This window comes from Pseudomonas sp. GL_090 (assembly GCF_057837765.1).
In genome coordinates, this window is sequence record NZ_CM174452.1 from 338,247 (window position 1) to 799,619 (window position 461,373).

Annotated in this window: 374 protein-coding genes, 4 tRNA genes, 3 rRNA genes, 8 pseudogenes and 1 riboswitch (2 of these 390 running past the window's edge); of the genes and pseudogenes, 207 read left to right on the forward strand and 182 right to left on the reverse strand. The window is 60.5% G+C overall.

Translation table 11 applies throughout. The annotated features are described in order from the left end of the window. The 3 genes from AC3ITA_RS01530 to gpmI form a co-directional block, all read right to left on the reverse strand. Window positions 1-551, reverse strand: the 5' end (the start) of a protein-coding gene (locus AC3ITA_RS01530) for a S41 family peptidase (RefSeq protein ID WP_095942305.1). Its footprint begins 769 nt before the window's first position; 551 of the gene's 1,320 nt are visible here — the first part of the coding sequence; the start codon lies at window positions 549-551; its stop codon lies beyond the left edge, outside the window. Between the two features lie 31 nt (window positions 552-582). Further along, the gene (locus AC3ITA_RS01535) at window positions 583-1,878 is read right to left on the reverse strand and encodes a murein hydrolase activator EnvC family protein (protein ID WP_095942306.1); all 1,296 of its coding nucleotides are present in this window, start codon (window positions 1,876-1,878) and stop codon (window positions 583-585) included. A gap of 230 nt (window positions 1,879-2,108) precedes the next feature. After that, window positions 2,109-3,638: a 2,3-bisphosphoglycerate-independent phosphoglycerate mutase gene (gpmI, locus tag AC3ITA_RS01540; RefSeq protein WP_489279225.1), complete on the reverse strand. Its 1,530-nt coding sequence runs from the start codon at window positions 3,636-3,638 to the stop codon at window positions 2,109-2,111. Window positions 3,639-3,790: 152 nt separating this feature from the next. Here gpmI and AC3ITA_RS01545 point away from each other — a divergent pair, with 152 nt between their 5' ends. The 3 genes from AC3ITA_RS01545 to secB are packed head-to-tail and all read left to right on the forward strand — an operon-like array spanning window position 3,791 to window position 5,002. Further along, complete coding sequence (locus tag AC3ITA_RS01545; protein ID WP_095942308.1) at window positions 3,791-4,204, forward strand: rhodanese-like domain-containing protein; 414 nt, start codon at window positions 3,791-3,793, stop codon at window positions 4,202-4,204. A gap of 1 nt (window position 4,205) precedes the next feature. Continuing rightward, the gene (gene grxC, locus AC3ITA_RS01550) at window positions 4,206-4,460 is read left to right on the forward strand and encodes a glutaredoxin 3 (protein WP_008047737.1); all 255 of its coding nucleotides are present in this window, start codon (window positions 4,206-4,208) and stop codon (window positions 4,458-4,460) included. 56 nt (window positions 4,461-4,516) lie between these two features. Continuing rightward, complete coding sequence (gene secB / locus AC3ITA_RS01555) at window positions 4,517-5,002, forward strand: protein-export chaperone SecB (protein WP_008047739.1); 486 nt, start codon at window positions 4,517-4,519, stop codon at window positions 5,000-5,002. A 131-nt stretch (window positions 5,003-5,133) separates the two neighbouring features. Here secB and trmL read toward each other — a convergent pair whose 3' ends face one another. Further along, window positions 5,134-5,589 carry a tRNA (uridine(34)/cytosine(34)/5-carboxymethylaminomethyluridine(34)-2'-O)-methyltransferase TrmL gene (trmL, locus tag AC3ITA_RS01560; protein WP_095942309.1) on the reverse strand — a complete coding sequence of 152 codons (456 nt, stop codon included), beginning with the start codon at window positions 5,587-5,589 and terminating at the stop codon, window positions 5,134-5,136. Between trmL and AC3ITA_RS01565 the strand changes: the two genes are divergently transcribed. After that, window positions 5,588-6,028 carry a hypothetical protein gene (locus AC3ITA_RS01565; RefSeq protein ID WP_150672315.1) on the forward strand — a complete coding sequence of 147 codons (441 nt, stop codon included), beginning with the start codon at window positions 5,588-5,590 and terminating at the stop codon, window positions 6,026-6,028. The genes trmL and AC3ITA_RS01565 overlap by 2 nt on opposite strands. 526 nt (window positions 6,029-6,554) lie before the next feature. Here the strand turns inward: AC3ITA_RS01565 and ntrC are convergent. The 4 genes from ntrC to glnA form a co-directional block, all read right to left on the reverse strand. Continuing rightward, complete coding sequence (gene ntrC, locus AC3ITA_RS01570; protein WP_489279227.1) at window positions 6,555-7,991, reverse strand: nitrogen regulation protein NR(I); 1,437 nt, start codon at window positions 7,989-7,991, stop codon at window positions 6,555-6,557. After that, window positions 7,988-9,073: a nitrogen regulation protein NR(II) gene (gene glnL / locus AC3ITA_RS01575; RefSeq protein ID WP_056725787.1), complete on the reverse strand. Its 1,086-nt coding sequence runs from the start codon at window positions 9,071-9,073 to the stop codon at window positions 7,988-7,990. Before glnL ends, ntrC begins: the two co-directional genes overlap by 4 nt. A 273-nt stretch (window positions 9,074-9,346) precedes the next feature. Further along, a complete protein-coding gene (locus AC3ITA_RS01580) occupies window positions 9,347-9,862 on the reverse strand; it encodes a DUF4124 domain-containing protein (protein WP_095942311.1) in 516 nt (171 codons plus the stop codon). A gap of 143 nt (window positions 9,863-10,005) precedes the next feature. Next, window positions 10,006-11,412: a type I glutamate--ammonia ligase gene (glnA, locus tag AC3ITA_RS01585; protein WP_008002929.1), complete on the reverse strand. Its 1,407-nt coding sequence runs from the start codon at window positions 11,410-11,412 to the stop codon at window positions 10,006-10,008. A gap of 328 nt (window positions 11,413-11,740) precedes the next feature. On the opposite strand from glnA, the gene thiI reads away from it, so the two are divergent. Both thiI and typA read left to right on the forward strand, forming a co-directional pair. Next, the gene (gene thiI / locus AC3ITA_RS01590; protein WP_489279228.1) at window positions 11,741-13,195 is read left to right on the forward strand and encodes a tRNA uracil 4-sulfurtransferase ThiI; all 1,455 of its coding nucleotides are present in this window, start codon (window positions 11,741-11,743) and stop codon (window positions 13,193-13,195) included. Between the two features lie 139 nt (window positions 13,196-13,334). Beyond that, complete coding sequence (typA, locus tag AC3ITA_RS01595) at window positions 13,335-15,155, forward strand: translational GTPase TypA (RefSeq protein ID WP_095942314.1); 1,821 nt, start codon at window positions 13,335-13,337, stop codon at window positions 15,153-15,155. Between the two features lie 201 nt (window positions 15,156-15,356). Here the strand turns inward: typA and AC3ITA_RS01600 are convergent, their stop codons facing one another. Beyond that, window positions 15,357-15,794 (reverse strand): YkgJ family cysteine cluster protein, encoded by a 438-nt coding sequence (locus AC3ITA_RS01600; protein ID WP_095942315.1) that lies wholly within the window; start codon window positions 15,792-15,794, stop codon window positions 15,357-15,359. A 256-nt stretch (window positions 15,795-16,050) separates the two neighbouring features. Between AC3ITA_RS01600 and AC3ITA_RS01605 the strand changes: the two genes are divergently transcribed. The 5 genes from AC3ITA_RS01605 (at window position 16,051) to AC3ITA_RS01625 (ending at window position 25,133) form a co-directional block, all read left to right on the forward strand. Beyond that, entirely contained in the window at window positions 16,051-18,501 is a 2,451-nt protein-coding gene (locus AC3ITA_RS01605) for a glycogen/starch/alpha-glucan phosphorylase (RefSeq protein ID WP_095942316.1), read from the forward strand. Window positions 18,502-18,666: 165 nt separating this feature from the next. Then, entirely contained in the window at window positions 18,667-21,873 is a 3,207-nt protein-coding gene (locus AC3ITA_RS01610; protein WP_489279230.1) for a DUF2339 domain-containing protein, read from the forward strand. Further along, window positions 21,870-23,243, forward strand: a complete 1,374-nt coding sequence (locus AC3ITA_RS01615) for a DUF3999 domain-containing protein (RefSeq protein ID WP_489279232.1) — start codon at window positions 21,870-21,872, stop codon at window positions 23,241-23,243. Before AC3ITA_RS01610 ends, AC3ITA_RS01615 begins: the two co-directional genes overlap by 4 nt. 273 nt (window positions 23,244-23,516) lie before the next feature. Further along, window positions 23,517-24,527 carry a class 1 fructose-bisphosphatase gene (locus tag AC3ITA_RS01620; RefSeq protein ID WP_095942319.1) on the forward strand — a complete coding sequence of 337 codons (1,011 nt, stop codon included), beginning with the start codon at window positions 23,517-23,519 and terminating at the stop codon, window positions 24,525-24,527. Window positions 24,528-24,530: 3 nt separating this feature from the next. Further along, window positions 24,531-25,133, forward strand: coding sequence for a DUF924 family protein (locus tag AC3ITA_RS01625; protein WP_150672320.1), 603 nt, complete (start codon window positions 24,531-24,533; stop codon window positions 25,131-25,133). A 117-nt stretch (window positions 25,134-25,250) separates the two neighbouring features. Here AC3ITA_RS01625 and AC3ITA_RS01630 read toward each other — a convergent pair whose 3' ends face one another. Both AC3ITA_RS01630 and AC3ITA_RS01635 read right to left on the reverse strand, forming a co-directional pair. Then, window positions 25,251-26,015 carry a methyl-accepting chemotaxis protein gene (locus AC3ITA_RS01630; RefSeq protein ID WP_489280737.1) on the reverse strand — a complete coding sequence of 255 codons (765 nt, stop codon included), beginning with the start codon at window positions 26,013-26,015 and terminating at the stop codon, window positions 25,251-25,253. Between the two features lie 93 nt (window positions 26,016-26,108). Further along, a pseudogene (locus AC3ITA_RS01635) lies at window positions 26,109-27,143 on the reverse strand (HAMP domain-containing protein); the annotation flags it as partial. A gap of 282 nt (window positions 27,144-27,425) precedes the next feature. Here AC3ITA_RS01635 and AC3ITA_RS01640 point away from each other — a divergent pair. Both AC3ITA_RS01640 and AC3ITA_RS01645 read left to right on the forward strand, forming a co-directional pair. Beyond that, window positions 27,426-27,680 (forward strand): hypothetical protein, encoded by a 255-nt coding sequence (locus AC3ITA_RS01640; protein ID WP_007975531.1) that lies wholly within the window; start codon window positions 27,426-27,428, stop codon window positions 27,678-27,680. Between the two features lie 30 nt (window positions 27,681-27,710). Continuing rightward, entirely contained in the window at window positions 27,711-28,280 is a 570-nt protein-coding gene (locus AC3ITA_RS01645) for a lipocalin family protein (protein ID WP_414927859.1), read from the forward strand. A 107-nt stretch (window positions 28,281-28,387) separates the two neighbouring features. Here AC3ITA_RS01645 and AC3ITA_RS01650 read toward each other — a convergent pair whose 3' ends face one another. Next, window positions 28,388-29,752: a formimidoylglutamate deiminase gene (locus AC3ITA_RS01650; protein ID WP_489279235.1), complete on the reverse strand. Its 1,365-nt coding sequence runs from the start codon at window positions 29,750-29,752 to the stop codon at window positions 28,388-28,390. 146 nt (window positions 29,753-29,898) lie between these two features. Between AC3ITA_RS01650 and hutC the strand changes: the two genes are divergently transcribed. The 17 genes from hutC to mdoH all read left to right on the forward strand — a co-directional run bounded on the left by hutC (window position 29,899) and on the right by mdoH (window position 51,621). Then, window positions 29,899-30,609, forward strand: coding sequence for a histidine utilization transcriptional repressor HutC (gene hutC / locus AC3ITA_RS01655; protein ID WP_172435301.1), 711 nt, complete (start codon window positions 29,899-29,901; stop codon window positions 30,607-30,609). Then, the gene (locus tag AC3ITA_RS01660; protein WP_095942324.1) at window positions 30,606-31,175 is read left to right on the forward strand and encodes a HutD/Ves family protein; all 570 of its coding nucleotides are present in this window, start codon (window positions 30,606-30,608) and stop codon (window positions 31,173-31,175) included. The genes hutC and AC3ITA_RS01660 overlap by 4 nt, the downstream gene beginning before the upstream one ends. A gap of 489 nt (window positions 31,176-31,664) precedes the next feature. Further along, window positions 31,665-33,347: a urocanate hydratase gene (gene hutU, locus AC3ITA_RS01665; protein ID WP_095942325.1), complete on the forward strand. Its 1,683-nt coding sequence runs from the start codon at window positions 31,665-31,667 to the stop codon at window positions 33,345-33,347. A gap of 233 nt (window positions 33,348-33,580) precedes the next feature. Next, on the forward strand, window positions 33,581-34,549 hold the full coding sequence (locus AC3ITA_RS01670) for an ABC transporter substrate-binding protein (RefSeq protein WP_150672323.1): 969 nt from the start codon (window positions 33,581-33,583) through the stop codon (window positions 34,547-34,549). A gap of 70 nt (window positions 34,550-34,619) precedes the next feature. Then, a complete protein-coding gene (locus AC3ITA_RS01675) occupies window positions 34,620-35,471 on the forward strand; it encodes an ABC transporter permease (protein WP_095942327.1) in 852 nt (283 codons plus the stop codon). After that, a complete protein-coding gene (locus AC3ITA_RS01680; RefSeq protein ID WP_095942328.1) occupies window positions 35,468-36,298 on the forward strand; it encodes a quaternary amine ABC transporter ATP-binding protein in 831 nt (276 codons plus the stop codon). The genes AC3ITA_RS01675 and AC3ITA_RS01680 overlap by 4 nt, the downstream gene beginning before the upstream one ends. A 132-nt stretch (window positions 36,299-36,430) precedes the next feature. Further along, entirely contained in the window at window positions 36,431-37,954 is a 1,524-nt protein-coding gene (gene hutH, locus AC3ITA_RS01685) for a histidine ammonia-lyase (RefSeq protein ID WP_489279237.1), read from the forward strand. A 113-nt stretch (window positions 37,955-38,067) separates the two neighbouring features. Then, window positions 38,068-39,600, forward strand: a complete 1,533-nt coding sequence (hutH, locus tag AC3ITA_RS01690) for a histidine ammonia-lyase (protein ID WP_409078526.1) — start codon at window positions 38,068-38,070, stop codon at window positions 39,598-39,600. 109 nt (window positions 39,601-39,709) lie between these two features. Next, window positions 39,710-41,116, forward strand: coding sequence for an amino acid permease (locus tag AC3ITA_RS01695; RefSeq protein ID WP_489279239.1), 1,407 nt, complete (start codon window positions 39,710-39,712; stop codon window positions 41,114-41,116). Between the two features lie 17 nt (window positions 41,117-41,133). Further along, the gene (hutI, locus tag AC3ITA_RS01700; protein ID WP_489279241.1) at window positions 41,134-42,339 is read left to right on the forward strand and encodes an imidazolonepropionase; all 1,206 of its coding nucleotides are present in this window, start codon (window positions 41,134-41,136) and stop codon (window positions 42,337-42,339) included. A 10-nt stretch (window positions 42,340-42,349) separates the two neighbouring features. Further along, window positions 42,350-43,153 carry an N-formylglutamate deformylase gene (gene hutG, locus AC3ITA_RS01705; RefSeq protein ID WP_489279243.1) on the forward strand — a complete coding sequence of 268 codons (804 nt, stop codon included), beginning with the start codon at window positions 42,350-42,352 and terminating at the stop codon, window positions 43,151-43,153. A 244-nt stretch (window positions 43,154-43,397) separates the two neighbouring features. Continuing rightward, window positions 43,398-44,354, forward strand: a complete 957-nt coding sequence (locus AC3ITA_RS01710; protein WP_095942334.1) for a choline ABC transporter substrate-binding protein — start codon at window positions 43,398-43,400, stop codon at window positions 44,352-44,354. Between the two features lie 151 nt (window positions 44,355-44,505). Next, window positions 44,506-45,411: an alpha/beta hydrolase gene (locus AC3ITA_RS01715; protein ID WP_489279245.1), complete on the forward strand. Its 906-nt coding sequence runs from the start codon at window positions 44,506-44,508 to the stop codon at window positions 45,409-45,411. Window positions 45,412-45,516: 105 nt separating this feature from the next. After that, window positions 45,517-46,488: a prolyl aminopeptidase gene (pip, locus tag AC3ITA_RS01720; RefSeq protein ID WP_095942336.1), complete on the forward strand. Its 972-nt coding sequence runs from the start codon at window positions 45,517-45,519 to the stop codon at window positions 46,486-46,488. Beyond that, window positions 46,485-46,922 (forward strand): D-aminoacyl-tRNA deacylase, encoded by a 438-nt coding sequence (dtd, locus tag AC3ITA_RS01725; RefSeq protein ID WP_095942337.1) that lies wholly within the window; start codon window positions 46,485-46,487, stop codon window positions 46,920-46,922. The genes pip and dtd overlap by 4 nt, the downstream gene beginning before the upstream one ends. 321 nt (window positions 46,923-47,243) lie before the next feature. Then, window positions 47,244-49,058, forward strand: a complete 1,815-nt coding sequence (locus AC3ITA_RS01730; RefSeq protein ID WP_150672325.1) for a glucan biosynthesis protein G — start codon at window positions 47,244-47,246, stop codon at window positions 49,056-49,058. Then, on the forward strand, window positions 49,051-51,621 hold the full coding sequence (mdoH, locus tag AC3ITA_RS01735) for a glucans biosynthesis glucosyltransferase MdoH (RefSeq protein ID WP_489279248.1): 2,571 nt from the start codon (window positions 49,051-49,053) through the stop codon (window positions 51,619-51,621). Before AC3ITA_RS01730 ends, mdoH begins: the two co-directional genes overlap by 8 nt. A 323-nt stretch (window positions 51,622-51,944) precedes the next feature. On the opposite strand, the gene AC3ITA_RS01740 is transcribed toward mdoH, so the two are convergent. From AC3ITA_RS01740 to ubiE, 11 genes and pseudogenes are all read right to left on the reverse strand, one after another. Further along, window positions 51,945-52,817 (reverse strand): methyl-accepting chemotaxis protein, encoded by an 873-nt coding sequence (locus tag AC3ITA_RS01740; RefSeq protein ID WP_371918216.1) that lies wholly within the window; start codon window positions 52,815-52,817, stop codon window positions 51,945-51,947. Further along, window positions 52,800-53,861: pseudogene (locus AC3ITA_RS01745) on the reverse strand (methyl-accepting chemotaxis protein); the annotation flags it as partial. The pseudogene AC3ITA_RS01745 and the gene AC3ITA_RS01740, both read right to left, overlap by 18 nt. A gap of 204 nt (window positions 53,862-54,065) precedes the next feature. After that, window positions 54,066-54,773: a 16S rRNA (uracil(1498)-N(3))-methyltransferase gene (locus AC3ITA_RS01750; protein WP_095942341.1), complete on the reverse strand. Its 708-nt coding sequence runs from the start codon at window positions 54,771-54,773 to the stop codon at window positions 54,066-54,068. Then, window positions 54,770-55,564 (reverse strand): twin-arginine translocase subunit TatC, encoded by a 795-nt coding sequence (gene tatC / locus AC3ITA_RS01755; protein ID WP_095942342.1) that lies wholly within the window; start codon window positions 55,562-55,564, stop codon window positions 54,770-54,772. Before tatC ends, AC3ITA_RS01750 begins: the two co-directional genes overlap by 4 nt. Further along, window positions 55,561-56,013, reverse strand: a complete 453-nt coding sequence (gene tatB / locus AC3ITA_RS01760) for a Sec-independent protein translocase protein TatB (protein ID WP_414927865.1) — start codon at window positions 56,011-56,013, stop codon at window positions 55,561-55,563. The genes tatC and tatB overlap by 4 nt, the downstream gene beginning before the upstream one ends. Window positions 56,014-56,023: 10 nt before the next feature. Then, window positions 56,024-56,296, reverse strand: coding sequence for a twin-arginine translocase TatA/TatE family subunit (locus AC3ITA_RS01765; RefSeq protein ID WP_007989280.1), 273 nt, complete (start codon window positions 56,294-56,296; stop codon window positions 56,024-56,026). 25 nt (window positions 56,297-56,321) lie between these two features. Further along, the gene (locus AC3ITA_RS01770) at window positions 56,322-56,654 is read right to left on the reverse strand and encodes a phosphoribosyl-ATP diphosphatase (RefSeq protein ID WP_007975564.1); all 333 of its coding nucleotides are present in this window, start codon (window positions 56,652-56,654) and stop codon (window positions 56,322-56,324) included. Beyond that, window positions 56,647-57,048, reverse strand: a complete 402-nt coding sequence (gene hisI, locus AC3ITA_RS01775; RefSeq protein WP_085725456.1) for a phosphoribosyl-AMP cyclohydrolase — start codon at window positions 57,046-57,048, stop codon at window positions 56,647-56,649. Before hisI ends, AC3ITA_RS01770 begins: the two co-directional genes overlap by 8 nt. An 81-nt stretch (window positions 57,049-57,129) precedes the next feature. After that, window positions 57,130-58,734 carry a ubiquinone biosynthesis regulatory protein kinase UbiB gene (gene ubiB / locus AC3ITA_RS01780; protein WP_095942345.1) on the reverse strand — a complete coding sequence of 535 codons (1,605 nt, stop codon included), beginning with the start codon at window positions 58,732-58,734 and terminating at the stop codon, window positions 57,130-57,132. Continuing rightward, window positions 58,731-59,354 carry a ubiquinone biosynthesis accessory factor UbiJ gene (locus AC3ITA_RS01785; RefSeq protein WP_095942346.1) on the reverse strand — a complete coding sequence of 208 codons (624 nt, stop codon included), beginning with the start codon at window positions 59,352-59,354 and terminating at the stop codon, window positions 58,731-58,733. The genes ubiB and AC3ITA_RS01785 overlap by 4 nt, the downstream gene beginning before the upstream one ends. Continuing rightward, window positions 59,354-60,124: a bifunctional demethylmenaquinone methyltransferase/2-methoxy-6-polyprenyl-1,4-benzoquinol methylase UbiE gene (gene ubiE / locus AC3ITA_RS01790; RefSeq protein WP_007989286.1), complete on the reverse strand. Its 771-nt coding sequence runs from the start codon at window positions 60,122-60,124 to the stop codon at window positions 59,354-59,356. The genes AC3ITA_RS01785 and ubiE overlap by 1 nt, the downstream gene beginning before the upstream one ends. 155 nt (window positions 60,125-60,279) lie before the next feature. On the opposite strand from ubiE, the gene AC3ITA_RS01795 reads away from it, so the two are divergent. From AC3ITA_RS01795 to AC3ITA_RS01805, 3 genes are all read left to right on the forward strand, one after another. Next, on the forward strand, window positions 60,280-60,555 hold the full coding sequence (locus AC3ITA_RS01795; protein WP_008047826.1) for a polyhydroxyalkanoic acid system family protein: 276 nt from the start codon (window positions 60,280-60,282) through the stop codon (window positions 60,553-60,555). A 244-nt stretch (window positions 60,556-60,799) separates the two neighbouring features. Continuing rightward, on the forward strand, window positions 60,800-61,222 hold the full coding sequence (locus AC3ITA_RS01800) for a phasin family protein (RefSeq protein WP_489279250.1): 423 nt from the start codon (window positions 60,800-60,802) through the stop codon (window positions 61,220-61,222). A 10-nt stretch (window positions 61,223-61,232) separates the two neighbouring features. Next, complete coding sequence (locus AC3ITA_RS01805) at window positions 61,233-62,093, forward strand: phasin family protein (RefSeq protein WP_095942347.1); 861 nt, start codon at window positions 61,233-61,235, stop codon at window positions 62,091-62,093. A gap of 198 nt (window positions 62,094-62,291) precedes the next feature. Here AC3ITA_RS01805 and AC3ITA_RS01810 read toward each other — a convergent pair whose 3' ends face one another. From AC3ITA_RS01810 to AC3ITA_RS01855, 10 genes are all read right to left on the reverse strand, one after another. Continuing rightward, the gene (locus AC3ITA_RS01810; protein WP_223447394.1) at window positions 62,292-62,912 is read right to left on the reverse strand and encodes a TetR/AcrR family transcriptional regulator; all 621 of its coding nucleotides are present in this window, start codon (window positions 62,910-62,912) and stop codon (window positions 62,292-62,294) included. A gap of 172 nt (window positions 62,913-63,084) precedes the next feature. Next, window positions 63,085-64,767, reverse strand: coding sequence for a class II poly(R)-hydroxyalkanoic acid synthase (gene phaC / locus AC3ITA_RS01815; protein WP_095942348.1), 1,683 nt, complete (start codon window positions 64,765-64,767; stop codon window positions 63,085-63,087). Between the two features lie 116 nt (window positions 64,768-64,883). After that, entirely contained in the window at window positions 64,884-65,738 is an 855-nt protein-coding gene (gene phaZ / locus AC3ITA_RS01820; RefSeq protein ID WP_008047834.1) for a poly(3-hydroxyalkanoate) depolymerase, read from the reverse strand. A gap of 164 nt (window positions 65,739-65,902) precedes the next feature. Beyond that, the gene (phaC, locus tag AC3ITA_RS01825) at window positions 65,903-67,582 is read right to left on the reverse strand and encodes a class II poly(R)-hydroxyalkanoic acid synthase (protein ID WP_095942349.1); all 1,680 of its coding nucleotides are present in this window, start codon (window positions 67,580-67,582) and stop codon (window positions 65,903-65,905) included. A 259-nt stretch (window positions 67,583-67,841) separates the two neighbouring features. After that, window positions 67,842-68,219 (reverse strand): gamma-butyrobetaine hydroxylase family protein, encoded by a 378-nt coding sequence (locus AC3ITA_RS01830; RefSeq protein WP_095942350.1) that lies wholly within the window; start codon window positions 68,217-68,219, stop codon window positions 67,842-67,844. A 119-nt stretch (window positions 68,220-68,338) separates the two neighbouring features. Further along, entirely contained in the window at window positions 68,339-69,676 is a 1,338-nt protein-coding gene (hslU, locus tag AC3ITA_RS01835) for an ATP-dependent protease ATPase subunit HslU (protein WP_008047842.1), read from the reverse strand. A gap of 54 nt (window positions 69,677-69,730) precedes the next feature. Further along, complete coding sequence (hslV, locus tag AC3ITA_RS01840; RefSeq protein WP_007975582.1) at window positions 69,731-70,261, reverse strand: ATP-dependent protease subunit HslV; 531 nt, start codon at window positions 70,259-70,261, stop codon at window positions 69,731-69,733. Between the two features lie 235 nt (window positions 70,262-70,496). Next, a complete protein-coding gene (locus AC3ITA_RS01845; protein WP_095942351.1) occupies window positions 70,497-71,204 on the reverse strand; it encodes an SPOR domain-containing protein in 708 nt (235 codons plus the stop codon). A 1-nt stretch (window position 71,205) separates the two neighbouring features. Next, on the reverse strand, window positions 71,206-72,942 hold the full coding sequence (gene argS / locus AC3ITA_RS01850; RefSeq protein ID WP_489279255.1) for an arginine--tRNA ligase: 1,737 nt from the start codon (window positions 72,940-72,942) through the stop codon (window positions 71,206-71,208). Between the two features lie 238 nt (window positions 72,943-73,180). Continuing rightward, window positions 73,181-75,400, reverse strand: coding sequence for a primosomal protein N' (locus AC3ITA_RS01855; protein WP_489279256.1), 2,220 nt, complete (start codon window positions 75,398-75,400; stop codon window positions 73,181-73,183). A gap of 287 nt (window positions 75,401-75,687) precedes the next feature. Here AC3ITA_RS01855 and rpmE point away from each other — a divergent pair, with 287 nt between their 5' ends. From rpmE to AC3ITA_RS01870, 3 genes are all read left to right on the forward strand, one after another. Next, entirely contained in the window at window positions 75,688-75,906 is a 219-nt protein-coding gene (gene rpmE, locus AC3ITA_RS01860; RefSeq protein WP_008047849.1) for a 50S ribosomal protein L31, read from the forward strand. A gap of 35 nt (window positions 75,907-75,941) precedes the next feature. After that, entirely contained in the window at window positions 75,942-76,730 is a 789-nt protein-coding gene (locus AC3ITA_RS01865) for a thermonuclease family protein (protein ID WP_095942354.1), read from the forward strand. A 182-nt stretch (window positions 76,731-76,912) separates the two neighbouring features. Next, window positions 76,913-78,181: a malic enzyme-like NAD(P)-binding protein gene (locus AC3ITA_RS01870; RefSeq protein WP_095942355.1), complete on the forward strand. Its 1,269-nt coding sequence runs from the start codon at window positions 76,913-76,915 to the stop codon at window positions 78,179-78,181. Between the two features lie 232 nt (window positions 78,182-78,413). Here AC3ITA_RS01870 and AC3ITA_RS01875 read toward each other — a convergent pair whose 3' ends face one another. Further along, window positions 78,414-80,855, reverse strand: a complete 2,442-nt coding sequence (locus tag AC3ITA_RS01875) for a penicillin-binding protein 1A (protein WP_371918217.1) — start codon at window positions 80,853-80,855, stop codon at window positions 78,414-78,416. 217 nt (window positions 80,856-81,072) lie between these two features. Between AC3ITA_RS01875 and AC3ITA_RS01880 the strand changes: the two genes are divergently transcribed. The 11 genes from AC3ITA_RS01880 to hemE all read left to right on the forward strand — a co-directional run bounded on the left by AC3ITA_RS01880 (window position 81,073) and on the right by hemE (window position 96,879). After that, window positions 81,073-82,137: a pilus assembly protein PilM gene (locus AC3ITA_RS01880; protein WP_150672332.1), complete on the forward strand. Its 1,065-nt coding sequence runs from the start codon at window positions 81,073-81,075 to the stop codon at window positions 82,135-82,137. Then, complete coding sequence (locus AC3ITA_RS01885; protein WP_489279257.1) at window positions 82,137-82,703, forward strand: PilN domain-containing protein; 567 nt, start codon at window positions 82,137-82,139, stop codon at window positions 82,701-82,703. The genes AC3ITA_RS01880 and AC3ITA_RS01885 overlap by 1 nt, the downstream gene beginning before the upstream one ends. Further along, entirely contained in the window at window positions 82,700-83,323 is a 624-nt protein-coding gene (gene pilO, locus AC3ITA_RS01890; protein WP_414927870.1) for a type 4a pilus biogenesis protein PilO, read from the forward strand. Before AC3ITA_RS01885 ends, pilO begins: the two co-directional genes overlap by 4 nt. Continuing rightward, a complete protein-coding gene (locus tag AC3ITA_RS01895; RefSeq protein WP_414927871.1) occupies window positions 83,320-83,847 on the forward strand; it encodes a pilus assembly protein PilP in 528 nt (175 codons plus the stop codon). The genes pilO and AC3ITA_RS01895 overlap by 4 nt, the downstream gene beginning before the upstream one ends. A gap of 13 nt (window positions 83,848-83,860) precedes the next feature. Next, window positions 83,861-85,927, forward strand: a complete 2,067-nt coding sequence (locus tag AC3ITA_RS01900) for a type IV pilus secretin PilQ (protein ID WP_095942361.1) — start codon at window positions 83,861-83,863, stop codon at window positions 85,925-85,927. A gap of 4 nt (window positions 85,928-85,931) precedes the next feature. Further along, complete coding sequence (gene aroK, locus AC3ITA_RS01905) at window positions 85,932-86,450, forward strand: shikimate kinase AroK (protein ID WP_057712350.1); 519 nt, start codon at window positions 85,932-85,934, stop codon at window positions 86,448-86,450. Between the two features lie 151 nt (window positions 86,451-86,601). Then, window positions 86,602-87,702, forward strand: coding sequence for a 3-dehydroquinate synthase (gene aroB / locus AC3ITA_RS01910; protein WP_095942362.1), 1,101 nt, complete (start codon window positions 86,602-86,604; stop codon window positions 87,700-87,702). Window positions 87,703-87,712: 10 nt separating this feature from the next. Beyond that, complete coding sequence (locus tag AC3ITA_RS01915) at window positions 87,713-89,314, forward strand: AAA family ATPase (protein WP_414927873.1); 1,602 nt, start codon at window positions 87,713-87,715, stop codon at window positions 89,312-89,314. A 350-nt stretch (window positions 89,315-89,664) separates the two neighbouring features. Further along, on the forward strand, window positions 89,665-94,110 hold the full coding sequence (gltB, locus tag AC3ITA_RS01920) for a glutamate synthase large subunit (RefSeq protein ID WP_489280739.1): 4,446 nt from the start codon (window positions 89,665-89,667) through the stop codon (window positions 94,108-94,110). Between the two features lie 32 nt (window positions 94,111-94,142). Further along, on the forward strand, window positions 94,143-95,561 hold the full coding sequence (locus AC3ITA_RS01925) for an FAD-dependent oxidoreductase (RefSeq protein ID WP_489279261.1): 1,419 nt from the start codon (window positions 94,143-94,145) through the stop codon (window positions 95,559-95,561). 250 nt (window positions 95,562-95,811) lie between these two features. Then, the gene (gene hemE, locus AC3ITA_RS01930; protein ID WP_489279262.1) at window positions 95,812-96,879 is read left to right on the forward strand and encodes a uroporphyrinogen decarboxylase; all 1,068 of its coding nucleotides are present in this window, start codon (window positions 95,812-95,814) and stop codon (window positions 96,877-96,879) included. A 263-nt stretch (window positions 96,880-97,142) separates the two neighbouring features. Here the strand turns inward: hemE and AC3ITA_RS01935 are convergent, their stop codons facing one another. Further along, window positions 97,143-98,417: an MFS transporter gene (locus AC3ITA_RS01935; RefSeq protein ID WP_489279263.1), complete on the reverse strand. Its 1,275-nt coding sequence runs from the start codon at window positions 98,415-98,417 to the stop codon at window positions 97,143-97,145. A 118-nt stretch (window positions 98,418-98,535) separates the two neighbouring features. Here AC3ITA_RS01935 and AC3ITA_RS01940 point away from each other — a divergent pair, with 118 nt between their 5' ends. Beyond that, window positions 98,536-99,438 (forward strand): LysR family transcriptional regulator, encoded by a 903-nt coding sequence (locus AC3ITA_RS01940; protein WP_489279264.1) that lies wholly within the window; start codon window positions 98,536-98,538, stop codon window positions 99,436-99,438. 483 nt (window positions 99,439-99,921) lie between these two features. Next, window positions 99,922-100,176, forward strand: coding sequence for a DUF6124 family protein (locus tag AC3ITA_RS01945; protein ID WP_320401959.1), 255 nt, complete (start codon window positions 99,922-99,924; stop codon window positions 100,174-100,176). A 139-nt stretch (window positions 100,177-100,315) separates the two neighbouring features. Here AC3ITA_RS01945 and AC3ITA_RS01950 read toward each other — a convergent pair whose 3' ends face one another. From AC3ITA_RS01950 to AC3ITA_RS02045, 20 genes are all read right to left on the reverse strand, one after another. Continuing rightward, window positions 100,316-101,542 (reverse strand): beta-ketoacyl-ACP synthase, encoded by a 1,227-nt coding sequence (locus tag AC3ITA_RS01950; protein WP_414927876.1) that lies wholly within the window; start codon window positions 101,540-101,542, stop codon window positions 100,316-100,318. Further along, entirely contained in the window at window positions 101,542-102,270 is a 729-nt protein-coding gene (fabG, locus tag AC3ITA_RS01955) for a 3-oxoacyl-ACP reductase FabG (RefSeq protein ID WP_095943253.1), read from the reverse strand. Before fabG ends, AC3ITA_RS01950 begins: the two co-directional genes overlap by 1 nt. Next, the gene (locus AC3ITA_RS01960) at window positions 102,270-102,728 is read right to left on the reverse strand and encodes a hotdog family protein (protein WP_095943252.1); all 459 of its coding nucleotides are present in this window, start codon (window positions 102,726-102,728) and stop codon (window positions 102,270-102,272) included. The genes fabG and AC3ITA_RS01960 overlap by 1 nt, the downstream gene beginning before the upstream one ends. Continuing rightward, window positions 102,725-103,921 (reverse strand): beta-ketoacyl-[acyl-carrier-protein] synthase family protein, encoded by a 1,197-nt coding sequence (locus AC3ITA_RS01965; RefSeq protein WP_414927878.1) that lies wholly within the window; start codon window positions 103,919-103,921, stop codon window positions 102,725-102,727. The genes AC3ITA_RS01960 and AC3ITA_RS01965 overlap by 4 nt, the downstream gene beginning before the upstream one ends. Next, the gene (locus AC3ITA_RS01970; RefSeq protein ID WP_095943250.1) at window positions 103,918-104,535 is read right to left on the reverse strand and encodes a hypothetical protein; all 618 of its coding nucleotides are present in this window, start codon (window positions 104,533-104,535) and stop codon (window positions 103,918-103,920) included. The genes AC3ITA_RS01965 and AC3ITA_RS01970 overlap by 4 nt, the downstream gene beginning before the upstream one ends. Next, complete coding sequence (locus AC3ITA_RS01975; RefSeq protein WP_414927880.1) at window positions 104,535-105,260, reverse strand: class I SAM-dependent methyltransferase; 726 nt, start codon at window positions 105,258-105,260, stop codon at window positions 104,535-104,537. Before AC3ITA_RS01975 ends, AC3ITA_RS01970 begins: the two co-directional genes overlap by 1 nt. Further along, window positions 105,257-106,504: an NAD(P)/FAD-dependent oxidoreductase gene (locus tag AC3ITA_RS01980; RefSeq protein WP_095943248.1), complete on the reverse strand. Its 1,248-nt coding sequence runs from the start codon at window positions 106,502-106,504 to the stop codon at window positions 105,257-105,259. The genes AC3ITA_RS01975 and AC3ITA_RS01980 overlap by 4 nt, the downstream gene beginning before the upstream one ends. After that, the gene (locus tag AC3ITA_RS01985) at window positions 106,491-107,651 is read right to left on the reverse strand and encodes a sodium:proton antiporter (RefSeq protein WP_095943247.1); all 1,161 of its coding nucleotides are present in this window, start codon (window positions 107,649-107,651) and stop codon (window positions 106,491-106,493) included. The genes AC3ITA_RS01980 and AC3ITA_RS01985 overlap by 14 nt, the downstream gene beginning before the upstream one ends. Further along, window positions 107,648-109,987, reverse strand: coding sequence for an MMPL family transporter (locus AC3ITA_RS01990; RefSeq protein ID WP_489279267.1), 2,340 nt, complete (start codon window positions 109,985-109,987; stop codon window positions 107,648-107,650). Before AC3ITA_RS01990 ends, AC3ITA_RS01985 begins: the two co-directional genes overlap by 4 nt. After that, window positions 109,971-110,675 (reverse strand): outer membrane lipoprotein carrier protein LolA, encoded by a 705-nt coding sequence (locus AC3ITA_RS01995; protein ID WP_150672338.1) that lies wholly within the window; start codon window positions 110,673-110,675, stop codon window positions 109,971-109,973. The genes AC3ITA_RS01990 and AC3ITA_RS01995 overlap by 17 nt, the downstream gene beginning before the upstream one ends. Then, the gene (locus AC3ITA_RS02000) at window positions 110,672-111,097 is read right to left on the reverse strand and encodes an acyl-CoA thioesterase (protein ID WP_095943244.1); all 426 of its coding nucleotides are present in this window, start codon (window positions 111,095-111,097) and stop codon (window positions 110,672-110,674) included. Before AC3ITA_RS02000 ends, AC3ITA_RS01995 begins: the two co-directional genes overlap by 4 nt. Continuing rightward, window positions 111,090-112,634, reverse strand: coding sequence for an HAL/PAL/TAL family ammonia-lyase (locus AC3ITA_RS02005; RefSeq protein ID WP_489279268.1), 1,545 nt, complete (start codon window positions 112,632-112,634; stop codon window positions 111,090-111,092). Before AC3ITA_RS02005 ends, AC3ITA_RS02000 begins: the two co-directional genes overlap by 8 nt. Continuing rightward, window positions 112,615-113,556 carry a lysophospholipid acyltransferase family protein gene (locus AC3ITA_RS02010; protein ID WP_150672340.1) on the reverse strand — a complete coding sequence of 314 codons (942 nt, stop codon included), beginning with the start codon at window positions 113,554-113,556 and terminating at the stop codon, window positions 112,615-112,617. The genes AC3ITA_RS02005 and AC3ITA_RS02010 overlap by 20 nt, the downstream gene beginning before the upstream one ends. Further along, window positions 113,553-114,287 carry a glycosyltransferase family 2 protein gene (locus tag AC3ITA_RS02015; RefSeq protein ID WP_489279270.1) on the reverse strand — a complete coding sequence of 245 codons (735 nt, stop codon included), beginning with the start codon at window positions 114,285-114,287 and terminating at the stop codon, window positions 113,553-113,555. Before AC3ITA_RS02015 ends, AC3ITA_RS02010 begins: the two co-directional genes overlap by 4 nt. A gap of 146 nt (window positions 114,288-114,433) precedes the next feature. After that, entirely contained in the window at window positions 114,434-116,113 is a 1,680-nt protein-coding gene (locus AC3ITA_RS02020; protein ID WP_489279271.1) for an ApeI family dehydratase, read from the reverse strand. Continuing rightward, a complete protein-coding gene (locus tag AC3ITA_RS02025) occupies window positions 116,110-116,655 on the reverse strand; it encodes a COG4648 family protein (RefSeq protein ID WP_095943239.1) in 546 nt (181 codons plus the stop codon). The genes AC3ITA_RS02020 and AC3ITA_RS02025 overlap by 4 nt, the downstream gene beginning before the upstream one ends. Continuing rightward, window positions 116,652-116,906, reverse strand: a complete 255-nt coding sequence (locus tag AC3ITA_RS02030; protein ID WP_007992314.1) for an acyl carrier protein — start codon at window positions 116,904-116,906, stop codon at window positions 116,652-116,654. The genes AC3ITA_RS02025 and AC3ITA_RS02030 overlap by 4 nt, the downstream gene beginning before the upstream one ends. A 9-nt stretch (window positions 116,907-116,915) precedes the next feature. Further along, window positions 116,916-117,176, reverse strand: a complete 261-nt coding sequence (locus AC3ITA_RS02035; RefSeq protein ID WP_095943238.1) for a phosphopantetheine-binding protein — start codon at window positions 117,174-117,176, stop codon at window positions 116,916-116,918. Next, window positions 117,157-117,966 (reverse strand): lysophospholipid acyltransferase family protein, encoded by an 810-nt coding sequence (locus AC3ITA_RS02040; RefSeq protein WP_095943237.1) that lies wholly within the window; start codon window positions 117,964-117,966, stop codon window positions 117,157-117,159. The genes AC3ITA_RS02035 and AC3ITA_RS02040 overlap by 20 nt, the downstream gene beginning before the upstream one ends. Then, window positions 117,942-118,667: a beta-ketoacyl synthase chain length factor gene (locus AC3ITA_RS02045; RefSeq protein WP_414927884.1), complete on the reverse strand. Its 726-nt coding sequence runs from the start codon at window positions 118,665-118,667 to the stop codon at window positions 117,942-117,944. The genes AC3ITA_RS02040 and AC3ITA_RS02045 overlap by 25 nt, the downstream gene beginning before the upstream one ends. A gap of 355 nt (window positions 118,668-119,022) precedes the next feature. On the opposite strand from AC3ITA_RS02045, the gene AC3ITA_RS02050 reads away from it, so the two are divergent. Next, window positions 119,023-119,793, forward strand: a complete 771-nt coding sequence (locus AC3ITA_RS02050; protein ID WP_150672344.1) for a ParA family protein — start codon at window positions 119,023-119,025, stop codon at window positions 119,791-119,793. 128 nt (window positions 119,794-119,921) lie between these two features. Here AC3ITA_RS02050 and trxC read toward each other — a convergent pair whose 3' ends face one another. Further along, the gene (trxC, locus tag AC3ITA_RS02055) at window positions 119,922-120,356 is read right to left on the reverse strand and encodes a thioredoxin TrxC (protein WP_150672346.1); all 435 of its coding nucleotides are present in this window, start codon (window positions 120,354-120,356) and stop codon (window positions 119,922-119,924) included. A gap of 198 nt (window positions 120,357-120,554) precedes the next feature. Between trxC and AC3ITA_RS02060 the strand changes: the two genes are divergently transcribed. Together AC3ITA_RS02060 and AC3ITA_RS02065 are read left to right on the forward strand one after the other, a co-directional pair. Further along, window positions 120,555-120,851 carry a type II toxin-antitoxin system HigB family toxin gene (locus tag AC3ITA_RS02060; RefSeq protein ID WP_095943234.1) on the forward strand — a complete coding sequence of 99 codons (297 nt, stop codon included), beginning with the start codon at window positions 120,555-120,557 and terminating at the stop codon, window positions 120,849-120,851. Next, window positions 120,848-121,249 (forward strand): helix-turn-helix domain-containing protein, encoded by a 402-nt coding sequence (locus AC3ITA_RS02065; protein ID WP_095943233.1) that lies wholly within the window; start codon window positions 120,848-120,850, stop codon window positions 121,247-121,249. Before AC3ITA_RS02060 ends, AC3ITA_RS02065 begins: the two co-directional genes overlap by 4 nt. Window positions 121,250-121,255: 6 nt before the next feature. Here AC3ITA_RS02065 and selO read toward each other — a convergent pair whose 3' ends face one another. Genes selO through AC3ITA_RS02080 form a run of 3 tightly spaced genes read right to left on the reverse strand, consistent with a single transcriptional unit; the run spans window position 121,256 to window position 127,895 of the window. Further along, complete coding sequence (selO, locus tag AC3ITA_RS02070) at window positions 121,256-122,719, reverse strand: protein adenylyltransferase SelO (protein ID WP_489279275.1); 1,464 nt, start codon at window positions 122,717-122,719, stop codon at window positions 121,256-121,258. 48 nt (window positions 122,720-122,767) lie between these two features. After that, window positions 122,768-126,118 carry a mechanosensitive channel MscK gene (gene mscK / locus AC3ITA_RS02075; protein WP_095943231.1) on the reverse strand — a complete coding sequence of 1,117 codons (3,351 nt, stop codon included), beginning with the start codon at window positions 126,116-126,118 and terminating at the stop codon, window positions 122,768-122,770. Window positions 126,119-126,152: 34 nt separating this feature from the next. Continuing rightward, window positions 126,153-127,895 (reverse strand): potassium/proton antiporter, encoded by a 1,743-nt coding sequence (locus tag AC3ITA_RS02080; RefSeq protein WP_489279278.1) that lies wholly within the window; start codon window positions 127,893-127,895, stop codon window positions 126,153-126,155. Window positions 127,896-128,222: 327 nt separating this feature from the next. Between AC3ITA_RS02080 and AC3ITA_RS02085 the strand changes: the two genes are divergently transcribed. The 4 genes and pseudogenes from AC3ITA_RS02085 to AC3ITA_RS02100 all read left to right on the forward strand — a co-directional run bounded on the left by AC3ITA_RS02085 (window position 128,223) and on the right by AC3ITA_RS02100 (window position 130,769). After that, window positions 128,223-128,432 carry a hypothetical protein gene (locus AC3ITA_RS02085; RefSeq protein ID WP_095943263.1) on the forward strand — a complete coding sequence of 70 codons (210 nt, stop codon included), beginning with the start codon at window positions 128,223-128,225 and terminating at the stop codon, window positions 128,430-128,432. Continuing rightward, entirely contained in the window at window positions 128,429-128,731 is a 303-nt protein-coding gene (locus AC3ITA_RS02090; RefSeq protein WP_095943229.1) for a cell division protein ZapA, read from the forward strand. Before AC3ITA_RS02085 ends, AC3ITA_RS02090 begins: the two co-directional genes overlap by 4 nt. A 145-nt stretch (window positions 128,732-128,876) precedes the next feature. Next, window positions 128,877-129,905 (forward strand): annotated as a pseudogene (locus AC3ITA_RS02095) (HAMP domain-containing protein); the annotation flags it as partial. 132 nt (window positions 129,906-130,037) lie between these two features. Further along, window positions 130,038-130,769, forward strand: coding sequence for a methyl-accepting chemotaxis protein (locus AC3ITA_RS02100; RefSeq protein ID WP_489280741.1), 732 nt, complete (start codon window positions 130,038-130,040; stop codon window positions 130,767-130,769). A 120-nt stretch (window positions 130,770-130,889) separates the two neighbouring features. On the opposite strand, the gene AC3ITA_RS02105 is transcribed toward AC3ITA_RS02100, so the two are convergent. After that, window positions 130,890-132,692, reverse strand: coding sequence for an acyl-CoA dehydrogenase (locus tag AC3ITA_RS02105; RefSeq protein ID WP_489279280.1), 1,803 nt, complete (start codon window positions 132,690-132,692; stop codon window positions 130,890-130,892). 255 nt (window positions 132,693-132,947) lie between these two features. Further along, complete coding sequence (gene putA, locus AC3ITA_RS02110) at window positions 132,948-136,898, reverse strand: trifunctional transcriptional regulator/proline dehydrogenase/L-glutamate gamma-semialdehyde dehydrogenase (RefSeq protein WP_489279281.1); 3,951 nt, start codon at window positions 136,896-136,898, stop codon at window positions 132,948-132,950. A gap of 461 nt (window positions 136,899-137,359) precedes the next feature. On the opposite strand from putA, the gene putP reads away from it, so the two are divergent. The 6 genes and pseudogenes from putP to AC3ITA_RS02140 form a co-directional block, all read left to right on the forward strand. Further along, window positions 137,360-138,844: a sodium/proline symporter PutP gene (gene putP / locus AC3ITA_RS02115; protein WP_095943225.1), complete on the forward strand. Its 1,485-nt coding sequence runs from the start codon at window positions 137,360-137,362 to the stop codon at window positions 138,842-138,844. A gap of 286 nt (window positions 138,845-139,130) precedes the next feature. Beyond that, entirely contained in the window at window positions 139,131-140,546 is a 1,416-nt protein-coding gene (locus AC3ITA_RS02120) for a PAAR domain-containing protein (protein ID WP_150672353.1), read from the forward strand. After that, a complete protein-coding gene (locus AC3ITA_RS02125; RefSeq protein ID WP_224789988.1) occupies window positions 140,543-140,926 on the forward strand; it encodes a hypothetical protein in 384 nt (127 codons plus the stop codon). The genes AC3ITA_RS02120 and AC3ITA_RS02125 overlap by 4 nt, the downstream gene beginning before the upstream one ends. Window positions 140,927-141,103: 177 nt before the next feature. Beyond that, window positions 141,104-141,490 (forward strand): hypothetical protein, encoded by a 387-nt coding sequence (locus AC3ITA_RS02130; protein ID WP_489279283.1) that lies wholly within the window; start codon window positions 141,104-141,106, stop codon window positions 141,488-141,490. A 496-nt stretch (window positions 141,491-141,986) separates the two neighbouring features. Beyond that, entirely contained in the window at window positions 141,987-142,316 is a 330-nt protein-coding gene (locus tag AC3ITA_RS02135) for a hypothetical protein (protein WP_489279284.1), read from the forward strand. A gap of 15 nt (window positions 142,317-142,331) precedes the next feature. After that, a pseudogene (locus tag AC3ITA_RS02140) lies at window positions 142,332-142,421 on the forward strand (sodium:solute symporter family transporter); the annotation flags it as partial. Window positions 142,422-142,497: 76 nt separating this feature from the next. Here AC3ITA_RS02140 and AC3ITA_RS02145 read toward each other — a convergent pair. Then, window positions 142,498-142,992, reverse strand: coding sequence for a DUF2165 family protein (locus AC3ITA_RS02145; protein WP_095943224.1), 495 nt, complete (start codon window positions 142,990-142,992; stop codon window positions 142,498-142,500). Window positions 142,993-143,199: 207 nt separating this feature from the next. Between AC3ITA_RS02145 and AC3ITA_RS02150 the strand changes: the two genes are divergently transcribed. After that, complete coding sequence (locus tag AC3ITA_RS02150; protein WP_489279285.1) at window positions 143,200-144,039, forward strand: 23S rRNA (adenine(2030)-N(6))-methyltransferase RlmJ; 840 nt, start codon at window positions 143,200-143,202, stop codon at window positions 144,037-144,039. Between the two features lie 123 nt (window positions 144,040-144,162). Here AC3ITA_RS02150 and msrA read toward each other — a convergent pair whose 3' ends face one another. The 5 genes from msrA to aceE form a co-directional block, all read right to left on the reverse strand. After that, the gene (gene msrA / locus AC3ITA_RS02155; protein ID WP_489279286.1) at window positions 144,163-144,813 is read right to left on the reverse strand and encodes a peptide-methionine (S)-S-oxide reductase MsrA; all 651 of its coding nucleotides are present in this window, start codon (window positions 144,811-144,813) and stop codon (window positions 144,163-144,165) included. A gap of 218 nt (window positions 144,814-145,031) precedes the next feature. After that, window positions 145,032-147,725, reverse strand: a complete 2,694-nt coding sequence (locus AC3ITA_RS02160; protein WP_489279287.1) for a putative bifunctional diguanylate cyclase/phosphodiesterase — start codon at window positions 147,723-147,725, stop codon at window positions 145,032-145,034. A gap of 234 nt (window positions 147,726-147,959) precedes the next feature. Further along, a complete protein-coding gene (locus AC3ITA_RS02165) occupies window positions 147,960-149,354 on the reverse strand; it encodes an alkaline phosphatase D family protein (RefSeq protein ID WP_489279289.1) in 1,395 nt (464 codons plus the stop codon). Between the two features lie 273 nt (window positions 149,355-149,627). Beyond that, window positions 149,628-151,586: a dihydrolipoyllysine-residue acetyltransferase gene (aceF, locus tag AC3ITA_RS02170; RefSeq protein ID WP_489279290.1), complete on the reverse strand. Its 1,959-nt coding sequence runs from the start codon at window positions 151,584-151,586 to the stop codon at window positions 149,628-149,630. 11 nt (window positions 151,587-151,597) lie between these two features. Continuing rightward, window positions 151,598-154,243 carry a pyruvate dehydrogenase (acetyl-transferring), homodimeric type gene (aceE, locus tag AC3ITA_RS02175; protein ID WP_095943218.1) on the reverse strand — a complete coding sequence of 882 codons (2,646 nt, stop codon included), beginning with the start codon at window positions 154,241-154,243 and terminating at the stop codon, window positions 151,598-151,600. Between the two features lie 383 nt (window positions 154,244-154,626). Between aceE and glnE the strand changes: the two genes are divergently transcribed. From glnE to AC3ITA_RS02250, 15 genes and pseudogenes are all read left to right on the forward strand, one after another. Further along, a complete protein-coding gene (glnE, locus tag AC3ITA_RS02180; RefSeq protein WP_489279291.1) occupies window positions 154,627-157,566 on the forward strand; it encodes a bifunctional [glutamate--ammonia ligase]-adenylyl-L-tyrosine phosphorylase/[glutamate--ammonia-ligase] adenylyltransferase in 2,940 nt (979 codons plus the stop codon). 316 nt (window positions 157,567-157,882) lie between these two features. Beyond that, window positions 157,883-158,917, forward strand: a complete 1,035-nt coding sequence (waaF, locus tag AC3ITA_RS02185) for a lipopolysaccharide heptosyltransferase II (RefSeq protein ID WP_414927896.1) — start codon at window positions 157,883-157,885, stop codon at window positions 158,915-158,917. A gap of 1 nt (window position 158,918) precedes the next feature. Continuing rightward, window positions 158,919-159,980: a lipopolysaccharide heptosyltransferase I gene (waaC, locus tag AC3ITA_RS02190; RefSeq protein WP_095943215.1), complete on the forward strand. Its 1,062-nt coding sequence runs from the start codon at window positions 158,919-158,921 to the stop codon at window positions 159,978-159,980. Continuing rightward, a complete protein-coding gene (locus AC3ITA_RS02195; RefSeq protein WP_095943214.1) occupies window positions 159,980-161,101 on the forward strand; it encodes a glycosyltransferase family 4 protein in 1,122 nt (373 codons plus the stop codon). The genes waaC and AC3ITA_RS02195 overlap by 1 nt, the downstream gene beginning before the upstream one ends. Next, window positions 161,102-161,908 (forward strand): lipopolysaccharide core heptose(I) kinase RfaP, encoded by an 807-nt coding sequence (gene rfaP / locus AC3ITA_RS02200; RefSeq protein ID WP_095943213.1) that lies wholly within the window; start codon window positions 161,102-161,104, stop codon window positions 161,906-161,908. It abuts the gene before it with no gap. Further along, window positions 161,908-162,642 carry a lipopolysaccharide kinase InaA family protein gene (locus tag AC3ITA_RS02205; protein WP_489279293.1) on the forward strand — a complete coding sequence of 245 codons (735 nt, stop codon included), beginning with the start codon at window positions 161,908-161,910 and terminating at the stop codon, window positions 162,640-162,642. The genes rfaP and AC3ITA_RS02205 overlap by 1 nt, the downstream gene beginning before the upstream one ends. Beyond that, window positions 162,639-163,391: a lipopolysaccharide kinase InaA family protein gene (locus tag AC3ITA_RS02210; protein ID WP_095943211.1), complete on the forward strand. Its 753-nt coding sequence runs from the start codon at window positions 162,639-162,641 to the stop codon at window positions 163,389-163,391. The genes AC3ITA_RS02205 and AC3ITA_RS02210 overlap by 4 nt, the downstream gene beginning before the upstream one ends. Beyond that, window positions 163,391-164,842 carry a lipopolysaccharide kinase InaA family protein gene (locus tag AC3ITA_RS02215; RefSeq protein WP_489279295.1) on the forward strand — a complete coding sequence of 484 codons (1,452 nt, stop codon included), beginning with the start codon at window positions 163,391-163,393 and terminating at the stop codon, window positions 164,840-164,842. Before AC3ITA_RS02210 ends, AC3ITA_RS02215 begins: the two co-directional genes overlap by 1 nt. A gap of 227 nt (window positions 164,843-165,069) precedes the next feature. Continuing rightward, window positions 165,070-165,405: a YceK/YidQ family lipoprotein gene (locus AC3ITA_RS02220; protein ID WP_095943261.1), complete on the forward strand. Its 336-nt coding sequence runs from the start codon at window positions 165,070-165,072 to the stop codon at window positions 165,403-165,405. Window positions 165,406-165,571: 166 nt separating this feature from the next. Beyond that, the gene (locus AC3ITA_RS02225) at window positions 165,572-167,329 is read left to right on the forward strand and encodes a carbamoyltransferase family protein (RefSeq protein ID WP_095943209.1); all 1,758 of its coding nucleotides are present in this window, start codon (window positions 165,572-165,574) and stop codon (window positions 167,327-167,329) included. Continuing rightward, complete coding sequence (locus AC3ITA_RS02230) at window positions 167,313-168,443, forward strand: glycosyltransferase (protein ID WP_150672365.1); 1,131 nt, start codon at window positions 167,313-167,315, stop codon at window positions 168,441-168,443. The genes AC3ITA_RS02225 and AC3ITA_RS02230 overlap by 17 nt, the downstream gene beginning before the upstream one ends. After that, window positions 168,443-169,339, forward strand: coding sequence for an antimicrobial resistance protein Mig-14 (locus AC3ITA_RS02235; RefSeq protein ID WP_095943207.1), 897 nt, complete (start codon window positions 168,443-168,445; stop codon window positions 169,337-169,339). Before AC3ITA_RS02230 ends, AC3ITA_RS02235 begins: the two co-directional genes overlap by 1 nt. Window positions 169,340-169,347: 8 nt before the next feature. Next, window positions 169,348-170,789, forward strand: a pseudogene (locus AC3ITA_RS02240) (PIG-L family deacetylase). After that, entirely contained in the window at window positions 170,786-171,940 is a 1,155-nt protein-coding gene (locus AC3ITA_RS02245; protein ID WP_489279297.1) for a glycosyltransferase family 4 protein, read from the forward strand. The pseudogene AC3ITA_RS02240 and the gene AC3ITA_RS02245 overlap by 4 nt, the downstream one beginning before the upstream one ends. After that, window positions 171,937-172,821, forward strand: a complete 885-nt coding sequence (locus tag AC3ITA_RS02250) for a glycosyltransferase (protein ID WP_095943205.1) — start codon at window positions 171,937-171,939, stop codon at window positions 172,819-172,821. Before AC3ITA_RS02245 ends, AC3ITA_RS02250 begins: the two co-directional genes overlap by 4 nt. Window positions 172,822-172,889: 68 nt before the next feature. Here AC3ITA_RS02250 and AC3ITA_RS02255 read toward each other — a convergent pair whose 3' ends face one another. Together AC3ITA_RS02255 and AC3ITA_RS02260 are read right to left on the reverse strand one after the other, a co-directional pair. Beyond that, on the reverse strand, window positions 172,890-174,113 hold the full coding sequence (locus AC3ITA_RS02255; protein ID WP_489279299.1) for an acyltransferase family protein: 1,224 nt from the start codon (window positions 174,111-174,113) through the stop codon (window positions 172,890-172,892). Beyond that, window positions 174,113-175,972 carry a bifunctional O-antigen ligase/aminoglycoside phosphotransferase family protein gene (locus AC3ITA_RS02260; RefSeq protein WP_150672369.1) on the reverse strand — a complete coding sequence of 620 codons (1,860 nt, stop codon included), beginning with the start codon at window positions 175,970-175,972 and terminating at the stop codon, window positions 174,113-174,115. Before AC3ITA_RS02260 ends, AC3ITA_RS02255 begins: the two co-directional genes overlap by 1 nt. A gap of 154 nt (window positions 175,973-176,126) precedes the next feature. Between AC3ITA_RS02260 and msbA the strand changes: the two genes are divergently transcribed. From msbA to hldE, 3 genes are all read left to right on the forward strand, one after another. Next, window positions 176,127-177,929 carry a lipid A export permease/ATP-binding protein MsbA gene (gene msbA, locus AC3ITA_RS02265; protein ID WP_095943202.1) on the forward strand — a complete coding sequence of 601 codons (1,803 nt, stop codon included), beginning with the start codon at window positions 176,127-176,129 and terminating at the stop codon, window positions 177,927-177,929. Window positions 177,930-178,113: 184 nt separating this feature from the next. Beyond that, window positions 178,114-178,818, forward strand: coding sequence for a sulfotransferase family 2 domain-containing protein (locus tag AC3ITA_RS02270; protein WP_095943201.1), 705 nt, complete (start codon window positions 178,114-178,116; stop codon window positions 178,816-178,818). Window positions 178,819-178,965: 147 nt separating this feature from the next. Then, window positions 178,966-180,390, forward strand: coding sequence for a bifunctional D-glycero-beta-D-manno-heptose-7-phosphate kinase/D-glycero-beta-D-manno-heptose 1-phosphate adenylyltransferase HldE (gene hldE / locus AC3ITA_RS02275; RefSeq protein ID WP_095943200.1), 1,425 nt, complete (start codon window positions 178,966-178,968; stop codon window positions 180,388-180,390). 126 nt (window positions 180,391-180,516) lie between these two features. Here the strand turns inward: hldE and AC3ITA_RS02280 are convergent, their stop codons facing one another. The 4 genes from AC3ITA_RS02280 to AC3ITA_RS02295 all read right to left on the reverse strand — a co-directional run bounded on the left by AC3ITA_RS02280 (window position 180,517) and on the right by AC3ITA_RS02295 (window position 184,023). Further along, a complete protein-coding gene (locus AC3ITA_RS02280) occupies window positions 180,517-181,485 on the reverse strand; it encodes a metal ABC transporter ATPase (protein WP_095943199.1) in 969 nt (322 codons plus the stop codon). Between the two features lie 32 nt (window positions 181,486-181,517). Continuing rightward, window positions 181,518-182,330 (reverse strand): aldo/keto reductase, encoded by an 813-nt coding sequence (locus tag AC3ITA_RS02285; RefSeq protein WP_095943198.1) that lies wholly within the window; start codon window positions 182,328-182,330, stop codon window positions 181,518-181,520. Next, a complete protein-coding gene (locus AC3ITA_RS02290) occupies window positions 182,327-183,502 on the reverse strand; it encodes an NAD(P)/FAD-dependent oxidoreductase (RefSeq protein WP_414927905.1) in 1,176 nt (391 codons plus the stop codon). The genes AC3ITA_RS02285 and AC3ITA_RS02290 overlap by 4 nt, the downstream gene beginning before the upstream one ends. Window positions 183,503-183,690: 188 nt before the next feature. Then, window positions 183,691-184,023: a DMT family transporter gene (locus tag AC3ITA_RS02295; RefSeq protein WP_015093202.1), complete on the reverse strand. Its 333-nt coding sequence runs from the start codon at window positions 184,021-184,023 to the stop codon at window positions 183,691-183,693. Between the two features lie 103 nt (window positions 184,024-184,126). Between AC3ITA_RS02295 and AC3ITA_RS02300 the strand changes: the two genes are divergently transcribed. Together AC3ITA_RS02300 and waaA are read left to right on the forward strand one after the other, a co-directional pair. Then, window positions 184,127-185,029 (forward strand): LysR family transcriptional regulator, encoded by a 903-nt coding sequence (locus tag AC3ITA_RS02300; RefSeq protein WP_172435322.1) that lies wholly within the window; start codon window positions 184,127-184,129, stop codon window positions 185,027-185,029. Between the two features lie 11 nt (window positions 185,030-185,040). Then, entirely contained in the window at window positions 185,041-186,318 is a 1,278-nt protein-coding gene (gene waaA, locus AC3ITA_RS02305) for a lipid IV(A) 3-deoxy-D-manno-octulosonic acid transferase (protein ID WP_489279303.1), read from the forward strand. Window positions 186,319-186,400: 82 nt separating this feature from the next. Here the strand turns inward: waaA and AC3ITA_RS02310 are convergent, their stop codons facing one another. Next, entirely contained in the window at window positions 186,401-187,843 is a 1,443-nt protein-coding gene (locus AC3ITA_RS02310; protein ID WP_489279305.1) for a TolC family outer membrane protein, read from the reverse strand. 205 nt (window positions 187,844-188,048) lie between these two features. After that, window positions 188,049-188,154: riboswitch (TPP riboswitch) on the forward strand. A gap of 166 nt (window positions 188,155-188,320) precedes the next feature. On the opposite strand from AC3ITA_RS02310, the gene thiC reads away from it, so the two are divergent. After that, window positions 188,321-190,210 (forward strand): phosphomethylpyrimidine synthase ThiC, encoded by a 1,890-nt coding sequence (thiC, locus tag AC3ITA_RS02315; RefSeq protein WP_489279307.1) that lies wholly within the window; start codon window positions 188,321-188,323, stop codon window positions 190,208-190,210. 151 nt (window positions 190,211-190,361) lie between these two features. Beyond that, window positions 190,362-191,654, forward strand: coding sequence for a putative hydroxymethylpyrimidine transporter CytX (cytX, locus tag AC3ITA_RS02320; RefSeq protein WP_489279308.1), 1,293 nt, complete (start codon window positions 190,362-190,364; stop codon window positions 191,652-191,654). Here cytX and AC3ITA_RS02325 read toward each other — a convergent pair. After that, on the reverse strand, window positions 191,623-192,369 hold the full coding sequence (locus tag AC3ITA_RS02325; protein WP_095943192.1) for an RsiV family protein: 747 nt from the start codon (window positions 192,367-192,369) through the stop codon (window positions 191,623-191,625). The genes cytX and AC3ITA_RS02325 overlap by 32 nt on opposite strands. A gap of 224 nt (window positions 192,370-192,593) precedes the next feature. Between AC3ITA_RS02325 and AC3ITA_RS02330 the strand changes: the two genes are divergently transcribed. From AC3ITA_RS02330 to AC3ITA_RS02375, 10 genes are all read left to right on the forward strand, one after another. Beyond that, the gene (locus AC3ITA_RS02330; RefSeq protein ID WP_095943191.1) at window positions 192,594-193,211 is read left to right on the forward strand and encodes an NUDIX domain-containing protein; all 618 of its coding nucleotides are present in this window, start codon (window positions 192,594-192,596) and stop codon (window positions 193,209-193,211) included. Further along, a complete protein-coding gene (locus AC3ITA_RS02335) occupies window positions 193,202-193,654 on the forward strand; it encodes a DUF1249 domain-containing protein (RefSeq protein ID WP_007977461.1) in 453 nt (150 codons plus the stop codon). Before AC3ITA_RS02330 ends, AC3ITA_RS02335 begins: the two co-directional genes overlap by 10 nt. A gap of 99 nt (window positions 193,655-193,753) precedes the next feature. Beyond that, a complete protein-coding gene (cpdA, locus tag AC3ITA_RS02340; protein WP_489279309.1) occupies window positions 193,754-194,569 on the forward strand; it encodes a 3',5'-cyclic-AMP phosphodiesterase in 816 nt (271 codons plus the stop codon). A gap of 202 nt (window positions 194,570-194,771) precedes the next feature. After that, on the forward strand, window positions 194,772-195,380 hold the full coding sequence (locus AC3ITA_RS02345) for a YqiA/YcfP family alpha/beta fold hydrolase (protein WP_489279310.1): 609 nt from the start codon (window positions 194,772-194,774) through the stop codon (window positions 195,378-195,380). A gap of 50 nt (window positions 195,381-195,430) precedes the next feature. Next, window positions 195,431-197,335 carry a DNA topoisomerase IV subunit B gene (gene parE / locus AC3ITA_RS02350; RefSeq protein ID WP_414927907.1) on the forward strand — a complete coding sequence of 635 codons (1,905 nt, stop codon included), beginning with the start codon at window positions 195,431-195,433 and terminating at the stop codon, window positions 197,333-197,335. Continuing rightward, complete coding sequence (locus AC3ITA_RS02355; RefSeq protein ID WP_489279313.1) at window positions 197,335-198,324, forward strand: esterase-like activity of phytase family protein; 990 nt, start codon at window positions 197,335-197,337, stop codon at window positions 198,322-198,324. The genes parE and AC3ITA_RS02355 overlap by 1 nt, the downstream gene beginning before the upstream one ends. Next, a complete protein-coding gene (locus tag AC3ITA_RS02360) occupies window positions 198,321-198,845 on the forward strand; it encodes a retropepsin-like aspartic protease family protein (protein ID WP_095943186.1) in 525 nt (174 codons plus the stop codon). Before AC3ITA_RS02355 ends, AC3ITA_RS02360 begins: the two co-directional genes overlap by 4 nt. 7 nt (window positions 198,846-198,852) lie before the next feature. Next, on the forward strand, window positions 198,853-201,123 hold the full coding sequence (gene parC, locus AC3ITA_RS02365; protein WP_095943185.1) for a DNA topoisomerase IV subunit A: 2,271 nt from the start codon (window positions 198,853-198,855) through the stop codon (window positions 201,121-201,123). 204 nt (window positions 201,124-201,327) lie between these two features. Beyond that, window positions 201,328-202,041, forward strand: coding sequence for a PqiC family protein (locus tag AC3ITA_RS02370; RefSeq protein ID WP_095943184.1), 714 nt, complete (start codon window positions 201,328-201,330; stop codon window positions 202,039-202,041). A 313-nt stretch (window positions 202,042-202,354) separates the two neighbouring features. Beyond that, window positions 202,355-203,296: an IS110 family transposase gene (locus AC3ITA_RS02375; protein ID WP_150674322.1), complete on the forward strand. Its 942-nt coding sequence runs from the start codon at window positions 202,355-202,357 to the stop codon at window positions 203,294-203,296. 177 nt (window positions 203,297-203,473) lie between these two features. Here the strand turns inward: AC3ITA_RS02375 and AC3ITA_RS02380 are convergent, their stop codons facing one another. Continuing rightward, entirely contained in the window at window positions 203,474-204,991 is a 1,518-nt protein-coding gene (locus AC3ITA_RS02380) for an AhpA/YtjB family protein (protein ID WP_095943183.1), read from the reverse strand. A gap of 135 nt (window positions 204,992-205,126) precedes the next feature. Between AC3ITA_RS02380 and serB the strand changes: the two genes are divergently transcribed. Next, entirely contained in the window at window positions 205,127-206,341 is a 1,215-nt protein-coding gene (gene serB, locus AC3ITA_RS02385; RefSeq protein WP_095943182.1) for a phosphoserine phosphatase SerB, read from the forward strand. A gap of 115 nt (window positions 206,342-206,456) precedes the next feature. Here serB and asd read toward each other — a convergent pair whose 3' ends face one another. Genes asd through AC3ITA_RS02400 form a run of 3 tightly spaced genes read right to left on the reverse strand, consistent with a single transcriptional unit; the run spans window position 206,457 to window position 209,731 of the window. After that, window positions 206,457-207,317: an archaetidylserine decarboxylase gene (asd, locus tag AC3ITA_RS02390; RefSeq protein ID WP_008048034.1), complete on the reverse strand. Its 861-nt coding sequence runs from the start codon at window positions 207,315-207,317 to the stop codon at window positions 206,457-206,459. 18 nt (window positions 207,318-207,335) lie between these two features. After that, entirely contained in the window at window positions 207,336-208,151 is an 816-nt protein-coding gene (locus tag AC3ITA_RS02395) for a rhodanese-like domain-containing protein (RefSeq protein WP_150672374.1), read from the reverse strand. A gap of 41 nt (window positions 208,152-208,192) precedes the next feature. Next, complete coding sequence (locus AC3ITA_RS02400; protein ID WP_150672375.1) at window positions 208,193-209,731, reverse strand: HDOD domain-containing protein; 1,539 nt, start codon at window positions 209,729-209,731, stop codon at window positions 208,193-208,195. Window positions 209,732-209,898: 167 nt separating this feature from the next. Between AC3ITA_RS02400 and motA the strand changes: the two genes are divergently transcribed. The 6 genes and pseudogenes from motA (at window position 209,899) to AC3ITA_RS02430 (ending at window position 218,763) form a co-directional block, all read left to right on the forward strand. Then, on the forward strand, window positions 209,899-210,750 hold the full coding sequence (gene motA, locus AC3ITA_RS02405) for a flagellar motor stator protein MotA (protein ID WP_008048039.1): 852 nt from the start codon (window positions 209,899-209,901) through the stop codon (window positions 210,748-210,750). A 3-nt stretch (window positions 210,751-210,753) separates the two neighbouring features. Further along, window positions 210,754-211,797 (forward strand): flagellar motor protein MotB, encoded by a 1,044-nt coding sequence (gene motB, locus AC3ITA_RS02410; RefSeq protein WP_150672376.1) that lies wholly within the window; start codon window positions 210,754-210,756, stop codon window positions 211,795-211,797. 271 nt (window positions 211,798-212,068) lie between these two features. Next, entirely contained in the window at window positions 212,069-214,657 is a 2,589-nt protein-coding gene (locus tag AC3ITA_RS02415) for a type VI secretion system Vgr family protein (RefSeq protein WP_489279317.1), read from the forward strand. Window positions 214,658-214,788: 131 nt separating this feature from the next. Continuing rightward, entirely contained in the window at window positions 214,789-216,819 is a 2,031-nt protein-coding gene (locus AC3ITA_RS02420; RefSeq protein ID WP_489279318.1) for a T6SS effector phospholipase Tle3 domain-containing protein, read from the forward strand. Continuing rightward, window positions 216,816-218,497, forward strand: a pseudogene (locus tag AC3ITA_RS02425) (type VI lipase adapter Tla3 domain-containing protein). The gene AC3ITA_RS02420 and the pseudogene AC3ITA_RS02425 overlap by 4 nt, the downstream one beginning before the upstream one ends. Beyond that, window positions 218,494-218,763, forward strand: a complete 270-nt coding sequence (locus AC3ITA_RS02430; protein WP_150673215.1) for a PAAR domain-containing protein — start codon at window positions 218,494-218,496, stop codon at window positions 218,761-218,763. The pseudogene AC3ITA_RS02425 and the gene AC3ITA_RS02430 overlap by 4 nt, the downstream one beginning before the upstream one ends. Before the next feature lie 103 nt (window positions 218,764-218,866). Here the strand turns inward: AC3ITA_RS02430 and AC3ITA_RS02435 are convergent, their stop codons facing one another. From AC3ITA_RS02435 to rsgA, 4 genes are all read right to left on the reverse strand, one after another. Next, window positions 218,867-219,358, reverse strand: coding sequence for a toll/interleukin-1 receptor domain-containing protein (locus AC3ITA_RS02435; RefSeq protein WP_095943177.1), 492 nt, complete (start codon window positions 219,356-219,358; stop codon window positions 218,867-218,869). After that, entirely contained in the window at window positions 219,358-220,317 is a 960-nt protein-coding gene (locus tag AC3ITA_RS02440) for a caspase family protein (protein ID WP_489279320.1), read from the reverse strand. The genes AC3ITA_RS02435 and AC3ITA_RS02440 overlap by 1 nt, the downstream gene beginning before the upstream one ends. A 2-nt stretch (window positions 220,318-220,319) precedes the next feature. After that, window positions 220,320-220,727, reverse strand: coding sequence for a TIR domain-containing protein (locus AC3ITA_RS02445; RefSeq protein WP_414928646.1), 408 nt, complete (start codon window positions 220,725-220,727; stop codon window positions 220,320-220,322). A 198-nt stretch (window positions 220,728-220,925) separates the two neighbouring features. Further along, window positions 220,926-221,957 carry a small ribosomal subunit biogenesis GTPase RsgA gene (rsgA, locus tag AC3ITA_RS02450; protein ID WP_150673213.1) on the reverse strand — a complete coding sequence of 344 codons (1,032 nt, stop codon included), beginning with the start codon at window positions 221,955-221,957 and terminating at the stop codon, window positions 220,926-220,928. A gap of 106 nt (window positions 221,958-222,063) precedes the next feature. On the opposite strand from rsgA, the gene orn reads away from it, so the two are divergent. The 5 genes from orn to AC3ITA_RS02475 all read left to right on the forward strand — a co-directional run bounded on the left by orn (window position 222,064) and on the right by AC3ITA_RS02475 (window position 233,607). Continuing rightward, window positions 222,064-222,606, forward strand: a complete 543-nt coding sequence (gene orn / locus AC3ITA_RS02455) for an oligoribonuclease (RefSeq protein ID WP_007995036.1) — start codon at window positions 222,064-222,066, stop codon at window positions 222,604-222,606. Window positions 222,607-222,800: 194 nt separating this feature from the next. Continuing rightward, window positions 222,801-223,412, forward strand: coding sequence for a trimeric intracellular cation channel family protein (locus tag AC3ITA_RS02460; protein ID WP_095943174.1), 612 nt, complete (start codon window positions 222,801-222,803; stop codon window positions 223,410-223,412). Between the two features lie 109 nt (window positions 223,413-223,521). Continuing rightward, window positions 223,522-227,538: a dermonecrotic toxin domain-containing protein gene (locus AC3ITA_RS02465; protein ID WP_489279324.1), complete on the forward strand. Its 4,017-nt coding sequence runs from the start codon at window positions 223,522-223,524 to the stop codon at window positions 227,536-227,538. 161 nt (window positions 227,539-227,699) lie between these two features. Next, window positions 227,700-228,680 (forward strand): hypothetical protein, encoded by a 981-nt coding sequence (locus AC3ITA_RS02470; protein WP_095943172.1) that lies wholly within the window; start codon window positions 227,700-227,702, stop codon window positions 228,678-228,680. Window positions 228,681-228,723: 43 nt separating this feature from the next. Continuing rightward, window positions 228,724-233,607: an RHS repeat-associated core domain-containing protein gene (locus AC3ITA_RS02475; RefSeq protein WP_489279326.1), complete on the forward strand. Its 4,884-nt coding sequence runs from the start codon at window positions 228,724-228,726 to the stop codon at window positions 233,605-233,607. 31 nt (window positions 233,608-233,638) lie between these two features. Here the strand turns inward: AC3ITA_RS02475 and queG are convergent, their stop codons facing one another. Next, window positions 233,639-234,709: a tRNA epoxyqueuosine(34) reductase QueG gene (gene queG, locus AC3ITA_RS02480; protein ID WP_489279327.1), complete on the reverse strand. Its 1,071-nt coding sequence runs from the start codon at window positions 234,707-234,709 to the stop codon at window positions 233,639-233,641. Window positions 234,710-234,772: 63 nt separating this feature from the next. Here queG and AC3ITA_RS02485 point away from each other — a divergent pair, with 63 nt between their 5' ends. The 12 genes from AC3ITA_RS02485 (at window position 234,773) to AC3ITA_RS02540 (ending at window position 249,777) form a co-directional block, all read left to right on the forward strand. After that, window positions 234,773-236,272 (forward strand): NAD(P)H-hydrate dehydratase, encoded by a 1,500-nt coding sequence (locus AC3ITA_RS02485; RefSeq protein WP_489279328.1) that lies wholly within the window; start codon window positions 234,773-234,775, stop codon window positions 236,270-236,272. Further along, window positions 236,260-236,730, forward strand: coding sequence for a tRNA (adenosine(37)-N6)-threonylcarbamoyltransferase complex ATPase subunit type 1 TsaE (gene tsaE, locus AC3ITA_RS02490; RefSeq protein WP_095943168.1), 471 nt, complete (start codon window positions 236,260-236,262; stop codon window positions 236,728-236,730). The genes AC3ITA_RS02485 and tsaE overlap by 13 nt, the downstream gene beginning before the upstream one ends. Continuing rightward, a complete protein-coding gene (locus AC3ITA_RS02495; protein WP_095943167.1) occupies window positions 236,731-238,161 on the forward strand; it encodes an N-acetylmuramoyl-L-alanine amidase in 1,431 nt (476 codons plus the stop codon). Next, window positions 238,158-240,068, forward strand: coding sequence for a DNA mismatch repair endonuclease MutL (mutL, locus tag AC3ITA_RS02500; RefSeq protein WP_095943166.1), 1,911 nt, complete (start codon window positions 238,158-238,160; stop codon window positions 240,066-240,068). Before AC3ITA_RS02495 ends, mutL begins: the two co-directional genes overlap by 4 nt. Then, a complete protein-coding gene (gene miaA, locus AC3ITA_RS02505) occupies window positions 240,068-241,039 on the forward strand; it encodes a tRNA (adenosine(37)-N6)-dimethylallyltransferase MiaA (RefSeq protein ID WP_095943165.1) in 972 nt (323 codons plus the stop codon). Before mutL ends, miaA begins: the two co-directional genes overlap by 1 nt. 93 nt (window positions 241,040-241,132) lie before the next feature. Then, complete coding sequence (hfq, locus tag AC3ITA_RS02510) at window positions 241,133-241,393, forward strand: RNA chaperone Hfq (RefSeq protein ID WP_414928642.1); 261 nt, start codon at window positions 241,133-241,135, stop codon at window positions 241,391-241,393. Between the two features lie 12 nt (window positions 241,394-241,405). Beyond that, a complete protein-coding gene (hflX, locus tag AC3ITA_RS02515) occupies window positions 241,406-242,707 on the forward strand; it encodes a ribosome rescue GTPase HflX (protein ID WP_008048071.1) in 1,302 nt (433 codons plus the stop codon). Window positions 242,708-242,803: 96 nt separating this feature from the next. Continuing rightward, the gene (gene hflK / locus AC3ITA_RS02520; RefSeq protein WP_150673207.1) at window positions 242,804-243,979 is read left to right on the forward strand and encodes an FtsH protease activity modulator HflK; all 1,176 of its coding nucleotides are present in this window, start codon (window positions 242,804-242,806) and stop codon (window positions 243,977-243,979) included. Beyond that, window positions 243,979-244,848 carry a protease modulator HflC gene (gene hflC, locus AC3ITA_RS02525; protein ID WP_056725458.1) on the forward strand — a complete coding sequence of 290 codons (870 nt, stop codon included), beginning with the start codon at window positions 243,979-243,981 and terminating at the stop codon, window positions 244,846-244,848. Before hflK ends, hflC begins: the two co-directional genes overlap by 1 nt. A gap of 312 nt (window positions 244,849-245,160) precedes the next feature. Then, window positions 245,161-246,348, forward strand: a complete 1,188-nt coding sequence (locus AC3ITA_RS02530; RefSeq protein ID WP_489279332.1) for an ATP phosphoribosyltransferase regulatory subunit — start codon at window positions 245,161-245,163, stop codon at window positions 246,346-246,348. Between the two features lie 54 nt (window positions 246,349-246,402). Next, a complete protein-coding gene (locus tag AC3ITA_RS02535) occupies window positions 246,403-247,692 on the forward strand; it encodes an adenylosuccinate synthase (protein WP_150673205.1) in 1,290 nt (429 codons plus the stop codon). Between the two features lie 150 nt (window positions 247,693-247,842). After that, window positions 247,843-249,777 (forward strand): methyl-accepting chemotaxis protein, encoded by a 1,935-nt coding sequence (locus tag AC3ITA_RS02540; protein WP_095943161.1) that lies wholly within the window; start codon window positions 247,843-247,845, stop codon window positions 249,775-249,777. Window positions 249,778-249,897: 120 nt separating this feature from the next. Here the strand turns inward: AC3ITA_RS02540 and AC3ITA_RS02545 are convergent, their stop codons facing one another. The 4 genes from AC3ITA_RS02545 to AC3ITA_RS02560 all read right to left on the reverse strand — a co-directional run bounded on the left by AC3ITA_RS02545 (window position 249,898) and on the right by AC3ITA_RS02560 (window position 253,087). Further along, window positions 249,898-251,463 (reverse strand): ABC transporter permease, encoded by a 1,566-nt coding sequence (locus AC3ITA_RS02545; protein ID WP_414928641.1) that lies wholly within the window; start codon window positions 251,461-251,463, stop codon window positions 249,898-249,900. Then, window positions 251,463-252,473: an extracellular solute-binding protein gene (locus AC3ITA_RS02550; protein ID WP_489279333.1), complete on the reverse strand. Its 1,011-nt coding sequence runs from the start codon at window positions 252,471-252,473 to the stop codon at window positions 251,463-251,465. Before AC3ITA_RS02550 ends, AC3ITA_RS02545 begins: the two co-directional genes overlap by 1 nt. A gap of 273 nt (window positions 252,474-252,746) precedes the next feature. After that, a tRNA-Leu gene (locus AC3ITA_RS02555) sits at window positions 252,747-252,833 on the reverse strand. Between the two features lie 167 nt (window positions 252,834-253,000). After that, window positions 253,001-253,087, reverse strand: a tRNA-Leu gene (locus AC3ITA_RS02560). A gap of 225 nt (window positions 253,088-253,312) precedes the next feature. Between AC3ITA_RS02560 and rnr the strand changes: the two genes are divergently transcribed. The 11 genes from rnr (at window position 253,313) to AC3ITA_RS02615 (ending at window position 270,178) form a co-directional block, all read left to right on the forward strand. Further along, window positions 253,313-255,940, forward strand: coding sequence for a ribonuclease R (gene rnr / locus AC3ITA_RS02565; RefSeq protein WP_095946401.1), 2,628 nt, complete (start codon window positions 253,313-253,315; stop codon window positions 255,938-255,940). Next, on the forward strand, window positions 255,937-256,704 hold the full coding sequence (gene rlmB / locus AC3ITA_RS02570; protein ID WP_095946402.1) for a 23S rRNA (guanosine(2251)-2'-O)-methyltransferase RlmB: 768 nt from the start codon (window positions 255,937-255,939) through the stop codon (window positions 256,702-256,704). The genes rnr and rlmB overlap by 4 nt, the downstream gene beginning before the upstream one ends. Window positions 256,705-257,009: 305 nt before the next feature. Beyond that, window positions 257,010-257,432 (forward strand): 30S ribosomal protein S6, encoded by a 423-nt coding sequence (rpsF, locus tag AC3ITA_RS02575; RefSeq protein WP_008048087.1) that lies wholly within the window; start codon window positions 257,010-257,012, stop codon window positions 257,430-257,432. A 28-nt stretch (window positions 257,433-257,460) separates the two neighbouring features. Then, window positions 257,461-257,691: a 30S ribosomal protein S18 gene (gene rpsR / locus AC3ITA_RS02580; RefSeq protein WP_002551829.1), complete on the forward strand. Its 231-nt coding sequence runs from the start codon at window positions 257,461-257,463 to the stop codon at window positions 257,689-257,691. 36 nt (window positions 257,692-257,727) lie between these two features. Next, entirely contained in the window at window positions 257,728-258,621 is an 894-nt protein-coding gene (locus AC3ITA_RS02585) for a YybS family protein (protein ID WP_095945453.1), read from the forward strand. Between the two features lie 19 nt (window positions 258,622-258,640). Beyond that, window positions 258,641-259,087, forward strand: coding sequence for a 50S ribosomal protein L9 (rplI, locus tag AC3ITA_RS02590; RefSeq protein WP_034149636.1), 447 nt, complete (start codon window positions 258,641-258,643; stop codon window positions 259,085-259,087). A 120-nt stretch (window positions 259,088-259,207) separates the two neighbouring features. Further along, window positions 259,208-260,605 carry a replicative DNA helicase gene (gene dnaB / locus AC3ITA_RS02595; RefSeq protein WP_053153720.1) on the forward strand — a complete coding sequence of 466 codons (1,398 nt, stop codon included), beginning with the start codon at window positions 259,208-259,210 and terminating at the stop codon, window positions 260,603-260,605. Between the two features lie 190 nt (window positions 260,606-260,795). Then, window positions 260,796-263,099, forward strand: a complete 2,304-nt coding sequence (locus AC3ITA_RS02600) for a YgiQ family radical SAM protein (RefSeq protein WP_489279335.1) — start codon at window positions 260,796-260,798, stop codon at window positions 263,097-263,099. A 338-nt stretch (window positions 263,100-263,437) separates the two neighbouring features. After that, window positions 263,438-266,713 (forward strand): transglutaminase family protein, encoded by a 3,276-nt coding sequence (locus AC3ITA_RS02605; RefSeq protein ID WP_489279337.1) that lies wholly within the window; start codon window positions 263,438-263,440, stop codon window positions 266,711-266,713. Window positions 266,714-266,801: 88 nt separating this feature from the next. After that, window positions 266,802-269,288 carry a circularly permuted type 2 ATP-grasp protein gene (locus AC3ITA_RS02610; RefSeq protein WP_489279339.1) on the forward strand — a complete coding sequence of 829 codons (2,487 nt, stop codon included), beginning with the start codon at window positions 266,802-266,804 and terminating at the stop codon, window positions 269,286-269,288. Then, window positions 269,288-270,178, forward strand: a complete 891-nt coding sequence (locus AC3ITA_RS02615; RefSeq protein WP_095945450.1) for a transglutaminase family protein — start codon at window positions 269,288-269,290, stop codon at window positions 270,176-270,178. The genes AC3ITA_RS02610 and AC3ITA_RS02615 overlap by 1 nt, the downstream gene beginning before the upstream one ends. 154 nt (window positions 270,179-270,332) lie before the next feature. Here the strand turns inward: AC3ITA_RS02615 and AC3ITA_RS02620 are convergent, their stop codons facing one another. Then, window positions 270,333-270,512 (reverse strand): hypothetical protein, encoded by a 180-nt coding sequence (locus tag AC3ITA_RS02620; protein ID WP_095945449.1) that lies wholly within the window; start codon window positions 270,510-270,512, stop codon window positions 270,333-270,335. Between the two features lie 68 nt (window positions 270,513-270,580). Then, entirely contained in the window at window positions 270,581-271,168 is a 588-nt protein-coding gene (locus AC3ITA_RS02625) for a cytokinin riboside 5'-monophosphate phosphoribohydrolase (RefSeq protein ID WP_095945448.1), read from the reverse strand. Between the two features lie 344 nt (window positions 271,169-271,512). On the opposite strand from AC3ITA_RS02625, the gene azu reads away from it, so the two are divergent. Continuing rightward, complete coding sequence (gene azu / locus AC3ITA_RS02630; RefSeq protein ID WP_095945447.1) at window positions 271,513-271,959, forward strand: azurin; 447 nt, start codon at window positions 271,513-271,515, stop codon at window positions 271,957-271,959. A gap of 173 nt (window positions 271,960-272,132) precedes the next feature. Here the strand turns inward: azu and nadE are convergent, their stop codons facing one another. The 3 genes from nadE to AC3ITA_RS02645 form a co-directional block, all read right to left on the reverse strand. Continuing rightward, window positions 272,133-272,960, reverse strand: coding sequence for an NAD(+) synthase (gene nadE, locus AC3ITA_RS02635; RefSeq protein WP_414928638.1), 828 nt, complete (start codon window positions 272,958-272,960; stop codon window positions 272,133-272,135). A gap of 4 nt (window positions 272,961-272,964) precedes the next feature. Further along, window positions 272,965-274,191, reverse strand: coding sequence for a nicotinate phosphoribosyltransferase (gene pncB / locus AC3ITA_RS02640; protein ID WP_489279340.1), 1,227 nt, complete (start codon window positions 274,189-274,191; stop codon window positions 272,965-272,967). Window positions 274,192-274,396: 205 nt separating this feature from the next. Then, the gene (locus AC3ITA_RS02645) at window positions 274,397-275,308 is read right to left on the reverse strand and encodes a LysR family transcriptional regulator (protein WP_489279342.1); all 912 of its coding nucleotides are present in this window, start codon (window positions 275,306-275,308) and stop codon (window positions 274,397-274,399) included. A 174-nt stretch (window positions 275,309-275,482) separates the two neighbouring features. Between AC3ITA_RS02645 and amaB the strand changes: the two genes are divergently transcribed. From amaB to AC3ITA_RS02695, 10 genes are all read left to right on the forward strand, one after another. Further along, window positions 275,483-276,973 (forward strand): L-piperidine-6-carboxylate dehydrogenase, encoded by a 1,491-nt coding sequence (gene amaB, locus AC3ITA_RS02650; RefSeq protein ID WP_489279344.1) that lies wholly within the window; start codon window positions 275,483-275,485, stop codon window positions 276,971-276,973. 166 nt (window positions 276,974-277,139) lie between these two features. After that, on the forward strand, window positions 277,140-278,423 hold the full coding sequence (gene amaA / locus AC3ITA_RS02655; protein WP_095945443.1) for an L-pipecolate oxidase: 1,284 nt from the start codon (window positions 277,140-277,142) through the stop codon (window positions 278,421-278,423). Window positions 278,424-278,785: 362 nt separating this feature from the next. Beyond that, entirely contained in the window at window positions 278,786-279,919 is a 1,134-nt protein-coding gene (locus tag AC3ITA_RS02660; RefSeq protein ID WP_008048115.1) for an ABC transporter substrate-binding protein, read from the forward strand. A 239-nt stretch (window positions 279,920-280,158) separates the two neighbouring features. After that, window positions 280,159-281,073: an ABC transporter permease subunit gene (locus AC3ITA_RS02665; protein WP_008048116.1), complete on the forward strand. Its 915-nt coding sequence runs from the start codon at window positions 280,159-280,161 to the stop codon at window positions 281,071-281,073. Window positions 281,074-281,076: 3 nt separating this feature from the next. Beyond that, window positions 281,077-282,360 carry a high-affinity branched-chain amino acid ABC transporter permease LivM gene (livM, locus tag AC3ITA_RS02670; RefSeq protein ID WP_095945442.1) on the forward strand — a complete coding sequence of 428 codons (1,284 nt, stop codon included), beginning with the start codon at window positions 281,077-281,079 and terminating at the stop codon, window positions 282,358-282,360. Continuing rightward, window positions 282,357-283,229 carry an ABC transporter ATP-binding protein gene (locus AC3ITA_RS02675; protein WP_095945441.1) on the forward strand — a complete coding sequence of 291 codons (873 nt, stop codon included), beginning with the start codon at window positions 282,357-282,359 and terminating at the stop codon, window positions 283,227-283,229. The genes livM and AC3ITA_RS02675 overlap by 4 nt, the downstream gene beginning before the upstream one ends. Beyond that, window positions 283,226-283,942, forward strand: a complete 717-nt coding sequence (locus AC3ITA_RS02680) for an ABC transporter ATP-binding protein (RefSeq protein ID WP_007979701.1) — start codon at window positions 283,226-283,228, stop codon at window positions 283,940-283,942. Before AC3ITA_RS02675 ends, AC3ITA_RS02680 begins: the two co-directional genes overlap by 4 nt. A gap of 296 nt (window positions 283,943-284,238) precedes the next feature. After that, window positions 284,239-284,487 carry a hypothetical protein gene (locus AC3ITA_RS02685; protein ID WP_095945440.1) on the forward strand — a complete coding sequence of 83 codons (249 nt, stop codon included), beginning with the start codon at window positions 284,239-284,241 and terminating at the stop codon, window positions 284,485-284,487. Window positions 284,488-284,784: 297 nt separating this feature from the next. Continuing rightward, the gene (locus AC3ITA_RS02690; protein WP_095945439.1) at window positions 284,785-285,546 is read left to right on the forward strand and encodes an SDR family oxidoreductase; all 762 of its coding nucleotides are present in this window, start codon (window positions 284,785-284,787) and stop codon (window positions 285,544-285,546) included. A 172-nt stretch (window positions 285,547-285,718) separates the two neighbouring features. Beyond that, on the forward strand, window positions 285,719-286,624 hold the full coding sequence (locus AC3ITA_RS02695) for a cation diffusion facilitator family transporter (protein WP_095945438.1): 906 nt from the start codon (window positions 285,719-285,721) through the stop codon (window positions 286,622-286,624). Window positions 286,625-286,631: 7 nt separating this feature from the next. On the opposite strand, the gene AC3ITA_RS02700 is transcribed toward AC3ITA_RS02695, so the two are convergent. The 7 genes from AC3ITA_RS02700 to AC3ITA_RS02730 form a co-directional block, all read right to left on the reverse strand. After that, window positions 286,632-287,771 carry an AGE family epimerase/isomerase gene (locus AC3ITA_RS02700; protein ID WP_150673199.1) on the reverse strand — a complete coding sequence of 380 codons (1,140 nt, stop codon included), beginning with the start codon at window positions 287,769-287,771 and terminating at the stop codon, window positions 286,632-286,634. Window positions 287,772-287,952: 181 nt separating this feature from the next. Next, entirely contained in the window at window positions 287,953-288,525 is a 573-nt protein-coding gene (locus tag AC3ITA_RS02705; protein ID WP_489279348.1) for a HupE/UreJ family protein, read from the reverse strand. A 27-nt stretch (window positions 288,526-288,552) separates the two neighbouring features. Continuing rightward, on the reverse strand, window positions 288,553-289,167 hold the full coding sequence (ureG, locus tag AC3ITA_RS02710) for an urease accessory protein UreG (protein ID WP_489279350.1): 615 nt from the start codon (window positions 289,165-289,167) through the stop codon (window positions 288,553-288,555). A gap of 23 nt (window positions 289,168-289,190) precedes the next feature. Beyond that, complete coding sequence (locus tag AC3ITA_RS02715; RefSeq protein ID WP_489279352.1) at window positions 289,191-289,865, reverse strand: urease accessory protein UreF; 675 nt, start codon at window positions 289,863-289,865, stop codon at window positions 289,191-289,193. After that, window positions 289,862-290,362: an urease accessory protein UreE gene (gene ureE / locus AC3ITA_RS02720; RefSeq protein WP_150673196.1), complete on the reverse strand. Its 501-nt coding sequence runs from the start codon at window positions 290,360-290,362 to the stop codon at window positions 289,862-289,864. Before ureE ends, AC3ITA_RS02715 begins: the two co-directional genes overlap by 4 nt. Window positions 290,363-290,647: 285 nt before the next feature. Continuing rightward, window positions 290,648-291,280: a TetR family transcriptional regulator gene (locus AC3ITA_RS02725; protein WP_095945433.1), complete on the reverse strand. Its 633-nt coding sequence runs from the start codon at window positions 291,278-291,280 to the stop codon at window positions 290,648-290,650. 172 nt (window positions 291,281-291,452) lie between these two features. Next, window positions 291,453-291,923 (reverse strand): hypothetical protein, encoded by a 471-nt coding sequence (locus tag AC3ITA_RS02730; protein WP_095945432.1) that lies wholly within the window; start codon window positions 291,921-291,923, stop codon window positions 291,453-291,455. Window positions 291,924-292,310: 387 nt separating this feature from the next. Here AC3ITA_RS02730 and AC3ITA_RS02735 point away from each other — a divergent pair, with 387 nt between their 5' ends. Then, window positions 292,311-294,377, forward strand: coding sequence for an AsmA family protein (locus tag AC3ITA_RS02735; protein ID WP_095944758.1), 2,067 nt, complete (start codon window positions 292,311-292,313; stop codon window positions 294,375-294,377). A gap of 83 nt (window positions 294,378-294,460) precedes the next feature. Here the strand turns inward: AC3ITA_RS02735 and AC3ITA_RS02740 are convergent, their stop codons facing one another. The 3 genes from AC3ITA_RS02740 to AC3ITA_RS02750 form a co-directional block, all read right to left on the reverse strand. Beyond that, a complete protein-coding gene (locus AC3ITA_RS02740) occupies window positions 294,461-295,144 on the reverse strand; it encodes a hypothetical protein (protein ID WP_150673194.1) in 684 nt (227 codons plus the stop codon). Window positions 295,145-295,218: 74 nt separating this feature from the next. Continuing rightward, window positions 295,219-295,980 (reverse strand): hypothetical protein, encoded by a 762-nt coding sequence (locus tag AC3ITA_RS02745; RefSeq protein WP_095944760.1) that lies wholly within the window; start codon window positions 295,978-295,980, stop codon window positions 295,219-295,221. Window positions 295,981-296,258: 278 nt separating this feature from the next. After that, window positions 296,259-297,188, reverse strand: coding sequence for a LysR substrate-binding domain-containing protein (locus AC3ITA_RS02750; RefSeq protein WP_191628397.1), 930 nt, complete (start codon window positions 297,186-297,188; stop codon window positions 296,259-296,261). A gap of 109 nt (window positions 297,189-297,297) precedes the next feature. On the opposite strand from AC3ITA_RS02750, the gene AC3ITA_RS02755 reads away from it, so the two are divergent. The 3 genes from AC3ITA_RS02755 (at window position 297,298) to AC3ITA_RS02765 (ending at window position 299,240) form a co-directional block, all read left to right on the forward strand. Continuing rightward, complete coding sequence (locus AC3ITA_RS02755; RefSeq protein ID WP_489279355.1) at window positions 297,298-297,936, forward strand: FMN-dependent NADH-azoreductase; 639 nt, start codon at window positions 297,298-297,300, stop codon at window positions 297,934-297,936. Further along, on the forward strand, window positions 297,937-298,242 hold the full coding sequence (locus tag AC3ITA_RS02760; RefSeq protein ID WP_056725381.1) for a DMT family transporter: 306 nt from the start codon (window positions 297,937-297,939) through the stop codon (window positions 298,240-298,242). A 107-nt stretch (window positions 298,243-298,349) separates the two neighbouring features. Then, window positions 298,350-299,240, forward strand: coding sequence for an esterase/lipase family protein (locus tag AC3ITA_RS02765; RefSeq protein WP_489279356.1), 891 nt, complete (start codon window positions 298,350-298,352; stop codon window positions 299,238-299,240). A gap of 99 nt (window positions 299,241-299,339) precedes the next feature. On the opposite strand, the gene AC3ITA_RS02770 is transcribed toward AC3ITA_RS02765, so the two are convergent. Then, the gene (locus AC3ITA_RS02770; protein WP_150673190.1) at window positions 299,340-300,227 is read right to left on the reverse strand and encodes a DMT family transporter; all 888 of its coding nucleotides are present in this window, start codon (window positions 300,225-300,227) and stop codon (window positions 299,340-299,342) included. Window positions 300,228-300,324: 97 nt separating this feature from the next. Here AC3ITA_RS02770 and AC3ITA_RS02775 point away from each other — a divergent pair, with 97 nt between their 5' ends. The 3 genes from AC3ITA_RS02775 (at window position 300,325) to AC3ITA_RS02785 (ending at window position 302,742) form a co-directional block, all read left to right on the forward strand. Beyond that, window positions 300,325-301,119, forward strand: coding sequence for an AraC family transcriptional regulator (locus AC3ITA_RS02775; RefSeq protein WP_095944765.1), 795 nt, complete (start codon window positions 300,325-300,327; stop codon window positions 301,117-301,119). Between the two features lie 64 nt (window positions 301,120-301,183). Continuing rightward, a complete protein-coding gene (locus AC3ITA_RS02780; protein ID WP_150673189.1) occupies window positions 301,184-301,492 on the forward strand; it encodes a PsiF family protein in 309 nt (102 codons plus the stop codon). Window positions 301,493-301,728: 236 nt separating this feature from the next. Continuing rightward, window positions 301,729-302,742 carry an AI-2E family transporter gene (locus tag AC3ITA_RS02785; protein WP_056725372.1) on the forward strand — a complete coding sequence of 338 codons (1,014 nt, stop codon included), beginning with the start codon at window positions 301,729-301,731 and terminating at the stop codon, window positions 302,740-302,742. A gap of 125 nt (window positions 302,743-302,867) precedes the next feature. Here AC3ITA_RS02785 and AC3ITA_RS02790 read toward each other — a convergent pair whose 3' ends face one another. Further along, window positions 302,868-304,142: an Hsp70 family protein gene (locus AC3ITA_RS02790; protein WP_095944239.1), complete on the reverse strand. Its 1,275-nt coding sequence runs from the start codon at window positions 304,140-304,142 to the stop codon at window positions 302,868-302,870. Window positions 304,143-304,440: 298 nt separating this feature from the next. Here AC3ITA_RS02790 and AC3ITA_RS02795 point away from each other — a divergent pair, with 298 nt between their 5' ends. Both AC3ITA_RS02795 and AC3ITA_RS02800 read left to right on the forward strand, forming a co-directional pair. Further along, window positions 304,441-305,391 (forward strand): DnaJ C-terminal domain-containing protein, encoded by a 951-nt coding sequence (locus tag AC3ITA_RS02795; RefSeq protein WP_095944238.1) that lies wholly within the window; start codon window positions 304,441-304,443, stop codon window positions 305,389-305,391. A 27-nt stretch (window positions 305,392-305,418) separates the two neighbouring features. After that, the gene (locus AC3ITA_RS02800; protein WP_414928566.1) at window positions 305,419-305,724 is read left to right on the forward strand and encodes a chaperone modulator CbpM; all 306 of its coding nucleotides are present in this window, start codon (window positions 305,419-305,421) and stop codon (window positions 305,722-305,724) included. Between the two features lie 135 nt (window positions 305,725-305,859). Here AC3ITA_RS02800 and AC3ITA_RS02805 read toward each other — a convergent pair whose 3' ends face one another. Then, entirely contained in the window at window positions 305,860-306,987 is a 1,128-nt protein-coding gene (locus AC3ITA_RS02805) for a sensor histidine kinase (RefSeq protein WP_489279360.1), read from the reverse strand. 246 nt (window positions 306,988-307,233) lie between these two features. On the opposite strand from AC3ITA_RS02805, the gene AC3ITA_RS02810 reads away from it, so the two are divergent. Beyond that, a complete protein-coding gene (locus AC3ITA_RS02810) occupies window positions 307,234-312,504 on the forward strand; it encodes a dermonecrotic toxin domain-containing protein (protein WP_489279361.1) in 5,271 nt (1,756 codons plus the stop codon). Between the two features lie 66 nt (window positions 312,505-312,570). Here the strand turns inward: AC3ITA_RS02810 and ureC are convergent, their stop codons facing one another. From ureC to AC3ITA_RS02840, 6 genes are all read right to left on the reverse strand, one after another. Beyond that, window positions 312,571-314,271 (reverse strand): urease subunit alpha, encoded by a 1,701-nt coding sequence (gene ureC / locus AC3ITA_RS02815; RefSeq protein WP_095944234.1) that lies wholly within the window; start codon window positions 314,269-314,271, stop codon window positions 312,571-312,573. A gap of 139 nt (window positions 314,272-314,410) precedes the next feature. Then, window positions 314,411-314,716: an urease subunit beta gene (locus AC3ITA_RS02820; RefSeq protein ID WP_095944233.1), complete on the reverse strand. Its 306-nt coding sequence runs from the start codon at window positions 314,714-314,716 to the stop codon at window positions 314,411-314,413. Then, the gene (locus AC3ITA_RS02825; protein ID WP_095944232.1) at window positions 314,716-315,249 is read right to left on the reverse strand and encodes a GNAT family N-acetyltransferase; all 534 of its coding nucleotides are present in this window, start codon (window positions 315,247-315,249) and stop codon (window positions 314,716-314,718) included. Before AC3ITA_RS02825 ends, AC3ITA_RS02820 begins: the two co-directional genes overlap by 1 nt. Before the next feature lie 6 nt (window positions 315,250-315,255). Further along, window positions 315,256-315,789, reverse strand: a complete 534-nt coding sequence (locus AC3ITA_RS02830; protein WP_489279363.1) for a GNAT family N-acetyltransferase — start codon at window positions 315,787-315,789, stop codon at window positions 315,256-315,258. A gap of 9 nt (window positions 315,790-315,798) precedes the next feature. Then, the gene (locus tag AC3ITA_RS02835) at window positions 315,799-316,101 is read right to left on the reverse strand and encodes an urease subunit gamma (protein WP_095944230.1); all 303 of its coding nucleotides are present in this window, start codon (window positions 316,099-316,101) and stop codon (window positions 315,799-315,801) included. Between the two features lie 67 nt (window positions 316,102-316,168). Next, on the reverse strand, window positions 316,169-317,008 hold the full coding sequence (locus tag AC3ITA_RS02840) for an urease accessory protein UreD (RefSeq protein WP_489279365.1): 840 nt from the start codon (window positions 317,006-317,008) through the stop codon (window positions 316,169-316,171). A gap of 249 nt (window positions 317,009-317,257) precedes the next feature. Between AC3ITA_RS02840 and AC3ITA_RS02845 the strand changes: the two genes are divergently transcribed. Beyond that, entirely contained in the window at window positions 317,258-318,628 is a 1,371-nt protein-coding gene (locus AC3ITA_RS02845) for a DUF4329 domain-containing protein (RefSeq protein ID WP_489279367.1), read from the forward strand. An 18-nt stretch (window positions 318,629-318,646) separates the two neighbouring features. Here the strand turns inward: AC3ITA_RS02845 and urtE are convergent, their stop codons facing one another. The 18 genes from urtE to AC3ITA_RS02935 all read right to left on the reverse strand — a co-directional run bounded on the left by urtE (window position 318,647) and on the right by AC3ITA_RS02935 (window position 337,585). Further along, window positions 318,647-319,345, reverse strand: coding sequence for an urea ABC transporter ATP-binding subunit UrtE (urtE, locus tag AC3ITA_RS02850; RefSeq protein WP_489279368.1), 699 nt, complete (start codon window positions 319,343-319,345; stop codon window positions 318,647-318,649). A gap of 133 nt (window positions 319,346-319,478) precedes the next feature. Then, on the reverse strand, window positions 319,479-320,348 hold the full coding sequence (gene urtD, locus AC3ITA_RS02855; RefSeq protein WP_095944227.1) for an urea ABC transporter ATP-binding protein UrtD: 870 nt from the start codon (window positions 320,346-320,348) through the stop codon (window positions 319,479-319,481). After that, window positions 320,345-321,424, reverse strand: a complete 1,080-nt coding sequence (urtC, locus tag AC3ITA_RS02860) for an urea ABC transporter permease subunit UrtC (RefSeq protein WP_489279371.1) — start codon at window positions 321,422-321,424, stop codon at window positions 320,345-320,347. The genes urtD and urtC overlap by 4 nt, the downstream gene beginning before the upstream one ends. Next, window positions 321,424-322,926, reverse strand: coding sequence for an urea ABC transporter permease subunit UrtB (urtB, locus tag AC3ITA_RS02865; protein WP_489279373.1), 1,503 nt, complete (start codon window positions 322,924-322,926; stop codon window positions 321,424-321,426). The genes urtC and urtB overlap by 1 nt, the downstream gene beginning before the upstream one ends. A gap of 158 nt (window positions 322,927-323,084) precedes the next feature. Then, the gene (urtA, locus tag AC3ITA_RS02870) at window positions 323,085-324,350 is read right to left on the reverse strand and encodes an urea ABC transporter substrate-binding protein (RefSeq protein ID WP_489279374.1); all 1,266 of its coding nucleotides are present in this window, start codon (window positions 324,348-324,350) and stop codon (window positions 323,085-323,087) included. Between the two features lie 267 nt (window positions 324,351-324,617). Beyond that, a complete protein-coding gene (locus AC3ITA_RS02875; RefSeq protein WP_414928572.1) occupies window positions 324,618-325,040 on the reverse strand; it encodes a hypothetical protein in 423 nt (140 codons plus the stop codon). Window positions 325,041-325,237: 197 nt separating this feature from the next. Further along, window positions 325,238-326,248, reverse strand: coding sequence for a FecCD family ABC transporter permease (locus AC3ITA_RS02880; protein WP_489279375.1), 1,011 nt, complete (start codon window positions 326,246-326,248; stop codon window positions 325,238-325,240). Beyond that, window positions 326,245-327,204, reverse strand: coding sequence for an ABC transporter substrate-binding protein (locus AC3ITA_RS02885; RefSeq protein WP_489279377.1), 960 nt, complete (start codon window positions 327,202-327,204; stop codon window positions 326,245-326,247). The genes AC3ITA_RS02880 and AC3ITA_RS02885 overlap by 4 nt, the downstream gene beginning before the upstream one ends. Further along, window positions 327,201-327,989: an ABC transporter ATP-binding protein gene (locus AC3ITA_RS02890; RefSeq protein WP_489279379.1), complete on the reverse strand. Its 789-nt coding sequence runs from the start codon at window positions 327,987-327,989 to the stop codon at window positions 327,201-327,203. The genes AC3ITA_RS02885 and AC3ITA_RS02890 overlap by 4 nt, the downstream gene beginning before the upstream one ends. 165 nt (window positions 327,990-328,154) lie before the next feature. Beyond that, entirely contained in the window at window positions 328,155-329,534 is a 1,380-nt protein-coding gene (locus AC3ITA_RS02895) for a PepSY-associated TM helix domain-containing protein (protein WP_489279381.1), read from the reverse strand. Window positions 329,535-329,644: 110 nt separating this feature from the next. Then, window positions 329,645-331,762, reverse strand: coding sequence for a TonB-dependent copper receptor (locus tag AC3ITA_RS02900; protein WP_489279383.1), 2,118 nt, complete (start codon window positions 331,760-331,762; stop codon window positions 329,645-329,647). 192 nt (window positions 331,763-331,954) lie between these two features. Next, complete coding sequence (locus AC3ITA_RS02905; protein ID WP_489279384.1) at window positions 331,955-332,428, reverse strand: DUF2946 domain-containing protein; 474 nt, start codon at window positions 332,426-332,428, stop codon at window positions 331,955-331,957. Between the two features lie 21 nt (window positions 332,429-332,449). Further along, window positions 332,450-332,929 carry a copper chaperone PCu(A)C gene (locus AC3ITA_RS02910; protein WP_095944217.1) on the reverse strand — a complete coding sequence of 160 codons (480 nt, stop codon included), beginning with the start codon at window positions 332,927-332,929 and terminating at the stop codon, window positions 332,450-332,452. A 47-nt stretch (window positions 332,930-332,976) separates the two neighbouring features. Continuing rightward, the gene (locus AC3ITA_RS02915) at window positions 332,977-333,375 is read right to left on the reverse strand and encodes a DUF2946 domain-containing protein (protein WP_095944216.1); all 399 of its coding nucleotides are present in this window, start codon (window positions 333,373-333,375) and stop codon (window positions 332,977-332,979) included. Between the two features lie 404 nt (window positions 333,376-333,779). Then, complete coding sequence (locus AC3ITA_RS02920) at window positions 333,780-334,502, reverse strand: cobalt-precorrin-6A reductase (RefSeq protein WP_489279386.1); 723 nt, start codon at window positions 334,500-334,502, stop codon at window positions 333,780-333,782. Then, entirely contained in the window at window positions 334,499-335,596 is a 1,098-nt protein-coding gene (locus tag AC3ITA_RS02925; protein ID WP_095944214.1) for a cobalt-precorrin-5B (C(1))-methyltransferase, read from the reverse strand. Before AC3ITA_RS02925 ends, AC3ITA_RS02920 begins: the two co-directional genes overlap by 4 nt. Then, window positions 335,589-336,800, reverse strand: a complete 1,212-nt coding sequence (gene cbiE / locus AC3ITA_RS02930; protein ID WP_489279387.1) for a precorrin-6y C5,15-methyltransferase (decarboxylating) subunit CbiE — start codon at window positions 336,798-336,800, stop codon at window positions 335,589-335,591. The genes AC3ITA_RS02925 and cbiE overlap by 8 nt, the downstream gene beginning before the upstream one ends. A gap of 137 nt (window positions 336,801-336,937) precedes the next feature. Beyond that, complete coding sequence (locus AC3ITA_RS02935; RefSeq protein WP_095944212.1) at window positions 336,938-337,585, reverse strand: hypothetical protein; 648 nt, start codon at window positions 337,583-337,585, stop codon at window positions 336,938-336,940. Window positions 337,586-337,886: 301 nt separating this feature from the next. Here AC3ITA_RS02935 and cobG point away from each other — a divergent pair, with 301 nt between their 5' ends. The 5 genes from cobG to AC3ITA_RS02960 all read left to right on the forward strand — a co-directional run bounded on the left by cobG (window position 337,887) and on the right by AC3ITA_RS02960 (window position 343,283). After that, window positions 337,887-339,194 (forward strand): precorrin-3B synthase, encoded by a 1,308-nt coding sequence (gene cobG, locus AC3ITA_RS02940; protein WP_489280742.1) that lies wholly within the window; start codon window positions 337,887-337,889, stop codon window positions 339,192-339,194. Beyond that, window positions 339,187-339,813, forward strand: a complete 627-nt coding sequence (locus AC3ITA_RS02945; protein WP_095944211.1) for a precorrin-8X methylmutase — start codon at window positions 339,187-339,189, stop codon at window positions 339,811-339,813. Before cobG ends, AC3ITA_RS02945 begins: the two co-directional genes overlap by 8 nt. Continuing rightward, on the forward strand, window positions 339,813-340,544 hold the full coding sequence (locus AC3ITA_RS02950; RefSeq protein ID WP_150673219.1) for a precorrin-2 C(20)-methyltransferase: 732 nt from the start codon (window positions 339,813-339,815) through the stop codon (window positions 340,542-340,544). Before AC3ITA_RS02945 ends, AC3ITA_RS02950 begins: the two co-directional genes overlap by 1 nt. Then, complete coding sequence (cobJ, locus tag AC3ITA_RS02955; protein WP_095944210.1) at window positions 340,544-342,253, forward strand: precorrin-3B C(17)-methyltransferase; 1,710 nt, start codon at window positions 340,544-340,546, stop codon at window positions 342,251-342,253. Before AC3ITA_RS02950 ends, cobJ begins: the two co-directional genes overlap by 1 nt. A gap of 184 nt (window positions 342,254-342,437) precedes the next feature. Next, window positions 342,438-343,283 carry a hypothetical protein gene (locus tag AC3ITA_RS02960; protein WP_489279389.1) on the forward strand — a complete coding sequence of 282 codons (846 nt, stop codon included), beginning with the start codon at window positions 342,438-342,440 and terminating at the stop codon, window positions 343,281-343,283. A 185-nt stretch (window positions 343,284-343,468) separates the two neighbouring features. Here AC3ITA_RS02960 and AC3ITA_RS02965 read toward each other — a convergent pair whose 3' ends face one another. The 14 genes from AC3ITA_RS02965 to gcbA all read right to left on the reverse strand — a co-directional run bounded on the left by AC3ITA_RS02965 (window position 343,469) and on the right by gcbA (window position 362,097). Next, entirely contained in the window at window positions 343,469-344,065 is a 597-nt protein-coding gene (locus AC3ITA_RS02965) for a MarC family protein (RefSeq protein WP_008053960.1), read from the reverse strand. Window positions 344,066-344,130: 65 nt separating this feature from the next. Beyond that, entirely contained in the window at window positions 344,131-346,908 is a 2,778-nt protein-coding gene (locus AC3ITA_RS02970) for a hybrid sensor histidine kinase/response regulator (protein WP_489279391.1), read from the reverse strand. Between the two features lie 100 nt (window positions 346,909-347,008). Continuing rightward, the gene (purD, locus tag AC3ITA_RS02975; protein ID WP_095944207.1) at window positions 347,009-348,304 is read right to left on the reverse strand and encodes a phosphoribosylamine--glycine ligase; all 1,296 of its coding nucleotides are present in this window, start codon (window positions 348,302-348,304) and stop codon (window positions 347,009-347,011) included. A 189-nt stretch (window positions 348,305-348,493) separates the two neighbouring features. Then, window positions 348,494-350,101, reverse strand: coding sequence for a bifunctional phosphoribosylaminoimidazolecarboxamide formyltransferase/IMP cyclohydrolase (gene purH, locus AC3ITA_RS02980; protein WP_489279394.1), 1,608 nt, complete (start codon window positions 350,099-350,101; stop codon window positions 348,494-348,496). Window positions 350,102-350,183: 82 nt separating this feature from the next. After that, a complete protein-coding gene (gene fis / locus AC3ITA_RS02985) occupies window positions 350,184-350,504 on the reverse strand; it encodes a DNA-binding transcriptional regulator Fis (protein WP_015093301.1) in 321 nt (106 codons plus the stop codon). Next, window positions 350,501-351,511 (reverse strand): tRNA dihydrouridine synthase DusB, encoded by a 1,011-nt coding sequence (gene dusB, locus AC3ITA_RS02990; RefSeq protein ID WP_008016791.1) that lies wholly within the window; start codon window positions 351,509-351,511, stop codon window positions 350,501-350,503. Before dusB ends, fis begins: the two co-directional genes overlap by 4 nt. 184 nt (window positions 351,512-351,695) lie before the next feature. Further along, complete coding sequence (locus AC3ITA_RS02995) at window positions 351,696-352,949, reverse strand: DUF3426 domain-containing protein (protein ID WP_150673166.1); 1,254 nt, start codon at window positions 352,947-352,949, stop codon at window positions 351,696-351,698. 30 nt (window positions 352,950-352,979) lie between these two features. Beyond that, complete coding sequence (prmA, locus tag AC3ITA_RS03000; RefSeq protein WP_095944204.1) at window positions 352,980-353,858, reverse strand: 50S ribosomal protein L11 methyltransferase; 879 nt, start codon at window positions 353,856-353,858, stop codon at window positions 352,980-352,982. A gap of 197 nt (window positions 353,859-354,055) precedes the next feature. Further along, the gene (gene accC / locus AC3ITA_RS03005) at window positions 354,056-355,414 is read right to left on the reverse strand and encodes an acetyl-CoA carboxylase biotin carboxylase subunit (RefSeq protein WP_056725293.1); all 1,359 of its coding nucleotides are present in this window, start codon (window positions 355,412-355,414) and stop codon (window positions 354,056-354,058) included. Window positions 355,415-355,431: 17 nt separating this feature from the next. After that, window positions 355,432-355,896: an acetyl-CoA carboxylase biotin carboxyl carrier protein gene (gene accB, locus AC3ITA_RS03010; protein WP_095944203.1), complete on the reverse strand. Its 465-nt coding sequence runs from the start codon at window positions 355,894-355,896 to the stop codon at window positions 355,432-355,434. A gap of 24 nt (window positions 355,897-355,920) precedes the next feature. After that, window positions 355,921-356,376, reverse strand: coding sequence for a type II 3-dehydroquinate dehydratase (gene aroQ, locus AC3ITA_RS03015; protein WP_007971361.1), 456 nt, complete (start codon window positions 356,374-356,376; stop codon window positions 355,921-355,923). Between the two features lie 132 nt (window positions 356,377-356,508). After that, entirely contained in the window at window positions 356,509-358,263 is a 1,755-nt protein-coding gene (locus AC3ITA_RS03020) for a protein-disulfide reductase DsbD (protein ID WP_095944202.1), read from the reverse strand. 164 nt (window positions 358,264-358,427) lie between these two features. Beyond that, window positions 358,428-360,374, reverse strand: a complete 1,947-nt coding sequence (locus tag AC3ITA_RS03025; protein ID WP_095944201.1) for a methyl-accepting chemotaxis protein — start codon at window positions 360,372-360,374, stop codon at window positions 358,428-358,430. Between the two features lie 52 nt (window positions 360,375-360,426). Next, window positions 360,427-362,097: a diguanylate cyclase GcbA gene (gcbA, locus tag AC3ITA_RS03030; RefSeq protein WP_095944200.1), complete on the reverse strand. Its 1,671-nt coding sequence runs from the start codon at window positions 362,095-362,097 to the stop codon at window positions 360,427-360,429. Window positions 362,098-362,585: 488 nt separating this feature from the next. Between gcbA and AC3ITA_RS03035 the strand changes: the two genes are divergently transcribed. The 6 genes from AC3ITA_RS03035 to AC3ITA_RS03060 all read left to right on the forward strand — a co-directional run bounded on the left by AC3ITA_RS03035 (window position 362,586) and on the right by AC3ITA_RS03060 (window position 369,367). Beyond that, complete coding sequence (locus AC3ITA_RS03035) at window positions 362,586-363,653, forward strand: DUF2333 family protein (protein ID WP_046039967.1); 1,068 nt, start codon at window positions 362,586-362,588, stop codon at window positions 363,651-363,653. A gap of 3 nt (window positions 363,654-363,656) precedes the next feature. Continuing rightward, the gene (locus tag AC3ITA_RS03040; protein WP_095944198.1) at window positions 363,657-364,214 is read left to right on the forward strand and encodes an NUDIX hydrolase; all 558 of its coding nucleotides are present in this window, start codon (window positions 363,657-363,659) and stop codon (window positions 364,212-364,214) included. 299 nt (window positions 364,215-364,513) lie between these two features. Continuing rightward, on the forward strand, window positions 364,514-364,885 hold the full coding sequence (locus AC3ITA_RS03045; RefSeq protein ID WP_008053936.1) for a translation initiation factor Sui1: 372 nt from the start codon (window positions 364,514-364,516) through the stop codon (window positions 364,883-364,885). A 219-nt stretch (window positions 364,886-365,104) separates the two neighbouring features. After that, complete coding sequence (speA, locus tag AC3ITA_RS03050; RefSeq protein WP_095944196.1) at window positions 365,105-367,018, forward strand: arginine decarboxylase; 1,914 nt, start codon at window positions 365,105-365,107, stop codon at window positions 367,016-367,018. 232 nt (window positions 367,019-367,250) lie between these two features. After that, on the forward strand, window positions 367,251-368,570 hold the full coding sequence (locus tag AC3ITA_RS03055) for a type VI secretion system Vgr family protein (protein ID WP_489279398.1): 1,320 nt from the start codon (window positions 367,251-367,253) through the stop codon (window positions 368,568-368,570). Beyond that, window positions 368,567-369,367, forward strand: a complete 801-nt coding sequence (locus AC3ITA_RS03060) for a DUF4123 domain-containing protein (RefSeq protein WP_489279399.1) — start codon at window positions 368,567-368,569, stop codon at window positions 369,365-369,367. Before AC3ITA_RS03055 ends, AC3ITA_RS03060 begins: the two co-directional genes overlap by 4 nt. A 27-nt stretch (window positions 369,368-369,394) precedes the next feature. Here AC3ITA_RS03060 and AC3ITA_RS03065 read toward each other — a convergent pair whose 3' ends face one another. Next, complete coding sequence (locus tag AC3ITA_RS03065; RefSeq protein ID WP_489279400.1) at window positions 369,395-370,741, reverse strand: MATE family efflux transporter; 1,347 nt, start codon at window positions 370,739-370,741, stop codon at window positions 369,395-369,397. 159 nt (window positions 370,742-370,900) lie between these two features. Next, window positions 370,901-371,194, reverse strand: a complete 294-nt coding sequence (locus tag AC3ITA_RS03070; RefSeq protein WP_150673161.1) for a hypothetical protein — start codon at window positions 371,192-371,194, stop codon at window positions 370,901-370,903. Window positions 371,195-371,350: 156 nt separating this feature from the next. On the opposite strand from AC3ITA_RS03070, the gene AC3ITA_RS03075 reads away from it, so the two are divergent. The 5 genes from AC3ITA_RS03075 to AC3ITA_RS03095 all read left to right on the forward strand — a co-directional run bounded on the left by AC3ITA_RS03075 (window position 371,351) and on the right by AC3ITA_RS03095 (window position 375,774). Next, window positions 371,351-371,653 (forward strand): MazG-like family protein, encoded by a 303-nt coding sequence (locus tag AC3ITA_RS03075; protein ID WP_008053924.1) that lies wholly within the window; start codon window positions 371,351-371,353, stop codon window positions 371,651-371,653. After that, window positions 371,653-372,402, forward strand: coding sequence for a methyltransferase domain-containing protein (locus AC3ITA_RS03080; RefSeq protein ID WP_150673159.1), 750 nt, complete (start codon window positions 371,653-371,655; stop codon window positions 372,400-372,402). The genes AC3ITA_RS03075 and AC3ITA_RS03080 overlap by 1 nt, the downstream gene beginning before the upstream one ends. Window positions 372,403-372,414: 12 nt before the next feature. Further along, window positions 372,415-373,023 carry a DUF4136 domain-containing protein gene (locus AC3ITA_RS03085; RefSeq protein WP_150673158.1) on the forward strand — a complete coding sequence of 203 codons (609 nt, stop codon included), beginning with the start codon at window positions 372,415-372,417 and terminating at the stop codon, window positions 373,021-373,023. A gap of 55 nt (window positions 373,024-373,078) precedes the next feature. Beyond that, the gene (locus AC3ITA_RS03090) at window positions 373,079-373,642 is read left to right on the forward strand and encodes a DUF4136 domain-containing protein (protein ID WP_095944188.1); all 564 of its coding nucleotides are present in this window, start codon (window positions 373,079-373,081) and stop codon (window positions 373,640-373,642) included. Between the two features lie 149 nt (window positions 373,643-373,791). Beyond that, window positions 373,792-375,774 carry a pilus assembly protein TadG-related protein gene (locus tag AC3ITA_RS03095; protein WP_489279401.1) on the forward strand — a complete coding sequence of 661 codons (1,983 nt, stop codon included), beginning with the start codon at window positions 373,792-373,794 and terminating at the stop codon, window positions 375,772-375,774. On the opposite strand, the gene AC3ITA_RS03100 is transcribed toward AC3ITA_RS03095, so the two are convergent. Both AC3ITA_RS03100 and AC3ITA_RS03105 read right to left on the reverse strand, forming a co-directional pair. Then, window positions 375,771-378,512 (reverse strand): PAS domain-containing sensor histidine kinase, encoded by a 2,742-nt coding sequence (locus AC3ITA_RS03100; RefSeq protein WP_489279402.1) that lies wholly within the window; start codon window positions 378,510-378,512, stop codon window positions 375,771-375,773. The two genes, AC3ITA_RS03095 and AC3ITA_RS03100, sit on opposite strands and share 4 nt — an antisense overlap. Beyond that, window positions 378,509-378,949 (reverse strand): TadE/TadG family type IV pilus assembly protein, encoded by a 441-nt coding sequence (locus AC3ITA_RS03105; protein WP_095944185.1) that lies wholly within the window; start codon window positions 378,947-378,949, stop codon window positions 378,509-378,511. Before AC3ITA_RS03105 ends, AC3ITA_RS03100 begins: the two co-directional genes overlap by 4 nt. Before the next feature lie 75 nt (window positions 378,950-379,024). Between AC3ITA_RS03105 and AC3ITA_RS03110 the strand changes: the two genes are divergently transcribed. The 3 genes from AC3ITA_RS03110 to AC3ITA_RS03120 all read left to right on the forward strand — a co-directional run bounded on the left by AC3ITA_RS03110 (window position 379,025) and on the right by AC3ITA_RS03120 (window position 381,325). Then, window positions 379,025-379,495, forward strand: a complete 471-nt coding sequence (locus AC3ITA_RS03110) for a prepilin peptidase (protein WP_414928595.1) — start codon at window positions 379,025-379,027, stop codon at window positions 379,493-379,495. Between the two features lie 114 nt (window positions 379,496-379,609). After that, the gene (locus AC3ITA_RS03115; RefSeq protein ID WP_095944183.1) at window positions 379,610-380,389 is read left to right on the forward strand and encodes a response regulator transcription factor; all 780 of its coding nucleotides are present in this window, start codon (window positions 379,610-379,612) and stop codon (window positions 380,387-380,389) included. Between the two features lie 675 nt (window positions 380,390-381,064). Then, window positions 381,065-381,325, forward strand: coding sequence for a DUF6124 family protein (locus AC3ITA_RS03120; RefSeq protein ID WP_095944181.1), 261 nt, complete (start codon window positions 381,065-381,067; stop codon window positions 381,323-381,325). Here AC3ITA_RS03120 and AC3ITA_RS03125 read toward each other — a convergent pair. The 5 genes from AC3ITA_RS03125 to cpaB all read right to left on the reverse strand — a co-directional run bounded on the left by AC3ITA_RS03125 (window position 381,322) and on the right by cpaB (window position 386,640). Continuing rightward, on the reverse strand, window positions 381,322-382,212 hold the full coding sequence (locus tag AC3ITA_RS03125; RefSeq protein WP_095944180.1) for a type II secretion system F family protein: 891 nt from the start codon (window positions 382,210-382,212) through the stop codon (window positions 381,322-381,324). The genes AC3ITA_RS03120 and AC3ITA_RS03125 overlap by 4 nt on opposite strands. Before the next feature lie 2 nt (window positions 382,213-382,214). Further along, on the reverse strand, window positions 382,215-383,099 hold the full coding sequence (locus AC3ITA_RS03130) for a type II secretion system F family protein (RefSeq protein ID WP_095944179.1): 885 nt from the start codon (window positions 383,097-383,099) through the stop codon (window positions 382,215-382,217). Between the two features lie 9 nt (window positions 383,100-383,108). Next, a complete protein-coding gene (locus AC3ITA_RS03135; protein ID WP_095944178.1) occupies window positions 383,109-384,389 on the reverse strand; it encodes a TadA family conjugal transfer-associated ATPase in 1,281 nt (426 codons plus the stop codon). Beyond that, window positions 384,386-385,576: a CpaE/TadZ family protein gene (locus tag AC3ITA_RS03140; RefSeq protein WP_489279405.1), complete on the reverse strand. Its 1,191-nt coding sequence runs from the start codon at window positions 385,574-385,576 to the stop codon at window positions 384,386-384,388. The genes AC3ITA_RS03135 and AC3ITA_RS03140 overlap by 4 nt, the downstream gene beginning before the upstream one ends. 119 nt (window positions 385,577-385,695) lie before the next feature. Further along, window positions 385,696-386,640 carry a Flp pilus assembly protein CpaB gene (gene cpaB, locus AC3ITA_RS03145; RefSeq protein WP_150673150.1) on the reverse strand — a complete coding sequence of 315 codons (945 nt, stop codon included), beginning with the start codon at window positions 386,638-386,640 and terminating at the stop codon, window positions 385,696-385,698. Window positions 386,641-386,964: 324 nt separating this feature from the next. On the opposite strand from cpaB, the gene AC3ITA_RS03150 reads away from it, so the two are divergent. After that, window positions 386,965-387,162: a Flp family type IVb pilin gene (locus AC3ITA_RS03150; RefSeq protein WP_095944175.1), complete on the forward strand. Its 198-nt coding sequence runs from the start codon at window positions 386,965-386,967 to the stop codon at window positions 387,160-387,162. A gap of 75 nt (window positions 387,163-387,237) precedes the next feature. Then, window positions 387,238-387,651 (forward strand): response regulator, encoded by a 414-nt coding sequence (locus tag AC3ITA_RS03155; protein ID WP_150673149.1) that lies wholly within the window; start codon window positions 387,238-387,240, stop codon window positions 387,649-387,651. 855 nt (window positions 387,652-388,506) lie between these two features. Here the strand turns inward: AC3ITA_RS03155 and AC3ITA_RS03160 are convergent. Together AC3ITA_RS03160 and AC3ITA_RS03165 are read right to left on the reverse strand one after the other, a co-directional pair. Continuing rightward, window positions 388,507-389,361 carry a MaoC family dehydratase gene (locus AC3ITA_RS03160; RefSeq protein ID WP_489279407.1) on the reverse strand — a complete coding sequence of 285 codons (855 nt, stop codon included), beginning with the start codon at window positions 389,359-389,361 and terminating at the stop codon, window positions 388,507-388,509. Between the two features lie 2 nt (window positions 389,362-389,363). Further along, a complete protein-coding gene (locus tag AC3ITA_RS03165) occupies window positions 389,364-390,716 on the reverse strand; it encodes a 3-oxoacyl-ACP reductase (protein ID WP_489279409.1) in 1,353 nt (450 codons plus the stop codon). A 222-nt stretch (window positions 390,717-390,938) separates the two neighbouring features. On the opposite strand from AC3ITA_RS03165, the gene AC3ITA_RS03170 reads away from it, so the two are divergent. Continuing rightward, on the forward strand, window positions 390,939-392,216 hold the full coding sequence (locus tag AC3ITA_RS03170; protein WP_489279410.1) for an acetyl-CoA C-acetyltransferase: 1,278 nt from the start codon (window positions 390,939-390,941) through the stop codon (window positions 392,214-392,216). 124 nt (window positions 392,217-392,340) lie between these two features. Here AC3ITA_RS03170 and AC3ITA_RS03175 read toward each other — a convergent pair whose 3' ends face one another. Further along, entirely contained in the window at window positions 392,341-393,108 is a 768-nt protein-coding gene (locus AC3ITA_RS03175) for a methyl-accepting chemotaxis protein (RefSeq protein WP_489280744.1), read from the reverse strand. A gap of 90 nt (window positions 393,109-393,198) precedes the next feature. After that, window positions 393,199-394,287 (reverse strand): annotated as a pseudogene (locus tag AC3ITA_RS03180) (cache domain-containing protein); the annotation flags it as partial. A gap of 446 nt (window positions 394,288-394,733) precedes the next feature. On the opposite strand from AC3ITA_RS03180, the gene AC3ITA_RS03185 reads away from it, so the two are divergent. Beyond that, window positions 394,734-395,627, forward strand: a complete 894-nt coding sequence (locus AC3ITA_RS03185; RefSeq protein ID WP_095944167.1) for a PA4780 family RIO1-like protein kinase — start codon at window positions 394,734-394,736, stop codon at window positions 395,625-395,627. A gap of 140 nt (window positions 395,628-395,767) precedes the next feature. Here the strand turns inward: AC3ITA_RS03185 and cueR are convergent, their stop codons facing one another. The 3 genes from cueR to AC3ITA_RS03200 form a co-directional block, all read right to left on the reverse strand. Continuing rightward, window positions 395,768-396,193, reverse strand: a complete 426-nt coding sequence (gene cueR / locus AC3ITA_RS03190; RefSeq protein ID WP_095946053.1) for a Cu(I)-responsive transcriptional regulator — start codon at window positions 396,191-396,193, stop codon at window positions 395,768-395,770. Next, window positions 396,190-398,583 carry a heavy metal translocating P-type ATPase gene (locus AC3ITA_RS03195; RefSeq protein WP_489279412.1) on the reverse strand — a complete coding sequence of 798 codons (2,394 nt, stop codon included), beginning with the start codon at window positions 398,581-398,583 and terminating at the stop codon, window positions 396,190-396,192. Before AC3ITA_RS03195 ends, cueR begins: the two co-directional genes overlap by 4 nt. A gap of 124 nt (window positions 398,584-398,707) precedes the next feature. Then, window positions 398,708-399,091, reverse strand: coding sequence for a hypothetical protein (locus tag AC3ITA_RS03200; RefSeq protein WP_095946051.1), 384 nt, complete (start codon window positions 399,089-399,091; stop codon window positions 398,708-398,710). A 148-nt stretch (window positions 399,092-399,239) separates the two neighbouring features. Here AC3ITA_RS03200 and AC3ITA_RS03205 point away from each other — a divergent pair, with 148 nt between their 5' ends. Further along, window positions 399,240-399,437 (forward strand): heavy-metal-associated domain-containing protein, encoded by a 198-nt coding sequence (locus tag AC3ITA_RS03205; RefSeq protein WP_095946050.1) that lies wholly within the window; start codon window positions 399,240-399,242, stop codon window positions 399,435-399,437. Window positions 399,438-399,527: 90 nt separating this feature from the next. Continuing rightward, window positions 399,528-400,724, forward strand: coding sequence for a multidrug effflux MFS transporter (locus AC3ITA_RS03210; RefSeq protein WP_150673142.1), 1,197 nt, complete (start codon window positions 399,528-399,530; stop codon window positions 400,722-400,724). A gap of 8 nt (window positions 400,725-400,732) precedes the next feature. On the opposite strand, the gene AC3ITA_RS03215 is transcribed toward AC3ITA_RS03210, so the two are convergent. After that, window positions 400,733-400,906, reverse strand: a complete 174-nt coding sequence (locus tag AC3ITA_RS03215; protein ID WP_172435404.1) for a hypothetical protein — start codon at window positions 400,904-400,906, stop codon at window positions 400,733-400,735. Between the two features lie 226 nt (window positions 400,907-401,132). Continuing rightward, entirely contained in the window at window positions 401,133-402,146 is a 1,014-nt protein-coding gene (locus AC3ITA_RS03220) for a zinc-binding alcohol dehydrogenase family protein (RefSeq protein WP_095946048.1), read from the reverse strand. A 126-nt stretch (window positions 402,147-402,272) separates the two neighbouring features. On the opposite strand from AC3ITA_RS03220, the gene AC3ITA_RS03225 reads away from it, so the two are divergent. Together AC3ITA_RS03225 and AC3ITA_RS03230 are read left to right on the forward strand one after the other, a co-directional pair. Further along, window positions 402,273-403,202 carry a LysR family transcriptional regulator gene (locus tag AC3ITA_RS03225; RefSeq protein WP_489279415.1) on the forward strand — a complete coding sequence of 310 codons (930 nt, stop codon included), beginning with the start codon at window positions 402,273-402,275 and terminating at the stop codon, window positions 403,200-403,202. Between the two features lie 315 nt (window positions 403,203-403,517). Further along, the gene (locus AC3ITA_RS03230; protein ID WP_095946047.1) at window positions 403,518-404,252 is read left to right on the forward strand and encodes a helix-turn-helix domain-containing protein; all 735 of its coding nucleotides are present in this window, start codon (window positions 403,518-403,520) and stop codon (window positions 404,250-404,252) included. A 54-nt stretch (window positions 404,253-404,306) separates the two neighbouring features. Here the strand turns inward: AC3ITA_RS03230 and AC3ITA_RS03235 are convergent, their stop codons facing one another. The 7 genes and pseudogenes from AC3ITA_RS03235 to AC3ITA_RS03265 all read right to left on the reverse strand — a co-directional run. Beyond that, window positions 404,307-405,260, reverse strand: a complete 954-nt coding sequence (locus AC3ITA_RS03235; RefSeq protein WP_007996475.1) for an adenosine deaminase — start codon at window positions 405,258-405,260, stop codon at window positions 404,307-404,309. A gap of 82 nt (window positions 405,261-405,342) precedes the next feature. Further along, the gene (locus tag AC3ITA_RS03240; protein ID WP_489279418.1) at window positions 405,343-406,308 is read right to left on the reverse strand and encodes an isopenicillin N synthase family dioxygenase; all 966 of its coding nucleotides are present in this window, start codon (window positions 406,306-406,308) and stop codon (window positions 405,343-405,345) included. A 41-nt stretch (window positions 406,309-406,349) separates the two neighbouring features. Then, window positions 406,350-407,312 (reverse strand): IS110 family transposase, encoded by a 963-nt coding sequence (locus AC3ITA_RS03245; RefSeq protein WP_150674321.1) that lies wholly within the window; start codon window positions 407,310-407,312, stop codon window positions 406,350-406,352. A 307-nt stretch (window positions 407,313-407,619) separates the two neighbouring features. Continuing rightward, on the reverse strand, window positions 407,620-408,702 hold the full coding sequence (locus AC3ITA_RS03250) for a BMP family ABC transporter substrate-binding protein (RefSeq protein WP_150673140.1): 1,083 nt from the start codon (window positions 408,700-408,702) through the stop codon (window positions 407,620-407,622). A gap of 251 nt (window positions 408,703-408,953) precedes the next feature. After that, window positions 408,954-410,312, reverse strand: coding sequence for an 8-oxoguanine deaminase (locus tag AC3ITA_RS03255; RefSeq protein ID WP_489279420.1), 1,359 nt, complete (start codon window positions 410,310-410,312; stop codon window positions 408,954-408,956). Between the two features lie 252 nt (window positions 410,313-410,564). Then, window positions 410,565-411,254, reverse strand: a complete 690-nt coding sequence (locus AC3ITA_RS03260) for an SDR family oxidoreductase (RefSeq protein WP_489279422.1) — start codon at window positions 411,252-411,254, stop codon at window positions 410,565-410,567. Window positions 411,255-411,293: 39 nt separating this feature from the next. Beyond that, a pseudogene (locus tag AC3ITA_RS03265) lies at window positions 411,294-411,470 on the reverse strand (MerR family transcriptional regulator); the annotation flags it as partial. Between the two features lie 82 nt (window positions 411,471-411,552). On the opposite strand from AC3ITA_RS03265, the gene AC3ITA_RS03270 reads away from it, so the two are divergent. Next, window positions 411,553-412,062, forward strand: coding sequence for a hypothetical protein (locus tag AC3ITA_RS03270; RefSeq protein WP_489279423.1), 510 nt, complete (start codon window positions 411,553-411,555; stop codon window positions 412,060-412,062). Here the strand turns inward: AC3ITA_RS03270 and AC3ITA_RS03275 are convergent. From AC3ITA_RS03275 to AC3ITA_RS03300, 6 genes are all read right to left on the reverse strand, one after another. Continuing rightward, on the reverse strand, window positions 412,059-412,985 hold the full coding sequence (locus AC3ITA_RS03275) for an ABC transporter permease (protein WP_414928714.1): 927 nt from the start codon (window positions 412,983-412,985) through the stop codon (window positions 412,059-412,061). The two genes, AC3ITA_RS03270 and AC3ITA_RS03275, sit on opposite strands and share 4 nt — an antisense overlap. Continuing rightward, a complete protein-coding gene (locus AC3ITA_RS03280; protein WP_414928715.1) occupies window positions 412,985-414,091 on the reverse strand; it encodes an ABC transporter permease in 1,107 nt (368 codons plus the stop codon). Before AC3ITA_RS03280 ends, AC3ITA_RS03275 begins: the two co-directional genes overlap by 1 nt. Window positions 414,092-414,102: 11 nt before the next feature. Further along, a complete protein-coding gene (locus tag AC3ITA_RS03285; RefSeq protein WP_489279426.1) occupies window positions 414,103-415,668 on the reverse strand; it encodes an ABC transporter ATP-binding protein in 1,566 nt (521 codons plus the stop codon). A 539-nt stretch (window positions 415,669-416,207) separates the two neighbouring features. Continuing rightward, window positions 416,208-416,789, reverse strand: a complete 582-nt coding sequence (locus AC3ITA_RS03290; RefSeq protein ID WP_489279428.1) for an IMPACT family protein — start codon at window positions 416,787-416,789, stop codon at window positions 416,208-416,210. An 18-nt stretch (window positions 416,790-416,807) separates the two neighbouring features. Then, window positions 416,808-417,458, reverse strand: coding sequence for a TetR/AcrR family transcriptional regulator (locus AC3ITA_RS03295; protein ID WP_150673135.1), 651 nt, complete (start codon window positions 417,456-417,458; stop codon window positions 416,808-416,810). A 115-nt stretch (window positions 417,459-417,573) separates the two neighbouring features. Then, window positions 417,574-418,494, reverse strand: a complete 921-nt coding sequence (locus tag AC3ITA_RS03300; protein WP_007971880.1) for a LysR family transcriptional regulator — start codon at window positions 418,492-418,494, stop codon at window positions 417,574-417,576. A 138-nt stretch (window positions 418,495-418,632) separates the two neighbouring features. Here AC3ITA_RS03300 and aptA point away from each other — a divergent pair, with 138 nt between their 5' ends. From aptA to yfiB, 13 genes are all read left to right on the forward strand, one after another. Then, the gene (aptA, locus tag AC3ITA_RS03305) at window positions 418,633-419,982 is read left to right on the forward strand and encodes an omega-aminotransferase AptA (RefSeq protein ID WP_095946037.1); all 1,350 of its coding nucleotides are present in this window, start codon (window positions 418,633-418,635) and stop codon (window positions 419,980-419,982) included. A gap of 74 nt (window positions 419,983-420,056) precedes the next feature. After that, entirely contained in the window at window positions 420,057-421,550 is a 1,494-nt protein-coding gene (locus tag AC3ITA_RS03310; RefSeq protein WP_095946036.1) for a CoA-acylating methylmalonate-semialdehyde dehydrogenase, read from the forward strand. A 568-nt stretch (window positions 421,551-422,118) separates the two neighbouring features. Beyond that, window positions 422,119-423,655 (forward strand): 16S ribosomal RNA (locus AC3ITA_RS03315). A gap of 122 nt (window positions 423,656-423,777) precedes the next feature. Then, window positions 423,778-423,854 (forward strand) — tRNA-Ile (locus AC3ITA_RS03320). Window positions 423,855-423,863: 9 nt separating this feature from the next. Beyond that, window positions 423,864-423,939: transfer RNA gene (locus AC3ITA_RS03325), tRNA-Ala, on the forward strand. A gap of 241 nt (window positions 423,940-424,180) precedes the next feature. Next, window positions 424,181-427,074 (forward strand): 23S ribosomal RNA (locus AC3ITA_RS03330). A 169-nt stretch (window positions 427,075-427,243) separates the two neighbouring features. Continuing rightward, window positions 427,244-427,359: ribosomal RNA gene (rrf, locus tag AC3ITA_RS03335) — 5S ribosomal RNA — on the forward strand. The 16S, 23S and 5S rRNA genes sit together here with 2 tRNA genes alongside, the layout of an rRNA operon. Window positions 427,360-427,583: 224 nt before the next feature. Continuing rightward, entirely contained in the window at window positions 427,584-431,033 is a 3,450-nt protein-coding gene (gene recC / locus AC3ITA_RS03340; protein WP_489279430.1) for an exodeoxyribonuclease V subunit gamma, read from the forward strand. After that, window positions 431,033-434,722: an exodeoxyribonuclease V subunit beta gene (recB, locus tag AC3ITA_RS03345; protein ID WP_489279431.1), complete on the forward strand. Its 3,690-nt coding sequence runs from the start codon at window positions 431,033-431,035 to the stop codon at window positions 434,720-434,722. The genes recC and recB overlap by 1 nt, the downstream gene beginning before the upstream one ends. After that, on the forward strand, window positions 434,719-436,821 hold the full coding sequence (recD, locus tag AC3ITA_RS03350) for an exodeoxyribonuclease V subunit alpha (protein WP_489279432.1): 2,103 nt from the start codon (window positions 434,719-434,721) through the stop codon (window positions 436,819-436,821). Before recB ends, recD begins: the two co-directional genes overlap by 4 nt. A gap of 118 nt (window positions 436,822-436,939) precedes the next feature. Further along, a complete protein-coding gene (yfiR, locus tag AC3ITA_RS03355; protein ID WP_414929817.1) occupies window positions 436,940-437,515 on the forward strand; it encodes a regulatory sequestration protein YfiR in 576 nt (191 codons plus the stop codon). Continuing rightward, window positions 437,512-438,780, forward strand: a complete 1,269-nt coding sequence (gene dgcN, locus AC3ITA_RS03360; protein ID WP_489279435.1) for a diguanylate cyclase DgcN/YfiN — start codon at window positions 437,512-437,514, stop codon at window positions 438,778-438,780. The genes yfiR and dgcN overlap by 4 nt, the downstream gene beginning before the upstream one ends. Window positions 438,781-438,785: 5 nt before the next feature. Then, window positions 438,786-439,289 carry an outer membrane lipoprotein YfiB gene (gene yfiB, locus AC3ITA_RS03365; RefSeq protein ID WP_172435304.1) on the forward strand — a complete coding sequence of 168 codons (504 nt, stop codon included), beginning with the start codon at window positions 438,786-438,788 and terminating at the stop codon, window positions 439,287-439,289. On the opposite strand, the gene AC3ITA_RS03370 is transcribed toward yfiB, so the two are convergent. Beyond that, entirely contained in the window at window positions 439,286-440,233 is a 948-nt protein-coding gene (locus AC3ITA_RS03370; RefSeq protein WP_095942484.1) for a LysR family transcriptional regulator, read from the reverse strand. The genes yfiB and AC3ITA_RS03370 overlap by 4 nt on opposite strands. A 148-nt stretch (window positions 440,234-440,381) precedes the next feature. On the opposite strand from AC3ITA_RS03370, the gene AC3ITA_RS03375 reads away from it, so the two are divergent. Next, a complete protein-coding gene (locus AC3ITA_RS03375; protein ID WP_489279438.1) occupies window positions 440,382-441,908 on the forward strand; it encodes a CoA-acylating methylmalonate-semialdehyde dehydrogenase in 1,527 nt (508 codons plus the stop codon). Between the two features lie 10 nt (window positions 441,909-441,918). Next, window positions 441,919-442,806: a 3-hydroxyisobutyrate dehydrogenase gene (gene mmsB, locus AC3ITA_RS03380; protein WP_489279439.1), complete on the forward strand. Its 888-nt coding sequence runs from the start codon at window positions 441,919-441,921 to the stop codon at window positions 442,804-442,806. 161 nt (window positions 442,807-442,967) lie between these two features. On the opposite strand, the gene AC3ITA_RS03385 is transcribed toward mmsB, so the two are convergent. The 4 genes from AC3ITA_RS03385 to AC3ITA_RS03400 form a co-directional block, all read right to left on the reverse strand. Then, window positions 442,968-443,312: a cupin domain-containing protein gene (locus AC3ITA_RS03385; protein WP_007900627.1), complete on the reverse strand. Its 345-nt coding sequence runs from the start codon at window positions 443,310-443,312 to the stop codon at window positions 442,968-442,970. A 106-nt stretch (window positions 443,313-443,418) separates the two neighbouring features. After that, window positions 443,419-443,790 (reverse strand): MerR family transcriptional regulator, encoded by a 372-nt coding sequence (locus tag AC3ITA_RS03390; RefSeq protein ID WP_489279441.1) that lies wholly within the window; start codon window positions 443,788-443,790, stop codon window positions 443,419-443,421. Between the two features lie 49 nt (window positions 443,791-443,839). After that, entirely contained in the window at window positions 443,840-444,415 is a 576-nt protein-coding gene (locus AC3ITA_RS03395; protein ID WP_489279442.1) for an NAD(P)H-dependent oxidoreductase, read from the reverse strand. Between the two features lie 45 nt (window positions 444,416-444,460). Beyond that, the gene (locus tag AC3ITA_RS03400) at window positions 444,461-445,345 is read right to left on the reverse strand and encodes a LysR family transcriptional regulator (protein ID WP_489279443.1); all 885 of its coding nucleotides are present in this window, start codon (window positions 445,343-445,345) and stop codon (window positions 444,461-444,463) included. Between the two features lie 217 nt (window positions 445,346-445,562). On the opposite strand from AC3ITA_RS03400, the gene AC3ITA_RS03405 reads away from it, so the two are divergent. Next, window positions 445,563-446,327 carry a sulfite exporter TauE/SafE family protein gene (locus AC3ITA_RS03405; protein ID WP_489279445.1) on the forward strand — a complete coding sequence of 255 codons (765 nt, stop codon included), beginning with the start codon at window positions 445,563-445,565 and terminating at the stop codon, window positions 446,325-446,327. On the opposite strand, the gene AC3ITA_RS03410 is transcribed toward AC3ITA_RS03405, so the two are convergent. Continuing rightward, window positions 446,317-446,631 carry a putative quinol monooxygenase gene (locus AC3ITA_RS03410; RefSeq protein WP_095942477.1) on the reverse strand — a complete coding sequence of 105 codons (315 nt, stop codon included), beginning with the start codon at window positions 446,629-446,631 and terminating at the stop codon, window positions 446,317-446,319. The two genes, AC3ITA_RS03405 and AC3ITA_RS03410, sit on opposite strands and share 11 nt — an antisense overlap. 162 nt (window positions 446,632-446,793) lie before the next feature. Between AC3ITA_RS03410 and mdaB the strand changes: the two genes are divergently transcribed. From mdaB to AC3ITA_RS03445, 7 genes are all read left to right on the forward strand, one after another. Next, window positions 446,794-447,384: an NADPH:quinone oxidoreductase MdaB gene (gene mdaB / locus AC3ITA_RS03415; protein WP_095942476.1), complete on the forward strand. Its 591-nt coding sequence runs from the start codon at window positions 446,794-446,796 to the stop codon at window positions 447,382-447,384. Between the two features lie 66 nt (window positions 447,385-447,450). After that, on the forward strand, window positions 447,451-448,362 hold the full coding sequence (locus AC3ITA_RS03420; RefSeq protein ID WP_150672249.1) for a LysR family transcriptional regulator: 912 nt from the start codon (window positions 447,451-447,453) through the stop codon (window positions 448,360-448,362). Between the two features lie 103 nt (window positions 448,363-448,465). Beyond that, window positions 448,466-449,359 (forward strand): NAD-dependent epimerase/dehydratase family protein, encoded by an 894-nt coding sequence (locus AC3ITA_RS03425; protein WP_489279447.1) that lies wholly within the window; start codon window positions 448,466-448,468, stop codon window positions 449,357-449,359. A 201-nt stretch (window positions 449,360-449,560) separates the two neighbouring features. Continuing rightward, window positions 449,561-451,006, forward strand: coding sequence for a SulP family inorganic anion transporter (locus tag AC3ITA_RS03430; RefSeq protein WP_489279448.1), 1,446 nt, complete (start codon window positions 449,561-449,563; stop codon window positions 451,004-451,006). 185 nt (window positions 451,007-451,191) lie between these two features. Next, a complete protein-coding gene (locus tag AC3ITA_RS03435; protein ID WP_489279450.1) occupies window positions 451,192-452,541 on the forward strand; it encodes a GntT/GntP/DsdX family permease in 1,350 nt (449 codons plus the stop codon). Between the two features lie 14 nt (window positions 452,542-452,555). Next, entirely contained in the window at window positions 452,556-453,416 is an 861-nt protein-coding gene (locus AC3ITA_RS03440) for a MurR/RpiR family transcriptional regulator (protein ID WP_489279451.1), read from the forward strand. Between the two features lies 1 nt (window position 453,417). Next, window positions 453,418-454,875 carry an N-acyl-D-amino-acid deacylase family protein gene (locus AC3ITA_RS03445; RefSeq protein ID WP_489279453.1) on the forward strand — a complete coding sequence of 486 codons (1,458 nt, stop codon included), beginning with the start codon at window positions 453,418-453,420 and terminating at the stop codon, window positions 454,873-454,875. A 200-nt stretch (window positions 454,876-455,075) separates the two neighbouring features. On the opposite strand, the gene gliR is transcribed toward AC3ITA_RS03445, so the two are convergent. Continuing rightward, window positions 455,076-456,104, reverse strand: a complete 1,029-nt coding sequence (gene gliR / locus AC3ITA_RS03450) for an AraC family transcriptional regulator GliR (protein ID WP_489279455.1) — start codon at window positions 456,102-456,104, stop codon at window positions 455,076-455,078. A 210-nt stretch (window positions 456,105-456,314) separates the two neighbouring features. Between gliR and AC3ITA_RS03455 the strand changes: the two genes are divergently transcribed. The 4 genes from AC3ITA_RS03455 to AC3ITA_RS03470 form a co-directional block, all read left to right on the forward strand. After that, complete coding sequence (locus AC3ITA_RS03455) at window positions 456,315-457,910, forward strand: FAD-binding oxidoreductase (protein ID WP_095942468.1); 1,596 nt, start codon at window positions 456,315-456,317, stop codon at window positions 457,908-457,910. 5 nt (window positions 457,911-457,915) lie between these two features. Further along, entirely contained in the window at window positions 457,916-459,505 is a 1,590-nt protein-coding gene (locus AC3ITA_RS03460; RefSeq protein ID WP_489279457.1) for a glycerol-3-phosphate dehydrogenase/oxidase, read from the forward strand. A gap of 20 nt (window positions 459,506-459,525) precedes the next feature. Beyond that, window positions 459,526-461,094, forward strand: a complete 1,569-nt coding sequence (locus AC3ITA_RS03465) for an FGGY-family carbohydrate kinase (protein WP_489279459.1) — start codon at window positions 459,526-459,528, stop codon at window positions 461,092-461,094. 239 nt (window positions 461,095-461,333) lie between these two features. Continuing rightward, window positions 461,334-461,373: the 5' portion of a phospholipase gene (locus AC3ITA_RS03470; RefSeq protein ID WP_489279461.1), read on the forward strand. It continues 1,250 nt past the right edge of the window; 40 of the gene's 1,290 nt are visible here — the first part of the coding sequence; it begins with the start codon at window positions 461,334-461,336; its stop codon lies off the right edge, out of view.

Genomic DNA, 461,373 nt, shown 5'->3' on the forward strand with positions numbered 1-461,373 from the left:
AACGGCGTGCCACCGTCGCGGACCAGGGTCAGGGTGATTTTCTGGCCGATCTTGCCGCGCATCTTGTCCACGGCTTCGGTCATGCTCTGGCCGCGGGTCGGCTGGCCGTTGATCTTGACGATGAAGTCGCCGGCCTGAATGCCGGCCTTGGAGGCCGGAGTGTCGTCAATGGGCGACACCACCTTGATGAAGCCGTCTTCGGCACCGACTTCAATGCCCAGGCCGCCGAATTCACCGCTGGTGCTTTCCTGCAACTCGGCGAAATCTTCAGGGCCCAGGTAGGCCGAATGCGGATCGAGGTTGCTGAGCATGCCCTTGATGGCGTTTTCCAGCAGGGTCTTGTCGTCCACCGGTTCGACATAAGCGGCCTTGATCCGGTCCATCACCTCGGCAAAGGTGCGCAACTCATCCAGCGGCAATGGCGCCTTGGTGGTCGCGGCAGTGCCCGCAGGCGCAACCGCCGGCGCTGGTTGAGCGGCAAACGCCAGAGGCGCGCCGATCACCAGGGCGATTGTCAGGGCCAGCGAGGTAAGGCGGGACAAATGCAGCATGTCTAACAAACTCCTGAATTAGGTAACGCACTTATCCTTGCGCGCGGCACCATTGCGCCGGATCACTCGGGTGACCCTGCTGACGAATAGCAAAATACAGCGCTGGCGTGTCTTGCCCGCCACTGCTGCCGACAGTGGAGATGGACTCACCGGCTTTAACCACATCACCCGCAGACTTGAGCAGCGTCTGGTTGTGACCATAAAGACTCAAGAAACCGTTGCCGTGGTCGAGGATCACCAGCAACCCGGCGCCTCGCAGCCAGTCGGCAAACACTACGCGACCACCATGCACCGCATGCACGGTGCTGCCGGCAGACGCGCTGATCATCACGCCATCCCACTTGGTCCGGGCATCGTCGCCACGGCTTTCACCGTAGCGCGCCAGCAGTCGACCATCGACAGGCCAGGGAAGTTTGCCGCGGGTTGACGCAAACGGACCGCCAAAGGTCTCGCCGGAACTGGAAACCAGTGCGCCGGGTGACGATCTGACTGGCTTGCGTGGGGCGTCATCGCTGGCATCTGCCTGCGCCTGGGCCTCACGTAAACGCTTTTTTTCGGCTTCCTGCTGGGCAATCAGCGCTTTTTGCCGCGCTTCTTCTGCCTCACGAGCCTGGCGTGCCAGGGTTTCTTCAATGGTTTTAAGGACTTTAGACAGGTCTGCCTGATCCTGCTCGCGCGCCGCCAGTTTCTGATCGCGAGCCTTTACGTCGTCATTGAGCTTGGCCAGGACTTGCTGGCGCTCCTTGCGGACTTTCTCGAGCTCGTCACGCTGGGTGTCGAGGCTGCTTTGCTGCACCAGCAATTGCGCCTGCTGCATGGCGATGTCTTTCTCGACATTGGACAGTTGGCGCAGGGTTTCGTTGAAATTCTTCAACTGTTCCAGGCGAGCCTGGCTCAGGTAGTCGTAATAGGTGAGGGTACGGGCGAATCTTTCCGGATTCTGCTGGTTGAGCAGCAGCTTGAGGTATTCCTGGCGACCGTTCTGGTAGGCCGCCCGGGCCTGAATGGCGATCAGTCGTTGCTGTTCAATGCGCGCGCTCTGGAGTTTTTTTTTCTCCGCATCGAGTCGCTGCAGCTCGGCTTCGCTTTTCTTCAGCTCTTTTTGCAGGGCGTCGACCTGCTTTTCGAGCTTGCCCATTTCGGTTTCGGTGCCCTTGAGCTCTTTCTGTACACCGGACTTTTCTTCCTGCAACTTGCCCAGCAGCTTCTTCAGCTCGGCAATGTCCTGACGCGTGGCGTCCAACTGTTGTTGGGTATCTGCGCGCTCGTCAGCGAAAGCCGGTTGGAGCAGGCATGTCAGGGCTAGGGCAGTCAGGATGCGGAGCATAGGGGCGGGCGGCACCAGGGAAAGGGACGGCCTAGTATGCCCGCCATGGGCGGCAAAAAAAATGCCCATTTCTGACTGTGTGATAACTGGATCGAAAAACACCGCAAACCCACTGTAGGAGCGAGCCTGCTCGCGATGGCGTCCTAACATTCAATATCGATATTGACTGTCAGATTGCTATCGCGAGCAGGCTCGCTCCTACAGGGTTTTGTGGCGTTTTGGAGAACCAATCAGACCAGAATCGAAGTCCCGGTCATTTCCGCCGGTTGCTCAAGGCCCAGCAACTTGAGCATGGTTGGCGCCACGTCTGCCAGCACTCCGCCCTCGCGAACCTTCAGGTCGCGCTTGCCGACATAGATGAACGGTACCGGCTCGGTGGTGTGGGCGGTGTGTGCCTGGCCGGTGGTTTCATCGGACATTTGCTCGACGTTGCCATGGTCGGCGGTGATCAAGGCTTCGCCGCCGACCTTTTCCAGGGCATCGACGATGCGGCCCACGCACAGGTCCAGGCATTCGACGGCCTTGACCGCTGCTTCGAACACGCCGCTGTGACCGACCATGTCGCCGTTGGCGTAGTTGACCACGATCACGTCGTAACGCTGGTTTTCGATGGCGTCGACGATGCGGTCGGTGACTTCAGGTGCGCTCATTTCCGGCTGCAAGTCATAGGTGGCGACTTTCGGCGACGGAATCAGGATGCGCTCTTCGCCCGGGAACGGTTCTTCGCGGCCGCCGGAGAAGAAGAAGGTCACGTGGGCATATTTTTCGGTTTCGGCGATGCGCAGCTGAGTCTTGCCGTTTTTCGCCAGATAGTCGCCCAGCACGTTTTCCAGGCTGCCGGCCGCGAAAGCCGACGGCGCAGGGATGCTGGCGGCGTATTGGGTCAGCATGACGAAACCGGCCAGTTTCGGCTGGCGGGCACGCTCGAACTCACTGAAATTGTCTTCGACGAACACGCGGGTCAGCTCGCGGGCACGGTCGGCGCGGAAGTTCATGAACACCACGGCATCGCCGTCTTCGACTTTTACCGGCTCGCCGATGGAGGTGGCTTTGACGAATTCGTCGCTCTCGCCACGTTCGTAGGCCGCTTGCAGGCCTTCCTGAGCGGTGGCGGCGTTGAATTCGCCCTGGCCATCGACAATCAGGTTGTAGGCCTGGGACACGCGGTCCCAGCGGTTGTCGCGGTCCATGGCGTAGTAGCGGCCAATGATGCTGGCGATCCGGCCTTTGCCCAGGGCCTGGAAGGTCGCGTCGAGCAGTTCGATCGACGACTGCGCGCTTTTCGGCGGAGTGTCGCGACCGTCGAGGAAGGCGTGCAGGTAGATGTTTTGTGCGCCGCGCTTGAAGGCCAGTTCGGCCATGGCGACCAGGTGATCCTGGTGGCTATGCACGCCGCCATCGGACAGCAGGCCCATGAAGTGCACGGCTTTGCCGGCGGCGACGGCCTTGTCCACGGCGGCGCAGATGGTCGGGTTCTCGAAGAACTCGCCGTCGCGGATCGATTTGGTCACGCGAGTGAAGTCCTGATACACCACGCGGCCGGCGCCCAGGTTCATGTGGCCGACTTCGGAGTTGCCCATCTGGCCATCCGGCAGGCCGACGTCCATGCCGCTGCCCGAGATCAGGCCGTTCGGCACGGTGGCCCACAGACGATCCAGTACAGGCTTGTTCGCCGCGAAAATGGCGTTGGATTCGGGATTGTCGCTGTGACCGAAGCCGTCGAGAATCATCAGGACCAAAGGTTTAGGCGTGGTAGTCATGGAATCCGCTCTGGCTTAAGTAAAAAGGGGCGATGGAAAAGGGAGTCGCAGTTTAAAGCGAAGTTCCGGCCGCGTCACCGCCGGACGGGGTTTGGCCCACCATAGTGGCTGTGTATACTGGCCGACATTTTAACGCCCTGGAACCTCCTTCGATGGTTGCTAACCTGATTCAATTTGCCACTAACCACTACATTCTCGTCGGTATCTTCGTCGTACTGCTGGCGTTGCTGATTGCCTATCAAATGCAGGGCGGCGGCCGTAGCCTGAGCACCGGCGAACTGACCGGGCTGGTCAACAAGGACGCAGGCGTGGTGATCGACATTCGTCCAGCCAAGGATTTCGCCGCCGGTCACATTGTCGGCGCGTTGAACATTCCCCAGGACAAACTGACCGCCCGCGTTGGCGAGCTGGAAAAGCACAAGGCCAAGACCATCATCCTGGTCGACGCCATGGGCCAGACCGCCGGCACCCACGCCCGCGAATTGATGAAGTCCGGCTTCACCGCCGCCAAGCTGTCCGGCGGTATCTCCAGCTGGAAAGCCGACAATCTGCCGCTGGTGAAGTGATATGAGTAGCGTCGTCGTCTATTCCAGCGATTACTGCCCTTACTGCTCGCGAGCCAAGTACCTGCTCGAGAACAAAGGCGTGGCCTTCGAAGAGATCAAGGTCGATGGCAAGCCGCAGGTGCGCGCTGCGATGGCCCAGAAAGCCGGGCGTACGTCCGTGCCGCAAATCTGGATCGGCAGCACCCACGTGGGCGGTTGTGATGATCTGTTCGCCCTGGAGCGCGCCGGCAAGCTCGACGCGTTGCTCAGGGCCTGACGGCAATACCCCAAACAAGCAAACCTAAAAGAACCCTGGATCAAGAAGGATCTGCGATGACTGACCAACAGAACACTGCTGCGAACGAAGAAGAAACTGCACCGCAATTCTCCTTGCAGCGCATTTATGTGCGTGACCTGTCCTTCGAAGCTCCAAAAAGCCCGGCGATCTTCCGCCAGCAGTGGGAGCCGAGCGTCGGTCTGGATCTGAACACCCGTCAGAAGACGCTGGAAGCCGACTTCCACGAAGTCGTGCTGACCCTGTCGGTTACCGTGAAAAACGGTGACGAAGTGGCGTTCATCGCTGAAGTGCAACAGGCCGGGATCTTCCTGATCAAGAACCTGGATGACGCTTCGATGAGCCACACCCTGGGTGCGTTCTGCCCGAACATCCTGTTCCCGTACGCTCGCGAAACCCTGGACAGCCTGGTGACCCGCGGTTCGTTCCCGGCACTGATGCTGGCTCCGGTGAACTTCGATGCACTGTACGCTCAAGAGCTGCAACGCATGCAGGCTGCTGGCGAGACTCCGACCGTTCAGTAAACGGTTTCAATCGCCACAGTAATTCAATGTGGGAGCGAGCCTGCTCGCGAAGAGGGCGTATCAGATGACATCAATGTCGCCTGGCACACCGCTTTCGCGAGCAGGCTCGCTCCCACATTTGCTTTGCGGTGTTACTTGAAGTCGTTCTGACGCCAGGCTTCGTAAACGGCCACCGCCACGGTATTGGACAGGTTCAGGCTGCGGCAGCCCTCGCGCATCGGCAGACGCAGGCGTTGTTCGCTGGGCAGGGCGTCCAGTACGTCGGCGGGCAAACCACGGCTTTCCGGGCCGAACAGGAATGCGTCGCCCGGGACGAAGCTGGCATCGTGGAACGGCCGCGAGCCCTTGGTGGTGAAGGCGAACAGTCGTGGATGGCCGAGGCTCTCCAGGCAGCTGGCGAGGTCCGCGTGGCGTTGCAGGGTGGCATACTCATGGTAATCGAGGCCGGCCCGGCGCAGGCGCTTGTCGTCCATCTCGAAGCCCAGCGGTTCGATCAAATGCAGGTGGCAGCCACTGTTGGCGCACAGCCTGATAACGTTGCCGGTATTCGGCGGAATTTCTGGTTGGAAAAGGATGACGTGAAACATGCACGGCTCCGAAGGCAAAGATGACGCGCATTCTACGCCGCCAGAAGGCGTGCGTTCGAAACTATTCCTGCGGGTAATGGGCTCGCTGGCGATTGTCGGGGTCATGGTCGGGATGATGATCGGTCGCCTGACCACGCCGGACCCCAGTCAGTTGCAGCAAGTGGAAGTGACGAATGACGGGCTGGTGGTGTGGTTCAACAATGAGCCCAAGACCCACGGCGAGATGGTTGATGGCAGTGTCGCGCTGCTGTTTGACGCCGAGGGCAAGGCGCAGAAAGGCCAACTCAAGTTCGGCGGCAAGGACGTGAACTGGCGGGTACGTTTGAGCGATGGGGGGGTGTTGCTGACGCTGGTGGCGGCCAGACCCCTGCAGGGTGAATGGTCCGGTAGCGAGGTCGAAGACCGCTGGCGGCTGGAGATCCATCTCCGGGAGCAATAAAAGAGGGGAATCCCCGGCCTGCCTGTACCAAGGTCCCCAAAACGGGAGGCTCGTCGCGAATGCGGTTTGAGCCTGGTGTAAAGAAGGAACCCCTGACCTGCCTGTATCAAGGGCCCCAAAACGGCTGGGCTCGTCGCGGTTGCGGTGTGAGCCCGATGTAAAGAGGGGAATCCCCGGCCTGCCTGTACCAAGGTCCCCGAAAGGGTTGGTGAATCGAATCACCTGTAAGAGGTACTGCAGGGGGCGTGCCAGGTTTTCATCTGTTGAAACAAAAAAGCGGATCAGAAACGCGAAAGCCCCGTAAACCGGGGCTTTCGTGTTTTTAAAGACTTGGATTTTTGACGTTTTCAGGCGGGATTTTGAAAGGCAGGATGTGCCCGATCACGGGTCATCGTGCATTGATGCGGTGCATGCTGGCCCTAAAAGCATCGCGAGCAGGCTTACTCCTACAGTTGGAATGCGTTCCCCTGTAGGAGTGAGCCTGCTCGCGATTGGATGTAACTGTCAGCGAAGATCGGAAGACCGATTAACCCTCATCCCCCTCATCATCATCCCCGCCATCAACCTTCATGCCCAATTCCTTGATCTTGCGGGTCAGGGTATTACGCCCCCAGCCCAGCAAGACGGCGGCATCGCGGCGGCGACCGGCGGTGTGCTTGAGGGCAGTCTCGATCATGATTCGCTCGAAGGCCGGCACGGCGCTGTCGAGCAGGCTCGATTGACCACGGGCCAGGGCCTGGTCAGCCCACTGGCGCAGGGCCTGTTCCCAGTTGGTGACCGGTGCCGAGTCCTGCGGCAGGCTCAACAACTCCGGCGGCAGGTCGCCGATGTGCACTTCGCGACCCGAAGCCATCACCGTGATCCAGCGGCAGGTGTTCTCCAACTGACGCACGTTGCCCGGCCACGGCAAGTTCTTCAGGTATTCCTCGGTTTCGCTTTTCAGCAGCTTCGGCTCGACTGCCAGCTCCTGGGCGGCGCGGCCGAGGAAGTGCTTGGCCAGGGTCGGGATGTCTTCGCGGCGATCCGACAGACGCGGGATATGGATGCGGATCACGTTGAGGCGATGGAACAAGTCCTCTCGGAATTTCCCGGCGTGCACCAGGGTTTCCAGATTCTGGTGAGTCGCGGCGATGATGCGCACATCGACCTTCACCGGCACATGACCGCCGACGCGGTAGAACTCGCCATCGGCCAGTACCCGTAGCAGGCGAGTCTGGGTGTCGGCGGGCATGTCACCGATTTCGTCGAGGAACAGCGTACCGCCATCAGCTTGCTCGAAACGCCCGCGACGCAGGTTGGCGGCGCCCGTGAACGCGCCTTTCTCGTGGCCGAACAGTTCGGATTCCATCAGGTCTTTGGGGATCGCCGCCATGTTCAGCGCAATGAACGGCGAAGCGGCACGCGGGCTGTGACGATGCAGCGCGTGGGCCACCAGTTCTTTACCGGTACCCGATTCACCGTTGATCAGCACGGTGATGTTGGAATGGCTCAAGCGCCCGATGGCGCGAAACACTTCCTGCATCGCCGGCGCTTCGCCGATGATTTCCGGGGTGCGGGTCAGGGTCGGGGCAACTTCCAGGCCCTGTTGTTCCTGGGCGTGCTGGTTGGCGCGCTTGACCAGGGAAACCGCCTCGTCGACATCGAACGGCTTGGGCAAGTATTCGAAGGCGCCGCCCTGATAGGACGCGACAGCGCTGTCCAGATCGGAGTGCGCGGTCATGATGATCACTGGCAGCCGTGGGTGCTGTTCGCGAATCCGCGCCAGAAGCTCCAGGTCGCTGGCACCCGGCATGCGGATGTCGGAGATGATCACGTCCGGCTGCTGGCGCGCCAGACGGCTCATCACGCCATCGGCGCTGTCGAAGCTTTGCGTGGTCATGCCTTCCTGTTGCAAGGCTTTTTCCAGGACCCAACGGATAGAACGGTCGTCATCGACGATCCACACGGTTTCACTACGGCTCATGTCGATGTGGCTCCTTGTTCCAGTGGCAGAAAGATCGAGAAGGTGGTGTGGCCGGGGTGGCTGTCACATTCGATCAGGCCCTGGTGCTGGCTGATGATGTTCTGGGTAATGGCCAGGCCCAGCCCGGTACCGTCCGGACGACCGCTGACCATGGGGAAGAAAATGGTTTCCTGAAGCTCTGCCGGGATGCCCGGACCGTTATCGATGATCTCGATCTTGGTCACCAGGCGATGACGCACATGACCGATGGTGAACTGGCGCATGGCGCGGGTGCGCAGGCTGATGCGGCCCAGGCGCAGTTCATTCTGGCTGCTGATGGCCTGCATGGCGTTGCGCACGATGTTCAGCACGGCCTGAATCATTTGTTCGCGATCGATCAGGACGTCGGGGATGCTTGGATCGTAGTCGCGCACCAAGGTGATGCAGCCCTGGCTTTCGGCCTCCACCAGATGGCAGACACGCTCCAGCACTTCGTGGATGTTGCACATGGCCAGCGACGGCAGCTTGTTGGAGCCGAGCATGCGGTCCACCAGATTACGCAGGCGGTCGGCTTCTTCGATGATGACGTTGGTGTAGTCGCGCAGGCTTTCTTCCGGCAGTTCCCGGGCCAGCAATTGTGCCGCGCCGCGAATCCCGCCCAAGGGGTTCTTGATTTCATGGGCAAGGCCGCGCACCAGCATCTTGCTGGTTTCCTGTTTCGACAGCTGTGCTTCTTCCTTGGTGATCCGCAGCAGGCGGTCACGGGGGTGGACTTCGAGCAGCAGCATCGTATCGCCATTGCTCAGAATCGGCGTTACCGCGTAGTCGACGGTCAGGGTCTGGCCGGTGAGGGCGGTGAGCATGGCTTCGCGCTTGGTGAACGGATGCGCCTGTTCGACGGCCTGGCGCAACGAGTTCAGTGCCTCGGTCGATTCGGTGAACAACTCACTGATGAACTGCCCATGGCTGCGCTGACCGCTGATTGCCAGCAGCATCTCCGCCGCCGGGTTCATGTACTCGAGGCGCAGTTCGGCGTCGAGCAGGATCGTGGCAGTGGTGAGGTTGTCGAGTAGCAAACGGTGGAGCGCGTCGCTAATGGTCATCGGGACCTCTTTTAGGGCAGAGCATGCGCAAAAAAAGCGCTGGTACGGGCAAAATGCAAAAACCAAACCAAGGCTCCGAAAAGAAGCGCTCGAGGCCTGAAACAGGCGTTTGACGCTCGTTTGCGTGGCGTTCTGCCAGCTTTCGCGGGTACTTTCGAACCAAAATGGGTTGGAATGTGAGTACGGTGCAAGCAATCGCACCAATATAGTGCGCAAACCTGAACAAGGTTAAAAAGTCTTGGGCATGCCGGCAGGCACTCGGCAGTCAGGTCTTCAGCGCGTGTGCACTCGTTGCACGGTGAGGGTCGTGGTGGGGCTCTGCTGGACAACGTTTTCGCCATCGACTACTTGCACGGCGAGGCTGTGTTCGCCGCGATCGATGTTCACCAGTTGCAGGGTCGGCACGTTGCCTGGCTCGCCGTACGGCTGACCGTCCAGCAGCAGGCGCAGCAGGTGAGGGGCTTGCAGGCGCGGCTTGATCAGTACGGTTACGGTGAACGTGCCGTTGTTGGCGCGCAGGGCTTCGTTGGCAGGCAGGCCGGTCAGCTCCAGCACTTCATAGGTCTTGAGGGGTTGTTCACTATGGGCGGCCCGCGCAGCAGGCGCGGGTTCGCCCGGAGGCTGGCGCTCGATGCTGTTGAGGGGCGGCAAGTGGACCGGTTGGGCGCTGACACCGTCAGGCGGTTGATTGCTGTACGCGGTGGCGCCGTTGGCGTCCGTGTACTTGTAGATCTGCGCCAGGGCGGGCAGAGCGATCAGCAGCAGGATGAAAAGAAAACCACGACCCATAAAAACAACCGGAAACGAAAGCGTAGGGTTGCAGCATAGGTCAGGGTTGGTGGTTATCCCAAGTCGCTGAACATCCTGACAATAAAAAAGGCCTCCCGAAGGAGGCCTCTTTTTGTCACGCCGCGTGTCGCGACGCTACCGGATCAGCAGCTGTAGTACAGCTCGTATTCCAGTGGGTGTACGAAGGTACGTACCTTGATTTCTTCTTCGCTTTTAAGGGCGATGTAAGCGTCGATGAAGTCGTCGCTGAAAACGCCGCCTTTGGTCAGGAACGCACGACCTTTGTCCAGCTCTTCCAGGGCTTCTTTCAGGCTGCCGCAAACTTGTGGGATCTCTTTGGCCTCTTCAGGCGGCAGGTCGTACAGGTTTTTGTCAGCGGCATCGCCAGGGTGGATCTTGTTCTGGATGCCGTCCAGGCCGGCCATCAGCAGTGCGGCGAAGCACAGGTACGGGTTGGCAGCCGGATCCGGGAAACGTGCTTCAATACGGCGGGCTTTCGGGCTCGACACGTAAGGAATACGGATCGAAGCGGAGCGGTTGCGAGCCGAGTAGGCCAGCATCACTGGGGCTTCGAAGCCTGGAACCAGACGCTTGTAGGAGTTGGTCGCCGGGTTGGTGAAGCCGTTCAGGGCCTTACCGTGCTTGATGATGCCGCCGATGAAGTACAGGGCGGTGTCGGACAGGCCGGCATAGCCTTCGCCAGCGAAGGTGTTCTTGCCATCTTTCCAGATGGACATGTGTACGTGCATACCCGAGCCGTTGTCGCCGTACAGAGGCTTAGGCATGAAGGTCGCGGTGCGACCGTAGGCATCGGCTACGTTGTGCACGACGTACTTCAGGGTTTGGGTTTCGTCGGCTTTTTTCACCAGGGTGTTGAACTTGACGCCGATTTCGTTCTGGCCGGCAGTTGCCACTTCGTGGTGGTGAACTTCGACGGTCAGGCCCATTTCTTCCAGTGCGTTGCACATGGAGGTACGGATTTCGTGGTCGTGGTCGAACGGCGGAACCGGGAAGTAGCCGCCTTTGACGCCTGGACGGTGGCCTTTGTTGCCGCCTTCGATGTCCTGGTCGGACATCCACGAACCTTGTTCAGAGTAGATCTTGAACATGGAACCGGAAATGTCGGACTTGAACTTCACCTGGTCGAAGATGAAGAACTCTGGCTCTGGACCGGCGTATACGGTGTCGCCGATAGCGGTGGCTTTCAGGTGCTCTTCGGCGCGCTTGGCGATCGCACGTGGGTCGCGGTCGTAGCCTTGCATGCTCGAAGGTTCGATGATGTCGCAGACCAGGATCAGGGTCGGCTCTTCGGTGAACGGATCCAGGACGGCGGTGGAGTCGTCCGGCATCAGGATCATGTCGGAGGCTTCGATGCCTTTCCAGCCAGCGATGGAGGAACCGTCGAACATTTTGCCGACTTCGAAGAAGTCGTCATCCAGCGCATCGCGAGCCGGCATGGTCACGTGGTGCTGAGTGCCTTTGGTGTCCGTGAAGCGCAGATCAATCCACTTGACGTCATGATCTTTGATGAGTTGAACCGACTTCGACATAGTGTCCTCCGGGTGGCTTCGGGCTAGTAATGGATGCCCTTAAATGTGGGTGATGCCGGCGCGAATACTCTGCCAAGGCAACCTGCCTCACAAGGGAGCAAATTGCATGCCAGTGCCCCAGCATGGGTTTTTTGCCCCAAAAACACGCTTGCGAAGGCATATTGCGCTTTAAAGCAGAAAATCTCGCCCTGTAATGTGGCGTCAGATTCAATAAATGACCTGTTTTGGTGCGCGCAAAACCTTCTGCACATTAACTGGTTAAACCTTGAGCAATTTCCGCTATAATCCGCGCCCCCCTTTTTCGGCAGGCCATGCGCGCGCTGTTTCCATGAAATTAATCGTAAAAGTCTTCCCCGAGATCACCATCAAGAGTCGACCTGTCCGGACGAAATTTATCCGCCAGTTGGCCAAAAACATCCGCGCCGTGCTCCGCGATCTGGACCCGGCCGTGGTGGTGAACGGCGTGTGGGACAATCTCGAGCTGGAAACCCGCGTTACCGACCCGAAAGCCTTGAAAGAGATGGGTGAGCGTCTGACCTGCATGCCGGGCATCGCGCACTTTCTGCAGATCGACGAGTACCCGCTGGGCGACTTCGACGACATCACCGAAAAGTGCAGGCAGCACTACGGCGATGCGCTGGCCGGCAAGATCTTTTCGGTGCGTTGCAAACGCGCCGGCAAGCACCCGTTCAGCTCGATCGATATCGAAAAATATGTCGGCAGCAAGCTGCGACGTGAGTGCGGCGCCGCCGGGATCGACCTGAAAAAGCCTGAAGTCGAAGTCCGGATCGAAGTTCGCGACCAACGGTTGTTCGTGATCCACAGCCAGCACAACGGCATCGGCGGATATCCGCTGGGTGCCCTGGAGCAGACTCTGGTGCTGATGTCCGGTGGCTTCGACTCCACCGTGGCGGCCTACCAGATCATGCGCCGCGGGCTGATGGTGCATTTCTGCTTCTTCAATCTGGGCGGACGTGCCCACGAGCTGGGTGTCATGGAAGTCGCGCATTTCATCTGGAAGAAGTACGGCAGCTCCCAACGCGTGCTATTTGTCAGTGTGCCATTCGAAGAAGTGCTGGGCGAAATTCTCGGCAAAGTCGATAACAGTCATATGGGCGTAGTATTGAAGCGTATGATGTTGCGCGCTTCGTCCCAAATTGCCGATCGACTGCACATCGACGCACTGGTCACCGGTGAGGCGATCTCCCAGGTGTCGAGCCAGACGCTGCCGAACCTGTCAGTGATCGACTGTGTGACCGACAAGCTTGTCCTGCGCCCACTGATCGTCGCGCACAAGCAGGACATCATCGACACGGCCAACGAAATCGGCACCGCCGATTTTGCCCGGCACATGCCGGAATACTGCGGCGTCATCTCGGTCAATCCGAAGACCGCGGCCAAGCGCCATCGCGTCGAGCATGAAGAGAAAGAATTCGATATGGCGGTACTCGAGCGTGCGCTCGAAAACGCCAAACTGGTGCCGATCGATCGCGTGATCGATGAACTGGGCCAGGATTTGCAGATTGAAGAAGTCAGCGAAGCGCTGGCCGGTCAGATCGTCATCGACATCCGCCACCCGGATGCCGCTGAAGACGACCCGCTGGAACTCGCTGGCATCGAGGTACAAACGATGCCGTTTTATGCAGTGAACGCTCGTTTCAAGGAACTGGACCCTACTCGCCAGTACCTGCTGTATTGCGACAAAGGCGTGATGAGTCGCCTGCATGCCCACCATTTGCTCAGTGAGGGGCATGCCAATGTGCGCGTTTATCGACCGAGCTAAGTGCCCGGGGCTGTTTGCCTGTGGCCTGCGTCACCGGCCCCCCGATGCCACCGTCAAGCTGTAACGGCTTTCACGGACGCTACTGTTAATCGCTGCCAAGACTTGTCAGCACACCGAATCCTCTGATCGAGATACACAAGTGATCGAAAATCTACGCAACATCGCCATCATTGCCCACGTTGACCATGGTAAGACCACCCTGGTAGACAAACTCCTGCGTCAATCCGGCACCCTGGAGCGCAACGAGCTCAACGACGAGCGCGTGATGGACTCCAACGACCAGGAAAAAGAGCGCGGTATTACCATTCTGGCGAAAAACACCGCCATCAACTGGAACGGCTACCACATCAACATCGTGGACACCCCGGGCCACGCCGACTTCGGCGGCGAAGTTGAACGCGTAATGTCGATGGTCGACTCCGTTCTGCTGCTGGTTGACGCTCAAGACGGCCCTATGCCGCAAACCCGTTTCGTGACCAAGAAGGCTTTCGAAGCCGGCCTGCGTCCGATCGTGTGCATCAACAAGGTTGACCGTCCAGGCGCGCGTCCGGACTGGGTTCTGGACCAGATCTTCGACCTGTTCGACAACCTGGGTGCCACCGAAGAACAGCTGGACTTCAAAGTCGTCTACGCCTCGGCCCTGAACGGTATTGCCGGTCTGGACCACAACGAGATGGCTGAAGACATGACCCCGCTGTACCAGTCGATCGTCGACAACGTACCGGCGCCGGCTGTTGACCGTGAAGGTCCGTTCCAGATGCAGATCTCCGCACTGGACTACAACAGCTTCCTGGGTGTTATCGGTGTTGGCCGTATCGCTCGTGGTCGCGTCAAGCCGAACACCCCGGTTGTCGCTATCGGCGCCGACGGCAAGAAGCGTAACGGTCGTATCCTGAAGCTGATGGGTCACCACGGTCTGCACCGTGTAGACGTTGAAGAAGCTGCCGCAGGCGACATCGTGTGCATCAGCGGTATGGACTCGCTGTTCATCTCCGACACCCTGTGCCACCCGGACACCGTTGAAGCGATGAAGCCGTTGACCGTCGACGAGCCAACCGTTTCCATGACCTTCCAGGTAAACGACTCGCCATTCTGCGGTAAAGAAGGCAAGTTTGTGACTTCCCGTAACATCAAGGAACGTCTGGACAAAGAGCTGCTGTACAACGTTGCACTGCGCGTTGAAGAAGGCGACTCGGCTGACAAGTTCAAGGTTTCCGGCCGTGGCGAACTGCACCTCTCGGTACTGATCGAAACCATGCGTCGCGAAGGCTTCGAAATGGCTGTAGGCCGTCCGGAAGTGATCATCCGTCTGGTTGACGGCGTGAAGCACGAACCATTCGAAAACGTCACCATCGACACCCCTGAAGAATCCCAGGGCAAGGTGATGGAAGAGATGGGCCTGCGTAAGGGCGACCTGACCAACATGGTGCCGGATGGCAAGGGCCGTGTACGTCTGGAATACAACATCCCTGCTCGTGGTCTGATCGGTTTCCGTAACCAGTTCCTGACCCTGACCAACGGTGCTGGCATCCTGACCTCGATCTTCGACCGTTACGACGTGATGAAGTCCGGCGACATGTCCGGCCGTCAGAACGGCGTTCTGGTTTCGGTTGAAACCGGCAAGGCACTGACCTACTCCCTGGAAACCCTGCAGGCGCGTGGCAAGTTGTTCGTAGAACACGGTCAGGAAATCTACAACGGTCAGATCGTGGGTCTGAACAGCCGTGACAACGACCTGGGCGTCAACCCTACCAAGGGCAAGAAGCTCGACAACATGCGTGCTTCGGGTAAAGACGAAACCATCGCCCTGGTTCCACCTGTTCGCTTCACCCTGGAGCAGGCTCTGGAATTCATTCAGGACGACGAGCTGTGTGAAGTGACTCCTAAGTCCATCCGTCTTCGCAAGAAGATCCTGGACGAAAGCGAGCGTACCCGCGCTGCCAAGAAAGCCAAGGCATAAGATTTAGCCCGGCTTAACGAAAACGCCCCCGGTCGAAAGGCCGGGGGCGTTTTTGTTTGTCTGGGATTTGTGCAGTGTTTGTTCGGGCCCCATCGCTAGCAGGCTAGCTCCCACACTTGACCTGTGATCGACACAAATCCCCTGTGGGAGCTAGCCTGCTGGCGATGGCGGCCAATCAGCCACAGAAGATTTCAGGATGGATCAGAACCGCTCAATCGCCCGCGAACTCCGCTCGCGCTCCACTTCCTTGGGCTTGTATGCGCAATACCCCGGCCGCGGGCCGATTTTCGGGTGATTGCGGCAGGTATCCGGGCGCTTTTCATAAATAGTGCACAGACGGCTCTTACGATCCAGGTAGTAGCAATCGTTGTTGCTCATGCGCTGGAGGGTGAAGATTCCTGACTTCTGGTTGAAGCGTTCAACCAAGCCTTCTTTTTGCAAGCGCTTGGCGATGTTCTTCGGCGGATCACCCAGCTCGAATTCATCGACCACGCCGATGCGGACCAGATCCTTGATCTTGACCTCGACGGGCAGGGTGCAGCAGCTGGACATGCATGAGCCGCACATCGGGGCAGAGTACTTGGCCCAGGTATCGAGGCGGTCGATCTCTGCGGCAGCGATCAGGTTCGGCTTCATCATCGGTTGTTACCAGCGTGTGCATCAGGGCGCGCGATCATACCGGGACTGGTGGATTTTTGAACAACCTTTCGCCAGTTTTTTTCACAGACAGCGCAAACAACCGGAAAATAGGCACGAGCCCTGCATTGATTCAGGAACAAGACAACGCAATGTCGATCCAGCTTGCATTCAAAGGAAAAACTGCCGAACCAGAGCCTCTACCGTCTGTCAGACCGACTAGGCTCAGACAACTCCAAGCTCGCTCGAGGTCCTATCGATGACTCAAGAACCACTTGTTCGCGAAGCAGAGGTGGCCGCATTCCGCGACGCCGTCTTGACCAAACTCACTTATGCAGTGGGTAAAGACCCGGATCACGCCTTCGACCATGACTGGTTCGAAGCCATTGCCCTGGCCGCGCGGGATCACATGGTCGAGCACTGGATGGACCACACGCGGCAGATCTACCGCAAAGGTCAAAAGCGCGTCTATTACCTCTCCCTGGAATTCCTCATCGGCCGGCTGCTCTACGACAGCCTGAGCAACCTCGGCCTGCTCGACGTGGCCCGCGAAGCCCTGACCGAACTCGGCGTCGACCTTGAGCGCATCCGCCTGCTGGAACCCGATGCGGCCCTGGGCAACGGCGGCCTCGGACGTCTGGCGGCGTGTTTCATGGAAAGCATGTCGACCCTCGGCATCGCCGGTCATGGCTACGGTATTCGTTACGAGCACGGCTTGTTCCGCCAGGCCATCGTCGACGGCTGGCAACAGGAGCAGACCGAACACTGGCTGGATTTCGGCAACCCCTGGGAGTTCGAACGCCCGGAGGTGGTTTACCCGATCGGTTTCGGCGGCAGTGTCGAGACAGTGACCGATGAAAACGGCAAGTCCAGGCAAGTCTGGCACCCGGTGGAAACCGTACGGGCCATTGCGTATGACACGCCGGTGGTCGGTTGGCGCGGGGCAAGCGTCAACACGCTGCGTTTGTGGCGCGCCCGGGCCATGGAAGAACTGCATCTGGAGCGTTTCAACGCTGGCGACCATCTGGGCGCCGTGGCCGAAGTGGCCCGGGCCGAAAGTATCTCCAGAGTGTTGTACCCGGCGGACAGCACCGAGGCCGGCCAGGAATTGCGCCTGCGCCAGGAGTATTTCTTCGTCGCCGCCTCGTTGCAGGATCTGCTGCGCCGCCATCGCAACATGCACACCTCGGTACTGACCCTGGGCGACCACGCGGCGATTCAGCTCAACGACACCCACCCTTCGATTGCCGTGGCTGAACTGATGCGGCAACTGGTCGACGTGTACGACGTGGCATGGGACGCGGCGTGGCAGGTCACCGTCGATACGTTGTCCTACACCAACCATACGTTGCTGCCGGAAGCGCTGGAAACCTGGCCAGTTGGCCTGATGGAGCGCATGCTGCCACGGCACATGCAGATCATTTACCTGATCAACGCCCAGCACATCGACTCCCTGCGGGCCAAAGGCATTCACGACTTCGACGTGCTGCGCGCGGTGTCGCTGATCGAGGAAGACAACGGACGCCGGGTGCGCATGGGCAACCTGGCGTTTCTCGGTTCCCACAGCATCAACGGTGTGTCCGGGCTGCACACGCAACTGATGCGTCAAACGGTGTTCTCCGAATTGCACAAGCTCTACCCGGAGCGGATCAACAACAAAACCAACGGCATCACCTTCCGCCGCTGGCTGTATCAGGCCAACCCCGAGCTGACCTCGATGCTGGTCGATGCCCTCGGGCCCGAAGTGCTGGATAACCCGGAACAGCGTTTGCTCGCCCTCGAGCCGTTCGCCGAGAAAAGTGCATTCCGCAAGGCGTTTGCCGAGCAACGCCTGCACAGCAAGAAAGCCCTGGCGTACCTGATTCATGAGCGGTTGGGCGTGGCGGTCAACCCGGCGGCGATGTTCGATGTGCAGGTCAAGCGGATCCACGAATACAAACGCCAGTTGCTCAACCTGATGCACACCGTGGCGTTGTACCAGGCGATTCGCGCGGAACCTGAAATCGATTGGGTGCCACGGGTGAAAATCTTCGCCGGCAAGGCGGCCGCGAGTTATCACCAGGCCAAACTGATCATTAAGCTGACCAACGACATCGCCCGGGTGGTGAATAACGACCCGACCGTGCGCGGCTTGCTCAAAGTGGTGTTCCTGCCCAACTACAACGTCAGCCTGGCGGAGAGCATCATTCCGGCGGCGGATTTGTCCGAGCAGATCTCCACCGCCGGGTTCGAAGCGTCAGGCACCAGCAACATGAAATTCGGCCTGAACGGCGCGCTGACCATCGGCACCCTGGACGGGGCCAACGTGGAAATGTGCGACCTCATCGGTGCCGAGCACATGTTCATCTTCGGCCTCAGCGCGCAGCAGGTGGAAGCGCGCAAGCAGAACCATGAGTTCAGCGCGGTGCCGGATATTGCCGCGTCCCATCGTCTGAACGATGTGCTGCAAGCGATTCGTGGCGGGGTGTTCTCGCCGGATGATCCGTCCCGTTACACCGGGTTGATCGATTCGCTGGTGGACTACGACCGCTTCCTGGTCTGCGCCGACTTCGATTCCTACTGGCACGCCCAGATGCGCGTCGAAGCCCATTGGCACGATTCGAAGGAGTGGTGGCGCTCGGCGGTGTTGAGTACGGCGCGGATGGGATGGTTCTCGTCGGACCGGACCATTCGCGAGTACGCAACGGAAATCTGGAAGGCACTGGAGTAGTTTTCAGCCAGAACTGCGAGCAAGGCCCGGTTGTTGCCGGGCCGGATCGATATACTAGGCGCCGGATTGCCGAGCGGCAGGGTTTGTGGTGTTTTCACACTAGACTGATCAGACACTGTACCGCTTGGACTTGCCCCACGATGGGGCCGCTTAGGGATATCGACCATGCAATGGATGTTCATGCTGATAGGGCTGGTGCTCGGCTGGATACTCGACGAGTCATTCAGTGATGCACTGTTGGGCGCATTACTCGGATTGGGTATCGGCCAGGCCCTTCGCCTGACTCGCATGGACTCGCAGGCCGTCGAGCAGCAGCGCTTGCTGGAACAGGCGCAGGTAGCGCTGCACGCGGTCGAGCAACGGCTGGCGCTGCTCGAAGCATCGGGCGTCAAGGCGCCGGAAACCCGCGAACCACTGGTCTCACCTGAAACCATCCTCGATGAAGCACCTGCAGCGGCCCCGGATTTGCTCTGGGAGCTGCCGCCCGAACTCGAACCGATAGCCGTCGCGGCCACCGAAACCAACCGTTCGCAGCCTGCCGATGCCTGGAAGGCCGAGACGATCGCTCGCCAGGCACAACCACCTGCCCCCCCGCGTGGTCCGAACCTCATCGACCGCGCCATCAGTCGCGCCCGGGCCTGGTTGTTCGGCGGCAATACCGTGTTGCGGGTCGGCGTGGTGCTGCTGTTCCTCGGTCTGGCCTTCCTGCTGCGCTATGCCACCGAAGGCGTGGTGGTGCCGGTTGAATTGCGTTATGCAGGCGTTGCGGCGGCAGCCTTGGGGTTGCTCGGGCTGGGGTGGTGGTTGCGAGGGCGCAACAGCAGTTATGCGTTGATCCTGCAAGGCGCCGGGATCGCCGTGTTGTATCTGACAGTGTTTGCCGCGATGCGCCTGCATCCACTGCTCGATCCCTCGGCGGGGTTCGGCCTGCTGGTGGCGGTGACTGTCTGTTCGGCGATTCTCGCCATCACCCAGGACTCCCTGGGGCTGGCCGCCGCAGCCGCACTGGGCGGGTTCGCCGCGCCGCTACTGGCCTCCACCGGCGCCGGCAACCACGTCGCGCTGTTCAGCTACTTCGCCCTGCTCAACGCCGGCATCTTCGTCATTGCCTGGTTCAAGGCCTGGCGGCTGTTGAATGTCATCGGGTTCACCGGCACCTTCGGCATCGGTTTCGCCTGGGGCCTGCGCTCCTACTCGCCGGAACTACTGTGGAGCACCGAGCCGTTTCTGATTTTGTTTTTCCTGATGTACCTGGCCATTGGTCTGCTGTTCGCCCGGCGCAGGCTGCTGGAAATGAGCGATGCACCGGCAGAGGGCAGTCGCGAATCGCTGTTGCAGTGGTCGGCGCGCAAGGGCAACTACGTCGACGGCACTCTGTTGTTCGGCCCGCCGCTGGCGGGTTTCGGTTTGCAGTTCGCACTGGTACAGCATCTGGAGTTCGCGGCGGCGTTCAGTGCCTTGGCGCTGGGCATTATTTATATGGGGCTTGCCCGTTGGCTGATGGCCGGGCGCACTCTGTTGCTGGGGGAAACCTGTCTGGCTTTGGGCGTGATCTTCACCAGCCTGGCGATTCCGCTGGGGCTTGATGCACGCTGGACGACAGCGGCGTGGGCGGTGGAGGGCGCGGGGATCTTCTGGCTCGGCCTGCGCCAGCAAAGGCCCTTGGGTCGGGCGTTTGCCTTGCTCCTGCAACTGGGTTCGGCGCTGGCGTTTCTCAGCGAGCTGCACGACAGCGAGGGCAGCCTGCTCGGCGGCGAGCCGCTAGGCGCGTTGTTACTGGGCATCGCGTTGCTGTTCAGCTTCCACCAGTTGCGTAAAGCCTTGCCGGAACAGATCAGGCCTTGGGAACTGAAAGGCCTGCCAGTCCTGGCATGCCTCGGGCTGGCGTTTCTCTATTTGCTGGCGCCGTTGTTTTTCTTCAGCCACGGCACGGTGATCAGTTGGGCCCTGGCCGGGGCGCTGACGTTGTTGGTTGGCGTGCGCCTGCCATCGCGCACCTTCGTGTTCACCGCGCTCGCTGTGCAATTGTTGGGTGGCGCGCTGTTCCTGGCGACGGGGCCGCTGTTCAGTGAAGGGCTGAATCCCTTGGCTCATGCCGGATTCTGGGCGCCGCTGGTGTTGGGGCTGGCGGCGATGGTCGGGGCCTGGCGTTTGCAGATTGGTCATTCGCTTGGAACATTCGAAGGGCTGAGCCTGTTGCGATTGTCCCAAGCGTTGCTGGTGTGGGGCGCAGGTTGGTGGGTGTTGGCCTGGATCATCGAAGTGCTGCATTTTGCGCCGTTGCCGGTGCGGGCGACTTTGTTGTTGAGCATCGCTGCCGTGAGTGTGGCGCTGTGGACGGTGTTGGCGCTGCGCCTGAAATGGCCGTCACTGGGTGTGCTCTGCACGGCGTTGATTCCCGCGGCGGCACTGGTGCTGCTCGCGGCCTGGCACTCGCGTTATCACCCGGCGGCCAACGTCGGCTGGCTGGCGTGGGCCGCGGTGTTCGTCGTGCATTTCATGTCCCTGCGGCGCCTGGCGCTCATGCTGGCGGCGCGCGTGACGAGCGTGGCCCATGTGCTCGGCTGTTGGCTATTGATGGGTGTATTGGCTCTGGAGCTGCGTTACGGCTTGCTGGTGTTGTCCGAGCAATACAACGCCTGGCGCTGGTTGGGTTGGGCGATTCTGCCCAGTCTGTATCTGGTGCTGATGGCGGCACCTCGCGCGTGGCCTTGGCCAGTGTCGGCGTATCCACGCGAATACCGCGTATACGCCGCCGCGCCGCTGGCGTTGTTGATGCTCGGCTGGTTCTGGCTGGCGAATGTCGCCAGTGACGGCAACGCCGAGCCACTGCCCTACGTGCCATTGATCAACCCGCTGGAGCTGGGCTTGCTGTTCGCGTTGTTCGGCGTCTATGCCTGGTCCCGCAGCGCCATGACACAACTGGCAGTCCGCGAGGATTACGCCGCCATCGCCACGCAAGGGGTCGCGGGTGCCTCGCTGTTCGTGTTCTTTACGGCATTGGTGATGCGTACGGCGCACCATTGGAGCGGGGTGCCGTTCGAGCTGGACCTGTTGCTGGCGTCGATGCAGGTGCAAGCCGGGTTGTCCATCGTCTGGACCTTGATGGCCCTGAGCCTGATGATCGGCGGCCATTTGCGTCGTCGCCGGGAAGTCTGGTTGATCGGCGCCGCCTTGATCGGCGTGGTCGTGACCAAACTGTTCTTTGTTGAATTGAGTAACCGCGGCGGGCTGGCGCGGATCGTGTCGTTTATCGGTGTCGGCGTGTTGCTGCTGGTGGTGGGTTATTTCGCCCCACTGCCGCCCAAGCGTGCCGAAGCTGTGCCGGATATCGAGAAACCGGTCCCGGAATCCGAAGGAGTGTCGTCTTGAGTCAGAAGCTGAACCTGGGTTGGTTGGGCGCGGTTGCCATGGGCGTGGTGTTGTCGGCGGTTGCCCAGGAAAAACCGGCGGACTTCACTACCCAAGTGCCCCTGTCGGTGACGGGCGAAGGCCCCTGGTATCGCATTGAACTGCCCCTGAGCGTACAACTGAATGCACGGCAGGCCGACCTGAGCGACGTGCGTGTGTTCAACGCGGTGGGCGATGTTCAGGCTTACGCCTTGGCTCGGGAATCGGCGCGCAGCAATGAAACGCGGACCTTGAACGAGGTGAAATGGTTTGCGCTGTACAGCTCGGTGGACGCCACTGAAACCGCGCCGAGCGTGCGGGTGCAATCGAGCACCAACGGCACATTGGTCGAGGTGCAGCCCTCCAGTCAGTTGGAGGCGGGTGAGGAGGAGTTGCGCGGCTGGTTGCTCGACGCTTCGGCGATCAAGGCGCCGTTGCAGCAGTTGATTCTCGACTGGACCAGCGAGCGCGACGGCTTCCAGCGTTTCACCGTCGAAGCCAGCGATGATTTGCAGCATTGGCAGTCCTGGGGTGAAGGGCAGGTGGCGCGCCTGACCTTTTCCGACGAGCGGGTCGAGCAGCATGAAGTCAACCTGCCGGGCCAGCCGGCGCGCTACCTGCGGTTGCTGTGGATCACCCCGCATTCGGCGCCGACACTGACGTCGGCGCAACTGCAGAGCGCCAATATCCGCAGCCTGCCGCTGCCGTTGGTCTGGTCCCAGGCATTGGCCGGCAGCAGCGTGAAGGCGGGTGAATACACCTGGCAGTTGCCGATGGGGCTGAATGTCGAGCGGGTGCAGGTCGAGTTGAGCCAGCCCAACAGCCTGGCGCCAGTGAGCCTGGCCGGGCGGCGTGACAGCAGCCTGCCATGGCAGTCGTTGGGCAACGGTTTGCTCTATCGCCTGACCCAGAACGGTCAGGACGTGGTGCAAAACGAATTGCAGCTGTCAGGACAAATCGTGCAGCAATTGAAACTGACCGTGGACGAACGCGGCGGCGGCCTGGGTGATCAGGTACCGACGTTGAAGTTTGCCGTGCGTGCCACGCAACTGGTGTTCCTGGCGCGCGGGCCTGGGCCTTACACGCTGGCCGTGGGGAGTTCGACGGCGAAGGCGGCGAACTTGTCGCTGTCGACGCTGATTCCGGATTACAGCCCGACGAAGCTCGCGACCCTGGGCCGGGCCATGGTGGATGTCGGGGCGGTGGTCTCGAATGCATCGACAGAGAAAACGCTGGCGACGACGGACACTCAGTGGAAGAGGTTCGGCTTGTGGGCGGTGTTGTTGCTCAGTGTCTTGTTCCTGGCGGCGATGGCGTTCAGTTTGTTGCGCAAGCCCTCTGTCAAATCCTGACAGTGGGTGCTGCGCCCCCAATCGCGAGCAGGCTCGCTCCCACAGTTGGAATGCGTACCCCTGTGGGAGCGAGCCTGCTCGCGAAAGCGTTAGTTCATTCAACAAAAATACCGGATTTGCCTCTTTCCCCGAGCTCACATCCAGCCCATTTCCAACTACGCTCATCCCCGCGCATGAACTCTCTTCGGCCGATCACGTCTGATAGGAGGAAATGCGCCCCGACTCGCGTTAAACTGCGCGGGTTTTTAGCCCCCCATTCCTCCGGAGCCTTCCATGTCCCGCGTTACCTTGAGTCGCTATTTGATTGAGCAGACCCGCAGCAACAACACTCCTGCCGATCTGCGCTTCCTGATCGAAGTGGTGGCGCGTGCCTGCAAGGAGATCAACCACGCCGTGTCCAAAGGCGCCCTCGGTGGCGTTCTGGGCAGCATGGGCACTGAAAACGTCCAGGGCGAAGTGCAGAAGAAGCTCGACGTGATCTCCAACGAGATCCTGCTCGAAGCCAACGAATGGGGCGGTCACCTGGCCGGCATGGCGTCCGAAGAAATGGACAATGCCTACCAGATCCCGGGCAAATACCCGAAAGGCGCGTACCTGCTGGTATTCGACCCGCTGGACGGTTCGTCGAACATCGACATCAACGCCCCGGTCGGTACCATCTTCTCGGTACTGCGTTGCCCGAACGAATACCTGAGCCAGAACGAGCCCTTGAATGAAAAGGCCTTCCTGCAGCCAGGTACCCAGCAAGTGGCCGCCGGTTACGCGATCTACGGTCCGCAGACCATGCTGATCCTGACCCTGGGCGACGGCGTGAAAGGCTTCACCCTGGACCGTGAAATGGGCAGCTTCGTGTTGACCCACGAAAACATCACCATTCCTGAAGCCACCCAGGAATTTGCCATCAACGCGTCCAACCAGCGTCACTGGGAAGCACCGGTACAGCGCTACGTCGGCGAATTGCTGGCAGGCGATGAAGGCCCGCTGAAAAAGAACTACAACATGCGTTGGGTTGCCGCGATGGTCGCGGACGTGCATCGCATCCTGACCCGTGGTGGCCTGTTCATGTACCCACGCGACAGCCGCGAGCCGTCGAAGCCGGGCAAACTGCGCCTGATGTACGAAGCCAACCCGATGTCGTTCCTGGTGGAACAGGCGGGCGGCGCGTCCACCAACGGCCACCAGCGCATCCTCGACATCCAGCCGGAAGGCCTGCACCAGCGTGTTGCGGTGTTCCTCGGCTCGAAAGAAGAAGTTGCCCGTGTCACGGCTTACCACAAGGAATAAACCATGACCGCGCCCTGGCAGCCGTTGCTTGATTGGTGGTTCGGAAGTTCCGGATCAGCGAGGGAAGTGGCGGCGCAGAAGGGCAGGTTGTGGTTTGGCAAGCGCGACAGCCAGGACCTCGAAGCGCGTGAGCGTTTCGGGGACTTGGCCGAGCAGGCACTGGCCGGCGGATTGACCGAGTGGATGCAACGTCCCGAAGGTTGGCTGGCCCTGGTGCTGTTGCTCGATCAAATCCCGCGAATGATCTTTCGCGATACTCCCAAAGCCTTTGCAGGCGATCTGCGGGCGCAAAAGCTGGTGGCCCAAGGCATTGCCGCGGATTTCGATCGGCAGTTGCAGCCGATTCAGCGGGTGTTCATCTACCTGGTGTTCGAGCACAGCGAAAACCTCGCGGTGCAGAACGAAGGCGTCTCGCGTTATATCGGATTGGTGGCGCAGCAGCCTGAAGGTGATCAAGCGCTGTTTGCTGATTACCTGGATTACGCCGAGCGGCATCAGAGGGTGATTGCGCAGTTTGGGCGCTTTCCGCATCGCAATGCGGTGTTGGGAAGGGAATCGACGGCTGAGGAACTCGAGTTTCTGTCGACGCCGGGCTCTCGGTTTTAGTTTTGCGGTGTTGCTGATGCTGCTATCGCCAGCAGGCTGGCTCCCACATTGATCTATGTTGCACTGGAGATCTACTGTGGGAGCTAGCCTGCTGGCGATTGTGCCGGTAGCAGCGCCTCAGATCCTGAAGCTACCCACCAACTGCTTCAACCGCGCCGCCTGTTGCTCTAGATCGGCACACGCACGCAAGGTCGACTGCAGGTTCTCCACGCCTTCCTGGTTCAGCGTGTTGATCTCGGTGATGTCGACGTTGATCGACTCCACCACGGCCGTCTGCTCTTCCGTGGCGGTGGCGACCGACTGGTTCATGCCATCGATCTCTCCGATGCGCTGGGTCACGCTGCCCAGGCGTTCCCCCGCCTGATTGGCGATGCCGACGCTGCTTTCGCTCTGGCGCTGGCTGTCGGTCATGATGCCCACCGCTGCCCGGGCGCCGACTTGCAGCTCTTCGATCATCGTCTGCACTTGCTGCGCCGAGTCCTGGGTGCGGTGAGCGAGGTTGCGCACTTCGTCGGCAACCACCGCGAAACCACGACCGGCCTCACCGGCGCGCGCCGCTTCAATGGCGGCGTTAAGCGCCAACAGGTTGGTCTGCTGGGAGATGCTGGTAATCACTTCCAGGATCTGCCCGATGTTGACCGTGTTGTTGTTGAGGCTTTCGATGTTGCCGCACGAATCGCTGATCTTGGCCGACAGTTGCTGCATCGCCGCGATGGTTTTATCCACCACCTGTTGGCCGTCTTCGGCCAGGCTGCGGGCATCGCTGGAATGTTGCGAGGCGAGGGCGGCGTTCTGGGCGATTTCCTGGGCGGCGGCACCGAGCTGGTTGATCGCCGCGGCCACGCTGCTGGTGCGCGAGGCTTGCTGGTCTGAGTTGAACATCGACGAGTTCGAGGCGGCGACTACCCGCAGTGCCACCTCGTTGACCTGGCCGGTGGCCGAGGAGACTTCGATGATCGAGGTGTGAATGCGCTCGACGAAGCGGTTGAACGACAGCCCCAGCGCGCCGAATTCGTCGTGGCCGTGAATGGTCAGGCGTTTGGTCAGGTCACCTTCGCCTTCGGCGATGTCGTGCATGGCGCGGCCCATGGTCAGCAGCGGCTGCATCAGCAGCCTGATCAGCATGCCCAGCAGCACAATGATGATCACCACGGCAATCACCATGGCGATGATCGCCGAGGTGCGGAATTCACTGAGCATCGAGAACGCCGTTTCCTGGTCGAGCACCAGCGCCACGTACCAGTCCGCCGATGGCACGCCGTTGACGTGGGTGAAGGAGATGAACTGGCGCTTGCCGTCGATCTCGACTTCTTTCATGCCCGGGCTGACTTTCGGCGCACCGTTGGGGTAGGCCTCGTTCAGGTTCTTGAGGACCAGCTTGCTGTCCGGGTGAATCAGGATCTTGCCGTCGGCACCGACGATGAACGCATGGCCGTGACCGCCGAAGTTCAGCGAATTGATGATCGCGCTGACGCTGGACAGATCGATGTCGGCACCGGCGACGCCGATCATCTGGCCCTGATGCTGCACGGGAGTGGCGACGGTGATCACCAGCTTGCCGGAGGAGGCGGCAATGTACGGCTCGGTGACGATGGTCTGTTGTGCGCTATTGGCCGCCTTGTACCAGCCACGGGCGCGCGGGTCGTAGTCCGCCGCGCGGTTGCCCGCCGGGACCGAGAACATCACGCCGTCGGCGCCACCGAAGTAACTCAGCTGGAAGTTGCCGGTGTAGGCGGGCAGGTCGATGATCCGTTTCAGGCCAGCGGTAGCATTGCCGTCGGCGTTGATCTGTTGGGCCATCGACTGCAGCAATTGCATGCGGCTTTCCAGCCAGGTCTGGATGTTGCTGGTGGTCAGGCTGCCGAGTTCCTGCATCGAGGCTTCGGTACTGGTGCGCAAGGTTTCGCGTTGGCGATAGTCGTTGAACAGGATGAAACAAGCGAATGCGACGGCCACTACGAGGGCGGCAGCCAGCAATATCTTGTGGCTGAACTTCATGTTTCTGGTCATGGATGAGCTACCGCAGAGGGGCTGTTCTACAAAATGGGAGGGCAAATGCCACCGACGTGGCTTTGCGTTGCATTTATGTCGACTGAACAGCGCCAAAGATTAGGCGCAATCTCTGAAAAACGACGAAATGCCCGGTAAACAGGCAAAGTGGCTGATTTTCGGCAAAAGGTAGACGAGTGGCCCGATAAATAGCCTGCCGGGCAGGGAACCTGACAGGGGTTTTCTCTTCTAAGCTTCAGCTTGGCAGCCATGCCAATCCCCCTACGCCCCCGGAGTTTCACCATGTCGTTGCGTTCCATCGCCCTGCTTTCGTTCTGCGTATTGCTCGCTGCCTGCAGCAAGGTCAATCAGGAAAACTACTCGAAGCTCTCCGCCGGCATGGCCAAGGCCGATGTGGAGACCCTGTTGGGCAAACCCGCCGATTGTTCAGGCGCGCTCGGCATGTCCAGCTGCACCTGGGGCGACAAGAACAGCTTTATCAGCGTGCAGTTCGCCGGTGACAAAGTGCTGATGTTTTCCGGCCAAGGCCTGAAGTAAACCGGGGCGATCGCCCACGGGAGAAAAATAATGAAGCGGTTATTGATCATCCTTTTTGCCGGCCTGGTGTTGGCCGGCTGTGCCACGTCTGGCCAGGACCCATTGGCCCCCAAGACTGTCAATAGCGTCAACCTCAAGCGCTACCAGGGCACTTGGTACGAGCTGGCTCGTATGCCGATGTACTTCCAGCGCGACTGCGCGCAATCCGAAGCTCATTACACGCTCAAGCCTGACGGCAATGTCGCGGTGTTGAACCGCTGCCTGACGGCGCAGTGGCAATGGGAAGAGGTCAAGGGCACGGCTTATCCACAGGTGCCCGGCAAGGGTGACAAACTGTGGATCGAGTTCGATACCTGGTTCTCCAGGCTGATCCCGGGTACGGCGAAGGGTGAATACTGGGTGCTGTATGTCAGCGATGACTACAAGACCGCCATTGTCGGTGATCCGAGCCGGAAGTATTTATGGCTGTTGTCGCGCACACCAACCGTGAACGGTGTCGTGCGTGAGGAACTGCTGAGCAAGGCACGTCAGCAGGGTTATGACACCACGCGGCTGATCTGGCGGGCGTCGGAACAGCAGATGGCCGAGACGTCCAACTAACAACGCATGACCCTGTAGGAGCGAGCCTGCTCGCGATGGAGTGTCAGACACAGCGATGTCGACTGATACACCATCGCGAGCAGGCTCGCTCCTACAGGGTTTTTGCGTTAGTTCAGAAGATCGCGCAGGACCTGAGTGAAGGCGCGGCTGCTTTCTTCCTCGTCAGCATGCCGCCCGTCACGCACCACCCACTGGCCATTGACCAACACATCCCGCACCTGACGATCGCCACCGGCAAACAACCAGCGGTTGAGAATCCCGTCGCCGCTGGCCGTTGCCAGGTACGGGTCGTTGCCATCGAGCACCAACCAGTCAGCGCGCTTGCCGACTGCCAGGGTGCCAATCGGCTGGCCCAATGCCTGGGCGCCGCCATCCAGCGCGGCATCAAACAGTGTGCGGCCGACCATCGGCTGATCCGCGCCATACAAACGATTACGCCGCTGGTCACGCAGACGCTGGCCGTATTCCAGCCAACGCAATTCTTCCACCACGCTCAACGACACATGGCTGTCGGAACCGATACCCATGCGACCGCCCTGGGCGAGGAAATCCACCGCCGGGAAAATCCCGTCGCCCAGGTTGGCTTCGGTGGTCAGGCACAGGCCGGCAATGGCGCGACTCTTGGCCATCGACGTGACTTCTTCCGGGTTGGCATGAGTCGCGTGGACCAGGCACCAGCGCTGATCGACGTCGACGTTTTCGTACAGCCATTGCAGCGGACGACGACCGCTCCAGGTCAGGCAGTCGTCGACTTCTTTCTGTTGCTCGGCGATATGGATGTGCACCGGGCATTGCTTGTCGCTGGCCGCCAGCACTTCGCTGATCTGTTGCGGCGTGACCGCGCGCAGCGAGTGAAAACACAGGCCCAGGGCTTGCGCCGGTTGCTGCGCCAGCACCAGTTGCAGGCGCGATTGCAGCTTGAGGTAGTTTTCGGTGCTGTTGATAAAACGACGCTGACCGTCGTTCGGCGCTTGGCCGCCGAAACCGGAGTGACTGTAGAGCACCGGCAGCAGGGTCAGGCCGATACCGGCGGAACCTGCGGCCTGGCTGATACGCAGGGCCAGTTCGGCCGGGTCCGCGTAAGGCTGGCCATTGGTGTCATGGTGTACGTAATGAAATTCCGCCACCGATGTGTAACCGGCCTTGAGCATTTCGATGTACAGCTGACGAGCGATGACGCCGAGTTGTTCCGGGCTGATTTTTCCGACGAGGCGATACATCAGGTCGCGCCAGGTCCAGAAACTGTCGTTCGGATTGCCCGCCACTTCCGCCAGCCCGGCCATGGCCCGCTGGAAGGCGTGGGAGTGCAGGTTCGGCATGCCAGGCAGCAGCGGACCGCTTAACCGTTCGGCGCCATCTGCGTTGGAATCGGCCTGGATATGGGTCAAAACGCCGTCGGCGTTGACCTCAAGACGTACATTGTTGGCCCATCCACTAGGCAGCAGCGCGCGTTCGGCAAAGAAGGCGGACATGGTTCAGCACCCCATCGTGTGTTATTTGTATATACATATACAGACGTTTGCCTGCCCGGTAAACTCCGGCAAGCTAGCAACCCTATCCAAACGACCAAGGATTAACCGTGCCGACTCCGCCTCCAGTCTCTCCGTTGGCCGCGAACATGGGCGACAGTCCGGCGCCCCTGTACGCCCGCGTCAAACAAATGATCACCCAGCAAATCGACAGTGGAAACTGGCCGCCGCACTACCGCGTTCCGTCGGAAAGCGAGCTGGTCAGCCAGTTGGGCTTCAGCCGCATGACCATCAACCGCGCCCTGCGCGAGATGACCGCCGATGGCCTGTTGGTGCGCATGCAAGGCGTCGGTACGTTCGTCGCCGAGCCGAAAAGCCAGTCAGCCCTGTTTGAAGTGCACAACATCGCCGACGAAATCGCCTCTCGCGGTCATCGCCACACCTGCAAGGTCATCACCCTTGAAGAAGAGGCCGCCGGCTCAGAGCGCGCCCTGGCCCTGGACATGCGCGAAGGGCAGAAGGTGTTCCATTCGCTGATCGTGCATTTCGAAAACGATATTCCGGTGCAAATCGAAGACCGTTTCGTCAACGCGCTGGTGGCACCGGACTACCTCAAACAGGACTTCACCCTGCAAACGCCATACGCCTATCTGAACCAGGTCGCGCCGCTGACCGAAGGCGAGCACGTGGTCGAGGCGATCCTGGCCGAGGCGTCCGAATGCAAATTGCTGCAGATTGAAAAAGGCGAACCGTGCCTGCTGATCCGTCGCCGCACCTGGTCCGGTCGTCAGCCGGTGACCGCCGCCCGCTTGATCCACCCCGGTTCCCGTCATCGTCTGGAAGGTCGGTTCCATAAATGAGCAGTCTGAAAGTTCTACGCGCCAAAGATTACCCGCGCATGCCCTGGAAAAACGGTGGCGGCAGCACCGAAGAGATCACCCGTGACGCCGGCACCGGCCTGGATGGCTTTGGCTGGCGCCTGTCGATTGCCGACATAGGCGAGTCGGGCGGGTTTTCCACCTTCGCCGGTTACGAGCGGGTGATCACCGTGTTGCAGGGCGACGGCATGTCGCTGTCGGTTGACGGCCAGGTTACGCGGCCACTGTTACCGCTGGACCCGTTTGCCTTCAGCGGTGAAAGCAAGGTTTCCTGCACATTGCTCGGCGGTCCGATTCGCGATTTCAACCTGATTTACGCGCCGCAGCGTTACGCTGCGCGGTTGCAGTGGTTGAGCGGCGAGCAGCGGTTCTTCAGCTCGGCGGATACGGTGCTGGTATTCAGTATTAGTGAAGCGCTGGAAGTGAAGGTCGGTGACAACGCTTCGCAACTGGGTCGGCATGATTGCCTGCAACTGGACGGTAACACCGGGCTGCTGGAAGTCTCCAGCAATGGCGCCTGCTGCGTGATCGAACTGACAACGCGCTGATCTCCTGTAGGAGCGAGCTTGCTCGCGATGGTCGTGAACGAAAACGCGTAAAACCAGATGCCCTGCGGCGCCCATGTGTTTTTCGCGAGCAAGCTCGCTCCTACAGGGTTGGGTTTGCTCGCGATGTCGTTTCCCTTCCAAATTACGTTTCCCACAGCGCACCACGTTGTTACCGAACGCCCCAGCGTGGCGCAAAACCACGCTCAAGTAACAAAATCTCCTCGCCACAAAAATCCCCCTCAAAAAATTTCATCTTCGCCACAACCCTTGTTTCAGGCGCTCTCCAGCCATTTCCGAATTTTTCTTGAATGCTCATCCAACAAGTTGGCCGCTTGATTGCATATGCTTGTATGTACAAGTAAAGACGTATGCGTATGAGTCACGAAGACTCAACCATCGTCCACTGATTCGCCGGTGTGCACTGATGCCCATTGGCTTGCTCGCCCACTGCCTGGGTTGGTTTGGATTGATTGCTGAGGAGTCTTTTTCGTGACTGACATTAAACGTACCAAGTTTCGTGACGTTGAAATCCGTGCCGCACGCGGTAACAAGCTGACCGCCAAGAGCTGGCTGACCGAAGCGCCGCTGCGCATGCTGATGAACAACCTCGACCCGGAAGTCGCCGAGAACCCTAAAGAGCTGGTGGTTTACGGTGGTATCGGTCGCGCTGCACGTAACTGGGAATGCTACGACAAGATCGTCGAAAGCCTGACCAACCTGAACGACGACGAGACCCTGCTGGTGCAGTCCGGCAAGCCGGTCGGCGTGTTCAAGACCCACAGCAATGCCCCGCGCGTACTGATCGCCAACTCCAACCTGGTTCCACATTGGGCGAGCTGGGAGCACTTCAACGAACTGGACGCCAAAGGCCTGGCCATGTACGGCCAGATGACCGCCGGCAGCTGGATCTACATCGGCAGCCAGGGCATCGTCCAAGGCACCTACGAAACCTTCGTCGAAGCCGGTCGCCAACACTACAACGATGACCTCAAGGGCAAGTGGGTACTGACCGCTGGCCTTGGCGGCATGGGTGGCGCCCAGCCTCTGGCTGCAACCCTGGCCGGCGCTTGCTCGCTGAACATCGAATGCCAGCAGATCAGCATCGATTTCCGTCTGAAAAGCCGCTACGTCGATGAGCAGGCTACCGACCTCGACGACGCTCTGGCCCGCATCGCCAAGTACACCAAAGAAGGCAAGGCGATTTCCATCGCACTGCTGGGCAACGCCGCTGAAATCCTGCCGGAACTGGTCAAGCGTGGCGTACGCCCGGACATGGTTACCGACCAGACCAGCGCCCACGACCCGCTCAACGGCTACCTGCCGGCCGGCTGGACCTGGGACGAATACCGCGCTCGCGCCAAGACCGAGCCAGCCGCTGTGGTAAAGGCCGCCAAGCAATCGATGGCCGTGCACGTCAAAGCGATGCTCGAGTTCCAGAAAATGGGCGTACCGACCTTCGACTACGGCAACAATATCCGTCAGATGGCGCAGGAAGAAGGCGTGGAAAACGCATTCGACTTCCCGGGTTTCGTACCGGCCTACATCCGTCCGCTGTTCTGCCGTGGCATCGGCCCGTTCCGTTGGGCTGCACTGTCGGGCAACGCTGAAGACATCTACAAGACCGACGCCAAGGTCAAGGAACTGATCCCGGACGACGCCCACCTGCACAACTGGTTGGACATGGCCCGTGAGCGCATCAGCTTCCAGGGTCTACCGGCACGTATCTGCTGGGTTGGCCTGGGCCTGCGCGCCAAGCTGGGCCTGGCGTTCAACGAAATGGTACGCAGCGGCGAGTTGTCCGCGCCCATCGTGATCGGCCGCGACCACCTGGACTCCGGTTCGGTATCGAGCCCGAACCGCGAAACCGAATCGATGCAGGACGGTTCCGACGCCGTTTCCGACTGGCCACTGCTCAACGCCTTGCTCAACACCGCGAGCGGCGCGACCTGGGTTTCCCTGCACCACGGCGGCGGCGTCGGCATGGGCTTCTCCCAGCACTCGGGCATGGTGATTGTCTGCGACGGTACTGACGAAGCGGCCGAGCGTATCGCTCGCGTGCTGCACAACGACCCGGCCACTGGCGTTATGCGTCACGCCGATGCCGGTTACCAGATCGCCATCGACTGCGCCAAGGAACAAGGGCTGAACCTGCCGATGATTACCGGCAAGTAACACCTGATCTGTGGGAGCTGCTTTTATGTGAGAGCGAGTTCGCTCGCTCTCACTGGCCACGCAGCGGCATTACGCAATACCAGACCGTTTGATCCTGCCGTTTCGAGCAGGACGCTGTCACCGAACAAAAGCTGAATGTCAGTCGCGCTGCGGCGCAGGCCTGATTGGACGTGGACAGGGCTGGATGCCTCTTGACTGCCGTAAGCCAATTCATGATTAGGAGCGTCACAACAATGAAATCGAACAAGACCCTGCTGACCACATTGCTTTCCATGGGCCTGCTGGCCAGCGCTGGCGCCACTCAGGCGGCGGGTTGGTGCGAGTCGGGTAAACCGGTGAAATTCGCCGGTTTGAACTGGGAAAGCGCCATGCTGCTGACCGACGTGATGCAAGTCGTGTTGGAGAAAGGCTACGACTGCAAGACTGACAGCCTGCCGGGCAACTCCATCACCATGGAAAACGCCCTGGGCAGCAACGATATTCAAGTGTTTGCCGAAGAATGGGTCGGCCGCAGCGAAGTCTGGAACAAGGCCGAGAAGGCCGGCAAGGTCGTCGGTGTCGGCGCGCCGGTGGTTGGCGCGATCGAAGGCTGGTACGTGCCGCGCTACGTGATCGAAGGCGACGCCAAGCGCAAGCTGGAAGCCAAGGCCCCGGACCTGAAAAACATTGCTGACCTGGGCAAATACTCGGCAGTGTTCAAGGACGCCGAAGAGCCGTCCAAGGGCCGTTTCTACAACTGCCCGGCCGGCTGGACCTGTGAGCTGGACAACAGCGAAATGCTGAAAAGCTACGGCCTGGAAAGCACCTACACCAACTTCCGCCCAGGCACCGGCCCGGCACTGGATGCCGCCGTGCTGTCGAGCTACAAGCGTGGCGAGCCGATCCTGTTCTACTACTGGTCGCCAACCCCGCTGATGGGCCAGATCGACGTGGTCAAACTCGAAGAGAAACCAGGCGTGAACAAGACCGTAACCATCAAGGTCGGCCTGTCCAAGACCTTCCACGACGAAGCACCGGAACTGGTGGCCGTGCTGGAAAAGGTCAACGTGCCAATCGACCTGCTGAACCAGAACCTTGGGCGCATGACCAAAGAGCGGATCGAGTCGCCAAAACTGGCCAAGATCTTCCTGAAGGAACATCCTGAAGTCTGGCACGCATGGGTGAGCGAAGACGCAGCCAAGAAAATCGACGCGGCCTTGTAGGTTGGGCTTTTCCGGCTGTCGGCAACGGCAGTCGGATGCTTGATCGCAACCCCTTGATTGAGAGTCTCTTATGTTTCCCGAAAGCTTTACCTTTTCCATCGCCGACTGGGTCAACGGTTGGGTCGATTCGCTGGTCACCAACTACGGCGACGTTTTTCGCAGCATCTCCGACACCCTGTTGTGGGCCATCGTCAATCTCGAAAGCCTGCTGCGCGCGGCACCCTGGTGGCTGATGCTGGCGATCGTGGCCGGTGTGGCCTGGCACGCGACCCGCAAGGTCGTGACCACTGGCGTCATCGTCGGTCTGCTGTTCCTGGTGGGTGCGGTCGGCCTCTGGGACAAGCTGATGCAGACCCTGGCGCTGATGATGGTGGCGACGATCATTTCGGTGTTGATCGGCATTCCGCTGGGCATTCTCTCGGCGCGCAGCAATCGCCTGCGTTCGATATTGATGCCGTTGCTGGACATCATGCAGACCATGCCGAGCTTCGTGTACCTGATCCCGGTGCTGATGCTGTTTGGCCTGGGCAAGGTCCCGGCGATTTTCGCCACGGTGATCTACGCCGCGCCGCCACTGATCCGCTTGACCGATCTGGGCATTCGCCAGGTTGACGGCGAAGTGATGGAAGCGATCAACGCCTTCGGTGCCAACCGCTGGCAGCAACTGTTCGGCGTGCAACTGCCTCTGGCCCTGCCGAGCATCATGGCCGGGATCAACCAGACCACCATGATGGCCCTGTCGATGGTGGTGATTGCCTCGATGATCGGTGCCCGTGGCCTGGGTGAAGACGTGCTGGTGGGGATTCAGACCCTCAACGTCGGACGTGGCCTTGAAGCCGGTCTGGCGATCGTGATTCTGGCCGTGGTGATCGACCGCATTACACAAGCGTACGGTCGCGCACGGCATGAGGTGAGCAAATGAACAACGCAACCGTGAGCAAGATCGAAGTCAAGAACGTCTTCAAGATTTTCGGCAACCGTTCCAAGGATGCGCTGGCCATGATCGGCCAGGGCAAGACCAAGGATCAGGTGCTGGCCGAGACCGGCTGCGTGGTCGGCGTGAACGACCTGTCCCTGAGCATCGGCAGCGGCGAGATCTTCGTGATCATGGGCCTGTCGGGTTCCGGCAAGTCGACCCTGGTCCGCCACTTCAACCGCCTGATCGACCCGACCAGCGGCGCGATCCTGGTGGATGGCGTGGACATCCTGCAATACGACATGGAAGCCCTGCGCGAATTTCGTCGGCGCAAGATCAGCATGGTGTTCCAGAGCTTCGGCCTGTTGCCGCACAAGAGCGTGCTGGACAACGTCGCCTACGGCCTGAAAATCCGTGGCGAAACCAAAGCCATGTGCGCCGAGCGTGCGCTGCACTGGATCAACACCGTGGGCCTCAAGGGCTACGAAAACAAATACCCGCACCAGCTCTCCGGCGGCATGCGTCAACGTGTGGGCCTGGCCCGCGCCCTGGCGGCGGACACCGACATCATCCTGATGGACGAGGCCTTCAGCGCCCTCGACCCGCTGATCCGCGCCGAAATGCAGGACCAGTTGCTGGAACTGCAAAAGACCCTGCACAAGACCATCGTTTTCATCACCCACGACCTCGACGAAGCCGTGCGCATCGGCAACCGCATTGCGATCCTCAAGGATGGCCGCCTGATCCAGGTCGGCACGCCGAAAGAGATCCTGCATTCGCCGGCGGATGAATATGTCGACCGCTTTGTGCAGCGTCGGGCGGCGGTGGTTTGAGAGATTTGCAGTGAGTGAGCTGGCCCCTTCGCGAGCAGGCTCGCTCCCACAGGGAAATGCATTCCAATGTGGGAGCGAGCCTGCTCGCGAAGGCGGCGGTGAAGCTGCATCAATATTTGGATGAGGTTGAAGATGTCCCAGGCTGAAAAAATCGTTATCACCGAAGCGCAGGTCACTTGGCAGGACGTGGTCGCCGTGGCCCGCGATGGCGCACAGCTTGAGCTGTCGGCACCGATCTGGGCGCGCATCGAAAACGCGCAGGCCATCGTCCAGCGCATCGTCACCAGCGGCGAACGTGCCTACGGCATCAACACCGGCCTGGGTGCGCTGTGCAACGTCTCGCTGCAGGACGAACAACTCAGCCAGCTGTCACGCAACACCTTGCTCAGCCACGCCTGTGGCGTTGGCGCGCCACTGACCAACGAGCAGACCCGCTCGATCATGTGCGCCGCCGTCGTCAACTACAGCCATGGCAAATCCGGCCTGCACCGTCAGGTCGTTGAAGCCCTGCTGGCGCTGCTCAACCGTGGCATCACCCCGCAAGTGCCGTCCCAGGGTTCCGTGGGCTACCTGACCCACATGGCACACATCGGCATCGCGCTGCTGGGTGTCGGCAATGTCAGCTATCGCGGCCAGATCGTTTCTGCGCAGCAAGCGTTGGCCGAAGAAGGCCTGCAACCGGTCAGGCTCGGGGCCAAGGACGGTTTGTGCCTGGTCAACGGTACGCCGTGCATGACCGGCCTGAGCTGCCTGGCGATTGCCGATGCCGCGCGCCTGCTGGAGTGGGCCGACGTGATCGGTGCCATGAGCTTCGAAGCCCAGCGCGGGCAGATCGACGCGTTCGATGCCGAGATCATCGCGCTCAAGCCGCACCCTGGCATGCAGCAGGTCGGGATCAACCTGCGGGCCTTGCTCGACGGCAGCGAAGTGATCGCCAAGAGCAAAGGCATTCGTACGCAAGACGCCCTGAGCATCCGCTCGATTCCGCAGGTGCACGGCGCCGCTCGCGACCAATTGGTACACGCGACCAGGCAAATCGAAACCGAACTCAACGGCGCCACCGACAACCCTCTGCTGCTGGGTACTGCGGACAATTACCGCGTGGTTTCCCAGGCCAACCCACATGGTCAATCCGTGGCGCTGGCGGCGGACCTGCTGGCGATTGCCATGGCGGAAATCGGCTCCATCGCCGAGCGTCGCCTGGACCGCTTGATCAATCCGCACGTGAGCGGCCTGCCGGCCTTCCTGGTGGCCAAGCCGGGTGTTAACTCCGGGATGATGATCGTGCAATACGTGGCCGCTTCGCTGTGCGCGGAGAATCGTCAACTGGCGCAACCGGCGGTGCTGGATAACTACGTGACGTCGGGTTTGCAGGAAGACCACCTGAGCCTGGGCACCAACGCCGCGCTGAAGCTGCACCGCGCGCTGGAAAACTGCACGCAGATCCTCGCCATCGAGTACCTGTTGGCGGCCCAGGCGTTCGAGTTCCTCAAAGAACAACGCTTCGGCGCGGGCACCGATACTGCCTGGCGTCTGCTGCGCGAGCATGTTGCCCCCTACGACCAGGATCGCTGGTTGGCACCGGACATTGCCGCCGCTGCTGCGGTATTGAAAGACCCGATTTTGCTGCACAACGCTTTTCCAGAACTGAACTGACTTCCACAACACCAGCGTGCCAAGGCGCGGCTCCCCAAAAGGCAGACGCGACGGACAACGGACATCTCCGGAGCGTCTGGTGAGTTAACAACAACTCTCAAAAGGAGCACAAAATGACTGCGCTAAACCTGATTCCCGGCCAACTGAGCCTCGCCCAACTGCGTGACGTCTATCAGCAGCCGGTGAAACTGACCCTCGACCACAGCGCCTCGGCCCAGATCGAAGCCAGCGTTGCCTGCGTGGAACAGATCCTCGCCGAGAACCGCACCGCCTACGGCATCAACACCGGTTTCGGCCTGCTGGCCTCGACCCGCATCGCCAGCGAAGACCTGGAAAACCTGCAGCGCTCGCTGGTGCTGTCCCACGCTGCCGGTGTCGGCCAGCCGATCAGCGATGAGCTGGTGCGGCTGATCATGGTGCTCAAGGTCAACAGCCTGAGCCGTGGTTTCTCCGGTATCCGTCGTGTGGTGATCGATGCGCTGATCGCCCTGATCAACGCCGAGGTCTACCCGCACATTCCATTGAAAGGCTCGGTGGGTGCTTCCGGTGACCTGGCGCCTCTGGCCCACATGTCGCTGGTGCTGCTGGGCGAAGGCAAGGCGCGCTACAAAGGCGAGTGGATGGAAGCCACCGAAGCGCTGAAAGTTGCGGGTCTGACCCCGCTGACCCTGGCTGCGAAAGAAGGCCTGGCGCTGCTCAACGGCACTCAGGTGTCCACTGCTTTTGCCCTGCGTGGCCTGTTCGAAGGCGAAGACCTGTTCGCCGGTGCCTTGGCACTGGGCGGCCTGACCGTTGAAGCGGTCCTGGGCTCGCGCTCGCCGTTCGACGCACGCATCCACGCTGCCCGTGGCCAGAAAGGCCAGATCGACGCCGCCGCCGCTTACCGCGACCTGCTGGGCGAGCGCAGCGAAGTCTCCGACTCCCACGAAAACTGCGAGAAGGTCCAGGACCCGTACTCCCTGCGCTGCCAGCCACAAGTCATGGGCGCCTGCCTGACTCAGTTCCGTCAGGCGGCCGAAGTGCTGGCGATCGAAGCCAACGCCGTTTCCGACAACCCGTTGGTGTTCGCCGCTGAAGGCGACGTGATCTCCGGTGGCAACTTCCACGCCGAGCCGGTGGCCATGGCCGCTGACAACATGGCGCTGGCCATCGCTGAAATCGGTTCCCTGAGCGAGCGCCGTATCTCGCTGATGATGGACAAGCACATGTCGCAACTGCCGCCGTTCCTGGTGGCCAACGGTGGCGTGAACTCCGGCTTCATGATCGCCCAGGTGACCGCGGCGGCACTGGCCAGCGAGAACAAGGCCCTGTCCCATCCGCATTCGGTGGACAGCCTGCCGACTTCCGCCAACCAGGAAGACCACGTATCGATGGCGCCGGCGGCTGGCAAGCGTCTGTGGGAAATGGCCGAGAACACCCGTGGGATTCTCGCCGTGGAATGGCTGGCGGCCGTTCAGGGCCTGGACCTGCGCAATGGCTTGAAGACCTCGCCGAAACTGGAAAAGGCCCGTGCCATCTTGCGTGCTGACGTGCCGTTCTACGAGAAAGACCGCTTCTTCGCGCCGGACATCAATGCGGCGTCTGAATTGTTGGCCTCGCGTTGCCTGAACGAGCTGGTGACGGCGAAGTTGTTGCCTAGCCTGTAATGACCCCTTCGCGAGCAAGCCCGCTCCCACATGGATCGTACTGAACCTGTAGGAGCTGGCTTGCCAGCGATTCGATTTTGCGTCGAATAACAATAATTAGGGACGAGAAATGCAACAGCCAGAAAAAGGTTTGAAACGCGGGCTCTCTGCCCGACATATTCGCTTCATGGCGCTGGGGTCGGCGATCGGCACCGGGCTGTTTTATGGATCTGCCTCGGCCATTCAAATGGCCGGGCCTGCGGTACTGCTCGCTTACCTGATCGGTGGCGCGGCAGTGTTCATGGTCATGCGCGCCCTCGGTGAGATGGCGGTGCACAACCCGGTGGCCGGCTCTTTCGGCCAGTACGCCAGCACCTATCTGGGGCCGATGGCGGGCTTCATCCTCGGTTGGACCTACGCATTCGAAATGGTCATCGTCGGCATGGCCGACGTCACTGCATTCGGTATCTACATGGGCTTCTGGTTCCCGGAGGTTTCCCGCTGGATCTGGGTGCTGGGTGTCGTTTCCATCGTCGGCGGCCTGAACCTGTGCAACGTCAAAGTCTTCGGTGAAATGGAGTTCTGGCTGTCGCTGCTCAAGGTCGCGGCTATCATCGCGATGATCCTGGGTGGTTTCGGCATCATGTGGTTCGGCATCAGCTCGGCCCCCGGCCAAGCGACCGACATCAGCAACCTCTGGAGCCATGGCGGCTTCATGCCCAATGGCATGAGCGGTCTGATTGCTTCGTTCGCGGTGGTGATGTTTGCGTTTGGCGGTATTGAAATCATCGGCGTAACGGCAGGTGAAGCCAAGGACCCGCAGCACGTGCTGCCCCGGGCGATCAATGCTGTTCCGTTGCGGATCCTGCTGTTCTACGTGCTGACGATGCTGGTGTTGATGTCGATCTTTCCATGGCAGCAGATCGGCAGCCAGGGCAGCCCGTTCGTGCAGATTTTCGACAAGCTGGGGATCAGCTCGGCGGCCACCATCCTCAATATCGTGGTGATCACGGCGGCGATTTCGGCGATCAACAGTGACATCTTCGGCGCTGGCCGCATGATGTTCGGTCTGGCCCAGCAAGGGCATGCACCCAAGGGCTTCGCCCGCCTGTCGCGCAATGGCGTGCCATGGATGACGGTCGTGGTGATGAGTGCCGCACTGTTGCTGGGCGTTTTGCTGAACTACCTGATCCCGGAAAACGTGTTCCTGTTGATCGCTTCCATCGCGACCTTTGCCACGGTGTGGGTCTGGCTGATGATTCTGGTGACCCAAGTGGCGATGCGCCGCTCCATGAGCGCCGAGCAGGTTGCACAACTGAAATTCCCGGTACCGTTCTGGCCCTATGCGCCGGCGGCGGCGATTGCCTTCATGCTGTTCATTTTCGGCGTGCTGGGCTATTTCCCGGACACCCAGGCGGCGCTGATCGTCGGCGTGGTCTGGATCGTGTTGCTGGTGCTGGCTTACCTGACATGGGTGAAACCGGCGGCGGACCAGGCTGCCCTGGTGACACAGGACCCTGTTTTTTCTCATCGATAACCTAATGGAGGCCAAGGATGAAAACGCTCTGGCAACACTGTCACGTCGCAACCATGGCACAAGGCGTCTACTCGATCATCGAGGACGCGGCCATCGTGACGTCAGGAGCGCACATTGAGTGGATCGGCCCGCGCGGTGAGTTGCCGGCGGGCGAGTACCCGGCCGTCAATGATTTGAACGGGGCCTGGGTCACACCGGGCCTGATCGACTGCCACACCCACACGGTGTTCGGCGGAAACCGCAGCGGTGAATTCGAGCAGCGCCTGCAAGGCGTCAGCTATGCGGAAATCGCCGCCAGCGGTGGCGGCATCGCCAGCACCGTGCGCGCCACCCGCGCGGCCAGCGAAGATGAATTGTTCGCCAGCGCCGCCAAACGCCTGAAAAGCCTGATGCGCGATGGCGTCACCAGCATCGAAATCAAGTCCGGCTACGGCCTGGACCTGGCCAACGAACGCAAGATGCTGCGCGTGGCCCGTCGCCTCGGCGCCGAATTGCCGGTCAGCGTGCGCAGCACCTGCCTGGCGGCTCACGCTTTGCCGCCGGAGTACAAGGATCGCGCTGACGACTACATCGATCACATCTGCGCCGAGATGCTCCCGGCTCTGGCCGCCGAAGGGCTGGTGGATGCGGTGGACGCATTTTGTGAATACCTGGCGTTCTCGCCTGCACAGGTCGAGCGCGTCTTCATCACAGCCCAGGAACTGGGGTTGCCGGTGAAACTGCACGCGGAGCAATTGTCGTCGCTGCATGGTTCGAGCCTGGCGGCGCGTTACCACGCGCTGTCTGCCGATCACCTGGAATTCATGACCGAGGATGACGCCATTGCCATGGCTGAATCCGGCACGGTCGCGGTGCTGTTGCCCGGTGCCTTTTACTTCCTGCGTGAAACCCAGTTGCCACCGATGGACGCCCTGCGCAAGCACGGCGTGAAAATCGCCATCGCCAGCGACCTCAACCCGGGCACCTCGCCGGCGCTGTCGTTGCGCTTGATGCTGAACATGGCCTGCACCTGTTTCCGCATGACCCCGGAAGAAACCCTGGCCGGCGCGACGATTCACGCCGCCACCGCGCTGGGCATGGCCGACACCCATGGTTCGCTGGAAGTCGGCAAGGTCGCGGACTTCGTCGCCTGGCAAATCGATCGTCCGGCCGACCTGTGTTACTGGCTGGGCGGCGACCTGGAAAAACGCGTCGTGCGCCACGGCGTCGAATCAAGTCTGTAGGAGATCTGTTGTGGATAAGGTTCTGAACTTCAAACAAGGCCGCGTACCGCTGCTGATCAGCATGCCCCACGCTGGCGTGCGCCTGACCCCTGCGGTCGAAGCCGGGTTGATCCCTGACGCGAAAAGCCTGCCGGATACCGACTGGCATATCCCGCAGCTTTACGACTTCGCCACGGAACTGGGTGCAAGCACCCTGGCCGCCGAGTACTCGCGGTTCGTCATCGACCTGAACCGGCCGTCCGACGACAAGCCGCTGTACGTGGGCGCGACCACCGGCCTGTACCCGGCCACGTTGTTCGACGGCATACCGTTGTTCCGCGAAGGGTTGGAGCCTTCTGCCGATGAGCGCGCGACTTATCTGGAGCAGATCTGGACGCCGTATCACAGCACCTTGCAGCAGGAACTGGCGCGGATGACGGCCGAGTTCGGCTACGCGTTGCTGTTCGACGCGCATTCGATCCGCTCGATCATCCCGCACCTGTTCGACGGCAAACTGCCGGACTTCAACCTCGGCACCTTCAATGGCGCCAGTTGCGATCCACAGCTTGCGACGCGACTGGAAGCGGTCTGCGCGCTTCACGACAACTACACCCACGTACTGAACGGGCGCTTCAAGGGCGGCCACATCACCCGCCATTACGGCAACCCGGCCGAGAACATCCACGCGGTGCAACTGGAGTTGGGGCAGTGCACCTACATGGAAGAGTTCGAGCCGTTCCGTTATCGCCCGGATCTGGCGGAGCCGACGCGGGTGGTGTTGAAGGAGTTGCTGCAAGGGTTGTTGGCCTGGGGCGAGAAGCACTACGGGCATTAAGGCTTGGTGCGGTCTCTGTAGGAGCGAGCTTGCTCGCGAAAAACGTCAGGTCAACGTATGCATTCAGGCAGCCCGCGTCATCGTTGTCCTCCATCGCGAGCAAGCTCGCTCCTACAAGTCGCCACCGTGCAAAACACGGTCGCCACAGTTCGCTTCTACCACTCGTCTGCTGCGTAATGTTCTGGCCACGGTGCACAAAGACACCGCCCCGACAATAATCCGCTGCCGCACGAGAATGCTATCCATGACAAGCCCCAAAGGTCTGTTCACCCGCTGTCTCTCAATCTTCTGCGGTACCGCGCTGTTGAGCGCCGGCGCCATGGCCGCGGACGATGCCTCCTGCAAAACCGTGCGTATGGGCGTGGTCAACTGGACCGACGTGATCGCCACCAGTGGCATGGCCGATGTGCTGCTCAACGGTCTGGGCTACGAAAGCAAGCAGACCAGCGCCGTGCAGCAAATCATCTTCGCCGGCATCCGCGACAAGCGCCTGGACATCTTCCTCGGTTACTGGAAACCGGCGATGGATAAAAACATCGCCCCCTTCGTGGCTGCCAATCAGGTCAAGGTCATGGACAAACCGAGCCTGGCCGACGCCCAGGCCACCCTCGCGGTCCCTGACTATGTGGCAGCGGCGGGCTTGAAAACCTTTGCCGACATCGCCAGGTTCAAGGATCAACTCGGCGGCAAGATCTACGGCATCGAGCCGGGCAGCGGCGCCAACACCACGATCAAGACCATGATCGAAACCAATCACTTTGGCCTCAAGGACTTCAAACTGATCGAGTCCGGTGAGGCCGGGATGCTGGCGGCCGTGCAGCGGGCGGTGAATCGCAAGGAGTTCGTGGTGTTCGTCGGCTGGACCCCGCACCCGATGAACATCAACATGAAGATCGACTATCTGACCGGCAGTGAAGACGTGTACGGGCCGAATGAAGGCGCGGCGACCGTTTCCACCGTGACTGCGCCGGATTACGCCCAGCGCTGCCCGAACGTCAATCGCCTGCTGGAAAACCTGACCTTCACCGCCGCCCAGGAAAGCCAGTTGATGGTGCCGATCATGGAGCGCCAGACGGCTCAGGATGTCGCGAAGAAATGGCTGCGTGACCATCCGGAAGACTTGCAGCGCTGGCTGGCGGGTGTCAGCAGTTTCGATGGCAAGGATGGCATGGCGACGGTTCAGGCCAGTCTCAAGAACTGACCCCTGTCTGATCTGTGCAAAACCTGTAGGAGTGAGCCTGCTCGCGATAGCGGTAGGACATTCAGAATAGATCGACTGACGCGCCGCCATCGCGAGCAGGCTCGCTCCTACAGGGGGATTTCACCGACTTTTCTGAACGGGCACCAGGTTTATGGCTCCTTACCCGCTTTCCAGGCAAATGACAGCATTCGTCGACAAAACCCTGAGTTTCAGCAGCACCGACAGCAGCATCACCGGGTTGCGCCAGGCCTACAGCGAGATGTGCCGGGCGTTTACCCCGGCACGCCCCGCCGGGTTGCATGTGGCCGATTTCGAGTTGGCTGGTGTCGCTGTTCGTTCCTATCAACCACCAGCCAGCGGTGCGTCGTGCATCGTTTACCTGCATGGCGGCGGCTGGGTGGTGGGGGACCTCGATTCCCACGATTTCATCTGCGCCGAATGGGCATCGGCACTCGGTGTGCGGGTGATCGCCGTCGATTACCGCCGGGCACCGGAGCATCCGTTTCCCGCCGCGTTCGATGATTGCCTGAAGGTCTGGCGAGCACTGCGCACCGGGCCGTTTCAACTCGATCCTGCGCGTACGCTGGTGGCCGGCGACAGTGCCGGTGGCAACCTCGCGGCGGCGTTGTGCCTGGCGCTACGCGATGCCGGTGAGCCGGTGCCGTGCGCGCAGGTGCTGATCTATCCGGGGTTGGGCGGCGATCACCGCCTGCCGTCGCGCAGTGAGTGCATCGACGCGCCATTACTCGGCAGCAGTGACGTCGATTGCTATCACGCGCTTTACCTGCAAGGCACCCGCCATCCGGACGCCTACGCCATGCCATTGCTCGCCACGGACTTCAGCGGATTGCCACCTGCATTGATCGCCGTGGCGCAATTCGACCCGTTGCGTGACGACGGCGTGCTGTATGCCGAGCGACTGAATGCCGCGGGCGTTGCTGCCACGCTGTATGTCGGCGCGGGTTTGGTCCATGGCTGTTTGCGGGCCCGCGGGCAGGCGGCCGAGGTCGATGCACTGTACGAAACCCTGTTTGGTTATCTTGCGGAAAAACTCTGACTCCGCACGGGCATGCTCATTGACGTAAATCGGGTTTATGATGCCGGACGGCAGAATAATAGAAAGTCCCCCCAGGGATGACCTCGACCCCTTACGGAGTGCGCAATGCAGACTTTGTACCCGCAGATCAAACCCTACGCCCGGCACGATCTGGCCGTCGATGCGACCCACACCCTGTACGTCGACGAAAGCGGTTCACCGGAAGGTTTGCCGGTGGTGTTCATCCACGGCGGCCCCGGTGCCGGATGTGATGCCCAGAGTCGTTGCTTCTTCGATCCCAACCTCTATCGCATTGTCACCTTCGATCAGCGTGGCTGTGGTCGCTCCACCCCCCACGCCAGCCTGGAAAACAACACCACCTGGGATCTGGTCGCCGACCTCGAGAGGATTCGCCAGCACCTGGGCATCGACAAATGGGTGCTGTTTGGCGGCTCCTGGGGGTCGACCCTGGCACTGGCCTACGCGCAAACCCATCCTGAGCGGGTACATGGTCTGATCCTGCGTGGGATCTTTCTCTGCCGTCCGCAGGAAATCGAATGGTTCTACCAGGCCGGCGCCAGCCGTCTGTTCCCCGATTACTGGCAGGACTACATCGCGCCGATCCCGCTGGACGAGCGCGGTGACTTGCTCACCGCGTTTCACAAACGCCTGGTCGGCAACGACCAGATCGCCCAGATGCACGCGGCCAAGGCTTGGTCCACCTGGGAGGGCCGCACCGCGACCCTGCGTCCCAACCCGCTGGTAGTCGACCGTTTCTCCGAGCCGCAACGTGCGCTGTCGATTGCCCGCATCGAATGCCACTACTTCACCAATCACGCCTTCCTGGAGCAGAACCAGTTGATCCGCGACATGGGCAAGATCGCCCATTTGCCTGGTGTGATCATCCATGGTCGATATGACGTGATCTGCCCGCTGGATAACGCCTGGGAATTGCATCAGGCCTGGCCGAACAGCGAACTGCAGGTCATCCGCGATGCCGGTCATGCCGCTTCCGAGCCTGGCATCACCGACGCGCTGGTACGCGCCGCCGATCAGATGGCCCGGCGTCTGCTCGATCTGCCGCCTGAAGAAGCATGAAGGGCCTGCTGCAGCGTGTGCGCGGCGCGCGAGTCGAGGTCGGGGGCGAGATTGTGGGTGCCGTCGATCAGGGATTGCTGGTCCTGGTAGCCGTCGAGCCCGACGATACGCGGGCCAGCGCCGACAAACTTCTTAATAAACTGCTTAACTATCGGGTATTCAGTGACGCCGAGGGCAAGATGAATCTGTCCCTGGCGGATGTGGGCGGCGGGCTGCTGCTGGTCTCTCAGTTCACCCTGGCTGCCGATACCAAAAGCGGGCTGCGTCCGGGTTTCTCGACTGCGGCCCCTCCAGCGCTGGGCGAGGAGCTGTTCGACTATCTATTAAGCAAAGCGAAACAGGTGCATGGCACTGTGGCATCAGGTAGATTCGGCGCGGATATGCAGGTGCACCTGGTCAATGATGGCCCGGTAACCTTCCTGTTACAGACCTGAAAGCGTTTGAAACAAGTTTTTACGCTCATTTCGACTGAAAACAGGGTTTTTTCGCGATAAATACTTTGTTACCCCTGATGCGTTGTAACGCGGCCTACTAGATAATCCCGCGCTACGGGGATCAGCGTTCGTTGGTCCATTTTGACTTAGGTAGAGACTTGACCGTATCCGATTGGGGAATCATTTCGCCCCAGCGGAGTCGGAACAATGCTCGCCAACTTGGCAAGAGTGGTTTGCAAGGGCGGTTTTTTCATACCGTAGACCGTGCAGACCCTTTAACTGGCCGTTGGTTTTTTGATCTGTTTTCGGCGAGGGTTGCTCGTGATTGTTAGTCCCTGTAACGCACCAAAATTGTCTGCCAAACGGTTACGCAGCGCCCTGGTAGCGGGCTCTGCACTGCTCTGCCTGCTCAGCGCCGGTCAGCTTTGGGCATTCAGTCTGGATGATGTATCGGTCAAGGCAAAAGAGCTGGCCGCGCAGAAATACGAAGCGCCGCGCAGTAACCTGCCGAACGAGTTCCGCGACATGAAATTCGCGGACTATCAGAAAATTCGTTTTCTGACGGAAAAAGCCGAGTGGGCTGATCAGAAGACGCCGTTCAAGCTGTCCTTCTATCACCAGGGCATGCATTTCGATACGCCGGTGAAAATCAACGAAATCACCGCGAACACCGTCGAAGAGATCAAATACGATCCGAGTCGTTTCGATTTCGGCGACATGCAGTTCGATCCCAAGGCCACTGAACAACTGGGTTATGCCGGTTTCCGTGTGCTGTACCCGATCAACAAGGCCGACAAGCAAGACGAAATCATGACCATGCTTGGCGCGAGCTACTTCCGCGTCGTCGGCAAGGGGCACGTCTATGGTTTGTCCGCTCGCGGCATGGCGCTGGATACCGCATTGCCGTCCGGCGAAGAGTTCCCGCGTTTTCGCGAATTCTGGATTCAGCAGCCCAAGCCAGGCGATAAGCACCTGGTGATCTTCGCCCTGCTGGACTCTCCTCGTGCCACCGGCGCGTATCGCCTGACCCTGCGTCCGGGCAGCGACACCATCGTCGACGTCAAAGCGCAGATGTTCCTGCGTGACAAGGTCGGCAAACTGGGCATCGCTCCGTTGACCAGCATGTTCCTGTTCGGCGCCAACCAGCCGTCGAAAGTACTGAACTACCGTCGCGAACTGCACGACTCCAGCGGTCTGGCGATCCATGCCGGCAACGGCGAGTGGATCTGGCGTCCGCTGAACAATCCAAAGCACCTGGCCGTGAGCAACTTCAGCGTGGAAAACCCGCGCGGCTTCGGTCTGCTGCAACGTGGCCGCGACTTCAGCCACTACGAAGACCTCGACGACCGGTACGACAAGCGCCCAAGCGCCTGGATCGAGCCGAAGGGTGACTGGGGCAAGGGCACTGTTGACCTGGTCGAGATTCCGACCGCCGACGAAACCAATGACAACATCGTTGCCTTCTGGAACCCGGAAAAACTGCCGGAACCTGGCCAGCCGCTCGATGTCGCTTATCGTATGCACTGGACCATGGATGAAACCTCGATTCACGCGCCGGACAGCGCCTGGGTCAAACAGACCCTGCGTTCCACCGGTGACGTCAAGCAATCCAACCTGATTCGTCAACCGGACGGCAGCGTTGCCTACCTGGTGGATTTCGAAGGCCCGTCCCTGGCGGCATTGCCGGCCGATACGGAAGTTCGCAGCCAGGTCAGCGTGGGCGACAACGCCGAGCTGGTGGAAAACAGCGTGCGTTACAACCCTGAAACCAAGGGCTGGCGCCTGACCCTGCGGATGAAGATCAAGGATCCGAGCAAGTCCACCGAGATGCGTGCCGCTCTGGTGCAGAACATCGTGCCGGCGGACCTGGCCAAGACTTCGATTCCGTCGTCGAACTCGTCGGTTGCCAAGGCCGACAAGGTTGCCGCCAAGCAACAAGAGAAAGCGGACAAGGAAGCCAGGCAAGCGGAGGCCAAGCAGGCCGAAGCGAAGCCTGTTACAGATGCCAAGGACCAGGCCAATAAAGACGCCAAGCAGCCTGTCGCTGCCGACGCGGCCCCAGCCACACCGGAATCGGCGCCGACTGAAGAAGTCCTGACCGAGACCTGGAGCTATCAGTTGCCTGCCGATGAGTAACTCTCAAGTACGGCCAGAAACTCTTTCCGAGTATCTGGCGCATCTGCCGATGACCGACCAGCAGCGCGCGGAACTCGCGGGCTGCCAGTCTTTCAGCGAATTGCATGAACGCCTTTCATCGTCGACGTTCGACGCCCCGACCGAAGCCGCCCAGGCTTCGGTGGGCAAACGCCTGACCCTGAGCACTGCCGAAGAGCTACAGGACGCGGAAATGCTGGTGCTCGACGCCAACGGCCGGGTCTGCCTCAAGGCGACCCCGCCGATCCGGCGGACCAAGGTCGTGCCGGAGCCGTGGCGCACCAACATTCTGGTGCGTGGCTGGCGCCGGATGACCGGTCGTACCAACCCGCCGAAGCCGCCGAAGGACGAGCGTGTATTGCCGGCCGCGCGCTGGCGTACCGTGGGTTCGATCCGTCGCTACATTCTGTTGCTGCTGATGCTCGGCCAGACCATCGTTGCCGGCTGGTACATGAAAGGCATCATGCCGTACCAGGGCTGGTCGTTCGTCGACCTCAACGAAGTGCTGCACCAACCGCTGCTGCAAACCGCCACGCAAGTGCTGCCGTATGCCTTGCAGACCAGCATCCTGATCCTGTTCGGGATTCTGTTCTGCTGGGTATCGGCCGGTTTCTGGACCGCGCTGATGGGCTTCCTGGAGTTGCTGACCGGCCACGATAAATACCGTATCTCCGGCAAAAGTGCCGGCAACGAGCCGATTCCGAAGGATGCGCGCACCGCTCTTGTGATGCCGATCTGCAACGAAGACGTGCCACGGGTATTCGCCGGCCTGCGGGCGACCTTCGAGTCGGTGGCGGCCACGGGTGACCTGGACCGCTTCGACTTCTTCGTCCTCAGCGACAGTAACGACGCCGATATTTGCGTCGCCGAGCAACAGGCCTGGCTGGACGTCTGCCGTGAAGCCGGGGGCTTCGGCAAGATTTTCTATCGCCGCCGTCGTCGTCGCGTAAAACGTAAAAGCGGCAACCTCGACGACTTCTGCCGTCGCTGGGGCGGTGACTACAAATACATGGTCGTACTCGACGCCGACTCCGTGATGAGTGGCGAGTGCCTGACCAGTCTGGTGCGCCTGATGGAAGCCACGCCGGACGCCGGGATCATCCAGACCGCGCCACGGGCGTCGGGCATGGACACCCTGTATGCGCGCATGCAGCAGTTCGCCACTCGCGTGTATGGCCCGCTGTTCACTGCCGGCCTGCACTTCTGGCAACTGGGCGAATCGCACTACTGGGGCCACAACGCGATCATCCGCATGAAGCCGTTCATCGACCACTGCGCCCTGGCGCCGTTGCCGGGTAAAGGCGCGTTCTCCGGCTCGATCCTGTCCCACGACTTCGTAGAGGCTGCGTTGATGCGCCGTGCCGGCTGGGGCGTGTGGATTGCCTACGACTTGCCGGGCAGCTATGAAGAACTGCCGCCAAACCTGCTGGACGAACTCAAGCGTGACCGTCGCTGGTGCCACGGTAACCTGATGAACTTCCGCCTGTTCCTGGTCAAGGGCATGCACCCGGTGCACCGTGCGGTGTTCCTGACCGGCGTGATGTCCTACCTGTCGGCACCGTTGTGGTTCTTCTTCCTGGTGCTGTCGACCGCGCTGCTGGCGGTCAACACGCTGATGGAGCCACAGTACTTCCTCGAACCGCGCCAGCTCTATCCGCTGTGGCCTCAATGGCATCCGGACAAGGCGATTGCGCTGTTCTCGACCACCATCGTGCTGCTGTTCCTGCCGAAGCTGTTGAGCATCATCCTGATCTGGGCCAAGGGCGCGAAAGAGTTCGGCGGCAAGTTCAAGGTGACCCTGTCGATGCTGCTGGAGATGTTGTTCTCCATGCTGCTGGCGCCGGTGCGGATGATCTTCCACACCCGTTTCGTGCTTGCCGCGTTCCTCGGCTGGGCCGCGACCTGGAACTCGCCGCAACGTGACGACGACTCCACGCCGTGGGGCGAAGCGGTCAAGCGCCACGGCCCGCAAACCCTGCTGGGCTTCTTCTGGGCCTTGCTGGTGATCTGGCTGAACCCGAGCTTCCTGTGGTGGCTGGTGCCGATTGTCGGCTCGTTGATTCTGTCGATTCCGGTGTCGGTGATCTCCAGCCGTGTCGGCCTTGGCCTGAAGTCCCGCGACGAGAGCCTGTTCCTGATCCCGGAGGAATACAATCCGCCGCAAGCCTTGCTGGCCACCGACCAATACACCCACGAAAACCGTTACCACGCATTGAACGACGGCTTCGTCCGTTCGGTGGTCGACCCACAGCAGAACGCCCTGGCGTGCTCGCTGGCGACCTCCCGGCACAATCAGGCTGAGCCGATTGAGTGGCTGCGGATCGAGCGGGTGCGGCACGCGATGAAGGTTGGACCTGAGGGCCTGACCAACAACGAGCGTGTGCAACTGTTGAGCGACCCGGTGGCACTGGCGCGACTGCATGAGCAGGTCTGGAGCGAGGGTCACCCTGAGTGGCTGGGCGCTTGGCGCAAGTCGGTCAAGGCCGACCCCCATGCGCCACTGTTGCCGCTCAAACCGTTGAGCGTGCAGCCTCAGTTGGCGTAATGAAAAAACCCGCGAAAGCGTAATGCTGTTCAGTTAAGGAAGTTGTAGGAGCGAGCTTGCTCGCGATGGACTCAAGAACGCCGCGTTTAGCCAGTAAATACGCGTTATCGTTAACGACCATCGCGAGCAAGCTCGCTCCTACAGAGGACCACATTCGCTTAAGTGAACAGCATTACGCGAAAGCGGGTTTTTTTATGGCTTCAAAGTTATACCGTGCCGTTCCAATCGCGAGCAAGCTCGCTCCCACGGAGCCTGTGTCTGGCACAGGTGTTGTGTTCGAGCAGGTCAGTGTGGGAGCGAGCCTGCTCGCGATGAGGTGCCACTCAAACCCTGAACTTGCCCACCAGCATCTGCAAATGCGTTCCCAACCGTGCCAACTCAACGCTGGAAGCCGCGGTCTCTTCACTCGCCGCCGACGTCTGATCCGACACATCCCGCACATTCAGCACGCTGCGGTTGATCTCTTCAGCCACGGCGCTCTGTTGCTCGGCAGCCGCGGCGATCTGCTGGTTCATCGCCTGGATCGCCGACACCGTGCGGGTGATGCTTTCCAGTGAGCCACCGGCGCGGCGGGTCAACTCTACGCTGCTGTCGGTCAGGCTACGGCTGTTGTCCATGATGGTCGCCACTTGCTGGGTGCCGTTTTGCAGGCCGACGATCAGCTCTTCGATCTCTTCGGTGGACTTCTGGGTGCGCTGGGCCAGGCTGCGGACTTCGTCGGCGACCACGGCAAAACCACGTCCGGCTTCACCGGCGCGGGCTGCTTCGATGGCGGCGTTGAGCGCCAACAGGTTGGTTTGCTGGGCCACGGACTTGATGACGTCGAGCACGCTGCCGATCTTGTCGCTTTCGCGCTGGAGTTCGCCCATGGCTTCGGTGGAGTGGCCGACTTCCTTGGCCAGGCGTTCGATCTGGGCGATGGCTTCACCGACCACTTTGTCGCCTTCGCGGGCCTGTTGGTCGGCGGCGACGGCGGCTTCGGAAGCTTCTTCGGCGTTGCGCGCAACTTCCTGCACGGTAGCGGCCATTTCGTTCATGGCGGTGGCGACCTGATCGGTTTCGACCTTCTGGCTGTTGACTCCGGCGCTGGTCTGCTCGGTGACGGCAGACAACTCTTCGGCGGCGCTGGCAATCTGCGTGACGCCATCGCTGATGCCGCCGATCAGTTCGCGCAAGCCCTGGGTCATGCTCTGCATGGCACGCTGCAACTGGCCGAGTTCGTCGCGGCGCTGCGACGTCAGGTTGTGGGTCAGGTCGCCACTGGCGACGCGCTGGGCCACAACCAGGGTCTGGTTCAATGGAATGATGATCTGCCGGGTGATCGCCCAGGCGGCCAGCAAGCCGAAGGCGATGGCCAGAGCGGTGGCGAGGGTCAGCATGTTCTTGGCGTGGGCGGCGTCGGTGTCGCGCACGACGGTTTGCGAGACGGTGAGTTTCTGGCTCATGTCCAACAGGATCTCGCCTTGGGTGGACATGCGTGCCAGGGCCTTGGCGCTTGCCACCTGGGAGTCGCGGAACTGACTGACAGCGGCGCGGTAGGCTTTCAGCGAGTCAGTTGCCTGTTGCAGGTTGGCGATGTGTTCTTCGGGCAGTCTGGCCGGTAGGCTCTCGAGGTTCTTCAGGGCGTTGTCGATCGCGTCGAGGGCCGGCTGTTCGGCCTCGCTCTTGCCGCTGTAGGTGTAGCCGCGCACCTGGAAGCGCGCTTGCTGGATCAGTTTGCTCAGGTCGATCACGCTGTTGAACGCCGCCACGCTGTCGCCTTGCAGCATGGATTTTTCCACCTCGGCGACACGGGCCACGGCATTGTCGGCGGTGGCGCCGAGTTTGCTGCGGGCGTCTTCACGCTGGGCGCCGGCCTGGGTCATGTCGCTGAAGGCACGACGGTATTCGGCGACAGCGGCCAGTTGTTGATCGACCATGGCCGTATCGGCCGGTTGCTCGATCAGGCCGCGGGCGGTCTGCAGGCCGCTTTCGAGCTTGCCCAACAGATCGTTGACGGCGCCGGGGCCTTGTTCACCGCGACGCATCTCATAATCCAGGCGTGCAATGCGCAGGTCCTTGGTCAGGTCGTTGAGACTGGCGATGAACCCCAGTTTATCGCCACGGCTGGTCACACCGCTCAGGCCGTTCCAACCGGTGAAGGTGATCAGCAGGGTGAGTAACAGCACCAGGCCGAAGCCAATTCCCAGTTTGCGTTTGACGCTGACGTTTCCCAGATTCTCGGCTAGCCATTGGTACATGCTGAAACTCCCTGGACCACAATTTGGTTTTATGGGGGATGTATCGGCAAGAGGGCGCGGTTCTGTAGGCGTCGCCCGATGTATGGGCGGATGATGAAGTGTAGGAGCGAGCCTGCTCGCGATGGCGGCGGATCAGCCGACATTGATGTGGCTGGTACACCGCCATCGCGAGCAGGCTCGCTCCTACAGGGTAAATGTGTGATCTCAGAAAAGTCGTGCGAGCAGCGCGGTCACGGCGGTTTCGACGCGCAGGATGCGCTCGCCCAGTTGCACCGGTTGCAGGCCGGACTTGCCCAGCAGGTCGATCTCGTAGGGAATCCAGCCGCCTTCGGGGCCGATGGCCAGAGTCACCGGTTCGCTGAGCGCGCGAGGGCAGGGCGGGTAATTGCCCGGATGCCCCACCAGGCCGAGGGTGCCATCGGTCATCGCCGGCAGACGGTCTTCGACGAAGGGCTTGAAACGCTTCTCGATCACGACTTGCGGCAGCACGCTGTCCCGGGCCTGTTCGAGGCCGAGGATCAACTGCTCGCGGATCGCCTCAGGCTCCAGGAAGGGGGTCTGCCAGAAGCTCTTCTCGACGCGATAGCTGTTGACCAGGACGATACGCGGCACACCCATGGCCGCCACGGTCTGGAACACCCTACGCAGCATTTTGGGGCGTGGCAGGGCCAATATCAGGGTCAATGGCAGCTTGGCTGGTGGTGGCTGGTCGAGGATGACGCGCAATTCCGCTTCGTCGGCGTCCAGGCGCAGCACTTGGGCCGAACCCATCAAGCCGCCGATCCGCCCGACGCGCATGCTGTCACCGACTTCGCAGCGGTGGACTTCCTGCATGTGCGTCAACCGGCGATCACGCAGGATCACCCGGTCGGCCGCAATGAAATCGGCCTCTTCAAGGAGCAGCAGGTTCACGCTTGGGTCGCTGGCGGCTGGTCGTTGTGATCGTCAGCCGGCTGATCGTCCGGATGCTCGCCACGCTTGCTGATCAGGCTGCCAAACAGGATACCGACTTCAAACAGCATCCACATCGGTATGGCCAGCAGGGTCTGCGAGAAGATGTCCGGCGGGGTCAGGATCATGCCGACCACGAAGCAGCCGATGATCACGTACGGGCGGATCTTCTTCAGGTATTTGACGTCGACCACGCCGATCCACACCAGCAGCACCACGGCCACCGGGATTTCAAACGCCACGCCAAAGGCGAAGAACAGCGTCATGACGAAATCAAGGTAGCTGGTGATGTCGGTCATCATTTCCACGCCGGCCGGGGTGGCGGAGGCGAAGAACTTGAAGATCAGCGGGAACACCAGGAAATAGGCGAACGCCATGCCGGCGTAGAACAGAAAGATGCTGGAGACCAGCAAGGGCACGGCGATGCGCTTTTCATGCTTGTACAGGCCCGGGGCGATGAAACCCCAGATCTGGTGCAGGATCACCGGGATGGCCAGGAACAGCGAGACCATCATCGTCAGCTTCAGCGGCGTCAGGAACGGCGACGACACGTCGGTGGCAATCATCGTCGCGCCGGCGGGCAGGTACGCGCGCAGCGGCGTGGAGACGAAGGTGTAGATCTGCTGGGTGAAGGCGAACAGCCCGGCAAAGATGATGAAGATCGCCGCTACGCAGCGCAGCAGGCGGGTACGCAACTCGGTGAGGTGCGAAACCAGCGGCATGTGCTGGTCGTTTTCAGGGAGATCGCTCATGGGGCTCGCGGCGGCAGTGTTGGGTCATGAGGGGCCGGCGCAACGGGCGCAGCCGCGGGTGTAACGGGTTCAACCGGAGTGGCTGCAACAACGGGCGCAGGTTCGACAGGCGTTACAACGGGAGCAGGTGTCGGGTCGACGGCAGCGGCAGGCGCATGAATCGTCTGCGCACCCACATGCTCCACCGGCGTCGGCTCCTGCTGGGTCGGCGTGAAGATTTTCCGCGCCTCCTGCTCAAGCGACAGGATGTGTTCGTTGTGCAGTTGCCGACGAATTTCGTCGGCACCGATTTCACGTTCAACTTCCTGTTTTATCGCGTTGAAGCTGCGCTTCAGGCGCCCGACCCACAGGCCGGCGGTGCGCGCAGCGCCCGGCAAGCGCTCGGGGCCCAGCACCAGCAGGGCGACGAGGCCGACGAGCAGCAGTTCAGAGAAGCTGATACCAAACATTAGTCAGTGCTCACACGTCTTTGCGGATCGGCTCTTCGACTTTCTGTGCCTGCACGTCGATGGTGTGCGGCTGGTTCACGGATGCCTGTGGCTGTACCGGTGGAACCGGTTGGGCCGGGGTCGCATTCGGATCGGCCGGTTTTTCGTCGTCGTTCATGGCTTTCTTGAAGCCCTTGATCGACTCGCCGACGTCGGTGCCGAGGTTTTTCAGTTTCTTGGTGCCGAACACCAGTACCACGACCACCAGGATGACGATCCAGTGTTTCCAGTCAAAAATGCCCATGCTGCTGCTCCTCTCTAATCGTTATTCAGGCGGACGGTCGCGAGGCTTTCTCGGCGTGTCCGGAGAGACCGAAACGACGGTCCAGTTCATCGAGTACAGCCTGTGGATGCTGCCCCAATTGGGCGAGCATGACCATGCTGTGGAACCACAGATCGGCGGTTTCGTAGATCACATCGCTGCAGTCGCCGCTGACGGCGGCGTCCTTGGCGGCAATGATGGTTTCGACCGACTCTTCGCCGACTTTTTCCAGAATCTTGTTCAAGCCCTTGTGGTACAGGCTGGCGACGTACGAGCTGTCGGCAGCGGCGCCTTTGCGCTCTTCGAGTACCTCAGCGAGGCGGGTGAGAGTGTCACTCATGTGTGTGCCCTGCGGAATAGATGGCGTGCGGATCTTTCAGAACCGGGTCGACGGTTGTCCAGTCGCCGTTCTCATAGACGCGGTAGAAGCAGCTCTGGCGGCCGGTATGGCAGGCGATGTCGCCGATCTGCTCGACCATCAGGATGATGACGTCGGCGTCACAGTCCAGGCGCATCTCGTGCAGGGTCTGCACATGGCCGGATTCTTCGCCCTTGCGCCACAGCTTGCCACGGGAACGCGACCAGTAAATGGCGCGGTTTTCGGCAGCGGTCAGTTCCAGTGCTTCGCGGTTCATCCAGGCCATCATCAGGACGCGCCCGGTCTTGTGATCCTGGGCGATGGCCGGCACCAGGCCGTCAGCGTCCCACTTGATCTCGTCCAGCCAGTTTTTCATCTTCGACTCCGACAGCGGGCTCGACACTTCAATAGCCGAGCTCAGGCGTTGAAACAGTGTGCCAGTCGTTCACACAACTGGCTATCGGCGCACGACCAGATACAAGCCGACCGCCATCATGATTCCCGCCGGCCAATAGGCCAGCTGGTTCAGCGGACCACCCGCGGCAAGGACGGCGCCACCGGCCAGGTGGGCCGTACCGAGCAGGCGCAGGAACCAGTCGTCACGGCGTCGGTGCCACGATGGCGGCGGGTTGAGGGCATGGGGTTGGGACATGCGCTCGAGCAGGTCGCGGGCCATGTTGGCCAGGTGCGGGATCTGCTCGAACTGGCTGTGCACATTGCCGAGCAGGGCTTTGGGGCTGACCCGCTCGCGCATCCAGCGCTCGAGGAACGGTTGCGCGGTGTTCCACAGATCGAGGTCCGGGTACAGCTGGCGGCCCAGGCCTTCGATGTTCAGCAGGGTTTTTTGCAGCAGGACCAGCTGTGGCTGCACTTCCATGTTGAAGCGCCGCGCGGTCTGGAACAGGCGCATCAGCACCTGGCCGAAGGAAATATCTTTTAACGGTTTTTCGAAGATCGGCTCGCACACGGTACGGATCGCCGCTTCGAACTCGTTGAGTTTGGTTTCCGCCGGTACCCAGCCCGAATCGATGTGCAACTGCGCCACGCGACGGTAATCGCGCTTGAAGAAGGCGAACAGGTTGCGCGCCAGGTAATCCTGGTCTTCCGGGGTCAGGCTGCCGACGATGCCGCAGTCGATCGCAATGTACTGCGGGCTCCACGGATTCACGGTGCTGACGAAAATGTTGCCGGGGTGCATGTCGGCGTGGAAGAAGCTGTCGCGGAACACCTGGGTGAAGAAAATCTCCACGCCACGCTCGGCGAGCATTTTCATGTCGGTGCGCTGGTCCGCCAGGGTCGCCAGATCGGTGACCTGGATGCCGTAGATGCGTTCCATCACCAGCACTTTCGGCCGGCACCAGTCCCAATACACTTGCGGCACGTACAGCAGCGGCGAGCCATCGAAGTTGCGTTTCAACTGGCTGGCGTTGGCCGCCTCGCGCAGCAGGTCGAGTTCGTCGTAGATGGTTTTTTCGTAGTCGCTGACCACGTCCACCGGGTGCAGCAAACGCGCATCGGCCGAGAGTTTTTCGGCGGCGCGGGCGAGGATGAACAGCCACGCCAGGTCCTGGGCGATCACCGGCTTGAGGCCCGGGCGGATCACCTTGACCACCACTTCTTCGCCGGTTTTCAGTTGCGCGGCATGCACCTGCGCCACCGAGGCCGAGGCCAGCGGTTCGACGTCGAAACGACTGAACACTTCGCTGATTTTCTTGCCCAGCTGTTCTTCGATCAGCTTGACCGAAACCTGCGAGTCGAACGGCGGCACGCGGTCCTGCAGCTTCATCAGTTCGTCGGCGATGTCTTCGGGCAGCAGGTCGCGGCGGGTGGACAGGATCTGCCCGAACTTGATGAAGATCGGCCCCAGGTCCTGCAACGCCAGGCGCAAGCGCGCGCCACGGCTCAGGTCCAGGGGCTTGCGCGGGAACCAGCGCCATGGCAAGGCATAACGCAGCGCCCGCAAGAACCAGGGCAGCGGCAGGGCGAACAGCAGGTCATCGAGGCGGTAGCGGATCACGACGCGCTGGATGCGCAACAAACGGCGGACGGCAAGCAGCTTCATGCGTTATCGCTTGGGTCGAGGGATCGGGAAAGGCGCTCGAAACGCGCCTCGAGACGTTCCAGATCGAGCTTGATCTGGTCCAGTTCACTGAATCGGGCTTCGGCTTCGCGCTGACCGACGAGGGTGCGCGATTCTTCGGCCAGGTACTCGCCCAGGTTCTGGCCCAGGCTGGCAAAGCCTTGCTGATACCAGCGGGCGCGGCTGCGCAGGTGGCCGCCGACCAGTTGCGTGGCTACCGGGCCGAGCCAGCGCGACAGCTCGTACTCCCAGTCCAGTTCGAGGTCCTGGAGGATCGCCGCCAGTTCCAGCAGCACGCCGCTGTCGCCATCGAGTTCGACTTCAGGTGCGTGCAGGACGGAAGTCTTGTCCCGGCTCATCGCCAGTTTCAGCAGGCTCGAGGCCGGCGCACGCAAGGTGCAGTCGGCGCCGGTTTCCCACTGCGAGGCGAGCATCAAACCTTCGTCGCTGGCCAGGATGAACAGTTGCAGCGCCGGGCTGCGGCAATCGACGGCGATCACTTTGCCGGTCAAGTGCGCCAGCCGCGGCAGCGCCGTGCTGTCGAGGCGCAGCACCCGGTTCAGGCCGAGTTCAACGCTGGCGAGCAGGCCGGCGAGCAGCATCAGGGCTTGATGCCGCGGTGCAGGGCAACGATGCCTGCGGTCATGTTGTGATAGGTCACACGGTCGAAACCGGCCTCGACCATCATCGACTTCAGGGTTTCCTGGTTCGGGTGCATGCGGATCGATTCGGCCAGGTAGCGATAGCTTTCCGAGTCGTTGGTGATCAGCTTGCCCATCAGCGGCATGAAGGCGAACGAGTAGGCGTCGTAGGCCTTGGACATCAGCGCGTTGGTCGGCTTGGAGAACTCCAGCACCAACAAGCGGCCGCCAGGCTTGAGCACGCGCAGCATCGAGCGCAGGGCGTCTTCTTTGTGGGTCACGTTGCGCAGGCCGAAGGCGATGGTCACGCAATCGAAATGGTTGTCCGGGAACGGCAGTTTTTCCGCGTCGGCCTGGACGAACTCGACGTTGCCGGCCACACCCAGATCCAGCAGGCGATCACGACCGACCTTGAGCATGGATTCGTTGATGTCGGCCAACACGACCTGGCCGGTCGGGCCTACCAGATGCGAGAACTTGCGGGTCAGGTCGCCGGTACCGCCGGCGATGTCCAGCACGCGGTTACCGGTGCGCACACCCGACAGTTCGATCGCGAAACGCTTCCACAGACGGTGCATGCCGCCCGACAGAAGGTCGTTCATCAGGTCGTACTTGGCGGCTACCGAGTGGAAAACCTCAGCGACTTTTTCCGCTTTCTGGCTTTCCGGAACGTTTTTGAAGCCGAAGTGAGTGGTGGGTTCGGCATCGCTGCCTTTGCGCTGATCAGTCATATCGCTGTCACCAAAAGAGAATGCGCGACATTCTAATCCCCAAGGCATGCTTTGTCTTGGCAAGGCTGAAGGTAAGATGGGCAACCATCGGGACGTTTTGACGCAGCAGAGGTCAAGATGCCTCGGGAAAGCATCCATAAAGCAGGAGTCATTCGATGGCCCGTATTAGTGTTGAACGTGCCCATGGCCTGGGTAAGGAAGCGGCTCGCGAGAAGGCCGACAAGCTGGCACAGAAACTTTCCGATCAGTATGGCCTGGAGCCGCAGTGGTCCGGCGACACCCTGAACCTCAAGCGCTCGGGTGTGAAGGGCGCGGTGCATGTCAGCGAGGATTCGATCAGGGTCGACGTGGAGCTGGGCCTGATGATGTCGGCCATGAGCGGCATGATCAAAGCGGAAATCGAGAAGGCGCTGGATAAGGCGTTGGTTTGATTTCCTGCTGAAATACGGTCCCCTGTGGGAGCCAGCCTGCTGGCGATAGCATCCTGTCAGTCAGCTTTTTTTGTTACTGACACACCGCTATCGCCAGCAGGCTGGCTCCCACATTTGTTTTGTGGTGCACCTGACGGTTCATGTCATTTGTTAGGGTGCCGTTTCTAATTTTTCTCCCTACTTTGTGCCAGAGCCCGACACTTACCCGGGCAGTTCCTCAAACCTTCTGCGCGTGAGGTGCACCATGGCCAAAGTTATTTTGAAGAAAAAAATCGACCCGTCGACCGGCACGCTGGACGACGTCAAATCCTATGCCCGCAAGATCTGGCTGGCGGGCCTGGGTGCCTACACCAAGGTCGGCCAAGAGGGCAGCGAATACTTTCAAGAGCTGATCAAGGCGGGTCAGGTTGTTGAAAAGAAAGGCAAAAAGGTAGTTGCCGAGAAACTTGAAGCGGCCAATGCCGAGATCGATGAAGCCAAGAGTGAAGTCAGCACTTTCAAAGGCCGTGTCGAAGTTCAACTCGACAAGGTCGAGAAGGCGTTCGACACGCGTGTCGCAAGTGCCTTGAATCGTATCGGCATTCCGTCTAAACATGACGTTGAGACACTCTCTGCTAAGCTCGATGAGCTGACGGCATTGCTCGAACGTGTCGCGCGTAAATCTTAAGGAGAACGGGATGGCTGTTAAAAAGAAAACCGAAAAAGAAGGCAGCTCGTGGATCGGGAAGGTTGAAGATTACTCCCGAAAAATCTGGCTGGCTGGTTTAGGCGTGTACTCGAAGATCGACACTGACGGCAGCAAACTCTTCGATGCATTGGTCAAGGACGGCGAGAAAGCCGAGAAGCTCACCAAGAGCGCTGTTGGCAAGACTGTCGACGCCGCCAAGGACTCCGCTTCTTCGGCCAAATCGCGCATCAGCGGCGTGAAAGATCGCGCACTGGGCAAGTGGGATGAGCTGGAAGGTGCTTTTGACAAGCGTCTGAACAGCGCCATTTCGCGTCTGGGCGTACCAAGCCGCAACGAAGTCAAGGCACTGCACAGCAAGGTCGAAACACTGACCAAGCAAATCGAAAAACTGACCGGTGCCAAGGTTGCGCCTGTTGCGGCGAAAACCGCAGCGGCCAAACCGGCCGCCAAAACCGCAGCCAAGCCACTGGCAAAAGCAGCGGCTAAACCTGCTGCCAAGCCGGCGGCTAAAACTGCAGCCGCCAAACCGGCCGCGGCCAAACCGGCGGCCAAACCGGCGGCCAAGCCGGTTGCTGCAAAAGCCGCCGCTAAACCAGCGGCTAAACCGGCCGCCAAGCCTGCAGCGAAAACTGCAGCGGCCAAGCCAGCAGCCAAGCCTGCTGCGGCGAAAAAACCAGCGGTGAAAAAGCCGGCAGCTCCAAAAGCCGCCGCGCCAAAACCAGCAGTGGCAGCTGCCAAACCGGCAACGCCGGCAGCTCCGGTCAGCGCGTCGAACTCCGCGACCGCGCCAACCCCTGCTGTCACCCCGACTGTCGCGCCAGCTCCATCGACGCCAACCAGTCAGTCCTGATTTTCAGGGCTCAAGAAAACGCCCGGCCTGTGAAGGTCGGGCGTTTTTGTTTGTGCGCGAATCTCTGATCGACACAGACCCAGACCCACTGTAGGAGCGAGCTTGCTCGCGAAAAAGGTACAGCCGACGCTACTCAGTGCCTGAAATACCATCGCGAGCAAGCTCGCTCCTACAGGGGGGGGGGCGTTGTGGCCAGGGTTATTCGTGGTCTTCCAGATACTCCATCGCCATCTGTTCGGTTGCAGCCTTCATCGACGGCAGCAGGTGCGGCGCCACCAGCATCATGATCTGGTAAACCACCAATCGCACCTCGCCCTGACGATCAAGAATCCGCTGGTAATCCAGTGAGAACAGCAGCGTCATGGTGATTTGCTCCACCAGTTGCCCCAGTGCCTGGGTATCGCTGACCAGCAGCCCTTGTGCCTGCAGTCGCGCCAGCAACGACGCCAGTGTGCGCTTGAGTGCATTGAGCAGGTTGCGAATGCCCTTGGCCAGTTTCGGCAGGCGCCCGGCGAGGTTCGACAGGTCCTGGAACAGGAACCGGTAGTGGGACAGGCGTTCGACGATCAGGTGCAGGAACAGCCAGTATTCTTCGGGTGCCAGTTCGGCATCGGCCGGTGGATCGAGCAAGGGCGCCAGTTCGCCCTGAAAGCGCTCGAACAGCCCGAGAATCAGCGGTTCCTTGCCGTGGAAGTGGTAGTAGAGGTTGCCCGGGCTGATGCCCATTTCATTGGCAACTTCCATGGTGGAGACATTCGGTTCGCCCTTTTGATTGAACAACTGCAGGGCACATTCGAGGATCCGGTCGCGGGTTTTCATCCAGTCTTCTTAATGTTTGTGCCAGGCCAACCTCCAGTCCCGTAGGAGCGAGCATGCTCGCGATGGTCGTTAACGATTACGCGGGCTACCTGATGACCCGCGGCGTCTGGATGTCCATCGCGAGCATGCTCGCTCCTACAGGGTCGGAGACTGACCGCGGCCTTTTTTAGGTTCAGCGCACTCGTACGTAGGTACCGGGTGCTGCCTCCATCGGTGGATAGTTCTGGTTGCCGAGGGCCATGTGGGTTTCCTTCTGCGCGCCGGAGCGTTCCTGAATCCAGCCCAGCCATTGGGTCCACCAGCTGCCATCGACACGCTTGGCGTCGTAGTACCAGGCCCGTGGGTCGCTGCTTAGTTTGCCGTTCTCGACGTAGTTGGCTTTCGGGTTGCTCGGCGGGTTGAGGATGCTCTGCACATGACCGCTGTTGGACAGCACGAAGCGGCGCTCGCCGCCGAGCAACAGCGTCGAGCGATACACCGCATCCCACGGCGTGATGTGATCGTTGATGCCGGCGACGCTGAAGCTGTCGACGGTGACCTTCTGCAAATCGATCGGTGTGCCACAGACTTCCAGGCCACCCGGGTGGGTCAGCGGGTTGTGCTTGAAGAAGTCCAGCAAGTCGCCATGCAGGGCGGCCGGCAGGCGTGTGTTGTCGTTGTTCCAGTAGAGAATGTCGAACGCTGGTGGCTCCTTGCCCAACAGGTAGTTGTTGACGAAGTAGCTCCAGATCAAATCGTTGGGGCGCATCCAGGCGAAGACCTTGGCCATGTCTCGGCCGTCCAGCACACCTTTCTGATAGGAGCGGCGCTTGGCGGCTTCCAGGGTCTGTTCATCGGCGAACAGCGTCGCGGGGCTGTCCATCTGACTGTCGAGCAGGCTCACCAGGTAAGTCGCGCTGGACACCCTGCGCAGCTGCCGTTTGGCCTGCAAGTGACCCTGCAACGCGGCAATGGTCAGCCCGCCGGCGCACGCGCCCATCAGGTTGACCTCCCGTGCGCCGGTGATCGCCCGGCAGACGTTCATGGCTTCTTCCACGGCTTCCACGTAGGTCGAGAGCCCCCATTCACGGTGGCGCACATCCGGGTTACGCCAGCTGATCATGAAGGTTTGCAGGCCGTTTTTCAGCGCGTACTGAACGAAGCTGTTGTGGGGGCTCAGGTCGAAAATGTAGTACTTGTTGATCTGCGGCGGCACTACCAGCAGGGGCTTGGAGTACTGTTTTTCGCTCATCGGCTTGTACTGGATCAACTCCAGCAGCTCGTTGCGAAACACCACGGCACCGGTGGTGGTGGCGACCGTCTTGCCGACCTCGAACGCTTGCTTGGTGACTTGCCGGGGCAGGCCATCGTTGTGCAGCAGATCGTCCACCAAATGGCCGATGCCGCGCACCAGGCTGTTGCCGCCGGAATTGAACAGCTCCTTGACCGCCAGCGGATTGAGCAGGGTGTTGGAGGGCGATACAGCGTCGTTGAGCAGGGCGAAAGCGAAGTGGGCGCGGGCTCGGTCGTCCGGGCTCATGTCGCTCTCGTCGATCCAGCTCTTGACCTGTTTCTGCCAGCTCAGATAGGCCTGCAGGCTGCGCCGATAAAACGGGTTGAGGCTCCATGCCGGATCGGTGAAGCGAGCGTCCTGCGGATTGGTCGGGTGCAGGGTTTCGCCCAGCAGCACACGGCCCAGCTGACCGCCGAGTTTGAGGGCGTGTCGGGCGCTGTGCACCGGATTGCGCAAGCCATGGGCGGCCACACTGCGCAGGGTCGACAACAGATCCCGGCCGCGCAGGCCGGTAATCGCACTCTGTGCATTGATGAACGCGGCGGGAGTCGGTAAGGAGTCCCTCGCTGGTTTCTCGCGCATGATTCAACACTCCTTCGTCTTCAGGCCAAAAACAAATACACCGAACCAGAACACCATAGACGCTGTAACGGGTTGTTGCGCGGCGTGGCGTCCTGCCAACCGCTGAGGCAGCGGTTTCAGCCGCCCAATGGCGCCGGACGCGGATGCATTACCGCTCGCTGGCGCTCCTCTTCCAGGAATTTCATGATGATCGGGGCCACCGCTTCGGCCCGGGTAATCAGGAACAGATGCCCGTCATCGATGATGTGCAACTGGGCGTTGGGAATCCGCCAGGCCAGCAAGCGCATGTTGACCAACGGGATCAGCGGGTCATCGTCGCCGGCCAGCACCAGGGTCGGCTGGCGTATCTTGTGCAACCAGTGGATGCTGGTCCAGCCGAGGCCGGCGAACAGCTGCCAGTAGTAACCGAGCTTGCCCGCCGAACGCACCTTGGCCGCATGGCTGGCGGCCAGCGTCGGGTCGCGACGGAAAGCGCCGCCGTAGATCATCGGCGCAATACGGATCACGTGGGACGGCTGGATGTAACGTCGAGGGCTGGCCATCATCCACAGCACCTTCGGTTTGCCCGGCACCATCACCGCGCCCGCCGCCGTTGCGGCCAGCACGAGTTTTTTGCAGCGCTCCGGATAGTCGTAGGCAAACTGTTGGGCCAGAGCGCCCCCCCAGGACACACCGATGACGTTGACCTGCCCGTAGTCGAGATAGTCGAGCATTCGCGCCGTGAGTTTCGCAAGGCTCGGAAAACGGTACGGCCGGTTCGGTGTCGACGAACCGCCGACGCCGGGTACGTCGAAGGCGATGACTTCCAGGTCCGGGTCCAGTGCCGCGATGAATGGGAACACCAGCTCCAGGTTGGCGCCGATGCCGTTGAAAATCAGCAGGGGCGTCAAGTGAGGCTTGCCGGGGCGTACCGCCGTGCGGAGCGTCTGGCCATCCAGATCGACGGTACGGAATATGAAGGGTTGCGGCATGCTTCTGGCCCTGTGGGTCGCTATCTCAAATTCTTCCTCGATCCCCTGTAGGAGCGAGCTTGCTCGCGAAAAACGCAAAGGCAACGCATTTATCCAGACAGCACGCGTTATCGTTGACGTTCATCGCGAGCGAGCTCGCTCCTACAAGGGGCGAGGTGTGTCAGTTACCGCTCGTGCACATAAGTGCCCGGCGCGGCTTCACCCGCTGGATAGGCCTTGTTGCCCAATTTCAGCGGAGCTTTTTTCAGGTTGCCCGAACGCTGTGCCTGCCATGCCTGCCAGTGCAGCCACCAGGAGTCGGCGTGCTTGGTCGACTCTTCCTGCCAGTCATCGGCATTGGCGGGCATTTCGGCGCTGGTCATGTAGCGCGATTTCGGATTGCCCGGCGGGTTCAGAATGCTCTGGATGTGCCCGCTGCTGGACAGCACGAATTCAACGTTGCCGCCGAATAGTTGCGCCGACTTGTAGCAGGAGCGCCACGGGGTAATGTGGTCGCTGGTGCCGGCGAGCGAGAAGATGTCGGCGGTGACCTTCTTCAGATCGATCGGCGTACCGCACACTTCCAGTGCATCGGCACGGGTCAACGGGTTACTTTTGAACATCTCGATCAGGTCGCCATGGAACGCGGCGGGCAACCGGGTGGTGTCGTTGTTCCAGAACAGGATGTCGAATACCGGCGGCTCGTTGCCCAGCAGGTAGTTGTTGACCCAGTAGTTCCAGATCAGGTCGTTGGGGCGCATCCAGGCGAAGACTTTCGCCATGTCGCGGCCTTCCAGTACACCGGCCTGGTACGACTGGCGCTTGGCGGCTTCGAGGGTTTGCTCGTCGACGAACAGGGCCACGTCGCTGTCCAGGGTGGTGTCGAGCACGCTGACCAGCAGGGTCAGGGCATTGACCTTGTTCTCGCCTATTGCCGCGTAGTGGCCCAGCAGCGCGGTGCAGGTGATGCCGCCGGAGCAGGCACCGAGCATGTTCACGTCTTTGCTGCCAGTGATGGCGGTGACCACATCGACCGCTTCCTTGAGCGCTTCGATGTAGGTCGACAGGCCCCACTCGCGTTGCTCCTTGGTCGGGTTGCGCCAGCTGACGATGAAGGTCTGCACGTTGTTGCGCAGGCAGAACCGCGCCAGGCTCTTTTCCGGGCTCAGGTCGAAAACGTAGAACTTGTTGATCTGCGGCGGTACCACCAGCAGTGGGCGTTCATGCACCTGCTCGGTGATCGGCTTGTACTGGATCAGCTCCAGCACGTCGTTGCGAAAGACCACCGCACCCTCGGTTACGCCAAGGGTCTTGCCGACCTCGAATGCGCCCATGTTGACCTGGCTCGGCATGCCGCCGTTATGCACCAGGTCCTTGGCCAGATGCGAGAGGCCATCGAGCAGGCTCTTGCCACCGGTTTCGAAGAAGCGCTTGACCGCCGCCGGGTTGGCCGCCGTGTTGGTCGGGGCGAAGGCCTCGGTCATGAGGTTGATCACGAAGTGCCCGCGGCTGACGTCCTTGGCCGGCAGGTTGCTGTCGTCGATCCAGTCGTGGAGCTCCTTGCGCCACGCCAGGTAGGTTTGCAGATAACGTTTGTAGAGCGGGTTCTGGCTCCAGGCCGGATCCGCGAAGCGACGGTCATCGCTGGTCGGCAGCAGCTCGGACTTGCCAAGCAGCACGTTCTTGAGTTCAAGGCCGAAATGAGCGACATGCCTGGCGCTGTGAATCGGTTGCTTGATGGCCTGCCTGAGCACCATTCGAGCAGAAGCCAGTAGATCCTTTCCACGCAGTCCAACGACAGGATTCAGCCCCAAGGTGTTTTCCGAGGCTTGACTCTTCAAGTCATCGTTATTCTTGTTACTCATCTACGACGCTCCATTGTCCTGAGACGAGTACCGGGTCCTGCTGTGTAGTCACACAGCCAATGCCAGGTACTGCTGCTCGGGGTGACCGTTAATTCTGCATCGCTGCTTTTTTAATGCAGAGAGCACTGCAGGGAACTTGCCAGTTCCATTGGTTACCCGAGTTTAATTTTTTTCGCAAGCAGGCCAATCGGCGGCCCTGGAGCGGAGCATTCAAACAGATGAAATTAGAAAATGCCCTCTAAAGAGCAAGAGGCTCGGATTAGAGCATCAGCTTGACGACGGATTCGTTCGGGTCGCGGGTTTTTCCGGCGGCTTTGAGCTCGGCCAGATAATCATCCCAGAGTGCGTCATAACGTCGCCCCAGCTCGTACAGATATTCCCAGGTGAACAAGCCGCTGTCGTGGCCGTCGTCGAAGGTCAATTTCAGTGCGTACTGACCGGCGGGTTCTACCTTGCTCAGCCCTACGTTGATCTTGCCAAATTGCAGGATGGGTTTGCCGTGGCCCTGGACCTCGGCGGAGGGAGAATGCACGCGCAAGAACTCGGCGGGCAGGGTGTATTCCTCGCCGGACGCGTATTTGAGCGTCAGGGTTTTCGAGGCTTTGTGCAGTTTGATGTCGGTGGGGAGTTGGGTCATGGCCTGAGTTCCGTTATGGGGGGAACCCTGTAGGAGTGAGCCTGCTCGCGATGGTGTGTCAGGCAACATCAATATGACTGACACACCATCGCGAGCAGGCTCGCTCCTACAAGTATGGCTTACAGGATATAACGGGACAGGTCTTCGTTCTGCGCCAATTCGCCCAGGTGGCTGTTGACGTAGTCGGCATCGATCTGGATGACCTTGCCGTCATGGACGCTGGCCAGGTCGCCGGCGCTGAACGACACCTCTTCGAGCAGGCGCTCGAGCAGGGTGTGCAGGCGACGGGCACCGATATTTTCGGTTTTCTCGTTGACCTGCCAGGCGATCTCCGCGATGCGCTTGATCCCGCTCGGCTGGAACTCGATGCCCAGGCCTTCGGTTTTCAGCAGTGCGCAGTATTGCTCGGTGAGCGAGGCGTGAGGCTCGCTGAGTATGCGTTCGAAATCCTCAGGGCTCAGGGCCTTGAGTTCGACACGGATCGGCAGACGGCCTTGCAGCTCGGGCACCAGGTCGCTCGGTTTGCTCAGGTGGAACGCACCGGAAGCAATGAACAGGATGTGATCGGTCTTGACCATGCCCAGTTTGGTGTTGACGGTGCAGCCTTCGATCAGCGGCAGCAAGTCGCGCTGCACGCCTTCGCGGGACACATCGACGCCACCGGAATTACCACGCTTGGCCACCTTGTCGATTTCGTCGATGAACACGATACCGTGCTGCTCGACCGCTTCCAGGGCCTTGGCCTTCAACTCTTCATCGTTGACCAGGCGGCTGGCTTCTTCGTCGCGTACCAGCTTGAGCGCTTCCTTGACCTTGAGCTTGCGGGCCTTCTTCTTGCCCTTGCCCATGTTGGCAAACAGGCTTTGCAGCTGGTTGGTCATTTCTTCCATGCCTGGTGGCGCGGAGATATCGACGCCGGCCATTTCGGCGACCTCGATTTCGATCTCCTTGTCATCCAGCTGACCTTCGCGAAGGCGCTTGCGGAACAGTTGGCGGGTGTTGGAATCGGCAGTCGGGGCGTCGTCGTTGCTGAAGCCCATGCGCGCCGGTGGCAGCAGGGCGTCAAGGATGCGCTCTTCGGCGGCGTCTTCGGCGCGGTGGCGAACCTTGACGATTTCCTGTTCGCGCAGCAGCTTGATCGCGGCATCGGCCAGGTCACGAATGATCGACTCGACATCGCGGCCGACATAGCCGACTTCGGTGAACTTGGTCGCTTCGACCTTGATGAACGGCGCATTGGCCAGTTTCGCCAGGCGACGGGCGATCTCGGTTTTACCGACACCGGTCGGGCCGATCATCAGGATGTTCTTCGGCGTTACTTCAACGCGCAGCTCTTCCGGCAGCTGCATGCGCCGCCAGCGGTTGCGCAGGGCAATGGCGACGGCGCGCTTGGCATCGTCCTGGCCGATGATGTGGCGGTTGAGTTCGTGGACGATTTCACGGGGAGTCATGGACATAATATTCAGTGGACCTCAAGCAAGAATGAGCCGTGGTGCGATGGCTGCACGGGCTTACTCGGCGCAGTCCTGCTCCTCAATGGTCTGGGTGTGGTTGGTGAATACACAGATGTCGCCGGCGATACCGAGGGCGGTTTCGACGATCTCACGGGCCGACAGGTCGGTCTTTTTCAGCAGTGCGCTGGCAGCTGCTTGAGCGTAAGCGCCGCCGGAGCCCATGGCGATCAGGCCGTCTTCCGGTTCAACCACATCGCCGTTGCCGGTGATGATCAGGGAGGCGTCTTTGTTGGCGACCGCGAGCATGGCTTCAAGGCGGCTCAGAGAGCGGTCGGTGCGCCATTCTTTGGCGAGTTCGACGGCAGCGCGCACCAGGTGGCCCTGGTGTTTTTCAAGTTGGCCTTCGAAACGTTCGAAGAGGGTAAAGGCGTCGGCGGTGGCACCGGCAAAACCGGCAATGACCTGGCCGTGGTACAGGCGGCGAACTTTTTTCGCGTTGCCTTTCATCACGGTATTACCAAGGGAAACCTGGCCGTCGCCGCCCATGACGACTTTGCCGTGGCGGCGAACTGAAACGATGGTGGTCAAGGGAAGAGTCTCCACGCAGCGGGGCGAAAATGCCTTATGCCCATTCATATGGGGGTGGTGGAGAGGATTTCAACTGTAGGGCGGGAGAGAGGACGAGTGGTGTTTCGCAGGTAAGGTTGTGTTGTCTGGTCTGACGCCATCGCCAGCAGGCTGGCTGGCTCCCACAGGGTTCTGCGCCAACCCTGTGGGAGCCAGCCTGCTGGCGATGAACGATGACGCGGTGGTTCTGAAGGAATCAGCGGCTCTGGCGTTGTTGTAACAACAAATTGCTGAAGCCTGCGCCCGCCAATTGTTTCTGCGCGGTGGTCAGTTGTTCCCGGTTGCTGAACGGTCCGACCAATACCCGATACCAGGTTTCGTCTTTCACCGTGCCGGACTCAACCGCCACGGCCTGGCCCAGCAGAATGATCTGCGCCCGCACCTTGTCCGCATCGGTCTCTTTGCGGAACGAGCCAGCCTGCAGGAAAAACTTCGTCACCGGCGCAGCCTTGACCGGTGGCGCAGGAGGCGGAGTAATCCCGGCCAAAGCAGCCTGGGCGCGCGCGGTGTCGATCTTCGCCGCTTCGGCCGGGGTGACCGGCGTGGTCGGGATGGCCGGCACTTGCGGCGTCGGCAGGGTCTTCTCCGGCACGGCATCCGGCGGCACGATGACTTCCGATTCCGGCAGCAAAGTATAGAAGTCGTACTTCGGCTTCACCGGTTGCGTCGGGCTCGGCGGGGTCTTGTTGGCCTCGGCGATCTTGCTGGCTTTCTGCTGTTGCTCGACTTTCTCACGCTTGACCGTATCGCTGCCCTTGCCCGGTTCCAGCTTCATCAGGAATACGATGAAGGCGCCGACCGTCAGGCCGATGGCCATCCACAGCCAGCCCGGGATCGGTTGCTTTGCAGGAGCTTGGTAACGGCTGGCGCCACGCTTGGGTGCAGGTTTTTTCTTGGCGGCCAACTTACATTCGCTCCAGAGTTTCCAGGCCCAAGAGTTCCAGGCCTTGCTTGAGAGTGCGTCCGGTCAGCGCGGCGAGGCGCAGGCGGCTCTGCATTTGCGCCGGGGTATCGGCGGCGAGGATCGGGCAGTTCTCGTAGAAGCTGGAGAACAGGCCGGCGACGTCGTACAGGTAAGTGCAGAGGATGTGCGGGGTGCCTTTTTCGGACACGTTGTTCAGTACTTCGCCGAACTGTGCGAGCTTCGCAGCCAGTTCGTGTTCGTGCGCCGCTTCGAGGACGATCTGGCCGTCGACTTCGCTGAAGTCCTTGCCCAGCTTGCGGAACACGCCGGCCACGCGGGTGTAGGCGTACAGCAGGTACGGTGCGGTGTTGCCTTCGAAGTTGAGCATCAGGTCGAAGTTGAAGCTGTAGTCGCTGGTGCGATGCTTGGACAGGTCGGCGTATTTCACCGCACCGATGCCCACCACCTTGGCGATGTTGCGCAACTCGGCTTCGGCAAGCTCCGGGTTCTTGTCCTTGACCAGGGTGTAGGCACGCTCCTGGGCTTCGGTCAGCAGGTCGATCAGCTTCACGGTGCCGCCATCACGGGTCTTGAACGGACGACCGTCAGCGCCGTTCATGGTGCCGAAGCCCATGTGTTCCATTTCCATCGGATGGGTCACGAAACCGGCCTTGCGGGCCACGGCGAACACTTGCTGGAAGTGCAGGGCCTGACGCTGGTCGACGAAGTACAGCGCGCGATCGGCCTTGAGCTTACCGCTGCGGTAGCGCACGGCCGCCAGGTCGGTGGTGGCGTAGAGGTAGCCGCCGTCGGCCTTGACGATGATCACCGGCAGCGGGTCGCCGTCGGCGTTCTTGAACTCGTCGAGGAACACGCACTGGGCGCCGTTGCTCTCGACCAGCATGCCTGCGGCCTTCAAGTCGTTGACCACGTTGATCAGGTCGTCGTTGTAGGCGCTTTCGCCCATTACGTCGGCCATGGTCAGTTTGACGTTGAGCAGTTCGTAGATCTTCTGGCAGTGGGACAGCGAAATGTCCTTGAACTTGGTCCACAGCGCCAGGCAGTCCGGATCGCCAGCCTGCAACTTGACCACCAGACCACGGGCGCGGTCGGCGAACTCTTCGGACTCGTCGAAGCGTTGCTTGGCGGCGCGGTAGAAGTTCTCCAGGTCCGACAGCTCGTCGCTGGTGATCGGGCTTTCCTGCAGGTAAGCCATCAGCATGCCGAACTGGGTGCCCCAGTCGCCGACGTGGTTCTGACGGATCACGGTGTCGCCAAGGAATTCCAGCACACGGGCCACGCCGTCGCCGATGATGGTCGAGCGCAGGTGGCCGACGTGCATCTCTTTGGCCAGGTTCGGTGCCGACAGGTCGACCACGGTGCGCTGCACCGTACCGGCCTTGCGTACGCCGATGTGGGCGTCGGCCAGGGCGGCGTCCAGGCGCGAGGCCAGGGCGTCGGTGTTCTGGAAGAAGTTCAGGAAGCCGGGGCCTGCGATTTCGGTCTTGGCGACGTTTTCGTCGGCCGGCAGCGCGGCGATGATTTTTTCCGCCAGGTCGCGGGGCTTCATGCCGGCCGGCTTGGCCAGCATCATGGCGATGTTGCTGGCGAAATCGCCGTTCTTCTTGTCGCGGGAGTTTTCCACCTGGATCGCCGGCGACAGGCCTTCAGGCAACACACCTTCGTTGACGAGTTGGGTGATGGCTTGTTGGATCAGCTGGCGAATGGTGTCTTTCATGGTCTTCTCTTTCGACCGCAGGCGCGGCGGCGCATCATGCGCTGGTGGAAAAACTGGGCATTATCCGTTGCGAAGACGGGCTTGCCAACCTTAGCAGGCAGGATGTGGATGTGTGGTGACAATTCGACCGCTTTCGCGAGCAAGCTCGCTCCTACAGTGGATCTCGGATGTGCATAAATTCTGCATTCACCACCAAGCCCCTGTGGGAGCGAGCCTGCTCGCGATGGCAATCTTCAAATTAATACAAATCGACCGGATCGACATCCAGTGACCAGCGCACCGCCCGCCCGCTCGGCATCTGCTCCAGCACCAGCAACCAGCTGGCCAGCAATCGATGCAAGGGGGCCCGCGCCGTAGCCTGTACCAACAGTTGCGCACGATAACGCCCGGCCCGGCGCTCCATCGGTGCGGGGACCGGTCCCAATAACTCGATCCCGGTCAGATTCTGCTCGGCCAGCAAACGCTCCGCCTCGCTGCAGGCCTCATCCAGGAAACCTTCGGCCTGACCCGGTTTATGCGCCTCGGCCCGCAGCAGCGCCAGATGCGCAAACGGCGGCAGCCCGGCCGCACGACGTTCGCTCAAGGCCTGTTCGGCGAAGGCGAAATAGCCTTGCTCGGTCAATTGCACCAGCAGCGGGTGGTCGGCCAGGTGCGTCTGGATAATCACCTTGCCCGGCTCTTCGGCGCGACCGGCGCGGCCGGCGACCTGGACGATCAGTTGAGCCATGCGCTCGCTGGCGCGAAAGTCACCGGAGAACAGGCCGCCGTCGGCGTCGAGGATCGACACCAGCGTCACCCGTGGAAAGTGGTGACCTTTGGCAAGCATCTGCGTGCCGATCAGGATGCACGGCTGGCCTTTTTGAATGGTCGCGAACAGCTGGTTCATTGCGTCCTTGCGCGATGTGCTGTCGCGGTCGACCCGCAGCACCGGATAGTCCGGGAACAGAATCGCCAGGCGCTCCTCGGCCCGTTCGGTGCCGGCGCCCACGGGGCGCAGATCGACCTTGTTGCACTTCGGGCACTGGCGCGGCACGCGTTCGACGTAGCCGCAATGGTGGCAGCGCAGCTCGCCATAACGCTGATGCACGGTCATCCGCGCATCACAGCGCTGGCACTCGGACATCCATCCACAGTCATGACACAGCAGGGTCGGGGCGAAGCCGCGGCGGTTGAGGAACACCAGAACCTGCTGCCCGGCGGCCAGGGTCTGGCCGATGGCTTGTTGCATCGGCCCGGAAATGCCGCTGTCCAGCGGGCGGCTTTTGACATCCAGGCGCAGGAAACGCGGCTGTTTGGCACCGCCGGCGCGCTCGTTCAAGCGCAGCAGCCCGTAGCGGCCGGTGTAGGCGTTGTGCAGGCTTTCCAGAGACGGGGTGGCGGAGCCGAGGACAATCGGGATGTTTTCCTGTCGCGCCCGCACCAATGCCAGATCGCGGGCGTGGTAGCGCAAACCTTCCTGCTGTTTATAGGAACCGTCGTGCTCTTCGTCGATGATGATCAGACCGGGGTTCTTCATCGGTGTGAACAGGGCCGAGCGGGTGCCGATGATGATGTCGGCCTCGCCGTCCCGGGCGGCCAGCCAGGCCTCGAGGCGTTCGCGGTCATTGACCGCCGAATGGATCAGCGCGATACGGGCATTGAAACGCTGTTCGAAGCGCGCCAGGGTCTGCGGGCCGAGGTTGATTTCCGGGATCAGCACCAGCGCCTGCTTGCCGGCCTCGAGGGTTTCGCGGATCAACTGTAGATAGACTTCGGTCTTGCCGCTGCCGGTGACGCCGGCCAGCAGGAACGCGTGATAACTGTCGAAGCCGGCGCGAATAGCCTCATAGGCGGCGCGCTGCTCCGGGTTCAGCGGAAGTTCCGGTTGCGCCAGCCAGTGTTCGTGGCGTGCGCCCGGGGCGTGCCGGCGGATCTCGACCTGCACCAGATCCTTGGCCAGCAGCAAATCCAGGCTGTCCTTGCTCAGCATCAGTTTGCTCAGCAATTGATGGGCGACGCCGTGGGGATGCTGGGCCAGCGTGGCCAGGGCTTCACGCTGGCGCGGGGCGCGGGCGATGCGCGGATCATCGAGGCTGGCCCCCGGCGCGGCGGACCAGAAACGCTCCTGGCGCGCTTCGGCCAGCTCGCCCTGGCGCAGCAACACCGGCAGCGCCCAGCTCAAGGTGTCGCCGAGGCTGTGCTGGTAATACTGGGACGTCCACAGGCACAGCTTGAACAGTGCCGGTGGCAGCGGTGGCGTAGCGTCAAGCAGGGCCAGGGCCGGCTTGAGCTTCTCGGCCGGCACTTCGCTGGTGTCGGTGACCTCCACCAGAATGCCGATCATCTCGCGCCGGCCGAACGGTACCCGCAGGCGCATGCCAGGGTGCAGATGGACGCGCAGGACGCCGGCCGGAGCGCGGTAGTCGAACAGGCGGCGCAGCGGCGAAGGCAGGGCGAGGCGCAAAATGGCGTTGGGCACGCGGGGGGATCTCGATCAACAAACAATAGTGGGCAGGACATATAACCTGTAGGAGTGAGCCTGCTCGCGATAGCAATCTTGCAGTCAACATTGCGGCGACTGGCAGATCGCTATCGCGAGCAGGCTCACTCCTACAGGGGATCGCGTATTGGGCCGGGAGCCTAGCAGACGGTCGGTCTCAGGGACAGCTTGCGTGATTGGCATTGTCTGGTAGAATCCGCGGCCTAATTACGTGCGGTATTCAACAATAGTGTTGGGTGGCGGCACGCTAGCCTGAGGAAGACACCATGAAAGCTGATATCCATCCAGAATACCCAGCAGTTGCTGTTACCTGCAGCTGCGGCAACAAGTTCGAAACCCGTTCGACCTTCGGCAAAGCCCTGGCGATCGACGTTTGCAACGAATGCCACCCGTTCTACACCGGTAAGCAGAAGACTCTGGACACTGGCGGCCGCGTTCAGCGCTTCGCCGACCGTTTCGGTGCTTTCGGCGCGAAAAAGGCCTAAGGCCAATCAACTTGGGAAGCCGTTCCGGTTTTTCCATGCTGATGAAAAAGGCGTCCCTCGCGGGCGCCTTTTTTATGTCCGCGATTTGGCTATCCGGCGCCCAGGCATTTTGTCCGGCACCCAGCGGCCTGACGCCCGTCGCGGTACAGCGGGTGGTGGACGGCGACACCCTGCGCCTGAGCGATGGCCGCAGCGTGCGCATGATCGGCTTGAACACGCCGGAGCTGGGCAAGAATGGCCGTTCCGACGAACCGTTCGCGGTGGTCGCGCGCAAGCGACTCGAAGCCTTGGTGGCGGCGAGCGATGGGCAGGTTGCTTTGCTGCCAGGTAAAGACAGCCAAGACCATTACGGCCGCACCCTGGCCCATGTCTACGGTGCCGATGGTGCCAACCTCGAAGCGCAAATGCTCGCTGAGGGCCTGGGTTTTCAGGTGGCCGTGGCGCCGAATGTCGATCTGGTCACCTGTCAGCAAGCCGCAGAAAGCAGCGCTCGACAGGCGGGGCTCGGTGTATGGCGCCAGTCGCCTGTACTGAAAGCGGAGCAGATCAGCACTTCCGGTTTCGCGGTGCTCAGCGGTCGTGTGAGCAAGGTTCAACGCAATCGCGGCGGGGTTTGGATCGAATTGCAGGATTCGGTTGTATTGAAGGTTGCGCCCAATCTCCTGGGGCGGTTCGATGCGGCCTCGCTGGAAAGGCTCGAAGGCAAGCAGATCGAGGCGCGCGGCTGGGTCCTGGATCGTTCGCGACGTGGCGGACTGAAAGAAGGGCAAGCGCGCTGGATGTTGCCCTTGACCGACCCGGTGATGCTTCAAGTCGTGCAGTGATAAAAAGTTGTAGACATTTTTTCCGTATATTGTGAACAGTCTAGCCCTTGTGTGCCGTGGCTCTTGGCCCAAAGTCGTAGGGCCGGGCGCTTGACAGGGGTGACCGGTCAGTCTTGTGGGGACTTTGCGAGGCGCGTATCCTCGCTCACCAGTCTGTCCAACAGTAAAAGCGGAATGCCAAAATGTCTGATCTGAAAACTGCCGCTCTCGAATATCACGCCAATCCTCGTCCAGGGAAGCTGAGTGTCGAGCTCACCAAGGCCACTGCTACCGCTCGCGACCTGTCGCTGGCCTACAGCCCGGGCGTAGCCGAACCAGTCCGCGAGATCGCCCGCGATCCTGAACTGGCCTACAAATACACCGGCAAAGGCAACCTGGTTGCAGTCATTTCCGATGGCACCGCGATTCTCGGCCTGGGTAACCTCGGCCCATTGGCCTCCAAGCCAGTGATGGAAGGTAAAGGCGTACTGTTCAAGCGCTTCGCCGGCATCGACGTTTTCGACATCGAAGTCGACTCCGAAAGCCCGCAAGCCTTCATCGACACCGTCAAGCGCATCTCCATCACCTTCGGTGGCATCAACCTGGAAGACATCAAGGCACCAGAGTGCTTTGAAATCGAACGCGCTCTGATCGAGCAGTGCGATATCCCGGTATTCCACGATGACCAGCACGGCACCGCTATCGTGACCGCCGCCGGCATGATCAACGCCCTGGAAATCGCTGGCAAAACCCTGCCGGAAGCCAAGATCGTCTGCCTGGGCGCCGGCGCCGCCGCTATCTCCTGCATGAAATTGCTGGTGAGCATGGGCGCCAACATCGAAAACATCTACATGGTCGACCGTACCGGCGTGATCCACTCCGGCCGTGACGACCTGAACCAGTACAAGGCTGTGTTCGCTCACGCGACCGACAAGCGCACCCTGGCTGACGCCCTGCAAGGTGCTGACGTGTTCGTTGGTCTGTCCGGCCCGAACCTGCTGAGCGCTGAAGGCCTGCTGTCGATGGCGCCGAACCCGATCGTGTTCGCGTGTTCGAACCCTGATCCGGAAATCGCCCCGGAACTGGCGCACGCCACCCGTAACGACGTGATCATGGCCACCGGTCGTTCCGACTACCCGAACCAGGTCAACAACGTACTGGGCTTCCCGTTCATCTTCCGTGGTGCCCTGGACGTTCGCGCCAAGCGCATCAACGAAGAAATGAAAGTAGCTGCGGCCAACGCCCTGCGTGAACTGGCCAAGCTGCCAGTCCCTCAGGAAGTGTGCGACGCCTACGGCGGCATCAAGCTGGAATTCGGTCGTGAGTACATCATTCCGAAGCCAATGGATGCCCGTCTGATCACCCTGATCTCCGATGCCGTGGCCAAAGCCGCCATCGAGACCGGTGTGGCGACCCTGCCGTATCCGAAGAACTACCCGCTCAAAAGCGTGGATGACGTGTTCAACGGCTAAGCCGTTGTAGCGCTTCAACGAAAAGCCCCGGCTTGTGAGAGTCGGGGCTTTTTTTGTGTCTGACAGTTTTGCGCCACCTGTCAGGGCCTCTTCGCGAGCAAGCTCGCACACATTGGAATGCGTACCCCTGTGGGAGCGAGCCTGCTCGCGATGGCGGTGTTACAAGAAACCCGGATATCAAAAAGCCCCGCCTTCAAAAGAAGAGCGGGGCTTTTTGCCTTGCGTCATCCAATCAGAACAAATCGATCGGTGCCGCTTCATCCGCCGGCAGCGGGCTGCCAGGTGCCAGGCCGTTGCCCAGTTCGTTCCCCGACGGTGGCGTATCTTCGACCTTGAACAGTTCGAAGTAGGCCCCCGGGGTGCCCGGGCTGGCCGCGCGGCCGCTGATCGGATCGACTCGCAGGCTGAGGATGCCTTCTGGCTCCGGTTGCGTATGTGGCGGTTTGCCTTTGAGCGCGGCGCCCATGTAGTTCATCCAGATCGGCAGCGCGACGGTGCCGCCGAATTCCTTGCGGCCGAGGCTTTCCGGTTGGTCGAAACCGGTCCACACGGTCGTCACGTAATCGGCGTTGTAGCCGGAGAACCAGGCATCCTTGGATTCGTTGGTCGTACCGGTCTTGCCGGCAATGTCAGGGCGACCCAGGGCCAGCGCACGGCGGCCGGTGCCGAGCTTGATCACGTCCTCAAGCATGCTGTTGAGGATGTACGTGGTGCGCCCGTCAACGATGCGTTCGGCCACGGCGGGAGCTTGTGGCGTCGACGTAGTGCCCGGGGCTTCACCCGGTGTTGCGTTGACCGTGAAGGCTTGAGGGGCGGCTGGCGCGGCAATGCCATCGCTGGCGGCGCCGCCCTGAGGCACGCTCGGCGGGTTGGCGACGAACAGCGTGTCGCCGTTGCGGCTTTCGATCTTGTCGATGATGAACGGGGTGATTTTGTAGCCGCCGTTGGCGAAGGTACTCCAGCCGGTGGCGATTTCCATTGGCGTCAGGGTCGCGGTGCCCAGCGCCAGGGACAGGTTGGGCGGCAGGTCCTGTTTGTTGAAGCCGAAGCGCGTGATGTAGTCGATGGTCTTGCCGACGCCCATCGCCTGCAGCAAGCGGATCGACACCAGGTTGCGTGACTTGTACAGCGCTTCACGCAGGCGGATCGGGCCGAGGAAGGTGTTGGTGTCGTTCTTCGGGCGCCAGACCTTGTCCAGGTACTCGTCGACGAACACGATCGGTGCGTCGTTCACCAGGCTGGAGGCGGTGTAGCCGCTATCCAGCGCAGCGGCGTAGACGAAGGGTTTGAAGCTCGAGCCCGGTTGGCGCTTGGCCTGCAATGCGCGGTTGTAATTGCTCTGCTCGAAGGCGAAGCCGCCGACCAGCGAACGAATGGCGCCGTTCTGCGGATCCAGGGACACCAGCGCGCCCTGTGCCTGCGGGATCTGGCTGAACTTCAGCGAGTTGTCCGGCTGACGCTGCACGCGAATCAGATCGCCGACCTGGGCCACGTCCGAGGGTTGTTTCGGGTTGGCGCCCATGCTGTTGGTGTTCAGGAACGGCCGGGCCCACTTCATGGTGTCCCAGTTCACGTGTTCCTGGCCGGTGCGGGTCAGCACTTGCAGGCCGTTCTTGTCGACCTGGGTCACGATGGCCGGTTCCAGGCCGCTGATGATGCGTTGTTTGGTCAACTCGGTTGCCCAGGCTTCGCGAGTCTTGCCCGGCAGCCGCGACTCAGGCCCGCGATAGCCGTGGCGCTGATCGTAGGTCATCAGACCTTCGTGGACCGCCGTGTTGGCCAGTTCCTGGAGGTCGCTCGGCACCGTGGTGGTGACGCGGAAGCCCTCGGTATACGCATCGCTGCCATAACGCCCGACCATTTCGGCACGGGCCATTTCGGCGATGTACGGGGCGTTCACTTCCGGCGTCGGCACGTGATAGCTCGCGTTCAGCGGCTCGTTGATCGCCGCGGTGTAGTCGGCCTCGCTGATTTTTCCGAGCTTGTACATGCGCCCCAGGATCCAGTCGCGACGCTCCTTGCTGCGCGCCGGGTTGGCCAGCGGGTTGAAACGCGACGGCGCCTTGGGCAGGCCGGCGATCATTGCCATTTGCGCCAGGCTGACATCGCGGATTGATTTGCCGTAATAGACCTGCGCCGCCGCCTCGATACCGTAGGCACGGTTACCCAGATAGATCTTGTTGACGTACAGCTCGAGGATCTCGTCCTTGGTCAGCTGACGTTCGATCTGCAGGGCCAGGAGGATTTCGGTGGTCTTGCGCGAAAAGCTGCGTTCGCTGGTCAGGAAGAAGTTCTTCGCCACCTGCATGGTGATCGTGCTGCCGCCGGACTGGATGTGCCCGCTTTTGACCAGCTGGGTCGCGGCACGCATCAGGCTGCTCGGATCGACGCCGTAGTGGTTGGCGAAATTGTCGTCTTCAGCACTTAGTAACGCATTGATGAAATTGGGGGGAATGTCGGCGAAACGGATCGGCGTACGGCGCATTTCGCCAAACTCTGCGATCAACTTGTTATCGCTGCTGTAGACCCGCAAAGGGATCTGCAACTGGATGCTTCTCAGCGCCTCCACGGACGGAAGTCCGGGACTAAGGTAAAGGTACGCCCCGCTCAGACCCAGAAGGAGTCCGCAGAAAACCGCGACGATGGACCAACCGAAAAACTTCAGCAGACGAATCAAGGCTTTTGGATATCCAGGGTAAAAAATGAATTGGGCAACAGGGTTCAGGCTAAATGAGAACGACCCGCGCTTGAGCAAATGCGGAAAAAAACGCTGGGCATTATAAGCATTTTTCTGATCGGGAGCGTGGCTGGCGCTGCTGTCAAGACGGGCGGATTGAACGCAATGGACATTGCAGAGTCCGTAACTCACGGAAAGTCATAGGGAATTGGTAGTGCCAGGACTCTTCAACAAAAAATCCAATACGCTGCTTGGAATCGACATCAGCTCCACCTCGGTGAAACTGCTTGAGTTGAGCCGTCAGGGTGAACGCTATCGGGTCGAGGCCTATGCGGTCGAGCCGTTGCCGGTCGGCGCGGTGATCGAAAAGAATATCGCCGAGCTCGAAGGCGTGGGGTTGGCCGTCGCACGCGCACTGGCCAAGGCCAGAACCGGCCTCAAGAACGTGGCCGTGGCCGTGGCAGGCTCGGCGGTGATCACCAAGACCATCGAGATGGAGGCCGGTCTTTCCGAGGACGAGATGGAAAGCCAGCTGAAGATCGAGGCCGATCAGTACATTCCTTATCCCTTGGACGAAGTCGCGATCGACTTTGAAGTCCAGGGCACCTCCGGGCGCAATCCTGAACGTGTCAACGTGCTGCTCGCCGCCTGTCGCAAGGAAAACGTCGAATTTCGCGAGGCAGCCCTGGCCTTGGCGGGGCTGACCGCCCGCGTGGTCGATATCGAGGCCTACGCGCTGGAGCGTTCATTCGAACTGCTGGCCGGCCGACTCGTGGTTTCCGGGAAGCCTTCGACGGTCGCCGTGGTGGACATTGGCGCGACCATGACCACCCTGAGCGTGTTGCACAACGGGCGGATTATCTACACCCGCGAACAGCTGTTCGGCGGTCGGCAACTGACCGAGGAAATCCAGCGTCGCTATGGCCTGACACTGGAGCAGGCGGGGCTGGCGCAAAAGAAGGGCGGTCTGCCGGAAGGCTATGCCGATGAGGTCTTGCAGCCATTTCGAGAGGCGCTGGTGCAGCAGGTGTCGCGCTCGTTGCATTTCTTCTTTGCCTCAGGCCAGTACAACGCCGTCGATCATGTCCTGCTGGCCGGCGGTACGGCGTCGATCCCGGGGCTGGACCGTTTGATCGAGCAGCAATTGGGCACGCCGACCCAGGTTGCGAACCCTTTTTGCGAAATGATTCTGGGCAGCAAGATCAACGGTGCTGCCCTGGCGAGTGATGCCCCGGCGTTGATGATCGCTTGCGGTCTGGCCCTCAGGAGCTTCGACTGATGGCGCGGATCAACCTTTTACCCTGGCGCGAAGAGCGGCGTGAAGTTCGCCGCAAGCGTTTCCTGCTGGTCCTGGTGGCGGCAATGATGTGCGCGATGGGTGCGGTGCTGGTCGCGAACCAGGTCATCAGCGGTGCCATCGACCGGCAAGTCGCCCGTAACGATTACATAGGCAAGCAAGTCGCCGTGATCGATGAGCGGATCGCACAGATCAATGATCTCAAGGCGCGCCGTCAGCAACTGGTCGAACGCATGAGCATCATTCAGGAGCTGCAAGGCAATCGCCAAATCAGCGGGCGAGTATTTGATCAGTTGGCGCGAGCCCTGCCCGACGGCGTGTATTTCACCGAAGTGAAAATGACCGCAAAGACCTTGTCCATCACCGGCGCCGCGCAATCCAACAACCGTGTTTCAGAGTTGATGCGCAATATCGAGGCATCAGACTGGTTCGATGCGCCGAGCCTGACCGAAGTCAAGGCTACGGCTGCGGGTCAGGTGGAGCAGGCCAACATCTTCCGGTTGACCGTTCGCCAGGCTCAGCCCGCAGCGCCGGAGGGTGGCAAATGAGCCTGTCCGAATGGTTCGAAGGGCTGCGCAAGATCGACATCAATGATCTGGATACCAGCAACGTGGGTTCCTGGCCGCCGGCGATCAAGTTTCTGGTGGCTGGTTTGCTTGTGCTTCTGGTGCTGATCTTTGGCTACAGCTTTTCCACCCGCGACCTTGTGAGCCAGCTCGACCTCAAGCGCGAGGAAGAGTCGACACTCAAGGAACAGTTCGCCGGCAAAGCCCGCATGGCGGCGAATCTGGATCTCTACACCCGGCAGTTGAAGGAGATGGAGAACGCCTTCGACGTACTGCTGCGACAATTGCCCAGCGACACCGAAGTGCCCGGCTTGCTCGAAGACATTACGCGTACGGGGCTGGGCAGCGGCCTGGAGTTCGAAGAGATCAAGCTGTTGCCGGAGGTCGCCCAGCCGTTCTACATCGAGCTGCCGATCCAGATCACGGTCACCGGGGACTACCATGACCTGGCCACGTTCGTCAGCGGTGTGGCCGGGTTGCCGCGAATCGTCACCTTGCACGATTTCGATCTTGCCCCCGTCAACCCCGAGAGCGCTCCGAAGCTGCGCTTGACCATCCTCGCCAAGACCTACCGCTACAACGACAAGGGACAGCATCAATGAGTCCGGCACGTTGTTTTTCGGTGGTGGTGTTGCTGTTTGCCCTGTCCGGTTGTGACGCAGGCGACGACTACACCGGTCTGGATGCGTACATGAACGAAACGCGCCTGCATGGGCCGGGGAAGATTGAACCAATGCCGGTCTTCCGGTCTTACCCGGCATTCACTTACAACGCGGCGAATCTGCGCAGCCCGTTCTCGCCGCAGATCAGCACAGATCTGGCGACCCGTCGGCGGGGCTCGCATAACGTCAAACCCGACCCGGCTCGGGTTAAGCAATACCTCGAAGGCTTCAACATCGAGCAGTTTGAAATGGTCGGCACCCTTTCCAATGCAACAGGCTCCTATGCCCTGCTGCGCGGGGCGGGTGGGGTGCACCGTCTGAAAGTCGGCGATTACCTGGGGCGTAACGAAGGAAGGGTCGTTGCGATCAGCGGCTCTCAAGTCGATGTGGTTGAAATTGTCCCTGATGGTCAGGGTGCCTGGCTGGAGCGTCCCCGGACCATTTCCTTGAAAGAGCACTCATAGTGGAACTCCAAAAATGAACAGGATTTTTTCCACCGTCGGCCTTTCGCTATGGATAGCGTTGTTGTCGCCGATGGTACAAGCGGCCAATCTCAAGGCGCTGGATGTCGCTGCGCTGCCGGGTGACCGTGTCGAGTTGAAGTTGTCGTTCGATGCGCCGCCCCCGGTGCCCCACGGCTACACGACGGATTCGCCGGCCCGGATTGCTCTGGATTTGCCGGGTGTCGCCAGTCGGCTGGCCAGCAAGACTCGCGATCTCGGCAGTGGAAATGCCCGTAGTGCGACGGTGGTGGAAGCCCGGGACCGTACGCGATTGATCATCAACCTGGCTCAGCCGGCCCCGTATGATTCGCGAATTGAAGGCAACAATTTGCTGGTCGTTGTCGGGCAGGGAGTCAAACCGTCGTCATCCAGGCCGGCGGCCACAGCAATGCCGGTTCCGGTTCGAGCCGCCACGGCAGGCAAAGCCATTCGGGGTGTGGATTTCCAGCGGGGAACCCAGGGCGAAGGCAACGTGGTGATCGACTTGTCGGATCCATCGATTGCGCCCGAGATACAAGAGCGCGAGGGCAGGATCATCGTCGGATTTGCCAAAACCCGATTGCCCGAGCGATTGCGCGTGCGGCTGGACGTGAAGGATTTCGCCACGCCCGTGCAGTTCGTCAATGCCAGCGCGAGCGGCGACCGGGCCACCATCAGCATTGAGCCCGGCGGGACGTTCGATTACTCGACCTATCAGACTGACAATAAGCTCACGATCAGCGTTCGCCCGGCGACGGTCGACGAGCTGCAAAAGCGCAAAGTCGGGCAGCAGGCCTACAGCGGCGAGAAGCTATCGCTGAATTTCCAGGACATCGATGTGCGTTCGGTGCTGCAACTGATCGCCGATTTCACCAACCTCAATCTGGTGGCCAGCGACACGGTCCAGGGGGGAATTACCCTGCGCCTGCAGAACGTGCCGTGGGATCAGGCGCTGGACCTGGTGCTGAAAACCAAGGGGCTGGACAAGCGCAAGGTCGGCAATGTCCTGCTGGTTGCGCCGGCCGATGAAATTGCTGCCCGTGAACGTCAGGAGCTCGAATCGCAGAAGCAGATTGCCGATCTGGCGCCGTTGCGTCGGGAGCTGTTGCAGGTCAATTACGCCAAGGCGGCGGACATCGCCAAGCTCTTCCAGTCGGTGACCAGTGCCGAAGCGAAACCCGACGAGCGGGGCTCGATCACCGTCGATGAGCGCACCAACAACATCATTGCCTACCAGACCCAGGACCGGCTGGACGAGCTGCGCAGAATCGTCACGCAACTGGATATCCCGGTGCGTCAGGTGATGATCGAGGCGCGCATTGTCGAAGCCAATGTCGACTATGACAAAAGCCTCGGGGTGCGTTGGGGCGGTTCGATACAGAACAAGGGCAACTGGAATACCTCCGGTGTCAGCAACGGACTCAATGGGTCATCGACCATCGGCACACCCGGCAGCACCAGCACCAACTCACCGTTTGTCGACATGGGCGTAGCCAACAACACCTCGGGAATCGGCATCGCGTTCATCACCGATAATGTCTTGCTGGACCTGGAACTGACGGCCATGGAGAAAACCGGCAACGGGGAAATCGTCTCGCAGCCCAAGGTGGTCACGTCCGACAAGGAAACCGCGAAAATTCTCAAGGGCACCGAGATTCCCTACCAGGAAGCCAGTTCCAGCGGCGCGACTTCGGTGTCGTTCAAGGAGGCTTCGCTGTCGCTTGAGGTGACGCCGCAGATCACGCCCGACAACCGGATCATCATGGAGGTCAAGGTCACCAAGGACGAACCGGACTTCCTGAACAAGGTCCAGGATGTACCGCCCATCAAGAAAAACGAAGTCAATGCCAAGGTTCTGGTCAACGATGGCGAGACCATCGTCATTGGCGGCGTTTTCTCAAATACTCAGAGCAAGGTTGTAGATAAGGTGCCATTTCTTGGCGATGTGCCGTATCTTGGCCGCCTTTTCCGGCGTGATGTGGTTTCGGAGAAAAAATCCGAGCTGTTGGTATTCCTCACTCCGCGTATCATGAATAATCAGGCGATTGCTGTGAGTCATTGATTCTGTGCGAAATTTGATTCTTGTTGGACCGATGGGCGCTGGAAAAAGCACCATCGGCCGGTTGCTGGCCAAAGAGCTGCGCCTGCCATTCAAAGATTCCGATAAGGAAATTGAATTGCGCACGGGCGCCAATATCCCTTGGATCTTCGATAAGGAAGGCGAACCGGGCTTTCGTGATCGTGAGCAGGCAATGATTGCCGAGCTGTGCGATTGCGACGGTGTGGTGCTGGCGACAGGCGGAGGCGCGGTCATGCGCGAAGCCAATCGTCGGGCACTGCATGCCGGTGGGCGAGTGGTTTATCTGCATGCGTCGGTCGAGCAGCAGGTCGGCCGCACGTCCCGCGACCGCAATCGGCCATTGTTGCGTACCGCCGATCCGGCCAAGACTCTTCGGGATCTGCTGGCGATCCGCGATCCGCTTTATCGGGAAATTGCCGACCTGGTGGTCGAAACCGATGAGCGGCCGCCACGAATGGTCGTACTCGACATTCTGGAGCGTCTGCAGCAGCTGCCACCCCGTTAAAGCGCCGCGCGAAATGCGCTATCCTCGGCGTCCCGCCATGACCGAACAAGGTTGTGGCGGATGGCTACCGAACGGCGTCACACCAGCAGAGGCCGTGGATATTCGTTAACTCAGGGCGGAACGCCTGATTCCATCTTCACTGTGGGGACACATGCAGACACTCAAGGTCGATCTAGGCGAGCGCAGCTACCCGATTCATATTGGCGAAGGTTTGTTGGATCAGCCCGAGTTGCTGGCCCCGCACATTCGCGGACGGCAAGTAGCGATCATCTCCAACGAGACTGTTGCGCCACTCTATCTCGAACGTCTGACCCGCAGCCTGGCGCAGTTCTCGGTGATTTCCGTGGTACTGCCCGACGGCGAAGCCTTCAAGACCTGGGAAACCCTGCAGTTGATTTTCGACGGTCTGCTGACCGCCCGGCATGACCGCCGCACCACGGTAATCGCCCTTGGCGGCGGTGTGATCGGTGACATGGCCGGCTTTGCCGCCGCCTGTTACCAGCGCGGCGTCGATTTCATCCAGGTTCCGACCACGCTGCTGTCCCAGGTCGACTCCTCGGTCGGCGGCAAGACCGGGATCAACCATCCGCTGGGCAAGAACATGGTCGGCGCCTTCTATCAGCCGAACGTGGTGCTGATCGATACCGCCAGCCTCAATACCCTGCCGGCCCGCGAACTGTCCGCCGGCCTCGCCGAAGTCATCAAGTACGGGTTGATCTGTGATGAGCCGTTCCTGACCTGGCTCGAAGACAACGTTGACCGCCTGCGCAATCTGGACCAGCAAGCCCTGACCTATGCCATCGAGCGCTCCTGCGCGGCGAAGGCGGCGGTAGTCGGTGCCGATGAGAAAGAGACGGGCGTTCGTGCCACCCTGAACCTGGGCCACACCTTTGGCCACGCCATCGAAACCCACATGGGCTATGGTGTATGGCTTCATGGTGAGGCAGTGGCTGCTGGCACGGTAATGGCGCTGGAAATGTCCACGCGACTGGGCTGGATCAGCGAGCAGGAGCGTGATCGCGGCATTCGTCTGTTCCAGCGGGCGGGGCTGCCGGTCATTCCGCCGCAAGAGATGACAGAAGCCGATTTCCTCGAACACATGTCCATTGATAAAAAAGTGATCGACGGTCGTTTGCGCCTGGTGCTGCTGCGCCACATGGGCGAAGCGGTGGTGACCGACGATTATCCGAAAGAGGTTCTACAGGCCACGCTGGGGGCAGACTACCGCGCCCTGGCTCAGCTTAAAGGTTAATAAGAACACGATGACTAGTTTGCATGCCGACGAGGCTTTCCTCGGCCATTACCAGTTGAGTCATGACCCTTTTGCTCCACGGGTGCCTGGCTTCAAATTTTTCCCGGCCCAGCGCAAACCCGTGCTGGGACAACTGCATCACCTGGCCCGCTACAGCCAGTTGCTGCTGGTAGTCACTGGCCCCGAAGGCAGTGGCAAGACCCTGTTGCGTCAGGCCCTGGTCGCCAGCACCAACAAGCAATCGGTGCAAAGCGTGGTGGTTTCTGCCCGCGGCGCCGGCGATGCGGCCGGTGTGCTGCGCCAGGTTGCCCAGGCGCTGAGCGTCGGCCAGGCTGATGCCGACGCGATTCTGGCCCAGGTGGTGCAGCTTGCCCTGACCGGGCAAGAAGTCTATCTGCTGGTCGATGACGCCGAACAACTCGACGAGTCCGCCCTTGAGGCTCTGATGGTCCTGGCTGCCGGCGCGCCTGAAGGCCGTCCGCATGTGTTCCTGTTCGGTGAGACCTCGCTGATCGGTCAGCTTGAGGCTTTGCATCTCGAGGAAGAGCGTTTCCACGTCATCGAGTTGCAACCCTACACCGAAGAAGAAACCCGCGAATATCTGGAGCAGCGGCTCGAAGGCGCGGGTCGCGGTATCGAACTTTTCACCGCGGATCAGATCTCTGATATTCACGAAAGCTCCGAAGGCTGGCCTGGAAGCATCAATCAGGTCGCCCGCGATGCAATGATCGAAGCCATGATCGCCAGCCGCTCAGCGGTCAAGCGTCCAAAAATGGGGTTCAATATGCCGAAGAAACACGTATTGGCGATTTCCGCCGTGGTCGTGGTCGCGGTAGCTGCCGCCTGGTTGATTCCGGGTCGCAACAAGGCACCGACCACCGGTGCTCCGGCCAATGAACAGGCACAACTGCCGCTTGGCCAGGGCCAGCCAACCGCGAATGGCGGTGCACCGGCCGTCGAATTCGCCGGCAACACTCAGCCGATGCCATTGCCGTTGGTCGGTAACTCGCAACCGGTCATGCGCGCCCCGCTGGCTGAAGCCGCGGGCGGCATCACCGAAGGCGATGACGGCGTTCCGGTCGAAGGCTCCAGCGCCACACCGCCGACGGTGACCACCACTGCACCGCCTGCAGGCGTTCCTGCCGGTCCTGCGCCGACACCGACACCGACACCTGCGGCCAAGCCGACGCCTGCGCCGACCCAGGTCGCCACCGCCAAGCCAGCGCCTGCTCCTGTGACAAAGCCTGCTCCAGCGCCAGCCAAGCCAGTCGTTGCGGCGGCGGCCAAGCCTGCCGAGAAACCGGCTCCGGTGGCCAAGGCCGCTGGCGGTACCTGGTACGCCGGCCAGGCACCGGGCAACTACGTGGTGCAGATCCTCGGCACCAGCTCCGAAACCGCCGCGCAAAGCTTCGTCAAGGAGCAGGGCGGCGAGTACCGTTATTTCAAGAAAGTCCTCAATGGCAAGCCGCTCTACGTGATCACCTACGGCAACTTCGCCAATCGTGATGCAGCCGTTTCCGCCATCAAGGCCTTGCCAGCGAAGGTTCAGGCTGGTAAACCTTGGCCTCGCACTGTCGCCAGCGTCCAACAGGAACTGGCAACAACTCGCTGAAGATTCGGCGGCCTTACCCAGGCCGCCTCTCCAAGCACCTCAAAATTTCTACAAGTGCGCGCCGCCCTTCGGGCTGCGTGCCTTGTGGTGTCTGCGTCACAGTAGTCTTTGAGTCGTTGCGGTCAGAATTAAAAAAAGTTTTGACTAGCACAGCAGATCGCTTTAAATCTTTCACAAATGCGACATAGATTTGCGACATTTCGTCGTCAAATTTGTGAGCCTCTGTGTCGGTGTGTACAATGACCTCCCTTTTGCCCCCGCAAAGCTGGCGTACGTTCGGCGCGGATGGTAAGTGGTTGAATTGAAAAGAAATTTGCCTCGATAAGAGGCAGCCTGGTGAGAAAGTGTCTATGAAAGCAGGTCTGTACCAACCAGATGAATTCAAGGATAACTGCGGTTTCGGCCTGATTGCTCATATGCAGGGCGAGCCCAGTCATACCCTTTTGCAAACGGCCATCGAGGCCCTGACCTGCATGACCCACCGCGGTGGGATTAATGCCGACGGCAAGACCGGTGACGGTTGCGGTCTGCTGATTCAAAAGCCGGACGTGTTCCTGCGAGCCATCGCCCAGGAAACCTTCGGCGTCGAAATGCCCAAGCAATACGCTGTGGGCATGGTCTTCTTCAACCAGGACCCGGTCAAAGCCGAAGCCGCTCGCGAGAACATGAACCGCGAGATCCTGGCCGCCGGTCTGCAACTGGTCGGCTGGCGCAAAGTGCCGATCGACACCAGCGTCCTCGGCCGCCTGGCCCTTGAGCGTCTGCCGCAGATCGAGCAGGTGTTCATCGGCGGTGAAGGCCTGAGCGATCAGGACATGGCCGTCAAGCTGTTCACCTCCCGTCGTCGCTCGTCCGTGGCCAACGCCGCCGACACCGACCACTACGTGTGCAGCTTTTCCCACAAGACCATCATTTACAAAGGCCTGATGATGCCGGCGGATTTGACCGCCTTCTATCCGGACCTGAGCGATGAGCGCCTGCAAACCTCGATTTGCGTGTTCCACCAGCGCTTCTCCACCAACACCCTGCCGAAATGGCCGCTGGCTCAACCGTTCCGCTTCCTGGCGCACAACGGCGAGATCAACACCATCACCGGCAACCGCAACTGGGCCGTGGCCCGTCGCACCAAGTTCACCAACGATCTGATGGATCTGGAAGAGCTCGGCCCGCTGGTCAACCGCGTGGGTTCCGACTCCTCGAGCATGGACAACATGCTGGAGCTGATGGTCACCGGTGGCATCGACTTGTTCCGTGGCGTGCGGATGATCATTCCGCCTGCGTGGCAGAACGTCGAAACCATGGACCCGGATCTGCGTGCGTTCTACGAATACAACTCGATGCACATGGAGCCGTGGGACGGCCCGGCCGGCGTGGTAATGACCGACGGTCGTTACGCGGTGTGCCTGCTCGACCGTAACGGTCTGCGCCCGGCGCGTTGGGTGACCACCAAGAACGGCTTCATCACCCTGGCTTCGGAAATCGGTGTCTGGAACTACCAGCCTGAAGACGTGATCGCCAAGGGCCGTGTGGGGCCGGGCCAGATCTTTGCCGTGGACACCGAAACCGGTCAGATCCTCGACACCGACGCGATCGACAACCGCCTGAAGTCACGTCATCCGTACAAGCAATGGCTGCGCAAGAATGCCCTGCGCATCCAGGCGACCATGGAAGACAACGACCACGGTTCGGCGTTCTACGACGTCGATCAGCTCAAGCAGTACATGAAGATGTACCAGGTCACGTTCGAAGAGCGCGACCAGGTGCTGCGTCCGCTCGGCGAGCAGGGCTACGAAGCCGTGGGCTCGATGGGCGACGATACGCCGATGGCCGTGCTGTCCCAGCGCGTGCGCACGCCGTACGATTATTTCCGCCAGCAGTTCGCGCAGGTCACCAACCCGCCGATCGACCCGCTGCGTGAAGCCATCGTCATGTCGCTGGAGATCTGCCTCGGAGCCGAGCGCAATATCTTCCAGGAGTCGCCGGAACACGCTTCGCGCGTAATCCTCAGCTCGCCGGTCATTTCCCCGGCCAAGTGGCGCTCGCTGATGAACCTCGATCGTCCGGGCTTCGAGCGCGCGATCATCGATCTGAACTACGACGAAAGCGTCGACCTGGAAGCTGCGATCCGCAACGTTGCCGATCAGGCTGAAGAAGCCGTGCGCTCGGGCCGTACCCAGGTTGTGCTGAGCGACCGTCACATTGCCCCGGGCAAGTTGCCGATCCACGCTTCACTCGCCACCGGTGCGGTGCACCACCGCCTGACCGAAAAAGGCCTGCGTTGCGACTCCAACATCCTGGTGGAAACCGCGACCGCTCGCGATCCGCATCACTTCGCCGTGTTGATCGGTTTCGGCGCCTCTGCCGTTTACCCATTCCTGGCTTATGAAGTGCTGGGCGACCTGATCCGTACCGGTGAAGTACTGGGCGACCTCTATGAGGTGTTCAAGAACTACCGTAAAGGCATCACCAAGGGCTTGCTCAAGATCCTGTCGAAGATGGGTATCTCGACCATCACTTCGTACCGCGGTGCGCAGTTGTTCGAAGCCATCGGCCTGTCCGAGGAAGTCTGCAACCTGAGCTTCCGTGGCGTACCGAGCCGCATCAAGGGTGCGCGTTTCGTCGACATCGAAGCCGAGCAGAAAGCCCTGGCCACCGAAGCCTGGAGTCCGCGCAAGCCGATCCAGCAAGGCGGCCTGCTGAAGTTCGTCCACGGTGGCGAGTACCACGCCTACAACCCGGACGTGGTCAGCACCCTGCAGGCCGCTGTGCAGCAGGGCGACTACAGCAAGTTCAAGGAATACACGTCGCTGGTGGACAACCGCCCGGTGTCGATGATCCGCGACCTGCTGAAAGTCAAAACTCTCGACACTCCATTGGACATCAGCGAGATCGAACCACTGGAATCGGTGCTCAAACGCTTCGATTCCGCCGGCATCTCCCTGGGTGCCCTGTCGCCGGAAGCTCACGAAGCCCTGGCCGAAGCCATGAACCGCCTCGGTGCGCGTTCCAACTCCGGTGAAGGTGGCGAAGACCCGGCGCGCTACGGCACCATCAAGAGCTCGAAAATCAAGCAGGTTGCCACCGGCCGTTTCGGTGTGACTCCGGAATACCTGGTCAACGCCGAAGTGCTGCAGATCAAGGTCGCCCAGGGCGCCAAGCCCGGCGAAGGTGGTCAGCTGCCAGGCGGCAAGGTCAACGGTCTGATCGCCAAGCTGCGCTATGCAGTGCCGGGCGTGACCCTGATTTCGCCACCGCCGCACCACGACATCTACTCGATCGAAGACTTGTCGCAGCTGATTTTCGACCTGAAACAGGTCAACCCGAAGGCACTGGTCTCGGTGAAGCTGGTAGCGGAAGCGGGCGTCGGCACCATCGCCGCCGGTGTGGCCAAGGCCTACGCGGACCTGATCACCATCTCCGGCTACGACGGCGGCACCGGTGCATCGCCGCTGACCTCGATCAAATACGCGGGCGCTCCGTGGGAACTCGGCCTGGCCGAAACCCACCAGACCCTGCGCGGCAACGACCTGCGCGGCAAAGTCCGGGTCCAGACCGACGGCGGCCTGAAAACCGGCCTCGACGTAATCAAGGCAGCCATCCTCGGCGCTGAAAGCTTCGGCTTCGGCACCGCGCCAATGATCGCCCTGGGTTGCAAATACCTGCGCATCTGCCACCTGAACAACTGCGCCACCGGCGTTGCGACCCAGAACGAGAAGCTGCGCAAGGATCACTACATCGGTACCGTCGACATGGTGGTGAACTTCTTCACCTACGTCGCCACCGAGACCCGTGAGTGGCTGGCCAAGCTGGGTGTGCGCTCCCTCGAAGAGCTGATCGGGCGTACCGATCTGCTGGAAATCCTCGAAGGCCAGACCGCCAAGCAGCATCACCTGGACCTGACCCCGTTGCTGGGCAGCGACCACGTGCCGGCGGACAAGCCGCAGTTCTGTGGTGTTGAGCGCAACCCGCCGTTCGACAAGGGCCTGCTGGCCGAGAAAATGGTCGACCTGGCCACCTCGGCGATCAACGACCTGAGCGGCGCCGAGTTCGCTCTGGATATCTGCAACTGCGACCGTTCCATCGGCGCACGGATCTCCGGCGAAATCGCGCGCAAGCACGGCAACCAGGGCATGGCCAACGCACCGATCACCTTCCGCTTCAAGGGTACGGCTGGGCAGAGCTTCGGCGTATGGAACGCTGGCGGTCTGAACATGTACCTGGAAGGCGACGCCAACGACTACGTCGGCAAGGGCATGACCGGCGGCAAGCTGGTGATCGTGCCGCCCAAGGGCAGCGTCTACCGCACCCAGGACAGTGCCATCATCGGCAACACCTGCCTGTACGGCGCCACTGGCGGCAAGCTGTTCGCCGCTGGCACCGCGGGCGAGCGTTTCGCCGTACGTAACTCCGGTGCCCACACCGTCGTGGAAGGCACTGGCGATCACTGCTGCGAGTACATGACCGGTGGTTTTGTCTGCGTATTGGGCAAGACCGGTTACAACTTCGGCTCTGGCATGACCGGCGGTTTCGCCTACGTGCTCGACCAGGACAACACCTTCGTTGACCGGGTCAACCACGAACTGGTGGAAATCCAGCGGATCAGCGGCGAGGCGATGGAAGCCTACCGCAGCCACCTGCAACGCGTGCTGAACGAGTACGTCGAGGAAACCGACAGCGAATGGGGTCGTGAACTCGCCGAGAACCTCGATGATTACGTGCGTCGTTTCTGGCTGGTCAAGCCCAAGGCTGCCAACCTGAAGTCGTTGCTTTCCAGCACCCGTGCCAACCCGCAGTGATATGCGCCTGAAGAGTTTGATGAGGTTTTAAAATGGCTGAACGTCTGAATAATGACTTCCAGTTCATCGAGGTCGGGCGCAAGGATCCGAAGAAGAAACTGTTGCGTCAACGCAAGAAAGAGTTCGTGGAAATCTACGAACCCTTCAAACCCCAGCAGTCGGCCGACCAGGCTCACCGCTGCCTGGGTTGCGGTAACCCGTATTGCGAATGGAAGTGCCCGGTGCACAACTTCATTCCCAACTGGCTGAAGCTGGTGGCCGAGGGCAACATCCTCCAGGTCGCCGAGCTGTCGCACCAGACCAACACCCTGCCGGAGGTCTGCGGCCGGGTGTGCCCGCAGGACCGTCTGTGCGAGGGTGCCTGCACCCTCAACGACGGCTTCGGCGCGGTGACCATCGGTTCGGTGGAGAAGTACATCACCGACACCGCGTTCGCCATGGGCTGGCGCCCGGACATGTCCAAGGTCAAGCCGACCGGCAAGCGTGTCGCGATCATCGGTGCCGGGCCTGCGGGCCTGGGCTGTGCCGATGTGCTGGTGCGCGGCGGCGTGACCCCGGTGGTGTTCGACAAGAACCCGGAAATCGGTGGTCTGCTGACCTTCGGCATCCCCGAGTTCAAGCTGGAAAAGACCGTGCTGAGCAATCGTCGCGAAGTCTTCACCGGCATGGGCATCGAGTTCCGCCTCAACACCGAGGTGGGCAAGGACGTGACCATGGAGCAACTGCTCGAAGAATACGATGCGGTATTCATGGGCATGGGCACCTACACCTACATGAAGGGCGGCTTTGCCGGGGAAGACCTGCCGGGCGTGTACGACGCGCTGGACTTCCTGATCGCCAACGTCAACCGCAACCTGGGCTTTGAAAAGTCGCCGGAAGATTTCGTCGACATGAAAGGCAAGAAGGTCGTGGTACTGGGCGGTGGCGACACGGCGATGGACTGCAACCGTACGTCGATCCGCCAAGGCGCCAAGTCGGTGACCTGCGCCTATCGTCGTGACGAAGCGAACATGCCTGGCTCGCGCAAAGAGGTGAAGAACGCCAAGGAAGAAGGCGTGAAATTCCTCTACAACCGCCAGCCGATCGCCATTGTCGGTGAAGACAAGGTCGAAGGCGTGAAGGTGGTCGAGACCCGTCTCGGCGAGCCGGACGCCCGTGGCCGTCGCAGCCCCGAGCCGATCCCGGGCTCAGAAGAGATCATCCCGGCCGACGCCGTGGTCATCGCCTTCGGTTTCCGTCCAAGCCCGGCGCCGTGGTTCGAACAGTTCGAAATCCAGACCGACAGCCAGGGCCGCGTGGTGGCACCGGAACAGGGCCAGTACAAGCATCAGACCAGCAATCCGAAAATTTTTGCTGGTGGCGACATGGTGCGCGGTTCCGACCTGGTGGTGACGGCGATCTTCGAAGGCCGTAATGCCGCCGAAGGGATCCTGGATTATCTGGGCGTCTAAACCCGTCCGGCTGACTGCAATGCAATACCTGTGGGAGCTGGCCTGCCAGCGATAGCATCACCTCGGTCAAACTGACACACCGAGGTGTCTGCATCGCTGGCAGGCCAGCTCCCACATTGGTTTCCGGGTGTTGCTGAAATCTGCGTATTTATTGCGACAAATTGACCCGATAGACAAAAGGCTGACCTGCAACCGTGCCTTTTGCCTCCGGCTCTGAGAAAATGCCCTCACTTTTTTTCCGGATGCCGACATGACTGCCCTGAAGAACGACCGTTTCCTGCGCGCCCTGCTCAAGCAACCCGTAGACGTCACCCCAGTGTGGATGATGCGTCAGGCCGGTCGCTACCTGCCTGAATACCGCGCCAGCCGTGCCAAGGCCGGCGATTTCATGAGCCTGTGCATGAACCCGGCGTTCGCTTGCGAAGTCACGATGCAGCCTCTCGACCGCTATCCACAGCTGGATGCGGCGATCCTCTTTTCCGACATTCTGACCATCCCCGATGCCATGGGCCAAGGCCTGTACTTCGAAACCGGTGAAGGTCCGCGCTTCAGGAAAGTCGTCAGCACCCTGGCCGACATCGAAGCCCTGCCGATTCCTGATCCGCAGAAAGACCTGGGCTACGTGATGGACGCGGTCAGCACCATCCGCCGCGAGCTGAATGGCCGTGTGCCGTTGATCGGCTTTGCTGGCAGCCCATGGACCCTGGCGACCTACATGGTCGAAGGCGGCTCGTCGAAAGACTACCGCAAGACCAAAACCATGCTCTACGACAACCCGCAAGCCTTGCACCTGCTGCTGGACAAGCTCGCGCAGACCGTTACCAGCTACCTCAACGGCCAGATCATGGCCGGCGCGCAAGCGGTGCAGATATTCGACAGCTGGGGCGGCAGCCTCTCCGCTGCGGCGTACCAGGAGTTCTCCCTGGCCTACATGAAGAAAATCGTCAGCGGTTTGATCCGCGAGCATGAAGGTCGCAAGGTGCCGGTGATCCTGTTCACCAAGAACGGCGGCCTGTGGCTGGAAAGCATTGCCGAGGCTGGCGCAGATGCGCTGGGCCTGGACTGGACCTGCGATATTGGCAACGCCCGCGCCCGTGTCGGTGACAAGGTCGCGCTGCAAGGCAACATGGACCCGACCGTGCTCTACGCCAAACCGGAAGCCATCCGCGCAGAAGTCGGCCGGATCCTCGCCAGCTACGGCAAGGGCAGCGGCCACGTGTTCAACCTCGGTCATGGCATCACGCCGGAAGTCGATCCGGAGCATGCTGGTGCATTCCTGCGCGCTGTGCATGAGTTGTCGGCGCAGTATCACGAGTGATCGGCACCCAATAAAAAACGCCCGGCTTATGCCGTAATGCTGTTCACTTAAGCGAATGTGGTCCTCTGTAGGAGCGAGCTTGCTCGCGATGGTCGTTAACGAAAACGCGTATTTACTGGCTAAACGCGGCGTTCTTGAGTCCATCGTCGGAACGCCGCCCGGAGCAAGCTCGCTCCTACAATTTCCTTATCTGAACAGCATTACGGCTTATGCCGGGCGTTTTTGTAAGAGGTTTTGGATTGTGCTCCCACAGGTTTTTGTCTTCAGGCCTTCACATCACCCAGTGGCGGCAACTTCGCCAGCTTCAACGCGACCAGCAGCGCAATCACCAGCAGCGCGCCAATGAACAACCCTATCCCGTTCCAGCCGCCCAGGTGCCAGAACACGCCGCCTGCCGTTCCGGCGATGCTCCCACCGGCGTAATAGCTGAACAGGTACAGCGACGATGCCTGCCCTTTGGCCGTGGTGGCGCGGCGGCCGATCCAGCTGCTGGCCACCGAGTGGGCGCCAAAGAAGCCGAAGGTAAAGATCAGCATGCCGATGATCACCAGCGGCAATGGCGTAAACATCGTCAAGGCCAGGCCGCCGAGCATCAGCGCGATGGTGCTCCAGAGCACTTTGCGGCGGCCGAGTCTGTCGGCCAGCGAACCGATTTTCGCTGAGCTGTAGATGCCCGACAGGTACACCACCGACAGCAACCCGACGAAGGCCTGTTCCATGTGGTACGGCGCGGCCAGCAGGCGATAGCCGATGTAGTTGAACAGCGTGACGAACGCGCCCATCAACACAAAGGCTTCCAGAAACAGCAGCGGCAGGCCGGCGTCGCGAAAGTGCATGGTGAAACCGTCGAGCAGGCTGCGCGGGTGCAGCGAGCGGGGGCGGAAGTTGCGTGATTCGGGGAGGATTTTCCAGAACACCGCTGCGGCAATCAGCGCCAGGCCACCGATCACCAGCATCGCCGTGTGCCAGCTGACGAAGTCGATCAATACCCCGGTGATCAAGCGTCCGCTCATCCCGCCAATCGCGTTGCCACCGATGTACAAGCCCATGGCGAGGCCGATGTGCTGTGGGTGGATCTCTTCGCTCAGGTAAGTCATCGCAACCGCAGCCAGACCGCTCAACGACAATCCAATCAGCGCCCGCATCAGCAGCACACCGTGCCAGCTCGGCATCATCGCACTGGCCATGGTGCACAGCGCCGCGGCGAACAGCGCGGCCACCATTACCGGTTTACGCCCGATACGGTCAGAAATCGGGCCAGTGATCAGCAGGCCGATGGCAAGCATGCCGGTGGCGATAGACAGGATCAGGCTGCTCTGCGCCGCGTTGATGGAATACTCGTCGGACAGCAGCGGCATCATCGGCTGCACGCAGTAGAGCAGGGCGAACGTCGCGAAGCCGCCGCAGAACAACGCCAGCACCGTGCGCATGAACGCCGGCGTGCCTTTTTCGATGTAGATCTCCGCCAGTTCAGTGGCGATAGCGTCCGGTGCTGCGGGAGGCACTTCATGGGCGAGAGGGGCGACAGCAGTTTTCACGTTGGACCTCGGAGGGCGCAGCCGGTCAGGCAATGAAAAAAGCATATAGCTGGCTAATGATTCAATCCAATATATTGTTCGACCTGTTTGATAGCTTTAACGACCTAATGGGGTTTCCATGGAATTGCGTCATCTGCGCTACTTCATCGCCGTCGCCGAAGAACTGCACTTCGGCCGCGCCGCACAGGTACTGGGCATCTCCCAGCCACCGCTGAGCCAGCAGATTCAGGCGCTGGAGCAGGAAGTCGGCGCGCGGCTTTTCGAACGTACCAATCGTCGGGTCGAGCTGAGCGAAGCCGGTCGGCTGTTTCTGCAAGAGGCGCGGCTGGTGCTGGCGCAGGTCGACAAAGCGGCGGATGTCGCGCGACGGGCGCAACTGGGCGAGCTGGGTGAACTGAAAATCGGCTTCACCTCGTCGGCACCCTTCAACTCGACCATTCCCCAGGCGATTTTCTCTTTCCGCCAGCGCTTCCCGGCGGTGCACCTGAACCTGCGGGAAATGAGCAGCACCCAGGTGGCCGATGCGCTGGTGGACGAGTCGATCGAGGTCGGCATCATGCGCCCGCTGGGGCTGCCGGACTGCCTCAGCGTGGTCGAGTTGATGCGCGAGCCGCTGGTCGCGGTGCTCAGTTCCAAGCACCCGCTGGTCGAGGGCAGCGATGAAGGCTTGTTTCTGTCAGCCCTGGCGCTTGAGCCCTTTGTGTTTTTTCCGCGCAGCTACGGCAGTGGCCTGTATGCGCAACTGCTCAGCCTGGCCCGGGACTCCGGCTTCAGCCCACACTTCGCCCAGGAGGCCGGAGAGGCGATGACCATCATCGGGCTGGTGGCGGCGGGGCTGGGCGTGTCGGTGCTGCCGGCGTCTTATCAGCGGATGCGTATTGACGGCGTGGTCTATCGACCTTTGCTCGATCCGGCGGCGGTGTCGGCGGTGTGGTTGGTGCAGCGTAAGGACCAGAAGTCGGCGATGGCCAAGGCGTTTGTTGAACTGCTGACGCGCAGAGTTGAACCGCTGAAGCAGTGACGGTATGAACACAATATTCCCTGTAGGAGCGAGCCTGCTCGCGATGGACTAAAAAACGCCACGTTCACCCAGGAAGCACGCGCCATCGTTGGCGACCATCGCGAGCAGGCTCGCTCCTACAGGTCAGAGTTTTCGCTGCTGCCCGTGGGACATTTCTGAACTACCCCGGATGGGCTACAGCGCCTTGCGGCGATGCCTACAACTACTCCAGAATCCGCCGGCTTGTGCGCTTTGAGGGCCATCGCTAACTTGATTCGTGTCACTGATTGTCAGTGATCGGGTTTAGTAGCCCGTGTTTTCGCTAAGTGCATTTGCGCTCCTGATAGGCAGGTATGTCTGTACCTGCCCTTGACGGTAGCTGTGCGCAGGGCGCCTTCGGGCGCGCCGGTTTGGCGAAGACCCGGTCTACTAACCTGCGTACAGCTGCCACCCTTTTGATTCGTATCTACACGGTGTCGGCTCCACTTTTCTGGGCGCTGAATCATGACCAAAAAAGCAAAACAATCGCCGGACACTCCACGCGAACCCAGCAATATCTTCTTGATCGCCCCGGATATCGATAACCACACACTCCTGGAATACGCCTGTGTGTCGCTGGCATCAGCCAATGTCATGGCGAGCGATTTCGCGAGGAGTTTGAACGGTTCGCAGAGCAACACCCTGCTGGGGATTCAGCAGTCGATCATGCTGGGGGAGCTGGCGGTGAATCGGGTGCTGGATAACCTCGATCCACCGTGATCGTCCGGGGAGACGAGAACCCTTGTGGGAGCGAGCCTGCTCGCGATGGACGTCAACGATAACGCGGGCAGCCTGAATGAACGCGTTGCCCGGGCGTTTTTCGCGAGCAGGCTCGCTCCTACAGGGGAAATATTTCAGGTTACGGCCAGCGCTTGAAAATCAGCGAAGTATTCACCCCGCCAAACGCAAAATTATTGTTCATCACGTACTGGTTGCTCATCTGCCGAAACTCGCCGCGCAGGTAGTCGAGCTTGCCGCAGTGCGGATCGACTTCGTCGAGGTTGAAGGTGTGGGCGTACAGGTCGCGGTTCATCATTTCGATGCTGAACCAGGACTCCAGCGCACCGCAAGCGCCGAGGGTGTGGCCGAGGAAGCTTTTCTGCGAGCTGATCGGCATGTGTTCGCCGAACAGGCTGCTGGTGGCCAGGGTTTCGGCGATGTCGCCCTGTTCGGTGGCGGTGCCGTGACCGTTGACGTAGCCGATGTCCGAAGGTTTCAGCCCGGCGTCTTCCAGGGCCAGTTCCATGGCCCGGCGCATGGTGATTTGTTCGGGGCGGGTGGTGTGCTGGCCGTCGGCGTTGCTGCCGAATCCGACGATCTCGGCATGGATGTGGGCACCACGGGCCAGGGCGTGTTCCAGTTCTTCGAGCACCAGCATGCCGCCGCCTTCGCCAATCACCAGGCCGTCGCGTGCACTGTCGTAAGGGCGTGGGCTGCGTTGTGGGGTGTCGTTTTTCAGACTGGTGGCGTAGAGCGCGTCAAAGACCATGGCTTCGGTCGGGCACAGCTCTTCGGCACCGCCGGCGAGCATCAGCGGCAGTCGCCCGAACTTGATCGCCTCGTAGGCATAGCCGATGCCCTGGCTGCCGCTGGTGCAGGCGCTGGAGGTGGGAATCAGGCGACCGGTGAGGCCGAAGAAGATGCTGATATTGGCCGCGGTGGTGTGCGGCATCATGCGCACGTAGGAGTTGGCGTTCAGGCCTTCGGCCACCGAGTTGAGCAGCATGTTGCCGAATGCCTTGATCTCGTCGGTGCTGCCGGTGGAGGAACCGCAGGCAACGCCCATGCGCCCGTCCTTGATCGACTCGTCGCCCAACAGGCCGGCGTCGGCCAGTGCCAGTTCCGACGCGCCGACGGCCAGCCGTGATACCCGGCCCATGCTGCGCAGTTGCTTGCGGGTCCAGTGGCTCGGCACCTTGAAGTCATCGATGGGGCCCGCCAGGCGCGTGTTGAGCTCGGTAAAACGATCCCACTCGTCCATCCGGCGGATGCCGCTGCGGTTGGCCGCGAAGTTGCCGGCGATGGTCTCCCAGTCGCTGCCCAGTGAGGTGATGCCGGCCATGCCGGTGACGACGACGCGCTTCATCAGCACAGGCCTCCGTTGACGGCCAGAACCTGCCGGGTGATGTACGAGGCTTCCGCCGACATCAGGAAATTCACCGCGCCGGCCACCTCTTCAGGGGTGCCCATGCGTTGTGCGGGGATCATTTTCATCAGTTCTTCCACCGGCACGTTTTCGTCGAGCATGGCTGTGTCGATCAGGCCGGGTGCGACACAGTTGACGGTGATTTTGCGCTTGCCCAGCTCGATCGCCAATGCCTTGGCCGCACCGATCAACCCGGCCTTGGAGGCGCTGTAGTTGACCTGGCCACGGTTGCCGATCAGCCCCGACACCGAGGTGATGCAGACAATCCGCCCGGCGGCGCGACGACGGATCATCGGCATCATCACCGGGTGCAGCACGTTGTAGAAACCGTCGAGGTTGGTGCGCATCACCACATCCCAATCCTCTTCACTCAAGGCCGGAAAGGCGCCGTCGCGGGTCAGGCCGGCATTGAGCACCACGCCGTAGTAGGCGCCGTGGGTCTCCACGTCGGCTTCGAGAATTTCCTTGCAGCGGGCGCGGTCGGACACATCGAACTGCAGGATGCGCGCACGACGGCCCAAGGCCTCGACTTCGGCCTTGACGGCTTCGGCGTCGGCCAGGCCGCTGCGGCAATGCAACACGATGTCGTGCCCGGCCTGGGCCAGGCGCAAGGCGATCGCGCGGCCGATGCCACGGCTGGAACCGGTGACCAGTACGGACTCAGTCATCACTGGACTCCTTCGGGTTCATGGAGATATTGAGCGGCCTGGGGTGGGCGGAACACGTTCAGACGAGCGGTGACGTGAATGCCGGGGGCGTTGATGTGGCATTCGAACACGCCCATGCCGTTATCGTCTTCCAGGGAGCGAACCCCGTGGATGGTCAACTCGGTACCGGCCGGAAAACGATCGACGTTGCATTCGAATTTGCGGCTACCGAGCAGGAAGCCCAATTCCACCGCATCACCGCGCTGGCGCGCATGGCAACCGGCGAAGGCGGCCACGCTCTGGGCCATCAGTTCGATGCCGACCCAGGCTGGCAGACTGCCGTCGGGGAGATTGAACAGGCCATCGGGCTTGACGGTCAGGCGTGTGTGAATCTGCTCTTCATCGAACGCCAGGATCCGGTCGATAAGGATCATGTCGCCAGCGTGGGGCAGCAGTTCGGCGAGCGGCCAGTCAATCATGGGGCGTCTCCGATAATCAGGCTGACGTTATTACCACCGAAGGCAAAGGAATTGCTCATCAGGTAGCGGGGTGCAATGGACGTCAGGCGCGTGGCCGGGGTCACCCATTGCAGCGGCGGCAGTTCGGGATCGGGCTGTCCGTCCCAGACGTGAGGCGGCAGGGCATGCCCGAAATTGTCAGGGCTCAGGCTCAACCAGCAGAACGCCGCCTCCAGCGCCCCGGCGGCACCGAGGGTGTGGCCGGTCATGGGTTTGCTCGACGAACAGGGCACGCCGGCCGGGAACAGCGTCGCCACGGCCTGGCTCTCCATGGCGTCGTTGTGCTGGGTGGCGGTGCCGTGCAGGTTCAGATAAGCGATTTGCTCCGGCTGCAGGTTGGCGCGGCCCAAGGCTTTGCGCATCGCTTGCAGGGCGCCTCGACCGGTCGGCTCCGGGGCGGAGATGTGATGCGCATCGGAACTGGCGCCGCTGCCGAGCAAGGCAATCGCTTGGCTGTCGCTAGCACGCCTGGTCATCAGGAACAGCACCGCCGCTTCGCCAATGTTAATGCCATTGCGGTTCACCGAAAACGGATTGCAGCGTTGTTCCGAGACCGCTTCCAGCGCCGAGAAACCGTTGAGGGTCAGCTTGCACAAGGTGTCGACACCGCCACACAGCACCGCGTCGCAAATGCCCAGGTCCAACAGGCGCTGGGCGCTCATCAGGGCTCGGGCGCTGGAAGTGCAGGCCGTGGAAATGACGTAGGCCGGCCCGCTCAAGTGCAGCCACTCGGCGAGGAAGTTCGCCGGTGCTCCGAGTTCCTGTTGCTGATAGTCGTACTCGGCAGGGAACTGCTTTTCACGCAGGTAATGCGCCAGGCTCTGGCTGGCCTCGTCGATACCCGAGGTGCTGGTGCCCAGCACGACACCGATGCGGTCGCGGCCGTAGGTCTGGATCGCGCTGTCGATGTCCGGGCGGACTTGCAGCGTGGCCTCCAGCAACAACTGATTGTTGCGACTGTGATGGCGCGACATGTCGGCAGGAAGGGTTGCCAGTTTGCCCTGGACCGCACCGACCGGCAGCGTGCGTTGCTGCACCCAACCGGCTTGTTCGCGCATGCCGCCGCAGTCGCCGGCAAACAGGTTGCAGGCAACTTCCTGCTTGTCGCGGCCCAGCGCACAGACCAGGCCGAGAGCGTTGAGGTAAACCGTCATGGCGATTCACCGCTCAAGGGGGTGACTTGATAGGCTGGACCATTTGGAAGCTTCAATTCAAAATTCTGCGGTTGTGCGTAGCGGATATCCCAGCGCTCTGGCAGGGAGCGTTGTCTGCCGTGCTGCCAGGCGCCGGGATAGTTGGCCGCCAGTTCATCTTGCGGCGTCAGCGCAAACAGCAGCGCCGCGAACAGCTCCCGGGCTTGTGGATTGGGCGGCAGGAGACCATCGGCCTCCCAGGTTTTATCGATCAATTTCTGGCGGGCCTGGGGAATGCCCAACAGGTCCATCATCGACCAGCGAATACCCACCTCTTCACGCTGGATCACCAGCACCCAGTCCTGGCGGTCGTCGGGCTGTAAGAGCTGGATGTGCAGTTGCAGCGGCAATGGCAGATCCGGATTTTGCTCGGGCAGCGGTGCCCGGCCGGCGCAGGCGCTCAGCAGCAGGGTTGCAGCGACCAACACAAATCGCATAGCACCGATAACCCCTGTAGGAGCGAGCCTGCTCGCGATGGCGGCTTTATAGTCGACATCCATTTTGACTGACCCACCGCTATCGCGAGCAGGCTCGCTCCTACAGGTTGTGCAGTTCAAGTGACGGGTAATGAACATCACACGGATCCTTCAAAAGGTTTGCGCGCCACCACATTGACCAGGGTTTCTTCCCGCTGGCCAAAGGGTTTTGGCTTGCACACACCCAAGTGTTCGAGCAGGCCGAAATCCTTGGCGCGACTCCACCACAGGTACGGATAAGACACGTTTTGCGCGGTAAATTCGAAACCCTGCCGGTGAATCATTTGCAGGTACTGCGCAGCGCTTTTCTGCACGTGCATCGGGTGGCGGAACAACCAGCGGATCACCCAGGTATCAATGTAAGCCTCGGTGGATTCGGCGAACAGCAGATAACCGCCGGGTTTGAGTACACGGTAGAACTCGGCCAGTGCCTGTTCCTGCTCCACCAGATGATGGAAGGTCTGGTGACAGAACAGCAGGTCGATACTGGCATCCGGCAGGTTCAGGCTGGCGCAGTCGCCGCCGATCAACTCCACTTCCATGCCCTGGCGGGCCGCTTCTGCGCGGCTTTGGTCCAGGCTCTGGGGGTCAGCATCGACGCCAATCAGGCGACCGGGCGCAAAGGCCTGGCGCAGCAGCGGGAATGACTTGCCCTGGCCGCAACCGGCATCCAGCAGCACCGGGCTGCCAGGCAGCGCTTCGCTGAACAGGTTGCGCAAATCGTCGATCGCCAGCCGCAGCACATAGTGTTGCCAGATCTGGCTGCGCAGGAACCACAACCCGAAACGGGTTTCTTCGACGTAGTGGTCGCTCAAGAAGTTCATGACGCATCCTTCGCACAGAACTCCGATATCACCTTCAACCGGCGCCTGGCTTCACTGACGAACGGGTTGCTTTGATCCCAGGCATATCCGGCAAGTATGGAGCTGATCATCCCGCGGATTTCCTTTGAGCTGCCCTCATGGAAAATCACGTCCTGGAAGGTCCCGGCGTACCAGCCTTCGACATAGCAACGGAAGGTGTCGACGCCGCGCTTGAGCGGTTCGGCGAACTCGGTTTGCCAGTCGACGGCTTCGCCTTGCAACTGACGGTGCAAGACCCCGGCGGCCATGCTTGCCGAACGCATGGCGATGGTCACGCCGGAGGAAAACACCGGGTCGAGGAATTCCGCGGCATTGCCCAGCAGCGCGAAGCCAGGGCCATGCAGGGTTTTGACGTTGGCCGAGTAACCGCCAATGGTTCGGGCCTCGGTGTCCCACTGCGCATTTAGCAACACGCTGGCCAGGCTTGGCGTCTCGGCGATAAAGCTGCGCAGGCACTCATCCAGATTGTCGCTGCGGCCGGCAAAACGTTCCTCGGCGGCGACCACGCCGACCGAGCAACGCCCGTTGCTGAACGGGATGGTCCAGAACCACACGTCACGCTGGGTCGGATGAGTGGTCACGAGGATCTTGCTGCGGTCGAAGGTCGGGAGGTCGATACGGTCTTCGACGTGAGTGAACACGGCCTGACGCACCGGGAAGTTCGACGGCGCCTCGAGGTCGAGCAAGCGCGGCAGCACACGGCCGTAACCACTGGCATCGAGCAGGAAACCGGCCTCGATACGGTACTCGCTACCGTCTTCGCGGCGCACGCCGAGTTGCGGTTTTACCGGGTCAATGTCGACGCTGACGATGGTCTCGCCATAGCGGATCTCCACGCCCTGCAGCGCGGCCTGATCGGCCAGCAGTTTGTCGAAATCGGCGCGCTGGACCTGAAAGGTCGTCGATTTGCCGTCGCTGAACGTCTCGCCGAAATCAAACGCGCTGTAGCGCTCGCCCCAGGCAAACGCGGCACCGGTTTTCACCTGGAATCCGGCCACGTTGACGGCGTCGAGCATGCCCGCTTCCTCGACGAAGTCCAGGCAATGGGCCAACAGGCTTTCACCGATGGAAAACCGTGGGAAATGCTGGCGCTCGATCACCAGCACATCGTGTCCCTTGCGCTTGAGCAGCGCGGCGGCGATGGCACCGGATGGACCGGCGCCGATGACCACGACCTGGCGACATTCCATTTCAGCGGTTGGCATGGGAGCTCCTTGCAGGGACAGCGGCTTTCAGGGGGATTCGATGCATGCCGGTCAGGGCTGGCAGCAGTGTGGCGATCAGGCCCATGAGCATCAGGGCAAAGTACAGCGGCGGACTGATGAGTTGCTGTTGCAGCAGCAGGTTGAGAAAAACGATCTCGCTCAAGCCGCGGATGTTCAGCAGCACGCTTTCCCGCCAGCGGCTGGCGCCCTGGAACGAGGCCCCGGCCCAACCGAGGCCGAGCCAGTTACCCAGCAGTTTGCTCAGCATCGGCAACAGCAGCAGGGCGAGCAGTTGCACCCAGCCGAGGCTGTCTATCGCGCTGTGCACGTTGATCTGCACGATGCCGAACGTGAGGATCAACGGGATGGCGATGTATGTCTGCAAGCGACCCATCCACACGGCCGGTAGCGGCAGGACCAGTGGGGCTTTCAGAGCGGCCATGATCAACACATAGCCGATGCCGAAAATCAGCGCATTGAGCTTGAAGTGTTCGGCGACGACCAGCAGGGCGAAAAAGCTCAGGCTGTAGAGCCATGTCTGGCGCAAGCCGAGCAACCGCAGCAGCACCGGCAGGCACGCGCCGGCCAGCGGCAGCAACAGGCTGCTCAAGTGCAGGCTGCCCTGGGCGATGCCGAACAGCGTCCAGCAGGCGAGGTCGATGAGGATCGCGGTCTGCACCAGTCGCCGGGTGGCGGCGGGTGGGTAATCGATGTGCCGCAGGTACAGGTACAACACCGGGATCGCGGTGATGGCGAACAACAGGCCGACGGCCAGCGAGCTGATCCACGGTTGCGGCGGTAACAACCAGACCGCCGTGGCCAGGCCGCAGGCAAACGGAATGCAAAAGCTGGGCAGGGCGATTTTCAGGCTTTGGCGATCCAGTTGCAGGTCGATCACATCGCTGAGGATGTAGCCCAGCAACAGGGCAAAGCTCAGGCTGTAGAGGTTCTTCAGCCAGCCCGGTGACACCAGCAGCGCACCGCTTAACTGCCATTGGGGCTCGATCCAGAAATACATCAACAGCGGCAAGCCGAGGGTCGCCAGCAACAACTGGCTGACGATGGGAATCAGGCCGAAATGCCGGCCAACACGAGTCGCCACGGCGAACAACACCAGCGCCATCGCCCAGAACAGAACGACCATCATGTTGCCCGCTCCACGGCCGTGGGCTCATGCACCTGGCGACCGGCCCACGGCGCGAGCAGGAAGCTGAAGATCAGGCCCAGGCTCACCGACAGTCCGAAGCTGCTCACCGCCGGAGTACTCGACACCGCCAGCAGGCCGAACGACAGCCAGGTGGTCAACGCCGCCAGCAAAGTACCCAGCAGGCTCACGGCCGCGCCGCCGACCTGTTCGCGCATCAGGATCGCGTAATCGACACTGATCGCCGTCACCAGCAGCAGGCCGAACAGGCTGAACAGGGTCAGCGGCTGCCCCAGCCAGCCGAGGCTGGCCAGGCTGCATAACGCCGCCAGCAGGGGCAGGGACACGATACGCAACGCGCCGCCGAGGCCGAATGGCAGGATCAGCACCAGCACGATCAACACGCAGGAGGCGAGTTTCAGTTCTGCGGCACTGATTTGGGTGGCCGCGAAGACATTGTTCAATTCACCCAGTCGATCCACCAGTGTCACGCCGGGTAAATCCTCACCCTGGAGCCGCAGCAGGGCCGGGTTGTTGATGCCTTGCAGGCTGACCATCGCCGCCACGCCGTCATCGGTCGGCCCCAGCCACAGGGGCCGGTAGGGTTCTGCCAACGGGCCGCTGAGCGCAGCGTCAATGTCCACGGTCGGCAGTGCCTGCAGCTTCGTCAGCTCGGCCTGCAGCGCCTCGGCCGGTACGCCGATGTCGAGCAACGGCCGCCAGAACGAAGGCAGTTTGCTCAACGCTTCGCGCACCTGTAGCTGTTCGTTCGGCGGGCTGACCAGTTGATTGAGCGACAGATAACCCTGGAGCTTTTCCAGGCCAATCAATTGATCCAGCCGTTCTCTCAGAGCGGTCTGACGTTCGAGCAGTTGCTGCTGATTGGCGGCGCGTATCAGAAAGAACTGGCTGGTGGGTTGATAGCCCGTGATCCGGGCAATGGCCTGGGCTTCGTCGGTCAATTGTTGCGGTGCGCTGATCCACTGACGGATGTCGTTTTTGCTGCCCAGCTGCAACAGGCCGCCCAGGCAAAAGACGATCAGCAACGCCAACAAGACTGGTGTTTTCAACTGTTTGAGCAGTGCTTCACGACAGCCCAGCAATAGCTCGCAAACGCGCAATGGCCATTGCGCCGGGCGAAGGTCTACGCCCTTGAGCAATGCCGGCAGCAGACACACGGCGGACAAATAGGCACCGAGCAAACCGGCGGCAGAGAACGCGGCAATCTGGGTCAGCGCCGGGAAGGGTGTCCAGGCCAAGGCCAGGTAACCGATGCCGCTGGTGATCAGGCTCAGGGTCAAACCGGGCAAGGTCAGGCGCAGGGCAGGCCAGCTGTGCCAGGGTTTCAGGCTCCAGCTTTTGGACAGGTAATGCAGCGGGTAATCGACCGCAACACCGATCAGGCTCGAACCCAGCACCAGGGTCATCACGTGCATATGGCCGAATAACGCCACGCAGGCCACCGCGCCGAAGATCATGCCCACCAGCACCGGCACGAACGCCAGCAAGACGCGCCAGCGCCGGAAGGCCAACAGCAGCAGCAACAAAATCCCCACGGTGGCACCGCCACCGACCCAGGTCATCTCCCGGGCGGCCTGCTGTTGCCCGCTGGCTGCGTACAACAGGCCGCTGGCGGCGAGTAGTTGCACGTCGTGTCGGGCGGCTTCTTCGCGGCTGTGTTCGAGCAGGTCGGCCACTTGCAGCGGCAGGTCCATGTCGAAGGCGTTGCCGGTGGTGCGCGCGCGCAACAGCACCCAGCTCTTGCCGTCGGCATCGGCGACCAGGGCGCCGCTGCCGATGTCCAGTTGCACCGAACCGCGTTGCGGCTGGCTGTTCTGGATGCGCCCGGTCAGGCCCAGCCAGTCGTCCTGGCTCGGCACCAGGCTGTAACCGTTGAACGGGTCGAACAACGCCTGCACCCGTTGCTGGATAAAGGTGTCGGGGTGCTCGATCAATAGTTGTCGATCCGCCGCCTGGAGCATCGCCAGGCGACCTTGCAGCAACTGCGTGCGCAGTGCCGGCAAGTCGGCTTGCAGGGTCCACTGGACCTTTTCGAACAAGCCGCTGGCCTGCCATTGCTCGCCGAGTGTCTGCGCCATGGCGACGGCCTGCTGACGATCGCTGTGGCCGACCAGCACCAGCATTTCGCGGTTCAGCGGCTCTTGCATGCGTTGTTCTGCGCGCAGTTCCAAGGCATCGGGCGCCGTGCCGGGCACCAGGTCCATCAGGTTGGCCGATAGCGGCGCGGCGCCACGCCATTGCCAACCGGCGAGCGCCAGTACTGCCAGCAGCAGGATCAGAAACAGCCGGGGCAACCACCGTTCACTCGGCAAAGTCATGCTGCTCCGCGTCGCTCAACGGCTGGGCGCTGGTGCTGTCCTGCATGCGCAACAACGTACTGTCGCCCTGGGTCTCGAGCAGTTCGATGCTGTGCACCAGTTCTGCGCCGGTAATGTTGATCTGGTTGAACACCTGCTTGAGCAGCATCGAGCGCGGCAGCAGCGTGAGCTTCCAGTTCTGCGCGTCGCCGCTCAGGGACAACTCGAAATCCCGTTGCAGGCCACTGCTGTCGCCTTGCAGCACGGCGAGGAACAAACGGTTCTGCTCGGCACCGGCGCTTTTGCCCGGCAGCATTTGCCACACAATGCCGTCACGCCGGGCAATGCCTTTGGCGGTGATGCGATAGTCCTGTTGCAGTGGTGTTTTCAGCAACCACAACAGGCCGTGGTTTTTCGCCAGCACGAACGAGCCCTTGCTGGTCAGCGGTTGGGGCAGGGCGCGCAGGTGTTTTTCCTGGATGAAATGGCCGTGGATCACCTCGGGCCGGGCCAGTTGATCGCTGAGTTGTTGCAGGTCAAAGGCTTGGGCCAGTCCAGGAATGCCCAGTAACACGCAGAACACTGTAGGAGCGAGCTTGCTCGCGAAAAACCTGAGAGCACCGCGGGGTGTCAGGTTCCCAGTGTCATCGTTAACGACCATCGCGAGCAAGCTCGCTCCTACAGGGGAGCGGGGGACGCAGAACCTCATGGCAGGGCCTTCTCTACCGCATCGGTGAAGACCTTCGGCGAAGCCAGTTGCATCTCGCGATTGCTCATGTCGACCGCGACCTGCACGGAGACAGCGCGGGTCAAGCGCTCACCGGTTTGCAGGTCGCTGATCAGGTAATTGATCTTCAAACGGTTCTCCCACTCCACCAGGTTGGCGCGCACGTTGAGTGTCTGACCGAACACCGCACCGCGCACGTAGCGCAATTGCAGGTCGATCACCGGCCACGCATAACCTGATTCGTTCATCGCCGTGTAGTTGTGGCCGATCTTGTCCAGCAGCGCACAGCGGGCCACCTCCAGGTATTTGACGTAATGGCCGTGCCAGACCACGTGCATGCTGTCGACGTCAAAGAACGGTACGACGATTTCCGTGTCGGTGTAGAGAAATCCCTTGCTACGCATGCAGCCTCCAGTGTTGTTCGGCGATGCGATGCAGGCACAGGCGCAATTCGCCTTCCAGCGCGCGGTCTTCGATGACCGGCGGGAAGTCCTTGGCCAGAGCTTGATGCATGGCGGCCAAAGCGGGTGGCAATGGTCGTGCATCTTCGGCCTGGCCGCGCAGCCAGACGCCCTGATTGGCCGCCAGCAGCGTAGCGGCCGCTACCTGTTCGGTGAGTTCCAGCACGCGGATCGCATCCCGGGCGGCGATGGTGCCCATGCTCACTTTGTCCTGGTTGTGGCATTCGGTGGAGCGCGAGAAGACGCTGGCCGGCATGGTGTTCTTCAGGGCTTCGGCAGTCCAGGCGCTGGTGCCGATCTGCACCGCCTTGAAGCCGTGGTTGAGCATGGCGCGGTCGGCCGTGGCGCCGGACAGGTTGCTCGGCAAGCCATGGTTGTAGCGCTCGTCCACCAGCAGCGCGAGTTGCCGATCCAGCAGGTCGGCGACGTTGGCCACGAGGTTTTTCAGGCTGTCCATGGCGAAGGCGATGTGGCCGCCGTAGAAGTGCCCACCGTGCAGCACGCGCTCGGCTTCGGCGTCGATGATCGGGTTGTCGTTGGCGCTGTTGAGCTCGATCTCGATGAACGAACGCAGCCAGTTCAGGCTGTCGGCCAGTACGCCCAGCACATGGGGTGCGCAGCGCAGGGAATAGCGATCTTGCAGGCGATGCAGGGGAGCGGTCGGCGCGTCGATGGCCAGATCCTGGCGCAACCACGCGGCGACCTGCATCTGCCCCGGATGTGGTTTGGCGGCGAACAGGCGCTCGTCGAAGTGCTCCGGGTTGCCTTGCAGGGCGACCACGTTCAGCGCGGTGATGCGCGTGGCCAGATGCAGCAGATAATCGGCGCGGGCGTAGGCCAGGCAGGCCAGACCAGTCATCACTGCGGTGCCGTTCATCAATGCCAGGGCTTCTTTCGGACGCAGCACCAGCGGCTGCCAGCCGAGTTCGCGGTGCACATCGGCAGCCTGCCGGCGCTCGCCGCGGAACATCACCTCGCGTTCGCCGGACAGCGTGGCGGCCACGTACGAAAGCGGCGTCAGGTCACCACTGGCGCCCACGGAACCTTCTTCCGGAATCAGCGGCAGGATGTCGTGTTCAAGAAACGCCTGCAGGCGCTCCAGCAACTCCACACGCACCCCGGAAACCCCGTGGCACAACGACTGCAAACGCGCGGCCAATACCGCGCGGGTGGCCTGGGCGTCGAGCAGTTTGCCCAGGCCGCAGCCGTGGAAAGTGAACAGATGACGGGGCAGCGCCTCGACGTGATGCAGCGGCACCGCGACCACGCAGGAATCGCCGTAACCGGTGGTCACGCCGTAGATCACGCCTTCCTTGTCCAGCAGCGAGTCGAGAAAACGCGCACCCTTGGCGATGCGCTCGCGGTAGGCTGGATCGCTTTGCAACTGCGTCGGCACTTTGCGGTTGGCCAGTGCCAGCACGTCTTCAATGCGCAAAGGGCGTTCGCCGAAGGTTACCGGCTCAAGCGTTGGCGTCGTCATCGGTCTTCCAGAAAGGGTAAAAGTTGAACCATTGTTGGGGCGCTTCGAGGCAATAGTGACCCAAGCGTTCGGCGTAGCGGGAGGCCCACTGATGAATGACCTGTTCGCGGTCGCTGCGCTTCCAGGTGATTGCCTCGGCGAACGGCTCAATGGTCAGTCGATAATCGCCGTCGGGCTTTTTCAGGCACAACAGCAGGTTGACCGGGCATTTCAGCAGGCCGGCCAGCAGCCACGGGCCTTGGGGGAATCTGGCCGGATGACCGAGGAAGTCCACGGTCGCGCAGCGTCCGCCATGCAACGGCACGCGGTCGCCGGCGATCGCCAGCCACTCGCCGCGTTCCAGGCGTTCACTCAGTTGCAGCATGATCCCGGGGTCGAGCTCGCTGACCTGGATCAGGCGCAAATTGGTCGCCCCGGCTTCGCCCAGCAAACGGTTGAACTGTTCGGCGTGCTTGGTGTGCACCAGCACGTTCATCGTGACTTTCTCGCCGATCTCCGCCAGTGCGCGGCAGACTTCCAGATTGCCCAGGTGCGCGCCCACCAGCATCTGCCCGCGGGCACCGCGCAACTGGTCACGCAGCAGCGCCGGGTCGATGATTTCGATTTGTTCGATGCTCAACTTGCCGTTCCAGACGTCGAGTTTGTCGAGCATGGAATCGGCGAAGGCCATGAACTGGCCGAATACCCGCCAATGGCTCGGACGCAATTTACTGCGACCGCTCCAGTCGGCCAGGCGTTGCTGGTATTGCCAGGCACTGTGTCGAGCGCTGCGGCCGAACAGGAAAAAGTACAGAACGATGCCATACAGCACCGGGCTCAGTACTCGACGGCCCAGCACTTTGGCGCCGAACGCGGTGAGCTTCATCAGCCAGAAACTGCCCCGCTCCTGGCGGTCGGCCCAGTGTTGCTTGTCTGCGCTCATGCCCGCCACCGTCGCCAGAGGATCATGGGCGAGCGCAGCAACATGCCGAAAAACAGCCGCGTGTGCATGCTGGAAATCAGCACGTTGTCGTGGAACATCCGAAAATGCGAAACGCCGTCCAGCGGGTAGTGGACTTTGGTTTGCAGCCACAACATCGGCTGATTGCGCCAGGCCAGGCGCACCAGGATGTCCGAGTCGAAGTCCATGCGCTTGCCGATTTTCGCTGACTCGATCAGCGCCAGGACCGGCGCCAATGGGTAAACCCGGAAGCCGCACATGGAGTCGCGAATCTGCAGCGACAGGGTGTTGATCCAGACCATGACGTGAGTCAGGTAGCGCGCATACAAACGGCCTTTCGGCACGCTGGCGTCATATTGCGGATAGCCGCAAATCACCGCCCGAGGATGGCGGCGAGATTGTTCGATGAAGCGTTGGACGTCCTGCAAATCGTGCTGGCCATCGGCATCCACCTGCAAGGCATGGCTGAAACCCAGGCGCGAAGCTTCGCGCAAGCCGGTCATGACCGCGCCACCCTTGCCCTGGTTTTCGGCCAGGCGGATCAGGTAAACCATGTCACGCTGGGCCAGGCGATCCAGCACCCGGGCGCAGCGCGGGCTGCTGGCATCGTCCACCAGGATGCACGGCAGATGGCTGGCGATCAGCGCATCGACCACCGTGGTAATGGCTGTTTCGTGGTTGTACACCGGGATGATGGCGCAGGGGCTATGCATGTTGGTTCACCTCTGTGGGACCGAGGTGTCTGCATCGCGAGCAGGCTCGCTCCCACATGGGGTTCGCGGCGTTCACAAATCCAGTGTGGGAGCGACGGTGCGACGATTCGACCTGCTCGCGATTGAGTGCGCAGCACTCACCCAGCTTATACATGCGCCGCCTCCAGCAAGATCCGCCCGCTGGAGCAGGTGGCGGTTTCATTGCGATAGGCGAAATACAATTTGCCGCGCGCCGAGTCGAAGCGCAGGTGCAGCTGGATTTCATCCCCCGGGCGCACCAGTTGCTGGAATTTCAAGACTTCCATGCCGGCGAATTTTTCCGGCAGGTTCATCAGTTGCCGACCCAGGCTCAGTGCCCAGTCCACCTGCACCACGCCAGGCAACACCGGCGCCTTGGGGAAATGACCGCTGAAATAGGCCAGGTCCGGTGGCACGGCCAATTGCAGGCTCCACTCGCCATTGCTTTCGACTTGCTCCAGCACCTCGGGCGCTTTGGGGCGCGCCGCCAACAGCAGGGCGTCGACGTTGGCCTGGGGCAGTTTGCCCTGAGCGTTCAGCGGCAGTTGTCGCAGCAGGCGCCAGCGTCTTGGCAGGGCCAGCGCTTCGCAGTGTTGGCTCAGGTGCTGGCGCAATTGCTCGGTGAGGCTGCGTCGACCCTGATTGCGCAGCACATGCAAACCGGCCTCGCTCAGCACCAACAACGCCCCCAGGGAGGCGCGGTTTTCTTGTACCACGCCGAGCCGCGCTTCGATGACCCATTCATGGGCTGCCAGCGCCTGTTCCAGCATCGGCAGCGAGATGCGTTTTTCTTCCAGCTTGACGATACGGTCCAGTCGCCCAAGCAACTCGAAGCGACCATCGACGGCGAAGCGCACAGCATCGGCAGTGTGTTCGACATGGCCATTGGGTAAATACGGCGAAGCGATCAGCAGTGCACCGTCACTGTCCTGGGTCAGCGTGACATCGGCAAAGGGCTGCCAGAGTTCCGCGTCCTGACGCCAGGCGATGCCGCCGGTTTCCGAACTGCCAAAGATTTCCGTTGGCCATTGCCCCAGACGCCCATGCAGGCTCTGTGCGGCCTCGACCGGCAGTGCGCCGCCGGAGGAAAACACCCGGCGTACCGCGCTCAAGGCAGGCCAGTCGAGGTTGTCGCCCATGCGCTTGAGCAACGCCGGGCTGGCCACCCAGGCGAAGGCCGGGTGTTCGCGGCTGGCGCGTTGCAGGTCTTCCGGAAAAGCCAGTTGCCGACGTACGAACGGGCGCCCGGCGCACAGCGGCCACAGCACCCGAAACAACAGGCCGTAGATGTGCTGGGTGGCGACGCTGCCAATGATGCACGCCGGGCCCAGGTCTGCGCCCCACAGCTGTTCCAGGGCTTCGACTTCATTGGCCAGTTGGCGCAGGTTTTTTTCGATGCGCTTGGGCTCGCCACTGGAGCCGGATGTGCACAGGCTGAGTCGGCAGTTATCCAGGTCCAGTGCGGCGGCACTCAGTGGCGGATGACGAAACTCGCTCAGGTGTGCATCATCGGGCTGATCGCTCAGCCACAGATCGACTTCACCTGACCAGCGTTGGCGGGTCTGGGGTTGCAGGTCGGACGGCAGCAGCACACTGACCCCGGCACGCCAGGCGCCGAACAGGGCAATCGCCAGGTCGGCGGCATCCTCAAGGTGCACGGCCATCTGCCGCACTCCCCGGGCTTGCAGGCCGGCGGCCAGGCGCAGCGCCTGCTCGCACAGTCGGGCGTGATCCAGTGCCGGGGCGGTCGTTACGGCCCGCTCAGGCTGAGCCTTGAGCAGCAGATGCTCAAGTTTTATCCAATTCATGGGCGGCCTCGTACCCTTTGTCGTATGAGCCATTCAATGGCAAACATCAGGCCTATCAATCCGTAGGAAATCAGGCCGGTGTACAGCGTCCACCAGCTCAGCGGCGCCCAGAGGGTCAGGGCGGCGGCACACAAACCGTTGCATAGAAAAAAAACACTCCAGGCGATGGTCACCTGGCGGGTGTAGCGAATGCCCTCGGCCGGCAATTGCGGCTCGCGTACCCGGGCCAGGCGTTCGACTATCGGTGGGCCGAATGTCAGGCTCGATCCGAACAGCGCCAGCATGAAGCTGCTGATCAACACCGGATACCAGCGCAACAGCGCCGGGCTGTCGAACAGTGCCAGCAACAGACAGAACACAATGGCCACCGTGGCCATCCACAGGCTGCCAGGCCGTCGTTTGCCAGTCAGCGCCCGGGCCAGCCACAGTCCGCCCAGCAGCAGCCCGAACTGCCACGGGGCGAAATGCTCCATGCCGAAATACACCGCAAAGGGATACAAAAGGCCTGCCAGCAGCAGGCCGAGGCCAATCAGTCGATTCATGCGGCCGGTTGAACCAGACGGTAGACCGCCTCGACCACGTCACTGACGGTACGCACCGATTTGAATTCTTCGGCGGCGATTTTCTTGCCGGTCTGGCGTTTGATGTGGTCAATCAGGTCGACCGCATCGATGCTGTCGATTTCCAGGTCCTGATACAGGTTGGATTCCAGGCTCACACGCTCGGGGTCCAGTTCGAAGAGTTCGACCAGGGCATCGCGCAGGGTGTTGAAGATGTCGTCACGAGTTTGCATGGTCCGGTCTCAAGCTGCCTGTTTTGCAGTGACGAAGGCCGCAAGGCTCGCCACGTTACTGAAGTGATTACGTGTGTCCTTGGCATCGGCGTCGATTTTGATGCCGTACTTTTTCTGGATGGCCAGGCCCAGTTCCAGGGCGTCCACCGAGTCCAGGCCCAGGCCTTCGCCGAACAGGGTCTGCTCGTTGCCGATGTCTTCGGCACTGATGTCTTCGAGGCCAAGGGCGTCGATGATAAGCATTTTGATATCACGGTGCAGATCGCTCATCTTCGGCGAGCTCCTTAATAAAGTAAGAATGTAGATAATCGTTGAGCTTGCGCGAGGCCTGCGGAGCCGGCCCCTGCGTGGCGAAGGTCTGTGGGTCTATATCGGCCCCGACCCGGAAACTGAAGTGCACGCGCCGCTTGGGGATGCGATACCAGGGCTCGGCCTTGGTCAATGTGGTCGGGCTGACCTTGATAATGACCGGGGTGAGGATTTTCGCACCACGCAGGGCGATTGCCGCGCCGCCCCGATGAAAGGCCGGCGGCTGGCCGGGTTGGGTGCGCGTACCTTCCGGGAAAATGATCAGGGTCTGGCCGTCTTTCAGCGCGTCGGCAGCGGCGTCGAGCATGTCCATGCTGCCGTCGTTGCTGATGTATTCGGTGCAGCGCAGGGGACCGCGGGTGAAGGGGTTTTCCCAGAGGCTTTGCTTGACCACACAGTTGGCGTGACGCACCAGGCCGATCAGAAAGACCACGTCGATCAGCGAAGGGTGATTGGCAATGATCATTTGCCCGGGACGACCGAGCTTTTCCGCGCCTTCAATGCTGTAGGTCAGCACCCCGGTACGGGCCATGAAACGCACAAAAATCCAGAAACAGCGGCTGACCGTTTGCCGGGCCCGCAGCCGATGGGTTCGGGCATCGCCCGGCAGGCCGTTCAGCACAGGGAAAATCACCAGGCGCAGGCACAGGCCGCCCAACCCGAACAGGGCAAAGCTCGCGGCGGTGGCCAGCAAGCGCCAGTAGTAGGCGTCGCGGTTTTTCTCGGTCACGGGTTGCGTTGCCAGGTCCATACACGATTTTTCCAGGCATGTTGGCAGGTGGTTTGCTGGCCGAGCAGCGCACACAACAGATTAAGCGCGTGGGGCCAGCGGGATTTGGACAACGCATCCGAGGAGCTGTTCAGGGACAACCGCCAGTCGGTGCCGGGTGTGATCAGCAGGCCGACGGCATACGGGAACGGCACGTCGTCGATCCAGGTCGAGTAAGCCTCGGGCGGCCGCTCTTCGGTGACCACCAGCAGTACCGCGCCGGCGCCTTCAGCCAGCAGCGCGGCAGCTTCGAGCATGCCATGTTCCAGGCCATCGCCTGCGGCGGCCAGGGCGGTCATTTCGCTGGTTTCACCCCGCATGATCGACCACAAGCCAATGATTGCGTTATGCACCGACAAGCTGAACCGGGTTGGCGACAGCGGCTGATCGGTGGCCAGATCGCTGAGAATCTCGACCGTGCGGGGCGTTTCGCCGTGACGGGAAACAAAGACCAATGGCAGATCCTGCCGACCTTCGGCCAATGGCCAGCCGACACTGAATGCCATGCGCGCCAGACGGCTGAGCCGCCGACGCTGCATGGCCGGCAGAAAGGAAACGTCGGGAGCGGCATCGCTGTCCGGCAGCACGACCGGTTGTCGGCACCAGGCCTGCCAGTCATTCACGCTATCAAGCCCCGGGCCCCAGGCGCGCCATTGGGCGATGTTGAAGTTGATCACAGACATTCATCCCACCCTCACGGGCTTACTTGACGCTGGGAGTGGCCGAGAGCCGGGACTTACCCTGCGTGGCGTTTGGCGCCGAGTGGCGCGCATTATCCCGGTGCCGGGAACGTGTAGCAAATGCTGGTTACATTTTGCTCAGCAAGTTGGAGTGACCGGCTTGAAAAAATTGAATGATTGGTAATTATTCACAAAATTTTTACCCCGTTTGTCGGTTCTTGCGTCGAGCCGCCGGGCCATTCAGGGTCTTTCGTGCAAGAGAAAGCAACTGACTGTGTAGTCCTTGCACTAGTGAGGTAGCGTAGCCATACCGTGGACCACTACACTCGGTCATTCTTTGATACACGGAGGTTTTGACATGCGGCGCGTGGTGTTCAATCAGAAAGGTGGCGTTGGCAAATCCAGCATTGCCTGCAATCTGGCGGCGGTCAGTGCCAGCGAGGGTTTTCGCACCTTGTTGGTGGATCTCGATGCCCAGGCCAACTCCACTCAGTACCTGACGGGGCTCACAGGCAGCGACATTCCGATGGGCATCGCCGATTTCTTCAAGCAGACGCTGTCTTCCGGACCGTTCTCCAAAAAGAATCAGGTCGACATCTACGAAACCCCGTTCGATAACCTCCACGTCATTACTGCCACCGCCGAGCTGGCAGACTTGCAGCCAAAGCTTGAAGCCAAGCACAAGATCAACAAACTGCGTAAGTTGCTGGAAGAGCTGAGCGAAGACTACGACCGGATTTACCTTGATACTCCGCCGGCGTTGAACTTTTATGCGGTTTCTGCGCTGATTGCCGCTGATCGTGTGTTGATCCCCTTCGATTGCGACAGTTTTTCACGCCAGGCCCTGTACGGCCTGATGGCGGAAATCGACGAGTTGAGGGATGACCATAACGAAGGCCTGGAAGTCGAAGGCATCGTCGTCAACCAGTTCCAGGCCCGCGCCAGCCTGCCTCAGCAAATCCTCGATGAGCTGATCGCCGAAGGCCTGCCGGTGTTGCCGGTGTACCTGGCCAGCTCGGTACGCATGCGCGAATCCCACCAGGCCAATACGCCGCTGATCCATCTCGATCCACGGCACAAGCTGACGCAGCAATTCGTTGAGCTGCACAACCTGCTGGAAAACGCCTGATCCTGGCTGGCTACATAGAAATACTGTGGGAGCGAGCCTGCTCGCGAAAGCGGTGTATCAGGCGACATCTTTATTGAATGTCAGTCCGCCTTCGCGAGCAGGCTCGCTCCCACAGGGTCTGTGTTGTTTCAGATCTCCTGGCTACGCAACCAGCTCATCAGTTGCGGTAACGGGAAAGCCCCGCTCTGCCGGGCGACTTCCCGGCCGTTCTTGAACAGGATCAGGCTCGGAATCGAGCGAATCCCCAACTGCGCCGACAACTGTTGGTTTGCCTCGCTGTCCAGCTTGGCCAGCCGGCACTTGCCCGCCAGTTGCCCGGCTGCCTGCTCGAACACCGGTGCAAACGACTTGCACGGCCCGCACCAGTCTGCCCACACATCCACCAGCAGCGGCAGATCGCCCTTGATCTGGCTGGCGTAGTCGCCTTGCTTCAATTCAAACGGTTTGTTCAGCAGGACTTCGGCCTTGCAGCGACCGCATTTCGGGTGGTCGTTGAGGCGTTCGGCGGGAATGCGGTTGAGGCCGTTGCAGTGGGGACAGGGGATGAGGAGTGGGTCGGTCATGAGCGATATCCAATGGGAAGCTGATAACACCTAGTTGGAGACGTTTGCTTATATTTTCAATCGTGCAGCGACAGGCAATAAAACTAGGCTGAGGGAAGGATCCGATTGAGACCGTTGGTCTGCCCGGGTGTATCGCAACTTGCGATAAAAAATCCATGTGTTTAACTCATCCATAGCAGAATGCGATAAGGATGTTGCATGCGAGTGTTTTCCGAAAAACGAATCTGGGACGCCAAGGAAAAGTGGCCGCAGGCGGCCAGCGCACTGGACCAGTGGTATCGAATGGTAAAGCGCATCAAGCCAAATGATTTTGCGGCGATGAAATCTTCATTTCCCGCGATCGACAAGGTCGGTGAGTTTCACGTTTTCGATATTGGCGGTAACAAATTACGGCTGATCGCCTATGTTCGGTATCAGCATCAAAAAATCTACATAAAGCATGTGCTGGATCACCGCGAATATGACCGCGGTAAATGGAAGGAGGGAAGAACATGAGCGTTCTGATCAAAAACGCGGCGGAGCACTGGGAGTTCGTATCGCCATTGCTACGCAAACCCAAAAACGAAGACGACTATGACATGCTGGTGCAGGCACTCGACGAGTTGCTCGAGATGACCGGAGTTGACGAGTCGCATCCCCTGATGAGTCTGGTGGACATCATCGGTGACTGGATTGAGGAATGGGACCACAAGCATCACCCAATGCCCGAAGCCACAGGTGCCGAAGTGCTTGGTTACATGATGCGCGAACATGGATTGACTCAAAGCGACCTGCCTGGCGTCGGCCCTCAGTCGGTCGTTTCGGAGATCCTGAGTGGCAAGCGCCAGCTCAACCTGCGGCAGATCCGCTGGTTGGCCGAGCGATTCAATGTGCCAGTAGACGTCTTTATCTGACTCGCCTCACGACGAACAACTGATCTCCAGATGCTTGCCCCATTCCGGCGGCCTCTCCGCGTAGCTTTCCATCCCCGGTTGTTCCTCGAACGGGTTGCTCAGCACCGCGTGCAGTCGGCGGACTTCCGAGTAGTCGCCGCTCTCTGCCGCATCGATGGCCTTTTGGGCCAGGTAGTTGCGCAGGATGTACAGCGGGTTGACCGCGTGCATCCGCTGGCGGCGCTGCTCTTGATCAAGCGTGCCTTCACGGGCCACCCGGGCGACGTAGAGCTCGCCCCAGGCATCAAAGCCCTTGAGGTCGACAAAGTCGTCACGCAAGCGGGTGATGGCCTGTTGTGGTGCGTCATCACCCAGGCGACGGAAAAACAGGCTGTAGTCGACGCCGCTGTTTTGCATCAATTGCAGCAGGCCCTCCAGCAACTTCTGGTCGTCGTCTTCGGCAGTGGTCAGGCCGAGGCGGCGGCGCATCAGGTCCAGGTAATGGGCCTGGAACAGCGGCAGGTACAGACCGAGAGTTTCGCGCAGGGCCTCGACGCTGATGAACGGCGTCAGGGCCTGGGCCAGGGCGCTGAGGTTCCACTGGCCAATCGGCACCTGGTTGCTGAAGGAATAACGGCCCTGGTCGTCGGAGTGGTTGCAGATGAAGTTGGCGTCGAAGTCGTCGAGGAAGGCGAACGGGCCGAAATCGAAGGTGATGCCCAGGATCGACATATTGTCGGTGTTCATCACCCCGTGGCAGAAGCCATAGGCCTGCCATTTGGCGATCAGTTCGGCGTTGCGCTCCACCACTTCACGGAACATCGCCAGGTACGGCTCCGGTTGCTCCAGGCACTGCGGGAAGTGCATGGCCAGCACGTGATCACCCAGCTCTTTCTGCTGCTCGGGGCGCTTGGTGTAGTAGAAATATTCGAAGTGGCCGAAGCGCACATGACTCGGCGCCAGGCGCAGGACCATGGCCGCGCGCTCCTGCTTTTCACGCCACACCGGGGTGTCGGAGCCGATCACGCACAGGGCGCGGGTAGTCGGGATGTTCAGGGCATGCAGGGCTTCGGAGGCGAGGAATTCACGGATCGACGAACGCAGCACCGCACGGCCGTCGCCCATGCGTGAAAACGGCGTCTGGCCGGCGCCCTTGAGGTGCAGGTCCCAGTGTTCGCCAGCCTCGTTGTACACCTCGCCAAGCAACAGGCCGCGTCCGTCACCCAGTTGCGGGTTGTAGGAACCGAACTGATGCCCGGAATAGACCATCGCCCTTGGAATCGCGTCGGCCCAGAGCTTGTGGCCGCTGAACAGTTCGGCGAACTCCGGGGTTTCGGCCACGGCCGGGTCCAGGTCCAACAGCGCCATGGCGGCGGGGCTGGCCACGACCAGGCGCGGATTATCGATCGGCTCGGGCAGCACATGGGCGGAAAACGCATCGCCCAGGCGGTCGAAGCGATTATCGAAAGTGAGTTCGTCGAGGGCTTTCAAGGGCCGGCTCCAGCAGAATGTCCGAGCATTCTGCTGGGGAATGGCCGGTTAGTCGAGTTTGGCGGCCGGCGGTTCTTGCGCCGGCTTGCCGTCGACGATCGGCACGATGGTTTTCGCTTCCGGTTCGATCGGCACCATCTTGTATTCCTGGCCGTGCAGGTTCTTGAGGTAGACCTCCATCTGCCGGAACGAGATATTGATGTGCTGCTTCTTGAACTCGCGATTGATGAAGCGGTTGACCTCGTCGAGCACGGGGTTGCGGTCGCCGAGATCACGCACATGCATGCGCAGCTCGTGGTCGAGGGTGCTTTCGCCGAAATTCAGGAAGTACACGTGGGGTTCCGGGTCTTTCAGCACGCGCGGGTTGTCGCGCGCGGCCTTGAGCAACAGCTCTTTCACCAGGTCCAGGTCCGAACCGTAGTCGACGCCGAGCTTGAGGGTCACCCGGGTGATGGTGTCGGTCAGCGACCAGTTGATCAGTTGCCCGGTAATGAACGTCTTGTTCGGGACGATGATGTCCTTGCGGTCGAAGTCGGTGATGGTCGTGGCACGGATGCGGATCTTGCTCACCGTGCCCGACAGGTTGCCGATGGTGATGGTGTCACCGATCCGCACCGGACGTTCGAACAGGATCATGATGCCGGAAATGAAGTTGGCGAAGATCTCCTGCATGCCGAAACCGAGGCCGACCGACAGCGCCGCCACCAGCCATTGCAACTTGTCCCAACTCACACCGAGGGTCGACAGCGTCGAGACGAAACCGACACCGGCGATCACGTAGGACAGCAACGTGGTGGTGGCGTAGGCGCTGCCCTGGGCCAGGTTGAGCTTGGATAGCACGAACACTTCGAGCAAGCCCGGCAGGTTGCGCGCCAGGGCGAAGGTGATGCCGATGATGATCAGCGCGCCAAGCATGTCGCCGATGCTGATCGGCACCATGCTCATGTTGGCGCCGGTACCGCTGGTGTATTCGTAGAGGGTGACGTTGTCCAGATACGAGAACACCGTGATCAGGTCGGCCCAGACCCAATACAGTGCCGCCATGAAGCCGCCCAGCAGTGCCAGGCGGATCAGGCGCAGGGACTGTTCGTTGACCTTCTCGATGTCCATCGTCGGTTCTTCGATCACCGCCTCGCCATCGCCGGCCTCTTTGGCGGCCAGCCGCTTGGCCAGGGCGCGCTGGTAGGCCAGGCGCCGGGCCGCCACACTGAGGCCGCGCACGAAGGTGGCCTCGATCACCAGCCAGAACATCAGCAGGTACAGAGTGTTGATCAAGCGGTCGCTGAGCTTCAGCGCGGTGTAGTAGTAGCCGAAGCACACCGCCACGAACAACGCGACGGGCAGGGCAGTGAACAGGATCCCCACCAGTTTGCGGAACAGCGAAGCGTTTTCGTGGGTCGGGCTGCTGATGAGCAGGCGGCTGAGCAGCAGGGTCATCAAGGCGTAGCAGATCAGTACCACCGGCATGCCGAGCACGTCATCGGCCAGTGCCGCCGGTTGCAGTTCGGCAACGGCGACTACGGTCACCAGTGCCATGACCACGATGCCGAGGCGGCGGATCCATCTGCGCAGGAACTCCACCTGGGGCTTTTCCCAGCGGAAATGCAGCTCTGCCACGCCACCTGGCGCGAGGATCCGGTAGGCGGTGTAGAACACCAGCCAGGCCCCGGCCATTTGCAGCAGCGCCGCGCCCATATTGGCGTTCTGCCCACGGGCGTCGATTTGCAGGGCCAGCCCGCACAAGGCGAGGCCCAGGGAAACCGGCATCGCCAGCAGAATATTGATCAGAATCGCCTGTGGCGTGTGCCACTGGCTGTCGCGCTTGAAGTGACCGATGTCCTGGTGAACCTTGATCAGTCGCGCGTACAGATTCTTGCGCCGCCACAGCAACGCACCGATCAGCAGGGCCAGCGGCAGGAACAGCAGCGGGCGCTGGGTCAGGCCGTCGGTCAGTTCGCTCAGGCTTGAAAGGACCGGCAGCGAATCGAGTTGCCGCTGCAGGCGATCCGGCACACTGTGAACCCACTCCAGGTCCAGCGGCTTGTTGCTGGGAATCCAGAACATCTGCTCATCGAGGGTCGCCCGCAGGCTTTGCGCCGTGCTGAGCAGTTGCTTCTGGTTCAGTTGCAGGGTGATGGATTCATTGAGCACCGCGCTCAGTTCGCGGTTCAGTCGCTCCAGCAGGTCGGCGCGGGTGGTGGCCAGTTCCATCAGGCTTTTGCGCAGCTGCGCCGTGACTTGCTCGGGAGGTTGGGTCGACAGTAGGTTTTCGACGTAGGTGGTCGGATTGCTCAGCAATTCCCGTTGCTGGCTGACTTCGAACTGATACAGGCGAATGTCGGCGATCTGGTCGGCCAGGTTGCGGTCGAGCCGCAGGCGCGGCAACGCCTGTTTCTGTTTGTAGAGAATCTTCGAGAGCAGCAGGCTGCCTTTGAGCACATTGATTTGCTCGTCCAGTGCCGCATCGCTCTGGGTCAGGCTGTCCAGTTGTTGCTTGGTCTGCAGGTTCTGCTGGGTGACTTCGTTCAGGCGGTCGGTACTTTTGAGCAGGTAGTCCGAGAGCTTCAGGTTGGCCGCGCTTTCGGTGGCCAAAAGGCTGCTGCCGCCGGCCTTCTGCGCTTCGATGGATTGCTGGGTGACCGTTTCCTGGGACAGCGCCAGGCGCTTCTGGTTGATCAGGGTTTGCAGTTCCTGGATTTCCTGATCCAGGCGGTCGGATCGCTCCGACAACAGGTCATGCTGGCTGTTGCCGAGGTCTTGCAGCTGGGTATTGCCGGCCAGTTCCTGGCGCCGCAGCGGGATCAGGGCGTTCAGCGCTGCCAACTCGGCATTGAGCTGGTCGCGCTGCTCGGCGCTCAGGGTCTTGCCGGCGTCCTTGCCGACCTTGAGGGTGTTGTTGATCTGCTGAATGCGCGTCTGGCTGCTGGATATCTCTGCCTGGGCGCGCTCGGGGCGGGTCTGGGCGGTGATGATCAGGCTGTTGGCATCGGCCAGGGCTTTTTGCAGGTCGCTTTGCTGGGTGGAACGCTCGGTGAGCAATTGTTCAAGCTGCTGGATCGGCTCCTTGGCGAAACGCTGCGCCACCGGCACCACGGTACTGGCCTTGAGGCGGGTCAGTTCACGCTGGTTCTCGATGGTCTGTTTGGGCGCACTGCTCAATTGCTGCTTGAGCGCGACCAGCTTCTGCTCGTAGTCACGCTTGTTGTTGAGCTGGCTCAGCGTGCCTTGCAGGACCGATTGCAGGGCCTTCTGATCGGCTTCCGGCAGTTTGCGGTCGGCGATCTTGTCCAGACTCGCTTGCACGGCTTCGCTGGAGGGCGGTTCGGCCGCTTGCAAAGTACTGACAGAGAGACTCAAACCCAGCAGGGCGATGGCGAAGATGGAGCGCAGATTAGGCATAAAGACCGGTCAAGCAAGTGATAGTGGAAGCAGTTTAGAGGAAGAGTCCGGGACCCGGGCGACTTCCTTCGGGGAATCTGACGCCCACTTTACCGATCTTGTTCCCGTCCATGACGGCCACGGTCCAAATGGTGTTGTTCCATTCCACCTGGTCACCCACCACCGGCGCGCCGCCAACCTTCTGGGCAATGAAGTGGCCCAGGGACATGTCCGGATCGATGCCTTCGACCTTCAGGCCGTACAAGGCCGCAACCGCGGCCAGTTGGGCGTCTCCTTCGAGTACGAAGTCGCCGAAGAAGCGCAGATCGAGGCCCCGTTGTGGCGCCTGGCTGAAGAGTTTTCCGAGGGCCGGCAGGTTGTGTTCATGGCCGATGACACACAGCAAATCATCGACTTCCAGCACCGTACTACCCGACGGATGGAGCAGTTGCTGGCCGCGAAACAGGGCAGCAATACGGGTGCCTTCGGGCATTTTCAGCTCGCGCAGGGGCGAACCGATGCACCATTTTTCCGCGCCGAGGCGATAGACGAACAGCTCCCACTCGCTGGTGACGTGCACTTCCAGGGCTGAGCGGGAGATGGGGGCAGGCTCCGGGGGCACCGTCACCTTCAGCAGTTTGGCGACCCACGGCAGGCTCGTGCCCTGAACCAGCAGCGACACCAGCACGATAAAAAACGCGAGGTTGAAGTACAGCTGGGCGTTGGGCAGGCCGGCCATCAGCGGGAACACCGCGAGAATGATCGGGACCGCGCCGCGCAGGCCGACCCAGGAGATGAACGCCTTCTCGCGACCATGGAAGGCCTTGAACGGCAGCAGGCCAACCATCACCGACAGTGGCCGGGCAAACAGGATCATCCACAGCGCCAGGGCCAGTGCCGGCAAGGCGATAGGCAGCAGGTCGTGAGGCGTCACCAGCAGCCCCAGCACCAGGAACATGCCGATCTGCGCCAGCCAGGCCATGCCGTCGAGCATGTGCAGGATGCCGTGGCGGCTGCGCACCGGCCGGTTGCCGATCACCAGGCCGCAGATGTACACCGCCAGGAAGCCGCTGCCGTGCAGGGCGTTGGTCAGGGCAAACACCACCAGGCCGCCGGCAATCACCAGGATCGGATACAAACCGGTGGCCAGGTTGATGCGATTGACCAGTTGCAGCATCAGCCAGCCACCGCCCAGGCCAATGACGCCACCGATGCCGAATTCGCGCAGCAGGTGGGTCAGCAGGCTCCAGTGCAGGCCGGTCTGGCCGCTGGCGAGCATGTCGATCAGGGTGACGGTGAGGAACACCGCCATCGGGTCGTTGCTGCCGGATTCGATTTCAAGACTGGCGGTTACCCGTTCGTTCAGGCCCTTGCCACCCAATAGCGAGAACACCGCGGCGGCGTCGGTGGAGCCGACGATGGCGCCGATCAGCAGGCCCTGGATCAAGTTCAGGTTGAACAACCATGCGGCCGCCATGCCGGTCAGCCCGGTGGTAATCAGCACGCCGACCGTGGCCAGAGAGAGCGCCGGCCATAACGCCACGCGGAAACTCGACACTCGGGTGCGCAAGCCGCCGTCGAGCAGGATCACCGCCAGCGCGAGGTTGCCCACCAGATAAGCCGTGGGGTAGTTATCAAAAAGAATGCCGGCGCCATCGACACCGGCCGCCATGCCGACGGCCAGGATGATCACCAGAATCGGGATGCCGAGACGGGACGAAAGTGAGCTCACCAGAATGCTCGCACCTACCAGCAACGCGCCGATCAAGAACAGGCTGTTGATGGTCGTCGCATTCAAAGGCAGTACTCCAGAAAGCTGAAAGGCGGGCGAAAACTGACCATGCAGTCTGCGTGCCAGCGATTCTAACCTGTTGAAATGTGATGCTGTCAAAAAGGTTTTGTGTCATCGCAGAGCGCCGGACTGAGGTCTTGAGCGCGGCTTGTTTCCACCGGTTGCGCCTTGTGGCGACGAATTGCAGGAACCAGATGGGCCAATCACAGTCTTTAAAACTCGCGAGGAAGGTTGCCCGTCAGCAAAATCAAGGCTTTGCGCCTGTATAACCCTGGCATCCAGGGTGACTTTTCTTTATCGTACGCGCCCTTTGAAAACGCCCGGAAAATCAAAATGTTGGAAGCATCCCTAAGCCAATTGGAACAACTGGTCAGCGACCTGGTACAACAGAACCAGAACCTGACCGCGGAACTGGCCCAGGCCAAAGATGAAAACGAAAGCCTGCAACTGAGCCTGATGGAACACGAAGAGAAGCAAGGCGCCACGGCGGCTCGCATCCAGGCCCTGGTTGAGCGCGTCAGCGCAGGCCCTGTCAGCGCATGAGTTACAACGCCGCAGGGGTAAAAGTCGTCTCGATCCTGGGGGAGGACTATTCGATCAAGGCACCGGCCGGGGAAGAGCAGACCCTGCTGGACGCCGCGTTGATGTTGAAGGCAGCCCTGGCCGAAACCAAGCGCAAGTACCCGACGCTGATCGGTGACCGACTGCTGGTGCTGGCGGCGATGAATCTGTGCTCCCAGCAGATTGAAATGCAGAAACAGCACAAGCTCGAACTCGACCGTTACCAAGAGCAAGTCAGCGCCACGGTTGAAGTGATTTCCAAGACGATCAATCAGGCCTGATCGGCTTTGCGCACAACCAAAGAATAGATTGTCGGTTGGTTTGTATACAATCGGCACGGCTGTTGCAGTGTTTCAGCCTCTTATTCTTTGGGGGTGCTCCATGCAGTTCTGGCGACGCAGTATTCAATGGCAGTTGATCCTGAGCATGGGCACCGCTCTGCTCGTCAGTATCCTGATCGTGGTTGGCATTTATACCCTGGTGGTCAACCGCCTCGCCCAGAGCTATCTGGTCGAGCAAGCCTTGCCGTCGAGCATCGAAGCGATGCGCAACGATATCGAGCGCATCCTCGTTCAACCCCTCACCGCCGCCAAGGACATCGCCAGCAACAGCATGGTGCGCGACTGGCTGGCCGGGGGTGAAGACAGTGCCCGGACCGGCACCTTTACTACCTATCTCGAAGGCATCCGCGCCGAGCACAAGGCCTTTACCGCGATTATCGTCGGCACGGCGTCCAACCATTACTTCACCGAAAAAGGCCTGGACCGGACCCTCAGTCGATCCAACCCGAAAGACGCCTGGTTCTACGCGTTCCTCGATAGCAACCAGCCGCGCACCCTCAATATCGACAACGACACGGCCACCGGAGAATTGGCGCTGTTCATCGACTTCAAGGTCGAGCAGGCCGGCAAAGTCGTAGGCGTTGCCGGGCTTGGGCTGAGCATGAAAGAGCTGTCTGAGCTGATCCACAATTTCAGCTTTGGGGAGCGCGGCAAGGTCTATCTCGTGCGTTCCGACGGTTTGATCCAGGTTCACCCCGAGGCGCAATTCAGCGGCAAGCGCACGCTGGCTGAGCAGATTGGCGAGTCAGCGGCGCAAGCCGTCATTGGTCAAAAAACTGCCACAAACAGCAGCTTTACCCGCGATGGCGAAGATTTCCTCGCCTTGAGCCTGCCATTGCGCGATCTCGGCTGGACCCTGGTGGCCGAAGTGCCACAGTCGCAGATCTACGCCGAAGCCCGCCGCGCCATGTGGATGAGCAGTGGCATTGGCCTGGTAGTGGCCCTGGTGTGTCTGCTGCTGGTGGTATTGCTGGCCCGTGGGCTGGTACGGCCGATTCGTCAGGTAACAGCGGCATTGGTAGCAATCGGTAGCGGCGGTGGAGATTTGACCCACCGGTTAGATTCCAGCCGCGCCGATGAGCTGGGTGATCTGGCCCGGGGGTTCAATCGCTTTCTCGACAGCCAGCGCGACATGATCGGTGAAGTGCTGACCACCAGCGAACGACTGCGCACTGCTGTCGGCCAGGTCGCACGGGTTGTGGATAACACCGCCGAACGCTCCGGTCGCCAACAGGAAATGACCGACATGGTCGCCACTGCAGTCCATGAAATGGGCCTGACCGTTCAGGAGATCGCCCAGAACGCCGGCAACGCGGCGGTCGCCTCGCAAACGGCTCGGGATGAGGCGATGCAGGCACGGGAAGTGGTGGGTGGATCGATTCGGCACATTGAAAGCATGTCCGACGAAATCGGTGTCGCCGCCAGCGCTGTGGGTGAATTGGCGCATCAGGTGGCTTCGATCGATCAGGTGTTGGCAGTGATTCGCGGGATTTCCGAGCAGACCAACCTGCTGGCGCTCAACGCCGCTATCGAAGCGGCGCGGGCTGGGGATATGGGGCGTGGGTTTGCCGTGGTCGCTGATGAAGTGCGGACCCTGGCGCGACGCACTCAAGCCTCCACCGATGAAATCCAGCAGATGATCGGCAGCCTCAAGCAGGGGGCGGAGAATGCGGTGTCGTCGATGCATTCCGGGCAAGCCGCGACCGGCACGGGTGTCGAGTCCAGCCAGCGTACCGGCGCTTCATTGACCGCGATTACCGGGCAAGTTGAGCGCATCAGCGACATGAACCATCAGGTGGCGACGGCGACGGAAGAGCAGTCGGCGGTGACCGAGGAAATCAACCGCAACGTGCAGGGGATTTCCGACCTGGCGCGGGCGACGGCCGGGGAGGTCAAGGCCTGTCGGGATGATTGTCAGACGTTGCAGCGGTTGGCGGATGATCTGGCGCGGCAGATGGGTGGGTTCAAGCTGAAGTGATGTGGCGTCAGTGCGGACGCCTTCGCGAGCAGGCTCGCTCCCACAGTAGTGCGTGTACGCATTCAAATGTGGGAGCGAGCCTGCTCGCGAATGGATTTCAGCTAATCCACAAAAACTGGATCAGAACCACTCATCCTGCATCCCCAGGCAAACATCATCCCGAGCCTCAAGAATCGCCAGTTCATGGTGGCACCCCGGTACTTCCCAGGTCAGGAAGTAGCGTGCCGCCTGCAGCTTGCCTTTATAGAAGCTCACATCCGCCGCATTACCCTTGGCCAACCCTTCCTCGGCACGGATCGCCTGTTCCAGCCAGCGCCAGCCAATCACCGTGTGACCAAATACCTTCAGGTACAACGCCGAGTTCGCCAGGCTGCTGTTGACCTTGCCCTGGGCCAGATCGGTCAGCAGGCCGATGGTCACGGTTTGCAGGCGCGCCACCAGTTTCTCCAGCGGCTCGCGCAGCGGCGTCAGCGAATCAAACGCCTGTGCTCGCTCGCCAGTGTCGCCAATCAGGCGGATCAGTTGCTTGAGCCCCGCACCACCGTTCTGCGCCAGTTTTCGGCCCAGCAGGTCCAGCGATTGGATACCGTGGGTGCCTTCGTGGATCGGGTTCAGGCGGTTGTCGCGGTAGTACTGCTCCACCGGGTATTCGCGGGTGTAGCCGTGGCCGCCGAGGATCTGGATCGCCAGTTCGTTGGCCTTCAGGCAGAACTCCGACGGCCAGGATTTGACGATCGGCGTCAGCAAGTCCAGCAGTTCATGGGCCTGTTTGCGTTCGGCTTCGGTCGCAAGGGTGGTGGTGTCATCGAACAGCCGCGCCGCGTACAGGCCAAGGTCGAATGAGCCTTCGACGTAGGCCTTTTGTGTCAGCAGCATGCGTTTGACGTCGGCGTGCTGAATGATCACCACCGGCGCGGTGTTCGGGTCCTTGCTGTCCGGTACGCGGCCCTGTGGACGCTCGCGGGCGTAGTCCAACGAATACAGATAGCCGGCGTAACCAAGCATCACCGCCCCCATGCCGACGCCGATCCGCGCCTCGTTCATCATCTGGAACATGTAGCTCAAGCCCTGGTGCGGCTTGCCCACCAGATAGCCGACGCACTCGCCGTTATCGCCGAAATTAAGCGCTGTAGAGGTGGTGCCACGCCAGCCCATCTTGTGGAACAGCCCGGCCAGCAACACATCGTTGCGCTGGCCGAGGCTGCCATCGTCGTTGACCAGGAACTTGGGCACGATGAACAGCGAAATGCCCTTCACCCCGGCCGGCGCGTCCGGCAGCTTGGCCAGCACCATGTGCACGATGTTTTCCGACAGCGGGTGATCGCCACCGGAGATGAAGATCTTGTTGCCCTTGAGGCGATAGGTGCCGTCGGACGCAGGTTCTGCGCGGGTACGAATATCCGACAGCGACGAGCCGGCGTGGGGTTCGGTCAGGGCCATGGTGCCGAAGAAACGGCCATCGATCATCGGTTGCAGGAAGCGGCGTTTCTGCTCTTCGGTGCCGAAGCTTTCGATCAGGTTCGCCGCGCCCATGGTCAGGAACGGGTATGACGTCGAAGCCGCGTTGGCCGATTGAAAGTGCGCGAAGCAGGCCTGGGACAGTAGCGTAGGAAGCTGCATGCCGCCAGCGTCGAAACTGCGCGCGGCGTTGAGGAAGCCGGCTTCGAGGAAGGCATCCACCGCCGGTTTCACTTCCGGAATCAGAATCGCCTGACCGTTCTCGTAGCGCGGTTCGTTCTCGTCGCCCTTGCGGTTGTGCGGAGCGAAGAATTTCTCGGCGATGCTGCGGGCGGTACCGATGGCCGCATCGAAGGTTTCGCGATTGTGCTCGGCAAAACGCTCACGCTGGGTCAGGCCCTCGGCATCAAGGACTTCGTACAGCTCGAAAGCCAGATTGCGGGAACTGAGCAACGTCTCGGACATGGCGGCCTACCTTTTGTTGGAATGGGCCGAGTCTAGGCTTGTGAATTTATGCTGAATAGCATGATTGATGAGCGTGATAGTTGGGTAGAGAAGTGACCTAGCAGGCACCACAAAACAACTGTAGGAGTGAGCCTGCTCGCGATGACGGCGGCACATCCGAAACAGATGTGACCGACAGACCGCTATCGCGAGCAGGCTCACTCCTACAGGGATTTGATTGTCAGGCAGCCATTGCGGCTGCCCGGTTTATCGGTGTTAACCGATGGTCATCAAACTGGCATTACCACCCGCCGCAGCGGTGTTGACGCTCAACGCCCGCTCGATCACCAGGCGCTCCAGCGCAATGTTGGTTTCGCCTTGCGACAGGCCCTGCACACCGACGATGGCGCCGGCGCGCTTGGCAACCTGCTGGCACACCGCACGCAACTGGTCGGAGTGACCGTGATGCACAACCGCATCAAACACCACTTCGTCCTTGTTCCAGTCGGAAACCAGCTTGATGCGTGCCTGAATGTCCTTCGGCAGGCGTGCGAACAAGGCCTTGGTCATGTCAGCTTCCGGCCATACCGCCGAACCACCGACAGCCAATACCGCTGCCAGTTGAGTCAGCAGATCGCCTTCGACTTCCGCCAGGCACAGCACGTGTTCACGCGGCAGGATCGCATAGCTGTTGCGCTCGCCGGTCGGGCCGGCCAGGAGACGGGTGATGCCGCTTTGCGATTGCGCGGCGAACTGCACGCACAGGGTGCTCAGGTCGGCGAACTTGTGGCTGTCGGCCCAGGCTTTCAGGGCGGTCAGCGGCTTGCTCATGGCGTCGCGCAGACGAACGTCCGGTGCCGCGGCAGCATCGCCACGAGCGAAGGACTGTTCGATTGCATCCGCAGGACGGGTCGACAGCAGGCGGTACAGGTACAGCGGGCCGCCGGCTTTCGGGCCGGTACCCGACAGGCCTTCGCCGCCGAATGGCTGCACGCCTACTACTGCGCCAACGATGTTGCGGTTGACGTAGACGTTACCGGCATTGACGTTGTCGATCACCTTGGCGATGGTCTCGTCGATGCGGGTGTGCACGCCCAGGGTCAGGCCGTAGCCGGAAGCGTTGATCTGGCCGATCAGTTGATCGATGTCCTTGCGCTTGTAGCGAACCACGTGCAGCACCGGGCCGAAGATTTCTCGCTGCAACTCGTCGAAACTTTCCAGTTCGATCAGCGTTGGCATCACGAAGGTGCCGCGTTTGACTTCTTCAGCATCGGCGATGGCCACCTGGTACACGCTGCGACCTTTGTCACGCATGGCCTGGATGTGCTTCTCGATGCCAGCCTTGGCTTCGGCGTCGATCACTGGGCCGATGTCCACGGACAGACGCTCAGGGTTGCCCAGACGGCTTTCAGCCATCGCGCCCTTGAGCATTTCGATGACGCGGTCTGCGGAATCTTCCTGCAAGCACAGTACACGCAGAGCCGAGCAACGCTGACCGGCACTGTCGAAGGCCGAGGACACCACGTCGATCACGACTTGTTCGGTCAGTGCCGAAGAGTCGACGATCATTGCGTTCTGGCCACCGGTTTCGGCGATCAGCGGGATCGGACGGCCCTGGCTGTCCAGGCGACCGGCAATGTTGCGTTGCAGCAAGCGCGCGACTTCGGTGGAACCGGTGAACATCACGCCTTTAACGCGATCATCGCCGACCAGACCGGCCCCAACGGTTTCGCCACGGCCCGGCAGCAGTTGCAGCACGCCTTCCGGGATGCCGGCTTCGAGCATCAGGCGCACGGCCTGAGCAGCGACCAGCGGAGTCTGTTCGGCAGGTTTGGCCAAAACCGGGTTACCGGCGGCCAACGCAGCAGCCACTTGACCACTGAAGATCGCCAGCGGGAAGTTCCACGGGCTGATGCATACAACCGGACCCAATGGACGGTGAGCGTCGTTGGTGAAGTCGTTGCGTGCCTGCACCGCGTAATAACGCAGGAAGTCCACGGCTTCACGCACTTCGGCGATGGCATTGGCGAAGGTCTTGCCGGCTTCGCGGGCCAGCAGGCCCATCAGTGGCTGGATCTCGGCTTCCATCAGGTCGGCGGCGCGTTCCAGGATCGCGGCGCGCTCGGCGGGCGGAGTGGCCTGCCAGATCGGTGCAGCGTTGAGGGCGCACTGGATCGCGTTGTCGACGTCTTCGACGGTCGCTTCCTGCACATGACCGACCACGTCACGCAGGTCGGACGGGTTCAAGACCGGTGCCAGCGCTTCGGTGCTGGAGGCGCAACCGAGCATCGGCGCCGCTTTCCAGTGGTTGTGTGCAGTAGCGAGAAGCGCGCAGGACAGCGACGCCAAACGATGTTCGTTGGCCATGTCGATGCCGCTGGAGTTGGCGCGCTCGGAGCCATAGAGGTCACGCGGCAGTGGAATGCGTGGGTGCGGCAGGCCGAAACCACCCTCCACAGTCGCCATCTGCTCGATGCTGGCTACCGGATCGGCCACCAGTTCCTGGATCGAAATCGACTGGTCGGCGATGCGGTTGACGAACGAGGTGTTCGCGCCGTTTTCCAGCAGGCGACGCACCAGGTAAGCCAGCAGGGTTTCGTGGGTGCCGACCGGAGCGTACACGCGGCACGGACGGTTCAGCTTGCCTTCGGAAACTTTGCCTACAACCTGTTCGTACAGTGGTTCACCCATGCCGTGCAGGCACTGGAACTCGTACTGGCCCGGGTAATAATTCTGACCGGCGATGTGATAAATGGCCGACAGGGTGTGGGCGTTGTGCGTGGCGAACTGCGGATAGATGACTTCCGGCACCGACAGCAGCTTGCGGGCGCAAGCGATGTAGGAAACGTCGGTGTACACCTTGCGGGTGTAGACCGGGTAGCCTTCCAGGCCTTCGACCTGGGCGCGCTTGATCTCGCTGTCCCAGTACGCGCCTTTCACCAGGCGGATCATCAGGCGATGACGGCTGCGGCGAGCCAGGTCGATCACGTAGTCGATCACGTACGGGCAACGCTTCTGGTAAGCCTGGATCACGAAGCCGATACCGTTCCAGCCAGTCAGTTGCGGCTCGAAGCACAGGCGTTCGAGCAGATCCAGCGACAGCTCGAGGCGGTCGGCTTCTTCGGCGTCGATGTTCAGGCCGATGTCGTATTGCTTGGCCAGCAGGGTCAGCGACAGCAGGCGCGGGTACAGCTCGTCCATCACGCGCTCGTACTGGGCGCGGCTGTAACGCGGGTGCAGGGCGGACAGCTTGATCGAGATGCCCGGGCCTTCATAAATCCCGCGACCGTGGGAGGCTTTGCCGATCGAGTGGATGGCTTGTTCGTACGAGGCCAGGTACTTCTGGGCGTCGTGCTCGGTGAGCGCGGCTTCACCCAGCATGTCGTAGGAATAGCGGAAGCCCTTGGCTTCGAACTTGCTGGCGTTGGCCAGGGCTTCGGCGATGGTTTCGCCGGTCACGAACTGCTCGCCCATCAGGCGCATGGCCATGTCGACGCCCTTGCGGATCATCGGCTCGCCGCTCTTGCCGATGATGCGGCTCAGGGACGAAGTCAGGCCAGCTTCGTTGTGGGTCGACACCAGTTTGCCGGTCAGCAGCAAACCCCAGGTGGCGGCGTTGACGAACAGCGACGGGCTGTTGCCCAGGTGCGGCTGCCAGTTGCCGGTGCTGATCTTGTCGCGGATCAGGGCGTCGCGGGTGCCTTTGTCCGGGATGCGCAGCAGCGCTTCGGCCAGACACATCAGCGCCACGCCTTCCTGGGACGACAGGGAGAATTCCTGCAGCAGGCCCTGGACGATGCCGGCACGGCCGCCGGCGCTCTTCTGGTTGCGCAGTTTTTCAGCAATCGAGGCGGCGAGTTTGTTGGTGGCTTCGGCCATCGGTGCCGGCAGGCGTGCCTGCTCGATCAGCATCGGCACGACTTCTGGCTCGGGGCGACGGTAAGCAGCGGTGATCGAGGCGCGCAGTACCGATTGCGGCAGGATGCTTTCGGCGAATTCGAGGAAGCACTGGTGGGCGTGATCCAGAGGCGCGTCGACGCTGTCGTCGGAATCCTTGGTCGAACCGTTCAGCTCGGACAGGGTTGCACCACCCTCGAGTTTTTCCAGGTAATTGAAGATTGCCTGCTTGATCAGCCAGTGCGGTGTGCGATCAATCGAGGTCGCGGCGGCCTTGAGGCGTTCGCGGGTCGGGTCGTCAAGTTTGACCCCAAGGGTGGTGGTAGCCATGTTTTTATCCTCATGTTTGCCACGACTGCGTGGCATCAGCTGGCGGCAAGATTAGCCGTGCGACTGTTGAGGTGCAACCGGGTGCAACCCTTTTTTTGTCGGAATATTACGCAGCTCGTCAGGAAATAAATTCCGGTACGCGAGTGCTGCCTCTGCTTGGTGCTTTTTAGGGTAGTTGACTCTCGTTCTTGCTCCGAAAAGGAGCAAAAAACCGGGTTTGAAATTTATTTCCGACTGGGTGCAACTTATTCTCGAGAAACTGGTTGCACCTTATTTGCTTTGTTGAATAGCATTCGCGCCCAAGGTGCAACCCGGACAAAATCCGGGTGCTCCGGCTGATGGCTTTCCTGGGGAAACATCAGTCATAAATGCGCGGGAATCCGGATCGTCTGTCAAACGTATGCGTTTGCGAGCGGTTCACCAGCCGCCGCTACATAAAAACAAAGCCAGGGCGTAACTTAATGAGCGTAAGCAATCCAACCCTGATCACGTTCGTGATCTACATCGCAGCAATGGTGCTGATCGGCTTGATGGCCTATCGCTCCACCAACAACCTTTCCGACTACATTCTGGGCGGCCGTAGCCTGGGCAGCGTCGTGACCGCACTGTCCGCCGGTGCCTCCGACATGAGCGGCTGGTTGTTGATGGGCTTGCCCGGCGCGATCTACATGTCCGGTCTGTCCGAAAGCTGGATCGCCATCGGCCTGATCATCGGCGCCTACCTGAATTGGCTGTTCGTCGCCGGCCGTCTGCGTGTGCAGACCGAGCACAACGGTGATGCACTGACCCTGCCGGACTACTTCGCCAGCCGTTTCGAAGACAAAAGCGGCCTGCTGCGGATCATCTCCGCGGTCGTGATCCTGGTGTTCTTCACCATCTACTGCGCTTCCGGCATCGTGGCCGGCGCCCGTCTGTTCGAAAGCACCTTCGGCATGTCCTACGAGACGGCGCTGTGGGCCGGTGCCGCGGCGACGATTGCCTACACCTTTATCGGCGGATTCCTGGCCGTGAGCTGGACCGATACCGTACAAGCCACCCTGATGATCTTCGCGTTGATCCTGACGCCGGTTATCGTGCTGCTGGCCACCGGCGGCGTCGACACCACTTTCCTGGCCATCGAAGCGCAAGATCCAAGCAACTTCGACATGCTCAAGGGCACCACTTTCATCGGCATCATCTCGCTGATGGGCTGGGGTCTGGGCTACTTCGGCCAGCCGCACATCCTGGCGCGTTTCATGGCTGCCGATTCGGTTAAGTCGATCGCCAAGGCCCGTCGTATCTCCATGACCTGGATGATCCTGTGCCTGGGCGGCACCGTGGCCGTCGGCTTCTTCGGTATCGCCTACTTCTCGGCGCACCCGGACATGGCGGGCGCAGTCTCCGAGAACCACGAGCGTGTGTTCATCGAACTGGCCAAGATCCTCTTCAACCCCTGGATCGCGGGTATCCTGCTGTCGGCCATCCTGGCTGCCGTCATGAGCACCCTGAGCTGCCAGTTGCTGGTGTGCTCGAGCGCCCTGACCGAAGACTTCTACAAGACCTTCCTGCGTAAATCCGCTTCCCAGGTCGAACTGGTCTGGGTCGGCCGTGCCATGGTGCTGTTGGTGGCCCTGGTTGCCATCGCTCTGGCGGCCAACCCGGAAAACCGTGTACTGGGTCTGGTGAGCTACGCCTGGGCCGGCTTCGGTGCCGCATTCGGTCCGGTCGTGCTGATCTCCGTGATCTGGAAAGACATGACCCGCAACGGCGCACTGGCCGGTATCCTGGTCGGCGCGATCACCGTGATCGTCTGGAAACACTTCGAACTGCTGGGCCTGTACGAAATCATCCCTGGTTTCATCTTCGCCAGCCTGGCGATCTACTTCGTCAGCAAAATGGGCACGCCGACTGCCGGCATGTTCCAGCGTTTTGCGGCTGCTGAGGCTGATTACCGTTTGAACAAGTGATGAGAGGTGGGTTGAACTCTACCCATCGCTGATAAAAGAACGGCTCGCAGCTTTATGCTGCGGGCCGTTTTTTTTGCAAGTCAGGTCCGAAAACAGACCTTGGCCCTCCAATATCCGTGGTCCTTTTCAGTGCTGGTCGTAAGACATTTCCTGATTTTTTCGGCCATCTTGAGTTTCATCTCTGTCCACGTACTTTGCGTTAAGCCACTCATTCCGAGTCGGCGATATCCATCGTTAACAGTGGAGCGCTCTCATAACTGAGGCGCCGTAGAAAGGGAGAACAGCAATGGCCAAGGGGTACTTCATTCGCGAAGGTGACGAGACCACTTGCGGTGGCAAAGTTCTGGAGTGCGATACTCATATCATGATGTTTGGCTTCGCCCATGCGCGCGACGGTGACCCGGTTTCCTGCGGCAAAGACAATAAAATCTACGTGATCGCTGGCGGTGTTTCCTACTTCAAAAGCAATGGCAGGATGGTAGCGGGATCGCTGGATAGTTTCAGTAGTTGTCCTTGCAAAGCCGGGCTGATCCCGTCGCAGGACACGGCGGGCTACCAGTCCGAGCGCGGTGCTGCACCTCACGCCACGCGAACCGCCACTGCGCAAGTCGAACCCGCAACTGCGAGAGCTCCGGTAACTTCGAGATCATCCAGCTTCGCGCCGACGCCAGCTCCTCCCATGCCAGTGCGTAACAACAGCGCAGAGTTAGTAGAGCCGGGCTTTTACATCGTTCCGAAGAGCACCTCCCGCGAACAGCTTGAGGCCTCGCTTTTCACCCTGCGCGACCCGGCGGTGATGGGCAAATTCAAATTGCTCAATCCCAATCTGCGCGCCGTTAAAGCCGGTACGATGATCGTGCTGAGCGACCCCAATAACTACCAGTGCACCCGTGAAGAAGCGCTGCTTATGGATGTGGCAGCCAGGACCAATCAGGTGCTTGAAACGCTTACTCCGGAGGAGGCGGATTTTATGGTGGAACACCGGGATGCCGTTCAGACGATCTTGGGCTTCGGTTCGGGCGCCATAGGTGTCGGCGCGAGCATTTTCAAGAATAATCTGGATAACGTCGGCCATGCCTTGAGGGAAATTGAAGTCTTGCAACAGACGACCCTTCAAAGGGATGGGCATCTGCGCTCCTCGGCCTTTTTTGTAGAGCGACAGCGTTTGCTTTCAATACTTAACCGCCACATGACGACGCTGACCCGCAAGGGGATTGGTTTTCCTCACCACATCAACTTGAAAAAAATGTTGGGCATATCCAGTCAAAGCCTGGTTCACCACTGGACCCATGCCAGCCCCGGCGGGCAAATACCTGGTCATGCCACTCATCTTGAAGGAGTAGCGAGGGCTTCAAAATACGTCCAGTACGGCGGTTGGTTAGGGACTGCCGTCGGCGGAGGAGCTTCTGCTGCGAAGGTTCAGGATGTGTGTGCTGCAGGAAATAGCGAAGCGTGTAGACGAATCCGGCTTACTGAGTCAGGGAGTTTCACGGTAGGAGTGGCTGCTGGCATGGCCACAGGCAGGATATTAACCGCGCCGGTAGTCGGAGGCCTGTGCGTTGCTCTGGGAGTTCCAACAGGCGGCTTTTTAACGCTTGCTTGCAGTATCGTTGCGGTGGGCGCTGGCTCGTATGCGGGGGGTACGTTGGGAGAAATGAGCGGCGAGTTCATAGGCGAAGCGATTTACGAGTCGACGAAATGACTACTGCAGAAATGATTGCTGGCGGTTTGTGTGGCTTGGCGTTCGTATTCGTACTTGTCGGCAACTGTTTCGCATTGCACTTGGGGTATACGAAAAGAGAATTCTTATTGGGGCATTTCAAGAATAGCTCCCCAAGCATATCTAATGCTGCACGCATACATAAGGGTTATTGGGGTAGGCTTCAGCTCGTGGGAAGCGCTTGTATGGTTCTTGCTTTTTCAGGTTTTTTCATTAAGCACGGCATTCTAAGTGTTCAGGACTTTGCAGGCTTTCCTCGTCTGCTAAGATGGAAGTTAGTTGTGCTGCAATGGAGTGTTATCGTGTCATTCACTGTTATGGCCTTACTGGTTGCTTTATGGAAATCAGGAGCGCTCAAATAGCTGGCGCAAGACGCGATGACGCCGCGGTTAATTGCAGTGTATGCCACTCGTTTAAGAGAGTTTGGTGAAAAGAATTTTTGGTGAAAATAAATCAGCCCTCATTTTTTTACTTTCAGCAAGCTATACCGGAGGGAAGGCTGGTGAAGGTGCAACCGAAACAATATATGAGTCTCTTAATTGACCCTGAGCACCGCTGACACATTATTCCTTGTCATAGGAATTATTGACATTTCAGGGTTGTTCGCGGGAATTGGCTACATGCTTTTTCTAGCAAACACAAAAATGGATATTATTCAAAGGTGTTTTAAAAACAGCTGGGGCGTTACGGAGGGGTATGCCTTTGGGTGTAGCAGGGTGTGGGGAAGAATAATGATAATTGGTCGTATATCAGGTTATGTGGCCTTCTCTACCTTCTACATTAAACGCGGACTTCTCAGTCCTGACGATTTAAAAGAGCTACCTGTTCCGCTCAAACAAAAACTAATTGCTTTGCAGTGGGTTGGTATAATTTTGTTGGTTGTTATGCTTTGTCTCGCGTTGCTAGCTGAACTGAATGTTGTCTGATTTGGAGGGGCGTTCATTCGAAAATAAGGATAAATATAATGGGAGTGGGTTTGTTACTGGAATAAAAATAAATCAGTCCGCTTTTTATTTTTTTAGTCTTTTCTTCCTGCGCTATTGGGGCTCTATGGGTGAGAAAGTGGGCGAGCGGAGGCGGGTTGGAAATTTTCTGAACAAGGTCCTAGGACGTTTCCTTCAAAACGTAGCGGTTTTCATGAAGTGGTGCGATGCGAGTTCCGTCGATAGTCTTTTGCGGTCACTGACAATTCAGTGGTGGGGTGTAGGAACCTCTCAAGGCCGATGGGAAGCACTTAGCGTCAATACTTGGTTTGCGGTCGTTTACATGCGCCCGTAAGATCAGTTGCGGCAGCTATGCGCGGGCACGCTTCGGCGTGGTCGGGTTTTCCCAAAGGTCTCGATATTCCTACCCCGCGCTTAGCTGCCACCCTGGCCTGTAGGAAGGCTGATGGCAGCTCCGATTCATCTTTGGGAGCTACTAATGAAAGCGATTCACCCTGACCCACCTTACAAAAAACCAATCCCCCATCCCGACAGCCGCTTCATGGCATTGACCAGCAACTGCACCGACATGCCCACCCTGTTCGTCGACACCCACGCGCCACTCGACATCCTCAGCGACGCCGCCAACTACAGAATCCGTGCAGTCACCCAAGTGCTGGAGAACCTGTCGATGCGCGGTTCGATCGAGTGCGAGTCCTTCATCCTCAGCGATTTCGCCTTGCTCTGTGCAATTACGTTACGCGATGGCTGTGATGTGCTGGATGTGGTTGGGCGGCGGTTGCGGGGGCGGCCTACAGCGGCGGCGTAGGCGTCACCACAAGATCAAACGATCTCGGGCTTCATCTTCGCCAGCCTGGCGATCTATATCGTCAGCAAATTGGGCGCACCGTCTGCGGGCATGCTGAACAAATAAGGCCTCCAGCGAGGCTTTTAGCTTCCTGATTGAAACGGCCCGCATCCGATGGATGCGGGCCGTTTTTTATTGGGGATCAGTCAAGATCGGCATCGGGCTGATTCAGAAAGATCAGCACACCCAGTATTGCCATGTAGAACCTGAAGGCTGCGTCCTGACCATTCCAAATGTCGGATTGCCACATCAGAAACCACTCGCCGCCAACAACCATGAAGCCGAAAAACCACACGAAAAACCCTGTCGTCAAACCCGCTACGGCCCACTTCCTGGCCTGCCTGAATTCATGCCCACCGGCTGACCGTGAGCGCCAGAGCTGTAGTGCGCCGTAGCCAAGCAGTCCACAGGTAATGGCTTCGCCAAGGATGATCAGCCAGTAGGCCCCATGCCACACCCAAGGCAGATCAATTGCGCGATACCGGGCGGCGTTGTCAGGGAAGGTGGTGTCCATGCTCAGCACGTGCCGGACGAAGTTGAAGTTGGAACCGTAGTCGGTGATGTTGTTGAACACGGTCATGAAGGCGAATGCGGCGAGCGCCAGGGTCATTGCAATCTTTGCGTAGCGAATGGTCATTGGTGCGTCCTTTGCTTTTTTCGACAAAGAACGCTATCACGCCGGTTTGCAGGTTCGGGAATCTTCCTGTTGTGAGGCGTTTCTGAATTTGTCGAGTGATGGTGCATGCTTGTTGCCGCTATGAATGCTCGAAGTGTCCGCTTGGCTGCCAACCCCTGACTTGCCGGCCGGTAAAAGGTAAACTTCCCGGCCTTCGCAGGAGCAGCCATGAATTATCGTCACGCCTTCCATGCCGGCAATCACGCCGATGTGTTCAAACACCTGACCTTGACCCGCCTCATCGCCCTGATGTCGCGCAAGGAGCAGCCGTTTGCCTATCTCGACACCCACGCCGGCATCGGTCTGTATGACCTTCAGGGTGACCAGGCCAACCGTACCGGTGAGTACCTGGAAGGCATTGCGCGTTTGTGGGATCAGCCGGATCTGCCGATCCTGACCGCTGATTACATGCAAGTGCTGCACGAGATGAACCCGGATGGCCAGTTGCGCTATTACCCGGGGTCGCCGGAGTTGGCGCGGCGTCTGACTCGCCCGCAGGACCGTGTGTTGCTCAACGAGAAACACCCGGAAGACGGCGTGCTGCTCAAGGACAACATGGCCGGTGATCGCCGGGTCAAGGTGCACCTGGGCGAGGGCTGGCATGTGCCGCGGGCCTTGCTGCCGGTGCCTGAGAAGCGTGCGGTGATGTTGATCGATCCGCCGTTCGAGCAGCTCGACGAGATGCAGCGCTGTGCCGCGTCGTTGAAAGAAGCGATCGGCCGGATGCGCCAGACCGTGGCGGCTATCTGGTACCCGGTGAAGGATCAGCGCGCGCTGCGCCGCTTCTATCAGGACCTGGCCGGTACCGGTGCGCCGAAGTTGTTGCGGGTGGAGTTGCTGGTGCATCCGCTGGATACGCCCAACAGCCTGAACGGCTCCGGGCTGGCGATTGCCAATCCGCCGTGGGGGCTTGAGGAAGAGTTGCGTGAGCTGCTGCCGTGGTTGTCCCGGAAGCTGGGGCAGACCCAGGGTGGGTGGCAGATGGATTGGTTGATTGCCGAGAGTTGACACTGTACCTGTAGGAGCTAGCTTGCTCGCGATGGACGCAAAGGCAACGCGTTAAATCAGAAAGTACGCGCTATCGTTAACGACCATCGCGAGCAAGCTCGCTCCTACAGGTTTGTTGACCGATTAAATCGGGCAGGTCACGCCGGTACCACCAATGCCGCAATAGCCTTCCGGGTTTTTCGCCAGGTATTGCTGGTGATACGCCTCGGCAAAGTAGACGGTCGGGGCCTGGTCGATTTCGGTGCTGATTTCACCGAGACCAGCCTTGGACAGCTCGGCTTGGTAGGTTTCCTTGCTCTTGAGCGCCGCGTCCAGTTGTTCCGGGCTGGTGGCGTAGATCGCCGAGCGGTACTGGGTGCCGATGTCATTGCCCTGGCGCATGCCTTGCGTCGGGTTGTGCAATTCCCAGAACATCGCCAGCAGTTCTTCGTATCTGACCTTGGCCTTGTCGTACACCACCAGCACCACTTCGGTGTGGCCGGTCAGGCCCGAGCAGACTTCTTCGTAGGTCGGGTTCGGCGTGAAACCGCCGGCGTAACCGACCACGGTGCTGACCACTCCTTCACGCTGCCAGAAGCGGCGTTCCGCACCCCAGAAGCAGCCGAGGCCGAAGATCGCGAAGTCGACGTCTTCGAAGAACGGGCCGAGCAAGGGGGTGTCTTTAAACACGAAGTGCTTTTCAGGCAGGGTCATCGCGGTTTCGCTTCCGGGCAGAGCTTGTTCTTTAGTCGGGAGCACGTTTTTGTTCACCAGAATTTCCGAGCGCAGAACCATGATCAGTCCTCTCAGTCAGGTTGGGTTGTAAATAAACAGGCTGTCAGTGTGCCCAATACCTGCCCGATACGCACTACCTTGTGGGAGCGAGCTTGCTCGCGATGAGGGCATAACTTTCAGTATCAATGTCGACTGATCCACCGCTATCGCGAGCAAGCTCGCTCCCACAGGTTCTTTGCCTGCCACAGAATCTGTGTCCGCCGCAGATTCTGTGTTTGTCAGGCGATTGGGCCGCGCGGGTAGCGTTTGAGCTTGTCGATCAGCTCGTTGCCCGGGATCGGACGGTCGAACAGGTAGCCCTGGCCGACGTCGCAGCGGTGACGGCGCAGGAACGACAACTGCTCGGCGGTTTCGATGCCTTCGGCCACGACCTTGAGCTTCAGGTTGTGGGCCATGGCGATCACCGCGGAGGTGATTTCCATGTCGTCCTGGTTGTCCGGGATTTCGTGGATGAAGCTTCGATCGATCTTGATGATGTCGATGGGGAATTTTTTCAAGTAACTGAGCGACGAGTAACCGGTGCCGAAGTCGTCCATGGCCAGGGTCAGGCCCAGGCGTTTGAGCTGGTCGAGCTGCAAGTGGGTGTCTTCGGTGGCTTCCAGCAGCAGGCCTTCGGTCAGCTCCAGCTCCAGCAAATAAGCCGGCAGGGCTTCTTCCTTGAGGATGTTGGCAATGGAGGCGACCAGGTCCGGGTCGGAGAACTGCTTGGGCGACAGGTTGATCGCCACTTGCAGGTTGCCCAGGCCGGCGGCGGTCAGGGCTTTGCTCATGCGGCAGGCCTGGCGGGCGATCCATTTGCCGATCGGAATGATCAGCCCGGTTTCTTCGGCGACGCTGATGAACTGGTCCGGGCGGATCATGCCCTTTTCCGGATGGTCCCAGCGCAGCAGTGCTTCCATGCCCAATAGGCGACCACTGCGCAGGCACAGTTTTGGCTGATAGAACACGTCGAGTTCGTTCTGGGTCAGGGCGCGGCGCAGGTTGTTTTCGACGAACAGTTTGTAGCTGGCCTCGGCGTTCAGCGCTTCGGTGAACACTTGCACCTGGTGTTTGCCGTTGGCCTTGGCCTTGTGCAGCGCCAACCCGGCGTTGCGCATCAGGGTTTGCGGGTCGCGCCCGTGCAGCGGTGCGCAGGCCAGGCCCACGGAGCCGGTGACGCTGATCAACTGGTTGTCGACGAACATCGGTTTGTCGAGGGTCGCCAGCAACTGGTTGGCCACTTGCTGGCCCTCCGTGAGGTCGCTGTCGTCCAGCAATACGGCGAATTCGTTACTGGCGAATCGCGCCAGGCTGCCGCTAGGGATCAGGCTGTTGCGCAGGCGCCGGGCCAGGCTGATCAGCAGTTTGTCGCCGGTCTGGTGGCCGAGGCTGTCGTTGATCCGCTTGAAGTTGTCGATGTCCACCAGCAACAGGCTGATCGGTGCGTCGCTGTCCCGGGCGAAACGTTCATCGAGGTTGCGGATGAACGCCGGGCGGTTGCCGAGGTTGGTCAGGTTGTCGGTATAGGCCAGGCGCTCGATACGTTGCTGGGCGAGCTTGGTTTGGGTGATGTCTTCGTAGATGCCGATGTAGTGCGTCAGCTCGCGGTTGTCGCCGTAAACCTTGGAGATCGACAACTGGCCCCAGTAGGGTTCGAGGTTTTTGCGGCGGCTTTTGAATTCGCCCTGCCAACTGTTGCTCTTGGCAAGTGCTGAAGGCGCGTCGAACAGCAGTTCGCTGAGGTTCTCCAGGGCTGGCAGTTCTGACAGACGCTGGCCGTGCACTTCTTCGGTGGAATATTGGGTGATTGCGGTGAAGCTCGGGTTGACGTATTCCACCACGCCATCGCAGTTGACCAGCAAAAAGGCGTTCGCACTTTGTTCGACCGCGCGCTGGAACAGGTGCAGGGCGCTGGTGGCGGTTCGCCGGTTGTGGTTGCTGATGACCTGGGCAAACTGGTCCGCCAGTTCTCCGGCGAAGGCGATTTCATCCGACTGCCAGGCGCGGGTCGCCCCGGTTTGCTCCAGGCACAAAACGCCGACCACCTGGCCATCGACGCGGATGCTGGCGTCGAGCATTGCGTTGACGTCGCGCGGGCGCAGGCTTTCGGCCATCTCCCGGGTGCGCGGGTCGCGCATGGCGTTATGGGCGTCGATGGCGCGGCCGGTGTGCAGGGCGTCGAGGTAGTCGGGGAACACGCTGACGTCGATCGGTTGCGGCAGCAGGTATTCCTGACTCGTGCGGTGATAGGCCGAGATCGGCACCAGCATCGAGCCTTCGAGGTGCCACAGGCTGGCGCTGTCGATTTCGTAGATGTCGCAGGCGCTGCGGGTGATCAGCTCGGCGGCTTCGCGCAAGGAGTTGTTGCTGCTGTAGCGTTGACGGGTGAGCAGCAGGATCAAGTCCTGCTGGGCGCGCACCCGGTCCAGATGCAGCAGTTGTTCCTGTTGGGCACGCTGATTGAGTTCCAGGGCGATTTGCAGGCGCGAGTTCTGGGTTTCCAGATCCAGGGCCGGTTGCAGCGGGTCGTCTTTGAACAGGCCGTCGATGACCAGCAGGTAGCCGCGCAACAGATGTCGATTGTGTTGTTTGTAGGCTTCGCCCAGCTCCAGCAGGCTCAGGGAGCCAGAGGCGGTGTGCAGGGTGTAGCGGATCAGGTAGTGCGTGCTTTCAGTCAGCTGTTGCTGGATCGCGTCGTGCAGTTGATAGCGCGCTTGCGGCTCCATCAGGCTGGCGTAGGGCGAACCCACCAGCGCACACAGCTCAACGGCGGGCAGGCCGAACTGGCGTTCGCAATTGGGATCGAGAAACAGCAGCGCCCAACTGGGTTCATTAAGCCGTTCGAAACGCAGCATGCCGAGCCGCGAGGGCACAGGCAACTGCGTCACTACCTCGGCCACCATACGGCTGGCGGCATCGGGTTGGCTTTTCATGGAGGGAAACTCGCTTCGAATATGCTGAACGCGCCGGGCTCTCGCCCTCTTTACTGTTGCCTGCGGCAAGGTTGCATCATTGCGACACCGACTGACAAGAGAGATGAAGGCCAAGTGCTATAAGAATATGTCGGCAGACGACGGGTTTTCTTCAGTCGGTGGTAAAAAGTATCGCTATTCGCCGAAAAATCGCAGTTTTGCAAGTATTGCAAATGACTGCGATCTGTTTCCGGGTCAGCGAATCGGGATGCCAATGGACTGCAAAAGCTTGCCCTCCCGGTCGTGATAATTCACCTGGAGCTGCCCGGCATCGACGACCAGGTGGGCAAAGTTATCCTGGCTGATCACGTTGCTGGTCAGCTCATGCCGATAGTCGCCGGAGGCGGTGCGGACCAAGGGTTGATCGAGGGCGAACGTGGAAGCCGTGGCATAGGGCAACATTCTGCTGTTGCACAGCGGTGACGAGACGATGGTGTGGACTTCGAAGTCCGGGTCCTCGCTGTGGGTCAACCGGCTGGTCAGCGAACCGTGAACATCACCGGAAATGAACACGACGTTCGTGATGCGGTGTGTGCGAATGGTCTCCAGCAACCGCAGCCGTTGTTCGGGGAAGGCCTGCCAGGCGTCATCATCCGAGCGTTTTTGGTCAGGGTAGAACATGACACTGGTGACCACGAATTTGACCCGCGCCGGGCTGTGGATCAGCCAGTCGCACAAGGCCTGTTCCTGGGCTGTATCAAGAATGCGTCGGTCAGTGGTCGACAGATTGCGTCGGGTTCGACTGTCGGTCACAAACCATTCGATATCGCCTTCATTAAATTGATACCAGTATTTGTCCAGTCGTTTATTTACAAGTCCATCATCGGTGAGTGCATGAGCTGGACTATGGCTGGCCTGATACAACTCATAGGCCCTGATCGCGTTTGCATATAAGTAGTCATCGGACTTGCTCTTGTTGGCGGGCCAATTGTCTTCTATTTCATGGTCGTCAAGGATCATGTAAGTGGACAGGCTGGACATTAATCTGGCGATATTTATCTGCGAAAACGCCACACGATATTTATGCAGGATTTCCTTGAGTTCCCGATCCGGGGCAATGATGTTCAAATCATCGACATAGATTTGGTCGCCCGTCATCACCAGCGCACTGACGGGAGGACTGGCTTGCTCCACCAGGCGTGAAATTGAAGCGAAGATTCTGTCGCCCAGGTGAGGGGCCGATGCGATACCTGCGGTTATGCGCAAGTATCGGCAGGAACCGACAATGTAGGCCTTTGGCAGGCCGGCCTGGCTGGAACGGGTCCGCAGGTGATAAACCTGCCGTGGCCATTGCAGCGGCAGTTCATTCACCGTGTCGATGGTGTGCACCGGACTTATCGGGCTGAACCACCCCGCCTGATACTCATAGTCGGAGTCGGCGGACAGGTTGTTTAGTGCAAAGACTTCGCACATGTCGCGCTCGGGTTCGAGTTTCGCAAAGTTGCCTGTTGACCATTGGTCTTCGCCTTGTCGTCTATAACGGATGCCGGCAAATACCAACGTGTTTTTATTGTGTTCGCCGCGCAAGAAAATACGCGCGTGATTAGTTGTGATGTGGCCAATAATCGGGCCGGCAGTTGGTTTAAGCATGTTTGAATCCATTCGGCTGCTTGTGAATTGGTTAGATGGTTGTTTCGGATGTAATAAGTAGACTTGCAGCCAAGGCTAGTTATTTGGCCCGAAAAAATATCTGGCAGAAATGGATTCGAGTTGTGGGCGATATCAGCCACAAATGTAGGAAGACGTTTTAAGTAAAACATCAGGCAAAAAAAGCCCCGCCAAATTGGCGGGGTTGAGGTACGAGCGTGGCGCTCGGAAACGTGGAACGCAACTGGCCCTCCGGTGAAGGAGGGCCGGTCGGTGTTACAGGAGCATGGTGCGGATGTCGCCCAGCAGATCGCTCAGACGCTTGGTGAAGCGTGCAGCAGCGGCGCCGTTGATCACACGGTGATCGTAGGACAGCGACAGTGGCAGCATCAGTTTCGGCTGGAAGGCTTTACCGTCCCAGACTGGCTGGATGGTTGCCTTGGAAACACCGAGGATCGCCACTTCCGGCGCGTTGACGATCGGCGTGAAGCCGGTGCCGCCAATGTGGCCGAGGCTGGAAATGGTGAAGCAGGCGCCTTGCATCTCGTCCGACGAGAGCTTCTTGGTCCGGGCTTTTTCAGCCAGGGAAGCAGCCTCGGCGGCCAGTTGCAGCAGGCTCTTCTGGTCGACGTTCTTGATGACCGGCACCAGCAGGCCATCCGGGGTGTCGACGGCGAAGCCGATGTTCACGTATTTCTTGCGGATGATCGCTTTGCCGCTGGGCGCCAGCGAGCTGTTGAAGTCCGGCAGTTCCTTGAGCAGGTGTGCGCAGGTCTTGAGCAGCAATGGCAGCACGGTCAGCTTGACGCCGGCCTTCTCTGCAACGGCTTTCTGGGCAACACGGAACGCTTCGAGTTCGGTGATATCCGCCGAGTCGAATTGCGTCACGTGCGGCACGTTCAGCCAGCTGCGGTGCAGGTTGGCGGCGCCGACCTGCATCAGGCGGGTCATCGGCACTTCTTCGATTTCACCGAAGCGGCTGAAGTCCACGACCGGAATCGGCGGGATGCCCGCGCCACCGTTTGCGCCGGTAGCAGCGGCCGGTGCTTCCTTGGCCTTCTGCATCATGGCCTTGACGTAAACCTGCACGTCTTCCTTCAGGATGCGACCGTGCGGACCGCTGGCGCCAACGGCGTTCAGCTCGACGCCGAATTCACGGGCCAGTTGACGCACGGCAGGGCCGGCGTGAACTTTTGCACCAGGCTTGGCTGGCGCGGCGACCGGCGCAGCAGCAGGTGCAGCGGCGGCGGTAGGAGCAGCAGCTGGAGCCGGTGCGCTCGGAGCAGCAGCGGCAGGCGCCGGTGCAGCGGCCGGAGCGGCGCCTTTGACTTTCAGCTTGAGGATCAGGTCGCCGGTACCGACTTCGTCATCGAGCTTGATGGAAACGCTTTCCACCACGCCAGCGGCTGGCGAGGGGATTTCCATGCTCGCCTTGTCGGATTCCAGGGTGATCAGCGACTGGTCGGCCACAACGGTGTCGCCGGCCTTGACCAGGACTTCGATGATCTTGGCCTTGCCTGAAGAACCGATGTCCGGAACGTGGATGTCCTGAACGCTGTCGGCCACTGGAGCAGCCGGTGCCGCAGCGGCAGGGGCAGGCGCAGCGGCGGCAGCCTGGGCCGGAGCAGCAGCCGGTGCAGCAGCACCCGCCACTTCCAGGTCCAGGATCAGGTCGCCGGTGCCGACTTCGTCGTTGAGCTTGACGCTGATGGCCTTGACCACGCCAGCGGCAGGCGACGGGATTTCCATGCTCGCCTTGTCGGACTCCAGGGTGATCAGCGATTGATCAGCCGCGACGGTGTCGCCGACCTTGACCTGGATCTCGATGATCTGGGCCTTGCCCGACGAACCGATGTCCGGCACGTGCACCTGCTGAACGCTGGCAGCAGCCGGCGCAGCAGGAGCAGGGGCGGCGGCAGGCGCAGCAGCCGGTTTGGCTTCAGCCTTGGCGGCTGGCGCAGCGGCTGGCGCAGCGGCTGCCGCAGGAGCCGCAGCAGCGGCACCTTCGACTTCCAGCTCCAGCAGTTCGTCGCCTTCTTTCAGGCGATCGCCCAGCTTCACTTTCAGGCTCTTGATGATACCGGCCTTCGGCGCAGGCACTTCCATGCTCGCCTTGTCCGATTCCAGCGTCAGGATGCTCTGGTCGGCTTCGATACGGTCGCCGACCTTCACAAACAGTTCAATTACTTCACCTTCACCGCTGCCGATGTCAGGTACGCGAATGAGTTCGCTCACAAAATCTCTCCTCAGCAGTCCAGTGGGTTGCGTTTTTCCGGGTTGATACCGAACTTGGCGATGGCCTCGGCCACCACTTTAGGTTCGATGTCGCCACGGTCAGCCAGTGCTTCCAGGGCTGCCAACACCACGAAATGACGGTCGACTTCGAAGAAATGACGCAGTTTCTTGCGGCTGTCGCTGCGGCCGAAACCGTCGGTGCCCAGGACTTTGAATTCCTTGGACGGTACCCACTGACGGATCTGCTCGGCGAACAGTTTCATGTAGTCGGTAGAGGCGATGACCGGACCTTTGCGGCCGTTCAGGCACTCTTCGACGTAGCTCAGCTTAGGCTTCTGGCCAGGGTGCAGACGGTTGGTGCGCTCAACGGCCAGGCCGTCGCGACGCAGTTCGTTGAAGCTGGTAACGCTCCACACGTCGGCGCCGACGTTGAACTCTTCGCGCAGGATCTTCGCTGCTTCACGGACTTCACGCAGGATGGTGCCGGAGCCCATCAGCTGAACGTGGTGCGCCGCTTCGCGGTTGTCTTCTTCGAGCAGGTACATGCCTTTCTTGATGCCTTCTTCGGCACCGGCCGGCATGGCTGGCTGCTGGTACGACTCGTTCATCACGGTGATGTAGTAGAAGACGTCCTGTTGCTCTTCGGTCATCTTCTTCATGCCGTCCTGAATGATCACCGCCAGCTCGTAGCCGTAGGTTGGATCGTAGGTGCGGCAGTTCGGGATGGTCGCGGCCAGCAGGTGGCTGTGACCGTCTTCGTGTTGCAGGCCTTCACCGTTCAGGGTGGTACGGCCGGCGGTGCCGCCGATCAGGAAGCCACGGGTGCGGCTGTCGCCAGCGGCCCAGGCCAGGTCGCCGATACGCTGGAAGCCGAACATCGAGTAGAAGATGTAGAACGGCAGCATCGGCTGGTTGTGGCTGGAGTACGAAGTACCGGCAGCGATGAAGGAGCTCATGGCGCCCGCTTCGTTGATGCCTTCTTCGAGGATCTGGCCCTTCTGGTCTTCCTTGTAGAACATCACCTGGTCTTTATCGACTGGCTCGTAGAGCTGGCCGACGGAGGAGTAGATGCCCAGTTGGCGGAACATGCCTTCCATACCGAAGGTACGGGCTTCGTCCGGGATGATCGGCACGATGCGCGGACCGATTTCCTTGTCCTTGACCAGTTGCGCGAGGATCCGCACGAAGGCCATGGTGGTGGAGATTTCGCGGTCGCCCGAGCCGTCCAGGATCGCCTTGAGGGTGTCCAGTGGCGGAGTCGGGATGTTGAAGCTCTTGGCGCGACGCTGAGGTACGAAGCCGCCCAGTGCGGTACGACGTTCGCTCAGGTAACGGGCTTCGGCGCTGCCTGCTTCCGGTTTGAAGAATGGCAGGTTTTCCAGCTCGTCGTCCTTGACCGGGATGTCGAAGCGGTCGCGGAACAACTTCAGGCTTTCGACATCGACCTTCTTGGTGTTGTGCGCAGTGTTCTTCGCTTCGCCGGCACCGGTGCCATAACCCTTGATGGTCTTGGCCAGGATGACGGTCGGTTGTTCTTTGTGGTTGACCGCTTCGTGGTACGCCGCGTAGACCTTGTACGGGTCGTGGCCACCACGGTTGAGCTTCCAGATCTCGTCGTCGGACAGGTCTTCGACCATCGCCTTGAGTTCTGGCGTGTTGAAGAAGTGTTCGCGAACGAACGCGCCGTCTTTGGCTTTGTAGTTCTGGTACTCGCCGTCGATGACTTCATCCATGCGGCGTTGCAGGATGCCGTCGACGTCCTTGGCCAGCAGTGGGTCCCAGAAACGGCCCCAGATGACTTTGGTCACGTTCCACTGAGCACCGCGGAACACGCCTTCGAGTTCCTGGATGATCTTGCCGTTGCCGCGAACCGGGCCGTCGAGGCGCTGCAGGTTGCAGTTGATGACGAAGATCAGGTTGTCCAGCTTTTCGCGGCCGGCCAGGGAGATAGCGCCCAGGGATTCCGGCTCGTCGCACTCGCCGTCGCCCAGGAAGCACCAGACTTTCTGTTTGCCTGGCTGGATGAAGCCGCGGTGTTCCAGGTACTTCATGAAGCGTGCCTGGTAGATCGCCTGGATCGGGCCCAGACCCATGGATACGGTCGGGAACTGCCAGAAGTCAGGCATCAGCCAAGGGTGCGGGTAGGACGACAGGCCCTGACCGTCGACTTCCTGGCGGAAGTTGTTCATCTGGTCTTCGGTGATGCGGCCTTCCATGAATGCGCGGGCGTAAACGCCTGGCGAGGTGTGGCCCTGGAAGTAGATCAGGTCGCCGCCGTGTTCTTCGGTCGGGGCCTGGAAGAAGTAGTTGAAGCCGATGTCATACAGGGTCGCACTGGAAGCGAAGCTGGAGATGTGACCGCCGAGGTCGGAATCCTTCAGGTTCGTACGCATTACCATGGCCATCGCGTTCCAGCGTACCAGCGAGCGAATGCGGCGTTCCATGAACAGGTCGCCAGGCATGCGTGCTTCGTGGGTTACCGGGATGGTGTTGCGGTAAGGCGTGGTGATGGCGTAAGGCAACTGCGAACCGCTGCGGGTCGCCAGTTCACCCATACGGGTCATCAGATAGTGAGCACGGTCTTCGCCTTCTTTGTCGAGAACCGATTCCAGGGCGTCCAGCCATTCCTGGGTTTCGACGGGATCGAGGTCTTGCATGGCTTGCTCCAGGGCGGAAAGGCTACCAGAATCGGTTGCCTGAGTTAGCGACTGGCCTTGTGGGCAGACGTTATGAATTCTTGGATTGCCGACAGGTTGTTCCGGCGGCGTGTAGTTTTACTACAAATCTTCCGGCATTTCAGCCCGGCTAATGTATATACGAGTAGTAAAACTACAGAAGAGCGGCTTGTGGCCCCCGGCTGCGTTGTGAGAATAATCGTTAAGGTTGGTCTTTTTCCAACTACAAAAGGTAAAAGCTTGATGCTGGCTGCCAAAATTAAAGAAATTTCAGCTATTTCTAACTTTTGTTCGACACTCCCTCAGGTAGTGGGTTTTCGAAAACCACTACATGCAGTCCGTTGTACGCCGATCAAGGATAGACCATGAGCCTCCCTTCGCTTGCTGAACTGCCCGCCATTCTCCTGCCGTTTGTCACCCGCGCCGAGCAGTCGTTCCGGGCTGCCGTCGCTGCCTTGGACGATGACCACGGTCTGTCTGCCTGGACGCCGGAGCGCTGGGCGCAATTTGCCCGCGTCACCGCCGCCAGCGATTTCGTGATTGAACAGTGTGTTCGTGACCCTTTGATGTTGCTGGGGCTGGTGCAGTCCGGCGAACTGGACCGCCGCTTCGCCCCCGGTGAGTTATGCGGGCAGATCGCGGCGGCCGTGAGCGTGGCCGAGACCGACGATCAGCTTGGCCGCGCCTTGCGTCGCCAGCGAGCCCGCCATCAGGTGCGGATCATCTGGCGCGACCTGACCCGCCAGGCCGATTTGATCCAGACCTGCCGCGACCTTTCGGACATGGCCGATGCCAGCATCGATCAGGCCTATCAATGGTTGTACCTGCGCCATTGCCAGCAGTTCGGCGTGCCGACCGGGCGGCGCAGCGGCGAGCCGCAGCAGATGGTCGTTCTCGGCATGGGCAAGCTCGGCGCCGTGGAGCTGAACCTGTCGTCGGACATCGACCTGATTTTCGCCTATCCCGAGGGTGGTGAAACCGTCGGCGTCAAACGCCCGCTGGATAATCAGGAGTTCTTCATTCGTCTGGGCCAGCGACTGATCAAGGCCCTGGACCCGATGACCGTCGACGGCTTCGTATTCCGCGTCGACATGCGCTTGCGTCCTTACGGTTCGGCGGGCGCACTGGTGCTGAGCTTCAACGCGCTGGAGCAGTATTACCAGGACCAGGGTCGCGACTGGGAACGCTACGCGATGATCAAGTCGCGGGTGGTGGCCGGCGATCAGGTCGCCGGCGCGCAGCTGCAAGAGATGCTGCGCCCGTTCGTTTACCGGCGTTACCTGGATTTTTCCGCCATCGAAGCGCTGCGCACCATGAAGCAGCTGATCCAGCAGGAAGTGCGGCGCAAGGGCATGGCCGATAACATCAAGCTCGGCTCCGGCGGTATTCGTGAAGTCGAGTTCATTGCCCAGGCATTCCAGCTGATCCATGGCGGCCGTGATCTGAGCTTGCAGCAGCGCCCACTATTAAAGGTGCTGAGCACGCTGGAAGGTCAGGGTTATCTGCCGCCGGCCGTGATCAGCGAAATGCGTGAAGGTTACGAATTCCTGCGTTACACCGAACACGCGATTCAGGCGATTGCCGATCGCCAGACGCAAATGTTGCCCGATGGCGAGCAGGATCAGGCGCGCATTGCCTTTATGCTGGGTTTCGCCAACTGGACGGCGTTCCACGAACAGCTGATGTATTGGCGCGGCCGTATTGCCTGGCACTTCGGGCAGGTGATCGCCGATCCCGATGAAGAGCTGGGCGCCGAAAGCGAAGTGGTGGTCGGCGGTGAGTGGTTGCCGCTGTGGGAAGAGGCCCAGGACGATGAGGCCGCCTGCCGCCAACTGGAAGAGGGCGGTTTCAAGGATGCCCCAGAGGCCTTGAGAGCCCTGGCCGGTTTGCGCGGCAGTCCACAATTGAGGGCGATGCAGCGTCTGGGGCGCGAACGTCTCGATGCTTTTATTCCGCGATTGCTGGCACAGGCCGTGGAGCATGACAATCCGGACCTGGTGTTGGAACGAGTGCTGCCACTGGTCGAAGCCGTGGCCCGTCGTTCGGCGTACCTGGTGCTGTTGACCGAGAACCCCAGTGCGTTGCGGCGATTGCTGACGCTGTGCGCGGCGAGCCCGTGGATCGCCGAGCAAATTACCCGTTTTCCGCTGCTGCTCGACGAATTGCTCAATGAAGGCCGACTGTTCAAGCCGCCACTGGCGCCAGAACTGGCCGCCGAATTGCGCGAGCGTCTGACACGGATTCCCGAGGACGACCTCGAGCAGCAAATGGAAGCCCTGCGCCATTTCAAGCTGGCGCACCGCTTGCGGGTAGCCGCCTCGGAAATCGCCGGCAGCCTGCCGCTGATGAAAGTCAGCGATTACCTGACCTGGCTCGCCGAGGCGATCCTGGAACAAGTGCTGGCGCTGACCTGGAGGCAAACGGTGGCCAAGTACGGCACACCGCTGCGCACCGATGGCACCTTGTGCGATCCCGGCTTCATCATTGTCGGTTATGGAAAAGTCGGCGGCCTGGAACTCGGGCATGGTTCGGACCTGGACCTGGTGTTCATCCACGACGGCGATCCGCAGGCTGAAACCGATGGCGTCAAACCCATCGACGGCGCGCAATTTTTCACCCGGCTGGGGCAGCGGATCATTCACTTGCTGACGGCGCAGACCAACTCCGGGCAGCTGTATGAAGTGGACATGCGCCTGCGGCCTTCCGGTGCGTCGGGCTTGCTGGTGAGTTCCCTGGGGGCGTTTGCCCGTTATCAGGAGAACGAAGCCTGGACCTGGGAGCACCAGGCGCTGGTGCGGGCGCGGGTGTTGGTGGGCAGTCAGGATGTCGGCCAGGCCTTCGAGAAAGTCCGTGCTGCGATATTGGGCAAGACGCGTGACCTGCCAACCCTGCGCCAGGAGGTCAGCGAGATGCGCGCCAAGATGCGCGATAACCTGGGCAGCAAGAGCACCGCGGCCGGCACCGGGGCAAATGCCTTCGAAGCTACGGCGCCGTTCGATATCAAGCAGGACGCCGGAGGTATCGTCGATATTGAATTTATGGTGCAATACGCGGCCCTGGCGTGGTCCGAAACACACCCGCCATTGCTGCGCTGGACGGACAACATCCGCATTCTGGAAGAGCTTGAGCATGAAGGGCTGATGCCCGTCGAAGATGCCAGCCTGTTGCGTGAAGCGTATAAAGCGTACCGTTCCGCCGCCCACCGGCAGGCCTTGCAGAAGGACCCGGGGGTGATTCCGGGCGACCAGTTCGCGGACGAACGGCGGCAGGTCATGCGGATCTGGCGTGAGCTGGGGCTAAGCTGAAACGGGATATTTGATACGCCGATATCCCCTGTAGGAGCGAGCTTGCTCGCGATGAACTTGAGAGCGCAGCGGGGTGCCAGACTTGCCGCGTTATCGTTAACGACCATCGCGAGCAAGCTCGCTCCCACAGTAGATCTGCAGTGTCATGCGGATCGAGGTACACCAATACCCAATGTGGGAGCGAGCTTGCTCGCGATAGCGGAGTGACAGTCGACAGCAATGTTGAAGGTGATGACCCATCGCAAGCCACCGTGCTCCTGCAGAGATTTTCGAGGCGGGGAGGCGTAGGCCTCCCCGGTTCGTTTATGGAAACCACATGAAAATTCTGATCGTTGGGCCCAGTTGGGTCGGTGACATGGTGATGGCGCAGACACTTTTCCAGTGTCTGAAACAACGCCACCCGCAATGCGAAATCGACGTGCTGGCCCCCGAGTGGAGCCGGCCGATTCTTGAGCGCATGCCCGAAGTTCGTCAGGCCTTGAGCTTTCCGCTCGGTCACGGTGTCCTGGAGCTGGCAACGCGTCGGCGCATCGGCAAATCCCTGGCCGGCCAGTACGACCAGGCGATCCTGTTGCCCAATTCCCTGAAGTCGGCGCTGGTGCCGTTCTTTGCCGGCATCCCGAAACGCACCGGCTGGCGCGGCGAATTGCGCTATGGCCTGCTCAATGATGTGCGCACGCTGGACAAGGATCGTTACCCGTTGATGATCGAGCGCTTCATGGCCCTGGCGTTCGAGCCGGGCGTTGAACTGCCAAAACCCTATCCGCGCCCGACGCTGCAGATCGACCCGGTTACCCGCGAAGCGGCATTGGCCAAATTCGGCCTGACCCTCGACCGCCCGGTGTTGGCCCTGTGCCCCGGCGCCGAGTTCGGCGAGTCCAAACGCTGGCCGTCCGAGCATTACGCCAAGGTGGCCGAAGCGAAGATCCGCGAGGGCTGGCAAGTCTGGCTGTTCGGTTCGAAAAACGATCACGCCGTGGGCGAAGACATCCGCGCGCGGCTGATTCCCGGCCTGCGTGAGGAGTCAGTGAACCTCAGCGGCGGCACCTCGCTGGCCGAAGCCATCGACCTGATGTCCTGCGCCGATGCGGTAGTGTCCAACGACTCCGGCCTGATGCACGTCGCCGCCGCGCTGAACCGCCCGCTGGTCGCCGTCTACGGTTCGACATCGCCGGGGTTCACGCCACCGCTGGCCGAGCACGTCGAAGTCGTTCGCCTGGGTATCGAATGCAGCCCATGCTTCGACCGCACCTGCCGTTTCGGCCATTACAATTGCCTGCGCCAGCTCATGCCGCAGGCTGTGAACGAAGCCTTGCAGCGGTTGCAAGGCACTGTGGTCGAGGTCAAATAACTTGCGGGTTCTGTTGATCAAGACTTCTTCGTTGGGCGATGTCATTCACGCGTTGCCGGCGTTGACCGACGCGGCGCGGGCGATTCCCGGCATCAAATTCGACTGGGTGGTGGAAGAAGGCTTTGCCGAGATCCCGACCTGGCATCCGGCGGTGGGCAAGGTGATTCCGGTGGCGATCCGTCGCTGGCGCAAAAACATCTGGCAGACCATCAAGAGCGGTGAGTGGAAGCGCTTCAAGCAAAGTGTTCGCGCCACGAATTATGACTTGGTGATCGATGCCCAGGGCTTGCTGAAAAGCGCCTGGCTGACCCGTTACGTCAAGGCCCCGGTGGCCGGCCTTGATAAAAGCTCGGCGCGTGAGCCCATCGCTGCGCGCTTTTACGATCGACGCCTGGCCGTTGCCCGCGGGCAGCATGCGGTGGAGCGAGTGCGTCAGTTGTTCGCCATCGCGTTGGGCTATGACTTGCCCAAAGGCCTGGGTGACTACGGCCTGAATATCGAGCGTCTGGTGGAATTGCCGCGCAAGAATCCGTACGTGGTGTTTCTGCATGGCACCACCTGGGACACCAAGCACTGGCCCGAAGCGTACTGGCGCGAACTGACCGAGCGAGTCGGCTACCTGGGCGTCGGGGTGAAGCTGCCGTGGGGCAATGCGCAGGAGAAAGCCCGGGCCGAGCGCATCGCTGCCGGTTTCAAACACGCCGAAGTGTTGCCCAAGCTGAACCTGGCCGGTGTCGGCAAGGTGTTGGCGGGTGCACAAGCCTGCGTGGCGGTGGACACCGGCCTCGGCCATCTGGCCGCCGCGCTGGATGTACCGACGCTGTCGCTGTTCGGCCCGACCAATCCGGGCCTGACCGGCGCCTATGGCAAAGTGCAGATTCACTTGGCCAGCGACTTCCCTTGTGCGCCGTGCCTGCAAAAGAAATGCACTTATCAACCGACGGCTGAAGATGCCCGTCAATTTGACCTCAAACGCGAGTGGCCGTTGTGCTTCACGCGTCTGAATCCCGAGCGTGTCGCCAGCCGACTGAGCACGTTGTTAATGGCTGAGGAGCTGCGCTGATGCAATTGGCATTTGTCTTGTACAAGTATTTTCCGTTTGGCGGCTTGCAGCGCGATTTCATGCGAATCGCCCTGGAGTGTCAGAAGCGCGGCCATCAGATTCGCGTCTACACGCTGATCTGGGAAGGCGACGTACCGCCGGGTTTCGAAGTGCTGGTGGCGCCGGTCAAGGCGTTCTTCAACCATCGGCGCAACGAAAAGCTCAGCGAATGGATGGAGGCGGACCTGGCCAAGCGCCCGGTGGATCGCCTGATCGGTTTCAACAAGATGCCGGGCCTGGACGTCTACTACGCCGCTGACGGCTGTTTCGAAGACAAGGCGCAGAACCTGCGTAACTCGCTGTATCGCCGTTGGGGCCGCTATCGCCACTTCGCCGAATACGAGCGGGCGGTGTTCGCCAAAGAGGCGAAGACCGAAGTACTGATGATTTCCGAGGTCCAGCAGCCGCTGTTCATCAAGCATTACGACACGCCGCTGGAGCGCTTTCACCTGCTGCCGCCGGGCATCGCCCAGGATCGTCGCCGGCCGGTGGATGCCGATGACATTCGCGCCGGGTTCCGCGCTGAATTCAATCTCAAGGACGACGAACTGCTGCTGGTGCAGATCGGCTCCGGGTTCAAGACCAAGGGCGTCGATCGCAGCCTCAAGGCGTTGGCGGCATTGCCCGCTGATCTCAAGAAGCGCACCCGGCTGTTTGTAATTGGCCAGGATGACCCCAAGTTATTCCAGATGCAGAGTGCGACATTGGGGCTGGGCGATAACGTCACCTTCCTCAAGGGCCGCAGCGATATCCCGCGTTTCCTGTTGGGTGCCGATCTGTTGATCCACCCGGCGTACAACGAAAATACCGGGACGGTTTTGCTCGAAGCCCTGGTGGCCGGCCTGCCGGTGCTGGTGAGTGCGGTGTGCGGTTATGCCCATTACATCGCCGAGGCCGATGCGGGCCTGGTGCTGGACGAACCGTTCGATCAGGCACAACTGACGCAGTACCTGACCGGCATGTTGAACGACGCTCAAGCAAGGGCGGCCTGGAGCCGCAATGGTCTGGCCTTCGCCGAAACGGCCGACCTCTACAGCATGCCGCAGCACGCGGCCGATGTGATTCTGGCGGAGCACGCTTAAATGAAGTTGATGCTGGCTGAACCGTTCAAGAGCCTCTGGGCTGGACGCGACCCGTTCGCCGAAGTCGAGGGACTCAAGGGCGAGGTGTACCGCGAGCTGGAAGCGCGCCGGACATTACGCACGGAAGTCGACGGCAACGGGTTCTTCGTGAAAATCCACCGTGGCATTGGCTGGGCCGAAATCTTCAAGAACCTGCTCACGGCCAAGCTTCCTGTACTGGGGGCCGGCCAGGAGTGGAAGGCCATTCAACGCCTCCAGGAAGTCGGCGTGCCGACCATGACCGCCGTCGCGTATGGCGAAAAGGGCAGCAACCCGGCCGACCAGCACTCCTTCATCGTTACAGAAGAGCTGGCGCCGACGGTCAGCCTGGAAGACTTCAGTATCAACTGGGTCAAGCAGCCGCCCGAGCCAAAACTCAAGCGCGCGCTGATCGCCGAAGTCGCACGCATGACCGGCATGATGCACCGTGCCGGGGTCAACCACCGCGACTGCTACATCTGCCATTTCCTGCTGCACACCGACAAGCCGGTGACTGCCGACGACTTCAAACTCTCGGTGATTGACCTGCACCGCGCCCAGACCCGTCCGGCGATCACCTCGCGCTGGCGCAACAAGGACCTGGCCGCGCTGTACTTTTCCGCGCTGGACATCGGCCTGACCCGTCGCGACAAGTTGCGTTTCCTCAAAGGCTATTTCCAGCAGCCGCTACGCCTGATACTGAGCGAAGAAGCCGGGTTGCTGAGCTGGCTCGACGGCAAGGCCAACAAGCTCTACGAGCGTAAACAGCGATACGGGGATGCGCTCTGATGTCGGGTTGGAAACTGGATCCGGCCTACAGCGAGCTGGCCGATGACTTTGGCAGCCTCGAGGCTGTGTTTGCGCTGCAAGGCGAACGTTTGACCAGTGACGTGCTCTCGGAGGTCATCCGTGTCGAGCGCAATGGCGTCAACTATTACGTAAAGCGGTATGTGGGCGCTGGTAAAGGCTTGCGGCGTTACCTGGGCAAGCCTCGGGTGAAGATGGAATGGCAGAACCTCAAGCGGTTCGCCAAGTGGGGCATCCCCACTGCGCAAGTGGTGGCCTGGGGGCTGGAGCGGCGCGGTGCGGCCTACGCTCGCGGCGCGATGATTACCCGGGAACTGCCGCGCACCGAAGACTTGTCGGCACTGGCCGAGCGCCGCGACCCGAAGCTGTCGGATCGCGCCTGGGTCGATACCGTCAGTCGCCAGCTGGCCCAATACACCCGGACCATGCACGACCACCACTTCACCCATAATGATTTGAAGTGGCGCAACCTGCTGATCGACGATGAGGCTCGAGTGTTTCTGATCGATTGCCCCAACGGCGATTTCTGGCGCGGTTTCTGGCTCAAGTACCGTATTACCAAAGATCTGGCGTGCCTGGACAAGGTCGCCAAGTATCAATTGTCGGCTACCCAGCGCCTGCGCTTTTACCTGCAATACCGCAACCGGACCCGGCTCAACGCCGCGGACAAAAAACGCATCCGGCACGTGGTTAGATTTTTCGAGGGACGCGAATGACTGATTTTCTGGCCGCTGAAGACCGAGCGCTGCTTGAGCGCCATGGCCTCGGCACGTTCGAGGCGCTCTGGGCCAAACAGCTCGATGCGGTGGACGAACCCAACACCGGTCGCGGCGGCTGGAGCAGCGTGTTTCGGCTGGATCTGGAAGGTCATGGTTTCTACCTCAAGCGTCAAAGCAACTACCTGACCCGCACCTTGCGTGCCCCGTTCGGCGAGCCGAGTTTCGCTCGCGAGTTTCGCAACATCTCCCGTTACCGGAAGATGGGTATTCCGGCGCTCGAAGCGGTGTTCTACGGCGAGCGCAAGGTCGATGGCGAAGTCCGCGCGATCCTGATGACCCGTGCCCTGGACGGTTGGGACGACCTCGATTCGCTGCTGCAGCGCTGGGCTCAATTGAGCCCTGAGCAGCACACGGAAATCCTCAAGGCCAGTGGCGAACTGGCCCGGCAGCTGCACGCTGCACGCCAGGTGCATGGGTGCTTTTATCCCAAGCACATTTTCATGCGCGCCACCGGCAACGGCTATCAGGCTCAATTGATCGACCTGGAAAAGACCCGGCCGCTGCTGTACGGGCAGCGTGACCGAGTCAAGGATCTGGAACCGCTGACGCGCCGCGCGCCCGAGTGGGGCGAGTCGCAGCTGCGGCAATTGCTGGCCGCCTATCTGGACCAACCGCAGGACAGCTCGCTGATCGACAGCTGGCTGCAGCGTTTGACCACGCGGCGCAGCCAGAAGGGGCCGCGCTGATGCGTTTATCCGAATTGAAGTCCGCCGGCCGCAGCCCGGCCTTGCCGCTGAGCGTTTCGCTGGCCGACGCCGCCGGCCCTGCCGAGCTGCAACTGCTGAGCCTGTTGCGGGTGTTGCCGGGGCAGCGTTATGTCGGTGCCGGCGTCTGGCGCGGCCGGCCGGTGTTGGCCAAGTTGCTGGTCGGCAGCAAGGCTGCGCGGCACTTCCAGCGTGAGCTCGATGGCGTGCGTTTGCTTGCCGCTCAAGGATTGACCACGCCGCAGCTGTTGGCCGATGGCCTGAAAGAAGGCGAGGGCGGTTGGCTGTTGTTCGAGTTTTTGGAGGGTGCCGAAAGCCTGGGTGATACCTGGAAGCAGGTTGAGCAGCAACCGGTACTGTCCGATGGGCAAGGGGCAGTGCTGGCCGAGGCGTTAGGGGCGATCGGCCAGATGCACCGCAAAGGTCTGTGGCAGGAGGACCTGCACCTGGACAACCTGCTGCGTCAGCGTGGTCGTCTGTACTTGATCGACGGCGCCGGGATTTGCTCCGAAACGCCGGGGCAGCCGCTGTCCCGGCAGAAGGTCCTGGAAAACCTCGGGGTGTTCTTCGCCCAGTTGCCGAAGTCTATTGAGCCCTTCATTGAAGAATTGCTGGTGTATTACCTGCTGAGCAACGGCGAACACGCCTTGCCCATGGAAGCGTTGCAGAAGCAGATCGACAAGGTCCGCAGCTGGCGCCTCAAGGATTTCCTGATCAAGATCGGCCGCGAGTGCACGCTGTTCAGTGTCCAGCGCGACGCCTTCGGATTGCGGGCGATTCGCCGCGAGGAAGTGCCGTCGATGGTGCCTGTGCTGGAGCAGGCCGATGCCTTGCTCGATCAGGGGCATCTGTACAAGACCGGCGGTGCGGCGAGCGTCGGCAAGGTCGAGGTGAATGGCCGCACGCTGGTGATCAAGCGCTACAACATCAAGGGTTTTGCCCACTGGCTCAAGCGTTTCTGGCGCCCGAGCCGGGCCTGGCATTCCTGGCGCGAAGGCAACCGGCTGGCATTCCTCGGGATTGCCACGCCCAAGCCGCTGGCGGTGCTGGAAAAGCGTTTCCTGTGGCTGCGAAGCCGGGCCTACCTGATCACCGAGTACCTGTCGGGTCCGGACATCATCGAGCGTTTTGCACCGTATGTTGAAAACGGCGACGCACCGGAAACCGAGCTGCTGGCACTGGATCACCTGTTCGCCGAGTTGATTCGCCTGCGCATCAGTCATGGCGACTTCAAGGGGCATAACCTGTTCTGGCAGCAGGATCGCTGGGCGTTGATCGACCTCGATTCGATGTGCCAGCACGGCTCTCTCGGCAGCTTCGCCCCAGCGTATGCCAGGGATCGCGCACGGTTCATGCGCAATTGGCCTGAAGGTAGTGCCCTTTATCAGGTCATTGATCAGCGGTTGCCCAAAGACATCTCCAGCGCTGCTTAAACCGCTATCGCGAGCAAGCTCGCTCCCACAGGGATTGGTGGTGAACACAAAACTTGTGAGCACTTTGGTCCAAATGTGGGAGCGAGCCTGCTCGCGAAGAGGCCCGCAAGGCCACTCAGAAAAGCAGACAAGTTCTTGTGAACCGTCCTACGCGTTCTTGGGAAGTCATGACCTGTAGCCCAAATCACCCCGATGCTAGTTTGCCTGACGTTCTCGGAGGGCAGGCTTTGACGATCAAAATGGCAGTTTCAGCGGGTGTTTTATCAGTGTCGCTAACGGGCTGCGGGACCGCCGCCACCGTCTTGCAGGATGAAGCCGAAGCCGCGCAGGGGCTGCGCAGGCAAAAGACCTATTGCCAATCCATTCCCCGGGTCTACAGCGGCCTGGCCTACGACTTCTGTGTATTGAATGCACCACCAGACCCTACGGGCATCCTTGTACCGCTTGTATTGGTGGACCTGGCCCTGTCTGGCGCGCTGGACACCGTTGTCTTGCCGTACACGATTTACCGGCAAAGCGTGGACGGCAATATTTCCATCTATTGGCGACCTGCGCGCGGATAAAAAATAACGCGAGGCCCCGGCCGCAGTTGCATGCCGCTTGCGGCTAGAGGTTTGCCGCTGCTTTTACGCTATAATCCCGCCCTTTAGCTGTCTCTCGCCCCTTGCGAGGGCACATTAATTTTTGAGGCGCTTGCGCCTGCATGCAGACTAAAGAGGCTAGACCCCTGTGGCATTGACGATTCTTGGCCTGTCCGGCGCCCTTAGCCATGATCCTTCCGCAGCCCTGTATATCGACGGCAAGCTGGTCGCGGCGGCTGAAGAGGAACGCTTCGTACGCGATAAACATGCAAAGAACCGCATGCCTTACGAATCGGCGAAATTCTGCCTGGAACAGGCCGGTATCAAACCGTCCGACGTTGACGTGGTGGCGATTCCATTCGCACCGATCAGCCTGTTCGGCAAGGCCCGCTGGCAGTACGCCAAGCGTTACTGGTACGCCCCGGACCGCGCCCTCGACGCGATCCTGATGGGCAACCGTCGCTACAAGCGCTATCGCAACAAGATCGTCTGGTGCCTGGAACAACTGGGTTTTGATCCGAAGAAGATCAAGATCGAGCCGGTCGAACACCACCTGGCCCACGCCTCCAGCGCTTATCACTGCTCCGGTTTCAAAGAAAAAACCGCGATCCTGGGCATCGACGGCAAGGGCGAGTACGCCACGACCTTCTTCGGTTATGGCGAAAACGGCAAGATCCACAAGATCAAGGAATTCTTCGATCCGGACTCCCTCGGCGGCCTGTACGGCGCGATCACCGAGTTCCTCGGTTTCGATATGCTCGACGGTGAGTTCAAGGTCATGGGCATGGCGCCGTACGGCGACGCCAGCAAATACGATTTCTCGCGCCTGGCTTCGTTCGAGAACGGCGAGCTGGTGATCAACACCGACTACGCCAACGTCATCGGCCTGCGTCGCTACAAAGAGAAGGGCAAGGGTTACTACTTCTCGCCGAAGCTGATCGAGTGGCTGGGTCCAAAGCGCGAAGGCGATATCGCTGATGAGCCTTACATTCACTACGCTGCCAGCATTCAAGCGCTGTTCGAAAAAATTGCGCTGCAGATGATCGACTACTATCTGGGCGACGTGCTCAAGCAAACCGGCAAACTGGCCTATGCCGGTGGCTGTGCGTTGAACGTCAAGCTGAACCAGAAAATCATCGCCCGCGACGACGTCAAAGAGCTGTTCGTACAGCCTGCATCCGGTGATGCCGGCACCGCAGTCGGCGCGGCGGCCTATGTGTCCCACGCCCGTGGCGTACCGGTCGAGAAGATGGAACACGTCTACCTCGGCCCGTCGTACAGCAACGAAGACGTGATTGCCGCATGCGCCCGTCACGAGAACAAGCCGACCTGGCGCAAGCTCGACAACATGCCGGAGCAGATCGCCAGGATCATGGTCGATGGCAACCCGGTCGCCTGGTTCCAGGGGCGCATGGAGTTCGGTCCGCGTGCACTGGGCGGTCGTTCGATCATCGGTTGCCCGAGCATTCCCGGCGTGGCCGACCGCATCAACCACCAGATCAAATTCCGCGAGCGCTGGAGGCCTTTCTGCCCGTCGATGCTCGACACCGTGGCGCCGCAGATGATCAAGATCGATCACCCGGCTCCGTTCATGACCTTCACCTTCGAAGTGGCGGAAGAATGGAAAACCCGCGTGCCGGAAGTCGTCCACGAGGACGGCACCTCTCGCGCCCAGGTGCTCAAGCGCGAATACAACCCGCGTTACTACGACATGATGAAAGCGCTGGAAGTGCTCACCGGCAACGGCGTGTCGCTCAACACCTCGCTCAACCGTCGTGGCGAGCCGATGATCTGCTCGCCGACCGACGCTCTGAACATGTTCTTCGGTTCGGATCTACAGTATCTGATCATGGAAGACATCCTGGTGGTCAAAGAGGGCGCAAACGCCTATGACACGTTCGGCTGAACGCCATGTGCTGCAGTTCTGCCACGGCTATGACGGGCCGTTCCTGGACTGCGCACGGCAGTACGCCAGCCTGTTCGCGGGGACCGGTTATCGCGTGACCACGGTGTTTCTCACCGGGGTTGCCGATGCCGAAGTCGCCGCGGGCTGCGCCTCCGACGAAGTGCTGTTCATGGAGTACAGCTCCAAGGCCATTCGTGGTCTGAAGCTGGGTGCCATCGGCGATCTGCGCAAGATCGCCGCGTCGCGCAACTTCAGTTTCTGCATCGCCCATCGCTTCAAGCCGATCTATATCGCCTTGCTCGGCACGTCGTTGCCGGTCATTGGCGTGCATCACGCTTTTGACGATTACAAGCGTGGCAGCCGTAAACTGTTCGCGCATGTTTTCCGCAAGCGTTTGAGTCTGCTCGGTGTGTCCGACGCCGTGCGCGACGACATGCGCCAATGCCTGCCGAAGTGGCCGGCTTCGCGGATCCAGACCTTGTACAACCGTATCGATGTGGACGCCTTGCAGGCGACCCAGGTGTCGGCTCGCGAGGCCCGGGAAACCCTCGGTTTGGCGGCGGATGCCTGGATCGTCGGCAACGTCGGGCGGCTGCATCCGGACAAGGACCAGGCCACGCTGCTGCAGGGTTTCGCCGAGGCATTGCCGGGCTTGCCCGCCAACAGCCAGCTGGTGATTCTCGGCAAGGGGCGCCTGGAGGAAAACCTCAAGGCCCAGGCCCGGGAGCTGGGCATCGGTGACCGGGTTCTGTTCCTCGGTCAGGTGCCGGATGCGCGTAACTACTTCCGTGCCTTCGATGTGTTCGCACTGAGTTCCGATCACGAACCGTTCGGCATGGTGCTGCTGGAGGCCATGGCCGCTGGCGTACCCTTGCTGGCCACGGCGTGCGGCGGAGCGAAAGAGGTGGTGGAAGGCGTGGGCATCCTGTTCCCGTTGGGCGATGCCGAGCGTCTGGCCCAGGGGCTGCAACATCTGGCCGGCATGGATGATCAGCAACGCCGGCAGTGTGCCGAGTTGATGCTCGAGCGCTTGCGCGAACGCTTCTCCGATCGCGCGGTGCGCGATGCTTTCTGGCATTTGCCGCACGTTACCGAACTGGCACAGAGGGGCTGATGCTCAACCGATTTCAAGGCTGGCGCGAGCGTGGCTGGGCGGTCGTCGACGCCTCGACTTACGCCGAAACCTGGCAGCGTTATGGCGGCAGCGTCGCGACTCATCCAATTGTGGTCGAGCGGCTGGCGCAACTGGCTGACATTCCGGTGCGTTACCTGGCTTGGGTGCAGGGCGATGAGGTCAAGGCGGCGATCCCGACCTGGGGCCGCGACCTGGCCTTGTCCAAGGACGTGCTCAAGCGTCGCGGCAAGAAAGGTCTGTTCGACCTGGGCAACGCCGAGATCATCCTGCCGGCCGCTGCCGATACCCAGGCGCCTTTGCGCCATCGCGCGCGTTATCTGTCGGCGCTGAACGAAGGCCGTTTCGCTGGCATCAAGTTGCAAGCCGAACAGCTGGCCATGGCCCGCACGCCCGAAGAACTGTCGAAAAAATTCCGCTATAACCAGCGCCGCGAATTGCGCCTGCTGGAAGAGGCCGGTGGCGTGGTGCGGCCGGTGTCCGAATTTTCCAGCGCTGAGCTGGCGGCGATTTACTGCGACCTGTTCCAGCGCCGCTGGGGTTTCCCGGCGACGGGTGCCGAGCGCATGGCCGACGTCATCGAATTGCTGCGTGAGTTGCTGATCGGCTCGGTGATTTTTCTCAACGATGCGCCAATTGCGATTCAACTGGTGTACCGCGTCGAAACCCCGCAGTGGATCAGCGTCGAGTACATCAACGGCGGAGTCGATCCCGAGACTCGTGAGTTCAGCCCTGGCAGTGTGCTGAGTTTCCTCAATACGCAAAGCGCCTGGGAGCATGCCCGGGCGCAGGATAAACCGTTGCGCTTTTCCTTCGGTCGCGCCGACCGTGAATACAAGGATCGCTGGTGCAACCCCGTGCCGGTCTTTACCGTATGAGCCAAGCCATGAGTCGCAAACAGCTACTGCTCAAGCGCCATCGGCGCAACAAACGTATCGGTCTGTTGATTGCGCTGGTGCTGTTGATCGTCATCGGTGTGCTGGTGGCCTGGTGGTTGCCGCTGGTGCTGGCGGTTCTGGGCTGGATGGCCCACGAGGCCTGGTTTGCCGACCATCTGTTCTACTCACCGAAAGACGATTACCAGTACAGCTTTCCCCCCTACACGCCCCAGCCCAAGGTGCACCTGAACGGTGAACAGTTGCGGCTGGACGAGGGCGTGATGCTGGTCGACGACGCGACGCTGGTGCTGGCCCTGCGGGTAAAAAGCACCTGGCTGGGTCGTTTTTTCGATCCGGTGGTCGAGTTGGCGGGGGGCGAAAACCCGGACCGACAAACCTTCGAACGGGGTGTAAACGGCCTGCGTTACCTCAATCTCAGTGGTCAGGCTCAGGCGCTGTCCCGTGGTGACCTGCGCTTGCGCGGGCGTTTCTGTCGCGTGTTCGGTGAGCCTGTGCTGTGGGCGCTGGAACATCCGGATTACCGGCGTCAGCGGGTCATGGTCATCGCGCCCCACGCCGATGACGCCGAGCTGGCGGCCTACGGTTTGTACAGCCAGGCCGACGAAACCTGGGTTGTCACGCTGACGGCGGGCGAAATCGAAGCCGAACATTATCAGCAGATGGGCCTGAACAAGGCCGATGCGGCTCGCTTGAAAGGCCGCCTGCGCACCTGGGACAGCATCGCCGTGCCACGTTGGGCCGGTGTACCCGAGGCCCACTGCGTACAGCTGGGTTATTTCTGCCTGCAACTGGCGAGCATGCAGGCCGCGCCAGCGGTGGCGGCGGGATCGCGGGAAGCTGACCTGAACGATACCCGCCTGTTCCGTCAGTTGAATCCTTTCACGCTGCCCGGCGATGCCGATGGCGCGCCGACCTGGAACAACCTGCTGGCGGATCTGCGAGAGTTGCTGTTGCGGGCCGCCCCGAGGTCATCGTTTTGCCGCATCCGACCCTCGATCCGCATCCCGATCATATCTGCGCCCAAGTGGCAGTCCTCGAAGCCTTGCAAGGCCTGGACTGGCAGCCGACCACGCTATTGGGCTATGCCAACCACCTGCACGACAACGACCGCTGGCCGATGGGCGATACCGGTGATGGCATCGCCTTGCCACCGGCCTTCGATCCGGCCCAACCGATGCAGCCTTATTGCCTGCCCTTGCCGCTGGAGCAACAGCGCGACAAGGCCATGGCATTGGGCATGATGCACGACCTGCAGCCGGCGATGCCGTTCAAGCGTCGCTTGCGTCGGTTGATCCAACGCTTGTTGGCCGGCCGGTTGTCGCCTACCTATGGCCAGAACGAGTTCTTTCGCAAGGCAGTCCGGCGCCACGAGCTTTTGTGGTCCATCAAGCACACACCAGGCAATGTTTCTCAGCGGGGAGAGTTATGAGTCAGCGGTCAAAGGTCCTGCAACTGCAGCCTGACTACAACGTCAAAGCCCATGATTTCGCCGACCTCGCGGAGCAAATCGTCAAGGCCCTGCCCAGTGATCGCTATGAGGTGACCGCTGCGTTTCTGCGCGGCAAGCCCGGGCCGGGGGAAGCAGTGAGCCGGGCCGACCGTTCGGTGTACTTCGAGTTTTCCGACAAGTCCCTCAAGGGCATGCGCCTGCGGGCCATGTGGCAGTTGTACAAGTTCTGCCGTCGGGAAAAATTCGATGTGGTGATCTGCAACCGCTTCAAGCCAGTGAACATGATGCTGACGCTCAACCGCTGGTTGAAAGTGCCGTTGTGCATCGGCATTTCCCACGGATTTGGCGAGTACGACCGTTTTTACCGACGCCGCCAGACCCAGCGCCTGATCGATCGTCACTGGCGTTTCGTCGGCGTGTCGCCTGCGGTGAAACAGTATCTGCTGGACTGTGACTGCGGCTTCACCGACCAGAATACCTATGCCATCACCAATGCCATCGACATCGAGCAAGCCGAAGGTCTGCAACACAGTCGTGAAAAGGCCCGTGAACTGTTGGGCATCGATCCCTCGGTGCGGCTGATCGGTGCGTTGGGGCGACTGGTGCCGGTCAAGGGTCATATCTATTTGCTGCAGGCCTTTGCCGCGCTCAAGGACAAATACCCCAATACCCAACTGGCGATCATCGGTGCCGGCCGCGAAGAGTTGCGCCTGGCGGCGGAAATCGACCGCCTCGGCCTCAGTGGCCGCGCCCATTTGCTGGGGTTCAAGGAAATTGCCCTGCAGTACATTCGCGCTTTCGATATCTGGACCATGCCCTCCCTGGCCGAAGGCCTGGGGCTGGCGCTGCTTGAAGGCATGAGCGGGCATTTGCCGGTGATTGCCTCGAACGTGCCGGCCATGTTGCCGCTCATCGAAGGCGCCGGTGGCCTGGCGATTACGCCGAAGGATGTGCCGACGCTGCAGGCGGCGCTGGACACTTACCTGGGGCTGTCAGATGACGAGCTCAAGGCCAGGGGCGAGCAGGCTTTCCGTTATCTGCAACAGCACCATGACATTGAAGAGTTCCGTCGCGAATACCTCAATCTGATCGACTCCGGCCTGGAACAGGCCCGCAAGGAACAGCCATGAACGACGCGCAGCCCATCGTCACGGTCATTATCGCGTCGTACAACCACGCTCCTTACATCGAGGAAAGCATTCTCAGCGTCCTCAACCAGACCTATCGGAACATCGAGTTGTTGGTGGTCGACGATGGCTCGAAGGATGACAGTGTCGAGCGGATCAAGGCGTTGCAGGCCGTCCATGGTTTCGACTTCCGGGTCCAGGAAAACCAGGGGCTGACCAACACCCTCAACGGTGCGATTGCCCGGGCAAAGGGCAGCCTGATCGTGCCGTTCGGTTCGGATGACATCATGCTGCCGGAGCGAATCGCCGCCCAGGTCGCGCATATGGACGGCAAACCCGAGGTCGGCATTTGCGCCGGTAACATCGAACTGATCGATGCCGACGGCAATCTCTACCCCGAGAAGCGCCAGCGCCGGGATGTGCCGTTCCGTCGTCTGGACTTCGATGATATGTTCCTGGAGCGCAAGCCCTATCCTCCGGCACCCACCCTGATGATCCGCCGCGAAGCGCTGGAGAAGGTGGGCGGTTTCGACCCGACCATTCGCCTGGAAGACTTGTTGATCGAGTTGAAGGTGACCCACGCCGGTTACTTCATCGATGGTCTGAATATGTTGATGGCGCGCTATCGCAAGCACGCCACCAACTCCTACAAGAACCACCGCTTCATGATCGACAGCATCCTGCGCACTTACGCGCTCTTCAGCGATCACCCGCTGTATGACGAGGTGCGCTACAAGTTTCTCAATTCCATGTTCCTCAAGACTGCCAACCGTGACCGCAAACTGGCGCGGGAGTTGCTGGCGCAGATTCCGCTCAAGGCCTGGAACAAGAAAACCTGGCGTGGGTTGGGCCGTATGCTCTTCTCACGGCTGGAGAAAGGCTGAGCCAAAGGCTGGATCAAGAGGGGATAAAAGGCGGGGCATTGTCCTCGGCGACATGCCCCGGTGATTGCTCAACGTTGTTGAGCCGTCTCCTCCGCAGGTTCTTTGCTCGGCTTCCTGTTCTGGCGCAACCAGTGCAGGGTTTTCTTGCCGGCATCGATACCGGGCTTTTCGATGTACAGGTAAGTCAGGCTGCTGATGATGATCAGCAGGCAACTGCACACGGCCAGCAACGGAAGGAAGACCCAGGCTTGCCGGGCGTCCACGTGCAATATCGGCGGCAGTCGCTGCATCAGTACCCAGAGCACGAAACCGTGCAGCAAATACGTGCTGTAGCTGATTTCCCCCAGCCAGCGGATGCTGCGTGGTCTCAGGGCGCCGAACAAGGTATTGCCGGACGCCACAATCACAAAGAACAGTGAAAGCAGCAGCAGCGCTCCCGGGTTGAATGCCCGGTTGAACGCCGTAAAGGCGATCGCCAGGGCGAGCAGGGCGATGATGCCCGCCAGCGGAGACTGGCTCCAGGCGACGAATTGTGGACGGCGAATCCAGTACGCCGCAGCGATGCCGCCGAGGAAGCTGGCCAGGAAGTGCTTCTTCAGCGAGTGTTCCCAGCCGACCACCTGGTACAGGGTGTAGATGCCGATCAGGCACAGCACCGTCTGCATCCAGCCGCCGCGATATATGAACACCATGGCGGCCAGTGGCAGGGCCAGGTAGAAAAACACCTCATACGCCAGCGTCCAGGTGACGTTGGAAATCAGCATGCCGCTCTGGTGGTACTGGTTGACGTCTGGCCGGTCGAAGGTCAGCCAGGCCAGAGCCTGGCCGATGACCTGGGTGCCGGAATCCTTGAGTTCCCAGTCCTGCAAATAGAACACGCAGGCAAACACGGTCAACATCAGCGGCAGGTAGAGCGGATAGAGGCGAAACAGCCGCGATACCGCAAATGCCAGCCAGTCGTGTTGCCGCCCGTGGGTGAGCAAGCGGTCCCAGAACAGAAAGCTGGTGATCATGAAAAAGAGGGCGACGCTGCCCTGGCCGAGCTGCGAGTAGAAGTTGCTCGGCGGAAAATCGATCACGCCGGTTTGCAGAAAGATCCAGGTAATGATCGAGTGGTGCACGAACACGCCGAAGGCCAGGTACCCGCGCAAGCCGTCGATACCGGCAAAACGGCTTTCGCCGGAATGCTTCAGCTGTCGGGTAAGTCTCGGCACGCTGCGCAACAGTAGCGCAGCGGTCGCGATGGCCAGCAGGTAGGCCGTCATCGCGATAAGTGGGTTGATTTCTATCATCAGTGAACCTGGGCCGGAGGGCTCCCGGCCAGCACGTGCCTGTGCAAATGATCCACGTCGGCTTTCGAAGCCGCCGCGGCGTATCCCTGCAGCAGTGCTTCGAAGTGATCCTCGAACAGCCAGTGGCGATCTGATGCATAGCGCTGCATGTGGCGCAGATTACGCCGACGCAGGGAAGGGCTCAACGATGAAGGGTAAATTCGCAAGTCGGCCAGATCGATCAGGCCGAACTCGCCGTCCTCCAGCACCAGCACATTGCCCAGGTGCAGGGAGCGGAAGTAGACCCCTTGCTGGTGCAGTTGAGCCATGAATTTGCCGAAACGCTCCACCAGTGCCTGGCGCACCGCCGGGGCAGTGATGCCTTGCAGGATCTGGCGCAGCGTGTTGCCCGGCAGCGGAGAGTAATGCACAGCGGTGCTGCCGTCTTCGAACCGGTAAAGGTCGAGGATGTGCGGCGTCGGGATGCCCATGCTGCGCAGTTGCACGCTATTGACGGCAAAACGATCGGAGTAGGGTGTGAAGCTGCCCGAGGTATACCAGCGGCGGCGGCGGAACAGCTTGAGAAAACTGCCATCGGTCAGGCGCAGGACCTTGGGGCCCAGACCATCCTCTTCGATGACTTGGGCATCGGCTGTCAGCTGTTGCAGGGCGCCAGGTGTCGCGGTCTTGATCGGCGTGTCCAGCAGGCGTCGGGCCCGTTGATTGATGCTCAATGCGGCAATCAGTGCCAAGGGGATCCACAGCAGGAACCAGTGCTCCTTGGGGCGAGAGATAATTCCGCCACCTTCAGTCAGGCCTGCACCGATACCGAAGGCCAGCCAGGCCGAGGCAATGATAAACAGCGGTTGCACGCGATGGCGCCGGCTGCTGATGAAGCCCCATACGAGAAAGAACAGCCATGGCAGCAGGCCGATAATGCCGACGTAATAGAGCACGCCCAAGGCAAAGCTATGGGGCTCCTGAAGGCTGTAGCCGACGCCGGGGTCCAGGGTCAGCTTGGCGTTGTAGCCGTGTCCGATCCATGGTTGCTCCGCGATCCTGCCCAGGGTCAATTGCCAGAGCTCGATGCGGAAGGAGCTGCCTCTTTCGATGATCTTGTCGGCAAATAACGCGAAAGTTGCGGAACCGGCGAAGAATATGGCGCCAAGCATGAAGGCCGAGCGTCGATTCCAGCAGATGAAACACAGCCAAAGCGCAGCCAGCGTCAGTGCAACCAGTGGGGTCCTGGAACCGGTGGCCAGCACTGTGGCGAACATGATCGCCATCGCCGGTATGCTCAGCCAAAGTATCTGGCGTCGCTTGCAGGTCATGCTCAGGCTCAGCCAGTAGGTACAGAAAAAACCGAAAACGTGGGAACTGAGCAACGGATTGTCGAAAGCACCCAGGCCGATCAGACGCATTTCCGGTTGGTACACCAGGTCGAACCAGTACAGGTTGTAGACAGAGAGGACCAGCGCCACCATTGCGGCGCAGAACAGCAGGGGCTGTATGATTTCACTGCGATAGCGCACCAGCAGGTAGCAGCCAACGAACAACAACAGGGTATGCAATGGCGGTTTGAACTGACCAAAGTCGATTTCGTCCGGCCCCCAGCTCAGGCTAAGCAGTGCCCACGCCACAAACAGCAGGGCTGCAATGACGATCGGTTCGTGCAACAACTCTTTGCCGATCCGTGGACGCAGGCACAGTGCAATCAGAGCGGGAATGCTGAACAGACCGTAGTAAAGCTTGTGATGCACATTGCGCCCCGGCAGGAAAAACAACGCACAAAGCAGTAATAAATAACCGAGCGGAAGGATCCACAAGCAAATGAAATCGAAGATTCTGTTGGAGGTGCTGTTCAAAGCGTTTAATTGCATGCTGGTTAACTTATTCCTGAATTGAGCGACCATACCAAGGCAGGGACAACTGGAAGCTATTTGACGCGCCACAATACACAGACTGTATGCGATTGCCAGAACCCTGGGGAAGCTGTGGTAAAGTCAGCGTCCTTTTCATCGACTTTCGCGTGATATGACCGACTCCAGTCTCTCCGCAAGCCCCTCGAGCTTGAAAATCTACTTCCGCCTGCTCGGCTATGTCCGGCCGTATATCAGCCTGTTTCTGATCAGCATCGTCGGTTTTCTGATTTTCGCTTCGACACAGCCAATGCTGGGCTACATCCTCAAGTACTTCGTCGACGGTCTGTCCAACCCTGAAGCGGTGCTGTTTCCAACCGTACCCTACCTGCGGGATCTGCAACTGTTGCAGGCGGTGCCGTTGTTGATCATCCTGATCGCCGCGTGGCAGGGGTTGGGGTCGTATCTGGGCAACTACTTCCTGGCCAAGGTTTCCCTGGGCCTGGTCCATGACTTGCGGGTCCAGTTGTTCAACAACCTGCTGGTGTTGCCAAACCGGTACTTCGACAAGCATAACTCGGGGCACCTGATTTCACGTATCACCTTCAACGTGACCATGGTCACGGGGGCGGCAACAGATGCGATCAAGGTCGTAATCCGTGAAGGCATGACGGTGATCTTCCTGTTTGCCTCGCTGTTGTACATGAACTGGCGCCTGACGCTGGTCATGGTCGCCATCCTGCCGCTGATCGCCCTCATGGTGCGCACGGCCAGCAAGAAATTCCGCAAGCAGAGCAAGAAAATCCAGCTGGCCATGGGGGACGTGACGCATGTGGCGTCCGAAACGATCCAGGGCTATCGCGTGGTGCGCAGCTTCGGCGGTGAAAAGTACGAAGAGAAACGCTTCTTCGACGCCAGCCAGGGCAACACCGACAAGCAGCTGCGCATGACCCGCACCGGTGCCATCTACACGCCGCTGCTGCAACTGGTTATCTACACCGCCATGGCCGTACTGATGTTCCTGGTGTTGTTCCTGCGTGGCGATGCGTCTGCTGGCGACATGGTGGCCTACATCACCCTGGCCGGCCTGCTGCCCAAGCCGATTCGCCAGCTGTCCGAAGTCAGCTCGACCATCCAGAAGGGTGTGGCTGGTGCAGAAAGTATCTTCGAGCAACTGGATGTCCAGCCTGAAGTCGATACCGGCACCGTCGAGCGCGATGTCGTCAGCGGTCGCCTGGACGTGCGCAATCTCAGCTTCACCTACCCCGACACCGAGCGTCAGGTGCTCAATGACATCAGTTTCTCGGTCGAGCCCGGGCAAATGGTGGCGCTGGTGGGGCGTTCGGGCAGCGGCAAGTCGACCCTGGCCAACCTGATTCCGCGTTTCTATCACCACGACAAGGGCGAAATCCTCATCGATGGCGTCGAAGTGGAACAGTACAAGCTGTTGAACCTGCGTCGGCATATCGCCCAGGTGACTCAGCACGTGACCCTGTTCAGCGACACAGTGGCCAACAACATCGCCTATGGCGACCTGGCTGGCGCACCCCGTGAAGACATTGAAAAAGCGGCCAAAGATGCCTACGCGATGGACTTCATTGCTCAATTGCCGGAAGGCCTGGACACTCAGGTCGGGGAAAACGGCGTGCTGCTGTCCGGTGGTCAGCGTCAGCGCCTGGCGATTGCCCGGGCACTGTTGAAGAATGCTCCGCTGCTGATTCTCGATGAGGCGACTTCGGCACTCGATACCGAGTCCGAGCGGCATATTCAGGCTGCCCTGGATCAGGTCATGAAAGGTCGCACCACGCTGGTGATCGCTCACCGCCTGTCGACCATCGAGAAGGCCGACCTGATCCTGGTCATGGATCAGGGGAAAATCGTCGAGCGCGGCACCCATGAACAACTGCTGGCGCAAAACGGCTACTACTCGCGCCTCAACGCGATGGGCCTCGACGCCCCGGCCGAAGACATCGCCTGACCCCGAAAGGGCGAGCCTGGCTCGCCCTTTCGCACACCTGGCGCGCAACGCGCCCGGTGATTTGTATCCAGTCCTTTACGCTTCTTGACCAAACCGGAATAAATCTCGGCAACTTGCTTGTTAAGGTTCCTGAACGAACTTTGACTTGAATCGAGAGGGCCATCCCTTTCCCGCGGGTGTCTGGATGTTGCAACGTTATCTCTGGAAGCTGTTGCCCAAGTCGCAACGGGCTTTTCTGCTGGGGCGCCTGTCGGTCGTGGACCGTCAAGTGGTGAACAAGTCGATGTCGGCCAGCGTCAGTTTTCCCAAGCCCTTCGAGCAGCGTTCCTGCTTGTTCATCCACGTCCCCAAATGTGCCGGCAGCAGTGTCTGTGCGGCCATGTTTGACGACTGGAGCCCGGGCCACTTGCCGTTGTACTGGTACGAGCAGCAATTTCCCGAGCAGTTTGCCGCCAGTTTCAAGTTCGCGTTCGTTCGCGATCCCCTGGAAAGGGCCTACTCGGCCTACGCATTCCTGCGGGGCAACGCCTTGGGGAAGCGGGATCACGCGGCGCAGAAACTGGTCAGCCACTACCGTGACTTTGATGACTTCGTGGGCCGCTGGCTGCACCCGGAGACGATCCAGCGACAGTTGCACTTCGCCGCGCAAACGGATTTCCTGACGGACTCCATGGGCCATCTGGCGCTGGATTTTGTCGGCTACCAGGAGCATCTGGAACGGGATTTCAGGCTGGTTTGCGAGCAATTGGGCTATCCGGTAGAGCTGCCCCACATCAACCGGTCGCAGCAGCGGCGCCCGATGCTGGCGCGTGAGTTCTGCACGGTACGCACCCGCCGGCTGGTGCGGCGGGCCTATCAGCGTGATTACGAGATGCTGGGATTTGAATGAAGCCGGAGCGTGTCGTCACCTGACGAATTCCTGCTCAAAAATTGAGCAATAAAACCCGGCGAATCATCCGGTTGCAGCCACCGCACAAGCCGACACCAACCCTGTGTTAATATCGCGCCCCTGTTCATTCTGTATGTGGGTTGCACCATGAAGTTGTCCATGCCGCGATTCGATCAAGCCCCTGTCTTGGTAGTCGGCGATGTCATGCTCGACCGTTACTGGCATGGTGGTACCTCACGGATTTCTCCTGAGGCACCGGTGCCGGTGGTCAAGGTCGATCACATCGAAGACCGCCCGGGCGGTGCTGCCAACGTTGCCTTGAACATTGCCGCCCTGGGGGCTCCGGCCTCGCTGGTCGGCGTCACCGGCGACGATGAAGCCGCCAACAGCCTGGTCAACAGCCTCAAGGGCGCCGGCGTGCGGGCTATCTTCCAGCGCATTGCGCACCAGCCGACCATCGTCAAGCTGCGGGTCATGAGCCGTCACCAGCAATTGCTGCGTATCGACTTCGAAGAACCCTTCGCCACCGACGCGCTGGCGCTGACCGCGCAGGTCGATGAGTTGCTCGAAGGCATCAAGGTGCTGGTGCTGTCCGACTACGGTAAAGGCGCGCTGAAAAACCATCAGGCGCTGATCCAGGCCGCCCGTGCCCGTGGCATTCCGGTGCTGGCCGACCCCAAGGGCAAGGATTTCTCGATCTACCGTGGTGCGAGCCTGATCACGCCAAACCTCAACGAATTCGAAACCATCGTTGGTGGTTGCGCCGATGAGCACGAATTGGTGAGCAAGGGCGCGCAGCTGATGCACGACCTGGACCTCGGTGCCTTGCTGGTGACCCGTGGCGAGCACGGCATGACCTTGCTGCGCCCGGATCATCCGGCGCTGCACTTGCCGGCCCGGGCCCGTGAAGTGTTCGACGTGACCGGTGCCGGCGACACGGTGATTTCCACCCTGGCGGCCGCGATTGCCGCTGGCGAAGAACTGCCCCACGCGGTGGCCCTGGCCAACCTGGCGGCGGGCATCGTGGTTGGCAAGCTCGGTACGGCGGCCATCAGTGCGCCGGAACTGCGTCGTGCGATTCAGCGCGAGGAGGGTTCCGAACGCGGTGTACTGGGCCTTGAGCAACTGTTGCTGGCGGTTGATGATGCCCGCGCGCACAACGAGCGGATCGTGTTCACCAACGGTTGTTTCGACATTCTGCACGCCGGCCACGTGACCTATCTGGAGCAGGCGCGGGCACAGGGTGATCGCCTGATCGTGGCGATCAACGACGATGCATCGGTCAGCCGCCTGAAAGGGCCGGGCCGCCCTATCAACAGTGTCGACCGGCGCATGGCGGTGCTGGCCGGCCTGGGTGCGGTGGACTGGGTCATCAGTTTCTCGGAAGGCACTCCGGAAAACCTGCTGAGCGCGGTCAAGCCGGACGTGCTGGTCAAGGGCGGCGACTATGGGATCGACCAGGTGGTCGGCGCGGACATCGTGAAGGCCTACGGCGGTACCGTGAAAGTGCTGGGGCTGGTGGAAAACAGCTCCACCACGGCGATTGTCGAGAAGATCCGCAAGTCCGAGTGACGCAGCTTTTGTAGGAGCGAGCTTGCTCGCGATGGAGTCAGGGCGCACGCGTTGAATCAGTAGATACGCGTCATCGTTAACGACCATCGCTGGCAAGCCAGCTCCTACAGGGTTATGTGCACGCCTTCAGGAGCTGACTTTTTTACGCGGCACGATTTTCTTCAGCAGCAATTTGGCCTTGCCGCGCAACCGCGCCAGGCCCGAATCCTTCCCCGGCGGGGTCAGACCCTGCTGTCTCACCCAGTCCTTCCAGCGAATCCGCTCATCGCGAACCAGCCAGCCCTCCTGTTGGGCGAAACTCTCGGCCAGGTACAGTCCTCGCGTGCTGGCGGGGTACAGCTGATCCTTTTTCAAGGTGTAGAGCTCAGCCATCGGGTGGCCGTCCTGCAAGGGCATCAAGTACAGATCGGGGCGCTTGCGGTCGAGGCGAGCAACGAGTTGGTCGCCTTCCAGTCGCTCATCGACATGGAACAGGCTCAGTGATTTGGCTTCCTTGGGAACGTCCAGGCGCAAGTCGTAGATCAGTTGCAGCGACGCCGTTGGCAAATGCACGTAAGCCCGTGGGCGCTCTATCAGCATCAGGTTGGCGCAACGTACCGGCCGTGCCGAGCCGGACAGTGGCGACAGGCGAAACGGCAGGGCTTCACGGTAATGCAGGGCGGCCGAGTAGGGCGCTGGTAGCCAGGTGTCGTTGAATCGCCCACTGAGCCAGCCTTCCGGGGTTTCCAGCAGGCATTCTTCGGCTATCTCCTGGATCGCCGTGTGCAAGGGCAGGTTCAGTTCGTGGGCCGGCACGTACCCGGAGATCAGCTTGAGCACCACATCGCCACGGTCCTGCCGGCGTTGGCGCACCAGCACCCAATAGTCGCGATTCTGCCAATGCAGGGTCAGGCGCACCGAAACCCCGAGATTGGCCAGCTCCAGGGCAAACCGTTCGCTGTCGCCGACCGTCACCGGGCGACGACGTTGCAGGGTCTGGGAGAAATTCAGCGGCCTGCCAACGCTCTGATAAGCCAGGCCTTCGGGGGTCGCTTCGACGAATAATGGCAGGGTCTTGAAGTTGCTCGGGTTCTTTCTGATGAGCGTACGCGACATGTCGGCTCCTGCTTAAGGCCGCGTGGGCGGCGTCAGTGGCTACGTAGGACCTGGGCAACGGTCGCGACATTGTGGGCGAGGTGCAGCGGATTGATGGTCCCGACAATAGCACTGGCAACACCCGGATGTTCAAACAACAACTCGAAACTGGCGCGCACCGGATCCACGCCCGGACTCAGGCAGACATGACCACTGGCGAGGGCTTTCTTGACCAGAATGGCTTTGCCGTGTGCAGCAGCATAGTCAATGACGGCCTTCTCGTTTTGTTCGTTCAGATTGTAGGTGACCATCGCGCAGTCGCCTTGCTCCAGTGCCTTCAGGCCACCGTCGACGGTTTTGCCGGAAAACCCGAAACCGCGAATCTTGCCTTCGGCCTTGAGCGCGGCGAGGGTCTCATAGGCTTCGCAGTCATTGAGGATCGCCAGGTCGTTACCATCGGAGTGCACCAGCACCAGGTCGATGAAGTCGGTTTCCAGGCGTTGCAGGCTGCGCTCCACGGACATTCGCGTGTGCGCGGCGCTGAAATCGTGGCGGGACTGGCCGTCGGCAAACTCTTCGCCGACCTTGCTGACAATCACCCAGTCCTGACGCTGGCCGCGCAACAACGGGCCGAGGCGTTCTTCGCTGCGACCATAGGCCGGGGCGGTGTCGATCAGGTTGATGCCCAGGTCGCGGGCGAGTTTGAGCAGCATGCGTGCTTCGTCGTCATCGGGAATCCGGAAGCCGTTGGGGTACTTCACCCCTTGGTCGCGGCCCAGTTTCACCGTGCCCAGGCCCAAGGGGGAAACCAGCAGGCCGGTGCTGCCCAGCGGGCGATGCAAGTCGTGCAGGGTCGGTTGGCTCATGGCAGCAGTTGCTCCCAGGCCGGTACACCCATCGGCGGCTTCGGCAATTCAGGCAGCGCTGCCGGGTGGCCTGGCTGGATACCGTCGCGGTTCAGGCTGGCAATCACGCGGTCGGCGAAGTCCGGCGCCAGGGCGAGTTTGGTCGGCCAACCCACCAGCAGTCGGCCTTCCTCGGCCACAAAGGCGTTGTCGGGACGGGTCAGGCCTGATTGCAGGGGCTCGGCGCGATCCACGCGCAAGGTCGCCCATTGCACCGTGCTCAGGTCGATCCATGGCAGCAACTGGCCGAGTTCTTTCTGTGCGGTGGCGATCTGCTCGGCGGGCTCACGGGTCACGCCTTCGGATTCCGCGATATCGCCGCCCAGGTACCAGACCCATTGGCCATCCGCCGCCGGGTGCGTGGTCACGGTGATGCGCGGTTTGGTGCCACCGCCCAGGCAGTGGGCGTACAGCGGTTTGAGGCTTGGCCCCTTGGCGATGATCATGTGCAACGGGCGGCGCTGCATGGCGGGCTGGCTCAGACCCAGCGTTTCAAGCAATGCCGCGGTGCCGGCGCCGGCGCTCAGGACGATGCGCTGGGCACGGATCTCGCGCTCGTCCACCTTCAGGCCGACCAGCACGCCGCCTTCCAGCAGCGGCTCGATCTTCTGCCCGGCGAGCAAGCCATCTCCGGCCAGCTCGGCCAGGCGCTGGATCAGGCTCGGCACGTCGACCACCAGTTCCGCCAGGCGATAGACCTTGCCCTTGAAGCGCTTGTCCTGCAGAGCTGGCGGCAATTGCTCGCCCTTGACCTGATCGACGCGACCGCGCACGGCTTTGCTGGCGAAGAAACTGGTGAGGTTGCCGGCGAGGGTGCCGGGGGACCAGAGGTAATGGGCCTCGGACAGCAGGCGTACGCCGGACAGGTCCAGCTCGCCGTCACCGGCCAGGGCTTCACGCCAGCGGCGCGGCATGTCGGCAATGGCTTCCGAGGCACCGGTCAGGGCACCATGCAGCGCGTATTTGGCACCGCCGTGGATGATGCCCTGGGACTTCACACTCTGCCCGCCGCCGAGGCTGGCGCTTTCCACCAGCACGGTCGAAAAACCCTGGCGACGCAGGCGCGCATTCAGCCAGAGGCCGGCGACACCAGCGCCGACAATCAGAACGTCGGTGGAAATAACGGATGGCATTCGGCGACCTCTGTGTTCAAGACGAGGGCGCAGTATACAGACTCGACGAAGAGCAGATTTGTTGGCGGATGCAAAACCTGTAGGAGCGAGCCTGAACTCGCGATGAGGGCGTGTCAGTCGATATCAATGTCGACTGATACACCGCTATCGCGAGCAGGCTCGCTCCTACAATGAGTCGTGATTCGAATTTAGTGCCCGGCAGTCTTGGAGAACAACTGGATGACCACAACGCCCAGCACGATCAACGCCATCCCCAGCATCGCCGGCACGTCCAGTTTCTGCCCGTAGATAAACAGCGCCGCGACGCTGACCATCACGATCCCCATGCCGGCCCACACGGCGTACGCCACACCCACGGGAACGCTGCGCACCACCAGGGTCAGCATCCAGAAGGCGATCCCGTAACCAACGATGACCAGCACCAGTGGCAGCGGGGTACTGAAGCCTTTGACCGCTTTCATTGAAACAGTGGCAATCACTTCGGCGCAGATGGCAATGGCCAGGTAGTAGTAGGCGGTCATGGGTCAATCCTCGTGTGAAGTGTTGCTCTCTGAGGTCGGCATTCTAGAGATTCGCCAGATGCGGTAAAGTCATTACCTATCTGTTTAAGAGATGGGTTGAGCCATGAGCATGCAATGGAATCTGGAGCAGTTGCGGTTGTTTGTCAGCGTAGCGGAGCAGCGTTCGTTTTCTGCCGTGGCGCGCGGTCAGCGCAAGGCGCAGTCGGCGGTCAGCAGTTCGATAGCGTTGCTGGAGGAAGACCTGGGCGTCAGCCTGTTCGACCGCAGCAGTGGCCGTCAGCCGAAACTCACTGAAGCCGGTACGGCTTTGCTGGACGAAGCACGGGAGGTGTTGCGCCAGTGCGAAAGGCTCAACGGCCGGGCATTGGCGATGATGCGCGGGCAAGAGGCGCGACTGCGCGTGGCACAGGATGAGGCGATGCCTTATCAGCCGATCATCGAAAGCTTCGAAGCCCTGGCGGAAAAATTCCCCAGCCTTGAAGTGCAACTGACCAGCGCCGCCCAAGGCGATGTCGCGCGCAAGCTGGTGGAGCGGCGCGCCGATCTGGGGCTGCTTTTCTTTCACGATCAGATTCCCGAGGCGCTTGAGCGGCGGGTGCTGGGCAGCGTGGAAATGGTCACGGTGTGTGGCAAGGATCATCCGTTGGCGGACAAAGGCGCAGTGGACGGCCAACAACTGGCGCTACATCGGCAGTTGCTGATGTCCACGGAGTCGAGCATTTATCCCGGCAGTGATCCGGCCAGCCCGCAGGTCTGGCGCGCCGACAGCTTCTATGTGATGGCCGAATGGCTGGTGCGTGGCCTCGGCTGGGCCTGGTTGCCGCGCCACGTGGTGCAGTACCCGACCTATCAGAACCAGATGGTCGAACTGGTCAGCGAATGGACCCCGCCGGCCCTGGTAGTGGAACTGGTGTGGCGCCGGGATGAACCGCTTGGTCCGGCCGCGCGCTGGCTCGCCGAACGTTTTGCCGTGCACTTGCAGACGATAGGCGAAAAAAGCCGATAAACTCCGCCGCCATGAATAGAACTCTCTACACCGCGCTGTTTTATCTGGGGCTGCCATTGGTAGCGATTCGGCTGTGGCTGCGTGCGCGCAAGGCGCCGGCATATGCCAGGCGCATCGGCGAGCGCTTCTCCTGCGGGATGCCGGCGATGAAACCGGGCGGCATCTGGGTGCACGCTGTGTCGGTGGGCGAAAGCATTGCGGCGGCACCGATGATTCGTGCCTTGCTGGCGCGTTATCCGGATCTGCCGATCACCGTGACCTGCATGACCCCGACCGGTTCGGAGCGCATCCATGCACTGTTCGCCCAAGAGCCGCGCATCCAGCACTGTTATCTGCCCTATGACTTGCCTTGCGCTGCCCGGCGTTTCCTCGATCGGGTTCAGCCGAAACTGGCAGTGATCATGGAAACCGAGCTGTGGCCCAACCATATCCATCAATGCGCCAAACGCGGGATCCCCGTGGCGTTGGCCAATGCGCGGCTGTCCGAGCGTTCGGCCAGGGGATACGGTCGGTTCCCCAAGTTGACCCAGCCGATGCTGGCCGAGATGAGCCTGTTCGCGGTGCAGACCGAAGCCGAGGCGCAACGCTTGCGCGACTTGGGCGCGCGGACCGAAACCGTCGAAGTGACCGGTTCGATCAAGTTCGACCTGACCATCGACCCGCAACTGCTGGAGCGCGCTGTTGAGCTGCGTGGGCAATGGCAGGCGCTGGAACGACCGGTGTGGATCGCGGCCAGTACCCATGACGGCGAAGACGAGGTGGTGCTGGCGGCTCATCGTCAGTTGTTGGCCAGTCACCCCGATGCCCTGCTGATTCTGGTGCCGCGTCATCCGGAACGCTTCAATCCGGTGTACGGGTTGTGCCAGCAACAAGGTTTTGCCACGGTCCGGCGTTCCAGTGGCGATGCGGTCAGCGCGAATACCTCAGTGCTGCTGGGCGACACCATGGGCGAGTTGCTGTTTCTCTACGCCCTGGCTGACAGTGCATTCGTCGGCGGCAGCCTGGTGCCCAATGGCGGGCATAACCTGCTGGAGCCGGCGGCCCTGGCTAAACCGGTATTGAGCGGTCCGCATCTTTTCAACTTCCTCGAAATCGCCGCGCAGTTGCGCAGTGCCGGGGCGTTGCAGGAAGTGGAAGATGCCGAAGGGCTGGCGGTGGCGGTGCAGCGGCTGTTCGAACTGCCGCGAGATGCGCAGCGCATGGCAGAGGCCGGGTTGAACGTGATGCGCGCCAATCAGGGGGCATTGCAGCGGTTGCTGGACGGGTTGGGGCGGTTGATCGAGCGTTAGACCGAGTTGTATTCATTCGCGAGCAGGCTCGCCCCACACTCGAAACACTGTGGGAGCGAGCCTGCTCGCGAAGCTTTAGCTTTTACTGATCAGGCCGCGCCTTCAATTGCTCCTCTGCCGCCTTGGCCAGATCCGGAGGCAAGAAATCCTTGTCCGGGTTGTAGTTCGGGTTGAGCCAGCGTGCCAGGGTTTGCAGATCCCCCGGATTCAACGTGCCGGCCTGTTGCTTCAAACGCAGGTTGTCGAGGATGTAGTCGTAGCGGGTGTTGTTGTAGTCGCGCACCGAGGTGTAGAGCGAGCGCTGCGCATCCAGCACGTCGACGATGTTTCGCGTACCTACCTGATAGCCGATTTCAGTCGCTTCCACCGCGCTCTGGTTGGAGATGATCGATTGCTTGCGCGCCTGTACCTGCTCGACATCGGTGTTTACCGCGCGGTGCAGGTCGCGGGTGTTTTCCACGATGCTGCGGCGCAGGGATTCGCGTTGCTGCTCGGTCTGGTCCAGCTGTGCATAGGACTGACGCACCTGGGAATTGATCAGGCCGCCGCTGTAGATCGGGATGTTCAGTTGCAGGCCCACGGTGGTTTGCTCGACGTTGCCGCCATAGGATGGTTGGCCCAAGGGAACCGGATTGCTGAAGCCCAGCGCATCGTTGTCGCCTTTCTCGTACTTGGCGACCGCGTCAACCGTTGGCAAGTGCCCGGACCTGCGTTGCTTGAGGGTCTGCTCGGCGGCGCTGACGGCATAGTTGCTGGCCAACAGATTGAGGTTCTGTCGGCCCGCCGTTTCGACCCAGGCCTTGGCGTCGTTCGGTACTGGCGGCAGGATCGGCAGGTTATGGCTGATGCCCCAGATCGAGTTGTACTGGCGGTTGGTCAGGGTGATCAATGCTTCAAAGGCGTCGTCCACCTGGCGCTGCGCAACGATGCGGTTGGCGCGTGCGGTGTCGTAGCTGGCCTGTGAGTTCAACACGTCGGTCTTGTCCGAGAGGCCGACATCGAAACGCTCGTTGGATTGATCGAGCTGGCGTTTGAACGCCGCTTCTTCGGCCTTGGTCGAGGCCAGGTTGTCCTGGCTGCGCAGCACATTGAAATAGCTGTCAGCGGTTTGCAGGATCAGGTTTTGCTCGGTCGCCGAGAGTTGCAGGGCAGCCTGTTCGTTGACTTCCTTGGCGGCCTGGAACTGGAACCAGCGATCGGCGCGGAACAAGGGTTGCGCCAGGGTGGCCTGGTACGAATGAGCATCGCGGTTGGTCGTACTCGAAGGTTGATCGAGCGACGTACGCACCTCGGAAATATTGGCGCCGCCCGAGAGGTTCGGCAGCAGCCCGGCGCGGGCCTGGGGCACGACTTCTTTCTGCGCGCCGTATTGGGCAATGGCAGCCGCCAGGTCGGCGTTGTTGTTGACGGCTTCCTGATAAACGCTGACCAGGTCCGTCTTGGCCGATAAGGGCACATCTGCTGCCCAGGCCATTCCGTTGGACGCACAAGACACGGCAAGGGCCAGTGAGAGTTTGCGCAGCATAGACGATCCCTAGAATTGATATTACGGAGGTAATTTGAGCGCCAAGGCTAAGGCCATGGTTTGACAGCGTCAATGCGCGGCTCAGCGTAGCGAGTGTAGTTGTGCATTGGTACGGCAACAATCCTGATACTGCGTGTAATTACGCCATTCATCACGGCACTTGCAGTGGGGTTGGCGTTCTTTGCCAGTTGTGTCTAGACTGGCCGGGTTCTTGTCGGGGTGCCTTGCTATGAGGCTGAGATCGAATAATTTCGGATCCCGTTGAACCTGATCAGGTTAGCGCCTGCGTAGGGAACAAGATTTCTCGTCACCCGGCGAGTCCTCTTGTGCTTCGTCCGGGATGTTGTTCGACAATCGAACACCCCTCGAGCACTGAGCACAGCACAGCTGGTTTCTCCAGCGCCCGTGCGTCCATTCGTTTACAGGTTCGCTCCGACAAAAAATCCACTGCCTGGATGTGTGTCTGGAGAGCCCGTGATGACTACAAAATCAAAAATCGCCACCAACCTGAGTGACTCGGCCAAGGTCGATCAGCAATCGGTGCAGCCGTTTACCCGCTCGCAAAAAATCTATGTTCAGGGCACTCGCCCGGACATCCTCGTGCCGATGCGCGAAATCAGCCTCGACGTGACGCCGACCGACTTCGGCGGCGAGGTCAACGCACCGGTAGTGGTGTACGACACCTCGGGCCCGTACACCGATCCCAATGTCATCATCGACGTGCGCAAAGGCCTGGCCGATGTGCGTTCGCCGTGGATCGAATCCCGTGGCGACACCGAGCGCCTGAGCGGCCTGAGCTCGAATTTCGGCCAGGAGCGCCTTGCCGATCCGGAATTGACCAAGCTGCGCTTCGCCCACGTCAACAACCCGCGCCGCGCCAAGCCGGGGGCCAACGTCAGCCAGATGCACTACGCCCGCCAAGGCATCATCACCGCCGAGATGGAATACGTCGCCATCCGCGAAAACATGAAGCTGGAAGTGGCCCGTGCCGCCGGCGTGCTGGACCAGCAACACGCCGGCCACAGCTTCGGCGCCAGCGTGCCGAAAATCATCACCCCTGAATTCGTCCGTGACGAAATCGCCCGTGGCCGCGCGATCATTCCGGCCAACATCAACCACACCGAACTGGAACCGATGATCATCGGCCGTAACTTCCTGGTGAAGATCAACGGCAACATCGGCAACAGCGCACTGGGTTCGTCCATCGAAGAAGAAGTGGCGAAACTGACCTGGGGCATTCGCTGGGGTTCGGACACGGTCATGGACCTGTCCACCGGCAAGCACATCCACGAAACCCGTGAGTGGATCATCCGTAACTCGCCGGTGCCGATCGGTACGGTGCCTATCTACCAGGCCCTGGAAAAAGTCGGCGGCGTGGCCGAAGACCTGACCTGGGAGCTGTTCCGCGACACGCTGATCGAGCAGGCCGAGCAGGGCGTCGACTACTTCACCATCCACGCCGGCGTGTTGCTGCGCTACGTGCCGATGACCGCCAAGCGTGTGACCGGCATCGTCTCCCGCGGCGGTTCGATCATGGCCAAGTGGTGCCTGGCGCACCACAAAGAGAACTTCCTCTACACCCATTTCGAAGACATCTGCGAAATCATGAAGGCCTACGACGTCAGCTTCTCGCTGGGCGATGGCCTGCGTCCGGGGTCGATTGCCGACGCCAACGACGAAGCGCAGTTCGGCGAGCTGGAAACCCTCGGCGAGCTGACCAAGATTGCCTGGAAACACGACGTGCAGTGCATGATCGAAGGTCCTGGCCACGTGCCGATGCAGTTGATCAAAGAGAACATGGACAAGCAGCTGGAGTGCTGCGACGAGGCGCCGTTCTACACCCTCGGCCCGCTGACCACCGACATCGCGCCGGGATACGACCACATCACCTCCGGTATCGGTGCGGCGATGATCGGCTGGTTCGGCTGCGCCATGCTCTGCTACGTGACGCCGAAGGAACACCTGGGCCTGCCGAACAAGGATGACGTGAAGACCGGGATCATCACCTACAAGATCGCCGCGCACGCCGCCGATCTGGCGAAGGGGCACCCGGGCGCACAGATCCGCGACAATGCCTTGAGCAAGGCGCGTTTCGAGTTCCGCTGGGAGGACCAGTTCAACCTGGGCCTCGATCCGGACACCGCGCGTTCGTATCACGATGAAACCCTGCCGAAGGACTCGGCCAAGGTCGCGCACTTCTGCTCGATGTGCGGGCCGAAATTCTGCTCGATGAAGATCACTCAGGAAGTCCGCGAGTATGCGGCCAACCAGCGGATCGAGGCGGTTGACGTGGACGTCGCCCAGGGCATGGCCGAACAGGCCGAGCGCTTCAAGCAGGAAGGCAGTCAGCTGTATCAGAAAGTTTGATCTGACCTGAAAGGGCGGGGCCTGCATAGGCCCCATCGCCAGCAGGCTGGCTCCCACACTGGATCTGTGGCGTTCACATGTCCCCTGTGGGAGCCAGCCTGCTGGCGATAGCGGTCAACACAACAACAAATGTCCCTCTGAGATAACACCCTTGAGCATTCAACCCAGCACTTACTCCCCCGATATCGCGGTGCCGAGCGACAAACGTGTCTTCGGCGGTCGCGACCTGTTTTCCCTGTGGTTCTCCCTCGGCATCGGCCTGATGGTGTTGCAGACCGGTGCATTGCTCGCACCAGGCCTGGGCCTTTCCGGTTCGTTGCTGGCGATTTTCCTCGGCACCCTGGTCGGCGTTCTGCTGCTGGCGGCGGTCGGGGTGATCGGCAGCGACACCGGTCTGTCGTCGATGGCCGCGCTCAAGCTCAGCCTCGGTGCAAAAGGCGCGAGCCTGCCGGCGGTGCTGAATCTGCTGCAACTGATCGGCTGGGGTTCGTTCGAAATCATCGTTATGCGCGATGCCGCCAGCCTGCTGGGCGCCAAGGCCTTCAGCGAAGGCAGCCTGTTGTCCAATCCGGTGCTGTGGACGCTGATCTTCGGCGCACTGGCGACCTTGTTGGCCGTTAGCGGTCCATTGACTTTCGTGCGGCAGATCCTGCGCAAATGGGGTATCTGGCTGCTGCTGGCCGCGTGCACCTGGCTGACCTGGAACCTGTTCGCCAAGGCTGACCTGGCCGCGTTGTGGGCCCAGGCCGGTGACGGTTCGATGCCGTTCGCCGTGGGGTTCGACATCGCGATTGCCATGCCGCTGTCGTGGTTGCCATTGATTGCCGACTACTCGCGTTTCGGCAAACGGGCGAAAAACGTCTTCGGTGGCACCGCCATTGGTTTCTTCATCGGTAATTTCTGGCTGATGAGCCTGGGCGTGGCTTACACCCTGGCGTTCGCGCCGAGCGGTGAAGTCAATGCCTTGCTGCTGGCGCTGGCCGGGGCCGGCCTGGGGATTCCGCTGCTGCTGATTCTTCTGGATGAATCGGAAAACGCTTTTGCCGATATTCACTCGGCGGCGGTGTCCAGCGGGATTCTGTTGCGCGCCAAGGTCGAACACCTGGCACTGGCCATCGGCGTTATCTGCACGCTGATTGCCCTGCTGGCGCCGCTGGCCCAGTACCAGAACTTCCTGCTGCTGATCGGTTCGGTGTTTGCGCCGTTGTTCGGCGTGGTGCTGGTGGACCACTTCATCCTGCGCAAGCGCAGTGCCCAGGTGGCCTGGGCCGCATTGCGCTGGCCAGCGCTGCTCGCCTGGCTGGGCGGGGTCAGCACCTATCACTTGTTGGCCAACCTGTATCCGGATATCGGCGCAACCCTGCCGGCACTGGTAGTGGCAGGGTTGCTCCAGCTGGTGCTGGGCCGGGCCTTCAGTTACGGCCGGGAAACAGCTCGGGCTTGATGATGCCGTTCAGGCGAGGGTAGGGGATCTTCAGTTCGACATGGCCCAGCGCGTAAGGCGCGATGGTGCTGGTTTCGTACTTGAGGATCACCCCACCGTAGGTCAGCGCCACGTTCCGGGTTTTCTGGAACGGCCAGCTCTTCACGAACTCCGGTTCCTGATCGAGCTTGGTGCTGATCAACCAGCTGTTGTGTGCCACTTGCGCGGCTTTCCAGAACGCGTCTTCCTGCCCCGGCACCAGCATGTCCGACAGCGTCAGCACTTTATGCTGTTGGCGCGAATAGTTGATGAAACCTCGACCCGGGGTGCCATGGGCACCGCCGGTGTCCAGGTAACTGGACAATTCGACGATCACCAATCCGTCATGCTGCTCACGTACCTTCGCCTGCAGATAGCTGCTGTAGCGCGGGCCGGCGGTGCGCAAAAACTCTTCGCGGTAGGCCGCCAGGGTCGGCGCGACTGGTGCGTCGGGCGAGGTGCGGGTCATTTGCAGCAGGCGCTTTTCGATGATGCCGTCCAGTGCGGGCTCGTCCGCAAAGTGCAGGGTGTCGATGTTGACCAGCGGGCAATCCGGGTTGCTGCAACCGGGCTTGAGTTGCTCGGAGGCGTCGCGGGTGGTTTCCAGCGGCGTCCGGTAGTTGGGCTGGAACAGGCTCGCGCAAGCGCCCAGGGTCAGGGCGATAGTGGCCACGGAGGCGATTTTGAAAAGCGACATGAGCGTCCTTTCTGAAACAGGGGAAGGCAAAAAGTTACCGGCTTCGACTCTCAACAAAGCAGTCAGTTCGCCACTAAGCTAATTAGAGTGGGTTTCACCCTCACCGTCTATCCCGCTGACGGGAAAGGGGCTGCATCAAACGTCACGGGCGCGTTAGGATGGCGCGAAGTCGAGGCCCGGAAAAAAAGCAGCCTCGAACAGGATTTGCAGTAACGAGGATAGTCATGACGGATTTTACCAACGCCATTCCGACCGCCGTTGATATCGTGCGGCGCGAAAAGTGCTACGAGGGCTTCTACAAACTCGAACGCGTGCACTTGCGCCACGAATTGTTCGCCGGGGGCATGAGCCGCGAGATCAATCGTGAAGTGTTCGTTCGCCATGATGCGGTCTGCATGCTGCCCTACGATCCGCAACGCGATGAAGTGGTGCTGATCGAGCAGTTTCGCGTCGGTGCCATGGACAAGACCGACAACCCGTGGCTGATCGAACTGGTCGCTGGTCTGATCGACAAGGATGAAGTGCCGGAAGCAGTTGCTCACCGAGAGGCGCAGGAGGAAGCTGGGCTTGAAATCGGGGCGCTCTGGCCGATGACCAAATACTTTCCATCGCCGGGCGGCAGCAACGAATTCGTGCATCTGTACCTGGGGCGTTGCGACACTACCGGGGTTGGCGGCCTGCATGGGCTGGAGGAAGAGGCAGAAGATATTCGCGTCACGGTCTGGGCGTTCGAAGATGCCCTGCAAGCCGTACGCGACGGACGTATTGCCAACGCGGCGAGCATCATTGCCTTGCAATGGCTGGCTTTGAACCGCGTTGAAGTGAGGGGGTTATGGTCGTAAACAAGCTGCGTGATCGCTATCGGGTGGACCTGGTGGGGCTGCAAGCGTCCTGCGAGGCGAACTACGCGCGCTTGATGCGACTGCTGCCGGACATGCGCAGCGAGCCCGCCGCGCGGCGCATCGCCGTGACCCATGGCGACCAGATGCTCGGCGTGCTGGCGCTGGAGGTGCTGCTGACCTGTCCTTACACCACGACCCTGCAAGTGCGTCAGGAGCACAGCCTGCCCTGGCTGCCGGTGCCGCAACTGGAAGTGCAGGTCTATCACGACGCCCGTATGGCCGAAGTGGTCAGCGCCGAACATGCACGACGCTTTCGCGGCATCTATCCTTACCCGAATGCCTCGATGCATCAGCCGGACGAAAAGGCCCAACTGAACATGTTTCTGGGCGAATGGCTGAGCCATTGCCTGGCGCTGGGGCATGAGTACGAAGTAGTACGTTAGTTGTGAACCCTGTCAGGTTCTCGGATTTCCCCTTTCGGTCATCCCCCAGCATAATTGCGGCACTTACCCATCCCCGTGATCACGCCCTGGGAGAACGCCTTGCCGAGCGTATCCACATTGACCACCGCCGATCCGGCGTTATTGGTGCAACTCTCCGACAGTCACCTGTTTGCCGAAGCGGACGGCGCGTTGCTGGGCATGAACACCCGCGACAGTCTGCAAAAGGTCATCGAACTGGTGCGCGCGCAACAGCCGCGGATTGACTTGATCCTGGCCACGGGGGATCTGTCCCAGGACGGGACGCTGGAGTCCTACCAGCAATTTCGCGACATGACGCGCCAGCTCGATGCGCCGGCACGCTGGATTCCCGGCAATCACGATGAGCCGCGAATCATGGCCAAGGCGGCGGTGCAGAGCGCTTTGCTGGAACCTGTGGTGGATATCGGCAACTGGCGAGTCACGTTGCTCGATTCGGCGGTGCCAGGCTCGGTGCCAGGTTATTTGGAAGATGAACAGTTGCAGTTGCTCGCCCGCGCGTTGAGCGAAGCGCCGGAGCGTCATCATCTGGTGTGCTTCCATCATCATCCGGTTTCGATTGGTTGCGCGTGGATGGAGCCTATCGGTCTGCGCAATCCCGAGGCGTTTTTTGAAGTGCTGGATCGTTTTCCGCAGGTGCGCGCCGTGCTGTGGGGGCATGTGCACCAGGAAATCGATCAAATACGTAACGGCGTGCGTCTGATCGCCTCGCCGTCGACCTGCATCCAGTTCGAGCCGGGCAGCGAGGATTTCAAGGTTGGCGAACAGGCACCCGGGTATCGCTGGTTGCGGTTGCTACCCGATGGACGGCTGGAAACCGGGGTAGAACGGGTCATCGGCTTCGATTTCACCGTGGATTACGGCTCCAACGGCTACTGATTGCTCTTTCATTTCCAGAAACCGAGGCGCGGTCATCGCGAGCAGGCTCGCTCCCACAGGGACCTGAGGCGCTCCAAAAAACCTGTGGGAGCGAGCTTGCTCGCGATGGCGTCCTCACCGACACCCTGATTTTCGTGGATATCCCCGATTCCCCCGGGTCCCTGTAAACTCCGCCTCTTTAGCCGACGCACAGGGAGCTCAAATGTCCGGTTCGATCCTTTATATCCACGGCTTGAACAGCTCGCCGTTGTCGAAGAAGGCCTGCCAGTTGATCTACGTGATGGAGCGACTGGACCTGAGCGAATACTTGCGTGTTCCGGCGTTGCACCACCATCCGCGCCGGGCTATCGAGCAGCTGGAGCAGGCGATTGCCGAGCTGGGGCGGCCACTGCTGGTCGGCAGCTCGCTCGGCGGCTACTATGCCACTCACCTGGCTGAGCGCCTTGGCTTGAAAGCCCTGTTGATCAACCCTGCCGTCAGCCCGCACCGGATGTTCGACGGCTTTCTGGGGACGCAGAAAAACCTGTATACCGATGAGACCTGGGAAATGACCCACGACCACGTGACAGCCCTGGCTGAACTGGAAGTGCCGGCGCCCCAGGATCCACAGCGTTATCAGGTATGGTTGCAGACGGCTGACGAAACGCTGGACTATCGCCTCGCCCAGCAGTATTACCGGGCATGCGCCTTGCGTATTCAGGCCGGTGGCGACCACAGTTTCCAGGGTTTTGCCACGCGACTGCCGGCCATGTTGAGTTTTGCCGGCATTGGCGCCGATTTGTATCAGGCAATCGATTTCACCGCATTGTGAGCGATAGCCCCATGAATTCCTTTTTCACCGAACACTGACGACGAGACCCCATGGCCACTCCCAGCGCTAGCTCTTATAACGCAGACGCCATCGAAGTCCTCTCGGGCCTCGACCCGGTGCGCAAGCGCCCCGGCATGTACACCGACACCAGTCGGCCGAACCACCTTGCCCAGGAAGTCATCGACAACAGCGTCGACGAAGCCTTGGCCGGGCATGCCTCATCGGTACAGGTGATCCTGCATGCCGACCATTCCCTGGAAGTCAGCGATGACGGCCGTGGCATGCCGGTGGACATTCACCCCGAGGAAGGTGTTTCGGGCGTCGAGTTGATCCTCACCAAGCTGCATGCCGGCGGCAAGTTTTCCAACAAAAACTACCAGTTCTCCGGTGGCTTGCACGGAGTGGGTATTTCCGTGGTCAACGCCTTGTCCACCGAAGTTCGGGTGCGTGTAAAACGTGACGGCAACGAATATCAGATGACTTTCGCTGACGGTTACAAAAAGACCGAGCTGGAAGTGATCGGTACCGTCGGCAAGCGCAACACCGGTACCAGCGTATTCTTTGCGCCGGACCCGAAATACTTCGACTCGCCGAAATTCTCCATCAGCCGCCTCAAGCATGTGCTCAAGGCCAAGGCCGTTCTGTGCCCGGGCTTGCTGGTCAGTTTTGAAGACAAGGCCACCGGCGAAAAAGTCGAATGGCATTACGAAGACGGTCTGCGTTCCTATCTGGTGGATGCGGTCAGCGAATTCGAGCGCCTGCCGGACGAGCCGTTCTGCGGCAGCCTGGCCGGTAATAAAGAAGCGGTGGATTGGGCACTGCTGTGGCTGCCCGAAGGTGGCGACGCGGTCCAGGAAAGCTACGTCAACCTGATCCCGACGGCCCAGGGCGGCACTCACGTCAACGGTCTGCGCCAGGGCCTGCTCGACGCCATGCGCGAGTTCTGCGAATTCCGCAGCCTGTTGCCGCGCGGCGTGAAGCTGGCGCCGGAAGACGTCTGGGAACGCATCGCCTTCGTTCTGTCGATGAAGATGCAGGAACCGCAATTCTCCGGCCAGACCAAGGAGCGCCTGTCGTCCCGTGAAGCGGCGGCGTTCGTCTCCGGTGTGGTCAAAGATGCGTTCAGCCTGTGGCTCAATGCCAACCCGGAAACCGGCATGCTGCTGGCGGAACTGGCGATCAACAACGCCGGCCGTCGCCTCAAGGCCAGCAAGAAGGTCGAGCGCAAACGCATTACCCAAGGCCCGGCGCTGCCGGGCAAACTGGCCGACTGTGCCGGGCAGGACCCGATGCGTTCCGAGCTGTTCCTGGTGGAAGGTGATTCCGCCGGCGGTTCCGCCAAGCAAGCGCGGGACAAGGAATTCCAGGCGATCCTGCCGTTGCGCGGCAAGATCCTCAACACCTGGGAAGTCGACGGCAGCGAAGTGCTCGCCAGTCAGGAAGTGCACAACATCGCCGTGGCCATCGGCGTCGATCCGGGCGCGGCGGACATGAGCCAACTGCGCTACGGCAAGATCTGCATCCTCGCCGACGCCGACTCCGACGGTCTGCACATCGCGACCTTGCTGTGCGCCTTGTTCGTCCAGCATTTCCGCCCGTTGGTGGATGCCGGTCACGTCTATGTCGCGATGCCGCCGTTGTACCGCATCGACCTGGGCAAAGAGATCTACTATGCCCTCGATGAAGCCGAACGCGATGGCATCCTCGATCGCCTGGTGGCCGAGAAGAAGCGCGGCAAGCCGCAGGTCACCCGATTCAAGGGGCTGGGCGAAATGAACCCGCCGCAGCTGCGCGAGACCACCATGGACCCGAACACCCGGCGTCTGGTGCAGTTGACCCTGGAAGATTTCGAGGCGACCTCGGAAATGATGGACATGCTGCTGGCGAAGAAGCGCGCCGGTGACCGCAAGACCTGGCTGGAGTCCAAGGGCAACCTGGCCGAGGTGCTGGGCTGATGCGTCTGGGCTTTGCCCTGGCCTGTGGGTTGCTGCTGACGTCGATTACGGTATCTGCCGGGCCGGCGCCACAGCTGCGCGTGTTGTCCGGGCATGTCATCGAGGGTATGCGCGGCGGCAACCTGTCCGGCCTGGCGCAGTGCGGCAATGACCTGTGGGCGGTTTCCGACCGCGACGATGACCAGATCTACCGCCTCGATACCCGCGAATCCGTGTGGCAGGCACAAACAGTGCGCATCGACGTACCGCTGGTGCCTGACAGCGGTTTGCCCTGGGGGCTGAAGTCCCGCGTCTGGGTAGCTTCGTTCGTGCGTGGCGGCGATCTGGACTTCGAAGGCATCACCTGCGACAGCGCCGGCAATCGCTACATCGTCAGCGAAGGCCATGCCGCTGTCTTGCAAGTGCCGCCAACCGGGCCTGCCACCTGGCTGAAAATTTCGCCGATGATGGTTCGCGAAGCACGGGCCAGAGGCCTGCTCTTGCAATTCAACGCGTTGTTCGAAGGGCTGGCGATCAATCCGGCGGGGGATCAGATGTGGCTCGCCGCCGAGCGTCAAGGTCGGGGACTGCTGATGATCAAGCGCAAGCAAACGTTGTGGGATTGCGACGGTGGCTGCGTGCTGCTGAGCGAGGCGGGCATGGAAATGCAGCCCGAGCAGTTTCCCCATGCCAAGGCTGTCCCACGGGACTTCTCTGATCTGTCGCTGTTCAACGGCAAGCTGTTCACCCTTGAACGCAATGCCTTCCAGATCTGCCGCCGGGATGCGCAGACGGCCAAGGTCGAGCGCTGTTGGTCGTACGCCGCCGAGTTGTTGCAGGAAAACCGTCGTTATTCACAGAACTACGGGCTGGAAGAAGCGCTGATCGTGGATGCCGATGGCGCCTGGATCGGTGTCGACAATAATTTCGGCGCACGCGCCGATGGCGAAGTCCGCCCGGTGGTCTGGCGCTTCGCCGCACCGGAAGGTGGCTGGAGTGCCAAACCATGAGACAACAACGCCCGGGGCAGCGTATCGGCCGGGTGTTCATGGTGCTGGCCTGGTGTGCGGCGCTGTTTCTGGCCACGCGGTTTTTCGCCCAGTGGGAAGCGCGTCAGCAAAATCCGAATGTGGTGGTCAGTTCGGAGCAGGGCGAAGGTTTCATCGAGGTGAAACTGGTGAGCAATGTGCAGGGGCATTTCGTCGCCAGCGGCCAGATCAACGGCCAGCCGGTGGACTTCATGCTCGATACCGGTGCAACCGATGTGTCGATTCCGGCGGGCCTGGCCAAGCGCTTGAAGCTCGAAGAAGGATTCGGCGTGACCCTGAGCACGGCCAATGGCCTGAGCCAGGGCTATCGCACCCGTATCGAACGCCTGCAACTGGGCGACATCGTGCTGCGGGATGTACGCGCACTGGTGGCCCCGGGGCTGCATGGCGATCAGGTGTTGCTCGGCATGAGCGCACTGAACAAACTTGAATTTACCCAGCGCGGTGGCACCATGCTGCTGCGCCAGACAACGAACCGATGAGGCCCGCATGAGCGACTCCCTTGATCTCAGCCTGGACGGTGTAGAACGCCGGTCACTGGCTGACTTCACCGAAAATGCCTACCTCAACTACTCCATGTACGTGATCATGGACCGTGCCCTGCCGCATATCGGCGACGGCCTGAAACCGGTACAGCGCCGCATTATTTATGCGATGAGCGAGTTGGGGCTGGACGCCGATTCCAAGCACAAGAAATCGGCGCGTACCGTCGGTGACGTGCTCGGTAAGTTCCACCCCCACGGCGATTCGGCCTGCTACGAAGCCATGGTGCTGATGGCCCAGCCGTTCAGCTATCGCTACACGCTGGTCGACGGCCAGGGCAACTGGGGTGCGCCGGATGATCCCAAGTCCTTCGCCGCCATGCGTTACACCGAAGCGCGGCTGTCGCGTTATTCCGAAGTGCTGCTCAGCGAGCTGGGCCAGGGCACGGCGGATTGGGGCCCGAACTTCGACGGTACCCTCGACGAACCGCTGGTGTTGCCGGCACGTTTGCCGAATATCCTGCTCAACGGCACCACCGGTATCGCCGTGGGCATGGCCACCGACGTTCCGCCGCACAACCTGCGGGAAGTCGCCACGGCGTGCGTGCGTTTGCTCGACGAGCCCAAGGCCACGGTCGAACAGCTCTGTGAGCACATCCAGGGCCCGGACTACCCGACCGAAGCGGAAATCATCACCCCGCGCGCCGACCTGCTGAAAATCTACGAAACCGGTCGCGGTTCGGTGCGCATGCGCGCCGTGTATCACATCGAAGACGGCGACATCATCGTCACCGCGCTGCCGCATCAGGTCTCGGGCGCCAAGGTGCTGGAGCAGATCGCCGCGATGATGCAGGCCAAGCCGTCCAAGGCGCCGCAAATTGCCGACCTGCGTGACGAATCCGACCACGAAAACCCGTGCCGGATCGTGATCATTCCGGGGGCGCGGAAAAACTTCGACCACGATGCCCTGATGCAGCACCTGTTCGCCAGCACCGAGCTGGAGTCGAGCTACCGGGTCAACATCAATATCATCGGCCTGGACGGCAAGCCGCAGTTGAAAAACCTGCGGGCGCTGCTGGTCGAATGGCTGGAGTTCCGGGTGCAGACCGTGCGTCGTCGCCTGCAATTCCGCCTCGACAAGGTCGAGCGTCGCCTGCACCTGTTGGACGGTTTGTTGATTGCCTACCTCAACCTGGATGAAGTGATCCACATCATCCGTACCGAGGAGCATCCGAAAGCCGCGTTGATCGAGCGTTTCGCCCTCAGCGAAATCCAGGCCGACTACATCCTCGACACCCGTCTGCGTCAGTTGGCGCGACTGGAAGAGATGAAGCTGCGTGCCGAGCAGGATGAACTGCTCAAGGAACAAGCCAAGCTGCAAGCTCTGCTGAGCAGCGAAACCAAGTTGAAAAAACTGGTGCGCAGCGAACTGATCAAGGACGCTGAAACCTACGGGGATGACCGCCGGTCGCCTATCGTCGAGCGCGCCGAAGCCAAGGCCCTGACCGAGCACGATCTGCTGCCGAACGAGAAAGTGACGGTGGTGCTGTCGGAAAAAGGCTGGATTCGCTCCGCCAAAGGCCACGAAATCGACGCCACCGGGCTTTCCTACAAGGCCGGGGACGGTTTCAAGGCGCTGGCAGCCGGGCGCTCCAACCAGTTTGCGGTGTTTATCGACTCCACCGGTCGCAGTTATTCGGTGGCCGCCCACACCTTGCCGTCGGCCCGTGGCCAGGGCGAGCCACTGACCGGTCGCCTGACGCCGCCGCCAGGGGCGAGTTTCGAATGCGTGCTGATGCCCGAAGACGATGCGCTGTACGTGATCGCTTCCGACGCCGGCTACGGTTTCGTGGTCAAGGGAGAAGACCTGCAGGCCAAGAACAAGGCGGGCAAGGCCCTGCTGAGCCTGCCGAACAACGCCAAGGTCATGCTGCCGCGCCCTGTGGCCGATCGTGAGCAGAACTGGCTGGCGTCGGTGACGACCGAAGGTCGCCTGCTGATCTTCAAAATCAGCGACCTGCCACAATTAGGTAAAGGCAAAGGCAATAAGATCATCGGGATTCCCGGTGAGCGAGTGGCCAGTCGTGAAGAGTATGTGACGGACATCGCCGTATTGCCGGACGGTGCAACACTGGTGTTGCAGGCCGGAAAACGTACTTTGTCACTGAAAGCGGACGATCTTGAGCACTACAAGGGTGAGCGTGGTCGTCGTGGTAACAAATTGCCGCGTGGTTTCCAGCGGGTAGATGCACTGCTCGTCGAAAGCCCGGTCAACTGAGCGCTACTGCGTTCAGTTGACCGAAGAACGCGAGTTTGAGGCGCCGATCTACGATTTAACCCGTAGTTCGGCGCTTTGCGCTGGAGTCGGAACGCATATTCACGGATGATATGGCCTTTCAAGCGCCGGCACTGCCGCGCGTTCTTCATATTTATTGAGTATTTTTACTGTGATCAGCCTTTTTGCGATCACCTGGATGGGACGATGACTGCTCTGCGCCTTCCTTTTATTCTTTTGCTCGTCGGCGTTCTTGGCCTGGCGGGTTGCAGCGTTCACCAGCCGGTGTCGTTGTATCAGCTGGACGCTGGTAGTCCGGTTCAGCCCGCACAGAACGCGGGCATGGCGGTATTGTTGGGGCCGGTCACCGTGGCCGACTACCTGCAACGTGAGACCCTGTTGCAGCGTCAGCCTGATGGCAGCCTGCAGGCCTCGACTGACGGTCGTTGGGCTGGCAGCCTTTCGTCGGATATCGATCAGCTGCTGCTGCGTCAGGTCGCAGGTCGCCTGGACAGCCAGCGCGTAGTGCTGGCCCCGGCGACAGTGGGCTTCACGCCGGATGTTCAGGTACTGCTGACCATCACGCGCCTGGACTCGGGTGAAAAACAACCGGCGATCCTCGACGCGCAATGGCGCCTGATCGACCGTCGCGGGCAGGTCCGCGACAACCGCATCATCCATTTGCAGGAACAGCATGCCGGTACCACGGCGGCGCAGGTCCAGGCACAGGGTGTGTTGTTGCAACGACTGGCCGAACAACTGTCGGTGGCGCTCAAGCCCCTGGCCAATCAGCCGCCGATCGCCGAAGTTCCGCGCAAACCGGCAGCCAAGGCGCCAGCACCTGCGGTGGAGCAGGAAAAGCAGCCGAAGATCCCGATGGCCGCGCCTATTCGTACGGATATGGAAGTGTTCCGCTTCTGACCCTGGATGGATTTGAAACAAAGCCCGCATTGATGCGGGCTTTGTTGTTTCTGCGGGCTGGAGATCTTTAGCGCCTGTTCCGGCCTCATCGCGAGCAGGCTCGCTTGTATGGTAGGACTTGAAGGGAGGAGGAGGGACAAGGCTCGATTCTGACTGTTAGCGCAGTACAGACCGTGGGAGATTTCGCCCCTCCTCCTTTCACCCAAGCGCCGATAAAGAATGCATCTGGCTAGACCGACGATAGGAACAAGCCTGCGCCTCTGGGTGAGCCCTTCAAGTGCTCAAACCTTATCCCGGAGGAAATCCTGTGGCAATGCCGGTCTCTCTATCAAAACCGATCGTGGGTGTGGATGTCGCCAAAAATGAGCTGGTGATTTATCAGTATGATGGTGATTCGCTTCAAGAGATTCCCAACACCAAGACATCCATCAAACAGTGGCTGAAGGCGTTGTCGGGAACGGTGGCCATTGCCATTGAGGCGACCAACATCTACCACCTGGACTTCGCTGATCTGGCCTATGAGGCCGGTTGCACGATTTACATGGTGGGAGGCTATGAACTCAAACATTATCGCGAAGGCGTGAAGATCCGCGCCAAAACCGACGCACTGGATGCCAAGCTGCTGGCTCGTTACCTGAAGAACGAGGCCGAGGAGTTGCGTCCCTGGACCCCGCCCTCACCGCTGTACCGCCAGCTCCTGAGCCTTTTCCGCCGTCGCGCAGCCTTGGTCCAGGCCAGGGTCGGCCTGGTGCAGAGCTGGTCGAATGAGCCGCTGCTCAAGGCGGCTTTTGCCGAGCAAGTGAAGTCCATGCAGCAGCTTGAGACGCTGATCGAAAAGACGATCAACGATCAGCTCAAAGAGGCCGGTTTGCTCGGTCAATTGAAGCGCTGCCTGAAAGTTGAGGGTATTGGATTTTTGACTGGGGCCCGCTTGATAACCGCATTTCAGCGAGGAGATTTTAGAAACGCGGATGCATTTATCGCCTTCTTGGGCATGGATTTACGGGTGGCGAAATCAGGACAGAAGGACGCTCGCCGCAGTTTGAGCAAGCGCGGTGACCCCGAGGCCCGCCGACTTCTGCACAATGCAGCGATGTCGGCTAGCCGTACGAAAGCCTGGAAAGGGTATTACGAAGAACAAAGAACTCGGGGGTTCAGCACCACTCAGGCGCTAGTGATGCTGGCTCGCAAGCTTGCTCGGGTGGTATTCGCCTTGCTGAAAGGGCAAAGCGAATATCAGCCAAAAGCCAGTTGAGGACTTTCCCTCAACCATAGAATCTCCCACAATTGATCCGGACAGCCCACAGGAGGGGGGGGGGCACTGACGATCCCCTGTGGGAGCGAGCTTGCTCGCGATGAGGCCAGAACAGGCCACAAAAAAGCCCGCAGACGATCGCTCATCTGCGGGCTTCTTCAGATCGGGGCCTGCGGCTTAAGCGCGGCGCTCGTGCATCCGCGCCAGTTGCCGCTCGAGCATCGACGGATACGGCTCCATCAACCGCTCCACGCAGCATGCACCTTCAGGGCTGGCAATCGGGCGGATCCGTGCACGCTGACGGATCAACGCGTCGTCACTGATCTTGCGCTCCACCAGCAGCAGGTTGCGGCTGTGTTGTGACAGTGCCAGGGCGTCCTGGGCGGGGTCGGTCAGCAGCAGGTCGATCTGGCTCAGGCCGAACAGTTCGTCGCCCAGGGTCAGGCCCAGCTGCAACTGCAGGGTAATGCCGCTGTCCGCGACTTCGATCTGCAACTGGTGGCCTAGAGCCCGCAGCAGCTCGCCACAGCAGATGGCGTTGGTCAGGTAATCGTCGCCGCTGTCTTCGGTGTGGAACAGCATCAACGTGCTGCCATCGTTCAAGGTCTCCACTTCGCCTTGATACAGCGAAGCGGCCTGGTCGAGGCAATCGCGATAGCGTTCGAGCAGCTCTTCAAGTCGCGCACGCGGCAGGCGTCGCAGTTGCTCCTGGGAACCCAGTTGCACCGCCAGCACCGCGCTGTGTTGCGGCACGCTCGGCGTGGCCTTGCGAATCACCGGTTGTGGAGGGCTGTCCAGCGACTCGTCGCGCAGATCGGCGAACGGGTCTTCATCATCGTCGTCTTCAACAGTGCTGACGATCTGCCGTGGCGCTGGCTTGAGCGCCGCTACCGGGCGGCTCTCGTCGAAACTCGGGTCGCGCAGGTTACGGACTTCGAAGGCCGGGTCGGCCTCGTCATCGACGTCGTCGAATTCCGGTTCCGGTTCCGGCACAGGGGCGGGCTCCGGGGCGAAGTTGGCGTGCAGCTGGCGCGCCAGGTCGCCGATTTCGTCCTGGCGGTCGGTGCCCGGGGTGTATTCGTCGATGTTGCGCAGCCACACCCGCAATTGCAGCAGCGGCGTTGAGAGATAACGCCCCATGCGCAGGCTCAGGGCCAGGGACAGGGCCAGCAGGATGGCGCTCAGAATGCCCATGCTTTGCAGGCTGATGGTCATCGGCTGCTGGAACTGGTCCATGTCCAGGCTGATGCGCAATTGCCCGGCAGTCACGTCCTGGAAGGTGATTTTGCTCTGGTACATGCCCTCGGCTTCGCCCAGCAGGCCATGCTTGGGACGCTGGCCGGATTCGGCGAGGATGCGGTTGTCCGGGCTGTAGATGGCGGCGTGGGCCACCAGTTTGTTCTTGGTCAGGTTATTGAGCAGCACATTGAGGCTGAGGATGTCGTTGGACACCAACAGCTCGGTGGCCGAGGTGGCCGTCTGCGTAGTCAGGCTTTCGCCCAGCGCATCCGCCTGCTCGTGCATGGCCTGCTTGAACTGCAGGCCCATCACACCGGCATAGATGACCAGGGCCAGGGCGACCAGAATCACGTTATGGCTGGCGATGCGCAATGCAATCGGTACACGGCGGTGGCGCAGTGCCCGGAAGATCAGCAGGAAGAAGTTATCGGTTTTTACTGGCGTAGGCCGGTTCACTTGAGCTCGGCTCTTTTGTCCGTGGAGTTGACGCGCAGTATAGCGACAGGCCCTAGACCGTCAAAGCGCTCACGGTGCCCGATGGTCACTGAAAGTGGGTAGAATGCGGTTTTTTTCCACCTGCGGGGGTGCGCCTTGCGCGAAATCGTCCTGATAAACATCACGGGAGTCGACCGTCCGGGTCTGACTGCGGCCATTACCGGCGTTCTGGCCCAGGGTGGTGTGAACATTCTCGACATCGGTCAGGCGGTGATCCACGACACCTTGTCGTTCGGCATCCTGGTTGAAATTCCCGACACCGAGCAAGGCAAGTCCGTGCTCAAGGACATCCTGTTCAAGGGGTACGAGCTCGATCAACAGGTGCGTTTCACGCCAGTGTCCGAAGTGGATTACCAGCAGTGGGTCGGCAACCAGGGCAAAAAACGCCACATCGTGACCCTGTTGACCCGCAAGGTGACAGCCGGGCAGTTGCAGGCCGTGAGCTCGATCACCGCCAAATATGGCCTGAACATCGACCATATCGATCGTCTGTCCGGGCGCATGCCGCTGGACACTCCGGCCGACAAGGGCAAGGGCTGCATCGAGTTTTCCGTGCGTGGCGAAGCGGCTGATCCGCAGGCGCTGCGTGCCGAATTCCTCAGCGTTGCCCAGGAACTGAACGTCGACATCGCCTTCCAGGAAGATTCGCTGTTCCGTCGCAACCGTCGTCTGGCGGTGTTCGACATGGATTCGACCCTGATCGAAGCCGAAGTCATCGATGAACTGGCCAAAGCGGCGGGTGTCGGCGACAAGGTCTCGGAAATCACTGAACGGGCAATGGCCGGCGAACTGGACTTCCGCGCCAGCTTCAAGGAGCGCCTGGCCTTGCTCAAAGGCCTGGACGTCAATGTGCTGGACTCCATCGGCGCCTCGCTGCGCCTGACCGAAGGCGCCGAAACCCTGTTCGCTGAACTCAAGCGACTGGGCTACAAGACCGCGATTCTGTCGGGCGGCTTCACTTACTTCGCCAAGCAATTGCAGGCGAAGCTGGGTATCGACTATGTGTTCGCCAACGAACTGGAAGTGGTCGACGGCAAAGTCACCGGCGTGGCGATAGAGCCGATTGTCGATGCGCAGCGCAAGGCGGACTTGCTGAAGGAACTGGCACACAAGGAAGGCTTGCGCCTGGAGCAGACCATTGCGGTCGGTGACGGTGCCAACGATCTGCCGATGCTGGCGATTGCCGGGTTGGGTGTGGCGTTCCGCGCCAAGCCGCTGGTCAAGCAGTCGGCCAAGCAAGCGATCTCGACCCTGGGGCTGGATGGCGTGCTGTATCTGCTGGGTTTCCGCGATCGCGACGGACAGCTCTAACACCGCAAACTACTGTAGGAGCGAGCTTGCTCGCGATGGGCGTTAACGATGACGCGGGCAATCTGAATGCCCGCGTCGCCTCGCCGTTCATCGCGAGCAAGCTCGCTCCTACAGGTCAGGCTTTTGGTGAGCCCATGCCCTGACCCATCTGCACCGCTGTACCGGCGGTCATTTCTTCAGCCCACTTAACCTGATCCGGCCCGAACAGCACGACGGCGGTCGAACCCAGCTTGAAGCGACCCAGTTCCGCACCTTTTTCCAAGTGGATCGGCGCACGTGCGGCTTCGTCGTAGCGGAAGGTTTTCAGCTCGCGTTTCGGCGGCGTGACCAGACCGGCCCAAACGGTTTCAATCGACGCAACGATCATCGCGCCCACCAGCACCACGGCCATCGGTCCGCGCTCGGTGTCGAATATGCACGCCACGCGCTCGTTGCGGGCGAACAGTTCCGGAACGTTTTCAGCGGTTGTCTGGTTGACCGAGAACAGGCGACCCGGGATGTAGACCATCTCGCGCAGGGTGCCGGCCAGTGGCATGTGCACGCGGTGGTAGTCCTTCGGCGACAGGTAGATGGTCGCGAAGTCGCCACCCATGAACGGCGCAGCGTTTGCCGCATCGCCACCCAACAGTTCCAGCACGCTGAAGCTGTGGCCCTTGGCCTGGAACACACGACCGTGTTCGATCGGGCCAAGCTGGCTGATCGCGCCGTCGGCCGGGCTGAGGATCGCGCCCGGAGTCTCGTCCAGCGGGCGGGCACCGTCTTTCAGCGCGCGGGTGAAGAACGCATTGAAGTGCTCGTAGGCGGTCAGGTCTTCGACCAGCGCCTGGGACATGTCCACCTGATAGCGCTTGGCGAACCAGGCGGTAAAGGCATTCTTGAACCAGCGCACGCGGCATTCGGCGATGCAGCCGGCCAGTCGCGAGAGCAAGTTGTGGGGCAGCAGGTACTGGCCGAGGAGAAACAGACGCTTGTTCATTAACGGTCCTTAAAAATCTTAAATGTCTACCGGGGTATCGGGATGGTTGCCCCATTCGCCCCAGGAGCCGGCGTAGCCTTTGACCCGCGGATAACCGAGAGCCTTGGCCACCAGATAGGTGAAGCCAGAACGATGGTGGGTCTGGCAGTGGGTAATCACTTCTTTGTCTTTGCTGATCCCGAGTTGTTCGAGGATCTGCGGCATGTCGGTGCGGATGCGCAACTGGCGTGCCTTATCCATGCCGGCGGTCCATTCGAAATTGACCGCGCCGGGAATGTGTCCGCCCTTGGCTGCCAGGACTTTCTCGCCGGAAAACTCCAGCGGTCCGCGTGCATCCCAGATCGCCAGATCGGCGGCACCGAGACGGCTTTGCAGGTATTCGCGAGTGGCGGTGGGTTCGTCGTGCAAGGTCAGTGGAACCGGGCCGCCCACGGGTGGCGGGATCTGGATCGACATGGGCAAGCCTTCCGTCAGCCAGGCCGTCAGGCCGCCGTCGACATAGTGGTACTTGCCGTGGCCGATGACATCCAGCAGCCAGATGAAGCGCCCGGCCCAGCCGCCGCCTTCGTCGTCATACACCACGTAGACCGCATCGGGATTGTGTCCCAGTTCACCAAACAGCGTTTCGAGTGCTGCCTGCGGGGGCATCAGTCCCGGGGCGGGGGCCTGGCCGAGCTGCGTGCGCTTCGGATCGACAAAGCGCGCCCCGGGAATGTGCCCTTCGGCGTAGCGGGCGGGACTGGTCAAGTCCACCAGAATCAGTTCGCGGGCGTCGAGGCGAGGGAGCAAGTCGCTCGGCTCGATCACCAGCGGCAAGCCAGAGAAGTCAGACATGTGAGGTCTCCAGAGCACAAAAGGGAGGATTGTAACGCAGCTTATTGGCCACGGTGGCTAAAGCTGTGCAGGGCTTTTTCGATGCATTGCGCGGTTTTACCGAAGGCCTGTACGGAGATTTCCGAAAACGGCCCGCCGCCTTGATCCGCCACGACGATCATGATCACCCGGCCATTGTTGACCAGCGAACGCAGCAGCAGGTGTTCGCCGCTGAACTGCGAGCGCAGGTTGTTGGGTAGCAGGGCCGAGAATTGCACGTTGTTGGCTGGCGTCAGGCGCACCTGGGCCTGCTGCGCAAGCAGGCGTTGCAACACGTTGCTCTGGCTGACCACGAAGTTCAACCCGGCAGCCTCCTTCGGCAGGCCGGCCGTCTGGTGCACACGCAGGTTGGTGTGGGTGCGGTCGGCCATCAGGATCATCACCCGACGCATGCCGCAGGCCACGAGGGCGTCCCGGGCGGCGATGGTCAAGTGCATGGCGTTGGTGAAGCGACTCGGCTCGACCAGCAATTCGGCACATTGCTTGCGCCACTTCGCCAGGTCTTCGGCGGTGGGTGCCGCTGCTGGCAGTAAGCCTGCGTGGACGCGGTTCATGCCCCACGGCCAGATCAGCGATTCGGCGGGGTGCCAGAGATCGGGCATGGCGTGATGGCGTGCGCTGTTGGCGGCTTGCTGGTGCAGTTGTTGCTGCAGCTCGTCCATCGGCATTTGCAGGTAAAGGCAGGTCAGGTACTGCCAGCGCTCACTGTGGGGGCTGTCCCAGGCGTGTTGCGCCGACAGTGCCAGCCCGTTGGCCAGCAGCACCGTATTGGCCGGTTGATTGAGCCAGCGGCGCAGGGTCGGATCGTCATCGAGGCGGTTCTGCTGACGCAGTGGATGCTCGCTGTCACGGGCGATGCGCAGGACCTTCACCAGTTCCCGCTGTTCGGTGAGCAGCAGGCGATAGCCCTGCTGCACCCAGATCGGCAAGCGCCAGTTCTCTACCAGCGCCTGACCGATGTCCAGCAGGCGTACGCCAAACAGTTGTTGCTCGACTTTGCGTGCCGACTCGCCTTTATGGATGACCCGCAGCTCCCAGTCTTCGAGCAGTTTCGGATGGGTCAGCGCCAGCGGCCACAGGGGCGAAAGAAACAGCAGGCTGCCCCAATGGATGTCCTGCCACAGGCGCGCCAGGCGACTGGCAAAAAAGCCGTTGGCCTGTTGCGTGGCGTGCTGGCTGATCATCTGCAACTGACGCAGGGCTTTGGGGATCTCGGACTGGGGTTCGACGGGCAACCGCGCGAGCAGTTCTTCGGTGCGCTTCAGGCCGAGGCGATTGATCGCAATCTCGAGGTTTTCCGCAGGCTCGATCATGCCGCCATGGGTATGCCGGTTGGCTTCGCGAATCACGCTCAAGGCCAGTGCCGGGCTGCCTTGCATGAGGTCGGCGATATCGCGCAGCGAGCTGCGGTTGTCGCCGATGGCCTTGCAGACCCGGTTGTGACTGGCTTGCGGAACCGGCAGGCGCACGCCATCGAGCAGCTTGACCCAGCCTTCGAGAGTGGTCGGTTTCGGGGTTGGAACGTTCGTTTCGTTAACCATGGTGGGAGGCGATCATCGTCAACATTACCTGGACCCGGAAGGGGTCAAATTAGCTTTTCGCCTGAACTGGCTATAGTCTGGCGCAGTTTTGCCGATAAGTAGAAGAAGAGATTTTTTAACTTCCGAATATGACCTTGAACCCGACTCAGTAAGTGCTCTCCTAACCTATGGCTAAAATTATCGGCATCATCGTCGTATTCGCGAGCGTGCTCGGCGGATACGTGCTTTCCCACGGCAAGATTGCCGCCCTGATCCAGCCTTTCGAGGTCATGATCATCGGCGGCGCGGCCCTCGGCGCTTTCCTGCAGGCCAACCCCGGCTACATGACCATGCACGTGCTCAAGAAGTCCCTGAGCATGTTCAGTTCGCGTTTCAACCACGGCTTCTACCTTGAAGTGCTGGGCCTGATCTACGAGATCCTCAACAAGAGCCGCCGCGAAGGCATGATGGCCATCGAAGGCGACATCGAAGATGCCGCCGCGAGCCCGATCTTCGCCAAGTACCCGACCGTTCTCAAGGACGAGCGCATGACCGCGTTCATCTGCGATTACCTGCGCATCATGTCTTCCGGCAACATGGCTCCCCACGAGCTGGAAGGCCTGTTCGACATGGAACTGTTCAGCCTCAAGGAAGACCTGGAACACCCATCCCACGCCGTCAACGGCATCGCCGACGCCATGCCCGGTTTCGGTATCGTCGCGGCGGTATTGGGTATCGTGGTAACCATGGCTTCGCTGGGTGAAGGCGACCAGAAGTCCATCGGCCTGCACGTGGGTGCGGCACTGGTGGGTACCTTCTTCGGTATTCTCGCCGCCTACGGCTTCTTCGGCCCGCTGGCCCATTCCCTGGCCCACGATGCCAAGGAAGAGCTGAACGTCTACGAAGCCATCAAGGCCTCGCTGGTGGCTTCGGCTTCCGGCATGCCGCCATCGCTGGCCGTGGAGTTCGGGCGCAAGGTTCTGTACCCGGCGCACCGTCCAAGCTTCGCCGAGCTGGAACAAGCGGTTCGCGGTCGTTAAGTTATGGAAAACAATCAGCCGATCATTATCAAGCGCGTCAAGCGCATTGCCGGCGGGCACCACGGGGGCGCGTGGAAAATCGCCTTCGCCGACTTTGCCACGGCGATGATGGCGTTCTTCCTGGTGTTGTGGCTGCTGTCCACCGCCACGCCGGAACAGAAGATCGCCATCGCCGGTTACTTCAAGGACCCGATCGGCTTTTCCGAAAGCGGCACGCCGTACATCATCGATCTGGGTGGTACGCCGACCATGGCGCCGGAAAACACCCTCAACCCCGAGGTCAAGTCCCAGCCACAGCCGGACAAGGTCACTATCGATACCGACCAGGTCGAAGGCATGGCCGAGCAGGTCGAAAAAGAGCGCCTCGAACTGTTGCTGCAAGAATTGCAGAACAAGGTCGAAGAAAACCCGCAGATGCAGAAGTTCAAGGACCAGATCCTGTTCGAAATCACGCCGGACGGCCTGCGTATCCAGATCATGGACGCGGAAAACCGCCCGATGTTCGATTCAGGCTCGGCTCGCTTGAAGCCGTATTTCGAAGACATCCTGCTGGCCATGGCCGACACCATCAAGGCGGTTCCGAACAAGATCAGCATCAGCGGCCACACCGATGCCAAGCCATACACCGGCACCGGTGATTTCGGTAACTGGGAGCTTTCGGCCAACCGTGCCAACGCCGCACGGCGTGCGCTGGTGGCGGGCAGTTATCCGGAGGCACAGGTGGCGCGGGTGGTCGGTTATGCCTCGTCGGCCCTGTTCGATCGCGAGCATCCGTTCAATCCGGTCAACCGTCGCATCGACATCGTGGTGCTGACGAAGAAAGCCCAGCGTGCAATCGAAGGATCGCAAGGTGCGGAGCCTGCTGTTGATGCGCCGCAAGGTTCGGCTGCTCCGGGAGCCGCACCGGCTGCACCGGTCGACCCGAATGCATTGCCGGCGGACAAGGAGCCTCTGCCGGCTCATGAACTGCGTGAGCGTCTGAACCTGTTTGATGACCCGGCACCGAAACCGGGTGAGCCCGCTAAACCCGTTACAACGCCAAAGTAGTGATGTCTAGTCCTGAAACAGGTTTACCCCTGTTTCAGGACTAGCCCCCCCCAGTACCCACGTATCTTCCGTCGTCCAAAACAAAAAACAGACAACGCTGCTACGTCGATCGCGATTGTGTCGACTAATCCGCACCCAAAACAGGACAGATCCTACATACGAGCTATTGCATAAGCGCCTTAAATGCCCGTTTCAGTGTTTCCCCAGGAGCAAGGACATAACAAATCCTGGGGGGCGAACACGGGTTGCTTATGTCGCAGGAAGCTTGTTAATGGAACTGACAAAAATATTCTCGCCACAAAACCGCCGCCTGATCAGCTTCATCTCCCCGTTCAAAGACCATCAGGAACTTCTGCTTGAGGAGTTTTACGGTTCCGAAGGTCTGTCGACCTTGTTCAGTTTCGAGTTGTCACTGATCAGTCAGGACGCCCGGCTGGAGCTCAAGTCTCTGATGGGGCAACCGGCGTCGCTCGAGATTGAACTGGCGTGCGGCGAGGCGCGCTACATTCACGGTTACATCAGTCGCTTCAGCCTGCAGAACAGTGACGGTGGCCTGGCTTACTATTCGGCCACCTTGAGCCCCTGGCTGTGGATGCTGTCGCGCCGCTTCGACTCGCGGATCTTTCAAGAGCAAACCGTCGAAGACATCCTGCGCACGGTGTTCGCCCACTATGGCGTGCTGCCCGGGTTCGAGTTCCGTCTGGAGCAGCCGCTCAGGTCCCACAGCTACATCACGCAATACCGCGAGAGCGATCTGGATTTCGTCTTGCGCCTGCTGGAACGTGAGGGTCTGTTTTTCTACTTCGATCATTCGAAGGAAGAACACCGCCTGATCATCACCGATCACTCCCGCCACCTTGAGCCGCTGGCCCGGCAACCACGGATCCGCTACCACAGCGCTTCGGTCACCGAGACCGCCGACTCGATCACCCAATGGAGCAGCCACCGGGAGTTGCAATCCGGCAAGATGGCCATCCAGACGTTCGACTACCGCCAGCCGCGCAACCCGCTGCCGGTGAGCATGCCCAGCCTCAACGCCCAGGGTGAGGTCCCCGCCTACGAAATCTACGACTTTCCCGGTCACTACAGCCACGGGATACCCGCCGATGGCGAAGCACTGGTGCGTCATCGACTCGAAGCCCTGGAGGTACAGGCCAAGACATTTCAGGGCGCCAGCAACTGTCGCGCCATGCTGCCCGGTTACACCTTCGAACTGACCGAGCACTTCGATCACGACCGTGATCCCGTGGATGATCGCCAGTTCCTCCTGCTCAAGGTGGAGCACCGAGGCCGCAACAACTACCTGACGGATCAACCGGCGAGCTACGACAACACCTTCGTCTGCATCCGCCACAAGATTGCGTATCGCCCACCGATCATGACGCCCCGGCCGACGATTTCCGGGCCGCTCACCGCCATTGTGGTGGGCCCGAAAGGCGAGGAGGTGTTTACCGACGAGATGGCCCGCGTGCAAGTGCGCTTTCATTGGCAGCGGGAGCAGGATGCGGCGCAAGGCACGACCTGGCTGAGGGTCGCCATGCCCAGTGGCGGCACCGGCTTCGGCCATCAGTTTTTGCCGCGCATCGGTCAGGAAGTGCTGGTCACCTTCCTCGGTGGCGACATCGACCGCCCCCTGGTGACGTCGGTGCTGTACAACGCCGACCATGTTCCGCCGCACTTCAGCAACGCCACGGGGTTGCCGGGCAATCGCACCTTATCCGGGATCCAGAGCCGGGAACATCAGGGCAGGGGCTTCAACGAACTGCTCTTCGACGATACCCCCGGCGCGCTGCGCGCCCGACTGGCCACGACCCATCAGGCCACGGCGCTGAATCTGGGCAAACTCGTCACCCCGCGAACCGATGGACAGGCCCAGGCGCGCGGCCAGGGCGCCGAATTGCGCAGCGATGCCGCGATTGCCCTGCGGGCGGCCCAAGGGCTGTTGTTGACCACCTACGCTCGCCGCGATGCGCAGGGCTCACAGCTGGACCGCGAAGAACTGCTCACGCTCTTGGCCGAGTGCGGCGAGCTGTTCCAGTCCCTCGGCCAGACCGCCGCTGCCCGTGGCAGTCGGCAGGTCGACACCCAGGGCATCGAGGCGTTGCGCCAGTCGTTGAGTCAATGGCCGGCGCCCGAGAGCAACAGTCCGGGCGAGCCGGTGGTCGCAGTGGCGGCTGAAGCCGGCATTGCCAGCGGCACTCCGCGTTCGCAGGTGCATTACGCCGGTGAAAACCACGACACCACCGCCCAGGACCACCTGCAGTTGACCAGCGGCGCGGCCATGCGTCTGCACGCCGGCAAAGGGATCAGCGCCTTCGCCCAGGACGAGGGCATCAGCGCCATCGCCAATCGCGGCCAGGTGCGGGTGCAAGCCCAGGACGACGACATGGTGCTCAACGCGCAAAAGAACCTGCACCTGTCGGCGGCCGAAGGCGAGGTGCTCGTCACCGCCCCCACCATCCGCCTGGTGGCCGATGACGGCAGCTACATCAGGATCGGCGGCGGGGTCGAGATCGGCACGCAGGGCAAGGCCATTGTGCATGCCGGCGAGCATGACTGGGTGGGGCCGAAGACCGACAGTGCCGCCATTCCTTTTTTCGGACGGGACGGTGCTGACCAGCGGCATCGACTGCACTACGAAGGTGATCCAACCGCAATTGCTCAAGGCCAACCTTACAAAGTCGTATTGGAAGACGGCAGCCTGGTGCAAGGCATCACGGGAATTGATGGTCTTACCGAGTTGCTTCAGCGAACAGATATGCAATTCGCCAGTCTCGAGGTTTTTCGCAACTCATCCCAGCAGGCTGCGAACCCGGGCTCGAACAGCACAGGGGCGGACGCCAGTACGGACGCAGACTGAAGTACGCCGATGACACGCAGATCATCAGCCTGCTCGATCAATATGAATCAACGATTGAAGCCTCTCAATAAAGGACACTGCTCCTCTGTGGATCAGCAAGAGGAACATGATTTCAGAAGGATGTGGAAAGCATGAGCTACACGGACAAGACAGTGATCGCCACCGGCACGAGTCGTTTGCTGCCCAATAGATCCTCGGATCGCAATACTGCTGTACCGCGAGACCTGCCCGGCGTGGTGATCTTCCTGCACGGTGTGAACGACCCCGGGGCGTCCTATGAGTCGGTGGAAACCGGGTTGTGCCAAGGGGTTAATGAGCGGCTGGATCGGCCGGATTTGAAGGCGGGGCGGTATGGGGCTGATTACAGTGCGGCTGAAGCGTTACCACCTGAGTTGCGGGAGGATGAGCACAAGGCTGCGCTCGATGATCCGGACACTTACCTCTACCAGCGCGATACAAACGCCCCCAAGACCCGCAGCCTGATGATTCCGTTTTATTGGGGCTACCGGGCCGAACCCGGCGAAATCAAACGCGACAAAAATGGCGACCCGGCCCGGCTACGCAATCAATTCCAGGACCGGTTCGACAACCGTCTGGACCGACATTTCGCCAAGGGTGGCGGATTTTTTGCTAACGCCACCAACAATCTGCTGGAGATGTACGAAGAGGGTTTCGCCAAATGGTTGCGCCATTGGGTTCAACCCACCATGCCCAATTCCCTGTACATGGGCAAGGCGCCGAACCGGCGTTACTTCGTGCTCGCGGCGACCCGGCTGGCCATGCTGGTCAGCGAGATTCGCCGCGTGTCCCCCGATGAAACCATCACCATCATGGGGCATAGCCAGGGCACGCTGATCACCTTGCTCGCCCAGGCCATGCTGGTGGATCGCGGTGAACGCTGCGCCGACTGCGCCATCATGGTGGCCTCGCCCTATTCGGTACTGCCGGACGCGACGCCGAAAAATTTGCGGACCCTGCAAACCCTGATCGACATCGTGCAACACACCACCCAATCGCCCCATGCGCAGCCACCCCTCAGCACCCTGCGCTGTGGCCTGCCGGGTTATGGCGGTCGCACGGGGCCACGCTGGTCGCCCGAACAAGGCCAGCGCTTGGGGGCCGACGGGCAAACCCTGGTGTTTCCCGAGCGGGACAACCGCGGCAAGGTCTACCTGTATTTCTGCCCTGATGACACCACCGTAGCGCTGGATGATGTGCAAGGCATCGGCACTTACGGCGTGCCGGACGAGCTGCCCGATGGTCAGCCGGCCATGTCCACGTTGCAGTCCACGCGTTTCTACCAGCGTCTGTGGACCAAGCGCCTGCGTGACGGCAAGCCGGTACTCGTGGGCAAGGCTCCCCAACCGGACTTCACGCGCGCCGAGGGGGAGCCGCGCTATCCCGGTGGCTGGTCGGTGGCCGCGATAGCCTCGCAGGCCGGGATCAGTGAAGGCCAGACGCGCAACATCAATGCCGAACAACTGCACCCACCCCATGCGCCGCAGATGTTTGGCGGCGAAGCCGTGACGGGGTCAACCGATGAGGCAGGCAAGGATCGACCGGATGCGGTGTCGCAGAACGCTGCATTGGGCAACCCCGGTGCCTCGTTCAAATGGATTTATGTGACCAACATTGACAAGCGACTCGACCTGGACGAAGGGCTTATTCGCTGGAATCACGGCAAAGAGCCGGACGACCAGACCCGGGCCCTGCGCCAGACGCCAGTGTCCGGCAACCCGATGCTCAATCGTAAGGACCACTACCGCGTCTACCGCGAGGAAACCCCTAACGAAATCCGTGCGCGCATGCAGGTTGATCAGAAGGAATGGACTGACAACAGCTATCACTCGGCCGTATTGCGTAGCCCGGAGAACCATCGCTGGGTGACGGCGATGGATATTGCGATTGGGCAAGCCAGGTGTCTGGATGACCCGGTTATGCGGGAGGTGTTGGTGGCGGTTGCGGATTGGAAGATGGATGACGAGCGATTCGATAAAGTCATGAAAATGGAAGGTTGGTCACGGCTTAGTGCAGGGACTAAAGCGCTGGTCGAGGCCAGCTATCTGTATTACGACCAGGGAAAATTTCCTGCAACCGAACTGGTCTCGCTGACTCCGCCGCAACTGGTGGTCGCCTCATTGGGAAAAGGAGTAACACCTTGAGGGATCGCCGACACGACAAATCACAGCGACCGCGCCTGAAGGGTTATCTCTGGGCGGCCGGGATAATGATAGCCACTTGGCTCGGTTTTTTACTGTTCATCATCTACACAGCACAGGCTGAAAACAGGGAGCTCAGGGACATGGGAGCCGTTATGCGTTGGGGAGTCGCGAGTATTTTTGGCACGCTGGCATTGATTTACAGCTGCCACTGGCTCGGCAAGGCGTCGAGGCCTACCAAGACGCAGAGCTTGAGGCCTACAAAACAAAAATCATGGCCGAAAGAGCCGAGCAAGTCGCTATCCAAGAGCGCACCTATGCGTTGGAAATACGGGGGCTGGGGCTCGCGGTGCAAGGCTGGTATCAATCATCGGTGTGGCAACAAGTCGAGAAAAAGGCAGACAACTTTGCTTCGATTTTTTCGAAGGACGTTAAGGATTACAAAGCCTCATTAACATCCCGAGAAAATTCCAGTCGTCTCAGTACACGGGCTGCTTTTCAGTATTCAGCCAGTGACTCCGTGGCCTACTGGCCAATTCCGGTGTTTGCGATAGCACCACCCAAACAGCCTGAGGACGCCGGAGCCCCAAACACTATTCTTAGTGGACGCAATGCCGCTACCTTGGGTGTCACGCTGTTCCTCTGGCAGGACGCGGACAATACCACCCATGCCCAGAGCATGATCGAGCGCTTGTTCGAGTTTTTTGACGACAATCCACAGGTGCCCCAGGCACTGATCGTTAGCAAAGATGGCGATGTGTCCCGAAACTTGTACCGAAAGCATGGTACACCCGGCTTGCAAAGCGTCCAGGCCGTTCCGACTATTTTCGGAAGCACGACAGGTCTGCTGCTCACCCGTTCGGATCGGGTAGACCGTTACATCCGCCCCTTTGCCACACAGGATTCGGAGGACAACCAGAACACAAACACCGACATGGGCAAGTTGTGGGCGTTCTACTGGAGTCGCGATGATGCATTTCTGGATTGGTATAAAGAAAGTGAGCGTGCCAAAGGCAGGACAGGTCATATTCGTCCTATCACCACCATGTCCTCCACCTACTGGCAATCCCAACTCCCCAGCCTCTGGCAAACCCTGAGCAACCGAGGCCCCGGTCATTTCGAACCCTCCGCATGGCTACCGGTGCGCTGGGCCGAGCATCAAGTCAAAGAGTTCGATAAAGCCCCGGTCCTGGGCTACCTGCACCGCCCGATCAAAGTCTCGATGCACGACGACAACGGCAAACCGCTCAAGCCTGCGTTACAGGCCAAGGCGCTGCAAGCAGGCTGGCTACAGGCACTGCAAACCCTGCCCGAGGGTGAAAAACCGGCACGGGTGTTTTACGACAGCACCGACAACACTGCTGGCGAAGTCGCCCTGACCATTGCGTTGCACGGCCTCAATGTCGATGGAGCCGGCCTCGAGTTGGGCAATGTCGACGAGGGTTACGACATCGGTCGGCGCCTGGGCAATACCGGCGTCAGTAGCGCCCTGGTCGAAATCAACCTCGCCACGATTGCCAGCTATCAGGAGGGTGGTGTCAGCGCGGTGGTGTACACCGGCGAGGACGGCAGCGTCACCGTGCAAATGGTCCGCCCGCCTGACGAAGCCCGTAAAACGAAGAACCAGCAAACCCACGGCACCGACCCGTTCAGGTTTCGTATGCCGGGAGACAAACCATGACCAATCCCATTTGCCTGGGCGATGCCACCAGCAGTGGCGGCACCGTCGTCTCCTGCCAGCTCGAAGGCACACACATCCTCAATGGAAAAACACCCGCAGTGTTGGGCGACAAGGCTACCTGCCCATTGCATCTGGGCGAGTTTGCCTTCGTCGAAGGCCATCCGCGCCGGCGAATGAACGGCATTCCCGTCGTATTGCAGGGCCATCTCCTGGCCTGCGGTTGTCATGCTGTGGCGGGCACGGCTCAGAATGTGCAGGTGGTCTAGGCTGAAACACCGGGTTATCTCTTTGTTGCGGGACGGCTGGTGGTTTCAGTTTGTTGTAAAAAAGCCGACATTATTGTCGGCTTTTTTGTGGGCGTTTTCTACGTTAAAAGCCGCGGATGACTCGGGCCTTGAGATCGGTGTGAAAGCGATCCGCATTGGATTTGTTAACGCTACGCACCGACTCGCTACCGTTCACCGAATCCAGTGACATCGAGCGCTTGAGTGTCGATTCGTTGCGATAGGCATCAATAAAGAACTCGATGTCCCGGTCGCTGGTCAGCTTGGGCCATTTATCGAGGTACAGTGGCAGCTCGGTCGGGCCGGTCTTGAACGAGCAGATGCGTCGGTTGGTGATGGTCGCCTCGCCGATTTCGAACGGCACCCACCAGGACAGTGCGGTTTTCTCCGACACCACCGCCAACAGGTGCGTGCATTCGCTGATGTTGCGAGTGATCACTCCGGTGATGTCATCGGTGGTCTGGGATTCGGCATCCAGTACGTCGAGGTAGGTCTTGATGTTGGCCTGGATCAGGCGCGCGTTGATTTTGACCGCGTGGGCGCGATCCATGTGGCGGTAGCTGATAAACACTGGCATCAGAAATGTCCCTTGATCGCGAGTTCGCGGTAATAGGCGCCGAGGGCGGTGAGGCGGCAGCCGGTGGAGTGGATGGCGGCGTAGTACATGTGTTCGGCGTCCACCGGTTCGACCAGGCTGTGGCGGTTGCACTTTTGCAGTTGGGCGAAGACATCGCCCTGTTCCGGGTTGAACTCGGGTTCGGTGGGCTCGAAGCTGGGGGCGAGGGGGTACACCGACTCCGCTTCGGCAAACCATTCGGGGAGTTTGCGCAGGATTTCCTTGGGGATCAGCGGCGACACTTCGCGCAGGGAAATGAATTGCGAAACGTTGGTCTTGAACACCGGACGCTGTTCCCAGGCATCGAGGGCGTTGTCGACAAACGAGTAGAGGCTGCCGGGAGTGATCTTGCCCAGGATGTTCGCGGCTCCGCCGTGCAGAGCCTGGAGCAGCAATCCGGTGAACACGCCGTGCTGCACGCCCTCCATCGCCGGCTCTTCCTTTTTGCAGGCGGTCAGGATGGTCATGCCTTCGCCGACCACGCTGCCTTCACTTCGCAAGGCGCGCAGTTCGCCGGCCGAGCCGCTCTGGCAACAATCGAGAATGATCACTTTGTTCTTGATCTTCGTGGCCTTGCTCGCCCAGTTGAGAATGTCGCTGAGACGAATTCCGTCCTTGGCGCTCTTGTAGTCCTGCGGGATCAACATGCCTTCGTCGGTGTCGGTGTCGAAGCTGCCGTGGCCGGCGAAATACAGCAGCGCGACATTGCAGTCCCCGGCAAACAGCTCGCGGATCTGGTCTTCGAGTTTTTCCCGGCTCAGGTAGTCCTCGGCGGAGGTCAGCACGATGTTCTTGAAGTTCGGATCGCCATTGGCGTCGGTCTTCAGTACCGAGGCCATGGCCATGGCGTCATTGCTGCAACCGCTCAGGCGCGACACATGGGTGTAGTCGTTGATGCCGATAAACAGTCCCTTGCGCATGGTTACACCGCCGTATGCTTGCGAATCGCATCGATGATGCTGTTGGTGTTCCACGCACATTCGGCATGTGCCGCGTCACGTACCACCGTGGAAATGCGTTCGGCGCCGAACGGCTTGATCGCAATGATCACCTTGCCCATGCGCTTGGCGATCTCGATTTCCTTGTTGATCCACTTGCTGTAGGTGGAGTACATCCCGGCCATGATCAATACCGCCGAACACGGGCGGATCTTGTTTTCGATGGCCTCCTCAAGTTGTTTGTCGGTTTTCGCGCCGACAATCGGGTTGTCCGGTGGTACCGAAAAGTTCTTGTACGCGAAACCCGGCTTGGCGTTGAGCAGGCGCACGAGATTGTCGTGGGCGTCGGAGTAATTCCACGAGTGGCTGATGAACAGATGGTAGGTTTGCATGGGTGTCCCTCGGTGTCGCAGGAGTGCGAAGAGGGTTTGAACTTAGGTGATTGCAGGGCGGCCACAAGGGGGCGGCGCGGAAAGAGAAATGCCCTACAAGCGGGCGTGCGCATGCCTTACAGAAAAGTCTGATGTTTAAGCGGGGGAGGATCCAGCCACCGACCGCCCCGCTGAAGGCAGGGCGGTCGGCACGTCTGTTTAGTAGCCGTTTTCCGGCAGGCTGGCGATGATCGAGCGGTAGCTGTTCATCCGTTGCTGCTGCACGCGGCCGTCTTCAAGGGCCTTGAGCAGGGCGCAACCGGGTTCGCGGTCGTGCTTGCAGTCACGGAAGCGGCAGGTGCCGAGCAGATCGTTGAACTCGATGAAGCCGGCTTCGACGTCGGCGCGGCTGACGTGGCCCAGGCCGAATTCGCGGATACCCGGGGAGTCGATCAACTCGCCGCCGCCGGGGAAGTGGAACAACCGCGCGGTGGTGGTGGTGTGGGTGCCCTGGCCGGACAGTTCGGACAACGGACCGACGCGGGTTTCGACATCTGGCAGCAGGCTGTTGACCAGCGAAGACTTGCCGACACCGGACTGGCCGACAAACACGCTGATGCGTCCGTCGAGCTGCTTTTGCAGTTGCTCCATGCCGTTGCCGTGGTGCGCCGACACTTCCAGCACCGGATAGCCGAGGGTGCGGTATACGGCGAGCAAGGCATTCAGTGCCGGGGCGTTGTTTTCGTCGATCAGGTCGAATTTGTTCAGCAGCAACAGCGGCTTGATACCCGCATGCTCGGCTGCGACCAGATAGCGGTCGATCAGGTTGGCGTGGGGCTCGGGCAGCGGTGCAAACACGATGACGATCATGTCGACGTTGGCCGCCACCGGCTTGAGCTGACCACGGCTGTCCGGACGACACAACTCGGTGTTGCGCGGCAGTTGCGCCACGATCACGCCGATACCCTGGTTGCCGGCGCGCCAGACCACCTGATCGCCGGTCACCAGCGCCGGCAGGTTGGCGCGCAGGTGGCAACGGAATACCTGGCCGGCCAGTTCGCCGTCGCGGGCCTCGACTTCGACCTGCACACCGAAGTGCGCGATCACCAGGCCATGCTGTTCCGGGCCCAGATCGCCGCCCTCAAGCGCCTCGACAGCCGAGGACTCGCGTTTGGCGGCGCGGGCAGCGCGTTCGCCCTGAATCTTTTCGATGCGCCAGTTTTGACGACGATTGAGTTGGCGTTTGGCCATGGGTGTTCCGTATAAAGAATGCAGCGATTAGGTAAAACGGCCGCGAGTTTAGCACGCCCGGCTACCGGCCTAGGCTAAACTGCGCAGCATTGCCTAGGAGCCAAACATGCAAAACCCACAGAACCTGATCTGGATCGACCTGGAAATGACCGGTCTGAACCCGGACACCGACGTCATCATCGAAATGGCCACCATCGTCACCGACAGTGACCTGAACACCCTGGCCGAAGGCCCGGTGATCGCCATTCACCACAGCGACGAAATCCTCGCTGGCATGGACGAGTGGAACACCCGTCAGCACGGTGGTTCCGGGCTGACCCAGCGTGTTCGCGACAGCCGCATCAGCATGGCCGAAGCCGAAGCCGAAACCATCGCCTTCCTGGAAAAGTGGGTGCCGAAGGGCAAGTCGCCGATCTGCGGCAACAGCATCTGCCAGGACCGTCGCTTCCTTTATACCCACATGAAATCCCTGGAAAGCTATTTCCACTACCGCAACCTCGACGTGTCCACGCTCAAAGAGCTGGCTGCGCGCTGGGCACCGGACGTGCGTGACAGCTTCAAGAAGGGCAGCACTCACCTGGCCCTGGACGACATCCGCGAATCGATCGCCGAGTTGCAGCACTACCGCAAGCATTTCATCAAGTTCTGAATCACGGCCGTCCGTACCGGACCCATCGCGAGCAAGCTCGCTCCCACAGGTACAGCGCCGCCCCTATGGGAGCGGGCCTGCTCGCGATGACGTCAGTTCAGTCACCTTGGATGGCTGAGGCGAATCTCGGGCGCCCTCTTTTGGTGCCTGGATGAACTGAGTAGACTGCGCGCCTTTCTGCAAGGACCGCCACTATGCTGCTGATGCTCTACCTGATAGCCATCACCACCGAAGCCATGACTGGCGCCCTCTCTGCCGGCCGGCGCGGCATGGACTGGTTCGGTGTAGTGCTGATCGCTTGCGTCACGGCGCTGGGCGGCGGTTCGGTGCGAGATGTGCTGCTCGGGCACTACCCGCTGACCTGGGTCAAACACCCGGAATACCTGGTGCTGACCACGGCTGCCGCCATGATCACGGTGTTCACGGCGCGCTGGATGCGGCATCTGCGTTCACTGTTCCTGGTACTCGACGCCATGGGCCTGGTGGCGTTCACCCTGATTGGCTGCATCACCGCCCTGGAAATGGGCCATGGCATGTTGGTGGCATCGGTCAGCGGTGTGATCACCGGCGTATTCGGCGGCATCCTGCGGGATATTTTCTGCAACGATATTCCGCTGATTTTCCGGCGTGAACTTTATGCCAGTGTTTCGTTTGCGGCGGCATGGTGTTACATGCTGTGTATCTACCTGCAATTACCCGGTGAACAATCGATTCTGATCACCCTGTTCGGTGGGTTTTTGCTGCGCTTGCTGGCGATCCGTTTCCACTGGGAAATGCCCAAGTTTGTTTATAACGACGAGCATTGAGTGTTATAGCTCTTGTTGCTGCAAGAGAATGTGCGGTAATTATTTAGCACTTTATGAACTGTTGCTTTTTATAAGCTGAATTTTCATTTCAGTTTATAGGCGACAAGTAATGGTTGACGCATGTTCAGAGACTTGCACGGGTAATAGTCGTAATCAATTCATCGAAGAAAAAATCCCGAACTGGCTGATCCAGGCGTTACCTCACAGACGCTTGGCGCTGCGACAAGCGCCTGTGGCCGTTGCTGATTGGTACAGAACCGCCTCAAAGGCCTCTCACGCTGCCCTGGCCCAAGCTGTCAAGACTGCCTGGTTGTCGCAGTCCAGGCTGGATAAAGTGTTCGAGCCGCTTGCCGATGCCCGTCGGTTTGCCGAGCCTTTGCTCCAGAAGGCGTTGAAAGATCGTTTTGGAGTTGAACTGGATGTCTCCCGAACGTTTCTGCGGCTCTACCTGCCAACGGGAATTTTGAATGGATATAAAGTTAAAACCCTTTCTCTGCTTGATGCAGCGTTGCATAACTTCGAAGTGAAGGAGTCGGCTGCGAATTATTTTGACAGTGCGTCCTGTTTTATCAGTGAGCCCGATGCTCGTGGTCACTTCAGTATTCTGTCGCTTAATAAGCGGATAGGTATTGATGCGTTTATTTTGGCTTGCCGCGATCTGGATATCGGTGGTCAGTACTCACAGCAATTGGAAGCCATGTTGTTACCGACGGATGCGGTAGCCAAGGCCGTCCTGGAATACAGAGTAAAAACCAGTCAAAAGGACGCGTTCAGAGCGGCGGTGTTGTTGGCGCGGATGAAAGGGGATATTTGCGCGGATTCACAGGTCTTGCTGTTGCGCCTGCTTGATGGGGTGCGCAGCCCGGGCATGCATTGTTATCAATTGCAGATCATGACGGCCCGGCTGACCGGGATCATGCTGCTGGCCGGTGATCTGGAGCGTTCTGCCTGGGTTGAGCCGCTTTTGGTTTACATCCCCGATGATCCACTGCACCCGATCAAGGAATATCCGTCGACGCTGGCGTTCAGGGCGACATTGATTGAGCAACTGCGCTCTCCGGTCTACCAAAGGTTTTTTGCACGGTTTATTGATCATGCGCAGCGCGGGGCGTTTTTTGCCGCGCTCGACCAGCAATTGAACGTTGTGAAGTGGCATCCCCCGCAACCAGCAGATCCACGACCCGCCTGGCGCAATACGCCAATTGATAAACCCGTACTGCGATTTCACATGCATAAGGTTCAGAGTGACCCGTGGCAATGGTTGTATCAGGGCGCGCTCAACAAAATCCTCAATGATGCACGCAATATCGCTGTGCCCACAGCGGACGAAGACCGTCAGTCTCGCTGGGAGTTTTGGGACAGTCTGCAGAACGTGGCGTCCATCTTTCTTCAGGTCGCCACCTTGGTGGCCGTGCCGTTCGTGCCTTTCGCGGGCGAGTTGATGCTGGCCTACACCGCCTATCAATTGCTGGACGATACCTTTACCGGCATTCTCGATTGGGCCGAGGGGCAGGTCGCCGAGGCGGCCGACCATTTGCTGGGCATCGCCGAAAACCTGGCGCAACTGGCGGCTTTCGGAACGGCGGCGACTGTGGTTGGCAGAGTGCTGGCGATCAAGCCTTCGGCATTTGTCGAGGGGCTCAAGCCGGTGACGCTGCACGACGGACGCACACGCTTGTGGAATCCTGACCTTGCGCCTTACGAGCAATCGGTCTCGCTACCGATGGGAGGTGCTACGGACGAACTGGGTCTTGAGCATCACGCTGGCAAGACTTTCCTCACGCTTGAAAGTCGCACTTATGAAGTGGCTGCCGACCCTGACAGCGGCGCCTACCACGTGCGTCACCCGGAGCGGCCGACCGCCTATCGACCGCGCCTGACCCACAACGGCGAAGGCGCCTGGGCCCATGAAGTCGAGCGCCCGATGGAGTGGCAAGGTGCGCAACTGTTCCGGCGTCTTGGACACTCGGTTGCGGAGTTTTCCGATATCACGGCAAGGCGCATTCTTGCAGTGAGTGGCATCGATGAGGCGGTGCTGCGGGACTTGCATGTTCACTCTCGGCGCCCGCCTGCGTTGCTTGAGGACAGCATTCGGCGGTTCAGGCTCGATGACCGAATCAGTACATTGCGTGCCCAACTGTTGAGTGCCGATCCTGCGGTGTATGCGCGTGTCGAACCGCAGATGCAGGCTCAATTGCTACAGATGCATGGGGTCCGCATATTTGAAAGTCAATTGCGCAATGGCAAGGGCCTGCAAGCCATCGTTGAGTCATTGGACGATGCAACGTTGAAAAAGCTGCTGGGTGTGAACCCGACGTCTGGCGATTCTCTGCCGGCGATTGAAGTTCGCTGCGCGCTACTGCGTGCGCGCATGGCTGACTGGGCCAAGGTGCATCGTTCCGAGTTGTTCAATGCCAGGGAACTTGCGTTCGAACACAGCACCGAAGAGGAAATCCGACAATTACGGCGGGTTTTTCCCGAGCTGCCCAAAACCATTTGCAAGGAGCTATGGCGCAATGCCGGCGCTTCCGAGCATTTGCGAATTCACAACCGGCTCGGAATAAGCCGACCAATGGCGTACGAAGCACTGTCTTATTTGCGAGAGCTGCGCCTCAGCCGCGCGTGTGAGGGCCTCTATCTGGAAGCCGTCAGTCATCCGGACAGTGACAGGATCGCACTGCATATGTTCGAAAAAATCAGCGGCTGGTCACCCCATGTTCGCCTTGAGGTGCGCGGCGAACAGTTCACCGGCACATTGCTGGACAGCGTTGGCAGTCCCGAGGCGCCTGTCCTTGGAGTGCTGGTCAGACAGAACGGCAAGTATCAGGCCCATGATGCCTTTGGCGTGCAACTGCATGGATTCGACACCCTCTATGGCGCGGTGATGCATGCGCTTCCCGACGGGCAACGCTCGGCGTTGGGGCTGTCCTACTCGAGCCGGGGCAGTGAGTTGAAACAATTGATCCAGCAACAACCGTTACCCTCGCGCGCTACGCTGCGAAAACTGTTTGCCCAGCCGCCAGTGGGCCCGGACGCCCGTTCGCCCATGGGGCTTGCGGTAGGACGGTCCGGTTATCTGTTGGGCGGTGGGGATTTCAAATCGGTCGAGTCGCGACCCATCGAGCAACGCTTGCGTGCGCTTTATCCAACGCTGTCTGAAGAGGATCTGGCGGACTTGCGTAGCGAGCGCATGACCGGGGATCCATTGCAGGCCGTCACCCGCCTGGAAAACGAGTACCTCACGCTGGTCAATGAGCTGGAGATCTGGGTCAAGGCAGTCCCCGAGCGTCATCCGCTCACCGGTTTGCCACTGGATGCCGGTACTGTCGAGGATCAAGTCCGCAAAAGACAGGCCTTCATGGAAGAGCTCAAAGCCAGTTGGTCGCGCAAGCAGACCTCCGCAAGCCCGTATGAGCCTTACCACTTTTATCTGTACCTCGACATCATCGGCGAGTTGCCGGAACTGTCCGCCGATTTTAGCCATGTGACCGAGTTGGTCTTGGGAAGCCATCATCAGCCCTTGCAAGGGCATGGTTTTCTAACGGGGTTTACCGGGCTGCAGTTTCTTACACTGGGGGGGATCAACCTGGAGACTTTCCCCATGGAAATTTTTCAGATGCGCCGCCTGGAGTCATTGACGCTTAACCGTTGCGCCTTGCGTCTTTCCGAGCCTGCAGCAGAAGGGCTGTCACGCATTGAAAGCCTGAAGTTGCTGAGTCTCAATGACAATCCATTGGGGATCAGTCCGCATCTGGGATTCATGAAGGGGCTGCGTGACGTTTATCTGCATGATGCCGGGTTATCTGAAGTGCCATCTGGTCTGTCTGGTCTTGAATATTTATCGAGAGTTGATTTGACGTCCAATGACATCATCGAAGTGCCGGACGAATTTTTTGATATTCCGGATACTCGTACCATTGATGTGGATCTCAGTGATAATCCCTTGGGGTTGGAAACTATTGCAGGAATTAATGAGTATCTTGATCGTGCGAGCCTGGATAGAAAGATCTTGATTCGATTTGATGAGTTGCCATCCGAGGAAGATAGTTTTTCAAGTGACTTTGAAGATGGCTCCGCAGACAGTGCTATCAGTAGTGGTGAGGAGAGCGATGGAGGCCAAGGTTGAGTTTTGATGTGGATGCTGTTTACATGGTTTGACTCTTTTCTGTGTGCTGTCTCGTGAATCATTGATGTAGTTTTATCTGTGTGGGGCTGGTCTAAGTCGCTCGGTTCGGCCCTTCATATAACTTCAAGCTATTATTTGATCACGCAAGAGGGAGTCGATTTATGGTGGATGAAAATTCCAGGCCGGCACGGATAACTACGTTCAAAGTACAACTTGACGGTGGAACGGGCGCGCGGTCAAAAACGATCTATGCCAATGGCAGGATGCAGGTCCGGGTTCAGGTGTTACTTGCCGCCGTTGATGGGAGTGGCAAGAAGGTTATGTTGCCGCCGTCGGTTTATCTGACGGTGAGGTTAATCAACTACAAGACCGGAGAATTGTTGGGGGATGGCTGGGAGGCCAGCGCTCCCAACCGTTTCTCGCGAGAGTTATATAACATTCCATTGGACTGGAAGGACGAACCACCACCCGTGGATCCCTACACCCGGGTGATTACCTATTGGGTTTCCAGTTCGGTCGCCCTGGATATGCAGATTGGTGCCGTGGTCATCTTGAATGATGTAGTGATTCGTACCAATGGTACAACAGCCGGATTCAGCGCAACCAGTAGCGTAACAATCGAGGCACAACCTCCGGTTGTTTATGATTTCGCGAAGTTTAACTTGAGTGCAGTTGCAAGCAGTCCTGTTTCTGCGACGACGATTACCCATTTTTACTTGGGATTGAATGTCGAAGGGAAACAGATAAAGCTGGTTGGGTGGTCAAGTCGGATTGATGCGAGCATTAATGTGTTTTCCAGAAATCATTTGGCGTTCGAGTGTCGTGGGTATCATTCGGATAATGCTTACTGGTGGAGGTCGGTCTGCCATGTTGGAGGGGTTGATGAGGCAGAGTTGTTCGTGGTTCTTCCTTCGGGGCGTGAGTCGAATAGGCCTCAGATATACCGTGTTCCAATTAATGATAGAAAAGGCATGTTGTCCATTGTTCAGGGGGTGACTCTGGATTTTACTGCTGATGAGTATGTAGGTAAAAAAGGTTTATTTTATTTTACCGTATACGATGTTTTTGGTACGGGACATGATTTGTGCTTGCGTTTTGATAACTCTGTTTTTCCAAACTATTTTGTTCTCGAGAGGGGTTAGCTGTTTTCGTTGAGTTAAAAATGTTTGTATTCAACGAGCATTGATGCACATCAATCAGGATGATGGTATGTCTGAAAAAACAAATACGCCTATTTTTTCCAATGCCTTTAACTTTTCCGAGTTTTTGAGTGGCGGGGTTGACCCCCGAACCGGCCTGTACACGTTCAATTTATCGCTGGGTAATATCAATTCATTGGCGTTGAATGGGCCGTCGCCGGAGATCAGGCTTCAGTTCAGCCCGCTCAATACCATTGATAGCGGATTGGGGGCCGGATGGTCGTTGCCGTTGTCGTACTATGATCGGGTGAACAATACGCTGTCGTTATCCGGTGGTGACAGTTACAAAGCGGTGCCGGTTGTTGATGGGCTCAAATTTACCGAGCCCCATGTGGAGGATTTCAACGTCACCCGCTCCGTCGCAGGTCAGTATTCACTGCGGCATAAAAGCGGTCTGCGGGAAGAACTCGAAGACTTCGATCAGACTGGCTTCGCAGTGCCGAAGCGGATCGTCGCAGCCAATGGCGGCGAAATCTATCTGGACTACGCCGCGCACCAGGGTCGGCCGGTACTGGTTGCGCTCAGAAGTAACGAACAAGCTTTACTGAGCCTTACCTACAGCGACGCGAAAGTCGTCCTCACTCGCTATCCCGGTACGGAATGTGAAGCACAGTTTACGTTGATACTGAGTAACGGCGAGGTTTCCGAGATCAGACTGCCGACCGCAGAACGATGGTCATTTGCCTATGAACAAAAGCAGGGGTTTCTTTGCCTGACTGAGGTGAACTCGGCGTTGGGCGCACGTGAGTTGATTGGTTATGCTGAAGACGGTCACGCCTTCCCACCCGGGGCGCCTGTCGAGACGTTGCCGTACGTGATTTCGCACACCGTGTTCCCGAAGGTCAAACAACCCGCCATCGTGACGGAGTACGAATTCTCCACGCATAACTTTCTCGGGTTCGATGATGGGCTTGTCTGGTCGCAGGAGCAGGACAGCCTGAGTGCGGCAGCGGAGGACTATTGCTACACCTCGACAGAGCGGCGGATGCAAGGCACAACCCTCCGCTCCACGACGGTAAGGACTTACAACAAATATCATCTGCTGCTCTCGCAGGTGACTCGGCGCGGGCAGGCTACGACGTCATCAACGACGCAGTATCACCTCCTCCCGGGCAAAAGTATTACGGAGCAACCCGCGCAATTTCGCCTGCCGTTGAGTCGCACCGACCTGTACAGGAATGAAGGTACGGGCAAGCAGCGCGAAGAGGTGACGCGAACGGAGTTCGACAGGTTCGGTAATTTGTTGAAGCAGGTCGATCCTTCCGGCGTTACCACAGTCAGCGAGTTTTACGCGGCATCCGGCGCTGAGGGTTGCCCCGCCGATCCCTTGGGTTTTGTCCGTTTCGAGAAGCAGCGTACGGTCCATCCTGCCGAGGGCCCCAAAGGGCTGGCGCCAGCTCCTGTGACCATCACTCGCTATCGCTATCAGTTGCTGAAGGGGCCGGCTGGAAGCTCGCCGCAACATGTCGTGCCTGTCGCGGAGGCGTTCTGTGAGCAGACAGCGGATGTTGAAACGCTGCACTTGCAAACGGATCTGGCTTATTTCGCTCTGTCGGATGAACCTCATCGGCGGGGCCTGCTGAAAAAACAGACCCGCACGCAGCAGGGGCATGCGACCCATTGCGAGTTTTCCTACACCGTGCAGGGCGCGAATCTGCTCGTGCAGACAGTACTGACCGGCTTCGACGGAACAAGAACGACAGACTCCAGGACCTACTCGGCATTGAGTGGGGTATTGGTGTCCGGGAAAAATCAGGAGGGGCTCGCCACAGACTTCGTCTATGACACCATGGGTCGCCCCCTGGCTGAAACCGTTGCCGAAGGGACAAAATACCAGGCGCGGCGCCATTCGCTGTGCACAGCTGCGACCAAGTCCTCACCCGCATCATTGCTTAACACCGACGCCAGCGGCGTGCAGCAGCGGGTAACTTACGACGGTGTCGGGCGCGTTGTGACAATCGAGGAGCAGGACAGTGATTCCTCGGCAGATGGACCTTTGCGAGTGGTTTTTACGGCGCAGTACGACGGGATCGGTGAGCTTGTCGCAGAAGTGCGCACCGATTGGCTCGCTGGTGTCGCGCTGCCCCTCAAGCAAAGCTTTGTCTTCGATGATTGGGGGCAGATCCAGACCACTCTTTCCCAGGACGGCCTCAAGCACCACGACAACCATGATCCGGTGACCCGACAACTATCGCGCTGGACCGAAGGCGCTGGCAAAACGGTTACGCAGTTCAATGATTTCGAAAAGCCAGTCAGTGTCGAAGTGTTCGACCGCACGGGGCAAAGCCTGGGCAAGACGATGCATGTCTATGACGGGCTTGGCCGCGCTGTCAGCCAGACGGATCCCGAGGGAAACACCACGACATACACGTACGATGTTTTTGGCCGGTTGCTGTGCAGTGTGTTGCCCGATGGCACAACCGTGGAGACCAGGTACGCCAGCCACAGTCACCTGTCATTACCCGTTGAAATCAAAGTGGGGACGCAAAGCATTGGCAAGCAGACATTCGATGGTCTCGCCAGGCTTACCCGGAGCGAAGTGGGTGGCCGGGAAACCGGCTTGCGATATGACGATGACTCGAAGCACCCTGTGGTCGAAATCAGGCACAGCGGTGAGCGTATCAAGTACACCTATGAGCGTGACCTGGGTGGCAAAGTGGTTCGGCGCGAGGCCTTGGGGGGCGAGAATGCTCCGCTCCCCGGCCCGGCACTCGAGGCCGATTACACCTATGAAGCCAGGCAGGGGGCGTTGATCGGTTGTAGTGAGCAGGGCCGGACATCGACCTTCGAATACAGTCGCTCCGGCAAGTTGCGGCGTGAGACATCAACCGGGACAGGCCAGAAAAAGGCCACGGCCGAATACAGCTACTCACTGGCCGGACGGTTGCTGGCCTATACCGATGTGCTGGGTAAACAACACAAGACGACCTACGACGTCTTCGGGCGCCCCGAAACCCATGTGCAAGATGAGGTAAAGGCAGATTTTTCCTACAACGCCTTGGGGCAGTTAGTCAGCATCCATGCCCAGGATCCTGATAGCGGCAGTTCACTGATAACCCGTTTGGTCTACGACGACTTGGGGCGAGAAGTCTTGCGCAGTTTTGACTCCAGCAGGAACGTCACGCAAACCCTGGCGTCGCGATACACCTTGAGCAACAAGCTGGCCCAAAAAACCCTGAAAAATGGCGACCTGGTTGTTCGCGACGAGTTGTTTACCTACGACGTACGTGGACGACTCACGGATTACCAGTGCGAAGGATCGCTGCGGCCGCGCGACTTCCAGGGTAAGGAGATCATTCGGCAAACCTATGTTTTCGATGCACTGGATAACATCCTGACGCTGAAAACCGAATTTCCCGGTGGCAGCAACCTGACAACCTACGCATACAGCGAGGTCGATCCGACGAGGCTGGTCGGCATCAAGCATAGCCATGGGGACTACCCGGCGCCGGTGACCCTTGAGTACGACGCAAATGGCCAACTGGTTCGGGATGAGCAGGCGCGCAGGTTGACCTACGATGCTTTTGGGCGACTGACGCAAGTGGCCAGTGCGCAAGGCGCTGTCTTGCGTGGTTATGGTTATGACGCCCTGGACAAACTTGTCCAGTTGTCATCGGCGGATAAGTTATCCACTCAGCGCTACTATCGCGACGGGCGGGTCATCAATGAGGTGTGCGACAACGAGGCGATCACCTGTCTGCGTCAGGACGGCCTTCTGTTGGGACGGCATCAAACGGGGACAAACCCGGAGTTCAGGTTGGCCGGTACCGATCGGCAGCAGTCTGTTCTGAGCGAAATCACGGCAAGCGAACAGAGCGAAATCGTTTACAGCCCCTATGGGCATCGTCTGGCGGAAGGCGGGTTGTTCAGCCTGGCTGGATTCAATGGCGAGCAGCTTGATCCGGTGACAGGGCTGTATCTACTGGGCAATGGACATCGCGCCTACAGTCCGGCCTTGATGCGTTTTCTCGGTCCAGACAGCCTGAGTCCTTTCGGTGCGGGCGGGTTGAATCCGTATGCCTACTGCCTGGGCGACCCCATCAATCGGGTCGATCCCACAGGGAATTTCTCCTGGCAAAGTATTCTGGGCATTGCGCTGGCGGTGGTGGGAATCGTCGCCAGTTTTGCCTCTTTTGGCGCTGCAACGCCATTGGCCATTCTTGCGCTTGGACTGGGGACGATTTCCGGCCTGACCGGCATCGCTGGTGTGGTTGCCACAGAACTGATGCCGTCCTCGGCGGCAGGTGAGGTGTTGGGTTGGATCAGTGTGGCGACAGGTCTTGGGGCATTCGTCGGGGGTGGCCTTGCCGCCACCAAGGCATACACCCAGTGGGGCAGCAAATTGCTGACCACACCGCCTACCAACGTCTCGGCATTCGGTTATCGGCCGGGGGTGTTGGCAGGTGGAGGAAGGGGGGTGGCCAAAGGGGCGCGAGGGGGTAGCAGAACGCCGCAAGCTGCCGCGAAAGCGCCAGGACCGGAAAGATGGACGTTAGTGGATGATGTTGGCAGGAACGATTTCACCCCGAACGGAAGACCCGGCAATGTTGCACGCAGCAAATATGCCGACTTCAAAAGGGGGGTAGAGGAGGGCTTGAGCCCTCACGAGTCCGCAAGAGCCCATCTGGGCAACAGTTATGATCCGTACCCCGGTTACAGCGGTTATACGAGAGTTGTCAGTGAAGTCCGGGCGAGCAATCAGGCGGCGGCGAATGCAGGCGGGAGATCCAGGCAGGTCCCGGCGTTGATCTCCGAACCACACCATATCCATGCGCGTCTCGGCGGATTCGACCGGGTTTTTTTCCTGGAGTATCGAACGGAAATGAGGGTGGTCATCAAGCAGATCGGATCACACGATCCTCAATGGTAACAGTCTGGTCATGGGGTTCATGTTGATAGGCCTAAACGGCACGTAGAGCATGCTGCTGTAGCGCCCACTCCACATGCTCCCTGACCAGCTCCGACGGATACTCCCGTCGCGCCTTCAGCGCCTCCAGCACCGGAATCGTTGAAGGCGCATTTCCCAACCCCACCGCCAGGTTGCGCAACCAGTTTTCGTAACCGGTCCGGCGCAGCGGCGAGCCTTCGGTGCTGCTGAGAAACTTCTCTTCATCCCACATGAACAGTTCCGCCAGCCCGGCATTGTCCAGATTGTGCCGCGGCTTGAAGTCGCTTTCACCGGATGGCCGGGCGAAGCGGTTCCACGGGCAGACGATCTGGCAATCATCGCAACCGAACACCCGGTTGCCGATCAGTGGCCGCAGATCTTCAGGGATCGCGCCTTTGAGTTCGATGGTCAGGTAGGAAATGCAACGTCTGGCGTCCAGCACATAGGGGCCGACGAAGGCGTTGGTCGGGCAGATGTCGAGACAGGCACTGCAACGGCCGCAATGTTCGGTGGCGTGGGGCGGGTCGACCGGTAGCGGCAGGTCGACGAACAGTTCGGCGAGAAAAAAGTAACTGCCGGCCTTGCGATTCAAGACCAGAGTGTTTTTGCCGATCCATCCAAGCCCCGCCTGTTCGGCGATGGCTTTTTCCAGCACCGGGGCACTGTCGACAAAAGCGCGGAAGCCGAACGGTCCGATCTCGGCCTGAATTTTTTCCGCCAGTTGTTGCACGCGTTTGCGAATCAGCTTGTGGTAATCACGGCCGAGGGCATAACGGGAGACGTAGGCTTTTTCCGGTTGGGCCAACACTTTCGCCATTTGGGTGTCGCCGGCCAGGTAGTCCATGCGCAGCGAAACCACGCGCAAAGTGCCCGGCACCAGCTCTTCCGGGTGCGAGCGTTTGCTGCCGTGGGCGCCCATGTAGTCCATTTCGCCGTGGTAGCCGGCTTCGAGCCAGCGTTCCAGATGGTGCTCATGCTCAGCCAGGTCGAGGCCGCTGATGCCGACTTGCTGGAAGCCCAGCTCTCGGCCCCAGTCCTTGATGGATTGGGCGAGGGCGGGCAGGTCTGTGGTAATAGCGGGCATGAGACGAGAGAAACCGGAGCTGAGGTGCGTATAATTCTGCCAGACATCGGAGCCCGAAGACGCATGCCGCACACTAAAGATGAATTACCCGACGCGCTGTATAGCGCCGCCCAGGTGCGAGCACTCGACGCGAGCCTGATCGCCGCCGGTACGGCGGGCTTCGAATTGATGCAGCGCGCGGCGCGGGCGACGTGGCGGGCGCTGGTACGGCAGTGGCCGACAGCGAACGAACTGAGCGTGTTGGCCGGACATGGCAACAACGCAGGCGACGGGTATCTGGTGGCCGTGTTGGCCCGGCGTGCCGGTTGGTCGGTGCGGGTGCTGGCGGTGGGGGATCCGCAACGGTTGCAGGGTGATGCGGCCTTGGCCCATGCCGAGGCAGTGTCCGAAAACGTGCTCATCGAGCCCTGGACGGCACAATCCGGATTGCGCGGCATTGTGCTGGATGCTTTGCTTGGCACCGGCCTGAGCGGTGATGTGCGTGAGCCCTATGCCAGCGCCATCGCCGCGATCAATGCCAGCGGGCTGCCGGTTGCGGCGGTGGATATTCCGTCAGGGTTGTGCGCGGATACGGGCCGCATCCTTGGTCATGCCGTGCATGCCGACCTGACGGTCACGTTCATTGGCTTGAAGGTAGGGCTGTTCACCGGTGATGCCGCGAATGTGACGGGTGAGCTGGTGTTCAACGATTTACAGGCTGATCCGCAGTTGCTGGACGGCACTGCGTTCACGGCTCGGCGACTGAATATCGGTAACCTGCCGCGTCTGGCGTCCCGGGCACCGGCATCCCATAAAGGCAAGTTCGGCCATGTGCTGCTCATTGGCGGTGATCGCGGTTACGGTGGGGCAATCTTGCTGAGTGCACAAAGTGCTCTGCGTAGCGGTGCGGGCATGGTTTCGCTGTCCACCCGTCCGGAACATGTTTCGCCAGCGCTTTCTCGAATTCCGGAAGCCATGGTGCTGGGCACGTCGTCGGCCAATCAACTGATGGGGATGCTTGAGAAGGTATCGGTGTTGGTGGTCGGGCCGGGTCTGGGCCAGGCAGGGTGGGGGCGCAGCCTGCTGTCGGCTGCGGCCAATGCGCATTTGCCACAAGTCTGGGATGCCGATGCCTTGAATCTGCTGGCTGGCGGGCACGTCGATCTGCCCAGCGATTGCGTGATCACCCCGCATCCGGGGGAGGCGGCACGTTTGCTTGGGGTGAGCACTGCCGATGTTCAGTCTGACCGTCCCGCCGCAGCCCATGCCTTGAGCAAAAAATATACAGCGGTCGTCGTCCTCAAGGGTGCCGGCAGCCTGATCGCCCATCCCGACGGGCGTCTGGCGCTTTGTCATCAGGGGCACCCGGCCATGGCCACTGCCGGTCTGGGCGACGTGCTGGCCGGTTTGCTCGGCGCATTGCTGGCCCAGGGCATGGAGCCATTCGACGCGGCCTGCCTGGCGGTCTGGCTGCACGCCAATGCCGGCGAGCAACAAGGAAAATCGGGCCGTGGGCTGGCGGCCAGTGATCTGATCCCAGCCATTCGTCAGTTGTTGGAGGAGCAAGCACCGTGTCTGAAGTAACCCTGTACCTGGCCGATGAGCAGGCCATGAGCGACTTTGGCGCACGCATTGCCCGAATCACCCGAGGCCATGGCCTGATCTTCCTCGAGGGTAACCTGGGGATGGGCAAAACCACGTTGTCCCGAGGCATCATCCGCGGCCTGGGACATGTCGGGGCAGTCAAAAGCCCGACCTTCACCCTGGTCGAGCCTTATGAGATCGGTGACATTCGCGCCTTTCATTTCGATTTGTACCGTCTGGTCGATCCGGAAGAGCTAGAGTTCCTCGGTATCCGTGACTATTTCGAAGACGATGCCCTGTGTCTGATCGAATGGCCCGATAAAGGTGCAGGCTTTTTGCCAAAGCCTGACCTGACCATTACCATTAGCCCGCAAGACAGCGGGCGTTCGCTGAAAATTTTATCCCAGGGCTCGCGTGGCGAGGCCTGGTGTGCCGCTTTGGCATTGGAATCCAAATAGATGATGGGGTTAGGTATGCGCTTTCGCGCGTTGGTGGCTGCCGTAGGGGTGTTGTTTTTGGCGGTGACCGTCGACGCCGTGGCCGATTCGAAGGTCAACAGTGTTCGTCTGTGGCGGGCACCGGACAACACACGACTGGTGTTTGACCTGACCGGCCCGGTGCAACACAGCGTCTTTACCTTGACGGCCCCGGATCGCCTGGTCATCGACATCAATGGCGCAACCCTCGGTGCGCCGCTCAACGTCAACACCTCGAATACGCCGATAACCGCCATGCGCTCGGCTCAACGCACGCCGACCGACCTGCGGGTGGTCATCGACCTGAAAAAGGCCGTGACGCCGAAAAGCTTCTCCCTGGCGCCGAACGCCCAGTACGGCAACCGGTTGGTGGTCGATCTGTTCGATAACGCCGCAGACGCCGCGCCTCCACCAGCGCCGACACCGTCGGTCGCCACGGTGCCCGCCGTGCCGGTCACGCCGACGGAACCTGCAATCAAGTTGCCACCGGCGCCGGCAGGCAAGCGCGATATCGTTGTGGTAATCGATGCCGGTCACGGCGGTGAAGACCCGGGTGCTTCCGGCTCTCGCGGTCAGCGCGAAAAAGACGTGGTATTGCAGATTGCCCGCGAAACCCAACGCCAGGTCAACGGCATGAAGGGTTTCCGCGCGGAACTGACCCGTACCGGCGACTACTTCATTCCGTTGCGCGGCCGTACCGAAATCGCCCGCAAGAAAGGCGCCGACCTGTTCGTCTCGATCCACGCCGACGCCGCGCCGTCTGCCGCCGCTTTCGGTGCCTCCGTATTTGCCCTGTCCGATCGTGGCGCGACTTCCGAGACCGCCCGCTGGCTGGCCGACAGCGAAAACCGTTCCGACCTGATCGGTGGCGCCGGTAACGTCAGCCTCGATGACAAGGACCGTATGCTCGCCGGCGTGTTGCTTGACCTGTCGATGACGGCATCCCTGACCTCCAGCCTGAACGTTGGCCAGAAGGTGCTGAGCAACATCGGCCGGGTGACACCGCTGCACAAGCAACGGGTTGAACAGGCCGGGTTCATGGTGCTGAAATCGCCGGATATTCCATCGATCCTGGTGGAAACCGGGTTCATCTCCAACGCCAACGAAGCCTCGAAGCTTGCCGCATCAAACCACCAGCAGGCGCTGGCGCGTTCGATCAGTAGCGGCGTGCGTCAGTTCTTCCAGCAGAACCCGCCACCGGGCACTTACATTGCCTGGCTGCGCGACTCCGGCAAGATTGTGCAGGGGCCACGTGACCACCGCGTCAACCCGGGCGAGACCCTGGCGATGATTGCCGTGCGCTATCAGGTGTCGCCCGCGACCCTGCGCAGCGCCAACAGCCTGTCGAGCGATGAGCTCAAGATCGGTCAGCACCTGACTATTCCGAGCACTGAACTGGCGGCCAAAGAATGAATCAGGTCGTGAACAACGGCGCGCGAATCGAGCTGCTCAGCCCGCGACTGGCGAACCAGATTGCCGCGGGTGAGGTGGTCGAGCGCCCGGCTTCGGTGATCAAGGAACTGCTGGAAAACAGCCTCGACTCCGGCGCCAAACGCATCGACGTCGATGTGGAGCAGGGCGGCGTCAAGCTGCTGCGGGTGCGCGACGATGGCAGCGGCATTTCCGCCGATGACCTGCCGCTGGCCCTGGCCCGTCACGCCACCAGCAAGATCCGTAATCTGGAAGATCTTGAACAAGTCATGAGCCTGGGGTTTCGCGGCGAGGCCCTGGCATCGATCAGCTCCGTCGCGCGCCTGACCCTGACCTCACGCACCCGCGACGCCGATCAGGCCTGGCAGGTCGAGACCGAGGGCCGTGACATGGCGCCCCGCGTGCAGCCTGCGGCCCACCCGGTGGGCACTTCGGTTGAAGTGCGCGACCTGTTCTTCAATACGCCGGCGCGACGCAAGTTTCTCAAGACCGAAAAAACCGAATTCGATCACCTGCAAGAAGTGATCAGGCGCCTGGCCCTGGCGCGCTTCGATGTGGCGTTCCACCTGCGCCACAACGGCAAGACCATCCTCAGCCTGCACGAGGCCCATGATGATGCGGCCCGTGCCCGACGCGTGGCGGCGATCTGCGGTCCGGGTTTCCTGGAGCAGGCACTGCCGATCGAAATCGAGCGCAATGGCCTGCACCTGTGGGGCTGGGTCGGCCTGCCGACCTTTAACCGCAGCCAGGCCGATTTGCAGTATTTCTTCGTCAATGGTCGTGCCGTGCGCGACAAACTGGTGGCCCACGCGGTGCGCCAGGCCTATCGCGACGTGCTGTTCAACGGTCGGCACCCGACCTTCGTGCTGTTTTTCGAAGTCGATCCGACCGGTGTGGACGTCAACGTGCACCCGACCAAGCACGAAGTGCGCTTCCGTGAAGGGCGCATGGTTCACGATTTCCTCTACGGCACCTTGCACCGCGCCTTGGGCGATGTGCGCCCCGACGATCAACTGGCGGCGCCGGTTGCGACGGCCATCGTCCGGCCTACCGGCCTTGAAGCCGGTGAGTTCGGGCCCCAGGGCGAAATGCGCCTGGCCGCCAATGCACTGCTGGAGCAACCCCAGGCTGAGCCGTCGTTCAATACGCCGGCGGGTTCGGGGGCTGGCGCGGGTTATCAGTATCAATACACGCCGCGTCCGCAGTCCGGTGTGCCTGTCGCCGAAGCGCAGGCCGCCTATCGCGAGTTTTTTGCGCCGTTGCCCGAGGCCAATGCCGTCGCGCTGCCGGCCGGGCAGGATGACATCCCGCCACTCGGTTATGCGCTGGCACAACTCAAGGGCATCTACATTCTTTCGGAAAACGCCCAGGGCCTGGTGCTGGTGGACATGCACGCCGCCCACGAGCGGATCATGTACGAACGCCTCAAGGTCGCAATGGCCAGCGAAGGCCTGAGCGGCCAGCCGTTGCTGGTGCCGGAGTCCCTGGCCGTCAGTCAGCGTGAAGCCGATTGCGCCGAGGAACATGTCGCCTGGTTCCAGCGCCTGGGCTTTGAATTGCAGCGCCTGGGCCCGGAAACCCTGGCGATCCGGCAGATCCCGGCACTGCTCAAGCAGGCCGAAGCCAACCGGCTGGTCGCCGACGTCCTGGCTGATTTGATGGAGTTCGGCACCAGCGACCGTATTCAGGCGCACCTGAACGAATTGCTCGGGACCATGGCCTGTCACGGTGCGGTTCGCGCGAATCGGCGTTTGGCCTTGCCGGAAATGAACGCTCTGCTGCGTGACATGGAAAACACCGAGCGCAGCGGTCAATGCAACCATGGCCGACCGACCTGGACCCAGCTGGGCCTGGACGATCTGGACAAACTGTTCTTGCGCGGTCGTTGATGAGCCAGTTCCCACCTGCGATTTTCCTGATGGGCCCGACCGCCGCCGGCAAGACCGACCTGGCCATCGAACTCACCAAGGTCCTGCCTTGCGAGTTGATCAGCGTCGATTCGGCGCTGGTCTACCGTGGCATGGACATCGGCACCGCCAAGCCTTCCAAAGAGCTGCTGGCGCAATATCCACATCGTCTGATCGATATTCTCGACCCGGCCGAGAGCTATTCGGCCGCGGATTTCCGCCGTGACGCCCTGGAGGCCATGGCCGATATCACCGCGCGCGGAAAAATTCCGCTGCTGGTGGGCGGCACCATGCTCTATTACAAGGCTTTGGTCGAAGGCCTGGCGGATATGCCGGCCGCCGATCCCGAGGTCCGCGCGCAAATCGAAGAAGAGGCTGCGCGCCTTGGCTGGCAAGCCTTGCACGAACAATTGGCGGTGATCGATCCGGAGTCCGCAGCGCGAATACATCCGAACGATCCTCAGCGATTGAGTCGAGCGCTGGAAGTTTATCGTGTCAGCGGTCAAAGCATGACCGCCCTGCGTTTGCAACAATCTGTGCAAAGTACTGAAGCAGCCGCTTCGGGACTGCAACAATTGCCCTATACTGTCGCGAACTTGGCCATTGCTCCGGCAAATCGCCAGGTACTGCACGAGCGAATTAAACAAAGATTCACTTTAATGTTGGAACAGGGATTCATTGACGAGGTCGTAGCCCTGCGTAATAGAGGTGACCTGCATACCGGGTTGCCGTCTATACGTGCAGTAGGCTACCGCCAAGTCTGGGACTACCTGGATGGCAAGCTGACGTCAGCCGAGATGCAGGAGCGTGGAATCATTGCCACGCGCCAGTTGGCGAAACGCCAGTTCACCTGGCTGCGCAGTTGGACTGATCTGCATTGGCTGGACAGTCTGGATTGCGACAATCTGCCGCGCGCCTTGAAATACCTTGGGACCATCTCCATATTGAGCTGAGTCCTTGCAATTGCCGTCTATCCTTGGGGGTGTGGCGGCCAAAGCCATCTGATTACCTATTTTTTATATTGAATCCTTAAAGGAGTGCGGCACATGTCAAAAGGGCATTCGCTACAAGACCCTTACTTGAATACTTTACGTAAAGAGAAAGTTGGGGTGTCCATCTACCTGGTCAACGGTATCAAGCTGCAAGGCACGATCGAGTCTTTCGACCAGTTCGTTATCCTGCTGAAAAACACCGTCAGCCAGATGGTCTACAAACACGCGATCTCTACAGTGGTGCCGGTTCGTCCAATTCGTCTGCCTAGCGCAACCGAAGCCGAAGCAGGTGACGCTGAGCCAGGTAACGCCTGATAGGAGTCTCCTTTGTTCTTTGAGCGCCACGGTGGTGGTGAGCGAGTCATCCTCGTTCACTTGGATGGACAGGACCCTGAGGCGCGCGAAGATCCGCAGGAGTTTCAGGAATTGGCTAATTCGGCGGGTGCCGAGACCGTTGCGTTTTTTAACGTGCCGCGTCATCGGCCAACCGCCAAGACCCTGATTGGCAGTGGCAAGGTCGAGGAACTGCGCGACCTGGTCAAAGCCGAACAGGCCGATCTGGTGATTTTCAATCACATCCTCACGCCCAGTCAGGAACGTAACCTCGAACGTGTTTTCGAGTGTCGCGTGATCGACCGTACCGGTCTGATTCTCGATATTTTCGCCCAGCGCGCCCGTACCCATGAAGGCAAGCTCCAGGTCGAACTGGCCCAGCTTGACCACATGAGCACCCGGCTGGTTCGTGGCTGGACTCACCTTGAGCGCCAAGGTGGCGGTATCGGTATGCGAGGCCCGGGTGAAACCCAGCTGGAAACCGACCGCCGTTTGCTGCGGGTTCGCCTGCGGCAGATCAAGGGGCGGCTGGAGAAAGTGCGCAGCCAGCGCGAACAGTCGCGCCGTGGCCGATCGCGTGCGGATATTCCTACCGTGTCGCTGGTGGGGTACACCAACGCCGGTAAGTCCACGCTCTTCAATAACGTGACGAAATCCGACGTCTACGCAGCTGACCAATTGTTTGCCACGCTGGACCCGACCTTGCGTCGTCTGGATATAGACGATCTGGGGCCGATTGTCCTGGCGGACACTGTGGGTTTCATTCGCCACTTGCCCCACAAGCTGGTCGAAGCATTTCGGTCTACCCTCGAAGAGTCGAGCAACTCCGATCTGTTGTTGCACGTGATCGATGCGGCCGAGCCCGATCGCATGTTGCAGATCGAGCAGGTCATGGTGGTGCTGGGCGAGATTGGTGCTCAGGACTTGCCGATCCTCGAGGTCTATAACAAACTCGATTTGCTTGAAGGCGTTGAGCCACAAATCCAGCGCGACGAAAACGGCAAGCCCCAACGGGTCTGGCTGTCGGCGCGCGATGGCAGTGGTCTGGAATTGCTTGAACAAGCCATTGCCGAGTTACTGGGCAGTGATTTGTTTGTCGGTACCCTGCGCTTGCCGCAACGATTCGCTCGACTGCGTGCGCAGTTCTTCGAACTTGGCGCGGTGCAGAAAGAAGAGCACGACGAAGAAGGCATCAGTTTGCTGGCCGTTCGTTTGCCCCGGGTCGAGTTGAATCGACTGGTAAGCCGCGAAGGATTGCAGCCGATGGAATTCATCGAGCAACACACTTTGCAATAAAAGCCTGAGAAAGCGGTTGTGCCGTGGTGACAGGCATTCTGTAGCATTGGTCGGCGCGCCGTGGGTGCGTCTTTGCTTTATCAGATGGAGAGCGCTATGGCTTGGAATGAGCCGGGTGGCAACTCGAATAATCAGGATCCTTGGGGTGGCAAACGTCGTAACAACGGCGACCGCAAGGGGCCACCGGATCTCGACGAGGCCTTCCGAAAGCTGCAGGAAAGCCTGAACGGTTTGTTCGGTGGCGGTAAGAAACGTGGTGGCGACGACGGCGGTGGTCCGGGCAAGAGTGGCGGCTTTGGCGGCCTGCTCGGCATCGGTCTGGTCGTGTTGGCCGCCGTTTGGCTGTACAGCGCGGTTTATGTCGTCGACGAGCAGGAGCAAGCTGTAGTGCTGCGCTTCGGCAAGTACTACGAAACCGTGGGTCCGGGCCTGAACATCTACTTCCCGCCGATCGACAAGAAGTACATGGAAAACGTCACGCGTGAGCGTGCGTACACCAAGCAGGGCCAGATGCTGACTGAAGACGAGAACATCGTCGAAGTGCCGCTGACCGTGCAGTACAAGATCAGCAACCTGCAGGACTTCGTGCTGAGCGTCGATCAGCCGGAAATCAGCCTGCAGCACGCGACCGACAGCGCCTTGCGCCATGTGGTGGGTTCCACCGCGATGGACCAGGTACTGACCGAAGGTCGTGAGTTGATGGCCAGCGAGATCAAGGAGCGTCTGCAACGCTTCATGGACACCTATCGCACCGGTATCACCGTCACCCAGGTCAACGTTCAGAGCGCAGCGGCACCGCGTGAAGTCCAGGAAGCCTTCGATGACGTGATCCGTGCCCGGGAAGACGAGCAGCGTTCGCGCAACCAGGCCGAAACCTATGCCAACGGCGTCGTGCCTGAAGCTCGTGGTCAGGCCCAGCGCATCCTTGAGGATGCCAACGGTTACCGTGACGAGACCGTCTCGCGCGCCAAGGGTGAGGCCGACCGCTTCACCAAGCTGGTCGCCGAGTACCGCAAGGCCCCTGAAGTCACCCGCCAGCGTCTGTACCTGGACACCATGCAGGAAGTCTTCAGCAACACCAGCAAGGTTCTCGTGACCGGCAACAAGAACGGCCAGAACAACCTGTTGTACCTGCCGCTGGACAAGATGGTCGAAAGTGGTCGCAGCACCGGCACCCAGGTGAGCAGTGCGGCAGCCACCAGCAATGAAGCGAATGCGCGTGCGGCAGCTGATCTGCAGCAACAGCCAGCACGTACCAGGGAGAGTCGCTGATGAGCAATAAATCGCTGATCGCCCTTATTGTCGGCGTCGTCGTGGCGATCGCTGCCTGGAACTGCTTCTACATCGTGGCTCAGACCGAGCGTGCGGTGTTGCTGCAGTTCGGTCGCGTGGTCCAGACCGATGTTCAGCCAGGCCTGCATGTGAAAGTGCCTTACGTTAACCAGGTGCGTAAATTCGACGCACGCCTGATGACGCTGGATGCACCGACACAACGCTTCCTGACGCTGGAAAAGAAAGCCGTGATGGTCGATGCCTACGCCAAGTGGCGCGTGAAGGACGCAGAGCGTTACTACACCGCGACTTCCGGCCTCAAGCAGATCGCCGACGAGCGTCTGTCCCGTCGTCTGGAATCGGGCCTGCGTGACCAGTTCGGTAAGCGCACCCTGCACGAAGTGGTGTCGGGTGAGCGTGATGCGCTGATGGCGGATATCACGGCTTCGCTGAACAAGATGGCCGAGAAAGAGCTGGGCATCGAAGTGGTCGATGTTCGGGTCAAGACCATCGACCTGCCCAAAGAAGTGAACCGCAGCGTGTTCGAGCGTATGAGCACCGAGCGTGAGCGTGAAGCTCGCGAGCACCGCGCCAAGGGTAACGAGCTGGCCGAAGGCATCCGTGCCGACGCCGATCGTCAACGCCGTGTGCTGCTGGCTGAAGCCTATCGTGAATCCGAAGAGGTTCGCGGTGACGGTGATGCCCAGGCTGCTGCGATCTACTCCAAGGCCTACGGTCAGGACCAGGAGTTCTACGCGTTCTACCGTAGCCTGCGCGCCTACCGTGAAAGCTTCGCGAACAAATCCGACGTCCTGGTCCTCGACCCAAGCAGCGACTTCTTCCACTACCTGGAAAAAGCCAAGCCTTGATACGGCGTTGACCTGATTTATCCCCCGCCGGGCGGCTAAAACCTCTGGCGGGGTGATCCTTTGGGAAAACGTGTGTATGATGCGGCAGCCGGGAAATTCCCGGCTTTTTTGCGTCTGCATGTTTGATTGCTGTTTTCAAGCAGATGCCGGGCCGATTGGCTCGACAGTTTTTCGAGGAAAGTGGTTGGCGAAGCCGGTAGAAGGGCTTTTCGCTCCGTCGCTCATGCGCGTGGTTTGTGCGCAAGCCGATCATTTTCTGCTTCACTCAAGGCTCGCCGACAGGCTGGTCGCCCGGAGATAGGGGAAGGCGTAATGGCAACGGTAGACCGCTGGCTTCTGCCAGATGGCATCGAAGAAGTACTGCCACCGGAAGCTGCGCGTATTGAAGTCGCGCGTCGTCAGGTGTTGGATCTGTTCCAGAGCTGGGGTTACGAGTTTGTCGTGACTCCCCATATCGAGTACCTGGAATCCCTGCTGACCGGCGCGGACCAGGACCTGGATCTGCGCACCTTCAAGGTCATCGACCCGCAATCGGGCCGTCAGATGGGTTTCCGTGCCGACATCACGCCGCAAGTGGCGCGCATCGATGCGCATACCCTGCGTCGTGAAGGCCCAAGCCGTCTGTGCTATGCCGGTAGTGTCCTGCACGCTCAGCCTCGCGCCTTGTCGTCCTCGCGCAGCCCGATTCAACTGGGTGCCGAGTTGTACGGCGACGGCAGTCCGAGCAGCGACGTCGAAGTCATCAGCCTGATGCTGGCCATGCTGCAACTGGCCGATGTGCCGGATGTGCACATGGACCTCGGTCATGTTGGCATCTACCGTGGCCTGGCCCGCGCGGCCGGTTTGTCCGGTGAAGTCGAGCAGCAGTTGTTCGATGCCTTGCAACGCAAGGCCATCGACGAGGTCATTACCTTGACCGAAGGCTTGCCTGCCGATCTGTCGGGCATGCTGCGGGCGCTGGTTGACCTGTGTGGCGGTCGTGAAGTGCTGGTTGCGGCCCGCGAGCGCCTGGCCAAGGCGCCGGCCCCGGTTCTGGCGGCGCTGGACGACTTGCTGGCAATTGCCGAGCGGCTGTCCGTGCGTTTCCCCGAGCTGCCGCTGTATTTCGACCTGGGCGAGCTGCGCGGTTACCACTACCACACCGGTGTGGTGTTCGCCGTGTTCGTACCGGGTGTTGGCCAGTCCATTGCCCAGGGTGGTCGTTACGACGACATTGGCGCCGATTTCGGTCGCGCCCGCCCGGCGACTGGCTTCTCCACTGATTTGAAAACCCTGGTGACCCTGGGGCGTGCTGAGATCGAGCTACCGTCTGGCGGTATCTGGATGCCTGACAGTACGGATGCGGCACTCTGGCAGCAGGTTTGCCAGTTGCGCAGTGAGGGTCAGCGTGTCGTTCAGGCCTTGCCTGGACAACCTTTGGCCGCTGCCCGTGAAGCGGACTGCGACCGGCAATTGATTCAGCAGAACGGGCTTTGGCAAGTATCGCCACTGGCTTCTTGAGTTTTCCCGCCGGCTGCCGCCGGCACCAAGTTTGCGCGAATGAGGACAAGTGTTATGGGTAAGAATGTCGTAGTCCTGGGCACCCAATGGGGTGATGAGGGCAAAGGCAAGATCGTTGATCTGCTGACCGAACATGCTGCCGCCGTAGTGCGTTACCAGGGTGGCCACAACGCTGGCCACACGCTGGTGATCGACGGCGAAAAAACCGTCTTGCACCTGATCCCGTCGGGCGTGCTGCGCGAAGGCGTGCAGTGCCTGATCGGCAACGGCGTGGTGGTTGCACCTGACGCCCTGCTGCGCGAGATCACCAAGCTGGAAGAAAAAGGCGTACCGGTGCGCGAGCGCCTGCGTATCAGCCCGTCCTGCCCGCTGATCCTGTCCTTCCACGTTGCGCTGGACCAGGCCCGTGAAAAGGCCCGTGGCGAGCTGAAGATCGGTACCACCGGTCGCGGTATCGGCCCGGCCTACGAAGACAAGGTTGCACGTCGTGGCCTGCGTGTGGGCGACCTGCTCAACATGCCGCGCTTTGAAGACAAACTGCGTGAACTGGTGGATTACCACAACTTCATGCTGGTGGGTTACTACAAAGAGCCAGCCATCGAATTCGACAAGACCCTGGCCGAATGCAAAGAATACGCTGAGCTGCTCAAGCCGCTGATGCTGGACGTGACTGCCGAGCTGCACGACCTGCGTCGCGCTGGCAAAGACATCATGTTCGAAGGCGCCCAAGGCTCCCTGCTGGACATCGACCACGGTACCTACCCGTACGTGACCAGCTCTAACACCACTGCTGGCGGCGTTGCTACCGGTTCGGGTGTTGGCCCTATGTTCCTGGACTACATCCTGGGCATTACCAAGGCTTACACCACGCGTGTAGGTTCGGGTCCATTCCCGACGGAGCTGTTCGACGAAGTCGGTGCGCACCTGGCTAAACAAGGCCACGAGTTCGGCGCCACCACTGGCCGTGCTCGTCGTTGTGGCTGGTTCGACGCTGTTATCCTGCGTCGGGCTATCGATGTGAACAGCATCTCGGGCATCTGCCTGACCAAGCTGGACGTGCTCGACGGTCTGGAAGCCATCAACATCTGCGTCGGCTACAAAGATGCAGAAGGCAATACCGTTGCCCCGACTGATGCTGACAGCTACGTGGGCCTGCAGCCTGTGTACGAAGAAGTGCCGGGCTGGACCGAGTCGACCGTGGGTGCCAAAACCCTGGAAGAGCTGCCAGCTAACGCCCGTGCTTACATCAAGCGCGTTGAAGAGCTGATCGGCGCGCCGATCGACATTATTTCGACGGGCCCGGACCGCAACGAAACCATCGTTCTGCGCCATCCGTTTGCTTGATAAGTCGTTGATGTAAAACACAAAGGCCCCTTAATTGTGGCCTTTGTCGTTTATGCCTGTTGGACGGCATGACCTTTGCTATTAGCTTTGCCTAAAACGTCACTTTTGGCGTGCCATCAATTTAATGGCGCTTTTGCAGAGGGATATCAAGTGTCGGCCGTTCTCTCATTGTTACAGAGCCGTTTGTTGCGGCCCGTGTTCGTTACCCTTGGTATCGCCCTTTTGGTGCAGGTGCTGGTAGCTGTCGCTCTGACCCGGAGCACGGTGACCGCGCTGGAAGCCGATCTGGGCCTGCGCCTGGGTGCAGACAGCCAAAAGCTGTCCGCTGAGCTTGAGCAGGCTGGGCGCGAAGTCACGTCGAGCCTTGACAGCCTCTCCACCAGTACGCGTCAGCGCCTCACGGCCGGTTTGTCCTCGCGGCTGAAGGATGAGCAGGCGCAGCTGCGCTCAACGCTGGAAAAAGATCTGAAGGACTCCGCCAGCGACATGGCGCAGCTATTGGCCTCTGTCGCGCCTCGCGCCATGTGGGACAACGACGTTCCGACACTTTCCGAATTTGCCCGCCGGGCCCAGCGCAATCCCAATGTGCTGTTCGTGGTGTATGACGACGCGACGGGCCAGCACCTGACGCGCTACCTCAACCGGGAAAATCCGATCAACAAGGCGCTGCTGGAAAAAGGCCAGGGCGAGCGGGCGCTTGACAAGGTGCTGGATGCGGCGAAGAACGATCCATCGGTGTTCTACATCGAGGCCTCGATCAATCCTAATGGCGTAGAAATCGGCAAGGTTCTGATGGGGGTCTCGACTGCTTCGGTTGAGACTGATCTGGCGGCCCTCGACAAGCGCTTCTCGGCATTGATCGCCAGCAGCGACCAGCTGGTGGGCGACAGTCTCAAGGGTGCGGCGGCCGACAGTGCAACGGCCATGCGCTCGCGCCTGCAGTCGGCGCAGTCCACCGCGGCTGAAATGAAGGCCAATACCACCAGCACCGTGCAGGAAGCTGCTACGACATTGCGCTGGCGCATCGGCGTGTGTCTGGCGGTGGTGGGTTTCGGTGTCCTGCTGTTGTTGGCGGTGGTGCTCGGTCGTCGAGTGGTCAATCGCCTGAAAATGCTGATCGTTGCCATGGATGACCTGGCGGCGGGCGAGGGCGATCTGACCAAACGTGTGCAGATCAACAGCAAGGATGAAATCGGCGACATGGCCTCGGCGGTCAATCGCTTTGTGGATAAGTTGCAGCCGATCGTGCGTGAGGCGGGCGATGTGGCCCAGCGTACCGGCGTGGAAATCGGTGCCATGACCTTGCGCAACGCCGGTGCGGATGCCGCGGCTGGCATGCAGCGTGATGAGGTGGCGGAGAGTTTGCGCGCGCTGTCGCAAATGGCTGATGAAGCCCAGTCGGAAAGCCATGCCATGCAGGCGGCGTTGAAGCAGGTGGTGGACATTCGTCAGGCTACCGACGAAAACACCCGGACCTCGGCGAAAGTGGGCAGTCTGATTGAGGAGCTGGCGGGGCAGGTCAACACAGGTGCCCAGGTAATCGAGCGCCTGGCGCAGCAAAGTGAGCAAATTGAGGTGGTGCTGACGGTGATTCACGGGATCGCCGAGCAGACCAACCTGCTGGCGCTGAACGCAGCGATTGAGGCGGCGCGTGCCGGCGAGACTGGACGCGGGTTTGCCGTGGTGGCTGACGAGGTGCGGGCGCTGGCGAGCAAGACGCAGAGTTCCACCGGCGATATTCAGGCGCACATCGTGGCATTGCAGCAAGGTGCCCGTGAGGCGGTGGCTGCGATTGGTCAAGCTGGGCGCCAGGCCAGTGAGGGTTTGCTGGTGCTGCGTGACAGTGCGCGGTTGCAGCAGTCGGTGCAGGCATCCGTCGAGCAGGTGCATGCGGCGATCGGTCTGGCTACCCAGGCCGCGGCGCATCAGGCTCAGGGCGCACAGGCAGTGCGGGGGCGGGTCCAGACCATTCACGCCCAGGCCGAGAAGGCGGCGCAAGCCGTTGTGGAGACCACGGCGAGCGGAAAGGTGCTCGATGGTCTGGCGGCGCAGTTGAAGGCGAGCCTGGGGCAGTTCAGGGCCTGATGCTTTGTCAGGGATGGCCTCATCGCGAGCAGGCTCGCTCCCACAATGATGGTTGGCGGACACAAAAATTGTGGGCGCCTCAGATCAAATGTGGGAGCGAGCCTGCTCGCGATGGCGGTCTTAACGACTCAGATACATCCGGGTCGTCAGCAGATAGACTGGCAACCCCGACACCAGTATCAACAACGCCGCATAAGGCGCAGCCGCCGCAAACTCCACATTCGCCGTATGCGCCCAGACTTCCGTCGCCAGGGTGTTCAGCCCGGTGGGGCTCAGCAGCAAGGTCGCCGTCAGCTCCTTCATCGCATCCAGGAACACCAGTGCAAACGCCGCCCCCAGCGCCGGGAAAATGATCGGCAGTGTCACTCGGCAAAAAGCGCTGAATGACGAGGCGCCCAGCGTACGCGCCGCCTCCTCAAGCTGTGGTGCTGCCTTGTTCAGGGCGGTGCGGATCGGCGCCTGGGCCAGCGGCAGAAACAGCAGGGCGTAGGCGATCAGCAGCAATGCCGAAGTCTGGTAAAGCATCGGCACGTAGTGCAGGGCGAAATACACCAGGGTCAGGGCAATGACCAGTCCCGGCAGCGCATGCAGCAGATACGGCAGGCGCTCGGCCCAGATCGCCAGTTGACCTTTGTAGCGCACGACCAGCAGGCTGACTGGCACCGCCAGCACCAGGCACAGCGCCGCGCCGCCCAGCGACAGGGCAAGGGAGGACAGCAAGGCTTCGCCGATTGCCGCCACGGGAAAGGCGGCTGATGATCCTACCGCCAGCCAGTAGGCCAGCATGCCCAGCGGAATCCCGCTGCCGATGATTGCCAGCAGCAGGCAGTAAAGCTGTCCCGCCACGGCCCAAGAGCCCAGTTGAATCTGTTCCGCGCGTCGCGCCGCACCCTGGCCTGTGCGCACGTGTCGACCCTTGCCGCGCACGCGCAGCTCCAGCCATAGCAGCGCCAGGCACAACATCAGCAGTACGGCGGAGAGCATTGCCGCGTTGGCATTGCTGAACTCCAGTTCGAACTGTTGATAGATCGCTGTGGTGAAGGTTTGCAAGCCGATGATCGACAGGGCGCCGAACTCCACCAGCATGTGCAGTGCAATCAGGAGTGATCCCGCCAGCAGCGGGGGCCAGAGCAGGGGCAGGGTGACGCGAAAGAACACGCCCCAGCGATTCTGGCCCAGGGTGCGGGCCGATTCTTCAAGGGAGGGGTCAAGGTTGCGCAGGGTTGCTGCTACAGGCAGGAAAATCAGCGGGTACTTCGACAGGCTCATCACCAGGATCGCGCCACCGAGTCCTTCAAGGTGGGCGCTCAGAGAAACCCAGGTGAAGCTGCTGACAAAGGCCGGTACGGCGAACGGCAGGCACAGGATCACGCCCCACAGTCGTCGTCCCGCAAGATTGCTGCGCTCGAGCAACCACGCCAGCGACAGGCCGATCACGCCGCACGCGAGGGTGACGCCCAGCATCAACGCAAGGGTGTTGCGCAGCAGGCCGAATACGTACGGTCGCCACAACAGGTGCAAGGCTTCGGCCCAGCCTGCTTGCCAGGCCTTGAGTCCGACATAGGCCAGCGGCAGGAGGCTGAGTACGACCAGCAACAATACCGGCAACACCAGCCCTATGGGTGGACGCTTGCGGCGAGGCGCGTTGTGGCTGCGCAGACTGGTGGCAGAGAGCGATGCGCTCATCAGTTCAAGCCAACGTCGCGTTCCAGGTCCAGCGCTTCTTCGGCGTTGCCGAGGTCGGCTGGCGTGACTTTCGGTGCTTCCAGTTCGCTGAACGGCTTGAGTCCGCGATCGGACTCCATGCCTTTGTGCAGCGGGTATTCGGCGGTGGTCTGGGTGATCACGCGCTGGCCTTCCTCGCTGGCCATGTAGGCGAGCAACTGCTGGGCTTCTTTGGGGTGTTTGCTGGATTTCAGGACTGCAGCGCTGGAAACGGTGATCAGCCCACCGACGTCGCCACCGGTGAAGTAATGCAGCTTGGAATCGAGCTGGCCCTTTTCTCGTTGCAAGGCGAACCAGTAGTAGTTGTTCACCAGCACTGTGGCGACTTCACCATTTTCCACGGCTTTGAGCGCGACCATGTTGTTGCTGTAGGTCTTGCCGAATGCGCGCAGACCGGTAAGCCACTCTTCGGCGGCGTCCATGCCGTGCACCTTGATGATCGCTACTGCTTGCTCCTGGAAGGCGCCGCTGGTGGGTACAAAGCCGACCTTGCCTTGCCATTTCGGATCGGAGAATTCCATCACCGATGTCGGCAGGTCTTTTTCATCGATCAGCTTGGGGTTGAATGCAACGACGCGCACCCGGGCTGTCACGCCAATCCAGGTGCCGTTGCCGGCGACGTATTCCTTGGGCAGAACGGCCAGCGTGGCGTCATCCGTCCTGGCCAGCAGGCCTTGTTCGCCAAGTTTGTTCAGGGGTGGTGATTCTTCGGTATAGATCACGTCGGCGGGGGAGCGATCGCCTTCCTCGACGATCTGGCTGGCGAGCTGGTTGCTGCTGCCTTTGCGCACATTGACGTGGATCCCGGTCTTGGCTTCGAAGGCCTTGGCGACCGCGTCGCCGACTTCTTTGTGTTGGCCGTTGTAGAGGGTCAGGGCGGCCGGATCGGCGGCTTGGGTGAGGGGAGTGGCGAGTGCCAGGCCGAGGAGGGTAATGGTCAGGCCGCGGCGCAGGGTATTTCGAAACATCATTCGCAGGGTTCCTCACTGTCGCATTGCAAAAACTTGCAACAATGATAAACGATATTGTTTCTCAAATGCGCGCTGCGGAACCTTGTAGGAGCGAGCTTGCTCGCGATGGGCGTGAACGATGGCGCGTTCTGTCTGAGAACAAGCGCTGTTCTCGAGTGCATCGCGAGCAAGCTCGCTCCTACAGAGGGTCGGTGATTTTTCAGGGGCCAGAAACGCAAAAACCCGCTTTCGCGGGTTTCTGTGAAACTCAAGGCCGTAACCTTGAATTTGAATTGGTGCCCAGAAGAAGACTCGAACTTCCACGACCTTGCGGTCACCAGCACCTGAAGCTGGCGTGTCTACCAATTTCACCATCTGGGCATTCATCGCAAGCGTTGCCGCTGTTGATGTGGCGCACTATACGGAGAGCATTTTGATCTGTAAACCCCTGATTCTAAAAATAATAAACCAGTGGTCAAAAATGCAAAAACCCGCTTTCGCGGGTTTTTGTGTGAGCCTTGAAATTGAACTAATCTCAAGCTCGAAATTGGTGCCCAGAAGAAGACTCGAACTTCCACGACCTTGCGGTCACCAGCACCTGAAGCTGGCGTGTCTACCAATTTCACCATCTGGGCAGTATCGGCAACGTTGTCCGTCGTCGATGGCGCGCACTATACGGAGCGTCTTTTTAACTGTAAACCCCCAGGGTCAAAAAAACATGGAAAATTTCATCGACGGTCTTCAAAACAGCTTTACGGTGTCGATACAGGGCTTTAGATGGGTCGTCTTAGCCTGAAATTTCCCGTTTCATTACGCCTATGCCAAACTAACCCGCATATAGACAAGGTGAAAACTCTCTAATGGCCGATTGGCAGTCCCTCGATCCCGAGGCCGCTCGTGAAGCGGAAAAATATGAAAACCCTATTCCTAGCCGCGAACTGATCCTTCAGCATCTTGCTGATCGAGGTTCGCCTGCTAACCGCGAGCAACTGGTCGAAGAGTTTGGTCTGACCACAGAAGACCAGATCGAAGCCCTGCGCCGCCGCCTGCGCGCCATGGAGCGCGATGCTCAACTCATCTATACCCGTCGCGGCACTTATGCGCCGGTGGACAAGCTCGACCTGATCCTGGGGCGCATCAGCGGTCACCGTGATGGTTTCGGCTTCCTGGTGCCGGACGACGGCAGTGACGACCTGTTCATGAGCCCGGCGCAGATGCGTCTGGTGTTCGATGGTGACCGTGCCCTGGCCCGGGTTTCCGGCCTGGACCGTCGTGGTCGCCGCGAAGGCATGATCGTCGAAGTGGTGTCCCGCGCTCACGAAACCATCGTCGGCCGCTACTTCGAAGAGGGCGGCATCGGTTTCGTGGTTGCCGACAATCCGAAGATCCAGCAGGAAGTGCTGGTGACCCCGGGTCGTAACGCCAACGCGCAGATCGGTCAGTTCGTCGAAGTGAAGATCACTCACTGGCCGACGCCACGCTTCCAGCCGCAAGGCGACGTGGTTGAAGTCGTGGGCAACTACATGGCGCCGGGCATGGAGATCGATGTTGCCTTGCGTACCTACGACATTCCTCACGTCTGGCCTGACGCCGTGCTCAAGGAAGCCGGCAAGCTCAAGCCGGAAGTCGAAGAGAAAGACAAAGAGAAGCGCATCGACCTGCGTCATCTGCCGTTCGTCACCATCGACGGCGAAGATGCTCGCGACTTCGACGATGCGGTCTATTGCGAAGCCCGCCCGGGCAAGCTGCGCCTGTTCTCCGGCGGCTGGAAGTTGTACGTGGCGATTGCCGACGTTTCCAGCTACGTGAAACTCGGTTCGGCGCTGGATGCCGAAGCGCAGGTTCGCGGCAACTCGGTGTACTTCCCTGAGCGCGTGATCCCGATGCTGCCTGAGCAGCTGTCCAACGGTTTGTGCTCGCTGAACCCACAAGTCGATCGTCTGGCCATGGTTTGCGAGATGACCATCTCCAAAACCGGCGAAATGACCGACTATTGCTTCTACGAAGCGGTGATCCACTCCCATGCCCGTCTGACCTACAACAAGGTCAGCGCGATGCTGGAGACGCCGAAAGCCACCGAAGGGCGCAAGCTGCGCGGTGAATACACCGACGTGGTACCGCACCTCAAGCAGTTGTACTCGCTGTACAAGGTGTTGCTGGCGGCCCGTCACGTACGTGGCGCGATCGATTTCGAAACCCAGGAAACCCGGATCATCTTCGGTACCGAGCGCAAGATCGCCGAAATCCGTCCGACCGTGCGCAATGATGCTCACAAGCTGATCGAGGAATGCATGCTGGCGGCCAACGTGGCCACCGCCGAATTCCTGAAGAAGCACGAAATCCCCGCGCTGTACCGTGTTCACGATGGTCCGCCACCGGAGCGCCTGGAAAAGCTGCGCGCGTTCCTCGGCGAGCTCGGCCTGTCCCTGCACAAAGGCAAGGATGGTCCGTCGCCGAAGGATTACCAGGCACTGTTGGCCGGTATCAAGGATCGTCCGGATTTCCATCTGATCCAGACCGTCATGCTGCGTTCGTTGAGTCAGGCGGTGTACAGCGCCGATAACCAGGGCCACTTCGGTCTGAATTACGAGGCGTACACCCACTTCACTTCGCCGATCCGCCGCTACCCGGACTTGCTCACGCACCGGGCGATTCGCAGCGTGATCCATTCGAAGCAGAACACCCCGCACGTTCGCCGTGCCGGTGCGATGACCATTCCGAAAGCACGCATCTATCCGTACGACGAAGCGGCCCTGGAGCAACTCGGCGAGCAGTGCTCGATGAGCGAGCGCCGTGCCGATGAAGCGACCCGCGACGTAGTGAACTGGCTCAAGTGCGAGTTCATGAAGGATCGCGTGGGCGAATCGTTCCCGGGTGTGATCACCGCCGTGACCGGTTTTGGTCTGTTCGTCGAGCTGACCGATATCTACGTCGAAGGCCTGGTGCACGTCACGGCGCTGCCGGGCGATTACTACCACTTCGATCCTGTGCACCACCGCCTGGCCGGTGAGCGTACCGGTCGCAGCTTCCGTCTGGGCGACACCGTGGAAGTGCGGGTCATGCGCGTCGACCTCGACGAGCGCAAGATCGACTTCGAGATGGCCGAAAAAACCATCAGCGCGCCGATCGGCCGCAAGAAGCGTGGCACCGAAAGCACCGCACCCGCAGCGAAAGTCGAAGCAGAACCGGCCCCGGCGAAAACCGGTCGTCGTCCTGCCAGGGAAAAGGCTGTAGAAGCCTATCGCCCGAGCGATGCAGCGGCGAAGAACGCCGAGGTGCGCAAAAGTCGTGAAATGAAACAGGCGTTGCTCGCCGGTGCGAAAAGCGGCGGTAAAGCGGCGTCTGGGGGAAAGACCAGTCGGTCGACGCCTGACAAGGCCGTCGGCGGCAAGCCAGCCAAACCGAGCAAACATCGTAAAGGCCCGCCAAAAGCGGGCTCGGCTCCAGCCAAGAGTGGCGGGGCGCGTAAACCTAAGGCCAAGCCATGAGTCAGTTGGAAAAGATCTACGGCGTACATGCTGTAGAAGCGTTGTTGCGTCACCACCCGAAACGCGTCAAGCAGATCTGGCTGGCCGAAGGCCGCAATGATCCTCGGGTCCAGACGCTGATCGAGCTGGCCAACGAAAACCGGGTCCAGGTTGGCCAGGCCGAGCGCCGCGAAATGGACGCCTGGGTTGAAGGTGTGCACCAGGGTGTGGTCGCGGACGTGAGTCCGAGCCAGGTCTGGGGCGAGGCGATGCTCGACGAGCTGCTCGATCGCACCGACGGCGCGCCGTTGTTGCTGGTGCTCGACGGCGTGACCGATCCGCACAACCTCGGCGCCTGCCTGCGTTCGGCCGATGCGGCGGGTGCGCTGGCAGTGATCGTGCCGAAGGACAAGTCGGCGACCCTGACTCCGGTTGTACGAAAAATCGCCTGCGGCGCGGCGGAGGTGATTCCGCTGGTTGCCGTGACCAATCTGGCGCGCACCCTGGAAAAGCTCCAGCAGCGCGGCTTGTGGGTGGTCGGCACGGCCGGTGAAGCCGAGGTCAGTCTGTATGACCAGGATCTGACCGGCCCGACCATCCTGATCATGGGCGCCGAAGGCAAGGGCATGCGTCGCCTGACCCGCGAGCATTGCGACTACCTGGTGAACTTGCCGATGGGCGGTAGCGTCAGCAGTCTCAACGTTTCCGTGGCGACGGGTGTTTGCCTGTTCGAAGCGCAGCGCCAGCGCAGTGTCAAAGCCAAGGCTGCTGCCAAGAAGTCCTGATCCAGTTGCAGTCCCTGTGGGAGCGAGCTTGCTCGCGATAGCGGAGTAACATTCAGCATCAATGTCGAATGTTGCATCCCCATCGCGAGCAAGCTCGCTCCCACAGTGTTTTTGTGGTGAGGGAAAGGTTGGGGTTGTTCAAATAATCACCAATTACCTTGCGCCTCCCTCGCCCCTTCTCTACAATTGCGCCCCTTGCTGTGATGGCAGGCACCAACGTGTCTAGCGTCCGCAAGTCCATAAGTGTCATTCACTCCTTGTCTGACCGCTTTTGAGCGGCAGGCTACAACCCGTAAGGAGCATTCATGCGTCATTACGAAATCATCTTTTTGGTCCACCCGGATCAAAGCGAGCAAGTCGGCGGCATGGTTGAGCGTTACACCAAGCTGATCGAAGAAGACGGCGGCAAAATCCACCGTCTGGAAGATTGGGGCCGTCGTCAACTGGCCTACGCAATCAACAATGTTCACAAGGCTCACTACGTGATGCTGAACGTTGAGTGCACTGGCAAGGCCCTGGCCGAGCTGGAAGACAACTTCCGCTACAACGATGCAGTGATCCGTAACCTGGTCATCCGTCGCGACGAAGCCGTTACCGGCCAGTCCGAGATGCTCAAGGCTGAAGAAAACCGCAGTGAGCGCCGTGAGCGTCGCGACCGTCCTGAGCACGAAGGCGCTGAAAGCGCTGATAGTGATGACAGCGACAACAGCGATAACGCTGACGAGTAATCCACGGACCTTTTAAGGAGCCAATTACATGGCACGTTTCTTCCGTCGTCGTAAATTCTGCCGCTTCACCGCTGAAGACGTGAAAGAGATCGATTACAAAGATCTCAACACTCTGAAAGCCTACGTATCCGAGACCGGCAAAATCGTTCCAAGCCGCATCACCGGTACCAAAGCTCGTTATCAGCGTCAGCTGGCCACCGCTATCAAGCGCGCCCGCTTCCTGGCCCTGCTGGCCTACACCGACAGCCACGGCCGCTGAGACCGGGCAGTCGACACGTAGCAAAGGATTGAATGCATGCGGGCCATAGCTGAGTTCATCATGCGCGGCCGTATGCAGGCCACTCTCGTAGTGGCTGGATGCGCGGCATTGCCGTTGTTGTATTGGTTGGGTGCTGCCGCCGGATGCCTTGTGCTCCTGCGGCGCGGATTGAGGGACGCCCTGGGCGTTCTTGCTCTGGGACTGCTGCCGGCATTGGCCTGGTGGCTTTACTCCGACGACCCACGGGCACTTCTGGTGCTACTGGGGTCTGCGAGCCTTGCGTTGGTTTTGCGCGCAAGCGAGTCCTGGAACCGCGTGCTGCTGGTCAGCATAGCGATGGGAGTGGTGTTTTCAGTGGTGTTGGGGACAGCTTTTGCTCCCCAGATCGAGATGCTGGCGCAGGCTTTGATCAAAGTCATGCCGTCGCTACTCGGCGATGTCTACCAGAAGTTGTCGGTAGACGAACAAGCGCGTTTCGCGTCCCTGATTGCACCGGTCCTGACCGGCCTGATTGCGGCTTTGTTGCAAATCGTCAGCTTGCTGAGCCTGCTTGTCGGGCGCTACTGGCAGGCGTTGTTGTACAACCCGGGCGGTTTTGGTCGCGAGTTTCGCGCCATCCGCATCCCGCTGTTGCCGGCGATGTTGCTGCTGGCGTGCATGCTTCTGGGGCCGAATTTCGGTTCACAGATGGCCATGTTGACGCCGTTGTGCAGTGTACCGCTGGTGTTCGCCGGGCTGGCCCTGATTCACGGGCTGGTGGCGCAGAAGCGACTGGCCAGGTTCTGGCTGGTGGGGTTGTACGTGACGCTGTTGCTGTTCATGCAACTGATCTATCCGTTGCTGGTGGTCCTGGCCATCGTCGACAGCCTGATTGATTTTCGCGGTCGTTCGGCACCGAAAGATGCCGATAACGCGAACGGTGAAGGTTAAAAGTTAAGAGGATTTTCACATGCAACTGATCCTTCTGGAAAAAGTCACCAACCTGGGCAACCTGGGTGACAAAGTGAACGTTAAGGCTGGTTACGGTCGTAACTACCTGCTGCCTTACGGCAAAGCTACCGCTGCGACCCCAGCCAACCTGGCTGCGTTCGAAGAGCGTCGCGCTGAGCTGGAAAAAGCTGCAGCAGATCGTAAATCGTCGGCTGAAAGCCGCGCTGCCCAACTGGCCGAGCTGGAAGTGACCATCACTGCCACCGCTGGCGACGAAGGCAAGCTGTTCGGTTCGATCGGTACTCACGACATCGCTGACGCACTGACCGCCTCCGGCGTTGAAGTGCAGAAGAGCGAAGTTCGTCTGCCGAACGGCACCATCCGCAACGTAGGCGAATTCGACGTAGCCGTGCACCTGCACGCCGAAGTTGAAGCCACCGTACGCGTTGTCGTGGTAGCAGCTTAAGCAGCACTTGTCGGCTGGCACCCTCGGGTGCTTGCCGGTAACATCGGGCACGATCCTGTTTACAGGTCGTGCCCTTTGTCTTTCTGGCATCCCCGTTTTTACATCTGATTCCAAGTGGCCATGAACGAAATCTCCGCTCCCGAGCAATACGATCTGCAAACCGCCGCGCTGAAAGTGCCGCCGCATTCCATCGAAGCCGAACAGGCTGTACTCGGTGGTCTGATGCTGGACAACAACGCCTGGGAACGCGTGCTCGATCAAGTCTCCGACGGCGATTTCTATCGACATGATCACCGTCTGATTTTCCGGGCGATCGCCAAGCTGGCCGATCAGAACTCCCCGATTGACGTCGTGACCCTTGCCGAACAACTGGACAAGGAAGGTCAGACGTCGCAGGTGGGTGGCCTCGGTTACCTTGGCGAACTGGCGAAAAACACACCGTCCGTCGCCAACATCAAGGCTTATGCGCAGATCGTCCGTCAGCGCGCGACGTTGCGCCAACTGATCGGCATCAGCACCGAGATCGCCGACAGCGCCTTCAACCCGGAAGGTCGCACTGCCGAGGAGATCCTCGACGAAGCGGAACGCCAGATCTTCGCGATTGCCGAGGCCCGGCCGAAAACCGGTGGCCCGGTGGGTGTGAACGATTTGCTGACCAAGGCCATCGATCGCATCGACACGCTGTTCAACACTGACAACGCCATTACCGGCCTGTCCACTGGCTATACCGATCTTGATGAAAAGACCAGCGGCCTGCAGCCGGCTGACTTGATCATCGTCGCCGGTCGTCCGTCGATGGGTAAAACCACCTTCGCGATGAACCTGGTGGAAAACGCCGTACTGCGCAGTGACAAGGCTGTTCTGGTGTATTCCCTCGAGATGCCAGGCGAATCGCTGGTCATGCGTATGCTGTCGTCCCTCGGTCGGATCGACCAGACCAAGGTGCGTTCCGGTCAGTTGGAAGATGACGACTGGCCGCGCCTGACCTCGGCGGTGAATCTGCTCAATGACCGCAAGCTGTTCATCGACGACACCGCCGGTATAAGCCCGTCGGAAATGCGTGCGCGTACCCGACGTCTGGCGCGTGAACACGGTGAGATCGGCCTGATCATGATCGACTACCTTCAGTTGATGCAGATTCCAGGTTCCGGCGGCGACAACCGAACCAACGAGATTTCTGAAATCTCGCGCTCCTTGAAAGCCTTGGCCAAGGAGTTCAACTGCCCGGTGGTGGCGCTGTCCCAGCTCAACCGTTCCCTCGAGCAGCGACCGAACAAACGGCCGATCAACTCCGACCTCCGGGAATCCGGAGCGATCGAGCAGGACGCCGACGTGATCATGTTCGTTTACCGCGACGAGGTGTATCACCCGGAAACCGAGCACAAGGGCATCGCCGAAATCATCATCGGCAAGCAGCGGAACGGCCCGATCGGCTTTATCCGCCTGGCGTTCATCGGTAAGTACACGCGCTTCGAGAACCTGGCGCCGGGTAGCTACAACTTCGACGATGACGAATAAGTTTTTCATCGCCTGACCTGGCCTCATCGCGAGCAAGCTCGCTCCCACAGGTTCGGTGTGATCCTTGTGGGAGCGAGCTTGCTCGCGATGAGGTTGCCACAATTTCCGACCACAGCCGTCGGAATTGGTCAAAATTTGTGCTATATTCCGCGCCCGCGAAATTCAATGAAAGCCAACACCGGTTATCGACATGCAAGCAGCCAAGCCGTTATTTGACTATCCCAAGTACTGGGCCGAATGTTTCGGGCCAGCGCCGTTCCTGCCCATGAGCAGGGAGGAGATGGATCAGCTCGGCTGGGATTCCTGCGACATCATCATCGTCACCGGTGATGCCTACGTCGATCACCCGTCGTTCGGCATGGCGATCATCGGCCGGCTGCTGGAGTCCCAGGGCTTCCGCGTCGGGATCATTGCCCAGCCGAACTGGCAGTCCAAAGACGACTTCATGAAGCTCGGCGAGCCGAACCTGTTCTTCGGTGTCGCGGCCGGCAACATGGACTCGATGATCAACCGCTACACCGCGGACAAGAAAATCCGTTCCGACGATGCCTACACGCCGGGTGACCTGGCCGGTAAGCGTCCGGACCGCGCCAGCCTGGTCTACAGCCAGCGCTGCAAGGAAGCCTATAAACACGTGCCGATCGTGCTCGGCGGCATCGAAGCTTCCCTGCGCCGCATCGCCCACTACGACTACTGGCAGGACCGTGTGCGCAACTCGATCCTGATCGACGCCAGCGCCGACATCCTGCTTTACGGCAACGCCGAGCGTGCGATTGTCGAAGTCGCCCAGCGCCTGTCCTACGGTCACAAGATCGAAGACATCACCGATGTGCGTGGCACCGCGTTCATTCGTCGTGACACGCCACAAGGCTGGTACGAAGTCGACTCCACGCGCATCGACCGTCCGGGCAAGATCGACAAGATCATCAACCCGTACGTCAACACCCAGGACACCCAGGCCTGCGCCATCGAGCAGGAAAAAGGTCCGGTTGAAGATCCGCAGGAAGCCAAGGTCGTACAGATCCTGGCCAGCCCGCGCATGACCCGCGACAAGACCGTGATTCGTCTGCCGTCGGTGGAAAAGGTCCGCAACGACGCGGTGCTCTACGCCCACGCCAACCGCGTGCTGCACCTGGAAACCAACCCGGGCAACGCCCGTGCGCTGGTGCAAAAGCATGGCGAAGTCGACGTCTGGTTCAACCCGCCACCGATTCCGATGACCACTGAAGAAATGGACTACGTGTTCGGCATGCCTTATGCGCGCATTCCGCACCCGGCGTACGGCAAGGAGAAGATCCCGGCCTACGACATGATCCGCTTCTCGGTGAACATCATGCGTGGCTGCTTCGGCGGCTGCACCTTCTGCTCGATCACCGAGCACGAAGGCCGGATCATCCAGAACCGTTCCCACGAGTCGATCATTCGCGAGATCGAAGAGATTCGCGACAAGGTCCCGGGCTTTACCGGCGTGATCTCCGACCTCGGCGGCCCGACCGCGAACATGTACCGCATCGCGTGCAAGAGTCCGGAAATCGAATCCGCGTGCCGCAAGCCTTCGTGCGTGTTCCCTGGCATCTGCCCGAATCTGAACACCGACCACTCGGCGCTGATCCAGCTGTACCGCAGCGCCCGTGAGTTGCCGGGTGTGAAGAAGATCCTGATCGCTTCCGGTCTGCGTTACGACCTCGCGGTCGAGTCGCCGGAATACGTTAAAGAGTTGGTGACCCACCACGTCGGTGGTTACCTGAAGATCGCCCCGGAACACACCGAGGAAGGTCCGCTCAACCAGATGATGAAACCGGGCATCGGCAGCTATGACAAGTTCAAGCGCATGTTCGAGAAGTACTCCAAGGAAGCGGGCAAGGAGCAGTACCTGATTCCGTACTTCATCGCCGCCCACCCGGGCACCACCGATGAAGACATGATGAACCTGGCCCTGTGGCTCAAGGGTAACGGCTTCCGTGCCGACCAGGTGCAGGCGTTCTACCCGTCGCCGATGGCCACCGCCACCGCGATGTACCACTCGGGCAAAAACCCGCTGCGCAAGGTCACCTACAAGAGTGACGCGGTGACCATCGTCAAGAGCGAGGAGCAGCGTCGTCTGCACAAGGCGTTCTTGCGTTATCACGACCCGAAGGGCTGGCCGATGCTGCGCGAGGCACTGACTCGCATGGGCCGAGCCGACCTGATCGGGCCGGGCAAGAACCAGTTGATTCCATTGCACCAGCCGTCGACTGACAGCTACCAGAGCGCCCGTCGCAAGAATTCGACGCCGGCCGGTAGCCACAAGGTTGCAGGGGAAAAGACCACCAAGATCCTGACCCAGCACACCGGCCTTCCACCACGTGCCAGCGATGGCGGCAACCCGTGGGACAAGCGCGAACAGGCCAAGGCGGCGGCATTCGCCCGCAATCAGCAGGCGGCCAAGGAGCGCAAGGATGCGGCCAAAGGCAAGGGGCCAAAGCCGACACGCAAGCCGGTCGTGCCGCGCTAAGCCGCGCCCCCGCTGAACAGAACGCCAACCTTCGGGTTGGCGTTCTGCATTCAAGGCTTGAGAAAATGTACTGGAGCTACTGGCCTCATCGCGAGCAGGCTCACTCCTACAATGAAATGCGTTCCCCTGTAGGAGCGGGCTTGCCCGCGAAGAGGCCGGAACTGCCAAGCAATTTCTGACGGATCGCCACATTTACGTGCACCTGCGTCAAACCATTTTCCGCATCGCCCGATTTTGGTGCTGTACTGCCTCAGGCAACCGAAGAAAGCGCCAGCGCTGCTGGATGGCATAAGTCTTGCGCGCTTTTGAATACGCTTAGGGCTCGCAGGAGGCACGCCGTGTCGATTCATGTCGCATTGCACCACGTTACGCATTACCGCTATGACCGCGCTGTCGAGCTCGGCCCACAGATCGTTCGTCTGCGTCCCGCTGCCCACAGCCGCACGCGGATTCTGTCCTATGCGCTGAAAGTCTCCCCTGAACAGCACTTCATCAACTGGCAGCAGGACCCTCAGGGCAATTACCTGGCGCGGTTGGTGTTCCCGGAAAAAACCGAAGAATTGCGAATCGAGGTCGATCTGCTGGCGGAAATGGCGATCTTCAATCCGTTCGACTTCTTTCTCGAACCCTACGCGGAAAAGATCCCCTTCGCCTATGCCGCGGATGAGCGCAAGGAGCTGGCGCCGTACCTGGAAACCCTGCCCCTGACGCCGAAGTTCAAGGCTTACCTGGACGGCATTGACCGCACGCCGTTGCCCGCCGTGGACTTTCTCGTCGCGCTCAACCAGCGTTTGAGTGAAGACATCGACTACCTGATCCGCATGGAGCCCGGCGTACAAACGCCTGAGCACACCCTCGACCAGGCGTCCGGTTCGTGCCGCGATTCCGCCTGGTTGCTGGTGCAACTGCTGCGCAACCTGGGGCTGGCGGCGCGTTTCGTGTCGGGCTACCTGATCCAGCTGACCGCCGACGTCAAAAGTCTCGACGGGCCGTCCGGCACCGAAGTGGATTTCACCGACCTGCATGCCTGGTGCGAGGTATACCTGCCCGGCGCCGGCTGGATCGGCCTGGATGCGACCTCCGGGCTGTTTGCCGGTGAAGGACACATTCCGTTGGCCTGTAGTCCCGATCCGTCCTCTGCGGCGCCGATCAGCGGCTTGGTGGAACCCTGCGAGTGTGAATTCAGCCACGAAATGTCCGTGGAACGGATTTGGGAGGCGCCACGGGTCACCAAGCCCTACACCGACGACCAGTGGCTGGCGATCCAGACCCTGGGCCGTCAGATCGATGCCGACCTGCTGGAGGGCGATGTGCGCCTGACCATGGGTGGCGAGCCGACCTTTGTGTCCATCGATGACCCGGACGGCGCCGAATGGAATACCGCGGCACTGGGACCGGATAAGCGACGGCTGTCCGCCGAGCTGTTCCAGCGCATGCGCAAGCACTACGCGCCCCAGGGGCTGGTGCATTTCGGACAGGGCAAGTGGTACCCCGGCGAGCAACTGCCGCGCTGGTCGCTCAATTGCTACTGGCGCCGTGACGGCGTGCCGATCTGGCACAACAGCGCACTGATCGCCGACGAGCAGCAAGACTACGGTGCCGACGGCGCGCTGGCCGGGCGTTTCCTGGCGAGCGTCGCCGAACGCCTTAAGATTCCGACACGCTTTGTGTTCCCAGCCTACGAAGACAATTTTTATTACCTCTGGCGCGAAGGCATGCTGCCGCAGAACGTCAGTGCCGAAGACTCGCGTCTGGAAGAACCGCTGGAACGGGCACGCCTGCGCAAAGTATTCAGCCAAGGCCTGGACAAGGTCATCGGCCAGGTCCTGCCGCTGGCGCGCACCGCCAAGGGTGATCAGTGGCAGAGCGGGCGCTGGTATCTGCGCGACGAGCACTGCCGACTGGTGCCGGGTGATTCGCCGCTGGGTTATCGCTTGCCATTGGGTTCGCAACCGTGGGTGAAGGCGGCGGAGTATCCGTTCATTCATCCGCAAGACCCGAATCAGGATTTCCCGCCGCTGCCCGATACCACGCAACTGCAAAGCAAAAACGAAGCTGCCGAGGTGCAGGAGCGTGCACCGAAGATTGACGAATCCGCCGACTGGCTGACCCGCACCGCCTTCTGTGCCGAGGCGCGGGAAGGCCGGTTGTATCTGTTCATGCCGCCGCTGGAACGGGTCGAGGACTACCTTGAACTGGTCGCCGCCATCGAAGCCACCGCCGAAGAGTTGCTGTGCCCGGTGTTGCTGGAGGGCTATGAGCCGCCGAGCGATCCGCGCCTGAGCAACTTGCGCATCACTCCGGACCCGGGGGTGATCGAGGTCAACGTACAGCCGTCCGCGACCTGGGATGAACTGGTCGAGCGCACCGAATTCCTCTACGAACAAGCGCGCCAGACCCGGCTGACCACCGAGAAGTTCATGATCGACGGCCGGCATACCGGCACGGGTGGCGGTAACCATTTCGTGCTGGGTGGCGCGACACCGGGGGACTCGCCGTTTCTGCGTCGCCCGGATCTATTGCGCAGCCTGATCAGTTACTGGCACAACCACCCGTCGCTGTCCTACCTGTTTTCCGGTTTGTTCATCGGCCCGACGTCCCAGGCGCCCCGTGTCGACGAAGCGCGCAACGATGCCTTGTACGAACTGGAGATCGCTTTCGCGCAGATGCCTGAAGCGGGCGAGGAATGTCCTCCATGGTTGGTGGACCGGCTGCTGCGCAATCTGCTGATCGATGTGACCGGCAACACCCACCGCGCCGAGTTCTGCATCGACAAGCTCTATTCGCCGGACGGAGCCACCGGGCGCCTCGGGTTGCTGGAGCTGCGCGCGTTCGAGATGCCGCCCCATGCACGCATGAGCCTGGCGCAACAACTGTTGCTGCGGACGCTGGTCGCGCGGTTCTGGCGCGAGCCCTATGCACCGCCGAAACTGGCGCGCTGGGGCACGGAGCTGCACGATCGCTTCCTGTTGCCGCACTTTATCGAGCAAGACTTCGCCGATGTTATCGTCGACCTCAACGCCGCCGGTTATCCGGTGCGGGCCGAATGGTTCGCCGCGCATCTGGAGTTCCGTTTTCCCAAGGTTGGCGACTTCGCCGTCAGTGGCATTGCGCTGGAACTGCGTCAAGCCCTCGAGCCCTGGCATGTGCTGGGCGAAGAGGGCGCTGTGGGCGGTACGGTGCGTTACGTGGATTCGTCGCTGGAGCGTTTGCAGGTCAAGCTCAGCGGTCTACCGCCCCAGCGTTATCTGCTGACCTGCAACGGCATCCCGGTGCCATTGCAGCCCACGGGGCGTGTAGGCGAATTCGTCGCGGGCGTGAGATTTCGTGCCTGGCAACCGGCCAACTGTCTGCAACCGACCATCCCGGTTCACGCGCCGCTGGTGTTCGACCTGCTCGACACCTGGATGCAGCGCTCGCTGGGCGGTTGTCAGTACCACGTCGCCCATCCGGGCGGGCGCAACTATGACAGCTTGCCGGTCAATGCCAATGAAGCGGAGAGCCGGCGGATGGCGCGCTTCTTCCGCATCGGACACACGCCAGGGAAACTTCCTGTACCTAAACTGGAAATCAACGACGAGCTACCAATGACACTCGATTTGCGACGTTTCTAAACCGTACGCGACGCTCGGATTTTTCGTATATCCGGGTGTCACGAGCCTGCGTTAGTCTGACCGTTCATTGCTGTCTGCCGAGTTTTCCATGCCTGACCTGCTAGACCGCTACCCGCTGACGGCGGGCACCTATCACGAACTGCTCGACGACAGTGGTGCCGTGCGCCCGCACTGGCGCCGGCTGTTCGAGCAGTTGCAACGCAGCACGCCGGCGCAACTGGTGCAGCGTCAGGCCCTGCTGACCCGGCAGATTCAGGAAAACGGCGTTACCTATAACGTCTATGCCGACCCGAAGGGCGCGGACCGGCCGTGGGAGCTGGACCTGCTGCCCCATGTCATCGCGGCCGATGAGTGGCAACAGTTGTCGGCCGGCATTGCTCAGCGGGCGCGATTGCTCAATGCCGTGCTGGCTGACCTTTACGGCCCGCAACGGCTGGTTGCCGAAGGTCTGCTGCCCGCCGAGCTGGTGTTCGGTCACAACAACTTTCTTTGGCCCTGTCAGGGCATCAGCCCGCCAGACGAAGCCTTTCTGCATCTGTATGCCGTGGACCTGGCGCGCACACCCGATGGCCGCTGGTGGGTGACGGCGGATCGTACCCAGGCGCCTTCGGGAGCCGGGTATGCGCTGGAAAACCGTACGATTGTGTCCCGGGCCTTTCCCGAGTTGTACCGCGATCTGAAAGTGCAGCACCTGGCCGGGTTCTTCCGTACCTTGCAGGAAACCCTGGCCCGTCAGGCCCCGAGTGACGGGGACGCGCCGTTGGTCGTGCTGCTGACGCCGGGGCGTTTCAACGAAAGCTATTTTGAACATCTGTATCTGGCCCGCCAACTCGGTTATCCGCTGGTGGAGGGCGGCGACCTGACGGTGCGCGACGCCACGGTCTATCTGAAGACCCTGAGTGGCCTGCGTCGGGTCCACGCGATCATGCGTCGACTCGATGACGATTTCTGCGATCCGCTGGAGCTGCGTACCGACTCAGCCCTCGGCGTGCCGGGCCTGCTGGAAGCCGTGCGGCAGGGGCAGGTGCTGGTGGCCAACGCCCTCGGCAGCGGTGTGCTGGAGTCGCCCGGTTTGTTGGGTTTTCTGCCGAGGATCAATCAATTCCTGTTTGGCGAAGAGCTGACCCTGCCGTCCATTGCCACTTGGTGGTGTGGCGAAGCGCCGGTTCTGGCCCAGGCCCTGGAGAAGCTTCCGGAGTTGCTGATCAAACCGGCGTTTCCGTCCCAGAGTTTTGCTCCTGTATTTGGCCGTGATTTGAGTGAAAAGCAGCGTCAGGAACTCGCCGAGCGCATGCAGGCGCGTCCATACGCCTATGTGGCGCAAGAGCTCGCACAATTGTCTCAGGCGCCGATCTGGCAAGCCGAAGGCGGTCAACTGCAACCCCGTGCCATCGGCATGCGCGTGTATGCGGTGGCCAGCCGCGAGGGATATCGGGTATTGCCCGGTGGCTTGACCCGGGTCGCCGCCCAAGCCGATGCCGAAGTGGTGTCTATGCAGCGCGGCGGCGCCAGCAAGGACACCTGGGTGCTGGGCGAACGTGCGCCCAGCGGCGAACAATGGAAGGCCCAGCGCAACATCGGCGTGCATGACCTGGTGCGGCGCGATCCGTACCTGCCGTCGCGAGTGGTGGAAAACCTGTTCTGGTTCGGTCGTTACTGCGAACGTTGCGACGACAGTGCCCGCTTGCTGCGCATCATGCTGGCGCGCTATGTCGACGGCGACGACCCGCAAGCCTTGCAGGCTGCGGTGGACCTCGGCGAACGGCTGATGCTGCTGCCCGAGGAGGGCGAGTTGCCGGAGCGCCTGTTGGCGGCGTTGCTCGGCGATGACTGGCCGTTCAGCCTGCGTTCCAACCTGCAACGCTTGCAGTGGGCGGCTTCACAGGTGCGTGGCAAACTCTCGCGGGAAAACTGGCAGGCGCTGGTGGAGTTGCAGCGCGAAGCCATGGAGCTGGAAACCGAAGAGCCGGATTTCGGCGAGTTGCTGGATTTCCTCAACCGTCTGGTGATGTCCCTGGCGGCGCTGTCCGGCTTTGCCCTGGACGACATGACCCGGGACGAAGGCTGGCGTTTCCTGATGATTGGCCGGCGGATCGAGCGCCTGCAATTTCTCAGCGCCAGCCTGGCGGCGTTCCTTCGGGGCGCCGGGGCTTTCGACCAGGCCGGGCTGGAATGGCTGCTGGAACTGGGCAACAGCAGCATCACCTACCGTTCTCGCTACCTGGCGGTGGCGCAGATGATTCCGGTGCTCGACCTGCTATTGCTCGACGAGCAGAACCCTCACGCCGTGTTGTTCCAGTTGAAACTGGTGACCCGCACCCTCAAACGCCTCAATGATGACTTTGGCGTGCCGCGCGAAGCAGCGCTGCCGCAATTGGTCGAGCGTCTGGCGCGATTCGATCTGGGCTGCCTGGAAAACCCGCTGTTCGGCGACGCCAGTGTTCGCGCCGCCATCGAGGGGCTGGCCGCGCTGCTGCAAGAGATCGCCGATGCCAGCGGGCAGGTTTCCGATCGCCTGGCGCTGCGGCATTTCGCCCATGTCGATGATGTCAGCCAGCGCACGGTGTCCGTCTGATGAGCGCCCACTACCAGATTTTTCACGACACCCATTACCACTACGACAGCCCGGTGTCCCTGGCCCAGCAACTGGCGCATTTGTGGCCACGGCCTTGTGCCTGGCAGCGCTGCACCGACCGGCAATTGCAGATCAGCCCGCAGCCGACCTCGCGTCGCGATGAACTGGATGTGTTCGGCAATCCGTTGACCCGGCTGGCGTTCGAGCGTCCCCACGACGAATTGCTGGTCAACGCCAGCCTGACCATTGAAGTGCTGCCCCGAGCTGCACTGGACTTCAATCTGTCACCCGCATGGGAAGAGACCCGTAGCGCGCTGACCTACAGCAGCCAACCGCTGTCGCCCGAATTGCTGGAAGCCTGCCGATACCGGTTTGAATCGCCGTATGTGCATTTGAAGAAAAACTTCGTCGAGTTTTCGCAAAGCTGTTTTCCGCCCGGTCGAGCGTTGTTGCTCGGCGTGCAGGCGCTGATGGAGAAAATCTTCAGTGAGTTCACCTTCGATGCCGAAGCGACCCAGGTGGCGACGCCGCTGGTGGAGGTGCTGGAGCGTAGGCGCGGGGTCTGCCAGGACTTTGCCCACCTGATGCTCGCTTGCGTACGCTCCAGAGGGTTGGCGGCGAGGTATATCAGCGGCTACCTGCTGACCCAGCCGCCACCGGGCCAGCCACGGCTGATCGGTGCCGATGCGTCCCACGCCTGGGTCTCGGTGTTTTGCCCGGTGCTGGGGTGGGTGGATTTCGATCCGACCAACAATGTGCAACCGGCGCTGGAGCACATCACCCTGGCCTGGGGCCGGGATTTTTCCGATGTGTCGCCGTTGCGGGGGGTGATTCTGGGGGGAGGGAACCATGACCCGGAAGTGCGCGTCACAGTGATGCCTCTGGATTAACGCAGGTCCCCTGTAGGAGCGAGCTTGCTCGCGAAAAACGATGGGGCACCGTGTTTCTACCGGTTTCCCGCGTCATCGTTAACGACCATCGCGAGCAAGCTCGCTCCTACAGAGGATCCGGTGGGCCTGATCAGGTTATCGGGCCCGGAGGTTCTCAGGCGTCGGGCGCCGAGTCTTTCGGTGCATCAACATCGTCTTCTGCCGACACTTCACCCTCAGGGTTCAGTGCCGCTTCTTCAGCTGTAGCTTTCTTGCGCTGAAGTTTTTCCTCTTTCTTCTGCTCCTTGGCCAAGTCTCTCTGACGTTTGGCGAAGGAATAATTAGGTTTAGCCATGGGCGATCCTCTGGGGTCGAAGGTGAGGTTGAGCGGCGCATATTCTGCCCTGTATCGGTGCCGAGCCGTTAGTTGGGTTTTTGCTCGGCCCATTTTGGCGCTACGGACGGTTGCCAGGCATCCAGAGCATCGATCAGGGTTTGCGGCGATTCGCTCACTTGCAGCATGTCACGGTGCTGCCCGCGAACGAAGCCTTCGCCGACGATATGATCGAGAAAAGACGTCAATTTGCTGTAGAAACCGTTCACTTCCAGCAATCCCAGCGGTTTTCCGTGGTAGCCGAGCTGGCCCCAGGTCCAGACTTCGAACAGTTCTTCGAGGGTGCCAAGGCCACCGGGTAGCGCGATAAAGGCATCGCTGAGCTCGGCCATCCGTGCTTTGCGCGCGTGCATGCCATCGACGACTTCCAGGCGAGTCAGGCCGCTGTGGCCGATTTCCTTGTCCTTGAGGCTTTGCGGGATGATGCCGATCACTTCACCGCCGGCCGCCAGGGCCGCATCGGCGACGATGCCCATCAGGCCCACGGCGCCACCGCCATACACCAGGGTCAGCTTGCGCTCGGCCAATGCCCGGCCAAGGGCCACGGCAGCTTCGCGGTAAGCCGGGTTGGTGCCGGTGCTGGCACCACAAAATACACAAACGGATGTTAAAGACATGCCTTGCTCCATGGTCGATCAGGGCCACAGAGTAAAGGCAGGCGCAGGGTACTCCAAGGGCTAGACTTCGAGTTCTGGCGTTTCGTACGTACCGCTGGCGCCGCAGGCGTAGGCGGCCAGCAAACTGCACAACAGGCTGTTGATCGACATGACAGACATTCCATTTGAAGGGGGACGGCCTGATGATAGGTCCGGGCCAGACACTTGGCCGGTAGATAATTTGCATCGGCCTCATAGCCCGAAAGTTGTATACAGTTTTTGATTCAAGTCATATGAACTTGCGAAGTTTTCAGGCAGTCTTCTGTTTATTCGCGATTTCGTTAACCCTGTCTTGGAGATTCACCATGTTTGCCAAACTTGTTGCGGTATCCCTGTTGACGCTGGCCAGCAGCCAATTGATGGCTGCCGAGTGCAAAGTCACCGTCGACTCCACCGACCAGATGTCTTTCGACACGAAGGCCATTGAAATCGACAAGAGCTGCAAGACGTTTACCGTGGAACTCAAGCACTCCGGCAGCTTGCCGAAGAACGTCATGGGCCATAACTGGGTGCTGAGTAAAGAAGCCGACATGCAGCCGATCGCCACCGACGGTCTGAGCGCCGGCATCGACAAGAACTACCTGAAAGAAGGCGACGCCCGCGTGATCGCCCACACCAAGATCATCGGCGCTGGCGAGACAGATTCGGTAACCTTCGATGTGTCCAAGCTCGATGCCGCTCAAAAGTACGGTTTCTTCTGCTCGTTCCCGGGCCACATCTCGATGATGAAAGGCACCGTGACTCTGAAGTAATCAGGCACGCCGCGTCATCGTTCTTCGCGAGCAGGCTCGCTCCCACAGGTACTGCGCCGTCAATGTGGGAGTGAGCCTGCTCGCGAAGGGGCCATCAGCATCAATGAATCTAATGGTCAAAGAAAAGCCCGCTGAGGATCACGCCTCAGCGGGCTTTTTCATTCACTCACGCCTCAAGGCGCAAACGGCATCACCCGCTTGTGATGGGTCTTGTTGTAGGTATCGACAATGATCTTGAACGCCTCTTCACGCACCGGCTCGCCGTGCAGGAACGCGTCGATCTCGGCGTAGGTCACGCCGTGGGAGGCTTCGTCCGGTTTGCCCGGCGACAGATCCTCAAGGTCAGCGGTCGGGACTTTCTCCACCAGCGACTCCGGCGCGCCGAAGCGGCGGGCGATAGCGCGGACCTGGTTTTTCACCAGACCACTCAGTGGCGCCAGGTCGCAGGCGCCGTCGCCGAACTTGGTGAAGAAACCCATCACCGCTTCCGCCGCGTGATCGGTGCCGATCACCAGGCCATGGGCCGCACCGGCGATGGTGTACTGGGCGACCATGCGCATGCGCGCCTTGGTGTTGCCGAGCACGAAGTCCACCGACACCGCGTGCTTGCCTTCGAAGGCCGCCACCTCATTGGCCAGGGATTTGACCGCCGGGCCGATGTTCACGGTGTGGCGCTCGTCCGGCTTGATGAAATCCACCGAAGCCTGGGCGTCGTGCTCATCGAACTGGGTTTCGTAGGGCAGGCGCACGGCGATGAACTTGTACGCGGCATCACCGCTGCGCTGACGCAGTTCCCGGACGGCCCGTTGGGCCAGCAGGCCGGCGGTCAGGGAGTCGACACCGCCACTGATGCCCAGCACCAGGGTCTTGAGCCCGGAGTTGACCAGGCAGTCCTGAATGAAGGTCACCCGCCGGGCGACTTCGGCCTCAAGGGCGGCTTCGTCGGCGAATGGCGGCTGGACCTTGAGCTGTTCAGCAATCTCACGCTGTACGGCTTGCATGAATTCACTCCTTGCTAGATGTACTTGAAAGGGCGGCAGGAACCTGGAAAACGTGTCGCAAGTAAGCGACGAAATTCGGGTCTTTACAGTGCGTCTTGCCTGGCTCGTCGGAGACCTTCGCCACCGGCTGGCCGTTGCAGGCGGCCATTTTAAGCACGATGCTCATCGGTTCGACACCCGGAATGTCACAGGTCAGGTTGGTGCCGATGCCGAAGCTGACATTTATCCGACCGCGCAGCGCCCGGAATATCTCCAGCGCCTTGGGCAGGGTCAGGCTGTCGGAGAACGTCAGTGTCTTGCTCATCGGGTCGATGCCGAGCTTGTGATAGTGGGCGATGGCTTTTTCCGCCCAGGCCACCGGATCGCCCGAGTCGTGGCGCAAACCGTCGAAAAGCTTGGCGAAAAACAGATCGAAATCGCCGAGGAAGGCATCCATAGTGATGCAGTCGGTCAGGGCAATCCCCAGCAGGCCACGGTATTCGCGGACCCAGCAATCGAGTGCGGCGATCTGGCTGTCGATCAGCCGCGGGCCGAGTTGCTGGTGCGCCATGATCCATTCGTGGGCCATGGTGCCCAGGGGTTTCATGTCCAGTTCCCGGGACAGGTGCACGTTGCTGGTGCCGACGAAGCGTCCGGGGAAATCGTGCTTGAGCACATTCACCACTTCTTCCTGCACCCGATACGAGAAACGACGACGCGTGCCGAAATCGGCCACCTGCAATTCGGATAATTCATCACTGCCGGCGTTGGCGCTCAGCCAGTCGAACTTGCGGTAGAGCTGCTCGCGGACCTGTTCCAGCACGACTTCTCGGTAGCGATAGCGGTTGCGCACCTCGCTGACCAGGGCCAGCAGCGGCACTTCGAACAGGATCACATGCAGCCAGGGGCCCCGCAGGCGGATAAACAGCTCACCGTTTTCGATGCCGGTATGGATATAGCGCAGGTTGAAGCGAAACAAACCGAGAAAACGCAGGAAGTCAGGCTTCAGGAAGCTGATGCGCTCCAGAAAGCTCAACTGATCGGCGCTCAGGCTCAGTTCGGACAGGCGCTCGATCTGGAATCGGATCTCCGCCAGGTACGGGCGCAAGTCCTCGCCGTTACGGCAACGAAACTCCCATTCGACTTCGACGTTCGGGTAGTTGTGCAGCACCGCCTGCATCATCGTCAGTTTGTAGAAGTCGGTGTCGAGCAGGTTCTGCACGATGCGATCGGCAAACACACTCTCGCTCATAACGGGAATCTCCAGCGTTGCTGCGGTATTGGACAATGGCGTTAGTGGCGCATATCAGTAGCAAGGAATGCCAGCGATTTTTTGGCCGCTGCAATTCCCCTGTGGGAGCGAGCCTGCTCGCGAATGCGGTTTGTCAGTCACATTGATGCTGGATGTGCCGACGCCTTCGCGAGCAGGCTCGCTCCCACAAGGAATGCGCCAAGGCTCAATGTTGTGGGGCATCCAGATTGTCGATCTGCTCCAGCATCCACTTCACAAAGTCCCGCACCTTGGGCACTTCCGCCGAGTGCTCCGGGTATGCAAGGTAATAGGCGTCCGTGCTGGGCATTGCATGCTGCCAGGGAATGACCAGCTTGCCGTCCGCCAGTTCCTCTTCCACCAGAAAGCGCGGCAGCAACGCTACGCCGCAACCGACCTGGGCGGCGCGGATGCACATATAAAAGGTTTCGAAGCGCGGGCCGTGGTAGCTGTGTTCGGTGTGGTAGCCCTGGTGGTCGAACCAGTCATGCCAGGCCTGAGGGCGCGAAGCGTTTTGCAGCAGGACCAGGTCAGTCAGTTGCGTCGGATCGGTAAACGGCGTGTCCGGCAGGCTGCCTGGGGCGCACACCGGCACCAGCTCTTCGCCGAACAGCTTCAGGCATTCGGTGCCGGGTCGCGAACCCTGGCCGAAGTAGAACGCCAGATCGCTGCGACCTTGCAACAGGTCGTCGGCTTCCTGTTCGCTGCACAGGTCCAGGTGGATCGACGGGTGCCGCAGACGCCAGCCTTTGAGGCGCGGCACCAGCCAGCGTGCGCCGAAGGTGGGAGGCGTCGAAACCCGCAGGACTTCTGTTTCGCCACCGTAGGAACGCAGGTAATGGGTCGACATCTCGACCTGCGTGAGGATTTTTCGTACCTCAACCAGATACAGATCGCCCGCCGGCGTCATCTGCAGGCGGCGGCGCACCCGGCGAAACAGCAGGTGTTGCAACAGCTCTTCGAGTTGCGCAACCTGTTTGCTTACGGCGCTTTGGGTCAGGTTCAACTCTTCAGCGGCCCGGGTGAAGCTCAAGTGCCGGGTGACGGCCTCGAAGCACTGCAATGCAGCGATCGATGGCAAGTAGCGTTTATTCAGCATGGGCGGTCCTTGGTTCTTGTTTCTTATTGCCAGCAATGCACAGCATGAATAAACGGAATGATATCTCTCTTAATGGTCGTTTGTTGAGTAACCTCCGGGCAGCTAAAACTACAGGTCTGATCAGCCGTGAATTTCCGGCTGCACGTGTTCTGTCTTTTGCTTGAGGAGTGACCCATGGTTGCCGCATTGCTTGATCGTCTAGGTGTGAACCCGGCCCTGTACCAGAACGGCAAAGTGCCGGTGCATTCGCCGATCGATGGCAGCACGATTGCTGCCGTGAACTGGGAAGGCGCTGCTGAAGTCGAGCAGCACATCAGTCGCGCAGATCATGCGTTCGAACTGTGGCGCAAGGTTCCTGCGCCGCGCCGTGGCGAACTGGTGCGGCAACTGGGTGACATCCTGCGTGAATACAAGGCCGACCTGGGCGAGCTGGTGTCCTGGGAGGCCGGCAAGATCACTCAGGAAGGCCTGGGTGAAGTTCAGGAAATGATCGACATCTGCGACTTCGCCGTCGGTCTGTCGCGTCAGCTGTACGGTTTGACCATCGCCTCCGAGCGTCCTGGCCACCACATGCGCGAAACCTGGCATCCGCTGGGCGTCGTCGGCGTGATCAGCGCATTCAACTTCCCGGTCGCGGTCTGGGCCTGGAACGCCACGCTGGCACTGGTCTGCGGCAACCCGGTGATCTGGAAACCGTCGGAAAAGACGCCACTGACCGCATTGGCCTGCCAGGCGCTGTTCGATCGCGTACTGAAGAATTTCAGCGACGCGCCAGCGCACCTGAGCCAGGTGATCATCGGTGGCCGCGATGCCGGTGAAGCGCTAGTGGATGACCCGCGTGTCGCGCTGGTCAGCGCCACCGGCAGCACCCGCATGGGCCGTGAAGTGGCGCCGAAAATCGCCGCGCGTTTCGCCCGCAGCATTCTGGAACTGGGTGGTAACAACGCAATGATCCTCGGCCCAAGCGCCGACCTGGACATGGCCGTTCGCGCCATCCTGTTCAGCGCCGTCGGCACTGCTGGTCAGCGTTGCACCACCCTGCGCCGCCTGATCGCCCATGAATCGGTGAAAGAAGAAATCGTCACCCGCCTGAAAGCCGCGTACTCGAAAGTACGGATCGGTCACCCGCTGGAAGGCAACCTGATCGGTCCGCTGATCGACAAGCAAAGTTTCGACAACATGCAGGATGCGCTGGAACAGGCCCTGAGCGAAGGCGGTCGGGTGTTTGGCGGTGAGCGTCAGTTGCAAGACAAGTTCCCGAATGCCTACTACGTGTCGCCGGCCATCGTCGAAATGCCGGAGCAGAGCGATGTGGTCTGCCACGAAACGTTCGCCCCGATCCTTTACGTGGTCGGTTACAGCGATTTCCAGGAAGCCCTGCGCCTGAACAACGCTGTGCCCCAAGGCCTGTCCTCGTGCATCTTCACCACCGACGTGCGTGAAGCCGAGCAGTTCATGTCGGCAGTAGGCAGCGACTGCGGCATCGCCAACGTCAACATCGGCCCGAGCGGCGCGGAAATCGGCGGCGCGTTTGGTGGCGAGAAAGAGACTGGTGGTGGTCGTGAATCCGGTTCCGATGCGTGGCGCGGCTACATGCGCCGCCAGACCAACACCGTGAACTATTCGCTGGAGTTGCCGTTGGCGCAGGGTATTACGTTCGATTGAATCTCTAATCGAACAACGATCCCCTTGTAGGAGCGAGCCTGCTCGCGAAAAACGTCAGAACAACGCGTTTATGCAGCAAGCACGCGTTATCGTTGGCGTCCATCGCGAGCAGGCTCGCTCCTACATTGAATGAATGTGTTTGTTGGGTTTCTGTTGGAGTCTGGCAATGCCGTTACGCGAAGAGTGTCTGTGGGAAAAACTGACGCCGCAAAGGCCGGACAATTCGGCCCTCAAGGGTGAGGTTTCGGTGGATGTCTGCGTCATCGGCGCCGGGTTTACCGGTTTGTCGGCGGCGGTGCATCTGCTGGAGCAAGGCAAGACCGTTTGTGTGCTGGAAGCCCATCGCGCCGGCCATGGTGGTTCGGGGCGCAACGTCGGGCTGGTCAATGCCGGGATGTGGATTCCCCCGGACGAGATCGAAGCCGGGTTTGGCGAGGCGGTTGGCAGCCAGCTCAACCGCATGCTGGGGGCGGCGCCTTCCCTGGTGTTCAGCCTTGTGGACAAGTACAACATCGATTGCCAGTTGCGCCGCGAAGGCACGCTGCACATGGCGCACAACGCCCGCGGCGAAGCCGATCTGCGCAGTCGTGAAGAACAATGGAAACGTCGCGGTGCGCCGGTGGAGTTGCTCACCGGTCAGGCCTGCGAGCAAGCCACCGGCACGAAAAAGATCGCCGCCGCGCTGCTCGATCGCCGCGCCGGCACGCTCAACCCGATGGCCTACACCACGGGGCTGGCCAAAGCGGCCATCGGCCTGGGCGGTCAATTATTCGATCATTCCCCCGTCACCCGACTCGAACGTCAGGGCCAGCGCTGGTCTGTGCAAACCGCCCAGGGCTCGGTCATGGCCGAAAAGGTGGTGATTGCCTCCAACGCCTACACCGAAGGCGACTGGACGGAGCTGCGGCGCAATTTCTTCCCGGGTTACTACTATCAGGTGGCCTCGGCCCCGCTGACCGAAGACGCCGCCCGGCAAATTCTGCCCGGTGGCCAGGGTTCCTGGGACACCCGCCAGGTGCTCAGCAGTATTCGTCGAGACAAAGACGGTCGCCTGCTGCTCGGCAGCCTGGGTAATGGCAATCAGAAGCCGGCCTGGTTCCTCAAAGCCTGGGCCGACCGGGTGCAGCAGCACTATTTCCCGTACCTCAAACCGGTGGAGTGGGAGTGCACCTGGACCGGTTGCATCGCCTTTACGCCCGATCATTTGATGCGTCTGTTCGAACCCGCGCCCGGTTTAGTGGCGGTCACCGGTTACAACGGCCGGGGCGTGACCACGGGAACGGTGGTCGGCAAGGCCTTTGCCGATTACCTGTGTAACGGAAATCCTCAAGCGCTACCGATTCCTTTCGCGCCCATGCAGCCGTTGGCCGGGGTGGGCTTGCGCAGCTGTCTGTATGAGGCGGGATTCTCGCTGTATCACGCAGGCCAGTGCCTGCGGATCGTGATCTGAAGGTTGATTTTTGCAGTGGGAAGCGGCGCTTTTTCGATCTGCAGCTAGCCTGTAGTGGTGCGGGTTGTAGCAGTCCCGCACCAGCAGTGTGCACTTCGGTGACGCACGTTGTTACAGGCTGGTTGCACGTCGTTTAAAGCTGCGGTTGCAATGATGGCGCAGGCGGGTTGCGCCTCAAAAAAATAATGGTTTTACCTTCCGCGGTCTAGACGGTTGCACGCCCAATGAAAATGGGATCGAAACAGTCGAAATAACAAGAAAGCAGCGACTTTTTTCAGAATAAAAAACCGATGGCACGGCCCTTGCTCTGAGCATTCAGTGAAGTTGTAGTGCCAATTAAAAAAACCAAGGAGCATCACCTCATGTCCCAGACGTTTTACAAGAAAGGCTTTCTGGCCCTCGCAGTGGCAACTGCGCTGGGTGTTTCTGCGTTTGCTCAGGCTGACATCAAGATCGGCGTAGCGGGACCAATGACAGGTGCCAACGCGGCATTTGGCGAACAGTACATGAAGGGTGCACAAGCGGCGGCCGATGCGGTCAACGCGGCGGGCGGGGTTAACGGGGAAAAAATCGTACTGGTCAAGGGCGATGACGCCTGCGAACCGAAACAGGCTGTGACGGTCGCCAAAGACCTGACCAACCAGAAAGTCGCCGGCGTGGTCGGTCACTTCTGCTCCTCGTCGACCATCCCGGCCTCCGAGATCTACGACGAAGCGGGCATCATCGCCATCACCCCGGGCTCCACCAACCCGGCCGTGACCGAGCGTGGCCTGAGCGCCATGTTCCGTATGTGCGGGCGTGACGACCAGCAAGGCATCGTGGCCGGCGACTACATCGTCGACGTGCTCAAGGGCAAAAAGGTTGTCGTGCTGCACGACAAGGACACCTACGGCCAGGGCCTGGCGGATGCCACCAAGGCTCAACTGGTCAAGCGCGGCGTAACGCCTGTGCTGTATGAAGGCCTGACCCGTGGCGAGAAAGACTTCAGCACCATCGTGACCAAGATCCGCGGCGCCGGCGCTGACGTCGTCTACTTCGGTGGTCTGCACCCGGAAGCCGGTCCTCTGGTGCGTCAACTGCGTGAACAAGGCCTGAAAGACGTCAAGTTCATGTCCGACGACGGCATCGTGACCGACGAACTGGTGACCACCGCTGGCGGTCCGCAATTCGTTGACGGCGTGCTGATGACCTTCGGCGCCGACCCACGCCTGCTGCCCGACAGCAAGACCGTGGTAGACGCCTTCCGCAAGGCCGGTACCGAGCCTGAAGGCTACACCCTGTACGCCTACGCTTCGGTCCAGACCCTGGCAGCAGCCTTCAACGGCGCCAAGTCCAACAAGGGCGAAGAAGCGGCTGCATGGCTGAAGAAGAACCCGGTCAAGACCGTCATGGGCGAGAAGACCTGGGACAGCAAGGGTGACCTGAAAATCTCCGACTACGTGGTTTACCAGTGGGACAAGGATGGCAAATACCACCAGCTGGAAAAACAGAAGTAAGGGCTGACTCGATCGGCTGACTCCACAGTTCCCCTGTAGGAGCGAGCCTGCTCGCGATGACGGACTGACAGGCAACTCATTCGTTGAATGTTAAACCGCTATCGCGAGCAGGCTCGCTCCTACAGAGAGCGGTGGTGTGTCGGCTGATCGTGGCTGACATTGCTCCGACGTAAATCTGTATTTTCCTTAGAAGAACCGCACAGCCACATGTGCAGGTTCTCATTGCGTGAGATTGCGTTATGGATGGTATTTTCCTGCAGCAACTGGTCAACGGCCTGACCCTCGGGTCGGTCTATGGCCTGATCGCCATCGGCTACACAATGGTCTATGGCATCATCGGCATGATCAACTTCGCCCACGGCGAGGTTTACATGATTTCCGCTTACCTCGCGGCAATCAGTCTGGCTCTGCTGGCTTACTTCGGTATCGAATCTTTCCCGCTGCTGATGCTTGGCACACTGATCTTCACCATCGTCGTCACGGCGGTGTATGGCTGGGTCATCGAGCGTGTCGCTTACAAACCACTGCGCAACTCCACCCGACTCGCACCGCTGATCAGTGCGATCGGTATCTCCCTGATCCTGCAAAACTACGCACAGATCTCCCAGGGCGCGAAGCAACAAGGCGTTCCAACTCTGCTCTCGGGTGCCTGGCGCGTTGATATCGGTACCGGTTTCGTTCAGTTGACCTACACCAAGGTCTTCATTCTGGTCGCAGCGTTCGTCGGGATGGCCGCGCTGACCTACATCATCAAGTACACCAAGCTCGGCCGCATGTGCCGTGCAACCCAGCAAGACCGCAAGATGGCTTCGATCCTGGGGATCAACACCGATCGGGTGATTTCCTACGTGTTCATCATTGGTGCAGCGATGGCGGCCCTGGCCGGCGTGCTGATCACCATGAACTACGGCACATTCGACTTCTATGCCGGCTTCATCATCGGGATCAAGGCGTTCACCGCCGCGGTGCTCGGCGGGATTGGCTCGCTGCCCGGCGCGATGCTCGGCGGGATCATTCTGGGGATTTCCGAGTCGCTGTTTTCCGGTCTGGTGAACTCGGACTACAAAGACGTTTTCAGCTTCTCGCTGCTGGTCCTCGTTCTGGTCTTTCGGCCTCAAGGCCTGCTCGGCCGTCCTCTTGTGTCGAAGGTGTAAGCGATGTCTTCAACCACTAAAAAAACCATTGATATCAAAAAAAGTCTGGTTGACGCGATTCTTGCCGGCCTCATTGCCCTGATTGTGTTCGGGCCGATTGTCGGCGTCGTTCTCGATGGCTATGGCTTCAACCTGGAAACCACTCGGGTGGCGTGGATCGTGGCGATCGTCATGGCCGGGCGCTTTGCCCTGAGCCTGTTCCTGCAGACAGCCAAGGGCCTGAGAATCCTCGAGGGCTTTGAAACGACAGGCTCCGGGGTGCATGTGCTGGCGCCGGACTACAAGTCGCGGTTGCGCTGGATCATCCCGCTGATGATCGTCATCGCCGTGGTGTTCCCGTTTTTCTCCAACTCCTACCTGCTGGGCGTGGTCATCCTCGGGCTGATCTACGTGCTGCTGGGACTGGGGCTGAACATCGTGGTCGGCCTGGCCGGCCTGCTCGACCTCGGTTACGTGGCGTTCTACGCCATCGGCGCCTACGGCCTGGCGCTCGGTTATCAATACCTCGGGCTGGGTTTCTGGACGGTGTTGCCGCTGGCGGCGATCACGGCCGGTCTGGCCGGTTGCATCCTCGGTTTCCCGGTGCTGCGCCTGCACGGTGACTACCTGGCGATCGTGACCCTGGGCTTCGGTGAAATCATTCGCTTGATCCTCAATAACTGGCTGTCCCTGACCGGCGGCCCGAATGGCATGGCAGCGCCGTTGCCAACCTTCTTCGGCATCGAGTTCGGAAAAAGGGCGAAAGAGGGCGGAGTGCCGTTCCATGAGTTTTTCGGCATCGCCTACAACCCTGACGTGAAGTACTACTTCATCTACGCCGTGTTGTTCCTGGTGGTCCTGGCCGTGCTGCACATCAAGCATCGCCTGACCCGCATGCCGGTCGGCCGTGCCTGGGAAGCTCTGCGCGAAGACGAAATCGCCTGCCGCTCCATGGGCCTGAACCACGTACTGGTCAAGCTCTCGGCATTTACCATCGGTGCCTCGACGGCCGGTCTGGCCGGGGTGTTTTTCGCCACCTACCAGGGCTTCGTCAACCCGACCTCGTTCACTTTCTTCGAATCGGCGCTGATCCTCGCCATCGTGGTACTGGGGGGCATGGGTTCGACCATAGGCGTGGTGATCGCAGCCTTCGTGCTGACCGTCGCCCCTGAGCTGCTGCGTGGTTTTGCCGAGTATCGCGTGCTGCTGTTCGGCATCCTGATGGTGTTGATGATGATCTGGCGACCGCGCGGCCTGATTCGGATCAGCCGTACCGGTGTGACCCCGCGTAAAGGAGTAGCGCCATGAGCGAAGTCGTACTCAGTGTCGAAAAGCTGATGATGCACTTCGGCGGCATCAAGGCGTTGAGCGATGTCAGCCTGAAAGTGCACCGCAACTCGATCTTCGCTTTGATCGGCCCCAACGGCGCCGGCAAGACCACGGTGTTCAACTGCCTGACCGGGTTCTACAAGGCCTCCGGCGGCAAGATCGAACTCAACATCCGTGGGCAACAGACCAACGTCATCAAATTGCTGGGCGAGTCGTTCAAACCAACGGATTTCGTTTCGCCGAAATCCTTCGCCAGTCGGCTGTTCTACAAGGCATTCGGCGGCACCCACCTGGTGAACCGTGCAGGCCTGGCGCGTACGTTCCAGAACATTCGTTTGTTCAAGGAAATGTCCGTGCTGGAAAACCTGCTGGTGGCCCAGCACATGTGGGTCAACCGTAGCATGCTGGCCGGTATCCTCAACACCAAGGGCTATCGCAAGGCCGAAAGCGATGCGCTGGACCACGCGTTCTACTGGCTGGAAGTGGTGGACCTGGTGGACTGCGCCAACCGATTGGCCGGTGAGCTGTCCTACGGCCAGCAACGCCGCCTGGAAATCGCCCGGGCCATGTGCACCCGTCCGCAGATCATCTGCCTCGACGAACCGGCCGCCGGCCTCAACCCTCAGGAAACCGAAGCGCTGAGCGCGATGATCCGGCTGCTGCGCGACGAGCACGATCTGACCGTGGTGCTGATCGAACACGACATGGGCATGGTTATGAGTATTTCCGACCACATCGTGGTGCTGGACCACGGCATCGTCATTGCCGAGGGTGGTCCCGACGACATCCGCAACGACCCGAAAGTGATTGCCGCGTACCTGGGCGCCGAAGAAGAGGAGGTGGTATGAGTAAACCCATCCTCGAACTCAAGGATCTGGACGTGTTTTACGGCCCGATCCAGGCCCTTAAAGGCGTCTCGCTGCACATCAACGAAGGCGAAACCGTCAGCCTGATCGGCTCCAACGGCGCCGGCAAGTCGACCCTGCTGATGTCGATCTTCGGCCAGCCAAGGGCAGCCGACGGGCAGATCCTTTATCAGGGTGTGGACATTACCCACAAGTCGTCCCACTACATCGCCTCCAACGGCATCGCGCAATCGCCGGAAGGGCGACGGGTGTTCCCCGACATGACCGTCGAGGAGAACCTGCTGATGGGCACCATCCCTATCGGTGACAAGTACGCCAAGGAGGACATGCAGCGCATGTTCGAGCTGTTCCCTCGGCTCGAAGAGCGGCGTACCCAACGGGCGATGACCATGTCCGGTGGCGAACAGCAAATGCTCGCCATCGCCCGGGCCCTGATGAGCCGGCCAAAGTTGTTGCTGCTCGATGAGCCGAGCCTGGGCCTGGCACCGATCGTGGTGAAGCAGATCTTCGCCACCCTGCGGGAACTGGCCAAGACCGGCATGACCATCTTCCTGGTGGAGCAGAACGCCAACCACGCCCTACGGTTGTCGGACAGGGCGTATGTGATGGTCAACGGTGAAATCCGCATGACCGGCACCGGCAAGGAATTGTTGGTCAACGAGGATGTGCGTAACGCCTATCTCGGCGGGCACTGAGTCTGCTTTGTCATGCACAGCCCCGGCGCGCAATCGCCGGGGCTTTTTTACATCTCCAATCCACCGCCAATCCCCTGTAGGAGCGAGCCTGCTCGCGAAGATCCCCAGGACAACGCATTTATCCAGAATGTTCGCGTTATCGTTGATGTCCATCGCGAGCAGGCTCGCTCCTACAGGGGGGGCGGTGGGAATTGTGGAAAACAATATTCCCAAGCTCGTAAAGCGCGACATAAAGCCGCTGCAAATAGTTGTTTTGTCACGGTTTTGACTTGTCCCCGTTTGCTGTGGAACCGGCTGTGAATAACGTGGGAGTAGCTGGCTGTAGGCCTTTTAAACCGTGGCTTGCAGAGGTGCGGTTGTTTTTTGATCAGGTGTTTTTGCGCAGCTTGCAAGCCGCTTTGTCAACCTTTTTGTTCGGGATGAAAATGCATGGAAACGACGTGGGCAAGCCTGTGGATAAGTCTGTGATTAAACTCTGGAAAGACTCGGCTGAAGGCCGTGGTTACTGGCTTGGCGCCATCGTCGGTTTGACCCGTCAGTCATGAAAATGGCCAAGGGCTACACAGTAGGCGGTTGAGGGTCAAGCAAAAAAGTTTCAAAACCCCGCGCAAAGCCTTGTGGATAGCGGCTTGCAGCTTTTCCACTTGCCCCCAAAGACTGTGGACCGGCCTGTGGATAACGTGCGCGCACATGGCTGTAGGCCACGCTGGTCAAGGGTTTGCCGGGATTGAGCGTTTTTTGAACAGATTGAACGGTGGTTGCCGCTGTGAACAAGGCCGGGCATGCTGCCTGCTGATTTTCTATTCCAATGGCTGGCGATCAGCCGAAGCAAGGAGAACACGATGTCCAACACCCTGTTTATTACCGGCGCGACCTCCGGTTTTGGTGAAGCCTGTGCCCGTCGTTTTGCCGAGGCCGGCTGGAAACTGGTGCTGACTGGCCGTCGTGAAGAGCGCCTCAATGCGTTGTGCGCCGAGCTGTCGAAGCAGACCGAAGTCCATGGCATGGTGCTCGATGTGCGTGATCGCAAGGCCATGGAGGAGGCGATTGCCAATCTGCCGCCATCCTTTGCCAAACTGCGCGGGTTGATCAACAACGCCGGGCTGGCCCTGGGGGTTGATCCGGCGCCCAAGTGCGACCTCGACGACTGGGACACCATGGTCGATACCAACGTCAAAGGCCTGATGTACAGCACCCGTCTGCTGTTGCCGCGCCTGATTGCCCACGGTCGTGGTGCCGGTATCGTCAACCTGGGGTCCATCGCCGGCAACTACCCGTACCCGGGCAGCCACGTGTATGGCGCGACCAAGGCGTTCGTCAAACAGTTCTCCCTGAACCTGCGTTGCGACCTGCAAGGCACGGGCGTACGGGTCAGTAACATCGAGCCGGGCCTGTGCGAGAGCGAGTTCTCGCTGGTGCGTTTTGCCGGTGACCAGGAGCGCTACAACGCCACTTACGCCGGTGCCGAGCCGATTCAGCCGCAGGACATCGCCGAGACCATTTTCTGGGTGCTCAATGCGCCTGCGCACATCAACATCAACAGCCTGGAGCTGATGCCGGTGAGCCAGACATGGGCCGGGTTTGCGATCGAGCGTAAGTCTTAAGACCGCGTAACGGCCAATCGCGAGCAGGTTCGCTCCCACATGGATCGCATTGAACCTGTGGGAGCGAGCCTGCTCGCGAAGGGGCCGACTCAGGCGACACAAAGCTTCAGCTAGACTCCTCCCTCAAGCAGCCCGTCACACCCGGCGGTCTAGAGGTTTTAGAGGAGATCAAGTGAGTAATCGAGGCGAGCAGTCGCTGCTCAAACAATCGACCTTCCTGATGCTCGCCGTGACATTCGCCGGGATCATCACCGGGTTTGTTTCGGGCGCTCAATCCATCCTGTTCGATGGCTTTTTTTCGTTGATCGCGGCCTTTATCAAGGTGCTGATGCTGATCACCGCCCGGCTGATCGCCAAGGAAAGCAATCAGCGCTTCCAGTTCGGCTCCTGGCACCTGGAGCCCATGGTGCTGGTGATCGAAGGTTGTTTCATATTCCTGGTGGCCGTTTATGCGTTTCTCAATGGTGTGTTCGGCATCATCAATGGAGGCCGCGAGGTCGAACTCGGTCTGGTGATCCTCTACGCGGCGGTGTTCACCGTCGTTGAGCTCATTTACTTCTTCTACGTCCGCCATCGCAATCGCACACTCAAATCATCGCTGATCCAGTTCGACAACATCAGTTGGCTGGTGGACGCGATGCTGTCGGCGGGACTGCTGGTGAGTTTCCTCATCGCGCTGTTGCTCAAGACTCAGGGTTACGACAAGTGGGCGGTGTATGTCGACCCGATGATCCTGATCCTGCTGGCCCTGGGCATGCTCCCCCCAGCGTTCAAAATTCTCGGGCCGGCCTTGCGCGATGTGTTGGGGATCGTTCCTGATCAACTGGACGACAAGGTGCGTCAGGTGATGGAGGTGGCGAAGGTCGAGCATGGTTTCGACGATTACATTTCCTACGTGCAGAAACACGGCAGGGCCTGTTTTATCGAGATTCACATCGTATTGCCGAAGGATTACTGGCTGGACGGTGTGGGGCAACTGGACAGTTTGCGCGAGGAGATTTCCGCGAAACTCGGTAAGCCGGATGCCGCGCGATGGCTGACCATCAGCTTTACCGGGGATCGCAAGTGGACTGAGTGATTGGATTTCACCTTGTGGCGAGATATTGCGCCAACCCGCGATAGCAGGTCGCCAGGTGATAAGGCGTGGTCGACGGCATGTCGCGGCGGCTGACTTCACCGTGCTCGTCACGGCATTCGTGCCAGCCGCCGGTATGCAGCGAGCGCTGCTGCAATGCTTGTAATTGACGCAGCACGACGGCCTCGTTATCCGGACGCAGCGTCAATGCGCGCAGGTACTCGGCCTGGGCCCAGATACGCTGCGTGGCGTCCCGGACGCCGCCATCCGCTGCAAAGTCGAGCATCGCCCGCACGGCACCCGTCTGCTGATCGACGCCCACTTGCTCGGTAAAGGCGAAGGCCCGTTCCAGATCGGCATGCAGCGTCGAATTGCGCAACAGCGGCGAGGATTCCAGCAGGAAATACCACTCGAACTGGTGCCCCGGTTCAAACCAGTTATCCACAGACCCCAGCGGCTTTTCCATCAACACGCCGTGCTGCGGATCGATGAAGCGCGCGTGCATGGCTGTGCATAACCCGACGAGCGCCTGTTGCACGTCGAGGTCTTCGCGCACCGACAGAGTGGCGAGGAAAGCTTCGGCCAGGTGCATCAGCGGGTTTTGCAAAGGGCCGCTGTCCAGCGATGCCCAGCCGCGGTCGAGCGTGGCTTCGTACAGACCGTCGTCCGTGGCGAAACGCTGCGCAATCACTTCCAGCGAGGCGTTGAGCACCGACTCCACCAGCGGTTCGCGGACCTTGTCCCAGTAATGGGCGCAGGCGAACAGGATGAAGGCGTGGGTGTAGAGGTCCTTGCGCTGATCCAGCGGCGCACCTTGTGCATCGACGCTGTAGAACCAGCCGCCGTGCTCGGCATCGTGGAAGTGCCGCTGCAACGAGCGGAACAATGCAGCGGCACGTTCTTCGGCACCCGGCACCTGACCGATCAGGCTGGCAAACAGATACAACTGCCGCGCACAGGCCATGGCCCGGTAGCGTTGTGGTGGCAGCGGTCGGTGTTCGGCATCCAGCGCCTCGTAGGGCAACGCCATGTCGGCGTTCCAGCCCGGACCTTGCCAAAGCGGCACGATGACGTTCAGGAAGTGCTGTTGCACCGAGGCGAACAGGGCGGTCAATTCAAGCTGGGAGGCAGAACGGGAAACAGGCGGCATTGGCTGGCGTCGTCACGGCAGGGGCGATTGCGCGACATGTTAGCAGAGAGGCTGACCTGAGAGAGGCTGTGTCTGTCAGGCCGCCTTCGCGGGCAAGCTCGCTCCCACAATGGAGCTGTGCGCACAGGCCCCATGTGGGAGCGAGCCTGCTCGCGAAGGGGTCATCACAGGCAACAAAAAATCAACCCGCCAGCAACCACACCCCGGTTGCCGCCGAAGCCGCGCCCGCCAGTCGCACCAAAGGCGCTGCGGCCTGCGGCAACACCCGCACCAGCGCATAACCCGCCGCGTGCAACGCCGCCGTCGCCGCGACAAAGCCTGCGGCGTAGGTCCAGGGACTCGACATGTCCGGCAGTTCCAGCCCGTGCGCGACGCCATGAAACAGTGCAAACAACGCCGTCGCACCCAACGCCATCACCAACGGTGGACGCACTGCCAGGGCAACCGCCAGCCCCAAGGCCAACACGGAAGCGGCAATCCCGCTCTCCAGTGCCGGCAGGTTCAATCCTTCAAAACCCAACAGCCCGCCAATGAACATGCTGCCGACAAAGGTGCACGGCAGCGCCAAACGCGCAGCACCTTGCTGCTGTGCCGCCCACAGACCGACCGCGAGCATCGCCAGTAAGTGATCGAGGCCGCCAAGCGGATGGCCGATACCGGCGATCAAACCGTTGTCGTCGTGCCCCGGATGGGCGAAGGCGAGGGCCGGAGTCAGCAGCAGGGCCAGAGCGCCGAGAATGCGTTTGAGTGTCATGGATAAGCTTCCTTGTTGAAGTCGTGATCAGGCCGCGGTCAGCAAACCCTGGCGTTCGATGAAGGCGATGATCTCTTCCAGACCCAGGCCGGTTTTCTGATTGCTGAACACGAACGGTTTGCCGTTGCGCATGCGCTGGGTGTCGCTGTTCATCATCTCCAGCGAGGCGCCGACCAGCGGCGCGAGGTCGATCTTGTTGATCACCAGCAGGTCGGATTTGCAGATCCCCGGCCCGCCCTTGCGCGGCAACTTGTCGCCGGCCGAGACGTCGATCACGTAGATCGTCAGGTCCGACAATTCCGGGCTGAAGGTGGCGGAGAGGTTGTCGCCACCGGACTCCACGAGAATCAGGTTCAGCCCCGGAAAGCGTCGGTTGAGTTGATCCACGGCTTCGAGGTTGATCGAGGCGTCTTCGCGGATGGCCGTGTGCGGGCAGCCACCGGTTTCCACGCCGATGATGCGTTCCGGCGCCAGGGCTTCGTTACGCACCAGAAAGTCGGCGTCTTCGCGGGTATAGATGTCGTTGGTCACGACGGCCAGGTTGTAACGCTCGCGCAGGGCCAGGCACAGGGCCAGGGTCAGGGCGGTTTTGCCGGAACCGACCGGGCCGCCGATGCCGACGCGCAGGGGTTGTGTGTTCATGTGATTCTCCAAAATAACAGACCCTAGGAACGGAACAGACGGCTGTACTGGCGCTCGTGGGCCATACACGCCAGGGACAGGCCGAAAGCGGCACTGCCGTAATGATCGGGGTCGATTCGGGTGGCGTTGTGTTGAGCTTGTTGAAGCAGCGGCAGCAGTTCGCTGGTCAGGCGTTGGGCGGCTTGCTGACCCAGGGGCAGGGTTTTCATCAGCACCGCTAATTGATTTTCCAGCCAGCTCCAGAGCCACGCGGCAAGAGCGTCCTGCGGACTGATCTGCCAGGCGCGCGCGGCCAACGCCCAACCCAGGGCCAGATGTGGCTCGCTGCGTTGTTCGAGGAAGGTACGGGCGGGCGCGTCGAGTTCCGGCAAACCATTGAGCAATTGCTGCAGCGAGTAGCCCATCTGCCGGCTCTCCTGATGCAGTTCGCGGGTTTCGCGACTGGCGCGATGCGCTTCGCAGACCTGCAGCAATTCGTTCCAGTTTTCCTCGCTGGCGGCCACGCAATGGGCGAGCAGCAAGGGTGCTTCAAAGCGTGCCAGGTTCAGCAACAACTGATCGCTGATCCAGCGCCGGGCGCTGGCGGGGTCGTGAACACGGCCGTTATCCACAGCCATTTCCAGCCCTTGGGAGTAGCTGTAGCCGCCAATCGGCAATTGCGGACTGGCCAGGCGCAGCAGCGCCCAGGCCGGGTTCATGTGCGTACGCCGAACTGGTGCAGTTTCGGCGCGTAGTTGAAGTCTTCATCGCCGTGGCGCGAATGATGATGACCACCGCCGTAGGCGCCATGTTCCGGCTGGAACGGCGCCTCGATGTTCACGGCAACGGCACCGAGTTGTTCGAGCATGGCCTTGAGCACGTAATCGTCGAGCAGGCGCAACCAGCCGTCGCCGACTTGCAGGGCGACATGGCGATTGCCCAGGTGATAGGCCGCGCGGGTCAATTCGAAGGCGTTGGCGCAGGTGACGTGCAGCAATTGTTCGGGGCGGGCGCAGACACGCACGATTCGCCCGTCTTCGGCTTGCAGGCATTCGCCGTCATGCAACGGCGGCTGGCCGCGCTCCAAAAACAACCCGACGTCTTCGCCTTCGGCACTGAAGCAGCGCAAACGGCTTTTGCTGCGGGCTTCGAACGTCAGGTGCAGCTCGGCGGCCCAAACGGGTTGAGGGTCGATTCTGCGATGAATCACCAGCATCGGAAGGCTTCCAGCAGTGGACAATGCTCAGGCTAGAGCAAGGGGCTTGCCAATCCACGTGACATGTAGGAAATGGCTGTGGGATGGGTCGGATAAGTTGCGAGGGGATGGAGCTTTTGGATGAAGTTGGTGCGTTGTTTTTGATTTGCGCACCAAGTTGAAGCGGCGAGGTTCAATGTGGGAGCGAGCCTGCTCGCGATGGCGGTGGAACGGTCACATAGATGGTGGATGTCATGCCCTCATCGCGAGCAAGCTCGCTTCCACAGGGATTTCATCCACAGAAAGTTACTCGGTGCTACCGAGTCCTTGCCAGTGCTTCAGACCGATAAAGATGAAGCGCAATTGCTGGGTGATTTTCGCCTGGGGCGTCAGGTGCTCGGGCAAGGCCTCGGCTGGCGGATCGATGATGTCCGGCAGGGTGGCGAACACGCTCTTGACGATCAGGTCCGCCATGACGCTGAGGTCGGCGATCTCCAGATGCTGCAGTTTTGGCATCAGTGACAAATCCGCCGCCAGGTCCGAGCTGATGTTTTCACGCAAACGGCCGATGGCCTGGCGCACCGGCAGCGAACCACCGTACTGCTCGCGGGCGAGAAACAGGAACTGCGAACGGTTGGCGCTGACCACGTCGAGAAAAATCCGTACCGAGGCATCGATGATGCCGCCCATCACGAACTCGTTGTGCCGTACCAGGCGAATGGTTTCGCGGAATGTCTGGCCTACTTCGCTGACCAGCACCAGGCCCAATTCATCCATATCGGCAAAATGCCGATAGAAACCGGTCGGTACGATCCCGGCGGTTTTCGCGACTTCGCGCAGGCTCAGGCTGCCGAATCCTCGGCCGCCATCCATCAGGCGCCGGGCAGCGTCCATCAGGGCATTACGGGTTTGTTGTTTCTGTTCGGCGCGGGGCAGCATCGCAAGGGCGTTTTCTGGACAGGGACGCGGCGCACTCTAGCAAATCGGCTTTGCCGGCGTCGAACGACTGTGGTGGGATCAAGCGGGGAGGTGCGGCATTTATCAAGCGGACCACTGAAAAGTCAAAAGCCCAATCCGGGGATTGGGCTTTTTTTCAGGGCGGCCATGGGGCTTAGCTCACGGCGCTGTTGCGTTCGATCACACGGTCACCACCGCCTTCAGCGAGGGTTTGACCTTGTGGAGTGCGATCCGAACCGTCGGCGGCAAGGGTCTGGCCTTGTGGGGTACGGTCGGAACCATCAGCAGCCAGGGTTTGACCTTGTGGGGTGCGATCGGAACCGTCAGCGGCAAGAGTCTGGCCTTGTGGGGTACGATCGGAACCATCGGCAGCCAGGGTTTGACCCTGAGGAGTACGGTCCGAGCCATCCTGAGTGATCAGGCCTTTTTCTTTCAGGCGATCATTGCCGCCTTCGGCAAGGGTCTGGCCTTGTGGAGTGCGGTCGGCGCCATCGGCGGCGATGGTCTGGCTGAACACTGAGTGGTCTTGTTTCACTTGTGGGGTAGCCTGGTCGGCTGCTGGCAGGGCAAAAGCAGTGCTGGCCAGCATCGAGAGTGTAAGGCTAAGCAGTAGTTGGCGTTTCATGATCGTTGTGCTCCTCGGGGGTGCGAAAAAGTGGGTACGAGAGCAATGCTACTCTCGATAAATCGATATGAAAGTTCATAAACGCAATGGTAATAATCAACGGAATTGATTGTTTGCTGCGGAGCCTCTAAACCGGGCGTTTCCGGCGAGTAGTCTTGCACCGAAACGGGTATTTTCGACTCATCTTTGATAGGCAAAAGTGCGGGGGCGGTAACGCTGAATGACTGATTGGTCAGTATTGGACTGGATGAATTCGGCGAAATCGGTCTACCGATTAAACCTGCCGGGTTTTTATCAGTCGTAGTTTTCATGGCGAGCCGTTTGCGGCTCACCGTTTCACATGTGCGTCGCAGTCGGGGCGCTCAGTCGTATCAGGAGCCCTGTGCAATGACGCGCACTCAAAAGACGTTTGTCTGGACCCTTTCCACTTTCCTTACCTTGTTGATGGTACTGGTGCTGATCATCGTGTTCTTCGACTGGAACCGGATCAAAGCGCCGCTCAACGCCAAAGTTTCTGAAGAACTGCACCGCGCTTTTGCCATCAACGGCAATCTGTCGGTTGTCTGGCAGCCCGAGCCCGATGAAGGCGGCTGGCGCGCCTGGGTACCGTGGCCTCATGTGGTGGCCGAAGACTTGAGCCTGGGCAATCCTGACTGGTCGAAACAACCGCAGATGGTCACTCTCAAGCGGGTGGAGTTGCGTATTTCACCCCTGGCATTGCTGGCGCAGCGGGTGGTGATCCCGCGTATCGATCTCACCGAGCCCAATGCCCAACTGCAACGCCTGGCTGACGGGCGCGCCAACTGGACCTTCAAATTCGACCCGAAGGACCCAAACGCCGAGCCTTCGAGCTGGGTATTGGATATCGGTGCGATCGGCTTCGACAAGGGCCACGTCACCCTCGACGACCAAAGCCTGAAGACTCAACTCGACGTGCTGATCGATCCACTGGGCAAACCGATTCCGTTCAGCGATATCGTCGGCGACAAAGCAGCGAAAACCGCGCAGGAAAAGGGCTCGTCACCCCAGGATTATGCGTTCGCGCTCAAGGTCAACGGCCAGTACCACGGTCAGAAACTCGCGGGCCAGGGCAAGATTGGCGGGCTGTTGGCGTTGCAGGATGCGGCACGGCCGTTTCCGCTTCAGGCACAGGTGAAGATCGCCGATTCCAGCGTCGAACTGGCTGGCACCTTGACTGATCCGCTCAATCTCGGCGCCCTGGACTTGCGCCTGAAACTGGCCGGCATCAGCCTGGGCAACCTCTATCCGCTGACCGGCGTGATCCTGCCGGACACACCACCCTATGCCACCGACGGCCACCTGGTCGCCAGGTTGCACGAGGCGGGTGGCGCGGTGTTCCGCTATGAAGAATTCAACGGCAAGATCGGCGAAAGCGACATCCACGGCAATCTGACTTACGTGGCCAGCCAGCCACGGCCAAAACTCAGCGGCTCGCTGTTGTCCAATCAATTGCTGTTCGCTGACCTGGCGCCGCTGATCGGTGCCGACTCCAACGCCGAACAGAAGGCCCGGGGCGGTGACAGTAAACAACCCGCGGACAAAGTGCTGCCGGTCGAAGAGTTCAAGACCGATCGCTGGCGCGATATGGACGCCGATGTCGAATTCACTGGCAAGCGCATCGTGCACAGCGAAAAACTGCCGTTCAACGACCTCTATACCCATCTGGTGCTCACCGATGGCGTGCTCAGCCTTGAACCGCTGCGCTTCGGCGTGGCCGGCGGCAAGCTGGATGCGCAGATTCGCCTGAACGGCCGCACCGATCCACTTGAGGGCCAAGCCAGGCTCACGGCGCGAGGCTTCAAGCTCAAGCAGTTGTTCCCCGGTTTTGAGCCGATGAAAACCAGTTTCGGTGAGCTCAACGGCGATGCAGATATCAGCGGGCGTGGCAACTCGGTGGCCAAACTGCTGGGCAGTGCCAATGGCAATCTGAAAATGCTGATCAACGATGGCGCCATCAGTCGCGAACTGATGGAGCTGGCGGGCCTGAACGTCGGCAACTACGTGGTGGGCAAGATCTTTGGTGACAAGGAAGTGAAGATCAACTGCGCCGCCGCGGACTTCGGCATCCAGTCCGGCCTGGCGAGTACCCGTTTGTTTGTGTTCGACACCGAGAACGCCATTGTTTACATCGATGGCACGGCGAACATGGCGACGGAGCAATTGGACCTGACCATCACCCCGGAATCCAAGGGCTGGCGTCTGATTTCATTGCGCTCGCCGCTGTATGTGCGCGGCAAGTTCATCAAGCCCGATGCCGGGGTCAAGGCCGTGCCGTTGATGCTGCGCGGAGCCGGGATGGTGGCGCTGGGCGTGATCGCCGCACCGGCGGCAGGATTGCTGGCGTTGGTGGCGCCGAGTGGGGGCGAGGCGAACCAGTGTGCGCCGTTGCTGGAGCAGATGAAGGCGGGCAAGGCGCCGAAGACCGTCAAGTGACGATGGAGGATTGACGCAGGTTAACGCTATTGGCCAATCGGTTGCCAATAGCGTGGTGGGCGGATTACCGGTAACGTCATTTTCTATCGCTGCGTAACTTCAACTTGAATCAAGTCGGTTTTTATCTTGCTGCCGAGTTTGTCTATAACCGTCTTGCGAATGCTGTTGTATTTTTCTTGCTCCAGGTAAGCAGTCCATTTGCTTATTTTAAGATCGCTGAGTATGTCTTCTTTGTCCAGGTGCTCGTCAAGGAAAGAAATGTTTACAGGGTGGCTGGCATTCAACGAAATCTGAATGGAAATAATGGTTTTGTTTTCGAGGATAATGGTTAGAAATGGATGGATGTTGATAGTGCTTTCAGTATTCAAGTTGTTTGTGTTGGGACTGTTGAATTGCAATTTGTTTAATATTGCTTCGGTGGCGTTGGATTGATCCGGCAGGCGCTTTATTGAGGTGAGACATTCCGATATTTGAGCTTTCTGTGACGCTGATAAGAAATCTTGTAGCGCCAGTTCTATGAGCGTTAAAAGACTCGTCGGTTGTTTTTTCAGGATCTGGCTTCCGCTATTTTTAGTTGTCCAGAATATGGAGCCAAGAAATTTTCTGTATGGGCTAAGTCTGTCGTCGAGGGCCGCGCTGGAGCTAGTTACTAAATGTGCGAGCAGGCTGGAATGCAAGATGTCCTGCTTTAGTGTCTCTGCGTGAGAGCCCAGGAAGATAGTGATGTTTCCATCGACGACATAAACTTCTGATTTGTTTTGAATCATCCGTGACCTCGTTAAGTTGTGTTTGTGAAGGTTCGTAAAGTAATTACGAACCTTTTATTCAGAAACGTCGGGACTTATTGGAAGCCAGGAATGTCGTCAATAGCGCTTTTAGCTGCCTGTCCGAGTTTTCTGAGCACCCCATCACGCACCTGGTCATACACTCCAAGGTTAAGGTATACAGCTTGCGCTGCTGTCTTGATGCGTGTTTCCTGGCTGGTGGATTTCCAGAACAGAACGCCTCTACTGCTTTCGCGGACATTGAGGGTGTTGCAGTTCAGGACCATCATCGGGGAGCCTTCCTTTGTCTGCCATACAGGGGACATGTCAAATTTGGCGTCAGATCCAATATTGGCTTTCCGATTGTAAATATCGATCAGGCCTTGGTTGTTTTTTACACCATCTACAGCTTTGGATGCCAGCTCCAGCAATTTCGGAGCATTTGCCCCCACCAGTCCTTGTAAAACATAGGCGGCGACGATGTCCATGGTTAGACCGCTGCGCTTGATCGTCTGGTCTTTTACCTGGGAGGCTTGAGTGACCCAGCCAAGTGTTGCCAGTGTGTCGATGTAATATTTGTACCATTGATGCAGCTCTTTGATTGGGTCGTAACGTTGAGTTGCAGCGTTTTGTACCAGTAGCTTGCAGTTGTCGACATCTTTGCGGTTTTGTTCCGAAACACCGGCCATATAGATGTTCATCATTTCCGGGCCGACAGTGCCGCTTTCTTTATTGGGGTCTATCGGAGTGTGTACGGAAAAAGGTTGCATTGATGGTGTGGCGGGTACTTCCAGGGTTGGCAGCGAATCCAGGAATTCAAGTCGTTGTTCAATGTGCATGGTTCTAGTCCTTTATGATTAAAGCAGACTTCTTGTCTGTGGTTTTAATATAAATAAGTGGTGTGGCAAGTCCAGTGAGTGTTTGTAACTCGATGCTGGTGTTTTGAACTTTCGATAAAGTTATTGTGGTGAACTAGTTGCCATATGGCTTTGTTGGTTGCCACAGGTCTTTTAGTATATCCGCCATGTCATCAGTTCGATGACCGGCGATTCGCCGAGCAGGCGCAGCGCCGCTTCGCAGTTGGCGCTGTAGCTTTCGGTAACGGGATATCTGCCGGTCAGTCATTCACCCCAGGTGCCAGCGCATGCCCGGACAACAATGCCTCTTCACGCAACCACGCAAAAAAAGCCCGAACCGGTGGATGTCGCTCACGCCCCGGTACGCACAGCGCGCTATAGCCGGCGCCATCGACCTGGACTTCCCCCCGGTAGGGCAACAACAGACCACCGGCCACGCTTTCCGATACAAGAATATTGCTTGCCAACACCAGGCCTTGCCCGGCAATTGCCGCTTGCAGGGCGTAATGCTCTTCGTCGTATTCGCGCACGGCGGGCTGGTCGCTCAGCCAGGTTTCGCCGGAGCGAGCGCACCAGGCTTCCCAGCCGTGGGCATAGAGCTTGGAGTTGTGCCAACGAACGCTGATCAGTGTGGGGGTGCGACTCGACGCCAAGGCCACTTGTTCGGGCGAGCCATAGACACCAAAGGACTCATCGAACAGGCACTGGCCGTACAGGTTGGGGTAATCATCAAGGCTGTAGCGCAGCACCAGATCGACACTGGCGTCCTGATGCAGATCGATGACTTCGCAGTGGGTATCGAGGCGCACATTGATGTTCGGGTGCCGGGCGTAGAAGCGTCCCAGCCGTGGCACCAGCCACAGGGCGGCGAAGGCGGCGGTGGTGGAGACCGTCAGGCTGGCGCCACTGCGTTGCGGGCGCAGGGTATCGACACTTTGCGCCACTTCGAGGAAAGCCCCGTGCAGGCTCTGGAACAGCCGTTCACCGCATTCGGTCAGGCGCACCTGGCGTGGCAGGCGCTCGAACAACGGCACGCCGAGCCAGCTCTCCAGGGAGCGGATCTGGTGGGACACCGCCGTCGGGGTAACGGACAGTTCTTCGGCGGCGGCCTTGAAGCTCAGCAAGCGCGAGGCGGATTCAAAGGCCCGCAGGGCGGTCAACGGCAACGAGGCAAACATTGAACACTCCATGGATGAAATGAATTCATCCAGACTGATTTCTGCTCATTTGAACAAGGACGGTGGTGGGCTTCAATCTGCAAGCCACAAGCCGTTTGAGTTTAGCCCTGAGGAGAGACAGATGAGTAGAATTCTTGCTGTTCACGCCAGCCCCCGTGGTGACCGTTCGCACTCACGGCGTTTGGCCGAAGTGTTTCTGTCGGCCTGGCAGTCCCGTCATCCACATTCACAGTTGACCCGGCGCGAAGTCGGTCGGGCACTGATTCCTCCGGTCAACGAGGCATTCGTGGCCGCCGCGTTTTACCCCGAGCCCGCCGCTCGGCCGCTGTCGATGCAGGCTGACCTGGCCCTCAGCGACGAACTGGTTGGCGAACTGCTTGGCCACGATGTGTTGCTGATATCCACGCCGATGCACAACTTCAGCGTACCCAGCGGCTTGAAGGCCTGGATCGATCAGATTGTGCGGGTGGGAGTGACCTTCGATCACACCCTGGACAATGGCGTGGCCCAGTACGAGCCCTTGGTGCAGGGTAAAAAGGCCTTGATCATCACCAGCCGTGGCGGCTTCGGTTTTGGCCCGGGCGGCGAACTGGAATCCATGAACCATGCCGACACGCTGCTGCGCACGGTGCTCGGATTCATCGGCATCACGGACGTCACCGTGGTGGCTGCCGAGGGTGAAGAGTCCGCCGAGCGTAGCTTTGAGATCTCTGCCGCCGAGGCTGAGCGGCGTCTGTTGGCGCTGGCCGGGGAGTTCTAGATGGCCTGGCTGTTTCTGCTGGTCGCCGCCGGGTTCGAAGTCACCTTCGCCATGGGCATGAAGTACGCCGAGGGCTTTACCCGGCTCTGGCCTTCGCTGATCACCGTGGTGGCCGCTGTGGGTGGGATCTATTTCCTGACCCTGGCCATGCGCGAGTTGCCGGTGAGCATCGCGTACCCGATCTGGACCGCCATCGGTTCGCTGGGCACGGTGTTTCTCGGTTTCGCGCTGCTGGGTGAAAGCCTGAGCGTGATCAAGCTGGTCTCGGTCGGGCTGATCGTGGCGGGCGTGGTGGGGTTGAAGTAGGGCGGATGACATAGACTTGTCGCTGAGTTGTCATCTTCGCTGGCGATGCTTGGCGGATGTCTTGCATCCCGCCTTGCGTCACCGCCCGACCACCAGGATGTCCGCCCATGTCGCAAGGTTCTGCCCCGCGCTACCCGCTGGTGTTGGTCCCGGGAATGCTCGGTTTCATCCGGTTGGTGTTTTATCCGTACTGGTACGGGATCGTCGAGGCGTTGCGCCATGGTGGTGCGGTGGTGTTCACCGTGCAGGTCTCGCCGCTCAATTCGAACGAAGTGCGCGGCGAGCAATTGCTTGTGCGTATCGACGAAATTCTGCGGGAGACCGGGGCCGCCAAGGTCAACCTGATCGGCCATAGCCAGGGCTCGTTGACCGCCCGTTATGCCGCGGCCAAACGCCCGGACCTGGTGGCATCGGTGACATCGGTGGCGGGGCCGAACCACGGTTCGGAGCTCGCCGATTACCTGCACGAGCATTACCCCCATGACAGTGTCCGTGGTCGTCTGCTGTGCTTTTTGCTGCGAATGGTCGCCGTGCTGATGGGGTGGCTGGACACCGGTTACCGCGGGCCGAAGCTGCCGGTGGCTATCCATGCGTCCCATCACTCCCTCACCAGCGCTGGCGTCGCGCTGTTCAACCAGCATTATCCACAGGGATTGCCCGAGACCTGGGGTGGTCAGGGGCCGGAGGAGGTCAACGGCGTGCGCTATTACTCCTGGTCCGGCACCTTGCAACCGGGCATCACCGATCGCGGGCGCAATCTGCTGGACGGCACCAACCGCACTTGCCGGCTGTTCGCTAAAACTTTCGTCCGCGAAACCGGGCATTGCGACGGCATGGTCGGACGCTACAGCTCGCATCTGGGCATGGTGATTGGTGACGAATATCCGCTGGATCACTTCGATATCGTCAACCAGTCGCTGGGGCTGGTAGGCAAGGGAGCCGAGCCGATCCGCTTGTTTGTCGAGCATGCGGCGCGGCTGAACGCGGCAGGGCTTTAGACCGGGTTATCGTTCATCGCGAGCAAGCTCGCTCCCACAGGTTTTCGGTGGGGTCGACACAACACCTGTGGGAGCGAGCCTGCTCGCGATGGCGTCAGATCAGGCAACACTGACCTTGCGACCCAACACCGTCGTCCAACGCTCGGAAACAATCACCCCGCCCAAGGTCAACACCCCGCCCACCAGGTGGTACAGCGCCAGTTGCTCATGCAGTACCACCGCCGCAATCAAGGCGGTAATCAGCGGCAGCAAATTGAAAAACTGCGTGGTCCGGCTCGGCCCCAAACGCACCACGGCTTGCATCCACGCCAGCGGCGCGACCATCGAAGCCAGCAGGCAGGCGTACAGCACCAGCGGAATGTTCTGCAGGGTCGGGCCGACTTTTGGTGAGGCGATGAACAACGGAAACAGTACCACCACGGCCACCAGCACCTGCAGATACAGGAGCACCAGCGGCGGCAGTTTCAGTTGCCACTTTTTCAACAGGGTGCTGTAGACCGCGTAGGCCAGGGTGGCGATCAGCATCATCGCGTCGCCCAGGTTGACCCCGTGTTCGAGCAATGCGCCAAGGCTGCCGGACGACACCACTACCAGGACACCGGCGAACGACAGCACTGCTCCGGCCAGGGCGCCCATGGTCAGGCGCTGGCCGAGGCTGATGATCGCCATGGCGAGCGACATCAGCGGCATCAGCGACAGGATGATGCCCATGTTGGTGGCCGAAGTCAGGCTCGCGGCGAAGTACGCCAGGCTTTGATAGACCGCCATGCCGAGAACACCGAGGACAAAGATCTTGCCCAGTTTCGGGCGGATCAGCGGCCAATGGGCGAGCACCGGTTTAAGCATGAAGGGCGTGAACAGCAACCCGGCCAGCAGCCAGCGGTAGAAACCGATCTCGGCGGGGAAGATCGCCCCGGCCGACATTTTGGTGATCACGGTGTTGCCGGCCCAGATAAAAATGGCCAGCAGGGGATAAGCGTATTGCATCGGGAAAAACCAGAACGTTAATGAAGGGCAATTATCCGCTTGTCTGGATGCAAGCCTATACTTCGATCCAGACAACCGGCCCTTGATGACGGACAGCATGAGCAGTAAACACATCGATCTGCTGGATTTCAGCGAACTGCCGTCGGCGGTGTACTTCCGCTACGCCGATTTCGACGCCCACGAATACGCCGCGCCCCATCGACATCCCTGGGGGACGCTGGAATACGCAGCCCATGGCGTGCTGCACATGGACGTCGAGGGCAGCCGTTTCATGTCGCCACCGCAATACGCGGTGTGGGTGCCGCCGCAGATCGAGCACAGTTTCTACAGCCACCAACCGGTCAACTACCGCGCCGTGTGCCTGGCACCCAAGGTCTGTGCCGACTTGCCGTCGCGGGCCTGCACCCTGGCCATCAGCGACATCCTCAAGGCGATCCTCAAGGACTTCGCCGCCCGGGACGTGAAGATCCCCGAGCAGGCCGCCGACCGGCGTCTGGCCCAGGTATTGGTGGACCAGTTGCAACAGGCTCCGGTGCACGAGTGCTACCTGCCCTATGCCAGCAGCCCCGGGTTGCTCGGAATCCTCGAAGCGTTGCAGGCCGAGCCTGGGGATAACCGGCCCCTGTCGGAGTGGGCTGCACGCATCCATGTCAGCGAGCGCACCCTGGCGCGGCAGTTCGTGCGGGAACTGGGCATGAGTTTCGGTGAGTGGCGCCAGCGCCTGCGTTTTCTGGCGGCGATCGAAGCGCTGGATAGCCCGCGCAGCATTCAGGAAATCGCCTTCGACATGGGCTACAGCACCGGCTCGGCGTTTATCGCGATGTTCCAGCGCCAGGCCGGATGTACGCCGGAGCAGTATCGCCGCAGCCATCTGGAGAACAGGAAGGTGTAACAGGGGTTGTCTACACTTCAGAACAAGGCCGCGCCCCTCGGTGTGGCGACCAGGAGAAAACTCCATGAAGATGATGCGTGTCCCTTTGTTGATGATCGGTTTGCTGCTCTGTTCCCAAGGCTTCGCCGCCACAGCCCAACAGGAAAAGATGACTACCTGCAACGCCGATGCCACGGCCAAAAGCCTCAAGGGCGACGAGCGCAAAGCCTTCATGAGCACCTGCCTGAAGGCCGCACCGGTGGCAAACGATGCCGGCAAGGTCCTGACCCCACAGCAGGAAAAAATGAAAACCTGCAACGCCGACGCTGCCACCAAAGCCTTGAAGGGTGATGAGCGCAAGGCGTTCATGAGTGATTGCCTGAAGAAAAAATAAACATTGAGCCGATTGATGTGGCAGCTGCGAGGGCCTCATCGCGAGCAGGCTCGCTCCCACAGTGGGACTGAGTGCACTGGACAAATGTGGGAGCGAGCCCGCTCGCGATGAGGTCGGTCGGGGCACTGCAAAAGAACCTGAACCCCGACCAAGGTCGCCCCACACAATCTCTAGTGCTGGCACCGGATCGCTGGCAGACTGCCAATCCTTTTTATGCCGTTTGTTTTTGAGGCTGTATGCCAACGTTTTCTCAGCGTCAAGTCTTGCTGGTCATCAGCTGGGTCATCATTTTCGGCGGGCTGCTGCTGGTCCTGCCGCTGCGGTTGCTGCCCAGCCTGCTCGCCGGGCTGCTGGTGTTCGAACTGGTCAACATGCTCACCCCGCAACTGCAACGGCTAATCGAAGGCCGGCGCGCGCGCTGGCTGGCGGTGGCGTTGCTGGGGACTCTGATTGTCAGCGTGCTGTCGCTGATCTTCGCCGGTGCCTTCAGCTTCCTGCTGCACGAGGCGGAAAACCCCGGCGCTTCCCTCGACAAGTTCATGGGGGTGGTCGACCGTGCACGCGGGCAACTGCCGCCGTTCATCGACGCCTATCTGCCGGCCAGCGCCGCGGAGTTCCGCGTGGCGATTGGCGAGTGGGTCAGCAAACACCTCAGCGATTTGCAACTGGTGGGCAAGGACGCGGCGCACATGTTCGTGACCTTGCTGATCGGCATGGTGCTGGGTGCGATCATTGCCTTGCAGCGCGTGCCGGACCTGACCAAGCGCAAACCGCTGGCGGCGGCGCTGTTCGAGCGTCTGCACCTGCTGGTCCAGGCGTTTCGCAACATCGTGTTCGCCCAGATCAAGATCTCTCTGCTCAACACCGTCTTCACCGGGATTTTCCTGGCGGTGATCCTGCCGATGTTCGGTATCAAGCTGCCACTGACCAAAACCCTGATCGTGCTGACGTTCCTGCTCGGCCTGCTGCCGGTGATCGGCAACCTGATGTCGAACACCCTGATCACCATCGTCGGTTTGTCGTTGTCGATCTGGGTCGCTGTGGCGGCGTTGGGTTACCTGATTGTTATCCACAAGCTCGAATACTTCCTCAACGCGCGCATCGTCGGCGGGCAGATCAGTGCCAAGTCGTGGGAGTTGCTGCTGGCGATGCTGGTGTTCGAGGCCGCGTTCGGCCTGCCGGGGGTGGTGGCGGGGCCGATTTACTATGCGTACCTGAAGAGTGAGTTGAAGCAGGTGGGGATGGTTTGATCCGCTGGATCTTTATTGCGTGAGCTGGCCCCTTCGCGAGCAGGCTCGCTCCCACATTAGTCCTGTGAACTCAGGTCCATTGTGGGAGCGAGCCTGCTCGCGAAGGGCTCACCACAGTTTTCGGATCAGTCCATAGAGCCGTAACGCTTGGCCGCCTCAATCGCCAGACCGCTGCCGATACTGCCAAAGATGTTCCCTTCCACATGCCGCGCATTCGGCAGCATCGCCGAAACACTGTTGCGCAGCGCCGGAATCCCGCTCGAACCACCGGTGAAGAACACCGTATCGACCTGGTCGACCCGCACATCGGCGTCTGCCAGCAGTTGGGTGACGCTGTTGCGCACCCGCTCCAGCAGGCTGTCGATGGCCGACTCGAACAGTGCGCGGCTCAAGTCCACGCTCAGGCCCGCTTCAATACGATCAAGCGGCACGTGGCGATTGTCGGCGTGGGTCAGCTGGATCTTGGTTTCTTCCACTTCCATGGCCAGCCAGTGCCCGGCGCGCTGTTCGATCAGCTTGAACAGGCGGTCGATACCGCCGGTGTCCTCGATGTCGTAGCGCATGCTGCCCAGGGCCAGTTGCGACTTCTGCGAGTACACCGAGTTGATGGTGTGCCAGGTCGCCAGGTTCATGTGGTGACTGGTCGGCATGTAGGCGCCGCTCTTCATGCGGCTGCCGTAGCCGAACAGCGGCATCAGGCCTTGCAGGCTGAGCTGTTTGTCGAAGTCGGTTCCGCCGATGTGCACACCGCCGGTGGCGAGGATGTCCTCGTGGCGGTTGTCCACGCCCCGACGCTCCGGCGACAGGCGCACCAGGGAGAAGTCGGAGGTACCACCGCCGATGTCGACGATCAGTACCAGCTCTTCTTTCTCGATGGTCGACTCGTAGTCGAACGCAGCGGCAATCGGCTCGTACTGGAACGAGACTTCCTTGAAGCCGATCTTGCGCGCCACGTCGACCAGGGTGTCTTCGGCTTCCTTGTCGGCCATCGGGTCATCGTCGACAAAAAACACCGGCCGACCCAGCACCACTTCTTCGAACTCCCGACCGGCGGACGCTTCGGCGCGGCTCTTGAGCTGGCCGATGAACAGCCCGAGCAGGTCCTTGAACGGCATCGCCGTGCCCAGGACGCTGGTGTCGTGCTTGATCAGCTTGGAACCCAGCAGGCTCTTGAGCGAGCGCATCAGGCGGCCTTCGTAGCCTTCCAGGTACTCGTGCAGCGCCAGCCGGCCGTACACCGGGCGACGTTCTTCGATATTGAAGAAGACCACCGACGGCAGGGTGATCTTGTCGTCCTCCAGCGCGATCAGCGTTTCCACGCCGGGGCGCAGCCAGCCGACAGTGGAGTTGGACGTGCCAAAGTCGATACCCAAGGCACGGGCTGGAGATGCGTTGTTCATGTCTTTCAGGTTCCGGTTAAAAAACGGCCGCGCAGTGTATGTCAGAGCGCGCCAGATTCGAAGGCCGGTTATCTGCTAATTCTTCGTGGACAATGCCTTGAAAGATGGGGTATTCCCCCCAAACTACCCTGCATCAACCGGACAGCCGCGGGATTGCTCGCAAGAAGCCCCGCCTGCTGCCGATAAACTTCTGCCGCGCCGCCCGGTCACAAACTTGAGATCGGTCAAACCAATGGCTGCAAACAAGCGCATGCTGTGGCCTGTGGCGCGATTCTGATAACGGATGGTGATTCCCTCGATGGACTTCAAAGACTATTACAAGATTCTCGGTGTGGAGCCGACCGCGGACGACAAGGCGATCAAGGCTGCCTATCGCAAGCTGGCGCGCAAATACCACCCCGACGTCAGCAAGGAAAAGGATGCCGAGGCGAAGTTCAAGGATGCTTCTGAAGCCTATGAGGCACTGAAAAGCGCCGACAAGCGCGCCGAATACGATGACTTGCGCCGCTATGGCCAGCACGGCCAACCCTTTCAGGGACCACCGGGCTGGCAAAGCCGTGGTGGCGGTTTCGGTGGTGGCGGTCAGGACACGGGCGATTTTTCGGACTTCTTCAGTTCGATCTTCGGCAACCGTGGGCCTGGTTTCAGTGGTGGTGGACAATCGCGTCGCAGTACCGGACGTCGAGGGCAGGACGTGGAAATGGAGCTTGGGGTTTTTCTCGAGGAAACACTGTCGACCGAGTCGAAGAAGGTCACCTTCCAGGTGCCGCAGTACAACGCGGCCGGCCAGCATGTGAGCAACACCAGCAAAAGCCTGAACGTAAAGATCCCGGCCGGCGTAAGCGACGGCGAGCGCATTCGCCTCAAGGGGCAGGGCGCTCCGGGCGTGGGTGGCGGGGCCAATGGCGACCTGTACCTGACGATCCGTTTTGCACCGCACCCGAAATTCGATGTCGAAGGCGAGAACCTGATCATCACTTTGCCACTGGCACCGTGGGAACTGGCGCTGGGGGCTGAAGTCGCCGTGCCGACCCTGACCGGCAAGATCAACCTCAAGGTCCCGGCCGGCAGCCAGAACGGCCAGCGCATGCGCGCCAAGGGCCATGGTCTGATGAACAAGGCCGGTGAGCGCGGGTACCTGTTCGTGCAACTGAAAGCCGTGATGCCGAAGAAAACCGACGATGACATCAAGGCCCTGTGGCAGGAGCTGGCGAAAAAAGCCGCGTTCGACCCGCGAGAGCATTTTTGATCCCTTAGAACCAAGGAGTCACTGACTATGAGCAGTCCCCTGAACGTTCAACTGGACATGGCGGAATTCTGTGAGGCGACCGAGTTGTCGGCCGTCTACGTGATCGAAATCGTCGAGCACGGCATCCTCGAACCTCAGGGCGCTCAGCCCAAGGACTGGGTTTTCAACGACTACGAGCTGACCCTGGCCAAGCGCGCCGCCAAGCTGCGGCGCGACCTGGATCTGGAATGGGAAGGCGTCGCCCTGGCGCTGGACCTGCTCGAAGAAGTCCAGCAACTGCGGGCGGAGAACCGGATGTTGAAGCAGCGGTTGGGGCGGTTGGTGGTCGAATAGATGTTCTGGTGGTTTTGTATTGCCCGATAGGGCCTCTTCGCGAGCAGGCTCGCTCCCACATTGGTTTGTGTCGTGATCAAAATCCCCTGTGGGAGCGAGCCTGCTCGCGAAGAACGATAACGCGGTATTGCGGCATCACAACTTCCTTGGCAACACCACGGTAAACGTCGTGCCATCTATCTCACGGGAACTGACTTCAATCGTCCCCTGATGGGCATCAACCACCTCCTTGACGATAAACAACCCCAACCCGAGGCTGGTAGTAGGCTCGCCGAGTTCTTCGCTGGCACTGCGCACCAGCGGATCGAAAATCGTCGGGATCGCATCGCAGGGGATCGGGGCTCCGTCGTTGTGCACCGTCAGCCGGACGCTGTCAGCCTCGCCTCTGAGGCGCAGCGTCACGTCACGTTTGCTTGAGCCATGCTGCAAGGCATTGCCGATCAGGTTTTGCAGCATCTGATCGAGCCGGCGCGGGTCCCCGTTGCCGCGGGTGTCACCCTGGACATCCAGGGTCGGATTGCATTCCGGTTGACTGGCGCAGGCCCGGGCAATCGCTTCACGCGCCGCTTCGGCCAGGTCCATGGGCGCCGGCTCGATCGGCAGGCGCTTGCCCAGGCGGCTGCGCACCAGTTCCAGCAAGTCTCCGACCATCACCGCCAGGTGCCCGGTACTGCGCAGGATATTGACCGCGCACTTGAGCGCATCACCTTCGAGCGCGGCTTTGCGCAGCAGTAGTTCGGTGGACATGCTCACCGCCTGCAGGGGCGCGCGCAGGTCATGGCCGAGGATCGCCAGAAAAATGTCCCGGGATCGATTGACCTGCTCGGCATAAGTGGCCGTGGACTCGGCCAGGGCCTCGTCGATGGCTTCGTTGAAACGGATCATGTCCTGGAAGTAAGCCAGATCAGGCGATTGCAGGCTGTTGACCCACAGGCGGATGACACAGGCGCGCAAGTGACGGAATTCGCTGGTCATCTGCACCAGATCAAAACCCACGGTATGGCGCAGCTCGCCGTGGCTGGCGCCTGCCTCGTCGAGGCTGGGAGTTTTCTCCGGTCCTTCGCCGCGCGCCTTGGCTGCCTGCTCGGCAGGTGTCTGGGGTTTGCACATGTCCCGGGCCGCAGCCTGCAGGATCGACCGGGCATGGTCGCGCAAGGCGACGCGGTCCATGGTTTCGGCGGCCGGGGTGATGGTTTTGGCGAACAGCTCCCATTCATCGACGATGCGATCAACGTGTAACACGATGAATTCGGAAAGACGCATGGCGATTACCTGTTCATGAATCGGGGACAGCGAGTCGAATAGTAGTCCCTTTGCCGGAAAAAGCACGACCGCTCATGCAGTGGCACGGGCGGACGTGCCAATGGCGGTAGATATGTGTTTTTGGCTCCCTGAATTTCGATACCCCGGAGCCTTTTCAGAGGCCATCCAAGCAGCTATTTGGACTTTTGTTTCAGGTGCAGGTGAATAAGCTGGTGGTTCTTTTCCTGTCATCAAGGTGATTCAAAAGTGTCTGATTTGCATGGAAGCAACTCACAGAAAATACCGGACGGAGTGTCCATCGATAGTCACGGGATACATTACCGTCGTGCAAAAGACGTGATCCCCGGCGCCATCAAAAATGCGCCGGTGGAGAGATTGAAGTCCCTGCTGGCGCTCAAGCCGCAAATGCCCGAGTGGTATAGCGGCGCGCGGGAGATCGACCGTCAATACCTCAAGCAGTTGATGGATGAGCGCTGGCGTTTGCAAGGCGTGCTGGATCAGACCCAGGGCGAGTTGAAGCATGACATCAATGCCTTCGCCGAACCGCTGCTCAAAACGGCTTTGCAGTCGAAGTTCACCACGGTCGAGAACTTCAACGAGCTCACCGTACACCTTGAAGTGCCGAGCAAGTTCATTTTCGGCATCGACACCGGGGCCAGTCGTGTTCGCCAATCCACGTTGCTGGAAGCGGCGCTGCACAACTTTGAAGAGGACGAAACCGGCGAGGGCGAAGTGCGTAATAGCTCCGGCATTTACCGCAAGGACAGCAAGGGCAACCTCAGCCTGGAGCCGGCCATCACCCTCCCGGCATTTGCAGCGTTGTGTCGAAGCCTGGACATCGGTAGCCAATACCAACGGCACATCAAGTCCGTCCTGTTGCCCGATACCCCCCAGGCACAGCGAACTTTGCAACAGGACTCGGTGGCCAGTGAAAAGGCCGCCTTCGATGTAGCGGCACTGATTGCCCTGTTGAAGGGCGACATCACCAGTCATGCCTACGGCCAGTTGAGAAAGATGCGTGACAGCCAGGCCGACATCTCGTTGTACGAGCAGCCGTTGCATTGCCATCGTTTGTCGCTGATGGGCTTTCGGTTGACGGGCATCGTGCTGTTCAGCGCGGTCATCGAGCCCTCGCAGATAAAAAGCGAAATCGATGGTTTGACGCCCGCCCTGTTACGGTTCTGGATTGACTGGTCTCGCCGTATCCCTGTTCTGCCGGGGAAGGAATATGACCAGTTCAAATTGTTGCAGGCGTTCTTTGCCAATGGCTCGCAGGGCCTGAGCGAAGAGCTGCTGCGTCGGGACGACATTTTTCAGCAAAGCCGTTTGTCCGGACCATTGATCGCCTATGTGCCGGATGATCCTGATCATCCCCTGAAGGAATATCCTTCGGTGACTGCGTTCATGAAGGCGCTGTTGGGCCAGCTGAGAAATACCGACTACCAGTCCTTTTTCAGCCGTTTCGTCGCGCAGTTTGACAAAGGGGCGTTTTTCACCCGGGTCAACGAACGTCTCACGACCGTCACCTGGCATGAGCGCGAACCGCTCGACATGGGGCCGTGGTGGCGTGAAACGGCAGTCGAAAATCCCGATGCAGAACCCCTCACCAATCAGATTGCGGGGGATCTTTGGGATGCACTGTTTTTGGCACGCCGCGACAAGGCCATCGCCGATGCCCGACTGATTGCCGTCCCGACCGATGACGAGGATGCCAACGCACGCTTCAAGCGCCTGACCAGTTACCTGTCGATCGGTTGGAACGTTTTCAATTTTGCCGCGATGCTGGTACCCGGGTTGGGCGAAGCCATGCTCGGCATCATGGTCGCGCAAATGCTCGCCGAGGTGGTCGAAGGCATCGAGGACTGGAGCAAGGGTGACAAAGAAGAAGCCTCTGCCTACTTCAACGGGGTCTTGATCAACTTCGCGCAACTCGCGCTCATGGGTGCCGGACACGTGCTACCGGGCGCGGGTGTCACGCCGATCAAGGTTTCACCGTTTGTCGAAGGCCTCAAGCCGGTGGAGGTTGGCGGCAAGGAGCGCTTGTGGAGCCCTGACCTCGGTCCCTATGAACAACCTGTCGCATTGCCCGATGGGGCGAAGGCCGGTGACACAGGGCTGTACCGTCATCAGGATCAGGACCTGCTGCGGCTCGATGACAAATGCTACGCAGTCAAGCAAGACCCGGGCACTGGCCAGCATCGGCTGCAACACCCGACTCGCACCGATGCGTATCAGCCGCTTTTGGAGCACAACGGCGCCGGCAGCTGGAAGACTGAACTCGATCAGCCGCTCGAATGGGACAAGGGGCAAATACTCAGGCGCCTGGGCGCTTCTGTGGATGGACTCTCCGATGAAACCCTGGAGCAGATTCTGACCGCCAGTGGCGTGCACGAAAATGTGCTGCGCCGGCTTCACGTCGAACAGGAGACTCCTCCCGCACTGTTGGCCGATACCCTCGAACGCTTCAAGGCTCATGCCGATGCACAAGCCTGCGCAGAGCAGATTCTGGCCAAACGGATCGGCGAGGAATGGGCCGATTACGCTGTGCGATCCATGACCGAAATGGGTGGCTGGCCCGGCGACAAGGCCATTGAAGTCTTTCAGGGGCCGGGGCTGACAGGCGCGGCGATCAAGGACGGCTATGCCGAGGCGTCACCAGCCAATACGCTGCGGATGACCTGGTCTGACCTGCTGGCGGGGGAACTGCCAGAGCGCGTGGTGGGTTTCCTTGACGAGCAAGCGCTTCGTGAGATGCTTGGCGAATGGTTTGCAGGTGATGCGCAGAAGCGTACCGAAGCACTGCGCGATCAATGGGCGGGGCAGGTGAGTCAGCGTAAAAGCCAGCTGTTCGACCTGTTGTACAAGCGACGGACCCGTTCGGACGATTCGTTGGTAAACCTGCTCAAGGGCGACTTTGCAGATATCTCGATAAGCCAGGCGCAAGAACTGCTGGGTGAAGCGCATCCCTCTGACGTGCAACACCTGAACGAAAAAAAACGCGTGCCGCTGCGCCTGGCTGAACAAGCCCGGAAGGCCGCCGAGCAATTGCGGGTAACGCGAGCCTATGAAGGCCTGTACCTCGACACCTTGCACAACGCCGATACTGCGCGCCTGGAGCTGCATTCACTGGCAGCCCTGCCGGGCTGGCCGGCGGACCTGCGACTGGAGATTCGTGAATATTCATTCGAAGGAACGCTGACCGACAGTCTCGGCCCCGTCGACGCGCCGATCCGCAAAGTGCTGATCCTGGATGAGGATGGCAAATACGAAGCAAGGGACGACAGCGATCAACATCTGCACGGCAAGGACAATCTTTATGTCGCGGTGCTGCACGCCTTGCCCGACACGCAACGAACCGCCCTGGGATTTGGCATCAACGAAGCGACGCGACTTGAGCAGGCAATTAAGGCCCGTCCATTGGATCGTTATGTATTTGAGCCGATCCTGCGGGACAACCCGAATTTCAAACCGGCCTACGACCCGAAGGTCATGCGCCTGCGTGGCGGTATGCCCGGATACGCACGGCAAGTGCCGCAGGGGCGGGGCTATCGACATCGCCTGCGTGCGCTGCATCCGAGCTTTACGGATGAAGAGATTGAAGCGCGACTGACGGCGTTCAGCCAGAACGGCGGATCGGTGGAGGCTAACCTGACCGCGCGGGAGAACGCGTTCAATCAATTCAACCGGACCATGCAACGCTGGATGAACTCACCGACGGCCTCCTTTCGGTTCTCTCCGGCGGGCGTTGCGGAATGGGTTTCGCGGGACAAGTTTTACACGGCGCTCAGGCAGTGCTTGCAGCGAACCGGACCGGAAGGGGTGCAGGTTGCGGGAATATTGCGGCCTCAAGCCTTGGTGCTCGACAACATTTCTCACTTGAGCCGGCATCTGGAGACGCTGCCCAGGCTGGATGTCGAATTCAGTCACGTCACCAGCCTGACCATGCGCAGTTGCAGGCTCGGTGCCGAGCACATGCCCTTTCTCGATTCCTTCCGCCAGGTGCGTTATCTCAACTTGCAGGACAATCTGCTGACGGCCGTTCCAGCAAGGCTCGGTGACATGAGTCATCTGACGGACCTGTCCCTCAGCGACAACAATATTGTGCTGGATGCGGTGGCAGTGGATCTCCTGAAGAAGCTGACCCGCCTCAGGTCCCTGGGGTTGCGCAAAAACCCGTTGGGGCTGGTTCCGGACATCAGCCGAATGCCACACTTGCAGTTCCTCTTGCTCGACGGCACCGGTCTGGATACCTGGCCTGTCGGGCTGTTTTCCCAGTCGCGACATCGCGCTTTCTATCTTGATTTGCGCTTCAACCCGATCAGCAGGATACCCGAGGTGGCACCCGGATCGTTTCGCGCCGAGTTGCTGGCACGCACGGTGATCAGCCGTGAGCCGCACTGGATCTCATCTGAAAATCTCGACATCCTGAAGTCTTACATCGAGTCGGTCGGCATGGACCCGGAACGTCTCTATCCACCGCGAGGTATGCTCGACAGTGCCGAGTGGGACGCGGGTATTTCCCAGCAGCAGTTGCCGGAAAAACTGAAAATCTGGGACGAGCTCGAGGATGAATTCGACTCGGAGCCATTCTTCAATGAAATCCGCAAGCTGACCGAATCCGCCGACTTCAAGGCTGGCGGCACCTATCAGTCAGAACTGACGGCCAAGGTCTGGCGCATGCTCGAAGCCATGGCCCGCGACAGTGAACTGCGAATTAAACTGTTCGATGAGGCAGCAACCCCCACCGAATGCGTGGATGGCGGTACGCAACTGTTCAATGCCATGGGCGTACAGGTGATGGTTTGCGAGGCATATGCGCTGGTGCGCGTGGACTTGATCGAGGCACAGTTGCTGGAGCTTGCCCTGGGCAAGTCCCGCCTTGACGAACTGGGTGCCATTGCTCGCCAACGGGTGGTCGCACGCCTGGAGGCGGGAGAGCAGTTCAGTCGGTTCAACGCTGATGGCGATATGACCGGCACCATCGATGAGGTGGAAGTGCACCTGGCCTACATGACCGACCTGGCCGAGCGCCTGGATTTGCCATGGCAGGCGCGGGGTATGCAGTTCCGCAGCCTGGCCGAGGTCAGCCAAGAGATGATCGAGGCAGCATTCCAGCGGATCAAGGCGCTGGAGGAGGGTGATCTGCTGATCGACCGGATCTTCGAGCAACCGCTCTGGAAAACCTGGCTGGAGTCGACTTACCGCGAGGAATTGAATGGCTTGAAACGCCAGATTGACGCCACCATCGACTTGCAGGATGCGTTGCAGCGCAGGGCCGAAGGTACGCGGCTCACCACCGAGGAAAAGACTGCGGTGGAGGCGGAAATCAAGGGGCTGTGCAGCGAGTTGGGCAAAAGTGAAAGTGACTTTGCCGATGGCCGGCTGATGACTGATGAGGAATATGTTCAAGCCCTGGAAGACATCGATCTGCAGATTACGCAGTTGCTGAAAAAACTGACACGGGACGCGATGAATCGGGCCAAGCTAGATCGGCTACGGATTGAATCCGGCCAGTAACCATGCAAAAAACAGAGGCCTCTACACGCTGTGTACGAGGCCTTTGTCTGTCATGCGGTTACCGATTCAGAACAGGAAATAACGCTGGGCCATCGGCAAGGTTTGCGCTGGTTCACACCATAGCAGCACACCGTCGGCCTTGACCTGATAGGTCTGCGAATCAACGTCGATATTCGGCAGGTAGTCGTTGTGGATCAGGTCGGTTTTCTGCACGTCACGGCAGCCTTTGACCACGGCGATTTTCTTCTTCAAACCCAGGGCTTCGGGCAAGCCTGCATCTTGTGCGGCCTGGCTGATGAAGGTCATGCTGGTGGCGTGCAACGAGCCGCCGAAGCTGGCGAACATCGGTCGGTAGTGCACCGGTTGTGGTGTCGGAATCGAGGCGTTGGCGTCACCCATAAGGCTGGCCGCAATGGCACCACCCTTGAGAATCAGCGTCGGCTTCACGCCAAAAAATGCCGGGCGCCAGAGCACCAGATCCGCCCATTTGCCTACTTCCACCGAGCCCACTTCATGGCTGATGCCGTGGGTGATCGCCGGGTTGATGGTGTATTTGGCGATGTAGCGCTTGGCGCGGAAGTTGTCGTTGCCCTCACCATCGCCGGGCAGCGGCCCGCGCTGTTTTTTCATCTTGTCGGCGGTCTGCCAGGTGCGGGTGATGACTTCGCCGACCCGGCCCATGGCCTGACTGTCGGAGCTGATCATCGAGAACGCGCCGAGATCATGGAGGATGTCTTCGGCGGCAATCGTCTCGCGGCGGATGCGACTTTCGGCGAACGCTACGTCTTCGGCAATGCTCGGGTCGAGGTGATGGCAGACCATCAGCATGTCGAGGTGTTCGTCGATGGTGTTGCGGGTGAACGGTCGGGTCGGATTGGTCGAGCTCGGCAGCACATTGGCAAAGCCGCAGGCCTTGATGATGTCCGGCGCATGACCGCCACCGGCACCTTCGGTGTGGTAGGTGTGGATGGTGCGGCCCTTGAAGGCGGCGAGAGTGGTTTCGACGAAACCGGATTCGTTGAGGGTGTCGGTGTGGATGGCCACCTGCACATCGAACCGGTCGGCCACGCTCAGGCAGTTGTCGATGCTCGCCGGTGTGGTGCCCCAGTCCTCATGCAACTTGAGGCCGATGGCACCGGCCTTGACCTGTTCGATCAAAGGCTCCGGCAGGCTGGCGTTACCCTTGCCGGTCAGGCCGATGTTCATCGGGAACGCGTCGGCGGCCTGGAGCATGCGCGCCAGGTGCCACGGACCGGAGGTGCATGTGGTCGCATTGGTGCCGGTTGCCGGTCCGGTGCCGCCGCCGATCATGGTGGTGACGCCGCTCATCAGCGCCTCTTCGATCTGCTGTGGGCAGATGAAGTGGATGTGGGTGTCGATGCCGCCGGCGGTGAGGATCATGCCTTCGCCGGCGATGACTTCGGTGCTGGCGCCAATGGCGATGTTGACGTTGGGCTGGATGTCCGGGTTACCGGCCTTGCCGATCGCGGCGATGCGCCCGTCCTTGAGACCGACGTCCGCCTTGACGATGCCCCAGTGGTCGATGATCAGCGCGTTGGTGATCAGGGTGTCGACCACCTCGGCGGCCAGTAATTGGCTCTGACCCTGGCCGTCACGGATGACTTTGCCGCCACCGAATTTCACTTCTTCGCCGTAGGTGGTGAAGTCCTGTTCCACTTCAATCCACAACTCGGTATCGGCCAGGCGCACCTTGTCACCGACAGTGGGGCCGAACATGTCGGCGTAGGCTTGACGGGAAATCTTCATTCGTTCGCCTTGAAATTCAATTGAATTTGAAATCGTTCGCTGCGCTCACAATCGCGAGCAGGCTCGCTCCCACAGTTGACCGCATTCCAATGTGGGAACGAGCCTGCTCGCGATGGGGTCGGTGCTGACAACGCATTAATCAGAGGTCACCCATGATCCGCCCGGCAAAGCCGAACACCCGACGATGCCCCGCCAAATCCACCAACTCCACCTCGCGGCTCTGCCCCGGCTCGAAGCGCACCGCCGTGCCAGCGGGGATGTTCAGACGCATGCCGCGGCTGGCGGCGCGGTCGAACGTCAGCGCGTCGTTGGTTTCGAAAAAGTGGTAGTGCGAGCCGACCTGGATCGGCCGGTCGCCGCTGTTGGCCACTTTCAGACGGATCGTGCGCCGACCGACGTTGAGTTCGATCTCGCCGGGCTGGATCTGGTATTCACCGGGAATCATCAATGGGCTCCTTGGAGAATCTTGTAGTAGAGGGCAGTCGGCTTGTAGCGGCCACTCGGGTCGCAGGCGTAATCCGGGATTTCACCGGCGCGGGTATAGCCCAGTGATTGGTAGAAGTCCTCGGCGGGCGAGCCGGCTTCGGTGTCGAGGTAAAGCATGCCGCGCTTGTGCTGCAGGGCCGCCGCCTCCAGGGCACTCATCAGTTGCTGGCCCAGACCGCGACGCCGCGCATGTTCGCGCACCAGCAGCTTCTGCACTTCGGCACGGTTCAGGCCGTTGGCTTTCTGGCACAGACTCAGTTGCACGCTGGCCTGCACCTGCTCGTCCTTGACCACCACCCATAGCAACACATTGCCCTTGTTCAGGTTGTCCTGGACTTCATCGAAATAAGCGTGAGCCTGGGTCGCATCGAGGTCAGCCATGAAGCCGACACTGGCGCCATAGCCGACGGCATCGAGCAGCAGGTCGATCAGGCCCTGGCGGTAATGCGCAAAGCTTTCGACGTTGACGCGTCGCAGTTGGGCGGGGTTCATGGGCGATCACTCCTTGTTGACGACGGGTGGTTGCGCGCCAGGATTGAGGGTCAGTTGCATGAAGGTCAGGTCCAGCCAGCGGCCGAACTTGGTGCCGACCTGAGGCATTTGTCCGGTGGTGATAAAGCCGATGCGCTCATGCAAGCGAATGGAAGCGGCGTTACCGCTTTCGATGGCGGCGACCATCACGTGCTTGCCGCAGCCTTTGGCGCGTTCGATCAGCGCTTCCATCAGTTGCGGACCGAGGCCGTTGCCGCGCTGGTCGCTGCGCACATAGACCGAGTGCTCGACGGTGTGGCGGAAACCGTCGAAGGGTCGCCAGTCGCCGAACGAGGCGTACCCGAGCACCGTGTTGTCGGCATCGACAATCACCAGAATCGGATAAGCCTGGGATTGCCGGGCGTTGAACCAGGCCTGGCGGTTGTCGAGGTCGACCGCTTGCTCGTTCCAGATCGCCGTGGTGTTGAGTACCGCGTCGTTGTAGATGTCGCGGATGGCTGGCAGATCGGCAGGCACGGCATCGCGGATGTGGTAAGTCATGGCACGGCCTCAGGCGATGGGTTGGTGGACGGTGACCAGTTTGGTGCCGTCGGGGAACGTGGCCTCGACCTGAATTTCCGGGATCATTTCCGGGATGCCTTGCATCACTTGTTCGCGGGTCAGCAGGGTGGTGCCCAGGTGCATCAGGTCGGCCACGGTCCGGCCGTCGCGAGCGCCTTCAAGCAGGGCTGCGGAAATGTAGGCCATGGCCTCCGGGTAATTGAGTTTCACACCGCGAGCCAAACGCCGCTCGGCCACCAGGCCGGCGGTGAAGATCAGCAGCTTGTCTTTTTCGCGTGGGGTCAGGTCCATTGTTGCAATCCGTATTCGGCAGTTAAAGGTGTTGGATCTGTGAATACAAATCCCACAGAAAAGCAATTCAGGTGTTCCATATTCTTGGAGGTATTGCTTCGCGGCAAAGCAACGCAGGCCTAAGCAATCGCCACAAATCAATCAACCAGCCGCGCGCCACGAGTGCTTCACTGGCCAGACACCGTGCTACCAGCAATCCCGGCAACTGCGTCAGATCTCCGCGCACTTCGTTGGGTAGCGAGCGGCAGGTTTCCAGCAGTTCGCTGTCGATCTCACCCGTCACCAGCAACGTAGCAAACACCGGTTGCCCATCGAGCCCGATGGGCGAGTCCAGCAAACCGTCTGCCCCGACAATGCGCTGGCGTTCATGCCAGAGCAACTGGCCGTCGCGGCGGATATCCAATTGCGCCTGGAAGTGCCCGAGATCGAAGCGCTCGCCGCTGGCGGGTCGACCCAATGCAACCACGTCCCAGTAGAACAAGCGGGCATCGCCTTCAAGGTCAATAGAGGTACTGAGCTCAGCCTGGGCCGCGCTGAAAATGATCGTCTCCTGGGGCAGCCACTCCAGTGTCGCACCGGCCGCCACACGCAAGTCCAGCCGCTGATAGGCGGGGCCGGCGGCGCGATACCACTTGGCCGCGCCGGGGCTGGTGATTTGTGCCCAGGCATCGCGCTCGACACTGGCCGAGATGTCCAGCCGATCACCGCCGGCAATGCCGCCGGGTGGGTGGACGATGATGTGCTGGCAGATTTCTGGCCCTTCGGCATACAGGTGTTTTTGCACCCGCAACGGACCTTTGTGTCGACGCTGGACCGGGCGAGTGGTGTTGTCGAATCGGGCGTAGCCCAGCTCCAGTTCGGCGTGCCAACTGGGGGTAAACAAGGCACCAGATGCGGGAAGAGTCATAGTCAGTGCTTATCCGGAAGTTGTCAGGATGTTGCAAAGGCTGTGCCGCAAGGTATCCCGGGCAGGAGGCAACTATTGCTGGGGCTTGCGCACCAACAAGGGGCGCACTATGAAATGCCGAGCAACAAATTGGTGCTTAACCACCTTTTAGGCATACATATGTACCGCCATCCGTGCTTCCAAAGAACTCAGCATCCAAGCGTCCGCTCCCTCCTTCTGCGGGGCGACTGAACGTCTTGGAGTTTATTGATGACCACCGATACAGATCGTGAAAATGCTCGAAAAATGCTTGAGCAACTTGCAACGCTACCACTTGAGCAACCCGCCAAGGCCGCGCCGGTGCTGCCACCTGTCAGCCTTCCCTTCATTTGCGAAGACGATGCTGCGTATTGGGTTCACCAACATGAGCGTCTGAACGACAGAGAGTACGGTGCACTCATTTTGCAGCGCCCGGATGGCAAGTTTGTCGCGACAACACCTATCCAGGGTGAGGCAACTTCGTTTGATATGGAGCGTTTGCTGAACTACGACCGGCAGACCCAGACGATCAGCCATCCAGCCGGATACCTTTGCGTTGGCAAATGGCATAGTCATCCGGACATTTACAAGAGTATTGCCAAGGCGAATCCAACCTTCAACTCTGATCAGGTCAAGTTGTTCAACGCGCTGCCTTCGATGCCAGATGTCCATGGTGCGTTCAATCACCGGGACTTTTTTAAACATAGTTATGTTTCAGATCTTTCCGGTTCTCTGGTGGCTTATTCCATTAATCCACCGGACTCAGCCTACAGTCCTGTATTCCGAATGGGCCACAGACCCGAAGACATGGTCAGAAGGATCGCGGTCATCGGTCACATGCGTGTCCTGGAGCCAGGCACCCTGTGGGGTGGGCTGCGTGGCCCGATCACTGCTGAATGGACTCCCTACCAACCGGTCATACCCGGGCCTCCCAAACTCCAGCCGTTTTTTACGGGTGTTTTTGAAGACCCGGCCTCGGCGTTGAACGATGCCTTGAATCGTGTGCCAGCGACAGCGGGACATCAGCGTGTGGGTTTTATCCTCAAGCGTCGCGACCGTGACGAATACATCGCGACATTGCCGCTCAATCGACCTGATGGACTGTTGGCAATCGAGCAGGTATTTCCTGCCATTCCAGGCGGTTTTCGGTTACCGGAAAGTCAGACGTTGGCAGGTGTGTACCTGGGGCCAGAGTTGCTGGCGACGCCACTACCGGAAAAAGAGGCTGACTTGTATCAGCAGTTTTTCTCACCCCAGTCATTGGTATTCAGTGTTCAGCAGGCTCGGGAGTCAGGTTTGGTTGACTCCTCCGTGGGTTATTCGGTGTTCCGCCAGACCCCGGACGGTGCATTGCTGAAGTACCACAGCACGTTTTCTGAAGCCGAAGCCTGGGTTATCAAGACCGAAGGGGCGATGGGCGTCAACATCGATAAGCTCTTGTTGGGTGGACATCTGAGCGCTAAGGATTTTGTCTTGAGTGTTGCAGTAACGGGCGTACTGACGGTCGAAAAAAGCAGCCCGCTCTGGGATGTTGGCGGCGTGGTGGGTTCTGAATGGCTGCCCTATGCAGGGGCAAACCGCATCACCACGGATTCTGAATGAGCGCTGACAGTTCACTGCTCAGATCGTAACCAGCCCACGCACGCCCTCGGTTTCCATGTTTTCACCGCGACCCTGTTGCACGATTTCACCCCGGGACATCACCAGATATTGGTCGGCCAGTTCGGCGGCGAAATCGTAGAACTGTTCGACCAGTAGAATGGCCATGTCGCCCCGGGCCGCGAGTTTTTTGATCACGGCACCGATCTCCTTGATCACCGACGGCTGGATGCCTTCGGTGGGTTCGTCGAGGATCAGCAGGCGAGGGCGGCTGGCCAGCGCGCGGCCGATGGCCAGTTGTTGTTGCTGGCCACCGGACAAGTCGCCACCCCGGCGCTGCTTCATTTGCAGCAGCACCGGGAACAGCTCGTAGATGAACGCCGGCACTTCCTTCGCTTCACTGCCGGGGAAGCGCGACAGGCCCATCAGCAGGTTTTCTTCCACGGTCAGGCGGCCGAAGATTTCCCGGCCCTGCGGCACGTAGGCGATCCCGGCGTGCACACGCTGGTGCGGCTTGAGGGCGGTGATCGGCTTGCCTTCCCAATTCACTGCGCCTTCCTTGGCTGGCAACAAGCCCATCAGGCATTTGAGCAGGGTGGTCTTGCCCACGCCGTTACGGCCGAGCAAGCAGGTGACTTCGCCGACCTTCACGTCAAACGTCAGACCGCGCAGGATGTGGCTTCCGCCGTAGTACTGGTGCAGTTTTTCGACTTGCAACATTCTCAAATACTCCTCAGATCCCCCTGTGGGAGCGAGCTTGCTCGCGATGGCGTCGGCACACTCAACATCGTTGGTGACTGATGCACCGCTTTCGCGAGCAGGCTCGCTCCTACAGAGGGATGTATTTGCAGGCTTAACGACCGAGATAAACCTCGATCACCCGCTCGTTGTCCTGCACCTGTTCCAGCGACCCTTCGGCCAGCACGCTGCCCTGATGCAACACCGTGACGTGGTCGGCAATCGAGCCGACGAAGCCCATGTCGTGCTCCACCACCATCAGCGAGTGCTTGCCGGCCAGGCTCTTGAACAGCTCGGCGGTGAATTCGGTTTCGGCGTCGGTCATGCCCGCCACCGGTTCATCGAGCAGCAGCAATTGCGGGTCCTGCATCAGCAACATGCCGATCTCCAGAAACTGCTTCTGACCGTGGGACAGCAGGCCGGCCGGGCGATTGACCGACGAGGTCAGGCGAATGGTCTCCAGCACTTCGGCGATGCGGTCCTTTTGTTCGCCATTGAGGCGCGCCCGCAGGCTGGCCCACACCGATTTGTCGGTTTTCTGCGCCAGTTCCAGGTTCTCGAAAACACTCAAGGCTTCGAACACCGTCGGCTTCTGGAACTTGCGACCGATACCGGCCTGGGCGATCTGCACTTCGCTCATTTGCGTCAGGTCCAGGGTTTCGCCGAACCAGGCCTTGCCGTGGCTGGGACGGGTCTTGCCGGTGATCACGTCCATCAGCGTGGTCTTGCCCGCGCCGTTGGGGCCGATGATGCAGCGCAGTTCGCCGACGCCGATGTACAGGTTCAGTTCGTTCAGCGCGCGGAAGCCGTCGAAGCTGACACTGATGTCTTCCAGGGTCAGGATGGTGCCATGGCGGGTGTTCAGGCCAGGTCCGACCCGTTGACCGAGGCCAATGGCATCGCGGCTGCTGCCGGCATCCTTGTTCGGTTCCACGGGGAAGAACGCCGGTTCGAGCATGAATTCAGCCGTTGCAGTCACTCTCATTGCTCACCTCTTTTCTTCAACAGGCCGATCACGCCTTTGGGCAAATACAGGGTCACGACAATGAACAGCGCGCCGAGGAAGAACAGCCAGTACTCGGGGAATGCCACGGTGAACCAGCTCTTCATACCGTTGACCACGCCGGCACCGAGCAACGGGCCGATCAACGTCCCGCGCCCGCCCAGTGCTACCCATACTGCTGCTTCGATGGAGTTGGTCGGCGACATCTCGCTCGGGTTGATGATCCCCACTTGCGGCACGTACAGCGCACCGGCCAGGCCGCACAACACCGCGCTCAAAACCCACACGAACAACTTGAAGCCGCGCGGATCGTAGCCGCAGAACATCAGACGATTTTCCGCATCGCGCAGCGCGGTCAGTACACGTCCGAACTTGCTTTGCGCCAGGCGCCAGCCGATAAACAGGCTCGCCACCAGCAACAGCACCGTGGCGAAAAACAGCACCGCGCGGGTGCCCGGTTCAGTGATGCCAAAGCCAAGAATCGTGCGGAAGTTGGTGAAGCCGTTGTTGCCGCCGAATCCGGTTTCGTTGCGGAAGAACAGCAGCATGCCGGCGAAGGTCAGGGCCTGGGTCATGATCGAAAAGTACACGCCCTTGATCCGCGAACGGAAGGCGAAAAAGCCGAACACCAAGGCCAGCAACCCCGGCGCCAAAACCACCAGGCACAGGGTCCAGAGGAAACTGCTGGTGCCAGTCCAGAACCACGGCATTTCGCTCCACGACAGGAAGGTCATGAACGCCGGCAAGCCATCTCCCGAGGCCTGGCGCATCAGGTACATGCCCATGGCATAGCCACCGAGGGCGAAGAACAGGCCGTGGCCGAGGGACAGCAGGCCGGCGTAACCCCACACCAGATCGAGCGCCAGGGCGACGATGGCGTAGCAAAGTATCTTGCCCACCAGCGTCAGTGTGTAGGCCGAAACGTGCAGCGTGCTGTCCGGCGATATCAGCGACAGCAGCGGTAGCGCCAGCAGCAGAACGAGGATCACCGCACCGACGGCAATCGAGACTCTGGGGCCGGCTTTTTGGGTCGCGGTAACGAGCAGGGGCTGGTTCATCAGTCGATCACCCGTCCTTTGAGTGCGAAGAGGCCTTGCGGACGTTTCTGGATGAACAGAATGATCAACGCGAGGATGAGGATTTTGCCGAGCACGGCACCGATCTGCGGTTCGAGAATCTTGTTGGCGATCCCTAAGCCAAACGCCGCCAGCACGCTACCGGCCAACTGACCGACACCGCCGAGCACCACCACCAGGAACGAGTCGATGATGTAGCTCTGGCCGAGATCCGGGCCGACGTTGCCGATCTGGCTCAGGGCCACGCCACCGAGGCCGGCAATGCCCGAGCCGAGGCCGAAGGCGAGCATGTCTACGCGCCCGGTGGGTACTCCGCAGCAAGCCGCCATGTTGCGGTTCTGCGTCACGGCGCGAACATTCAGGCCCAGGCGCGTCCTGTTCAGCAGCAGCCAGGTCAGCACCACCACAAACAGCGCAAAGGCAATGATGACGATGCGGTTGTACGGCAGCACGAGGTTAGGCAGCACCTGAATCCCACCCGACAGCCAGGCCGGGTTGGCCACTTCGACGTTCTGTGCGCCGAACACCAGGCGAACCAGTTGAATCAGCATCAGGCTGATGCCCCAGGTGGCGAGCAGGGTTTCCAGTGGACGGCCGTAGAGGTGGCGAATTACCGTGCGCTCCAGCGCCATGCCGATAGCCGCGGTGACGAAAAACGCCACCGGCAGCGCGATCAGCGGATAGAACTCGATGGCCTGCGGCGCGAAGCGCTGGAACATCAGTTGCACCACATAGGTCGAGTAGGCGCCGAGCATCAGCATCTCGCCGTGGGCCATGTTGATCACGCCGAGCAGACCGAAGGTGATTGCAAGCCCCAGGGCGGCGAGCAACAGAATCGATCCAAGTGACATACCGCTGAATGCCTGGCCGAGCATTTCGCCGACCAGCAGTTTGCGTTTGACTTGAGCCAGGCTGGTTTCGGCCGCCGTGCGTACATTGGCATCGGCTTCAACGCCTGGTTCGAGCAAGCCTTCGAGGCGGGTGCGGGCCAGCGGGTCGCCGGTTTCGCCGAGCAAGCGCACAGCGGCCAGCCGTACAGCCGGGTCGGCATCCACCAGTTGCAGGTTGGCCAGAGCCAGGCTCAGTGCGGCGTGAACGCCTTCGTCCTTTTCGCCCTCCAGTTGTTGGTCGAGGAATTTCAACTGCGCCGGCTTGGCACTTTTCTGTAGTTGCTGCGCAGCGCTCAGACGGAGTTTGGCGTCGGCGGCGAGCAATTGATGACTGGCCAACGCGGTGTCGATCAGACCCCGCAGGCGGTTGTTCAGACGCAGGGTTTTCGGCTGGCCGTCGACGGTCAATTCGCCTTGTTGCAGGGCGTTGATCAGTTCGATACGGGCCGGATCGGGCTGCGCCGCCCAGGTTTCCAGCAGCCTGGCTTGCTGCACGGGATTGGCGGCGACGAAGTCTTCGGCGTCGCCGGCGTGAGTGGCCATCGGCAGTAAAAATGCGATGGCGAAGATGAGACGATAAAGGGCGGTGGGCATAGATAGTCGCCTTGACGCGGACATTGTGGGAGCGAGCCTGCTCGCGATAGCGGTTGTTCAGTCACAGAAATGTTGAATGTGCCGCCGTCATCGCGAGCAGGCTCGCTCCCACAGGGATTTGTGTCAGGCCCGAATGCTTGGGCCCGACACCCAGTGGCTCAGTTGCTCTTCACTGCATACTCCGGCTTCTTGTCGTTGCCCGGGATGAACGGGCTCCACGGCTGGGCGCGGATCGGCCCTTCGGTCTGCCACACCACGTTGAACTGACCGTCTGACTGGATCTCGCCGATCATCACCGGTTTGTGCAGGTGGTGATTGGTCTTGTCCATGGTCAGCGTGTAACCGGACGGCGCAGCAAAGGTCTGGCCGACCAGGGCTTCGCGGACTTTGTCGACGTCGGTGGATTTGGCTTTTTCCGCCGCTTGCGCCCACATGTGGATGCCGACATAAGTGGCCTCCATCGGGTCGTTGGTCACTGCCTTGTCGGCGCCTGGCAGGTTGTGTTTCTTCGCGTAGGCCTTCCAGTCATCGACGAACTTCTTGTTCACCGGATTCTCGACCGATTCGAAGTAGTTCCACGCCGCCAGGTTGCCCACCAGTGGCTTGGTGTCGATGCCGCGCAGTTCTTCTTCGCCGACCGAAAACGCCACGACCGGAACGTCGGTGGCTTTCAGGCCCTGGTTCGCCAGTTCTTTGTAGAAAGGCACGTTGGAGTCGCCGTTGACGGTGGAGATAACCGCCGTCTTTCCACCGGCCGAGAACTTCTTGATGTTGGCGACGATGGTTTGATAGTCGCTGTGACCGAACGGGGTGTAGACCTCTTCGATGTCCTTGTCGGCCACGCCTTTGGAGTGAAGGAACGAACGCAGGATCTTGTTGGTGGTGCGCGGGTACACGTAGTCGGTGCCGAGCAGGAAGTAGCGCTTGGCGCTGCCGCCTTCTTCGCTCATCAGGTATTCAACGGCAGGGATCGCCTGCTGGTTCGGCGCCGCGCCGGTGTAGAACACGTTTGGCGACATCTCTTCGCCTTCGTATTGCACCGGGTAGAACAGCAGGCCGTTGAGTTCTTCGAACACCGGCAGTACCGATTTGCGCGACACGGAAGTCCAGCAACCGAACACCACGGCGACCTTGTCCTGGGTCAGCAACTGACGACCCTTCTCGGCGAACAGCGGCCAGTTCGAGGCCGGGTCGACCACTACCGGCTCGAGCATCTTGCCGTTCACGCCGCCCTTGGCGTTGATCTCGTCGATGGTCATCAGCGCCATGTCTTTGAGCGACGTTTCGGAGATCGCCATGGTGCCGGACAACGAATGCAGAATACCGACCTTGATGGTCTCGGCGGCCTGGACAGTCCAGGTCATGCCCATCGCGGCGATGCTTGCCGAGAGTGTGAAAGCCTTGATCAAACTGCGACGCTTCATTGTGCGATCTCCATGAACTTATGAGTTTTCTTGGTTGGCAGATGCGGACTACTGAAGGGGTGTTTTGCAAGGGCTGTGCCCGGTCGGCAAAAGGCAGGGAAATGTCGTTTTAGAGCGGTTGAACGGTTTGATGGCGCACCATGAGGGATCGCGTCTGGCGCGTTGGTGCGAAGAGTTGCGCCAGATTGGGGCGAAGATTATGTGAGCAACAAAAACCGACTGTGGGAGCGAGCAAGCCCGCTCCCACAAGGTCAGCGGTGCAACAAATCAGCTTTTGATGCAGGTTTCAAAACCATGCCCGCCACCTTCGTATTCCGGGCCGTAGTAGTACTTGGTGAATGAAGTTTTCCCGTCAGGGGTTGTAGCAATTTTCGCAATTCCGATGCCGTAATCCTTGAGCGACGGATCCGTATGGGCAAAATAAATCGCCAGGGAACTCAAGTTGGCGGCAGCAAATCCGTCATACCGGGAGTTGTCGAGCAACGTCAGCGTAAAACCGTAGGCGCCGTGTTCTCCGGTACTCTGTTCGGCATTGAGCTTCATCTCGACAACACCTTCGAACGGACCGATATGGCTGTCCATTCCAGTGCATTGATACCGACCACTGTAGTCAACGCCAGTAAAGGGTGGTTGCACTGCCCATGCGGGCGCTGAAACAAGTGCAATGGATGCGATGAACTTCTTGAACATGTTTACCTCTTTCCGCTCTTGTAAGAGTTGTGGCGATTAAGCTGTAGGAATAATCGTCATTGAAGTGCGCGAGGGTTTTATAGTTGAGCTCGCGAGTGCGGAGTATGAGCGTGATGGAGAACTTGTTAAGCGCTAACTTAATACGGAGTTTTTCCAAGCGTAAATGTAGTTTGAAACTTTTTTAATTAAATGTGGCATTAACGACGTCGCATCAAGCCGATGAAGAACAACCCGCCAATTGCAGCAGTGGCAACACCGATGGGCAAGTCTTCGGGGGCGATCAGTGTCCGGGCGGCGACGTCGACCCAGACCAGAAACACGCTGCCGAGCAATACGCACACCGGCAGCAATCTTCGGTGTTCAGCGCCGACCAGACGCCGCGCAATGTGCGGCACCATCAGCCCGACAAAACCGATCGAGCCGCTGATCGATACCAGCACTCCGGTCATCAATGACGCAATCAGAAACACTCGCAGGCGCACGGTGCGTGCATTCAGGCCCAGGGTCACTGCTGTCTGCTCGCCGGCCATCAGCGCATTCAGCGGTCGCGCCATGCCCAGCAGCAACACCAGCCCGAGCAACACACTGGCTGTCGGCACCGTCAGCAGCTCCCAGCGTGCCAACCCGAGCCCGCCGAGCATCCAGAACATCACCGCCGAACTGGCTCGATGATCGCCCATGAACAGCAGCAAATTGGCAATCGCCATCATCACGAACGACACCGCCACGCCGCACAACAACAAGCGATCACTGTCGAGGCGGCCGTGGCGATTGGCGATCATCAGCACCACCAGCATGCTCAGCAATGCACCGATAAATGCCGCGATGGGCAAGGTCAGCAGGCCAACGATCTCACCGACATGCAGCACCACGATCACCGCGCCTAACGTCGCGCCGGACGTGGCGCCAAGTAAATGCGGGTCAGCCAACGGGTTGCGCGTCACCGCTTGCAGCACCGCGCCGATCAACGCCAGTCCGGCGCCCACCAGCGCGCCGAGCAGCATGCGCGGGACGCGGATCAGCCAGACGATAGGTTCCTGTCCGGGACTCCAGTCCGGCACACCGAAACCGAACATTTTGTGCAGCAGGATGCGCCACACCACATCCAGCGGCACCCGCGCCGGGCCGAAACCCAGGGACACCACGCACGACACCAGCAACAGGGCACCGAGGGCGATCAGCAACAGGGCGTAGCGACGGTTGATCATTCGCCGCGGAAACCCTTGGCCAGGGTTGCGACCGCCAGCACGTTGTCGATCCCCGGCGTGGCCTGCACGTACGGGATGACGATGAAGCGCCGGTGCTTGATCGCGTCCACCGATTGCAGGGCCTTGTTGCTCAGCAGGAATTGAATCTTCTGTTCGGCAGTGATTTCGCTGTAGTCGACGATCACGATCACCTGGGGGTTGCGCTCGACCACGGTTTCCCAATTGACCCGGGTCCAGCTCGCGTCGACATCCTCCAGGACATTGCGTCCGCCAGCGGCGTCGATCAGTGCTTGCGGCATGCCCAGACGCCCCGAGGTCATGGCCCGGTCTTCGCCGCTGTCGTACAGGAAGACCCGCGGTTTTTCCGCGGGCAGGTCTTTGCGAATATTCGCCACTTGCGCCTGCATGTCGGCGATCAGGGCATTGGCGCGGTCCTGCACGTCGAAGATTCTGCCGAGGTTGCGCAGATCGTTGTAGGTGTCTTCGAGACTGGCCGGGGGGCGTTTCATCACGAAGGCGCAGGATTCGCTCAGCTCGTACACATTGATGCCCAGCGGTTGCAGGGTTTGTGGCGTGAGATCGCCGCCGATACGCATGCCGTAGTCCCAGCCGGCGAAGAAGAAATCGACGTTGGCATTGAGCAGGGTTTCCACCGACGGGTACTTGGCCGCCAGTTCCGGCAGGCCTTCGAGAATGCCCTGCATCTGGGGCGTCACGGCCTTCCAGCCACTGATGCCGCTGTAACCGGCCATCCGTGGTTTGAGGCCGAGGGCGAGCATCATCTGAGTCATGTTGATGTCGTGGCTGAGGGCGTGTTGTGGTGCCTGCTTGAAAGTCACTTCGCGGTTGCAGCTTTTGATTGTCAGCGGGTAACGGGTGGCTTCGGCCAATGCCTGGGTGCAGCCCGGCAGCATCACGAGAGGGAGGCAGCAGCGCAGCAGGGAACGCAAAGTCATGGTTGGGTTATCCAGGTGATTCGTGGGTAGCCGTGCAGTGGGTGTTCATCGATCAGTGCTTCGACGCCGAACACATTGCGCAGCAGCGCAGCCGTCAGGACTTCTTTTGGCGTGCCGCTGGCGACGATACGACCATGGTCGATCACGTACAGCCGATCACAAAAAGCCGCCGCCAGATTGAGGTCGTGGATGCTCGCCAGGGTGCCGATGTTCAAGCGCTTGACCAACTGCAAAAGCTCAAGCTGATAACGCGGATCGAGGTGGTTGGTCGGCTCGTCGAGGATCAGCAATTGTGGTTGCTGGGCCAGGGCGCGGGCGAGGATGACTCGCTGTTTTTCACCACCGGAGAGCGTGACGAACCCGTGGTCTTCGAAGCCCTTGAGGCCGACGGACTCCAGGGCCTGATTGATCAGGTCGCGGTCTTCAAGGGTGTCGCCATCGAACAAGCCTTTGTGCGGCGTACGGCCCATGGCGACCACTTCCTCGACAGTCAGGCCGAAGGCTTCAGGGAACTCCTGCAGCACCACGGCGATGCGTTGCGCACACCAGCGCGAGGATTGCTTCCAGACGTTCCGGTGATCGAGCCTGACCTCGCCGCTTTCCGGTTTACTGAAGCGCCAGGCACAGCGCAACAGGCTGGTCTTGCCGCTGCCGTTGGGGCCGATCAGCCCGACGAACTCACCGGCGGCCACCTGTAGCGAGGCGTTACGCAGCTGGAATTGGTGATGGCAATGGCCGTGACCCAGTGGAGACCAGGTGAGTTTTGTGAGGTTCAGCGAGGTCATGCAGTTGTTCTTGAAGTTTCTGGAGCGGCGGATGACGCCATCGCGAGCAGGCTCGCTCCCACATTGGAACACGGTCAAATGTGGGAGCGAGCCTGCTCGCGATAGGGCAGCGACGAAAAGTGCGGGAAGTCTACAGTGCTATCGATCCCGCGCATCTCGCCTGTTTCATGATGAAGATGAGGCGCTCACAGTCTGCCGGGCGAAGCGTGACAGCAGCACACGGTCGAGCACCCAAACCGCCACCAGCGAAGCACCCACCAACGGGAAGGCCAGCGCCAGGGCGAACATGATCACCATCGCGGTTTTCCATTTCGGCAGGTCGTGGCGCAGCGGCGGCACGCCGAGTTTTCCTTGCGGACGGCGTTTCCACCAGATCACCACACCGCTGACCGCGCTGAGCAAAATCATCAGGCAGATCAGCAACACGACAATCTGGTTGAAGGCGCCGAACATCTTGCCTTCGTGCAGCATTACGCCGATTTCCGTGGCGCGGGCGACGCTGCCGTATTGCTCGAAACGTACATCGGCCAGGACCTTGCCGGTGTACTGATCGATGTGCAGCGTGGCGTCATTGCGCGGGTCGTCGGCGAACAGGGCGATGGTGAACACGCCGGTTGCATTGGTCGGCAGGGTGATGCTGTAACCCGGTTCGACCTTGCGCTCTTTGGCGATGTTTTGTACGTCCTGCAGGCGGATGGTCGGCGAGGCAGGACCGGCCGCTGCACCGTCGTGGGCCATGTGCTCGGCATGGTCGCCGGACATCGGCATTGGCGTGTTTTCCATGGCCCACGGCACGGTCTGGCGGGTGGCGGTGTTGAGGCTGCGAGCCTCGACATCGGACTTCGGCACGTCATCCCACATGGCTGCCGGGAACACGTTCCACACTTCGGCGTACTGCTTGCCCCAGAAGCCGGTCCAGGTCATGCCGCTCAGCAGCATCACCAGCAGCAGGGACGCGCCCCAGAACCCGGTGACCGCGTGCAGGTCACGCCACAATACGCGCCCACGACTGTTCAGGCGCGGCCACAAAATGCCTGCCGCCTGACCGCGTGGCCACCACAAGAAGATGCCGGACACCACCAGCACCACGCCCCAACCGGCGGCCAGTTCGATCAGCCGATCGCCGACGGTGCCGATCATCAGCTCGCCGTGAATCGCGCGGGCAATGGCTTGCAGGTTTTTCTTGGCGTCTTGCTCGCCGAGGATGTCACCGTGGTACGGATCGACGAACACATTCAGTTCGTTGCCGCCATTGAGCACGACAAACTGCGCGCTACGTTCAGCGCTGACCGGTGGCAGGTACTGCTTGATCGTGGCTTGCGGGTACGCGTCTTCCACGCGCTTGAGCAGGTCGTCGGCCGGCACTGTGTGATGACCGGCCGGAACGTTGAGCAGGCTGCTGTACATCAGCGAGTCGAGTTGCGGTTTGAACAGGTAAATGGTGCCGGTCAGGGCCAGCATCACCATGAATGGCGCAACGAACAATCCGGCATAGAAATGCCAGCGCCACGCCAGGTTGTAGAAATTCACTTTGGGCTGTTTCATCACGCGTGCTCCACTTGGCTGGATCTTTTAGTTGTTTGATTGGCGGTTGCCTTGCAACCGATCGCGAGCAGGCTCGCTTCCCTGTAGGAGCGAGCTTGCTCGCGAAGCTTTTAGAAACTCATATCCACCTTGGTCCAGAGCGTTCGCCCCGGCTCCTTGATGGCTTGCGGGTCATTGGCCGGGTAGCCGAAACCGGCGTTGCCGGCCAGGTTCAAGTGCTCGGCGTAAGCTTTGCCGAACAGGTTGTCGACGCCGCTGCTGACCTTCCAGTTGCTGTTGATCCGATAGGCACCGTTGAGGGAAAACACGCCGAAGCCCGGCGTCTTGCCGAAATCCTTGCCGACCACGTTGCCCTTGTTCTGGTCGATGCGGTTTTGCGCGGCGACCACTCTCCACAGTGCGCCGGCGCTCCAGTTGTCTTCGCTGTAGGTCAGGCCGAAACGGGCATCCAGCGGCGGCATTTGCGGCAATGCACTGCCATCGCTGCTGTTCTTGCCCCAGGCGTAGGCCAGGGTCGCGTCGGCTTTCCAGTTGTCGGTAAGGTTGTAAGCGGCGCCCAGTTCGCCGCCCATGATTCGCGCGTCGATGTTTTCGGCTTGTGAGGTCGTACCCATCATCGTCGGGGTGTAGTTGAACAGGATGTAATCGCGCACTTGCCCGACGTAAGCCGAGGCCCAGGCTTCGAGGTCTTCGGTCTTGTACTGCAGGCCGAAATCGAGCTGGGTGGTTTTTTCCGGCTTGATCGAATCGAAGGCATTCACCGAACCGGCGGGGCCGGACTTGGGTGAAAACAGCTCCCAGTAATCCGGGAATCGCTGGGTGTGACCTATGCCTGCATACAAGGTGGTCGGGCTGTCGGCCAGGTCATGCTCGTAGCGGATGAAACCGCTGGGCAGGGTATCGGCGCGGGTGTCGTCGGCGGTCGGATTCGGGCGGGGCATCATGCCCGAGCCGATGGTCTGCCGAAAATCCTTGGCCGAGGCACGGTCCAGGCGTGCGCCGCTGATCAGGCGGTCACGGTCGGCGGCGTACCAGGTCAGTTCGCCGAACACGCCGTAGTTATGGAAGTCGGCATCCTTGGTGTACGGCAGGTCCTTGTAGGTGTCGACACCCATGGCGCCGCGCTGGCGATGCTCGTTGGTCTGCGCGTCGATGCCGCTGATCAGTTGTACATCGGCCCAGCGCCAGGTGCCCTTGACCCGGGCGCCGAGGGTGCGGCGGTCGACGTTGGAAGCCATGGGCCCGGCCATCATCCCGGTGCCGGACGGTGTGCGCAGGGTGTAGTTGTCCATCACGTGGTCGGCGTAGTTGTAGTAGACCTGCGCCTCGACCTTATCCAGCACCTCGCCGATGTTGGACTGCTCGAAGCGCAGGCCGAGGCTTTCGCGCAGGAACTGCGAACCGTCCATGCCGCGCCCGGCGTAGCGGGCTTCACCATCGCCACGGCCGGCGGTCAGCTCCAGCAAGGTGTCGGTATTCGGCGTCCAGCCGACGGCCATGTCGCCATTCCATTTGTCATAGCGCGACGCCACGGTATCGTTGTTGCCGTCCTGGTAGTCGTCGGAGTGCGCGGTGTTGCCGATGACCCGCACATAACCCGACTCACCGCCGGCGGCAGCGTCCACCAGTTTGTCGAAGCGACCGTAGGAGCCGGCCAGTACGCTGGCGTTGACCCGCGTACCGAGTTCGCCGAAGTGTTCCGGCTCGCGGTCGAACAGAATGGTCCCGGCCGAAGAGCCCGGGCCCCACAGCACGGTTTGTGGGCCTTTGATCACGGTGAGCTTGTCGTAGGTTTCCGGCGAGATGTAGGAGGTCGGGGCGTCCATGCGGCCCGGGCAGGCACCGAGCATCATGCCGCCGTTGGTGAGGATGTTCAGCCGCGAGCCGAACATGCCGCGCAGCACCGGGTCACCGTTGGTGCCGCCATTGCGCACCATGGCAAAGCCGGGGATGGTCTTCAGATAATCGGCGCCGTCGCTGGCCGGCACCGGTTGGCGCGGGTCCTTGGGGTTGGTGACGATGGTCAAGGGCGAGCTGGGCGCAACGGCGGTAATCACCGTCGGGCTCAGTTCTTCACTGTGACCGGCGTGATCATCGGCCAGCGCAGAAGGCGCCAGCAAGGCACCGCACAGGATGGCGGTGGCGTGCCTGAAACGAACACGGGATTCGTTCAGGGCATAAGAGGCTTGGGCAGGGCTCAAGCACGGGACAGCGGAAAACCTGGACATGACAATTTCCATCGAACAATCGTAAACGACACGGCCGGCAGTCTGAGGCTGTCCCTGTGGGAGCGGGCTTGCTCGCGAAAGCGGTGTGCCAGACGACATCAACGTTGACTGACACTCCCTCTTCGCGAGCAAGCTCGCTCCCACAGGTTGCTTTGGCTGTCTTGCGGGCCGTGTGAAATCAGAAGTGAGTGTTTACGCGACGACGGGCGGGGCGCGGGTGCGGGCGCCGGGGAAGAAGGATTGCCGGGCATGGCCCAGGCGTGGGGAAGGGGTGGTGAAGGTGTTGACGGGCGGGATGATGAAGTTGGCGAAAGACAGGCCACCGGTCAGTGCCGGGCAATTGAACAGCAGGCTGCAATAGCCGCATTTTTCCCACAGCACATGGTGGCCGGGGGCCGGCGGGCAATGCTCGGCGGTGGCTTGCGTGGCTTGCGTGGCTTGCGTGGCATGGTCGGCATGCTCCATCGCCGACATATCCATGTTCATGTCCATGCTCATGCCAACAGGCATGGTCATCGACATGGCGCGCGAATCCATCGGCATCGACTGGGAAATCAGCGGACCGATAAAGATCATCAGCATGGCGAACAGGCTGATCCAGCTGCCGCGTGTCAGGCTCAATGTCTGATCGCGTGACCTGGATGACCTGGCGCTAAGCGGGCGCATGGGCGTTTTCAGCTCAGGCGATTACGGCTTGTGCACGTGCGCTTGCATGGCGTCCGGCGCCTGCTTCTGCACCGCGACTTCGACCGTCACGTCACCGGACTTCTCGAAGTGCAGCGTCATGGGGAAGCGCTTGCCGTCAGTGAGCAGGCTGCGGTCCTTGAGGCCCAGCAACATCACGTGATAGGCCATGGGTGCGAAAGTGACCTCGCCTCCGGCGGGCACTTCCACGCTCGGTACGTGCTGCATTTTCATCATGTCGCCTTGCATCACGTGCTCATGCAATTGCGCTTCGCCCGCTATGGGGGTGTCGACGCTGAGCAGGCGGTCGGCGGTCTTGCCTTCATTGTTGATCACGAAATACGCCGCAACAGTGGGCGCATTGGGTGGCAACTCCTGGGACCACGGATGAGCGATTTCCAGTGCGCCGACCTTGTATTCGTGGGCATTGGCAAAGCAGGCAGGCAGCAGCAACGCAGCCAGAACGATGAGTTTGTTCAACATGGCAGTTCTCCGGAACGATTTAAAACGCAGTCAATTGCGAGAAAGAATCACACCAGAGGGGACGCACGGGGGTTGAGACTCGGCCATTGCTGGCGCGGTGACGGGCTTTCGAGCGAGGTATCGGGCAGGCTTCGGTTGGATTCGAAGTGCGCAAAATACAGCTGTGGCGAATGCCCCGGCAGCGCCACCAATGGCGCAGAACCGGAACAGCACCAGCAATGCTGCATGTTGGAATGAACGTCGTTTTGCGGGGCTTTCTGTTCAAGATCCCCGATGGAAATCGCCACCATCCTGGTGCCGCTGGAGCTGCAGAAACTGCCCCACAACAACTGTTCGGCAGGTGACTTCGCCGTTTGCGCCATCGCTCCGGACATCGGCATGGCGAGCATGTTGAACAGCACTGCGAAGCAGGCTATCCAGGCAATTGCGAGCCGTTGTCGGGACATGGGACAAAATCCGTTTGGGTGGGCGATCAGGCGCGGGCTATTTAGCCTGATCAGGGCCGATAAGTAAAAAGGCGGCGTGCGGTTTGGTGTCGCAGCGCCTGAATCAACAGGTCCAACATGCGTTGAGCAATTTCTGGCTCGCCGTTATGAAAGAGTGTAGCGACTTCGATTCGGAATGCTTGGGCAAATGTCGGATCACTTTGGATACGTGCACGGATGGTGTGGTTGACGTCTCTGAACGCCAATCGAACAAAAAATCCATCTCCCGAATCTTCCTCCTTGCTGGATTAAGTTGTGCGTAACAGTCTTGTTGATCTGTAGGTTCGCGCCTCTGTGTCGCCAGACAGGACGCCTTCGCGGGCTTGCCCGCGAAGGCGTCCTTGGGGCGTTCGCAAAAGTCAGGTTTATAACCGCTCTGCTATTGCTCGTAGCACTTGGGCCACTGCCGGAAACTCCCGATCTACCTCAGGCAACACCGGCCGTTTCAACACCAGCACCGGCACCCTGCGCTCCCGCGCCACTTCCAGCTTCGGCTCAGTAGCGGTGCTGCCGCTGTTCTTGCTGATCAGCACATCGATATTTCGCCGTTCGAACAACTCACGTTCATCGTCGATCAGGAAGGGCCCCCGTGCGCCGATCACTTCGCAGCGCTCGTTGCCCGGATACACGTCCAGTGCGCGCAGGGTCCAGAATTGCTCCGCGGGAATTTCGTCAAGGTGTCGCAGGGGCTCGCGACCGAGGGTGAACAGCGGTCGACGGAAGGGCTTCAGGGCTTCGATCAGTTCGGGCCAGTCACTGACTTCGCGCCAGTCATCACCCGCCTGGGCTTGCCAGGCAGGACGCCGTAGCGCCCAGCAGGGAATGCCGCTCAAGCGCGCGGCGGTCGCGGCATTCTGGCTGATTTGGGCGGCGTAGGGATGGGTGGCATCGAGCAGCAGGTCGATACCTTCATCGCCAATGAATTGCGCCAGACCCTCGGCGCCGCCGTAGCCGCCGACGCGCACCTGGCAATGCAGATCGGTCGGCACCCGACCGACACCGGCCAGGCTGTAGATATGCAGCGGTCCCAGCGTGCGGGCAATGGCCATGGCTTCGGTCACGCCGCCGAGCAACAGGATGCGCTTCATTGAAATGCTCCGGCATGGCCAACGATTCCGCCCTGGCGATCGATGGCGAAGACTTCCACCTGAACCTGCGCCGGCACCACGCTGCGGGCAAAGTCCAGAGCATGCTGACAGACTGCATCACCCAGGGCGATCCCGGCCGCGGCGGCCATGGCCAGTGCCTGCTGGCTGGTGTTGGCTTCGCGGATGCTCTGCTGCAACGCCGCATCGGCGCCGACCTGCGCCGCCCATAGCGCCAGTTGCGGCAGGTCAATGCTCGAATGGCGACTGTGCAAATCCATGTGCCCGGCCGCCAGTTTGCTGATCTTGCCGAAACCACCGCACAGGCTGAGTTTATCCACCGGTACTTTGCGCAGGTGCTTGAGCACGGCGCCAACGAAGTCGCCCATTTCGATCAGGGCGATTTCCGGCAGGTTGTAGACCCGGCGCATGGTGTCTTCGCTGGCGTTGCCGGTGCAGGCGGCGATGTGCAGGTAACCGTTGGTTTTCGCCACGTCGATGCCCTGGTGGATCGAGGCGATGTAGGCAGCACAGGAAAACGGCCGGACGATGCCGCTGGTGCCGAGGATCGACAAGCCGCCAAGAATGCCCAGGCGCGGGTTCATGGTTTTGAGTGCCAGTGTCTCGCCGTTCTCGACATTGACCGTGACCTCGAAACCGCCGCTGTAGCCGAGTTCGTCGGCCAGTCGAGCCAGGTGTTCGCTGATCATTTTGCGTGGCACCGGATTGATCGCGGGTTCGCCGACGCCCAGCACCAGCCCGGGCCGGGTCACGGTGCCTACGCCAAGTCCGGCCTTGAAGCGCGTCCCCGGTTCGCTGCTCAGACGCACCTGGGAATAGAGCAGGGCACCGTGGGTCACGTCCGGATCGTCACCGGCGTCCTTGAGGGTTCCCGCTTCGGCGCCGTCCTCGGTGAGGCGGCAGAATTCCAGACGCATCGGCACCTGTTTGCCCTTGGGCAATACGATTTCCACCGCATCGGCCGCCGTGCCAGCCAGCAGCAGGCGCGCGGCGGCGAGGCTGGTAGCCGTGGCGCAGCTGCCGGTGGTCAGGCCGCTGCGCAGGGGGGCGGGTTGTTCGGCGGTTTCGTCACGCATCGAGGGGTTTCGTAACGTCCAGCAAGGTAATCGGCAAGGCCTGGCGCCAGGTGTCGAAGTCGCCCAGCGGTTGTGCCTGGGCGATATGAATGCGGGTCAACTCCCCGCCATGTTGCTCGCGCCAGGCCATCAGGGTCATTTCACTTTGCAGGGTGACTGCGTTGGCGATCAGCCGGCCACCGGGTTTGAGTTCGGCCCAGCAGGTATCGAGTACACCCTCGCGGGTGACACCGCCGCCGATGAAAATCGCATCCGGCCGCTCCAGCCCGGCCAATGCTTGCGGCGCGCTGCCGCGAACCAGTTGCAGGCCGGGAACGCCGAGGGCATCACGGTTGTGTTCGATCAACGCTTGTCGACCCGTATCTGCCTCGATGGCCAGTGCGCGGCAACCGGGGTGAGCGCGCATCCATTCGATGCCGATCGAGCCGCTGCCGGCGCCGACATCCCACAACAATTCACCGGGCACCGGAGCCAGGCGGGCGAGGGTGATGGCGCGTACATCGCGTTTGGTCAGTTGGCCGTCGTGCTGGAAGGCCGAGTCTGGCAGGCCGGCCAGTCGCGACAGGTGCAACGTGTTCGGTTCGGCGATGCACTCGATGGCGATCAGGTTCAGGTCGGCGATCGGCGGATCGCTCCAGTCGCTGGCGATACCGTGGACATGTCGTTCGGTTTCACCGCCCAAATGTTCGAGCACGGTTATCCGGCTCGGACCGAAACCACGCTCACGCAGCAGTGCGGCGATGGCGGCGGGGCTGCGGCCGTCGTTGCTCAATGCCAGCAAGCGCACGCCGCTGGACAGGTGGGCATTGAGTGCGGCGACAGGCCGGGCCACCACCGAAAGGGTGACCACCTCCTGCAAGGGCCAACCCATACGCGCAGCGGCCAGTGAGCAGGAAGACGGGGCGGGTAGAATTCGCATTTCATCACTGGATAAATGTCGGGAGAGACTGGCTCCTACCCCGAAAAACATCGGATCTCCGCTGGCCAGGACGCAAACGGGTTCCCCCTGTTTCGTCAAAACCGGGTCAAGGGAGAAAGGACTGGGCCACAGTTGCCGCGCACCGCGGATGCAGGCCGGCAACAAGTCCAGTTGACGTTGGCCGCCAATGATCCGAGTAGCGTTCAGCAGAGCGTGACGGGCATTTTTGCCAAGCCCCTTGAAGCCTTCCTCTCCGATGCCTACCACTGTCAGCCAGGGGGTCATGCTGTTCCTCTTCTATCAATCGAAGCCAAATCATCACGCTGTCGGTCCGTGTCGACCTGTGCGGTTGTGCATCATAGCGCGGTGTGGGTTGTATTCGCCTGTCGCCAGTGTCTGAAAAGTGGTCGGGGCTTATCCAGTTAATGGCTCTTTTTCAGGTCGAATCTCTTCATTCTGATTTCGAGCCGCTTGCGTTCCATGAGCGATCTTTTGCTGTCGAGTATGTTTTTGTCCAGTTTAAGATAAACGCGTTGCTGGATGATTTTTGCGGCGTGGTCTTCCATGTTAAAAAATAGAAAGCCACTTTTTTTGACTGTAATCACTAACTCAAGATTAAAAACTGCGATTTCAAGAAAGCCTTTTGAATCGTAGCGTGTGGGTATTACTTGAAAACGCTCTCCCAGGGAACTTTGTTGGTCCAGTGAATAAAGCGCCGGCTGGTTGGGTTTCAATGCGTCGAGCGTGTCAATCATGGCGTTCCCTTGTCGGCGATCCGGCATGGTTTGAGCGCTTTGGACCAGAAACTCGGCAATGCTTTTCGAAACAGAGTGTTGAGTGCGGGTATAGATGGCATCCTGATAGACAGACCAACCGAAAAAATTCAACGTCGTAACGTATTCATTCAGCCAGGTTGTCGAGTCGGCGAAACGACTGCCGACCATGTCTGCGGACTGGGTGGCTATCTGTGTGCAATGGGTGAAGTCGTCGTAATCTTGCAGTGAAAGTTCTTCGGTGCATGAAATAAGATTGTGGGCAGTCAGTATTCCATTCGGTTTTTCAATGTTCATTTTTTCTCCTTTGATGTAGCTGGTTTTTTGCTGTTATTTTTCTTCGGGCTGCGGTGAAAAGTACAAGAGTTGGTGTATGGTTTAAATAATTCGGGTTGGTTGAATTGATTCTTGCTGTTAGCGGTTTTCGCTGATTGTTCAACTAGAACCCGGGATGGCGGTCCAGGCTTGAAGCGAAAAGCCTGGGCCCGGGGTCAAGCGCTTTTCGTCGTCAACCTGCCAGGGTTTTTCATCAGGCCGGACAAAGCAGGCATAATGCTGTCCTTCGTCTTGTACCGGTCGTCCTGTGAAGTCACGTCAGATACCCAACCGCTTGCGCCCTTCCGCCTGTCCCGGGTTGTTGCGTGTCGTCCAGGCATTGGACGGTGGTATTTGCCGGATCAAACTCGACGGTGGCGCCATCCGCGCGCAACAGGCAATCGCTGTGGCCGATGCCGCTGAGCGTTACGCCAGCGGAGCGATCGAGGCGACCAACCGGGCCAACCTGCAAATCCGCGGCATTGGCAACGAGCGAGTGGCGTTGATCGACTGCTTGCTGGCCGCCGGTTTGGGGCCACGCACGGCGGCCGGCGACGATGTGCGCAACCTGATGCTCAGCCCCGGCGCCGGGATCGACCGGCGCATGCTGTTCGACACCCGCCCGCTGGCCGGGCAGATCCTCGCCACACTGCAAAGCCACGAAGCTTTCCACGACCTGAGTGCCAAGTTCGCCGTGCAACTCGATGGCGGCGAAGACCTGGCGATGCTCGAGCATCCCCATGACCTGTGGCTCTCGGCGTTTCACCAGGGCGGTGAACAACGGCTGGCATTCGGTCTGGCGGGATGCCCGACGGACAGCCCCGTCGGTTCGGTTGCACTGGCGGACGGGCACGCGCTGGTGGTCGCGGTCCTTGAGTTGTTCCTTGAACTGGCGCGCCCCGAGCAGACACGGATGCGTCATTTGCTGGCTGAGTACCCGATCGAGGGCATGCAGCTTCGACTGGCCGAGCGAGTGCCACTGCAAGCCGTTGTCGGTTGGCAGCGGGTTGCGGGCTCCAGTGATTTGCACTTGGGTGCGCATCCCCAGGCCGAGCCCGGAGTTGTCTATGTGGGGGCTGTGCCGCCGCTGGGGCGGCTCGATCCGGCGATGCTGCGGGGCGTGGCGCAACTGTCACGGGAGTTCGGTGATGCCAGTCTGCGCTTCACACCCTGGCAAAGTCTGCTGTTGCCTAATGTCCGCACGAACAATGCCGCCGAAGTCATGGGGCGTTTGCAACGCTTGGGCTTGGCGTGTGAAGCCGGTCAGCCGTTGTCCCGGTTGATCGCCTGTACCGGTTCCAACGGTTGCGCCAAGGGGTTGGCCGAGACCAAGGGCGATGCCTTGCAACTGGCCGCGCTGCTGCACCGCCATGGACCGGCACAGACCATACACCTGAGCGGTTGCCCGCGTTCCTGCGCCGCCGCGCATACAGCGCCCGTCACATTACAGGCCGTCGCCCACGGTCACTACGATCTCTATTTTCGCGATGCAGCGCAGCCGGGTTTCGGCGCACTGCACGCACGCAATCTTACTATTGAAGCGGTCGCGGCCCTGCTCGACGCCCGCTCACGGAGCGCCCTTGATGCTTGATTACATCCGCGACGGTCAGGAGATCTATCGCAACTCCTTCGCGATCATTCGCGCCGAGGCCAACCTCGACCGAATCCCGGACGATCTGGAGAAACTCGCGGTGCGTGTCATTCACGCCTGTGGCATGGTCGAGGCCATCGACGGCCTGCAGTTTTCCGAAGGGGCGGGCAAGGCCGGGCGTGATGCGCTGGCGGCTGGCGCGCCGATTCTGTGCGATGCGCGGATGGTTTCCGAAGGCGTTACCCGTGCGCGGTTGCCGGCGAACAATCCGGTGATCTGCACCTTGCGCGACGAGAGCGTTCCGGAACTGGCCCGTGAATTGGGTAATACCCGTTCAGCCGCTGCGCTGGAACTGTGGCGTCCGCACCTGGAAGGCAGCGTGGTGGTCATCGGCAACGCCCCGACGGCACTGTTTTACCTGCTGGAAATGCTCGACGCCGGTGCGCCGAAACCGGCACTGATCCTCGGTTTTCCAGTGGGTTTCGTCGGCGCAGCCGAATCCAAGGCCGCGCTGGCGGCCGACAGCCGTGGCGTGCCTTTTGTCATTATGCAGGGACGCCTGGGCGGTAGCGCCATGGCTGCCGCTGCCGTCAATGCCCTCGCTACGGAGATCGAATGATGCAGCAACCTGGACGTTTGATCGGCCTCGGTGTCGGCCCCGGTGATCCGGAACTGATTACCGTCAAGGCCCTGCGTTTGCTGCGCGAATCCCCGGTGGTGGCGTACTTCGTGGCCAAGGGCAAGAAAGGCAACGCCTTCGGTATCATCGAGGCGCATCTGCAGGAAGCACAGAACCTGTTGCCGCTGGTGTACCCGGTGACCACCGAAGCTTTGCCGGCACCTCTGTCCTACGAGCAAGTGATCAGCGACTTCTACGATGACGCCGCCACAGAGCTGGCGACGCATCTTGATGCGGGCCGTGATGTGGCAGTGATCTGCGAGGGCGATCCGTTCTTCTACGGCTCCTATATGTACTTGCACGACCGGCTTGCCGAGCGTTATCAAGCTGAAGTCGTGCCGGGCGTGTGCTCGATGCTCGGCGGGGCCTCGGTGCTCGGTGCGCCGCTGGTGTATCGCAATCAGAGTCTGTCGGTGTTGTCCGGTGTGTTGCCGCACGACGAACTCAAGCGTCGCCTGGCCGATGCCGATGCGGCCGTCATCATGAAACTGGGGCGCAACTTTCCCAAGGTTCGCCAGGTGCTGGAAGAACTCGGCCTGGCCGAACGCGCGTTGTACGTCGAGCGCGCGACCATGGCCAATCAGAAGATCGTGCCGCTGGATCAGGTCGAGCCGATGTCCTCGCCGTACTTCTCGTTGATCATCGTTCCCGGTGAAAGGTGGCAAGGCTGATGACTCGTCCAGTTCCGGCGATTGTCATTCTCGGCAATGGCAGCCTCGCTACCGCACGCAGCATTCAGCAGGTGTACCCCGAAGCCCTGATCCATGGCCTGGCCGAACGGGTCGAAGGCGCGGATCGGGTCTATCACGAATTCGGCGCGACCTTGCGCGAGCTTTATCAACAGGGCACGCCGATCATTGCCCTGTGCGCGGCCGGGATCGTGATCCGCACCCTGGCGCCCTTGTTGCTCGAAAAAGGCGTTGAACCACCGGTATTGGCGGTGGCCGAAGACGGCAGCGCCGTGGTTCCACTGCTGGGTGGTCTTGGCGGAGTGAATGTGATGGCCCGGGAGATTGCCGCCTCGCTGGAAGTCGCCGCGGCGATTACCACCAGCGGCGAGTTGCGTTTCGGCACCTGCCTGCTCAACCCGCCCAGCGGTTATGCCTTGGGTGATCTGGAGCTGGGCAAGCGTTTTGTCTCCGATCTGTTGGCCGGCGAAACGGTGCGCATTGAGGGTGAAGCCCCGTGGCTGGTGCAGGCGCAGTTGCCCGAAGATGCGCAGGCTCGACTGGCGGTGCACGTCAGTCATGCCGAGCGGGCTCCCGCGGCCAACGAATTGTTGATCTACCCGCGCAATGTGGTGGTCGCTGTGGATGCCGGCGTGGAGAGCATCGCGCAGGCGGTGCGCGACGCATTGCATCAGGCAAAAATTGCCGTGCAGTCGCTGGCTTGTCTTTTGGCTGCCGACACCGAAATGGCCAGCCCGGGGTTGCGCGAAGCGGCGCTTGAATTGGGTGTGCCGTTGCGCTTTGCCCAGGCTGAGATGGTGCTTGGCGAACGTCTGAGTACCGCCATTGGCCAGCCCGTTTCCATGCTTGATAGCGACACTGTTGCCATTGCGGTGGCAGAGCAGCCGCTGGACCCGTTGCAAATCGGCCGCCCACGTGGACGGCTGGCGGTGATCGGCCTCGGGCCGGGCGCTGCTGAACTGATGGTGCCGGCCGTGAAGGCTGAACTGGCCCGCGCCAACGATATATTGGGTTACGAAACCTACGTGCGCATGGCCGGGCCGTTTCGCGACGATCAGGTGCTGCATTGCACCGACAACCGTGAAGAGATGCAGCGCGCCCGACACGCTTTCGAGCTGGCGGCCCAGGGGCGTTCGGTGGTGGTGGTTTCATCAGGCGATCCAGGTGTTTTCGCCATGGCGGCGGCGGTGCTGGAGGCGCTGCACGAATCCACCGACGTCCATTGGCACAACGTCGATCTCGAGATTTTGCCGGGGGTTTCCGCCTCGCTGGCAACAGCGGCTCAAGCCGGTGCGCCGCTGGGGCATGACTTCTGTGTACTGTCGCTGTCGGATAACCTCAAGCCATGGTCGATCATTGAAAAACGTCTGGATCTGGCTGCGCAAGCTGATCTGGCAATGGCGTTCTACAATCCGATCTCGCGTTCCCGGCCTTGGCAACTGGGACGTGCGCTGGAGATCGTCGCCCAACATCGCGCACCGCAAACGCCAGTCGTGCTTGGGCGTGATGTCGGACGCCCGGGGCAAACATTACGGGTGACGACGCTCTCTCAATTGACTCCAGACCAGGTCGACATGCGGACCATGGTGTTGATTGGCTCATCCACGACTCGTGTGTTTCATCGTTCGCAAGGAATGTCGTGGGTTTATACACCGCGTAGTTATGGTGATAAATTAATTGATATTAACTAAGTGATATGACGGTTCAGTGCAGCGTTGCTCGAGCTGGATTGCTCGACAATGGCTGCGTGTTTGTAAGGCTTTATGGTCGCTTACATATATCGACATTTAATCGGGTTTGATAGCGGGGTTGGGGTGGTTTAGATTCGTTTTGTCTCTATTGGAGGCTTAAACGAATTTAAAGGAGTTGCTCGATATGGATATTGCGGAAGATTTTATCACTCACAAACAATGCACCGATATTGGGAAGGCGCGTCTTGCCAGGTCGAAGTCATTGTTGAATAGTGTCCCTCGTGTAGAAGCATTAACGTCGACCACTGCGTCGAGTTCACCCAAGGCATTGAACGAGTCTAGCCCTACCAAGGACTTGGATGCTTTGGTTTTGGGTAATGCGCTGATTGGTTATGGCGATAATATTTCGCTTGAAAATATGACGATTATCGAAAACCTCATAAAGTTTTCGAAGTTGGAGGCCGATCGCGAAACTAAAGATAGTCATAGCCCTGCCGCCTGGCACCGGGCCTTTCTCCAGTGTATGGAGGATATGGGGTGTTCTGTTCCCATCAACGCGAGTATCGAATACAAGAAAAGGACTGGCAGCGGGACAATGAAAAATGTTGTCACCACTATTATCCAGGCAGGCGTTGAAGCGGCAAAAAATGCCATTCCAGGTGCAACCGTGCTAGGTGCCGTTGCGGACAGCACGTTGTCAGCATTGGAAAAAGAACCTGAAACAATCAAGGTTTTCAACTATGAAGTGACCAAGGCCAAGGGTGTAAAACTGGCCTTGCTGCCTTGCGAGCAAACGAAGAACGGATTGGTTTTGGTTTCGTTTTCGTCCGTTAATCATGTTGGGGATCAAGTGGGTGCTGGTGTTTTGTTTTTGGATTTGAAAATTGCAAGTCTCGATATTTATCAGGGCTCAAACTTTCTCGCTTTTAATCCTTCTGCTTACGCTGAAGTAAAAGAGGATGTCGAATTTATCCTGGCGCAGAATCGAAAAGAAGTGTTGGCTAAAAGATTTCCGCGACGCAGGCATTGAACTCAACTAAGCCAGGGTCAGAGGCTGATGGTCTCTGGCCTGTTTGAAACAGAGGAAGAGGGGTTGCCCGGTTTGCATCATTGGCTGTTGCAAGGAGTGCGATGCAGGCATCGTGCAGTGGTGAGGTGCGTGGATGTTTCGAGTCCACTGGCCCCACGACTTGCCTGAACCGGAGCGCTTTGTGTTCAAGGCACCAAGTACCCCTTCACCCCGGTGAAGATGATCTGAGCCGCCAGTGCACACACGAACAACCCCATCAATCGGCTGACAATCTGCAACCCCTGGTCGCCGAGAATGCGCTCGATACGACCGGACAAAAACAGCACCACGCCCACGGTAAAACTGGCCAGGGCAATGCTGACAATGGCCGTGAGCTTGTCGTCCCAGTGCGGCTGGCTCACGCCCATCACCAGCAAGGCGCCGATGGTGCCGGGACCGACTGTCAGCGGGATGGTCAGTGGAACGATGGTGACATCCTGCTGCACGTTGTCGGTCTGTACCGCCGATTTGCCTTGTGCCATGCCCAGCGCCGAAATGAACAGCACACTGCCGGCGCCAATGCGGAATGCGTCCACGGTAATGCCGAAAACACTGAAAATCACTCGGCCGAACAGGTACAGCAGCACACTGGAGACCAGGGTGGCAACCGCTACTTTCCAGGCCAGCCGACGCTGTTCCTTGCGCGAATAACCACGGGTCAGGCTGATGAAGCAGGACAATACGAAGAATGGGCTGTAGAGCACCAGCATCTTCAGATAAACGCTGAACAACACATGGAGCATGGTGCCGGGCTCACTGGCAAGAAAAGTCGAGTGGGAGTCTATCAGGGGTTGCGGAGTCTGTCGGCTCAGGACGTTTGGGTTGTCGTGCGATTCTGCAGGTCACGCTGGGCGACCCAGTGCTCGATCAGTTCGCGCAACTGCGACAGCTCCACCGGCTTGGCCATGTGTCCGTCCATGCCGGCCTGGCGCGCGCGCTCTTTGTGTTCGGCAAGGATATGGGCGGTCAACGCCACCACAGGGGTGCGAGCCCGCTGGTTACCGACTTCCCATGCGCGCAATTGCTGGGTGGCCGAGAAGCCGTCGAGGATCGGCATTTCGCAATCCATCAGCACCAGGTCGTAACGCTGGGCTTTCATCGCCTGCAGGGCTTCTTCGCCATTGCAGGCGGTATCCGGTTGCAGGTTGAGCTTGCTCAGCATGCCGCGGATCACCTTGGTCGAGATGCTGTTGTCTTCAGCCACCAGAATGCGGAAGTCGGAGGGGACCTTGACCGGCAACGCCGGGCCGCTTGGCGCGGGTTGGGTTGCGACGAGCCCTTTGTTGCGCTGGGTCAGTTCATCGGCCAGGGTGGTCTTGAGCGTGTAGCCGGCCACCGGTTTGGCGAGGATGCGCTTGATCCCGGAGTTGCGTGCGATGATCTTGCTCGGTGCGTTGCTGATGCCGGTGAGCATGATCAGCAGGATGTCATGGTTCAGGCTCGGGTCTTCCTTGATCTTGGCCGCCAGTTGCATGCCGGTCATGCCGGGCATGTTCTGATCCAGCAGGACCACATCGAAGTAATCACGCAAATGAGCCTTGGTACGCAACAGGGCCAGCGCTTCCTTGCCGGAAGGCGCGGCGCTGACATTCAGGCCCCAGGCGCTGCATTGTTGCACCAGGACCTTGCGACAGGTCTCATTGTCGTCCACCACCAATACCCGCGCACCTTGCAGCGGGCCGTCGAGGTCGGAGGTCGGGTGTTCCAGGCGATCCGGGTCCAGTGGCAGGGTCAGCCACAGGGTGCTGCCCTGGTTGTTGCCGCTCTTGATCCCGAATTCCCCCTGCATCAGGCGGATCAGTTGGCGGGCAATCACCAGCCCCAGGTTGCCGCCCAGCCGGGTGGCCGAAAGAAAATGCCGGCTGTGCAGTTCGGCGTGCATCAGGGCGTCGCGTTCTTCGGCGTCCATGGGCTCGCCGCTGTCCTGCACGGCGATACGCAGGCGTGGTTTGGTGTTGCGTTCGTCGAGCGCCACGACGATCAGGATTTCGCCTTCATCGGTTTTTTTCAGGGCGTTTTCAAGCAGGCTCAACAGCGTCTGGCGCAAGCGTGTCGGGTCACCGCTGATCACTCGCGGCACTTGCGGCTGGATGAAGCTGATCAACTCGACATTTTGCTGCTCGGCCTTGGCGCGGAAGATACTCAGGCAGTCTTCGATCAGTGCGTTGAGGTCGAACTGCACATCGTCCAGTTCGATCTGTCCGGACTCGAGTTTGGAGATGTCGAGAATTTCGTTGATCAGCGTCAGCAGTTCGTTACCGGCGCTGTGGATCGTCTGTACATAGTCGCGTTGCTTGACCGAAAGCGGTGTACCCAGCAACAGCTCGGTCATGCCGAGGACACCATTCATCGGGGTCCGGATCTCATGGCTGATCTTCGCCAGGAACTCGGCCTTGGCGTTGATCTCTGCGTTGCTGGCCGCCAGGTCACGACTGATGCTGAAGCGGTCTTCGGTGATGCGGCGCTGGCGCTCGCTCAACGCAATGCTCATCAACAGGCCGCTGATGCAGATGAACACCAGCAAGGTAGTGATCAGGCCATTGGGTTCGACCAGGGTCAGCCCCAACAGGGCGGGCAGGATGACCAGTGTCCCGAGGTTGAACACCACCATGGCCGCCACGAAGAGGCGAGCCGGGCGATAACCTTTTTGCCAGTGATAGGCGCTGATGAACAGCATGGTCAGGCCCGCCAACGCCACCAGGCCGTAGGTGATAAAGTTCAGCGGCAAGGTATTGACGAACAGCAGCATCAGCCCGCACGCGGTGATGAGCAGGACCTCGCCAAGCAGCAATCGGTTCAGCGGATGCGGCCCGAGCGGGGCGAAGAAGCGATAGGCAAGCATCAGGCCGCAGGGCGCGGTCATTATCAATGCCAGGTAAGCCCCTGGCGTTTGCAGTGCATGCCAGTCCGGCAGCCAAGGGCCGGCGAGGTTCAGCAACAACAGCAGGCTGAGCATCAACAAACCTTCGCACGCCGCCAACCAGAGGGCGCTGCGCGAGCGGGTGTAGGCGTAGCGGATGAGGTTGTGCAGGATCAGCATGGCGATGCAACCGAACAGCAGACCATAGATCAGCGTCTGGTTCTGGTTGGCGGCCGAGAGGATCGCCGATTGCAGGGTGATATAGGGCCGTAACTGGTGGTCGGAGGCCAGTCGCAGATATACGTCGAGAGGGGTGTCGCTTTGCGGCAGGGCCAGCATGAAGTCGCTGCTGGGCAGTGGTCGCTCGGATTGGGGGCGTTCGTTGCCCGTGCTGGATTGATCAATCAGCTTGTCGCCGTCCAGTACGTACATGTTGAACTGGCGCAAGTCAGGCGCGAACACGCGCAGCAACTGTTCGTGTTTACCCGGTGCAAGCCTGAATCGCAACCATAGCGCGCCATCGGGTTCGGCCGCGGTAATGCGGTCGAGTTCGATAGGGCTGAATTGATTGGTGTAGCGTGCGGAACGGATGTCGCTCAGTTGCAGGTTGCCCTGTTCGTCGAGCAATACCGCCCAGCCACTGCCTTGCGCGGCCTGGGCCGGTAGCATGCAGAGCAAGGTCAGCAAAGTGACGGTCAAGCTTATGGCAATCCTGAGCCAGCGCACGGCGAAATCCCTTCGTTAGGTTGATGCCAGAATATAACGATGCGCGGCGCCGGAATAGCCAGGCAATAAACGGTGTTCATTGCCTGGCGCGGTGTTTACCTTATTCCTGATTTTCGCCACGCTCGCGGGCAATGGCACGGTAGCCAATGTCCTTGCGATAGAAACAGCCTTCCCAGTCAATCGATGCCGCCAGCTTGTAGGCCTGCTGCTGCGCAGCATCTACGCTTGCGCCCATGGCCGTGGCGCAAAGCACCCGACCGCCGGCCGTTACAACTTGACCGTCCTTGAGCGCAGTACCGGCGTGGAAGACTTTGCCTTCCAGTGCAGCCGCTGCATCCAGGCCATTGATGGCCACGCCTTTGGCGTAGTCACCAGGATAGCCGCCAGCGGCCAGCACGATACCAACGCTCGGGCGTGGATCCCATTGTGCTTCTACCTTGTCCAGCGCCTGGGCCAGGGCGGCCTCGACCAGCAGCACCAGGCTCGACTGCAGGCGCAGCATCACCGGTTGGGTCTCAGGGTCGCCGAAGCGGCAGTTGAATTCGATGACTTTTGGGTTACCAGCCTTGTCGATCATCAGGCCTGCATACAGGAAACCAGTGTAGACGTTGCCTTCCTCGGCCATGCCGCGCACGGTCGGCCAGATCACCAGGTCCATGACACGCTTGTGCACTTCGGCGGTGACCACTGGCGCCGGGGAGTAAGCACCCATGCCGCCGGTGTTCGGACCGGTGTCGCCGTCGCCGACGCGTTTGTGGTCCTGGCTGGTGGCCATTGGCAGCACGTTCTTGCCGTCGACCATCACGATGAAACTGGCTTCTTCGCCGTCCAGGAACTCTTCGATGACCACGCGCGAACCCGCATCGCCAAAGGCGTTGCCCGCCAGCATGTCGCGCACGGCGTCTTCGGCTTCGGCCAGGGTCATGGCGACGATCACGCCTTTACCGGCGGCCAGGCCATCGGCCTTGATCACGATCGGAGCGCCTTTTTCACGCAGGTAAGCCAGGGCCGGCTCGATTTCGGTGAAGTTCTGGTAGTCGGCAGTCGGGATCTTGTGGCGCGCCAGGAAGTCCTTGGTGAAGGCTTTCGAACCTTCCAGCTGTGCGGCGCCAGCGGTCGGACCGAAGCAGTCCAGGCCACGGCTGCGGAACAGGTCCACAACACCGGCCACCAGCGGCACTTCAGGGCCAACGATGGTCAGGGAAACGTTTTTCTCGGCAAAGTCTGCCAGTTGCTCAAGCGCCAGTACGTCGATGGCGACGTTCTCGCATTTTGCTTCGATGGCGGTACCGGCGTTGCCCGGTGCCACGAACACTTTCTGCACGCGCGGATCCTGAGCCACTTTCCAGGCCAGGGCGTGTTCACGGCCACCGCTGCCAATGATCAAAACATTCATTTCAAAAACCTCGGATGACGCTAATTCTGTTTTAGAACCTAAAGCGCTTTACGCCCTAGGAGGTTGCAATGACGCCGGTAGATGCAAGGCGGAGCCCACCTCGATGAGCGGAGTTGCCTTTTGGCAATGAGCATCATCGAGGTGGGCTCCAACGCAGCAGATGCCGGCGTCAGTGCGACCGTTGCCGTATTAGTGACGGAAGTGGCGCATGCCGGTGAACACCATCGCGATGCCAGCTTCATCGGCAGCAGCAATCACTTCAGCATCACGCATCGAGCCGCCTGGTTGGATCACGGCAGTCACGCCCGCCTTGGCCGCATTGTCCAGACCGTCGCGGAACGGGAAGAAAGCGTCGGAAGCCATCACCGAACCGGCTACCTGCAAGCCGGCATGTTCGGCCTTGATCGCGGCGATACGCGCGGAGTTCACGCGGCTCATCTGGCCGGCGCCGACACCGATGGTCTGACGGTTCTTGGCGTAGACGATAGCGTTGGACTTCACGTACTTGGCGACTTTCCAGGCGAAGATCAGGTCGTGGATTTCCTGTTCGGTCGGAGCGCGTTTGGTCACGACCTTCAGGTCATCGGCACCGATCATGCCGATGTCGCGGCTCTGTACCAGCAGGCCACCGTTGACACGCTTGTAGTCCCAGGCCGCAGCGCGGTCAGCCGACCACTCGCCGCACGCCAACAGACGCACATTGGCTTTGGCCGCAACGATGGCACGGGCTTCTTCGCTCACGCTTGGGGCGATGATCACTTCAACGAACTGACGTTCGACGATCGCCTTGGCGGTCTCGGCATCCAGTTCACGGTTGAAGGCGATGATGCCGCCGAACGCCGACTCGGTGTCGGTAGCATAGGCCAGTTCATAGGCCTGACGGATACCGCCTTCGGCATCAGGGCTGACGGCCACGCCGCACGGGTTGGCGTGCTTGACGATCACGCAAGCAGGCTTGACGAAGCTCTTCACGCATTCCAGCGCAGCGTCGGTGTCGGCCACGTTGTTGTACGACAGTTCTTTGCCCTGCAGTTGGGTCGCGGTGGCGATGCCAACTTCAGCAGGCTTGGCCTCAACGTAGAACGCCGCGCTCTGGTGCGGGTTCTCGCCGTAGCGCATTTCCTGGGCCTTGATGAACTGGCTGTTGAAGGTGCGCGGGAACTCGCTGCGACCTTCCGTGCTCAGTGTCTCGGCAGCCTGGTTCACGGTGCCCATGTAGTTGGCGATCATGCCGTCGTAGGCGGCAGTGTGTTCGAAGGCCTTGAGCATCAGGTCGAAACGCTGTGCGTAGGTCAGGCCGCCGGCTTTCAGGTTTTCCAGTACGTTGGCGTAATCGCCGGCGTTCACCACGATCGCTACGTCTTTATGGTTTTTCGCTGCCGAACGAACCATGGTCGGGCCGCCGATGTCGATGTTCTCGATGGCGGTCGGGAGGTCGCAGCCTGGCTTGTTGATGGTGGCTTCGAACGGGTACAGGTTGACCGCTACCAGGTCGATCGGCTTGATGCCGTGCTCGTTCATGATAGCGTCGTCGATACCGCGACGACCGAGGATCCCGCCGTGGATTTTCGGGTGCAGGGTCTTCACCCGGCCGTCCATCATTTCGGCAAAACCTGTGTAATCCGCGACTTCCACTGCGGCAACGCCGTTGTCCCGCAGCAGCTTGAACGTCCCGCCGGTGGAGAGGATCTCGACGCCCAGGGCTTCAAGCTCCTTGGCGAATTCGAGGATCCCGGTCTTGTCGGAAACGCTGATCAAGGCGCGGCGGATCGGCAGGCGGGTAGTCTGGTCGGTCATCTCAATTTCCATCAAAAGCAAAGGAAGTCAGCAAAAAAGGCGACCGGTTTTACGCGGGCGCCTTTCTGGTTTGATTGAATGCTTACAGCAAGTCGTACTGCTTGAGTTTCTTGCGCAGCGTGCCCCGGTTCAGTCCGAGCATCTCGCTGGCCTTGGTCTGGTTGCCCTTGACGTAGTTCATCACGCACTCGAGCAGGGGAGCCTCGACTTCGGAGAGCACCAGGTTGTACACATCCGTGACGGCAGCGCCCTCAAGGTGGGCGAAATAATTGTGCAGCGCCTTCTCGACACTCCCGCGAAGGGTCTGGCCTTCTTCGCTTGGCGTATTGAGGTGCTGTTTCAAATTCACGTTGTCGCTCACGGGTGTTGTTCCACTCACTAAAGTCTCGGTCATCATCGTCATGCGGCCACCCACTCTCCGTCCCCTGTCAGGCTCTTGTAACGCTCGGCGAAAAACGCCCGAACGTTGGCGCATTGTGTATCCGTACCATCCAAACGATTGAAGTGGGCGCGAAACTCCCTGGCGCCCGGCAGGGTTGCGAGATACCAGCCCACATGCTTTCGAGCAATGCGCACACCCATGACATCGCCATAGAAGGCGTGCAGGGCGGCCAGATGCTCTAGCAGAATGCGTTCCACCTCGATCAGTTCCAGCGCCGGGAGTTTCTCGCCGGTACGCAGGAAATGGTCGATCTCGCGAAAAATCCATGGCCGCCCTTGGGCAGCCCGGCCAATCAACAGGCCATCGGCACCGGTCGCGTCGAGCACGTACCGGGCTTTTTCCGGCGAATCAATATCGCCATTGGCGAAGACCGGAATCGACACTGCCTGCTTGATTGCGGCAATGGTGTCGTACTCGGCTTCACCGGTGTACAGGTCGGCACGGGTGCGGCCATGCACCGCCAGCGCCGTAATGCCTGCCTGCTCGGCGATCTTCGCCACTGTCAGGCCGTTCTTGTTGTCCCGGTCCCAACCGGTCCGGATCTTCAGGGTAACCGGCACATCGACCGCAGCCACGACGGCCTGCAGGATCTCGGTTACCAGGGGTTCATCCTTCAACAGTGCGGAACCGGCAGCCTTGTTGCAGACTTTTTTTGCCGGACAGCCCATGTTGATATCAATGATCTGCGCGCCCATTTCAACGTTGGCACGGGCGGCGTCCGCCAGCATCTGCGCGTCCCCACCGGCGATCTGTACCGAGCGTGGCTCGGGATCACCTTCGTGGATCATGCGCATGCGCGACTTGCGGGTGTTCCACAAACTCATGTCGCTGGTGACCATTTCCGAGACGACCAGTCCCGCGCCCAAGCGCTTGCACAGCTGACGAAAGGGCTGGTCGGTGACGCCCGCCATGGGGGCGAGAATCAAGCTGTTATGTAATGTGTATGGGCCGATGCGTACCGCCGACATAGGACTTCCCTGTTGTGGGGCCGGATCATGAGAGTTCGAAAAAGGGTTGGCATGATACCCGCTCTCGATGACTGGATAAAGGCTGAATTGAACAAATTCTGAACAGTTATTCTGTTATTACCCGTGGTTTGGTTGGCCAGGAGCAGTCAGAAAGCCGACGTTAATCCGGGAGCAATGAAGCGTTTCACTCCGGAGAGTGAAAGCTCAGACTGTAGTTCACGGCCTTGGCACCTGGGTCGAGAATGTCCAGGGCGATGTGGATCGGCGTTTGCGGAGGCATCTCCGCCATACCTTCGAGATCGCCATTGAGGTACTCGCCTGGCTTGAAGCGACGGCTGGCGATCAGGTGGCCATTGAGGTCGGCGAAGCGCAGTTCCAGCAACGGGAAGGGCTGGGAGAAGGGCGCGCGGTTATAGATGATCGCATCGACCACCAGGGCGCCATTGAACTCGGGGTGGCTGCGCACCACCAGGTTGCTGCTTTTGATCTTCGCGATGTCGACTTTGGAGGGCACGGTGCAACCGATTTGCGGGCACAGTTGCTGGAACCACGGGCGATATTGATCTTGTCGCGCCAGCTCGTCGAAATGGTAGGCGATGTACTGGCCGGCGAGGGCGCCAGCGGCAATCAGCACCAGCAGCAACCAGAACAGCCGTCGGCCCCAGGGCGAGCGGCGTTTTTGCCAGTCCAGTTGCAGTGGGTCGTCGGTCAGGTCTTGCAACATTTCGGCGCGCACGCCCGGCTCGCTGCGTTCGCGTCGCTTGCGCAGGGGTTCGATCGAGGGCAGGTTGTCGTCGATTTCGCTCTCGTCGGCGGTCGACAGGCGCTCGTGGTTCAGTGGCGCATCGAGAGGGTCGTGTAATCGCAAATGGGGTGGTTGCGGTTCGTCGTCGAGATCAACCGGCTCCAGGGACAGCGAAGGTTCAGTGCGCGAGGCCTTGCTCGGTTCGTCCGTCGGCTCTGGCGTTTCAAGGCTGTCGAGCGGTTCGTCGAGTAGCGCACGGTCGGCCGCCGACTCACTGAACAGGCTGTCGGACCACGGCTCGTTGTCATCATGCTCGTTGCTGTCGCGACGGGCGCTCAGCGAGTCCTCGCGATGGCGGCCGAGTTCGGTGGTCGGCTGGATTTCCCGCTGTTCGAGCCGAGCGAGCTCTTCGTCGAGGTCGAGGCTGTCCAGGTCCAGCTCCGTAGCGCTCCATTGCTTTTGGCTGATGGCGCGCGGCTGTGATGGTTCAAGGGGCTCCTCGGGCTGCACAGGCGGGAGCGGCATCGCGACCGGTGCTTCCTTGCCTGCCTGCTCAAGCAGCTGCCTGGCGGCATTGAACACCTGCAGGCAGGAGCCGCAACGAACCACCCCGCGAGCCACGCTCAACTGGGCATGGCTGACGCGGAAGCTGGTTTGGCAATGCGGGCACTGGGTGACGAAGCTATCGGTCATGCGGCGATCCGGATTATGCAGACGCTCATTCTAACGCCGACGGCCTGTGATGCGCACCCAGCCATCGCGATTGGCGATCGGGTCCAGATCGAAGTCCTTGGCGTAGGCGGCAGCGACTTCGTCACCCTGTTCGGCGAGGATGCCCGACAGCGCCAGGCGACCGCCCGACTTGACCAGGCCGGACAATTGCGGCGCCAGGGAAACCAGCGGGCCGGCGAGAATGTTGGCCACCAGCACGTCGGCCTGCACCTGCGGCAGGTCTTGCGGCAGATACAGTGGAAACAGCTCATCGGCGATACCGTTGCGCCCGGCGTTGTCGCGGGAGGCTTCCAGTGCCTGCACGTCGATATCGGTACCGACGGCTTCCCTGGCGCCCAGCAGCAGGGCGGCAATTGCCAGAATCCCCGAGCCGCAACCGAAGTCCAGCACGTTGCAGTCCTTCAGGTCCTGACCGTCGAGCCATTCCAGGCACAGTGCGGTGGTCGGGTGGGTGCCGGTGCCGAATGCCAGGCCCGGGTCCAGCAGCAGATTCACCGCGCCAGGTTCCGGTGCGGCGTGCCAGCTTGGCACGATCCACAGGCGCTGGCCGAATTGCATTGGCTGGAAACCGTCCATCCAGCTGCGTTCCCAGTCCTGGTCTTCAATCACTTCGCTGTGGTGCTCGGGCAGCGGGCTGCCGGTCAACAGTTCCAGATGGGCCAGTACCGGGCCTGGCTCGGTGCCACCTTCGAACAGGGCCAGCAGGTGCGTGTGGGACCACAGCGGCGTGGTGTTGAGTTCCGGCTCGAAGATCGGCTGATCTTCGGCGTCCATGAAGGTCACCGATACGGCGCCCACTTCAAGGAAAGCGTCTTCATAGGTTTCGGCTTGTTCTGGGCTGATGGCGAGGCGTACTTGCAGCCAAGGCATGGCGGGCACCTTTGAAAAATATTGATTGCAGCCTGGCGGACTGCGAGAAGGGCGCAAGTTTACGCGAGCGCAGAGGTTTTGTGGGAGTGGCTTGCCCTGTACATCGGTACATACCCCTGGGGGGCGGCGTTCGGTCAGATGAAATGTCCAGATACAACAAAGCCGCCCGAAGGCGGCTTTGTCGATGGGGTCTAAGCTTAGTGCTTCTCGCCAGCCAGCTTGTGCTCGAGGTAGTGAATGTTCACGCCCCCTTTGCAGAAGCCTTCATCGCGGGTCAGGTCGCGGTGCAGCGGGATGTTGGTCTTGATCCCGTCGACCACGATCTCGTCCAGCGCATTGCGCATGCGCGCCATGGCTTCGTCGCGGGTCGCGCCGTAGGTGATCAGCTTGCCGATCAACGAATCGTAGTTCGGCGGAACCGCATAACCACTGTACAGGTGCGAGTCGACGCGAACGCCGTTGCCGCCTGGAGCATGGAAATGCTTGACCGTGCCCGGGCTCGGCATGAAGGTTTTCGGGTCTTCGGCGTTGATCCGGCACTCCAGCGCGTGACCGCGGATGACCACGTCATCCTGGGTGAACGACAGCTTGTTGCCGGCGGCGATGCTGAGCATCTCCTTGACGATGTCGATGCCGGTGACCATTTCCGAAACCGGGTGCTCTACCTGGACACGAGTGTTCATCTCGATGAAGTAGAAACGACCGTTTTCGTACAGGAACTCGAAAGTGCCCGCGCCACGGTAGCCGATGTCGATGCAGGCCTTGACGCAGCGTGCGAGTACTTCCTCACGTGCGTTCTCGTCGATGCCCGGTGCCGGTGCTTCTTCAAGCACCTTCTGGTGACGACGTTGCAGCGAGCAGTCGCGGTCGCCCAGATGGATAGCCTGGCCCTGGCCATCGGAAAGTACCTGGACTTCCACGTGACGTGGGTTGGTCAGGAATTTTTCCAGATAGACCATCGGGTTGCCGAAGGCCGCGCCCGCTTCGGTACGGGTCAGTTTCGCGAAGGAGATCAGGTCTTCTTCTTTATGCACGACGCGCATACCGCGACCACCGCCGCCGCCAGCGGCCTTGATGATCACCGGGTAACCGACTTCGCGACCAATGCGCAGAGCGGTTTCTTCGTCTTCCGGCAGCGGGCCGTCAGAGCCCGGTACAGTCGGTACGCCGGCCGCGATCATGGCGTGCTTGGCCGATACCTTGTCGCCCATCAGGCGAATGGTTTCAGCTTTCGGGCCAATGAACGCGAAGCCGGAGTTCTCGACCTGTTCGGCGAAGTCGGCGTTTTCCGCAAGGAAGCCGTAACCTGGGTGAATGGCGGTGGCGCCAGTCACTTCGGCTGCGGCAATGATTGCCGGAATGTGCAGGTAGGAGTGGGCGGCCGATGCCGGACCGATGCAGACGGATTCGTCTGCCAGCCCCAGGTGCATCAGTTCCTTGTCAGCCTTGGAGTAAACGGCGACGGTCTTGATGCCCATTTCTTTGCAGGCGCGCAGGATCCGCAGGGCGATCTCACCGCGGTTGGCGATCAGAACTTTTTCCAACTTCGCAGTCATCAAAGGCTCTCCGCGGTTCAAACGATGGTGAACAGCGGTTGGTCGTACTCAACCGGCTGGCCGTCTTCGACGAGGATGGATTCGATCACACCGCTGGTTTCAGCTTCGATGTGGTTCATCATCTTCATGGCTTCAACGATGCACAGGGTGTCGCCTTTCTTCACGGTCTGGCCGACTTCCACGAAGGACGGCGAGGCTGGCGAAGATTTGCGATAGAAAGTACCGACCATCGGCGAACGGGCAACGGTGCCGTTCAGTGCCGGAGCGGCGGCGGCAGCAGGTGCGGCAGCGGCAGCCGGAGCGGCGGCAGCGACAGGCGCGGGGGCCGGAGCATGCATTGGAGCCGGCGCGTAGTACTGCTGAGCCGGGGTCTTGCTATGGCGGCTGATGCGTACGGACTCTTCGCCTTCCTTGATCTCGAGCTCGTCGATGCCGGACTCTTCCAGCAATTCGATCAGTTTCTTAACTTTACGGATATCCATGAATCATCAACTCCCAAGGGTCGGTCAGGGGCGGTTAACTTGTTGTTCAAGCTGTTCCAGGGCGGCCTCCAGGGCCAGTCGATAACCGCTGGCGCCAAGGCCGCAGATCACTCCCACCGCTACGTCGGAGAAGTAAGAGTGATGGCGGAAAGGTTCGCGTTTGTGCACGTTAGACAAATGCACTTCGATGAATGGGATGCTCACCGCCAGCAGCGCGTCACGTAATGCGACACTTGTATGTGTAAAAGCTGCTGGGTTGATCAAAATGAAGTCCACGCCTTCGCTGCGGGCAGCGTGGATGCGGTCGATCAATTCGTACTCGGCGTTGCTTTGCAGGTGCAGCAAATGGTGACCGGCTTCGCGGGCACGGCGTTCCAGGTCCTGGTTGATCTGCGCCAGCGTCGTGGCGCCGTAGGTGCCCGGTTCACGGGTGCCGAGCAGGTTCAGGTTGGGTCCGTGCAGAACGAGTAACGTCGCCATCGGCGGTTCCTATGTTATCTGTGAGCAGTTGTCAGAACCCGGCGACTATGCCGCAAAGCCTTTGTGACTGTCCAGTTCTCTGCAATAGCCAGCACGATGACCGATGTTTGCGCGAAATATATGACTGCTGGATTAAATTTGGTCATTCGCCCTGGCAACACGTTCGGCGAAGTCCCTGGCATTGATCTCGCCGATCACCCGCACATCGGCGCGTTCGACACCGTCCTTGCCGAAAAACATCAGGGCAGGGGGGCCGAACAATTGGTAACGGTCGAGCAGGGCGCGCTGCTCGGCATTGCTGGCGGTGATATCGAAGCGGATCAACCGGTAACCCTTGAGGCGTTCGATAACGACAGGGTCGTCCAGTACCTCATGTTCGATGACTTTGCAGCTGATGCACCAGTCGGCGTACCAGTCGAGCAGCAGCGGTGTGCCGGATGCGCGTGCGTCGGCGAGCGCGCGGTCCAGATCGGCCGGTGTGCTGACGGTTTGCCAGGCGCTGGTGTTTTGCGCGGGGCCGCTGTTGGCAACGATACGGGGCTGGCCGATCGGGTTGAGCGGGTCGGTCTGGCCGCTGAAGGCGCCGTACCAGCAGGCCAGTGCATAAAACAGCAGAAACATGCCGAGCAGTTGGCCCAGGCGTTGGCGCGGTGGTTTATAGACGAACTCCAGTGCCCCCATGAACAAGCCGACACCGCCGGCCAGTAAACCGATGAGCAGCAAGGTGACCTGACCCGGCAAGACACGGCTGAGCAAGCCGACGGCCAGCCCGAGCAACAGTACGCCAATCGCGTTTTTCACATAGACCAGCCACGGACCGCTTTTCGGCAACCAGGCTGCGCCACCGGTGGCCACCAGCAACAGCGGCGCGCCCATGCCGAGGCCGAGCATGAACAGTTTCAAGCCGCCGCCCAGCGCATCGCCACTGGCACTGATGTACAGCAGCGCCCCGGCCAATGGCGCCGAAACACAGGGTGAAACCAGCAGGCTGGAAACCACGCCCAACACCGCGGCGCCCCACAGTGACCCGCCTTTGGTGCGGCCGGCGATGCGGTCCAGGCGACTGCTGATGGCATGGGGCAACTTGAGTTCGAAGACGCCGAACATCGCCAGGGCAAACACGGCGAAAAACATTGCGAACGGCACCAGCACCCAGGCCGATTGCAATCGCGCCTGCAGGTTGAGCTGGGCACCGAACAGGCCCATCAGGGCTCCGAGCAGGGCAAAGCAGGCGGCCATCGGCAGCACATAGGCCAGTGACAGATTGAAGCCGCGCCAGCCACCGACCTGACCGCGCAGCACCACGCCGGACAGGATCGGCAGCATGGGCAGCACGCATGGCGTAAACGTCAGGCCCAGGCCGGCCAGGAAAAACAACGCCAGTTCGCGCCAGCTCCATGGATAAACCGTCGTCGGAGTACCACTGCCGTCGATGCCGCCGATGCTCAGGCGCTCGGTTTCAGGCGGATAGCACAGCCCTTTGTCGGCGCATCCCTGATAAGTCACGATCAGGGTGAAGGCGCGCTGGTCGGTGCGCGGCAACTCGACGTCGAGAATGCCGTGGTAGACCTCGACATCGCCAAAGTATTCATCGTGTTTTTTCTGGCCGTCGGGCAGTTTCGCCGCGCCGAGGACGACATCGGCCGGATCGGCGCGAAATTGAAAGCGGTGGCGGTAGAGGTAGTAACCTTCAGTGGCGACGAACTGCAGCTTGATCGATTGCGGCGTGCTTTCTACCAGACTCAGCTGGAACGCTTCGCGCACCGGCAGGAAGTCGGCGCTGTTGTTGATCGAGCCCAGGCTTGAGCTGGGGCGGTTCTCCAGCAAGCCAGTGGCGCTGGCCGGCAGGGCGAACACTAAAAACAGCAGGCAAAGCAAACGGCGCATGACAATCTCGCGTATCGGAATTGGGGGGATGATAGCGGACGGCGGCGGGGCGTGCAGAGCGACAGTTTTGTGGTGGATTGCCTGACGCTATCGCGAGCAGGCTCGCTCCTACAAGGGGAATGCATTTCAAGTGTAGGAGCGAGCCTGCTCGCGATGGCTATCTGTCAGACGCGGAAGGCCTGAACGGCTGTATGCAGTCGACCTCCCAGCACCAGAAGATTTTCTCCCTGCTCACGCCCTTCGCCGATACGCAGCAAGTTATCCCCACCCAACTGGTGAATCCGCTCACTGTGGTCACGGATCTCGCTGACAGCGCCGCTTTGCTGGGCGGTAACATCGGCGATGCGTACCGCTGTGTCGGAAATGGTCTGGATCGCCCCGACGATTTTATCCAGTGCGCCATCAGCGGCCTGGGCCTGGCTGGCCGTGGCTTCGGCATGTTCGACCTGGGCGCGCATGCCTTCCACCGACTGTCGCGCGGCGGTTTGCAGCCCTGCGATCAGCGTCTGGATTTCTGCGGTGGCCCCGGCGGTACGTTGCGCCAGTGAGCGCACCTCTTCGGCCACCACCGCGAAGCCTCGGCCCATTTCCCCGGCCCGGGCCGCCTCGATGGCGGCGTTCAACGCCAGCAGGTTGGTCTGGTCGGCAATCGAGCGGATCACCGTCAACACGCCGCCGATGGTGGCCGACTCTTCGGCCAGGTGTTCGATCATTTGTGCATTGCCTTGCACTTCATCCACCAGCGCATGCAGGCCGGTGAGGCTCAGACCGATGACTTTCTGTCCGTGCTCCACGGCCAGGCCGGCGTGGCGGCTGGCATCGGCGGCCTGGCTGGCATCGCCGGCGACTTGTTGAATGGTCGCTTCCAGTTCGCTGAGGGAGTCGCGGATCAGTGCCGTGTCGCCGGCCTGATGCTCGGCGCCGCTGTGCAAGTCGTTGCTCAGGTCCGCCAGGGTGCGGCTGCTGCCGGCCACCTGCTCGGCGTTGTGGCGAATGGTCCCCACCAGGTCCACCAGATAGGCGCGCAAGCGGTTGAGCGAGGCTTCAATGTCATGTAATTCACGGTTGGTGTTGCCCAGTTGAATGTCGCGGCTGAAGTCGCCTTCGGCCCAGGTCGAGAGGGCCGGGGCGAGGTTGGTCAGGGTCCGGGCGAGTTTGCGCTGCAGGGTGTCGATCAACAGGGCGATCAACAGAATCAAGCCGATCATCACGCCTTGCATCAGCCGCACTTCACCCTGGATCTGCCCGTGCTGGGCGCGCACCACCGGTTCGAGACCGGCAATGGCCTGTTGCACGTCGGCGATTTTCAGGTGGGTCGCCGCGCTGAGGTCGGCGCGCTTGCGGATTTGATCGCGGGTGCGCGAGAGCTCGGCCGGGTAGCGGGTGAGCAGGCTGTTGAGCTCGCGCTTGAGGCCGACGCCGGCATCTTCGGCGACGGTTTTTTCCGTGTTCTCAAGGCCCATCATCGAGGCGAAATCGTCGGTGTTCGACTCGCTGCTGGTGGTCACCCCGAGTAATGGCAGGGCGTCGAGTTTCTCTGCCTGGGCACGGATGTTGGCCACTTCGCGTTCGACATCGGCGGCCAGTTCACTGCGGCCGCTGCTGACCAGTTTGTCTCGGGCCAGGGACAATTTGCCCAGGTGTTGCGAGGCGGTGAGCAGCGGCGTCAGGTAGGCCGCATTGCCATTGGCGTACTGGCTGAGTTGATCGAGACTTGCGCCCAGTTCGCGCTCGGCCTGCAGCAGCAAGGCCTGTGGGTCGCCGGCCAGTTTGCCGGCGGCCAGCAGGTCGGTTTTGCTGAATTCTTCGAGGGTCGACAGGCTGGGACGCAAGGTCTCGGCCAGGGCCGGTGGCAGTTCGCCGAGTTCTTTTTGCAGGCTGTCGATGCCTTGGGCGGCACTGCTCAGGCGTAGCGCATCGCCGCTGCCGAGGTAATCCTCAATGCTGCGGGCGACTTCATTCTGAAATTGCTGCGACAGCCCCAGATAGCGCTCCATTAATAGATACGGACGCTCAAGGGCTTTCTGCGACCACCACAGCGTAGCGCCGAGGGCCACGCACACGGCCACCAGAAGGAGGGTATTGAGATTGGTCAGCAGCTTCAGGCGCATCACGGACTACCAACGGCAGAAATGGTAAGCGCCTGAAGTTATTGCGTTTCTGTTACAGGGTTATGACCGTATCGGTCGATTCCGATAAAAAAGTGGCACTTTGCTTTGACGTGCGCGCCGCCTGGACGCGATTGCGTCCGCCGTGTTTGGCGCGATACAGCGCTTCGTCTGCTTGGCTGGCCATCATCAGGCTGTCGGAGCTTTCGCAAAGCTCAACCACTCCGGCGCTGAAGGTGCACCACAGATCCTCGGGTTGTGCGGGGTAGTGAATCTCGGCAAAACGCTGGCGGATTTCATCGAGCACCTTGTAGGCCGCATCAATATCGGTGTCCGGCATGACGATGGCGAATTCTTCGCCACCGTAGCGGCCGATGAAGTCGGTTTTGCGCAGGCGTTGCTTGAGAAACAGCGCCAGGCTCTTGATCACCCGGTCGCCCATGGGGTGACCGTGGCTGTCGTTGACCCGTTTGAAGTGGTCGATGTCGAGCATGGCAAAGCTCAGCGGCTTGCTTTCGCGGCGGGCGCGGAACGAGCAGTCTTCGAGCAATTGCAGGATATGCGTGTGGTTGTACAACCCGGTGAGGCTGTCGCGGACCATTCGTGCCTTGAGGTTGCGCGCCCGGGCCGCGCGGTTGCGCACGGTGGTGATCAGGTGCCGGGGCTTGATCGGTTTGGTCAGGAAGTCATCGCCGCCTTCGCTCATGGCGTCGAGCTGTTTGTCCAGGTCGTCTTCGGCCGACAGGTAAATGATGGGCACGCTGACGTAACGGTCGTTATGGCGAATGACCTTGGCCAGTTCCGTACCGGTGCAGGTCGGCATGTACATGTCGAGGATGATCAGGTCCGGCTGGAAATCCGCCAGTTCGGCCATGGCCTGGATCGGCTCGATCAGCGTGCGGGTGACAATCCCTGCGCTGTTGAGCAGGCGCTCGGTGTGCAAGGCCTGGGCGCGGGAGTCGTCGATGATCAGCACTTTATAAGGCTCGTACTGGGCCACGCAGGTCAGGACTTCGATCTTCTCCAGCAGGCTCGACGCTTCGAGGGTACCGGTGAGGAACTCCTGGCCACCGGCGCGCACGGCGGCGAGGCGGGTCGGGGTATCGGTTTCGTGCAGGCTGAAGAACAGCAGTGGCAGCTGATGATCAAGGCCTTCCTGGGCTTCGGCGGCCAGTTTCAGGCCGACGCCGGCGCCACTGAAGTCCACGTCCATGACAATCGCCGCCGGCAAGCGCTCGACCATCGATGAGCGAAACGCGTCCACACTGTCCAGGGACTGGGCACTTAGGCCGAAGAATTCCAGTTGCTTGGCCAGGCGCTCGGCACGGTCGTGATCCTGCAACATCACGTAGATGGGCTTGCGCAGCGGTGGCAGGAAGGTTTGATCGAGTTGGTCGCCATGGCGCAGGCCGGTGCGTGAAAGGCGCTGCATCAAGCGATTGAGGTCAGTGATCAGGCCGCTGCTCAGGCGTCCGCGATTGGCGTCGACCGCGTCCAGGGACTGACCGATGCGGCGTGCCAGTTGCGTGTGTTCCGGTTGTTCGAAACGCTCGGCGAAACGCAGCAGGCGCAGATTGGCCTCGCTTAGCTCCGAAAGGTCGGCGGTGGACCACTCACTGCGTTGCAGGCGCTGCCATATTTCAAGAATCTGACGAGCCTGATGAATTACCCGCTGGGCAAAGTGGTGCTTGAGGCGCTCGCGGCTGGGGTCTTCTGGCTCGGTCATATCCTGACTACTAGTTAGGGTGCACACTGAGGTCGAGTGGTGGCTCTATGCTAGCACCACTTTTCCATTACATGAGTGCTGTACGTCAATAATCTGCAATGTGACTTCATTCAGTTTGTGACTGATCGGTCCTTTTTCGAGCCTTTCAAGTCGCGACTTGCAGGGGGCGAAGCGCTTGAATCAGGGCGCCTGGCGGGCGTGGGGCGGGAATGGACGAATGGCTGACAGCCGGCCATTCATGATTTTTTGCCAGTGTTGATCGGCTCGGTTTTTTGGGTTTCCGAGGGTCGGGGATTCCCTTAGCGTGGCAATCCAAACCATTAGGGGAGGATTTCGATGGTCACGGCGTCGTCGGGTGCACAGGCACTCTTTTCGTCCGCAAGCCCGGTAATTTTCCGCATCGGTGCGATGGCGGGTGCCGGGCCAAGGCACGTTGTTGTATGGTTGCGGTCGAACCGTTGAACTCAAGAGCTTGAAAGGATATCGCCATGCTGGACTGGAAGAACCGCACAGACAGTGCGCCTGAACGTGCCGCTGAACCGAAGTCGGAGACCCGCAGTTACCTGGGTGGTCTGTTGTTCAGCCGGGCGCTGGCCACTCTGCTGGGCATCTACCTGTTGGTGGCGAGTGTCCTGGGCTGGTACTGGAGCCAGGAGCCGGCGCTGTTTCCGGTCCAGCAAACCGCGCAACTGGCGGCCGAGAAAGAAGGCAAGCAGATGGTCGTCGGCTACACCACGGTGGAAACCCTCAAGACCGTCGCCGGTACCTTGCTGACCAAGCCGGGCGGCTATATTTCCAACGACCGGTTCCCGCCAGGTCTGTGGATGGACAACATGCCGAGCTGGGAATATGGCGTGCTGGTGCAGGTCCGCGACCTGAGCCGGGCACTGCGCAAAGACTTCGCCCGTTCGCAGTCGCAGTCCGCCGAAGACGCCGACCTGGCCAAGGCCGAGCCGCGTTTCAACTTCGACAACAAGAGTTGGGTGCTGCCGTCCAGTGAGTCCGAGTACCAGGAAGGCATCAATTCCCTGAGCCGCTATCAGGCGCGCCTGTCCGATCCGAACCAGAAGAGCGCGTTGTTCTATGCCCGCGCCGACAACCTGAACAACTGGCTGGGTGACGTCGGCACCCGTCTGGGCTCGCTGTCGCAACGGCTGTCGGCCAGTGTGGGCCGGGTCAAGCTCAACACTGCGCTGAAGACCGAGGTGGTGACGCCGGGTGTGGCGCCGCAGGTTGATGAAGAAATCGTCGAAACGCCATGGCTGCAGATCGACAACGTGTTCTACGAAGCTCGCGGCCAGGCCTGGGCCTTGTCGCATTTGCTGCGCGCCATCGAAGTCGACTTCGCCGATGTGCTGGCCAAGAAGAACGCCACGGTCAGCGTGCGCCAGATCATTCGTGAACTGGAAGCGTCGCAGGAGCCGGTGTGGAGCCCGATGATCCTCAACGGCAGTGGCTTCGGCGTATTGGCCAACCACTCGCTGGTCATGGCCAACTACATTTCCCGGGCCAACGCAGCGGTGATCGATTTGCGTCAATTGCTCAATCAGGGCTGAGTCATGGTCGATAACACCAGGGAGGCCGCGCACCGTGCGGCCTCCGATGCCGAACAGATCGCCTGGGTCGACGAGCAGGACAACCTGCTCGGCGCCCTGGTCCGTTCCGATTTGCGCGAGCGCGGGCTGATCGGGCGCGGCACCTACATTATGTTGTTCAACTCCGCTGGCGAGCTGTGCGTGCACCGGCGCACCCTGAGCAAGGCAATCTATCCCGGTTACTGGGACGTGGCGGCGGGGGGCATGGTGCTCGCCAGTGAAACCTACGCCGAATCGGCGGCAAGGGAGCTGGAGGAAGAGCTGGGTGTGAGTGGTGTGGAGCTGACCGCCCACGACCATTTTTTCTTCGAGGACACCGGCAATCGCCTGTGGTGTTCGGCGTTCTCGGCGGTATGGGACGGTCCGTTGATCCTGCAACCGGAAGAGGTGCTCGAAGCGCGCTTTATTCCCATTGATCAGGTCATGCTGGAAATCGGGCAAAAGCCTTATTGCCCGGACTCACTGGCGGCGTTGAAGCGATATCTGAAGGCTCAACAAAGCAACGTCGCAAAACAGCTATAAATTGGCGCCGATTGGCTCTTAGCAATCCGCGTTTTTGCCGTTACACTGCGCGACCTTTTTAAACTGAACCGGTATTGCTGGTTGTTGTAGGAGCGAGCTTGCTTGCGATGGACGTCAACGATAACGCGGGCATCCAGAATGAACGCGTCGCCTTTGAGTTCATCGCGAACAAGCTCGCTCCTACAGTGAAGTGAATGTCGTACCGTTTCAGTAGCGCTGCCCCTGCCTGAGTGGGGCTTCGCGGTCGATAGCCTTCCCGAGTGCTGCGACCAGTCTTTGTCCTCCGAAGAGGATTGCCGGTGGCCAAAAAAGCCGCATCCTTCGCCGCCTTGGGCGGCCTGGTATTTTCCACCGACGCAGGTCGTCATTGCCCGGAATGCAGTAAACCGGTGGACGCCTGTATCTGCAAACAGACCGTTATCCCGGCCGGCGACGGCATCGCGCGCGTGCGTCGCGAAAGCAAAGGCCGTGGCGGCAAGACGGTGACCACCATCACCGGCGTGCCGTTGGCTGAAGATGCGCTCAAGGACCTGGCCACGACGTTGAAGAAACGTTGCGGTACCGGTGGGGCGCTGAAAGACGGTGTCATCGAAATCCAGGGCGACCATGTCGAGCTACTCTTGGCAGAACTGATCAAACTCGGTTTCAAAGCGAAGAAGTCCGGCGGCTAGCAGCCTCTGTGAAAACCACCCTCGGCTTGATCCGGTCCTGATGACATTCAGGTCCGGCATCGTCTACATGGTTTTCACAGAGCCTGTTCATGACCGGTATCTAAACTCACTGCGGTCGGCGGGGTCTATTGCCTCGTTGACGAACCGTCATTTTCATTCTTTAGACTGCGCCGGCCTGAACCCAGGCGACGCACTATGACTTCTTTATAGGGGACTTCGATGTCCGTACGACGCACACGCAAAGACGATGGCAGCCAATGGACAGTTGCGGACAGCCGCAGTGTTTACGGGATTCGCCATTGGGGGGCCGGGTATTTCGCGATCAATGACGCCGGTCGCGTCGAAGTTCGTCCGAACGGTCCGAGCAGCTCGCCTATCGACCTGTACGAGCAAGTTGACCAGCTGCGCAAAAGCGGCCTGTCCTTGCCGTTGCTGGTCCGTTTCCCAGACATCCTGCAAGACCGCGTGCGTCAGCTGACCGGCGCATTCGACGCCAACATCGAGCGTCTGGAATACCAGAGCAAATACACCGCGCTGTACCCGATCAAGGTGAACCAGCAGGAAGCGGTGATCGAGAACATCATCGCCACCCAGAACGTTTCCATCGGCCTGGAAGCCGGGTCCAAGCCTGAACTGCTGGCAGTGCTGGCACTGGCGCCGAAGGGCGGCACCATCGTTTGCAACGGCTACAAGGACCGCGAGTTCATTCGCCTGGCGTTGATGGGCCAGAAGCTCGGCCACAACGTGTTCATCGTGATCGAGAAAGAATCCGAAGTCGGCCTGGTGATCGAAGAAGCCAACTCGCTCAAGGTCAAGCCTCAGGTCGGCCTGCGCGTGCGCCTGTCGTCCCTGGCCTCGAGCAAGTGGGCTGACACCGGCGGCGAGAAATCCAAGTTCGGCCTGTCGGCGGCGCAACTGCTGTCGGTGGTCGAGCGTTTCCGCGCGGCCGGTCTGGACCAGGGCATTCGCCTGCTGCACTTCCACATGGGCTCGCAGATCGCCAACCTGGCGGACTACCAGCACGGCTTCAAGGAAGCGATCCGCTACTACGGCGAGTTGCGCAACCTCGGTCTGCCGGTGGACCACATCGACGTCGGTGGTGGCCTGGGCGTGGACTATGACGGTACGCACTCGCGTAACGCCAGCTCGATCAACTACGACATGGACGACTACGCCGGTGTCGTGGTCGGGATGCTCAAGGAGTTCTGCGATGCGCAGAGCCTGCCGCACCCGAACATCTTCTCCGAAAGCGGCCGTTCCCTGACCGCGCACCATGCCATGCTGGTGATCCAGGTGACCGACGTCGAGAAACACAACGACGACGTGCCGCAGATCGAGAACAAGGAAGCGCTGCCGGAAACCGTGCAGTGGCTGGTGGACCTGCTGGGGCCGACCGACATCGAGATGGTCACCGAAACCTACTGGCGCGCCACGCACTACATGAGCGATATCGCCGCTCAGTACGCCGACGGCAAGCTGACCCTGGCCGAGAAAGCCCTGGCCGAACAGTGCTACTTCGCCGTGTGCCGTCGCCTGCACAACTCGCTGAAGGCGCGCCAGCGTTCCCACCGTCAGGTGCTGGACGAGCTCAACGACAAACTGGCGGACAAGTACATCTGCAACTTCTCGGTGTTCCAGAGCCTGCCGGACACCTGGGCCATCGACCAGGTCCTGCCGATCATCCCGCTGCACCGTCTCGACGAAGAGCCGCTGCGTCGCGCGGTACTGCAAGACCTGACCTGTGACTCCGACGGCAAGATCAACCAGTACGTCGACGAGCAGAGCATCGAGACCAGCTTGCCGGTGCACGCGTTGAAAGAAGGTGAGGACTACTTGCTGGGTGTGTTCCTGGTCGGTGCCTACCAGGAAATTCTTGGCGACATGCACAACCTGTTCGGTGACACCGACTCGGTGAACATCTACCAGAACGCCGACGGCAGCGTGTACCACGCCGGTATCGAAACCCACGACACCATCGAAGACATGCTGCGCTACGTGCACTTGTCGCCGGAAGAACTGATGACCCACTACCGTGACAAGTGCGCCAGTGCCCGCATCAGCGCCACCGAGCGCACGCAGTTCCTCGATGCCTTGCGTCTGGGGTTGACCCGTTCGTCGTACCTGTCTTCCTGAGGTAAGCGTCACGCTCATCAGGTTGTCTGAAAAATTACCGTTTGCCGCGGAAATTTCAGATGACCTGGTGGGGCAATTCTCCTGTCCCAGGCGAAATTTCCAGCATCTTCGACAACCCAGCGCATTTGGTCCTCTTTTCGCGTAGGTTATTTCCTAATTTGTATTTCGGCACTCTACTCGGCCATGTCTCTCAGCGAGAATCCCCGGCCGCCCCTCCTGTAGAGAAACGCCGATGTTCAATCCGGTCAGCGAACCGTCATTTCGTCTGGATGTAGCAGGTCTGCCCGACTCCCTGGAGGTCCTGGCCTTTACCGGCAGAGAAGCCATCAGCGAGCCGTTCGTGTTCGACCTGGAACTGCTGATCGAAGACCCGGTGCTTGACCTTGCCAGTTTGCTGTACCGTCCTGCCTCGTTGCATTTCGGACCGGCCGGAAGTCACGTACATGGACAATTGCATGAGCTCGTCCAGCGTGACCACACCTCTGGCCCCCGACTCTGCCAGGTGCGCCTGGGGCCAAGACTGGCTTGCCTGGCCCAGCGCTTCAGCCAACGAATCTTCAGTGCCCGCTCAGTGCCGCAAATCCTCGACCAGATACTCAAGGAGCACGGCATTACCGGCAAGGATCGACGCATGGCGTTAAGCGGCGAATACCTGCCCCTGGATTTTTGCACGCAATATCGAGAGTCAGACCTGCAGTTTCTCCAGCGACTGTGCGCCCGGGAAGGGCTTCACTACCACTTCGAACACCGGGCCCGCGGGCACTGTGTGGTGTTTGGGGATAACCGGCAGCATTTTCCAACCGGCGAACCTGCGGTATTGAGGAGCGAGAGCGATCGGCCGGCGGTGCGGCAGTTCGAACGTCAGCGCAGCGGTGAGACAGCAGTGCAATGCGCCGAATGCCGGACGGATCTTGCGACCTTGCGCAGCGGTCGGCTGATGCCGCTGTCCGGTCATCCGGTTGCCGATTGCAATCGGCTCTGGCTGTTGACCTGCGTTGAGCATTGGGGCAGCCAGGATGCGACGACGCCTTACCACAATCAGGCCCGTGCCCTGCGCTGGCCGGCACCCATCGAGCCGCCCGGTGCAACGGTCAAACCAAGGATGCATGGCCCGCAACGGGCGTGGGTGGTCGAGGTCGATGAGCCAGGCCCCGACCCGGCAAGGCCGATACCGGTGCAATTCGACTGGCTTTACCAGGGCAAAGGGGCGGCGCCCAGTCATTGCTGGTTGCCCCTGGCCAGGCAGTTGCAGGCCTCGACCTTCTCGTCATTACGGGAAGGGACTGAACTGGTCGTGAGTTTTGTCGAGGGCGATCCCGATCAACCGCAAATAACTGCGGTGCTGCATGCGTCGGCAATGGTCGAGATGACGGATGCCGACACACCCCAACCCGGTAGCACCCATGATGAGGGGCTGGAGCAATGGTTGCGTTCGGGGGAGCCATTGCTGATGCTGTGCCTGCTGCCCGGTGGCGGCAGCTTCAACCATTGCGCGCAGGCTTTGTGCACCTGTCGTCTGGCGACGCAGCTTGGCCAGAGCTCTGGAGCATGATCGCCACACGCATGCCCGAGGCCCCCCCGCAGTGGCTGTTGCTGGATGTGCCGGGTACGCCACAGGCGGGTGTCACACTTCGGCAGATGTTTGCCCAGGCCCGATGGTTCAGGTTGTTCGACGGCACGGAGTGGCATGCGCTGCAGGAACAGGGGCCGGTCCTGGTCGATTTGCGCACCTGCCCGGCACTGGCCGATTTATGCATCGTCGACGGGCAACGCTGGCCCGGATTGCTGATGGTCAGCGAGGCCGGCGCTGCATCGTTGCTGGCGCATTTGCGGCGCATGCTCACGGTCACGCTAGGCCTGCACCGGGCCCTGTTGAGTTACTACAACCCAACCACGGCCAGTTATTTTTTCGATGGTTGCGATGCCGTTGAACTGAGTCGCTGGCTAGGGCCTATCCATCAGTTACGCTGGTTCGGCGGTAGTTGGGCCGACCGCGCGATGGGGTGTGAGGGCTGGCAGCGCTTGTCCAATCCGGGGTTGGCTGTCAGCCCGTTGGCCATCGAGGAAGGCCTCAGCGCCGGGCAGCAGGGAAAATTGCAAACCTGCCTGCTGGAACAGCATGCCTGGCGCTGGAACCGATCCACGGGTGTCGATTTTCCCCGTCTGTGGACCCTTGTGCAGGAAGGGCTGGCGCTGGGTTTCAGTGAGCGCCCGGTGCTTGATGGCTGGATATGGCTACGCTTGCAATATCCCGATGCCGTTCCCGTGCAGCCGTCGCCGGGCGGGACTCAGCAGGAACGACTCGATAGCCTGCGTCGCCTGTGGCAGAACGATCGACCCTGGCCATGAGGTCGAGTATTGTCGGGCCACGCCCGTTCAGTGAGTGCCGGCGAACCAGCCATCGTTACGACGCAGGCGCCAGGCGATCATGCCGAGGGTCAGACTGCGCAGCAACATGAACAACAGAAAGGTTATCCACAGGCCGTGGTTGCCCCCGCCTTGCAGTGCCCAGCCGAAGGGCAGCACCAGCGCCACGGTCAGCAGCATGCCGTTGCGCATTTCCCGGGCGCGGGTGGCGCCGATGAACAGGCCGTCGAGCAGGTAACTCCAGACGGCAATCAGTGGCAGTACGGCGAGGTAGGGCAGGTAGATGAACGCGGTGTCGCGCACACTTTGAATGTCGGTTTGCATCTCGATGAACAGATGTCCGGCGAACAGAAACAGCGCGGCAAAGCCCAGGCTCGCCAGCAACGACCAGCCTCCCGCCACCACCAACGAACGACGCAGGGCATCGCGGTCACGGGCGCCAAGCGCATGTCCGCAGAGGGCTTCGACAGCGTGGGCCAGGCCATCGAGGGCGTGGGCGGTCAGTAACAGGCCATTGAGCAAAAGAGCATTGGCCGCGACCGTGGCGTCACCCAGACGTGCGCCTTGCACCGTGATCAGGAAAAACACCGATTGCAGCGCCAGGCTGCGGATGAAGATATCGCGGTTGACCGCCAGCAATGGCCGCCAACTCTGCCACAGCGCCAACGTCGCCCAGACGATATGCCCGGGATAGGCGCGCAGGGCTTTGCGGGTCATCAGCAAGCCGATCAGGGCACCGGTCCATTCGGCAATCACCGAGGCCCGGGCCGCACCGACCACGCCCCATTCCAGGCTGAGGACGAACCACAGGTTCAGGGCAATGTTGACCAGGTTGGTGCTCAGCAGAATCGCCAGGGGCGCCCGGGCATTCTGGGTGCCGAGAAACCAGCCGACCAGTGCATAACTGGCGAGCGCCGCGGGTAGGCCGAACAGGCGGGTATGGAAGAACTCGCGGGTCAGTTGATCGAGCTCCGCCGACGGTTGCATGAAGTGCAACGCGACCCCGCTCAAAGGCACGCCCACCGCACCCAGGACCACGGCCAGGCCGATGGCGAGCAGCAGGCCTTGCAACAGAATCTGCCGCAGGGCCGCGCCATCCCCGCGCCCGGCCGCCTGGGCGGCGAACCCGGTGGAGCCCATGCGCAGAAAGCCCATGGCCCAGGCGAGGAAGGTGTACAGACTGGCCCCGACCGCGACGGCGCCGAGTTGATGGGCGTGGGGCAGGTGACCGATGACGGTGCTGTCGACCAATGCCACCAGCGGCACGGAAATGTTCGAAAGAATCATCGGCGCAGCGAGTGCCCAGACCCGGCGATGGGTAGGGCGGTCGCGCCAGTCGGCGGTCAGGTTGGACATGCAGGCTCCTTGGGAGCGGGCATTGTAGCGGTACATCGAGAGCAAACCGCGATCAATTGTGGGAGCGAGCCTGCTCGCGATAGCGGTGTGGCAGACACTCATATGTTGTATGTGCCGGCATCATCGCGAGCAGGCTCGCTCCCACAGTGTTCGGTGCTGTCAGTGAATGATCCAGCTGAGCAACCAAAGCCCCAGCAGCAACCAGATGATTCCCATGATGAACGACGCATTGAGAAAGGCGCGGATCGCCGACCACAGCAGGATCAGCCCGAGGATCAAGGTCACGATGCTGATGACCGAGGTATCCATGCCCAGCGCCTGGGACAGGCCTTCGACAAAGTTGCTGCTGGCGTTGCTCAACAGACTGAACAGCCCGCTGAGGGCATCAACGATGAAGCGGATGATCGAGCCGAGTACCTGGCCGAGCCATTCGGAAAAACCTTCTACCTGCATGGAATGAACGTCCTGATTAAAGAGAATTGAGTCTTGGGCTGTCGATCATGCTGCCGAGTTCCCACAAGCATAGAGGGTTGCACACAGAGCATGCATCTTCTGCCCCTTGCCTTCACCTGTGATCCCCCCGAAGCTATACGCCTTCAGGAGAGCCCGATGAACCTTGTTGAACTGACCGAACGCCTGCACGCCATCCGTGACCGCAATGACTGGCGGCAATTTCACAGCCCGAAAAACCTGGCCATGGCCGCGAGCGTGGAAATGTCCGAGCTGGTGGAAATTTTCCAGTGGCTGACCGAAGACCAGTCTCGCCAGTTGTCGGCGGACAAGCTCGCCCACGCCGGGCAGGAAGTCGGTGACATTGTGCTTTATCTGTTGCTGTTATGCAGCGAGCTGGGCCTGGACATGGATGCCGTGGTGCGTAGCAAACTGGCGGACAGCGAACGGAGGTTCAGCTGATGAGCGACCGTCATTTCGATCAGTTGGCGACCCGTTTCGCCGAAAAAATCTACGGTGGTGCCAAAGGTGCGATCCGTCTGGCGGTGTTGCAGGCCGACCTGACCGAAATCCTGCCCGACCGACCTCTGCGTGTGCTGGACATCGGCGCCGGCCTTGGCCACATGTCGTTGTGGCTTGCCCAGCGCGGCCATCAGGTGACGCTCGCCGAGCCTGCCGAGCCGATGCTCGAAGGCGCCCGCCAGCGCTTTGCCGAAGCCGGGCAGAGCGCCACGTTCATTCAGGCACCCTGGCAGGAGCTGCTCGGGCAGCTCACCGAACCCTACGACCTGGTGCTGTGCCACGCCGTGCTGGAATGGCTGGCCGAACCCCACGCCATCCTGCCGGTGCTGCATCAACTGACCAAGGCGGACGGCTGGCTGTCCCTGGCGTTCTACAACCGCGACGCGCTGATTTATCGCAACTTGCTCAAGGGCCATTTCCGCAAGATGCGCAAGAACGACATGGCCGGCGAAAAGCAGAGCCTGACCCCGCAACAGCCCCTTGATCCGCGCGAGCTGGCGGCGCAACTTGAAGGTCTGTGGCAGGTCGAAACCATGAGTGGCGTGCGGGTTTTTCACGACTACATGCCGGTGGAATTCCAGGCCCGCGCCGAGCTGGCGGACCTGCTGGAAATGGAACTGGCCCACCGTCGTCATCCGGGCTTTGCCGGGCTTGGGCGCTACTTGCACTGGATCTGTCGGCCTGTCTGATCGGAGCAAGCAATGAAAAGTCATTCAGGTGTACTGGTGTTCTGCCTGGGGCTGGCTGCCTGTCAGGGCAGCAACCCTTATGTCGCCACGTCGAACCCTTTGCCACCGGCACCGCCCCAGGCCGCCAAGACCTTTGACCGCAGCGCTTACCCGGCAGCCCCCCGTGACTATGGACGCTACCGCAGTTGGGCGTGGCTCGACGGGCACCTGCCACCGGGCACCGCCTGGGCCGACTCGGCGCAGATCGCCGAAGCGGTCAGCAATGCGCTGGATCAACGCGGCTTGCGCCCGTTGCACGACAATCGCCCGGCCGATCTGTTTGTCAGCGCCGACCTGCGGATGGAAACCCGTTTGCGCCAGGTTCAGGACGACTACTACGGCGGCGGTTACGGTGGCTACAACGGCTACGGACCTGGATATGGCGGGTACGCCACCGTACCGGTCGTTCGTACCTATCAGGAGCAAGTCGTAGTGGTTCAGGTGGATATGTATGACGCCAGGAGCGGTCAGCCGGTGTGGAGCTCCAGTGCTGAAACCGGCAACCGGGGAAGCGAAAGCGAGCGGGCCGATGCCATACGGGAGGCTGTGGAAAAGGCAATGTCGGCGTATCCTCCTAGTTAGCTTCTTGTAGATAAGAAGCATTCCGCAGGATCATGCCTTCAACCGGAGACTCATCATGTTCCGCCGTTTTGTTTTACTGGCAGTGGCCGCGCTGCTCAGTGCCTGCGCCGCCAACCAGGTCAATCATGACTTCGACGCCAGCCGCGATTTTGCTGCCTATCGCAGCTGGACCTGGAAAGAGCCCGCCCTGCAATACCGTCCCGATGATCCAAGGATCAAGAGCGATCTGACCGAACAGCGCATCCGTCAGGCAGTTGCCGATCAACTGGATCAGCGCGGTCTGCGCCCGGCCGCCACAGGTGCCAAGGGCGATTTGAATGTGCAGACCTACCTGATTGTCGAAGAGCGGCAACAACAGGTGACCACCAATTACGGCGGCGGCTGGGGTAACCCGTGGTATGGCTACTACGGCGCTCCCATGTATAACGAAACCCGCAATGTCAGCTACAAAGTGGCGACCATCCAGATCGACCTGCTCGATGGCAAGGACGGCAAACTGGTGTGGCGCGGCAGTGACGAGCAGATACTCAGCCGCACGCCGAACCCGACGGATCGTCGCGATGCCATCTGGGAAACGGTCACGCGGATATTGGCCAACTATCCACCTCACGCCTCCTAGAATCAGCCAGTCTCCCAACCCCTGTGTTCCCCCGCAGGGGTTTTTATTGTCTTGGCTGGCAAGTTGCCAGCAGTCTCGGCCACCCTTGTCTACACTGCTTTTCACCAACGGAGGTTGCGCCCGGCAGTGCGCCGGCAAAGGAGTGCGCCATGTCTCCCCGCCAGCAATTTCGCGGCCCGGCCCGGCAACGGGGGGCGATCGGCTTGATGGCCGCTTTGACCCTGACTTTGGCTTTGGCATTCATGTTGTTGGTGGTCGATACCGGCAGGTTGTACCTGGAAAAACGCAGTTTGCAGCGCGTGGCTGACATGGCCGCACTTGAGGCAGCCACAAGGGGTGGAGACTGTTCCGCCGGCTCAACCGCGAACACCTATGCCACGGCCAGCGCGCAACGAAACGGTTTCACCATTCCCTCTACGGGACGCGCACTGGCTGTGGCGTGCGGTGCGCTGACCCTGGATGCCAACAACCTTCGGGTATTCGGTGCAGACCCAAGCCAAAACGAGGCTATCCGGGTTATCGCCAGCCATGTCGTGCAACAGAGTATTGCCGGTGGCATCGGCGCGTTGGTCGGCGGTGCACCGGCGGGCTCAACGCTGACGCTGAGCGCTACGGCGGTCGCTGCGCTGCCGCCTCCCCTGGCTTCATTGACGATCCGCAGTGCGGCGTTGACCTTCGATGCCAGCAAGGCCGCCATTACCAGTCTGCTTTTCGGGGGGTTGCTGGGAGGCAATCTCAGTATCGATGCGGCGGGCTGGAACGGATTGGTCAATACCAATATCAGCCTGCTCAGCTACCTGAATAGGTTGAAGATTGACCTTGGCCTGAGCGCTGCCGGCTACGACCAGGTACTGGGTAGTACGGTCAACGTCGGCCAGTTGATCCAGACCGCCATCAACGTACTGGACCCCAACGGCACACTTGGAGCATCCGCAACCATTGTCAGCCTGCAAGCGTTGAAGGTGGCGGCGGGTACGACGTCCGTTGTGCTGGGTAATATGTTGCATGTTGAAAGTGGAGCCGACATCTCGACCCTTGCCGTGAATCTCAAAGCGTTCGATCTGATCGAAGGGTTTGTGCAACTGGCCAACAAGAAGAACGCCTTGGTCGCGAACTTCCCGATCGACATCGCAGGCCTGGCGCAAATCAATGCACGGGTGCAGGTGATGGAGCCGCCGCAACTGTCGGCCATCGGCAACCCGAAAAACGCGGCATTGGCCCCTTTGGGCCCCAACCGAATCTATGTACGCACGGCTCAGGTCAAGACATTGTTGTCGATCAACCTGCCCGTGCTGGACGCCATCACGCCTCTGGTCAACGCCGTCATCGATCTGGCTGCACCCCTGGCCAATATTCTGAACTCATTGTTTGATTGGGACCTGGTGGGCGTCGTCAACGCATTGACCTGCGCGTTGCTCGTGCCCTGCGACACGCCGGAAATCAAGCTGTTGCCACCACCGGTACGCATCGACGTGGCGCTGGAGGCGGCCGGTGCCTGGAGTTATGTCACGGCTTACAGTTGTGTGAGTACGACAAACAAAAGCCTGACGACCAGCACCACCACCACACTGATCGGATTGAAGATCGGGCAGATCAACCCCGCCGATGTGTTCGGCTCGCCCACTGTTCCACCCAGCAACCACGTCAATCCCCTGAGGGTCATCGATATCGGCGTGCAGACCTGCCAGCGACTGCTGATCCTGCCGCCAACCTGCTACAACCATCAGCCAGGCGTTGGCGGTAGCATCGATATCATGGTCAACACCGCGATTGTCCAAAATGCCAACATGTCCCACGTCTATTCCGCGCCGGCGGCTGCCAACCTGCCGGAGATCAATCAGCCGCCGTTTTACTACGCCTTTACCACGACCAATATCGTCAACAGCCTGAGCACCACCGTGAGTAACCTTGGCGTGAACATGTACGGGCCGTCGGGCAGCATCGTGGGTGGCTTGGGCAGTATTTTGAGTGATGTCACGACGGCGTTGGTCAATGCGATCAATACGGTACTCAGCCCGTTACTGGATACGCTGATCAATACGTTGCTGGCGAGCCTGGGGATCGACCTGAACAAAGTCGAAGTGGGTGCCAACCTCAGTTGTCACTCGGGTCGAGCGGCGCTGGTGATCTAGTCCGGTTTCACGATCGGCAGTTCAATGCAGAAACGCGCACCCTCGGTGGCGTTTTGTATGCTCAGTTTTCCGCCCATGTTCTCGACGATGCCGTAGCTCACCGACAAGCCCAGGCCCGTGCCCATGCCGACGGGTTTGGTGGTGAAGAACGGCTCGAAAATCCGCTCCAGTAAACGTGGGTCGATACCGCCGCCGTTGTCCTCGACCCACAGGCGTACCGAGTCTGTATCCCGTTCGGCGTACAGCGAAATCCACGGTTTGAAATCAGGGGCGGTCTTGCGCTTGCCGAGCAGTGCATCCCGAGCGTTGACCATCAGGTTGATCAGCACCTGTTCAAGTTGATCGACGTAGCCGCGCACCTGCACTTCACCCCCGGGTTCGCTGATACGCAGGTCGATGCCCTTGCCGCGCATCCCCTCGGACAACAGCGCCAAGGTGCCTTCGATGGCCTGGGCCGGGTTGAACGGTTGCTGCTCGATTTCCGATCGACGGCCAAACACCCGCATGTGGTCCACCACCCGCGCGGCGCGCTGCACCTGGGTGTCGATGCGGGTGAGCTTGTCGATCAGGTAATCGACCTGTACGTCGCCGTTGTTGAGGCGCTTGAGTACGTTGACGATGACCATGCGGATCACGTTCAGCGGCTGGTTGATCTCATGGGCCAGGCCGGTGGCCATTTCACCGAGGGTAGCCATTTTCGCGCTTTGTGTGAGCTGCTGCTGCGAGCGCCGCACCTCGGTGTTGTCGCGGCCAACGGCCTGGACCTCGAGCAACCGGCCCTGTTCATCGAACACCCCGCGATCGGACCAGACCCACCAGGCGTGTTCGCGGCCGGGCAGTTGCAGGTTGATCTCGGCGGTGCTGACCGGAAACTCGGGGCTCAACTGGTTCAGCCGTCGGGTGAATGCCTCGCGCTGTTCCCCGGACATCCAGTCGCCCAGATTCACCCCCGGCAATTGTTCGGGTGCCAATTCAAGATACGTGGCCAACGGGCGGTTACCGAAGGTCAGGGTCAGGTCCGGCTGGTAGCGGCAGATCATCGCCGGCGAGTCTTCCACCAGAATCCGGTAGCGTTCTTCACTCTGCCTGACCTGTTCGGTGGCCAGGGTTGCTTCGGTAATGTCCAGCCACAGGCCCACGGCTTCCACCGGCAAGCCGAGGTCGTCGCGCAACAACTTCGCCTCATCCAGCAGCCAGTGGTAGTCGCCGTGACTGTCGCGTAACCGATAGCGGGTGCGCACCGAGCCTTCACGCAGCAACAGCCGCGTGCGCTCGAAATACTGCAGGCGGTCGTCGGGATGCACCCGTTCCACCAGCGCCCCGGGTGCGCAGTCGGCGAGGGTCCAGCCGAGCAGTGGCAACAGGCTGTCGCTGAAGAACACCGGTTGCAACGCACCCTCGACATAGCGCTGTACGTAAATCACCGCCGGAGAGCTGGCAATCAGATTGTCCAGGCGAGCATGGGCGGCGGCGGCGCTTTGCTCCTGGTTCTTGATATCGCTGATGTCGAGCATGAACCCCACCAGCCGACGGTTTTTCCCCGCGCCCAGGGCCTGGCCCTGCAGGCGATACCAGATGGGTTCGGGCACACCGTAGGGGCGATACAGGCGCACGCACAGCAGCAGGGGGGTGCCTGTCTCCTGCAAGTCTTGCAGGCAGATGCGCAGCTCTTCGCGGTCGGCGGGATACACCTGATTGAGCCAGTGCTGCATGGATAAACGCGACGTTCCAAGGTTCAGGGTAGTGGCCAGTGAAGGTGCCAACTGAACCTCGTCGCTGTCGCTGAAGACTTCCCACCAACCGGTTCCCAGCAAGGCTTGCAGTGATTCCAGGCGTTCCAGTTGCAAGTGATGCCGGTGCTCGCGCAGGCGCTCGAGCAAGGGGCTGGCGAGCGCGGCGGTGATTTGCAGCCAGTCGCGTTCCGTGACATCGGGGGCGCGTTGTTGCGCCGTGTAGAAGCCGCACAACAACCAGGCGACCACCCCTTGTGCATCGTGATAAGGCACGGCGAAGCCATCGGTATTGCCGAACGTGCCTTGCAGGCGCGGGTGTTCGCGCGGGGTCAGGTGCTGCGGCGTCGAGCCGCTCAAACTGTCCAGTCCCGTGCCCAGGCGCTGACCGTTTTGCCACAGTTGCGGTGCATCGAGGGCCGCGTAGTGCTGGTAAATTTGCCATCCCTGTTCCTGCTCATCGAGCAAGGCCAGGGCAATGCACGGAATCTGAAAGCGCTGGGCCAGGCTTTGCAGTTGTTCGGCCAGCATTTCGGGCAGGCGGGCCAGGCTGGACAGGCGTAACTGTTCGGCGATTTGCAGCGCCAGCACCTGGCATTGTTCGCGGTTACGCGATTGCCGGCGTTCGAGCAGCAAGTCGCTGATGTCCAGCATCTGCAACAGCCAGGCATCGGCCATGGGTTGCACCCAGCCGCGCAAATGCAGGGGTGGGCCGTTGAGGCTGTAAAAGTCCAGGTCCAGGGTTTGTCCCTGCCAGTCCGCCGGAGAGCCTTCGATGGCGAGACTGCTGTGGGGCAACAGGAAGTCGAGCAGGTGCGGTGCCTGCGCGCCGGGGGGGTGCTGGGCAAGCAAGTGCCGCAGCGGGCCGCTCAATTGAACGGCACGCCCCTCGGCATTGAGCTGCATCTGCAAGCCGAAGCTGTGCACCCGCAGTGCCTCGGGTGGCTCCGGTGGGGGCGGCGGGTGGCGGTGGAGCAGGCGCCCGAACAATTTGTCCCCGGCACTCAAAATTGCAGGCTCGCACTGGCTGTGAGGGTCGCCGGCAGGTTCGGTACCCGACCGATGCCGGGCAGGTTCAGGAACGGGATGACGGCGCTGATTTTATTGGTGGGGTAGCTGATGCGCACGGTCAGCAACCCGCCCACATAAGTAACGTTGGCGTCGGTGGCGACGTTGAAATTCAGGGCCGGTGCAATCCAGGCCGTTTGCGTGGTCAGCTCCGTCGTGGCGCGGGCGATCAGTGCGGCGCTGTAGCCGGGGGTGGCCGGGTCCAGCGCCACGCTGCGGCGCACGGCTTCGGCGGTCGACTGGTTGAATGACTGCATCAACAGCAGCGGCAGGCTATAGCTGATGATGCCGTAGAACACGCCAAAAAAAATGATGAACACCAGGGCGAATTCAATCGCGGCGGCGCCTTTTTGTTTGTGGGGGAGGCTGGCTTTCATGAGTGCGTCTACCCTGACCAACACGGAGTAATGTCAGCATAGAGTCATTCAGCCAAAACGGACGTTTTTTACCGAATGCAGAGCTTTGTCCTACTGATCTGGCTGGCACTTTGCGCCGCACAGGATGCCCGACAACGGCACATCGCCAATGGCCTGACTGTGGGCGGCGGTGCCCTGGCCCTGGCGTGGCTGCTGTGGAGCGGCACGACCTGGCTGGGTGCCGAGGCGCAACAGGGCGGCTGGGCTTTTTTGTTGGCCCTGGGCTTCACGCTACCGGGCTACGCGATGAAGCGAATGGGTGGCGCAGACGTGAAACTCATGGCCGCCCTGGGTCTTGCGACGGACGGTATGCACGTGCTCGGCACGTTTATTGGCGCCGGATTGGCCAGCGTTTTCTGGCTGCTGCTGGCGCCAAGAGTCTGGCTTCATATGGGTCAAGGGCTTAGAACCCGTCTTTTTTATATGGCACCTGAAATGTCAAGGAAGCAACCATTTGCACCCTTCGTGCTGGTGGGGCTGATGCTGACATTTGCCTGGCTCCGCTAGCCGCCCCTTTTGTGTACATAGCCGGAAACTACGTCTACTTTTCAGACAGAAGTTGTACAGCCGTTGGCTGTCGCTGAGGGACGGGTCAACCTATGACCTGACAGGGAGTTGCTCGTGAGCAAGTTTACTTCGGCAGTAAAAGTCCTTGTGGTCGACGATGCGCCATTGATCGTTGAAGAGCTTTGCGAATTTCTGGAGGGCAAAGGTTACCGTTGTGTTCCGTGCGAGTCGGGCTATCTGGCGATCGAGCGTTTCAAAGAAGACCTCGATATCGGCCTGGTGCTGCTGGATTTGCAGATGCCCGGCATGGACGGCATTGAGTTGATGCAGGAGTTGCAGCGGCTATCGGGCAAGCACCGGGCGTTCGAGGCGATCATGCTCACCGGGTGCGCCGACAAGCAGGACGTGATCAAGGCTCTGCGCGCTGGTGTTGCCGACTATTACCAGAAGCCGATCGATCTGAATGAGTTGCTCGAAGGTTTGCAGCGGCAGGAAGTGGCCTTGCAGGAGAGGCACAAGAACCTGCAGTTGGGGCATTTGAATCAGAAGCTTCAGTATCTGTCCGAGTCGATCGATGATCTTTACCAGGACCTGGACAAGGTTCGGCGCGGGCCGCATGCGGGCGCCGGTGACCGGGGTGTCGCTGATACTGATGCGGTGGAGGTTCCGGCGATTTTCAATCAGTTGTCTGCGCGGCAACTGGAGGTGGCGCGGTTGGTGGGCAAGGGGCAGACCAATTATCAGATTGCCTGTGAGTTGGGTATTACCGAGAACACGGTGAAGTTGTATGTGTCGCAGGTGCTGCGGTTGACGCATATGCATAACCGAACGCAGTTGGCGTTGGCCTTGTCGCCCAGTGGTTCCTTGGGGTGGCGGCGGGTTACGGCGCACTGAGTCTTGGCGGCCTCTGGGCCGACCATGTTGGTGGTTTGGGTTGAGTACATATCCGTTGCTGCGGTAACGGCCCGTTGCTAAGGCTCGGGGTTCCTTCGCTGCCGAGGGGGCGGGTGGATCAAGATCAAGAGCTGCAGGCGAGCTAACGCTCGGCCTGATGAGTGGTGAGAAGCGGCGAGGGTACGCGGCTTTTGCTTGTGCTTTAGCTTTTGCTTTTGCTTGTGCTTTTCTGTGGGAGCCAGCCTGCTGGCGATAGCGGCCTGCCATCCGACCAATCCCCTCTCAGATGTAGCCAGCCCAACTGTAGGAGCGAGCCTGCTCGCGATGACATCCCTCCAGCCAACACATTCCTGTGTAGTTTTCCTCAAACCCCTGGGAAATCTCCGACACGCTTTTCAGGTTGTCCGTCGGAAGCGCGATCTCTAGCCTTTGTCGGTCGCTGCAAAATCAGTGACCGGGCTGTCGCGGCCTTTTAGTCTACTTGGTGCATAATCCACCGGCTCAAACCGGAGCGCTTCGGTGCTTGTCGTTTGATGTAATGGTGGCTGTGCGCGGGATACCTTCGGGTATGCCGGGTTTCCAAGTAGCTCGGTCCGCGACCCCGCGTACAGCTGCCACCCTTGATTGCTGTCGCGGCGATCAGTGGCAGCTCCATCTCATACTTGGAGCTTCACCATGATCAAACCCACCCCAAATCCCCCCAAACCTGTCACCCAAAAGCCCGGCACGATGTTCATCATCGCCCCGGACATCGACACCGAGACCCTGCTGGCCCACGCCTGTGAATCACTGGCGTCGGCGAGTGTGATGGCGAGTGATTTCGCGGGGTTTCTGCAAGGCTCGCAGCGCAATACGATGCTGGGGATTGCGCAGGTGATCATGCTGGGCGAGCTGGCGGTGAATCGGGCACTGGATAATCTCGATCCGCAGGATTAGTGGCCAAAGGACCGGGCCAGGGCCGTGAAGCCAGGGCCGGCGAGGACGATCAATAACGCCGGGAAGAGAAACAACATCATCACGACGGACATTTTGGCGGACATTTTGGAAATGTATTCCTGCAGGCGCGTCAGGCGCCGGTCGTCGAGCAACTGTTTGAGCGCCAGCAAGGACTTCATCGCGCCGCCACCCTGATGGATCAATTGTTGAAGGATCACGCAGGTGTCGGTGAATTCGTCTACCGAGAGCAGTCGGGTGGTCTTGTTCAGTTCTTCGCCCAGTTCCAGCCCGGAGTCGACGCGGGTCAGAATCAGGCGCAGTTCATGGGTCAGGGCGGGCAGCAGTTGCCTGCCTTCCTGGCTCAGCACACGCAGGGATTGCTCCACCGCCATGCCCGATTCGAACAGGGTGCGCAGCAGCGCAATGAAGGTCGAGGTTTCGGTGGCGAGTTGTTTTTGCCGACGCTGTGCGGCGGCGGACAGCCAGCGTTTGGGCAGCAGATAGCCGGCACAGGTGGCGAGCATCGGGGCGATCCAGTGGTTCTCCACACTCGGGTAGAACAGCCCCTGGATCAGCAGGCACAAGGACAGCGCCAACAGCGGCACGCCTACCTGCAAGGCGGCGAACTGTGAGCGTTGGCGTGCGCTGCGCCAGCCAAGGCGGTTGAGCAGGGTCTGGGTTTCGTTGTCCATTTTGACCGACTGCTGCCCCAGCCGACTGGCGCCCAGGGCCTGCAGCAACAGGGTGAGGTGACTATCACCCGGCGCCTTTCCATCCAGTCGCTGGGCCACCTGGCGTGCTCGTCGGCTTTGGTCCAGCAAGGCGTTGAGCAACAACAGTGCTGCCCCGAAAAGCAGCAGCGCGCTTACCAGCAAGAGCATCATCATATTCATAGGCTACGCAACATGCGCCAAAGCGCCAGGCAACCGATCACCTGAAATCCGAAGGCACTCGCCAGCATGATTTGCCCCGAGCTGTCGTGCCACATGGAAAGCAGGTAGGTTGGATTGGTCAGTAGAAAGTAGCCGGCGACCGAGACCGGCAGCAAGGCCAGGACCGCGGCAGTGATACGGGTTTCGCCGGTCATGGCCTTCAACTGGCGAGCCGCTTGCTCGCGTTCGCGGATCATCTTGATCAGGTTTTCCAGCAGCTCACTGGCATTGCCACCATAGCGGTGGTTGACCTTCAAGCCGAGTGCGAGCAGGCGCAGTTCGTCTTTCTCGTACAGCTCGGCGAAGTCCGAAGCGGCGTCTGCCAGGGTGACCCCCAGTTGCACATTGCGCTGAATCCGGCCCATGGCATTTTTCAGCGGGTCGTCGGCCGCATCGATGGCGCCGAGCACGGCATCGGCCAGGGTCCGCCCGGACTTCAGGCTGCGTACGGCATGGTCGAGCAACATCGGCAACTGGTCGATCATGCGGCTGAGACGACGCTGATAACGCCAGCTGATGAACAGCCGTACCACCACCGGAGGCACCAGCAGCGCCAGCAGCGCGCCGACCCAGCCACCCAGGGCAATTCCCAGCAGCACCCCGAGTATCCAGAACGCCAGCCACTGGCCCAGGCGTTCGGTGGGGCGTCCGAGTCCGGCGCGCAAAAACGCCCGCTCAAGGCCCGCCCATGACGACTTCTGCACGACCCGCAGCGGTTGCCCCTGGCTCAGGCGTCCCAGAATTCGTTCGTTGCCGGTCTGGCGCAAGCCGTTATAGAGCAGGCGCAGCGCCAGGCCGAGAAAGATCAGGCAAACGAGGATGAGCAGCGCCGGTTTGAGCATGCCGTGGCCTCAGTACGCCGAGGGAGGCAGCGCCGAGTCCCGGCGCAATTTGTCGCCAGCCGGGTTCACGGCTTCGCGCAGGAAACCGAATCCGGTGTGGCGGTCGAAACGGAACAGCGTGTTGGTGACATACATGTCGTCGCGCACCCCAACGACTTCCACCACTTCACTGACGCAGCGGCGCCCGTCGGGCAAGCGCGTGAGCTGGATGACCACATCGAGCGCCGCGCAGATCATTTGCCGCAGGGTGCGCTCGGCGATGCTGCGGCCGGTCAAGCCCACCAGGGTCTCCAGGCGCAGCAGTGCATCCTGGGCGTTGTTGGCGTGGACGGTACTCATCGAACCGTCGTGGCCAGTGTTCATGGCGGTCAACACATCGACCACTTCGACTCCGCGAATTTCGCCGAGGATGATCCGGTCCGGGCGCATCCGCAGGGCGTTGCGAATCAGGTCGCTGGCTTTCACCTCGCCATGGCCTTCGGCATTCGGTGGACGGGTTTCCAGGCGCACGACGTGAGGATGGCCCAGTTGCAGTTCGGCGACGTCTTCGATGGTGACCAGTCGTTCCTGAGGGTTGATCAACTGGCTGAGAATGTTCAGCAGCGTGGTCTTGCCGGTGCCGGTGCCCCCACTGATCAGGATGTTGCAGCGTTTGCCCACGGCTTCCTGAATGAATTCGTAGATCCCGTGATCGATGGTTTGCATCGCGATCAGGTCGGAGCTTTTGAGCATGTCCTGGCGGAATTTGCGGATCGACAGGCACGGGCCATCGAGGGCAATTGGCGGAATGATGGCGTTGACCCGGCTGCCGTCCGGCAGGCGCGCGTCGACCATCGGCGAAGACTCATCGAGACGTCGGCCCAGGGGCGCGAGAATCCGTTGCATCACACGTTCGACGTGGTGCGAATCGATAAAGCGCAAGTCACTCAGGTGCAGCAAGCCTTCACGTTCGACAAATACCCGGTGCGGACCGTTGACCAGAATCTCGGTCACCGCCGTGTCGCGCAGCAGTACTTCCAACGGGCCGAAACCGGTGAGTTCGTCGACGATCTCTTCGGCCAGACGTTCCATTTCATAGCGGGAAATCGCCAGGTGCAAACGCGCGATGTACTCGGCCACCTTGTCGATCACGAACTGCGCCAGCGCCTGACGCGAGCCCTCCAGCAGGTTTTTCCCCGACTCTTCGATGGCGTCGATGATGTAGCGGTGCAGCACCAGTTTCAGGCCTTCGTGGTCGGTATTGCCGACCGCGCCGCGTTGGGGTGAGCCGAAGAGTTTTTCACTGCTCATTGTGCGCCCCTCAAGCGGTTGAACCAGCCGGTCTTGGGTTTGGCCAGGCCTTCGGAATGCTTGGCCAGGCGCTCGCCGAGGGCGCGCAGGCCCTGGGTGAGGCCCTCGCGTGGGGCCAGTTCGAACAGGGTCAGGCCCTGGTTCTTGGCGTTGAGCCGCACTTCCGGGCTGTAGGCGAGGGTGGCGATGATCTCCAGGCCGAACGTCTTGCCCAGGGTGTCGGAGTCCGGTGCGACGCTACGCAGGTAGCGGTCCACGAGCAGTTTGGCGTGATCGAGCTTCATGCCTTTTTCGCGCCACAAGTTGAGCACCGTGAGGTTGCGGCGGCAGTCGAGCACGTTCTGGTCGGTGTACCACAGCAGTTTGTCGCAATGGCTGACGAAGGTGCGCAGCGCCTCACTGTCGGGTTGACCGGTGAGGTTTACCACGATGTGCTGGAAGTGTTGGCGCAGGGCACTGAGCAACATGTACAACTCGGCGGCGCTGGTGTGTTCCAGCGGTTCATCGCCACTGGCGTAGGCGAGGATGCGCAGCCCGGCCTCGCAACTGGTGAAGGCACTGTCGATCAGCGTCGCGTCCAGGCGTCGCAAGTGGCGCAGCGCATCGCCGAAATGAAACGAGCTTTCAAGGCCCAACAGCGCCAGGCTATCGCCCCGGGGTAATCCAAGGTCCAGCAGCAGTGTGTGCTGTCCGCTTTTTTGCACCACTTGCGCCATGTGCGTGGCCAGCAACGCGCCGTCGGCGCTGCTCTGCACGCCATACAGTACGGTCAGGCGGCCCAGGTGCGTGTTCGGCGCGATGGCGGGCAGGCGTTTGCTCAGGCGTCGCACCAACCCCGCGACTTCACTGGCGCGTGAACCATAGGCCACGAAATCCCTGGCCCCGGCGCGCATCGCATTGAGTACCAGCTGGTTGTCCATGCCGTCGCCCAGCGCGACGATCGCCAGCATCGGCTTGGCTTCCAGCGCGCCTTCGATCAGCGCACTTTGGGTGACCACGTGGTCGCGGTCCAGGCCGATGAACACCAGGCTGGCGCAGGTCACGTCCACCAGTGCCAACAGCTCGTCGAGGCTGCCGCCACCGGCGCTGACCACCTGGCCCAGGGGCGCAAGGGCGCCTTGCAGCCATTCCAGGTCGGTGCTGTTGCGCGTGATCGCGAGGAAGGTTTGACTCAGGTTCTGGCTCATTGCGATAACTCACTGCGTGATACCGCACTCGCCGACAGGCCGCCGAGCAAAGCACCCCGGATCGAGCCATTGAACAACGACGTAAAACGTCTGCGCATGGAAAGGCGTCCTTGTTCGATTCAGGGGGTTTGTTGAGTGATCTCGTTGCCGCGAATGACTTCCACGCTGGTTTTGCGCGACGCGACGGCCGGGCGGGCAACGGGTTTGGGCGGCGCAGTCATGGCCAGCTGGCTGAATTGCAATAGCTCGCGGTTGGCATTGGCCAGGTTGGCGGCAGAGCTGCTTTCGCCGGCCCAGTAGCGCGCCAGGCGTTTTTCATCGGCGCTACGTACGGCCAGGCGCAGCACGCCGGCCTGGGTCGCGAGCATCAGGCGGCTCACCAGTTGTTCAGGAACCGCGAGCAACACGGTCCGGGCCGCGGCGCGGGATTGATCCTGTTTGAGTTTTTCCTCTACGTTGCGCGCCGGGCCGGAAGGCTGGCCGTCGTTGGTCAACCCCAACTGCTCGCCGACCCCGAGCACCCGCAAGGCCGGTATCACGAGTTGTGCCGTTGGCTGCGGATTGAGGGTGTCCATGCGCAGGAACAGCAGCACATCGACATAGTCGCCTGGCGTCAGTTGCCCGCCGACTATGACCACTTCGTCCGTGGCGACCGCCAGGGCGCGCTCATTGGGGCGGATCATCCGCGACAGCTTGCTGCCGGCTTCGAAGCTTTCGTCGTTGAGCCAGCTGCCGGCGGTGAGGGCGCGCCAGGGGGTACGGCCAATCGCCTGGTCGAGGCTGGTCAGGCTGCCAGCCGGGGCGGTGTGCAACTGTTCCAGGACGACATCGGCGGCGGTGATCGGCGTATACGACGCGACATCGTTCACCAGCACGACCACGGGATGGCGGGTCGGGTCATTAGCCGACACAGGCAGCTGTGCAATGGCGAACGGTGCATTGACGGTGGATTGGGCAACGGCCTCGGGGGCCGGTTGACGACTCAATGAGAGCCCCCAGTAACCGGTAATGATGGCGCCGAACAGAAACAATCCGGCGAGGCCCAGAGTGACACGGCTGTTCATGAAGGCTCTCCCTTTCCTGCTGCGCAAACCCCGTCAAGTCCAACGAGACAACTTCGCAATCAGGCAGCTATGAACATGGAACTATTTCGCTATTTGACGGTAGCGCAGGTAAAGCAAAATGCCATTACTGTGGGAGGAAAAATCTAACGAAAGTGCAAAGTTGCGATAAAACGACCTGTTTTATGACGTCAACGAAACGGTTAATACTTTAGTGTTAATGCGTATTTACAGTTGTTGGGCCGGGGAATGCCGACAATGCTGATGCTGGCACTGGGGAATCATGTTGCGTCCGTGCAACACCCGTCGTCGTCCAGGAGAAATGCCATGTCTTTTTCCAAACTTGTTGAGAAGGTCAAATCCGGAATCGCTTTTTACAAGGGCCTGGCCAGGGATACCGAAGGGGCGTCCGGTATTGAGTACGCGATCATTGCGGCCATGGTCGCGGTGGTGCTCGCCGGTTTCAGTACGGGTGTCCAGAACGCCATCTCGGCCACGTTCACCACGATTCAAGCGGCGCTGTGACAAGGAAGTCGACAGTTTGTTGTTGCTTCACAGGGTTTCTAACGTCAGCGCTTCGTCCATTGCAGGTGTGACCTCATGAACGCTCTCGCACGGCCACGCCAACAGCTTCTTCTGGTGGATGACGAAGAGGACGCATTGCTTGAGTTGGCGGAGTTGCTGGAAGGTGAGGGGTTCAATTGTTTTACGGCCACTTCGGTCAAGCTCGCGTTGAAGCATCTGACCCGGCATCCCGATATCGCTTTGGTGATCACTGATTTGCGCATGCCGGAGGAGAGTGGCATGTCGTTGATCAAGCGCTTGCGCGAGCATACATCGCGCGAGCATTTGCCGGTGATTGTGATGTCGGGGCATGCGGGCATGGATGATGTCAGTGACCTGTTGCGTTTGCAGGTGCTGGATCTTTTTCGCAAGCCGATTTATCACGTGCGGTTGTTGGAGACGCTGAATAATCTGTTTCCGCAGCCGCAGGTTTATCTGGTCAAAGGGTGACTTGGCGGCCTCTGGGCCGACCATGTTGGTGGTTTGGGTTGTGTACATATCCGTTGCTGCGGTAACGGCGGCTTATGGTTTCGCCCTTACGGCGAGTCCCTTTTGTCAAACGACACAAAAGGAACCAAAAAGTCTCGCCCCTTACGTACGGCCCCTCGCTGAGGCTCGGGGTTCCTTCGCTGCGGTATTCATCCGGGGGCATTGCCCTCCGGTCTGCTTCGCGACGACCTACATGCAATGAGTTCGACTGCGTCGAACGGCGCTGCGCGCCAATCCCCGGATGAACACCTCCGCTCAGCCTGCCGATATAGGCGGGTGGATCAAGATCAAAAGCTGCAGGCGAGCTAACGCTCGGCCTGATGAGTGGTGAGAAGCGGCGCGGTGTACGCTGCTCTGCCTTTGCTCTTCTGTGGGAGCGAGCTCGCTCGCGAAGGCGGCCTGACAGCCGACCCATTTTTTTCGAATGTACCCAGCCTAACTGTAGGAGCGAGCCTGCTCGCGAAGGCGGCCTGCCAGTCGACCGAAATCTTGCAGATGTACTCAGTACCTGTAGGAGCGAGCCTGCTCGCGAAGGCGGCCTGCCAGTCGACCGAAATCTTGCAGATGTACTCAGTACCTGTGGGAGCGAGCCTGCTCGCGATGACGGCCTGACAGCCGACCAATTTCTTGCAGATGTACTCGGTACCTGTGGGAGCGAGCCTGCTCGCGATGACGGCCTGACAGCCGACCAATTTCTTGCAGATGTACTCGGTACCTGTGGGAGCTTGCTCGCGATGGCGGCCTACCGGCCGGCCTGATTGTCTGAATGTATGCAGCCATCGGGAGCAAGCTCCCTCGCCACAGACATCAGCCTTGTCAGGCCATCGGCCGCCAATGCCCGATCATATGCTCCAGCTCCCCGGCACCCATCAGTTGAAAATCCCCGTTCGGCCCCGGCTCGCTGGCCAGCAACGTCACTTCACTGGGCAACCGTACCGGCTTCTTGAACTGCACGGCGATTTCGACATTCGCCGCTGGAAGATGTCCGGCCAGCGCAGCCAATGTGCGTGCCTTGTTCCACAGGCCGTGAGCGATGGCGGTCGGGAAGCCGAAGAGTTTGGCGCTGGCCGCGCTCAGGTGAATCGGGTTGTAGTCGCCCGACACCCTGGCGTATTGCCGGCCGATGTCCGAGGGCGCTTTCCAGTGTTCGATTTCGCTCAGGGCCAGGCTCGATACCGGGGGCTCTTCAAGCGGTTCGCCCTTGAGTTTGACGCCGCGACAGAGCATCCGGCTTTCTGCTTTCCACAACGGGCCCAACTGATCGTCGAGGTTGGTCAGCAGATCGAACGTCGCGCCTTTGGCGTGGGGCTGCAGGTTCTGCACTCGCACGCTGACGCGCACCCGACTCACCCCGCCCATGGGGCGCAGTACTCGAATGCGGTTGCTCAGGTGAATCAGGCCCAGCAGCGGGAACGGGAAGTCCCTGGCTGTGAGCAACTGCATCTGCAAGGCAAACCCGAGGATGTGCGGGTAGGTCGGTGGCAGCAGACCGTTGTCGGCGAAACCACAGACCTTGCGATAAGCCGCCAAGTGCTTGGGATCGACTTCGACCCAGCAACGCAAACCCGAGTCGGGCAGGCGGCTGCCGGTGATTTTGCGTCGTGTCGCCGCTCGTGCGTACGACCCCGTCAGGCCGGGTTCGCGGTTGAGTGTGTGCCAGTCGGTGATCATCCTTAAGCTCCCAGAGCGCTTTGTCCGCACACACGCAACGCTTGCCCGGTGAACGCGCCGGTGCCCGGTTGCGCGAGCCAGGCCACGGCCTCGGCGACGTCTTGCGGCAGGCCACCCTGGCCGAGGGAACTCATACGCCGTCCCGCTTCGCGCAGGCCGAAGGGAATGTGTGCGGTCATCTGTGTTTCGATGAAGCCCGGCGCCACGGCGTTGATGCTGATGCCGCGCTCGTGGAGCAGCGGCGCCCAGGCTTGTGCCAGACCGATCAACCCGGCCTTGCTCGCCGCGTAATTGGTTTGCCCGCGATTGCCGGCGATGCCGCTGATGGACGCCAGCAGGATCACCCGGCCGTTGTCGTGCAGGGTGCCGCTGTCGAGCAGGGCTTTGGTCAGCACTTGCGGCGCGTTGAGGTTGACCGCCAGCACCGCGTCCCAGAATTCCGGGGTCATGTTGGCCAGGGTTTTATCCCGGGTGATGCCGGCGTTGTGCACCACGATATCGAGGCCGTCGGGCAATTGTTCGACCAACGGCGTGGCGGCGTCTTCGGCGCAGATGTCGAGAGTGATGCTGCGCCCGCCCAGGCGTGCGGCGAGTGCTTCGAGATCGGTTTTGGCCGAGGGCACGTCGAGCAGGGTGACGTCGGCACCATCACGGGCCAGGGTTTCGGCGATGGCGGCACCGATACCGCGTGCTGCGCCGGTGACCAGTGCCTTGCGCCCGGCGAGCGGGCGTGTCCAGTCAGTGACTGGCGTCGCGCACGGATTCAAGCGAATGACTTGGCCGGACACGAAGGCGCTTTTCGGTGAGAGGAAAAACCGCAGTGGGCCTTCCAGTTGTGCCTCGGCCCCTTCGCCGACATAGATCAATTGCAGGGTGCCACCGCTGCGCAACTCCTTGGCCAGGGAACGGCTGAAACCTTCCAGGGCACGCTGGGCACTGGCGGCGAACGGGTCGCGCAGGGTTTGCGGATCACGCCCGAGAATCACCAGGTGCGCACAGTGTTCGAGGTTTTTCATCAGCGGCTGGAAAAACTCACGCAGTTGCTTGAGTTGATCGGTGTGCAGCAGGTCACTGGCGTCGAACACCACGGCCTTGAGTTTCGGGCCATGGCCGGGAATCCAGGCCGTGGCCATCGAAGGCTCGGTGCCGTAGCTGTAGATCGCGTCGGTCAGGCGGTTGGCGAAGGCGCTGACGTGTTCGGCCAATAGCCCGCCGCCGATCAGCAGCGCGCCGTCTACAGGTCGCAACCGGCCCGCTTGCCAGCGCTCCAGTCTACTCGGCGCCGGCAACCCCAGGGCGCCGACCAGGCGATGACCGATGGACGAATTGGCGAAGTCGATATAGCGGTCAGACATGGAACGCGCTCCGAAAGCTGGGGATCAAAGTGTGGACCATGAATGGCGATCAGTCGTTCGATCCACGAGATAAGGCCTACGCTTGGTTACATTGTAGGAGCGAGCTTGCTCGCGATGGCGGTGTATCAGCCAACATCGATGTTGCATGTGCTGACCTCTTCGCGAGCAGGCTCGCTCCCACAGGGTTAGTGTTTACATCAGGTCTTTTGTCAGGAGTTCTTTATGACCCAACTGCGCCGCGTCGCGATCATCGGCGGTAACCGGATTCCTTTCGCCCGCTCCAACGGCCCCTACGCCACGGCCAGTAACCAGGTGATGCTCACCGCAGCCCTCGAGGGCCTGATCGAACGTTACAACCTGCATGGCCAGCGCATCGGAGAAGTGGTCGCCGGGGCCGTGCTCAAGTTGTCGCGGGACATGAACCTCACACGCGAGTGTGTACTCGGTTCGCGTCTGTCGCCCGCCACTCCGGCCTATGACATCCAGCAGGCGTGTGGGACCGGGCTGGAAGCGGCGTTGCTGGTGGCGAACAAAATTGCCCTCGGCCAGATCGACTGCGGCATTGCCGGTGGCGTGGACACCACCTCGGATGCGCCGATCAGTGTCAGCGAAGGCCTGCGCAAAATCCTCCTGCAAGCCAACCGCGCGAAAACCACCGGCGACAAACTGAAAACCTTCCTGCAATTGCGTCCCAAACATCTGATCCCCGAATTTCCGCGCAACGGCGAGCCGCGTACCGGGTTGTCCATGGGCCAGCATTGCGAGCTGATGGCCCAGACCTGGAGTATCCCTCGCGAAGCACAGGATCAATTGGCGTTTGAGAGCCATCAGAAACTGGCTGCGTCCTACGCCGAGGGCTGGCACAACGACCTGATGACGCCATTCCTGGGCCTGACCCGCGACAACAACCTGCGCCCGGATTCCACGCTGGAAAAGCTCGCCGCGCTCAAGCCCGCCTATGAGAAAAGCGCCAAGGGCACTCTGACCGCAGGTAACTCCACGCCGTTGACCGATGGCGCATCACTGGTGCTGCTGGGCAGCGAAGAATGGGCCAAGGCACGCGGGTTACCGATTCTGGCCTACTGGCGTGACGGCGAGGCGGCGGCAGTGGATTTCGTCAATGGCGCCGAAGGCTTGTTGATGGCGCCGGTCTACGCCGTGCCGCGTTTGCTCGCGCGCAATGGCCTGACCTTGCAGGACTTCGACTACTACGAAATCCACGAAGCCTTCGCCGCGCAAGTGCTGTGCACCTTGAAGGCCTGGGAAGATCCCGAGTACTGCAAAACCCGTCTCGGGCTCGATGCGCCGTTGGGCTCGATCGAGCGCAGCAGACTCAACGTCAAGGGCAGTTCACTGGCGGCGGGGCATCCGTTTGCCGCTACGGGCGGGCGCATCGTCGCCAACCTGGCGAAGTTGCTGGATGCGGCGGGCAAGGGGCGGGGACTGATTTCGATCTGTGCGGCGGGCGGGCAGGGTGTGACCGCCATCATCGAACGCTAGGCAAAAACGACTGTAGGAGCAAGCCTGCTCGCGATGGCGGCATATCAGTCAACATGGATGTTGAAGCCGATGGCCTCATCGCGAGCAGGCTCGCTCCTACAGGGTTTAGTGGTGAGGTTGCGAATCAGGTACGGAACCTGCGCACCAAACCGTCCAGCTCATTGGACAACCCGGCCAGGCTCTGGGAATCCAGGCGCGCCGAGTTGGCCAGTTCCGCCACCAACTGCGCATCGCCATGGATCTGGCTGATGTGCCGGTTGATGTCTTCGGCCACTTGATGCTGTTGTTCCGCCGCCGTGGCGATCTGGGTGTTCATGTCGCGGATCACGTCCACCGACTCGCGGATCTGCCCGAAGCTGCTGCGCGCCTCACCGATGCGCGTCACCGATTGCTGGGACACTTCCAGGCTGGCGTGCATCTGTTGGGTTACCTGGCTGGTGCGTTTGGCCAGGTTGCCCAGCAGGCCGTCGATTTCCGCCGTGGAGTCGGCCGTGCGCTTGGCCAGGGCGCGTACTTCGTCAGCCACCACGGCAAAGCCGCGTCCCTGTTCTCCGGCCCGGGCCGCTTCGATCGCGGCGTTCAGTGCCAGCAGGTTGGTCTGTTCAGCGATCGAGCGGATGGTCCCCAGGATCGACTGAATGTCGTTGCTGTCGCGTTCGAGTTGTTGCATCGACTGGGCCGACTGTTCGATTTCCTGGCTCAGGCGATCAACGCTGTTCACCGCCGCATCGATCTGCTGCTGACCTTCGCGCGCCTGGCGCTGGCCACTGTCGGCAGACTCCGCCGCCTGGCTGCAAGAGCGCGCGACTTCGTTGGCGGTGGCGACCATTTCGTGGAACGCCGTGGAGACCATGTCCACCGCTTCACGCTGGCGTCCGGCGGCTTCGGTCATGTCGCTGGAGACCTGGGTCGAACTCTTGGACGTGGCGAGGATCTTGCCCGCCGCGCCGCCGATGTTCTGGATCAGGTTGCGAATCGCGGTCAGGAACTGGTTGAACCAGTTGGCCAGTTGCGCGGTTTCATCGTTGCCACGGATTTGCAGGTTCTGGGTCAGGTCGCCTTCGCCCTGGGCGATGCCTTCCAGGCCGCTGGCCACGCTGCGGATCGGGCGCACGATGAGGCTGGCGAAACTGGCGCCGACGATAGCGAAGATGACGGCCAGGACGGCGGCGATGATGGCGATCAACCAGGTCAACCGGGTCGCGGAGCTCATCACGTCGTCCTGTTTGATCAGGCCGATGAAGGTCCAGCCCAGTTGCTCCGATGGCCAGACATTGGCCATGTAGTGCTCGCCATTGAGCTCCACTTCCACCAGGCCCTTGCCGGCCTTGGCCAGTTGCGCGTAGCCGTCGCCAAGGCTGTTCAGCGGTTTGAAGTTGTGTTCCGGTTGTTTCGGATCCACCAGGACCATGCCGGTGTTTTCCAGCAGCATCAGGTAGCCGGTTTCACCGAGCTTGATCTGTTTGACGATTTCGGTGAGCTGCTTGAGCGTCACGTCGATGCTGACCACGCCGCCGTTGGTACCCAGCTTGTTGTCGATGGTGCGCACGGTGCTGACGTAGGTCGCGTCGTCCTGGGCCCAGTAATAGGCCTCGGTGCGGAACGGCTTGCCCGGTTTGGCCTGGGCCGTCTTGTACCAGGGGCGCTGGCGCGGGTCATAGTTATTCAGCTTTGGATCATCCGGCCACGACACATAGCCGCCTGCTGCCGTGCCGAGGATGGCATAGGCGTACGCCGGGTGGCTGTTGCCCAGGTCCTGGAGCAGGGTGAAGACTTTTTTGTCCGCCTCGCCCTGGGGGACGCTCTCGGCGTTGGCGGCCATGTAGGTCTTGAGGCTGTCGTCGGAGTTTCGGATCAGCGGCTGCTTGGCCAGGTAATCGACGTTCTGGCTGATGCCGTCAAAGAACAATTGCATGGCATTGCTGACCTGACGAATCTCGCGGGCGCTGCCGTCGACGAATTCGTCCCTGGCATCACTGCGCAGGTTCAGCACAACGAGGGTGGCGACCAGCACCACGGGCAGACAGGCGATGATTGCAAACGCCCAGGTCAACTTCTGTTTGATGTTCATCCGCGCTCCAGATTTTCTTGTAGGCCCACGCAGTGCAGATGACTCGCGGTTTTATTGGCAGCCGTAATCGTTCTTGGTCAACCCGGGTCCTTGAGTGCGGCAACGCTTTTGTTGTGGCAGCGATTGTCGGACAAATCACTTTGTCCCTTAGGACTTCGGCTGTTGTCGGAGGAAATTGAGGCCTGTTGGGAAAAATTCTACGGAGGCTATGAGTTGTGTTGTCAGCTTCTGTCGCAATTGCCCTCAATGCCCCTGCACAACAAGTGACGCAGGCTCGGCTATGATCTGGAACGACCATGACGGTCGTCGGTTTTACCTGATGAAATCGGTACATTCTGTGCATCTGCAATGTTCATAAGTCGGCAACCCCTCCCCCCCGTGAGTGGATTGCCGTATAACGAATGACTTTCGCGTGTTTGGTAATAAAGGACCCACAATAAAAGCTGATGAAGACTCCAAAACGCATTGAACCCCTGATCGAGGACGGTCTGGTCGACGAGGTGCTGCGCCCACTCATGAGTGGTAAAGAAGCAGCTGTTTATGTGGTGCGCTGCGGCAACGAGTTGCGTTGCGCGAAGGTCTACAAGGAGGCGAATAAACGCAGTTTCCGTCAGGCGGCCGAATACCAGGAAGGCCGCAAGGTGCGCAACAGCCGTCAGGCCCGTGCAATGGCCAAGGGCTCCAAGTTTGGCCGCAAGGAAACCGAGGACGCCTGGCAGAACGCCGAGGTGGCGGCGCTGTTCCGTCTGGCCAGTGCCGGTGTGCGGGTGCCCAAGCCGTTCGACTTCCTCGAAGGCGTGCTGCTCATGGAGCTGGTGGCCGACGAGTACGGTGATGCCGCGCCGCGCCTGAACGATGTGGTGCTGGAGCCGGACCAGGCCCGCGAGTATCACGCGTATCTGATTTCCCAGATCGTGCTGATGCTGTGTACCGGTCTGGTGCACGGCGACCTGTCCGAGTTCAACGTGCTGCTGACGCCGACCGGCCCGGTCATCATCGACCTGCCGCAGGCGGTGGACGCGGCGGGCAACAACCACGCGTTCAGCATGCTGGAGCGGGATGTGGGCAACATGGCGTCCTACTTCGGGCGGTTTGCGCCGGAGTTGAAGAAGACCAAGTACGCCAAGGAAATGTGGGCCTTGTACGAGGCCGGCACCTTGCACCCGGCCAGTGTCCTGACCGGCGAGTTCGCCGACACCGAAGAGCTGGCCGACGTGGGCGGAATCATGCGCGAGATCGAGGCCGCGCGCCTGGATGAAGAGCGCAAGCAAGCCGTGCGTGCGGCGGACGATGCGCCGCCGGGCAAGACCGAAGAACCGCCTCCACCGTGGATGCAGTGATCGGTTAAAGAAAAACCCGGCTTCGGCCGGGTTTTTTGTGCGCAACACAAACCCCCTGTAGGAGTGAGCCTGCTCGCGATAGCGTCGGTACTTTCAATATTGATGTGTCAGGCAGATCGCTATCGCGAGCAGGCTCACTCCTACAGGGAGCTGCGGTGGTTGGTAGGGGTGACACAACACCCCGACTCCAGATTCTTCAGAATCGGGCAATCCGGCCGATGATCGCCCTGACAGTGCTCGACCAGATCCTGCAAGGTATCGCGCAACTGGCCGAGCTCACGGATCTTCTGGTTCAACTCATCGATATGCTGGCGGGCCAGGGCCTTCACATCGGCGCTGGCACGCTGGCGGTCCTGCCAGAGGGTCAGCAGTTTTCCGACCTCTTCCAGGGAAAACCCCAGGTCCCGCGAGCGTTTGATGAACGCCAGTGTGTGCAGGTCGTCATCGCCATACACCCGGTAGCCGCTGTCAGTGCGATGGGCTGCCTTGAGCAGACCGATGGATTCGTAATAACGGATCATCTTTGCGCTCAGGCCGCTGTGGCGGGCCGCTTGGCCGATGTTCATCGGTTGTCCTCCAGGTCCTTGGGTTTCCAGGTTTTCAACAGTAGCGCATTGCTCACCACGCTGACGCTCGACAACGCCATCGCCGCACCGGCCAGCACTGGATTGAGGAAGCCGAACGCCGCCAGCGGAATGCCGATCAGGTTATAGACGAAAGCCCAGAACAGATTCTGGCGAATCTTGGCGTAGGTCTTGCGGCTGATCTCCAGCGCAGCCGGCACCAGTCGCGGATCACCGCGCATCAGGGTAATGCCGGCCGCGTGCATGGCGACGTCGGTGCCGCCGCCCATGGCGATGCCGATGTCGGCGGCAGCCAGTGCCGGGGCGTCGTTGATGCCGTCGCCGACCATCGCCACCACGCCGGTTTGTTTCAGTGCGGCGACCGTGGCGGCTTTGTCTGCCGGCAGCACTTCGGCATGCACATCGTGGATGCCCAGCGCCTCGGCGACCACCTTGGCGCTGCCGCGATTGTCGCCGGTCAGCAGGTGGCTGCTGATGTTCCGTGCGCTGAGTTGTTGCACCGCTTGCAGCGCGCCGGGCTTGAGGGTGTCACCGAAGGCGAACAGGCCCAGCACCTGTGGTTCGGGGGATTGTTCGATCAGCCAGGACAAGGTCCGGCCTTCTTTTTCCCACGCGGTCGCCGAGTCGGCCAATGGCCCGGCATTCAAGTCGCTGTCCTCCAGCAGGCGCCGATTGCCCAGCGCCAGGCGACGCTCTTCGAGGCTGCCGGCGATGCCGCGACCAGTCAGGGACTGGCTGTCGCTGACATCGGCCACCCTCAATCCACGCTCGGTACAGGCATCCAGAACAGCCTTGGCCAGCGGATGCTCACTGCCGCGTTGCAGGGCGCCGGCCAATTGCAGCAGGCGCGCCTCATTACCGTCGATGGCACTCAGATGAGCGATGCGCGGGGCGCCGGAGGTCAGGGTGCCGGTCTTGTCGAACACCACCGCGCTGACTTCATGGGCACGCTCCAGTGCTTCGGCGTCCTTGATCAGAATCCCGTAGCGCGCCGCCACGCCGGTGCCGGCCATGATCGCCGTCGGCGTGGCCAGGCCCAAGGCGCACGGGCAGGCGATCACCAGCACCGCCACGGCGTTGATCAGCGCGGTTTCCATCGGCGCGCCATACAGCCACCAGCCGATCAGGGTGGTCAAGGCAATCAGCAGCACGGTGGGCACGAACACCTGGCTGACTTTATCCACCAGTTTCTGGATCGGCGCTTTTGCGGCCTGGGCGTCTTCCACCAGACGGATGATCCGCGCCAGCACGGTTTCCGCACCGAGGGCCTGGGTGCGCACCAACAACCGACCTTCACCGTTGATCGCGCCGCCGGTGACTTTGTCGCCGGGCTGCTTGGGCACCGGCAGGCTCTCGCCGCTGATCAGGGCTTCGTCGGCATGGCTCTGGCCTTCAACCACTTCGCCGTCCACCGGGAAGCGTTCGCCGGGTTTGACCATCACCAGATCATTGAGGCGCAGGGCGCTGATGGCGACGTCTTGCTCGTGGCCGTCGCTCACCCGGATCGCCCGTTCCGGGCGCAAGGCTTCGAGGGCACGGATGGCGCTGGCGGTCTGGCGCTTGGCGCGGCTTTCCAGGTACTTGCCCAGCAACACCAGGGCGATCACCACCGCCGAGGCTTCGAAATACAGATGCGGCATGCGCCCGGCGGCGGTGGCCCATTCGTACAGGCTCAAGCCATACCCGGCGCTGGTGCCCAGGGCGACCAGCAGGTCCATGTTGCCGGCCCCGGCGCGCACGGCTTTCCACGCGGCGATATAGAACCGTGCACCGAAGATGAACTGCACCGGCGTAGCCAAGGCGAATTGCGCCCAGGCCGGGAGCATCCAGTGCACGCCGAACGGTTGTAGCAGCATCGGCAATACCAACGGCAAGGCGAGGGCGATGGCGATGATCAAGGCCAGGCGTTCGCGATGCAGGCGCTGTTGCTGATGGTCGGTTGTCGGGTGTTCGGCTTCCCGGACGCTGGCGCTGTAGCCCGCCTTGGTCACGGCCGCGATCAAGGTTTGCGGATCGATCTGGCCGAGCAGTTCAAGGTGGGCGCGTTCGTTGGCCAGGTTGACGCTGACGCTTTTCACTCCGGCAACCTTGCCCAGCGCACGTTCGACGCGACCGACGCAGGACGCGCAGGTCATGCCGTCGATGCTCAATTCCAGGCTCTGTTGCGGTACGCGATAGCCGGCCTTGGCCACGGCATCCATCAGGGCCGGCAGGCTGTCGCTGGGGGCTTGCACCCGCGCCTGCTCAGTGGCGAGGTTGACGCTGACGGCACTGGCGCCCATGACGTTGCTCAAGGCGCGCTCGACCCGTCCGGCGCAACTGGCGCAGGTCATGCCGGCAATCGGCAGGTCGAACGTGGTGGATTCGGACATCGGTCGCACTCCCTGTAGTAGATGACCACAGGATCAACCTTGCCATGCTGGCAAGGTCAAGTGCCAATCTGATGTGGAAGTGCCCGGGGCCTGTGCCTGACTGTGATCCCCTGTGGGATTTGTGTCAGTAGCCGAGACCGGCGCGTTTCAGGTACATCCCTTCCCGTGTCATCGCGATCCGGTACTTGAGCACATCCCCGGCCTTGAGCTGGATATCCTGCGATCCCGGCGCGAGCATGCCCGGGTTGCAACCCGGCACCTGGCCCGGCAGCAGTTTCAGGCGCAGCGAGACGATGCCCGGCGGCAGGTTGAACGAGGTGCTCTGTTCCTGAAACAGTCGCGCCGCCAGTTGATCCTGGATGTACACACCGATTTCGCAACTGGTCGCGACTTCCAGGCGCTCGCGGGAAATGATCAGCACGCCATAATCCTGACCGGCAGCATTGACCGAAGGCACGGTGGCGAAAAGGCTGAGAAAGCCAAACAGGCTGAAAACTGACCAGCGCATGGCTGAATCTCCTGAGTTCGAGTCATTGATGGACGCAGCTTGGCCGAGCACTGCGCCGATTGCCAGCCCGGCAGCTAACTTCAGAACTTGACCTTGCCATGGTGGCAAGCTCGAAACTGGGTTCAACCCTCGGAAAAGGAGTCATCCCATGCAAGTGTTCAACGTTGAAGGCATGTCTTGTGGTCACTGCGTCAAGGCCATCACCCAGGCGGTCCAGGCCAAAGACCCGGCGGCCAGTGTTCGGGTCGACCTGGCGGCCAGGGAGGTCGGTGTCGAAAGTGCGTTGACCGCCGAGCAGGTGATCGAGGTGATCAGCGAAGAGGGTTACGGCGTCAAACTGGTCTGAATTTGATAGTTAGCGAGCTACCGGAATGTTCAAGGCGTCCATGCGCGGCTAGACTGTCGGGCTGCCGACTTCTGCCCCACTGGATGCCTGATGAACTTTCGTACCATTCTGATTCTCGGCGCCTTGAGCGCTTTCGGTCCGCTGGCGATCGATTTCTACCTGCCGGCCTTCCCGGCCATGGCCCTGGCTTTCGGGACGGACGAAAATCACGTTCAGATGACGTTGGCGGCGTACTTCCTCGGCCTGTCCATCGGTCAGTTGGCCTATGGCCCGGTGGCGGATCGTTTCGGGCGACGCATTCCATTGCTCATCGGTGTCGGCCTGTTCACCGCTGCATCTGTGGCGTGCGCCTATGCGCCGAACCTGGAATGGCTGATCGGCGCGCGTTTCATCCAGGCGTTGGGCGGCTGCGCGGGGATGGTGATTTCCCGGGCGGTGGTCAGCGACAAGTGTGATGCGGTGGGGTCGGCGAAAGTCTTTTCGCAGCTGATGCTGGTGATGGGGCTTGCCCCCATCCTCGCGCCCTTGTTGGGTGGGTTGTTGGTCAACACCACAGGCTGGCAGTCGATCTTCCTGGCCTTGACCGGTTTCAGTGCGCTGGCGGGGCTGGCGGTTGCGACGGGATTGCCGGAAAGCATGCCGGCCCACATGCCGCGTCAACCGCTGTCGGGTGCGCTGCGTCAGTACGGTCGGTTGCTGGCCGACCCGATATTTCTTGGCCATGCCTTGACCGGGGGCATCGCCATCGCCGGGATGTTTGCCTACATCGCCGGTTCACCCTTCATCATCATCAAGCTCTACGGCGTTCCGGCCGAGCATTTCGGCTGGCTGTTCGGCACCAATGCGGCGGGCTTCATTCTGGTGGCGCAGGTCAACGCGCGGTTACTGGCCAAGCGTGGCCCGATGTTCCTGCTGGCGCGCGCGGTGTGGGTTTATCTGGCGGCCGGTTTGGCCCTGCTGGCTGTCAGCTCGCTGCACCCGGCACAATTGTGGCCGTTGCTGATTCCATTGTTCATCTGTATCGCCAGCCTCGGTTGCATCAGCCCCAACGCCGCGGCCTGTGCGATGAACGGGCAGGGCGCACGGGCCGGCAGCGCGTCGGCGCTGCTCGGTTGCCTGCAATTCAGCGTGGCTGCCGGCGCCTCCGCATTGGTGGGTGTGCTGCACGACGGCAGCGCCGTGCCGATGGCCATGGTCATCAGCCTGTGTGGAATTCTGGTGGTGAGCGCAGCGGTGCTCACCCGGCGTTTGCAAAATGCCCGGGCGCTGGCGCAAGCCCAGGTTTGAGGCCGGAGTCAGCCGGCTGCACGCTGCGCAAGGAGGATGGGAATCTGGTGAGGGGCCTGGATGCGGGCTTCAAGGGTACGCGTGAAAGCGCGAGCTTCTGCTTCGCTGCGGAACGTCACAGCATGTTGGTCTAAGCGAACTTGCCACTGGGATTTTGCCAGTTCTTTTATCAGGATCTTCATAGCCGAACTCCTCTTGTAAAAGATGTCTTGTAAAAGACTGCCTCGCAGGAGATTCGATTGTAGTCCCGTATACGGTCACCATTGTGACAAGGATCAACTGTCTGACTGACGGTTTGTAACTAAAAAAAACACGGCTTTTCGATGGAGTCCGGAGGAATTGTCGGCGGCCGGAACTAACCGGTCGCCGACGGAAAACACGACATTAGCGATGGCTTTTTTCAGCGTATCAGAACCCTTCCAGCACTATCTTGCCCTTGGCTTTGCCGCTTTCCAGCAGGGCATGGGCACGGCGCAGATTGGCCGCGTTGATCGTGCCGAAGTGTTCGCCCACCGTGGTTTTCAGGGTCCCGGCATCGATCAGCCAGGCGACGCGATTGAGCAGGTTGTGTTGCTCGATCATGTCCGCGGTTTCAAACAGCGACCGGGTGTACATGAACTCCCAGTGCAGTGACAGGCTCTTGCGTTTGAGCTTGGTCACGTCCAGCGACTTGGGGTCATCGATCAGCGCCAGTTTACCTTGGGGTGCCAATGCCTCGATCAATTGGTCCAGGTGCTGGTCGGTTTGCGTCAGGCTGGCGACGTGGGTGACCTGATCCACACCGGCGCGCTTGAGTGCTTCGCAGAGTGGTTGGCTGTGATCGATCACCAGGTCGGCGCCCAGCTCTTTCACCCAGCTTTGGGTTTGCGCACGCGAAGCGCTGCCGATGACTTTCAGGGCCGTCAGTTGGTGAGCCAGTTGCGTCAGAATCGAGCCCACGCCACCCGCCGCGCCGACGATCAACAGGCTCTGGCCTTCGTCGGTTTTGCCTTCGCGCACTTGCAGGCGCTCGAACAACAGCTCCCACGCCGTGATCGCGGTGAGCGGCAGGGCAGCGGCCTCGGCGAACCCCAGGGTTTTTGGCATGCGGCCGACGATGCGCTCGTCCACCGCATGCAACTCGCTGTTGCCGCCCGCACGCGCGATGGAGCCGGCGTAATACACCTTGTCGCCGGCCTGGAACAGCGTCACCTCACTGCCCACCGCCTTGACCACACCGGCCACATCCCAACCCAACACCTTGGCTGCGCCACCTTCGGGCTGGACGTTCTGGCGTATCTTGGTGTCCACCGGATTGACCGAGATGGCTTTGACTTCCACCAGCAAGTCGCGGGGGCCGGCGACCGGCTCCGGCAGTTCGATGTCTTGCAGAGCCTTGTCGTCACTGATCGGCAACGAGGCGTAGTAGGCAATGGCTTTCATGGGCGGCTCCGGAACACTGATAAAAGAAGGGACTCGATGGGGTAGATGATTGGCTATTTCTCCTGAAGATAAAACCGGCTAAAAGAGCAGTCTCTTTCAATATTTTTTTGATAATCGGTGCTCTTGATGTTGCGTTTCGATGACTTGCAGTTGTTTGTCCGGGCGGCGGACCTGGGCAGTCTGTCCGCCGCCGCGCGGGGCATGGACATGTCGGCGGCCGTGGCCAGTGCGGCGCTCAAGCGCATCGAACAGCAACTCGGTGCCCGATTGTTGGCCCGTTCGACCCGCAGCCTGCGCCTGACCGCCGAAGGCGAGGGCTTTCTCGAATACGCCCGCGCGGCCCTGAGCAATCTCGACGAGGGCCGGCGATTGCTGGCCAGCGGTCAGGACCAGGTCAGCGGGGTGCTGCAACTGTCGGCGCCATCGGACTTTGGCCGCAATCTGCTGCTGCCATGGCTCGACGAGTTTCAACGCGAGCATCCGAAACTCACCGTGCGCCTGCTGCTGGGGGACCGCATCGCCGACCTGTTTCGCCAACCGGTAGACATTGCCCTGCGCTACGGTGAACCGGAGGACTCCAGCCTGGTGGCGCTGCCCATCGCCCCGCAGAACCGCCGGGTGTTGTGCGCCGCTCCCGGCTATCTGGCCCGGCATGGCGAGCCGCGGCATCTGGAGCAACTGGCACAGCACAATTGCCTGTTGTACATGCTCGGCAGCCGGGTCCACGATCACTGGAGTTTTCACGACGGCAAGCGCGAAGTCAGCCTGACCGTCAGCGGCGATCGTTTCAGTGACGATGCCGATGTCGTGCGTCTTTGGGCCGTGGCGGGTGCCGGGATCGCTTACAAGTCCTGGCTCGATGTGGCCGCCGATGTACTGGCCGGCCGCTTGAAGGTGCTGATGCCGGAGCTGCTCTGTGAGCGCGCACCGTTGAATCTGTTGTGCGCCCATCGCGCACAATTGAGTAAGCCAGTGAAGCTGTTGCGCGAAATGCTTGTCAGCCGATGCACCCTTTTGACCAGTCAATTTCCAGGTTTTTCGGAAATCGATCATTAGTCGCACGAAAAAAGAGAAATTTCCCTCAGGTACGATCACCACCTACGCCGGGTGGAGGAAAGGATCCGCCGATCAACCCGCATATACTAGCGGCCTCATCATGTCAGTTGCGTCGATCCCCAATGGCGGGTCCTCGTTCGAGTCGGCCCGGCTGCACGGTCATCCTTTTGGCCTACGCAGCATCGGCCAGGCAGCGCAAATGAGTGAGCAAGGCGTTGTCGGGCTTATGGCAGTTTCCACGGATTGGCCGACGACACATTACTGGTCAAGATTTCTCTGGGCAGTAGACGAAACGATTCAACAGGGAGTGAATACATGGAACATGCACCTTGCATCAGCCAGATCGCCACGTTGCTGGCTGACCCAAAGCGCAGCGCAATGATGTGGGCCTTGATGGATGGTTCGGCACGGGCAACCGAAGAGTTGGCATTGCTGGCCGGCCTGTCATCGTCGTCGGCCAGTGCACACTTGGGGCGTTTGTCCGCCGGAGGTCTGCTCAAGGTTGAAAACCGCGGCCGCAAACGCTTCTTCCGCCTGGCCGCTCCCGAGGTCGGGGCGGCAATCGAAGCACTGGCCAGCGCGACTTTCGCCAGCGCACCCCAGGATATTCCGGACGTATTCAAGCGTAACGCGCCTCTGATCAAACCCCGGGCGGTGCGTTCGCCATTGTTGAGTGCCCGACTGTGCGACGATCACTTGGGGGGCACCCTGTCCGCCGATCTGTATCAGCGACTGCTGGAGGCAGGCTGGATCGAACATTTCGATCAGCGGGTCACGGTCACCCTCAAGGGCGCGACGGAGTTGGCGGCACGGGGCGTGTTCATCCAGGCGCTGGCCCATCACAACGGCAGGGTTGCCTGCGCGTGCCCTGACTGGAGCGAAAGACGCCCGCACATGGGAGGCTCGCTGGGCGCGGCATTGTTGCAGCTGTTCATGCAGTCGGGGTGGTTGAGCCTGCCCAACGATTCCCGAGCCCTGCAGGTGACGGCTTCCGGGCAACGGGAGATCTATCGCTTTGCCCAGGAAACCGAGTTGGAGATGGCGCTTTAGTGCACCGTGGCGGGAGCGAACGTACTCGCTCCCGCGGGGCTGGGGCGCCGAGCCTTACGGTTTCACCAACCGCGCATCGAGGCTGTTCTGCGCCAGGCGCTTGGCCTGATCCTGGGTCATGCCCAGGTGGGTGTGCAGCGCATGGAAGTTCTCGGTGACATAGCCACCGAAGTACGCCGGGTCATCGGAGTTCACGGTCACTTTCACGCCGCGTTCCAGCATGTCGAGGATGTTGTGCTGCGACATGTGATCGAACACGCAAAGCTTGGTGTTCGACAACGGGCACACGGTCAGCGGGATCTGCTCGTCGATGATTCGCTGCATCAGGCGCTCGTCTTCGATGGCGCGCACGCCATGGTCGATGCGCTGGATTTTCAGCAGGTCGATGGCTTCCCAGATGTACTCGGGCGGGCCTTCTTCACCGGCGTGGGCGACGGTCAGGAAGCCTTCGTGACGGGCACGGTCGAAAACGCGCTGAAACTTGCTCGGCGGGTGGCCCATCTCGGAGCTGTCCAGGCCCACGGCGACGAACGCATCGCGGAACGGCAGCGCCTGGTCGAGGGTCTTCTGGGCCTCGTCTTCGCTCAGATGGCGCAGGAAACTCAGGATCAAACCACTGGTGATGCCCAGTTGCTGCTCACCATCCTTCAGTGCGGCGGCGATGCCGTTGAGCACCACTTCGAACGGGATGCCACGGTCGGTGTGGGTCTGCGGGTCGAAGAACGGTTCGGTGTGAATCACGTTCTGCTCTTTGCAACGCAGCAGGTATGCCCAGGTCAGGTCATAGAAGTCCTGGGAGGTGCGCAGCACATCGGCACCCCGGTAATACAGGTCGAGGAACTCCTGCAGGTTGTTGAAGGCATACGCCTTGCGCAAGGTTTCGACGTCGTTCCATGGCAAGGCAATCTTGTTGCGTTCGGCCAGGGCGAACAACAGCTCGGGTTCCAGCGAGCCTTCCAGGTGCAGGTGCAACTCTGCCTTGGGCAGGGCGTTCAGCCAGTCGTACATAATTCTTTTCTCATCAGGTGCAATGGTCGCCATTCTACAGAGGGTTGCCGCAACAATTGGTAAAACCTGACCAGGCGGTTCATCACACCGCTTCCAGTTCCCGTCGATAAGCGTAGGTATCGGCGAAGCGCGATAGAAGGAACTCGGCGCAGGTGGTGGCCGGGTATTTCGCCGGGTGCGATGCGTCCTGACAGCCGGGCAGGCAGTCGATGCGGGTATCCGGGTGCGGCTCGGCGAAAAACGGCATCGAATAACGATCCACGCCCAGGGGGCTGATCACCCGGTGCGGCGTCGACAGGTAGCGGTCGTTGCTCCAGCGCGCCATCATGTCGCCGAGGTTGACCACGAAGGTGCCTTCGATGGGCGGCGCGTCGATCCATTCGCCTTTGACGCTGCGTACCTGCAAGCCACCGGCGGTGTCCTGGTAGAGCAGGGTGATGCAGCCGTAGTCGGTGTGCGCCCCGGCACCTTGTTGCTCTTCGGAACTGGCGGTGTGGCGCGGCGGGTAATGGATCATGCGCAGTACGCTGACCGGGTCATTGAAGCGTGTGTCGAAGAAATCGCGCTCAATCCCCAGCGCGATGGTCATGGCCCGCAACAGCGTTTGCGCCAGGGCTTGCATGTCGACGTAGTGCTGCTCCATCAACGCTTCCCAGCCGGGAATGGACGGATGGCGATTGGGGCCGCGCAGGGGTTTTTCCGCCAGTACGTCAGGGTGCCCCGCCGGCAGGTGCAGACCCATGTCGAAGGTTTCTTTGAGGTCGCTGGGTTTGCCTGGGTCCAATTGCTCGGTGGCAATGGCGCCGTAGCCGCGATGGTGACGGGTCTGGGTGATGTCGATCTTGAGTTTTTCGGCGGTGGGTTGGGCGAAGAAGAACTTGGCGTGGTCGAGCAGGGCGTCGATTCGCGCAGTGCTGATCGGATGGCCCTTGATATAGAAAAAGCCCCACTCGCGGCAGGCGAGGTCGATTTGCCCGGCCACGGCTGGCCAGGCGGATGGGTCGTCGCTGTAGAGCGGGGCGATGTCGATGATGGGGAGGCTGGTCATACGCAATCCTTGAACGCGATGAAGATCACATGTGGGAGATTCTATGTTTGGGGGGAACCCCCAAGCATAGAATTTGGCCTGTATTCACTTTGGTTTTTCATCAGCGCGAACATCACTCTGGCCAGCTTGCGCGCCAGGATAACCAAGGCTTGAGTGCCTTTTAGACCCCTGGCCAGGTAGCTCTGGTAGTACGGTTTCCAGACCGGCGAGCGGCTGGCGGCCATGGCGCTGTTGTGAAACAGACGCCGGAACTCCGAATCCCCTCGCTTGGATAGCCAACGCCTTTGATCCTTTTGTCCTGACTGCCTCACCCGCGGATCCATGCCAAGGAAGGCGACGTACTCGTCACTGTTTGCAAACTCCCCACGCAAAAACGCAGTGGCCGCTGCGGTGGCCGTCAGGAGCCCGACACCCTCGACGGCTTGGCAGCGCTTCACTTGATCCTGCATCCCGGCGTCCTCAGCAATCTCCTTGAGTGTTTTCTGAATCGTTTTTTCGAACTGGGCAATGGCGGCCAGAAGCTGGTTGAACTGCTCTTTGAGCAGGGGCTCGTTTTTCCAGCTCTGCTTGAGTGCGACACAGCCCCGGACCAGCTGGGCCCGGCGACGAAGCAGGCTTTTGAGCTGTGTGTAAGCCTTCGGTGGCGGGTTCCAGATCCTCAGCCTGTCAGACTCCCGGCTCAAGTAACGCGCCAGCAGTTCGGCATCCAGGGCGTCTGTTTTCGCCCTCATGCCTATGCCGTCGCGGTATTTGTTGAGGCGACTGCCATCGATGACATAAACGTCATGGCCCATTTCATGGGCCATTTCCGTTGTATCAAGGTGATAGATATTGGTCGCCTCAAGCGCGAGGGCGCTGTTCGTTGGCAGCGTCTTGAGCCATTGCTTCAGGGTTGATCGCTTATTCGCGACCTTGAGGGTTTTTTGCAGGTCGGATCGATAGACAACGATCTCGTCCTTCGCCACATCCACACCAACGACCACCTGCGAATCAAGGATTGTCATGGCCCACCCTCCGAGCTAGGGTTTAAAGACTTGTCGGGGTTCACCGTTGCGCTGGCTTGTTTCTATCGTCGGTCCGAGCCGATGCATTCCTTATCGGCGCATTAGGTGAAGGGGGGGGACGAAGTCTCCCACGGTCTGTACTGGTCAGAGTCAGATGACGAGCTTTAGTCCCACCCACCCCTTCAAGTCTAAACATACAAGCGAGCCTGCTCGCGAATGCGGTGTGTCAACCAACATCAATGTTGAGTGTACAGACGCCTTCGCGAGCAGGCTCGCTCCCACAGGGTTTTGTGTTCTGACTGGAGAGTTACTTCGGAATCTCGGCCTTCATGCCTTCCACGTAGTAATTCATCGACGCCAGTTCCGCCGTGGTCGCGCTCGCGCCCGCCGGAATTTTCTCGACCCCGGCCTGATCCTTGATCGGCCCGGTGAACAGTTGCAGCGCACCGCTCTTGATGTCGGCGATGAGCTGCTCGGCTTCGCTCTTCACCGTCGCTGGCACCAGGTCGCTGATCGGCAGTTCAACGGTGCCTTCTTTCAAGCCGCCCCAGTAGTCCCGGGATTTCCAGTCATGATCGATCACGCTTTGGGTTGCCTGAACGTAGTGCGGGCCCCAGTCGTTGACGATGGAGGTCAGCACCGCTTTCGGCCCGAAGTGCGCCATGTCCGAAGCGTAGCCCACGGCATAAACGCCGCGACGTTCGGCCGCCTGGATCGGCGCGGGGCTGTCGGTGTGCTGGAACACCACGTCCACGCCCTGGTCGATCAGCGCGTTGGCGGCGTCCGCTTCCTTGCCCGGATCGAACCATGAGTTGACCCACACCACCTTGATCTCGGTGCCGGGGTTGTACTTGTTCAGGGCCAACTGGATGGCGTTGATGTCGCGGATCACTTCCGGGATCGGGAACGAGGCGACGTAACCGACCTTTTTGGTCTTGGTCATCTTCGCCGCGAGGAAACCACCGACGTAGCGACCCTCGTAAGTACGCGCCAGGTAAGTGCCGAGGTTCTTGTCCTGCTTGTAGCCGGTGGCGTGTTCGAAGGTCACCTTGGGAAACTGTTTGGCGACCTTCACGGTCGGGTTCATGTAGCCGAAGGAAGTGGTGAAGATCAGGTCGTATTTGTCCTTGGCCATGTTGCGGATCACCCGCTCGGCGTCGGCGCCTTCGGCGACGTTTTCCACGTAGTTGGTGGTGATCTGTGCGCCGAATTTTTCCGCGAGTTCCTTACGCCCCTGTTCATGCTGATACGTCCAGCCGTGGTCACCGATCGGACCGATATAGACGAAGCCGACTTTCAGCGGATCGGCGGCTACGGCGGTCAGGCTGGCGCTCAAACCGATGGCTGCCGCAACAGCGCAAAGCAGCTTCTTCAACGGACGGTTGTGCATGAATTGGAACTCCATTTTGTTGTGAGGTTGGCTGGGCTCTCTGGCTTGCACAGGGCAATGCAAATTGCTGACCAACAAGACAACAAAACATGAATCCGCGGTGATGCCATCGCGAGCAAGCTCGCGACAGGTCCTTGAAGTCCGATAACAGTGCATGTCCTTGCACAGCTGCCATCCACTGGTGCGCCAATGATCCTCCACAAAACCAATGTGGGAGCGAGCCTGCTCCCACAGTTTTAATCGGTGTTGTATCAGGTCCCGGCGATCAACTGCCGCGCCGCCTGGCTGTGATCAGCAATCAACCCCTTCAGATCCAGCCCTTCGACCTGCCCATCGATCACCCGCCACTTGCCGCCGACCATCACTCGATCCGCGCGATCAGCACCGCATAGCAGCAACGCCGAGACCGGATCATGACTGCCGGAGAAGCGCAGTTCATCGAGCTTGAACATCGCCAGGTCAGCCTGCTTGCCCACGGCCAACTCGCCGATATCGGTACGGCCCAGCAGGCTCGCCGAACCCTTGGTCGCCCAACCCAACACGCGCTCCGGCGTGATCTTCTCGGCGCCGTAGCGCAGACGCTGGATGTACAACGCCTGACGCGCTTCGAGCATCATGTTCGAGGCATCGTTAGACGCCGAACCGTCCACGCCCAAACCAAGCAAGGCACCGGCATCGGTCAGCTCGATGCTCGGGCAGATGCCCGAGGCCAGGCGCATGTTCGAACTCGGGCAATGGCAAATGCCGGTGCCGGCGGCGCCGAGGCGGGCGATTTCGTCCGGGTTGAAATGGATGCCATGGGCCAGCCAGGTACGCGGGCCGAGCCAGCCGACACTGTCCAGATAGTCCACGGTGCGCAGGCCGAAGCGTTGCAGGCAGAAATCTTCTTCGTCGAGGGTTTCTGCCAGGTGGGTGTGCAGGCGCACGTCGAGTTTGTTCGCCAGCTCGGCACTGGCCGACATGATTTCCGGGGTCACCGAGAACGGCGAGCACGGTGCCAGGGCGATCTGGATTTGCGCGCCGTCACCGCGTTCGTGGTATTCGGCGATCAGGCGCTGGCTGTCGGCGAGGATCACTTCGCCTTCCTGCACGGTCTGTTGTGGCGGCAGGCCACCGTCCTTTTCACCGAGGCTCATGGAACCGCGGGTGAGCATGGCGCGCATGCCCAGTTCACGAACGCTCTCGACTTGCACGTCGATCGCGTTTTCCAGACCTTCCGGGAACAGGTAGTGATGGTCGGCCGCGGTGGTGCAACCGGACAGCAGCAATTCAGCCAGCGCGACTTTGGTGGCGAGGGCGAGTTTTTCCGGGGTCAGGCGTGCCCAGACCGGGTACAGGGTTTTCAGCCACGGGAACAGCGGCTGATTGACCACCGGTGCCCAGGCGCGGGTCAGGGTTTGATAGAAGTGGTGATGGGTGTTGATCAGGCCCGGCAGGATCACATGCTCGCGGGCATCGAACACTTCATTGCACGGTGCGGACGGTTGTTGACCGGCGCCGAGTACTTCGACGATCAAACCGTCTTGCAGCACCAGACCGCCACGGGCATCGAGACTGTTGGAGGTGAAAATGGCGAGGGGATTTTTTAACCAGGTACGGGTCGCAGGCATGTTGGCCGGCTCCTCTGAAAGTTGGGTTCAGGGTTGCCAGCTCAGTGTTGCCCTGTCTGCTGATCCAGGGTCGCCGGGGAGGCGAGGTGCGAAGTGTCGATCAAAACGCCCTGGCGGGCAAGCCCAACCCGACCAGACGAAGAGTAACCCTGTGGGAGCGAGCCGGCTCGCGATGACGGAGTGTCAGTCGACAACATCTGTGCCTGATACACCGCCATCGCGAGCAGGCTCGCTCCCACAGGTTATGGGGTATTACCAGGGAATGGTTTCACCCCGGTAGTTGATGAAGTGATGCCCGCCCTTGCCGACATAGGCATTCACCTGATCGACCAGGCCACGGGTGCTGGTTTCCACGTCGATGTCCGCGCCTTCACCCCCCATGTCGGTTTTCACCCAGCCCGGGTGCAGCGACAGCACGGTGAGACTGGTTTCGCCCAATTGCGTGACGAAGCTGTTGGTCATGGAGTTCAGCGCCGCCTTGCTGGCCTTGTACAACGCCAGCTCCGGCGCATCGGGCATGGTCACGCTGCCGAGCACCGAACTCATGAACGCCAGCACGCCGGTGTCCGGGCGCAGTTGCTCGACAAAACGCTGGGCCAGGTTGATCGGCGCCACGGCGTTGGTGAAAAACAGCTGACCGACTTCGGCCATTGTCGCGCCACTGTTCGGCGTCTGGACATCCGGTCCCTTGACCCCGGCATTGACGAACAACAGGTCAAACACATCACCCTTGAGTTGTTGGCTCAGGGCGGACACCGCCTGCTGATCGTCCATGTCGAGCTTTTCGATCCGCACATCGCCCAGGGCCTGCAAGGCTTCGGCTTTTTGCGGGTCGCGCACGGTGGCGGTGACTTGCCATCCATCGGCCAGCAGGGTTTTCACCAGTCCGAGGCCGAGCCCCCGGGAGGCGCCGATGATGAGTGCGGTTTTTGCCTTGGACATGAGTGGCTTCCTTGAAAGTTCAGGATAGTGGATTCAATGGACACTAAACCCCAGTCGTTGAGCGGTCTTGATGTACTGCACCCGTTGCACCATGTCTGGCGGATAGTCGCGATACCCGTTGGCGCTGCGTTGCGCCGCGATCAACCCGCGCTGCTCGTAAAAGCGCAGCGTGTCGCGGCTGACGGCGCTGGCCTGGGCTAATTCACCAATGCGCATCATGACGTCTCGAGGGGGCTTGACCCTGGAGCATACTCCAGGCTTTAGCCTTGTTGCTCCCTGAATTGATGGAGCAATGTCGATGTGGACTACAACGCAATATCGCCGATTGGTGCAAGGCAGCGCCTGGTACGACCTGATCGTGACGGTCGCGTTTATCACACCGTGGAGTTTTGCGGCGTTGCATGGGTTTTTGACGGGGGTGAGTCAGACGTTGAGTTTACCCGGTGAGTTGCCACCGTTCGAGCCAGTGCACATGTTGATGGCGAATTTGCTGGGGTCGATTGTCTGCGTATGGGCAGTGCTGCGGATTCGTGATCCGCAGCAGGTTTATGGGCGGTATGACGCCGTGGCCAGATTCCTGTTCTCGGCCTGGCAGGCTTATGCCCTGATCCATGGCGCGAGTTCGCTGCTGGTGGTTTTTCTGGTGTTTGAATTGGCGTGGGGCATTGCTCAAGTGTTGCCTGTTCGGCAGCCATCGCGAGCAAGCTCGCTCCCACAAGGGGCTGTGTCGAACACTAATATTGAGCCAACCCCGGATCATTGTAGGAGCGAGCCTGCTCGCGAAGGGGCCCGCCCAGGCAACCACTAATGCCCTGCCTGCCACGGCTGCCCCAACGACACCGGCGCATACAACCGTGTGCGCAGCGCATCCCGGGACAGCAGCACCAGCACCACAATGGTCGCGACATACGGCAGCATCGCCAGCAGACTCGACGCAATTGCCAGCCCCAGCCCCTGCGCCACCAGGTGCAGGATGCTGGCGAGCCCGAACAGGTACGCGCCGAGCAGCAGGCGCCACACCCGCCAACTGGCGAACACCACGAGCGCCAGGGCAATCCAGCCGCGCCCGGCGCTCATGTTCTCCGCCCACATCGGTGTGTAGGCCAGGGACAGATATGCCCCGGCCAGCCCTGCCATCGCACCGCCGCACAACACCGCCAGGGTCCGCACCGCCAACACCGGCAAGCCCATGGCGCTGGCCGCATCCGGGTTTTCCCCGACCGCCTGAATGATCAGCCCGACACGGCTTTTCAGAATCACCCAGGCCACCAGCGCAAACAGCGCGAATGACAAATACACCAACAGGTCCTGGGCAAACAGCATCCGTCCGATCAGCGGGATCTCGCTCAAATATGGAATCGCCATCGGCTCGAATCCCGCCAGCGGCTTGCCGACCCAGGCCGCACCGACGAAGGTCGACAGGCCCACGCCGAAAATCGTCAGGGCCAGACCGGTGGCCACCTGATTGGCGTTGAACACCAGCGCCACCAAGGCAAAGAGGGACGACAACAGCATCCCGGCGAACATTGCCAGCAACACGCCGAGCCATAGATTGCCGGTGTTGAACGCGACGATGAAACCGATCACCGCGCCAAACAGCATCATGCCTTCCTGGCCAAGGTTGAGGACGCCACTTTTCTCGCAGATCAGTTCCCCCAGCGCCACCAGCAGCAACGGCGTACCGCAGCGGACCATGGCGTAGAAAATATTGCTCAGCAGATCGATATCCATCACAGCGCTCCTGCTTGTACGGCGGTGGTTTGGGCGCGGCGGGTCCAGCGCAGGTTCAGGCGTGGGCGATAGAGAATCAGCACATCACTGGCGAGCAGGAAAAACAGCATCATGCCCTGGAACAATTGGGTGATGGCTTGCGGCAGGTTCAGGCTCATTTGTGCGCTTTCGCCGCCGATGTACAGCAGCGCCATCAGCAGGCTGGAAAACAGGATGCCGACAGGGTTCAGGCGGCCGAGAAATGCCACGGTGATCGCCGCATAGCCGTAGCCCGGCGAGACCTGCGGCACCAGCTGACCGATGGGGCCGCTGACTTCGCACACGCCGGAAAGCCCCGCCAGGCTGCCGCTGATCAACAGCGCGAGCCAGATCAGACGTTTCTCGCGAAAGCCGACAAAACCGGCGGCACGCTTGTCCAGCCCGAGCACTTTGATCTGGAAACCGACAAAGCTTTTCTGCAACAACACCCACACGGTCACCAACGCGAGCAGGGCGAAGTAAACCCCGGCGTGGACCCGGCCATCTTCCATCAGCAACGGCAAGCGGCTGGCGTCGCCGAACATCGCCGATTGCGGAAAATTGAAACCATCCGGATCTTTCAGTGGACCGTGCACGCAATACAGCAAAAGGTTCAGGGCGATGTAATTGAGCATGATGCTGGTGAGGATCTCATTGGCGTTGAAACGCGTGCGCAACCACGCCGTCAGCCCGGCCCACGCAGCTCCGGCCAAGGTGCCGGTGAGCAAGATCAGCACCAGCGCCCAGCGGCTTTGCATATCGATGATGTTCACCGCCAGCGCACTGCCGGCCAACGCACCGAGCAGCAGTTGACCTTCGGCGCCGATGTTCCAGATGCGCGCCTGGTAGGCGACGGCCAGGCCCAATGCGCAGAGCAGAATCGGCAGAGCTTTGACCAGCAATTCGGAGACGCCGTACAGGTCGCTGACCGGCGCAATCAGCAAGGTGTGCAGCGTCAGCAGCGGGTCGTGCCCGAGCGCGATAAACAACAGCGAGCCACAGCCCAGTGTCAGTGCCGCCGCGAGCAACGGCGAGCACCACAGCATCAGGCGCGATTGCTGGCCGCGGGGTTCAAGAGAAAGCAGCATGTGACACTCCGTTAACGCGTGGCGGATTCGAGTGATTGAGGGGCACCGAACTGGCCGGCCATCCAGCCGCCGACATCGCTCAGGCGCGTGTCGACTGTGGCGTGGAGCGCCGACAACCGACCACCGCACAAGGCGCCGAGGCGGTCGCTGATCTGGAACAGTTCATCGAGGTCTTCGGAAATCACCAGGATCGCCGCGCCGGCATCGCGCAAGGCAATCAAGGCGCGGTGAATGGTGGCGGCCGCGCCGACGTCCACGCCCCAGGTCGGGTGTGCGGCGACCAGCAGTTTCGGTCGCTGAAGGATTTCCCGGCCGAGGATGAATTTCTGCAGGTTTCCCCCGGACAGGCTGCGGGCCGGTGCCTGGCTATCGGGTGTCTTGACCCCGAAACAGCGGATGATTTCCTCGGCCAGTGCTTCGACTTTGCCGCGCTGAATCAGGCCGTTATTCACCAACCCCTTCTGGAAGGCGGTCAGCAGCGCGTTGTCCGCCAGGCTCAGCTCCGGCACTGCACCATGGCCCAGGCGTTCGGCGGGGACGAACGCCAGGCCGAGTTGGCGGCGAACATCGGGACGCAAATGGGCGACGGGCTCCTGGCCAAAACGGATCGTTGCGCTGGCGTTGCGGGGCAGCAGTACTTCGCCGCTGAGCAAGGCCAGCAACTCGTCCTGGCCATTGCCGGCGACACCGGCGATGCCGACAATTTCACCACGGCGCACTTCAAGGTCGATGTTGGCAAGCGAGCAGCCGAACGGGTCCGGGTTGTGCCAGGACAAGCCACGGACATCAAGGAACGCCTCACCTCCGGTAACCTTCGGATAGTCAGCGATCAACTCCGCCGCTTCACCGACCATCAAGCGCGCCAGTTGCTGATCCGAACACTCGGCCGGCACGCAATGCCCGGACACCCGACCGCCTCGTAAAACCGTTGCGCTGTGGCACAACGCGCGGACTTCCCCAAGCTTGTGGCTGATGAACAAAATGCTGCAACCCTCGGCGGCAAGCCGGCGCAGGGTGACGAACAAGTCGTCGGCCTCCTGCGGCGTCAGCACCGAAGTCGGTTCATCGAGAATCAACAGGCGGATGTCCTGCATCAGGCAGCGAATGATTTCCACCCGTTGCCGTTCACCGATCGACAGGCTGTGGACAAGTCGCTCCGGTTCCAGCGCCATGCCATAGCGCCGGGACACCTCGCGAATCTTCGGCTCAAGCTGTTTGGGTGTGCCTGCCGCCGCGCCCATGGCCAGGGCGATGTTCTGCGCCACGCTCAGGGTTTCGAACAGCGAGAAATGCTGGAACACCATGCCGATTCCCAAACCCCGTGCCTGGGCCGGGTTGCGCAGGCTCACCCGCCGGCCTTGCCAGATCACTTCGCCGGAATCGGCGTGGGTGACGCCGTAGATGATCTTCATCAAGGTGCTTTTACCCGCGCCGTTTTCGCCGAGCAGGGCATGGATCTCGCCAGGAGCAATGGTCAGGTCGATGGCGTCGTTGGCCAGGCAACCGGGGTAGCGTTTTGTGATGCTGCGCAGTTGCAGGCGCGGAACCGGATCGGGGGTTGGAGCGCGATTGGGCATGACAGGCTCGGTGCTGTTGGACTTGTGCCTGTGGATAAAGCAATTTTCTGGCCATCTGGTCAGGAAAATGTCGAAGTCCTGCGAGCCGAGGCGTTGAGTGCGCCGCTTTCGAATGTCTCTCCCACAGCCCGGCACCACATGGGGGCAATGGCGCAAATCAAGCCCCGATTTTGCTCGTGGGGTTTTGCTCAAAAAATGAGCAATCGACCACAAGCCATAGCGTGCAGGGCGCCGAGACGGCCATGAACGGGTTATCCACAGATTGCTCCACAGTATTTGTGTGCAAGCTCAAAGCATGGGCATAAGCACTGAGTGGCTTTCTTCTAAAGGCGATAAACCGTTGTAACTGTTTGTTTTTATTTGAATTTGATGTAGCTGATCGCAGATTGGACGAAAATTGAGCAAAGTCCGCAAAGCCGCATGACAGAAGGGTTACAGCGGTATGTGCTCAGGTTATCCACAGGCGGGTGCACAGCAGATGTGGGCAAATATGGAATAAGTGAAAAAGTGGCGTGCCCCAAAAGATTGCAGCCTGTGATTCAGCGCTGTAACAGAATTCGCCCGCGACTCAAATCGGCCAGTTGTGACTGCAAGGTGTCGATCTGCGCACCGCCCACGGCCAGCTGCAACTCGACCCCATTGGCGGTGAAGCTTTCATCCACAACCAATCCACCTGCTTCTGCCACCCGCAGCTTGACCAGGGTCAACTCGGCAAACCCGCAAGCGCAACGCAGCGGCACCCGGCTGATCAGCTCGATCTTTGGCGCCGCTTGCAGGCATTTGTTTGCACCCCCGCCATAAGCGCGGGCGAGCCCCCCGGTGCCCAGTTGGATGCCGCCATACCAGCGAATCACCAGCACCGCGACCTGATCGCAATCCTGCGCCTCTATCGCCGCCAGAATCGGCCGCCCGGCCGTGCCGCCGGGCTCGCCATCATCGGTGCTGCGATACTGATCGCCGAGCTTCCACGCCCAGCAGTTGTGCGAGGCATTCAAGTCACTGTGCTGTTCAATGAACGCCTGGGCCTCGGCCGGGCTGGAGATCGGCGCGGCGAAGGTCATGAAGCGACTCTTGCGAATCTCTTCGCGGTATTCGCAAAAACCGCTGAGGGTAAATGGCATACGTACCTGAATGGCAACTTAGATGGCAGGTTTCAGGCCGCAGCCCTTGAGAATGATGCGGATCAGGTTGTCCCCGGCGTCTTCCATGTCCTGTTTGGTCAACCTGGTGCGCCCGGTGACGCGGCAGATCTGGGTGGCGAAGTCGGCGTAGTGCTGGGTGCTGCCCCACAACAGGAAGATCAGGTGCACCGGATCGACCGGGTCCATTTTACCGGCGTCGATCCAGGCCTGGAACACGCCCGCACGACCCTGGAACCAGGCGCGATAGTCCTGGTTGAAGTACTCGGTCAGGCATTCGCCGCCGCTGATGACTTCCATGGCGAAAATCCGCGAGGCTTGCGGCTGGCGCCGGGAGAACTCGATTTTTGCGCGGATGTAGCGGGTCAAGGCTTCGGCCGGATCGTCCTCGGCGGTGAGGGTGTTGAAGGTGCTGTCCCACAACTCGATGATGTTGCTCAGCACCGCCACGTACAAACCGAGCTTGTTGGTGAAGTAGTAATGCAGGTTCGCCTTGGGCAGCCCGGCATTCCGGGCGATGGTGTTCATGCTCGTGCCTTTGTAGCCGTGACGGGCGAACTCGTCTTCGGCGGCTTTGATGATGGTCTCTTCGTTTTTCTGACGAATGCGGCTGACGGGTTTTCCGCCGTGGGCTGGGACTTCAAAGGTCATAGGCACTTCCGAGAAGATGAGTGGGTGCGGCCAGTGCGTTGATAGCGCACCGGCAGGTTACAGACAAGTCTATGGGGAAAAACCAATCCACTGAGGGCTTGTTCAATTATGCAATTCAACGCGTCGCCGCGAGACTCTCGAGAAAACTCTCCAGCACCAGATGCGGTCGACGTCCCTTGCGGGTGACCGACGCCAGGCTCAGGTCATAGAAACGCGTTTTTGCTTTCAATGCACGCAACCGACCTTGCTGTACCCAAAGACTCGCGTAGTGATCCGGCAAATAGCCGATGTAGCGCCCGGTCAGGATCAGGAACGCCATGCCTTCACGGTCCGAGGCGCTGGCGGTGCAATTGAGCGCCTGGTAGTGAGCCTGGATCTCCGCCGGCAAACGAAAGGTGGGCGCGATGGCGTCCTGGCTATTCAGGCGTTCGTCGTCCAGTTGCTTGTCGTCGACATAGAACAGCGGGTGACCGACCGCGCAGTACAGCAGCGAACGTTCGCTATACAACGGTTGATACTCCAGCCCCGACAGCGCGCTGGCCTGCGGCACCACGCCGACATGCAGACGGCCGTCGAGCACGCCTTGTTCGACTTCATTGGGCGCGATCATGCGGATCTGGATTTGCACGTCGGGGCCGCGTTCCTTCAATTGTGCGAGGGCATGGGTGATGCGCATGTGGGGCAGGGTGACCAGGTTGTCGGTCAATCCAATGATCAATTCGCCGCGCAAGTGCTGGTGCAGGCCATTGACCTCGGTGCGGAAGCTTTCCAGTGCACTTAACAGCTGCAACGCCGATTGATAGACCTCGCGGCCTTCTTCGGTCAGGGAAAACCCGGCACGTCCACGTTGACACAGACGCAGGCCGAGGCGTTGCTCCAGATCGCTCATCTGCTGGCTGATCGCCGAGCGACCGATGCCCAGCACGGTTTCCGCCGCGGAGAAGCCGCCGCATTCCACCACGCTGCGGAAAATCCTCAGCAGGCGGATATCAAAGTCGCTGACCTGGGCCAGCGGATCGGGACGGCGAGTGCTCATGCGGGTTACTCAAAGTTTAGTAGTTGGCTGACTGAACATTAGAAGAGTTGGATTTCACAGACTTTATCTCCGTGGCAATTTAGCTGCAACAACGGTTTTCAATCCTTACGCCGCTTATTGCCTTGCGAGATTTCGCCCATGAACCAGCCTGAAAACGCCCCGACTTCCCTGGCCAGCCAGCTCAAGCTCGATGCTCACTGGATGCCTTACACCGCCAACCGCAACTTCCAGCGCGACCCGCGGCTGATCGTTGGCGCCGAAGGCAGTTGGCTGATCGACGACAAGGGCCGCAAGGTTTACGACTCGTTGTCCGGTCTGTGGACCTGTGGCGCCGGGCACACCCGCAAGGAAATCCAGGAAGCGGTCGCCAGGCAACTGGGCACTCTCGATTACTCGCCAGGCTTCCAGTACGGTCATCCGCTGTCCTTCCAGCTGGCTGAGAAAATCACCGACCTGACCCCGGGCAACCTGAATCACGTGTTTTTCACCGACTCGGGCTCCGAGTGTGCTGACACCGCCGTGAAGATGGTCCGTGCTTACTGGCGCCTGAAGGGCCAGTCGACCAAGACCAAGATGATCGGTCGTGCCCGTGGTTACCACGGTGTGAACATCGCCGGCACCAGCCTCGGGGGCGTGAACGGCAACCGCAAGCTGTTCGGTCAGGCGATGATGGACGTCGACCACCTGCCGCACACCTTGCTGGCCAGCAACGCTTACTCCCGTGGCATGCCGGAGCAGGGTGGTATCGCCCTGGCTGACGAACTGCTGAAGCTGATCGAGCTGCACGATGCGTCGAACATCGCGGCGGTCTTCGTCGAGCCATTGGCCGGTTCCGCTGGCGTGCTGGTTCCGCCACAGGGTTACCTCAAGCGTCTGCGTGAAATCTGCGACCAGCACAACATCCTGCTGGTGTTCGACGAAGTGATCACCGGTTTCGGCCGTACCGGCACCATGTTCGGCGCCACCACCTTCGGCGTGACCCCGGACCTGATGTGCATCGCCAAGCAAGTCACCAACGGTGCGATCCCGATGGGCGCGGTGATTGCCAGCTCCGAGATCTACCAGACCTTCATGAATCAGCCAACGCCTGAATATGCGGTGGAGTTCCCTCACGGCTACACCTATTCCGCGCATCCGGTGGCTTGCGCCGCGGGCCTGGCGGCACTCGACCTGCTGCAAAAGGAAAACCTGGTGCAGAGCGTGGCTGAAGTCGCGCCGCATTTCGAAAATGCGCTGCACGGTCTCAAGGGCACCAAGAACATCATCGACATCCGCAACTTCGGCCTGGCCGGTGCGATCCAGATCGCTCCACGTGACGGCGATGCGATCGTGCGTCCGTTCGAAGCCGGCATGGCGCTGTGGAAAGCCGGGTTCTACGTGCGCTTCGGCGGCGACACCCTGCAGTTCGGCCCAACCTTCAACAGCAAGCCGCAGGACCTGGATCGTCTGTTCGACGCGGTCGGCGAAGTGCTGAGCAAGATCGACTGATTTCTCCTTCTATATACCTATAAACAACGGGCGCTCGGGAACGGGCGCCTGTGGACAACTTTTCAGGAGCTTCCATGAGCGTTATTCCGCATTTGATCAATGGCGAACTGGTGACCGAGAACGGTCGCGCGGTTGATGTGTTCAACCCGTCTACCGGCCAGGCTATCCACAAGCTGCCACTGGCGACCCGCGAAACCATCCAGAGCGCCATCGACGCGGCCAAGGCTGCATTCCCGGCCTGGCGCAACACGCCGCCGGCCAAGCGTGCCCAAGTGATGTTCCGCTTCAAGCAACTGCTGGAGCAGAACGAAGCCCGCATCTCGCAATTGATCAGTGAAGAGCACGGCAAGACCCTGGAAGATGCTGCCGGTGAACTGAAGCGCGGCATCGAGAACGTCGAGTTCGCTTGCGCGGCCCCGGAAATCCTCAAGGGCGAATACAGCCGTAACGTCGGCCCGAACATCGATGCCTGGTCTGACTTCCAGCCGCTGGGCGTGGTTGCCGGTATCACGCCGTTCAACTTCCCGGCCATGGTGCCGCTGTGGATGTACCCGCTGGCGATCGTCTGCGGCAACTGCTTCATCCTCAAGCCTTCCGAGCGTGACCCGAGTTCGACGCTGCTGATTGCCCAATTGCTGCTGGAGGCTGGTTTGCCTAAAGGCGTACTGAGCGTGGTGCACGGTGACAAGACTGCGGTGGACGCATTGATCGAAGCGCCGGAAGTCAAAGCGCTGAGCTTCGTTGGTTCGACGCCGATTGCCGAATACATCTATTCCGAAGGCACCAAGCGCGGCAAGCGCGTTCAGGCCCTGGGCGGTGCGAAGAACCACGCCGTGCTGATGCCGGATGCAGATTTGGACAACGCCGTCAGCGCACTGATGGGCGCGGCCTACGGTTCTTGCGGTGAGCGTTGCATGGCGATCTCCGTAGCAGTGTGTGTCGGTGATCAGGTGGCCGATGCACTGGTGGCCAAACTGGTTCCACAAATCAAGGCGCTGAAAATTGGCGCTGGTACTTCTTGCGGTCTGGACATGGGGCCTCTGGTCACTGGCCAGGCCCGCGACAAAGTCAGCGGTTATGTAGAAGACGGCGTAGCTGCTGGCGCGACCCTGGTGGTGGATGGCCGTGGCCTGACCGTCGCTGGTCACGAGGAAGGCTTCTTCCTGGGTGGCTGCCTGTTCGACAACGTCACGCCAGAAATGCGCATCTATAAAGAAGAGATCTTCGGGCCGGTGCTGTGCGTTGTTCGGGTCAACAGCCTGGAAGAAGCCATGCAACTGATCAACGATCACGAATATGGCAACGGCACCTGCATCTTCACCCGTGATGGTGAAGCGGCGCGGTTGTTCTGCGACGAGATTGAAGTCGGCATGGTGGGTGTCAACGTACCGCTGCCGGTGCCGGTGGCATATCACAGCTTTGGCGGCTGGAAGCGTTCGCTGTTCGGCGACCTGCACGCCTATGGCCCGGATGGTGTGCGTTTCTATACCCGCCGCAAAGCCATCACCCAGCGCTGGCCGCAGCGTGCGAGCCATGAAGCTTCGCAGTTCGCCTTCCCTAGCTTGTAAGTAGAAGGGTAGAGAAGGCCGGCCCTTGTGGCCGGCCTTCGCGTTTTCGGGGCTTTTTGAGTTATATGACAGATTTATGAAAATAGCGGTTGACGGCAGATTTCAGATGTCTATAATTCGCCCCACTTCCGGCGCAGTCGAAACGGAAAACTCCTTGGTAAACAATGAGTTACGCAGTTTTCGGCAGCAGGTTGCTTCAGTTCATCGAAGCCGAAAGGGAGTTGAAAAAGAGGTGTTGACAGCAGCGTGTAACGCTGTAGAATTCGCCTCCCGCTGATGAGAGATCTGAAGCGCAAGTGGTTGAAGTTGAAAAGGAAACTTTGAAAACTTCTGAAAATAATCACTTGACAGCAAATGAGGCTGCTGTAGAATGCGCGCCTCGGTTGAGACGAAAGATCTTAACCAACCGCTCTTTAACAACTGAATCAAGCAATTCGTGTGGGTGCTTGTGGAGTCAGACTGCTAGTCAACAGATTATCAGCATCACAAGTTACTCCGCGAGAAATCAAAGATGTAACCAACGATTGCTGAGCCAAGTTTAGGGTTTTCTCAAAACCCAAAGATGTTTGAACTGAAGAGTTTGATCATGGCTCAGATTGAACGCTGGCGGCAGGCCTAACACATGCAAGTCGAGCGGATGACAGGAGCTTGCTCCTGAATTCAGCGGCGGACGGGTGAGTAATGCCTAGGAATCTGCCTGGTAGTGGGGGACAACGTTTCGAAAGGAACGCTAATACCGCATACGTCCTACGGGAGAAAGCAGGGGACCTTCGGGCCTTGCGCTATCAGATGAGCCTAGGTCGGATTAGCTAGTTGGTGAGGTAATGGCTCACCAAGGCGACGATCCGTAACTGGTCTGAGAGGATGATCAGTCACACTGGAACTGAGACACGGTCCAGACTCCTACGGGAGGCAGCAGTGGGGAATATTGGACAATGGGCGAAAGCCTGATCCAGCCATGCCGCGTGTGTGAAGAAGGTCTTCGGATTGTAAAGCACTTTAAGTTGGGAGGAAGGGCATTAACCTAATACGTTAGTGTTTTGACGTTACCGACAGAATAAGCACCGGCTAACTCTGTGCCAGCAGCCGCGGTAATACAGAGGGTGCAAGCGTTAATCGGAATTACTGGGCGTAAAGCGCGCGTAGGTGGTTTGTTAAGTTGGATGTGAAAGCCCCGGGCTCAACCTGGGAACTGCATTCAAAACTGACAAGCTAGAGTATGGTAGAGGGTGGTGGAATTTCCTGTGTAGCGGTGAAATGCGTAGATATAGGAAGGAACACCAGTGGCGAAGGCGACCACCTGGACTGATACTGACACTGAGGTGCGAAAGCGTGGGGAGCAAACAGGATTAGATACCCTGGTAGTCCACGCCGTAAACGATGTCAACTAGCCGTTGGGAGCCTTGAGCTCTTAGTGGCGCAGCTAACGCATTAAGTTGACCGCCTGGGGAGTACGGCCGCAAGGTTAAAACTCAAATGAATTGACGGGGGCCCGCACAAGCGGTGGAGCATGTGGTTTAATTCGAAGCAACGCGAAGAACCTTACCAGGCCTTGACATCCAATGAACTTTCCAGAGATGGATTGGTGCCTTCGGGAACATTGAGACAGGTGCTGCATGGCTGTCGTCAGCTCGTGTCGTGAGATGTTGGGTTAAGTCCCGTAACGAGCGCAACCCTTGTCCTTAGTTACCAGCACGTTATGGTGGGCACTCTAAGGAGACTGCCGGTGACAAACCGGAGGAAGGTGGGGATGACGTCAAGTCATCATGGCCCTTACGGCCTGGGCTACACACGTGCTACAATGGTCGGTACAGAGGGTTGCCAAGCCGCGAGGTGGAGCTAATCCCACAAAACCGATCGTAGTCCGGATCGCAGTCTGCAACTCGACTGCGTGAAGTCGGAATCGCTAGTAATCGCGAATCAGAATGTCGCGGTGAATACGTTCCCGGGCCTTGTACACACCGCCCGTCACACCATGGGAGTGGGTTGCACCAGAAGTAGCTAGTCTAACCTTCGGGAGGACGGTTACCACGGTGTGATTCATGACTGGGGTGAAGTCGTAACAAGGTAGCCGTAGGGGAACCTGCGGCTGGATCACCTCCTTAATCGACGACTCAGCTGCTCCATAAGTTCCCACACGAATTGCTTGATTCATTGAAGAAGACGATAGAAGCAGCTTTAAGCTCCAAGCTGATAGCTCCAAGCTAACAGTTACGCGCTCGAAATTGGGTCTGTAGCTCAGTTGGTTAGAGCGCACCCCTGATAAGGGTGAGGTCGGCAGTTCGAATCTGCCCAGACCCACCAATTTTGTATGGGGCCATAGCTCAGCTGGGAGAGCGCCTGCCTTGCACGCAGGAGGTCAACGGTTCGATCCCGTTTGGCTCCACCATTAACTGCTTCGAAGCGTTTGAGAGTTTAGAAATGAATATTCCAGCGTGAATATTGATTTCTAGTCTTTTGATTAGATCGTTCTTTAAAAATTTGGGTATGTGATAGAAAGATAGACTGAACGTTACTTTCACTGGTAACGGATCAGGCTAAGGTAAAATTTGTGAGTTGCTCTTAGGAGCTCAATCGAATTTTCGGCGAATGTCGTCTTCATAGTATAACCAGATTGCTTGGGGTTATATGGTCAAGTGAAGAAGCGCATACGGTGGATGCCTTGGCAGTCAGAGGCGATGAAAGACGTGGTAGCCTGCGAAAAGCTTCGGGGAGTCGGCAAACAGACTTTGATCCGGAGATGTCTGAATGGGGGAACCCAGCCATCATAAGATGGTTATCTTGTACTGAATACATAGGTGCAAGAGGCGAACCAGGGGAACTGAAACATCTAAGTACCCTGAGGAAAAGAAATCAACCGAGATTCCCTTAGTAGTGGCGAGCGAACGGGGACTAGCCCTTAAGTGGCTTTGAGATTAGCGGAACGCTCTGGAAAGTGCGGCCATAGTGGGTGATAGCCCTGTACGCGAAAATCTCTTGGTCATGAAATCGAGTAGGACGGAGCACGAGAAACTTTGTCTGAATATGGGGGGACCATCCTCCAAGGCTAAATACTACTGACTGACCGATAGTGAACTAGTACCGTGAGGGAAAGGCGAAAAGAACCCCGGAGAGGGGAGTGAAATAGATCCTGAAACCGTATGCGTACAAGCAGTGGGAGCCTACTTTGTTAGGTGACTGCGTACCTTTTGTATAATGGGTCAGCGACTTATTTTCAGTGGCGAGCTTAACCGAATAGGGGAGGCGTAGCGAAAGCGAGTCTTAATAGGGCGTCTAGTCGCTGGGAATAGACCCGAAACCGGGCGATCTATCCATGGGCAGGTTGAAGGTTAGGTAACACTGACTGGAGGACCGAACCGACTACCGTTGAAAAGTTAGCGGATGACCTGTGGATCGGAGTGAAAGGCTAATCAAGCTCGGAGATAGCTGGTTCTCCTCGAAAGCTATTTAGGTAGCGCCTCATGTATCACTGTAGGGGGTAGAGCACTGTTTCGGCTAGGGGGTCATCCCGACTTACCAAACCGATGCAAACTCCGAATACCTACAAGTGCCGAGCATGGGAGACACACGGCGGGTGCTAACGTCCGTCGTGAAAAGGGAAACAACCCAGACCGTCAGCTAAGGTCCCAAAGTTATGGTTAAGTGGGAAACGATGTGGGAAGGCTTAGACAGCTAGGAGGTTGGCTTAGAAGCAGCCACCCTTTAAAGAAAGCGTAATAGCTCACTAGTCGAGTCGGCCTGCGCGGAAGATGTAACGGGGCTCAAACCATACACCGAAGCTACGGGTATCATCTTCGGATGATGCGGTAGAGGAGCGTTCTGTAAGCCTGTGAAGGTGAGTTGAGAAGCTTGCTGGAGGTATCAGAAGTGCGAATGCTGACATGAGTAACGACAATGGGTGTGAAAAACACCCACGCCGAAAGACCAAGGTTTCCTGCGCAACGTTAATCGACGCAGGGTTAGTCGGTCCCTAAGGCGAGGCTGAAAAGCGTAGTCGATGGAAAACAGGTTAATATTCCTGTACTTCTGGTTATTGCGATGGAGGGACGGAGAAGGCTAGGCCAGCTTGGCGTTGGTTGTCCAAGTTTAAGGTGGTAGGCTGGAATCTTAGGTAAATCCGGGATTCTAAGGCCGAGAGCTGATGACGAGTGTTCCTTTGGAACACGAAGTGGTTGATGCCATGCTTCCAAGAAAAGCTTCTAAGCTTCAGGTAACCAGGAACCGTACCCCAAACCGACACAGGTGGTTGGGTAGAGAATACCAAGGCGCTTGAGAGAACTCGGGTGAAGGAACTAGGCAAAATGGCACCGTAACTTCGGGAGAAGGTGCGCCGGTGAGGGTGAAGGACTTGCTCCGTAAGCCCACGCCGGTCGAAGATACCAGGCCGCTGCGACTGTTTATTAAAAACACAGCACTCTGCAAACACGAAAGTGGACGTATAGGGTGTGACGCCTGCCCGGTGCCGGAAGGTTAATTGATGGGGTTAGCTAACGCGAAGCTCTTGATCGAAGCCCCGGTAAACGGCGGCCGTAACTATAACGGTCCTAAGGTAGCGAAATTCCTTGTCGGGTAAGTTCCGACCTGCACGAATGGCGTAACGATGGCGGCGCTGTCTCCACCCGAGACTCAGTGAAATTGAAATCGCTGTGAAGATGCAGTGTATCCGCGGCTAGACGGAAAGACCCCGTGAACCTTTACTATAGCTTTGCACTGGACTTTGAATTTGCTTGTGTAGGATAGGTGGGAGGCTTTGAAGCGTGGACGCCAGTTCGCGTGGAGCCAACCTTGAAATACCACCCTGGCAACTTTGAGGTTCTAACTCAGGTCCGTTATCCGGATCGAGGACAGTGTATGGTGGGTAGTTTGACTGGGGCGGTCTCCTCCTAAAGAGTAACGGAGGAGTACGAAGGTGCGCTCAGACCGGTCGGAAATCGGTCGTAGAGTATAAAGGCAAAAGCGCGCTTGACTGCGAGACAGACACGTCGAGCAGGTACGAAAGTAGGTCTTAGTGATCCGGTGGTTCTGTATGGAAGGGCCATCGCTCAACGGATAAAAGGTACTCCGGGGATAACAGGCTGATACCGCCCAAGAGTTCATATCGACGGCGGTGTTTGGCACCTCGATGTCGGCTCATCACATCCTGGGGCTGAAGCCGGTCCCAAGGGTATGGCTGTTCGCCATTTAAAGTGGTACGCGAGCTGGGTTTAGAACGTCGTGAGACAGTTCGGTCCCTATCTGCCGTGGACGTTTGAGATTTGAGAGGGGCTGCTCCTAGTACGAGAGGACCGGAGTGGACGAACCTCTGGTGTTCCGGTTGTCACGCCAGTGGCATTGCCGGGTAGCTATGTTCGGAAAAGATAACCGCTGAAAGCATCTAAGCGGGAAACTTGCCTCAAGATGAGATCTCACTGGGACCTTGAGTCCCCTGAAGGGCCGTCGAAGACTACGACGTTGATAGGTTGGGTGTGTAAGCGCTGTGAGGCGTTGAGCTAACCAATACTAATTGCCCGTGAGGCTTGACCATATAACACCCAAGCAATTTGATGCTCCTAGTTGAAGAAACGAAAGAGACCAGATTGCGGTGTGTGAAGACGAAACGAACCGAAAGTTCGAGATGCTCACAAAACACCTAGCTGTCACATACCCAATTTGCTGAAGCGCGGCCGACCGGCCACGACTCGGTACCCGAATTTCTTGACGACCATAGAGCGTTGGAACCACCTGATCCCATCCCGAACTCAGCAGTGAAACGATGCATCGCCGATGGTAGTGTGGGGTTTCCCCATGTGAGAGTAGGTCATCGTCAAGATTAAATTCCGAAACCCCTATCTGCGTATGCAGGTAGGGGTTTTGTTTTTTGGCCTATTTACACCTCGAACACTGTGCCCTGTAGGAGCGAGCCTGCTCGCGAAGGTCGTCAACGATGACGCTAACTGCCTGGGGCCACGCGGTGTCCTGGCGTTCTTCGCGAGCGAGCTCGCTCCTACAAATGTTAAAGTCGTCCTTCGATTTTGCATTTCCAGGGACGCCACTATGCCGGACGCAACACCTCTCAGCGCTGGATTCATGGTGGTTCACGGCAACCGCCTGGACGAATTGCGCAGCCTGGTGGTCAGCTGGATGCGGCGCTACCCGCTCGCTCCCCTGGAGAATGAAATCGCCTTGGTGCAAAGCAATGGCATTGCCCAATGGCTGAAGCTGGCACTGGCGGAAGATTCTGAAGAAGACGACATGGGAGGCTGCGGCATCGCTGCCGCCATCGATGTGCAGTTGCCCGGCAGCTTCATGTGGCAGCTCTATCGCATGGTCCTTGGCCGCGACGAAATTCCGGTCAAGTCCCTGCTCGATAAAGCCCCGCTGACCTGGCGCCTGATGCGCCTGCTGCCGCAACTGATCAATCAGCCGTACTTCGAGCCTCTGCAACGTTTCCTGACCCATGACACCGACCTGCGCAAACGCTATCAACTGGCTGAGCGTCTGGCGGATCTGTTCGACCAATACCAGGTGTATCGAGCTGACTGGCTCGAAGACTGGGCGCAAGGTCGCCATCAAACCAGAACCGCCAGGGGCGAAGCCAAACCCCTGACTCCGGCCAATTGCTGGCAGGCAGAGTTATGGCGCGCACTCTTGCTGGATGTGGGAGAAGAAGGCATGGCGCAAAGTCGTGCCGGCGTCCATCAGCGATTTGTCGAACGCATCAATAACCTCGAAACAGCTCCCAAGGGATTACCCTCGCGAGTGATCGTTTTCGGGATTTCTTCCCTGCCTGCCCAAGCCCTGGAAGCACTGGCGGGACTGGCACGGTTCAGCCAGGTCCTGCTGTGTGTACACAACCCGTGTCGTCACCATTGGGCGGACATCGTCGCCGATAAAGACCTGTTGCGGCATCAATACAAGCGTCAAGCTCGCAAGAGCGGCACGCCGGTAGTGATCGATCCGCAAACCCTGCACCAGCATGCCCACCCGCTGCTGGCTGCCTGGGGCAAGCAGGGGCGGGACTACATCAACCTGCTCGACAGTTATGACGATCCCAGCAGCTATCGTTCGGCATTCCGCGACGGGCGCATCGACCTGTTCAGTGACGGTCAGCCGCTGAACGTGCTCAACCAGTTGCAGGACGACATCCTCGAACTGCGGCCCCTCAACGAGACTCGGGAGCGTTGGCCGGCTATCGATCTGCACAAGGACGAATCGATCCGTTTTCACATCGCCCATAGCGCCCAGCGAGAAGTCGAGATCCTCCACGATCAACTGCTCGCGCGCTTCAGTGCCGATCCGACACTGCGACCCAGGGACATCATCGTGATGGTCCCGGACATCGATAGCTACGCACCGCATATTCGTGCCGTTTTTGGCCAGCTTGACCGCCAGGACCCGCGCTTCATTCCGTTTACCCTGGCTGACCAGGGCCAGCGTGGTCGTGATCCATTGCTGATTGCGGTCGAGCACCTGCTCAAGCTGCCTGACAGCCGATTCCCCGTCAGTGAGATTCTCGATCTGCTGGACGTCCCCGCACTGCGCGCCCGTTTTGCTGTCGAGGAGCGTGACCTGCCGACGCTGCACCGCTGGATCGAAGGTGCCGGCATTCGCTGGGGCATGAATGCCGAGCAACGTGCCGGGCTCGGGCTGCCCAAAGAGCTGGAGCAAAACAGCTGGCGTTTCGGCTTGCGACGGATGTTGCTCGGTTATGCCGTTGGCAGCGCCGATGCTTATGAGGGCATCGAACCCTACGACGAGATCGGTGGTCTGGACGCTGCGCTCATCGGTCCGCTGGTTGCCTTGCTCGACGCGCTGGAAGTGGCTCATCACGAACTCTCTCAGCCTGCATCGCCGGGGCAATGGGGCTTGCGCTTGCAGGCGTTGGTGCAGTTGTTCTTCCTTGCCGGTAACGAACACGATGACTACTTGCTGGCCCAGCTCGAAGAGCTGCGTGAGACCTGGCTCGAGACCTGCGAATCCGTCGGGTTGCAGGACGAGTTGCCGCTGACCGTCGTCCGTGAAGCCTGGCTTGCAGGTCTGGATCAGGGCCGTCTCTCCCAGCGTTTTCTGGCCGGAGCGGTCAACTTCTGCACCTTGATGCCCATGCGCGCCATCCCGTTCAAACTGGTGTGCCTGTTGGGCATGAATGACGGCGATTATCCGCGCGCGCAGCCGCCGCTGGATTTCGACCTGATGGGCAGTGATTACCGTCCGGGTGACCGCTCCCGGCGCGAAGACGATCGCTACCTGCTACTGGAAGCCTTGCTGTCGGCAAGGGACCAGCTCTACATCAGTTGGGTGGGCCGCAGCATCCGCGATAACAGCGAGCGGCCTGCCTCGGTGCTGATTGGCCAGTTGCGTGATCACCTGGCCAGTGGTTGGCGATTGCTGCAAAGCGACGAGGATCTGCTGGAGGCCATGACCCGGGAACACCCGTTGCAACCCTTCAGTGCTCGCTACTTTCACGACGGGGATGAGTCGTTCAGCTACGCCAGCGAATGGCAGGTGCTTCATCAGGCGGCAGAGCAACAGGCAAGCGCCGAAGTGCTCGCGCCCCACGTTCAGGACGAACCACTGAGTCTCGGTCAGGTGCAGGATTTCCTGCGCAATCCGGTAAGGCATTTTTTCAGCCAGCGACTGAAGGTCTTCTTCGAGGCGGCTGAAGTGCCGTTGGCCGATGAAGAGCCCTTTGTCCTGGATGCGTTGCAGCGTTACAGCCTCAGCGACCGTTTGCTCGAAGCGGCGTTGGCGGCTCCGGCAAATACCGGACAGGCACTGGAAGATCAGGCGAAACGGTTGCAGAACAGCGGGCTGCTGCCCATGGCCGGATTCGGTGAGTGCCTGCAACGGGAGTTGATCGAGCCATTGCCTGACTTGCTGCAACGCCACCAACAGCTCCTGGCGTTGTGGCCAACACCGCTCAGCAGCGCGTTGCCCGTCAGTATTGAGTTGCAGGGCCTGCACATCGAGGGCTGGCTCAGCGGCCTGCATCAGCGTGCTGATGGTGGTTTGTTGTCTGTCACAACGATCCCCAACAGTATCGGCTCGATCAAGTCGCGCAAATGGCATCGTCTGACACGCCCGTGGGTCAATCATCTGATGGCTTGTGCCAGTGGCATGGCGCTGACCACCGCATTGGTGGCCAGCGACGACAGCCTGTTGCTCGGTCCGCTGGAGCAGTCCACGGCGCGGAAAATTCTCGCTGACCTGTTGATGGCCTGGCAGTCGGGGATGCGCCAGCCTCTGCCGATCGCAGTCAAGACAGCCTTCGCGTGGCTGGGGCAAACCGACCCGGTCAAAGCCGAGGCCGCTGCGCGCAAGGCCTATGAAGGGGATGGGCAGACGACGGACGGAGAGCGTCGCGAAAGCCCGGCACTCGCTCGCCAATTCGCCGATTACGATGCCTTGATCGCCGACGAGACGTTCCCCCAGTGGTGTGATGCGCTCTATCGCCCGCTTCTTGAAGCTCCCTGGCGTTCACTGTCCAGCGAGGAGTCGCGCTGATGAGCTCGAAGACACCTCTGGCCCTGGCCTTCCCGCTGCGTGGCAGTCAACTGATCGAGGCCAGCGCCGGGACCGGCAAGACGTTCACCATTTCCGCGTTGTACCTGCGTCTGGTGCTTGGCAACGGCGGGGAGGACAGTGGCTTCGGACGTGAGCTGTTGCCGCCGCAGATCCTCGTCGTGACGTTCACCGACGCCGCGACCAAAGAGCTGCGCGAACGCATCCGCACACGGCTCGCCGAGGCCGCACGCTATTTCCGCGATGAAACCCCGGCCCCCGACAGCCTGATTGCCGAGTTGCGTGGTCAGTACTTGCCCGAGCAATGGCCGGGATGCGCAAACCGCCTGGACATCGCCGCCCAGTGGATGGACGAGGCGGCGGTGTCGACCATCCACAGTTGGTGCCAGCGCATGTTGCGCGAGCACGCGTTCGACAGCGGCAGCCTGTTTACCCAGACCCTGGAAACCGACCACAGCGACTTGCTGGGGGAAGTCCTGCGCGATTACTGGCGGCTGTTCTGTTACCCGATGCAAGGTGACGCCTTGAATTGGGTGCGCAGCAATTGGGGAGGGCCGGCGGCGCTGCTGCCGCGGATTCGTGCGCTGTTCGCCAGCGAGCGGGATACCCTTGAAGGGAAAGAACCCGCCGAAGTGATTGCGCAATGCCTGCAAGAACGAAGGGTTGCCCTGATCGAACTGAAGAAACCCTGGCTGCAGTGGGCGGACGAGTTGCTTGTCATCTGTCACCAGGGCGTTGCCGGCAAGGCTGTCGACGGTCGCAAGATGCAGGCACGCTATTTCGAGCCCTGGTTTGAAAAGATCAAAGCCTGGGCCGAGGACGAATCCCTTGAGCAACTGGATATCGGCACCGGCTTCACTCGCCTGACCCCGGATGGCATGGCTGAAGCCTGGAAAGGTGAGGCGCCTCGACATCCGGGGCTCGATGCGATGGCCGGCCTCAAGGCCTGTCTCGATGGGTTGCCAACGCCTGATGCCGCCGTACTGCAACATGCGGCCCGCTGGGTCGGGGCGCGATTCGAGGAAGAGAAACGCCGCCGCGCGGAAATGGGTTTCGACGACATGTTGCTGCGCCTTGATGCGGCCTTGCAATCCGATGGCGGCGAGCGGCTGGCAACCCTGATCCGTGAACAGTTTCCGGTCGCCCTGATCGATGAGTTCCAGGACACCGACCCGGTGCAATACCGGATCTTCGAGAGCATCTACCGCATTGAAGAGAACAGCCCCGAGTGCGGTCTGTTCCTGATCGGCGATCCGAAACAGGCGATCTACGCTTTTCGCGGTGCCGACATCCATACCTACCTGCGCGCCCGCCAGGCCACCACTGGCCGCCTGCACACCCTGGGCACCAACTTCCGCTCGAGCCATGGCATGGTCAACGCGGTGAACCATGTGTTCGAGCGTGCCGAAGCCCGGGAGTCAGGGCGCGGCGCTTTCCTCTTTCGGCAGAAGAATGGCGACAATCCGGTGCCGTTCACGCCAGTGGCCTCCCAGGGTCGCAAAGAAGTCTTGCGCATCAATGACCAGGCAATCCCGGCCTTGAACATCTGGCACTTGCCGGCCGAACAACCATTGTCCGGTGCGGTGTACCGGCAACACCTGGCGGCTGCCTGCGCCAGTGAAATCACGGCATTGCTCAATGGCGGGCAGCAGGGGCAAGCGGGGTTCACCCAGGACGGCAAAGCCTTCAGGGGCCTGCTGCCGGCGGACATCGCCATCCTGGTACGCGACGGCAAGGAGGCGCAGGCGGTTCGTGCGCAATTGGCCGCCCGTGGCGTGCGCAGTGTTTACCTGTCGGACAAGGACTCGGTGTTCGCCGCCCAGGAGGCGCATGACGTACTGACCTGGCTCAAGGCCTGCGCCGAGCCGGATGTCGAGCGTCCGTTGCGGGCCGCGTTGGCCAGCATCACGTTGAACCTGTCATTGACGGAACTTGAGCGTCTGAATCAGGACGAGTTGGCCTGGGAATCCCGGGTCATGCAGTTCCGTGGCTATCGCGAAGTCTGGCGCAAACAGGGCGTACTGCCGATGCTGCGCCGCCTGCTGCACGACTTCCGTTTGCCCCAGGCGTTGATCGCCCGCAGTGACGGCGAGCGCGTCTTGACCAACCTTCTGCACCTTTTCGAACTGCTGCAACAAGCCGCCGCCGAACTTGATGGCGAACAAGCCCTGATCCGGCATTTGTCGGAGCATCTGGCGTTGTCCGGGCAGGCTGGCGAAGAGCAGATCCTGCGTCTGGAAAGTGATGAGCAATTGGTCAAGGTCGTGACCATTCACAAGTCCAAGGGCCTTGAATATCCCTTGGTGTTCCTGCCGTTCATTTGCTCGGCGAAACCGGTGGATGGCAGCCGCCTGCCGCTGCACTACCACGATGAATCCGGCAATGCCCAGGTCACCTTGAAGCCGACGGCAGAGTTGATTGCCCTGGCTGACGATGAGCGTCTGGCCGAGGATCTGCGCTTGCTCTATGTCGCTCTGACCCGGGCGCAACACGCCTGCTGGCTGGGGGTGGCCGACCTCAAGCGCGGCAACAACAATGGCTCGGTGCTGCATCTGTCGGCATTGGGTTATCTGCTGGGCGGCGGTGCGCCATTGGCCGACTCCCCGGCGTTGCAGCTTTGGTTGCGGGACCTGCAACAGGACTGCCCGGCGCTGGCCTGTGCCGAGATGCCTGAGGCGACAACAGTGCATTACCAGCCACCGCAAAACGACGCGGCGCTGTTGGTTCCGCTGGTTCCGAAACGCAAGGCCAGTGAAAACTGGTGGATCGCTTCCTACAGCGCGCTGCGCATTGGCGACACCCTGAGTGTCGGCACGGATGAGGCGCCGGAGAGCCCGCAGGCGCAAAAACTGTTCGATGACGAACGCCTCGACCCGCAGACCCCTAGGGAAGTGGTGGCCGGTGGCGGCGATATCCATCGCTTTCCGCGCGGCCCGAACCCCGGCACCTTCCTCCATGGCTTGCTCGAATGGGCGGGGGACGAGGGTTTTGCTGCGGCACCACAAGAGGTGATCGACGCCATTGCCCGTCGCTGCAACCGTCGAGGCTGGGAGGGTTGGATCAGCACCTTGAGTGACTGGTTGCAGCATCTGCTCAAGTCGCCGCTGCAACTGGGCGGCGGTCAGGCACCGGTGGTATTCGGCCAGTTGACGCAGTATCAGGTCGAGATGGAGTTCTGGTTCGCCAGCCATAAGGTGGATGTGCTCAAACTCGATGCGCTGGTGTGCCAATACACTCACAACGGCGTGGCACGGGTCGCCGCCGAACCGGTGTTGCTCAACGGCATGTTCAAGGGTTTCATCGACCTGACGTTCGAACATGACGGCCGCTATTACGTGGCTGACTACAAATCCAACTGGCTCGGCGTCGATGATGCGGCCTACACCGCGCAGGCCATGGAACAATCGATTCTCGACAACCGTTATGACCTGCAATACGTGTTGTACCTGTTGGCCCTGCATCGCCAGCTCAAGGCACGGCTCGCCGATTACGACTACGACCGGCATGTAGGCGGTGCGTTGTACCTGTTTTTGCGCGGTACGCGTGCGGCCAGCCAGGGTGTGTTTTTCGCCCGGCCGCCAAGAGAACTGATCGAGCGTCTGGACAGGCTGTTCCAGGGCAAGCCAGAGCCCAAGGCCGAGCCCGCCTGGGAACAGGGAGTACTGTTATGAGTCGCACATTCGCCGATTTGCTGCCCACATCGCTGGCCGCCGAAAGCCTGGCCGATCTGGTACCACTGAGTCGTGCCGACGACTTGTTGTTGTTGCTCTCGCGTTGGGTCGAGCGTGGCTGGTTGCGCGCGCTGGACAAAGCTTTTGTGGCGTTTCTGCATGAACTGGCACCGGAAGACGATCCACTGGTGTTGCTGGCGGCTGCGCTGACCAGCCACCAGTTGGGCCATGGGCATGTCTGCCTCGACCTGTTCGAGACGCTGAAAGAACCGGACTTCGCCCTGTCGCTGCCACCCGAAGGTGACGTGCAGGGCGGCGCGATGCTGTTGCCCTCGCAGCTGCTGGGATCGCTGGACGGCGCTCATTGGTGCAAGGTGCTGGCCGCCAGCAATCTGGTCGCACTGGCCGCTGACAGTCGTGACAACGTGCGCGACCGGCCTTTGGTTCTATCGGGCAAACGCTTGTACCTGCGTCGCTATTGGGCGTACGAGCGGCGGATCGACCTCTCGCTACGCGAGCGCCTGACGGAACACGAATCCACGCCGAATGATTTGCTCCAGCGCCTCACCGGGTTGTTTGGCCCTGCCCGGCCGGGTGAAGTGATCGACTGGCAGAAGCTGGCCTGCGCCCTGGCGACGCGCAGCGCCTTCAGCATCGTCACGGGGGGACCGGGAACCGGCAAGACCACCACCGTCGTGCGCTTGCTGGCATTGCTCCAGGCGCCAGCGGTCGATGCCGGCATGCCCCTGCGCATTCGCCTCGCCGCACCGACCGGCAAGGCCGCGGCGCGTCTGACAGAATCCATCAGCCAGCAAGTCCAGACCTTGAAGGTCACAGAGGGCGTTCGGGAAAAGATCCCCTCCGACGTCACCACCGTTCACCGCCTGCTCGGCAGCCGGCCCGGGACTCGTCATTTCCGCCACCACGCCGGCAATCGCTTGCCGCTGGATGTGTTGGTGGTGGACGAGGCCTCGATGATCGACCTGGAAATGATGGCCAACCTGCTCGATGCCTTGCCGGCCCATGCGCGCCTCGTGCTGTTGGGGGACAAGGACCAATTGGCGTCGGTAGAAGCAGGTGCGGTTTTGGGGGACCTGTGTCGCGATGCGGAGGCTGGCTGGTACAGCCCGCAGACCCGCCAGTGGCTGGAAACCGTCAGTGGCGAAAGCCTGCAGGCCAGCGGGTTGCAGGAGGACGCCCAGGGCACTCATCCATTGGCCCAGCAGGTCGTGATGTTGCGTCATTCCCGGCGATTCGGTGAAGGCAGCGGCATTGGCCAACTGGCTCGCTGGGTCAACCAGCAGCAACCCGAAGAAGCCCGCAAGTTGTTGTCGGCGCGAAGCCATGACGATGTGTATTGCCTGGCCCTCAAGGGGGAGCAGGATCGGGCCCTGGAGCGCTTGCTTCTAGATGGCCATGGTGAGGGCCCGCAGGGTTATCGACATTACCTGAGCGTGCTGCGCAATCAGCGGCCGCCACTGGACAGCCCGCTGGAAGATTCGCGCTGGATTGATTGGGCTCGACAAGTGCTGCAGGCCTTCGACGCGTTCCAGTTGTTATGTGCCGTGCGCAAGGGGCCGTGGGGTGTCGAGGGCTTGAACCAGCGGGTGACGGAGGCGTTGCTCAGGGCGCGCCTGATCGACAGCGACCAGCAGTGGTACGAAGGTCGCCCTGTGCTGATGACCCGCAACGATTACGGGCTGGGTTTGATGAACGGCGATATCGGCATTGCCCTCAAGCTCCCGGAACAGGAAGGCCACGGAAAACAGGTTTTGCGCGTGGCATTCCCACGCAATGATGGCCAGGGTGGCGTGCGATTTGTCCTGCCCAGTCGCCTGAATGATGTCGAAACCGTGTACGCCATGACCGTGCATAAATCCCAGGGCTCGGAATTCGCGCATACCGCGTTGATTCTTCCCGATGCCTTGAATCCGGTACTCACCAAGGAACTGATCTACACCGGCATTACCCGGGCCAAGGACTGGTTCACCTTGATCGAGTCTCGTGCGGGCGTGTTTGAAGAGGCGGTGAAACGCCGGGTCAAACGCTTGAGCGGGCTGATGCTGGAGCTAAAGGACGGCAGCGAGCCGGCAGGCTGAAAGGTCAGTAACAGTTGTAGGAAATTGCCCGAGGCTACGTAGTACGTGGCCTCGCTGGCATTTCGTTGCTGTGCTATCGTTGCGGCATCATTTCGCTACGATCCAAGAGTATCCCTGCATGAAGGTGGCTGTCAGGACGACAGAGCGCGTCGTTGGCTGTAGAAAAGCGCTGCTGGCCATCCTTCTCTGTCTGCTGGCCAGCGTCGCTTTCGCTCAATCGCAAGCCCCGGTGGGCATGGCGGACCAACGCGCCAAAGCAGTTACCCAGGTGGTTCTTGGAATCCTCAGCTATGCCCGCTGGCCCGTCGAGCCTTTGCTGCTGCGCTTGTGCCTGGTTGGCCCCACCGAATACACCGACGACCTGGTCAAGGGCACGACCCAGGCGACGGGTCGACCTGTCACGGTGCAACGTTTGTTGGCCGACAACCCATCGATTGTCAGTGACTGCGATGCGGTTTATATCGGCAAGCTGACTGGCGTAGAACGCAGCCGATTGTTTGCCGCATTGATCGGACATCCGGTGTTGAGCATCAGTGAGAGCGATGAGCAATGCACCGTCGGCAGCCTGTTTTGCTTGCGGGTCAGCGACGAGCAGGTGTCGTTCGAGGTCAATCTCGACTCTGTCGCCCGCAGCGGCGTGCGCATTCATCCGAGCGTGTTGCAACTCTCCCGTCGCAAGCCGGCGGCGCCATGAAGCTACTGAAACCGGGAAGCCGCCCGACTTTGCATTCGGTCATCGGTCGCGGCAATTTGCTCGTTGCGCTGGTGGGCGTTGCCATGGCCAGTGTTTCACTGACGTTGCTCGGCGTGCTGGCCTTGCGCGTGTACGCCGATCACAACCTGCACCTGATCGCGCGCTCGATCAGCTACACCGTGGAAGCCGCGGTGGTGTTCAACGACAAACCCGCCACCACCGAAGCGCTGGCGTTGATTGCCGCCAACGAAGAGGTGGCCGACGCCCAGGTGTTCGACCAGCAGGGCCAGTTGCTGGCCCGCTGGCAACGACCGGAAACCGGTTGGGTGTCCGATCTCGAATTGCACATCGCCAAAGCGTTTCTGGAAGAACCCATGAGCATGCCGATCACCCACCAAGGGCGGGAAGTCGGCAGCATCAGGCTCACCGGTCACGGCGCCAACCTGATGCGCTTTTTGCTCAGCGGTCTGGTGGGCATCCTGGTGTGCACGGCCATCAGTGCCTGGGTTGCGCTCTTCTTGGCGCGCCGACAACTTCGCGGGATCATCAAGCCCCTGCGCAACCTGGCCACCGTCGCCCACGCCGCGCGCAGTGATCGGACCTTCGACAAACGCGTACCGCCTGCCGACATTACCGAGCTCGATGACTTCGGCAACGACTTCAATGCCCTGCTCGATGAACTCGAAGCCTGGCACTCGCACCTGCAAAGCGAAAACGAATCCCTGGCTCACCAGGCCAGCCACGACAGCCTCACCGGGTTGCCCAATCGGGCGTTTTTCGAAGGTCGCCTGATGCGCGCCCTGCGCAGCGCCAACAAACTCGGCGAGCGAGTGGCGGTGCTGTTTCTCGACAGCGATCGCTTCAAGGAGATCAACGACAGTTTCGGCCATGCGGCGGGTGATGCGGTGCTGGTGGCCGTGGCCAATCGGGTTCGGGCGCAACTGCGCGAAGGCGACCTGGTGGCGCGCTTGGGTGGCGATGAATTTGCCGTGCTGCTGACGCCGCTGCACAAGACCGAAGACGCCGAACGGATTGCCGACAAGATTCTGGCCAGCATGGACATACCGATTCCATTGCCGGGCAGTACCCTGGTACTGACCTCCCTCAGCATCGGCGTCGCGGTGTACCCGGATCATGGCGCAACGCCGGGTGCCCTGCTCAACGCCGCCGATGGCGCGATGTACCAGGCCAAGCGCCTGTCCCGAGGCGCACAGTACACGGCAGGGTCGGAGCACCCTGCCGCCGATGTTCAAAACAGGAGCTGATTTACGTGTTCACTTTCAACCCGCGTTCCCTGCGTTTTTTCACCATGACACTGTTCGTGGCCTTGCTGAGCCTGACCGGTTGCCAGACCGCCCCGCCAAAAGGCCTGACCCCGGCGCAGATTGCCGTGCTGAAACAGCAGGGTTTCGAGCTGACCGACGATGGCTGGGCCTTCGGGTTGTCCGGCAAGGTGTTGTTCGGCAGTGACGACGACAGCCTGAACAAACAGAGCACCGAAATCGTCGAACGCATCGGCAAGGCGCTGCTCGGTGTAGGAATCGATCGAGTGCGGGTCGATGGCCACACCGACGCATCGGGCAAAGAGGCCTACAACGAGCAACTGTCCGTGCGCCGGGCGAAAAGCGTGGCCAAAGTGCTCAACACCGTCGGCATGAAACAGGAAAACATCCAGCTGCGTGGCCTGGGCAGCAGCGTGCCGGTGGCCAGCAACAGCACATCCAGTGGCCGCACCGAAAATCGCCGGGTGGCGATTGTGGTCAGCTCCGACTAATCGGCGAACAGCATCTCCCGACTTTCCCCCATCAACAGGCCTTGATTCTGCTCGGTGACCTGGCGGATGTAATCCCACAACAGGGTAATCCGCTTGAGCTTGCGCAGGTCTTCGCGGCAGTACATCCAGAACTGCCGGGTGATGTTGATTTCCTGCGGCAACACCGGCAGCAGGCGCGGGTCTTGAGTGGCGAGGAAGCACGGCAGGATCGCCAGTGAGCGTCCTTGCTGCGCCGCCACGAACTGCGCGATCACGCTGGTGCTACGCAGGTTGGCGCTGGCGCCGGGCAATACGTTGGCCAGGTACAGCAGCTCCGAGCTGAACGCCAGGTCGTCGACGTAACTGATAAACGAATGTTTGGCCAAATCGGCTGGTTTGCGGATCGGCGGGTGGTTGTCCAGATAATCCTGGGTCGCGTACAGCTGCAATCGGTAGTCGCACAGTTTGCAGCAGACGTACGGGCCATGCTCCGGGCGCTCCAGGGCGATGACGATGTCGGCCTCGCGCTTGGACAGGCTGATGAAGTGCGGCAGCGGCAGGATATCCACCGAGATCGCCGGGTAGGTGTCGACGAAGTGGCTCAGCTGTGGCGTGATGAAAAAGCTGCCGAAGCCTTCGGTGCAGCCCATGCGCACATGCCCGGACAGTGCCACGCCAGACCCGGAAACCTGCTCGCACGCCATGTGCAAGGTACTTTCGATCGACTCGGCATACCCCATCAACCGCTGGCCTTCGGCGGTCAGGACAAAGCCGTTGGTCCGGGACTTTTCGAACAGCAATGTGCCTAACGCCGTTTCCAGGGAACTGATGCGTCGCGACACCGTGGTGTAGTCGACCGCCAGGCGCTTGGCCGCGGTGCTTGCCTTGCGGGTGCGGGCAACTTCAAGGAAAAACTTGAGGTCATCCCAGTTCAGCGAACCGAGGGAGGTGATGTTTTTTTGCATGTTGGACCGGTTTTTATGTGCGTTCTTATCAGATGTTTGCACATCTATACTCCAAAAACAGTCCGACAACCAATTCGTGACACATGGCTCATCTCAAGGCGAACCTTTCGTCTTGGCTCCTAGATAAAAACAACTTCCGGAGACCCACATGAACGTATCGCTCACGTCCAACGACACCACCGTACAAAAGGTCAAACTGTTGATCGACGGCGAGTGGGTCGAATCCAAGACCACCGAATGGCACGACATCATCAACCCGGCGACCCAGCAAGTACTGGCCAAAGTGCCGTTTGCCACCGCCGAAGAAGTCGATGCTGCCATCAGCGCTGCTCATCGTGCTTTCCAGACCTGGAAGCTGACCCCGATCGGCGCCCGCATGCGCATCATGCTCAAGCTGCAGGCGTTGATTCGCGAACACTCCAAGCGCATCGCCGCAGTCCTCAGCGCCGAGCAGGGCAAGACCATTGCCGACGCTGAAGGCGACATTTTCCGTGGCCTGGAAGTGGTCGAGCACGCCTGCTCCATCGGCAGCCTGCAAATGGGCGAGTTCGCTGAAAACGTCGCCGGTGGCGTCGACACCTACACCCTGCGCCAGCCCATCGGCGTGTGCGCCGGCATTACCCCGTTCAACTTCCCGGCGATGATTCCGCTGTGGATGTTCCCGATGGCCATCGCCTGCGGCAACACCTTCGTGCTCAAGCCGTCCGAACAGGACCCGATGTCGACCATGCTGCTGGTGGAACTGGCGATTGAGGCGGGCATTCCGGCCGGTGTGCTCAACGTCGTGCATGGCGGCAAGGACGTGGTGGACGGGCTTTGCACCCACAAGGACATCAAGGCGGTTTCCTTCGTCGGTTCAACCGCCGTCGGTACTCATGTCTACGACCTGGCCGGTAAACACGGCAAGCGCGTGCAATCGATGATGGGTGCGAAGAACCACGCCGTGGTGCTGCCGGACGCCAATCGCGAACAAGCGCTGAATGCGCTGGTGGGTGCCGGTTTCGGCGCTGCCGGTCAACGCTGCATGGCCACCTCTGTGGTGGTGCTGGTGGGCGCGGCCAAGCAGTGGCTGCCGGATCTCAAGGCGCTGGCGCAGAAGCTCAAGGTCAATGCCGGCAGCGAGCCGGGCACCGACGTCGGCCCGGTGATCTCGAAAAAGGCCAAGGCACGGATTCTCGATCTGATCGAGAGCGGCATCAAGGAAGGCGCGAAACTGGAGCTGGACGGTCGCGAGATCACGGTTCCGGGTTACGAGAAGGGCAACTTTGTCGGCCCGACCCTGTTCTCCGGCGTGACCACCGACATGCAGATCTACACCCAGGAAATCTTCGGTCCGGTGCTGGTGGTGCTGGAAGTCAACACGCTCGACGAGGCCATTGCCCTGGTCAACGCCAACCCGTTCGGCAACGGCACGGGCCTGTTCACCCAGAGCGGCGCGGCGGCACGTAAATTCCAGAACGAAATCGACGTCGGCCAGGTCGGCATCAACATCCCGATTCCGGTGCCGGTCCCGTTCTTCAGCTTCACCGGTTCGCGCGGTTCCAAGCTCGGCGACCTCGGCCCGTACGGCAAGCAAGTGGTGCAGTTCTACACTCAGACCAAGACCGTCACCAGTCGCTGGTTCGATGACGACAGCGTCAACGACGGTGTGAACACCACCATCAACCTGCGTTAAGGAGCCGGACATGAAAATCGCTTTTATCGGTCTGGGCAACATGGGCGCGCCGATGGCGCGCAACCTGATCAAGGCCGGCCATGCACTGCGCCTGGTGGACCTGAACAAAACCGTGCTGGCGGAACTGGAGCAACTGGGCGGCAGCATCAGCGCATCGGCCCGTGAAGCGGCAGAGGGTGCCGAACTGGTGATCACCATGCTGCCTGCCGCAGTGCATGTACGCAGTGTGTGGCTGGGTGAAGACGGCGTGCTCGCCGGCATCGGCAAAGGTGTGCCGGCCGTGGATTGCAGCACCATCGATCCGCAGACCGCGCGGGACGTAGCCGCCGCCGCCGCCAAACAGGGCGTGGCCATGGCCGATGCGCCGGTCTCTGGCGGCACCGGTGGTGCAGCCGCCGGGACGCTGACCTTCATGGTCGGCGCCACCCCCGAGCTGTTCGCCACTCTGCAACCGGTACTGGCACAAATGGGCCGCAACATCGTCCATTGTGGTGAGGTCGGCACCGGGCAAATCGCTAAAATCTGCAACAACCTGTTGTTGGGAATTTCCATGGTCGGCGTCAGCGAAGCCATGGCGCTGGGCGATGCCCTGGGCATCGACACCAAGGTGCTGGCGGGCATCATCAACAGTTCAACCGGGCGTTGCTGGAGCTCGGAGATGTACAACCCATGGCCGGGCATCGTCGAAACGGCGCCAGCATCGCGCGGTTATACCGGCGGCTTCGGGGCCGAACTGATGCTCAAGGATCTGGGGCTGGCGACCGAAGCGGCACGTCAGGCGCACCAGCCGGTGGTACTCGGCGCGGTGGCCCAGCAGTTGTATCAGGCGATGAGCCTGCGTGGGGAGGGGGGGCAGGACTTCTCGGCGATCATCAACAGTTATCGCAAACCGCAATAAAACTGTGGGAGCGAGCCTGCTCGCGATAGCGGTGGGTCAGACAACATCAATGTTGCCTGATACATCGCCATCGCGAGCAGGCTCGCTCCCACAGGGTTCTGCGTGTGGCAGAGAACTATTTACCGGGAGATCACGTCGGGTGATCCCCCGGTTTTTTTGTATCAGGCAAACACGAAATATTTGCGCACGGTTTCCACCACTTCCCAGGTGCCTTTCATCCCCGGCTCGATGACGAAAATGTCGCCGGCGCGCAGGTGGATCGGCGCCATGCCTTCCGGGGTGATGATGCAGTAGCCTTCCTGGAAGTGGCAGTACTCCCACTTCACGTATTCCACGTACCACTTGCCCGGCGTGCAGATCCAGGTGCCCATGATCTTGCTGCCGTCTTCGCTGGTGTAGGCATTGAGGTTGACGGTGTGCGGGTCGCCTTCGAGTTTTTCCCATTTGCAGGCGTCGAGTACGGGCAGCGGGTGGGTGTCGCGAAGAACGGTAATCGGTGCGGTCATGATGACTCCGGGCAGTGGGCTCAAGAACTGAGGTCGCACCCTATAGCGCTTGTCCAATCATCAGTTGTCTGTGCTCGACACTGAGCTGTCCAGAAACGCACGGCCCTCAAAGACTGTTCAGGGGGCAGTCGAGCCTGGAGTGTTCGAGGCTGTTCTCGAACTCGACCAATTGCGAGTGCTGTTGCGACAACGCCGCAATCCGCTCGGCGATTTCCTGTTTTTTGCTGGCGATGACTTGATGTGCCTGTTCCCAAGGCAACTGCGGGCCCTGATGTCCGGCGAAGACCGACTGCAGTTCCTTGAGCCTGAACCCCAGCTGCTGGGCACATTTGATGAACATCAGCAGGTCGACGCTGTGCTGGTCATAGATGCGGTACTTGCCCTGGCGGCGAGCGGCGGGCAGCAGGCCAATCGACTCGTAGTGCCGGATGCTTTTGACCGTGGTACCGGAACGTTGCGCGGCTTGGCCGATGTACATGGGAAGGTCCTTTTCTCCGAGGATAAAGCTCGGCGCATTATCGACCGACTCAAGCGCTGGCGATAGCTTCGGCTTGGCGTAACCAGGCCGCATGCCGGTCTGCGCTGGCGCCGAGAACTGGCCCGAAGGTGAGGGTTCGGGTTGGCTTGATGCCACAGAATTCCAGGGTGGTTTTGCGGACCTGATGCAAACCGGGCATGCGGTAGATCCATCGGTAGTACCAGGGCGGTGTGTCCATGGTCACCAGCAGGTGGGCGGTTCGGCCGCGCAGGAGTTTGTCGGGGAAGGCTTTGCCCTGGCGATATTTGAAGGCAAAACCCGGCAAGAACACCCGGTCGAAAAAGCCCTTGAGCAAGGCCGGTACGCCACCCCACCAGATCGGATAGACCAGCGTCAGTTGTTCGGCCCACAGGATGTCGGTCTGGGCGTTACGCAAATCGGCCTCCAGCGGCTGGACCTGCCGATAACCTTCACGCAGCACCGGATCAAAATCCATGGCGCCCAGAAACAGCTGACGCACTTCATGCCCGGCGCGCAATGCCGACTGTGTATAACGCTCGGCGAGGGCGGCGCAGAAGCTGTTGCTGGACGGATGCCCGAGGATCACCAGTATTCGTTTGCCCATCGTCGCTGTCCTTGAGGCTCAAACCTCAAGGATAAAGTCTGCCCCTCAGGGGAGAGTCAAGGCGTGCAGCAGGGCATTGGCATAGCCGGGTAATGCCGCGAAGTCCCGGGCACAAAGCAACAGTCTGCGTTGGCCCCAGGGTTCTTGCAGGGCGAGGCTTTTGAAGGACAGTCCACCTGACCCGCGTTCGACCGCGGCCAACGGTACGATTGCCAGCCCCGCCCCACGGGCGACCATGCGCATCACACCATCGAAGCCATCGGCGCGGATGCGAATCTGCATGCGCAGGCCGGCGTGCAGTGCCTGCTCTTCCAGGTACACCGCCAAGGCGCTGTTGGCATTCAGGCCGACGTAGTCGTGATGCAGCGTGTCGGTGAAACTCACTGAGGTCGCCTGCGCCAAGGGATGTTCCCGAGGCATGATCAGCACCAGCGGGTCATCGCGGAACGCTCTGGTCTGCAAGTCATCGGTGTCCACCGCGTCGGAAACGATGCCGAGGTCCGCCGCCCCCTGGCGCAAGGCGTGGGTGATGCGGGTGCTGGGCAGTTCCTGCAGGTCGATGTCGAGGTTGGGGTGGCTGTGCAGGAAGTCCGCGAGCAGCTCCGGCAGGTACTCGGTGATCGCCGTGGTGTTGCACAGCAGCCGCACCTGACCTTTGACGCCCTGGGCGTATTCGGCCAGTTCCTGTTGCAGGCGTTCGGCCTGTTGCAGCAGGACCCGGGCGTGTCGCGCCAGGGCATTGCCGGCCGGCGTCGGGCTGATTCCACGGCGATTGCGCAGTAGAAACTCGACGCCCAGCGACGCCTCCATGGCACGGATGCGTGCGCTGGCTGCCGCGAGGGACAAATGACTGCGTGCGGCGCCGGCGGTGATGTTGCCGGTGTCGAGGATGTTCAGGTACAGGCGCAGGTCGGTCAGGTCGAAGTGCATTGCAGCAACCTCTGGATGTGTGTTGTCTGGATGGACGCCATCGCGAGCAGGCTCGCTCCTACAGTGGGTATGCGTTGTTCACAAATCCCCTGTAGGAGCGAGCCTGCTCGCGAAGAGGCCAGTAGCCTCAATTCATTTCTCAGCCTCTTGTATTGGGAGAGGCAGCCTCAGTATATGGCAGATTTTCAATCAGCCTTCGGGGGCCCACCATGGCCCCATGAATACACTCTCTGCGTTTTATCAGAATCTCGGGTTAGCCCTTTCGTTGTTGGTTATCGGCACCTTTTTGCTGGCCGGCATGATCAAGGGCGTGATCGGCCTCGGCCTGCCGACCGTTGCCATGGGCCTGCTCGGTCTGGCTATGGCACCGACGCAGGCTGCGGCGCTGCTGATCATTCCTGCAACGCTCACCAACGTCTGGCAACTGGCGTTCGGTGGGCATTTGTCCGGGTTGATCAAACGGCTGTGGCCGATGTTGCTGGCGATTTTCATCGGCACCGGGGCGGGCACGCTGTGGATCGGCATGAGCGGTGGCCATTGGGTGGTGCGGGGGTTGGGCGCGGCATTGTTGCTGTATGCACTGAGCGGTTTGTTCCTGCCGACTGTGCGCGTGGGGCGGCGCAGCGAACGCTGGCTCGGTCCACTGTGTGGCGTGCTGACCGGCGTCATCACGTCGGCCACCGGCGTGTTCGTGATTCCAGCGGTGCCCTATCTGCAAGCGCTGGGCTTGAGCAAGGATGAACTGGTGCAGGCGCTGGGCCTGTCATTCACCGTCTCGACCCTGGCCCTGGCCGGTGGATTGCTATGGCGCGGCGCGCTCGGCGGGGGCGAGTTGAGCGCATCGCTGCTGGCGCTGATCCCGGCCATGCTCGGCATGTGGCTGGGGCAATCGCTGCGCCAGCGGATCAGCGCCCTGTGGTTCAAGCGCGTGTTTTTCGTTGGCCTGGGTGTGCTCGGCGGCCATTTGCTGATCAGCGGCTAGCGGACGACGGGCTGATCATCTCGATGGCGCGGATCTCGAAGTCTCGTTCCAGGTATTCATCACGCTGTTCGAGAAACTGCTTCATGTGCGGCAGGTTCGAGTGCACGTCGAGGTGGGCCCGGGATTGCCAGATCTCGTAGAAGATGAACAGGGTCGGGTCCTGTTTGTCGCGCAACATATGGTATTCGATGCAACCGGGTTCGGCGCGGCTGGCTTGCACGTAGCCGCTGAAAAACGCTTCGAAGGCGTCGGATTTTTCCGGACGGGTCTTGGCGTGCAGGATGAAGCCCTGGATTTCACTCATCTACATCTCTCCTCAAGTCAGAATTGGCGCCAGTCTAAGGCAACAATCGCCTGTCGATTCGTGCTTGTAGGTCAAATGAATTTTGCCAAATCGACGCTTACTCCGCGCGAGGCCGATCGGTACTCTGCCGCCATCCGATTCCCGACCTTCCCGAGACCTCCCATGAAAAAAGTCCTGTTGCTCAATGGCGGCAAAAAATTTGCGCACTCCGACGGCCGCTACAACACCACCCTGCATGAAGCCGCATTGAGCGTGCTGGATCGCGGCGGTATGGATGTGAAAACCACCTTCATCGACGAGGGCTACGACGTCGCCGAAGAAGTGGCCAAGTTCCTCTGGGCCGACGTGATCATCTACCAGATGCCCGGCTGGTGGATGGGCGCGCCGTGGACCGTGAAAAAGTACATCGACGAAGTCTTCACCGAAGGCCATGGCAGCCTCTATGCCAGCGACGGTCGCACCCGTTCGGACGCGTCGCAGAAGTACGGCAGCGGCGGTCTGATTCACGGCAAGCAGTACATGCTGTCGCTGACCTGGAACGCCCCGCGGCAAGCCTTCGACGACCCGACCGATTTCTTCGAAGCCAAAGGTGTGGACGCGGTGTACTTTCCGTTCCACAAGGCCAACGAGTTCCTGGGCATGACCGGCTTGCCGACGTTCCTGTGCGTGGACGTGATGAAGCGCCCGAACATCGAAGGCGACGTGGCGCGTTATGAGCAGCATTTGGCTGAGGTGTTTGGCCTCAAGGCTTAACGCTCGGCTACTATCCGATGCAACGGCCAGGAAGATCGCAGCGCCGATTCGCAAACGAGGACACACGTGAAAGCCAGATCCGATGAATTGCAGGTTTTCGTCTGTGTGATTGAATGCGGGTCGATTTCCGCGGCGGCCGAGCAGGTCGGGCAAACGCCTTCGGCGGTCAGCCGTACGCTGTCGCGGCTGGAGGCCAAGCTCGACACCACGTTGATCAATCGCACCACGCGGCGCATGGACCTGACCGAAGAGGGCAAGTACTTCTTCGAGCACGCCAAGCGGATTCTCGATCAGATGGACGAACTCGAAGAACGCCTGTCCTCACGCCAGCAAACACCGTCCGGGCGGCTGCGGATCAACGCGGCATCACCTTTCATGCTGCACGCCATCGTGCCCTACATCGATGAATTCCGCAGGCTTTACCCGGACATTCAGCTCGAACTCAACAGCAACGATTTGATCATCGACCTGCTGGAGCAAAGCACCGACATCGCCATTCGCATCGGCACCCTGACCGACTCGACGCTGCATGCCCGCTCCCTGGGTTGCAGCCCGCTGCACATCGTCGCCAGTCCGGCCTACCTGGAAAAGCACGGCGCACCGCAAGCCGTGGCTGACCTGGTCCACCATACGCTGCTGGGGTTCACCCAGAACGAAGGCCTCAACCAGTGGCCGCTGCGTTATGTGCATGGCGATCGCTGGCCGATCCAGGCGTCGATCAGCGCCTCCAGCGGCGAAACCATCCGCCATCTCGCACTGGACGGCCAGGGCATCGCCAGCCTGTCGCATTTCATGACTATCGAAGACATTCGTGCCGGACGCTTGAAAGTGTTGTTGGCCGAATTCAACAGCGGCTATCGCCAGCCGATCAACGCGGTGTACTACCGCAACTCGCAACTGGCCCTGCGGATTCAATGCTTCCTGGACTTTATCCAGGGCAAGCTGGCGGATTATGCGAGCGCGGATTTCAAGGGTTGATTCGTGATTCCTGCGCAAAAGTGAATTGGGCCGGCAGGGATTTTTCCTCCGGGATCGCTGCCGGATACTCCTTGCATCACTTATCCACGCAGGGAGTTTCTCCATGAATGTATTCGTTACCGGCGCCGCCGGATTTATCGGCGGTTCCATCGCCACGGGCCTGGTCCAGGCCGGTCACAACGTCACCGGTCTGGTGCGCAGCGCCGAACAAGCCGATGAACTGCGCGCACTGGGCATCACCCCGGTGATCGGCACCCTCGACGACTGCGCCCTGCTGGCCGATCAGGCGCTTGCCGCGGACGCTGTGATCAACGCCGCCAGCAGCGATCATCGTGGAGCGGTGCAAGCCTTGCTCGATGCCTTGCGCGGTTCCGGCAAAGTGTTCCTGCACACCAGCGGTTCGAGCATTGTCGGCGATGCCTCGGGCGGTAAATCCAGTGATGTCATCTACGTCGAAGACAACCTGCCGGAGCCGACGGTCGACAAGGCTGCACGCGTGGCCATCGATAATCTGGTCCTGGCGGCGGCCATGGACGGGGTGAACTCGGCAGTGATTTGTAACACCCTGATCTACGGCCACAGCCTGGGCGTCCATCGCGACAGCGTGCAACTGCCGCGCCTGCTCAAACAGGCACGCAAAAGCGGTGTGGTGCGTCATGTCGGCCCCGGCCAGAACATCTGGTCCAATGTGCACATCGAGGACGTGGTGGCGCTGTACCTGCTGGCGTTGACTGAAAACGTGCCTGGCACCTTCTACTTCGTCGAAAGCGGTGAAGCGTCGTTCATCGACATGACCACCGCCATGGCCCAGGCGCTGAACCTGGGCGAGCCGCAGGACTGGGCGCTCAAGGATGCCGAAGCCGAGTGGGGCTATGAAATGGCCAACTATGGTTTGGGCTCCAACAGTCGGGTGCGTGGCAAGCATGCTCGGGAGTTGTTGGGCTGGGTGCCGAAGCGCACGTCGGTGGTCGAGTGGATTCGCGACGATATGGTGTGAGTTCGCTTTAGACCGCGTCATCGTTCATCGCGAGCAGGCTCACTCCTACATTTGATTGCATTCCTTCTGATGGAACGCGGTTAAATGTAGGAGTGAGCCTGCTCGCGATTGCGTTTCCATTGGCCCATCTGCTGGCCGGGCTGCCTCTGATTCCGTAACATCCGCACACTCTTTTCCTGCTTCCCCTGCATGCGGTCCTCCATGAAACCAAAACGTCTACGCGCCGATGTCCTGGCCGGACTTACCACTTCCTTCGCCCTGCTGCCCGAGTGCATCGCCTTCGCGCTGGTGGCTCATCTCAATCCGCTGATGGGGCTTTACGGCGCGTTCATCATCTGCACCCTGACCGCGCTGTTCGGTGGGCGACCGGGCATGGTGTCCGGCGCGGCCGGGTCGATGGCCGTGGTGATCGTCGCGCTGGTGGTGCAGCACGGCGTGCAGTATCTGCTGGCCACGGTGTTGCTGGGCGGGCTGATCATGATGGCGTTCGGGTTGCTCAAGCTCGGCAAACTGGTGCGCATGGTGCCGTATCCGGTGATGCTCGGCTTCGTCAATGGCCTGGCGATCGTCATTGCCCTGGCACAACTGGAGCACTTCAAGAGCGGGGAGGCCTGGTTGAGCGGTACGCCGCTGTACATGATGATCGGGCTGGTCGCGGCGACCATGACGGTTGTCTATGTGATGCCGCGCCTGACCCGTACGGTGCCGCCGGCGCTGGTGGCGATTCTCGGCGTGGGCCTGGCGGTGTATCTGCTGGGCCTGCCGACCCGCACTCTGGGCGACATGGCGCACATTGCCGGTGGCTTGCCGACGCTGGCGCTGCCGGACATTGCGTGGAACCTGGACACCCTGGGCATCATCGCGCCCTACGCGATCCTGATGGCGCTGGTCGGGTTGCTGGAAACCCTGTTGACCCTCAACCTCACCGACGAAATCACCGAGAGCCGTGGCTACCCGGATCGCGAGTGCGTAGCGCTGGGGGCGGCGAATGTGGTGTCCGGTGTGTTCGGCGGCATGGGCGGTTGCGCCATGATCGGTCAGACCGTGATCAATCTCAGTTCCGGCGGGCGCGGGCGCTTGTCCGGGGTGGTGGCCGGGGTGTTGATCCTGTTGTTCATCCTGTTTCTGTCGCCACTGATCGAGCGCATTCCGCTGGCCGCGCTGGTGGGGGTGATGTTCGTGGTGTCGCAACAGACCTTCGCCTGGGCCTCGTTGCGGGTGCTGAACAAGGTGCCGCTCAACGACGTGCTGGTGATCATCGCGGTGACCGTGATTACCGTTTTCACCGACCTGGCCATGGCGGTGCTCTGCGGGATCATCATCGCGGCGCTGAACTTTGCCTGGCAACAGGCCCGACAGTTGTATGCCGACAGCCACCTGGAGAACGACGGCAGCAAGCTGTACCGGGTGCATGGCACGCTGTTTTTTGCCTCGACCACACCCTTCCTCAATCAGTTCGATCCGGCCAATGACCCGGCGCAAGTGACACTTGATTGCCAGCACCTGAGTTTTGTCGACTACTCGGCCATCGCCGCGCTGGGCACCCTGCGCGAGCGCTACACCAGGGCCGGCAAGCACCTGCGGGTGCTGCATTTGTCTGAGCGTTGCAAGAAATTGCTCAAGCGCGCCCGGATGCAGCACGACTGAAATCAAACAGGCAGGTGCGATGAAAATCCGCCTGCCTGATTTTCATTATTTACGACAACTCATACCTCTGCGCGACACGCCTTACCTCTGCACGAAAATTACTTTCACCTCGTTTGAAAATCACCTTCCGAAATGTTTTAAGAGTTTCACAAATATTTCGACGTGACCCTCTCGAGGAGTACCGCATGACCCTGTCCTTCGGCTATTGGCTGCTGGTGTATGCCGCCATCGCCATCATTGCACTGATCGTTCTGATCGCCCGTTACCGGCTCAACCCGTTCATTGTCATCACCCTGATTTCCATCGGCCTGGCGCTGGTGGCTGGCATGCCGCCATCGGGTGTGGTGGGGGCGTACGAGGCGGGTGTCGGCAAGACCCTGGGGCACATCGCACTGGTGGTGGCGCTGGGCACCATGCTCGGCAAGATGATGGCCGAGTCCGGGGGCGCCGAGCAGGTGGCGCGGACCTTGATCGACCGTTTCGGCGAGAAGAACGCGCACTGGGCGATGGTTTGCATCGCGTTTCTGGTGGGGCTGCCGCTGTTCTTCGAGGTCGGTTTCGTCTTGCTGGTGCCGATTGCCTTTACCGTGGCGCGGCGCGTGGGCGTGTCGATCCTGATGGTCGGCTTGCCGATGGTCGCCGGGCTTTCGGTGGTGCATGCGCTGGTACCGCCGCACCCGGCGGCGATGCTGGCGGTGCAGGTGTATCAGGCGTCGGTGGGGCAGACCTTGATGTACGCGATCCTGATCGGCATTCCGACCGCGATCATTGCCGGTCCTCTGTACGCCAAATTCATTGTGCCGCGCATTCAGTTGCCGGCGGAAAACCCGCTGGAACGCCAGTTCCTTGAGCGTGAACCGCGCGACAGCCTGCCGGGTTTCGGCATCACCATGGCAACCATCCTGTTGCCGGTGGTGCTAATGCTGATCGGCGGCTGGGCCAACCTGATTTCCACACCGGGCACAGGTTTCAACCAGTTCTTGCTGTTCATCGGCAACTCGGTGATCGCGCTGTTGCTGGCGACATTGCTGAGCTTCTGGACCCTCGGCCTGGCCCAGGGCTTCAACCGCGAATCGATCCTCAAATTCACCAACGAATGCCTGGCGCCGACCGCGAGCATCACGCTGCTGGTGGGCGCCGGCGGTGGCCTGAACCGGATTCTGGTGGATGCCGGCGTCACCGACCAGATCGTCGGCCTGGCCCACGAATTTCATTTGTCGCCGCTGTTGATGGGCTGGCTGTTCGCCGCGCTGATGCGCATCGCCACCGGTTCTGCCACTGTGGCCATGACCACCGCTTCAGGCGTGGTCGCACCCGTAGCCATTGGTCTGGGTTATCCCCATCCCGAGTTGCTGGTGCTGGCGACTGGCGCCGGGTCGGTTATCTTTTCCCACGTTAACGACGGCGGTTTCTGGTTGATCAAGGAATACTTCAACATGACCGTTACCCAGACCTTCAAGACCTGGACCGTGCTTGAGACACTGATCTCGCTCGTTGCTTTCGCGTTGACCGTTGGTCTTTCTTACCTGATTTAGCCGGAGCCACTTGCATGGACATCCTCTACCAGATCCGCGCCCGTCAGGACTCCTTCAGCGCCGGTGAAGGACGCATCGCTCGCCTGATGCTCGACGACGTAGGATTTGCTGCCTCCGCCAGCCTCGAGGAGCTGGCGCTGCGGGCGGAGGTCAGTAGCGCCACACTGTCGCGCTTCGCCCGCACGGTCGGCTGTAAGGACCTGCGTGACTTGCGCTTGCAACTGGCCCAGGCCAGCGGCGTCGGCAGCCGGTTTCTCGATCCGGCGGGCACGCCCGAGCAGTCAGCGTTCTACGGGCAGATCGTGGGCGACATCGAGTCGACCTTGCGCCAGCACCTGGCGGCGTTCGATGAATCGCGTTTCGCCGATGCGGTGAAACTGCTGGGCAAGGCGCGGATGATTCACGCGTTCGGCATGGGCGGCTGCTCGACCCTGTGCAGCGATGAACTGCAAGTGCGCCTGGTGCGCCTCGGCTATCCGATTGCGGTGTGCCACGATGCGGTGATGATGCGCGTCACCGCCGCCAGCCTCAGCGCCGAACAGGTGGTGATTGTCTGCTCGCTGACCGGCATCACCCCGGAACTGGTCGAAACAGTGGAACTGGCGCGCAACTACGGCGCACGCATTCTGGCCATCACCCGGGCCGATTCGCCGCTGGCGCAACTGGCCGACATCGTCCTGCCCCTGCAAAGCGCCGAAACCTCGTTCATCTACAAACCCACGGCAGCGCGCTACGGCATGCTGCTGGCCATCGACGTGCTCGCCACCGAGCTGGCGTTGGCCAATCCTGAAGACAATCAAGAACGTCTGCGGCGGATCAAACTCGCCCTCGACGAATACCGCGGCGGCGACGATCACTTGCCGCTGGGAGACTGACATGCAGTACGACACGCTGATTCGCAACGCCCTGATCATCGACGGCAGCAACCGCCCCGGTTACCCCGCCGACGTGGCCATTCTCAACGGGCGCATCGAGCGTATCGGCGACTTGCGCGATGCCCGCGCCAGCGAACAAATCGACGCGCAGGGCCATGTGCTGGCGCCGGGTTTCATCGACGTACACACCCATGACGACACCGTGGTGATTCGTCAGCCACAGATGCTGCCCAAACTCAGCCAGGGCGTGACCACGGTCATCGTTGGCAACTGTGGGATCAGCGCGTCGCCAGTGAGCTTGCGCGGCGATCCACCGGACCCGATGAACCTGCTGGGCACGGCCGCTGCGTTCGTTTACCCGACCTTCGGCGACTACCGCGTGGCCGTCGAAGCGGCGAACACCACGCTGAACGTTGCCGCGCTGGTCGGCCATACGGCGTTGCGCAGCAATCATCTGGACGACCTGTTCCGCACCGCCACGGCGGAAGAAATCAGTGCGATGCGCGAGCAACTGCGCGAAAGCCTCGAGGCTGGCGCCTTGGGCCTGTCCACCGGCCTTGCCTATGCCAGCGCCTTCTCGGCATCCACCGATGAAGTGATGCAACTGACCGAAGAATTGACCGCGTTCGGGGCGGTCTACACCACCCATTTGCGCAGCGAATTCGAACCGGTGCTGGAGGCCATGGACGAGGCATTCCAGATCGGTCGCCATGCGCAAAGTCCGGTGATCATTTCCCACCTCAAATGCGCCGGCGCCGGCAACTGGGGGCGCAGTCCGCAGCTACTGGCATCCCTCGAAGAGGCGGCGAAAACCCACCCGGTGGGTTGCGATTGTTATCCGTATGCAGCGAGCTCTTCGACTCTGGATTTGAAGCAAGTGACCGATGCCCACCGCATCACCATCACCTGGTCGACCCCGCACCCGGAAATGGGCGGTCGCGACCTGATGGACATCGCCGCCGAATGGAATGTGCCGTTGCTGGAGGCCGCTCGCCAACTGCAACCGGCCGGTGCGGTGTACTACGGCATGGATGAGGCGGATGTCCGCAGAATCCTTGCGCATCCGCTGTCGATGGTCGGCTCCGACGGCTTGCCGGAAGACCCGTTTCCACACCCACGCTTGTGGGGCGCATTCCCCCGGGTGCTCGGACATTTCAGCCGTGACGTAGGACTGTTCCCGCTGCACACCGCCGTGCACAAAATGACCGGGCTGTCGGCGGCACGCTTCGGTTTGAAGGGGCGAGGTGAGATCCACGAAGGCCATTGGGCGGACCTGGTGTTGTTCGATCCGGCGACCATCCGCGATGTCGCCGATTTCAACGACCCGCAGCGGGCGGCGCAAGGCATCGAGGGCGTATGGGTCAACGGTGTGTTGAGTTACCGCGACGGCCAGGCCAACGGGCGCAGGCAAGGGCGGTTCCTGGCCCGGGAAGGGGATTTGCGCACGGGTTTTCAGTGAGTTTCGAGCACTGCGTCATAATGATGGCACTTTGGGGCTAGAGTATGGCATTTCCGCGCCGACTACCCTTGCTGGTCGGTACGTATTTTGTAGGAGCGAGCTTGCTCGCGATGGACAAAAAGGCACCGTGTTTATCCTGTAGAAACGCGTCATCGTTAACGTCCATCGCGAGCAGGCTCGCTCCCACCAGCCTCTGATCTTCAACCTTCGTTCGGCACCCGGTGGGTTTGGCGAAACTCACCCGGCGGCATCCCGCGCCGGCTTTTGAACGTGCGGTGAAATGAGCGGGGTTCGGTGAAACCCAGGTACTGGGCGATGTCCTGAATCGGCAGGGTGCTGTTGAGCAGGTAATGCTCGGCCAGCTCCTGGCGCAGGTCATCGAGGATCTGCTGGTACGACGTTCCGGCCAGATGCAGCTGGCGTTGCAGCGTGCGCACGGACACCGCGAGATGCTCGGCCACCTGCTCCTTGCGTGGCAGACCTTCCTTGAGCAACTTTCGCAGGATACTTTTGACCCGCTGCTCCAGCGACGCGTCCTCCAGTGTGGCCATCAATCCCTGGGCATGTTCTTCCAGTGTGCGCAGCAATTGCGCATCGGCCTGGCGCAATGGCAACTGCAAATACGGCAACGGGACAATCAGCGCCGAATAAGGCTGGTCGAACAGCACCGGACAGTCGAAGAACTGCTCGTATTCTGCCAGCGTCGTGTCGGCCGGGCAGGCATGTTCCAGCCAGACGGCGGCCGGCGACATTTGCGTGTCGGCGATCCAGCGCGCGTATTGCAGCCAGGAACCGAGCACGTTTTCCACCAGATGCCGGCGAATTCGCGGGCGCTGATGGCGGCATGTCCAGATCAGGTGCACCTCGCAGCCTTGCACCTCGGCGCGGCTGACGCCCATGTCTCCCACCAGCTTCTCGAACGGCATGATGCGGCTCATGGCGTCGCCCAGTGTCGCGCAGTTCATGGTGATGTAGCCCAGCACGCTCCAAGAGTTGGGCAACACAAAACGCGCGGCGTTGAGACCGAACAACGCATCGCCCGAGTGTTCGCAGAAATAATCGAGCAGCCGTTCATGGGCTTCACCCGGCAACCGCAGGCTGTTGTCACTCAACTGCTGTGCCTGCAACCCGGCAGCCGCCAACGCCGGCTCGATGGCCATGCCCAGTTGTTCGGCATGTCGCAGGTATTTGAGCAGCGGCGGAACTGAAGTGAAGCCCAGGGATTGCATGACCGTATTCCTTTGATCAAGGCCCGCGTGCGCGGATGAATGCCCTGAAAGGTAATTTGAAACCACGGCTAAAGTAAATGGCTGACGCCTGCGCGACGTTTGACTCAATTGGCTACTCGAACTGGCCCGATGCGACCGTGACACTTTCGGGCGGCTGACTAGTATGGGGGCCTGAAATATCACTGATCAGAACCGCAAAAGGACACAGGCATGCGACGCTGGAACGGCTGGGGAGATGCAACCACGGTGGTCGAACTGCCGGCCCAGGGCGCGGGTTTTCTCGCCCGGCGGGTGGGTGACGGTCGAGCGCTGCCCGACGCGACGCTTGAGACGGCGTTGGCCCGCGTACCCCCGTCGCGGTTGCAGCAACACTTCTTGTACAGCGTGGATGCCCATGATCGTTTGCTGCATGCTCGCGGCCAGAGCCTGCCGGACTGGCTGGCGTTGCGTGAGGGCGCGCTGGGAAATTATCCCGACGCCGTGGCCTATCCCGTGAGCGCTGAACAGATTCGCCGGTTACTGCTGCTCGCCCATGAACAGGACCTGTGTCTGATTCCTTATGGAGGGGGCACCTCGGTGGCCGGCCACATCAATCCGCCGGTTTCCGCGCGGCCGGTGGTGACGGTTTCCCTGTCCCGCATGAATCGCCTGCTGGAGCTCGACGAAGAGAGCCTGCTGGCCACCTTCGGCCCCGGTACCAGTGGGCCGCAGGTGGAAAGTCAGTTGCGCGCCCGGGGTTACACTCTGGGGCATTTCCCGCAGTCGTGGGAGCTGTCGACCCTGGGTGGTTGGGTCGCCAGCCGCTCCAGTGGCCAGCAGTCATTGCGCTATGGGCGGATCGAGCAACTGTTCGCCGGCGGGACCCTGGAAACCTTTGCCGGACCTCTGGAAATTCCCTCCTTTCCGGCCTCGGCGGCCGGGCCCGATTTGCGTGAGGTGGTGTTGGGCTGCGAGGGCCGTTTCGGGATCATTTCCGAGGTAAAGGTGCGGGTCAGCGCATTACCTGCCGATGAGCGTTTCTACGGGGTGTTTCTGCCCGATTGGCCCAAGGCGCTGCAAGCCATCCGCCAGTTGGCCCAGGCGCGGGTGCCGCTGTCGATGCTGCGCCTGTCCAATGCGGTGGAAACCGAAACCCAGCTGGCGCTGGCCGGTCACCCGCAGCAGATCGCCTGGCTGGAAAAGTACCTGGCCCTGCGCGGCGCCGGTGCGGGCAAATGCCTGCTGACGTTCGGCGTGACCGGTAACCGTCGGCAAAATGCGCTGTCCCTGCGTCAGGCCCGGCAGCACCTCAAGGCGTTCGGCGGGGTGTTTACCGGCACCTTGCTCGGCAAGAAGTGGGCGCAGAACCGTTTTCGTTTTCCCTACCTGCGCGAGAACCTGTGGAACGCAGGTTACGTGGTCGACACCCTGGAAACGGCCACCGACTGGAGCAACGTCGATAACCTCCTCACGCTGATCGAAAACAGCCTGCGCGACGCCCTGGCTGCCGAAGGCGAGCGGGTGCATGTCTTCACCCACCTTTCCCATGTCTACGGCGAGGGGTCGAGCATCTACACCACCTATGTGTTTCGCCCGGCGGCGGACTACCCCGCCACCCTGGCGCGCTGGCAGGCACTCAAACAGGCGGCCAGCCAGACCATCGTCGACAACCAAGGCACCATCAGCCACCAGCATGGCGTGGGCAAGGATCACGCGCCGTACCTGCGGCGGGAAAAGGGCGCGCTGGCGATGGACACCCTGCAGGCACTGAGTCGGCATTTCGATCCGGCCGGGCGACTGAACCCTGGCACGCTGTTGCAGGAGTGACGGCCATGAGCCTGGACTGGAACGCGGCGTGGCGACAGCGGGTGCTGCCGACGCTGGCGGATGAAACCTGGGATTTGATCGTCATCGGCGGCGGCATCAGCGGCGCCGGCATCCTGCGCGAAGCCGCGCGCCGTGGCTGGCGCTGCCTGCTACTGGAGCAGCGCGATTTCGCCTGGGGTACCTCCAGCCGCTCCTCGAAAATGGTCCATGGCGGCTTGCGCTACATCGCCAAGGGCCAGTGGCGCCTGACCCGCGATTCGGTCCGCGAGCGCCAGCGCCTGCTCGACGAAGCGCCGGGGCTGGTGGAGCCGATGAGTTTCATGATGCCGCATTACCGTGGCAGTTTTCCCGGACCTCGGGTGCTGGGTGGTTTGCTGTCTATCTATGACGCCTTGGCCGGGCGGCGCAGCCATCACTTCCATGACGCGCAACAACTGCGTTATCTGGCGCCTGGAGTGAAGGAAGATGACCTGCTGGGCGGCACCTGTTTTATCGATGCGCTGACCGATGATGCCCGTCTGGTGATGCGCGTATTGGGTGAGGCCCGGGCCGACGGCGCCGTGGTGCTCAACGGCGTGCGCGTGCAGCGATTGCTGCGTGAAGAGGGACGCGTTTGCGGGGTTCAGGTCGAAGACTGCGAGGGCGGAGGATTACTGACATTGCGTTGTGCTGTGCTGGCCGTGGCTACCGGCGCGTGGGCCGAGCGCTTGCGCCTGCCCGAAGCCCCTCGCCAGTTGCGCCCGTTGCGTGGCAGTCATCTGTTGTTGCCGGGTTGGCGTCTGCCAGTGGCGCAAGCTTTCACCTTCCTGCACGAGCGCGACCGTCGACCGGTGTTCGTTTTCCCGTGGGAGGGTGCCACGGTGGTCGGCACCACGGACCTCGATTATCACGGCGATCTGGACCAGAGCGCGAGCATCAGTCCCGAGGAACTCGACTATCTGTTGGCGGCCTGTAGTCAGCAATTCCCCGGCGCTGAAGTGGTCGCTGCCGACGTGCTGTCGACCTGGTCGGGTGTGCGCCCGGTGGTGGGCAGTGCGGCGGGCGAACTCAAACCGTCGAATGAAACCCGCGAGCATGTGCTGTGGCAGGAGCCGGGTTGCGTGACCCTGGCCGGCGGCAAGCTGACCACCTTTCGCCCGCAGGCGATCGAAGTGCTCAAGGCCTGCGCGACCATGCTCGACCGACCCTTCAATGATGACGCCGCGCCGGTGTTCGCCATCGTGCCGCCGCTGGCGATTCCGGGGCTCAGCGCCAGCCGGTGGCGGCGCCTGGCCGGGCGGCATGGTCGAGACCTGCCGAGGCTGGCGAAGCTGCTCGGTGAACTGGGCCACGACACCGTCGGCGGCACCGACACCTTGTGGGCGGAGCTGGCCGTTGCCTGCGATGGAGAAATGGTCCTGCACCTGGATGACCTGCTGCTGCGCCGAACCCGCCTGGGCCTGTTGCTGCCGCGCGGTGGCGAGGATTATTTCGCTGCCATTGGTCAGCTCTGCCAACCGCGACTGGGCTGGGACGATGAGCGTTGGCAGGAGGAATTACAGCGTTATCGGGCGTTGTGGCAGCGCCATCATGGTTTGCCGGATGCCGCGCATTGATGCCCATTGAAGAGAGCTCCATGGATAACCACCCGAACAAGCGTTACCTGTTGGCCATCGACAATGGCACCCAGAGCGTGCGCGCGCTGCTCTTCGACCTGCAGGGCAATCTGCTGGGCAAAGGCAAGGTCGAGTTGCAGGCCTATTACTCGACTCAACCTGGCTGGGCCGAGCAGGACCCGGAATATTACTGGGCAAAACTGGGTGAGGCCTGCCAGCAGTTGTGGCAGCAAACCGGCGTCGATCGTTCGCAGATTGCCGGTGTATCCCTGACCACCCAGCGCGGCACTGTGATCAATGTCGATGCCCAGGGCAAGTCGCTGCGCCCGGCGATCCTGTGGCTCGATCAACGCCAGGACGAAGTCAAAGGCGGCATCAAGGGACCCTGGGGCTGGCTGTTCAAACTGGTCGGCGCGCAAGCCACGGTGGACTACTTTCGCGCCCAGGCCGAGGCCAACTGGATCGCCCGCAATCAGCCTGAAGTGTGGGCGGCGACCGACAAGTTTTTGCTGCTTTCGGGGTTTCTCACCCATCGCCTTTGCGGGCGCTTTGTCGATTCGGTGGGCTGTTGCGTCGGTTACCTGCCGTTCGACTTCAAACGCCTGAAATGGGCCGCCCCCACCGACTGGAAATGGCAGGCGCTGGCGGTGCGTCCCGAGCAACTGCCGAGCCTGCACAAACCCGGTGAAACCCTGGGCTACATCAGCGCCGAGGCCAGCCGCCTCACCGGCATTCCCGAGGGGTTGCCGCTGATCGCCGCGGGTGCCGACAAGGCCTGCGAAGTCGTGGGTTCTGGCGTCGTTGACCCAGGCACTGTGTGCCTTTCCTACGGCACCACGGCGACGATCACCAGCACCCGGTCGCGCTATCTGGAAATCGTCCCGTTGATTCCGCCTTACCCGTCCGCGGTGCCGGATCAATACAACTGTGAGGTGATGATTTATCGCGGCTACTGGATGGTCAGCTGGTTCAAGAACGAGTTCGGCCTGCGGGAAATGCAGCAGGCCAAAGCCCAGGGTGTGGAGCCCGAGCAACTCTTCGATGCGCTGGTCGACGCCGTGCCGCCGGGTTCCATGGGGTTGATGCTGCAACCCTACTGGTCGCCCGGCATCCGCGAGCCGGGTGTGGAAGCCAAGGGCGCGATGATCGGCTTCGGCGACGTGCATACCCGCGCGCACATTTACCGGGCGATCCTCGAAGGACTGGCGTATGCCTTGCGTCAGGGCATGGAGAAGATCGAGAAGCGCTCGAAGGTCTCCATCACGCGCTTGCGTGTCGCCGGTGGCGGCTCCCAGAGCGATGCCGCGATGCAGCTCACGGCGAACATTTTCGGCCTGCCGGCCGAGCGCCCGCATGTCTACGAAGCGTCCGGCCTGGGCGCGGCCATTTGCTGCGCGGTGGGCCTGGGGCTGCACGCGGATTTCCCCACGGCGATGGCGGCCATGACGCGGGTCGGTGCGGTATTCATGCCGCAACCCGAGGCGCAGCAGATCTATGAGCGACTGTACAAAGAGGTCTACCTGCGCATGTATCGACAGCTCAAGCCGTTGTACCAGAGCATCCGCAAAATCACCGGTTACCCGGCCTGAAGGAACACCGAAGAACCCCCGTAGGAGCGAGCCTGCTCGCGATGGCGGCGTGTCAGTAAAATCAATAGTGACTGACACTCCGCCATCGCGAGCAAGCTCGCTCCTACAATGTTCAGCGGTGTTTTCACGCCACCTCATGTGGCGCTATCGGAGAACTTTTCTGGTGAGATCGGACAGTGTCATGGGCAGGGTCGGTTGTTAGGCTCAACCCCCACGGCACATCCAATAAGAACCAGGCAATGAAGCTGACATTCCTCCTGTTGCTGCTTTGTGCAACGA

What these genes read in the sequence shown, in the direction of transcription:
- AC3ITA_RS03455 (WP_095942468.1), top strand. Translation starts at nt 456,315, where the DNA reads ATGCGACGCTGGAACGGCTGGGGAGATGCAACCACGGTGGTCGAACTG.
- AC3ITA_RS03080 (WP_150673159.1), top strand. Translation starts at nt 371,653, where the DNA reads ATGAGCGACCGTCATTTCGATCAGTTGGCGACCCGTTTCGCCGAAAAA.
- cobJ (WP_095944210.1), top strand. Translation starts at nt 340,544, where the DNA reads ATGACTCGTCCAGTTCCGGCGATTGTCATTCTCGGCAATGGCAGCCTC.
- rfaP (WP_095943213.1), top strand. Translation starts at nt 161,102, where the DNA reads ATGAAGTTGATGCTGGCTGAACCGTTCAAGAGCCTCTGGGCTGGACGC.
- AC3ITA_RS02345 (WP_489279310.1), top strand. Translation starts at nt 194,772, where the DNA reads ATGTCCGGTTCGATCCTTTATATCCACGGCTTGAACAGCTCGCCGTTG.
- AC3ITA_RS02755 (WP_489279355.1), top strand. Translation starts at nt 297,298, where the DNA reads ATGAGTAGAATTCTTGCTGTTCACGCCAGCCCCCGTGGTGACCGTTCG.
- dusB (WP_008016791.1), bottom strand. Translation starts at nt 351,511, where the DNA reads ATGTCGGCGGTACGCATCGGCCCATACACATTACATAACAGCTTGATT.
- AC3ITA_RS01900 (WP_095942361.1), top strand. Translation starts at nt 83,861, where the DNA reads ATGAACAGGATTTTTTCCACCGTCGGCCTTTCGCTATGGATAGCGTTG.
- AC3ITA_RS01785 (WP_095942346.1), bottom strand. Translation starts at nt 59,354, where the DNA reads ATGCTGCTCGCCGGCCTGCTCGCCAGCGTTGAACTCGGCCTGAACCGG.
- AC3ITA_RS02745 (WP_095944760.1), bottom strand. Translation starts at nt 295,980, where the DNA reads ATGCACATTGAACAACGACTTGAATTCCTGGATTCGCTGCCAACCCTG.
- AC3ITA_RS03090 (WP_095944188.1), top strand. Translation starts at nt 373,079, where the DNA reads ATGTTCCGCCGTTTTGTTTTACTGGCAGTGGCCGCGCTGCTCAGTGCC.
- aptA (WP_095946037.1), top strand. Translation starts at nt 418,633, where the DNA reads ATGAACCAGCCTGAAAACGCCCCGACTTCCCTGGCCAGCCAGCTCAAG.
- AC3ITA_RS02800 (WP_414928566.1), top strand. Translation starts at nt 305,419, where the DNA reads ATGAGCAGTCCCCTGAACGTTCAACTGGACATGGCGGAATTCTGTGAG.
- AC3ITA_RS02460 (WP_095943174.1), top strand. Translation starts at nt 222,801, where the DNA reads ATGCTGCTGATGCTCTACCTGATAGCCATCACCACCGAAGCCATGACT.
- AC3ITA_RS01680 (WP_095942328.1), top strand. Translation starts at nt 35,468, where the DNA reads ATGAACAACGCAACCGTGAGCAAGATCGAAGTCAAGAACGTCTTCAAG.
- AC3ITA_RS02430 (WP_150673215.1), top strand. Translation starts at nt 218,494, where the DNA reads ATGACCAATCCCATTTGCCTGGGCGATGCCACCAGCAGTGGCGGCACC.
- AC3ITA_RS02535 (WP_150673205.1), top strand. Translation starts at nt 246,403, where the DNA reads ATGGGTAAGAATGTCGTAGTCCTGGGCACCCAATGGGGTGATGAGGGC.
- glnL (WP_056725787.1), bottom strand. Translation starts at nt 9,073, where the DNA reads ATGACCATTAGCGACGCGCTCCACCGTTTGCTACTCGACAACCTCACC.
- AC3ITA_RS02890 (WP_489279379.1), bottom strand. Translation starts at nt 327,989, where the DNA reads ATGACCTCGCTGAACCTCACAAAACTCACCTGGTCTCCACTGGGTCAC.
- AC3ITA_RS01985 (WP_095943247.1), bottom strand. Translation starts at nt 107,651, where the DNA reads ATGATGGTCGTTCTGTTCTGGGCGATGGCGCTGGTGTTGTTCGCCGTG.
- AC3ITA_RS02020 (WP_489279271.1), bottom strand. Translation starts at nt 116,113, where the DNA reads ATGAATTGGATAAAACTTGAGCATCTGCTGCTCAAGGCTCAGCCTGAG.
- AC3ITA_RS02395 (WP_150672374.1), bottom strand. Translation starts at nt 208,151, where the DNA reads ATGTCTGACTTCTCTGGCTTGCCGCTGGTGATCGAGCCGAGCGACTTG.
- AC3ITA_RS02835 (WP_095944230.1), bottom strand. Translation starts at nt 316,101, where the DNA reads ATGGACCTGACCCCACGCGAAAAAGACAAGCTGCTGATCTTCACCGCC.
- AC3ITA_RS02260 (WP_150672369.1), bottom strand. Translation starts at nt 175,972, where the DNA reads ATGCAATTAAACGCTTTGAACAGCACCTCCAACAGAATCTTCGATTTC.
- mdaB (WP_095942476.1), top strand. Translation starts at nt 446,794, where the DNA reads ATGAAAAAAGTCCTGTTGCTCAATGGCGGCAAAAAATTTGCGCACTCC.
- AC3ITA_RS01710 (WP_095942334.1), top strand. Translation starts at nt 43,398, where the DNA reads ATGACAAGCCCCAAAGGTCTGTTCACCCGCTGTCTCTCAATCTTCTGC.
- AC3ITA_RS03370 (WP_095942484.1), bottom strand. Translation starts at nt 440,233, where the DNA reads ATGCAAAAAAACATCACCTCCCTCGGTTCGCTGAACTGGGATGACCTC.
- hutH (WP_409078526.1), top strand. Translation starts at nt 38,068, where the DNA reads ATGACTGCGCTAAACCTGATTCCCGGCCAACTGAGCCTCGCCCAACTG.
- AC3ITA_RS03025 (WP_095944201.1), bottom strand. Translation starts at nt 360,374, where the DNA reads ATGCGCCTGAAGCTGCTGACCAATCTCAATACCCTCCTTCTGGTGGCC.
- AC3ITA_RS03280 (WP_414928715.1), bottom strand. Translation starts at nt 414,091, where the DNA reads ATGCTGCTTTCTCTTGAACCCCGCGGCCAGCAATCGCGCCTGATGCTG.
- AC3ITA_RS02330 (WP_095943191.1), top strand. Translation starts at nt 192,594, where the DNA reads ATGACGGATTTTACCAACGCCATTCCGACCGCCGTTGATATCGTGCGG.
- phaC (WP_095942349.1), bottom strand. Translation starts at nt 67,582, where the DNA reads ATGAGTAACAAGAATAACGATGACTTGAAGAGTCAAGCCTCGGAAAAC.
- AC3ITA_RS01535 (WP_095942306.1), bottom strand. Translation starts at nt 1,878, where the DNA reads ATGCTCCGCATCCTGACTGCCCTAGCCCTGACATGCCTGCTCCAACCG.
- AC3ITA_RS02310 (WP_489279305.1), bottom strand. Translation starts at nt 187,843, where the DNA reads ATGCTGCGCAAACTCTCACTGGCCCTTGCCGTGTCTTGTGCGTCCAAC.
- AC3ITA_RS01940 (WP_489279264.1), top strand. Translation starts at nt 98,536, where the DNA reads ATGGAATTGCGTCATCTGCGCTACTTCATCGCCGTCGCCGAAGAACTG.
- argS (WP_489279255.1), bottom strand. Translation starts at nt 72,942, where the DNA reads ATGAAAGACACCATTCGCCAGCTGATCCAACAAGCCATCACCCAACTC.
- AC3ITA_RS03215 (WP_172435404.1), bottom strand. Translation starts at nt 400,906, where the DNA reads ATGAAGATCCTGATAAAAGAACTGGCAAAATCCCAGTGGCAAGTTCGC.
- miaA (WP_095943165.1), top strand. Translation starts at nt 240,068, where the DNA reads ATGAGCCAGTTCCCACCTGCGATTTTCCTGATGGGCCCGACCGCCGCC.
- AC3ITA_RS01800 (WP_489279250.1), top strand. Translation starts at nt 60,800, where the DNA reads ATGGCCAAAGTTATTTTGAAGAAAAAAATCGACCCGTCGACCGGCACG.
- AC3ITA_RS02600 (WP_489279335.1), top strand. Translation starts at nt 260,796, where the DNA reads ATGCAAGCAGCCAAGCCGTTATTTGACTATCCCAAGTACTGGGCCGAA.
- AC3ITA_RS03395 (WP_489279442.1), bottom strand. Translation starts at nt 444,415, where the DNA reads ATGGGCAAACGAATACTGGTGATCCTCGGGCATCCGTCCAGCAACAGC.
- gltB (WP_489280739.1), top strand. Translation starts at nt 89,665, where the DNA reads ATGAAAGCAGGTCTGTACCAACCAGATGAATTCAAGGATAACTGCGGT.
- cueR (WP_095946053.1), bottom strand. Translation starts at nt 396,193, where the DNA reads ATGAACATCGGCCAAGCGGCCCGCCACAGCGGCCTGAGCGCAAAGATG.
- urtA (WP_489279374.1), bottom strand. Translation starts at nt 324,350, where the DNA reads ATGAAGCGTCGCAGTTTGATCAAGGCTTTCACACTCTCGGCAAGCATC.
- ureG (WP_489279350.1), bottom strand. Translation starts at nt 289,167, where the DNA reads ATGAACACACAACCCCTGCGCGTCGGCATCGGCGGCCCGGTCGGTTCC.
- AC3ITA_RS01770 (WP_007975564.1), bottom strand. Translation starts at nt 56,654, where the DNA reads ATGAGTGACACTCTCACCCGCCTCGCTGAGGTACTCGAAGAGCGCAAA.
- hldE (WP_095943200.1), top strand. Translation starts at nt 178,966, where the DNA reads ATGAAGTTGTCCATGCCGCGATTCGATCAAGCCCCTGTCTTGGTAGTC.
- rsgA (WP_150673213.1), bottom strand. Translation starts at nt 221,957, where the DNA reads ATGGCCAAACGCCAACTCAATCGTCGTCAAAACTGGCGCATCGAAAAG.
- AC3ITA_RS03405 (WP_489279445.1), top strand. Translation starts at nt 445,563, where the DNA reads ATGAATACACTCTCTGCGTTTTATCAGAATCTCGGGTTAGCCCTTTCG.
- rpsF (WP_008048087.1), top strand. Translation starts at nt 257,010, where the DNA reads ATGCGTCATTACGAAATCATCTTTTTGGTCCACCCGGATCAAAGCGAG.
- AC3ITA_RS03285 (WP_489279426.1), bottom strand. Translation starts at nt 415,668, where the DNA reads ATGCCCAATCGCGCTCCAACCCCCGATCCGGTTCCGCGCCTGCAACTG.
- AC3ITA_RS02615 (WP_095945450.1), top strand. Translation starts at nt 269,288, where the DNA reads ATGAGCGCCCACTACCAGATTTTTCACGACACCCATTACCACTACGAC.
- trxC (WP_150672346.1), bottom strand. Translation starts at nt 120,356, where the DNA reads ATGACCGACCCACTCCTCATCCCCTGTCCCCACTGCAACGGCCTCAAC.
- waaA (WP_489279303.1), top strand. Translation starts at nt 185,041, where the DNA reads ATGAATAGAACTCTCTACACCGCGCTGTTTTATCTGGGGCTGCCATTG.
- AC3ITA_RS02295 (WP_015093202.1), bottom strand. Translation starts at nt 184,023, where the DNA reads ATGACCGCCTACTACTACCTGGCCATTGCCATCTGCGCCGAAGTGATT.
- AC3ITA_RS02585 (WP_095945453.1), top strand. Translation starts at nt 257,728, where the DNA reads ATGCGGGCCATAGCTGAGTTCATCATGCGCGGCCGTATGCAGGCCACT.
- AC3ITA_RS01960 (WP_095943252.1), bottom strand. Translation starts at nt 102,728, where the DNA reads ATGATTGACTGGCCGCTCGCCGAACTGCTGCCCCACGCTGGCGACATG.
- azu (WP_095945447.1), top strand. Translation starts at nt 271,513, where the DNA reads ATGTTTGCCAAACTTGTTGCGGTATCCCTGTTGACGCTGGCCAGCAGC.
- hfq (WP_414928642.1), top strand. Translation starts at nt 241,133, where the DNA reads ATGTCAAAAGGGCATTCGCTACAAGACCCTTACTTGAATACTTTACGT.
- rpmE (WP_008047849.1), top strand. Translation starts at nt 75,688, where the DNA reads ATGAAAGCTGATATCCATCCAGAATACCCAGCAGTTGCTGTTACCTGC.
- AC3ITA_RS02845 (WP_489279367.1), top strand. Translation starts at nt 317,258, where the DNA reads ATGACCACCGATACAGATCGTGAAAATGCTCGAAAAATGCTTGAGCAA.
- AC3ITA_RS03160 (WP_489279407.1), bottom strand. Translation starts at nt 389,361, where the DNA reads ATGATCACCGACTGGCACACACTCAACCGCGAACCCGGCCTGACGGGG.
- fabG (WP_095943253.1), bottom strand. Translation starts at nt 102,270, where the DNA reads ATGACTGAGTCCGTACTGGTCACCGGTTCCAGCCGTGGCATCGGCCGC.
- AC3ITA_RS03130 (WP_095944179.1), bottom strand. Translation starts at nt 383,099, where the DNA reads ATGCTCAAACCGGCGCTGCTCATCCTCGTTTGCCTGATCTTTCTCGGC.
- AC3ITA_RS02795 (WP_095944238.1), top strand. Translation starts at nt 304,441, where the DNA reads ATGGACTTCAAAGACTATTACAAGATTCTCGGTGTGGAGCCGACCGCG.
- AC3ITA_RS01950 (WP_414927876.1), bottom strand. Translation starts at nt 101,542, where the DNA reads ATGAAGCGCGTCGTCGTCACCGGCATGGCCGGCATCACCTCACTGGGC.
- AC3ITA_RS02255 (WP_489279299.1), bottom strand. Translation starts at nt 174,113, where the DNA reads ATGATAGAAATCAACCCACTTATCGCGATGACGGCCTACCTGCTGGCC.
- AC3ITA_RS01975 (WP_414927880.1), bottom strand. Translation starts at nt 105,260, where the DNA reads ATGAACTTCTTGAGCGACCACTACGTCGAAGAAACCCGTTTCGGGTTG.
- cbiE (WP_489279387.1), bottom strand. Translation starts at nt 336,800, where the DNA reads ATGACCCCCTGGCTGACAGTGGTAGGCATCGGAGAGGAAGGCTTCAAG.
- AC3ITA_RS01795 (WP_008047826.1), top strand. Translation starts at nt 60,280, where the DNA reads ATGGCCCGTATTAGTGTTGAACGTGCCCATGGCCTGGGTAAGGAAGCG.
- AC3ITA_RS03425 (WP_489279447.1), top strand. Translation starts at nt 448,466, where the DNA reads ATGAATGTATTCGTTACCGGCGCCGCCGGATTTATCGGCGGTTCCATC.
- AC3ITA_RS03040 (WP_095944198.1), top strand. Translation starts at nt 363,657, where the DNA reads ATGGTCGATAACACCAGGGAGGCCGCGCACCGTGCGGCCTCCGATGCC.
- AC3ITA_RS02370 (WP_095943184.1), top strand. Translation starts at nt 201,328, where the DNA reads ATGACTGCTCTGCGCCTTCCTTTTATTCTTTTGCTCGTCGGCGTTCTT.
- AC3ITA_RS01895 (WP_414927871.1), top strand. Translation starts at nt 83,320, where the DNA reads ATGAGTCCGGCACGTTGTTTTTCGGTGGTGGTGTTGCTGTTTGCCCTG.
- phaZ (WP_008047834.1), bottom strand. Translation starts at nt 65,738, where the DNA reads ATGCCGCAACCCTTCATATTCCGTACCGTCGATCTGGATGGCCAGACG.
- AC3ITA_RS03465 (WP_489279459.1), top strand. Translation starts at nt 459,526, where the DNA reads ATGGATAACCACCCGAACAAGCGTTACCTGTTGGCCATCGACAATGGC.
- parC (WP_095943185.1), top strand. Translation starts at nt 198,853, where the DNA reads ATGAGCGACTCCCTTGATCTCAGCCTGGACGGTGTAGAACGCCGGTCA.
- AC3ITA_RS02135 (WP_489279284.1), top strand. Translation starts at nt 141,987, where the DNA reads ATGAAAGCGATTCACCCTGACCCACCTTACAAAAAACCAATCCCCCAT.
- AC3ITA_RS03225 (WP_489279415.1), top strand. Translation starts at nt 402,273, where the DNA reads ATGTTGCGTTTCGATGACTTGCAGTTGTTTGTCCGGGCGGCGGACCTG.
- AC3ITA_RS03155 (WP_150673149.1), top strand. Translation starts at nt 387,238, where the DNA reads ATGAACGCTCTCGCACGGCCACGCCAACAGCTTCTTCTGGTGGATGAC.
- urtD (WP_095944227.1), bottom strand. Translation starts at nt 320,348, where the DNA reads ATGAGAGTGACTGCAACGGCTGAATTCATGCTCGAACCGGCGTTCTTC.
- AC3ITA_RS03185 (WP_095944167.1), top strand. Translation starts at nt 394,734, where the DNA reads ATGAAGACTCCAAAACGCATTGAACCCCTGATCGAGGACGGTCTGGTC.
- AC3ITA_RS02060 (WP_095943234.1), top strand. Translation starts at nt 120,555, where the DNA reads ATGCGAGTGTTTTCCGAAAAACGAATCTGGGACGCCAAGGAAAAGTGG.
- mutL (WP_095943166.1), top strand. Translation starts at nt 238,158, where the DNA reads ATGAATCAGGTCGTGAACAACGGCGCGCGAATCGAGCTGCTCAGCCCG.
- AC3ITA_RS02285 (WP_095943198.1), bottom strand. Translation starts at nt 182,330, where the DNA reads ATGAGCCAACCGACCCTGCACGACTTGCATCGCCCGCTGGGCAGCACC.
- AC3ITA_RS02950 (WP_150673219.1), top strand. Translation starts at nt 339,813, where the DNA reads ATGCAGCAACCTGGACGTTTGATCGGCCTCGGTGTCGGCCCCGGTGAT.
- AC3ITA_RS03175 (WP_489280744.1), bottom strand. Translation starts at nt 393,108, where the DNA reads ATGACCGAAGCCGCCGGACGCCAGCGTGAAGCGGTGGACATGGTCTCC.
- AC3ITA_RS02530 (WP_489279332.1), top strand. Translation starts at nt 245,161, where the DNA reads ATGGCAACGGTAGACCGCTGGCTTCTGCCAGATGGCATCGAAGAAGTA.
- livM (WP_095945442.1), top strand. Translation starts at nt 281,077, where the DNA reads ATGTCTTCAACCACTAAAAAAACCATTGATATCAAAAAAAGTCTGGTT.
- AC3ITA_RS02805 (WP_489279360.1), bottom strand. Translation starts at nt 306,987, where the DNA reads ATGCGTCTTTCCGAATTCATCGTGTTACACGTTGATCGCATCGTCGAT.
- AC3ITA_RS02420 (WP_489279318.1), top strand. Translation starts at nt 214,789, where the DNA reads ATGAGCTACACGGACAAGACAGTGATCGCCACCGGCACGAGTCGTTTG.
- AC3ITA_RS02355 (WP_489279313.1), top strand. Translation starts at nt 197,335, where the DNA reads ATGCGTCTGGGCTTTGCCCTGGCCTGTGGGTTGCTGCTGACGTCGATT.
- AC3ITA_RS02335 (WP_007977461.1), top strand. Translation starts at nt 193,202, where the DNA reads ATGGTCGTAAACAAGCTGCGTGATCGCTATCGGGTGGACCTGGTGGGG.
- AC3ITA_RS02400 (WP_150672375.1), bottom strand. Translation starts at nt 209,731, where the DNA reads ATGGTTAACGAAACGAACGTTCCAACCCCGAAACCGACCACTCTCGAA.
- amaB (WP_489279344.1), top strand. Translation starts at nt 275,483, where the DNA reads ATGGTTGCCGCATTGCTTGATCGTCTAGGTGTGAACCCGGCCCTGTAC.
- AC3ITA_RS01885 (WP_489279257.1), top strand. Translation starts at nt 82,137, where the DNA reads ATGGCGCGGATCAACCTTTTACCCTGGCGCGAAGAGCGGCGTGAAGTT.
- motB (WP_150672376.1), top strand. Translation starts at nt 210,754, where the DNA reads ATGGAAAACAATCAGCCGATCATTATCAAGCGCGTCAAGCGCATTGCC.
- AC3ITA_RS02235 (WP_095943207.1), top strand. Translation starts at nt 168,443, where the DNA reads ATGCTCAACCGATTTCAAGGCTGGCGCGAGCGTGGCTGGGCGGTCGTC.
- AC3ITA_RS02765 (WP_489279356.1), top strand. Translation starts at nt 298,350, where the DNA reads ATGTCGCAAGGTTCTGCCCCGCGCTACCCGCTGGTGTTGGTCCCGGGA.
- AC3ITA_RS02435 (WP_095943177.1), bottom strand. Translation starts at nt 219,358, where the DNA reads ATGCCAGTGTTTATCAGCTACCGCCACATGGATCGCGCCCACGCGGTC.
- AC3ITA_RS02040 (WP_095943237.1), bottom strand. Translation starts at nt 117,966, where the DNA reads ATGGACCTGGCAACGCAACCCGTGACCGAGAAAAACCGCGACGCCTAC.
- AC3ITA_RS02195 (WP_095943214.1), top strand. Translation starts at nt 159,980, where the DNA reads ATGCAATTGGCATTTGTCTTGTACAAGTATTTTCCGTTTGGCGGCTTG.
- AC3ITA_RS01870 (WP_095942355.1), top strand. Translation starts at nt 76,913, where the DNA reads ATGTCTGATCTGAAAACTGCCGCTCTCGAATATCACGCCAATCCTCGT.
- AC3ITA_RS02880 (WP_489279375.1), bottom strand. Translation starts at nt 326,248, where the DNA reads ATGATCAACCGTCGCTACGCCCTGTTGCTGATCGCCCTCGGTGCCCTG.
- AC3ITA_RS02730 (WP_095945432.1), bottom strand. Translation starts at nt 291,923, where the DNA reads ATGAAACGCCAACTACTGCTTAGCCTTACACTCTCGATGCTGGCCAGC.
- cpaB (WP_150673150.1), bottom strand. Translation starts at nt 386,640, where the DNA reads ATGAACAGCCGTGTCACTCTGGGCCTCGCCGGATTGTTTCTGTTCGGC.
- AC3ITA_RS02700 (WP_150673199.1), bottom strand. Translation starts at nt 287,771, where the DNA reads ATGCCGCCTGTTTCCCGTTCTGCCTCCCAGCTTGAATTGACCGCCCTG.
- AC3ITA_RS03435 (WP_489279450.1), top strand. Translation starts at nt 451,192, where the DNA reads ATGACCCTGTCCTTCGGCTATTGGCTGCTGGTGTATGCCGCCATCGCC.
- AC3ITA_RS02485 (WP_489279328.1), top strand. Translation starts at nt 234,773, where the DNA reads ATGCCGCACACTAAAGATGAATTACCCGACGCGCTGTATAGCGCCGCC.
- rlmB (WP_095946402.1), top strand. Translation starts at nt 255,937, where the DNA reads ATGAGTCAGTTGGAAAAGATCTACGGCGTACATGCTGTAGAAGCGTTG.
- AC3ITA_RS02545 (WP_414928641.1), bottom strand. Translation starts at nt 251,463, where the DNA reads ATGAGCGCATCGCTCTCTGCCACCAGTCTGCGCAGCCACAACGCGCCT.
- AC3ITA_RS02915 (WP_095944216.1), bottom strand. Translation starts at nt 333,375, where the DNA reads ATGTCCCGACAACGGCTCGCAATTGCCTGGATAGCCTGCTTCGCAGTG.
- tatC (WP_095942342.1), bottom strand. Translation starts at nt 55,564, where the DNA reads ATGAGCGATCTCCCTGAAAACGACCAGCACATGCCGCTGGTTTCGCAC.
- AC3ITA_RS01675 (WP_095942327.1), top strand. Translation starts at nt 34,620, where the DNA reads ATGTTTCCCGAAAGCTTTACCTTTTCCATCGCCGACTGGGTCAACGGT.
- ubiB (WP_095942345.1), bottom strand. Translation starts at nt 58,734, where the DNA reads ATGAAGCTGCTTGCCGTCCGCCGTTTGTTGCGCATCCAGCGCGTCGTG.
- urtC (WP_489279371.1), bottom strand. Translation starts at nt 321,424, where the DNA reads ATGAACCAGCCCCTGCTCGTTACCGCGACCCAAAAAGCCGGCCCCAGA.
- dtd (WP_095942337.1), top strand. Translation starts at nt 46,485, where the DNA reads ATGAAGGGCCTGCTGCAGCGTGTGCGCGGCGCGCGAGTCGAGGTCGGG.
- recC (WP_489279430.1), top strand. Translation starts at nt 427,584, where the DNA reads ATGCCGGACGCAACACCTCTCAGCGCTGGATTCATGGTGGTTCACGGC.
- AC3ITA_RS02000 (WP_095943244.1), bottom strand. Translation starts at nt 111,097, where the DNA reads ATGCGTAGCAAGGGATTTCTCTACACCGACACGGAAATCGTCGTACCG.
- AC3ITA_RS02910 (WP_095944217.1), bottom strand. Translation starts at nt 332,929, where the DNA reads ATGTTGAACAAACTCATCGTTCTGGCTGCGTTGCTGCTGCCTGCCTGC.
- fis (WP_015093301.1), bottom strand. Translation starts at nt 350,504, where the DNA reads ATGACGATGATGACCGAGACTTTAGTGAGTGGAACAACACCCGTGAGC.
- AC3ITA_RS01640 (WP_007975531.1), top strand. Translation starts at nt 27,426, where the DNA reads ATGTCGTTGCGTTCCATCGCCCTGCTTTCGTTCTGCGTATTGCTCGCT.
- AC3ITA_RS01605 (WP_095942316.1), top strand. Translation starts at nt 16,051, where the DNA reads ATGACTCAAGAACCACTTGTTCGCGAAGCAGAGGTGGCCGCATTCCGC.
- AC3ITA_RS03085 (WP_150673158.1), top strand. Translation starts at nt 372,415, where the DNA reads ATGAAAAGTCATTCAGGTGTACTGGTGTTCTGCCTGGGGCTGGCTGCC.
- AC3ITA_RS01995 (WP_150672338.1), bottom strand. Translation starts at nt 110,675, where the DNA reads ATGAGGTTCTGCGTCCCCCGCTCCCCTGTAGGAGCGAGCTTGCTCGCG.
- secB (WP_008047739.1), top strand. Translation starts at nt 4,517, where the DNA reads ATGACTGACCAACAGAACACTGCTGCGAACGAAGAAGAAACTGCACCG.
- AC3ITA_RS02125 (WP_224789988.1), top strand. Translation starts at nt 140,543, where the DNA reads ATGACTACTGCAGAAATGATTGCTGGCGGTTTGTGTGGCTTGGCGTTC.
- thiI (WP_489279228.1), top strand. Translation starts at nt 11,741, where the DNA reads ATGAAATTAATCGTAAAAGTCTTCCCCGAGATCACCATCAAGAGTCGA.
- AC3ITA_RS02840 (WP_489279365.1), bottom strand. Translation starts at nt 317,008, where the DNA reads ATGACTCTTCCCGCATCTGGTGCCTTGTTTACCCCCAGTTGGCACGCC.
- AC3ITA_RS01660 (WP_095942324.1), top strand. Translation starts at nt 30,606, where the DNA reads ATGAGCAGTCTGAAAGTTCTACGCGCCAAAGATTACCCGCGCATGCCC.
- AC3ITA_RS03410 (WP_095942477.1), bottom strand. Translation starts at nt 446,631, where the DNA reads ATGAGTGAAATCCAGGGCTTCATCCTGCACGCCAAGACCCGTCCGGAA.
- AC3ITA_RS03385 (WP_007900627.1), bottom strand. Translation starts at nt 443,312, where the DNA reads ATGACCGCACCGATTACCGTTCTTCGCGACACCCACCCGCTGCCCGTA.
- thiC (WP_489279307.1), top strand. Translation starts at nt 188,321, where the DNA reads ATGACTACAAAATCAAAAATCGCCACCAACCTGAGTGACTCGGCCAAG.
- AC3ITA_RS03460 (WP_489279457.1), top strand. Translation starts at nt 457,916, where the DNA reads ATGAGCCTGGACTGGAACGCGGCGTGGCGACAGCGGGTGCTGCCGACG.
- hisI (WP_085725456.1), bottom strand. Translation starts at nt 57,048, where the DNA reads ATGAAAAACTGGCTGGACGAGATCAAGTGGGACGCTGACGGCCTGGTG.
- AC3ITA_RS01965 (WP_414927878.1), bottom strand. Translation starts at nt 103,921, where the DNA reads ATGACGGTTTACCTCAACGCTCTCGGCCTGGTCTGTGCGCTGGGCCGC.
- AC3ITA_RS02965 (WP_008053960.1), bottom strand. Translation starts at nt 344,065, where the DNA reads ATGCTCCATGTGTTGTTCAGCGTTTATCTGAAGATGCTGGTGCTCTAC.
- ureC (WP_095944234.1), bottom strand. Translation starts at nt 314,271, where the DNA reads ATGAAGATTTCCCGTCAAGCCTACGCCGACATGTTCGGCCCCACTGTC.
- AC3ITA_RS02030 (WP_007992314.1), bottom strand. Translation starts at nt 116,906, where the DNA reads ATGCAAACTCGTGACGACATCTTCAACACCCTGCGCGATGCCCTGGTC.
- AC3ITA_RS03150 (WP_095944175.1), top strand. Translation starts at nt 386,965, where the DNA reads ATGTCTTTTTCCAAACTTGTTGAGAAGGTCAAATCCGGAATCGCTTTT.
- AC3ITA_RS03020 (WP_095944202.1), bottom strand. Translation starts at nt 358,263, where the DNA reads ATGCGCCGTTTGCTTTGCCTGCTGTTTTTAGTGTTCGCCCTGCCGGCC.
- AC3ITA_RS02475 (WP_489279326.1), top strand. Translation starts at nt 228,724, where the DNA reads ATGCACATCAATCAGGATGATGGTATGTCTGAAAAAACAAATACGCCT.
- AC3ITA_RS02375 (WP_150674322.1), top strand. Translation starts at nt 202,355, where the DNA reads ATGCCGGTCTCTCTATCAAAACCGATCGTGGGTGTGGATGTCGCCAAA.
- hflK (WP_150673207.1), top strand. Translation starts at nt 242,804, where the DNA reads ATGGCTTGGAATGAGCCGGGTGGCAACTCGAATAATCAGGATCCTTGG.
- AC3ITA_RS02645 (WP_489279342.1), bottom strand. Translation starts at nt 275,308, where the DNA reads ATGCTGAATAAACGCTACTTGCCATCGATCGCTGCATTGCAGTGCTTC.
- queG (WP_489279327.1), bottom strand. Translation starts at nt 234,709, where the DNA reads ATGCCCGCTATTACCACAGACCTGCCCGCCCTCGCCCAATCCATCAAG.
- AC3ITA_RS02415 (WP_489279317.1), top strand. Translation starts at nt 212,069, where the DNA reads ATGGAACTGACAAAAATATTCTCGCCACAAAACCGCCGCCTGATCAGC.
- AC3ITA_RS02790 (WP_095944239.1), bottom strand. Translation starts at nt 304,142, where the DNA reads ATGAACAACGCATCTCCAGCCCGTGCCTTGGGTATCGACTTTGGCACG.
- AC3ITA_RS03065 (WP_489279400.1), bottom strand. Translation starts at nt 370,741, where the DNA reads ATGTCCAACCTGACCGCCGACTGGCGCGACCGCCCTACCCATCGCCGG.
- AC3ITA_RS02270 (WP_095943201.1), top strand. Translation starts at nt 178,114, where the DNA reads ATGTTGCAACGTTATCTCTGGAAGCTGTTGCCCAAGTCGCAACGGGCT.
- hutC (WP_172435301.1), top strand. Translation starts at nt 29,899, where the DNA reads ATGGGCGACAGTCCGGCGCCCCTGTACGCCCGCGTCAAACAAATGATC.
- AC3ITA_RS02165 (WP_489279289.1), bottom strand. Translation starts at nt 149,354, where the DNA reads ATGCTTAAACCAACTGCCGGCCCGATTATTGGCCACATCACAACTAAT.
- AC3ITA_RS02245 (WP_489279297.1), top strand. Translation starts at nt 170,786, where the DNA reads ATGAGTCAGCGGTCAAAGGTCCTGCAACTGCAGCCTGACTACAACGTC.
- AC3ITA_RS02735 (WP_095944758.1), top strand. Translation starts at nt 292,311, where the DNA reads ATGACGCGCACTCAAAAGACGTTTGTCTGGACCCTTTCCACTTTCCTT.
- AC3ITA_RS01865 (WP_095942354.1), top strand. Translation starts at nt 75,942, where the DNA reads ATGCTGATGAAAAAGGCGTCCCTCGCGGGCGCCTTTTTTATGTCCGCG.
- AC3ITA_RS03270 (WP_489279423.1), top strand. Translation starts at nt 411,553, where the DNA reads ATGTGGACTACAACGCAATATCGCCGATTGGTGCAAGGCAGCGCCTGG.
- AC3ITA_RS01830 (WP_095942350.1), bottom strand. Translation starts at nt 68,219, where the DNA reads ATGACCCAACTCCCCACCGACATCAAACTGCACAAAGCCTCGAAAACC.
- AC3ITA_RS01915 (WP_414927873.1), top strand. Translation starts at nt 87,713, where the DNA reads ATGACTAGTTTGCATGCCGACGAGGCTTTCCTCGGCCATTACCAGTTG.
- AC3ITA_RS03135 (WP_095944178.1), bottom strand. Translation starts at nt 384,389, where the DNA reads ATGAGCAGTGAAAAACTCTTCGGCTCACCCCAACGCGGCGCGGTCGGC.
- AC3ITA_RS02825 (WP_095944232.1), bottom strand. Translation starts at nt 315,249, where the DNA reads ATGAACCCCGCCCAACTGCGACGCGTCAACGTCGAAAGCTTTGCGCAT.
- hutI (WP_489279241.1), top strand. Translation starts at nt 41,134, where the DNA reads ATGAAAACGCTCTGGCAACACTGTCACGTCGCAACCATGGCACAAGGC.
- AC3ITA_RS01990 (WP_489279267.1), bottom strand. Translation starts at nt 109,987, where the DNA reads ATGACTTTGCCGAGTGAACGGTGGTTGCCCCGGCTGTTTCTGATCCTG.
- AC3ITA_RS01565 (WP_150672315.1), top strand. Translation starts at nt 5,588, where the DNA reads ATGCACGGCTCCGAAGGCAAAGATGACGCGCATTCTACGCCGCCAGAA.
- amaA (WP_095945443.1), top strand. Translation starts at nt 277,140, where the DNA reads ATGCCGTTACGCGAAGAGTGTCTGTGGGAAAAACTGACGCCGCAAAGG.
- AC3ITA_RS03275 (WP_414928714.1), bottom strand. Translation starts at nt 412,985, where the DNA reads ATGGATATCGATCTGCTGAGCAATATTTTCTACGCCATGGTCCGCTGC.
- AC3ITA_RS02875 (WP_414928572.1), bottom strand. Translation starts at nt 325,040, where the DNA reads ATGTTCAAGAAGTTCATCGCATCCATTGCACTTGTTTCAGCGCCCGCA.
- AC3ITA_RS03240 (WP_489279418.1), bottom strand. Translation starts at nt 406,308, where the DNA reads ATGACCAGCCTCCCCATCATCGACATCGCCCCGCTCTACAGCGACGAC.
- pilO (WP_414927870.1), top strand. Translation starts at nt 82,700, where the DNA reads ATGAGCCTGTCCGAATGGTTCGAAGGGCTGCGCAAGATCGACATCAAT.
- AC3ITA_RS01610 (WP_489279230.1), top strand. Translation starts at nt 18,667, where the DNA reads ATGCAATGGATGTTCATGCTGATAGGGCTGGTGCTCGGCTGGATACTC.
- AC3ITA_RS01650 (WP_489279235.1), bottom strand. Translation starts at nt 29,752, where the DNA reads ATGTCCGCCTTCTTTGCCGAACGCGCGCTGCTGCCTAGTGGATGGGCC.
- AC3ITA_RS02215 (WP_489279295.1), top strand. Translation starts at nt 163,391, where the DNA reads ATGCGTTTATCCGAATTGAAGTCCGCCGGCCGCAGCCCGGCCTTGCCG.
- prmA (WP_095944204.1), bottom strand. Translation starts at nt 353,858, where the DNA reads ATGCCTTGGCTGCAAGTACGCCTCGCCATCAGCCCAGAACAAGCCGAA.
- AC3ITA_RS02280 (WP_095943199.1), bottom strand. Translation starts at nt 181,485, where the DNA reads ATGTCGCGTACGCTCATCAGAAAGAACCCGAGCAACTTCAAGACCCTG.
- AC3ITA_RS02325 (WP_095943192.1), bottom strand. Translation starts at nt 192,369, where the DNA reads ATGTCGCTTTTCAAAATCGCCTCCGTGGCCACTATCGCCCTGACCCTG.
- AC3ITA_RS03095 (WP_489279401.1), top strand. Translation starts at nt 373,792, where the DNA reads ATGTCTCCCCGCCAGCAATTTCGCGGCCCGGCCCGGCAACGGGGGGCG.
- orn (WP_007995036.1), top strand. Translation starts at nt 222,064, where the DNA reads ATGCAAAACCCACAGAACCTGATCTGGATCGACCTGGAAATGACCGGT.
- purH (WP_489279394.1), bottom strand. Translation starts at nt 350,101, where the DNA reads ATGACCGACCAGACTACCCGCCTGCCGATCCGCCGCGCCTTGATCAGC.
- AC3ITA_RS01805 (WP_095942347.1), top strand. Translation starts at nt 61,233, where the DNA reads ATGGCTGTTAAAAAGAAAACCGAAAAAGAAGGCAGCTCGTGGATCGGG.
- gpmI (WP_489279225.1), bottom strand. Translation starts at nt 3,638, where the DNA reads ATGACTACCACGCCTAAACCTTTGGTCCTGATGATTCTCGACGGCTTC.
- AC3ITA_RS01670 (WP_150672323.1), top strand. Translation starts at nt 33,581, where the DNA reads ATGAAATCGAACAAGACCCTGCTGACCACATTGCTTTCCATGGGCCTG.
- AC3ITA_RS03245 (WP_150674321.1), bottom strand. Translation starts at nt 407,312, where the DNA reads ATGACAATCCTTGATTCGCAGGTGGTCGTTGGTGTGGATGTGGCGAAG.
- AC3ITA_RS01740 (WP_371918216.1), bottom strand. Translation starts at nt 52,817, where the DNA reads ATGCAGAGCATGACCCAGGGCTTGCGCGAACTGATCGGCGGCATCAGC.
- AC3ITA_RS03195 (WP_489279412.1), bottom strand. Translation starts at nt 398,583, where the DNA reads ATGTCCGAATCCACCACGTTCGACCTGCCGATTGCCGGCATGACCTGC.
- AC3ITA_RS01600 (WP_095942315.1), bottom strand. Translation starts at nt 15,794, where the DNA reads ATGATGAAGCCGAACCTGATCGCTGCCGCAGAGATCGACCGCCTCGAT.
- AC3ITA_RS03300 (WP_007971880.1), bottom strand. Translation starts at nt 418,494, where the DNA reads ATGAGCACTCGCCGTCCCGATCCGCTGGCCCAGGTCAGCGACTTTGAT.
- putP (WP_095943225.1), top strand. Translation starts at nt 137,360, where the DNA reads ATGAGCGTAAGCAATCCAACCCTGATCACGTTCGTGATCTACATCGCA.
- AC3ITA_RS02665 (WP_008048116.1), top strand. Translation starts at nt 280,159, where the DNA reads ATGGATGGTATTTTCCTGCAGCAACTGGTCAACGGCCTGACCCTCGGG.
- mscK (WP_095943231.1), bottom strand. Translation starts at nt 126,118, where the DNA reads ATGCCTAATCTGCGCTCCATCTTCGCCATCGCCCTGCTGGGTTTGAGT.
- AC3ITA_RS03120 (WP_095944181.1), top strand. Translation starts at nt 381,065, where the DNA reads ATGATCAAACCCACCCCAAATCCCCCCAAACCTGTCACCCAAAAGCCC.
- glnA (WP_008002929.1), bottom strand. Translation starts at nt 11,412, where the DNA reads ATGTCGAAGTCGGTTCAACTCATCAAAGATCATGACGTCAAGTGGATT.
- AC3ITA_RS03430 (WP_489279448.1), top strand. Translation starts at nt 449,561, where the DNA reads ATGAAACCAAAACGTCTACGCGCCGATGTCCTGGCCGGACTTACCACT.
- pip (WP_095942336.1), top strand. Translation starts at nt 45,517, where the DNA reads ATGCAGACTTTGTACCCGCAGATCAAACCCTACGCCCGGCACGATCTG.
- AC3ITA_RS02690 (WP_095945439.1), top strand. Translation starts at nt 284,785, where the DNA reads ATGTCCAACACCCTGTTTATTACCGGCGCGACCTCCGGTTTTGGTGAA.
- AC3ITA_RS03125 (WP_095944180.1), bottom strand. Translation starts at nt 382,212, where the DNA reads ATGATGATGCTCTTGCTGGTAAGCGCGCTGCTGCTTTTCGGGGCAGCA.
- AC3ITA_RS02925 (WP_095944214.1), bottom strand. Translation starts at nt 335,596, where the DNA reads ATGCGTGACGAAACCGCCGAACAACCCGCCCCCCTGCGCAGCGGCCTG.
- AC3ITA_RS01630 (WP_489280737.1), bottom strand. Translation starts at nt 26,015, where the DNA reads ATGTTCAACTCAGACCAGCAAGCCTCGCGCACCAGCAGCGTGGCCGCG.
- AC3ITA_RS03440 (WP_489279451.1), top strand. Translation starts at nt 452,556, where the DNA reads ATGGACATCCTCTACCAGATCCGCGCCCGTCAGGACTCCTTCAGCGCC.
- AC3ITA_RS02145 (WP_095943224.1), bottom strand. Translation starts at nt 142,992, where the DNA reads ATGACCATTCGCTACGCAAAGATTGCAATGACCCTGGCGCTCGCCGCA.
- AC3ITA_RS02205 (WP_489279293.1), top strand. Translation starts at nt 161,908, where the DNA reads ATGTCGGGTTGGAAACTGGATCCGGCCTACAGCGAGCTGGCCGATGAC.
- AC3ITA_RS03290 (WP_489279428.1), bottom strand. Translation starts at nt 416,789, where the DNA reads ATGCCATTTACCCTCAGCGGTTTTTGCGAATACCGCGAAGAGATTCGC.
- AC3ITA_RS02895 (WP_489279381.1), bottom strand. Translation starts at nt 329,534, where the DNA reads ATGAAACAGCCCAAAGTGAATTTCTACAACCTGGCGTGGCGCTGGCAT.
- AC3ITA_RS03170 (WP_489279410.1), top strand. Translation starts at nt 390,939, where the DNA reads ATGACCCAACTGCGCCGCGTCGCGATCATCGGCGGTAACCGGATTCCT.
- AC3ITA_RS03060 (WP_489279399.1), top strand. Translation starts at nt 368,567, where the DNA reads ATGATCGCCACACGCATGCCCGAGGCCCCCCCGCAGTGGCTGTTGCTG.
- rpsR (WP_002551829.1), top strand. Translation starts at nt 257,461, where the DNA reads ATGGCACGTTTCTTCCGTCGTCGTAAATTCTGCCGCTTCACCGCTGAA.
- AC3ITA_RS02210 (WP_095943211.1), top strand. Translation starts at nt 162,639, where the DNA reads ATGACTGATTTTCTGGCCGCTGAAGACCGAGCGCTGCTTGAGCGCCAT.
- AC3ITA_RS02150 (WP_489279285.1), top strand. Translation starts at nt 143,200, where the DNA reads ATGAATTATCGTCACGCCTTCCATGCCGGCAATCACGCCGATGTGTTC.
- AC3ITA_RS02830 (WP_489279363.1), bottom strand. Translation starts at nt 315,789, where the DNA reads ATGACTTACCACATCCGCGATGCCGTGCCTGCCGATCTGCCAGCCATC.
- AC3ITA_RS02015 (WP_489279270.1), bottom strand. Translation starts at nt 114,287, where the DNA reads ATGCATAGCCCCTGCGCCATCATCCCGGTGTACAACCACGAAACAGCC.
- AC3ITA_RS03105 (WP_095944185.1), bottom strand. Translation starts at nt 378,949, where the DNA reads ATGAAAGCCAGCCTCCCCCACAAACAAAAAGGCGCCGCCGCGATTGAA.
- AC3ITA_RS02680 (WP_007979701.1), top strand. Translation starts at nt 283,226, where the DNA reads ATGAGTAAACCCATCCTCGAACTCAAGGATCTGGACGTGTTTTACGGC.
- trmL (WP_095942309.1), bottom strand. Translation starts at nt 5,589, where the DNA reads ATGTTTCACGTCATCCTTTTCCAACCAGAAATTCCGCCGAATACCGGC.
- AC3ITA_RS02250 (WP_095943205.1), top strand. Translation starts at nt 171,937, where the DNA reads ATGAACGACGCGCAGCCCATCGTCACGGTCATTATCGCGTCGTACAAC.
- AC3ITA_RS03165 (WP_489279409.1), bottom strand. Translation starts at nt 390,716, where the DNA reads ATGTCTGACCGCTATATCGACTTCGCCAATTCGTCCATCGGTCATCGC.
- AC3ITA_RS02025 (WP_095943239.1), bottom strand. Translation starts at nt 116,655, where the DNA reads ATGAATCGACTGATTGGCCTCGGCCTGCTGCTGGCAGGCCTTTTGTAT.
- AC3ITA_RS01645 (WP_414927859.1), top strand. Translation starts at nt 27,711, where the DNA reads ATGAAGCGGTTATTGATCATCCTTTTTGCCGGCCTGGTGTTGGCCGGC.
- AC3ITA_RS02120 (WP_150672353.1), top strand. Translation starts at nt 139,131, where the DNA reads ATGGCCAAGGGGTACTTCATTCGCGAAGGTGACGAGACCACTTGCGGT.
- asd (WP_008048034.1), bottom strand. Translation starts at nt 207,317, where the DNA reads ATGAACAAGCGTCTGTTTCTCCTCGGCCAGTACCTGCTGCCCCACAAC.
- AC3ITA_RS02160 (WP_489279287.1), bottom strand. Translation starts at nt 147,725, where the DNA reads ATGAAAAGCCAACCCGATGCCGCCAGCCGTATGGTGGCCGAGGTAGTG.
- AC3ITA_RS02705 (WP_489279348.1), bottom strand. Translation starts at nt 288,525, where the DNA reads ATGACACTCAAACGCATTCTCGGCGCTCTGGCCCTGCTGCTGACTCCG.
- AC3ITA_RS01580 (WP_095942311.1), bottom strand. Translation starts at nt 9,862, where the DNA reads ATGGGTCGTGGTTTTCTTTTCATCCTGCTGCTGATCGCTCTGCCCGCC.
- yfiR (WP_414929817.1), top strand. Translation starts at nt 436,940, where the DNA reads ATGAAGGTGGCTGTCAGGACGACAGAGCGCGTCGTTGGCTGTAGAAAA.
- AC3ITA_RS03375 (WP_489279438.1), top strand. Translation starts at nt 440,382, where the DNA reads ATGAACGTATCGCTCACGTCCAACGACACCACCGTACAAAAGGTCAAA.
- rplI (WP_034149636.1), top strand. Translation starts at nt 258,641, where the DNA reads ATGCAACTGATCCTTCTGGAAAAAGTCACCAACCTGGGCAACCTGGGT.
- ntrC (WP_489279227.1), bottom strand. Translation starts at nt 7,991, where the DNA reads ATGAGCCGTAGTGAAACCGTGTGGATCGTCGATGACGACCGTTCTATC.
- AC3ITA_RS02050 (WP_150672344.1), top strand. Translation starts at nt 119,023, where the DNA reads ATGCGGCGCGTGGTGTTCAATCAGAAAGGTGGCGTTGGCAAATCCAGC.
- AC3ITA_RS01620 (WP_095942319.1), top strand. Translation starts at nt 23,517, where the DNA reads ATGTCCCGCGTTACCTTGAGTCGCTATTTGATTGAGCAGACCCGCAGC.
- hslU (WP_008047842.1), bottom strand. Translation starts at nt 69,676, where the DNA reads ATGTCCATGACTCCCCGTGAAATCGTCCACGAACTCAACCGCCACATC.
- AC3ITA_RS03210 (WP_150673142.1), top strand. Translation starts at nt 399,528, where the DNA reads ATGAACTTTCGTACCATTCTGATTCTCGGCGCCTTGAGCGCTTTCGGT.
- recD (WP_489279432.1), top strand. Translation starts at nt 434,719, where the DNA reads ATGAGTCGCACATTCGCCGATTTGCTGCCCACATCGCTGGCCGCCGAA.
- AC3ITA_RS01970 (WP_095943250.1), bottom strand. Translation starts at nt 104,535, where the DNA reads ATGTTCATTACCCGTCACTTGAACTGCACAACCTGTAGGAGCGAGCCT.
- hutH (WP_489279237.1), top strand. Translation starts at nt 36,431, where the DNA reads ATGTCCCAGGCTGAAAAAATCGTTATCACCGAAGCGCAGGTCACTTGG.
- AC3ITA_RS02550 (WP_489279333.1), bottom strand. Translation starts at nt 252,473, where the DNA reads ATGATGTTTCGAAATACCCTGCGCCGCGGCCTGACCATTACCCTCCTC.
- AC3ITA_RS02085 (WP_095943263.1), top strand. Translation starts at nt 128,223, where the DNA reads ATGTTGGAAGCATCCCTAAGCCAATTGGAACAACTGGTCAGCGACCTG.
- AC3ITA_RS03205 (WP_095946050.1), top strand. Translation starts at nt 399,240, where the DNA reads ATGCAAGTGTTCAACGTTGAAGGCATGTCTTGTGGTCACTGCGTCAAG.
- AC3ITA_RS03230 (WP_095946047.1), top strand. Translation starts at nt 403,518, where the DNA reads ATGGAACATGCACCTTGCATCAGCCAGATCGCCACGTTGCTGGCTGAC.
- AC3ITA_RS02960 (WP_489279389.1), top strand. Translation starts at nt 342,438, where the DNA reads ATGGATATTGCGGAAGATTTTATCACTCACAAACAATGCACCGATATT.
- waaF (WP_414927896.1), top strand. Translation starts at nt 157,883, where the DNA reads ATGAAAATTCTGATCGTTGGGCCCAGTTGGGTCGGTGACATGGTGATG.
- AC3ITA_RS01545 (WP_095942308.1), top strand. Translation starts at nt 3,791, where the DNA reads ATGGTTGCTAACCTGATTCAATTTGCCACTAACCACTACATTCTCGTC.
- hflC (WP_056725458.1), top strand. Translation starts at nt 243,979, where the DNA reads ATGAGCAATAAATCGCTGATCGCCCTTATTGTCGGCGTCGTCGTGGCG.
- AC3ITA_RS02090 (WP_095943229.1), top strand. Translation starts at nt 128,429, where the DNA reads ATGAGTTACAACGCCGCAGGGGTAAAAGTCGTCTCGATCCTGGGGGAG.
- AC3ITA_RS02620 (WP_095945449.1), bottom strand. Translation starts at nt 270,512, where the DNA reads ATGGCTAAACCTAATTATTCCTTCGCCAAACGTCAGAGAGACTTGGCC.
- AC3ITA_RS03235 (WP_007996475.1), bottom strand. Translation starts at nt 405,260, where the DNA reads ATGTACGACTGGCTGAACGCCCTGCCCAAGGCAGAGTTGCACCTGCAC.
- AC3ITA_RS03035 (WP_046039967.1), top strand. Translation starts at nt 362,586, where the DNA reads ATGCTGGACTGGAAGAACCGCACAGACAGTGCGCCTGAACGTGCCGCT.
- AC3ITA_RS02290 (WP_414927905.1), bottom strand. Translation starts at nt 183,502, where the DNA reads ATGCCATCCGTTATTTCCACCGACGTTCTGATTGTCGGCGCTGGTGTC.
- AC3ITA_RS02360 (WP_095943186.1), top strand. Translation starts at nt 198,321, where the DNA reads ATGAGACAACAACGCCCGGGGCAGCGTATCGGCCGGGTGTTCATGGTG.
- accB (WP_095944203.1), bottom strand. Translation starts at nt 355,896, where the DNA reads ATGGATATCCGTAAAGTTAAGAAACTGATCGAATTGCTGGAAGAGTCC.
- AC3ITA_RS02885 (WP_489279377.1), bottom strand. Translation starts at nt 327,204, where the DNA reads ATGACTTTGCGTTCCCTGCTGCGCTGCTGCCTCCCTCTCGTGATGCTG.
- aceE (WP_095943218.1), bottom strand. Translation starts at nt 154,243, where the DNA reads ATGCAAGACCTCGATCCCGTCGAAACCCAGGAATGGCTGGACGCCCTG.
- nadE (WP_414928638.1), bottom strand. Translation starts at nt 272,960, where the DNA reads ATGCAAGCCGTACAGCGTGAGATTGCTGAACAGCTCAAGGTCCAGCCG.
- rnr (WP_095946401.1), top strand. Translation starts at nt 253,313, where the DNA reads ATGGCCGATTGGCAGTCCCTCGATCCCGAGGCCGCTCGTGAAGCGGAA.
- AC3ITA_RS02775 (WP_095944765.1), top strand. Translation starts at nt 300,325, where the DNA reads ATGAGCAGTAAACACATCGATCTGCTGGATTTCAGCGAACTGCCGTCG.
- tatB (WP_414927865.1), bottom strand. Translation starts at nt 56,013, where the DNA reads ATGTTTGGTATCAGCTTCTCTGAACTGCTGCTCGTCGGCCTCGTCGCC.
- AC3ITA_RS01810 (WP_223447394.1), bottom strand. Translation starts at nt 62,912, where the DNA reads ATGAAAACCCGCGACCGGATCCTCGAATGTGCCCTGCAGTTGTTCAAT.
- speA (WP_095944196.1), top strand. Translation starts at nt 365,105, where the DNA reads ATGTCCGTACGACGCACACGCAAAGACGATGGCAGCCAATGGACAGTT.
- AC3ITA_RS02495 (WP_095943167.1), top strand. Translation starts at nt 236,731, where the DNA reads ATGATGGGGTTAGGTATGCGCTTTCGCGCGTTGGTGGCTGCCGTAGGG.
- grxC (WP_008047737.1), top strand. Translation starts at nt 4,206, where the DNA reads ATGAGTAGCGTCGTCGTCTATTCCAGCGATTACTGCCCTTACTGCTCG.
- AC3ITA_RS03220 (WP_095946048.1), bottom strand. Translation starts at nt 402,146, where the DNA reads ATGAAAGCCATTGCCTACTACGCCTCGTTGCCGATCAGTGACGACAAG.
- AC3ITA_RS02820 (WP_095944233.1), bottom strand. Translation starts at nt 314,716, where the DNA reads ATGATTCCCGGTGAATACCAGATCCAGCCCGGCGAGATCGAACTCAAC.
- AC3ITA_RS03070 (WP_150673161.1), bottom strand. Translation starts at nt 371,194, where the DNA reads ATGCAGGTAGAAGGTTTTTCCGAATGGCTCGGCCAGGTACTCGGCTCG.
- AC3ITA_RS02610 (WP_489279339.1), top strand. Translation starts at nt 266,802, where the DNA reads ATGCCTGACCTGCTAGACCGCTACCCGCTGACGGCGGGCACCTATCAC.
- AC3ITA_RS02900 (WP_489279383.1), bottom strand. Translation starts at nt 331,762, where the DNA reads ATGTCCAGGTTTTCCGCTGTCCCGTGCTTGAGCCCTGCCCAAGCCTCT.
- ubiE (WP_007989286.1), bottom strand. Translation starts at nt 60,124, where the DNA reads ATGACTGATCAGCGCAAAGGCAGCGATGCCGAACCCACCACTCACTTC.
- pncB (WP_489279340.1), bottom strand. Translation starts at nt 274,191, where the DNA reads ATGAGCGAGAGTGTGTTTGCCGATCGCATCGTGCAGAACCTGCTCGAC.
- AC3ITA_RS02465 (WP_489279324.1), top strand. Translation starts at nt 223,522, where the DNA reads ATGGTTGACGCATGTTCAGAGACTTGCACGGGTAATAGTCGTAATCAA.
- AC3ITA_RS02440 (WP_489279320.1), bottom strand. Translation starts at nt 220,317, where the DNA reads ATGCGCAAGGGACTGTTTATCGGCATCAACGACTACACCCATGTGTCG.
- AC3ITA_RS02045 (WP_414927884.1), bottom strand. Translation starts at nt 118,667, where the DNA reads ATGTCTGTGATCAACTTCAACATCGCCCAATGGCGCGCCTGGGGCCCG.
- AC3ITA_RS02675 (WP_095945441.1), top strand. Translation starts at nt 282,357, where the DNA reads ATGAGCGAAGTCGTACTCAGTGTCGAAAAGCTGATGATGCACTTCGGC.
- AC3ITA_RS01980 (WP_095943248.1), bottom strand. Translation starts at nt 106,504, where the DNA reads ATGCCAACCGCTGAAATGGAATGTCGCCAGGTCGTGGTCATCGGCGCC.
- AC3ITA_RS02935 (WP_095944212.1), bottom strand. Translation starts at nt 337,585, where the DNA reads ATGAACATTGAAAAACCGAATGGAATACTGACTGCCCACAATCTTATT.
- aroQ (WP_007971361.1), bottom strand. Translation starts at nt 356,376, where the DNA reads ATGGCGACGTTACTCGTTCTGCACGGACCCAACCTGAACCTGCTCGGC.
- AC3ITA_RS02470 (WP_095943172.1), top strand. Translation starts at nt 227,700, where the DNA reads ATGGTGGATGAAAATTCCAGGCCGGCACGGATAACTACGTTCAAAGTA.
- AC3ITA_RS02625 (WP_095945448.1), bottom strand. Translation starts at nt 271,168, where the DNA reads ATGTCTTTAACATCCGTTTGTGTATTTTGTGGTGCCAGCACCGGCACC.
- AC3ITA_RS02660 (WP_008048115.1), top strand. Translation starts at nt 278,786, where the DNA reads ATGTCCCAGACGTTTTACAAGAAAGGCTTTCTGGCCCTCGCAGTGGCA.
- AC3ITA_RS02945 (WP_095944211.1), top strand. Translation starts at nt 339,187, where the DNA reads ATGCTTGATTACATCCGCGACGGTCAGGAGATCTATCGCAACTCCTTC.
- AC3ITA_RS02905 (WP_489279384.1), bottom strand. Translation starts at nt 332,428, where the DNA reads ATGCGCCCGCTTAGCGCCAGGTCATCCAGGTCACGCGATCAGACATTG.
- AC3ITA_RS03110 (WP_414928595.1), top strand. Translation starts at nt 379,025, where the DNA reads ATGCAGAGCTTTGTCCTACTGATCTGGCTGGCACTTTGCGCCGCACAG.
- AC3ITA_RS02105 (WP_489279280.1), bottom strand. Translation starts at nt 132,692, where the DNA reads ATGTCCGAGACGTTGCTCAGTTCCCGCAATCTGGCTTTCGAGCTGTAC.
- AC3ITA_RS02100 (WP_489280741.1), top strand. Translation starts at nt 130,038, where the DNA reads ATGGTCGCCACTGCAGTCCATGAAATGGGCCTGACCGTTCAGGAGATC.
- AC3ITA_RS02770 (WP_150673190.1), bottom strand. Translation starts at nt 300,227, where the DNA reads ATGCAATACGCTTATCCCCTGCTGGCCATTTTTATCTGGGCCGGCAAC.
- AC3ITA_RS02300 (WP_172435322.1), top strand. Translation starts at nt 184,127, where the DNA reads ATGAGCATGCAATGGAATCTGGAGCAGTTGCGGTTGTTTGTCAGCGTA.
- AC3ITA_RS03250 (WP_150673140.1), bottom strand. Translation starts at nt 408,702, where the DNA reads ATGCACAACCGTCCGTTGAAGAAGCTGCTTTGCGCTGTTGCGGCAGCC.
- AC3ITA_RS02065 (WP_095943233.1), top strand. Translation starts at nt 120,848, where the DNA reads ATGAGCGTTCTGATCAAAAACGCGGCGGAGCACTGGGAGTTCGTATCG.
- urtB (WP_489279373.1), bottom strand. Translation starts at nt 322,926, where the DNA reads ATGCCCACCGCCCTTTATCGTCTCATCTTCGCCATCGCATTTTTACTG.
- parE (WP_414927907.1), top strand. Translation starts at nt 195,431, where the DNA reads ATGGCCACTCCCAGCGCTAGCTCTTATAACGCAGACGCCATCGAAGTC.
- AC3ITA_RS03260 (WP_489279422.1), bottom strand. Translation starts at nt 411,254, where the DNA reads ATGTCCAAGGCAAAAACCGCACTCATCATCGGCGCCTCCCGGGGGCTC.
- AC3ITA_RS03075 (WP_008053924.1), top strand. Translation starts at nt 371,351, where the DNA reads ATGAACCTTGTTGAACTGACCGAACGCCTGCACGCCATCCGTGACCGC.
- gcbA (WP_095944200.1), bottom strand. Translation starts at nt 362,097, where the DNA reads ATGACCGAGCCAGAAGACCCCAGCCGCGAGCGCCTCAAGCACCACTTT.
- msbA (WP_095943202.1), top strand. Translation starts at nt 176,127, where the DNA reads ATGACCGACTCCAGTCTCTCCGCAAGCCCCTCGAGCTTGAAAATCTAC.
- AC3ITA_RS03400 (WP_489279443.1), bottom strand. Translation starts at nt 445,345, where the DNA reads ATGCACTTCGACCTGACCGACCTGCGCCTGTACCTGAACATCCTCGAC.
- AC3ITA_RS02445 (WP_414928646.1), bottom strand. Translation starts at nt 220,727, where the DNA reads ATGCAAACCTACCATCTGTTCATCAGCCACTCGTGGAATTACTCCGAC.
- AC3ITA_RS02780 (WP_150673189.1), top strand. Translation starts at nt 301,184, where the DNA reads ATGAAGATGATGCGTGTCCCTTTGTTGATGATCGGTTTGCTGCTCTGT.
- AC3ITA_RS02715 (WP_489279352.1), bottom strand. Translation starts at nt 289,865, where the DNA reads ATGAACCCGGCCTGGGCGCTGCTGCGCCTGGCCAGTCCGCAATTGCCG.
- glnE (WP_489279291.1), top strand. Translation starts at nt 154,627, where the DNA reads ATGAGCCTCCCTTCGCTTGCTGAACTGCCCGCCATTCTCCTGCCGTTT.
- AC3ITA_RS02785 (WP_056725372.1), top strand. Translation starts at nt 301,729, where the DNA reads ATGCCAACGTTTTCTCAGCGTCAAGTCTTGCTGGTCATCAGCTGGGTC.
- AC3ITA_RS01625 (WP_150672320.1), top strand. Translation starts at nt 24,531, where the DNA reads ATGACCGCGCCCTGGCAGCCGTTGCTTGATTGGTGGTTCGGAAGTTCC.
- AC3ITA_RS02750 (WP_191628397.1), bottom strand. Translation starts at nt 297,188, where the DNA reads ATGGAGTGTTCAATGTTTGCCTCGTTGCCGTTGACCGCCCTGCGGGCC.
- AC3ITA_RS03445 (WP_489279453.1), top strand. Translation starts at nt 453,418, where the DNA reads ATGCAGTACGACACGCTGATTCGCAACGCCCTGATCATCGACGGCAGC.
- AC3ITA_RS02995 (WP_150673166.1), bottom strand. Translation starts at nt 352,949, where the DNA reads ATGACCGATAGCTTCGTCACCCAGTGCCCGCATTGCCAAACCAGCTTC.
- AC3ITA_RS02230 (WP_150672365.1), top strand. Translation starts at nt 167,313, where the DNA reads ATGACACGTTCGGCTGAACGCCATGTGCTGCAGTTCTGCCACGGCTAT.
- AC3ITA_RS02725 (WP_095945433.1), bottom strand. Translation starts at nt 291,280, where the DNA reads ATGCTGCCCCGCGCCGAACAGAAACAACAAACCCGTAATGCCCTGATG.
- recB (WP_489279431.1), top strand. Translation starts at nt 431,033, where the DNA reads ATGAGCTCGAAGACACCTCTGGCCCTGGCCTTCCCGCTGCGTGGCAGT.
- purD (WP_095944207.1), bottom strand. Translation starts at nt 348,304, where the DNA reads ATGAATGTTTTGATCATTGGCAGCGGTGGCCGTGAACACGCCCTGGCC.
- AC3ITA_RS02740 (WP_150673194.1), bottom strand. Translation starts at nt 295,144, where the DNA reads ATGATTCAAAACAAATCAGAAGTTTATGTCGTCGATGGAAACATCACT.
- AC3ITA_RS03295 (WP_150673135.1), bottom strand. Translation starts at nt 417,458, where the DNA reads ATGACCTTTGAAGTCCCAGCCCACGGCGGAAAACCCGTCAGCCGCATT.
- putA (WP_489279281.1), bottom strand. Translation starts at nt 136,898, where the DNA reads ATGGCTACCACCACCCTTGGGGTCAAACTTGACGACCCGACCCGCGAA.
- dnaB (WP_053153720.1), top strand. Translation starts at nt 259,208, where the DNA reads ATGAACGAAATCTCCGCTCCCGAGCAATACGATCTGCAAACCGCCGCG.
- AC3ITA_RS03390 (WP_489279441.1), bottom strand. Translation starts at nt 443,790, where the DNA reads ATGTACATCGGCCAAGCCGCGCAACGTTCCGGTACCACGGTCAAAAGC.
- dgcN (WP_489279435.1), top strand. Translation starts at nt 437,512, where the DNA reads ATGAAGCTACTGAAACCGGGAAGCCGCCCGACTTTGCATTCGGTCATC.
- AC3ITA_RS02760 (WP_056725381.1), top strand. Translation starts at nt 297,937, where the DNA reads ATGGCCTGGCTGTTTCTGCTGGTCGCCGCCGGGTTCGAAGTCACCTTC.
- AC3ITA_RS02920 (WP_489279386.1), bottom strand. Translation starts at nt 334,502, where the DNA reads ATGAAGCGCATCCTGTTGCTCGGCGGCGTGACCGAAGCCATGGCCATT.
- AC3ITA_RS01945 (WP_320401959.1), top strand. Translation starts at nt 99,922, where the DNA reads ATGACCAAAAAAGCAAAACAATCGCCGGACACTCCACGCGAACCCAGC.
- ureE (WP_150673196.1), bottom strand. Translation starts at nt 290,362, where the DNA reads ATGCTGGTGATTCATCGCAGAATCGACCCTCAACCCGTTTGGGCCGCC.
- AC3ITA_RS03200 (WP_095946051.1), bottom strand. Translation starts at nt 399,091, where the DNA reads ATGCGCTGGTCAGTTTTCAGCCTGTTTGGCTTTCTCAGCCTTTTCGCC.
- AC3ITA_RS03055 (WP_489279398.1), top strand. Translation starts at nt 367,251, where the DNA reads ATGTTCAATCCGGTCAGCGAACCGTCATTTCGTCTGGATGTAGCAGGT.
- AC3ITA_RS02035 (WP_095943238.1), bottom strand. Translation starts at nt 117,176, where the DNA reads ATGAGCGATCTGCACCGTGATATCAAAATGCTTATCATCGACGCCCTT.
- hemE (WP_489279262.1), top strand. Translation starts at nt 95,812, where the DNA reads ATGACTGCCCTGAAGAACGACCGTTTCCTGCGCGCCCTGCTCAAGCAA.
- AC3ITA_RS01715 (WP_489279245.1), top strand. Translation starts at nt 44,506, where the DNA reads ATGGCTCCTTACCCGCTTTCCAGGCAAATGACAGCATTCGTCGACAAA.
- AC3ITA_RS01765 (WP_007989280.1), bottom strand. Translation starts at nt 56,296, where the DNA reads ATGGGCATTTTTGACTGGAAACACTGGATCGTCATCCTGGTGGTCGTG.
- aroB (WP_095942362.1), top strand. Translation starts at nt 86,602, where the DNA reads ATGCAGACACTCAAGGTCGATCTAGGCGAGCGCAGCTACCCGATTCAT.
- phaC (WP_095942348.1), bottom strand. Translation starts at nt 64,767, where the DNA reads ATGCGCGAGAAACCAGCGAGGGACTCCTTACCGACTCCCGCCGCGTTC.
- AC3ITA_RS03140 (WP_489279405.1), bottom strand. Translation starts at nt 385,576, where the DNA reads ATGAGCCAGAACCTGAGTCAAACCTTCCTCGCGATCACGCGCAACAGC.
- AC3ITA_RS03255 (WP_489279420.1), bottom strand. Translation starts at nt 410,312, where the DNA reads ATGCCTGCGACCCGTACCTGGTTAAAAAATCCCCTCGCCATTTTCACC.
- urtE (WP_489279368.1), bottom strand. Translation starts at nt 319,345, where the DNA reads ATGTTGCAAGTCGAAAAACTGCACCAGTACTACGGCGGAAGCCACATC.
- motA (WP_008048039.1), top strand. Translation starts at nt 209,899, where the DNA reads ATGGCTAAAATTATCGGCATCATCGTCGTATTCGCGAGCGTGCTCGGC.
- AC3ITA_RS03310 (WP_095946036.1), top strand. Translation starts at nt 420,057, where the DNA reads ATGAGCGTTATTCCGCATTTGATCAATGGCGAACTGGTGACCGAGAAC.
- gliR (WP_489279455.1), bottom strand. Translation starts at nt 456,104, where the DNA reads ATGCAATCCCTGGGCTTCACTTCAGTTCCGCCGCTGCTCAAATACCTG.
- AC3ITA_RS02010 (WP_150672340.1), bottom strand. Translation starts at nt 113,556, where the DNA reads ATGAGCGCAGACAAGCAACACTGGGCCGACCGCCAGGAGCGGGGCAGT.
- AC3ITA_RS01695 (WP_489279239.1), top strand. Translation starts at nt 39,710, where the DNA reads ATGCAACAGCCAGAAAAAGGTTTGAAACGCGGGCTCTCTGCCCGACAT.
- AC3ITA_RS01925 (WP_489279261.1), top strand. Translation starts at nt 94,143, where the DNA reads ATGGCTGAACGTCTGAATAATGACTTCCAGTTCATCGAGGTCGGGCGC.
- AC3ITA_RS02005 (WP_489279268.1), bottom strand. Translation starts at nt 112,634, where the DNA reads ATGACGACGCCAACGCTTGAGCCGGTAACCTTCGGCGAACGCCCTTTG.
- mdoH (WP_489279248.1), top strand. Translation starts at nt 49,051, where the DNA reads ATGAGTAACTCTCAAGTACGGCCAGAAACTCTTTCCGAGTATCTGGCG.
- msrA (WP_489279286.1), bottom strand. Translation starts at nt 144,813, where the DNA reads ATGGTTCTGCGCTCGGAAATTCTGGTGAACAAAAACGTGCTCCCGACT.
- mmsB (WP_489279439.1), top strand. Translation starts at nt 441,919, where the DNA reads ATGAAAATCGCTTTTATCGGTCTGGGCAACATGGGCGCGCCGATGGCG.
- accC (WP_056725293.1), bottom strand. Translation starts at nt 355,414, where the DNA reads ATGACTGCGAAGTTGGAAAAAGTTCTGATCGCCAACCGCGGTGAGATC.